Raw genomic sequence first — 461,373 nt, 5'->3', positions numbered from 1 at the left:
GGGCGTCAACGGCGCCGTGATCTCCTCGACGGGCACGGTCATCGCGGGACGGCTCGAAGGAGACCTCCCCGTACGGCTCGCGCGGGAGTACCTGTCGGCCACGCGGCTGCCCCATCTGGTGGAGACCCCGCAGGGGCCGTTCACGCTGTTCGGGGTCGACCGGGCGCACCGGGCGGCGGGGTGGGCGCTGGTCTGCGACGCCGACCTGCTCGCCGACGCGGACACCGGCTTCGAGCTCGCGGCCTGCGTGGCGCTGGAGCGCGGCCGCGCCGAGGAAGGCCGCAGGGTCGAGCGGCGCCTCGCCGAGGAGCTGATCGCGCTCGCCTGCTCCGGCGAGGCCGACCCCGCCGAGGTGGCCGCGCGGCTGCGCACGTGCGGGATCGACGCCACACGGCCGTACGCGGTGGTGACGGCGACCGTCACCCGGCCCGGCGCCACCGAGGGGCCCGACCCCGCCGTGCTCGGCGGCCAGGTGATCGAGGAGCTGCTGGACCGCAGAGTGGTCGCCGCCGCGGGGCCGGACGGAGCGGTCGCGCTGGTCCCGCTGATCGAGGCGCCGGAAGACCAGCCTCGAAGGGCGAATATCGGCGGGGCCGTAAACGAGGCCGAAAAACCGGGCGGAAAGGAGGCCGGGCGAACGGGTGGGAGCCGGGCCGGAAAGGAGTCAGGGGCGGTGCCGGAAACCGGGATCAGTGCCGGAAACGTCCCCTGGACCACGGCGCGCGTGCGGAGTAACGTGCAAGTGCAAACTCGATCGCAAGTGCAGCGTAGCGTGCAAGCGCTTCTCGACCTGTTGGGGGGCAGGGTGGCGACACTTCAGGCGGCCCTGCCGAGGACGAGAGTGTCAGTCGGTGTGAGCGCAGGCCTGATCGGCCCCGGAGCCATCCGCGGTGGCGCCGAGGAAGCGGGCCACGCGCGGCGCATGGCGGAAGCACGCGGGGGAGGGGTGGTGACCAGCGATGAGATCTACACACATGTTCTCTTGCTGGCCACGGTTCCCGACAACGTGCGCAGATCCTTCGCGGATCGCGTGCTGGCCCCGCTCTTCGCCTACGACCGCAGGCATCAGTCGGAGTTGGTCCGCACGCTCGGGACCTTCCTCGACTGTGCCGGGTCGTGGAACGCGTGCGCGGAGCGAATGCACGTGCATGTGAACACAGTGCGCTACCGCATCCGGCGTGTAGAGGAGCTGACCGGCCGAGACCTGTCCGCAATGGAGGACAGGGTCGACCTTTTTCTCGCTCTACGTGCCGGTTGAGTCACAAATCAGCAGCACAACGAGTCTTGGACCTTCATAAGGGAAGACGCGGTAGCGGTTGCGGCCGTAGCATGACCTGCGAGGCCCAAAGTGGCCGCGAACAGGACAGTTAGGGCAGACAAGGCGAGCCGGCGGCGACGCATGGCAAACTCCCGTCGATAGTGTCTGTCGTGGGATTACATCATCAAGGGGTGCTGGTGACTGGTCAAGATCTGGTAGGTCAGCGAATCAAGACGATTCGCCGCCAGCGTGGTCTATCGCAGGCGCAGTTGGCACACCCTGAATTGTCCGATAGCTATGTATCACTTATCGAGAGCGGCAAGCGTACGCCGACTGCGGCCGTTCTGGAACTGCTGGCGGCGAAGCTCGAGTGTTCCCTAACTTATCTGATCAATGGGGTCACCGCCGAGCAGATGCAGGATTTGGAGCTCGGCCTCCGTTACGCCGCCCTCGCCCTGGACAACGGCGAGGTCGCCGAGGCCCGCCGCCGCTACGCCGAGCTGCTCGGTGACGGCAGCCTCGCGGGTCTCGCCTCCCTGCGGCAGCAGGCCGAGTACGGCTACGCGCTCGCCAGCGAGGCGTGCGGCGAACTCGACGAGGCGATCACCGTCCTGTCGCGGCTCAGCGAGTCGAGCGGGGAGACGCTGCCCCCCGACCAGGCGGTCGCCGTCGCGGTCGCGCTGTCCCGGTGCTACCGCGAGCGCGGCGACCTCGGCCCGGCCGTCCGTGTCGGTGAGGAGATGCTTCTCGGGTTGCGCAGGCCGGCGTGGAACGACGACCTCGTCGAGCTGGGCGCGACCCTGCTCGGCGCCTACATCGTGCGCGGCGACCTGCTGAGGGCGCGCCAGTTCGCCGCCGAGCTGCTGGCGGCGGCCGAGATGCTCGGCACTCCCCGCGCCACCGTCGCGGCCTGCTGGAACGCCGCCGTCGTCGCCGAGCAGACCGGCCGCGGCGAGGAGGCCCTGGCCCTGACCGAGCGGGCACTCGCGGTGCAGTCGGAGAACGGCGAGCCCCGCAACCTCGCCCGCCTGCGGCTGTCGTACGCCATCCTCCTGCTGCGGGTCCGTCCTGAGCAGGCCGAAGCCTGCCGCGACCTGTTCCTGCGGGTCGAGCGCGAGCTGGCCGAGTCCTCGGCGAGCACGGTCGACACGGCACGCTGTGCCGTCGAGCTGGCCAAGGCCGAGATCGTGCTCGGCGACCCCGCCAAGGCCGTCGCCTACGCCAGCCGCGGCAGGGACCTTCTGGACGAGCGAGCCCGTACCCTCCGGCTCGACGCCCACCTGGTCATCGGCAACGCCCTGCTCAGGCTGAGCCGCTCGGAGGAGGCCGCGGCCGAGCTGGCCAAGGTCGAGGAGCTGCTGGCGCACGTGCCGTCCTCGCGCAGGGCGGCGGAGGGCTGGCTGACCGCGGCCAAGGCCCTGGAGCAGCTCGACGACGGCGAGGCCACCGAGGCCGCCTACCACCGGGCGCTCGCCAGCGCCGGCCTGTAGGACACCTCACCGAGCCGTGCCGCCCCTGCCCGGAAGGCGCCCGGGCTCCACGGCTCGGCGACGCGTCGAGCACGTGGGCGACGGCACGGTAAGGACCGGCCCCTCACCTGAGTAGCCTTAGGGTGCTATGAGGACTTCCCCGCTTGCCGCCGCGCTCGCGCTCGTCGTCGCCGTCGTGCTGGGCACGGCCTTCGCGTCGCCGGCCCTGGCCCACACGGCGCTCAGGAGCAGCGACCCCGAAAAGGGTGCCACTGTCGAGAGTCTCGACTCGGTGACGCTGACGTTCAACGAGGCCGTGCGATTCCCCGTCGTGCTGGTGCGCGACGCCGGGGGCCAGGCGCACCAGGAGGGCAAGCCCAGGACCGACGGGCCGAAGGTCATCCAGAAGGTCGCGGGAGCCCTCCCGTCCGGGAAGTACACCATCGCCTGGCGGGTGGTCTCCGACGACGGGCACCCCATCGAAGGGGAGATCCCCTTCACGGTGAAGGCCCCGAAGGCCTCGCCGTCCGCCTCGCCGGTCCCCTCCCCGCAGGAGAGCACCGCCGCCGCGAGTCCCCCGGCCGCCGCGACGCCCACCTCCGTGAACGCCACTCCCGCCGCACGGCAGGAGGAGCAGAAGAGCGGGGGCATCCCCGCCTGGGTGTGGATCGTCGTCTTCGGCATCGCGGGCATCGGCATCGGCATGGTCATCAGCCTGCGGAAGAAGCCGTGAGCAAGCAGCCCGCGAGCAGACGGCCCGTGAGCGTGGAGCCGGCGGCCGACGCGGCGGGCAGGACCGCCCGTCTCGCGGTCGCGGGCGTCTGCGTGGCGCTCGGCGGCCTGGTCGTGGCCATGATCGTCGGTGGCGCGGCGACCCCGCGCATCATCCCCGGCCTGCCCGACGAGGGCACGCTCACCCGCTGGGCGCTTCCCGTGTCCAAGCTGACCATGGACGTCATGGGCGTCCTCACCGTCGGCCTGCTGCTCCTCGCCACCGCGCTTCTCCCGAACGACAAGGGCCTGCTCGGCAAGCCCGCGCTCGGCTACGTCAGGGCCGCTTCGTGGACCGGCCTGGGCTGGGCCCTGGCGGCGGCCTCCACGCTGGTGTTCAGCCTGTCCGAGACGCTGGGCACGCCGGTCACCGACGTCCTCGGCGGCGAGGAGCTCACCAGCTACGCCAGCCAGGTGCCCCAGGGCATCGCGCTGACCCTCGTCGTGCTGTTCGGCACGGCCATCGCGCTGTTCTCGCGCGGAGCGATCACCGCCGGGGCCTCCGGAGGGCTGCTGCTCCTCGCACTGGCCACGCTGATGCCCCCCGCGCTGACCGGCCACTCCTCCTCCGCGCCGAACCACGGCCTCGCCACGACCAGCGTCGCGCTGCACCTGCTGGTGCTGTCGCTGTGGGTCGGCGGGCTCCTGCTGCTCTGCGCGCACGCCCTACGGGGCGAGCCGCACCTCGACCTCGCCGCGCACCGGTTCTCCCGCATGGCGCTGTGGTGCTTCGCCGGCGTCGGCCTGTCCGGGGTGTTCAGCGCGATCGCCCGGCTGACGTCGATCCAGGAGATCTTCACCACCTCCTACGGGCTGATCGTCCTCGCCAAGGTCGTCGCGTTCACCGGTCTCGGAGTGATCGGCTGGTGGCACCGCGGGCGCACCCTGCCCGCGCTGTCCGCGGGCAAGCCCGGCGCCTTCATCAGGCTCGCCGGCGTCGAGGGCCTGATCATGCTGGTGGCGGTCGGCCTCGCCGTCGCGCTCTCGCGCACCGCCCCGCCGCCGCTCGACCTTCCGGTCGACCGCGCCTTCGAGCTGCTGGGCTACCTCATCCCGCCGCCGGTCTCCATCGGGAACCTCCTCACGCTGTGGTGGTTCGACCTGTTCTTCGCCGTGCTGGCGGGCCTGCTGGCCGGCCTCTACGGCGCGGGCGTCGTACGCCTGGCGCGCCGCGGCGACCGCTGGCCGCGCGGCCGCACGATCAGCTGGGCCATCGGCGTGCTCATGCTCGTCCTCGTCACGCAGAGCGGGGTCGCCAGGTACGCCCCTGTGCTGTTCAGCGTGCACATGACCGAGCACATGATCCTGTCGATGCTGGTGCCGATCTTCCTGGTGCTGGGCGCCCCGGCGACCCTGGCCCTGCGGGCGCTCAAGCCCGCCGCCCGCAGGGGCGACCGGGGCCCGCGCGAGTGGGTCGTCACGATCCTGCACAGCAGGATCACCAAGGTCGTCACCCATCCGGCGATCGCCACCGCCATCTTCATCGTCTCGACGTACGCCCTTTACTTCACACCGCTCTTCGCCGCCGCCATGGAGGAGCACCTCGGGCACATCGCGATGACCCTCCACTTCCTGCTCAGCGGATGCCTGTTCTTCTGGGTGATCATCGGAGTGGACCCCGCGCCGACCAAGCTGCCGTACTTCGGGCGCCTGCTGCTGCTCTTCGTCACCATGCCGTTCCACGCGTTCTTCGGCATCGCGCTGATGAACATGGGCACGGTCGTGGCCTCCGAGTGGTACGACCAGCTCGGCCGCACCTGGGGCGACCCCGCGCTCGCCGACCAGAGCACCGGCGGGGCCATCGCCTGGGCGTTCGGCGAGATCCCCACGCTGATCGTGCTGATCGCGCTCGCCTTCCAGTGGTACCGCGACGACGACCGCACGGCCAGGCGCTCCGACCGGCGGGCCGACGCCCGCGCCGCCAAGGAGGGCGGCACCGGGGACGCCGAGCTGGACGCCTACAACGCCTATCTCGCCAAGCTCGACAAGAGCAACAGAGAGTAGTCCGGGCCACCCCGCTGTAACCGGAAGGGGAAGGTCTGCCATCTCCCGAGCGCGCTGATGCCTACCTGCGGGTAGCGTGGCATCAAGGAGTTCGGGCATAGATACCTTGGGCGGGCTTTCGGCAGACGGGCCCACCGGGGTGGCTTCGCCTCTACCCCAAGCGATTTCCAACCGCTCTTCAGCACGCGTCGGTAGCGTCGCCCGCCACTCATCGGGCGACGCGGTGGGGCCGGGTCACGTAGCCCGGAGCGGTGCGCCGAGGAGGGTTGGGGAGTTGTACGAAGAGTTGCGCATGCGCGGAAAGCGAAGCCTGGCGCGGGCGATCGAGGACTACCTGACGGAATGGTCCGAGCGCACCGGCATCACCGTCGAGGTCTGGGCGATGCCCAAGGAGCGGGTGACCGGGCCGGTCGCCGACGCCGTCTACGCGGTGGTGCTGGAGGCCCTGACCAACGTCGAGCGGCACAGCGGCGCGCACACCCTGTCCGTCGCCCTCACCACGGGGCGCGGGGGGCTGAGGCTGACCGTCAGCGACAACGGCATCGGTTTCCCGCCGGGTCGTACGGGCCGGGGCATGGACGCGATGAAGCGGCGCTTCAGCGAGGTCGGGGGCACGCTGACGATCAACAGCGTCGTCGGCGAGGGCACCACCGTGAGCGGCCAGATCTGACCTGGGGCGATCAGCAGGTGGGGCTCGGCGGCTGCTGCGCGTAGAGGCGGCCGCACTGGCGGATCACCACCTGCCGGCCCTCGGGATTCACGGTGACCAGCAAGATCGGGCGGTCGAGTGCGTGCCGCCCGTCCGGGGCACCGTGCAGCTTGACCAGCCCGCTGTCGCCGTCGATCACCTCCAGCTTCTCCAGGGCCAGCAGCACGCCTCCCCGCTCGACCACGCCAGGACCGCCGTCGACGGCCGAGGGGCCTCCCTGGCCGGAGAACGCCACCTGGGCCGCCCGCATGAGCGCCTCGGCCGCGTCCTGGGCCTGCACCGCGTACTCCTTGGACGGCACCTCGGTCCTCGGCAGCCTGTCCATGTGGAGGGACGTGACCAGCGCGTCGAACTCCTGGAAGAAGTCGGTCTTGAACCGCCGGGGGACGGAGTCCCAGGCGCTCGGCGACGCCAGCGCGACGTACGTCACCCGCACGCGGTTGTTCCGGCCGAGCTGGAGCTCGTGGTCGTTGACGTACTGGGTGATGTCGTCGTTGGCCATGACCGTGAGCTGGTGGCACTGCGACTTGGCGATCGCGTCGATGAAGGCCCCGAACTGCGCGGTGCGGCCGGCGTAGTACACCAGGTCGGGCTTCTCGGGCCGGGTGCACACGTCGGTGACCTTCTCCTCCAGCCCGGCCGCGTTGGCGTACCCGGCCGACGTCGCCCCCTTGCCGAAGGCGCGGACGAACCTGGCGCCGAGGTCCCTGCTGAACAGGTCGCTCAGCATGGTGTCGGTGAAGACGGCCGCCGTGCGGGCGGGCGGGATGCCCTGCTGGGGCAGGCCCTCGCGCGCCCACTGCGCGGCCACGTCGGCCAGCCGGCTGTTGGGGGTCGCCAGCGGGAAGAACGAGGGGATGTACGCGTCGCCGCCCTCCCGGCGTCCCAGGTCGTCGAACGTCGCCGTGGTGCTGATCAGGGGGACGGCCTTGCGGGCGAGGAGCTGGATCGCGGCCTGCACCTGCTGCCTGCTCTCTCCCAGGCCGACCACGCCGATGACGGTCGGGTCGTCCTGGATCCTGCGCAGCGCCGCCCTCGCGACGTCCTCGGCGAACCGGAAGTCGGCCCCCGCGTTCGCGATCAGGATGCGCATCTGCAGCTTGCTGCCGTCACCGCTGTTGTCGATCAGCTTGCGCTGCTCCAGGACCAGGCCGGCCAGCTCGCCGTGGATGTCGGTGATCGGGTCGCCGGCGCCGACCGACGACTTCCCCGTGGTGGTGAGCTTCCCGAAGTAGATCACCGTCGCGTACGGATGGCCGGAGGCCAGGATGGCGCGGTTCTGGTGGTCGATCACGCCGAGCATGCGGGAGAGGTGCTCGTCGAAGACGAAATCGCCCTCGCTGATGCCGATGCACTCGCCCGTGGACGCGCGCCAGATGTCGGGGCCGCAGTTGGTGGTGGCCGTCGCGAGCACGCGCACGAACGACAGGGAGACGAGCGCCGTCACCACCAGCCACGGGAGGACCGGGTGCGCCAGCACGGGACGGCGGCGCCCGCGGACCGGCACGTTGATCTTCTCCAGGATCGGGGCGTCCTTGGCCTCCATCTCGATGCGCAGCACCCGATGCGAGCCCACGGCGCGGTCCCTGGCCAGCTCGGCGCCCCACTGCTGCCACAGCTCCTCGGTGAGCTCGGGAGGTCCCGACATCACGGGGGTGCGGGCGGGGGGCGGCGGGGCCTGGCCGCCGCCAGGGCCGGTCACGACGACGAGCAGCGGGTCGGGCAGGCACGTGGCGGTGCGCACCTCCTCGATGCGCGCGACCAGGCGGGTGGCCCCACCGTCCACCAGCAGGACGGGGTACGAGGTGCGGGCCCACGCGACCCGCCGCCACACCTTCCACAGCCGGCGCTCGTACCCCTGCCGGAGATCTTCGAGGAAGGCGTTCACCAGGAGGTGCTCGATGCCCTCGTTGGCCTGGACGGCCTCCTGCCTCTTGCGGTCGTCGGCGGAGTCGGCCCCGTGCAGGGGGACGGCCTCCGCCCGGCCGCGGGCCTGGAGCAGGCGCACGGCGAAGCCCGTGATGTCGTGCGGCTGGTTCCTGCGCTGCCCCGGCATCAGGTACGGCTGGCGGCAGAACCACATGTAGCGGCGGCGCCCGGCCCAGCTGCGGGAGAGCAGCAGCACGTGCAGCGATCCGATGACCGGCCCGGCGAGGATCGCGCAGACCCCGAACAGGGTGGTGAGCTGGTCGGCCCAGCCGGCGCCGAGCAGGGCCGTGGCGGCGGCCCAGGCCGGCAGCGGGCCCTCGGAGTAGGCGCGCACGTTGGCCCAGAAGTTGCGCCGGTCCTGGCCCGTGCCCGCCCGGATCTGCCTGCGGCGCTGCCGGACGGCCTTCTTCACCCCGTCGTGGAGGCGGTCGGGCTCGTCGTCGGTCACCTGGAGGTCGAGCAGCCAGAGCACCTGGGCGAACAGCGGGAACCTCAGGTGCGCCTCGCCGGGCGGGGCGACGGCGGCGAGGTCCCGCGTGGCCTGCCGCAACCGCGTCACCAGCGCGGCGTACGGCGGCGCGTGGCGCTCGCGGGACGGCGGCGAGCCCTCCTCGTCGTCCGGCGACGGCCCGAGGTGGGCGAAGGGGGTGCCGTCGCACCGGGCTTCGAGCGCCTGGGCGACGGAGGTCGTCGCGATGTACGGACCGGTGACCCACAGGACCGGCACGGGCAGGTCGCCGTTCCGCCAGGTGGGGCGGACGCGCATCTGGTCGAAGACGCGCAGGAACTCGCGGATGCCCTCGTGCCGCCGGCGGTAGCTCTCGTCGGGGTCGTGTTTGGAGATCACGCCGATGTCGCCGGAGGGAGGGGCGACCGGCGCCGGGACGACCGGGTCTCCCGGGTACGGGGAGGAAGGCACTGCTGAGGTCACTTGGGTCTGCTCCGGATCGACAGGGGCTCGTCGGGCTCGCTTTCCGGCGTTCTCCGTGAATGGGGAGTGAGGGGTTCCCACCGGTTTAGGGGGATGCCTGATTACCGGTCGGGAGTCGCCCCCCATGAGCGGTCTTTGCGTATATGGAGGGATATGCTGGCTCTCGCTCTGTCCAGCATAGGTTGCGGGACGGGCCGGCGGTGGTTCCGTCGCCCTATTCGAGGGCAGAGCGATCGCCTTTGATTTCGCGTGGCCCGTTATTACGGCAAACTAATGCCGAAAAATCGGCTTATCGACACTTAAAGCCGCTTTGATGTGCGCGGCGGTCAGAGGTCGCGGCGCATGCAGGCCCGGGGCCAGCGGTCGAGGCCGTGCGCGGCCTCCTTGCGGCGCAGGGCGCGCAGCCCCGGCGTCAGCTCGGCGTCGTCGAGGTACCAGAACCCGCAGCGCTCGTAGTACGGGGCGTTCCACGGCACGCGGGTGAAGGTGATCAGGGTGAGGGCGGGGATGCCCTCGTCCTTGGCGTAGGCCGCGGCGTGCTCGATGAGCGAGCGTCCCATGCCCCGGTGCGCCGAGGCCGGGTGCACGGAGACCTGCTCCAGGTGGAGGTTGCCGTCGATCACATCGGCGATGAGGTAGGCGACCGGCCGGTTGCCGGGGTCGGCCTTCACCCACGCGCGCCCGGCGCGCTGGTATCCGGCCAGGACGTCGAGGGGGAGGGGCTCGTCGGCGGCGATCGCCGCCATGCCGACGTCGTGGAAGGACTGCCCGGCCGCACGCTCGATGTCCTGGAGGAGGGGAAGCTCGTCGATGCCCGCCACACGGATGCTCATCGCGTCATTGTCGCTGGCGCGGCGCCCCGTGAACAGTCGTTATCCGTCTCGCGAGATGCCCGGCCATGACGGGCCCCGCGGGCGCGGCCGTGACGGCGGACCGCCCGGGAGCGGGCCGGTGTTCAGGCCGGGCTATCGGCCATTCTTCAGGTCATCGATGAACAGGGACCACTGGGCCGAGGTGAAGATCAGGGGCAGGCCCCAGGGATTCTTCGAGTCGCGTACGGCGATCGAACCGGGGAGGTCGGCCGCCACCTCGACGCAGTGGCCGCCGTTGTCACCACTGAAGCTTGATTTACACCAATGCGCCGTACTTAGGTCCATTTGTCCGCTGCTTCCTTGATGACTTTGAGCGAGAGGGACTGCGGGTAGGCCTCGGCCCTGATGGCGTCGTAACGAGTGGTGAGGGACGCGATCACGTTTCGATCGTTCATCGTGCGGCCGTCAGGTATTGAATCCACATATACCGTATATGGCGTGCCGCGCTGTTCGGCTATAACGAAACCGGCAAGCAATCCCGCGATCGCCTCCGCGTCGAAGGGAACGATCTGGAGGGTCACCTTCGGGTGGCGGGCGATTTCGAGAAGGTACTCCATCTGGGCGCGCATCACCTCGGCGCCGCCGATGGGCCGGCGGAGGACCCCCTCGTCGATCAGGCTGAGGATCGCGGGAGGGCTCTCCTGGGACAGGATCTGCCTGCGCTGCATGCGGCCCATGACACGCTCCTCCACCTCCTCGGGCGTGCTGCCGGGGGCGCGCGCGAAGATGCGCCTGGCGTACGGCTCGATCTGGAAGATGCCGGGCACCAGCAGCGGGTCCCACGCCTGGAGCGCTGTGGCCCGGCGCTCCTCGACCGTCCAGTCGCGGAAGTGGTCGGGGACCGGGGGAGGGGGCGGCCAGCCTTCGAGGTGGAGCGCGGCGAGGACGCCGTCGAGGCCGAGGGCGTCGTCGCAGCGCCTGGCGAAGTCGTCGCTGGGGGTGCGCTTGAGGTTCTCGACGGCGCCGATGAGGCTGCCGGAGAAGCCGATCATGCGGCCGAGCCCCGCCTGGGTGAGCTTCGCGAGAAGGCGGTGGCGCTGGAGCTCATACGCGAAGCGGGCGCGGGCGGAATCTTCGGGGTTGATTCTCGTCATATGCGGCATTTCAAGCTCCTCGCTCCGGCCTCGGGGGATGTCGCGGCAGGCGACGACCGTTCCACGCGGGAGAAAACTCCTCCGTGTAGCTGTTCGACTACCAAAGGTAATGGATGGCGGACGCCCGCGCATTGTGCGCGAAAGGCCGTGACACCGGCCAAGGCCCCGCCGCCTTGACTCCGGCATATCTTTCGCGCGTCAGGGTGTGCGGAGCGTGACCTTTCGGATCCATCGCGACCCATGGTGGCCGCGTTATAACAAGAGCGCATTGACCCAGGTGAGGAGCCTGCTGGAGGTCGCCTTCCCACGTCGTCCCGCTACTGGGCGGGTGCGGGATGATCTCTTAATGGCACCAGATCAGCTGAAATGATGACGAGACGGGCGTCAGTCAGTAAGGCTCACAGCTACACCCCGCGTTTTTTGGGCAGTGGGTCTTCAGGACGCCGAGGTCAGGCATGGGAGGACGGGTGTCGGTGCCTCGTTCGAGCTACGGGTTCTCGCCGGACGTGGCCGCGGCCTTGAGCCAGGCCGACCGGGGGCTCCGCGCGCGCATGGGCAACCATCACGCCCTGTTCGACTACTGGCGCTTCGCCATGAGCACGATCTGCTGCGTGGAGGCGTTCTACGTCGGGTTCTACCGGGAAGGCCGGAAGATCGTCTACCCGTACACCTTCGACGACACCATCGCCATCAAGAGGTACATCCCTCCCGAGGTCTCCGGGTACGGGCCGAAGGGGCAGGCCGCGTGGATCCTCGCGCACCGGCGCCCGTACACCTTCGCCAGCGACAACGGCCTGCTGCTGCACCGCGGCATCTCCTTCGGCGACGAGGAGCGGGCCTCGGCCGACGCCATCACGATCCCGCTGTTCGAGACGAGGGACGGCGTGCCCGAGGTGATCGGCCTCGCGTCCATCCAGACCTACAAGAGCAACTCCTACACCGACGAGCACGTGCGGGCCTTCGAGTGGACGGCGAGGTCCGTCATGACCGTGCTGGCCCGGGAGCGGGAGGACGACCTCAACCGCAAGGAGCTGGCGGCGCCCGTGGACGGCGCGGCCGAGAACGACCAGCCCTCGGTCGCCGAGGTGGTCCAGGACGTCTCGGAGATCCTCGCCGGCATCCACACGCGGATCTGCGCGATCGAAGGGGCCGTCCCGGCGGGCGAGCGCGAGCTGGTGCGCCTGGTCAGGGAGCTGCGGCAGCAGTGCGAGCAGGGGCAGACCAAGACGATGGACATCATCTCGCGGCCGTCGGTCCACGCGGAGAACCTCCTCAACTCGCTGTCCTCCAAGGAAAGGGAGATCGCCTTTCTGATCGCCCGCGGAGGGCTGACGAACAAGGAGATCGCGGCGCGGGTTTTCGTCACCGAGTCGACCATCAAAGGCCACGTCTCCCGTATATTGCGGAAACTCGGGGTGGAACAGCGTTCGGGTATCGCGGCGCGGCTGGAGCATTTCTTCGACTAGTGAGGCCCGACGGCGGCATGGTAGATACCCACTGTACGACCCGGGAATGCCGCTGCCCGCCGCGTGCACGTTTGTTGCGGCAGGCCCGCAATAAACGTGCAGCTGCACGTTCGAGACTTAACAAGGGCGGCTTCCGGCGCGCTTCAGGCCTTTCCGCCGGGCTGTAATCGGCCATTCCCGTCACCCACGGTCGGCGAAGGCTCACCCGCTGAACGCGGGTAGTACTTAGTACTGGCACCTGCCCGCCGAAAACCCACCGTAGATGCGTGCACTTTGGCTGATCAGTGCGGATATTGTCCTTATGTCAAGAGGGTGGGATTTGTCGGTACCTGGCCGCTTTCCGGCGCGAGCGGCGGTCGCGCGAAGCGGTATCCGGTACGGGCGCGGGCAAGGAGCCGGCTATGGAGGGGTTGACCATTGCCATCCTCGTGGTCCTGCTGTTTTCCGGAATAAGGTTCTCCTGGAAGAACCGCCAGGGGACTGAGGCGCTGGAGTCCGTCGCCGGCGATTTCCCGCTCACTCCGGAAAGGGCAGCGGAGATCGCGGCGGAGGCCGGTCTGACGGCGTGGGAGAGAATCGCGGGAACGGCCGCGCGAGTGGTGCCGGCCGGCGACGGATGGCGGTTCGCGTTCGCGTGCAGGGCGGGAGTGATGGGTTTCGAGTTCCGCGAGCTTCCCCGCTCGGCGGGCTGCCGGGTGACCGGCCGCGCCGAGGAGGTCGCCGTCATCCGGTTTCCCGAGGTGGGAGGCCTCGGCGCGTCGTCCACCAACGTCCTCTACATGAGGCTGGGGCTGCCGCGTAACTCGGCGAAGCTGCTCAGGCGGCGCCAGAGGGTGTTCCGGGCCCTGTCGCGGGCGGCACTCGGCGGCGAGCGCGCCTGCGGGCTCGCCCGGGTCGGCGCGGTGAGCCGGCGCTGAGCTCCCCCTGAGAGCCGTACGTCCGTTTCGCCGCCAGGCGGGGGGTGGCGAAACGGACGCACGGCGGGGGGCACGCCCGACGTACAGGCGGTCAGTCGCGGGTGATGCGCACGTCCACGACCGCGGACCGGCCCGACTCGACGGCGTCCAGCCCTCGCCGGAGCGCGGAGACCAGTTCGGCCCGGTCGGTGACGGTCTCGCCGTGGGCGTGGCAGGCGCGTGCCACCGCCGCGAGGTCGGGTGGCGCGACGAACCGCGTGCCCTCGGCGTCGCCCCGGGTGGCCGAGAGCCCATCGGGGAAGAGTTCGAAGACGGGCAGCCTGCTCGCACGGTAGCCGTCGTTGTTCAGCACGACCGCCATGATCGGGGCGTTCGCCTCGGCGGCGAGGCACAGCGCGGCCGTCGGCACGCCGAACATGAAGCCGCCGTCGCCGAGCACGGCCACCACCCGGCTCCCCGGCGAGGCCAGGCTGACCCCGACCGCTCCGCCGAGCCCCCAGCCGAGCCCCGGAGTCCCCGTGCCGTACAACGTGGCGGGACGGCTGCGGTCCAGCACCTCGTGCAGGACGCGGGCGTTGGTCACGGCCTCCTCCACGACGAGGTCGTCCGCGCGTAGCACGTCGTTCAGGGCGGTGATCACCTCGTACGCGGTGATCGGCCCGTCCGTGGGCGCCGTGCCCGCGGCGACGGGCGCCGCGTCCGGCCGTCCCGCGGGCGGCATGGCGTGGCCCATCTCCTCAAGGCGCTCGACGATCTGGCCGAGCGCGGTGACGCCGTCGGCGGTCACGGCCACGTCGGCGGGGAACGTCCACATCGGCATGTCGGTCTTCAGCGGGTCCGGGTCGATGTGGACGATCGTGGCGCCGTCCCGCGGCCGGGTGAACCTCGGGATCCACGGCACGTCGGCGTCCACGACGAGGATCAGGTCGGCCTCCTCGACCGCCCGCTGCCCGTCGGCCGCGGCCAGGAGGTTCATCGGGTGGGACTTCGAGATGTTGAGGCATCCACTCTCCGCGACGTCGATGACCCGCACCCCGGCCAGGTCGGCGAGGCGCGTGACCGAAAGGAAGCCCTCGGGACGCCGCCCGGCCTTCGCGGTGATGAGCAGGGGCCGCTCGGCCTCCACCAGCCGCTCGGCGATCCACCGCACGGTGTCGGCGTCGGCCGCCGGAGGGCGGGGGACGGCGTACCCGGTGGTGCGGCCGAGCTCGCGCGCGGGCGGATCCATGAGGACGTCACGGGAGACCATGAGGTACGCCGGGCCCGGCAGGCCGCCCGTCGCCACCTGCACCGCGCGGCCGATCGCGCGGGCCAGCATGGCGGGCCGGGTGACCTCCACGACCCACTTGGCGTAGCCGCGCACCGTGCCTGCCTGGTCGGGCACGTCCTGTTGCCAGTGGATGACGTGCGAGCGCCCGCCGGGGGAGCCCGGCTCCTCGGCGTACGGGGTCTTGCCCGCGATGACGATCACTCCGGCGCGGTCGCGCAGCGCGTTGTGCATCATGGCGCCGAGGTTCTGCGTGCCCACGTCCACATGGACGAAGACGCACTGCGGGCGGCGGGTCACCTGCCAGTAGCCGTGCGCCGCCGCGAGGGCCACCGACTCGAACGAGCAGGTGATGATCTTCGGGATGGCGACGTCCGCCTTGGCGAGCGTGGCGACCGCCTCCTGGAGCGGGGCGGAGTCGGTGCCGGGGTTGAGGAAGAGATGCTCGACGCCGTGCTGGGCGAGCAGCCAGAGCAGGTGCTCGGCGGTCGTCGCCGGCTGGAAGTCGTCCACGCGCTTCTCCTCATATGGCGAGCTCTCTCGCGCCGTAGATAGTGGGATGCCGAGCGTAGAAGATCGGCGCCCGCCGCGTCTGCCCCCGCGCGGTGTACGGCCCCGTGGGGCGAGCAGGGAGCGGGCGCGGCCCGTGCTCAGGAGCCCAGATAGCGCAGGACGGCCAGCACGCGGCGGCTGTAGCCGGTGACGTGGGACAGCCCCAGCTTGTCGAAGATGGCGTTGACGTGCTTCTCCACCGCGCTCTGCGACACGTGGAGCCGCGCGGCGACCGAGGCGTTGGTGCAGCCCTGCGCCATGTGGTCGAGCACCTCGCGCTCCCGGGGCGTCAGCGTGCCGAGCGGGTCGGCGTGGCTGGTGCGGGCGAGGAGCTGGCGCACCACCTCGGGGTCGAAGGCGGTGCCCCCCGCCCCCACCCTCTCCAGCGCCTCCAGGAAGTCCGACACGTGGGCGACCCTGTCCTTGAGCAGGTAGCCCACACCGTCCACGTCCCCGCTCAGCAGCTCGGTCGCGTACCGCTTCTCCACGTACTGCGACAGCACGAGCACGCGCGTGCCCGGCCACCGGCTCCTGATCGCCAGCGCCGCCCGCAGCCCCTCGTCGGTGTGGGTGGGCGGCATCCGCACGTCGGCCACCACGATGTCGGGGCGGTGCCCGGCCACCGCGTCCACCAGCGCGCCGGGGTCGCCGACCGCGGCCACGACCTCGTGCCCCTCCTCGACCAGGAGCCGTACGAGCCCCTCGCGCAGCAGTGTGGAGTCCTCGGCAAGGATCACCCGCACGGCAGCTCCGCGGTCACGGTCGTCGGGCCTCCGGCGGGGCTGTCCAGGCGGAACCGTCCGTCCAGCGCGGCGACCCTGCGGGCCAGCCCGGAAAGGCCGCTCCCCGCCGGATCGGCGCCGCCGTGACCGTCGTCGTCCACTCGCACGACGATCATTGTTCCCCGGCGGGCCAGATGGACGGTGACCAGCCCCGCTCCCGCGTGTTTGGCGGCGTTGGTCACCGCCTCGCAGACCACGAAATAGGCGGCCGTCTCCACGGTGGGGGCGGGCCGCTCGGCCAGGTCGTAGCAGAGCTTCACCGGTACGGCCGCGCGCTCGGCGACCGTCGACACCGCCTCCCGGAGGCCCAGGGAGTCCAGACCGGTCGGGTACACCCGCCAGGCGACCTCCCGCAGGTCGCAGATCGCCTCCTTGGCCTCGTCGTGGGCCTGGAGGAGCAGCGCGTCGAGCAGCTCGGGGGCACGGCCGCGGCGGGCCCTCCCGATCAGCATGGCGAGCGCGACCAGCCGCTGCTGCAGCCCGTCGTGCAGGTCGCGCTCGATGCGCCGCCGCTCCTGGTCGACGGCCGCGACGATGCCGGCCCTGGTCTCCGCCAGCTCGGCGATGCGCCGCTCCAGCCGCTCGGTGGGGCTCGGCCCGAGCATCCGCCGGGCCAGCGCCCGGTCGAGGGCGGTCACCCCCATGATCCCGGTGATGTCGAGGAACAGCAGCACGACCCCGGACGCGCCGAAGTACATCAGGATCGGCAGCGTGGGCGGGATGTCGTCGTAGTTCTCGCCGTGGACCCAGCTCCACACGAGCTGCGTGCCCGTGCCGGCGCCCAGGGCGAGCAGCAGGAGCACCATGCCGCCGAGGATCCCCACGGGCCAGCGCGCCGCGATGTACGCGAGCGCCCGCCGGCCTCCATGCCCCGGCCGCACGAGTTCCTCTAGCTCTTCCGGCTCTCCCGGCCCGGGCGCCCGTACGCCGCCGGTGAGCCGCAGGCGCCGTACCTCAAGGGCGGCCAGCCGCCCGGCTCCCGCGAGCACCAGGCGCGCCGACGCCCGCCGTCCGCGCGCGGTGGTCGCGCAGGCCAGGACGACCGCCCCGGCGGCGAGGAGGAAGGCCAGCTCCACCAGTGCGGTGCCCGTACCGGCGGCCAGCGCGCCCACCACCCGCACGCCCCGTCCCACCACCGAGCCTGGAGGCCGTACCTCGTGGGCGGCCCGCCCGGCCGCCGATCCTTGCGACCGCACCTCACGGGCGGCCCGCCCGGCCGCCGGTTCCGGAGGTCGCACCCCTGGACCGGGGTCATCAGCGGGGGGCATGCCTGCCCTTGCGCCGCTCCGCGATCCGCACGGCCACGAAGGTCACCACGGCGAGCCCGACGGCCCCGAGCACGATCTTCGACAGGATTCCCGCGTAGCTCTCCACCAGTGACCACTGCTCGCCGAGCTGGTACCCCGCCAACACGAAGATCGTGTTCCAGATCAGGCTCCCCAGGGCCGTCAGGGCGGTGAAGCCGAGGATCGGCATGCGCTCCACACCCGCCGGCACCGAGATGAGGCTGCGGAAGATCGGGATCATCCGCCCGAAGAACACCGTCTTGGTTCCGTGCTTGGCGAACCAGGCCTCGGCCTTCTCGATGTCGGAGACCTTGACGAGCGGCAGGCGCCCGGCGATGGCCACCGTGCGGTCCCTGCCCAGCATCGCCCCCACGGCGTACAGCGCCAGCGCGCCGATCACCGACCCGAGCGTCGTCCACAGCAGCGCGTCCAGCAGGCCCATGTCGCCCCTGCTCGCGGTGAACCCGGCCAGCGGCAGGATCACCTCGCTCGGCAGCGGGGGGAAGAGGTTCTCCAGCGCGATGGCCAGCCCGGCGCCCGGCGCTCCCAGATTCTCCATGAGTCCGATCGCCCATCCGGCGACCCCGTCAACGGTGGTCGTGTCCATGCCCGACAGGCTATGCAAGATCGGACATTCCGGGGCATGAGGATTGCCGCCCGCCTCGCGAGGACGCACCCCAGCCCCGTACCTGCGGAAAACCACACCCCGGCGCGGGCGCGGGTGGCGGTGGACGGGGCAAGGGCCCGCGCGGGGGGCCCGTTAGGAGCGCCACGCCGGGGGCAGGTGCTCGCCTGCCGCCTTCGCGATCAGCACTAGTGTCGTGAGGCGACCTGCGTGAGACCCCCGGCGGACGGAGCAGGAACAGTGATCGTCATTCGTCGTCCGGCCGCTGGAGCCGCCACGTGACCCGCGTGCTCCCGGCGTCCACCGGGGTCGTCCGTGCCCATCCGGGGCCGGGCCGGCGGGCAGGGGTGTGGCGGACGGCCGGTGTGGCGGCCCTGGCCCTGGCCCTGATGCTGGTGGCGTGGCCCGCCATGGCGGATGGGCGACCGGTCGCGGCCACCGCCGGTGACGGGGCCGCGCCGCGACTGGAGGATCACCCCTGCCCGGTGGCCGTGCCGTCCGGCACCCGCTGCGGCTACCTGGTGGTGCCGGAGCGCAGGGACGTCCCGGCGAGCCGGGAGATCCGCGTCGGCTACGCCGTCCACCGCTCGGCGGCGGCCGACCGCAAGCCCGATCCGGTCGTCTACACCAGCGGCGGCCCGGGCTCCGCCTCGATCCAGCTCACCGGCTACCTCACCGACATGCTCCTCGGCCGTGACCGGGACGTCGTCGTGATCGAGCAGCGGGGCAGCCGGTGGTCGCGGCCGCGCCTCGACTGTCCCGAGATCGCCCGGGCCCTCGTCGGCACGCTGGCGCTGCCCGGCCAGACCGGCGACCCCGCAGAGCGGGCCGAGATCGCCGCGGGCGCCGGGGCCTGCCGGGACCGGCTCACCCGGCAGGGCGTCGACCTGCGCGGATACGTCACCAGGGAGATCGCGGCCGACGTCGCCGACCTGCGGCGCGCGCTCGGGTACGACCAGTGGAACCTGTTCGGCGTGAGCTACTCCACCCGGTCGATGCTGGCCGCCGCGACCGCCGACCCTGCGGGCACGCGTTCTGTGGTCCTGGACTCCTTCTGGCCCGCGCAGTCCCGCCACTACGACGAGGCCCGTGCCGACCTGGCGAGCGCCCTGTCGAGGCTCGGCGGCAGGTGGCCGGGGCTTCCCGGCCGCTTCGCCACGATGGTCACCCGCCTCAACGAGCATCCCGCCCCGGTCGACACGACCGACCCGCTCACCGGCCGTCCGGTCACCCTGCGCCTCACCGGCGACGACGTGGCCACGATCCTGACCGAGGCCATGCACGAGGTGGACGTCCTGCCCGTCGTCCCCGCGCTGGTCGACGGGGTGGCCGAGGGGGACCTGCGCCCGTTGCGGGTGCTGGCCGACCAGGTGGGGGGCGGGCTGCTGTCGCACGAGTTCGGCCTCTACTACGCCGTGATGTGCCAGGACGAGGCGCCCTTCAACACCTTCGCCGACCAGGGGCACCCCCGGCAGTTCACCGTGACCGCCGACCAGGCCGTCTGCGCCGCGTGGGGGCTGCCTCGCTCGGCCGCCGCGCCCGCGGTGCCGGCCGCGAGCGTCTTGGCGGCTCCGGTGCTGGTCGTGGGCGGGGAGTACGACCCGGCCACGCCGCCCGGGCGCGCCAAGGCCGCCTCCCAGGCCCTGCCCGGCGCGCGCTTCGCGGAGTTCGCGGGAGTGGGGCACGCGGTCTTCCTGTCGAGCCGCTGCGGGCGCCAGACGATCTCGGCGTTCGTCGCCGCCCCCAGCGCCACGGCGGCGCCCTGCGACCCGCGCCAGGCGGCCTACCAGGTCTGGCGTCCGGGGGAGTTCCACCTCACCCCGGCCGTCTACCGGGTGAGCACGGGAGCCTGGTGGCTGCTCATCCCGTTCGTGCTGTTCTTCCTGACCTCGGCCGTGCAGCTTGGGGCGGGGGTGACGGTGCTGGCACGGCGGCGCGCCGCCAGAGCGGTCTCCCCGGTGGTGGCCCTCACGACGGTCGCCGGCCTGGCCGGGGTGGCGTTCACGCTGTTCGCGGCCGTCGGCGTCTACAGCGTGGCGAGGTCCAACGAGACCGCCCTCGCCGTGGGCATCCCCTCCGCCGTGACGTGGTACGGCACGCTCGCGGTGCTCTCTGCCGTGCTGAGCGTGGCCGTGCTCGCCCGCACCAGGTTCAGGGTGCGCGCCGCCGTGCCGGCCGTCGCGGCCGCCGTGCTCCTGGTCTGGTGGTTCCTGTACCTCTAACCGGAGCCTCGGGCCGGCCGGGAGGTCACGGGAGGGTGAGGATCTCGCTGCCCGTGTCGGTGACGACGATCGTGTGCTCGAACTGGGCGGTGCGCTTGCGGTCCTTGGTCACGGCGGTCCAGCCGTCGGCCCAGACGTCGTACTCGATGGTGCCGAGGGTGAGCATGGGCTCGATCGTGAAGGTCATGCCGGGCACCAGCGTCACCGACAGGGACGGGTCGTCGTAGTGCGGCACGATCAGCCCGGAGTGGAACGACGTCGAGATGCCGTGGCCGGTGAAGTCGCGGACCACGCCGTAGCCGAACCGCTTGGCGTACGCCGCGATGACCCGGCCGACGATGTTGAGCTGGCGCCCTGGGGCCACCGCCTTGATCGCGCGCATCATCGCCTCGCGGGTGCGCTCGACGAGCAGCCGTGACTCCTCGTCGACCTCTCCGACCAGGAAGGTGGCGTCGGTGTCACCGTGGACGCCGCCGATGTAGCCGGTGATGTCGATGTTGACGATGTCGCCGTCGTTCAGCACGGTGTCGTCGGGGATGCCGTGGCAGATGACCTCGTTGATCGAGGTGCAGAGCGACTTGGGATAGCCCCGGTAGCCGAGCGTCGAGGGGTAGGCGCCGTGGTCGCACAGGAACTCGTGGCCGATGCGGTCGAGCTCGTCGGTGGTCACGCCGGGGGCGACGTGCCTGCCGACCTCCTCCAGCGCCTGGGCGGCGATGCGCCCGGCGACGCGCATGCGCTCGATCGTCTCGGGCGTCTGGACGTCGGACTCGCCCCTGCGGGGCTCCTTGCGGCCGACATACTCCGGGCGCTCGATGTGGGCGGGAACCTTGCGTGGGGGCGAGAGCCGTCCTGGCCGGAGCAGTGTCGTCATGCGCCAAGTCTAGTTCGGCTCCACGGGGGCAGGATCTGGCCTGAGAACGAGCGCGGCGGGCGTTTCGGACGTCATCCTTTCGGCCGCCGGGCGAGGAGGGCACATGAGTGACGAGCATTGGTGGTTCTGCCTGAAGCACATGGCGGTCGAGCCCGACAAGGGCTGCCCCAACAAGGACCGCCTCGGGCCGTATGCCACGCGGGACGAGGCGGCGGCCGCGCTGCAGACGGCCGCCGCGCGCAACAAGGCCTGGCGCGAGGAGGACAAGGAGTGGGACGGCGACTAGCCTCTACGGGCTGTCCGGCAGCCGGCGGCGTCTCCACGGTCGCGTGGTGGCGAGCCGCCACAGGGCGAGCAGCCCGATGCCGCTCCAGATGAGGTTCAGCACCGCCGAGGGCCAGGCGAAGTGCGCGGCCGAGTTGACCATCAGCGCGACCGCGCCGCCCAGGTTGATGAGCTGGTACACGAGGCTGTCGCCCGACATCTTCCGCATCGACAGCATCGCGTAGGCGTAGAGGAGCGCCCCGGCGCCGAGCATGCCAAGGACTTCGAGAAGGAGAGACACGACCTCAGGCCCTACTTAACGGGATTGAATGCCCTATTTCAGGACAAGCATTAGGTGAAGCGTACATAAGTACATAATCCCGGCGTACGACCGTAAAGCACAAGTAAACTCACCTTAATCCATGCGCAAGCTCGTCTGTATGGAGGGGTGCCACCGTTCGCGCCGGCCGGCGCTGCCCTGTCACCCGGCCGGCCCGGAGCGGTCGGGCCTCTGCCGGGGCACTGGCGAGCGGATGGGCCACTCGCACTGCAGGACGAACACGATGACGGGCTCGCCGTCGCGCCTGTCCTCCCACGCGCCCAGGCCGAAGTCGACCCCCGTCACGACCTGCCTGTCGGTGAAGCCCTCGTCCGTGGCCGCCACGCGGGCGGCGATGGGCGTGTCGTCGGGCAGGCACTGCAGCGCCGTCCTCAGCTGCCCGGCGGTCCAGGCGACGCCGGGCCGTCGTCTCACGGCGATGTGGCGTACCGGAGTGGCTCTGATCGCCAAGCGTGGATCGTTCATCGTCGGTGTCCTTCCGTGTGTGCCGGCTCCGGCGCCGAGACGCCGACAGTCGTCGCGCGGAGCCCCCGTGACCACCTCTGTTCTCACGCTACGCCCGTGCTCAGGACGGGCTCCGAGGCCCCGGAGCAGGGATGCGAAGCGGGGGGTCAGGGTTCAGAAGCGAGCGGAAGCCCGTCCTCTCGCGGTTGACGTTTCGCTCCCCGGCGTGCCCGGGGGAGCCCGGTCTCAGCCGGTCTCAGTCGGTGACGCGGGGGCCGGTGATGCGCTCGGCGAGCCGGGCCAGCCGGTCGAGCAGCCGGGTGCGCGAGGGCGAGCCCTCGCCGGCGGCCATGCTCACCAGATGCTGGGCGGCGTCGAAGGTGAACAGGCCGTCCTCGGGCGGCACCGCGAGCGCGTCGTGGGCCAGGCCCTCCAGCTCGGGGTCGCCGCCGTCGAGGGCGAGGATCGTCGCCCCCGTGCGCCTGGCGTCGTCGACGCGTTCGAGCAGCGGCACCGGGGCCTTCCGCTCCGAGACGACGAACAGGGTCTCGCCCCGGCGCGCCGCCTCGATGCGGTCGATGCCCACCGCCAGGTGCGGCGGGGCCCCGGGCGGCGGGGACCAGCGGACGAGCGTGGGCGCGAGCTGCGCGAGCCCTGAGACGCGGGCCTCGTCGCCGAGGTGCGCGGCCAGGTGCCACGGCTCCTCGTCGGGGGTGCCGACCACCAGCAGCCCGCCGGGGGTGCGCGTGGAGCGGAGGGAGAGCCCGAAGTCGCGGGTGCGCTCGATCCACCCGGTCGTGGAGAGCACCTCGCGGAGGAATGCCACCGACGCAGCGTCCATGGGATCCATGGTGCATCACCGCCCCCGCCGCCGTCCCGGTAAGAAACACCTGGCATGATCTGGAGAGATCATGGGGCGAGCATGGAGGCGAGCGAGATCATGGGCGATGAGCTCCGGGATGTCAGCGGCCTGACGATCGGGATCCTCGGCGGCACAGGCGATCAGGGCAAGGGGCTGGCCCGCAGGTTCGCGCTGGCCGGGCACTCCGTCGTGATCGGGTCGCGCAGCGCCACGCGCGCCCAGGAGGCGGCCGACAGCCTCGGGCCCGGCCTGCCCGTGCGGGGCGCCGAGAACCCCGGCGCGGCCTCGGAGGCCGACATCGTGATCGTCGCGGTGCCGTGGGACGGGCACAAGTCCCTTCTTGAGTCGCTGCGCTCCGAGCTGGACGGCAAGATCGTCGTCGACTGCGTGAACCCGCTCGGCTTCGACAAGCAGGGCGCCTTCGCGCTGGACGTCGAGGAGGGCAGCGCGGCGCAGCAGGCGGCGGCAGTCCTTCCCGGCAGCCGCGTCGTCGCCGCCTTCCACCACGTCTCCGCCGTCCTGCTCCTCGACCCCGAGGTCGCCGAGGTCGACCTCGACGTGCTCGTGCTCGGCGACGACCGCGAGGCCACCGACACCGTGCAGGCGCTGGCGTCGCGCATCCCCGGCGTGCGCGGCGTGTACGGCGGGCGGCTCCGCAACGCCCACCAGATCGAGGCCTTCACCGCCAACCTGATCTCCATCAACCGCCGCTACAAGGCCCACGCCGGGCTGCGCATCACCGACGTCTGAGCGGTGAACGGCGACCAGAGCGAGATGAAGGTCTCCGGGCTGGTCGGGCGCACGGACGGGCGCCTGATCGACTCCGGCGTCCCGAGCCGCCTGCTGGTCATCAAGCTCGCCCGCCCGCTCGGCTGACCGGGCGCTCCTCCGGGCGCCGGCTCCCGCGCAGGGCCCGGGGGAGTCCGCAGATCGGACAGATCTGACAAACGGCCCTTCTTATGGCCATGCTTGACGACATGACTTCCCTGCACCCGGACACGCGGGCCGTCCACCTGCCGAAGGCGCCCCTGAACGGCAGCACGCCGATCGCGACCCCTCTGTACCAGACCTCCGGATTCGTCTTCGACGACCCGGCCGTCTTCGCCGACGGCATGGGACGCCCCGACGGCGCCTTCGTCTACGGGCGCCTCAGCAACCCCACCGTCCGGGCCCTGGAGGAGGCGGTCGCCGACCTCGAAGGCGGCGTGGCCGCCGTCGCGGCGGGCTCGGGCATGGGGGCGATCAACTGCGTGCTGCTCGGGCTGCTCAAGCCGGGCGATCACCTGATCGCCCAGTCCGCGCTGTACGGCGGGACCGCCGCGACGATCGCCGACCTGGCCGACAGGTTCGGGATCTCGGTGACGTACGTCCCCGAGGACGACCCCTCGGCGGTGCGCGCGGCCGTACGGCCGGAGACCAAGCTGCTCTACCTGGAGACCATCGCCAACCCGATGACCCAGGTGGCCGACCTTCCCGGCATGTGCGCCGCCGCGCGCGAGGCGGGCCTGGTCTCCGTGGTGGACAACACCTTCGCCTCGCCGGTCCTGTGCCGCCCGCTGGAGCACGGCGCCGACATCGTGGTCCACTCCACGACGAAGTACCTCAGCGGCCACAGCGACGTGATCGGCGGCATCGTGGTCTTCGCCGACGACGCCCTCTACCGCAAGGTCTGGTCGTTCTCCACGAAGCTCGGCGCCACCCCCGACCCGTTCGCCGCCTGGCTGACGCTGCGCGGCATGCAGACGCTCTCCCTGCGCATGGCGCGGCACTGCGACAACACCCGCCTGCTCGCCACCCGCCTGGCCGAGCACCCCGCCGTCGCGGCCGTCCACTGGCCCGGACTGCCCGGGCACCCCTCCTACGAGCTGGCCGCCAAGCTCCTGCCCGACTTCGGCGGGGTCTTCTCGTTCGACCTCAACGGCGGCCGCGCGGCGGGCGAGAGGTTCATGAGCTCGGTACGGCTGGCGCTCCTCGCCCCCTCGCTCGGCGGCGTCGAGACGCTGATCCTGCACCCGGCCACGACCTCCCACCGCACGCTGACCGCCGAGGAGCTCGGACGTTCCGGCATCGGCGAGGGCACCGTGCGGGTCTCGGTGGGCATCGAGCACCCCGAGGACCTGTGGGCCGACTTCGTCCAGGCCATCGGCCAGTAGGAGCGATCTGATGACCGTGACACGCGAGGACGTCGAGCGGGCCGCCGCCAGGATCGCCGGCCGCGTCCGCCGCACGCCGCTGATGGAGGGTGAGCCCGGCCTCCTGCTCAAGCTGGAAGGGCTCCAGCACGCCGGTTCGTTCAAGGTCAGGGGAGCCTTCAACCGCATCCTGTCCGCCGAGGCGGTGCCCGCCGCCGGGGTCATCGCGGCGAGCGGGGGCAACCACGGGGTGGCGGTCGCGTACGCGGCGCGCGTGCTCGGCATCCGGGCGGAGATCTTCGTGCCGGAGATCTGTGCCCCGGTCAAGGTCGCCGGCCTGCGGGCCCTCGGCGCCCACGTCACCCAGACCGGCGCCATCTTCGCCGAGGCGTACGAGGCGTCGGCCAAGCGGGCGGCGGAGACCGGCGCCCTGGAGATTCACGCCTACGACCAGGCCGAGGTGGTGGCGGGGCAGGGCACGGCAGGCCTGGAGATCCTGGAGCAGGCCCGCGAGTCAGGGGGCGTCGACACCGTCCTGGTCGCGGTGGGCGGCGGCGGGCTGGTCGGGGGCGTCGTGGCGGCGGTCGCGGGCGCGGCCAAGGTCGTCGCCGTGGAACCCGAGCGCATCCCGACCCTGCACGAGGCCCTCGCGCGCGGCGGCGGCCCGGTCCAGGTGGAGGTGAGCGGGGTCGCCGCCGACGCGCTGGGAGCCAGCAAGGTGGGGCGCATCGGCCTCGACATCGTGAGGGCCGCGGGCGTGCGCGCGGTGCTGGTAGGCGACGACGCGATCGTGCGGGCCCGCGAGGAGCTGTGGCGCGACTACCGGATCGCGGCCGAGCACGCGGGAGCCGCCGCCCTGGCCGCCCTCCGGTCGGGCGTGTACGTGCCGGAGCCGGGTGAGCGGGTCGCCGTCCTCGTCTGCGGAGCCAACACCGACCCGGCGACCCTCGCGTAGAGAGCCCCCGGCCGACGGTCGTGATTACAAGGCCCGGACGAGCCTGGTGGGATGCGGGTGATTCCAAGGAAGGGAAATGTGGGTAAGCCCGAATGGAATGCCGGACGCCCGGGGTCATCCAGTCCGTGCGGACTGGCAACGTCCAGCCCAACGCGGTCGTCAAGGTGGCGGCGTTCGGCCTGGAGGAGGGACTGGACTTCGAGGTCGGCGGCTACGGATCCGATGATGTGATCCGCGCGAACCTCGTGGAGGTGGCCCGACGGCGGGCCCGCGCGAGCAGAAGATGGCCCGCTTGGCGACGTAGCGCTGTCCTCGACCAGGGCTTGGCGTTGCCTCACCCCGGACCGAGTCTCGACCGTCAGGTGTCGGGGCGCCGCGGGCGTAGGGTTCGATCGGAGATGCCGGGCGCGGACCCCTGGCTTCAGCCATGGGGGTAAGCCCGGCGCGGGAAGGCGCTCTAGCGCCTGAGCGTGCCTTGACCGGAACCGGCTGCGGCAGCGCACCACGCGCTGGTACAGTCAGTCGCGGTCGAACACGTGAGCGATAACCAAGCTCGCAACTTTGGCCATTTCACCGCCGGGAGGGCGGAGCCCGCGTCACCCAGAACGGGATCGTGGGCTGGGGCGTGGAAACCGCGTAAGCGGGGCCGGAAGGTGAACCGCCAAGCAACAGCGTCGCGACCATGCGCAGAGCCGCACGGTTGGGACGGCTGGAATCCCCCGGATTCATCCGTGGGGAGCGCTTCAAGAGTTCTTGATACGGAAGGGGTCTACACCGTTATGACTACGCAGATGCTCAAGACTCCCGAGGTCGACGTCGCCTACGACGTCCATGGCCCGCTGCCGACCGCCGACGGACGCCCACCGCTGGTCATGATCGGCCAGCCCATGGACGCCAGTGGCTTCGGCGCGTTGGCGTCGCACCTCGCCGAGCGCACCGTGGTCACCTACGACCCGCGCGGCCTCGGCCGCAGCACCCGCAAGGACGGCCGGGTCGACCATGTGCCCAGGATCCAGGCTGCCGATGTGCACGCCGTCATCGAGGCGCTCGGCGCGGGCCCGGTCGAGATGTTCGCGAGCAGCGGCGGTGCGGTGACCGCGCTCGCCCTCGTGGCGGCGTACCCCGATGACGTGACCACCCTGGTGGCGCACGAGCCGCCGCTCATTCCGGTGCTCCCCGACGCCCAGGCTGCCGAGCGCGCCCGGGCCGGCGTCCGGGATGCGTACGAGGACAAGGGCTCGGGTGCCGGCATGGCGGCCTTCATCGTGATGACCTCGTGGCAGGGCGAGTTCACCGACGACTACTTCGCCCAGCCCGCGCCGGATCCCGCCGTGTTCGGGATGCCGACCGATGATGACGGCTCCCGTGACGATCCGCTGCTCTCCGACCGGTCTTGGGCGGTCAGCAGCTACCGGCCCGACGTCGACGCGCTTGCCGCGGCGCCAACGCGGGTCGTGATCGCAGTGGGCGAGGAATCCCTGGACACCTTCACCGGACGCACCTCGGTGGCGACGGCCGAACTGCTCGGTCAGCAGGCGACGGTCTTCCCGAGCCACCACGGCGGCTTCCTCGGTGGCGAGTCCGGCTACGCCGGGCAGCCTGAGGCCTTCGCCCGCAAGCTGCGCGAGGTCCTCGACGCCGCCAGCTGACGGTCGCCCTTCTCATCGTCAACTGCGGGTTCGGGTGGCGGTGGCGAGGGTGGCGCAGTAGCCGAAGGTGGGTGGGCCGTCGCCGGCGCTGTGGTGCGAAGCGATAGCGGCTCGCGAAAGCTCCGCACTCGCCACGGCTTGATCAACTTCTCGGTGACTCGCTAAGGTTGGGCGCTTTGACCGCTCCGCCCCCGAGAGATGGCCATGCGTCGCTACCGTTTCGGCAGGATCGCCGCCCTGATCGCGCTCGGCTACCTCGCCGCGGTCGCCGTGCTGGGCGCCTTCGCGCTGACCACCGACCGGGGAGACCTCCTCTGGAAGGTCGTCACCCGCGACTTCGGCATGGACTGGTTCCTCGGCCCCGGCAGAGACACGTTCACCGTCCCGTGGGGGCTGACGCTCGTCCTGATCCTCATCGGGGCGCTCCAGGCGTGGGCCCTGTGGCAGGTGCTGCGCGGGCGCGCGCGGCGAGCTGACACACCGGGGCAGGAAGGTCGGCCTGCTAGGTCGGCTACGAAAGCCCCACCGGCGAGATCGTGCTCAGAGACGATCTGAGCGGCACCGAATTTCCCGACCTGTCACTCAACGGCCGTGCGGGTCACTACCGGATCCGCGTGCACTACGACTGGTTCAAATGACTGCAGGAGGGCGGCCAACGTCTGCTGATCAGCGGGAAGGGGGACAAGCCGGTCACGTACCGCAAGCCGCCCAAGCGGTGAGCACGTCTCGGGTCTGCCCCGGCTTGGCCACCCGCTTGCCGATCAGGCGGGTCAGGACGACGGCGAGCCCCGTGCCCAGGAACACGAGCGTCCCGGAGAGGACCGTGCCCGCCCGCAGGCCGCCCAGCTCCGCCCGTGATACCAAGGGGGGGAAATGCGGGTGAGCCCGAATGGAATGTCGACCCACCCGGCACCCGGATGGGTGGTGAGCCGGTGCTTCCCACCCAGGCCGTGTCCTCCGGCCGGCGACCAGCACCCCACCCTGCCGGGGGGCGAACTCGCCGCACCCCCGGCCAGGTGGCTGGAACAGGGCTTCCAGAGCGAAGACGCTCCTTAGCCGAGTCGTCCGGCCTTTACGCCGCTGAGGAAGGCGGTCCATTCTCCGGGAGTGAAGACGAGTGCCGGGCCGGCCGGGTTCTTGCTGTCACGGACGGCGACAATTCCAGGAAGATTACCGGCGACCTCAACACAGTTCCCGCCGCTATTGCCGCTGCGAGAACTCTTCTTCCACGCGGCCTCAGAGAGGTCCACCGAGGTCATGTCTTTTGAGTCCATAGAGCCACCGCTTCCTTGATTCTTTCGAGCGATTCACCTGGACGGTATGCCTCTGCTCGTATCGTGTCATATCGTCCCAAGATCACTGATACAACGTCATGCTCTGCTGACACCTCGCCTGTCCCTGCGGACTCACGATGGCTCATCTATGACGCGGCCGGAGGCGGTTGTCTCGCCGTCCGGCGCCACGGCCTTCCGGAAAGCACCCTCCGTGACCGGGACCTGTCCAACGTGGTGTGCGCGAATACCCTTGACGAAATGCGGGACCGCCTGGCGACCGGGCACGCGCACGAAAACCGGCGTAATCTTCGAGAAGATCGTGATCCATGAGCCGGGCGTCCGACAGGAGTCATTCCGTGAACGATTTCGATGCTCGCCGGAAACCGGTCGAGGGCGGGTCGCGGTGGCAGGTTCTCACCATGGTGATCTCGTGGATCGTCGGCGTCTTGTGGATCGTCGGCTACTACGTGGCGCCTGAGGCCCCGGTTCTCGTTGCCCTGGGGAACTGGAACCTGCTGATCGGGTTCGCTCTCATCGTCCTCGGCGTGATGCTCGGGGTGGTCCTGCTGGTGAGGGCGGCGGTGTCGCCGCGTCCCCGCGCCTGACGGCTCCGGAGCCGGGGGCGGCCGGCTCCGGAGTGGGAAGGTCAGCGGTAGCTGTGCTCCGCGGTGGGGAAGGCGCCGGAGACGACCTCGTCGGCGAAGGCGCGGACCGCGTGGTCCATCTCACCGGCCAGGTCGAAGTACTTCTTCACGAACTTCGCCGGATGCGGGGTGAGGCCCATGAGGTCCTGCCAGACGAGCACCTGCGCGTCGCACGAGGGGCCCGCGCCGATGCCGATGGTGGGCACCGACAGCGCGGAGGTGACCCGCGCGGCGAGGTCGGCGGGCACGCATTCGAGCACGACGGCGAAGGCTCCCGCGTGCTCCAGCGCCTTGGCGTCGGCCATGAGCTCGTCGCCGGACTGGCCGCGACCCTGCACGCGGTAGCCGCCGAAGACGTTGACCGACTGCGGGGTCAGGCCGAGATGGCCCATGACCGGGATGCCGGCCGAGACGAGCGTCTCGATCTGCGGAAGGACGCGGCGCCCGCCCTCCAGCTTGACCGCGTGGGCACCAGCCTCCTTCATGAACCTGGCCGACGACTCCAGCGCCTGCTGGGGTGACGACTGATAGGAGCCGAACGGCAGGTCGGCGACCACCAGCGCCCGGGACGAGCCGCGTACCACCGCGGCCGTCAGCGGGATGAGGTCGTCGACGGAGACGGGAAGGGTGGAGTCGTAGCCGTACACCACCATCGCCGCCGAGTCACCGACGAGCATGACCGGAATGCCGGCCTCGTCGAAGACTCTCGCCGTCATCGCGTCGTAGGCGGTGACCATCGGCCACCTCTCACCGCGCTCCTTGGCGGCTGAGATGTCGCGGACGGTCACTCTTCGCCCAGCCTTGCCGCCGTAGAGTGCGGTCGACGAGCTGGAAATCGACGTAGAGGACATCGTGGATCCCTCCAGGCCTCGAGGCGCCCTTGTGGCGTCCCCGGACGGTCAGATCATCGCACGCCTGACCGCTATAGCAACACCCGGGATGCCCGCTTCCCATCCCTGCACACCCGAGATCCGCGTCACTTCGGGGGCCTCCGGCCGCACCCTGGGGGCCACCACCCGTAACCCCCGCGAAACGGCTCGTACACCCCTGATAAATATCGAAACGGTACGGTTGCGTATCGAATTGACAAGCGCTACGGTAGCGTTGCGAAACACGACCGTATCGAAAATATCCGTTGTAACCGTGCTTTGGGGGCATAGTGGAGCAACCGACAGGTCACCCACGCCGATGGCAGATCCTCGGCGTGATGGTGTTCAGCCTGCTGGCGATCGTTCTCGACAACACCATTCTCAACGTCGCGCTCAAGGTCATCTCCGACCCGGTGGCCGGCCTCGGGGCCACACAGAGCCAGCTCGAATGGGCCATCAACTCCTACACTCTCGTCTTCGCCGGACTGCTGTTCACCTTCGGGGTGCTGGGTGACAGGTTCGGGCGCAAGCGCATGCTGCAGGTCGGCATGGTGCTGTTCGGCCTGGCATCCCTGGCCAGCGCCTACTCGACGGACCCGACCCAGCTGATCTTCGCGCGGGCCGCCATGGGCCTCGGCGGCGCGGCCGTCATGCCCGCCACGCTGGCGATCATCTCCAACGTCTTCGCCCCGGAGGAGCGCGGCAAGGCGATCGGCATCTGGGCGGGGGGCGTCGGCCTCGCCATCGCCATCGGCCCGATCACCGGCGGCGTGCTGCTGGAGCACTTCTGGTGGGGCTCGGTCTTCCTGGTCAACGTGCCGGTCGTGATCATCAGCTTCGCGCTGATCGCCTTCCTGGTGCCCGAGTCGCGCAACCCCGACAAGGCCCAGCTCGACCCCGTGGGCGTGCTCCTCTCCATCATCGGCCTGGTCGGCGTCGTCTACGGGATCATCAAGGGCGGCGAGCTCGGCACGGTCATCGACCCCGAGGTCTGGGCGCCCACCCTGGCCGGCGTCGCGGTGCTCGCGGCCTTCGTCTGGCACGAGCGCAGGACGGCCCACCCCGCCTTCGACGTGCGCTACTTCGCCATCCCGAGGTTCTCCACGGCCGTCGCCAGCGTCGGGCTCGTGTTCTTCGCGATGATGGGCGTGATGTTCTTCCTGGCGTTCTACCTGCAGATCGTCAAGGGGTACTCCCCGTTGCAGGCCGGCGCGCTCGTGCTGCCGTTCGCGGCGGCGCAGCTCATCTTCTCGCCGCTGAGCGCCCAGATGGTGCGGCGGTTCGGCGCCAAGGTCGTCGCCACCACCAGCCTGGTGGTCGTGGCAGCCGCACTGGCGAGCTACTCGTTCCTCCAGGTGGACACCTCGATCTGGGTCTTCGAGCTCATCGGCTTCGTCCAGGGCGCCGCGATGGCCAACATCAACCCGCCCGCGACCGAGGCCGTCATGTCCTCGCTGCCCCGCGAGAAGGCCGGCGTGGGCTCGGCCATGACCAACACCGTCCGCCAGGTCGGCGGCGCGCTCGGCGTCGCGATCCTCGGCTCGCTGTTGTCCGCCACCTATCGTGAGAACGTGGCGGCCTCGCTCACCGTGCTTCCCGAGAACCTCCGGCACGCGGCGGGCGAGTCGATCACGGCCACCATGGGCGCCGCCCAGGCGCTCGGGCCGAAGGGCGCCACGCTGATCGCCCCCGCCAAGCAGGCCTTCATGGACGGCATGCACCTGACCGCCCTGGCCGGCGCGGTGGTCGCGCTCGTCGGCGCGGCCGTGGTGGCGAAGTGGCTGCCCGGCAAGAACGCCGACCAGCCCCCGGTGGCACGATCGGAAAGCAAGGAACCGGCAGTAGTGTGAGCTGATCATGGTGACTGAGCAGATGGGGGCGGTCCGCACGCCGGGCCGTCCCCGCAGCGAGAAGGCGGAGAAAGCCATCATCGACGCGGCGATCGACATGATCGCCGAAGGCACCGGTGTGGCCGAGCTCTCCATCGAGGCGATCGCCGCGCGGGCGGGCGTCGGCAAGACGACGATCTACCGCCGGTGGTCCAACAAGGAGGAGCTCGTGGTGGACGCGCTGGCCACCCTGAAGGCCCCCTTACCGGAGCTCGACGCGGAGTCCGTGCGCGAGAACGTCGTCCGCTACCTGGCGGTGATGCAGCACGAGACGAACCACCGCCGCACCCGCTGCATCATGAACATCGCGCTGAGCGAGTCCGAGCGCTTCCCGCACCTGGCGGAGCGCTTCCGCGAGATCGCGATCAAGCCCCGGCGGGAGGCGCTCCGGGGGGTCATCCAGCGAGGCGTCGAGTCGGGCGAGCTGCGCGCCGACGTGGACGTCGAGGTGGCGATGGCCGCGATGACCGGCGCGATGCTGTTCTTCACCAAGTGGCGCGACAGCGACGAAGAGCTCCCCGCTGACCTGGCCGAGCGCATCGCCGACCAGGTTCTCGGGGGTCTTCGGCCCTGAGCCGCGGGCTCAGGTGGCGGGGGTCTCGCGCCAGCGGTTGGTGATGGGCAGCCGGCGGTCGCGGCCGAAGTTCTTCGGCGTGATCTTCGGGCCCGGGGGATACTGCCGGCGCTTGTACTCCGCGAGGTCGACCAGGCGGATCACCCTCGCCACCAGCTCGGGGTCATGCCCGGCGGCGACCAGCTCGCCCTTGCCCATGTCGTGCTCGACATAGTCGGCCAGCAGCCGGTCGAGCACGTCGTACGGCGGCAGCGAGTCGGTGTCGCGCTGGCCGGGCCGCAGCTCGGCGCTGGGCTCCTTGGTGATGGAGTCCTCGGGGATGGGCGGCACGGTGAAGCGGTGCAGCAGGTCGCCCTCGCGGCCGGCCTGCGCGTTGCGCCAGGTGGACAGCTGCCACACCGTCGTCTTCAGCACGTCCTTGATCGGGGCGAAGCCGCCCGCCGAGTCGCCGTAGAGCGTGGAGTAGCCGGTGGCCAGCTCGCTCTTGTTGCCGGTGGTCAGCACGAGGTGGCCGTGCTCGTTCGACAGCCCCATGAGCAGCATGCCGCGCACCCGCGCCTGGAGGTTCTCGGCGGCCAGGCCGTGCAGGTCGACCTCCTTCTCGAAGGCGTCGACGATGCCCTCGATGGGCACCAGCCGCGAGTGGAGCCCCTGCCGCTCGACCAGGTCGCGCGCGTCGCCCACCGAGTGGTCGGAGGAGTGGCGGGAGGGCATGAGCACGACGTGCACCCGGTCGGGGCCGACCGCGTCCGCGGCGATCGTGGCGGTCAGCGCCGAGTCGATGCCTCCCGACAGGCCGAGGATGACCGACCCGAAGCCGTTCTTGTCGAAGTAGTCGCGCACGCCGAGCACCAGCGCAGAGTAGACCTCCTCCAGGTCGTCCAGGCGCGGGGCGACGCTCGCCGGCTCGGGGGCGTAGGCGGGCAGCGGCTCGGCGGACAGCTCCAGCCGCTCGACGGTGATCGTGGTGCCGTCCCCGGCGTCCACGGGGAACGACCCGGGCCTGGCCTCGGGATCGGCGAGCGGCAGATCGAGGTCGGTGACCAGCAGCTCCTCGCGGAACTGGGCCGCCCGCGCGACCAGCCCGCCCTCGGCGTCCACCACGATGGAGTCGCCGTCGAAGATCAGCTCGTCCTGGCCGCCGACCTGGTTGGCGTAGGCGAGGGCGCATCCGGCCTCGCGCGCGCGGTTCGCGCACAGCGCCAGCCGCACGTCGTCCTTCTCCCGCTCGTACGGCGAGGCGTTCGGCACCACGAGCAGCCCCGCGCCCGCCTCGGCCACGGCAGACACCGGGCCGCCGTCCTGCCAGAGGTCCTCGCAGACGGCGATGGCGACGTCGACGCCGTGCAGGCGGAAGATCGGCAGCCGGTCGCCGCGGATGAAGTAGCGGTACTCGTCGAACACCCCGTAGTTGGGCAGGTGGTGCTTGGCGGTGCGGGTGACGACGCGGCCCCGGTGGAGCAGCGCGGCGGCGTCCAGCGGCGCTCCCTTCGGCTGACCGGTGCGCGGGGCGACCCCCGAGCGGTCGACGTACCCGACGACCACCGGGATCTCGCCGAGGCCCTCGGCGGCCAGCCGGGCGGCCGTGGCCTCCAGCGTCGCGATCGAGGCGTCGACGAACGACGTGCGGAGCACCAGGTCTTCCACGGGATATCCGGTCAGGAACATCTCGGTGAACACGACGAGGTGCGCGCCGCGGTCGGCCGCACGGCGGGTCCACTCGACGAGCTTGGCGGCGTTGGCGGACAGGTCGCCCACCGCCGGGTTGGTCTGGGCGAGGGCTATACGCAGTTGTGGCACGGTCTCCACCTTACGGGTGGTGTTTTCGAGGACCTTACGTGTGGTGGTCGCGAGGGGAGGGCGGCGGGTCAGCGCTGCGGGCGGAGGCCGTCCATCATGATCGTGAGCAGCAGCTCGCCGCTGTCCTCCGAGCGCTCGGAGGCGACGGCGATGGCGTGGGAGACGCGGAGCAGCTCCAGCCCGGTGAGCTCGGGGCGGATGGCCCCGGCCTCCTGTGCCCGCGCGAGCAGGACGCCGGCCGCCTCGCGCATCTGCCTGTGGCAGGAGGTGAACAGCTCGGAGTCGAGCTCCAGAGTCGACTTCAGCGCCTCGACCAGCCCCCGCTTGGCGCGGGTGTAGGCGGCGAGGCTCCGCAGCCACTCGCGCACGGCCTCGGCCGGCGGCAGGCTGCGGGCCAGCTCGTGGGCCTCCCGGGCGAGCCCGACGACGTGGTCGTGGTAGACGGCCTCCTGCAGGGCCAGGCGCGTCGGGAAGTGCCGGTAGAGCGTGCCGATGCCCACGCCCGCGCGGCGCGCGATCGCCTCCAGCGGCGCGTCGATGCCCTGCTCCACGAAGACGGTCTCGGCCTCGGCGAGCAGCCGGTCGTAGTTGCGGCGCGCGTCGGCGCGCATCGGCCGGGGTGCCGAGGTGGTGCTCATGGCTTCCTCTGGAGGCGTCGTCGGGGTCGGTGTGTGCGCGTGGTCATGAAGACTTTAGACGATTGCCAAACGGAGGCTCCCTCCGTATAGTCCGAACCGGAGGCTTCCTCCGACTCTATCGCCGGGGGCGCGACGTGCGCGTCCCTCACCTCATCGTCCCTTCACGGAGCATTGATGTCGACGTCGACCACGTTAAGTAGTCAACCGGACGCGCGGACGGGCCGGCCGGGGATCGCCCTGGCCGTCGTGGCAACCAGCCAGCTCATGATCGCTCTGGACTCCACCGTCGTGACCATCGCGCTGCCCAGCATCCGGGCCGATCTGGGCTTCAGCGCGACCAGCCTGTCGTGGGTGCAGAACGCGTACATGCTGGCGTTCGGCGGCCTGCTCCTGCTCGGGGGGCGGGCCGGCGACATCCTCGGGCGCAGGCGGGTGTTCGTCGCCGGGGTCCTGGTGTTCACGCTCGCCTCGCTGCTCGGCGGCCTCGCGAACGGCCCGTGGTGGCTGCTCGCCTCCCGCACCCTCCAGGGCGTCGGCGCCGCGGTGGCCGCGCCGAGCGTGCTCGCCCTGATCGCGACGACGTTCGCCGAGGGGCAGGCCCGCGCGCGGGCTCTGTCGGTCTACTCGGCCGTGGCGGGCGCGGGGGCGACGGTCGGGCTTATCGCCGGCGGCCTGCTCACCGACACCACCTCCTGGAGGTGGGTGTTCTTCGTCAACATCCCCGTCGGGGGCGCGGTGCTGCTGCTCGCGCCGCGCTTCGTCAGGGAGACCGAGCGCCACCAGGGCCGCTTCGACCTGTCCGGGGCCCTCGCCTCCACCGCCGGCATGACCGCCCTGGTGTACGCGTTCATCAGCGTCGCCGACCACGGCTGGGGCGACGCCGTGACCATCGGGGCCTTCGCCGTCGCGGTGGTGGCGCTCGGCGCGTTCGTGGCGGTCGAGCGCCGCGCCCGCCAGCCGATCGTGCCCCTGCGGCTGTTCGCCGAGCGGAACCGGTCGAGCGCCTACCTGGCGCAGTTCCTGCTCGCGGCGGCGATGTTCGGGGTGTTCTTCTTCCTCACGCAGTTCCTCCAGGAGGTGCTGCGCCTTGCGCCGCTGGCGGCGGGCTTCGCCTTCGTGCCGATGGCCGCGTCGCAGTTCGGGCTGGTGCGCGTCGTGCCGCGCCTCATCCCGCGCTTCGGGGCCAAGGCCGTCATGGTGACCGGGGCGGCGCTGGCGGCGTTGGCGATGATCCTGCTGACCCGGCTGTCCGCGTCCTCCTCGTACTTCCCGGACATCCTGGTGCCGCTGGTGCTTCTCGGGATGGGCGGCGGACTCGCGTTCCTGCCGCTGAACCTGACCATCCTGTCCGGGGTGGGCGGTACGGACTCGGGGGCCGCCTCGGGCCTGGCCCAGACCATGGTGTGGGCCGGAGGCTCGCTCGGGTCGGCCGTCCTGGTCACGATCCTCGGCACGGCGCTGCGCGCCCCAGCCCCCGCAGCGGGACCTCAGGAGGTGCTGGCCTCCGGCATCGCCCAGGCGTTCGTCGGAGGGGCGGCGTTCGCCGTCTGCGGGCTGCTGGTGGCCGCCGCGTTCATCCGCACGAGGCCGGCCGTCACGCCCGGGGCGTCACGCCCTCGGGCTGATCAGGCCTGACTCGTAGGCCAGGACGACGAGCTGGGCGCGGTCGAACAGGCCGAGCCGGTCCAGGACGGAGGCGATCGTGGCCGACACCGACTCCTCGGGCACGGCCAGCGTCTCCGCGACCTGCTGGTTGGTCAGGCCGCGCGCCACGAGCTTCACCAGGTCCAGGTCGCTGTCCGACATCCCCTTCAACGCCTGCGGGACGGCCGGGCCGCCGTGCCCGGCGAAGGTCGCGATGAGCCGGGTCGTCACGGCGGGGTCGATCAGCGCGTCCCCGGCCGCGGCGGCGCGGATGGCCGCGATGAGCTGCTCGGGCGCCGACGTCTTCAGCACGAAGCCGCTGACCCCGGCGCGCAGGGCCGCGTACAGGTTGTCGTCGGTGCCGAAGGTGGTCATCATGATCACCTTCGGCGGGGCGGCGTCGGCGAGGACGCGGCGGGCCGCCGCCAGGCCGTCCAGCTTCGGCATGGAGATGTCCATGAGCACCAGGTCGGGCTGGACGCGGCGGATCAGCGCGATGGCCTGCTCGCCGTCCGCGGCCTCGCCGACCAGCTCAAGGCCGGGCTCGCCCTCCATGATGACCCGCAGCCCGGTACGGACGAGGGCCTGGTCGTCGGCGATGACCACCCGCAGCGTCGAGGTGTCCTGGGCGCGGACCCCGGGCGGCGGGGCGTCACGTGCCGGGGTGTCCAGGTGCGCCGCCTGGGCGAGGATGTCCCGCTCCAGGCGCTGGAGGGTCGTGCCGAGGTCGAGCCCGAGCTCCTCGCGGAGCAGCGTGCGCGCCCTGCGCAGCGCTCCGAGCGCGTCGCCCTGCCGTCCCGCGCGGTACAGGGCGAGGGCGAGCAGCCGCCAGGCCTCCTCGCGCAGCGGGTACGCCGAGGCGTGCGCCTCCAGGTCGGGGATCGCGGCGGGGGCCCTGCCGAGGCGCAGCGCGGCGTCGGCGCGGTGCTCGACGGCCATCAGCCGCAGCTCGTCCAGCCGCATGGCCTCGGCGGACGCCCACTGCAGGTCCGCGAACTCCGCCAGGGCCGGGCCCCGCCACAGGGCGAGCGCCTTGTCGGTGCGCTCGAACACCTTGGCCGCGTCGTCGCCCTGCTCCGCGCGTACGAGGCTCTCGAACAGCCACGAGTCGACGCTCCCGGCGGGGGTGCGCAGCGCGTACCCGGGAGGGGCGGAGATCAGGACCTCGGCCTCCTCGCGCGGCGCCCGGTCGGGCTCCAGCGCGCGGCGCAGCCGGGAGACGTAGCCCTGGATCGTGGACAGCGCCTGAGCGGGGGGATCACCGGGCCACAGCTCGTCGATCAGCACGCTCATGGGTACGGCTCGGCCGTGCGCCACGAGGAGCCGGGCGAGAACGGCCTGCTGGCGCTGCCCGCCCAGATCCAGCGCCGAATCATGGTGAAGCGCCTGAAACGGTCCGAGGGCATGAAATTTCAACATCGCAGCGCATAGCGTAGGGCCAAAAGCGCATATGTCCGTACGGCAACACCTGCCGACATCGCACATTGGCAGCAAAGCGTGACCATCGCCCCAGGGCGATCGCGTCAGACCCGGGGCGGACGGCCCTGAGCGGACGGCCCTGAGCCGACGGTCGCCGGGGTCGGTCGCCGGGGTCAGAGGGGGAGCACGGCCTCGACCACCGTGCCGCCGTCCGGCGCGGTGACGGCACCGCAGCTCCCGCCCAGCTCGGCGGCCCGTTCCCGCATCGAGGTCAGGCCGACCCCCGCGCGCGGCCGGTCCGGCAGCCCCGCGCCGTTGTCGCCGACGCGCAGCCGCAGCACCTCCGGGCCGCGGTCGAGCGTGATGTACGCGCTGGTGGCGTGGGCGTGCCTGCGGACGTTGGTGAGCGCCTCCTGGACGATGCGGTAGACGGCGACCTCGACGGCGGCGGGCAGGTCGGACAGCTCGCCGGTGACCTCGACGGTGGTCTCGGGCGGCCCCTCGGCGGCCAGCGACCGTACGGCGGAGGCCAGCCCGAGGTCGTCGAGCGCGGGCGGACGCAGGCCGTACACCAGCTCCCTGATGTCCCCCGACACCGCGTCCATGCCGGTGCGCAGGTCGCGGAGCAGGGTGTCGGCCGAGTCGGGGGAGCTCTTGAGGCTGCTGCGGGCCATGTTGATCGTCATCGCCATGGTGGAGAGCGTCTGCCCGAGGCCGTCGTGCAGGTCGCGGCGCAGGCGGCGGCGCTCCTCCTCCCGCGCGGTCAGGATGCGCTCGCGCGAGCGCTGGAGGTCGGCCGCCATGCGCACCGCGTGGGCGACGTCCGCCGCGTACGGCGCCAGCGTGCTGAGCACGCGCTCGTCGTGGGCGGCGGCGAAGCGCCGGGCGCCGGGACGGCCGAGCAGCAGCCGGCCGACGGTCTCGCCGTGCCAGATCAGCGGGATCTGCCGGGGGGAGTCGCCCACGTCGCCGCTCTCGACGTACCTGGGCTTGCCGCCCACGACCTCGACCGCCGCGCCCTCGACGGCGAGGCCGTCCTGCAGGACCGTGACCACCGACGAGAGCGCCCTGGCCGGATCAGCGCTGCGCACCTCCTGGGTCAGGCGCTCGGCGAGCAGCCGGGGGTCGCCCACGCGGCCGTACATCATGCGGTCGACGAGCCGCTGGAACATCCGGCGCAGCGGCTGGAAGAACGCGCCCGCGAACAGCGCGGCGACCAGGCCCGCGATCTGGTGCTGCTGCGACACCACCAGGCTGGACAGGGCGCCGATGCCGAAGTAGACGCCGCTGACCACGGCGAGCACCCCGGCGGCGACGAAGGCCCTGCTGATGATCGTGTCGATCCCGTACAGCCGGTAGCGCGTCACCGAGAACGCGATGGCGATCGGCACGAGCGCCGCCCAGATCGTGGCGGGGGCCCACCACTGATCGCCGAGCACCATGAACAGGACGTACCCCGTGAAGGCCATCAGCGGCCAGGCGATCTGCCGCCGGACCACCGGGCCCGAATGGCGGAACCGGACGGCCAGCGAGAGCAGCGACAGTACAACCGCGCCGATGATGCCCACCCAGGCGACGCTGCTGATCACCTCGTTGTACGGCCGCAGCGCCTCGACGGCCAGCGGATTCGGGATCACCACGGGAAGGAGGTTGGGGTTCGGCGCGGGCCGCACGATCTGCCGGGCCATCTCGACCGAGATCGAGACGATGCCGAGGGCCGCGACCGGCCACCAGCGGCGGGAGGGCAGCCTGCCGTCGGGCGAGAAGAGCGGTAGCAGCATCGCGAGTGACACGCCGCACACCGCCCAGCCGACCACGGAGGCCCAGCGCAGGTAGCCGGCCGCGGCGAGCTCGCCGTCCGCTAAGAGGCGGAGCATCAGCCTGCCGCTGAACTCGCTGATCCCGCCGGCCAGGCCGCCGGCGCACATCAGCCACGCCATGGTCAGGCGGGGCCTGTGGAAGATCAGGAAGGCGCCTACGGCGGGAAAGGTGAGGCCGGCCGCCAAGTCGGGGGAACCGGGCGGGCCGAGCCGGTACTCGGGCGGCAGGCCCGCGGAGATCATCAGCCCGACGACCGCCAGGAGTGGCGACGCCACTGCCGCGACGGCGGCCACCGTTCGCGGCGGCGTGATCCTGACCATCCCACCCACCCTTCCCGGCGATGGCCGGAAGCTCATGCTCTCCCGCCACCAGTGAATTATGGAGCCCTGAAGTACGACAATTCGTGAAAGGGAAGACCGTAATGCTTATTTGACACGTTTTCGTCGTCCGGAGTCTCGTCATCGGTGATCGGGAAGGTCACCTCGACGAGTGTGCCGCCCTCGGGCTCCGCCGTGATCGCGCAGGTCCCGCCCAGCTCGGCGGCGCGCTCCCGCATGGACGCCAGCCCCACGCCCGAGCGGAACTCGGCCGGCAGGCCGATGCCGTCGTCCCGCACGCGCAACCGCAGCCCGTCGGCCGAGCGGCTCAGCGTGACCACGATGGAGGTCGCCCGCGCGTGGCGCCGGGCGTTGGTCAGAGCCTCCTGGACGACCCTGTACGCGGCCACCTCGACGGCGGCGGGGAGCGCGTCCAGCTCGCCCTCCACCGTGAGGCTCGCGTCCGGCTCGGCCAGCAGCCGCACGGCCCCGGCCAGGCCCAGGTCGTCCAGCGCGGGTGGGCGCAGCCCGTACACCAGCTCGCGGATCTCCTGGGTCACCCGGTCCATGCCCGCGCGCAACCGCGCGAGCAGGCGCTCCGCCGACTCCGGCGAGTCGTGCAGCACCTTCCTCGCCATGGTCACGGACATGGCCATGTCGCCGAGGGCCTGCCCGAGGCCGTCGTGCAGGTCGCGGCGCAGGCGGCGGCGCTCCTCCTCCCGCGCGGTGAGTATCTGGTGGCGCGAGCGCTGCAGGTCGGCGGCCATGTTCGCCGCGTGGGCGACGTCGGCCACGAACGGGGTGAGCACCGAGATCATGCGCTCGTCGTGGGCGCGCGGGAAGCGCCTCAGGCCCGGCCGGCCGATGAGCATCCGTCCCACGGGCACGCCGTGCCAGACCAGCGGCACCTGGCGGGGCGACGGGCCGACCAGCCCCACCGCGACGCGACCCGGCCGCCCGCCGGCCACCTCGACCGCCACGCCCGAGACGGTGAGGGACTCGCGGGCCGTCGCCACCACGGCCGCCAGCGCGCTCGCGGGCTCGGTCGAGTGGACCTCCATGGTCAGCCGTTCCTTCAGATGGCCCGCGTCGCCGGTGTGCCCGTAGAACAGCAGGTCGGCGAGCCGCCGCAGCGCTCTCCGCAGCGGCTGGACGGTCACGCCCGCGAACAGCGCGGCGGCGAGCCCGGCGAGCTGCCCGAGGCCCAGGGCCGCCAGGCCGAGGGTGCTGACCCCGGAGTAGACCGCGCCGACCGCTACCAGCACGCCCGCCGCGATCAGCGTCCTGCTGACCAGCGTGTCGATGCCGTACAGGCGGTAGCGCGTCACCGCGATCACGATGGCGGCCGGGATCGCGGCCGTGGTCAGCATGGCGGGCACCGAGTACGGCATCCAGCCCTCGACGGCCCAGTTGGCGGCCAACGCGTACAGCAGCCAGCCCACCTGCCGCCGTCCGGTCGCGTCGGCGCTGCGGAACCGGTCGACCAGGGACAGCACGCAGGCGCCCTCGGCGACCAGGTACCAGTTCACGCCGAGGCCGCCGAGCCAGGACCCCACGGGGGCCACCGCCGCGATCTCGAAGGGGTTCGGCCCCCCGGCCGAGCCGGGCGCCCACGGCCGTACGACCTGGGAGAACGCCAGGAACAGCACCATGCCGACGGCGAGCGCCGCCACCGGGCGCCAGCGGCGGGCGGGAAGCCTGCCGTCGGGGAAGAGCAGGGGCAGCAGCAGGTCCACCGAGACGACGCACAGCGCGCCCACGACGGGGTTGTAGTCACCGATGAGCGCCGCCGTGTGCGCGTCGCCCGCGAGGCGCGACCGTTCCCAGAAGGCCTGCGACAGGCCGAGGGTCGCGGTGGTGAAGCCGCCGGCCAGCATGAGCCAGGCCAGCGGCAGCCGGGGCCGCCGCAGGGCGAGCAGCAGCCCGAGCGCGGGGTAGACGACGCCCACCACGTCGTCCCCGGTCACCACGCCGGGACGTATCCGGTCGGAGACGTCGACCTGCGACCGCAGGAGGATTCCCGCTACGACGAGGCCGGCGGACGTCACCGCCAGCGTTCCCGCCATCACGCCGAGCCCGCGCATTTCCCCGTGCCCCCCTCTGCGCTCCCGGTAGTGCGGGAGGCATCCGGAAAGTATGGGACGGCGGATGACGGGGAATCAACGCTCGCTTGCTATCGCATTTCAACCGATATAGACGGAAAAATCCGGACTGGTGGATCGGTCAGGCCGCGGCGCGGCGGCGGACGGCGGGGGCGATCGCCATCTGGCCGAGCGCGCCCAGCAGCCCGAGCGCCCCGACCGTGAGCCAGAGCGTGCCCGGGCCGATCGCCAGCAGGCGGGTGCCGATCAGCGGTGCCAGCAGCCCGCCCGCCGACCAGGCGAAACCGAACAGGCCGTTGTAGCGCCCGCGCAGGTGCGCCGGGGCGAGCGTGGCGACGACGGCGCCGGCCATGCCCGCCGTGAAGATCTCGCCGAGGGTCCAGACCGCGACGGTCGCCGCGTACCCCGCGGTCGTGGAGACGAACGCCATCAGCGCCATCCCGGCCCCGACCACGGCCATGCCCAGCGCCAGCATGGCGCTGGGGTCGCGTTTCGCCAGCCAGTGGCCCACCAGCGGCTGGACGACGACGATCAGCACGCCGTTGACCGCGATCGCGAGCCCGTACGCGGTCGTGGGCAGGCCCTGGCCGGTGATGGCCAGCGGCAGGGTGGAGTACGCCTGAAGGTAGACGAACGTGTACGCCAGGGTGATCACCACGTAGGCGACCATCAGCCGGTCCTTCAGCACCTCCCGGAAACCGCCCGCCTCGTGGGTCTTCTCCGGCCTGGTCTCGGGCACCGCCCGCCACACCAGGACGCCGAAGACCAGCGAGGTGACGGCGTCGATCCAGAACAGCCACATGAACCCCGACTGGGCGAGCCAGCCGCCCGCGATCATGGCGACCGCGAAACCGAGGTTGATCGCCCAGAACAGCAGCCCGAACGCGCGGGGACGGTCGTGCGCGGGGATCAGGTCGGCCACCAGCGCCTGCGAGGCCGGTCGGTAGGCGTCCACCACCATGCCGAGCACCGCCATCGCGGCGACGATCGCGGGCAGCGAGGTGCTGTACCCGAGAGCGATCATGGTGATGGCCGTCGCCACCATGCCTCCGGCCAGGGTCGCCCGGCGGCCCAGATGGTCGGCCAGCCAGCCCGCGACGATCTGCGACGTCAGCGAGCCGATGCCGAACACCGCCATGACCAGGCCGGCGCTCGCCAGCGACATGCCCCGGGCCTGGGTGAGGTAGACCCCGATGAAGGGCTCCACCATCGTGCCGAGCCGGTTGACGAAGGTGCCGCCGAAGAGGACCCAGAAAGCTCGTGGGAACCCTCCGATCCTGGACTGGAGAAGGGAGGGCTTGCCCGTAGGAACGCTGGTCACAGGCAAAGCCTTGGACACCTGTTCGCATCCGTGCCAGTCTTTTAGCCAGGGCTAAAAGGTGCGACGGGCGGGGGCCTCGTGGGCGTGGTGGAGTGGCGGTTCGAAGCCGATGACCTGGCGCGGCTCCGATTCGCGTTCTCCCCGATGTGGGAGCTGGTCGCCAGCCTGCGGGTGCTCCGCGCCCCCGCGCGGCACTCTGTGCACCTGGCGTGGCTGCGCGCCGTACGGCCGAGGCTCGAAGCGATCGACCTGTCCGAGCTCTTCGCCCTGGCCCCCACCTATGGGTACATGGCCGACTTCCTGACCCCGCCCCCCGACACGCCGCTGCCCGACTTCGCCGCCGAGCTCGCCCGGGTGCGGCTCACGTCCCCGGAGAAGGCCTCCGAGGAGGCCGGATGGGTGGAGACCCCCGACACCCGGTCCATCGACAGGTTCCGCGCCGACCCGGTCGGGGGGGTCCAGAGGGTGGCGGACACCCTCGGCGCCTACTGGGAGCTGGCGCTCGCGGAGTTCTGGCCGCGCGTGTACGGCCTGCTGGAAGCCGACCTGATGTGGCGCTCCCGCCGGCTCGCGACCGGAGGGGCCACGGCCCTGTTCGCCGACCTGCACCCCTTGGTGCGGTGGGAGCGCGACCGGCTGATCACCACGGGAACCTGGTGCCACTCGGGCGAGCCGACCGGCGACGGGGTGGTGCTGGTGCCCAGCGCGTTCCGCTGGCCGGACATCGCGACCATGACCGAGCCGTACCAGCCCATGCTCGTCTACCCGGCGCGCGGGGTCGGCACGCTGTGGGAGGCCGGGCCTCCGCCCGCGCCCGGCGCCCTCGCGGCGCTGATCGGCAAGACCCGCGCCCAGCTCCTTCTCTCGCTGTGCCACCCGGCGTCCACCACGGCCCTGGCCCGGCGCATGTCGCTCACGCCCGGCGCGGTCTCGCAGCACCTCACGGTGCTCAGCGGAAACGGCCTGGTCGCCCGCAGACGCCTCGGCCGCGAAGTCCTCTACCGCCGCACCGCCACCGGCGACGCCCTCGTCAGCAGCTCGTGAGCGTGCTTGGCGCTCAGCAGAAGAACGGGCGACTGGAGGGCAGCGCGGTGAACGGGGCCCGGTCGGGATCGGGGGACAGGGTGCCGTCCGAGGGGGTACCGAGGGTGTCCCTGGCCGCCGCGTGCCCCTCGTGATCGGACACCCCGGCGCCCGCCCCGGCCTCCCTGATCCCCGCGCCGGCACCCAGGCTCCCGAACCCTCCTGACCCATTGCTCCGGCTCCCGAGACCCCCCGTCTCCCCGGACTCGGGTGCTCCATGGCCCCGGCTCCCCGGCCCCACGGCTCCGGGGACCCCGGACGTGCCTGATGCCGTCTTTCCTGACCCTCCGTCCGCGGGCGGCGTGCCCCCGGACCGGCCGTCATGGTCGCCCCCGCGGGCTCTGGGCGCTCCCGCCGTGCCGTGCGGGGCGTTCCCCGGACGTTCTCGCGGCACGGGGGACGCCTTCGCCGGGCCGTACAGGCGGCGGGTCGTGCGCTGGAGCCCTCGTGGCGCGAGGCGGATGCCGCTCGCGATGACCTGCTGCCCGTACACGTCGGTGATGCGCACGGTGTACGGCCCGGTGCCGATGCCGTGGGCGGCCACCCAGTAATTGTCGAAGTCGCGGGACAGGGCCAGCCACCGGCCGTCCCTCAGGACCTCCAGCCGCTGGAGGGGGTTGCCGTGGTCGATGGCCTGGATCGCCAGCCACTGGGCCGACGAGCCCTGTTTGAGGCGGAACGCCACCGGTCTCGGGACCTCGGGATTGTGCACCGTGTGATAGCTGACCCGCGCGATGCCGAGGTCGCCGCCCGCCACGCGCGCGAAGGCCGGACGGCTCAGGTCGAGCTCGCCGGGAGCGCACGACGCGCACTCGTCGACCACCTGGACGCGCACCGTGCCGCCCGGGCCCGTCACGTCGAGATAGGCCCCGCAGGCGGCAGAACCGGCGTACTCCTCGGCGGACACGGCCGCCACCAGGTCGCCGAGCAGAGCGCCGCCGAGAGAGCAGTCGCCGCCGCGCCACCGCGCGTCGCTGGCGACCCGCTCGGCCCGCCCGGAGGCGACGCCGGCCAGGCCGCTGCCGCCACCACGGGCGGTCATGCCTTCGCCACGGGGGATCATGCCGTCACCACGGGCGGTCATGCCCTCGGCGCAGGCGCCGTTCTTGCCGGCCTGGGCCCCGAGCGCCACCAGCGTGAGCGCCGCGGCCATGGACACGGCCCACGCCAGCCGCTGCCACACGTCGGCCCGCCCGGCACCGGGCTGCCCCAGCGCCGGGCGGCGCGGCCGACCTCCGCGCGACCAAGCCGGCACCCGGCGGCGCGGCCGGTCTTCGCGCGGCGACGTGGACACCGGGCGGCGGGGCCAGGCTTCGCGCGGTGACGGCAACGTGGCCGGCCGCCACGGTCGCGACCACACGACCGGTGGCCAGCGTCGCCGCCGTAGCGGCGGATGCCAGAGTCGCCGCCGCCAGGCCGGATGCCCGGTGCGCCGCCGATCCGCGTTCATGCGCTCTCCCTCGCCGGATCTCGCCCTTGACGAATGCAGAACGGGACCATGCTGTCACATTAAGCGACGACGTACCGCCCTCGACCGTGCACTGATCTTCGACGTGGTCACCGGGGGCTCCCGGTGGATGAACGGGATGTTTCCGTGACCTGCGACAACGGGCCTCGCGGGCGGCACGGGCGCCCCGTCCGGCCGTGGCGGGGCCTGGCGGCCGGGATATGGTCGCGCGTCCGGTGCGGTCGCCTCCTCACTACGGACCCGCGTAACGTGTGCGAAACACCAAGCGGGCAGACTGGTAGATGACCAGACAAGTCTTCCGCCGACTCAGAGACGGGTTCAGCGCGACGACGATGGTGTCCGACACCGTCCGGCAGAAGGGGATGCCTTGGACCGCCAGCAGGAGTTCGTGCTCCGTACGCTCGAAGAACGCGACATCCGGTTCATCCGGCTGTGGTTCACCGACGTGCTCGGCTTCCTCAAATCGGTGGCGATCGCCCCGGCCGAGCTTGAGGGAGCGTTCGCCGAGGGCATCGGCTTCGACGGTTCGGCGATCGAGGGTTTCGCCCGTGTGTACGAATCGGACATGCTCGCCAAGCCCGATCCGTCGACCTTCCAGATCCTTCCTTGGCGCAGCGAGACGCCGGGCGCGGCCCGCATGTTCTGCGACATCCTCATGCCGGACGGCTCGCCCTCGCACGCCGACCCGCGCTGGGTGCTCAAGCGAACGCTCGCCAAGGCCGCCGACATGGGCTTCACCTTCTACACCCATCCCGAGGTGGAGTTCTTCCTGCTCAAGGGGCGTCCGGAGGAGGGCCAGAAGCCGGTTCCGAACGACTCCGGCGGCTACTTCGACCATACCCCGCACAGCTCAGGTCACGACTTCCGGCGCAACGCGATCATGATGCTGGAGGCCATGGGCATCTCGGTGGAGTTCAGCCACCACGAGGGCGCCCCCGGCCAGCAGGAGATCGACCTCCGGTACGCCGACGCGCTCACGACCGCCGACAACATCATGACGTTCCGGCTGGTCATGAAGGAGGTCGCGCTGGAGCAGGGCATCTGGGCGTCGTTCATGCCCAAGCCCTTCACCGACTTTCCGGGCTCGGGCATGCACACCCACATGTCCCTGTTCGAGGGCGACCGCAACGCGTTCTACGAGCCCGGGGCCGACTACCAGCTCTCCAAGATCGGCCGCTCGTTCATCGGCGGCCTGCTCAAACACGCCGCCGAGATCACAGCCGTCTGTAACCAGTGGGTGAACTCCTACAAGCGGCTCTGGGGCGGCGCCGAGGCCATCGCCGGCCTGGGAGGCGAGGCGCCGAGCTACATCAGCTGGGGCCACAACAACCGGTCCGCGCTCGTCCGCGTCCCCATGTACAAGCCGCACAAGGGCAACTCCACCCGCGTGGAGTTCCGGTCGCTCGACTCCGCCTGCAACCCCTACCTGGCGTTCGCGGTGATCCTCGCCGCCGGCCTGAAGGGCATCGAGGGCGGGTACGAGATGCCGCCGGGCGCCGAGGACGACGTGTGGGCGCTGACCGCCGCTGAGCGGAGGGCACTCGGCATCGAGCCGCTGCCGCAGAGCCTCGACGAGGCGATTTCGGTCATGGAGCGCAGCGAGCTGGTCGCCGAGACCCTGGGCGAGCACGTCTTCGACTACTTCCTGCGCAACAAGCGCGCCGAGTGGCACGACTATCGCCGCCAGGTCACCGAGTTCGAGCTGGGCCGCTATCTCCCGGTGCTGTGAGCGCAGGTCAGCGGCGGATTTTTTCAGCATGGAGGCGTGGGCCCAACGGCGGTGAGCCGTTGGGCCCACGTCGTCTCACTGGCTCCGGGACCGCGGTGAGGGGCATCGGCCGGTTGATCCGCGGGGGGTCGGCGGGACCAGAACAGAGCGTGGAGAGTTGGCCCCACCTACCTTGGTCATCTGCTGCTGCTTGAGGCCTGTCCATCCGGGACAGAAGGATCGCCGATGGCTCGGATGACCAAAATGGAGCCGCTTGCCGCGGCTCATGGTAACTACTCTCGGCATGGAGTTCTTCTGTTACCACCGCGATCGGCCTGGCTCCGCGGCACTGCGCGACGAGCTGCTGGAAGAGCACTGGTCCTACATGGACCGGTACGCGGCGGAGATGATCGCCCGTGGCCCGACCTTCGACCGCGACAGTGACACGGCCTCCGGCAGCGTGCACATCGTCGACCTGCCGGATCTCCCCACTGCGCGTGCGTTCGTCTTCGACGAGCCCAACTACCAGGCCGGTGTGTACCGGGACGTGCTGTTGCGCCGGTGGCGCAACGTGCTGGGGCGCACCATGTGGGATTTCCCCGGTGGCCGGGACGGTGGCAACCGATATCTCGTGCTGGGCCTCGGCTCGGGGCAGGCTGCCGACCTTGCCACACCGTCCGACCGGGACGAGCTGATCGCGTATGGGCCGCTGCTGTCCGACGATGGCAGCACCTGGCTGGGTACGGCGGTACTGGTCCGGGCGCCGGACCCGGAAACGGCACGCGCAGTCCTGACTCCGGACCTGTACGCCGACATCGAGGTCCACGACTGGGACTTCGGAGGGCGGCGGTAAAGAGCCTTGACCGTCGCCGAAGTGGGGCAGTCGCGCCGACCCGAGCGGAGGGCCTAGACGGCCGCCGTACCCCTGCCGCACCCGCCCGGGCGGATGCGGCAGGGCCCCTCATTCGCTGAAGCGGGCCAGATGGCCCACTGAGATCGCCAAGGCGCTTATTTGATGCTCTCGCACGGCAGCCCGATGCGCTTACCGTTGTCCCAGCCCGAGACGCAGTACTTGCCGACGACGGCGGGGATGGCAGTCCACTGCTGCTTGGGCTGGAACGCGCCGTTGTACCACCACTGCGTGGGGCCGTGCCGATACAGCCCGTTGGGGCCCGTTAGATCGAAGTTTCCGTAGAAGGAGCCGCTCTGGGGGTACGCCTGGACGTAAACCGTGCCGTTTTGGGGGGTGGAGAGGTACATGCAGACATTTCCGTTGCAGCCGAGGGCATCCGCCTGGGACGCGGTGGCACCCGTGAGAAGCGCCCCGGAGATCAGGGTGGCGGCCACCGCCATCGTTCCGAGTTTCGAGCCGAGTCTGTGCATGCCCTATTTCCCTTCCAGGTGTGAGCCCCACGCTTGATGGCTCGGCGTAACGAGTACAAGTGCTGTGCTGGTCATGCGCCCACTGGACACCCGCGGCCAGACGACGGTCCAAGAACGATCCCGGCGCGATCGACAACCGCCGGTCGTCACCCCGAACGCGACGACCGCGCCGGTGAACGTCAGCGCTGCCCCCGTGGCGAGCGCCGCCGTCTTCCTGAACAGAACCGCATCTCTCCTCCAGTGGCGGGATCGGTGAGGTCCCTCCAGCGAACCAGCCGCGGCGGTCCGAGCGGCAGGCGCTCGACCGGCGGTTGACCGGCGGTTAGGCCGTGGGCGGCGCGGACCTGATCGGGTACCGCCGCCCGGCGGGAAGGGGATTTGTTCCGTCGCGTGGGTGCCGGGAGGCTTGCACTCCGTTGTCACGGCCGCCCGTACGGGTGGGCCGCGCTGCCATCGCCGGCCCGGAATACGGGTGCCCGTCTCGGGAATGGGCGGCGGGGGTTGGCGGTTGGGAGGTTCGTCGCCCTGGTGGAGGATCCGGTGCGCCGGGTCTCTCGGTGGGGCGGAGGCGTGCCCGGCGCGTGGTGTTCGCCGGTCACTGTCCCGTGCGTCATGCCGCCGTTACCCCTGGCTAATGGATCTGTCATCGGAGCCTGATGCCATGAGGGTAGGGGCGTATGGATAAAATGTGACGGTATCTCACAATATTTACGATTTGTCGCTCCGTGATGTGGAGCAGCATGGGGGGTGCTTCAGCATGACGACTTCAGCCGGTCTGCGCACCGTGCTCACCGTTCCGGCGCGCTTCCGTGGTCCTGAGGGCACCGCCAACGGTGGCTGGGTCGCGGGGACGCTCGCCGAGACCCTCGCGGGCACGCTGGACGGCGCGCACGCGCTAGAGGTGACCCTGCACAGGCCGATTCCCCTGGACACCGAGCTCGCCGTCGGCCATGTGGCCAACTCCGCCTCCCTCTCGCACGGTGGCCGGTTGCTGGCCGAGGCGATCCCCGTCGCCGAGGACGTGACGCCGCCGCCGTTCGTCCCCTTCAACGAGGCCGCCCGCGCCGAGGCGGGGTTCGCCGGTCTGACCGGCCCTCACCCCGTGCCCGGCTGCTTCGTCTGCGGCCTGCGGAACCCGGGCGACGGCCTGCGGATCTTCCCTGGCCCCGTCGAGGGCACCGATGTGATCGCGGCCGGCTGGCGGGTGCCGATGACCGTCACCGACGAGGACGGCGTGGTCCCCGACGCTCTCGTCTGGGCGGCGCTCGACTGCCCCACGGGCTGGGCTCACGCGGGCTCCGGCGGCCCGGGCCTGCTGGGACGCATAACGGCCCAGGTCTTCCGGCGCGTGTACCCGAACGGCACGTACTCGGTGGTGGCTCGCGCCACGGGACGTGAAGGGCGCAAGCTCTTCGGCGAGAGCGCCGTGTACGAGACGGACGGCACGCTGGTCGCCGCCGCCAAGGCGACCTGGATAGTGCCCGCCTGACGTGCCTTGCGTGCCCGCCTGCGACATGAGCTTGGCGGTCAGGGAGTGCGGCGCAGGGGTGGGCGGTGGGCCCAGGTGGCCCAGCGCCAGAGCCATTCCAGCGGCCCTTGGCGGTAGCGGCGCAGCCAGAGCGTGGACACCAGCCACTGGGGGACGAGGATGGCTCCGGCGATCAGGAGCACCGTCGCCGAGGACCAGCCGTCCGGCGAGCCGCCGATGACGCGGGCGGCCACCAGGACGAGGAGCGTGGCGGACAGGTAGTTGGTCAGCGCCATCCGGCCCAGCGGCGCGAAAACCCCCTGTAGCGCCGGCCGGAGCGGCGTTTTGAGCAGGAGCAGCAGGGCGCACACGTACACGCCTGCGGTCAGCAACCCGGCGAGGGCGAACCAGGAGCTGAAACCGCCCGCGCCGGCGGCCCCAGACTGGATCTGCAGCCACAGGGCGGGCGCCGCCCCCGCCGCGAAGACCAGGAGAAGCGCGGCCGGGACGCGGGCGGAGCGCTCGATCCGGTCGATCACGCCGTACCGGGTCAGCGCCGAGCCCAGCAGGAACAGCCCGGGCACCAGCGGCACGCCGTTGCTGCCCAGGATCAGCGGCGCCGCGATGAGGACGGCGGCGAGCCCCGCGACGGCCCGGCGCGGCAGCCAGGTCGAGGGCAGCAGCACCAGCAGGCCGACGACGGCATAGATGGAGAGGATGTCCCCCCGCCACAGCAGGAACATGTGAGCCAGGCCCACGGGGAGCAGCACCAGGAGGCGGCGCAGCAGGAGTACCCGCGGGCGGGGGACGTGGCGTCCCGCGGACTCCAGCAGCAGCGAGAAACCGATGCCGAAGAGCAGGGAGAAGATCGGGAAGAAGCGCTGGTCGACGAACAGCCCCAGCCCAAGCCAGGAGCCGTCCTGACTCGCCGTCACCACAGGCTGTGTGACCGATACGGTGTCTACCATGTGGGCGATCGGCTTGACGTTGGCCAGCAGGATCCCGCACAGGGCGAATCCGCGCAGCACGTCGAGCGCGGCGATACGCGGCCGGCTGGAGGAAGTCGTCGTGGGCTGTCCCGGTCGCGTGGCTTCCGGCGCTGGGGGGAGCGTTTCGTGTGGCATGGGGCCTCATCCTGCGGCCCCCCGTTCCAAGGCCGGATCGGTCGAAGGTAGGGTTCGCGGCGGCCGAGACCGTACTTCCGGCCGGTTCAGCGCGCGGGCGGGGACCTTTAGCCTGGAGGGCGCGACCCCCCGGATCGACTGACCGAGGCAGAACTCGCCACCGTATTAGCCGCCCTCCTCGCTTTCTGGGCGTGGTGTGCGTGGTGGCCTTCCTGTATTTCGCCCACCCGTCGCCCGTTTGGGTGGCGCACCTGGGGCTGCCCGCATCAGGGCGGGCATCAACGCTTTCCGCTGCGGCTGAACCACCTGAGCGCCAAGGCTCGAACCGGTCATAGGGCCTTCACCGTCCTGCCGTCCAGCAGGCCCGGAAGTGCCTGCCGGGTGAAGTGGACCAAGCAGTGCTCGTAGTGGCTTGCCTGGTGAGAGCTCGTGATAATGAATTGCATCGCGTGGGCGGTTTGCTCATCGGTGTGGACCTCTCGGGGTCAGCCGAGGTCGGCGGGGTTGATGGCGTAGGCCATCGCTCGGTAGCCGGCGTCGTTGGGATGCAGATGGTCACCCGAGTCGTAGGCCGGGTTAAGCCGGTCGCTGTCGGATGGCGAGGCCATGACGCGGTCGAGGTCGACGACCGCGTCGTATTCGCCCGATCCGCGGATCCACGTATTGAGTGCCTCCCGTTTGGCTTCGCTGCGCGCGGTGTTGTAGGCCGACCCCTTCGTCGGTGGCAGCGTCGCGCCGATTACCCGCAGGCCGTGGGTGTGTGCGAGGCGGATCAGTTCGCGGTGCCCGGAGATGAGCTTGTCGATGGAGACGTCGGGGTACGGCGCGAAGATCGGGGCGGGCGGCGATGCAGCCAGCTCGCTGATCCCGAGGTCGTTGACCCCCTCCAGGATGAGGACCGTGCGCACGCCGGGCTGGCCCAGGACATCCCGCCGGAACCGCGAGGTGGCGGAGTCGCCGAACCAGGCGGAGTCGACGGTGACGCGGTTGCCGGCGATGCCCTGGTTCAGCACAGGGCGAGGTCTGCCGGCGGAGGCCAGCCGTTCGGCGAGTTCGTCGGGGTAGCGGTTGTTGGCGTCCGTGGCGCTGGTGGCTCCGTCGGTGAGCGAGTCGCCGAAGGCGACCACGCCGTTGCGTGGCGCCGCACTGATGACGTCCACGCCGCTGAGGTAGTACCAGGACTGTGAGGTGTCGGTGAACGCCGTGCCGCCGGTGTCAGCGGTGTGATCGCCGGTGGCTCGATAGGTGGTCGCGAGGGCCTGGGCGTGGTAGGTGGCCGGGCCGGTCGGCTGGTTCACGAAGAGCGTGATGGTGAACGAGTCCAGGGCGGCCAGCCGCAGCGACATCGGGTCGCTCGCGAGTTCGGCCCTGGCCGGGATGGTGAAGGTCCGCTTCCCGTGGACGGTCAGGTGGCGTAGCGATCCTGGTTCGACGGCGGCCCCGCGCGAGGTGCGGGCGATGGTGGCGCGGGCGATGGTGAGCGGGGTGGTGCCGTAGACGTTCGACAGCCGGACCCGGGCCGCCTTGCCGCCGGCGCTGATCCGGACGATCTGGCGGACGGTCTGGCGGGCGAAGCCTTGCTCCGACCAGTTGGGGGCGAAACCGGCGCTGGGACGTTGTGGCGAGGCGCTCCAGGTCGCGGTCCAGAGTGTGGTCCGGCCGTGCGAGGTCGCGGCGGGCGGTTGCGCGGTGGTGGGGAAGGCGGCAGCGGTGCCGGCCACCAGAGTGGCAAGGATGGTGGCCGTGACGGCCAGCAGTCGTCGTGTCGCGGATGGCATGGTTCTCCAGGCGGTGGTCAGCCGTTGGTGGCGTCGAAGAAGGCGTAGAGGTGGCGGATGCGGCCGCCGGTGAAGATGGCGACATCAGAGCCGGTTGCGGCGGGGGCGTCGGCTTCGAGGGCGCCGAACTGCCAGAAGAACCGCGCTTGGTGGTGGTGCGCGTCGACCGGGGTGGTCAGGCTGAACCGGAAACCGGGCGGGATCCGCTGCTGCAGGCCGGCGAAGGCCGCATCCAGCGCGTCGTGTCCTTCGACAGCGATCTCCGGGTCGGTGTAGGTGCAGTCCGGGGTGAGGATCTTCTCGATGGTGGCGCGGCGCCGGGCGGCGTCGGTGTCGTTGATGGCGTCGATGAACTGGTGGATGAGGTCGGCGTAGGAGGTGCTCATCAGGTGTCTTCCTTTCTCGCCGCTCAATGCTGGACGGTGACGACGATCTTGCCGACCTGGTGGTTGGACTCCATGTACCGGTGGGCCTCGACGATGTCGGCCAGGTCGAAGGTGCGGTCGATCACCGGGGTGAGCGCTCCGGCGCGCAGGCCGTTGGCGATGAAGGCCTCGGCCCGGCGGGTGCGCTCGGTGTCGGCGAACAGGTGGAAGATGGCGTAGCCGTACACGTTGACCGGCCACCACATCGGCAGCGGGGTGGGCCGTCCGTCCAGCGAGCCGTAGACGATCAGCATGCCGTCCGGGGCCACGGCCCGCGCCAGATCGGGCAGGCCGGGACCGGCGACCCCGTCGAAGACCAGCCGCGCGCCCCGGTCGCCGGTGAGCGCGTGGATCTGCTTGACCACCTCGCCGTCGTCGCCGGCGATCACATGCGCGGCGCCCGCCTGCAGGAGCCGGTCGGTCTTGGCGCCGGTCCGGGTCACCGCGATGGGCGTGGCGCCCAGGTAGGCGGCGATCTGGATGGCCGCCAGACCGACGCTGCTGGAGGCGGCCGTGATGACCACGGGATCGCCGGGTTGCAGTCGCCCGACTTCGACCAGGGCGCCGTAGGAGGTGAAGGCGGGCACCCAGATGGCCGCGCCGGTCACGGCGTCCATGCCATCTGGGCGGCGGATCAGCCGGTGCGCCGCCACGATGGCCCGGTCGCCGTAGATCCCGTGGATCGACATCCCGTCGTCGTTCGGCTTGGCCACGATGCTGACCGCGTCACCGACCGCGACTCCGGGAACGCCCGGCCCGACGGCTTCCACGACGCCGGCGGCCTCGGTGCCCAGGCGCGAGGAGGGCAGCACCGCGTCGTAGTAGTACCGGCCGGTGCGCAGGAACACCTCGCCCCGGTTGAGGCCGAACGCGTCGATGCGCACCCGCACCTCGCCGGGACCGGGCTCACCGATCTCCACGTCCGCGAGGTAGAGCACCTCGGGACCGCCAAGCTCGTCGAACAGCACTGCCTTGGCTTTCATCACGCAAATCCCCTCGGTCTGGTGTTTCGGTCACTGCTGGCAGACCGGCGACACCTCAACAGAGTGTTCGCCGTTCAAAGAGAGAACGCCGTTCAAACTTAGTGCGCCGTACTCTAACGTAGCGGTGTAAGCTGTCAAGCGTGCAAGAGCAGACAGTGGGCCGACGGGCACGGTTGCGGGCGCAGACCACCGCGGAGATCAAAGCCGTCGCGCTCAAGCACCTGACCGAGGGCGGCCCCGACGCGGTCTCGCTGCGCGCGATCGGCCGCGAGATGGGCATGAGCGGCAGCGCCATCTACAGCTACTTCGAGACCCGGGACGCGTTGATCACCATCTTGATCAACGACATCTACACCTCGCTGCTGGACCAGGTGGAGACCGCACGCGACACCGTCGCCCCCGACGACATCGCCGGCCGGATCCTGGCCTGGGGGGAAGCCGTACGGGCGTGGTCGCTGGCCAACCCCGAAGGCTTCCGGCTGATCTATGGCGATCCGGTCGCCGGTTACCACGCGCCGACCGGCGGTCCTGCCCCCGAGGCCGCCAAGCGCGCCTGCCTGGGACTCACCGAACTCGCCGCCGCCGCTTGGCCGTACGCGAAAGGCACTCAGCCATCCACCGGCCATCAGTGGTCGGACTTCTCACCAGGCCTGGCCGCCACCGTACGCGAGCATTTCCCCGACCTGCCCCCGGCCGCGGTCGCCCTCGCCTTGCGCATCTGGGGCCGCATGCACGGCCTGATCTCTCTGGAGGTCTACGGCCACCTTCACTTGCAGACCAGCGATCCCGCCAAGCTCTACCATGCCGAGCTGCTCGACCTCATCAGATCTCTGGGGCTCGAAGCAGGTTGACCGACGGCCAGCGCCAAGCCGCCCGGCGATCTGCTGGACGCTGTAAGGACTTGCCCGTCCGCCCGCCCCTTCCGCCCCGCCCGCCCCTTCCGGCCTTTTAGGGGGCCACTGCTCGGGTGGGTAGCCCCGGTGCCCCACCCAAATGGGTGCGGGGTGGGCCATATGCAGAACAGGCAATCGCGCACGGAACTCTGTTTCGAATCAGGCGCAAGCGGGAGCACGGTGGCACGGCGGAATCGCCATGAAAAATTCGGGATTACGCAATACCGCTCGCGATCTGGCAGAGCCTAGCGAGGGACCTCGAACCAGACGGATCGCCCCGCCTCATCCTGTTCCCAGCCCCAGGACGACGACAGTTCCCTGACCAACCACAGTCCCCGGCCGTTCTCCTGGAGCGGGTCGACCTGTTCGGGGATCTGCGGAATGGCGCCGGCCGAGCCACCGTCGATCACCTCGACATGCAATGCGTGACCGTTGTCGCTCACCACCAGTCGCATCACTCCATAAGCTCCGCGCCCGGAGTCCGAGTACCGCACGGCATTGGCCAGCAACTCGCTGACGAGCAGTTCCACGTGTTCGATTTCCTTGAATCCCGCCGCGTCCAGGAGTCTCCGTACGAACGCCCGTGCCACCGGCACCGAACTCGTCCTGGCCGGGAGATCGACGGCGCCCAGAAGGGTCATGGTCCTCATTGCGCCGCTCCCCAGATGTGATCCGCCGCATCGTCCGCCAGCGCCCGTACCCGCCGGCTCTCGCCCCGGCCCCACGTGAAGAACCACACCCCCTTACGCCGTAGTGCCATGACCCTCAGCGAGCCGCACGGCCGGGGAACCAGCAGAACCGGCTCCTTCCTGGGTGCCAGCTCGACCGCCGTGCCGAGACCGCGCCTGCGCAGGTCCCACGCCAGCCGGATCAGGTGAATGAACTCCTCTTCCTGCCGTTTACCTGCATCCATGGACAATCCTCCTGATCTTCCCCGGCCCCCGATGAATGGATACGAATTGGCCGCCCGATGTGCGCGGTATGGCCGCGAGCCCCTCATCCGATGCGGATTTTCTCTGCCAAGGGTGCAGGTGGAGGAGTAGATTAAAAAGGGAAATGGCCTCACGGTCTCACCACATTAACGGTGAGATCTGGGTGGTATTCGTGAGATGGAGTGAGACCACCGGAGAAAAGGGATATGCCTAACCCAATCGAGATCAACCCCGAAGAATCGCCTCAGGCGCGTTTCGCCTATGAGGTACGCGAGCGTCGCCTTCAAGCGGGATGGACGCAATTGCAGTTGGCGCGCATGCTGACCGTGTCCGTGAGCACCGTGGGCATGCTCGAAACGCTCAAGCGCAAGCCCGAACGACGCTTCGCGGAGGGGTGTGACAGAGCGTTCAAGCTCGATGGTGTCTTCTACGAGCTGTGGAAGAGGACAAGATGGGACACGGCTCCCGAGCACTTCCGAGACTTCCTGGCACTGGAGATGCAGGCGTCCGCGCTTCAAGTCTGGGATCCTCTGCTGATCCCCGGGCTCTTCCAGACCGAGTCGTACGCCAGGCGGATCTTCGAGGATGAGCCGGGTATCACGCCGGAGCTGATAGAGCAGCGGGTCGGTAACCGCTTGCAGCGTCAGGCCATGCTGTCACGCGAGAACGCGCCCATGGTCTGGAGTCTCATAGACGAAGGGGTTCTCCATCGCCCCATGGGCGACGCAAAAATGATGCGTGAGCAGCTGGATCGGCTCCTGGAGATGGCCAGGCATCCACGAGTGACGATTCAGATCGTCCCCTACGCCGCATGGTCGGCGGTCGGTCTCCAGGCGTCTTTCACGATTGCCGAGCTGCGCGGCGCCCCGTACAGCGTGTATGTCGAGAGCGCACCGCGCGGTCTAACGGTGGGAGACCGTGAGACCATAGCAGCACTAGTAGGGCGATATGACGCCTTACGAGCTGCGGCCTTCCCACAGAACCTATCGCTCGGCATCGTCAAGGAAGTGATGGCGCAATGGATCTGAGTAACGCGAAGTGGCGTAAGTCCTCCTGGTCTAGCGGCGACGGCGGAACATGTGTAGAGGTGGCCTCCAACCTGCCCGGAGTCGTCGCCGTCCGTGACAGCAAGAACCCCGACGGGCCCGCTCTCGTCTTCACCCCCACGCAATGGCACGCGTTCCTTCGGGGGATGAAGGCTTAAAAGCCGCTGACGCGATGAGCTGGGGCAGCGGCCGGCGGAGGACCGGCCGTCCCTGGCTGCCTGGCTAACCGCAGTGCGTCCACTTGCCTTCTGGGGTGCCTCCGTGGACGGCGGGCTTGGAGCCGATCCTGACCGCCCCGGTGAACTGGACGCACAGGTTGTCGGCGGGAGCGTACACCGGGCCCGCGAACCATTTGTACTTCGCGCTGCCATCGGCGACCCCGGTGTCACGGCCGTCGTACTTCTTGTTCCCGTTCCTGTCCACGAAGAGCGCGACGTACAGATAGCTCGTCTTTCCGACGTAGGAGCCTGCCACCCGGGCAATGGCGCATTTCCTGTGCGCGGTGCGGCTGTGGTACAGCGTGACGGTGCCGTACGCCTTCCCGTCCTTCGCGCCTTTCGCAATGGGATAGGTGGCTACCTTGCGGTACGAATGTCCGCAGGCGCCCTGGGGGAAGGCCTGCGCGGGACCGGCGGGCACCAAGGTGAGGGCGGCCGTGGCGGCCAAGGTCATGCCGCCCGCGACCCAACGAGTGATCTTCAAGGGCTCTCGCCTGACTTCTCAGGAGATGGTTATGGATCATCCCTAATAAGCGAATAAGTGGGTGATCACGCTAGCATGGCCGCCTTTGGAGCTCCCAACACGACGAGCTGAGGCAGCGCCGGGGAGCCGTAGCCCAGCTTCGCGCTAGGGCGTGTATCGAATGTGCTGGTCGCCGACGTGACACCGTCGGCGAGCGATCCAAAATCACGTGCAACCTGCGCCCAGTCATGATGGGATCATTCGTGATGAATGTCCATTTTCTCAATGACGCCGACTTGACGGACAGGATGGAGCAGAATCTGGCGGAACATGCCTGTCACCTGCATCGGAGCATGAGCGGTGCGACCGTTACAGAGACTGATGACCTCCTAGTCGCCGACAGCAGCCTGGACGACGACACTTTCAACATCGTTGCCGCGGCCCGCTTCACCGTCACCACCGCTACGGCACGTATCACCGAGACCGCCCGGACACTGGCTCGCACCGGCCGCCGCTTCTCCTGGTGGGTGGGGCCCGCCTCGAGGCCACCGGACCTCACCGCCCGCCTGACGGCGGCTGGTCTGCCAGCATCCGAACGCGAGACGGCGATGTGGGCCGAGCTGGACGACACCCTGCCGCTGCCCGCCGCCCCAGGACTGGACATCCAGACGGTGGCCACGCCCGAACAGCTCGCCGACTACGCCGCGGTTCTCGCCGCGAACTGGACCCCGCCCGCTGACACCGTCCGCCGCTTCTTCACCCAGGCCGCCCCGCAGGCCCTGGCCGCGCACTGTCCGGCCCGTTACCTGGTCGGCTACGTAGACGGCCGTCCGGTCTGCTCGGCCGAAGTGTTTCATCACGCGGGGGTTGCCGGGATCTACAACATCTGCACCCTGGCCGCCCACCGCCGACGCGGCTACGGCGGTGCCATCACACTCGCCGCACTCCACACGGCCCGCGACCGAAACCACCACATGGCGGTCCTGCAGGCGTCCACCGACGGCGAGCCCGTCTACCGCCGCCTGGGATTCCGCTCCTGCGGCCAGTTCACCGAACACACCATCAACCCCTGAACACCCCGAACTCCACAAGCCACCGCCCACTTTCACAACGATCCTGGTCACAGCCACTCGTTGATGGCCGCGACGAGAACGGTCGCCTCGTAGCGGACCGCGAGCTTGTCATACCTTGTGGCAACCGCCCGGTGCCTCTTGAGACGATTGATGCCGCACTCGACCGCGTGGCGTGCCGAGATCATCCCACGCCCGAGATCCACTTTCGATACACGCCCTAGGCGCCTATATAGGCGTTGAGCAGTGAGAAGGCGCGAAGGGTCAGCAGGGTCAGGGCGGCGGCACTGAGCAGGGCCGAGGTGCCGAAGATCGACCAGCGGAAGAGCCGGTAGGTGAGCGGCACCTTTCCCTCGCCGCCCCTGCCGGGCGTCCACGGGTGGCGCAGGTCGGCCATGCCGAGATCATCCTCGCCACCCGCGTCCCTGTCATCTCCACCCGCGCCCGGATCACGGTCTCGGCTCCCGTTGTGGTCCCCGCCCAAGCCACTACGCCCGTTCGGAGACACGCCGTTCGAGGCCGGCCCCGGCAGGGGCAGGCCGGTGAGCCAGGCCAGCAGGCGGCCGATCGCGCGCTCGTCGGCGGGAAGGCCGGAGGCGAGGTAGCGCACCTCGCCGGCCGTCCTGGCCAGGTCGCGCACCATGTTGCCCAGCCCCACGCCGTCGAACCAGCCGGGCAGCCGGTCGGCGTCGCGTCCCACGTCGGTGCCTCGGAGCAGGTCGGCCTTGGTGACCACCACGGCGACCCGTTTCTGCCGTCCACCGTCCGCGCGCGCGGCGAGCTCGTTCCTGACCCGCTGGAAGGTGTCGGAGGGATCCTCGGCGGAGAGCACGACCCCGGCGCCTTCGAGTGACTGCCGTTCGGCGGCCGTCAGGCTCTCCTGCACCAGCGGGAGGGCGAACGGGTCGACCACGATGAGCATCGCCTCGCCGTGGGCGAGGTAGCTCATCGCCTCGACCTGCGTGGCCCCGGTGAAGCCCTCGCCGGACGGGTCGAAGAGGTACAGGATGCGGTTCCCGCTGCGGGTTCTGGAGCCGGGCAGCGTGATGTCCACCATGGTGGCGGACGGCGCCGCGGTCGTGGTCTTGGAGACCCTCCCAAGCCGCAGCTCCCGGCGGAACCGGGCGAAGGCCATCTCGTCGCCCTGGACCACGAAGCCGGCGCGGCCCCGGGCGTCCTTCACCACGCCGTGGAGGGCGTTGATCGCGAGCACCATGAACGTCGTCTTGCCCGCGTCGGGCCCGCCGACGAACGGCAGGGGCTCGATCCTGGCGCGTCCGATCCGATGCGGCAGGGCGCGCTCGCAGACTGGGCAGTACGCCTGGAGGCGGAAGCGGCCGAGCACGATCGCGGTGGGGAGCCGCGTGCCGCACCGGCACACGTGCCTGAACGCTCCGTCGCGGTTCGGAGTCAGGCGCCGGTGCCGCTCGCCGCAGGTCGGGCACGCGTACTCGGGCAGCGCGATACGGGCGTAGCACCCGGGGTGCGGGCAGGTCTGCAGGATCCGCCGCGCCCGCATGAAGATCTGCTCCACGCCGAGCAGGAGCAGCACGCAGACGACCCACACCAGCAACCCGGCCGCGAGGACCAGCGCGTACGCGGAGGTGAACGCCAGCCCGACGGCCGCGAGCGGGATCACGGCCAGGGCGAGGCCTGCCACGACGGCGAGCCAGACGGGGAGCAGGAAGAAACCCTGGACGTTCGTCATGAGCCGCCGCGTCACCGTGCTCAGCGCCGTTCTGGCCGCCTCGGCGATCGCGGGGACGGCGGATCGGAGGATCTGCCACCAGTCCAGCGACCCCTGACTGAAGAGGTATTGCCGATAGGTGGGGTCCCGTTTCTCGTCCCCCGTTCCCGGGACCGCGGGGGACGCTCCGCTCGCCGTCGTGGGAAACAGCACCCGCCCGGCACGCAGGAAGTAGTACCCGGTCCCCGCCAGCGTGGCCGCGACCAAGGTCAGCGCGCACACGATCGGGAACCCGTACAGGAACCCGAAATACATGCACGCGACCCATAACGCGATCAAGAACACGGCGACGAGCGGCATCAGCGGGCCTCTCGTTTCCAGGGTGGGCCGCGGCGGGCCTTGGCCATTTCCCTGAGGCCGGCCGCCAGCTCGCCGTCATGCTTGAAGTGCGACTCCACCGACCCGAACAGCGACCAGCTGCTGAGCTGCGACCGCGCCCAGGCGTCCAGGTCGGGTACGGTCGCCGCCGCCAGGTGGAGGCGGACCGCGACCTCCAGCAGGGCCATCTGCTCGTCGCGGCCCCTGCGGCCGTCCAGCCAGGCGCGCGTCAGCCCGGCTCGCCCGGCCTGCGGCGACTCCTTGACCACCTCGGCCCTGAACCTCGGATCCCGCCGGGTCAGCGCGCGCGCGGCGGCGGCCACCGCCTCGCGGAGCAGCTCCTCGTCCGCGTCCTGGCCGAGGCCCTCCAGCCGCTGGAGCAGCGCCGCCGCGTCCCGGGGCCGGGCGGCCTCGCCGACCCCGGTCGCCAGGAGCACCACCTCGGCGTCCGTGGCGGGGTACCCGGGCACGGTGTCGCGTACCAGCCCGGCGAGCCGCACCACCTCGGGGTCCTCGAAGCCCGCCGCCAGGAACGCACGGATCGGCAGGTCGCTGAGGTGCGGCGAGACGCTCATGGCGTTCCCGAGCCTGCCGACCAGCGCTGAGCATTCGGCGGTGCCGGGCGGGGCCTCCCAGACCGACAGCAGGGCCGCGTCGCGGACCGCCGACAGGTCGTCGTGCACGCCGGAGCCCAGCCTGATCAGCATCACCGTCGCGTCGATCCGCGAGATGCGCTCGCGCCGTACGAGGGAGAGCACCACGGCCGTGCCGGTGCGCGGCGCGTGCGACAGGTCGCGCGACTCCAGCCGCGCGCACACCGCGTCCGACAGCATCCGGTGGCGGACGCCGGCCGTCGCCTCCTCCATCCCGTGGACGGCCCCGGCGAGCACGGCCTCGCGCAGGTCGACCGGCACCCGTTCCAGCAGGGGCCCGAGGTCGCCCCTGCCGTCGCGGACCAGCGACCGCGCGGCGCTCCCGAGGTCGGCGGCGGCCACGGGCGCCCCGACCGCGTGGGCGATGCCCGCCGCGCGTCCCAGCTCGTCCAGGTCGCGGGCGGCGGCGAGCGCGCGTGCGGCCTCGCGGCCGAGCGCGTCCCGGGTCTCCTGCCGCCGCGCCGGCCGGGGCGGGGGCAGGGTGTGGTCGCGCAGGGCCAGTACGGCGCACCGCGCGGCGCAGCGTTCCGCGGTGTCGGACGGGGCGAGGTCGCGGACGGCCGAGGCCAGCTCGTAGCCCATCTGGCCGGACATCCGCCCGAGGTCCCGCCACAGCCATTCGGGGAGGTCCCCGGAGAGCGTGCGGGCGATCGCCGCCTGCTCCTCGGCGGTCACGCTCGCGTCCCCCCGGCAGAACGCCAGCAGCGCCGCGCCCGTCTCCGGATCGAACCCCGCCGCCCCCGCGCCTTCCACCCCCGGGCCGTAAGCCCCGCGCGCGGACGCCGTGGTCGCCGCCGGGGCGTACGTCTCGCGGCCGGGTGAACCGGGTGAAGTGGCCGTGTCCAGAGCGGGGGCGGCACGTCCGAGTTGTTCTTCCAGGGCCCCGAGCTCGCTGATCGCGTCGATTCCGGCCAGGTCCGACCGGCGCCAGCAGTCCGTCACCGTGCGGGCGAAGCGGCCCAGAGACGCGAAGCGTCCGGGCGAGGGGAAGCGGCCGAGAGGGGGGTGCGCGTCCGGGGGGTCGTCCAGCCGTACGACGGCGGCGTCGATGTCGGACGGCATCCAGACGTCCGGGGTCGTGCCCACGATCACGTAAGGGGCGGTGCCGGGATCGGCGCTGTAGGTCAGGAACGGCAGACGGGCCGCCACCGGCCACGGCAGGGAGTACGAGATGACCGCGATCCACCGCACGATCTCCTCGACGTCGGCGGAGACCAGAACGAGGCGGCCGTGCCCCCGCGAGAGCGCCGTCCCGACGATCTCAAGCAGGACGCCGAGCCGCGTGTAGGCTGCCTCGCCCCCGCGCGCGAGCCAGGCGGCGAGCGACTCGGGGTCCACGCGGTCGCCGGGCAGCGGGTCGGCGAGCTCGGGCAGGGCCGTGCCGGGAGGCGCGGGGACGTCCGACCACAGGGACGCCTGCCAGAACTCGACCGGCCGCAGCCCCGTCAGCTCCCCGGGGCCGGCGACGACGGCGTGGCCGAGGAAGTTGCCGTACCGGCCGGAGTAGTCCTGGCCGAGGTAGACGCAGCGGGTGAGCACGCTCAGCTCGCCCAGCATGCCGTACGCCAGGGCGACGGGCAGCTCGGCGACCTGCGCGGGGGTCGGGGCGAGCGGGGCGTCCGGCGGGGGCTTGTAGGCGAGGTACGCGGCGACCTTGCCGGCGAGGCCCGGAGGAAGCCCCGGCGACTCGGCGACGAACTGGAACCCGGCGCGCCCGGACGGCCCGGCCTCCGCCGAGGTGTAGTGCAACTGCCACGCCACCACCCCTCACCCCCGCCCGCAATCAGGCGCACCGAACCCCCGAGACCGAGAACCCCGCATCCCGACCCCGTGGAACCGGAAGCCGCGGGTGGGGAGATCGCAGTACGGCCCGGGGCAGGCGGGGGTCATCTGCGGGCTCCGGTGAGCATGCCGAATCTGTACAGGAGCCACAGCAGGGGATCCTCGACGCGGTAGGGGCGGATGCCTCCGGGGCCCACCGCGTCGCGCCCGGGGACCCCGCCCAGGGCCGAGAGCCCGAACAGCGCGAAGTCGGTGAAGTGCTGACGCAGGTAGCGGTCGACCATCCCCGCCTGCCACTCGTCCAGCAGGGCCCTGACCTGCTCGTGGACCGCCTCCCTGTCGTCCAGGTCGAGCGTGCCCGAGGGGGTGCGCGCCCGGTGCAGGGCCGACTGCGCGTCCATGCCCTCCTGCAGCGCGTCGATCTTGCTGAGCGCCACCGCGACGGGCACCTTCAGCCGCCCCGACCCGGCGCGGTCGCGCAGCAGCTCGGTCACCCGGCTGATGACGTTGATCGGGTCGCTGTCGGGGTCGCCCGCGTTGACCCCGCTCCCGGCCTGGGCCGGGCCGCTCAGCGAGGCCTTGGCCCCCGGCAGCTCCATCGGGTCGACCAGGAAGATGATCGCGTCCGCCGCGTTGAGGTAGCGCAGGTGCGTCTCGGTGGACTCGCGGCTCCGAAGGTCCTCGCCCGCGGTGTCGAACAGCACCAGGGTCAGCGACATCGTCCTGGTGCGCAACCGCCCGGGCACCGTGCGGGTGAGCAGGTACACCAGCGGGTCGCGCGGCTCGGTCGCGGCGGGACGCGTGGTGCTGAGCAGCCGCTGCTCGCCGTAGAGGGGACGGGCGAAGTCCTGCTTGTAGCGGGCGATCGTGCGGTCGTCGCAGGCCACCAGCGATGCGTCCAGCTCCGCCCCGACGCGGTTGGTCAGCTCGTGCAGCAGCACCGCGATGTAGGTGCTCTTGCCCGACCCCTTGGCCCCGACCAGCGCGACGATCCTGCCGGGGTTCGCGCAGTACTCGGCGGGCAGCCGGTTGTGGCACTCGGGGCACGCCCGCCACCCGGTGGAGCGCCCGCAGTCGGGGCAGTCGGCCCGGCGCCCTGGCCTGCGCACCGAGAAGACCGGGGGCAGGGACGCGGCGGCGGGGGAGCCGAGGTACTCGGCCAGGGTCTCGTCCAGCCGCGCGTCGCAGCCGCCGCCGCGCCCGGCCCTGCCCGCGCAGCGGAACGCGATGCGGTTGCGGTCGAGCCGGGCGAAGCAGAACGGGCAGGTGATCTCCAAGGGCTCATCCCACCTTCATCCGCCGGACCGGCGGGTCGATCAGGGCCACGTCGCTCCCCGCCCCCTGGGCCCCGCCGTCAGATTCGGCGAAGCAGCGCAGCCAGTACGGCTTGGCCTGCCGCGGCGCGGGGACGGTCAGGCGGGCGGGCACGTCCAGGTCGGTCCATTCGTCCAGCAGCACCCCGTCGTCGGCCGACTTGGGCTGGACGAGGCCGGGCTTGAGCACCAGGACGAGGCGGTGGAGGCGTACGGGCCGGTCGGCGCGCACGTCGACCACCAGTGAGCGCCGCCACGCCGGGCCCTGCTGGCTGAGGTCGTAGTGGACGGGGACGTGCCCGGCCAGCCGCAGGCTCACGGCGGGGCCGCGCAGGCGCTCGCCGTGGATCAGGGACGTGGGCGCCACCTCGACGGTGACGGGCTCCCCCTCGGGGACCTCCAGCCGGACGCCGCCCTGCGCGCTGTAGGCGGCGGAGTTGACGATCATGCTGTGCCCGTTCCAGCGCACCTCCACCTCGGGCACGTCCGGCGGCCAGACGAAGCCGACGTAGACCGTGACGCCGCGTCGCTGCGCGGTGAGGCGGGTCGGGGGCGCCAGGTTGACGTGGTCGGCGTGCGCGCCGACCGTGGCCAGCTCGCCGGCCACCGTGACCGCGAGCAGCACGCCGGGGCTGCCTCCCGGGCGGATGGCCTGGCCTTCCCGGGTGGGGAAGGCCGGGATCGCCCGGCTCGCGGCGCGCAGCTCGGCGAGCGAGAGCGTGGTGCCCACCGGCCACGGCGGCGCCGAGTCCAGCGCGACGATCTCCAGGGTGCCGTCCGGCGGCTCCTCGTACCGTACGAGCAGCGTGCCGGGGGCGGTGGGATCGCGGCGGAGGGTGAACTCGCTCACCGGCCGGGGGCGTCCGCGCGGGGTCACGGTGTGCCGCACGCCGGGAGTGACCACCTCGCCGTCCGGGCCAGGGTAGGCCGCCGAGACGACGTAGGTGTGGCTCGTGCCGTTGACCACGTCCCTGTCGCGGAAGCCGGTGTCGTCGCAGGCCAGCGCCAGCCCGTCGCGGGTCACCACCACCCGCGCGGCCTCGGGGGGCAGGGACCACCGGCCAGACACCACGCCGTCGCCCGCCGTCACCCGGACGTCGCGCGGCTCGGGCCGCACGATGACCGGGGCCGCCGCCGCGGGCATCGACGCGGCCTCGTCCCGGCGCGCCACCACCGAGTAGGTGACCGGCGTGTTGACCGGGGGACGCTCGTCGCGCGCGGACGGCCGCTCGGTCGTCTCCAGCGGCACGCCGTTCCTGTGCACCTCGTACACGACGCGGCCGGCCCGCGAGGGCGAGGGCTGCCACACCAGGCTCACCCCCTCGTCGTGGAGGTTCGCCCGCACGGCCCGCGCCGGGTGGGGCGCCAGCCGTACGAGCAGCTCGGCCGCACCGGGCAGGTCGGGCACCCGCTGGAGCGCGTCACGCAGCGCGAGCCACGCGTCGTCGGGGTCCAGGGCGGCCCGCGCGCGGTCCCGAAGCTGCACGGCCCGCGCCAGCCTGGCCCTGACCTCGGTGGCGAGCTCGGCCGCCTCGCCGGTGAGCGCGCCGGGGCCGAGCGCGTCGGCGAAGTCGGCCGCCGCGTGGATCTCGCCGGCGTCGACCAGCTCGCGCAGCCGCGCCGACGCGCCGCTGGCCACGCCGCCCTCCCCGCGCACGGCGAAGATCAGCCTGCGGGCGTCGCCGGGGGCCAGGTCGAGCTCGGTGGTCGCGTGCCGCAGCAGCGTGTCGTCGTAGGGGTGCTCGCGGATTCGCTCGCGCAGGCGGGAGACGATGTCGTACCGGATCAGGACGGACGGGTCGGGGGAGTTGCGCAGGGCGGCCAGCACCGTGTCGGCGCTGATCGTCCACGGCCCCCTGGTGCGGGAGGCCCACCGCCGCTCGACCTCCCCGATGGCGTCCTCCACCGGCCCCGCGCCCGGCACGGAGAAGCCGTCGAGCACCCTCATGTCCGCGCAGCGGTCGCCGAAGACGAAACGGCCCAGATGGCTCAGCCCGAGGGTGTCGAGCGCCTCGCGCGCCTTGCCGTACCCGGGGTACGGCGCGGCCTCGGGGAGCGCGTCGGGCTCGCGGACCTCGATGGACCGCTCGGCTGCCAGGCGCACGGCCTCCTCGTGGCCGACGCCGCTCGACCGGGCGATCGTCGCGAGGAGCGCGGGGGACAGCATGCGCAGCCGGCCCGCCGCGTCGTCGATGCGGCTACGGGCGTCGGCCAGCCTGCGCGCCGCCCTGCGCTCCGAGTCGCCCAGCGCCGCGCGGAGCGGCGAGAGGTCGCCCTCGGCGGCGGCCGAGAAGATCGGGGCGAACCGGGCGTGGTCGGCCTCCAGCCGGTCGGCCAGCCGCTTGTACTTCAGCATGCCCCGGGCGCGCCGCCAGCACTGGCGCACCAGCTTGACGGTCTCCGCCACCTCGGTCGCGGTCATCGCCTCGCGCAGCTGGTAGCGGACGCGCAGATCCTCGGGCGGGAGCCCGCCCGCCTCGCGCGCGGGCTCCAGCACCTCGCGGGTGTACCGCTGCTCGTCGAAGGCCATGCGGCCGCCCGGCTAGCTGACCTGGACGCGGGACAGGGCGGCCCGCGACTCGGCCACCTCCTCCTCGGACATGCCGCCGATCTGGATGCGCAGCTCCAGCTCCTCGCCCGTCTCGCGCTCGCGGGAGGTCACCTGCAGCAGGCCGGAGGTGTCGAGCGCGAACGTCACCTCGATCGGCCACCCGGACGGCTTGCCCGGCGGGATCTTCAGGACCCCCTCGGCGATCAGGCCGTTGTCGTCGGGCTCGTCGGACTCGGCCTGCCCCGCCTGCTCCATGACCTCGACGGTGACGCCGGTCTGGCCCTGGTCGATGGTGTAGAACTCCTGCGTCACCGCGGCCGGGAGCGGGTCGTTGGCGTGGACCAGATGCTCGACGCTGCGCCGCCGGGTCTCCTTGTCGGTGACGACGATGCCGAAGGCCCGGGAGGCGACGGTCTTGATGGTGCGCCCGGCGATCTGCTCCTGCTGGTCGGCCGACAGGCCTGCCCGCGCGGCCATGTCCTCGGCCCGCGCGGTCTCGCCGGACAGCAGCAGCCGCCGGTAGGTCTCCTCGAAGGCGTACAGGGCCGCGCCCTTGGCCACCGCGAGGTCGGGGTCCTGGAGGCGGGGGGTGAGCTGGAACTCCTTCTGCAGGACCTCGGTCACCGCCGGCATCTTGGTGGACCCGCCCACCAGCACCAGGTGGTCGTACGCCTGCACGCCCTTGACCGCGGCGGTCTCCATGGTGCGCCTGGTGATCTCCACCGTGCGGTCGAGCAGGTCGCGGGTGAGCTCGGTGAACGCCTCGCGGGTCAGCTCGACCTTGGCCACCCTGCCCTCGTGCACGACGCGGACGGTGTGCTGGGTGCGCGTGGAGAGAGTCTTCTTGAGATCCTCGGCGTCCCGGCGGAGCTGCTGCTCGGACTGCTTGTCGAGCAGGGGGCTCCCCGCGTCGGGGTGCTCGGCCTCGAACCGGTCGGCCAGGTGCTCGACCAGCCGGTCGTCCCAGTCGGCGCCGCCCAGCTCGTGGTCGCCGTCGGTGCAGACCACCTCGATGTTCCCGCCGTGCAGCGTGATCACCGTGGTGTCGAAGGTGCCGCCGCCGAGGTCGTACACCAGGATCGTGTGGTCCTGGTCGGGGTTGAGCACGCCGTAGGTGATCGCCGCCGCGATGGGCTCGGAGACGATGTCGATGACGTTGAGCCCGGCGATGTGGCCGGCCTTGCGCGTGGCGTCGCGCTCGGCCGCGCCGAAGTAGGCGGGCACGGTGACCACGACGTCCTCGACGGGCTCGCCGGTGGCGGTCTGGGCGTCGTCGGCGAGCTTGCGCAGGATGAACGCGGAGATCTCCTCCGGCGTGTACGGCCGGTCGTGCCTGACCCGCGGCACATCGTGCCCCATATCTCGCTTTATGCGGCTGACCACGAGATCGGGTTCGAGCACGGCGCTGTCCTTGGCCGTGGCGCCCACCACGACGTTGTCGGGGGACTCGAAGAACACCACCGACGGAGTGGTGTCGGTGCCTTCGAGATTGCGCAGCACCGTCGGCCGGCCGACGTCGTCGACAGAGGCGATGCAGGAATACGTCGTACCCAGGTCGATCCCGTAAACAGCCATCGCCTACTCGCTCTCCTTGTTCGTGCCGCCGTTCGTACTGCCGTCCGTGCCGTCCTCTGTGGCCCCGGTGTCCGTGCCGGCCCGCCCGACGACCACCGACGCCTTGCGCAGCACCCGGTCGCCCATCGCGAAGCCCTCGACCAGCACCTCCACGACCGTCCCGTCCGCGCCGGAGCCCACCTCGGCCGTATGGGCCGGGCGGTGGAGGGCCGGGTCGTACGCGTCGCCGGGCTCCACGGTGAGGAGCTCCGCGCCCGTACGGCCGAGCACCTCGGCCACTTCGTCGGCCAGCGCCGACAGTAGCGGGCCCGCCAGCTCGGGAGAGGGGGAATTCGGTCCCTGCCAGCGGGTGCCCTCGCGCACGAGCGTGTCGTAGAGCCGGTAGAGGCCCGCCCTCACCGGGGTCAGCGCCTCCTGGAGGAGCCCGTGCCGCAACTGCTGGTTCTCGGCGTGCAGCCGGTCGATGACCTGCTCCCGGTGGGCCGCCCGCTCGTGCTCGCGCCTGACCGTCTCCGTGAGCGCCGCCAGCTGCCGGGTGAGCTCCTCGGCCTGACGCGCGAGCTCCTTGGCGGCGTCGGGAAGACCGGGATCGTCCGGGAGAGGGGAAGGTGGACCTTCCCCGGAGACAGGCTCGCGTGGCTCTTTAGGGCGAGGGGCCATCTATCTCCTAGTGCCGGAAACTTGCGAATTTCTGACGTCTGCAACTCTAGCCATCAAAGACCCTGCCCGGGAGAGATTTAGATGTCCACTAGTGAGTCGTATGTCATGATTAGTTGGTATTCCGAGCATCTTTCGGAGTCGGTCGGCGTGACCGTATACAAGGCCTCGCGCGGCGGGCGTCCAAAATTCTCGGCGTAAAGGCGGTGCATCCCATGCATCCCATGCGTCCCATGAGTCACATATCTGCTCTATGCGTCGCGAGCAGGACAATGAGGGTCGAGTCGAAGCCGTCACCGAGGTAAGCGGCAAGGTGCCCGTCCGGATCTCGGGATAGTCGCTTCCGCGACATGGAGTACGTGAAGGGTGAGCCGCCCGACGCCAGGCCGGAGCCTCCGGTGGCTTCGGCCCTCGGGCGATGGCGACCCGCGGCACCATTGACGCACTACCCGCTCAAATGCTCATATGTTCCGATCTGTCGTTGATCTCGTAGCACGCTAACCAACCTTCCTGTTTACGCTCGCGACATCCCCCAAGGTTCCTTCTATGGGCTTGTCGGGCAGAACGGCGCCGGTAAGACCACCACCTTGTCCATGGCCGTCGGCTTGCTCCGTCCCGATGGTGGCAACGCGCGGATCTTCGGCGCCGATGTCTGGTCCGACCCGGCCAAGGCCAAGACGCTGGTCGGCGTGCTGCCCGATGGGATGGCCATGCCCGAACGGCTCACCGGCCGCGAGGTGCTGACCTACCTTGGGCTGCTCCGCGGGCTGCCGCGCGAGGTCGTCGACCAGCGGGCCGAGGAGCTGCTGTCGGTGCTGGAGCTGGACGAGGCGGAGAAGACGCTCGTCATCGAGTACTCCACCGGAATGCGCAAGAAGATCGGGCTGGCCACCGCGCTGCTGCACGCGCCGCGGCTGCTCGTGCTCGACGAGCCCTTCGAGGCCGTGGACCCGGTGTCGGCCGCGACGATCAAGACGATCCTGCGCGGTTTCGTGGCCGGTGGTGGGTCCATCGTGCTCTCCAGCCACGTCATGGCCCTCGTGGAGCAGCTCTGCGACCACGTCGGAGTGATCGACAAGGGCAGGGTGGCCGCGGCGGGACCCCTGGACGAGGTCCGTGGCGTCGGCTCCCTCGAAGACGCCTTCGTCGGCCTCGTCGGCGTCTCCGGCGGCGGAGCGAAGGAGCTGTCGTGGCTGTCGCGCTGACCATGGTCCAGATGAAGGTGGCCGTGCTCCGTAACTCGATGACCGGTCAGCGGGCCGGCTTCGTCGTCATGGGCGCGCTGAGCGGCTTGGTCCTGGCGGCCGGCACGATCTTCCTGGCCTTCTCGGGGGCCGACCTGCTCGCGGCCACCTACGCTGTCTGGATGCTGGGCTGGGTCTTCGGCCCCACGTTCAGCGGTGGTGGTGACGAGACGCTCCGGCCCGAGTACTTCACGCTGCTGGGCCTGCCGCCGCGCCGCCTGGCCTCCGGACTGCTCGTGTCGGCCTTCGTGGGAGTGGCGCCCGCGATCAGCCTGCTCGCCCTGACCGGGCTCGCGGTCTTCGGGGTACAGCTGGGCGTCGCGGCCGCCCTTGTCTCGATCCCCGCACTGCTGCTCCAGCTTGTGGTGTTCGTCCTGCTCTCCCGGGTCGCGGTCGCCGTACTCGGCCTGGCCCTGCGCTCGCGCGTGGGAGCGATCGGCGCCGGGCTGACCAACGGCCTGATCCTGGCGTTCCTGGGCCAGATCTGGGTTGTCTTCGTGGCGCTCGGCGAGGCGGGCGGCATCCCGCCGGTGGTGACGACGCTGGCCCGTTACCTGCCCTCCGGCTGGGGGCTGGTCGCGGTCGAGGCCGCCGCGTCCGCCGACTGGGTGCGGGCGGCCGGCGCTCTCGGCGGCATGGCGGTGCTCATCGCCCTGCTGCTGGCCGCGTGGGCGGCACTGCTCACCCGACGCGCCGGGTCGACCAGGGCGGCCACCCGGGGACGCAGGCCGATGCGGGCCACCACCGCCTCCGGCGCCGTGCTCGCCAAGGAGCTGCGCACCTGGTCGCGCGACCTGGTGCGCACGCACCAGCTGACCTTCGCCCTCGCCTATGGCGTGTTCTTCGCCGCCGTCCCGCTGCTGATGGGCTGGACCGGGATGCTGCCCTGGGCGGGTCCGATCTTCGTCGTGATGGCCGCCGCCATGTCGGCCAACCTGTACGGCACCGACGGCACCGCGTTGTGGCTCACGCTCATGACGCCGGGAGCGAGCGACGTCCGCGGGCGGCAGCACGCGTGGCTGCTCACCGTCGCGCCCATCGCCCTCGTGCTGACGCTGTCCCTGGCCGCGGTCACCGGCGGGCCCTGGCCCATCCTTCTCGCCCTTCTCCTCGCGCTACTGGGCGGCGGCGCCGGGCTGGTACCCCTGGCCTCGGTGTACGCGCTCATCCCCGGCACCGACCCGCACCGGCGCGGCGGCAATCCACTGCGCTCCACAGAGGACGACGGTGCGGTCACCGGGATGGTGTACGCGCTGCTGGCACTGGTCGCCCTCACCGCGGTCCCCGCGGCGATCGCGACCGCGCTGTTCGGGTGGGCGGGCGTGATCGTGGGAGCCCTGACGGGTGTTCTTTGCTACTGGGGATTCGGGATTCTCGCCGAGCGCCGACTGCTCGCGCAGGGGCCCGAGCTGCTCGAGATGATGCGCACCGGACGCCGACCGGCCGCGAAGCCGGGCGTTCGGACCCGCTTCGAGGACCTGCCGCGCCGCGAGCGGATCATCACCGGGATCTGCTTCTCGATCGGCGCCATCCCGCTGTTCCCGCAGGGTTTGCTGGCCGGCTTCTTCAAAGCCTCCGAGAACCCGACGCGCGCGTGGTTCCTGGCCCTCTACCTGCCGTCGTGGCTGCAGTGGCCCACGATCGTGTTCATGGTCCTCCTGGGGCTGGCCATCTACGCGACCGGCGTGATCATCCCTTATCGCTACAAGAAGGACGCGCCGTAGCGTCGGGACATCTGGCGTCGCCGCACGGACGGTGTCAGGGACCTCACGACAGGCCCGCAGTGAGGGCGCGGAAGATTCTGCCTGCGGCTACGCTTTGTCGCGTGAGGTGGACGGCATGCTGCTGAGATTCCGGGTCGCGAATGTGCGTTCCCTGAGGGATGAGCAGGAGCTGACCTTTGTCGCGTCCCCGGAGGCGCCCGGCGCCCGCAAGGTGGAGCTGACGGACGGCACCTTAGGGGTACATCCCCTGATCGGTGTCTTCGGCGCCAACGCTTCGGGGAAGTCCAATGTCCTCGCCGCTCTGAGCGACATGCGGGATGCCGTGGTCTACTCCTACGCGCGTTGGGCCGCGTTCCAGCGCATCCCGCGCCATGTCTTCAGGCTGGACCCCAAGTGCGCTGACGAGCCTTCCTTCTTCGAGGTCGACGTCATCCTCGATGGTGTGCGTTGGACGTACGGGTTCGAGCTGGGGGCGGAGCGGGTCGAGTCCGAGTGGGTGCACAGCTATCCTCGGGGTCGCCGTCAGGAGTGGCTGGACCGGGACGCGTCCCGGCACGAGCCCTACCGCTGGCCCGGGAACCGGGTCCGGGACCGCGGCCAACTCGCCCGCCGGACGCGGCCCGACGCGCTGCTGCTTTCCACGGCCGGTACGGACAACCATCCACAGCTCTCCACGCTATTCCAGTGGTTCCGGAGCAATCTGTGGTTCATCGGTCCGGAGGGAGAGCGGGAGGACCGGGAAAGGGGTTTCACGGCCGAGCGGTTGGAGGGTGCGACTTCTCCCCCTCGACTGGCAGCACGAGTCGTTCGGGACCCGGTCCTGGTTCGCACTGCTCGGTCCGATACTGCTAGCCCTGGACGAGGGCGCGGTATTGCTGATCGACGAGCTGGACGCCAGTCTGCACTCTCGAATGGCGGCCGAGATCATCCGTATCTTCGCCGACCCGGATGCCAACCCGGCGGGCGCGCAGCTCATCTTCACCTCGCACGACGCTACCGTGCTGAGCAGCCCGAGCGGCGAGCGCCTGCTGGCGCCGGAGCAGGTCTGGCTGACCGAGAAGGACGAGGACGGCGCCACGAAGCTGTACGCGCTGACGGAGGCGGGGCCAGGCGAGGAGGAGAACCTGACCGTTTCGTACTTGGAGGGAGCGTTCGGCGCGGTGCCGGACCTGCTGGAGGGCCAGATCGCCCGGCGTATGGCGGCCGCACGGGAGGCGGGTCGGCATTGGTAGCCAAGAGAGCGAAGGGCAGGGACGCCCTTCTCCCGGCTCAAAACGGAAACCGCCGCCAGCGCGCCGTCTTCGTTTACACCGAGGGCGAGGTCACCGAGCCGAGTTACATCGACGCGGTCAGGGCGTTGTTGGGAAAGATGCCCGTCAGCATCCACATTGCGAACGGGCGGGCGCGTGGCTCCGACCGTAAGCCCGCCGATCTGGTCGACCAGGCCATCAAGCTGCTGAAAGAGAAGAGACGCGAGGACGGCAAGGCAGGGTTGCCGCAGGCTCTATGGACTCAGGTCTGGTGCATCTTCGACCACGATCGGCGGGACCGCAACGAGCTGTCCAGCCTGCTGAAGCAGGCGAAGAATCATGGTGTGGAGATCGCTTTTTCAAATCCGTGCTTCGAGGTTCGAGGCCGCCGCGGCGCCGGACTGCAGCACCGCGTCGAGCCGCACCACGAAACTGGCACCGGTACCGCGGTCGGTGATGGACACGCTTCCGCTGTGCAGCATGGCGATCTCCCGCACGATCGCCAGACCGAGACCCGATCCGCCCGAGTCCCGGGCCCGCGCCCAGTCGAGCCGCGTGAAGCGGTCGAACACCGCCTCACGATGCTCGGGAGGGATGCCCGGCCCATCGTCACGCACCTCGAGCAGTGCCACGCCGGCCTCGTTCGCGACGCGCACGTCGACGGTTGCGCGAGCATGCCGTACGGCATTGTCGACCAGGTTGGTGACCAATCGGGCCAGGTGGGTACGGGAGCCGTTGACCACCACATCGGGCTCGACGGCCAGGCGGACCCGGACCTCGGGGCGAGGACGCGGACGCAGGGACTCCTCCGCGGCCACCTGCCCAAGATCGACCTCGTTGCTCCGGGGAGGTTCTCCCGCGTCCAACCGGGCCAGCAGGAGCAGATCGGCCGCGAGCGACTGTAACCGCTCCACGTCGGTGAGTGCCTCACGGGCCGAGTCCTCACGGGCGGCCAATTCAAGGCGGGTGCGCAGCGTAGCGATCGGGCTGCGCAGTTCGTGCGCCGCGTCCGCGACAAACCGTTTGTGCTGCTCGACGGCATTCTCCAGGCGGTCCAGGGTGGCGTTGACGGTACGGGCGAGCGAGGCGATCTCGTCCCGCGAGCTCGGTACGGGGACCCGGCGATGCAGATCGCGGGCGGTGATGTCGGCCAGCTTCGCCCGGATCCCGGACACCGGCACCAGTGCCTTGCCCACGAAGAACCACGTCATCCCGGCGACGAGCAGGAGCAGCGCGGGGACCCCGAAGATCAGCAGGCGGTTCAAGACTCGCAGGGCGTTCTGTGCCGGTTCCAGCGAGCTGCGCGCGGTGACCGTCACGACGTCCGTGCCGTTCTCGACGGCCGTGCTGGCCACCGCGTACCCGGCGGTGTCCCAGTCTGTTCGCGACGGTTCGGTGGAGCGGCTGATCCGGAGGTCGGGGTCCTCCACGGCCGTCGTGCCGGGCCGTACAGTCTCGGCGGGGCGCACAGTCGTGGCGATCGCCGGAGAGGAGACAGACAGGGCCTCAGCCACCACCGCGGCCCGCCGCACGGCGTCCTGTTTCGCGCTCTCTCGGAGGTTGTCTCGCAGCACCGTCGTTAGTACGGCCGACGCCCCGCCGAGGGCGACGGCCACGATGAGGGTGGCCGCGATGGTGGCGCGCAGCCGTATCGACCAGCGCGCGGGCGGGTGAACCCGTATCCGGGCCGCCCACCCATGTCGTGCGCGCATCAGAGCAGCCCATCCAGCCGGTAGCCGGCGCCGCGCACAGTCATCAGGGACGAGCGGCCGAAGGGGGCGTCGATCTTCCGTCGGAGGGCGCTGATGTAGACCTCGATGATGCTGGGATCGCCCGCGTAGGAGAAGTCCCAGGCCTGTTCGAGAAGCTCCGTCTTGGACACCACCTCACCGGGCCGCCGGGCCAGGCTGTGCAGCACCGCGAACTCCTTGGGCGTGAGCGCGACCTCGACGCTGCCGCGTCGGCACTTCAGCCCGGCGGGATCGATCACGAGGTCGCCCACCGTCAGCGCGACCGGCCGTTCCCTGCCGCCCCTCCGTACGAGCGCGCGCAGCCGGGCGAGCAGTACCACGTAGGAGAACGGCTTGGACAGGAAGTCGTCCGCACCCGTGTCGAGCGCCTCGGCCTCGTCGTACTCGCCGTCCTTGGCGGTGAGCATCATGATCGGCGTCCAGTCCCCGGCCTCCCGGAGGCGACGGCAGAGGGCGTACCCGTTCAGGCGCGGCAGCATCACGTCGAGGACGATCGCGTCGTAGGTGTTCTCGGTCGCCATCCACAGGCCTTCAGCCCCGTCGAACGCGATGTCGACGGCGAAGCCTTCGACCGCCAGACCGCTTTTCACGAGTTCGGCCAGCCGCCGCTCGTCCTCCACCAACAGCACACGCATGCCTGAAGCATGCACGAGTCCACCTAAAGCGGACCTGAAGATCGTTTCAGTCGGCTTCAGCTTCGCTTCAGGTAGCGGATGGCAGCATCCTTCCCGTTCGATACGGGTCGATCCAGAGGGATCGACGACGAGAAGGAGATGGGAATGCTCAGCAAGCGCGTACGGTTGGCGCTTTCGGTTGGTGTCCTCGGCGTGGCGCTCACCACCACGCTCGCCGCCGCGGCCAACGCCGACGAGACCCCGAAGGGCACGTCGGTCGTTTCGGAGTGCAAGAACGCCGACGTCACGGTGACAGAGAAGGACGGCAAGCTCGTCGCCACCGTGGACGGCAAGGAAGTGGAGGTCTCGGCCGCCGCCGAGGTCACACCTACCGACTCGGTGCCTGCTGCCAAGGCCGATTCCACCGATTCCGCCGGGACAAGCAAGGCGAGTGAGCTGACGCCCGCCAAGGTGAAGGCCGGGGCCGCCGATTCCACCGATTCCGCCGCGGCGAGCAAGGCGAGTGAGCTGACGCCCGCCTACACGGCTCCCTGCGCCTCCAGCGCCGCTACCAAGTAGCGCCCTGCGCATGGCCGTGCCGGCTTCCGAGACGGCCATGCGCCCACCGGCTGGACGCCCGCATCGAGATCGCCCCTCGCGCCTGTGACCTGCGTGGATGAGTATTCGACACCCGCAGGGCCGACCCCGGTGTGTGGGTTTGGTCGATCGCGATGACGATGGGAGGGCCGTCCAGGCTATCGCAGACCACATCCAGACGCTCCGCCCGATTAAGTTGCTCGTCGGCGAGCTTCCTCAGGCTCGGCTCCTCGCGCCGTACGTCCCATTGGGCGATTTCCATCCTGAAATCCCAGGTCACTAGGGGTGGTACGGATCCGCTCCGGGATCCTCGTGCTGGCAGCAGCCGAGTTCCCGATCAAGTGATCATGGCAGATCAGGACTTTCCGGACTCCTGCGATCGACACACAACGATCCCTACGATCAGCATTCGAACGGATATCTGACGTAATCGATGCAGCTGGAGTGGCGGTTGTCGTTACTGGAGCGGATCACCGAGCGCCGGGCCCGGCTGACCGAGCATCTGGCCAAGGAACTGGCCGATGTCCAGCATGAACTGGACGAGGTCAGCGTCGCCGAACAGGTCGTCGCGCGGCTCCTCGCCGAAGACCGCGACGGTGACCACGTCGGCTGGACAGCCGGCTCCACCCGCGAGCCGGTGGCGGCCACGGTCGTGGCAGGGCTGTCGGCGGCGAGCCGGAAGATCCCCGACCGGCACGACGCCGACGGCATCGGCGACCTGCCGGACGCCTACCGGACCCTGGTCGAGGCGGTGACCGCACACGGCGGCCCGGCAACCTGCAAGCAGGTCTGCGAGCGGATCGGCCAAAGTACCGAGTCGGCGCAGGTCGAAGGCCAAGCTCAAACGGCTGACCGACCGCCGCTGGCTGCGGATCACCGCGAGCGGGTCGTTCGCGCCGTTGCCGTGATCGGGGCGGGCACCCGCGCCGCGGGGCCGATCCCCGCCGTGTTCCCCGCCGTGTTCCCCGCCGTCACGCGCCGGACCGTGCGCCCAGGCGAGAGGTGTCCCCGGCGGGGCTATCGCGGTGTGTGACAACTACAACAGAACCCGCCGAGGACACCTACGCTGTCTACCAGGTCCATCTGCCGCTGTCGTCCAAGGCCGTCAACTTCGTCGCCGACCTGCTGCGCGGCCACATCAAGACGATCGGCTCGCGATGGCGCAAAAAGAACTGGCGGATCCTCACCAAGGTCCGGATGAACCCGATCCACGCCACCCAGCTGCTGCGCGCCCTGATGGTCCTGACCCGCTGCGAGATCACCCGCTGACGGACGATCACCAGGACCGGAACCCGGCCCTGCCGGGCACGATCACACCCGACCGATCCCACACCAGCCCACTGACCTGCAACTTCAGGATGAAACGATCTCAATGGTATCTGTGACAATGTGGTGCAGCGGCTCCCCAAGGACTTCCACCAGACGCCGGGTGGGATCAAGCGCGTCTTACCCGCGCAGATCGAAGGCAAGTTCGAGATCGCCAAGAAACGTGCGCTGGACATGAACGGGCAACATCCCGAGTACCAGGCACCGCCCAGCAGGGACCCCTACACCGACGTGTACTGCTTTGTGGAGAAGGGCATGGGCGTCACAGGATACTGATAGTGACGTTCTTTCACTGCCCCCCACACCTTCGCGCCTGCGGGTTTCATGCTGAGCCGCTATGTAGATAACACCCCCTCCGAGCCCCAGGACGTCCGCGCCCACATCGAGGGGGGAATGCCGCGCGCCGAGATGGCGGCCCGGAAGGATCCGCTCGATTCGTACGGTATCAACCCGCGGGACCTTTTCGTGGAGCGAAAGCATGGCGACGCCCGGTATCTGAACTTTCTGCCCGAAGGCCAGCGACCCGGTCCGGCCCGGCTCGCGGAACTGGCCCGGCCGTACCACCATCGTGCTCAAAGAAGTCGACGAGGACTTCTTCGACGCTCCGGCCTCCTCGTGACGCTCTGAAGACGACGGCCCTCCGCAGGCGGGTTCAGGTGGTGCCGTCGGAGGCGAGTCGGTGCGTGGCGCGGTTGATGGCCGACTCCACCGCGCCGACCCGGTCGGCGAGCAGGCCGACGGCGCCGACGGCCCTGCTCATCGGGTCGTCCTCCTGGCCTCCGAGGGCGCGCGCCCGAAGGTAGCCCGCCTTCACCTCGGCCCAGCGCCCCGCCTGCTCCGCGGTCATCGTGCCGCGGAGCTCGGCGAGCTTGAGCAGGTTGGCCTCGGCCCCGCCGGTGAGGGTCTGCGCCTCGCCCGCGTAGTGGTCGTCGATCAGCGCCGCGAGCTCCGCGTCGTCGGTCACGGGCAGCACGCGCTCGGCCAGCTTGTTCATGTCGCGGTAGGAGCCCTGGAGCTGGAACGGCGGCTCGGTGCGCGACGCGTCCGACTGCGCGGCCGAGGCGATGTAGGCCTGGTTGACCGCCAGCACGACCTCCTGGACACGCAGCAGCCCGCGCAGCACGGCCACGATCTGGTCGAGCTCCACAGGGGAGTACGGGTGGGCGAGCCGGTCGGGCCGTACGGACCGGTCGCCCCTGGCCAGCCGCACCAGCAGCTCCACGTCACCGCTCTCCCTGGCCGACAGCGGCGCGAGCACGGGGTTCGAGGTCAGCGCGTTCTCGATGTAGCTCAGCGCGAACAGGTCTTCGCGGCCCGACAGGACGTCGCCCAGGTTCCACACGTCCGCCCGGTTGGCGAGCATGTCAGGGACGCGGAACCGCCTGCCGGACTCGGTGTACGGGTTGCCCGCCATGCACACCGCGAACCGCTTGCCGCGCAGGTCGTACGTGCGGGTGCCGCCGTCCCAGACGCCCTCCATCCGCCGCTGGGCGTCGCACAGGGAGATGAACCTCTGCAGCAGCTCGGGCGAGGTGTGCTGGATGTCGTCCAGGTAGAGCAGCACGTTGCTGCCCATCTCCAGCGCGAAGGAGATCTTCTCCACTTCCTGCCTGGCGGTCGCGTCCGGCGCCTCGGCCGGGTCGAGCGAGGTGACGGCGTGCCCGAGCGAGGGGCCGTTGACCTTCACGAACACCAGCCCGAGCCTGCTCGCCACGTACTCCATCAGCGTCGTCTTGCCGTATCCGGGCGGCGAGATCAGCAGCAGGAGCCCCATCTGGTCGGTGCGCCTGCCGTCGCCGACGGTGCCGAGCTGCTTCGCCAGGTTGCCGCCGATCAGCGGCAGGTAGACCTCGTCCAGCAGCCGGTTGCGCACGAACGCGCTCATCACCTTGGGCTTGTACTCTTCCAGCCGCAGCCGGCGCCGCTCCGCTGACACCAGTTCGTCGCGCCGCCGCTGGTAGGCACGGAAGGCCGGGACGCGCTCGTCGCGGAAGCGCCGGGTGCGGGCGGTCACCTCGTCGAGGCGCAGCCGCAGGCGCCGTTCCACGATGCGCGGATGGGTGCCGAGCAGGCCTTCGACGGTGGCGGACAGTGCGGCGGAGGAGTCGTGGCGGGGGAGCGCGGCGCCGCACAGCTCGATCGCCACCGCCTCCGGAAGGTCGTCCACCGTCCCGCCCGCACCGCCCGCGGCCTCTCCGTCCGCCGTCGCCCCGGCGAGGAGCGAGCCCAGCCACGCCTCGACGAGCTGGTGCCGGGCGGCCAGGTCGTCGCCCAGCGCGCGCAGGTCCTCCTCGAACTCCTTGTACGAGGCGGACCCGGGACCGCCGAGCGCCTCGCGGAACCTCGTGAGCAGGGCCCGGGCGCCGGCGCCCGTGACGAAGCCGGACGGCGTGCCGGACAGCTCCTCGAAGAGGTACTCGGCGGCCAGGCCGGCGTCGGCCCCTCCGCCGGCGCCGCCCGCGCCGTCCAGGAAACCGGTCATGGCGGCCGACAGCTCCGCGCACAGCTCCCCGATCGCCCCGCTCAGGCGGCCGAAGGTCGCGCGCGCCCTGGCCAGCGAGGCGGCCCGCGTCGACCACTTGGCCCTCGCCGCCTCGCCCGCGCCGAACGCCCAGAACAGCTGGGCCGCCGCGCGCTCCGCGGGCGGGTAGCGCAGCAGGGCGCCGCCCGCGTGCAGCGGCAGCAGGGCTTGGAGGATCGCCGCGGCGTCGTGGTCGTGCACCCCGCGCTCGTAGCCCTCGTCGTAACGGGCCTCGGCCACCCCGCGCACCACCCTGAGCAGGGCGCCGTCGGTGACCGCCGCCGCGTGCAGCGCTTCGAGCGACAGCCCCTCGCGGCCCTGCTCGGCCGCGGAGAGGATCCACGCCGCCAGGTGCTCGGACCGGTAGACCTCGGGCGACTCCGAGACCAGCGACTGCTCCCAGAACGGCCTGGTCGCGGCGAACGCCTCGTCCCGTACGGGGGAGCGGTAGTCGGTCCCCGTCACGGTGAACGCCATCCGGCCGTCGTGGGGGACGAGCGTGAGGTCGAACGGCTGGGTGCTGACGGCGAAGCGGTGCTCGCCGAGCCGTATGGTGTCGCCGCCGTCGCCGTAGAGGTCCCGGCGGTCGCGCAGTGCCCGGCCCGCCTCCTGCCGGGCGGCCTTGATCCGCCCCGCCAGTTCCTCGGCGCGCACCTGGTCGCCGAGCGAGCGCAGCTCGTCCGACACGCCGCGCAGCTTCGCCACCATCGGGTCGGAGGCGAAGTAGGTGTTGACGTCGTCGAGCGACCCCAGGCTCGCGACCCGGCGCCGCACACCGGAGAGGATCCGCTCCGCCGAGTCGGCCAGGCGGTCGGTCCTGCGCGCCCGCTCGTCCAGCAGCGCCTGCTTGCGGGAGGAGAACGCCTCGTAGACGTCTTCCCGCTTGGAGGTCAGCCGGGCCAGGAAGTCCTCGAACTCGCCGAACCGGGACTCCAGGTTCTCCAGCTGGAGCAGCAGCCTCCCGAGCTGCTCGTCGCACCGCTCGGGGCTGTCCGCCATGGCGAGGGCGCCGGTGACGGCCTGCCCGAGCAGCGAGAACTCCGCCGCGAACTGGGCGCGGCCCTCGACGGCGAGCAGCTCGCCCCTGCGGGCGCCGAGGATGGCCCTCGCGCGGTTCACCCCGCCCAGCACCTCGCCGATCCGCTCCAGGATCGCCGTGCGGGTCGTGGCGTCGGCGATGTCGAGGCTACCGACGACCTCGGTGACGATCTCCAGCCCCTCGGCCTGCTCGGTGAGCCGCGCGCCGACCGGCTCGGCCTCTGCCACGGTCGCCACGGTCGCGGCGTCCTCGGCCAGCCGGTCCACCTGCTCGTGGAAGCCGCCGAAGGCGTCCTCGCCGGAGAGGAACGCGACCGCCCGCTGGGCGGCCCCGTCGAGCTCGGTCGCAAGCCCGGCGGCCAGCTCGTCCACCCGGGCGACGTCGGCGAAGCGCAGCTCCCGTACGGTCATGAGGTTGCCCTGGGCCCTGCGCAGCTCGGCCAGCCGGGTCACCCACTCGCCGGCCGTGGCCGGGGCCTCGCCGTGCAGGCGCCGCACCATGGAGGCGATGCGCGACGCGGCCTCGTCCAGCGTGGCGGTCGCCTGGCCGGTGAGCGCCTGGACCTTCTCGAACTCGTCGAGCACCTGCTCGGCGGCCGCCCGTACGGCCGCCAGCGGGGTGCGCAGGTCGCCGAGCCGGTCGTCGCCGAGCCAGTGGTAGTGGTCGGACATCCGCTCGCATGCGGCGATCAGGGCCTCGAACACGGCCGTGGAGGGGCTCATCTCCTCGGCCATCCGGCCCACCGACAGCGCGTCCGAGATGCCGCGCACGAGGTCGCCGTTGCCGACCCGCTCCAGCGGCCCCGTGCCGGTGGGCTGCGCGGCCGCGTAGGTGTCGGACAGGTACGGCGTCTGCCAGACCTGCATCGGATGGACCCTGGTCGGCTCCTTGGACAGCTCGCGGAACACCACCAGCGTGCCGTCGTCGAACAGCGAGTATCCGTGGCAGGTGATCGGGCTCGCCACCTGCTTGCGGATCACGTTGTACGGCAGCAGCAGCGTCCGGCCCTCGGTGCGGGCGTGGAAGACGTACAGCACGTCCTCGCCGTTGGTCGAGCGCACCACCCGCTCGTACTCCAGGTCCGCGACGTCGGTGTCGAAGGTCTTGGTGACGCCCGTGGCGAGATGGTAGCCGCCGGGGAAGATGATCCCCTGGTCCTCCGGGAGGCGGCGGCAGGCCTGCCCGATGCCGTCGAGCCGCACGACGGTCCTGGTCCTGGTGTTGAACACCAGGTGCCGCGCCTCTGTCTCCTTGTACGGCCTGACGCGCAGCAGGATCAGCGGACCGATCCTGGCGTGGTGAATCTCGGCGTCCGCCAGGCTCTGCAGCGGTTCGTCGACTGGCTCGCGGTAGATGCCCTCGCCGGTCTCGGTGTTGTTCTCGATCTTGATGGTCAGGTCGCCGCCGACGGTCTCGACGAACACCTCGCCGCCGATGGAGATGTGCGGGTGCCGGCCGGGCACGTGGTCGTCGCGCGTCGTCTCGGTCCACTCGAAGTCGTGCGACGGCGGGAACACGTGGTCGCGCTCGCCCCGGTCGTCGACGTAGGAGACCGTGCCGTCGGGGGCGGCGTTCCACCGCAGCACCCGCACGTCCTGCGTGCGCGGGCCCGTCTGGAACACCGCGAGCAGCTTGCCTTCGGCCTGCCGGAGCTGCAGCAGGCGGGTCTCCCTGTAGTACCGGTACAGCTCGCCGAAGTCGCGCTCGAAGCGGGGGTCGCGCAGCAGGCCGGGGAGCTCGCCGCCGCGCACGTCCTCGAAGCGGAACGACTCGCCCTCGCGCACGAACCGGTGGTGGGAGAAGACGTCGTCCACGGCCGTCTCCGGCTTCAGCCCGATGAAGACGTTGTAGCCGAACAGCATCAGCCCGCCCGCCGACACGATGTCGCGGGGCACGCAGTTGTTCTCCGTGCGGATCCGCTCGGTGCCGATGAGGCGCAGCTCGGCGCTGCCGAAGACCGCGAGGCGCTCGGCGTTGAGCGCCTCGGCCCGCCTGGCGAGCTCGGCGGCCTGCTCGGACAGCCGCGCTCGCAGCACGTCGTACGTGCCCTGGGGAAGATCGGTCATGAGGGCGTCAGTGGTCGGCGCCGACGGTGTCCGCGGCGTTGCCTGCCGCGCCCGCCGGGATCGCGGCGGAGCCGTTGCCCGGGTTCAGGGCGCCGAGCGCCGAGACGGGCGCGTCCGCGACGCCGAGGCGCCGCGCCGTGTCCAGCAGCTTGGTGAGCTGCCCGGAGTCGGGCCCTCCAGCCTTGATGAGCCGCATGAGCAGCGCCGAGATCGTCAGGTTCTTCACATCGGACGAGCTGATCGAGCCGAGCAGCCGGGTGACATCCTCGGGGAAGCTCGACGACCCGTCCAGCCACGGCCCGGCCAGCTTCTTGGCCACCTCCGAGTGCTCGACGAAGCCGTCCACGCTCTTGCCGAGCGCGATGGAGTTCATGAGCCGGTCGAAGAACATGCCGTCGCCGCCCACGATGCTGATGTCGGCCTTCTCCAGCCCTGCCGCCAGCACGACGGCCTGCGACTCGGCGATGGAGCGCTGGGCGTCGAAGCCGGCGAGCCGCAGGTCCTTCTCGGCCTCCAGCCGCAGGCGGTACTCCTCGTGGGAGCGGCTGGCGTCGTCCAGCGCGGCCATGGCCGCGGCCTTCTCCGTGAGGCCCTCGGCCTCGGCCTTCAGCTTCTCGCCCACGGCGGTGGCGGCCACGAGGGTCTTCTCCCGCTCCACGGCGGCCTCGGCGCGGCCGACCTTCTCGATGGCCTCGGCGCCCCGCTCGCGCACCTGCACGTCGGCCAGGCCGGTCGCGGCCGCCTCCGCCTGGATCCCCTCGGCCAGGCGGATCTTCGCCCGCGCGTCGAACTCGGCGGCCTGCTGGCGCGCCTCGGCCAGCACGAGCTGCTCACGTGCCTTGTGCCCGGCCGCCGCCTCGGCGGCCTCCGCGGCCTTGATGTCCTTGACCAGGCCCTCCTGCGCCTCGGCCTCGGCCTGGATCACCAGGGTCTGGCGCAGCCGCTCGGCCTCCTCGACGGCGCGCAGGCGCTTGATGATCTCCTCCTGCTCGGCCACGGTCTTCTCCACCGCGATGCGCTCGCGGATGATCTCCGCCATCGTGCGCTTCTCGGTCTCCAGCTCCTTGTCCTTGGAGATCGTGGAAAGCTGCGTCTCCCGCTCGCGGGCGATGACCTCCAGCTGGCGGTCCTTCTCGATCCGTTCGGTCTCGATCGCGATGACCCGCTCGCGGTTCTTCTCGGCGACCGCGACCTCCCTCGCCTTGTTCTCCTCCTGGACGCCGAGCTGCTCGGCGGTGCGCATGTGGGCGGTCTCGGCCTTCAGCCGCTCCTCGGCGCGCACCCGGGAGATCTCGGCCTCCTCGCGGGCCCGCATGGTCTCGACCTCGCGCTTCTGCTTGATCTCCGCGTCGGCCTGCCGGCGCTCAAGCTCCAGAATCGCCTCCCGCGCGTCCACGTTCTGGCGGGTGATCTCCTTCTCCTCGTGGCGCTGGAACTCGTTCGTGCGTACGTGCTCGATGGAGGTGAGCTCGGTGATCTTGCGGATGCCCTGGGCGTCGAGGATGTTCGCCGGGTCGAGCTGCGACATGGGCGTCTGCTCAAGGAGGTCGATCGCGGCGTCCTCAAGGCTGTAGCCGTTCAGGTCGGTGCCGATGACCTGGATGATCTGGTCACGGAACTCGTCGCGCTTGGTGTAGAGGTCGACGAAGTCCAGTTGCTTGCCGACGGTCTTCAGCGCCTCGGAGAACTTCGCGCTGAACAGCTCCTGGAGCGTTCCCTGGTCGCTGGCGCGTGCGGTGCCGATGGCCTGGGCCACCTTCACCACGTCCTCCACGGTCTTGTTGACGCGGACGAAGAACGTGATGCGGATGTCGGCGCGGATGTTGTCCCGGCAGATCAGGCCTTCCTGGCCGGACCGTTCGATCTCGATGGTCTTCACCGAGATGTCCATGATCTCGGCCTTGTGGAGGACGGGCAGCACCACCGCTCCCGTGAACGTCACGTCGACCGACTTGACCTTGGAGATGATCAGCGCCTTGCCCTGCTCGATCTTGCGGAACAGACGGGTGATCACTATGAGCGTGGTGATGACGATGACGAGGACGACGGCGAGGAGCACGCCGAAGCCGGTGGAGATGACGTCCAATGGGGGTCCCTTACTTGGTCGGTGCGTCGGGGTCGAGTTCGGCGTCGTAGGGCGTGACCCAGAAGAACTCGCCGTCCGCGTCGTAGTCGAAGATCAGAGCGGTGTCGCCCGCGCGCAGCACTCCCTCGTGCCTCCCGCGGCTGTCGCCGGGGTGGGCACTCGGGTCGCGCGCGGCCGAAGGCTCGGGCCCGTTCCCGCCCCGGGAGGCGGGCTCGACGCCGAGCCCGTCCCGGAGCGCGTGGCCCGGCCACTGCAACTGCCTGACCTGGATGACGGCGGACGAGCCGTCGGACGCCCTGGCCTCGGCCTGGCCGAAGTCGGCCCCCACCCGTCCCGTGCGGATGACGCACATCCTGCCCACGAAGTCGTTGCGGGACGGCGCCCGGTGAACCGCGAAGACGCGGCGCAGGGGCAGCACCAGCAGGCGGGTGACCAGCCACGCGCCGGCGAGCGCCACGACGAGCAGGACGGCTCGCGTGCCCCACGGTGGGGAGCCGAGCAGCACCGTGCCGGCCAGGCTGCCGAACCACGCGAGGGCGATCAGCAGCGAGAACGCGACGGTCGCGGGCACCCCGCCCAGCCCGAGGACGCCGAGCGGCCCGATGTCGTGGCCCGCGCCCGTGGCGTCGTCCGCGTCCAGGACGTCGAGGCCGGCCCCACCCAGCAACACGAGCGCCCAGTATCCGACGACCACTACCAGTAAGAAACTGAAGATGACGGCGGGAAAACTCAGTGCCGTCTCGACGAACTCCCCCATCGGTGTGCTAGCCCCCTGGTAACCGGTTCCCCCGAACCGATAAACGACTGTATAGCGGGAAAGTTCCTATTTTTAAGGACTGAGCGGAAGTTCGGTAGAACCGGACGTTTCGGACACCCATAATTGACACATGGGACACCGAATTCTGATCATCGAGCACGAGGCCGAGGCCGGCCCAGGGTTCCTCGCCGGATGGCTGGCGGACGCCGGGATGACCTGTGAGGTCGCCCGGCCGTACCTGGACGGGGAGATCCCGGGTCTCCGCACCGGCGACGGCGGCCGGGTGGACGGCCTCATCGTGCTCGGCGGCGCGGCCTCCGCCTGGGACGACGAGGGATATCCCTGGCTGCCCGCCACGCGCGAGCTCATCAGGAACTCGGTGGACGCGGGGCTGCCCACTCTCGGCATCTGCCTCGGCGCCCAGCTGATGACCCTGGCCTGCGGGGGAGAGGTGGAGCGGGGCGCGGAGGGCCTGGAGGTCGGCCTCCGGCCGGTGTCGCTCCTGCCCGCCGCCGAGGACGACCCGCTGTTCGCCCGGCTCCCGCCCACGGTCCGCTCGGTGCAGTACCACCAGGACGCCATGACGGCCCTGCCGCCCGGCGCGGTGCCGCTGGCGACGGCGGAGCAGTACCCCAACCAGGCCTACCGCCTCGGCTCCTCGGCGTGGGCGGTGCAGTTCCACCCGGAGGCGACGCCCGAGATCTTCCTGTCCTGGACCGGCCCGAACGCCGACGAGCTGCGCGAGGGCGGGTTCGACGTGGACGGCCTGGACGCCCCGGTGCTCGCCGCGCACGACGAGCTGGTGCGCACCTGGCGTCCCCTCGCGGAGGCCTTCGCCGCCGTCGTCACGGGCGACCGCGCGATGGCCGAGGGGTGACACGCCGGATCGCCAATGAACAATGACCGCTTTGTTGTTATTTGCCGTCGTGCCGGGGCCGGACACCCCTTTCTATTCCCGGTGACCGGGCGATTACGGCGCGGAACCACTAACGACGCGGCCGTGAGTGACCGGCTACTTTGGGCATTGTGAACGCCGAGTCCCGTATGCAGACGACGGCCGGGCGCCTGGCCAGGCTGGGCTTCGCCGACGGAGCCCAGGCCGAGCGGCTTCTCGACGAGCTCGGGCCCGAGGCGGTGGGCGATCTCGACCTGCTCGCGGCGCTCGTCAGCGCCGCCGACCCCGACCTCGCGCTCACCTCGCTCAACCGCCTGGCCGAGCGCGACCCGAGCGTCCTCGGCGCGCTGCGCGCCGATCCCGGGCTCCGAACCCGCCTGCTCGGCGTCTTCGGCCTGTCCGCCGCGCTCGGCGAGCACGTCGTGCGGCACCCCGAGCACTGGAGGCTGCTTTCGGGCGAGCAGGCGGTCCAGCGCATGCCCGAGCGCGACATGCGGTCCGAGCTCCTCGAGGCCGTCGGCGCCGACCCGTCCGAGGCCGAGCCGCACGCCCCGCACGGCGGCACCGACACGATGTCGGCCCTGCGCGTGGCCTACCGCGGGCGGTTGCTGCACCTCGCCGCGCGCGACATCACCGGCCAGGCCTCGCTGTCCCAGGTCACCGCCGAGCTGTCCGACCTCGCCGCCGCCGCGCTGGAGGCGGGTCTCGCCATCGCCCGCTCCGACCACCCCGAGAGCTCGGACGTACGGCTCGCGGTGATCGGCATGGGCAAGTGCGGCGCCCGCGAGCTGAACTACATCAGCGACGTCGATGTGATCTTCGTCGCCGAGCCCAGGGACGGCGTCGACGAGACCAAGGCGCTCCAGGCGGCGACGCGGCTCGCCCAGGGCATGATGCGGGCCTGCTCCACCAGCACCCCCGAGGGCGCCCTGTGGGAGGTCGACGCGGCGCTGCGCCCCGAGGGCAAGGCCGGCCCGCTCGTACGCAGCCTGGCCAGCCACCTCACCTACTACCGCCGCTGGGCCAAGACCTGGGAGTTCCAGGCGCTGCTCAAGGCGCGCCCCGTCGCCGGGGACATGGAGCTCGGCGAAGAGTACGTCGCCGCGGTCAACGAACTGGTCTGGCACGCCGCCGCCAGGGACCACTTCGTCGAGGACGTCCAGGCGATGCGGCGCAAGGTCGAGGCGAACGTCCGCGCCAGCGAGGCCGACCGGCAGATCAAGCTCGGCCCCGGCGGCCTGCGCGACATCGAGTTCGCCGTCCAGCTCCTCCAGCTCGTGCACGGCCGCTCCGACGGCCTCCTGCGCCGCCGCGCCACCCTGCCCGCGCTGGCCGCCCTCTCGCGGGGCGGCTACGTCGGCAGGGACGACGCGAAGGCCCTCGCCGAGGCGTACAGCTTCCTGCGGCAGGTCGAGCACCTGCTCCAGCTCCACCGCCTGCGCCGCACGCACGTCGTGCCGGAGAACGTCACCGACCTGCGCCGCATCGGCCGTGGCCTCGGCATGATCGTCGACCCGGTGGGGGAGTTCACCACCCGCTGGAAGCGGCACGCCATGGAGGCGCGGCGGCTGCACGAGAAGCTGTTCTACCGCCCGCTGCTCCAGGCTGTCGCCCGGCTGCCCGGAGAGGAGGCCCGGCTGTCCACGGCCGCCGCCTCCGCGCGGCTGTCGGCCCTCGGGTACGCGGACCCCGACGGCGCGCTCCGGCACATCGCCGCGCTGACCAGCGGCGTCTCGCGACGGGCGGCGATCCAGCGCACCCTGCTGCCCGTCATGCTCGGCTGGTTCGCCGACGCGCCCGACCCCGACGCCGGCCTGCTGGGGTTCCGGCAGGTCAGCGACAAGCTCGGCGCCACCCCCTGGTACCTCCGCCTGCTCCGCGACGAGACCGCGGTCGCCGAGCGCATGGCGAGGCTCCTCGGCACCAGCCGCTACGCCACCGGGCTGCTGCTCAACGCCCCCGAGGCCGTCGCCATGCTCGGCTCCGACGGCGAGCTGGCCGTCCGCCCGAAGGCCTCGCTCGCCGCCGAGGCGGGCGCGTCCGTGGAGCGCCACTCCCACGACGCGGAGACCGCCGTCGCCTCCGTCCGCGCGCTCCGCCGCCGCGAGCTGTTCCGCACGGCCGTGGCCGGGCTGGTCGGCCGCATCGACATCGAGGAGGTCGGCCAGGCCGTCTCCGAGCTCAACGACGTCACCATCCAGGCCGCCCTGGACTCCGCGATCCACAAGATCTCACTGGAGCGGCGCGGCGACTTCCCCACCCGCTTCGCGGTGATCGCCATGGGGCGCCTCGGCGGGTACGAGTCCTCGTACGGCAGCGACGCCGATGTGATGTTCGTCCACTCGCCGCTTCCGGGCGCGGACGAGAAGGTCGCGACCGACGCGGCGCACGCGGTCGCCAACGAGATGCGCCGCCTGCTGGCCAGGGCCGCACCGGACCCGCCGCTGCAGATCGACCCCGACCTGCGGCCGGAGGGCCGTCAGGGCCCCCTGGTCCGCACCCTGTCGTCGTACGCGGCGTACTACCGCCGCTGGTCGTCGCCGTGGGAGTCGCAGGCCCTGCTCCGCGCCCGCTTCTCCGCGGGCGATCCCGAGCTCGGGGCCGAGTTCACGGCCCTCATCGAGCCTCTGCGGTACCCGCCGGACGGCATCAGCGACTCCGCCGTCCGCGAGATCCGCAGGCTGAAGGCCCGCATGGAGGCCGAGCGGCTGCCCAGGGGCGCCGACCCCCTGCTGCACACCAAGCTCGGCAGGGGCGGGCTGTCGGACGTCGAGTGGCTGGCGCAGCTGATCCAGCTCAGGCACGCGTTCGACGTTCCCGAGCTGCGCACCACCCGCACACTGGAGGCCCTGCGCGCCGCCGTCGGGGCCGGGCTGCTGGCCGCGACCGACGAGGAGGTGCTCGCCGAGGCCTGGCGGTTCGCCTCCCAGATCCGCGACGCCATCATGCTGGTGCGCGGCCGGGCCGGTGACAGCATCCCCGCCGACGTGCGCGAGCGGGCGCTGATCTCGCGTGCCCTCGGCTACGCCCCGGACGGCGCCGAGGACTTCGTCGAGGACTACCTCAGGACCACCCGCCGCGCCCGGGCGGTCGCCGAGCGCGTGTTCTACGGCGGCTGACGCGGGGCCGGTCATGACAACCGATCCATCCCCGGCGACGTCAGATCATCGCGGCCACCGTCGCGGAAGGTCCCTCTACCCCCCGGGTGATCTCCTTGAACTCTGTCTACATCGACCTCGCCATCGGCCTGGTGCTGGCGTTCCTGCTGTTCTCGCTGCTCGTGAGCGGCGTGAACGAGGGTCTCGTACGGCTGCTCGGCATCCGCAGCAAGTTCCTGTGGGCCTACCTCGCCGACACGCTCGACGGGGCGCGCGGCAAGAGGTCGTGGATCCCCAGCACGATCGGCGAGGTCTTCGCGCGGCTGCCCTTCAGCAAGGACGCGCGGCCGGAGTTCAGCCCGCTTCCCGCTCCGGTGCGGAGCACGGCCACCACGTGGTCCGGCCGGCTGTACGAGCGGCTCCGCGAGATCGACCACAACAAGGACGGGAAGACGAGCATCGCCTCGATCCCGCCCGGGCGGTTCGCGGTGGCGATGATGGAGATCGTCACCAGCGAGGGCGGCGTGCCCGCCCTGCTGGCCAAGCTGGAGGCGGACGGCAGCCCGCTGTACGGGCCGCTGAAGAGCGTGTGGGACACCGCCCACGAGGACCTGGACGCGTTCCGCAAGGGCGTGGAGGAGTGGTTCGACGGCGAGATGCAGCGGCTCACCATGCTGTACCGCCGCTACGTCCGCTGGGTCATCGCCGCCCTCGGCCTGGTGCTCACGCTGGTGTTCAGCATGGACTCGCTGGAGTACGGCAGGGCGATCCTCACCGACAACGCCATCAGGGCACAGGTGGCCGCCACGGCCGACGGGGGAGCACAGTCGCTGTCGGGCCTGCGGGACAAGTGCCCCGACCATCCCGCCGACCCGTACGCCTGCGTGACCGAGGTGCTGTCGGCCCCGGCCTTCGTCCAGATCGTGGGCAACGCCCCGGTGTCGGTGCGGATCCCCGACAGCGGCAGCCCCAAATGGACCTGGAACGGCGGGGAGTGGCTCCACCGCCTGGTGAGTCCCGGCCACTGGCCCGGCTTCCTGATCACCTTCTTCGCCCTGCTGTTCGGCGCCCCCTTCTGGTGGGACATCTTCCGCCGTCTCACCGGGATCCGGGTACGCGCCGGCGAGACCACGAAGTAACCGCAATACCCCCCAAACTATGACAAATGACTTCATATAGTGACATATGTAGAGTTACCGATAAATGCGGAATTAGGTGCCAGGCTTGGCATTCGCACCCCGGGATGTCCCAGGTCAGAGGGGTAGGAGACCCGTAACTCATTCCTCGGGATGGTTGGGGGGCCATGGCCATGGGGGGCTTCGGGATACGCGGTATCGGAGTTCTGTCACTCAGCGTGATCGCGCTCGCCGGGTGCATGCAAGGAGAGACCAAGGTCGTGGCGCAGCACGCCGCGTCCGGCAAGTCGGCCAAGCCGGCGAACGCCCAGGAGGCACGCAAGGCGGCGATGGCGCGGGCGGCCAAGGTCAAGGCCAACGAGCTCGGCCAGATACCCGTGCTCATGTACCACCGCATCGTGGCCAAGCCCGCCGGCACGGACGACCGGACCCCAGAGCAGTTCCGCACCGAGCTGGAGCGGCTGGCGAAGGACGGCTACGTCCCGATCACGGCCAAGGAGTACACCACCGGCAGGATCGGCATCCCCGCCGGGACCCACCCTGTCGTCCTGACCTTCGACGACTCCTCGCCGTCCCAGCTCACGCTGGACGGCTCGGGCGCGCCGAAGCCGGACACCGCCGTCGGCATCCTCAGGGACGTCGCCCACAAGCACCCGGGCTTCCGGCCGGTCGCCACCTTCTACGTCATCAAGGACATGTTCGGGACGTTCGGGCCTGAGGCGCAGGCGCAGGTCCTCGGGTGGCTGCGGGACAACGGCTACGACATCGGCAACCACACGCGCGACCACCTCAACCTGCGCGGCCGTTCCAAGGAGCAGGTCACCGAGCAGATCACCGCGGGCCACAAGCTGATCACCGCACTGATCAAGGACGCCCCGGCCACGCTCGCCCTGCCGTACGGCAACCAGCCGAGCACCAAGGACTGGGCGATCCGCGGCTCGGCCGGTGACGTCCGCTACAACTACACCGGGGTCTTCCTGGCGGGCTACACCCCGGCGGCCTCGCCCTTCAGCAAGGACTTCGACCCGCTCGGGATCCCGCGCATCAGGGCCATGGACAAGGTCGGCGACTGCGCCCGGTTCTGCTCCACGGCCTGGCTCGACTGGCTGAACGCCCACCCCGAGGACCGCTACACCTCCGACGGCGACATCAACACCGTGGCCTACCCCAAGTTCAAGAACCCCTACGCGGCCCCGCGCATCACCCGCTACTCCCTGCCCTACTGACAGCCCCGCCAAAGGCCGGCAGGTCATCAGCGGGTGGTCGCCCCGGATCGGCGCGGGTCATCGGCGCGGGTCAGTGCAGATCCAGCGCCATGAGGACGACCAGCCCGATGAGGTGGGCCACCACGAGGAACACGAGCAGGAAGACGAATATGAACTTCGCCGGCCCGTGCTCGAAATGCTCCCCCTCCTTGAGGGGTGGCAACTGGGCGCGGCGCTCGGCCAGTCGCTCCTCGATGGGCTTGCGACCAAACAATGAACTGCCTCTCGATAGGGGCAGCCGTGCCTTCGCCTGCCCACAAGAACCATAACGTCGGGGCCCCCATGGAGGCTTCCTGCAACCAGAGCCGCCGGTTCGCCGGGCTTGAGGTGACGCTATGAGCGTATATGCCGCCATGCCCGACCCCTGACCAGGCCCCTCAGCGCCGGGCGGCCCAGCGCCGGGCGGCTCAGCGCCGGGGGCTCAGCGCCGGGCGGCGAAGAACGCGCGGACGTCGCCGGGCCGTGACGGAACGGCCCAACACGTCGCCGTGGACGCAGAGCGAATCACGACATATCGTGAGATCATTGATGACATAGACCCGATGGACATCCCTCCTCAAGGAGAACCCACCATGACCAGCAAGAGCACCAAGTCGCTCGTGCAGGAGCTCTTCCAGGCGGTGACCAAGCTGACCTCGGGCGTCATCGGCAACCCCATAAACCCGGGCCCCGTCGTCGACCCCAAGACCCACCGGCCCACCACCCCACCCCGCCGCCGCTGACTCCGAATCATGCCGCCTCGTCTCCGTCGACCGGCGCTCACCGCCACCATCGTGAGCGCCTGATAATCAAGGCAGGCAAACGGTTGCCATTCCTGCCATGCCGTGTTTTCTTCCGTGCATGGACAATCGCGACAGCCAGCGACCACGACGTGTCACGATAAATGACATCGCGGAGGCTACGGGCTTCGCCGCGTCCACCGTGTCTCGCGCGCTGTCGCGGCCCGGCCGGGTGAACGCGGCCACCCGTGAGCGCATCGTGGCGGTGGCCCGCGAACTGTCCTATGTGCCCAACACCCACGCCCGCGCGTTGACCTCGGGACGCACCGAGACCGTCGCGGTCCTGGTGTCCGACGTGACCAACCCGTTCTACTTCGGGCTGATCCGGGGCACACAGCACGAGCTCAAATCCGCGGGCTACGCCCACCTGCTCATCGACACCGAGAATTCCGGCGAACTTGAGTCGCACGTGCTGTCGAAGATGCGGCAGTCGATTGACGGGGCGATCCTGGCCACCTCGCGGCTGTCCCGTCGTCTGCTCGCGGCGTTGGCCACTGAGCTGCCATTGGTGGCGGTCAACCGCATGGTGCGCGGTGTCGAAAGCGTGGTGCTCGACTCCCCATCTGGTGTGGTGCAGGCGGCCGAGCACCTGATCTCGCTCGGGCACAGCGAGATCGTCTACATGTCCGGCCCAGAGAACTCCTGGGCCAACGAGGCCCGATGGCGCTCGCTGGTCGCGGCGGCGGCCCGGCATGGGCTGCCGGTACGCCGCCTCGGTCCCTTCCCGGCCGGTCGGATGTCCGGATCGGCCGCCGCCGACGCGCTGATCAACACCCGCGCCACGGCGTGTATCGCCTTCAACGACCTTCTTGCCATCGGGATGCTCACGCGGCTGCGTGAGCGCGGGCTCGGCGTGCCCGGTGAGATCAGCGTCGTCGGCTGTGACGACATGTTCGGGGCGGATTTCTGCCACCCCACCCTCACCACGCTCGCCGCTCCGATCGAGCAGGCCGGGCGGGTGGCGGTGTCGATGCTGCTGGCACGCCTTCATGACAGTGCGCCGGCGACACGGCAATCGGCCGTGTTGCCGACGCACCTGATCGTGCGTGAGTCGACGGGTCCCGCCCCGCGCTAGGGGTAGCTGACGATGTTCACCGGCTTGACGTCGGTACCGGTCGACGCGCCGGTGTCGTTGATGACGTGTTCGATCGAGCCCTTGCCCAGCGAGATGGTCAGGATGTCATGGAACTTGACGTTCGGGCTGGTGGGCGCCTCGAAGCCGCGTTCGGACACGATGCTCGGATCGGCGGTGAACACGCAGTAGCTGCCCATGCCCCACGCCTCGTGTGACGTCACCGAATCGGCCACCTTGTACGCGGCGTACCCGCGCCCGTCACTGCGCCACGCGGCCTGGCTCGGCGGGTCGTAGGGCATCTCGTTCTGGAAGAAGATCGTACGCCCGCCTTGGCCGTTCCAGATCACCTCGTACTTGTTGAAGTGCTCGACGAACAGCCCGTATGCGGAAACGTTGGCGCCGTTGACGATCAGGCCCGTGTCGGCTGGATTGACTGTCCACCCGACCCCGCTGCCGTGATCAGCGCGCCACGCCCAGATGTGATCGATGATCGTGTTGGCGCTGTTGACGATCAGCGCCGTGGTGACCTTGCCCGGCCCGGCTCCGCCGACGCGGAAGAACACGTCCTGGAGCGTGGTCGGGTTCGCGGCATGGCTGGTGGTCGCGCCGGCCGGCCCGACCTGCAACAGGGACGGCGAGTTCACCGTGCCCGCGTCGAACAGCAGCCCGGCGAGCTTGACGCCGTCGACGTCGGCGACGGTCATCGCGCTGATGCCGTTGTCCGGGATCAGCGTCGGGTAGCCGATGCCCAGCACGATGGTGTCCGGCCGGGTCACCTTCAGCGTCTGGCCCAGATGGTAGACACCCGGCGTGAACAGCAGGTTCATGCCGCAGGACAGGGCATTGTTGAGGGTCGCCGCCGAGTCGGCCGGTCGTGCGAGGTAGAACTGGGTCAGCGGCACGGAGGTGCCCGGTGTCGACCCGCCCGACCAGGTCGTACCGGAGGCGTTGGTTCGCAGGTTGGGCACGAACACGTGAGGGTTGCCGCCGTTGAGGTACAGGTAGGGCTTGTCCCGCACGACCGGGGTGGTCGGCAGGGTCGTGTACGGCGGGCTGGGGAAGCTGTTGGCCGGGGCGCCCTTCACGCCGGAGAACACCATGTTCCACACGCCGTTGACCCAGCCGCCGATCTGACTGTCACGGGTGTACCACTGCTGCTGGGAGTAGGGGCCGACCTTCCCGTCGATCTTGCTGTCGGCGATGTAACCGCCGCTGGCCCAGCCGTACCCGTTGGGGGCCAGGTTGAGGTCACCGCGGATGTGCACCCGGCGCATCGGCGCGGCCTGCGCCACCGCCCATCGATCGGCGGTGTTGCTGGGCACGATCGCCAGGTTGTCGACGGAGCGCCAGAAGTTCTGGGTGGCGTTGCCGCCGAACCAGCCGGCGTCCACCGTCACGTCGCCGTTGATCGTGACGTCGTCCGGGTTTCGGCCCAGGCCCAGCACGGAGGTGTAGAAGCCGGTGTTGACGTTGATGCCGCTGTAGGTGCCCGGCTTGAACATCACCGCATAGCGGTAGTTACCGAACTGGGCGCTCTCGGTCTGGGCGAAGATGGCGTCCAGCCTGCTCTGGATGGTCGCACTGGACATCGACGGATCGAACACGACCACGTTGGGCCCGAAGTCCTGGGACACCGGTGGTGGCGTCTGACAGTCGCCGCCACCCGTGCTTCCACCGTGGACGGTCAGCTCCTTGATGGAGTAGCCGTATCCGGTGGCGCGCTGCGTGCCGTACACGCGCAGGTAGCGACCGGTGCCGGCGGCGTCGATGGTCTGTACGCCGCCGGGGTTGGCGGTGGTGGAGTAGAGCGTCGTCCACTGGTTGCCGTCGCCGGACAGCTCAAGGCGGAAGGCTTTGGCGTACGACGTCTGCCAGTCGATGACCACCTGGCAGACCGCGGTGTCCGGCCCGAGGTCGACCTGTATCCACTGCGGATCGCTGGACTGGCTCGACCATCGGGTGGAGGCGTCGCCGTCGACGGCTTTGGCGGGCAGATAGCCGTTGCCCTGGACCGAGGAGGCGGTCGCGGGCTTGTTGAGAGCGAGGTTCGTGGCGGTGTCGCACGCGGCCGCGCTCGCGGGCGCGGCGCTCGGCGTGACGACCATGCCGGTTACGGCCAGCGCCATGGTGGCGATGCCGGCCATCAGCCGGCGGCGGAGGGGTGAGGCACGCATGGTTTCTCCCTGGCGGGGGGCCGCCGCGGGCAACGGCGGCGTGCTTGTAGGGGCGGCGCCCGGGATGGGCGCCGCCGACGGATCACATGCGAGGTGAGGATGGCGGTGTCGCCGGGCGTTACGGCTTCTTCGGATCCTGCCCGTAGCCGTTGCACTGGCGTCCGCCGTTGATGCAGTAGCCCACGAGGTAGGCCTGGCGCGGCGCGTTCCACCCGTTCATGAAGTCGTAGTGGAAGGTGTACGCGGCGCCCGAGGCGAGGGCCAGACCGCTGGTGTTCCCGCCGGCCAGCGGATACGGGACCTTGGCTTCGAGCATGGGCAGAGGTACGGGATGGTCCGCCGGGCAGACTCCGCGGACCGGCCATGCCATGTGCGACTTGTGATCGGCGCTGTCCAGGTGGACGCCGTCCCAGCAGCTCGGCGCCTTCAGCCGGGCGACCAGGGATGTGCCGCTCGGGCACGATGTCGGGAAGTCGGTGCCCTCGTAACCGGGGCACTTCCAGGTGCCTTGGTACGCGGCGGCGTCCGTCGCGCGGGCATCGCCGACGACGAGCCGGAACCCGGGCGGGAACGGCTGGACGGTGCGGTAGTCCTTGACGCCGGACTTGTAGTAGATCGTTGGCTTGTCCGGCAGCCGTACGGCGCCGTTCTGCAACAACGTCGGGAACCAGTACCCCGACGCGTCGAGCGTGTCCTCGCAGGACGTCGCCCCACCGACCAGCGCCTGCGGGGTGGAGTTCGCGTTGGTGGCGGGGTTGCCGACGAACGTGTGGTTGTGCGACGCGCCTGGCAGACCAGGGAACACGATCGGGTCGTCGCTGAGCCGATGGGTGACGGTGCAGTTCGCGTGCATCTCCTGGTACTGCGCGAACGGCGGATCGTCGGCCACTTGCACAGCACCGGCCGCTTGCGTGGCGCCTGCCGCTGTCAGGACGAGCGCGGCCGTCGCGACCGTGAGGGTGCGAATACTCATGACGCCTCCTTGGCGATTTGAGTATCGGAAGTGGGGTGGAATCCGGACTTTATTACGGCAATGTTGCAGCGGAAAGCGCTTGCCAAAATTTGCCACCGGGCCCCGACCACCCCTGGTGATCGTTTCCAGGCAGGTCAGAGGCGTGTGTGACGCATCGCGACAGACCGTCACACCGGGAGAGTCGTTCCGGAAGAAACAAATGTGAAACACGCCGTGGGCGTCTAGTAAGTGCTTTGCCAGGTCTGTGCGGCAGGTGCGGATCGTGGGTGCGAGTGTTCCGCAAGAGCTTCTGCGGTGTCACCTACGCCCACCAGGTGGCCGACTACAACGGGCACATCGGCGTGCCGGAGCTGTGCGACATCTGCCCCGCCGCCCAGCTGAAGCGTTGCACCGACGCGCATCAGGCGCCCACCGAGGCCGAATTCCGGGCCGCGATGCAATCCTTCGGCTACGAGGCGGACGCGCCGTTCCTGGTGGAGGATGGACATGTCCTCACGCACGCTCTAGGCGAGCAACGCCGGTACGCGCTGCAGCACGCATTGGGCTACCAGGTGTGGGAAGTTGATCACCCGCACCTCCACACCGCCCACGGCCGCGCCCTGCAAGGGTATGTACTGAGCGACGACGAGCAGGCGCAACTCGACCAGACTGATCCGGTAGATCCTCGTGTGTGGCGCGAGTGCAACTGACGGACGTGGAGTGGGAGTTCATCAGGCCGTACCTGCCGATCGGCAGCTACGGCCCGTACCCCGAGTGGCTGCGGCAGCAGTTCGAGGGCGTGATCTGGCGGTTCAGGATGGGCGGGAAGTGGCGGGAGATGCCGAAGGAGTTCGGCGCCTGGTCGACCGTCCACAACCGCTTCCGGCAGTGGAGGGACGCCGGCATCTTCGAGGCCCTGCTGGAGGGCCTGGTCACGGAAGCCGCGAAGAGGGGCGAGGTGGACTGTCCCTGGCCGACCTCTACAAGGAACGGAACACCGTCGAGCGCCTGATCAACAAGCTCAAGGCCTGGCGAGGCATCGCCACCCGCTACGACAAGACCCCCGCGAGCTACCTCGCCGGTCTCCACCTTCGCGCCGCGATGATCTGGATCAAAGACCTCACCCGGACCACCCCTTGATCGCAACCCGATACGCGCCCTAGTACTGCAGCCGCCATTCGCTATGTGACCTGGGATGAAAGCATCGGGGCGTTGTCGACCGCGGCCACCAGTTCGAACCCGTGCGCGGACAGCAGCCGCACCAGGCCGTCCCGCAACAGGGCGAAATCTTCCGCTATTACAACACGCACGGCAGCTCCATGGTCAGCTCGGTGGGTCCGCCGGGAGGGCTGCACGTCGAGCGCGCCGTCGAAGGGGGACAGCCATCGCCGGACACCGGCCAGCCCGCTCCCTGCCGCTGGGTCGGCGCCGCCCCGGCCGTCGTCGCGCACGGTCCAGACGTAGGACCCCGGCCGTCGCAAGAGGGAGTCGGAGGGCGGTCGGCCGCCGACCTTCGACCCGAAGGTCTACAAGCAGCGCCTCGCTGTGGAGTGCGGCATCAACCGGCTCAAACGCCACCGCGCTGTGGCCACTCGGTTCGACAAGCTTGCCGTGCGCTACGAAGCCACCGTCCTCACCGCCGCAATCAACGAATGGCTCTGACCGACTTTGATAAAGGCCCTAACAGTCCGGCGCTTTGTCTAGAGCGGTGTCGCCGACCAGCGCTAACACGTCTCGCGTGTAGAAGACCCCAGTTCGAACGTGGTATCACATGGTGGAGGTGAGCCCTTCTCCGATCTTCTTCAGCTCGGCGCTAACGGCCTCGGCGCCGGAGAACTCCTCCGCGTACACAGGGCTGAACATGATCTCGGCCCACTGCCTGTCGCCCATTTTGAGGAAGAGGGTCGGGGTGCCCTTCATGCCATCCTCACCGACGTTCTGCACGACCAGGTAGCCGCTCCGGCCTCCGACGGTCACCTCCTCGCCGCCCTTTTCGCCGCGATAGGCCTGGATCTGGTCCTCCACCTCCTGGACGGTCTTCTCCTCGTGCATACGGATCTGGACCTGGTAGTAGCCCTTGTCGTCGCCATCGTAGTTGTACGAGGTCGAGTAGGTGTCGCCGAAGTCCGACGACCATCGGGACCACTGCAGCCCTTCGGGCAGGTATCCCACCCTGACATGCCCGAACTCCCTCCCGTCGCCCAGGTCCCCGAGGTCCGGCGGGTCGGTCGGCACGGGCGGGGTGTCGTCGATGGCAGGCGGTTCCTGTACCGCGGAGAACGTGCTCCGCTCGCCGATCGTGGGCACCGAATCGACGGTCCAGTAGGCGATGGACGGGGCGACGACCACGAATGCGGCCACGGACGCGGCCACCGCCGCGGCCCTGGCCCTCCTCCTCTTGGCCCGGTGGGAGCGCATCACCCGCCCCAGCAGGTCAGGCGCGGCGTGCAGCCTCGCCGTCCCGTCCGCCATGAGCCGGCGGATCTCGTCCTCAAGCATGGGCATCCTTGATCGCTCCTTCCAGTGTTTCCCGGCCGAGCGCCGAACGGAGCTTGGCCATGGCCTTCGACGCCTGGCTCTTGACCGTGCCGACCGCGCATCCGAGCACCTCGGCGGTCTGCGTCTCGCTAAGGTCCTCCCAGTACCGCAGAACGATCACCGCCCGCTGCCGGGGCGGCAGAGTGCGCAGCGCGTCCATGAGCACATGGAACAGGTCAGGGTCACTTGCACGGACCGACGTCTCCGGCGGGCTGTGCATGGGGATGATGTTGAGGATCGCCCGGCGGCGGGCGCGGTTGATGGCGGCGTTGATGATGACGCGCCGCACGTAGGCATCGGGGTTGTCGTAGCAGGCCACCCGCTCCCAGTTCTTGTAGGTACGCTCGAGCGCCGTCTGCAGCAGGTCCTCGGCCTCCGTCTCGTCGCCACAGGCGAGATAGGCGACCCGCAGCAGGCTCGTGGCACGCGCGGCCACGAAAGCACCGAAGTCATATTCCACACCGCTCACGGCTGTCCGTCCGATTTCACACCTCCTAACACACTTCGGCCTTCGCGACGGTTGCCCGCTCGCGCAGAACACTTTTGCGGGCAACCCTTCGAGCGGCCCAGGTGTGTAGATAGTTGTGACTTCGAATCGATGGAGCAACCTGATGACGTTCGCGACCGTGCCGACCCGGCGGTTGATCACTCTCGGCGTCGCCCTGGCCGTGGGCGCCACCGTCCTTGGCGCGCCGGCGGCCGTCGCGGCTACTCCCCCCGAGGGGGCCTACTGGCACACCAAGACCATGACGACAACATCCACCCATCCCCGGCAGTTCGGCAGCAAGTCGGACGCCTATTCGCTGGTCCAGCGGGAGATCTCCGAACGGTGGAGCGCCCCCGACGGCAGGAACTGGTTCGGGTACCGGGAGCTCGGGACGCTGCCGGGGACCGTGGCGGACAAGAAGGCGTGGCGGCGCGACGGCTCCCCCTCCACGTGGAACGAATCGATCGACGGCAAGACGGTGAAGCTGTCCGCCGAGCCCGCCAAGGGCCGCCTGGCACCTGCAGGGAGGGAACGGAAGTTTTGGGTCGCGGAGCAGTGGCTGACGTACGACGAGGTTCAGCGCCTGCCCGCCGACCCGAGCCGGCTGAAGGACTGGCTCACGAAGGCGGGCCAGGTCGGCCGGGAGGACGACATACCCGGATGGCTCGAGTACACCCTGCCCGAGTTCCTGCACGATTTTCCCGCCCCGAAGGAGGTCCGCACCGCGGCCTACCAGGCCCTGCTGACGCTGCCGGGCGTCCGCGCCGGCGGCGCCGCGAAGGACGGCCTGGGCAGGCCGGGCGCCGCGGTCGTGCTCGATAGTTCGAGCGGGAAGGGGAAGAAGGCGACCGTGGTCAAGGTAAGTCTGATCGTCGACACCGGCAGGATGGTGCTACTGTCACGGGACCAGAAGGCCACGCTCGACGGCAAGGCGTTCCCGGAGATGTCCTCCAATAAGACGCTGATCCAGGTCGGCTGGACCGACTCCCCGCCTGCCGTACCGGCTCTGTCCTGACGCGCCGCGACCGGCCATATCCACGCGGTAGTCCGGCGACAAGAAGACCGGATCCCCGGCCCGGACATCCATCCCACCCCTGGGAGTTCCGGTAGTAATCGCCGAATATCCAGCGAAGTTCGGTATTGTTCCTGGTGAGGCCGTTTTCTAGTACGAAAGCCGCTATTCCTTAGTTGAGCTGGATATATGCGGTGCTCAGGCGGGCTCGGTGGTGGAACCAGCGGGCGCGTGCTTGATGGCGGCGTCGCCAGGCTGACCAGTGAGCAGCCTGTTCCAGGGTCGGTGTGTGGCCGGTGGCGGCGTTGAACAGGCGCTTGACCTCGGCGACCGTCAGCGGGATCAGGCCGGGGTCCCCAGGCGGTGCTTCGTCGGGACGGGTGGGGCGGGTGGCCTGGGAGTCGGTGCGGTGCCGGGCCGCGGCGGCGGTGACCGCGCAGACGGCCAGGGCGGCCATGACCAGCACGAGGTGCCGCAGCAGTGCCTCGTGGAGGCGGACCTGGGACTGGTCCAGGCCAAACAGGTCCTTGCCGGTCTGGAAACTCTCCTCCACCGGCCACCGCAGCCCGGCGGCGGTGATCAGGCGGGTCAGGGTGGCCGGCTGACCGGCGGGCACGAAGCAGTAGTGAAAAGCCAGTTCGCCACTCTTGCAGTGCTTTCGGACCAGCAGATAGCGGGCAGGGCTGGCAGTGGCGATCCAGGCCCAGGCGTAGGTGCGTTCGCCCTTGGAGCCGGTCCCGGCCGAGCGGATGGTCCATGTGCGTTTCTGCCTCAGGTGCTTGGCCACGGCCTGCTCGCAGGTCAGGCAGGTGCCCCCGCCGAGGGTGAGGGTGAAGGTGGCGCGGATGCGCAGGACGTAGGCCTGGCCGTGTTCTTCCAGGAAGGTGCGTAGCTTGGTGCAGGCGCCGTAGACCTCGTCCCCGGCCACGAAGTCCAGGCGCACGCCGTCGGCGTAGGCCTCGCGCAGCAGGTCGATGGCCAGTTCGCCCTTCGTCGCGAAGGCCAGGTGCAGCGGCAGGCCGGTGGTGATCGCGGTGACGGGGTCGCTGATCTGCTCGGCGGGGATCCATTGCCGTGCACCGATCAGCGCGTGCCCGGCATCGGCGCGGACGTAGGCCAGGTAGACGGTATTGATGCCGTTGTCGATACCACCGGCGCAGCCCATGTGCTGGCGCTTGACGCCCGCCGTGGCCACGCCCTTCTTCTCCTGCCCAGACTCGTCCAGCACACCGATGGTCAGGTTGCCCGGCCGGGCGGCGGTATCGAGCCGGGTGACGGCGAACCGGCGGATGGTGCTCATCGCGCCCGCGGTGTCCCACCGGGCACGGTTGAGCAGGCGCTGGGTGGCATCGGGGCGACGGTCGCCGATCCATTCGGCGATCGTCCAGCCGTTGCGTCTGGGCAGCTCAGACATGACGGCTCGGACGTACTTGGCAGCCTGCAGCCGCGGCTCGATTCGGCTGAACAGCGGTGCCAGCGCGGTCATGAGATCGTCGAGGTTCCGATGCACACGCCTGGCCTCTACGATGAGGGCATCAGCCGCTTCGGATCTTGTTCCCGTCACACAGACATGATTACGAGCGACTGCTCTCGTTGTACGGGCATTCCATCAGAAAATCGGATCGACCCGTCGCGCGTCATCCCAGGTCACATAGCGAATGGCGGCTGCCGTATTAGGCGGTCATGGCTAGCAATACCGACTACCGAGAAGACGGCAACGACTTCTACGCCCGCCGCAGCGCCCGCCACGCCCAGCACCTGGCCGCCCGTCATCAAAAGACCCTGGAAAGCCATTACCAATCCTCCTCGCAATTAGGGATCGGGCGTGCGGCGTGGCTTAGGGCTGGCTGAAGGCTTTCGCTTGCTTGATGGACGGGCCCACCCTCTGTGCCAAGATGATCACTGCGTCATTCACTCCGGCGGTTCAGTTGAGGTCGCCTTGCGCCACGTCTCCGCGACCTCCGAAGGGTTCTGCTGATAGAGGTTGCGGAGGAGCATTATTGCCACGCGGACGAGATCGGGGAGATCCCGCTCTACAGCGATCTGGAGGCCTTCCACAATTAATGCAAGGCCCTCCTCAAGTTGTTCTGATTCACTTAGCAACTGGCCATTGACAACGCAGCTGGTGGCCAAGTCCACCGAGTGGACCTCAGGGTTGGCACGAGCAAGCGTGCGCCTGACGTCCTTCGAACGCCGCCTGCCGGTGACCGGGCTCGCGCTCGACGTGCGGCGGGAGTCTGTCTCCCCTTGCGACAAGCGGCGTAACCAGTTGCCGCGGTGCCCATCACCGTGGCCGCGACCGTCGACGGCCCACGCCGGTGTCGAAATGAACCGTCGATTCGACATGCTCGAATGCCCCGTGAGGAATCCGTCGATCAGCCAGGAAAGTCCACGAATCGAAACCCTTGACAAGGGTCTCGCATTTATCAAGGCTGTGATCAGGTACCAAATCGAAGAGGATTCGAGTTATTCGAATGGTGACGACAGGAATGCCGACGACGAGGAAGTCGTCGAGTACGACCAAGGCGTTCGAGCTGCTGGAGACGGTGGCGTCCGCCGGCACAGCGGGTGCGAGCCTGTACGATCTGGCAGCCGCGTCCCATGTCGCGGTCAGCACGGCCCACCGCTACGCCGCATCCCTGCTTGAGCTCGGCGTCCTGGAGAAGGACGGCGGCGGCCGGTACCGGCTCGTCGACATCACGATGACCAAGAAGGACACGATCGACCACCCCGACCGGCCCAGCCGATTCGCGTACGGGGCCACGCAGATCGAAGCCGAGGTCCCTTACACGGTGTTCAAGGACAGCCCGTCTGTGGACATGTCCGTGGCGCTGCACAACCCGACGGACACGGCGAAGAGCTACGAGTACTGGACCTGTACCACGCTTGCACCGGGCGAGGAGTCGACCTGGGGTTCGCCGACGATGGACATCGTCACGAACGTCGACACCATCCGGTACGACTCGGCCTACCGCTGGATGGCCGACGTCGAGCAGCCGGCTCACCCGCAGACGCCGACCGACCGGTATCTCGCGCTCGACAAGATCAAGAAGATGAGCGAGTGGCGTAGCGACGGCATCGCCTACGGTCAGGATCTGGCCACCACCCCGCAGAACAACTTCTGGGGCGTGGTGAACCAGGAGAACCGTGAAGGCGTCGTCCGCGTCGGGGACAACACCATCACGCCCGGCATGAAGTTCTGGGAGTGGGGACAGAACGGCTCCTTCGACACGAACATATTCCGGCGCGGGTCGTCCGAACGGCCATACATCGAGCTCTGGGCGGGTACGTCCGACAGGTTCTTCTCCCCGGCGGTCCTCCAGCCGCACCAGACGGGCTCGTGGACGGAGTCCTTGGCGCCGGCGCTTGGGCTCGCCGACGTCACCAACGCCACCGCCGACGGCGCCGCGCACGTCGGGTTCGCCCACGACGACGAAGGTGTGTCGGTCACGGCCAACGTGTTCACAACCCTCATCGGCCAGGACGTGACGGCCGCCCTGGTCGACGACTCGACCGGAAGCACGCTGACGAGTGCGACTCACGGGTGACGCGTACGTCTCGCACGAACTCTCGGCACCTGTCGAGTCCGGTGCGACCGCGACGCTCGTGCTCACCGATGGTGGCGGGAAGGAGTTACTGCGCGCGAGCGCGACCGACGAGTGAACCGAACCAGCGCACATCGGCACCCGTGACGGGGGCCGCGCCTCACGCGCGGCCCCGAGGCCCGGAGCGGCACGAACGGACGCCTTGCTCAACGGAGAAGGAAGCGCAATGAGAGCAACAACTCGCAATCGCAGACGTCGCTCGGCCGTGGCGGCCCTGAGCGTGGTCACCCTGGGGGCATCTCTGGTCCTCGCCGCGACGTCGGCCGCCGCGGACGGGCCCAGCGCCTCGATCATCTTGGGCGAGGTCAACGAGGAGAACGGTCTCCGCCAGATCGAGCAGGGTGACGGCACGACCGCACCCGTGACGGTTGGCGGGCTGAGCGCACGCGCGACCGTGCAGACCTCGGCACCGGCGGAACACATGTATTTCCAGGTCGACGACGCGATCGCCTTCGATGGCGCGTTCGTCGCGTGCCTGCAGGTCGAGTACTTCGACGAGGGCGGGGCCACATTCCGCGTCCAGTACGACTCGACCAGCAGCGCGTACGGCTCGACGGGTTCGGTGAACCGCACCGGGTCGAACACGTGGAAGACGGCGGGCTTCGAGCTGATGGACGCCCGGTTCGCCAACCGCGAGAACGGCGGCGCCGACTTCCGCGTCGAGGCGGGCACGGCCGGGGTGACCTTGCACAGCGTGAAGTTGACGATCATCCAGAACGACGACGGCGTGACCCCGCCGTGCGCGGCCGCCTCGCCCGAGCCGGAACCCGTCACCCCGGACTGGCAGCTCAAGTATGTCGAGCAGTTCGGGAAGCCGATCGGCACTGAGGCCAGCCCGTGGGTGCTCGACAACTACAGCGAGCCGGTCGACGACTTCAACGACGACAACGGCGACCTCTACCGCCTTCAGCTCGGTCCCAAGTTCGACGCGGCGATGGCGACCATGCGGACCTACCGGCAGGAGACCGAGTTCGGCCGGGACGGCTGGCTCACGGCGTCCCTCTCCGCGCGCGAGAGCGGCGGGCGGGTCGACGACAGCTACACCGACACTGCCAAACGTCCGTCGATCGTGACGGAGTCGCTGAAGAACGCGGGCTCCGTCGCCAAGATCACCGTGCCCAACCACACAGGTGGCGCGATCATCCGCAACACCGAGCCGCTGCCGAAGTACTACCGCATCGAGTACGACCTCAAGACGCTCGACTTCGGCGGCTTGCGTGACGGCTCGCTGTTCTACGACGGCAAGTACAACGGTTACGCCCTCGGGGAGTGCAAGACGTTCTACCCCTGGGTCGGCAACCCGAACGACATCGAACCGGCCGACCCCTGCGCCACACACTCCGTGCGGGAGGACAGCAACGAGGCGTACAACGCGTTCCACTACATGTCGATCCTGGACTTCCCGGCGATGCCCCGGAACCTGGCGATGTACCACTGGCACCGCAAGGTGCTAATGGACCAGTTCAGCCCGGCCCCGTCCCGGAACACGGACGGCTACGACGTCTGCAACTCGCGGACCGGTGAGAAGTACCCCTGGGACGAGAGCAACCGCACCACGGTGAACATGCTCTACTTCACGGGTTCGCTCGGTCAGTCGCAGACGTTCGTGACGAGCTGCGACCGTCGGCCGGTTTCCGGCGTGCAGAAGTCGGCCGTGGAACTGCAGCCCGAGCTGATGCCCAAGGAGGACTACACGTTCGCCATCGAGCGCACCGAGGCGGGTTACACGCTCGAGGTCAGCGGCAACTTCAAGAACGTCGGCAAACAGACCTACCGGTTCACCCGGGGCTTCATCGACGACGACGCCGGCGTGGTCGGGGCGAACGTCCCGATCTTCCACTACAACGTGGACGCCGAGGAGTACGACGGCCAGTTCAACACGTCGCACACCGCGCGGGGCGCATTTGGCTCCAAGACGTGGGACAACCAGTGGCCGGCCGGCTCGGCCTACCCCGACTACTTCGTCATCGGTGAGCCGTACACGAACGTCGGTGAGGGCCAGGCCCGCATCGACAACATCCGGCTGTACGTGCCGAAGAAGTAGGCACGGGAAGGTCGCGGTCGAACTGACGCAGCCGCGCCCCTGGGACCTCAGACTGCACCCAGGGGCGCGGCCTGCGCTCCGAATTCACGCGATCCTTCATTTCGAGTCTTCGATTAGTTCGAATCATCGTCAACCAAAGTTGCGTTGACAGTCTGACCAAAGAGCGGCCCATACGGCGTCACCAACGTGCCCGCCGCCGCCCGGGAGCGACTGTTGGACGCGCTGCGGGCCATGCCCGGAACCGGGACGGGGGCGATCCGTCAAGCGTGGCTTGATATTGGAGGGGTGGCCTTCCGGCCAGGGCATCAACGAGCTTGCCCAGCGCCTTTCGCTTCTCATCTAGGGCGAGGCGGGCGTTGATCGTCATGGTGACCTCGATATCCGACGCCGGTTGCCGCACGGAACCCTAGAGACCGGTCACCACAACCGACCTCGCATGGTTATCCGCCCGGTGGCCTTGGATAACCTCTCGCAGACCATCGCCGCCGTCCATCCTGACCACCGTGAGCGCTACGCGCTCGTGACCTGATGGAACGGGTCTCCGTCCTGGGTGACGACTTCGCGTGACAGAACCCGTAGTAGTCCCACTAATTGACAAGAAGTACCAGCACTTCAGCAAGGGCGGCGGCTGAGACCTGCGCCGATGTCACAGGACTGGTCCTGACCTGGGGTTCGTCCACTCACTACTTCTCGACGTTTCCGGGTATCTCACACCCTCATGTGCTCTCGTTGTGCCCTGCCCGCCCCGCCAAGAGGCCGCAGCCAGACAGGGTGCTCTGGGCCGCAAAAGCGTCACCGGCCCGGTGACATCGACGAACCGCGTGCCGAGTCGCTCGCCAGCCGCGCCGAGAGCCCGCTCAACGGGCCGCGCGTCGAAGCCCTCCGGGTCGACGCCGAACGCCACCAGATTGCCCCGAGCCTCCGCGTTCACATTCCCTCGGTTGAGGATCAGCTCCTCGTCCGCGAAGGACAACACGAGCTGCGCGAGACCGTCCGACACTCACTGTCTCCGCTCACCGACACGTTTTCAGAACGAGAGCGACTATCCCACGGGTCGGACCACCGGAGCCATTCATCAATCGCGCGGCTGGCGTATCCCCTCGCATGGCCCCCCAAAGAGTGCCTGCTTGCAAACGGGAGCCAGTCTCGGGTCGCTCGCCGGAAGATTCTCGGTGGACTGATCAACGAATACTCGCAGGTCGCGTAGCTGAATCCGGTTTTTCGAGCCCACAGCCTCTCCCGGGCCCTTTCCTGACCGTTGCGGCTTACTCGATCAACACTTAATATTTAGGAAGCTTTCTTAAGTATTTGGGGGATGAGTCGCCCGGGAGGCGTCCATGTCTCTGTTCCGCCGACTAGCCACCGCCTGCGTCGTCGCCGCAAGCCTCCTGCCGTCCATCGCCCCCGCGAGCGCGGCTGTCGCCTACGAGCGGGTCGCCTACTTCGCCCAGTGGGGCATCTACCAGCGGAACTTCCTCGTCAAGAACGTCGACACCAGCGGCGCTGCCTCCAAGCTCACCACGATCAACTACGCGTTCGGAAACGTCAGCGAGCAGGGCCTGTGCTTCGAGGCCAACGAGGCCGGAGTGGGCGACGCGTGGGCCGACTACCAGAAACGGTTCAAGGCGGGCGAGTCGGTCGACGGAGTCGGAGACGTCGTCACCCAGCCGCTGGCTGGCAACTTCAACCAGCTCAGAAAGCTCAAGGCCAAGCACCCCGGCCTGAAGGCGCTGATCTCCCTGGGCGGCTGGACCTGGTCGAAGTACTTCTCCAACGCCGCTCTGACCCCCGCCTCCCGCCAGGCGTTCGCCGCGTCCTGCATCGACCTGTACCTCAAGGGCAACCTCCCCAAGATCGGCACCTCCCCGCACGGCGGGCCCGGCTCCGGCGCGGGCGTCTTCGACGGCATCGACATCGACTGGGAATGGCCCGGCTCCGAGGGCAACGTCGGCAACGTCGTCCGCCCCGAGGACAAGCAGAACTTCACCCTGCTGCTGGCCGAGCTCCGCCGCCAGCTCGACGAGTACGGCGCGCAGACCGGCAGGCACTACTACCTGACGGCGTTCCTCCCCGCCGACCCCGCCAAGATCGACGCCGGGGTAGGAGTGCCGGGGGTCTTCTCCTCGCTCGACTTCGCCACCGTGCAGGGTTACGACTTCAACGGGCCGTGGAACAGCAGGACCGGCCACCAGTCCAACCTCTACTCCAACCCGAACGACCCGTCAGCGGAGAAGTTCAGCGTGGACGCCGCCGTCGGCGCCTACCTGTCCCGCGGCGCCCCCGCGGGCAAGATCGTCGTCGGCGTCCCCGCCTACGGCAAGGGCTGAGAGTCCCAGCTCAAGCCGTATGTGATGGGTTTTGAAGCGGTACAGGGTCGTTGTCCCGTTCGGGCGAACTTTGCACTGTCCGGACTCACCTTGCACCTGGTCTTGCGCTGTCCGGACCTACGTTGCGGACGGGCGGCGTGTCTTGCCCGACACGCCGAACTCGGGCAGTTTGGTCGGCCGGACGTCCAGCGAACCTCGAATACGAGCCGTTGGTCAGCGCGTCGGCGGGTGCAAGGTTCAGCCGGCCTGCAGCTGACCGCGACAGATGCCGCCGGGCAGGTGGAGGAGGGCCTGCCCGGCGGCATCGACGAAGTGCGTTATCCCGCGTATGTGACGGTCTTGCCGCAGTAGCTTGGTGGCAGGGTGTGCACCGGATTGCGGCATACCTGGACCGTTAGCCGAGTCAGGGCTGAGGCGGTGCTGTTGCCGCCGAGGGTGAACTGGAATCCCTTGACGCCATTGTCGACCGTCACCGTCTTGTAGCCGACGACGGCGCTGCCGCTGTACGCGGTGAAGATTGCCGTGCTGGAGTAGTCGTCGAGGGCGCAGCCCGGTGTGGTGCCGTCGGGGGTTGGCCGGTCGACGACCTCGCCGCTAACTTCAACCGCGAAGGGCGCGACGGGCCCAGGCGTGGACCAAAGGAGGGTTCCTTTGGTGGTCCCGTGGGGGCAGGTGTCGAGGTAGGGGTTCGTGGAGTCGGCGTAGAAGGGCTGGGGCGGTGCGATATCGGCGTGGGCAGGCGCCGCCCACAGGGTGAGGGCTGCCACCATAGCGGCGGTGGCGGCTAGTGCGCCGCGGATGATGTTCATGTGCCGTCCTTGTCTCGGGGGGTGACCGTGCGGGCACGGTTATAGGAAGCGACGCATGTGAAGCTATCAAATCCGTCGTGGGTCGTGAACGACGATTTGGCGGGGCCTGAACTCATCCGGATGGCCCTACCTTGCACCTGATCTTGCGCTGTCCGGACCTGCGTTGCGGACGGGCGGCGTGTCTTGCCCGACACACTGGACTCGGGCAGTTTGGTCGGCCGGACATCCGTCCAGCGAACCTCGAATACGCAAGGTAGGTCTGGACAACGGGGGCTCCGACCGTACGGACTCACGTTGCGAGCCGCTGATCAGCGTGTCGGCGTGTGCAAGGTTCAGCCGGAACGGACAAGCAGAACGGCACCGACTGGCGCGACAGGTACAAGATCCGGGCGGGGGTCGAGGGCACCGTCGGTCAGACCGTCGCTGCCTGCGGCATCCGCCGGGCCCGCTATCGGGGGATCAAGAAGGTCCACCTCGAACACGTCTTCTCAGCGGTCGCGCTCAACCTGATCCGCCTGGACGCCTGGTGGAGTGCCCGCCCGGGTCGGTGAAGCGCAGCCGTGCACCCGGATGTGGGCGTTCCCTGCGGACGATGACGCGCACCTTGCTGGGCCAGGAGGTGAGGTTCAGCATGGCGGTGATCTCGGCGACCCGGGCGCCTGGCCTTACCTGCCTCTACGCGTCGTAGGCGGGGGTCCATGCGCTGTCAGAGGTCGGTGTCGTGCACGAGGCCGCCGGGTAGCGGGACGCGGTCAGCCGCGTAATCGCACGCGATAAACCTGGCGACGTCGGCGATCATCCCCGGGATACTGGTCGCCCATGGATGAGGTCAAAGTCGTCGTCGCCCATTCCGAGCGCGCGACTCTGCGCGTCGGTGACGTGTTCCTGAAGGTAGACGCCGATCAGGCGCGCATCGACGTCGAGGTCGAGGCGATGTCCCTCGCGCCGGTCCCGACCCCGGAGGTCCTGTGGCGCAAGCCGCCCGTGCTCGCGATCGCCGCACTCCCGGGGACGACGCTTGGGCGCCTCGGCGGGCCGTCGACCGGGTCGCCGGCGGCGTGGGCCGCGGCGGGCGCCGCCATCCGGAAGCTGCACGAAGCGCCCCTGCCGCCCCTGCCGGGCCGGGCCGGCCGGAGCATCGTCGCGCTGGCGGCGGAACTCGACGACGAGTGCGAGTTGCTCGTGACGAACGGCGTCCTGCCCGCCGACCTGGTCACCCGCAACCGCCAGGTCGCCGAGGCCGCGCTCCGGCCGTGGACTCCGGCGTTCACACACGGCGACCTGCAGATCGCGCACGTCTTCGTCGACGGCGACGAGGTCACCGGCATCATCGACTGGTCCGAGGCGGGCCAGGGTGATGCCCTGTACGACCTCGCCACCTTCACGCTCGGACACGAGGAGCACCTCGACGACGTCATCGCCGGCTATGGCACCGACATCGACCTCGACGTGATCCACGCGTGGTGGTCGTTGCGAAGCCTGCTGGCAGTTCGCTGGCTGATCGAGCACGGCTTCGACCCCTTCGCGCCGGGCTGTGAGGTCGACGTGCTGAGATCCCGGATGTGAGGCTGCGCGGGCCCGACTGCTACGTATGCGTTCTGACGCATCGAGCAGGCCATCCCCTGGGGCGATCGCCCGCCCTTACTCTCAACAAAGTGCGGTGCGCAGTCGTCGCCAGCAGATGACGGCGCAGCCAAGGGTGACGAACGCGTGGTGGATGTCGTCGCGGATCTCCCAGCGGATACGCAGGCGGCGGAACCAGTGCAGCAGCGCGATCGCTCCTTCCACGACCCAGCGGTACACGCCCAGGCCGGAGCCGTGCCCGGTGCCGCGCCGGGCGAGGTGCGGGGTGATCTGGAACCGGCGGACCTTGTCCCGGTAGACCTCGTGGTCATAGCCGCGGTCGGCGTACAGGTGCTCGGGGCGGCGCAGTGGCTGGCCGCGCTTACTGCGGATCGGCGGGACGGCCTGGATCAGCGGGATCAGTTGGGTGACGTCGTTGCGGTTGCCGCCGGTGGTGATTGTCGCGAGCGGGATGCCGTGCGCTTCGACGATCAGGTGGTGCTTGCTGCCGGCCTTGCCCCGGTCCACCGGGGACGGACCGCCCTTCATCGCGCGGATGTGGCTGGAGTCGACCGCTGCGCGGGAGAAGTCCAGCAGGTCTGCGGCCCGCAGCTCGGAGAGCAGCGGCTCGTGCAGGTGCTGCCAGACCCCGGCCTCGTTCCAGTCCCGCAGCCGTCGCCAGCAGGTCATCCCCGAGCCGCAGCCCAGCTCCTGGGGCAGAAACTCCCAGCGGATCCCGGTGTACAGCACGAACAGGATCCCGCACAGCACCCTGCGACTATCCAGACGCTTACGACCTGGACGCCGCGGATTACGTGGGACGACCGGCAGCAGCGGCTCGATGCGCGCCCACAACTCGTCGTCGATCTCCCACGGTCTGGCAGCGGTCTTCCTCGTCTCGACTGGCTCGCACCCCCTTCGGCCAGCACGCGTCGAGGGACCGAGAGCAGGGAGGAGGGGTTTCACGCCCTGCGGCACCATTTCGCGAGCGTTCTCCTGGTGGACGGCGTCGATATCCGCAGCCTCGCCGAGTTCCTCGGCCACGAGGACCCCGGGTTCACGCTGCGGACCTACACACACTTCATGCCGTCGGGGGAGGAGCGCATGCGAAAGGCCGTCGAGCGTGCCCTCAATGGCGGGACGGTTGACGGCCTTTCGCGGGAGGCCTGAGTGCCCTGTGTGCCCTGGCGGCTCAACCGCCAGTGTTTACGCAGGTCAGAAGCTCGGGGGCTCAGACGTCGTAGTAGAGCTCGAACTCGTGCGGGTGGGGGCGGAGACGGATCGGGTCGATCTCGTTCTCGCGCTTGTAGGCGATCCAGGTCTCGATCAGGTCGGGCGTGAAGACGCCGCCTTCGAGGAGGAACTCGTGGTCGGCCTCCAGTGCGGCGAGGACCTCGGGCAGCGACCCGGGGACCTGCGGGACCGCGCCGGCCTCCTCGGGAGGAAGCTCGTAGAGGTCCTTGTCGACCGGCTGCGCGGGCTCGATCTTGTTGCGGATGCCGTCGAGGCCCGCCATGAGCTGCGCCGCGAACGCGAAGTACGGGTTGCAGGACGGGTCGGGCACGCGGAACTCGATGCGCTTGGCCTTGGGGTTCGACCCCGTGATCGGGATGCGGATGCAGGCCGACCGGTTGCGCTGGGAGTAGACCAGGTTGACCGGCGCCTCGTACCCCGGCACCAGGCGGTGGTAGGAGTTCACCGTCGGGTTGGTGAAGGCCAGCAGCGCCGGCGCGTGCTTGAGCAGGCCGCCGATGTAGTAGCGGGCCATGTCCGACAGGCCGGCGTAGCCCACCTCGTCGTAGAAGAGCGGCTCGCCGTCCTTCCAGAGCGACTGGTGGCAGTGCATGCCGGAGCCGTTGTCCCCGAAGAGCGGCTTGGGCATGAAGGTGACCGTGTGGCCGTACTCGACCGCGGTGTTCTTGATGATGTACTTGTACAGCATCAGGTTGTCGGCGGTCTTGAGCAGCGTGCCGAACCGGAAGTCGATCTCGGCCTGGCCGGCGGTGCCCACCTCGTGGTGCTGCATCTCGGTCTCGATGCCGGAGTCGATCAGGCGGCGGACCATCTCGGAGCGCAGGTCGGTGAAGTGGTCCATCGGCGGCACCGGGAAGTAGCCGCCCTTGTAGCGCGGCTTGTACCCGAGGTTGCCGCCCTCCTGGGCCTTGCCGGTGTTCCAGGCGCCCTCGATCGAGTCGATGTGGTAGTAGGCCTCGCTGGAGCTGCTGGCGAAGCGCACATCGTCGAAGATGTAGAACTCGGCCTCGGGGCCGAAGAACGCGGTGTCCGCGATGCCGGTGCCCTTGAGGTACTCCTCAGCCTTGCGAGCGACGTTGCGCGGGTCGCGGCTGTAGGCCTCGCCGGTCAGCGGGTCGTGGACGAAGAAGTTCATGATGAGGGTCTTGTGCTGACGGAACGGGTCCAGCACGGCGGTCGACGGGTCGGGCAGCAACAACATGTCCGACTCGTGGATGGCCTGGAACCCGCGGATCGAAGATCCGTCGAACATGAGACCGTCAGTGAAGACGCTGGCGCCAAAGTTTTCCACGGGGAAGGTGAAGTGGTGCGTCGTGCCGGGCAGGTCGGTAAACCTGACGTCGACGAACTGCACCCCTTCGTCCCTTATGAACTTCAGGACGTCGTCGGCGGAGCTGAACATCCAACCTCCCAGGGGCACGGGCTTGCAGACTCGAAGGTAGGCCTGTGCCGTTTCCACCCCATGTCTCGTTTGTTTCACCGATGTTAAGCGGAGGGGGGTGTGCCGCTGGAAGGACCAACGCGGCCACTCGGTATCTTACCTGCATGAACAAGCAACCGAGATGGACGCAGACGTGGATCAGCGGCACCCGCGCCACAGGCGTCGATCTCGGCTATCCGGGCGAGAGACTGGGCCTTCCGAAGGAGGGCGCCGGGTCGGTGTCCGGGTTCGGCAGGCGGCTCGGCGCGATCACCGTCGACTGGCTGATCTGCACCTGGGCGATCACCCGCGGCCTGCTGGGCGCCGACCCCCGCAGCGCCGGCTGGGTCGGCCTCGGGGTCTTCGCCCTGGAGTACATCGTGCTGGTCGGCACCATCGGCTCGACGCTCGGCATGAAGCTGTTCGGCATCAGGGTGGCCGCCCTCGACGGCGGCAGGCCCGCGTTCGGCTCTGTGCTGCTGCGCACGCTGCTGCTCTGCCTCGCCGTGCCCGCCCTGGTCTGGGACCGCGACCAGCGCGGCCTCCACGACAAGGCCGCCGGCACCGTCGTCGTCCGCGGCTAGCCGTACGGGCCGGAGCGGCCGGGGCCGGTCGTGCGGGCGGGAGCGGCCGGTCGTACGGGCCGGAGTGGCCGCGGCTAGGCGGGGCGCGCGCCGCCGTTCACGCAGGAGAAGATCGCCGTGCCGGGGATGTGCCGGCCGCGCAGCGGGCTCCAGCCGCCCCACGTGCGGTCGTGACCGGAGGGCCACTCCGGCTCGGTGAGCGACGTGAGCGTCAGGCCGGACTCCGCGATGAGTCCCACCCAGTCGCCCAGCGTGCGGTGGTGCTCGACGTACGAGGGCTCGCCGTGATCATCGTGCTCGACGTACGGCGAGCGGTCGAAGTACGACCGGTCGGAGGTCAGGCCGCGCGGCCCCGGATCGTCGGGGAACGCCCAGCGGATCGGATGGCTGACGGAGAAGACGAACAGGCCGCCCGGCAGCAGGACCCTGCGGACCTCGGCCAGCACGGCCCCCGCGTCGGCGACGAACGGCAGCGCGCCGAACGCCGAGCAGGCGAGGTCGAAGGACCCGCCGGCGAAGGGGATGCGCCCCGCGTCCGCCTGGACCACGGGCAGCCGCGTGCCGAGCTCCTCGTCGATGCGCCGTGAGTGCTGGAGCTGGCGGCGGGACAGGTCGAACGCGGCCACCTCGGCCCCCTGGCCGGTGAGCCACCGCCCGCACTGCCCGGCCCCGCAGCCGATCTCCAGGACCCGCCGGCCGCGCACGTCGCCCAGCAGGCGCGCGGAGGCCTCGTCGAGCCCCTCGGGGCACCAGACGAAGCCGGCGTCCCGCAGGAACCCGCCGTGCTCGGCCTGGTATTCGTCCGCGGCGGAATCCCACCAGCGGCGGTTGGCGCGTACGGTCGGCTCGTCGCTCACCGCGCGCCGGTCGGCTCCGGAGGTGCCCGGCATCACCGCATCTTGCCGCGGGGCATGCGCGCGCCCTTCGGCATCGGGCCCTTCGGCACGGGAATCGACTGCGGCAGCGCCTTGAGGCGGTAGTTGACCTCGGAGACCGCGGGCTTCTTCAGGTTGCGGGGGAGCTTCATCAGGTGGCGCTGGAGCTTCTTGAGGGGGATCTGACCCTCGCCGTCGCCGCACTGGATGTCGTACACCGGGACGTCGATGGCGACCCGCTGCACGCGCTTCTTCTCGGCCACGAGCATCTTCTGCACCCTGGCGCCGGGGCCCTCGGAGACCAGGACGACGCCGGGGTAGCCCACGGCCCGGTGCACCAGGTCCTGGTCGCGGGTGACCGCGACGGCGGGGGTGACCTGCCAGTTGCCGCGCATGCTCTGCAGGATCGCCGCGGCGGCGCCCGGCTGCCCGCCGAGCATGGAGTACTGCGCTCGCTGGGCGAGCTGCCCGAAGATCACCATGCCGACCGTGATGCCGACCATGACGCCGAGGATGGAAAGTTGCCACACCAGGCCCGTCACGAGCCCGAGGACGACGAAGACGGCCAGCGTGGCGACCGCCGACGCGTAGACGATCGGCATCCCCTTGGGGTTGGCCTTCTTGATGATCTGAGCGATCATCCGGAGTTGCTTGATGCGCCCCGGGCGCTCTGGGTCTGCGGGCTTGGCCATGGTTAAAGGATACAAATGCGGAGCTGAAGAAAGGAAAACGTGACCTGAAGACCGGTCAGACCGTGACCGTAAGGGTCGCCGTCAGTCGCCGATCGGCCACGCTGTGTCCGATCTCGACCGTATAGTCCCCGGGGACGGTGCGCCAGCCCGCTTCCGTCCACTCCTGGAAGGCCCGCTCGGGCAGGGTGACCGTGGTGAGGACGGTCGTGCCGGGCTCCGCCCTGACCACGTCGAAGCCCGCCAGCCACCGCGAAGGGCGATCCGCGGACGAGACGCGGGACAGGTAGACCTGCACCACCTCGCGCCCCGCCCGCTCGCCGGTGTTGGTCACCGCCACCGTCACCGAGGCGCCGCCCGTCACCGGGGTCGCCGCGACGCTGTCGTAGGACCAGGTTGTGTAGCCGAGCCCGTGCCCGAACCAGAAGGCCGGGGCGCGGCCCGTGCGCTCCCACGCCCGGTAGCCGACGAACAGCCCCTCGTCGTAGTGGACCTCGCCGCCGACGGGGGTGACGTCGAGCACGGGGACGTCCTCGGTGCGGGCGGGCCAGGTGGTGGGCAGCCGCCCGCCGGGCTCGGCGTCGCCGAACAGCACGTCGGCCAGGGCGTCCCCGGCCTCCTGACCGGGGAACCAGGTCAGCAGCACGGCGGCGACCTGGTCGAGCCAGGGCATCTCGACCGGCGACCCGGCGTTGACCACCACGATCGTGCGCGGGTTGGCGGCGGCCACCCGGGAGATCAGCTCATCCTGCCTGCCGGGGAGGGCGAGGCTCGTGCGGTCGAAGCCCTCGCTCTCGACCTCGGTGGTCGTGGCCGCCACCACCACCGCCACATCGGCCCCCGCGGCGATGCCGGCGGCCTCGGCGATGAGCGTCTCGTCGTCGGCGCAGGGATCGGCGTGGCCGAGGGCGAAGGCGATGAACCCCATGCCGTTGAGCATGGAGGTCGCGTGGTGCACGGCGAGCTCGACGGGAGCGCCCGCCTCCAGTTCGACGACGATGCGGCGCTCGGGAGGGGCGAGGAAGCCCGACACCGGGTCGCCGTCCGGAGGCAGGATCGTCTCGTCCAGCACGGTGTGGCCGTCCACGGCCAGCGTGAACACGCCCGCGCCCGAGATCGAGAACTGGTGCGGCCCGCACACCTCGGGGGTGAAGGCCGTGCGGAGCTCCACGGCGGCCATGCGGGAGGCGTCGACGCCGGGCGGGAGCTCGCCGATCCAGCGGGCCTCGGCGGTGCGCAGGGGATGCTCGGCCAGCGTCTCGCCATCGGCGGAAAGGAAGAGCGCCCGGGCGGGCGCGGCGAGCGGCGCGAGGCGGACGCGGGGTTCGTTGCCGAGCGCGTGGCGCACGTCGACCCCCTCGCGGCGGCGCAGCCCCCGCAGCGGGGAGACGATCTCGTCGGGGAAGACCTGCGCGCTGCCGCCGCCCATGATGCGGGCCTCGGCCGCGGCCGACCCGATCAGCGCGACGCTGCGGACTCCCCGCAGCGGCAGCAGGCCGCCCTCGTTGCGCAGCAGGGTGAACGAGCGGGCGGCGACCTCGCGGGCGAGGGCCCTGCCGTCGGCCGGGCCGGGCAGAGCGCGCGGCGGGGCGTCGCCGAGTGCGCCGACGCGCTCGGCCAGGCGCAGCACGCGGCGCACCTTGTCGTCCACGACGCTCTCAGGCACCCGCCCCTGCCGGACGGCCTCGACGAGCCGGTCACCCCACGGGCCGTACGGGCCGGGCATCGCGACGTCCAGCCCGCCCAGGGCCGCCGCCTCGGTGGAGCGCGTGGCGGTCCAGTCGGAGACGACGAACCCGTCGAAGCCCCACTCGCCCTTCAGCACGCCCCGCAGGAGCGCGCCGTGCTCGGTCATGGTGGTGCCGTTGGTGGAGTTGTAGGCGGCCATGACGCCCCAGGCGCCGGCCTGGACCACCCGCTCGAACGGCGCCAGATAGATCTCGCGCAGCGCGCGTTCGCCGGCCACGACGTTGACGGTGAACCGCTCGGTCTCGAAGTCGTTGGCGACGAAGTGCTTGGGCGTGGTGGCGACGCCGCCCTCCTGGACGCCCTCGACGTACGCCGCGCCGATCTCGCCGGTGAGCAGGGGGTCCTCGGAGAGGCACTCGAAGTGGCGGCCGGCGAGCGGGCTGCGGTGGATGTTGATCGTCGGGGCGAGCAGGACGTGCACGCCCTTGCGGCGGGCCTCCTGGGCGAGCAGGCGCCCGGCCCGCCGGACCAGCTCGACGTCCCAGGTGGCCGCCAGCGCGGTGGGGCTCGGCAGGGCGATCGACGGGTCGGAGGAGGACCACTGCTCGCCGCGCACCCCGATCGGCCCGTCGCTCATCACCAGGCGGCGAAGGCCGATCTCGGGCATCGCCGGGAGCGACCACATGCCGGCGCCGCTGAGCAGCCGGACCTTGGAGGGCAGGTCGAGCTCGCCGATGAGTTCCTCGATGTCCACGACGCTCCCGTAGAGGGGGAATCAGGCGCGGCCCCGCGAGGGACGCGCGCCTGATCGATCAGGGCGACCGGCTCAGGCCGTCTGACGCGCCTCGACGGCCTGCCGGTAGAGACGGCCTGCGCGGTAGGAGGACCGGACCAGCGGGCCGGACATGACCCCCGCGAAGCCGATCTCCTCGGCGACCTGCTGGAGCTCGACGAACTCCTCGGGCTTGACCCAGCGGTCGACGGGGTGGTGGCGCGGCGTCGGGCGGAGATACTGCGTGATGGTCAGCAGGTCGCACCCGGCGGCGTGCAGGTCGCGCATCGCCTGGACGATCTCCTCGCGCTCCTCGCCCATGCCGAGGATGAGGTTGGACTTGGTGACCAGCCCCGCCTCCCGCGCCATCGTGATGACCTGGAGGGAGCGGTCGTAGCGGAAGGCCGGGCGGATGCGCTTGAAGATGCGCGGCACGGTCTCGATGTTGTGCGCGAAGACCTCGGGACGGCTGGAGAAGACCTCTTCGAGCTGGTCGCGGTGGCCGTTGAAGTCGGGCACCAGCAGCTCGACGCCGCACCCGGGCACCATGGCGTGGATCTGCCGCGCGGTCTCGGCGTACAGCCAGGAGCCGCCGTCGGGCAGGTCGTCACGGGCGACGCCGGTGACGGTGGCGTAGTGCAGGCCCATCTGCACCACGGACTCGGCGACCCTGCGCGGCTCGTCCCTGTCGTACTCGGCGGGCTTGCCGGTGTCGATCTGGCAGAAGTCGCAGCGGCGCGTGCACTGGTCACCGCCGATGAGGAAGGTGGCCTCGCGGTCCTCCCAGCACTCGGAGATGTTGGGACAGCCGGCCTCCTGGCACACCGTGTGCAGGCCCGCGCCCTTCACGAGCGATTTGATCTCGTTGAAGTTCGGCCCGTTCCTGAGCCGGGTCTTGATCCACGGGGGCTTGCGCTCAATGGGGGTCTGGCTGTTGCGCACCTCCAGGCGGAGGAGCTTACGGCCTTCAGGAGCAACGGTCACGCGCTCAAGCTTACGTCTCCTCGCCCGCTGACCGGGCGCGGGGTCCTCCGAGGTGGGGACGGCCTGACCGGCCGGTCACATGCGGCCGGACAGGAGGTCCTCCTCCTGGACGTCGAGGCCTTCGGCGCCGAGCGCCTCGGCCAGCCGCTTCTCGGCGAAGGGGAGGACCTCGTCGACCGTGATGCGCCGCCCGGTCTCGGCCGACAGCGACGTCACCCCCGCGTCGCTGATGCCGCACGGGATGATGCGGTTGAACCAGCTCGGGTCGTTGGCGCAGTTGAGCGCGTAGCCGTGCATCGTCACGCCACGGGCCACCCGGATGCCGATCGCGCCCAGCTTGCGGTCGGGCAGGCCGCTGGCGGGATCGCCGGCGACCCAGACGCCGCTGCGGCCCGCGACGCGGCCCGCCACCACGCCGAAGTCGGCGCACACCTGGATCAGCGACTCCTCCAGCAGGCGGACGTACGCGATGACGTCGAGCGCCTCGGTCAGCCTGACGATGGGATAGCCCACGAGCTGGCCGGGACCGTGCCAAGTGATCTTCCCGCCCCGGTCGACGTCGATGACGGGGGTGCCGTCGACGGGGCGCTCCTCGGCACTCGTGCGCTTGCCCGCGGTGTAGACCGGGGCGTGCTCCAGCATGAGGCACGTGTCGGGGATCACACCCGCGACCCGGCGGGCGTGGACCTCACGCTGGAGCTCCCACGCCTGCTCGTAGGGGACGTCGACTCCGAGGCGGACGAGCGCGAGCCTGCCAGCCCCGCCGCCCGCGATGCTTTCCTGGTTGGCCTGGTCGGCGCGCTCACTCACGGGGCCAGCCTAACGCGAGGTCACGTGGTGAGCAGGCGAGGTTCGACGCGGAACTCCTTCACCCGGCCCTCGTCGTCACGCTCGATCTTGTAGGCGTAGCCCTTGGGGTCGACCGTGACGGCCTGGATGAACTCGCGGCCGACGTAGTGCAGGGCCACGCCCTCGTCGGCGGCGTACCCCTCGGGGAGTTCGCCCGAGGCGATCGACTCGTGCAGCAGGGCGCGGCGCTGCGGGTCGGAGTTGTAGTGCACCCCGCAGGAGTAGGGCAGCAGGCCGAGGCCCTCGGACCACGGGCGCAGGGTGGGGCCGAAGGAGTCTGTGTTGCCGCCGACGTGCCAGCACAGCGCCCCGGCGCTCTGCCCCGACAGCACCACGCCGGACCGCCAGGCCTCCTCGAAGGCCTCGTCCAGGCCGTGCAGCCGCCACAGGGCCGCCAGGTTGGCGACGCTCCCCCCGCTGACGTAGATGACGTCCTGCTCCAGGATCCACTCCCGGGGATCCTCGACATTGGGCATCGGGAACACCGTGAGATGGCTCACCTCGACGTCCCATGTTCGGAACGAGCCGTACATCTTCAGCAGCCAGTCGGCGTCGTCACCGGTCGCGGTGGCGAGCAGCCCGAGCTTCGGCCGGTCCTGGCCGGTCAGGTCGAGCGCGTAACGGAGCAGCGCGGAGGCTTCGAAGAAGCCGTGACGGGGGGTGGGACGGAACGAGCCGCCGCCGATGGCGACAATGTGGGACTGGCCGAGCCTGCTCATGATCTCTCCTGCTGCCTCGTGGGGGTCGAGTACGCCTCGCTCCCAGGACCACAGGGCCGAGTCGCGGCTTCCTCTCCCATTTCACCGGAACGGCCCCCTAGAGTATGGCGGCCAGTGCCTCGTCGAGACGCGGATGCCTGAACCGGTACCCCATCTCCAGCAGGCGGCGTGGCAGCACCCGCTGCCCGATGAGCACTCCCTCGTCCGCCAGGTCGCCCAGCCCGGCCCGCAGGGCGAAGCCCGGCACCGCCACGGGCATGGTCGGGCGCCGCAGGGCACGGCCCAGCGCCTTGGTGAACTCCGCGTTGGTGACCGGCGTGGGAGCCGTGAGGTTCACCGGCCCGGACACCTCGGGCTCGGCCATGATGTGGGTCACCGCGCCGAGCCAGTCGGGCAGCGAGATCCACGAGGTGTACTGCCGGCCGGAGCCCAGCGGAGCGCCGAGGCCCAGCTTGAAGATCGGCAGCATCCTGCCGAGGAAACCGCCCTCGGCGGTGAGCACATGGCCGGTGCGCATCCGTACGACCCGGACGCCGGCCTCCTCGGCGGGCGCGACCTCGGCCTCCCAGGCGAGGACCAGGTCGGCGAGCCACTGCCCGCGCGCGGGCGGGCCGCCCTGGCCGCGCAGGCGCGCCGGAGGCTCCCAGGACTCCTCCACGGGATGCTCGCCGGTGTCACCGTAGACGCCGATGGCCGACCCGGACAGCAGGACGCCGGGCTTGCGCTCCAGCGTGGCGATCGTGGTGGCCAGGGTGCGGGTGCCCTGGACGCGGCTGTCGACGAGCTCGCGCCGGTAGTCGTCGGTCCAGCGCCTGTCGGCGACGCCCGCCCCGGCCAGGTGGACGACGGCCTCGGCCCCTTCCAGCACCGTGGGGTCGAGGAGGCCTTCGCGCGGGTTCCAGAAGGCCTCGTCGGGCTCCTCGGGCGTGCGGCGTACGAGCCTGACGACTGACCGGCCCTCGTCGCGCAGGGCGCGGACCAGGGCCGAACCGAGAAGTCCCGAAGAACCGGTGACGACGACTGCCATGCGATCACCCTACGTCGGCGAACCCCCGCCGCCAGGGCCGGGCCGCGCACCGCGTGTCAGCGACCCCGTCGTACCGGAGCGGCACGGCGACCCCGTCGTACCGGAGCGGCACGGCGGGCCCTTCGTACCGGAGCGGCACGGCGGGCCCTTCGTACCGGAGCGGCACCACGCGCCGGTCGTACCGGAGGGCGGGCGCATGGCGGGCCGCCGTCGGCCGCCCGTATGGCGTGGGCCAACGCAGTACGGCCCCGCGTGCGGCGGGGCCGTGTGCGCGTGTGCGGCCGGGCCCCGCCGCCGCACAGGACGCCGGGCGGGGCCCCGCCGCGAACGCGGGTCAGCTCAGGCCGAGCTGGTTCTCGAACCGGCCGTCCTCCAGGCGACGCTTGATCGTCGTCAGGAAGCGGGCGGCGTCGGCGCCGTCGACCAGGCGGTGGTCGTAGGTCAGCGCGAGGTAGACCATCGAGCGGACCGCGATGACCTCGCCCTCGGGCGTGTCGAGCACCACCGGGCGCTTGACGACCGCGCCGGTGCCGAGGATCGCGACCTGCGGCTGGTTGATGATCGGCGTGTCGAACAGCGCGCCGCGGCTGCCGGTGTTGGTCAGCGTGAACGTGCCGCCGGACAGCTCGTCGGGGCTGACCTTGTTGGTGCGGGTGCGCTCGGCCAGGTCGGCGATCTTGCGGGCGAGGCCGGCCATGTTGAGGTCACCGGCGTCCTTGATGACCGCGGAGGCCAGGCCGCGCTCGGCGTCCACGGCGAACGCCAGGTGCTCGTGGTCGAAGTACGTGACCTCGTTGGTCTCGCTGTTGATCACCGCGTTGAGCTTCGGGTGCTGCTTGAGCGCCTCGACCGTCGCCAGCGCGAAGAACGGCATGAAGCTGAGCTTCACGCCCTCGCGGCGCTGGAAGTCGGCCTTGGCGCGGTCGCGCAGCCGCGCGATCTTGGTGACGTCGACCTCGACCACCGAGGTGAGCTGCGCGGACGACTGCAGCGACTCCATCGTCCTCTTGGCGATGGTCTGCCGCATGCGCGACATCTTCTCGGTGCGGCCGCGCAGCGTGGTGTCGGCCTGGACCGGCTCGGGAGCCGGGGCGGCGGCCTGCGCCGCGGGAGCCGCCTGTGCGGGCTGTGCGGCCTGCGCGGGGGCGGCCTGCGCGGCCTGGGCCTCGGCGGCCTGCGCCTGCGCGGCCTGCTCGCGCTGGACGCGCGCGGCCTCGAGCACGTCCTGCTTGCGGATGCGGCCGCCGACGCCGGTGCCGCTCAGCGAGTCGAGGTCGACGCCGTGCTCGCCCGCGAGCTTGCGGACCAGCGGCGTGACGTACGGGCTCTCGCCGCCGTTGGCGGCGGGCGCGATGGGCGACGGGGCCGCGGTCGCGGGCTGGGCCTGCTGCGGGGCCTGCGGGCGCGCCTGCTGCGGAGCGGGCTGCGGCGCGGGCGGCTGCGGGATCGAGGAGACCGGGGCGGGAGCGGGCTCGGGCGCCTTGGCCTGCTCGGGCTCGGGCTGCGGCTCGGGCTCCGGCTCTGCCTGGGCCTCCGGCTCGGCCTGTGCGGGAGCGGCGGCTCCGCCGGCGGAGCCGTCCTGGTCGATGACGGCGAGCTCGGCGCCGACCTCGACGGTCTCGTCCTCGGCAACGACGATCTTGGTGAGAACGCCCGCGGACGGGGAGGGGATCTCGGTGTCGACCTTGTCGGTGGAGACTTCGAGCAAAGGCTCGTCGGTCTCGACCTGGTCCCCTTCCTTCTTCAACCACCGGGTGACGGTGCCCTCGGTCACGCTCTCGCCGAGCTGGGGCATGGTTACGGAAACCGGCATGGTGTCTTCTCTCGCGTTTCCTGTGAGGGCTTAGTTGTGTACGTGCAGGGGCTTGCCGGCCAGGGCGAGCATCGCCTCGCCGACGGCCTCCGACTGGGTGGGGTGCGCGTGGATGAGCTGGGCCACCTCGGAGGGCAGGGCCTCCCAGTTGTAGATCAGCTGACCCTCGGTGACGAGCTCGCCCATGCGCTTGCCCACCATGTGGACCCCGAGCACCGGGCCGTCCTTCTGAGAAATGATCTTGACGGCGCCCTGGGTGCCGATGATCTGGCTCTTCGGGTTGCCGCCGAGGTCGTAGACCAGCTCGGTGATCTCGTAGCCCCGCTCCTTGGCGACGGCCGACGTGATGCCCACCGAGGCGACCTCGGGGTCGGAGTAGGTGATGCGCGGCACGCCGGCGTAGTCGATCGGGACGGGGGCGAGCCCCGCGATGTGCTCGGCGACGAGGATGCCCTCGGCGAAGCCGGCGTGCGCCAGCTGGAGCGTCGGGATCAGGTCGCCGACCGCGTAGACGCCGGGCACGCTCGTCTGGCAGAACTCGTCGACCACGACGGTGCCGCGCTCGATCGCGATGCCGGTCTCCTCGAAGCCCATGCCGGCGGCGACGGCACCACGGCCGACGGCCACCAGGAGCAGCTCGGCGTCGAAGGTCTTGCCGCCCTCCAGCGTCACGACGACGCCGGTGTCGGTGGTCTTCACGCTCTCGAAGCGCGTGCCCAGCTCGTACTTGATGCCCCGGCGGCGGAAGGCGCGCTCCAGGAGCTTGGAGCTGGACTCCTCCTCCAGCGGGAGCAGGTGGGGGAGGGCCTCGATGATCGTGACCTCGGAGCCGAACGACTTCCAGACGGAGGCGAACTCGACGCCGATGACGCCGCCGCCGAGAACGATCACCGAGGACGGGACGCGGTCGAGCTTCAGCGCGTGGTCGCTGGTGATGACCCGCTCGCCGTCGATGTCGAGGCCGGGAAGGGACTTCGGCACGGAGCCGGTCGCCAGCACGATGCTGTGGCCCTCGACGGCCTGGTCGCCCACGATGACGCGGTTGGGCCCCGCCAGCCGGCCCTCGCCCTCGATGATCGTGACGCCCCTGCTCTTGAGGAGGCCCTGGACGCCCTTCCAGGCGCGGTTCACGATCTTGTCCTTGAAGGCGTGGACGCCGCTCATCTCGATGCCCTCGAAGCGGGCCTTGACGCCCACGCTCGTGGCCTCACGAGTCTCGTCGGCGACCTCGGCCGCGTGCAGAAGCGCCTTTGTGGGGATGCATCCCCTGTGCAGGCACGTGCCGCCGATCTTGTCCTTCTCGATCAGCGCGACGGACTTGCCTAGCTCGGCCGCTCGCAGGGCGCAGGCGTAGCCACCGCTACCGCCGCCCAGGACAACGATGTCGAAGGGGCCGCTGCCATCAGCCACTGGAAAGCTCCTTGTCGGATCGGTGGGCCCTCAGGGCCGGGTCGTAACCGCTCTCACGGGGTGCCCGGCCTGCCCAACAGCATCTTTTCACTTGTCTCGCGTGTATGTGACGCGCTTGGCCGCCGGTCGCGGCCGGAGGCCTCGCGGCCGTTCGCGTCCTGCGCTCATCATGCCTCGCGGCCCGCCTGGTGAAGCTCGGCCAGCGCGATCAGGGTACGAGTGATCATCCCGGTGCCGCCCTTGGGGGTGTACCCGTGCGGCGCCTCCTTGTTGAAGGCCGGCCCCGCGATGTCGACGTGGGCCCAGCGCACGCCCTCGGGGACGAACTCGCGCAGGAAGATGCCGGCGGCCAGCATGCTGCCGGAACGTTCCGGGTTGAGGTTCGCGATGTCGGCGATCGGGGAGTCGAGGCCCTTGCGCAGCTCCTCGGGGAGCGGCATGCCCCAGGCGGCCTCGCCCTGGGCCACGGCCACGTCGACGACCTCCTCGCGCAGCTCGTCGTCGGAGGCCATGACGCCGCAGGTGCGCCACCCGAGCGCGACGATCTGCCCGCCGGTGAGGGTGGCCACGTCGACGATGATGTCGGGGTTGTCCTCGCCGGCGCGGGCGATGCCGTCCACCAGGACCAGCCGGCCCTCGGCGTCGGTGTCGAGCACCTCGACGGTCTTGCCCGCGTAGGTGGTGAGCACGTCGGAGGGGCGCTGGGCGGTGCCGCTCGGCATGTTCTCCGCCAGGCAGAGGTAGCCGACGGCGTTGACCCGCAGGCCCAGCTTGGCGATGGCCAGCAGCGCGCCGAGCACCGCGCCGGCGCCGCCCATGTCGGACTTCATCCACGCCATGGACGCGGAGGGCTTGAGCGACAGGCCGCCGGAGTCGAAGGTGATGCCCTTGCCGACGAATGCCAGGGTGGTGTCGGCCTCGGGGTGGGTGTAGCCCAGGCGCACGAGCCGGGGCGGGTTGCCCGAGCCCTGCCCGACGCCGACGATGCCTCCGTAGCCGCCCTCCTTCAGCGCCACCTCGTCGAGGACCTCGACCGACAGGCCGGCCTTGGTGCCGCCCTCCTCGGCGATCTCCGCGAAGCGGGCGGGCGAGAGGTCGGACGGCGGCGTGTTCACGAGGTCGCGGACGAGCGTGACGGACTCGGCCAGCGTCGCGGCCCGGCTCACGGACACCTCGGCGCCGGGCGCGTCGCTCAGCACGACGATCTCGGCGAGCGGCGGCTTCTCCTCACCGCCGGTGCGGTACCTGGTGAAGTCGTAGGCGCCGAGCAGGCCGCCCAGGGCCACGGCCTCGGCCTGGGCCGGCGTGGCGGCGGGCAGTGCGAGGGCGGCGCGGGCCGTGCCGGCCAGGGAGCGGGTTGCGACACCGGCCGCGCGGCGCAGGACCTCCAGGTCGTACGCGCCGCTCTGCGCGGGAGCGTCTCCGAGGCCCACGGCGACGACCACGGGCGCGGGGCCCGCGCCGAAGGTCGGGATCTTGGCGATCTCGCCGGCCTTGCCGGAGAAGCCGAGCGCGCTCAGCGTCGCGGAGAGCCCGCCGCTGAGCGCGGTGTCGAGGGCTTCCGCACCGGGCGCGGGACGGGGGCCGTCGGAAGAGGCATTGATGCCGACTACGAGGGCGTCGGTTTCCACCGACCCCGAGTCAAAAGCGTTAAGTCGCACTGTCGTCACGTAGGCCGATGCTAGCCGTGCTTGCCCCGTACGCATAAACGAGGGTTCGTCCTACGAATTCCTCACCTGGGTAAACGCCGATGATGCTAGCTGATCTAGCACCATCTCGCCGATTGGTATGAATGGTGCTAATGTAACTAGCATCATGTTACTCACACTCGACCTGAACGATCCGCGGCCGCTCCACGAGCAGGTGGCCGGGGCGGTCAGGCGCGCCGTCGCCTCGGGATCCGTGCTTCCCGGGCAGCGCCTGCCCTCCGCCCGCGAGCTCGCCGGCGCGCTCGGTGTGAACGCCAACACGGTCCTGCGCGCCCTTCGCGACCTGAGGGACGAGGGGGTGCTCGAGTTCCGCCGGGGTCGCGGGGTGTCGGTGCTCCGGCCTCCCGACGGGCGGGAGGTCCTCCTGCGCAGGTCGCGGGAGCTGCTCGAAGAGGCCGACCGGTACGGCTTCCGCCCCGAAGACGTCATAGAGATCATCAAGGAGTTGTCATGAGCCACCGGCCGAGGTTCCTCCTGGTGGCCGGCGCGTGGGTCGCGGCGGTCACCGGTGCGCTGGTCGCCGTCCCCCTCGTGCTGCGCGACCGGCTGCCCGAGCCGCTCGCCACGCACTGGGGCCTCTCGGGGGAGCCGAACGGCGCCATGTCCTTCTGGACGGCGCTCCTGACGCAGGTAGGCACCTGGGCGCTGATCGCCGCCGTCGCGTCGTTCTCGCTCCTTCGCCGGGACGCCGTCCTGCACAGGGCGCGCCGGAGGGCGGCCGGGGCCTTGCTCGGCGGCGGAGGCGGCTTCGTGGCGGCCCTGCAGGGCATGACGCTCGCCGCCAACCTCGACCGCCCCGGCTGGCACGCCGCCGGGCGGCTCGACTGGCAGGTCCTGCTCGCCGTCGGCGCCGCGGTGGCCGGGGGCGCGCTCGGCTGGCTGGCCGCCTCCCCCGGGCCGGACGAGCCGTACGCCCGGGAGCCGGTGGAGCAGCCCAGGATGCGGCTGCGGCCGGGCCAGCGGGTGGTGTGGATGTCCTCGGCGTCGAACCCCGGGGCGGTGGCGCTCGGGGTCGCGGGCCTGGTGGGGGCCCTGGTGCTCGCCCTGTCCAGCCTCACCGTCGGGGTCGGCGGCCTCAGGTTCACGGCCGGCTCGCTCGCCGTCATCGGCGTGATAGGGCTCGCGGTGTCCACGGTCCGGGTCCGGGTGAGCGACCAGGGCGTGGTCATCTCCTTCGGCCCGTTCCGCTGGCCGAGCCGCAAGCTCGCCCTGAGAAGCATCCAGAGCGCGAGGGCCGAGGAGCGTCATCCGCTGCAGGTCGGCGGCTGGGGGCTGCGGGGGCTACCGGGAAGCGCCACGATCATGGTCCGCGGCGGCGAGTGCCTCGTCGTCCGCTACCCCTCCGGGGGCGAGCTCGGGATCACGGTCGACGACGCCGCTCACGGGGCGGCCCTGCTGAACGCCCTCATCGCCGAACGATCGGACGCCGCCTGACCACCCGCTTTCAGGCGGGTCAGGGAGTGGCGGCGCAGATGACCAGGGCGGTGGCGGTGGCCACCTCGACCAGCGCGCCGAGCACGTCGCCGGTGATCCCGCCGAGCCGCCTGGTGGCGTGGGCCCGGAGCGCCCACGCCGCGCCGAGCCCGGCCGCGACCGCCAGGGGATAGGTCACGGGGCCGCCCGTGAGCAGGCCGAGTGCCATGGCCGCCACGACGGTGACGGCCGTGGCGATGATCGCGGTGCTCTGGCGCACCGTCCCGGCCACCATGGCGCCGAGGCCGCCCGGCCGGGCGGAGGGCACGCCCGCCAGGCAGGCCCACGTCAGGGCCAGGCGCCCGGTGACGCAGGCGAGCACGAGCGCGGCCGGCCCGGCCTCGGCCGCGGCGGCGGCCTGGGCGAGCACCGTGAATACCAGCGTCACCACGCCGAACGGCCCGATGTCGGAGCGCTTCATGATCTCAAGCGCCCGGTCGGCCGGCTTCCCGCTGCCGAGGCCGTCGGCCAGGTCGGCGAGGCCGTCCAGGTGCAGGCCGCGGGTCAGCACGGCGAGCGAGCCGAGGGCCAGGGCCGCCGCGAGCAGCGGCGAGACCAGGAACGCGGCGACGGCCATGACGGCCGCCGCCGCGAGGCCGAGCAGCAGCCCGACCAGCGGCGCCAGTGTCATGGCCCAGCCGGCGGTCGTGCGGTCGACGCGCGGCACCCCCGCGGGCCAGATGCTCAGCGTGCCGACGGCGAGGCGCAGCCCCGCGGCCACCGGCTCCTCCGGGACGTCGGTCGCGGCCATGTCAGGCGGAAAGGGGGACGACGCGGCCGGCCACGACGAGGACGGCCTCTTCCGACTCCGCCGCCAGCCGCTGGTTCAGGCGGCCGAGCGCGTCGCGGAACACGCGCCCGCTGGCCGTCGCGGGCACCACGCTGAGGCCGACCTCGTCGCTGACCGCCACCACCTGGGCCCGGGTCTGCCGCCAGGCCGCCACCAGGTCGTCGCAGCGGGCCGCGACGGCGTCCAGCGCCGTGCCGAACCGGCCGGGCTTGCGTCCCCTGGGACGGTCGTGCGCGGGATCCCCCCACGCGCCGCACCCGTCGAACACCGCCGCGAGCCAGGTGCCTATGCCGTCCACGAGCAGCGGGCCCGTCTCCGACCTGAGCAGCGCCTCCAGCTCGGTGGTCTCGATGGTCGTCCAGTACGGCGGGCGGCGCCGCTGGTGGGCGCGCACCCTGGCCAGCCAGTCGGCGTCCCTCCCGCCGGTCGGCCCGGTGGCGACGTAGGTGACGTCGGGCTCGGCCATCAGCCGCATCTCGGCCTCGGTGGACTTGCCCGAGCGGGCGCCCCCGAGCACCAGCGCCCGTCTCGGCGCGAGCGCCCTGGCCGGCGCCGGCCGGCGCGTGTCGAGGATCGTGCCGTCGTCGACCACCTGGGCTCCCCAGTACGCCAGGCGCCGGCCGAGCTCGGCCTCCGAGGGCAGGCGGTGGTCGAGGTGGATCGCGACCACCTGGGTCCGCGCGGTGACGAGCCCGCGCCGCCGCAGGTCGCCCAGGCGCTGAGGGTGGTCGAGAAGGTCGATGAGCACCAGGTCGTAGGCCTCCTCCGCCCAGCTCGGCGAGGGAGACCCGCACTGGTCGCCCGGCGAGACGGCGTGCAGGACCCGGCCGCGGTCGGGGCCGCTCACCGCGTAGCCGTCCGGCGTGACGATCATCCGATAGCCCTTGGGAAGCGTGGCGGGGGGCGCGAGCGGGAGGCCGGCGGGCGGCGAGAGCCGCACCACGTCGTCGAGCACGACGGCGGTCGGCAGCCGGTGGCCGGGGGACAGCCGGCCGCAGGAGGCGCAGCCGCACGCGGGCTCGGGCCACCCATAGGGCCCGGCCGTGCCGGAGAGCAGTACCTTCACTACGCCCTGACCGCGGGGAGGGGCTCGGCCGCCGTCGCGAGTCCGGGTCCGGCGACGGGCGCCGGGAGACGGAACGTGGGCGGCATGAGTCGGCCTCCATCCTCGGTGGGTCTCGCGCTACGGCTCGTCCCGTTGGTTCTCCTGGCCCGTCGGGCCTGTCCCGACGCGCTCACGGCAAGATCTGCGGCACACTCCAGGAGATAGGGTCTGCACAGCCTGTTGAAGGCATTGGGCAAACCCCACGAAAAGGAGCGTATGGCATGACTTGGCGCTGGCGATATGAAAATGCTAATGGTGGTGAGGTTACGGACGGCCCGCTTCCGCGCGAGATCTTTCCAAGTCAGGCCGATGCGGAGTCATGGCTCGGAGAAAACTGGCGAACCCTTCTGGATTCCGGAGTCGAGCAGGTCTCGCTCCTGGAAGACGACAAGGTCGAGTACGGCGGGATGTCGCTGCGTGCCGAGTGAGGGCCGGGCCCCTCGCCTATTCCTGTGGCCTATGTGACGAATGTTGTCAAGTGACCGGGAACGCAAGGGGCCCGTGACGCCTTTACGGTCGCGCCTTTAACGCCACTATCACTACGGCCGGGCCGCCGGGCTCTCGGTCCGGGCGGGGTCCCGCTCCACGACCGGGCCGAGCACGTCGTCGATCCTGGCGATGACGTCGTCGTCGAGCTTCACCCCGGACGCCTTGACGTTGTCGCGCACCTGCTCCGGCCGCGTGGCCCCGACGATGGCCGACGAGACGTTCGGGTTGTGCAGCACCCACGCCACCGCGAGCTGCGCCATCGTCAGCCCGAGGTCGGCCGCGATGGGCTTGAGGTCCTGCACCCGAGTGAGCACGTCATCGCCGAGCATGCGGGTGATGAAGCCCGACCCGGTGGGGTCGGTGGCCCGCGATCCCTGCGGCGGGGGCTGCCCCGGCAGGTACTTCCCGGTGAGCACGCCCTGCGCGATGGGGGACCACACGATCTGCCCGACCCCCTCCTTCTCGCACAGCGGCACGATCTCGGCCTCGATCACGCGCCACAGCATGGAGTACTGGGGCTGGTTGGACACCAGGCGGTCGAAGCCCATCTCGTCGGCGATCCTGAGCGCGTCGGCGATCTGCGAGGCCTTCCACTCGCTGACGCCCACGTAGAGGACCTTGCCCTGGCGCACGAGGTCGTCGAAGGTCTTCAGCGTCTCTTCGAGCGGCGTCTCGTAGTCGTACCGGTGCGCCTGGTAGAGGTCGACGTAGTCGGTCTGCAGGCGGCGCAGCGAGCCGTTGATGCTCTCGGTGATGTGCTTGCGCGACAGGCCCCGGTCGTTCTGCCCGGCGCCGGTCGGCCAGTAGACCTTCGTGAAGATCTCCAGGGACTCGCGGCGGACGCCCTTCAGCGCGCGGCCGAGGACCTCCTCGGCCCGGGTGCCCGCGTAGACGTCGGCGGTGTCGAAGGTGGTGATCCCCTCGTCCAGGGCCGCGCTGACGCACTGCTTGGCGGCGTCCTCCTCGACCTGGGAACCGTGGGTGATCCAGTTGCCGTAGCTGATCTCACTGACTTTGAGACCGCTGCGGCCAAGATGGCGAAATTGCATGCGACCGACACTAGCCGCCGCCTTTCGGTGATCTGATTCGGGATAGTCTGCCCGGCGTGCGGCGGCTGATCACTTCGAGATTCGTACGGCTCGCGCTCGCGGTGACCGCCGCTGGCGCCGTCATCGGTGCGGCGGCGTGGGCCTGGCGGTCCCTGCCGCGGCGTGGCGGCCCGCCCTCGCCGCGAAATCCCGTACGGGACCCTGCGCTCGTGCTTGACGGGGAAGGGCAACCCGGCGCGCAGCCCGAGCGGGCGGAACCCGTCCTCGGCCGTCCCTCGGCGGCGGACCTGAAGCGCTACGACAGGCCGGAGGGCGGAGCCGCCGTCGCCCGGCTCCTGAACGGCGAGTCGATCCGATGGAGGCCGGTGGGCCGTCTGGGCTACCTGGCCGCCGCGCTGTGCGGCGTCGTCATCGCCGGCCAGTTCTTCGAGCAGGCGGTCTTCGGCCCGTCGGATCAAGCGTCGGCGGGCGACGACTTCTGGTCCTGCGGGGTGATCTGCTCGCTGTGGACCGAGGGCCGGACGACGGGCTTTGATCGCCGGTATGCCGATATGGCCGGCGAGGATCCGAGCCAGGGCAACGTCCTGCTGGAGCCGCCGGACCCTGCCTGCACACCGGCCACGCAGGCGGTGGTCCCGCGTCCGGTGGACCCGCGCGTGGCCAAGGCGGTCGATCACCAGTGGCGGCGGATCGAGAAGTGGCTGAAGGCTCACGCGGCCGTCACGTACGGCGAGCTCCGGCCTCCCGCGAGCGCCGGGGTCATCGCGCTCGCGGAGTCGCAGATGGCGGTGCGCCTGCCCGCGAGCCTGCGCGCGTCCCTGCTCCGCCACAACGGCTCCCGCGCCGCCGGCTTCGGGTTCCCCGGCGCGGGCACCACAGGCGTACGGGGCCTGGGCGTGCGGGAGATCCGTGACACCTGGCGCGCGCCGTGCGCAGGAGGCGGTGCCGGAGCCGTGAACGGCCGCAAAATCCTCTTCGCCGGCTTCGAGGGAGGGCCGGGACTGGAGGCCGACCCCGAGCGCGGCGGCGTCGAAGTGCTCAGCGGGGACGGCCTCATGTCCGGCGTGGAGATCGGCTGGTCGTCGTACTACGCGCTGCTCAGGGACACGGCGCGCTCCCTGGAGAGCGGACGCCCGCTGCGGGGCCTGCGGCCGGAGGTGAGCGCGGGCCGGCTGCTCTGGACGCCGGCCCGGTGAGCGGTCACCTCTTGGGCGGGACGGGCTTGCCGCCGGGAAGCAGCATGGGCGGAGGGAAGCGCAGGCGACGGATCTGCATGGCCCGCATGGCGGCGTAGAAGCCGACGCCCTTGAGGCTCTCGTCGGGGAGCCGCTTCGCCGCCTCCTTCTTGACCCGCTGGGCCACGAAGAACGAGCTGCCCGCCACCGCGACGATCATCAGCGGCCACAGGATCGTGATCGCGTAGGAGTAGAGCAGCATGCCGGTCTGGCCGCCGAACATGGGGATCGTCCACAGGACGACCAGCAGGAGCAGCGAGACGGGGAGGAAGTACTGGCTGATGGTGCGCCGGGAGTCGACCCAGTCGCGGGCGAGCTTGCGCGCCGGACCCCGGTCACGGGCGGGCAGGTAGCGCTCCTCGCCCTTCAGCATGCCCTCGCGCGCGCGGACGCGCTCGGCGGCCTGGCGTTCGCGCGCCTGCTTGTAGGCCTCTTTGCGGTTGGTGGGGGCGGTCACCGGCTGGCGGCGGCGGCCTTGGGCCTCGCGGCGCTTGGGGGTAGGGCGACCCTTTCCCATGCTTTTGGCCTGCGTCTCGGAAGACGAGGAGGGGGAGTCATCCACGGGGGCCTGCGTACGACGTCGGAACACGACGTCAGCCTACCGGCGGTGCAACTTAATGACGCCCTCGTGCGTTATGCGTAGGGTGGACCTAGGCGACTTTGCCGCGATAATCGGGGGCTGACGATGAGTGAGCAGCCTATGGAGTTGCGAGTCGGCGCAAGGGAGCATGGATGCCAGCGCAGCGAGCATACGGCCAGCGAGCGTCGCAGCCAGCGGGAGCATAGGCACAGCACTACCAAGAAGGGGACGGCCAACGCGCATGAGCGTGATGAAGAGACTTTCCTTGATCTTCAAGTCCAAGGCCAACAAGGCCTTGGACAAGATGGAAGATCCGCGCGAGACCCTCGACTATTCCTATCAGCGGCAGCTTGAGCTACTGCAGAAGGTTCGCCGGGGCGTGGCCGACGTCGCCACCTCGCGCAAGCGGGTTGAGCTGCAGATCAACCAGATTCAGCAGAAGGCCACCAAGCTGGAGGACCAGGGTCGCAAGGCCCTCAGCGTGGGGCGCGAGGACCTCGCCCGCGAGGCTCTGAGCCGCCGCTCCTCGCTGCAGACCCAGATCGCCGACCTGCAGGTGCAGCACAACAACCTGCAGGGCGAGGAGGAGAAGCTCACCCTCGCGAGCCAGCGCCTCCAGGCCAAGGTCGACTCCTTCCGCCACAAGAAGGAGACCATCAAGGCCACCTACACCGCGGCCGAGGCGCAGACGCGCATCAACGAGGCGTTCTCCGGCATCTCCGAGGAGATGGGCGACGTGGGTCTCGCGATCCAGCGCGCCGAGGACAAGACCGCCCAGATGCAGGCGCGCGCGGGCGCGATCGACGAGCTGCTCGCGAGCGGCGCGCTCGACGACTTCAGCGGCTCGCGTCCCGACGACATCCAGGCCGAGCTCGACCGCATGGGCGGCGGCAGCGACGTGGAGCTGGAGCTCGCCCGCATGAAGGCCGAGCTGGGCCAGGGTCCCGCGCCGCGTGACGCGATCGAGGCCGGCCAGCCGGGTCAGCAGCACGCTCCGCAGGCGGCCCCGCAGCAGCAGTCGCAGCCGACCCAGCAGTACCGTCAGCCGGGGGAGGGCCTGTGATCGTCCGAATCATGGGCGAGGGGCAGTGCGAGATCGCCGAAGGCGACATCGACGTGCTCAACACCCTCGACAGCGAGCTAGAGGCCGCGATCGAGACCGACGACGAGGCCCAGTTCCGGTCGAAGCTCCACGCGCTGCTCGACAAGGTGCGGCAGATCGGCAAGCCGCTGCCCGACGATGCCCTGGAGCCCTCGGAGCTGATTTTGCCCCCGGCCGACGCTTCGATCGACGAAGTCAGGGGCATGCTTGGCGATTCAGGTCTTATACCAGGCTAGTTTGGATATATGACACAAACCCGGTATGCCCCCGACCGGGGTCTCACCGTGCGCATGGTCGTGACCATGTTCCTGCTCGGCTTGCTTTACGTCGTCTTCGTGGGCGTCCTGATCACCTTGGGAGTCCAGGCGATCGTCGTGCTCGTCCTCGCCGGGGGCCTCCTGCTGGTGCAGTACTTCTTCTCCGACAAGATCGCGCTGTTCGCGATGCACGGGAAAGAGGTCTCCCCGCAGGAGGCGCCTGAGCTCCACGGCCTCGTCGACAGGCTGAGCGTCCTGGCCGACTCCCCGAAGCCCCGCGTGGCGATCGCCGACAGCGACGTCCCGAACGCCTTCGCCACCGGCCGCAACCAGAAGAACTCCGTCGTCTGCGTGACCACCGGCCTGCTGCGGCGGCTCGACCCGCTGGAGCTCGAAGGCGTCGTCGCCCACGAGATGTCCCACGTCGCTCACCGCGACGTCGCGGTGATGACCATCGCGTCCTTCCTCGGCATCGTCGCCGGCCTGATGACCCGCTTCGCGCTGTACTCCGGGCTCGGCCGCGACCGGGGCAACAACAACGGCCCCCCGATCGGCCTCATCATCATGCTGGTCTCGCTGGTGGTGTACGCGATCAGCTTCCTGCTCACCCGCGCGCTGTCGCGCTACCGCGAGCTGTCGGCCGACCGGGCCGGCGCCCTGCTCACCCAGCGGCCCAGCGCCCTCGCGAGCGCGCTGGTCAAGGTGACGGGCGAGATGTCCCGCATCCCCACCCGCGACCTGCGCGAGGCGCAGCCGTTCAACGCCTTCTTCTTCGCCCCCGCGCTCTCCAGCCGCAACGGGGCGAGCCTGGCCACTCTGTTCGCCACCCACCCGCCGCTGGAGCGCAGGCTGGAGCAGCTCAGCCTGATCGCCGCCCAGCTCGGCCGGGGGGCCTGAGCGCATGGGGTGGCTGGACGCGCTACTCGGGCGCAGCAAGCCCGCCAAGCCCAATCTGGACACGCTGTTCGCGCTGCCCTCGGCGGCGGTGACGCTCCAGGCGGCGACCGGCTTCGTGCCGACCGGGCTCGGCTCGGTCTGCTTCAGGTCCGCCGAGGGGGGCGCCTTCGCCACCCTGGAGCAGGACATCAAGGCGCTGCTCGGCGACGCCGAGATCGAGCAGTCGCACGACTCCTACGGCTACACCTGGCTGCTCGCCCGCAGGCCGTCCGACGACCTCAGCAGCCTGGTCACCGACCTGCACGGCGTCAACTCCTCGCTGGAGGGGGCGGGCTTCGGGCCGTCGCTGCTGTGCTCGCTGGTGACCTTCAAGGACGCCTCTGACCGGTCCCTGGCCGTCGTCTACCTCTACAAGCAGGGCACGTTCTACCCCTTCGCCCCGCTTCCCGGGCAGCACCGCGACAACGCGCTGGAGCTTCAGGTGCGGGGAGCCCTCGGCGGCGAGCTGCCGATCGAGCCCGACCTGTCCCGGTGGTTTCCCCTGTGGGGAGCCCCCGGACTCTGACGCCGGGGGAGGCTCCCGTCTCCGCCGCGTTCCCCGCCATCCGCCCGTCCCGCAGGCCGTAGGAAGACGATCACGCAGGTCGTTCTCGCCCTTAGGTATGCGAATGGCCGGGTATACCACCCGGAAGATCAGCCATCTCCGGGGGGAAACAGGGTGGCAGTGACCGAGCACGGCCGTGTCAGAGAGGCCGGGGAAGCCGAGGGCGGGGGCCGGTTCCGGGCCGTCGTGCCGAGGGTGATGTCGGTGTGCATGGCGGTGGCCGCCGTGTACTCGGCGGTGATCGCCGTGGTCCCGCCCATGCGGCACCTGCTGAGGCAGGTCACCGGCTTCATCGAGATGGCGGTCTTCCCCGTCGAGCCGAACCTCGGCTACGCGGTGTTCCTCGGGATCCTCGCCGGGGCGCTCGCCCGTCACAAACGGGCGGCCTACTGGGTCCTCATGACCATCTTCGTGCTGCTCGTCCTCGGGAACCTGGCCGTCGTGCTGTCGTCGTCGCTGATGCCCGACCTGGTCGAGGAGTTCGCCCTGACCCGCCAGGTGCTCGCCTCCGAGGTCAACCTCGTGGTGTCGGCCGTCGTCCTCGGGATCCTCGCCGCGGCGCACGACGAGTTCTTCGCCCCCACGCGGCGCGGGTCGTTCAGGAAGGCCCTGGTCACGCTCGGGTCGCTGCTCGCGGTCTCCTTCGCGGTGGGATGCGTCCTGGTGACGATCTTCCCGGGCACCCTGAAGACCCGGCATCACGTGCCCTGGGCCCTGGAGCGGGCGCTCGGCGGGGCGGCGACCCTCGACCTCTACCGCTCCGGGCGCCCCCCGTCCTGGGTGAACTTCGTCATCGGCCTGCTCAGCGCCATCGCCGTCCTGGTCGCGTTCGCCGTGCTGTTCCGCTCCCAGCGGGCCAAGGCGGAGCTGCCTCCGGAGAGCGAGGAGCGGATCAGGGCGCTGGTCGAGGCGTACGGCTCGCGCGACTCGCTCGGTTACTTCACCACCCGCCGCGACCGCGCCGCCATCTTCTCCCCGAGCGGCAAGGCGGCGGTCTCGTACCGCGTGGTGGCGGGGGTCTGCCTGGCCGGGGGAGACCCCATCGGCGACGTGGAGGCCTGGGGGCCCGCGATCCGGGCGTGGATGGACGAGGCCCGCCGTTACGGCTGGGCGCCCGCGGCCATCGGGCCGAGCGAGGCGGCGGCCCACGCGTACGCGCGCGCGGGCCTGCGCGTCCTGGAGCTCGGGGACGAGGCGGTCATCGAGACCGGGTCGTTCAGCCTGGAGGGACGGGACATGCGCGGGGTGCGTCAGGCGGTCAACCGCGTGAAGCGCGCCGGGTTCACCCTGCGGATCCGCAGGCACGCCGACCTCTCCCAGGAGGAGATGCGCCACATCATCGAGCGCGCCGCCGCCTGGCGCGGCACCGAGACCGAGCGGGGGTTCTCGATGGCGCTCGGCCGGCTCGGCGACCCGGCGGACGGCTCCTGCGTCCTGGTCGAGGCCAGGGACGCCGACGGGAAGCTCGCGGCGCTGCTGTCGTTCGTGCCGTGGGGCGACGACGGCCTGTCGCTGGACCTCATGCGGCGCGACCGGGGCTCCGACAACGGGCTGATGGAGTTCATGGTCGCCGGGCTGGTAGCCCAGGCGGGGGAGCTCGGGGTGAAGGAGATCTCGCTCAACTTCGCCATGTTCCGGTCGGTGTTCGAAGGGGGCGCGAGGCTCGGCGCGGGACCCGTGCTGCGCCTGTGGCGGTGCACGCTGGTGTTCTTCTCCCGGTGGTGGCAGCTGGAGTCGCTGTACCGGGCGAACGCCAAGTACCACCCCCGGTGGGTGCCGCGCTTCCTCGCCTTCGACGACACGCGCGACCTGCCCAAGGTGGGGCTCGCCTCGGTGATCGCCGAGGGCTTCCTGGCCGTGCCCAGCCTGTCGACCCTGCTCCGCCGGGGCCTGCGCGGCGGAGGGCCGCGCCCGGCCGCCATCGCCTCTCCCCGCGAGGACGGCTGAGCGCCGCGGGCGGCGCGGATCACGCTACGGGTACGGCTTGGACCCGAAAGCTATGTCTTCCCCACGAGCACGCCACAATGGGTTGAAATAAGTCCATAAGTGGGGGGACGGAGGGGAGCCATGTCGAACCCGGTGCCGTTACGGCCCGGCGACCCGGCACGAGTGGGGGCCTACGAACTCACCGCCCGGCTCGGGGAAGGCGGTCAGGGGGTCGTCTACCTCGGCCGCTCGCCGGCGGGCGTCACCGTCGCCGTCAAGGTGCTCCGCTCCGACCTCGCCCAGAACGAGGAGGCGCTCGCCAGGTTCGTCAGGGAGGTCTCCACCGCCGAACGGGTCGCGACGTTCTGCACGGCGCAGGTGATCGAGACGGGCGTGGCCGGTCAGCGGCCGTTCATCGTCAGCGAGTACATCGACGGACCGACCCTCGACGCGGTCGTCGAGCGCGACGGGCCCCGCCAGGGCGCGGCCCTGCACCGGCTGGCGATCGGCACCGTGACGGCCCTCGTCGCGATCCACCAGGCCGGCATCGTCCACCGCGACTTCAAGCCCTCCAACGTCCTGCTGGGCACGGACGGGCCGCGCGTCATCGACTTCGGCATCGCCAAGGCGCTGGACAAGAGCTCCACGCTCACCTCGATGGTCGTCGGCACGCCCGCGTACATGACCCCGGAGCAGCTCGCCGGCGAGCAGGCGGGCCCGGCGGCCGACCTGTTCGCCTGGGCGGGCACGATGGTCTTCGCCGCCACCGGCGGCGCGCCCTTCGGCACCGACAGCCTCCCCGCGGTGTTCCACCGCATCATGAGCCTCGAACCCGATCTCAGCGCCCTGGACGACCAGCTCAGGGGCATCGTGGCCTCCTGCCTGGCCAAGGACCCGGCCGCGCGGCCCTCGGCGGGCGAGGTGCTCATGCGCCTGCTCGGGCACGACACCGGCGCCACGCCCGCCGCCGCGATCATGGCTGAGGGATCGGCCATGGCGCAGGAGGAGCAGGAGCCCACGCGCAGGTGGCGGGCCGACCCCGCGCGGGGCCAGGCGCAGTTCCAGGCGCCGCCTCCCACGCCCCAGTACCCGGGGCAGGGGTACCCCGCGCGGCCGCTTCCCGGCTGGCAGGAGCCAGGGCCACCACCGCCCCCCGCGTGGGCCGGTGACCGGGTGACGGGACCGGGCGGCGCCGGGCATACCTCGCCCGCCGGCTCCGGCGGGCGCCGCGGGGGCAGGGTGCCCCTGATCACCGCCGCCGTGGTCGCGGGCGCGCTGGTGGTCGGCGGCGGCGGGTACCTGATCGTGCGGTTGGTCACAGACGACCCCGGCGGCGGCTCCCCGAACGTCGCGGCGAGCCTGCCGGCCGGAAGCTCCGGCGAGCCTGTGACGGGGATCTCCTCCCCGGGGTCCACGCCGTCGACGCCGGAGGTGACGGCCTCGGCCGGGGCGACGACCTCGGCCGCGTCGGCGCCGCCCGCCGCGACCCGGATGATCGACCTGCCCGGAAGCTCGATCACGATCCACGAGAGCGACGTCGACCCGATCAAGCTGACGTTCTACAGCCTGGACTACGGCAAGCGGGCCTACGTCAGGGCGACGGGGAAGAACTCCTTCACCAGGACCAAGAAGTACTTCGAGTACACCGTCAGCGACGACGGCCGGCGGGCGGTGGGCACCGACACCCTCTACACCAGGGACAGCTACTCCACGGTGTCCCTCGTCGACCGGGCGAGCGGCAGGTCCACGACGATCAGAATGGCCAAGGCCCCCGTCTACCCGACCCTCCCGCAGTGGTCCCCGGACGGAAGGAAGGTGCTGGTCAGCCTCAACGAGGCGATCGGCGACACCAGCAGGGGGTACGGCTTCGCGATCGTCGACATCGCGACCCGCAAGGCCAAGGTCGTCCACGTGAAGGAGAAGGACGTCGGCCGCTGGAGCTACTTCTGGCGCGGTGACGGCAGGGCCGTCGGCACGTGGGCGCTCAAGGGGAAGACCCAGCGCATCAGGTTCTACGACGCGAACGGGACGGTGCTGTCGACGCTGCTCGACGTCGGCACCCCGCTGACCGTGGAGGGCGACGACGTGTCGCCGTCCGGGACGCAGTTCATCACCACCTGCCCCGGCTCGGGCGACGAGATCTGCGTCTGGACCACGGAGGGCGAGGAGAAGGCCAGGGTGCCCTTCCCGACCGACCGGCTCATCGGCTGGTACGACGACCGGCACATCGCGGGGTGGCGCAAGAAGGGCGAGGACTACGAGGCGGTGGTCTTCGACTTCGAGGGCGACGCGACCCGCGTGCTGGCGACGGCCAAGGCGGGGGAGTACAAGAAACAGTACCTCCGCTACACCAGGGCGACCTGAGATTGGTCAAGTTCCGGCCGTCCCCGGAGAGGATCGGCCGGTGCGGAGGCCGCCCGGTGGTGGCATGTCCGCATGATCAAGCTGAGTGTGGTGCCGGCGGCCACCGCCATCGCCATCGCCATCGTCCTCGTAGGAGCGCAGGCGGGCGCGGCGCTCGCGGACTCCGGGCCGTCCGTGACGGCGCCCGCCTCCCTGACCAGGGCACCCGCGCCGCGTGCGGCCGCGGCCGACCCGGCGGAGCTCACCGTCGTCGGGCGCGGAAGCATCCAGACCATCCCGGACGTGATGCACCTGAACGTCGGCGTGGAGGCGCGCAGGGCGAAGGCCGGTGAGGCGTTCGCGGCAGTGAAGGACGGCGCCGCCAAGCTGGCGGAGGTGCTCCTGGCGGCGGGGGTGGCGAAGTCCGACATGCGGACCAACGACCTGTCCCTCGGGACCGAGTACGAGAAGTACCCGAAGGTCGTGGGCTACCGCGCCTCCCAGGGCGTGGAGGCGCTGGTCCGCGATCTGTCCAAGGCCGACGCGGTCGTCGACGCGGTGGCGGCGGTGGGCGAGGAGGTGCGGCTGAACGGCATCTCGTTCGAGGTCTCGAAGGGGGCGAAGCTGGTGAGGGCCGCGCGGGCCAAGGCCTACAAGGACGCGCTGGCCAAGGCCCAGCAGTACGCCACCCTGACCGGCAGGGGCCTTGGGCGGGTCGTGAAGCTGGAGGAGGAGGGCGACACGTCCCCCTCCCGCTTCGCGCTGGCGGAGAAGGCCTCGATCAACCCCGGGCACGGCTCGGTCACCATCGGCGTCCGGGTGGTGTACGAGCTGACCTGAGCCCGGCGTCCCTGCCGCGCGGAGGCCGGGGGCCCGGCCGTTGGCGGGCCCTCGGCGGTGCGCCGGCCGGGCTAGGGGAGGGCGAGCATGCGGTCGAGGGCGACCTTGGCCCAGTGCGTGGTCTCGGGGTCGACCGTGATCTGGTTCACGACCTCGCCCGCGACGAGCGACTCAAGGGCCCAGACCAGGTGCGGCAGGTCGATGCGGTTCATGGTGGAGCAGTAGCAGACCGTCCTGTCGAGGAAGGTCACGGTCTTGTCCGGGTGCCGCGCGGCGAGCCGCTTGACGAGGTTCAGCTCGGTGCCGACGGCCCAGGAGGACCCGGCCGGAGCCTCGTCCAGCATCTTGATGATGTACTCCGTCGAGCCGACGTGGTCGGCCTTGGTGACGACCTCGTGCCGGCACTCGGGGTGGACCAGCACGTTGACGCCGGGCACGCGCTCGCGTACCTCGTCCACGCACTCGGCGGTGAACCGGCCGTGCACCGAGCAGTGCCCGCGCCAGAGGATCACCTTGGCGTCCTTGAGCTGCTGATCCGTGAGGCCCCCGTTCGGGCGGTGCGGGTTGTAGACCACGCAGTCGGAAAGGGAGAAGCCCATCTCCAGGACGGCCGTGTTGCGGCCGAGGTGCTGGTCGGGCAGGAACAGGACCTTCCTGTCCCCGGCCTGTTTCGCGGGCCCCTCGGGGCTCTCGTCGAACGCCCAGGTCAGGGCGCGGCGGGCGTTGGAGGAGGTGCACACCGCGCCGCCGTTGCGCCCGCAGAACGCCTTGATGTCGGCGGAGGAGTTCATGTACGTGATCGGGACCGTGATGTCGGCGATCCCCAGATCCGTCAGGACGTCCCACGCCTCCTCCACCTGGTCGAAGGTGGCCATGTCGGCCATCGAGCACCCCGCGGCGAGGTCGGGCAGCACGACCCGCTGGTCATCGCCGGTCAGGATGTCCGCCGACTCGGCCATGAAGTGGACCCCGCAGAAGACGATGAACTCCGCCGCAGGGCGGGCCGCCGCCTCGCGGGCGAGCTTGAAGGAGTCTCCTGTCACGTCGGCGAACTGGATGACCTCGTCGCGCTGGTAGTGGTGCCCGAGCACGAACAGCCTGTCGCCGAGGGCCGCCTTGGCCCTGACCGCACGCGCCACCAGGTCCGGATCGGAGGCCGGGGGCAGCTCGCCGGGGCAGTCGACGCCGCGCTCGCTGTGCGTGTCGGTGCCCTGGCCGAGCACGAAGAGCGGGAGGCCGGTCTCGGTAGTCGTCACGGCTGCAACACCCCTTGGGGACTTATCGTCTAGTTGACGACTAAACACTACACACGGGGGAGGGCTGTTGTTTCCGGGGGGTTGGGCGGACCGTACGGTGAGACAGGAATGTGTAGCGGCGCCCAGCTGTTGGTAGCGTCTAACTGAGACCTCAGAACCAGGCCTCCGTCCCCAGGGGCGTTGGGGCAGACGGGGAGTCAACAAATGACGGTTGAGAGCAGCGAGACCACGCAGCAGGGTTTGGTCCTGACCGACGCGGCCGCGTCGAAGGTGCGCAGCCTGCTGGAGCAGCAGGGCGAAGAGGGGCTGCAGCTGCGCGTCGCGGTGCAGCCCGGTGGCTGCTCGGGCCTGCGCTATCAGCTCTTCTTCGATGACCGCTCGATGGACGGGGACGTCGTCTCCGACTTCGGCGGCGTCAGCGTCGTCACCGACCGGATGAGCGCTCCGTACCTCACGGGCGCCACCGTGGACTTCGTGGACACCATCGAGAAGCAGGGCTTCACGATCGACAACCCGAACGCCACGGGTTCCTGCGCCTGCGGCGACTCCTTCAACTAGAGGCGCCGGCCGGCACCCCGTCCGTGGATCACTCCGCGAGGCGGGGTGCCGTCATGCCCGCACCCATCAAAGGCCTCCCCGCCCATCGGTCCGGCACGGGTGCACGGCGCCGCCGCTTGGGCGTCCTAGGGGTCGAAGCCCGCCGCGCCGGCATCGTCACAGGTGACGAACCTCACTCCAGATGACCCCGTGTCACCTGCTGGATCGTCCGGCCGCCGTGAAGATCACCACGGGCCGGTCCGCCAGCCTGGAGCGCCCTTCCGTGCCGTATTCTGGGCGGTCCGTCGAGGCTGACAACGAGGAGAATGACCCCGTGCGCATCGCCGTCACCGGCTCCATCGCGACCGACCATCTGATGACCTTCCCCGGCAGCTTCGGGGACCAGCTCATCGCCGAGCAGCTCGACCGTGTGTCGCTGTCCTTTCTGGTCGACGACCTGCAGGTCCGGCGCGGAGGCATCGCCGCCAACATCTCCTTCGGCATGGGCTGTCTCGGCCTGTCGCCGATCCTGGTGGGCGCGGTCGGCTCCGACTTCGCCGACTACCGTTCCTGGCTGGAGCGCCACGGGGTCGACTGCTCCTCGGTGCACATCTCCGAGCTGCACCACACCGCCCGGTTCCTGTGCACCACCGACGAGCACCACAACCAGATCGCCTCGTTCTACACCGGGGCGATGGCCGAGGCCCGCGAGATCGAGCTGCACCCGATCTCCGAGCGCGTGGGCGGCCTCGACCTGGTCCTGATCAGCCCGAACGACCCCGCCGCCATGGTCCGCCACACCGAGGAGTGCCGCCAGCGCGGCATCCCGTTCGCGGCCGACCCCTCCCAGCAGCTCGCCCGCATGGGCGGCGACGAGATCAGGTCGCTCATCGAGGGCGCTGCCTACCTGTTCACGAACGACTACGAGAAGGCGCTCGTCGAGCAGAAGACCGGCTGGTCCGACGAGGAGGTGCTGTCCCGCGTCGGAGTGCGGGTGACCACCCTCGGCCCCAAGGGCGCCCGCATCGACCGCGCGGGGGAGCCGGCCCTGCACATCCCCCCGAGCCCCGAGCTCGGCAAGGTCGACCCGACCGGCGTCGGCGACGCCTTCCGCGCGGGCTTCCTGTCGGGCCTCGTCTGGGGCCTGTCCCTGGAGCGCTGCGGCCAGCTCGGCAACCTCACCGCGACCCATGTGCTGGAGCACGTCGGCTGCCAGGAGTACCAGCTCGGCAGGCAGGGCTTCCTCGACCGGTTCGCGGCCACCTACGGCACCGCCGCCGCCGCCGAGGTCGAGGCGCACATCCGGTGCCTTTACTCCTGATCCCGCTTACTCCCGCTCGTGCCCGCCGGTGTCCCCGGCGGGCACGCCGTCAGTAGTTGCGCCGCACGTGGATGGCCCAGCCGCCCCCGGGCAGCTCGTAGGTCGCCACGTGGTGGTGGGACTTCAGCCTGCACCAGGCGGGCACGTCGGTGAAGGCGGCCGGGTCGTCGGCCAGCACGGCCACCGTCGCGTTGAGCGGCACCTCGTTGATCCGCTCGGCCAGCATGATGATCGGAATGGGGCACTTGCGCCCGAGCGCGTCGATCGTCAGCGCGGCCGACGGCTGCGCCGTCTCGCCGGGCGCGGACTTCTGCCGGCCAGCCATCATCACGATCTCACCCCTACGCTCTCGCGGACGCGCCGGACGATGCCGGGCAGGACGGAGAGGAAGCGGTCGACGTCCGCGGCGGACGCGCCCCTGGGCAGAGACACCCTGACGTTCCCATGCGTGAGCACTCCCATCGCCTCCAGCACGTGCGATGGCCGTAGCGTACTCGCCGTGCACGAACTGCCGGAAGACACCGCGAACCCGGCCCTGTCCAACTCCGTCAATATTGCCTCACCTGCCACGTAAAGGCAGGAGAACGTGACAATGTGCGGTGCCCGTCGCGTGGGGTCGCCCACGACCTCCACATCGGGGACCAGCCGGGGCACCGCCTCGCGGACGCGGTCGACCAGCGCCGACAGCCGCGCGTTCTCCTCCTCGGCCTCGGCGGTCACCGCGCGCAGCGCCGCGACGGCCGCGACGGCGGCGGGGACGTTCTCGAACCCGGGCACCCTGCGCAGCTCCCGCTCGTCCTCGGGCAGCGGGGAGCGCCACCGGGTGCCCTTGCGGACGGCCAGCAGCCCCACCCCCGCGGGACCGCCCCACTTGTGGGCGCTCGCCGCCAGCACCGACCAACCGGCCGGGACGGGCAGCCGCCCCAGCGTCTGGGCCGCGTCGACCAGCAGCGGCACCCCGGCCGACCGGCACGCCTCGGCGGCCTCCGCGACCGGCTGGAGGGTGCCGACCTCGTGGTTGGCGGTCTGCAGGCAGGCCAGGGCCGTGCCCTCCCGCGCGACGGCGGCGCCGAACTCGCCGGGGTCGACCCGTCCCGTGAGGTCGACGCCGACGATCTCGACGGTGCCCCCCTCGCGCTGGTGCACGGCCGCGGCCGCAAGGACGCTGGAGTGCTCGACGGCTCCGGTGACCAGATGGCGCCCGGCCCGCCGCCGCCCGAGCAGCGTCCCGAGCACCCCGAGGTGCACGGCCTGCGTGCCCGAGGAGGTGAAGGACACCTCGTCGGGACGGGCGCCGATCACCTCGGCCGCCTCGGCGCGGGCCCGTTCGAGCAGGACGCGCGCCCGCCGCGCCGGGCCGTACAGGCGCGCGGGGTCGGCGCCGCCCGCGTCGAGGGTCGCGATCAGCGCCTCACGCGCGGCGGGGTGCAGAGGTTCGGTCGATGCCGCGTCGAAGTACGCCACGGGTTCATGGTCGCACCCGCGCCCGGCGGCGGCCCGCCTGGGCCGACGCCCGCGGGCGGATCCCGCAACGGCTCGAACACGTTAACGGGGGCTGGGAAGGAGGGCGACCCCAGTGCGCGCTAATGTGTCCCCCAGCGTGACGTGAGACAACTAAGAGCGCGAATCTCGTGAATCTGGAAACGATCGCCCAGGAGGGGGACTCTTGGGCTTTATCTGTGGGGTAGGCGATCCGTGAGTCCGACCCGCCGTTCTATACGGCGTCCGTTGGCCCGTCGCAGGGTGCCACGCGCCGTCGCTTTGGCGGCGCTGCTGGTCTCCCTGACGGCGTGTGATGGCGTTGGTACGTGGTCTCGTGCTGGCATGCCGGAGGGCATCACCAAGGAGGCCGGCATCATCCAGAGTCTCTGGAACGGTGCCTGGATCGCCTCCCTTGCCGTCGGTGTCGTCGTCTGGGGCCTGATCCTGTGGGCCTGCGCGTTCCACCGCAAGCGCAAGAACACGACCGACGCCCTGCCGCCCCAGGTGCGGTACAACCTGCCGATCGAGATCCTTTACACCACGGTGCCGATCATCATGGTCGCGGTGTTCTTCTACTTCACCGCCCGTGACGAGAACGCCATCACCAAGGTGACGGGGAACCCGGACGTCAAGGTCAAGGTCGAGGGCTTCCAGTGGAGCTGGCGCTTCACCAGCGAGTACCAGGGCAAGGTCGTCAGCGTGGTCGGCACGCCGGCCCAGCGGCCCGTGCTGGTGCTGCCGGTGCAGAAGAAGGTGCAGTTCGACCTCGTGTCGCCGGACGTGAACCACTCGTTCTGGGTGCCCGCGTTCCTGTTCAAGCGCGACGTCATCCCCGGCGTGAAGAACGTCTTCGAGATCGAGACGCTCAACAAGACGGGAGAGTTCGCCGGACGCTGTGCCGAGCTCTGTGGCGTCGACCACAGCCGCATGCTCTTCACGGTGAAGCTCGTGCCCCAGGCCGAGTACGACCAGTACGTCAACAGCCAGGCGGGGAGTGCCCAGTGACCGCCATCAACGAACCCCCGACCAAGGCGGCCATCGCCGCCCAGCGGCGCGCCCGCAAGGGCACGGTCATCGCCCGGTGGGCGTCGTCGACCGACCACAAGGTGATCGGGCACCTCTACCTGATCACCTCCTTCGCGTTCTTCCTGATCGGCGGCGTCATGGCGCTGATCATGCGTGCCGAGCTCGCCCAGCCCGGCCTGGAGTTCGTGAGCAACGAGCAGTTCAACCAGCTCTTCACCATGCACGGCACGATCATGCTGCTCATGTTCGCGACCCCGCTGTTCGCGGGCTTCGCCAACGAGCTCATGCCGCTGCAGATCGGCGCCCCCGACGTGGCGTTCCCCCGGCTGAACATGGTGAGCTACTGGCTCTACCTGTTCGGAAGCCTGATCGCCATCTCCGGGTTCTTCACCCCTGACGGCGCCGCCGCGTTCGGCTGGACCGCCTACACCCCGCTGTCGGACGCCGTCTCGTCACCGGGCCTCGGCGGCGACCTGTGGATCATGGGTCTGTCGATGTCCGGCATCGGCACCATCCTCGGCGCGGTGAACTTCATCACCACGATCGTCACGATGCGCGCGCCCGGCATGACGATGTTCCGGATGCCGATCTTCACGTGGAACATCCTGCTCACCAGCGTGCTGGTGCTGCTGGCCTTCCCGGTGCTGGCCGCCGCGCTGCTCGCGCTGGAGGCCGACCGACACCTCGGCGCCCACATCTTCGACTCGGAGACCGGCGGTGCGATGCTCTTCCAGCACCTGTTCTGGTTCTTCGGGCACCCAGAGGTGTACATCATCGCGTTGCCGTTCTTCGGCATCATCACCGAGGTGCTCCCGGTCTTCAGCCGCAAGCCGGTCTTCGGCTACATCGGCCTCGTCGCCGCGACCATCAGCATCGCGGGCCTGTCGGCGGCGGTCTGGGCGCACCACATGTTCGTCACAGGCCAGGTGCTGCTGCCGTTCTTCTCGTTCATGACCTTCCTCATCGCGGTTCCGACCGGAGTGAAGTTCTTCAACTGGATCGGCACGATGTGGCGCGGCCATCTATCGTTCGAGTCGCCGATGCTGTTCGCGGTCGGCTTCCTGATCACGTTCCTGTTCGGTGGCCTGACCGGCATCATCCTGGCCTCGCCGCCGCTGGACTTCCAGGCCAGCGACTCCTACTTCGTGGTCGCGCACTTCCACTACGTCGTCTTCGGCACCGTGGTCTTCGCGATGTTCTCCGGCTTCTACTTCTGGTGGCCGAAGTTCACCGGCAGGATGCTGAACGACACGCTGGGCAAGTGGCACTTCTGGACGCTGTTCATCGGCTTCCACACCACCTTCCTGGTGCAGCACTGGCTCGGCGTCGAGGGCTTCCCCCGCCGCTACGCCGACTACTCGCCGGCCGACGGGTTCACCGACCTGAACGTCGTGTCCTCGATCGGCGCGTTCATCCTCGGCGCCTCGACGCTGCCGTTCCTGTACAACGTCTGGCGCACGTGGCGTAGCGCCCCCAAGGTCACCGTGGACGACCCGTGGGGCTTCGGCAACTCCCTCGAGTGGGCGACCTCGTGCCCGCCGCCCCGGCACAACTTCACCTCGCTGCCGCGGATCCGGTCGGAGCGTCCCGCGTTCGACCTGCACAACCCGCACCGGCTGGCGCCGGTCGAGGAGCTGGAGGAGGCCCGATGAAGGTTCAGGGCTGGATGTTTCTGCTCTGCGGCGTCTTCTTCGCCGCGGTGGACCTCGTCTACTGGTTCTGGTCGAAGGAGCCGACCGGCACGACCGCGCTGGCCATCTCCGTGGGCCTCGCCCTGATGATCGGCTATTACCTGCTCTTCACCGCCCGCCGCATCGGCGAGCAGCCGGAGGACAGGAAGGACGCCGAGATCAGCGACGGCGCGGGCGAGCTGGGCTTCTTCAGCCCGTCGAGCTGGTGGCCGCTGTTCGTCTGCCTGGCCGCCGCGTTCATGGTCGTCGGCTTCGTCATCGGCTGGTGGATGTTCCTCATCGGGGCTTTCGCGGTGATCATGGCCTCGATCGGGTTCGTGTTCCAGTACTACCGGGGTCACTTCTCGCACTGACCGGGAGGGAGGCCGGCGCGCGCTCGCACGCCCGGCCGGCCTTCGCCCGCCCCCTCGGCGATCACCTCTGATCGCGCGCTCCGTACGGCCTGCCTCGCGGGCGGCCGGCGGTTTCCTTCAAGGAACCGTCGGTCGTCCGCGAGGCCTTTTTTGCAGGTCCTCCCGGCGTTTCTCCTTGAGCGAAGGTACGCGACACGCTGTAACCGGGTAATAACTCACAAGGAGTGATCCATCGGAGCGGGGGAGACGTAACGTGGGACACGTCGAGATCCGGGTGGTCGCCCTTGGAGCCGGGGCGCTGGCCCTGTTGCTGGCGGGCGGTTGTACGAGCGGCAGCGATCGAGAGGGGCAAGATACCGCTGGTTCACGGTCCGGCCTGGCTGTGAGCGTTTCTCCGGGCAACGGGGCGACTCAGGTGGCACCGGAGCTGCCTGTCATGGTCGGAGCCGTCAACGGCGCTCTCAGGAGCGTCAACGTGCGCGTCAAGTCCAAGGACACGCCGATCGCGGGCGTGCTGAGCGCCGACCGCACCCAATGGCGCAGCAAGCGCGGGATGGCCCCGGGGGAGACCTACCAGGTGACCGTGGTCGCCGTGGATCCCTCGGGCAAGACGAAGCAGGTGAGCAGCGAGTTCTCGACGGTCAAGGCGACTCAGCTGTTCGCCGTCGACAAGATCCTGCCCAACAAGGAGATCACCGGCCTGACGGTCGGCATCGGCATGCCGATCATGCTGACCTTCGACCATCCCATCACCGACCGGGTCTCGGTGGAGCGCAACCTCATGGTGCAAACCTCCAATCCGGTCGAGGGGGCGTGGCACTGGTTCGACGACAAGTCGGTCTCCTTCAGGCCCAAGAAGTACTGGCCCGCCCACACCAAGGTGAAGCTGGTCGCCCAGCTCGCCGGGGTGCACGGCGGCGCCGGCATGTACGGCAGCCAGGACTACGTCCGCGAGTTCACGATCGGGAGGTCCCAGATCAGCCACGCGGACACCGTGTCGCACCAGATGACGGTCGAGCGCGACGGCCAGGTCATCAGGACGGTGCCGCTCAGCGCCGGGGAGGGCGGCGACTGGCGGCACTACACGACCAACGGCATCCACCTGGCGATGTCGCGCGAGGACGTCACCACCATGACCAACCCCGACACCGGGCCAGGAGGCGCCGGCTACTACAGCCTCACCGTGTACGACACCGTGCGCATCTCCGACAGCGGCGAGTACGTGCACGGCGCTCCCTGGTCGGTGGGCTCGCAGGGCAACTCCAACGTGAGCCACGGCTGCATCAACGTCAGCCCTTCGAACGCCAAGTGGTTCAAGGAGACCACCCTGATCGGCGACCCGATCATCGTGAGCGGCACGCCGCGGCAGCTCGACCCGGCGAACGGGTGGGGCCACTGGCAGGAGACCTGGCCCCAGTGGCTCCGCTGGAGCGGCCTGCGGTCGGGGTTCACCACGGAGACGCTGTCGGCGTACCCCGTGGCCGACCACACCACCACCACGGCGGACGAGAAGAAGAAGGTCACTTCCTGACGTTCTGCCGGAAACGCCGAGAGGGCCCGGACGCGATCTCGCGTCCGGGCCCTCTCAGTGTCACTACCGGGCTACCGGCTCAGTGGCCGATGGACTTGGTCTCCTCGTCGCCGTGGCCCGTGCCGACCGCGGCGGGCGTGGCTTCGTGCCCGTTGTGGTGGCCGTCGTGGGCCGCGTCGAGCGCGATGGCCTCGGTGTCCGCCGAGTACGTCTCGCTGAGCTTGGCCCGCAGCCTGCCGAGCGGGTTCCGCATCCCCTTGGGGGGGACGCCGTCGCCGTCCGGGGCGGCCTCGATGGCGGGGATGGGCTTCTTCCCCTGGATGTGGGCCACGAGGTCGTCGGCCGGTGGCACGTGGACCTCGATGTACTCACCGTGCGGCAGGCGCTTGATGACCCCGGACTCCACACCGTGGGACACCAGCTCAAGGTCGTTGCGCTGGAGCCCGATGCACACGCGGTAGGTGATGAAGTACGCGATGGCGGGCCCGACGATGACCAGCACCCGGCCGACCTCGGTCGTGGTGTAGAGCGAGATGTGGAACTTCGCCGAGATCCAGTCGTTGGCGCCCAGCAGCCACAGCACACCGTAGAACGTGATGGCCGCGAGGCCGATCGAGGTGCGGTGCGGGTTGTTGCGGGGCCGGTCGGCCAGGTGGTGCTCGCTCTTGTCGCCGGTGATCCACTGCTCGGCGAACGGGTATAGCGCCAGGCCGGTCATGATGATGCCCATCGGCAGCAGCGCCGGGATGAGCACGCTCAGCGGCAGGGTGTACCCGAGGAAGTTGATCTCCCATGCGGGCATGAGCCGCAGCGAGCCTTCCAGGAAGCCCATGTAGAAGTCGGGCTGGGATCCCGCCGAGATGTCCGCCGGAGTGTACGGACCGAACAGCCAGATCGGGTTGATCTGGGCGAACGTGCCGAGCAGCGCCAGGACGCCGAAGGTGAACAGGAAGTACGCGCCCGACTTGATCATGAACGACGGGTAGAACGGCGCGCCGACGACGTTCTGCTCGGTGCGGCCCTTGCCCGGCATCTGGGTGTGCTTCTGCACCCACATCAGGATCAGGTGAGCGGAGATCAGCGCCAGCAGGATGCCCGGGACGAGCAGGATGTGGATGCTGTAGAACCGCGAGATCACGTCGGTGCCGGGATACTCGCCGCCGAACAGGAAGTACGTGATGTACGTGCCGACCAGCGGCAGCGAGATGGCCACACCCTCGGTGATCCGGAGGCCCGCGCCGGAGAGCAGGTCGTCGGGAAGGGAGTAGCCGGTCAGGCCCTCGGCGAGCGCCAGGGTGAGCAGCAGCACACCGATGATCCAGTTGAGCTCGCGCGGCTTGCGGTAGGCCCCGGTGAAGAACACCCGGAGCATGTGCACCATCATGCCCGCCACGAACAGCAGCGCCGCCCAGTGGTGGATCTGCCGGATCAGCAGGCCGCCGCGGACGTCGAAGCTGATGTGCAGCGAGGACTCGTAGGCCTGGGACATGTGTACGCCAACGAGCGGCCCGTACGAGCCGTTGTAGGTGACCTCGGCCATGCTCGGCTTGAACCAGAACGTCAGGAACGTGCCGGTGAGGAGCAGGATGACGAAGGAGTAGAGCGCGATCTCACCCAGGAGGAACGACCAGTGGTCGGGGAAGACCTTGCGTAGGTTGCGCTTGAGGAAGCTCCCGGCGCCGATACGGTCGTCGATGAAACTCGCGGGTCCCGCGATGGCCTTGGGAGGGCCGTCGAGGCTCATGCCTGCTCCCTAGCTTCGGCTTCGGCGTCCCCGCGCTCCCAGAAGCTGGGACCGACCGGAACGTTGAAGTCGCTCTGTGCGATGAGGTACCCCTCGCCGTCGACAGCGATCGGCAGCTGGGGCAGGGGACGCGCGGCGGGGCCGAAGATGACCTTCGCCCCGTCTGCCGCGTCGAAGGTGGACTGGTGACAGGGGCAGAGGATGTGGTGCGTCGTCTGCTCGTAGAGCGCTGCCGGACAGCCCACGTGGGTGCAGATTTTGGAATACGCGACGATGCTGTCGTAGGTCCAATTGAGCTTGGTGCCCGACTTGATCTCTTCTGGCCGGAACTTGATCAGGATCAAGGTCGCCTTGGCCAGGGCGTTGAGGTCTTCCTCGTACCCCTCGGGCACCACCGACAGGATGCCGCCAGGGGAGTTGAAGTCCGCCGCGCGGATCGGCTCGTGGGTCCCCTCGACGATCAGGCGCCGGCCCTTCTTCCAGACCGTGTGCCGCAGCGTGGTGCCCGGCAGCGGGCCGAGGTCCTTCAGCAGCACCAGCGGCAGCAGGCCGAGCGGGGCGGAGGCCAGCAGGAGCGTGCGGCGCAGCAGCTTGTGCCGCACGATGCCGCTCTCCTCGGCGCCCTGCAGGAAGGTCTGCTCGATCTCCTCGCGCACCTGGGGCGGGGTCGCCATCGTGTGGCGCTCCTGCACCAGGCTGTACTTAGGCATGATCGTCCGCACCCAGACCACGAGGCCGGCCGCCAGCGACAGCAGGGCGATCGTCAGCGTGCCGCCGAGGGCGAAGTTGGAGACCTGGGTCCTGTCGATCGTGCCGACCTGGAAGACGACGTACGAGATCACGAACCCGACGCCGGCCAGGAAGGCCACCAGGAACAGCAGGGCGGCGATGCGCTCGCCCTTGCGCGCGGTCGCGGGGTCGGGGAACTTCACCCCTTCGTGCACGATCGGCCCGCCGCCCGTGGGCGGCGCGCCGAGCATGGAGTCCTCACCCCTCGGAGGGGGGGTGCCGATGACGCGCCTCGGGACGCGCTCCTCCGGCTGCTCGATGTCGTTCGGGTTATCAGTCATGGTTTGGCCTGACGCTTCTTCGCGGTGATCCAGATGGCGGCGAGGGCGAGGAGGCTGATGCCCACGACCCAGGCCACGAGGCCCTCGGTGACGGGGCCGATCCGGCCGAGGCCGCTGCCGCCCGGGTCGGGCTGGTTACGGGCGCCGATGATGTACGCGATCATGTCGCGCTTCTGCTCGGGGGTGATCGTGCTGTCGTTGAAGACCGGCATGGCCTGCGGGCCCGTGGCCATCGCCTCGTAGATCTGCGTGGGCGTGGCGGGGTTCAGCGGAGGCGCGTACTTGCCGTAGGTCAGACCGCCGCCCGAGCCGACGAAGTTGTGGCACTGGATGCAGTTGGCCCGGAACAGCTCGCCTCCCTTGGCGGGGTCGCCCTTGGCGGGGTCCACCGATTCCAGGGAGGGCTTGGTCGGGCCGCCGCCGAGCGACTGGACGTACGCGGAGAGCTGCCGGACGGTGTCGGGGTTGACCCACTCCGGGGGCCGCTTGCGCGGAGCCTGGGGGCCGGGGCCCGAGAACGGCATGCGGCCGCTGGACACCTGGAAGTCGACGGCCGCCGCGCCGACGCCGATGAGGCTCGGGCCCGATGCACCGCCGGGCGTGTAGGAGCCCTCGGCGTTCAGGCCGTGGCAGCTCGCGCAGTGCGCCGCGAAGAGCGCCTTGCCCGCGGCCACGTCGTCCGCCTTGCCGGAGGCGATCGCCGCGTCGGCCCGGTCGCCTCCGGGCGCCAGCAGGGCGTACACCCCTCCGAGGAGGCTCAGGGCCAGAAGGAGGACGGCATATCGCGCGAGTGGATGCCGCCTCCGTGCGGTGATCGAGTTCACCGATATCCTCGTTCCGATCATTTGATGATGTAGATGGTCGCGAAGAGGCCGATCCAGACGACGTCGACGAAGTGCCAGTAGTAGGACACGACGATCGCGCTGGTGGCCTGCTCATGGGTGAAGCGCTTCGCGGCGTACGTGCGTCCCAGCATGAACAGGAACGCGATCAGCCCACCGGTCACGTGCAGGCCGTGGAAGCCCGTGGTCAGGTAGAAGACCGAACCATAGGCGTTGGAGGACAGGGTCAGGCCCTCGTTCACCAGGTTGTGGTACTCGTACAGCTGGCCGCCGACGAACCAGGCGCCCATGAGGAAGCTGATGACGTACCAGAACCGGAGCTTCTTGACCTGGCCCTTCTCAGCGGCCCACACGCCGAGCTGGCACGTCACACTCGACAGGACCAGGACGATCGTGTTGACCAGCGCGTAAGGGACGTCCAGGTGAGTCTCTGGCCAGGGCTTGCCCTGGCCGAGGCTGACCGACCGGATGGTGAAGTACATCGCGAACAGCGCCGCGAAGAACATGAGCTCAGAGGACAGCCAAACGATCGTCCCGACGCTGACCAGGTTGGGCCGGCGGGACGATGGTGCTGTCGTCGTCGTAATTGCGGATGCTGTCGCCACGCCCAGCATTATTGCGGCTCTCCTGGTCGGGTCGCCGCACGACCCCCCGGTTGGGGGCGCATCGGTCCCATAAACGAGACATAAGGCTGGAACTACGCCAAGTCTGACTGGTCTGGGATTCCGTCGGCGGGGACAGGTAGCATCCGTGGTGACCATACCTCGTCAATCGATAGTGAGCGCGACCGTGAGCATGAGGGTTCTCGTCTACAGCGACGACGCAAGCACCCGCGAGAAGGTGCGGCTGGCGATCGGGCGGCGTCCGGCCGCCGACGTGCCCCTCGTGGAGATCGTGGAGTGCGCGACGCAGCCCGCCGTCATCAAGCAGCTCGACTCCGGCGAGATCGACGTCGCCGTGCTCGACGGCGAGGCCGTCCCCGCCGGGGGCATGGGCATCAGCCGCCAGGCCAAGGACGAGGTCCACGACTGCCCGCCGATCTGCCTGATCATCGGGCGCCGCGACGACCGATGGCTCGCCGACTGGTCCCGCGCCGACGCGGTGGTGGCCCAGCCGCTCGACCCGATGGCGCTGGCCGAGGCCGTGGCGGGCCTCATGCGGCACCGCTCGGCCTCCCGCGTCACCCGCTGAGCCGGCACCGGCCGACTCCCGCACCCCGGCACCGACCGGCACCGGCCAGGCCTCCCACGGCCGGGCGGTGTCGGCCGGGCCTCCCGCGTCCGACCCTGCGACGCGCCGGCCCGGGCTCGCGCCCGGGCTGCGCCGGCCAGGCCACTCGCTGAGCGGCACCGCCCGGCCTCCCCACATCTCTCACCGACCGGAGAACCCATGGACGCGCGCACGACGTGGCCCACGCTGCTCACGGCGCTGCTCGCCCGCGAGCACCTCACCGCGGACGAGACCGCATGGGCCATGAACGAGATCATGTCAGGGGCCGCGACGCCCGCCCAGATCGCCGCCTTCGCCACGGCCCTGCGGGCCAAGGGCGAGACGGTCGCCGAGGTCGTCGGGCTCGCGCGCACCATGCTCGACCATGCCACCCCGCTGTCGGTCGAGGGCCCGACGGTCGACATCGTGGGCACCGGCGGCGACCGCGCCCACACCGTCAACGTCTCGACGATGGCCGCGATCGTCGTCGCCGCCACGGGGGCGAGGGTGATCAAGCACGGCAACCGCGCGGCCTCCTCGTCGTGCGGCGCCGCCGACGTCCTCGAGTACCTCGGCGTCGTCCTCGACCTGCCTCCGGAGCTCACGGCGCGCACCGCCGTCGAGGCGGGCATCGCGTTCTGCTTCGCGCCGGTCTACCACCCGGCCCTGCGGTTCGCCGGCCCGGTGCGCAAGGAGATCGGCATCCCCACCTTCTTCAACTTCCTCGGCCCGCTGACCAACCCTGCCCGCCCGTCGTCGCAGGCGATCGGCGTCTACGACGCGCGCATGCTGCCGGTCGTCGCCGGGGTCTTCGCCGAGCGGGGCGTGTCCGCGCTGGTGTTCCGGGGCGACGACGGGCTCGACGAGCTGTCCACGGCCACGACCTCGACGGTCTGGGTGGTCAGGGAGGGCACGGCCGTCCAGATCTCCTTCGACCCGCTCGACGTCGGGGTTCCGCGCTCTGAGCCCGACGCGCTGCGCGGCGGCGACGTCGAGTTCAACGCGCGCGCCGTGCACGACCTGGTGGGCGGCAAGACCGGCCCCGTCCGCGACGCCGTGCTCCTCAACGCCGCCGCCGCCCTGGTGAGCCTCGATCCCGCGACCGTCGCCGCCGAGCCCGGGCAGGACATCTCGGGAGAGGCCTTCGCGGGGGCCATGAGGTCGGCGTACGAGCGCGCGTCGGACGCCGTCGACTCCGGCCGCGCCACCGAGACCCTCGCCCGCTGGGTGGAGATCAGCCGCTCCCACAGGCAGGCCTGATCCGCAGAGAGACCAGTCGAAGCCGGGCTCCCGGACACGGAGCCGGGCGATGGGGCGTGTGCACGGGTGCGCCGCACCCGGTCGGCATAGCCTGCCGGGCGCGTCATCCGCGCGCGTCCCCTCACGGGATGACCTGAGATCCTCCCACGAGTGGATGTCCGGATTTCGTGACATTTCTAGGCTGCCGCCATGCTTTACCCCGACCTTCTCGCCGTCATCGCCTTCCTGGCGGCCATCCAGGCCGAGTCGTGGGGCATGCCCGGTCTGGCGGGGGTCGCGCTCGTCGTCCCGCTGGGCGGTGCCGTGGCCTTCGGCAGGCGCCTGATCCTCAACCGGCGTGGCCGTGAGCGCCGGCTGCGTGCCGAGCTGTCGGCCTACAGGGACGCGCTCGCCGCGCAGCGGGAGGCGCTCGCCATGGCCACGACGACCGCGGAGCGGATCAAGATCGCCCGTGAGCTGCACGACCTCGTGGCCCACCGGGTCAGCGTCATGACGCTCGGCGTGGGCGCCGGACGCATGATCATGGAGAAGAACCCCGTGCGGGCGCGCGAGACGCTGCACGCGGCCGAGGAGACCGGCCGCCAGACCCTGACCGAGCTCCAGCGGATGCTGGTGCTGCTCCAGGCCGCCACCGGCACCGCCTGGGGCATGGAACCGCAGCCGGGCCTGGCCGACCTGCCCGAGCTGGTCGCGCGCACGCGGGAGTCGGGGCTCGGCGTCGAGTTCGTCGAGGACGGCCGTCCCGTCTCGGTGGGGGAGGCGCTGGAGGTCTCTGCCTACCGGATCGTCCAGGAGGCGCTGGCCAACACGCAGCGGCACGCCTCGGCACGTACGGCGCAGGTGGCACTGCGGTGGCGGCCAGGGCTGCTGGACGTGCGCGTACGCGACGACGGGCGCGCGCGGGGAACCGTGGTCCTCGGCGCCGGACTGATCGGCATCCGCGAGCGCGCGGCGCTGTTCGGCGGATCGTTCTCCGCCGGAGCCCTCCCCGGCGGCGGCTTCGAGGTACGCGCCCGCCTACCGGCGACCACCACCTCACGCCCGGCGGCCCGCCGGCGGACGAGCGCCTAGCACCGCCGGGAGAGAGATCCTTCGGGCCGGATCAGTCGGCTTCGGTGAAGCCGATGGAGAAGGCGGCGTCCAGGTCGTGCTTGGAGTAGGTGCGGAAGGCCAGGTGGGTCTCTGTCGCGAGCACGCCGGGGACCTTGTTGACGCGCCCGGGGATCACCTCGGCGACCTCGTCGTAGGCGGCCACCCTGACCATGGCCAGCAGGTCGTAGTCGCCGGTGATCGAGTAGACCTCGCTGACCCCGTCGAGCTCGGCGATCGTCTGGGCGACCTCGGGAATCCGGTCGACCTCCGCCTTGATGTGCACGATCGCGGTGATCATTCGAGCTCTCTCCTTTGAGTATGACTTGGCCCGACTCTAACGCCGCCACCGCCGATCACCGCCACCGGCTCTCGCCGGCGGAGCCGCCGTATGGTCCGAGGTGTTCCTCGTTCGAGATCTACGAGGGTCCGCCGTGCGCAGGCGGGCCGCCGGGTCAGCGGAGGGGGCGGCCTTCGCGGGGGTGGTGGGGCTGGACGCCCTTGTAGGCGAGGTCGATGCGTTCCTTGAGGCGGCCGGCGCCGCGGGCGGGGAGGCTCCAGGTGCCGTCGACCCGGACCAGCCGCACGCCGGGGGAGTCGAGCCAGCGCAGGATGCACTCGGTCTCCTCGGCGCCCGCGGCGGGAAGGGGCCCGGGGCCGGGGGAGACGGTCTCGGCGGTCGCCACCAGGGCGTCGACGTACGGGGTGGGGTGGGCGCCCCTGGGCATCACCCCGGCTGCGGCGAGCCGGCCGTGGCGCACGACGTGGATGTCCCACCCGCCGGCGAAGGCGGGGCTGGCCGCGATCAGCTGCGGGATGCCGGTGAGCGACCGCAGCCGCTGCATGCGCGCGGCCGTGCGCACGTAGACGGCGAGCCGGTCGCGGTCGACGGCGGCCTCCTCGTAGCGCTGCTCGGCGGCCAGGCGCTCCATGCGGGTCTCCAGGGCCGAGAACACGGGGCCTGGGTCGTGCTCCATGGCGGCCCGGGCCTCCTCGACGTGGCGCCGGTAGTCGTCGGCGCTCTGCCGGCCCTCGCACGGCGCCCCGCACCGGCCCATCTCGGCCAGGGCGCAGGCGGGCCGCCGGGTGCGCGGCGTGATGCGCTCGGTGCACTGCCGGAGCGGCACTGCCTCGTGCAGCGCCGACCTGGCGTCCTCGGCGCCGCGCGCGGAGGAGAACGGGCCGAGGTAGGTCGCCTGGTCGGCCTTGACCTCGCGCACGATGGACAGCCGGGGGAAGGGCTCGTCGGTGAGCTTGAGCCAGACGACCTTCTCGGGGAAGCGCGACCGGCGGTTGTAGCGGGGCTTGGTGGCGCCGATCAGCCGCAGCTCTCTGACCTCGGCCTCGAGGCCGGTGGCGCAGACGATCGGCCGGACCCGCTCGGCGATGCCGATCATCTCGCGGATACGCGGGCGCGTCTCGCTCGCGGTGAAGTAGGACTTCACCCGCTGGCGCAGGTCGCCGCTCTTGCCGACGTACAGCGCCTCGCCGCGCTCGTCCTCGAAGACGTAGACCCCCGGGGTGCTGGGGATGCTCGCCGCGAGGTGGCGCTTGCGCTTCTGCTCGGGGGTGGGGGCCCGCACGAAGCCCTTGAGCTCCTCCAGGGTCTGCACGCCGTAGGCCCCGACCCGCTCGATCAGCACGTGGAGCACGTCGACGGTGGCCTTGGCGTCGGCCAGGGCGCGGTGGCACGGCTCGGTGGTGCTCCTGAAGATCCTCGCCAGGGTGGAGAGCTTGCAGTTGGGCACCTCGTCGCGGGTGAGGACGCGCCGGGCCAGGTCGGCGGTGTCGACGACGGGGTTGGCGGGCGGGGGATAGCCGTGCTTCTGGCAGTTGGCCTTGATGAAGCCCACGTCGAACGGGGCGTTGTGCGCGACCAGCGTGGCCCCGCGGATGAACTCCAGGAACGACGGCAGGACCTGCTCGACGCGCGGCGCGGCCATCACCATCACGTCGGTGATGCCGGTGAGCACCGTGATGAACGGCGGGATGGGACGCCCGGGGTCGACCAGGGTGGCGAACTCGCCCAGCACCTCGCCACCGCGCACCTTGACCGCGCCGATCTCGGTGATGGCGTGCTCCGCATGCGACCCGCCGGTCGTCTCCAGGTCGAAGACGACGAAGGTCACCTGGTCGAGCGGCGTGCCGAGCTCGTCGAGCGTTCCTTGAACCCCGATCTCCACGAGCATGACCATACGAGCAAGGTCCGACAGTTCCGCACGGCGGTCCTCGATCTGATCGCAACCCCTGGAGTTCTTGGTCGTTATACGGCTGATGTTCGGATGCGCCTGCCACACCGGGCCATCCGAGGGATCCACCGTCCACACACGGCGACCGTTCGGGCGACTGGACCGCCCACGTGCGGCGCCGTTTCAACCCACTGTTCACGGGGAGGCGCGTATGCGCTGGTTACCGGCATCGATCACTTCTCTCGCCCTCGCGGCGGGATCACTTCTCTGGACGTCCGCCCCGGCCGAGGCCGCGTCCACCCCCACCGTGCCCGTCCAGGCCGCCTCCGCCGGGGCCCAGAAGGGGAAGGTGTACGTCTGGTACCCCACCAGGCTCAGGCGCGGCGGCGTCGCGACGTTCCGCTACAAGGCCGTCCACCTGCGGGGGCTGACGGCCGACGGGCTGGTGCTCGCCGCGTTCCTGCCGAAGAACACGGTGTCCAAGGTGCGCTTCACCTCCAAGCCGTCGCACGCGAAGTGCGGATACTCCGCCTCCCGCGCGTACTGCGTCGTCCCGCTGCGCGGCAGGGACACCATCTCCATGACCATGCAGATCTCGATCAAGTACAAGTACGCCGGCAAGTACTACGTCGGTCACTACGCGAGGGCCGTCGGGCTGGAGTCGGGCCTGAGCACGCGTGACTACGTGGACGAGGTCGCGCGCGGGGACCTCATCGTCAAGTCCAGGACCGTCATCTCCCCGCGCTGACGTGCCGTGCCGCGCCCGATCGAGGGCCTGTTCTCAGTCCCAGTAGCGGCCGTCGAGCATGCTCTCGATCGCGGCGCGGTGCATCACCAGGTCGTTCGGGTCGTCCGGCATCTCCAGCTCGCCGAAGTGGATCCGCCGGTGCCAGACGCGGGCCATGATGATCCCGTGCCGCAGGGCGGCGTACATCTCGTAGAACTCCATGTCCCGCGGCGTGTGCCCCGACATGGAGCGATATTGCTCGCAGACGTCCTCGCGGGTCATGAAGGCGGGGAGGCCGGGGAGACCCATGATCACGGTTACGTCCTGGAAGAACCGGTGAAGGAAGATCATCCAGGCGAGGTCGATCTCCCTGGGCCCGGCCGCCGCCATCTCCCAGTCGAGCACCGCGACCGGCGTGAAGTCGCGGTACATCACGTTGCCGATGCGCGCGTCGCCCCAGCTGATCACGTCCTGGCCGGTGGACCGCGGCCAGTTGTCGTCCAGCCAGGCGAACGCGTCCTCCAGGACGGGGATCCGCAGCGACCCGTGGGCCCACTCGTAGTAAGCCCTCTGCTCGTTGACGTGCCGCCGAAGCGCCGAGTCGCCCGGATGGCCCGGCCGCAGGAAGGCCAGCTCCTCGGGTCGTACGGGCGCGTCGTGCAGCCGGGCGAGGATCCGCACGGTCTCCGTCTGCAGGCGACGCAGGTCGGCGGGGGAGGCGTCGACCAGCCAGCCCTCGAAGGTGTAGGGCACGAGGTCGGGCGGGACGTCGCCCTTCTCCTGCTCCATCACGAAGAACGGCGAGCCGAGCGCGGCCGGGTCGGGCTCGAACCACAGGGTGCGGGGCGCGGGGACGCCGGCCCGCTCGCGCGCGAGCCGCATCACCTCGAACTGCTTGCCGAGGTCGTACTCGGGGAAGACCGGCACCGCCTCGGCGGCCGGGGCCATCCTCGCGACGCATTCGACCTCCCGCTCGCCCGAGCCCTCGGCCCAGGACGCGGTGAAGAACAGCGTCTCGCTGGACAGGCCGTTGCCGGACGGGCGCGTCAGCTCGGACACCGACACCCGGGACGCCCCCGCGAGCCGGCCCGCGAGCCAGGCCCGCATCCGCCGGCGAAGTTCGCCCAGGTCACGGGTGGACGTCCGCATTTCTCCGGTCTCGGCACGCTGGTCGTCCAGCCTCGGCATGGTGGCCTCCCTCATCCGTGGTGGCCCAGTCGTATAACGGCCACCAAGCGCTTGTCCATATGCCGTTCGCCTGTCGTTCACCTGCGCGCAAGCGGGTGCCGCAGTGGCGTAAGGGGCGGCGGTGGGTGAGGAACCGGGTGCGAAGCGCGCTGACCACGAACGCGCCAGCCGTACCCTTGTCGGATAGACGGATTTTGAATGGCCAGTCAGCTAGGGGAAGACGGATGAGTTCAGCCGGAGAAGGCCTGTCTCGCCCGCTGCCCGAGCAGGTCCGCTTACATGTCGTCGAGCTGGCGGCCCAGGTGCTCGGCTCGATGCAGCCCGCCACGATCCCGCCGCCGCTGAAGGGCATCGCCAGGTTCGACCCGCGCAAGCGCGCCCGGCTGGGCAGCGCGCCGATCGCCGCGCAGCTGGAGACCGACAAGGAGTTCCGCGAGATCGTCGCCGAGGCGCTGCAGGAGGCGTGGCCCGAGCTGGTCGCCAGCCTGGAGGAGGGCAACGTCCCTCCCGCGGCCGAGCCGGTGCTCGTGGCCGCCGCCGCCTACCTCACGCGGCCTCCGGGCTGGCCCGACCTCGTGGAGACCGCCCGCGCCGACCTGGAGCAGGCCGCCGCGGCGGCCGAGGGCACCGCCCAGGAGCAGACGGTCGTACGGCTGCGCGAGCAGCTGGCCGCGCAGAAGGCGGCGGCCAAGGACGAGACCGACCGGCTGCGCGAGCAGCTCAGGGTGTCCAAGGCCGAGATCGCCGACCTGCGGCGCAGGCTCCACGACGCCAGGGAGCGCGTGCGGGTGGCCGAGGATCGGGCCGCCGAGCTGCAGGTGCGCGAGCAGGAGGCGAGGGCGGCGGTGACCTCGGCGACCAGCGCGACCGAGAGCGAGCTGCGCAAGCTGCGCGAGCGCCTCACCGACGCCGAGCGGCAGGTGGAGGCCAGCAGGCGCGCGGCGCGCGAGGGGCGCAGCATCGAGGACGCCCGCATCCGCGTGCTCCTCGACAGCCTCCAGGACGCGGCTGCGGGGCTGCGCAGCGAGCTGGCACTGCCCGTCGCGATCAGCAAGCCGGCCGACTCCGTCACGGCGGTGAGCCCGGGACGGCCGTCCGTGCGCGCCGTGCCCGCACGCGCGCTCGCCGACGACGACCCGGCCCTGCTCGACCAGCTCCTGGCCATCCCGCACCTGCACCTGGTCGTGGACGGCTACAACGTCACCAAGACCGGCTACCCCTCGCTGACCCTGCTCGACCAGCGCTCGCGGCTGCTCACCGGGCTCGGCGGCCTCGCCGTGCAGACCCGGGTCGAGGTCACCTGCGCGTTCGACGGCGCGGAGCTGAACGGCCCGGTGCAGGTGTCCGCGCCGCGCGGCGTGCGCGTGCTGTTCAGCGCGCCGGGGGAGATCGCCGACGACCTCATCAGGCAGCTCGTGCGCGCGGAGCCCCCGGGGCGCGCGGTCGCCGTCGTGTCGTCCGACCGCGAGGTGGCCGACTCGGTACGCCGCATGGGCGCCCGCCCGGTGCCGGCCACCCTCCTGCTCCGCCGCCTCAGCCGCGCCTGAGCCCGCTCGGCCCTCGGCCCCGGCGCCTTCGCGCCCGGGCTTGGAGGGCCGTTCTGGGGTGCCCCCTGAGACCGCCACCTGTCCGGTAAACGCGGGTTGTCTTATTGAAACCAATTCCCGATGAAAAGGTGCAGTTAGCAGTGCGGCTTCTGTAAGATCTCGGCCCAGGTTGTCTCACTTGTCTCACATGAGGGGGCTGACGTCCCAGTGGTCGTGCGTGGCATCCGGGGAGCCGGGCGGGTACCGGTGGCCGCCGGGCTCATCGCCGCGGTCTTGTTGACGCAAGCAGGCGGGGCGGAGGCGAAGCCCAAGCCCACGGTCGCCCAGACCAAGGCGAGGCTCGCCAAGCTGAACGACCAGGCCGACAAGGTGGTGGACCGCTACAACCTGGCCGGCGAGCACTGGAAGAAGGCTCGCAAGGAGTACAACGACCTCAACGGCCGGCTCAAGAAGCAGCTCGACACCATCGAGGGGCTGCGCGCCGGCCTGGTGTCGGTCGCGGTCAGCACCTACCAGTCGGGCGACCTGCTGGCCTGGCCCAACCTCATCACCCAGGGCGACCCCGAGTCGCTGCTCAGCGGCCTCGCCTCGGTCGACCAGATGTCCGCGGGCCAGTCGCGCACGCTGGCGGAGTTCGAGCTCGCCACCCGCTCGGTCAAGGGGCAGCGCGACAAGGCCAAGGGCGCCTACGACAAGGCAATCAAGCTGCTCGACGACCTCCGCAAGCAGAAGAAGGACGTCGAGAAGCTGGTCGGGGAGCAGGAGCGCCTGCTCCGCAGCCTTAACGCCTACAACGCGGGCAACCCCAACAGCCCGGGCATCAAGTACACCGGCTCCGCCTCCGGCAACGCGCGCACGGCGCTCCAGTTCGCCTTCGCGCAGGTGGGCAAGCCCTACCGGTACGGCGGGACCGGTCCAGGCTCCTACGATTGCTCGGGGCTCACCCAGGCGGCCTGGCGGGCCGCCGGGGTCAGCCTGCCGCGCACCGCCGCCGAGCAGTACTCCTGGGGGGCCTCACGCCGGGTCTCCCTGAACGCCCTGCAGCCGGGCGACCTGCTGTTCGCCTCCGGCCTCGGCCACGTGGGCATGTACGCGGGCGGCGGCAAGATGGTCCACGCCCCTCGTACGGGGGACGTCGTGAAGGTCGTCCCGCTCTCGTCCTACCGGGGCATCTTCGGCGCCGTACGTCCCTGAGCGCCCTGCCCGGTGGCGGTGACCAGGTCGGCGAACTCGGTGGCCAGGGGGCTGAGGGCGTCCCACTGGCGGACGGCCCAGCCGACGGTGATCGGGGTCAGGTCGGGGATGGGCACGGCCCGCACGGGGCTGTCCGGCGAGAGCGGCAGCCGGGGGAGGGCGGGCACAATGGCGTGCCCGACGCCGAGCTCGGCCAGCAGGATCGCGGTGTCCCAGTCGGCCACCCCGACTGGGGCGGGAGGGGCGAACCCCAGGCGGACGAAGTTCTCCTCCAGGCGGTGACGTGAGGCCGAGTTCTCGGGATGGGCGATGTAGCGGATCGCCCCCAGGTCGCCGGGATGGATGGCGTCCTTGTCCGCCAGAGGGTCGCCCGCGTGGACGACCAGCACCCAGGGAAGCTCGACGACCGGCCGCTGCTGGATGCCCGGCAGAGGCCGGCCCAGGGTGATCCAGGCGAGGTCGACCTGGCCGCTGTGGAGCAGCTCGACGCACCGCCGCGCCGAGTGCGCCGACCGGAACTCCAGGCTCACATCGGGATGGTGGTGGCGGAACGCGCTGATGGCGCCGGCCATGAAGTGCCGCACGGTGACCCCGCCTGTGGTGATCTTCACCGCGCCGCCGAGGCCGTCGCGCAGCTCGCCGAGCCGGCGCAGCGCGGTGTCGAGGGACGCGATGCCGCCGAGGGCCGCCTGGTAGAGGATGCGCCCGGCCTGGGTGGGGACGACGCCGCGTGGCTGCCGTTCGATCAGCGCCAGGCCGGTCTCGCGTTCGAGTCGCTTGACGTGCTGGCTGACCGCCGACTGGGTGCGGTCCAGCGCGCGGGCGACGGTGCTGAGGTTCCCCGTCTCGTACACCGCGATGAACACGCGCAGGTCGTCAAGCGTCACCGGCCCAAGGTATCGCTGGGGTCCGCCTTAGGAAACCCCGGAATTGACTGAGATCACGCCTGCTTCCAGGATGGTGTGAGGAGCCGGCCGGACGGTGGCTCCCGAACTTGGCGGCAACCCGTCCGCGGCCTGTCCGGTGCCGTCCGGTGACCCCGGGACGCACGGCTCCGGCACCGCCGGGCGGCGGGCGGGTGCCGACCCGTCGTGAGGAGCGACCATGCCCGCCTACCCGTGGCCGCGTCCGGTGAACAGGAAGAGCTCTTGAGCGCCCCGGTGGTCGAGTTGCTGGCCGCGCGAGGCGCCCGGGACATCGCCCATCCGGGCGGAACGCTCCTGGCCCACCTGAGGCGCGTCCACGCACTGCTCCGGGAGTGGGGGGCGCGGCCGGCGGTGCGGCTGGCCGGGCTGAGCCACGCCTACTACGGCACCGACGGCTTCCCCACCGCTCTGGGCGAGGTGACCCGCCGGGAGGAGCTGGCCGGGGTCGCCGGCGAGGAGGCCGAACGGCTCGTCTACTTCTACGCCAGCTGCGACCGCGCCTTCTCCTACCCGCGCCTAGCCGAGGACGGGGGGCCCTTCAAGGATCGTTTCACCGGCGCCCTGCTCCACCCGCCGCTCGCCCTGCGCCGGGACTTCGCCGAGATCACCGCGGCCAACGAACTGGACCTCGCCCGCGTCAATCCCGATATCCGCGCCCGTCACGGGCGGGAACTGCTCGACCTGTTCACGGCCTGGGAGGTCCTGCTCAGCGGCCCCGCGTGGCGGGCGGTGCGGCTCATCCTGCCCTGACGGCGGACGGGGGCGCCGAGGGCAGGTCCCTGTTGCGGCGGATCGGCCCGGCGAGCAGGACGAGACCCGTCAGCGCCAGGGCTCCTGTGATGATCCACATCGATGGGCGGACGCCGATGGCTTCACCGAGCACCCCGGCGATCAGCGCGCCCAGCGGGAGCGTGCCGTAGTTGACGAACTGCATGCTGACCGAGACGCGGCCCATCAGCTCGCGGGGGCAGTACATCTGGCGGAAGCTCGACTTGATGACGTTGCCCGCCACCACGCCCGCGACGACGCCGAGGCCTCCCACGACCACGAACGCCAGGCCAGGGCCCGGGCTCGCCAGCGGGATGAGCAGGCCGAACGGCGCCCCGATCATCTCGCACACCATGAGGGCGCGGGCGCTTCCGAGGCGCCGCGAGATCCGGGTGGCGCTCGCGGCGCCGGCCACGCCGCCGAGGCTGGTGGCCGCGATCAGGGCGCCGGCCGTGCCGGGGCTCACGCCGATGTCGCCGACCAGGAAGACGATGAAGATCGACTGGTAGCCGATGAGGGCGAGGTTGCTGATGGCCCCGAAAACCGTGAGCACGCGGAGATACGGATCGCGGGCGACGAAGCGCAGCCCCTCGCCGATCTCCCGCCGCAGCGTGGTCGTCCGGCGTGCCCGGCTGACGGACGCCTCGCGTGTGCGCATCGCGAGCAGGCAGAGCGCCGAGACCAGGAACGTCAGCGCGTCGACCAGCAGGCCGGTGACGGCGCCGAAGAGCTGCGCTATCAGGCCGCCCAGACCGGGGCCCACGACCTGGGCGGCCGACTCGCTGCCCTGGAGCTTCGCGTTGCCCTCAGGCAGGTCGGCGACGGGGACCACGGCGGGAAGGTAGACCTGGTAGGCGGTCTGGAAGAACACCTTGGCGGTGCCGGCGAGCAGCGCGACGGCCAGCAGATGGCCGATGGTCAGCCGGCCCCACCAGGCGGCCACCGGGACGCTGAGGAACAGCAGCAGCGAGGCGGCGTCGCAGATCAGCATCACCGGCCGCCGGGGGAGGCGGTCGACCCACGCCCCGGCCGGCAGGCCGATGATCAGCCAGGGCAGCCACGCCGCCGCCGTCAGCAGTGCCACGACGAACGTGCTCGTGTGCAGGACGGTGATCGCGACCAGCGGCAGGGCGACGCTGGTGAGGGTGCTGCCGAAGCTGCTGGCGGTCTCTCCGGTCCACAGCAGCCGGAAGTCGCGGTCGCGCAGCAGGCCGCCCCTGCGGCGGCGTACGGCGCCCGGGCCGGTGGGACCGGCGGCGCCGGTGTGGGTCTGGGTGCCGGCGTCGCTCACGGCTGCCCCGGGACGCCGAAGGCGAACAGGAACACCGGGTCGCGCCGCTCCCCGTCGTCGGGCACCTCGCGCTTCGCCCACCGGTCGAAGAGGGCGGTGACCTCCTGGGACAGCTCGTACAGCTCGGACGGCGTCAGCCGCAGCCACTTGTCGGTGGCGAACGGGCCGTCCCCCCAGGCCTCGTGCTCGTCGTCCCCGGCGGAGTACCAGGCGCGTACCAGGCTGACGTGGTGGTCGAGGTTGAGCGAGGTCGCCGCGTTGGCGATGGCCGCCGCGGCCGGGTCGTCGCCGAAGTCCTTGGTGGACCAGCGCACGCCGGCCGACACCAGCCGCCACCAGCGCTCGCGGCGGTCGCGGGCCAGCTCGGGGGCCTCCTCGATCAGCTCGCTGGCGCCCAGCACCCGCAGGTGGTGGCTGACGTTGGCGACGGCCTGGCCGGTGCGCTCGGCGAGCATGCTGGCCGTCGAGGGGCCGTCCACCTTCAGCACGTCCATGAGACGGCGCCGCAGGGGATGGGCCAGGGCGGCGAGCACCCGCGAGTCGGTGATCGTGCGGATGTTGTCTTGATCCATTGCACCAGGCTGACATGCGCAACGGCTGCTGCGCAAGAGCTGTTGCGGAACAGTTCTTGCGGATCCCGGTGACCGAAACCCTCGGCACAAGATCGCCGACTCGTGGGGCGGGAGTGACCGGTGTGACTCGCGAGTGGTGCCGTTTCGGGATATGTGAGGGGAATCACATTTAGGTAAATGAGGCCCCTGATTTGCAGGCGTTATGCGTTATCGATCATCGGTAATTGATCTACAGACTTGCCCGCGCCTTTGCCTACATTTGAGGATCTGTGTAGCTTCTGGGCCGCGGCGAGCACGCCATGCCGTCGTGAGCGAAGCCGGTCCGGCCGGTCGATGTACGCAGAACAAATCCATTGGTCACCGCCGTCGAAGTAAGGCGCGAATCAGGACCGCAGGCAGCGGTGACCTGCCGAATCCGTGCGGCAAGGAGCGCGGAACCGGGGACCCAATTGACCCTAAATGTGGGGTCAGGGGGTGAATCGGCGCCATTGGTGCCGTAGGGCGACTTCCAAGCCCGAATCCGTCAGCTAACCCGGTAGGCGTGAGTGGAAGAATCAAGGAGCGATCCTGTCCAGCACCACGCATAACCCCCGCCTGTCTCGCTTCGCCCGCCTCTCCCTCGGCGGTGTCGTGCTCACCATGACGGCCTCGGCCGGGGCGGTCGCGATGCAGGCGACGGCGGCTGACGCCGCCACGGTGACCACCGCTCAGAGCTCCTCCAAGCTGAGCAAGGTCGCCAAACAGCGAATCAAGGCGCACACGGCCGTCTCCGTGGCCAAGAAGCAGGTCGGCGATCCGTACCGGTGGGGTGCCAGCGGCCCCGGCGCGTTCGACTGCTCAGGGCTCGTCATGTACGCCTGGCGCAAGGCCGGCGTGAAGCTTCCTCGCATCGCGGCCAGCCAGTTCCGCTCTGTGAAGAAGAAGATCTCCTGGAAGAACCTCAAGCCGGGCGACCTGATGTTCTTCAGCGGCCTCGGTCACGTCGGCATGTACGTCGGGCACGGCAATATGATCCACTCCCCGCACAGCGGTGCGCGGGTGCGCATCGACAAGCTGAGCGGCTACCGCAAGGCCGCCTTCGTTGGAGCGGTCCGCCCCGGAGCGTGACCCGCGTGCCAGGGGACTTCCCAGGACTCCTTTCCCGAGAAGCCTCTCCGGCGGCACGCTGAGCACGCGAAGGTCGTGAGGGCCCCGTCCACCTCTCTCCCCTCGAGGCGGACGGGGCCTTCGCACGTTCTCCGGGCCCGCCCCTGCCCGCCGGAGCGGGCGGGTAGGGCGGGCTGGGTCCGGGGTGCGGGCGGGTGCGGGCGGGCCGGGCCCTGGGGAGCGGGCAGGTAGATTGCCCGCATGCGCGTCGTCTGGCTCTGGGCCGCACTGGCGGGGCTGCTGGCCGCGCTGTCGGGTCCCCCCGCCGGCGACGGCCCGTGGTCGCGTGCGGGCTCGGTGATGCGCGAGCATCCGGAGATCTGGTCAGGGGCCGAGGTGGTACGGGGCGAGCGTTCCGCCGTCATCGGACGGCCGGGCGGCGCGGGCGGCCCGGGCCTCGCGGGCCTGGCCGACCTCGCCCGCAGGGCCGACCGCGCCGCCCGCACCGTGTCCCGGGTCGCGGGCCCCGTACGGCCGCTCATCCTGGTCCCCGCGACCACCGACCAGGCCGCGAGGCTCGCCGCGCCCGCCGCGGTGGGCGGGCTGGCCGCGGTGGCCGGCACCGACCGCGTGATCATCGAGCCGAGCTCGTTCGCCCGCCTGACCGGCGCGGGCCGCGACGTCGTCCTGGCCCACGAGCTCACGCACGTCGCCACCGGGGCGGCGACCGACGGGCGTACGCCCAAGTGGCTGATCGAGGGGTTCGCCGACTACGTCGGCTACCTCCGCTCTGGGATCCCCGTCGCCTCCGCGGCGGCCGAGCTGGCAGCCGAGGTGCGTGCCGGGAGCCTGCCGGGCGCGCTCCCGGGCCCGGCCTCGTTCGCCGCCGGGTCCGCGCGGCTGGCGCAGGCGTACGAGGAGGCGTGGCTCGCCTGCCGGTATGTCGCGGGGCGCTTCGGCGAGAGGGCCCTTGTGACCCTCTACCGTGAGTCCATGCGAAGTGACCCGCGTACCGCGCTCGGCCGGGCTCTGGGCATGACCACGGAGCAGTTCACCGCCGCCTGGCGTGAGTACGTCCGAAGGGAGCTCTCGTGACGACGACGCCGCGCCCCAGGCGTGATGTGAGGGGCCCGGCCGCCACGGCGGCGGGCCGCCCGGGGCATGGAGCGGGCGTCCGGGGGAAGGGGCAGGTGGGATGGCGGGGCTGATCGATGAGGCCCGCAGCGGCGTGCGCGCGGGCGGGGCAGCGCGTGCGGCGGGCATCGCGCTCGTCGTGCTGGGCGTGGTCCTGGCCGCCGTGGTCGCGGTCACCACGCCGTGGCGGCCCCTGCCGGGCGCCGCCCCGGCCGTGACGCCCGATCCCGCGCGCGACTTCACCCCCGGGCAGATCTCCCGCGCCGCCGCGTTCGACGCCGCCGTCAACGTCCCTGTGTACCTTTCGCTGGCGGTCACTCTGGTCGTCGCGGGCGTGCTGGTCCTGACGCCGTTCGGCGCGTGGGTCACGGGCCGCCTCAGGGGGCCGTGGTGGCTGCGCACGCTGCTCGGCGTCCTCGCGCTCTCGGCCGTGAGCCTGCTGCTCAAGTGGCCGATCGGCATGTGGTACGAGACCCGCCTGCGGGCCTTCGGCCTGTCCACGCAGCACTGGCCCGCCTGGTCGGCCGACCGGCTCAAGACCTTCGGCGTCCAGACCGTGCTGGTCGCGATCATGGTGCTGGCCATAGTGTGGCTGGCCCGCCGGGCGCCGCGGCGCTGGTGGATCCCCGCGGCGGCGGGGGCGTTCCTGCTCACCGTGGTCGCCTCGTTCGTCTACCCGGTCGTCGTGGAGCCGCTGTTCAACGACTTCACGCCGCTGCCTGAGGGGCGGCTGCGCAGCGACCTGATCGCCATGGCGAGCCGCGACGGCGTCCCCGTCGAGGACGTGCTGGTCGCCGACGCCTCACGCAGGACCACCGCGCTCAACGCCTACGTCTCCGGGTTCGGGGCGACGCGGCGCATCGTCGTGTACGACACGCTGCTGCGGGCGCCGGCGGGCGAGGTCGAGCTGGTCGTCGCCCACGAGCTCGGCCACGCCAAGAACGGCGACGTCCTGTACGGCACGCTGGTCGGCGCGCTCGGCGCCGCCGCCGGGGCCTGTCTGCTGTTCATGGTGGTCTCGCTCCCCTCGGTGCGGCGCCGCGCCGGCGTCGCGTCGGTGGGCGACCCCCGGGCGGTCGGGCTCCTGCTCGGCCTGATGAGCCTGGCCACCGTGCTCTCCGGCCCCGCCGAGAACGTCGTCAGCCGCCAGATCGAGACCAGGGCGGACGTGCACGCGCTCGACCTGACCCGCGACCCGGCGACGTTCGCGGCGATGCAGAAGCGCCTCGCCGTGACCAACATCTCCGACCTGTCGCCCGACGCCTTCGAGTACCTCATGTACGCGTCCCACCCGACGAGCCCTCAGCGCCTCGCCCTCGCACGCTCCTGGGCCCGCCTGCACGGGCTGCCGGAGCCGTGACCCCGCCCGAGCGCGACCCCGGGCACGCGAAGACGCTGGTCGTGACCAACGACTTCCCGCCGAGGCCCGGCGGCATCCAGGCATTCGTGCACGCGCTCGCCGTACGCCGCCCGCCGGGCTCCGTCACCGTCTACGCGTCCCGGTGGGACGGCTGGGAGGAGTTCGACGCGCGGCAGCCGTACCGCGTCGTGCGGCATCCCACGTCGCTGATGCTGCCCGTGCCCGACGTCGCCAGGCGGGCCGCCGCGCTGGTGCGCGAGGAGGGGTGCGACACGGTCGTGTTCGGCGCGGCGGCGCCCCTCGGCATCCTGGCGCCCTCGATGCGCGCGGCGGGAGCGCGGCGGGTGGTCATGCTGACCCACGGCCACGAGGCCGCCTGGGCGGGCGTGCCGCTCGTGCGGGGCCTGCTCGCGAGGATCGGCTCCCACGCGGACGCGATCACCTACCTCGGCGACTACACCCGCGAGAGGCTGGCGCGGGTGATGCCGCCCGCGAAGCTCGTACGGCTCGCGCCCGGCGTGGACACCGAGGTCTTCCACCGGGGGGCGGGCGGCGCCGGGGTGCGGGTGTCGCTCGGCATCGGCGAACGGCCCGTCGTGGTGTGCGTCTCCCGGCTGGTCCCGCGCAAGGGGCAGGACACGCTCGTACGCTGCTGGCCGGCGGTGCTGCGGGACGTGCCGGACGCCGTGCTGCTGCTGGTCGGCGGCGGGCCGTCCCGCGGCGCCCTCGAACAGGCGATCAGCTCGGCCGGCCTGAACGACTCGGTCATCGTGACGGGGTCCGTCCCGTGGAACACCCTGCCCGCCTACTACGACGCCGGTGACGTGTTCGCCATGCCGTGCCGCACGCGGCTGGGCGGGCTCGACGTGGAGGGCCTCGGCATCGTGTACCTGGAGGCGTCGGCCACCGGGCTGCCGGTCGTCGCGGGCGCCTCCGGCGGCGCGCCCGACGCGGTGCGCGACGGCGAGACGGGCGTGGTGGTGGACGGCGAGGATCCGGCCGCGGTGGCGTCGGCCCTGACGGCCCTGCTGAACGACCCGGCCCGCGCCCGTGACATGGGCGAGCGGGGCCGCGCCTGGATCGAGCGCGAGTGGCGCTGGGACCTCGTGGCCGACCGCTTCGCCGAACTCCTGTCCCACCCCGCCCCCGGCCGCACGGAGACCGGCTCAGCCCCCGACACCGGCTCGGCCGACGGCCTGAGGTGAGTATCTCGGCTTTCGGGCGTCCGGGGTCAGTTCGTCGCCGGCCCGAGCCTCACAGCTCCAGCCAGCGCTGCATGCGGTCGATGAGCTCCTCGGCGTCCACGGGCTTGGTGACGTAGTCGCTGGCGCCCGAGGAGAGGGTCTTCTCTCGGTCGCCGTGCATGGCCTTGGCGGTCACCGCGATGATCGGCAGGTTGGCGAAGCGGGGCATCTCGCGGATCGCGGCCGTCGCGGCGTACCCATCCATCTCGGGCATCATGATGTCCATCAGCACGAGGTCGACGTCGTCGTTGCGCATGAGCACCTCGATGCCCTTGCGGCCGTTCTCGGCGTAGAGCACCTGCATGCCGTGCAGTTCGAGGATGTTGGTCAGCGCGAAGACGTTGCGGACGTCGTCGTCGATCACCAGCACCTTGCGGCCGAGCAGGCCGCTGTCGACCTTCTCGACGTCGCGGGCCACCTCGTCGGGGCTGGCCTGCACCAGGGGCAGCACGTCGCCGGGCCCCTTCGCCGACAGGTGGAGCGTGATGCGCTCGCGAAGCTCGTCCAGGCTGGGCAGGCGCTCCAGCGGCTGGGTGCGCGAGCGGCCCTGCAGGAGGTTCTCCTGGGGGCGGGTGAGCTTGCGCGTGTGGTGGGCGAGCACCGGAAGCGAGCGCAGGACGGAGTCCTCGTCGAGCCTGCGCAGGAACTCCGCCGCCGCGTCGTGCGGCATGCCGAGGTCGAGCACGATGCAGTGGTAGCCATCGCGGGCCAGCGCGGCGAGCGCGCTGTCGGGGTTGCTGGCGGTGGTCACCCGTACGGGCCCGTGGGTCTCCGTCAGATCGCTCACGACGCTCTGCGCCAGCAGGGACAGCAGCCCGTTCGGCCTGGCCTCCACGACGAGCAGGCGGCGCCCGTCCTCACCGGGCGCGCCGCCGGGGCCGGCCGACGCGGGCAGCTCCACCGCCTCCGCCGGCGCCGTGTCGAACGGCTGGGCGCCGAAGGACGCGGCAGGGGAGGGCGCCGTGGTGGGCTCCCCGGAGAAGTGCGTCATCGGCAGGTAGAGGCTGAACGTGCTGCCCTCGCCGAGGGTGCTCACCGCGCGGATCTCGCCGTTGAACAGCGTGGCGATCTCGCGGCTGATGGACAGGCCGAGGCCTGTGCCGCCGTACTTGCGGCTCGTGGTGCCGTCGGCCTGCTGGAAGGCGTCGAAGATCTGCGAGAGGTTCTCCTCGGCGATGCCGATGCCGGTGTCCACCACGTGGAAGGCGAGGGCCTGCTGCCTCGGCCCGGCGGGGAGGTCCATCTCACCGGCCCGCTCGACGCGGAGCTTCACCGAGCCCGCCTCGGTGAACTTCACCGCGTTGGACAGCAGGTTGCGCAGCACCTGGCGGAGCCGCTGCTCGTCCATCAGGAGCTGGGTGGGGACGTCCGAGCCCACCCTGACGTCGAACCGCAGCCCCTTCTCCGTGGTCAGCGGCCTGAACGTCGCCTCGACGTAGTCGAGGAGCTGGCGGATGTGGAACGGCTCCAGGGTGAGGTCCATCTTGCCGGCCTCGATCTTGGACAGGTCGAGGATGTCGTTGATGAGCTGGAGCAGGTCGGTGCCCGCCGAGTGGATGACGTTGGCGTACTCCACCTGCTTGGCGGTGAGGTTGCGAGCGGGGTTCTGCGCGAGGAGCTGGGCGAGGATCAGCAGCGAGTTGAGCGGTGTGCGCAGCTCGTGGCTCATGTTGGCCAGGAACTCGCTCTTGTACTTCGAGGCGAGCGCGAGCTGCTGGGCGCGGTCCTCCAGCTCCTGGCGGGCCTGCTCGATCTCGATGTTCTTGGTCTCGATGTCGCGGTTCTGCTGGGCGAGCAGCTCGGCCTTCTCCTCCAGCTCGGCGTTGGAGCGCTGGAGCTCCTCCTGGCCGACCTGCAGCTCGGTCGCGAGCCGCTGCGACTCGGTCAGCAGGGCGTCGGTGCGGGCGTTGGCGACGATGGTGTTGACGTTGACGCCGATCGTCTCGACGAGCTGCTCCAGGAAGTCGCGGTGGGTCTGCGTGAACCTGTTGAGGCTGGCCAGCTCGATCACGCCGAGAACCTGGTCCTCGACCACGATGGGCAGCACGATGAGGTTGACCGGGCCCGCCTGGCCGAGGCTGGAGGAGATCGTGAGGTAGCCCGGGGGGACCTCCTCGACCAGGATGGTGCGCTTGGCGAGCGCGGCCTGCCCGACCAGCGAGTCGCCCAGGGCGTACCGGCGGGACACCTCCTGGTGGCCGTAGCTGCCGACCACCAGCAGCTCGGTGGCGCCCGCGGTCTCCTCGGCGAGCAGGAAGGTGCCGTGCTGCGCGGACACCAGGGGCGCCAGCTCGTTCATGACCAGCTCGGCGACGACGGCGAGGTCGCGGTGGCCCTGCATGAGCCCCGAGATGCGGGCCAGGTTGGTCTTGAGCCAGTCTTGCTCCTGGTTCGCCCTGGTGGTCTCCCTGAGGGACTTCACCATGGAGTTGATGTTGTCCTTGAGCTCGGCCACCTCGCCGGAGGCGTCGACGGTGATCGAGCGCGTGAGGTCGCCCGAGGTGACCGCGCTGGTCACCTCGGCGATGGCGCGCACCTGCCGGGTGAGGTTGCCGGCCAGCTCGTTGACGTTCTCGGTGAGGCGCTTCCAGGTGCCGGAGACGCCCTCGACCTCCGCCTGGCCGCCCAGCCTGCCCTCGCTGCCGACCTCGCGGGCGACGCGGGTGACCTCGGCCGCGAAGGAGGAGAGCTGGTCGACCATCGTGTTGATCGTGGTCTTGAGCTCCAGGATCTCGCCGCGCGCGTCGACGTCGATCTTCTTGGTCAGGTCGCCCTGGGCGACCGCCGTGGTGACCTGGGCGATGTTGCGGACCTGGCTGGTGAGGTTGTTCGCCATGGAGTTGACGTTGTCGGTGAGGTCCTTCCAGGTGCCGGCGACGTTCGGCACGCGGGCCTGGCCGCCGAGCTGGCCCTCGGTGCCGACCTCGCGGGCCACGCGGGTGACCTCGTCGGCGAAGGCGCTCAGCGTCTCGACCATCGTGTTGATCGTCTGCGCCAGCGCGGCCACCTCGCCCTTGGCCTCGACCGTGATCTTCTGGGAGAGGTCGCCCCTGGCCACCGCGGTCGCCACCTGGGCGATCGACCGCACCTGGCCGGTGAGGTTGGATCCCATGACGTTGACGTTGTCGGTGAGGTCCTTCCAGGTGCCGGACACGCCCCGGACGGTCGCCTGGCCGCCGAGGTTGCCCTCGGTGCCGACCTCGCGGGCGACGCGGGTGACCTCGTCGGCGAACGCCGAGAGCTGGTCGACCATCGTGTTGATGGTCTCCTTCAGCTCAAGGATCTCGCCACGCGCGTCCACCCGGATCTTCTGCGACAGGTCGCCCTTGGCCACCGCCGTGGTGACCTCGGCGATGCTGCGCACCTGGGCCGTGAGGTTGTCGGCCATGACGTTCACCGACTCGGTGAGCGCTTTCCAGGTGCCGGAGACGCCCTTGACGTCCGCCTGGCCGCCGAGGCGGCCCTCGGTGCCGACCTCGCGGGCGACGCGGGTGACCTCGTCGGCGAAGGAGGAGAGCTGGTCGACCATCGTGTTCAGTGTGTTCTTGAGCTCGAGGATCTCGCCGCGGGCCGAGACGGTGATCTTCTGCGACAGGTCGCCGCGCGCGACGGCCGTGGCGACCTGCGAGATGTTGCGGACCTGGTCGGTGAGGTTGCCGGCCATGGAGTTCACCGAGTCGGTGAGGTCGCGCCAGGTGCCCGCGACCTCGGTGACCTGCGCCTGGCCGCCCAGCCGCCCTTCGGTGCCGACCTCGCGGGCGACGCGGGTGACCTCGTCGGCGAAGGAGGAGAGCTGGTCGACCATCGTGTTGATGGTGTTCTTGAGCTCGAGGATCTCGCCGCGGGCCGAGACAGTGATCTTCTGCGACAGGTCGCCCTTGGCGACCGCCGTGGTGACCTGGGCGATGCTGCGGACCTGGTCGGTGAGGTTGCCCGCCATGGCGTTCACCGAGTCGGTGAGGTCCTTCCAGGTGCCGGAGACGCCGGGCACCTCGGCCTGCCCGCCGAGCTGGCCCTCGGTGCCGACCTCCCTGGCCACGCGGGTCACCTCGGAGGTGAACAGCGAGAGCTGGTCGACCATGCCGTTGAAGACGGTCGCGATCTCCCTGTAGAGCCCGTCGCCGTCCTCGGGCAACCGGGTGCCGAAGTCGCCGTCGCGGACCGCCGTGAGCCCCGCCAGCAACTGCCGCAGGTCGACCTCGGGACCGCCCCCGCCGCTCCGGCTCGGCCGGCCGCGCTTGGCGGTGCTTACGCTCTCAACCATGTCCACCCTTTGGGATCCGCGCCAACACCTCGCCAAGCCATCGTATAGACGTGTTCACGGCATCGATGACCTCTTGTGGCGGCCGGGTCAGGTGGCCCGGGTAGAGGGCTGCCCGTCTATGCCGGCGCGCCTGGAAGATCACTCGGCCGGACGGCCGCAGGATCGGCGAGCCGTCGACGACCCGGTCCGGGAAGATGCCCGGGTCTCGATCACCGGGCGGCCTCTGATGTTGCGACGGGCGTCTCCCCCGGGGTAGGTGGTGCGATGTCGAGCGCCCAGCAGTAGAAGCTCAGTTCGTCGACGTCTTGTTCGATGAGCGCCGTGAGCGTGGTGCCGCCGCCGTGGCCCGAGGCCCGGAGGGGCAGCAGGAGATAGGGTCCGCCCTGCGTGCCTTCGGCCTGGAGCATGGCGACCATCTTGAGAGGGTCGTACGGTGGCGCGACCCGGTCGTTCAACGCCGACACGAACGTCATTACGGGGTAGCGGCGATCGGCTCGGACGTTGTGATACGGCGAATAGCCGGCGAGATACGCGCCCTCGACGGGATCGTCGGGCGAGCCGTATTCGACGGTCGCCGAGCTCAGGTAGCCGAATTTCGGGAAGTTCAGCATGTCCAGGACGGGCGCGCGGCAGTAAACGGCTCCGAAGGCCTCTGGTGCTTGCATGGCGGTGACGGCGACGAGCAGACCGCCGTTACTGTTGCCACGCGAAACGAGCTTGGAGGGAGTCGTATAGCCCGCCGACTCGAGCCAACGCGCCGCGGCGATGTAGTCATCGAAGGCGTTCTGCCGCCGCGTCTTGCATGCCCCCTCGTGCCAGGCGCGGCCGTATTCGCCGCCGCCTCGCACGTTTGCGAAGGCGAGGACGCCGCCCAGCTTCAACCAAGCGGCGTTCAGGGCCGAAAAGCGTGGCTCCAGCGGGATGTTGAAGCCACCGTAGCCGCTCAGACGTACGGGCCGGCGCCCGCCGCGAGGGAGGTCTTTGCGGTGAACGATGAACATCGACACCCGCGTGCCGTCCAGCGACTCGTACCAGACCTGGTCCGTCACGTACGCGGACGCGTCCAGCCCGACGTCGGGCACGTGGTACGGGGATAGGCGGTCGGCCGCGTAGTCGTACCGGTAGACCGATGGTGGCTGCACGTACGACGTGAAGTTCACCCACACCTCGTCGCCGCTCCAGGTGCCGCCGACGCCGCTGATGATGCCTTCGCCCTCGTTGCGATTCACCGAGCCGAGCGCCGGCAGCACCAGGTTGCGTAGGTAGGCGCCGTCTTCGGCGTGGATGCGCACGCGATGCGACGCCGCATGTGAGTAGACGGCGTAGAGTCGGCCGCCGACGCCGGCGACTGTCTGCAGTGTGTCCGAGTTCTCGGGGATGAGCGTCCGCCACTTCGTCGGCGCCGTGAGTGGCGCGACGCAGAGACGGCCGCGCGGCGCGTCCAGATCGGTATGGACGAGCAGCGAGTCGCCGATCACCTGCACCTGGTTGAGAGACCGCATGGTGGGAGCGACCGGCACGAGCGCGTCGTCCGCGAGGCGTAGCAGGTAGACGACGTTGGCGTGCACATAGTCCCACTTGTAAAGCACGGCGAAGCGGTGGCACTCGCTGATCTTGACGGAGCACCAGTACTCCTTCGCGTGGTCGTCGCCGAAGATCCGGCGGGCCGGCGCGTCCGACCCGAGCCGGTGCTCGTAGATGGCGTTCCAGTGCGCCTCGTCGCCCGCGGGCACCTCACCAGGCTCGGGACACGCCGCATAGAAGAACCCTGACCCGTCGGGTCGCCAAGCCGGTGACGTGTGGCTCGTACCGCGGGGCCGGTCGGGGAGCAGCCGCCCCGTCTCGACGTCGAGCACGTGGATCATCGCGTCGTGGGTGCCGCCAACGGCCTTCCCGAACGCGACCAGCGTGCCGTCGGGGGACGGCACGGCGAACACCAGCGCCTCGTCGCTCCTCCATGCGTTGGGGTCGAGTACCGTTTCGAGCGGTGCGTCCTTGCTGCGCCGCACCATGAGACAGGGCTTCTCGTCGTTGGCGTCCGCCTGCCAGACGAACTCGCGTCCGTGCGGGCCGGTGCGAATCGGCGGCGACAGCCGCGCATGGCGCGCTGAGCGGGCGACCGTTGCCCGCAGCCAGTCGCGTCCCGGCGCTCCGCGCAGCACAGCATGCGTGACGGCTTCCTGCGCATTGATCCACGCCTGGGTCTCCGCGTCGTCGAGCCGCTCCAGCCAGGCGTAGGGGTCGTCAAATCGCTTACCGTGCAGCATGTAGCCGCTATCCGGATCGTGTCGCGTCGTGGGCACTGTTAATGTGAGTCTTTTCATCAGGTGATTCTCCACTGGCGCGCGACCAGCCTGTGCGGCTACGGCGCGCCGCCGGCGCGCCAAGGCCAACTCCTCATCGGCCGCGCGTCAATGTTCCGGCGTCGTCTCCGCCAGTTCGCTCAGCGCGGTCCGGTTGGGGAGGCCGGTCTTGGTGAGGAGGGACGCGACGTGCTTTTCCACGGTGCGCGGCGACAGGTGCAGCCGCGTCGCGATCTCCCGGTTTCCGAGGCGCCGGGCGAGCAACCGCAGGACCTCGTACTCGCGCACGGTGACTCCGGCTCGGGCTAGCAAGCCCGATGGCTACCTTCTCGGCTCGTACCGCATCGCCACTGCCCCCGAGCCGAACTCCAGCCGGCTCACGAGCTTCAAGTCGACATGCTTCGATAGCCCCGCGAACAACGTCGGCCCGTGGCCCGCGAGCCTGGGATGCACCACAAACTCGTTGGAGTCCCTGGATTGAGATCGTCCTGCCATGAACGGGTGCCGGGGCCGCCCGTCGCCGCGATGCCGCGGGCGACCGGGGGCTCGAGCGCGCGGCTGGTCTCATTGCCGTGACCTGGGCTGACGCAGACCTTAATGTACCCCGGTGGCCCGCCCGCCGTCCGGACGGTAAGCACCAGGTCAGCGATCGGTAATAAATTGTTTTGCTTTCTGTATGCATTGTGGTGATTGGCGGTAAAGCGCGCTTAATATGCAAAGAGATTGCGTTACGTTTATTCTCCTCGCGTTTACACGGATACAGGGAGCAAGATTCGCCTTGAGGTTCAGATGGCACCGGCTGCCACGTCCGCGCTCGATCCAGGGTCGCTTCACCCTGACCGTGGGGATGCTGTCCCTGATCGTCCTCACCGTGATCGGTGTCGGTCTCGACCTCGGCATCCGCAACAGGATCGAGGAGCACATCTACGGCGAGACGCAACGGGCCGCCATCGACTGGATCGCGTCGATGCGACCGGGCCTGGTAGCGCCGCCCGAGGCGACGGGTCACGTCGACTACCTCCAGCTCGTCGACTCCCGTGGCGAGCTGGTCGCGGCCAGCGCGTCGGCGGCGCAGCTGCCGCCGATCAGCAAGGACCGGCTCATCGACGAGCGCCCCCGCTACCTCACCGAGTGCCCGCCCCAGGGCGGCTGCCTCCTGGTCGCGGCCATGCGGGTCCTTCCGCAGGCGAACTTGCTGCTGTGGGGCGGCGAGCGCCACTACGTGTACGCCGGGACCAAAGAGCCCGCCATCCTGGCCACGCGCTACCTGGAGGGCGCCATCGCCGCCCTGGTGCTGCTCATCTCCGCCGCCGTCGCCTGGATCACCTGGAGCGTCGTGGGCCGGACGCTGCGTCCGGTGGCGGCGATCCGCGAGAAGGTGTGCGAGGCCACGGTGAACGACCTGAGCACGCGGGTCCCGGAGCCGCCCGGCGACGACGAGATCGCCCGGCTCGCCCGCACCTCCAACGAGTTCCTCGAGCAGCTGGAGCAGGCCGTGACCTACCAGCGCCGCTTCGCCTCCATGGCCTCACACGAGCTCAGGTCACCGGTCGCCGCCCTGCGGGTGCAACTCGAGGAGGCGCTGACCTACCCCGACGAAGTGAATCCGCACGAGACCATCCGGAAAACGCTCAGGACGGCGGAGCGCTTCCAGGCGCTCATCGACGAGGTGCTGGCGTACACGCGGGTCAAGAAGACGCACATGTCACCCCCCGCGCCGCTCGACCTCGCCGCGCTCGTGTGGGAGGAGGTGGAGGCCAGGACCCACGGCACGCCGGTGCGGATCCGCGGCGGCGGCGAGCTGGTCGTGCTCGGCAGGCGGCTGCAGCTGATCGGAGTCCTGGGCAACCTGCTGACGAACGCGCAGCGGCACGCTCACTCGCGCGTCGACGTCACCGTGGAACGCGTGGGCGACCAGGCCGTCGTCACCGTGCTGGACGACGGTGACGGCATCGCTCCCGGCGACCGCGAGCGGGTCTTCGAACCCTTCGTCCGCCTGGCGGACGGACGGCGCAGCGACCCGGGCGGCAGCGGGCTCGGCCTCGCCATCTGCCGGGAGACCGCCAAGACCCACAGAGGAACCCTCACGGTCGAGGACTCTCCGCGAGGCGCGCGGTTCGTGCTCCGCCTGCCGCTCATGGACGCCGACCGCGCCCCGGCCCGTACGCCCGACCGCACCCCGGCCCGGACGCGATTGGCCTCGACTCGTCAGCCGTAGAGGGCGTCGATGTCCTTGGCGAAGTCGCGGACGACCAGGTTGCGCTTGACCTTGAGCGACGGGGTGAGGTGGCCGCTCTCCTCGGTGAAGTCCGTCTCCAGGATGACGAACTTCTTCACCTGCTCGGCCTTGGAGACCTGGGTGTTCGCGTCGTCCACGGCGGCCTGGACGGCGGCGATCACGGCCGGGTCGGAGGTGAGCTCGGCGAGCGAGGCGCCGGACCTGCCGTTGGCGTCCTTCCACTGGTCGAGGGCCTCGGGGTCCAGCGTGACCAGGGCCGCGACGAACGGCCGGTCGTCGCCGACCACCATGGCCTGGCTGACCAGCGGGTGGGCGCGGATGCGGTCCTCCAGGGGCGCGGGCGCGACGTTCTTGCCCGCGGCGGTGACGATGAGCTCCTTCTTCCTGCCGGTGATCCGCAGGTAGCCGTCCTTGTCCAGCTCGCCGACGTCGCCGGTGTGGAACCAGCCGTCGGCGTCGACGGCCTCGGCGGTGGCCTGCTCGTTGTTCCAGTAGCCGTCGAAGATGTGGCGGCCCTTGACCAGCACCTCGCCGTCGTCGGCGACGCCGATGGTCACGCCGGGGAACGGCTTGCCGACGGTGCCGATCTTGTTGGCGCCCGGGATGTTCACGGTCGAGGGGGCGGAGGTCTCGGTGAGGCCCCAGCCCTCGTAGATCTCGATGCCCGCGCCCTTGAAGAAGTTGCCGAGCCGCTCGCCGAGCGCCGAGCCGCCGGAGACGGCCGCGTTGAGCCGGCCACCGGTGGCCGCGCGCAGCTTGCCATACACGAGCCTGTCGAACAGGGCTCGCCTGAGCCGGAGGCCGAGCCCGGCGCCGCCGGAGCTCTCGGCGCGGCTCCACGCGATCGCGGTGTCCACCGCGCGGTGGAAGATCTTGCTCTTGAGGCCGCCCCCGGCGGAGGCCTTCTGCTCGGCGGCGTTGTAGACCTTCTCGAACACGCGGGGCACGCCGAGCAGGAAGGTCGGCTTGAAGGCCTGCAGGTCGGGGGCGACGTTCTTCATGTTGGGGGTGTGCGCGAGGACGGTGCCGGTCTCGATCAGCACGACCTCGATGATGCGGGCGAAGCTGTGGGCCAGCGGCAGGAACAGCAGCGCGGCCCGGCCGTCGACCTCGAACAGCGCCTCCAGCGGGCCCTTCGCGACGTTGTGCGCGGTGAACAGCAGGTTGTCGTGGGTGAGGCGGCAGCCCTTGGGACGGCCCGTCGTGCCCGAGGTGTAGATGATCGTGGCGAGGTCGCGGCCGCCGCGCGCGCGGCGGCGCTCCTTGAGCGTCTCGTCGGGCACGTCCGCGCCGGCGGCGGTCAGCTCGGCGAACGCGCCCCCCTCGATGCGCCAGATGACCGGGTCTCCGGCGACGCCGGAGAGGGCCTGCCTCACGGTCTCCTCGTGCGACCCGGTCTCGACGATCACGCCCTTTGCGCCGCTGTCGGACACGATCCAGCTCACCTGGTCGGCGGAGGAGGTCTCGTAGATCGGGACGCTCACCGCGCCCGCGGCCCAGATGGCGTAGTCGGCGACCGTCCACTCGTAGCGGGTGCGCGACATGAGCGCCACGCGGTCGCCCGGCTCGACGCCCGCGTCGATCAGGCCCCTGGCCACCCCGGCGACCTGGTCGCGGAACTCGGCGGCGGTGACGGGGGCCCAGGCGTCGCCGGCCTTGCGGCTGATCACCACTGCCCCGGGCTCCTGGTCGCCGCGCCTGAACACCGTGTCGGCGCAGTTGGCGGATGCCGGTACGTCCACCAGCACGGGAACGCTGTACTCGCGCACGGTCACTCCTCTGGGTGCACGCAGGAAGGATGTCTCTGCCGGAGGGCTGCCTGGACGCTATCGCTTCGCGTCGCGCGGGGATAGTCCGTCACCCACCGTTCATAACGGTCGATTCACGCTATCAGGGTCGTCCGGCGGGCCGCCCGGCCCGAGCCGGTGACCTCGCGCGTGTCGTCGCTTGACGGCCAAGCGCTAGGTCGGGTATGGCCCGGGTACTACGATGTCCGTCATGCGGGTCCATGTCGTCAGTGACGTCCACGGGCGCGCGGACGCCCTCTCCCGCGCGGGAGAGGGCGCCGACGTGCTCATCTGCCTCGGCGATCTGATCCTCTTCGTCGACTACCACGACCCCTCGCAGGGCATCTTCGGTGAGCTGTTCGGCGAGGAGCGGGCGTCGGAGTTCATCGCGCTGCGCACGGCCGGCCGCTTCGAGGAGGCGCGGAGCATGTCCGCCGCGCTGTGGGCGTCCCTCGGCGGGGAGCCGCGCGACCACATCGAGGGAGCCGTCCGCGAGCAGTACACGCGCATCTTCGCCGCCATGCCCACGCCCGCCTACCTCACCTACGGCAACGTCGACCTGCCCGGTCTGTGGGGCGACTACGTCAGGGACGGCCACCACGTGCTCGACGGCCAGACCGCCGAGATCGGCGGGCTGACCTTCGGGTTCGTGGGTGGCGGCCTGCGCACCCGCTACCGCACCCCGAACGAGGTCGACGACGAGGAGTTCGCCCGCAAGGTCGAGGCGGTCGGCGCCGTCGACGTGCTCTGCTGCCACATCCCGCCCGCCGTCCCCGGCCTGCTGTACGACGTGGTGGCGCGGCGGTTCGAGCGGGGGAGCCGGGCGACGCTGGAGGCGATCAAGGCCACCCAGCCCCGCTACGCCCTTTTCGGCCACGTGCACCAGCCGCTGGCCGCGCGCACCCGCATCGGCCGCACCGAATGCGTCAACGTCGGGCATTTCCGCGGCCGGGGCAGCCCCTTCGCCCTCGACCTCTGAGCCCCGCCCCGCATGAGCGCCGCGCGACTTCGGAGATCGGCCGTGCGGACGTTCGCTCGGGAACGGTGAACGAGTACGGTAAGGCCATGGCTGATCGCACCACGTCCAGCATCACGATCGGCGCCGCCCCGTCGACCATCACGGCGGTCATCGCCGACTTCGCCGCCTACCCCGAGTGGGCAGGTCAGGTGAAGTCCGCGAAGGTCCTGTCCGTGGGCGACGACGGGCGCCCGGCCACCGTGCGGTTCGTCCTCGACGCCGGGGTGATCAGCGACGAGTACACCCTGGCCTACCGCTGGCGCGGCGACGAGGCCGTCGACTGGGACATCGCCGAGCCTGGCAAGATGGTGTCCGCGCTCACCGGCAGCTACCGCCTCGCGGAGGCGGGCGGGCGCACCGAGGTGACGTACGAGCTGGCCGTCGACCTCAAGGTCCCCATGATCGGCATGATCAAGCGCAAGGCCGAGAAGGTCATCGTCGACACCGCGCTCAAGGGTCTCAAGAAGCGCGTCGAGGGCCGATGAGCGCCGGGACCCCGAGAATCCTCCTCTTCACCGGCAAGGGGGGAGTGGGCAAGACCACCGTGGCCGCGGCGACCGCCACGCTCGCCGCCCGCCGAGGGCTGAAGACGCTCGTGGTCTCCACCGACACCGCCCACTCCCTCGCCGACGCGCTCGGCGTGCCCGGCTCGGGCGAGCCCGCCGAGGCGGCCCCGGGCCTGTACCTCCAGCAGGTGGACACCCAGCGTGCCCTGGAGCGCCACTGGGGCGACCTGCGGGAGTACGCCAGGGGCCTGCTGGCCGAGCTCGGCCTCGACGAGATCACCTCCGAGGAGCTCACGGTGCTGCCGGGGGCCGAGGAGATCATCGCCCTGCTGGAGCTGCGCGAGCAGGTGCGCACCGGCCGGTGGGACGTCGTCGTGGTCGACTGCGCCCCGACGGCCGAGACGCTCCGCCTGCTCGCCCTTCCCGAGGCGCTCGACTGGCACGTCAGCCGCCTGCTGCCCGCCGGCCGCAGGCTGATGCGGGCGCTGGCCCCGGTGATCCGGCACGTCGCCCGCCTCAGCGTCCCCGAGGACAGCGTGGTGAGCGCGGGCGAGCGGCTGCACGCCGGGCTCATGGGGGTGCGCGAGCTGCTGACCGGCGACGACGCCTCCGTGCGGCTCGTGCTCACGCCCGAGGCCGTCGTGGTCGCCGAGGCCCGCCGCACCTTCACCTCCCTGAGCCTGTACGGCTACCGCGTCGACGCCGTCGTCGCCAACCGGGTGTTCCCGGGCGACGGCTCCGACGCGTGGCGGCGCGGCTGGGTGGAGGCCCAGTCCAGGCACCTGGCGGCGGTAGAGGAGTCCTTCGCGCCGCTGCCCGTCCACCGGGTGCCCTACCTCCCCGCCGAGCCGGTCGGGCCCGAGGCGCTGGCCGCGCTGGCGGAGGAGCTGTACGGCAAGGCCGACCCGTTCGCGCCGCCGTCCGGCGAGCCCCCGCTGACCATCCGGTCCGAGGGCGACGTCCACGAGCTGACCCTCGCCCTGCCGCTGGCGGACAAGAGCGAGGTCGACCTGGCGAGGAAGGGCGACGAGCTGATCGTCACCGCGGGCTCCTACCGCCGGGTCCTCGCGCTGCCCGCCGCGCTCGCCCGCAGATCGGTCATGGACGCGGCGCTCCGGGACGGCCACCTCCGGGTACGGTTCGAGGCAGGAGGGGCCTGATGACCGAAATGAACGAGAACCACGGCGACCTGCCCGAGGACGGGCGGCAGGAACGGCGCGAGCACACCGGCGGCGCCGGTGAGCGGCAGGACGTCCAGCGGGGCGTCAGCCGTGACGAGTGGCTGAGGGAGCGCGACCGGCGCGCGGCGGCCGACGAGGAGCGGGCGGGGCGGCGCGAGGATCCCCGTGGCGGTGCCAGGGACGACCGGCCCGACCCCCTGAGCTCGATCACCGGCGAGGCGCGGAAGCTTTTCGACTCGCTGCAGCAGAGGGCGGGCCGCGAGCTCGGCAAGGGCATCGTCAAGGGCGGCGTGAGCGGCCTCGGCCAGGGGCTGGGTCAGGCCTTCGGCGGCGCGAAACGCGGAGCCGGAGACGTGTGGAGCGAGGCGGTGGCCGGGCATGACGATGATGAGTACATCTGCCGGGCCTGCCCCGTCTGCAGGCTCAAGGCCGCCAGGCGCGACGCCGGCGGCGACGTCGCCGACCACCTGATCACGGCGGGCGGCGAGCTTTTCGCCGCGTTCCGCCAGGCGGTCGACGCCATGTCGCGACCCGCCACGCCGAGGCGCCCCGGCGACACGGACACCCGAGTAGAGCACATCGACCTGGGCTGAGGGCCTGGCGGGATTCTCGGGGGGAAGGGATGAGAAATGGCGCTGACGATCGGCGTTGACATCGGCGGTACGAAGATCGCCGCCGGGGTCGTGGACGAGGACGGCCACATCGTGGAGAACCTCCTGCGGCCCACGCCCGCGGACAGCCCCGACAAGGTGGCGGACACGATCGCCGAAGCGGTGCTCGATCTCGCGAGCCGCCACGACGTCGAGGCCGTCGGGCTGGGCGCCGCCGGGTTCGTCGATGAGACGCGGTCGGTCGTCAGGTTCGCCCCGAACCTCGCCTGGCGTGAGGAACCCCTGCAGAAGAAGGTCGCCGAGCGGGTCAACCTGCCCGTCGTGGTGGAGAACGACGCCAACGCGATGGCCTGGGGCGAATACCGCTTCGGCGCCGGGCGCGGCGAGAGCCACGTCGTGTGCGTCACCGTCGGCACCGGCATCGGCGGCGGCCTGGTCTTCGGCGGCTCGCTGTACCGCGGCCGGTGGGGCATGGGCGCCGAGATGGGCCACATGCAGGTGGTCCCCGGAGGCCGCCTGTGCGGGTGCGGCAACCTCGGATGCTGGGAGCAGTACGCCAGCGGCAACGCCCTGGTCCACGAGGCCAGGGTGGTCGCCGCCGCCGAGCCCGACCGCGCCGGCCGCATGCTGGAGCTCGCCGGAGGCTCGGTGTCCGACATCGAGGGCGAGCACGTCACGCAGGCCGCCCGCGAGGGCGACGCCGCGGCCCTGACCGCGTTCGCGACCATGGCCGAGTGGCTCGGCCAGGGCATGGCCGACCTCGCCGCCGTGCTCGACCCGGGGTGCTTCATCCTGGGCGGCGGCGTCTCCCGCGCCGCCGACCTGTGGATCGACCAGGCCCGCGCGGCGTTCCTCCGCGCGCTGACCGCTCGCGAGCACCGGCCGCACGCCGACATCCGCCCGGCCGAGCTCGGACCGGCCGCCGGTCTGGTGGGCGCGGCCGACCTCGCCAGGCATCCCTGACCGGCCACCTGGCACGAGGAACAGGCACCGGGGCCCCATGGTGATCCGCGTCGGCACCTACAACGTGCGGTCGATGTACGACGACAACGCCGCGCTGGCGCGGGTCATCAGGGCCATGGCGCCGGACGTGCTGTGCGTCCAGGAGGCCCCGCGCCTGCTCCGGTGGCGGAGCAGGCGCGCGGAGCTGGCCAGGGCCGCCGGCCTGCGGGTCGTCGCCGGGCGGCGCTGGGGCGGCGTGGCGGTGCTGGCCGCGCCGGGCACCCGGGTGGTCCACGCCGAGGGCCACCTGCTGCGGCCGTTCATGGGGCTGGAGCGGCGCGCGGTCGCCATCGCGGTGGTGGAGTGCGGGGACAGCAGGATCACCGTCGCCTCCGTCCACCTGGACCTCGTCGCCGCCGCCCGGCTGTGCCACGCCATCGAGATCATGGGCCTGGTCGAGAGCGTAGCCGAGCGCTTCGGGGCCCCGATCGTGCTGGCGGGCGACGTCAACGAGCAGCCGGGCGGGGCCGCCTTCCGGTACTTCACCCGGCGCCTCGCCGACTGCTACCCGCTGGCGCCCCGGGGCGACGGCCTCACCTTCACGGCGAGGACGCCTGGGAGGCGGCTGGACGTGGTCTTCGCCGCCCCCGCGCTGTCGGTGCGGTCCTGCGGCGGCGTCGACGCCGCCGCGGCCGACCTCCAGGCCGCCACCGACCACCTGCCCGTCGTCGCCGAGCTCCTGGCGAGCTGAGCCTTCCTCGGTCCGGCCCAGGGCGACGGCCGCGCAGGGTTCAGGTGACCGTTTGGTCAACATTCGGGTACCTGCCACGCGCGTGATGGCAGGACACGTACGATTTGGACATGTCCCGCCGCTTGTCGCGGCGTGCGTTGCCGATGTGCGTGATGCTGACCGCCGTGCTGACCAGTGCCCTCATCCACGCCACCTCCGCAGCGCACGCCCATGCCGACCCGCCACGTCCCCGTGCCGCCGAGCGCGGCCCGGCGGGCCTGCTCCAGGAGTCGGCGACGGCGCGGCTGCAGACCGACGGGTCCCTGTCCGACGTGGTGGGCCTGTCCAAGACGAACATCTGGGCCGTCGGACAGGAGGACGTCTGGGAGGCCTGGCAGAACCGCAGCGTGATCACCCACTGGGACGGCGGTACCTGGACCGAGATGGGCATACGCAACGACGCCTCCAGCGCCGGGCACCTGCGGTCGGTCGCGGCGGCCTCCCCCGGGGAGATCTGGGCGGTCGGCGACGGCCACGACGGCCTGCCGTACGTCGTGCGCGGCGACGGCTCGGCGTTCGACCGGGTCAGCGTGCCGCAGCTCGGCTCGGGTGACTCGCTCGGCGGCGTCGCGGCCGTTCCCGGCCGCATGGTCGCCGTGGGCAGCCGCACGAAGAAGACGCGCAACGGCGCCCGCGGAGCCCGTGAGGAGCGCTTCGCGCTCGTCGCGACGTCCACGGCCAAGGGCTGGACGGTCGTCGACGGCAAGGTCAAGGGCACTTTGTACGGCGTCGCGCTGACGCGCAAGGGCGACGGGCTCGCGGTCGGGGACGGCGAGGCGGGCCCCCTGATCATGCGGCTGTCCGGGAACACCTGGAAGCCGATGGCGGCACCGTCCGTCCAGGGAGGGTTCCTGCGCGACGTCTACATCGACGGGCCGAAGAAGGCCGTCGCCGTGGGCGGCGTCTACCACGACGGAGGGAAGATCGCGCCGCTGATCCTGACCTGGAACGGCAAGAGCTGGAGCCGGGCCTCGGTGCCCGGCCGCTACGCGGAGCTGTACGGCGTCACCGGGGACGGCAAGGGCCACTTCTGGGTGTCGGGGTTCGACCCCGACCACGCGAGCGCGGCGTACCTGCTTCGCGGTGGCGCGTCCGGGTGGCGGGTCGTCCGGGGGCAGACCTCGGCCAAGCCGCGCACCATGCGCCTGCAGGCTGTCACCCACGTCGGCGACCTGACGGTGGCCGTCGGCCACGTGGTGGACGCCTCCGACCACTACACCGACGTGGTCGAGCGCTTCCAGCCGGACACCTCCAAGAGCACCGCGACGAAGGTCAAGACCGAAGGCGCTCCGTCGGAGCGTTGAGGCCGGCCCGCCCTCGCCGCGGCGGCTCCCATGCCGGTGCGGGCGCGGTTGTAGCGAAATAGGAGTGAAGTTGAAGCACGCGGGGTGAGCGTGTCCTCAGCCGGGACGAACCGTCCCCGGCCACGAGGAGCACGTACAGAGAGGCACCCCCCCTTATGGACCCCCGCAAGAACCAGCCGTCCCACCTCGTCGACGAGCCTGGAGCCCTGGCCGCCTCAGGCCGATCCCCGGCCACGCGAGCACGCAGGACGCTCGTGCGCGTGGTGACCGCGATCGCCGCCCTCGGCGCCATGATCGTCGGCGGCGCCGTGCCGGCGAGCGCGGCTCCGGCGGGCTACTCCGTGGCCGGCACCGACGTCTCCAACCACGACGGCACGATCAACTGGGGTGACGTCGCGGCCAAGGGCGTGAAGTTCGGCTGGGCGAAAGCCACCGAGGGCCTCGACTTCGTCGACCCGCAGTTCAACGCGAACTACCACGGCGCCAAGAACAACGGCGTGTACATCGGGGCGTACGCGTTCGGCCGTCCCGACAAGGGCGTGGGCACGGGAAAGGCTCAGGCCGACTACCTGGTGGACCACGCTCAGTACGTCAACGACGGCAAGACCCTTCCCCTGCAACTCGACATCGAGTGGCCCTGGTGGACCACGGCCGCTCCGATATATCCGTGCTACGGGCTGTCCAGCAGCCAGATGGTGACCTGGATCCGCGACTTCGTGAACGAGGTGAAGTCACGCACCGGCAGGGAGGCGGCGATATACACCAACCCCAACTGGTGGAACCAGTGCACGGGCGGCAACGGGTCGTTCTCGGCCAACGCCCTCGAGACCTCCAACTACAGCGGCTCTCCGGGCGCGTTGCCCGCGGGGTGGTCGCGGTTCACCGCCTGGCAGTACGCCGGGTCCTCCAGCAGCCTCCCCGGCTCGCCCACGGTATTCAACGGCACGCTGAGCGACCTCGCGGCCTTCGCGGGCGGCGGCGATCTGGGGGTGCTGGAGTATTACCTGTCGGACAGTCAGGGTTCCAGTGTCGCGACGCGTCCGGTGATCTATTACGGCAGCAGCCCGCAGATCCCGATCGTGGGTGACTGGAACGGGGACGGGGTGGACACGGTCAGTACTTATGACCCGACGACCAGCACTTTCTATATCAGTGACAACCCGGTCACCGGGAACGCCGAGCGTGTGATCCGCTACGGGGATCCTGGGGCGCAGCCGCTGGTGGGCGACTGGGACGGTGATGGCAAGGACAACATCGGGGTGAAGATGGGTTTCACCTACTACGAGCGGACCGGTCCGGTGAGCGGCGCGGTCGAGAACACCGTGACGGTGGCCTTTGGTGACGCTCCCTGGCTTCCGGTGGTGGGTGACTGGAACGGTGACGGCAAGGACACCATCAGCGCCTACAACCCCGCCAACGGGAATTTCCTGCTCAGCGACAACCCGGCCAACGGTGTGGCGCAGTACGTGATCGCCTACGGCAACCCCAACGCCATTCCGCTGGTGGGCGACTGGGACGGTGATGGCAAGGACAACATCGGGGTGAAGATGGGTGCGACCTATTACATGCGCACCGGTGCGGTGACCGGCGCCATCGAGAACACCAGGTCGATCGGTTATGGCAACACCACCGGGGACCTGCCCGTCATCGGCGACTGGAACGGCGACGGCATCGACACCCAGGGCCTCGCCCGCTAGACCCACTTCAGCGGCGCGCATCCCAGAAGGGGGCGGACTCCATGTCCGCCCCCTTCTCGCGTTTCCGTCCGCGGGCGATCGGCTGAGCCCCCTTTCTCGCCCGCCTGCGCGTTTCGCCGGCCCGATAACGCAGGGCCCAATCGTCGTTCTGAAGCGGTCGTTTCTGGAGCGAACTTAAAGCGAAGTTGTAGAGCGCCGCCCGACTCTATGAATGTGCTCGAAAACGCAGAAACGACCGTAAATAGTTTGGAAGGGATCCAATGAGCATCTCAGCTCGGCTCCGCAGCCGCCTCACCCGTCTCGTCGCCACCTCTGCGATGGTCGGCGCCGCGTTCGCCGGCGTCGCCGTGGTCCAGGCCCCGCAGGCGAGCGCGGCGTCCAGTGTCGACGGCACCATCACCGCGTCCGAAGTGATCGCCCGCGCGTGGGACTGGGTCAACCGGCGGCCCTACATCAAGTACGACGCCAGCGGCAACACGAGCGCTCCCGATGTCTCGGGCCGCAACTACCGCCCCGACTGCTCGGGTGCCGTCTCCATGGCGTGGCACCTCGGCACCAGCCTGACCACCGCGACCCTGCCGGGCCGCGCGCCCAACGTGATCTCCTCCTCCCCCTCCAGCTCGACCGACCTGCGCCCGGGTGACCTGCTCAACGTCAACAACGGCAACGGCCACCACGCCGTCCTGTTCGACCACTGGGAACCGGACCACGTCCACTTCTCCGTCTTCACGTTCGGCGGCGGCGCCGACGGGAACTCGCCGCCCACGCACGAGACCGGCAGGACCTTCAGCGGGACCGTCGGCGGTCACCCCGGTAACGTCTACACCGCCTACCGCTACGACAAGGTCGTCCAGGACGGCGGCGATCTGGGGGTGCTGGAGTATTACCTGTCGGACAGTCAGGGTTCCAGTGTCGCGACGCGTCCGGTGATCTATTACGGAAACAGCCCGCAGATCCCGATCGTGGGTGACTGGAACGGGGACGGGGTGGACACGGTCAGTACTTATGACCCGACGACCAGCACTTTCTATATCAGTGACAACCCGGTCACCGGGAACGCCGAGCGTGTGATCCGCTACGGGGATCCTGGGGCGCAGCCGCTGGTGGGCGACTGGGACGGTGATGGCAAGGACAACATCGGGGTGAAGATGGGTTTCACCTACTACATGCGGACCGGTCCGGTGAGCGGCGCGGTCGAGAACACCGTGACGGTGGCCTTTGGTGACGCTCCCTGGCTTCCGGTGGTGGGTGACTGGAACGGTGACGGCAAGGACACCATCAGCGCCTACAACCCCGCCAACGGGAATTTCCTGCTCAGCGACAACCCGGCCAACGGTGTGGCGCAGTACGTGATCGCCTACGGCAACCCCAACGCCATTCCGCTGGTGGGCGACTGGGACGGTGATGGCAAGGACAACATCGGGGTGAAGATGGGTGCGACCTATTACATGCGCACCGGTGCGGTGACCGGCGCCATCGAGAACACCAGGTCGATCGGTTATGGCAACACCACCGGGGACCTGCCCGTCATCGGCGACTGGAACGGCGACGGCATCGACACCCAGGGCCTCGCCCGCTAGTCACCGAAGATCCGGCCGGCAGGGCGGTGACCGTCAGACGCCCTCCGGAGAACGAACCGAGCGTGACCCTTGAGGGGGGCGGACGAATGTCCGCCCCCCTCAAGGCATGTGGTGAAAGGTCACGACGCTCATCGGCCGGCCCGCCGCGATATGGCGGGCCGGCCCCGGGCACGAAGAAATCCCGGGAAGGAATCCCTGTGTTTCAGGGGTCTTCCCGGGATCGTTTCTCTTCGTTACCGGTTCAGGTTCTCACCGGCCGGCGGGTGGCCAGTTCACATGGGAATAGCGGGCGGCCCCAGAGCCGGTGGCGAGCGCCCAATATCTGTCACCGTAGGACCAGTGCCACCATTCGGTCGGGTAATTGGTCAGCCCGGCCTCCTCGAGGACCTTGGAGAGGGTCTCCCGGTTGGCCCTGGCCTCCACCGAGATGTTGGCCGCCGCCGTGTAGCAGGCGTCGTCGCTCTCCTCGGGGCTGGCGTTGACCTCGGTGCCCATCGGCAGTTCCTCCCCCGCCTCCGTGCACAGCGTGAGGTCCACGGCCGCGCCGCAGACGTGCGGAGCGATGTGGGGAGGGGACAGCGAGCGGCTGGCCTGCACGTAGAGATGATCTTCCGGCCATTCCGGGTTGGCCTCGCGAAGCCTGCCCGCGTACCCGGTGAAGTACCGCTCCTGCAGCGAGTACGGCCGGTACCCTTCCACCACGAGGAAGCGCAGCCCGTCCGGCAGCAGCTTCTGCGCCCGGAGGAGCCGCTGGGCCAGCCCCTCGCGGAGGTGGGCGAACGCGCCCTCCGGGTCGGCGAGGCGCCCGTCGAGGAGGATCTCGGTGTTCGCCCGCAGGTCCACCAGGGGCTCGCCCGACTCCTCGACCGGCACGGCGGCCACCCGGGGATCGGACATGAGAATGATCTGTGACACGCTCTCTCCTGAGCACTGTGCCAGGCGGAGCGACCGCCTGCGGCATCTGGCCCCCCGCGACGGCCGCGTGCTCGGCGGGCCTGTCGAGGCGGGCGGGCCTCACGCTGTCGGCCCTCGCCGCCAGGTTCGGCCGCCCCTCTAGAAGTTCTCTCCAAAAACGCGCTAAAGAGCGGAGAGAAGTTCCGTGTACTCCCGGGTGCCGAAGGCGGCGAAGACCCCGAGGGCCTCCTCGCGAAGCGCCCGCGCCCCCGCCGCGTCGCCGCGCGCCTCCCGTACGCTCGCCAGGTCACGCAGCGAGCGGGCACGGAAGAGCGGCAGCCCGAGGTCGTCCCACACGGCGATCGAACGGGTGAGCCGCTCCTCGGCCTCGGCGAGGTCCCCCCGCGCCAGGTGCAGCTCGCCGATCGTGCGCAGGATCAGCGCCTCCCCGAACCGGTCGGCCTGGCCGGTGCAGACGGCTAGAGCGTCCAGTAGGCCGGGCAGGACGGCGTCGTGCTCGCCCAGCCGGATGCGCGTCTTGGCCAGCGACTGGACCGCGTAAGCCTCCATCAGCACGTCGTCGGTCTCGCGCATCAGCTCGACCGCCCGCGCGCTCAGCGTCTCGGCCAGGCGCAGGTCGCCCGACGCGCGATGCACCAGCGCGGTGGAGCGAAGGGTGAGGGCCTCCCCGCGCTTGCTACCGAGCCGCCTGAACGCGGCGAGCGCGTCGTCGAGCAGCGCCGACGCGGCGGCGTAGTCGCCGCGTTCGAGGAACACCGACCCGGCCAGCCTCTTGGCGTAGCCGGTGCCCGAGTCGTCGCCGAGCTCCTCGAAGGCGGCCCCCGCCAGCTCCAGGTGGGGCAGCGCCTGCTCCATGTCGCCCTCCTCGCGGCAGGCGGTGCCGATGCCCGCGAGGGCGACCGCCTCCCCGTGGGCGTCCCCGCCCTTCCTGAACAGGGGGAGCGACTCGTGGAAGAACCCCCGAGCCTCGGGGTAGCGGTCCTGCCTGTTGCGGAGCTGGCCGAGCCCCACCAGCAGGGTCGCCTCGCCCAGCACGTCACCGGCCCTGCGCACGGCCGCCAGCGCCGCCTCGTGCGTGCGCCGCCACTCGTCGAACCTCGCGTCCACCGAGAACGAGGACGAGCACAGCGCCGCGCTCACCTCGCAGGCCACCTCGTGCAGGTCCATCGCGGCGGCCCGCTCGACGGCGACGACCAGGGCCGGGGCCTCGGCGTTGAACCACGCCGACATGCCGGCGGTGACGCGCTCGGAGGCCTCCGCGCCCAGGGGCAGGGCCTTGGTGTACCGCCTGCGCACGGGCAGGGCTCCCGAAGGGCTCCTGGAGGCCGTGCGCGTGATCAGCCACAGCCAGCCGCCCAGGGCGCGTGTCATGGCGGCGGCGCGCTCCTCCTCGGGGTCCTCGGCCTCCGCCCGCTCGGCCGCGTACACGCGCAACAGGTCGTGCAGCCGGTACCTCTCCTGCTGGGCGGTGTCGACGGTGACGAAGTCCACGAGCTGGGCGTCCATCAGCCGCTCCGTCACCTCCTCGCCCACCTGCTCGGGCACGCCGAGCAGCGCCGCGACCACCCATGAGGCGAAGTCCGGCACGCCGAGCAGTCCGAGCGCCCGGAACGCCTTCTTGGCCTGGGCGTCTAGCCCCCGGTAGCTCAGCGCGACGCTGGCCCGTACCTCCAGGTCGCCCGCGGTGAGCTCGTCCAGCCTGCGGCGCTCGTCGGCCAGCCGGGTGGCCAGGGTCTGGAGGGACCAGTGCGGCCGGGCGGCCAGCCGCGCGCCCGCCGTGCGAAGCGCCAGGGGCAGGTGGCCGCAGAGCAGGGCGATGCGCTGCGCGGCCTCGCGCTCGGCGTCGACCCGCGCGTGGCCGACGATGCGGGACAGCAGCTCCACGGCCGCGTCCGCCCGCAGGACGTCGAGGTCGGTGAGGCTCGTGCCCGCCAGCCCGACCAGCCGCTTGCGGGCGGTGACGATCACCGCGCAGGTGGGGCTGCCCGGCAGCAGGGGGCGGACCTGCCGCTCGGTGCCCGCGTCATCGAGGACGACCAGCACGCGCCGGCCCGCGAGCATGCTGCGGTAGGCGTCGCCGCACTCCTCCAGGGTGCCGGGTATCCCGGAGGGCGGGACGCCGAGGGCGCGCAGGAACCGCCCGAGCACCTCAAGGGGAGGGGCGGGGGAGTCGCTGACGCCGCGCAGGTCGGCGTACAGCTGCCCGTCCGGGTACGCGTCGGTCACCTCGTGGGCGACCTTGACCGCGAGCGCCGACTTGCCGACACCGCCCTTGCCGGAGATCACCGCCACCGTGACCGTGTCGCTCGGGGCGTTCAGGCACGCGGTCAGCTCGGCGATCTGCGTGGCCCGCCCGGTGAAGTCGGCGACGCCGCGCGGCAGGTGCCCGGGCACGACCTCCTGGCGCGGCTCCTTCTGGACGGCAGGCCGCGCGGGGGAGCCGCCCGTGCCGGCGGGGCTCGTGGCGGGAGCCTCGGCCGGCGGCGACGGGGTGACCGGGTCGACCGGGGCGGCGCCTCGCTTTACGCCGGGCCGGGCCGGCGAGGGGTCCCCCCGCAGCATGGCCTCGAACAGGTGCCGCAGCTCGGCGCCGGGGTCCACGCCCAGCTCGTCCGCCAGGGCGCGGCGGCCCTCGTGGTAGACGGCCAGCGCGTCCGCCTGGCGGCCCAGCCGGTACAGCGCCGTCATCAGCCGGCCGCGCAGCCGCTCGCGGGTGGGGTACGCCCAGACCAGCTCGGTCAGCTCGCCGACCAGCTCGGCCTCCCTGTGCATGGCGAGCTCCGCGCCGATCCGCTCCTCAAGGACCGAAAGGCGGGTCTGCTCCAGCCGCCCGGCCTCCCCGCGCAGCGCGTCCCCGATGCCGCCGAGGGCCGACCCCCGCCACAGGGCCAGCGCGGCGCGCAGCTCGTCGGCGGCGGCGTCGTGACGGTCCTCGGCGGCGTGGCGGCGGCCCTCCGCCACCCTGTCCTCGAAGGTCCGCAGGTCGAGCTGCCCGTGCTCGGGCCTGATCAGGTAACCCGGCGGCCTGGTCTCCAGCAGGTGGTCCTGCCCGGCGTGCACCAGCGCGCGGCGCAGCCCGTACACGTAGGTCTGGATCAGCGCGTTGGCGCTGCTCGGCGGCCGGTCTCCCCACAGGGCGTCGACGAGGCGCTCACCGGAGACGACCCTGCCCGCGCTGAGGAGCAGTGCCGCCATGAGGGCACGCGGCTTCGGGCCGCCCAGCGAGAGCCGCTCCCCGCGATGCCAGGCTTCCACCGGACCGAGCAGAAGAAATTCCAACCGTCCTCCGTGGGCTCCCCAAGCCACCTAGAGGCAAGTGATAGCACTGACGCCCGCGAAACGGAACCCGTTTGGCGCGAGATCATCCGACAATCCGACACGGAGGTCTCGCCGGTTGTGGCCGGCACCCCCGCGAGCGGTCAGATGATCGCGCCGTCGTCCCAGCCCGAGTCGGGGGGCGGGCCGTCGCCCATCCGCACGATCAGCGCCACGAAGCCGCCGATGAAGGCGGCGATGGCGGCGAACACGATCCACCCGTCCATCGGCCAGGACAGGAGCGCGGCGAGCAGCAGGTACGCGGGGCCGCCGAACAGCGCGAACCAGGCGATCTTGGTGCCGGCGTCCATCTTGGGGAGCGGCGGCGGGGGAGGCGGGACGTAGTGGTCGCCGTCGTCGCCGGGGGCCGGCGCGGCGGGTTCCTCCTCGCGGGGGTCCGCGCTCGTCTCTGTGGGGATCTCCGCCTTCACCTGCTGGGGGGCGTCTTCGACCGGGACGTTCTCGCGGTCCGGCCATGGCTGGCCGGCCGAGGTCGCCTCGGCGGTGTCGTTGAAGGAGGCGACGATCTGACGCCAGACCTCGTCCTCATCACTCTGTGGCGTCACCGGTCACTTCGATTCGTTCCTCTGCTCATGATGAGGTCGGATCAGTCTTCTCCGCTGTGGGATCGGTCTCTCTGCAAGGGTACCGACGCGTGGGCCCTGATGAAGTCGAGGCTGCCCTCGAAAATCTGCGGAGCATCGTTGTCGAGCGTCGCCACGTGGTAGCTGTTCGCGCACTCGCGCACCGTGAGGTTGTCGCCGAGCGCCTGGCGCAGCAGCTCGACGCTCGCCGGTTTCACGACGTGGTCCTCGGGGCTGTGGTAGACCAGCACCGGCTGGGTGACGCGGCCGAGCTCCGACCGCACCAGCGACCAGAGCTTCGGGAGCGTGGCCGCCGCCCGCACCGGGGTGCGCGTGTAGCCGAGCTCGGTGACCCCCTCGCGCTTGATGTCGTTCGCGACGCCGGCGACCGACGGGAGCACGAACTTCAGCACGGGGGCGAGCTTCAGCAGCGGGGCGTCGTTCACGATGGACGGGTTCACGACCACCAGGCCCCGCACCGACGCGCCGTGCACCTCCGCCAGCCGCAGCGCCATGCACCCCCCGAGGGACAGGCCCATGACGAAGACCTCCGCGCACCTGCTCCGCAGGCTCTCGAAGGCCCGCTCCAGCTCGGCGAACCAGTCCTCCCAGCGGGTGCGGTTCATCTCCTGCCAGGTGGTGCCATGGCCGGGCAGGCGGGGCAGCGAAACCGTCAGGCCCGCCGCCGCGAGATACCGCCCCCAGGGACGCAGCGACTGCGGCGTCCCGGTGAAACCGTGGCAGAGCAGGACCCCGACCTGGCCACCTTCGTGCTGATATGGCTCGGAGCCGGGCATGAGCGGCATGTTGGGTTCCTCTCCTGGTGGGGCTCGCCCGATCGTCGCACGTTCGAGGGCGTCTCGCGAGATCCGCAGGCCCGGTGTCGCGGTCGGCGGACGGTGTCGATGGCGAGCGTTGCCGGCCGGTGTTGGTGGATGGTGTCGGTAGATGCTGAGGTGTAGGTGAGATGCGCCCGGCATGCGAAGATGACGCCACGCCGGTTACAGCGGTGTGAACCCCGAGAGAAGCCAGAGAAGAGGTGCCCCGAGTGTTCTACTGGGTGGTGAAGGCCATTCTCTCGCCGTTCCTCCATCTGGTGTTCCGCCCCTGGGCGGAGGGCACCGAGCACGTCCCGAAGAAGGGCCCGGCCATCCTCGCGGGCAACCACCTGTCGTTCGCCGACCACTTCTTCGGCGCGCTGCCGCTGCCGCGCAAGGTCATCTCGCTCGGCAAGGCCGAGTACTTCACCGGGCGCGGCGTCAAGGGCCTGCTCAGCCGGGCGTTCTTCACCGGCGTCGGCACCGTGCCCATCGACCGCTCCGGCGGCAAGGCCAGCGAGGCGGCGCTGCGCACCGGCCTGCGCATCCTGCGTGAGGGCGATGTGCTCGCCATCTATCCCGAGGGCACCCGCTCGCCCGACGGGCGCCTCTACAAGGGCAAGACCGGCGTGGCGCGCCTGGCGCTGGAGTCCCGGGTGCCGGTCATCCCCTGGGCGATGATGAACACCTTCGAGATGATGCCTCCGGGCCGCAGGCTCCCCAAGCTCGGCATCCGCCCCGGCGTGAAGTACGGCAAGCCGCTCGACTTCTCCCGCTACTACGGCATGGAGGAGGACCGCCTGGTGCTCCGCGCCGTCACCGACGAGATCATGTACGCGCTCATGGAGCTGTCCGGCCAGGAGTACGTCGACAAGTACGCCGCCAGCGCCAAGGTCGAGATGGCCCGCGCGGCGAGGAAGTCCTCCTCCTCCTAGGGCCGGCAACGGTGAGGGAGCCCGCCTCCTCCCAGGACCGGCCCGCGAGCGATGATGGAGGGGTGAGCGAGCGGTTCCGCGTCTCCGGCACGCGATCGAGCCTCGGCGTCGAGGCGAGCAGCAGCCTGCACCCGATCCACGGGGAGGCCGGCGGCCTGACCGGCTACGTCGAGGGGGACGTCACCGGGGGCCGCTTCGATCTCGCCACCCCGCCGCGCCTGCGCGTCGAGCTTCCCGTCGAGCGGCTGGAGTCGGGCAATCCCCTCTACGACGGCGAGCTGCGACGGCGCGTGGACGTCCGCGCGTACCCGGAGATCGTCGGTGAGGCGACCGGCGTGGAGGAGCAGGGCACGCCGGGGCGCTACCGGGTGCGGGGCGACCTGACCTTCCACGGGGTGACCCGCCAGGTCGAGGGCGAGATCGAGCTGTCCGCGCCGGACGATCGCACGCTGGTGATCGAGGGCGAGCAGACCTTCGACATCCGCGACTTCGGCCTGCGCCCGCCGAAGATGCTGATGCTCAGGGTGCACCCCGAGGTGCGGGTCCGCATACGGGTCGTCGCCGAGAAGGAGTGACCGGGTGGTGGTCAGCCCGCCTGGGCCGCCTGCCTGGCAGCCGCCACCGCCACCTGCCCGAGGCTGATGCCCCCGTCGTTGGGCGGCACCCGGGAGTGCAGCAGCACCGTGAACCCCCCCTTTTCCAGCAGGCCGGTCGCCCGCTCCAGGAGGAAGAGGTTCTGGAACACCCCTCCCGACAGCGCCACCGTGGACAGGCCGGTGCGCTCCCGCACCCGCAGGCAGCCTTCCGCGATGAGCCGGGCGACCCCGTTGTGGAAGCGCGCGGAGACCACCGCCGCACCGGCCCCCGCGTCCGCGAGGACCGCCTCGACGAGGTCGAGGCCCGCCACCGTGAACGGGCGCGTGCCGCCGTCGCCGAGGATGCGGCAGGGGTACGCCCCCCGCTCGCCCGGCTCGGCGACCTGCTCCAGCTCGATGGCCGCCTGCCCCTCGTAGGTGACCGTGTCGCGGCCGGTCACCAGGGCGGCGACGGCGTCGAACAGGCGGCCCGCGCTGGAGGTCGGCGGCGCGTTCACGCCCCGCTCGGCCATGGCGGCGACGGCGTCCCACTGGCCGGCGTTTCGCCGCCGTACGCCCAGGGTCTCGGGCGCCTTCGCCCCGAGGTAGGCGGCGGCCATGCGCCAGGGCCGGCGGACCGCCGCCGCGCCGCCGGGCATCGGCACCGCCTCCAGATGCCCGGCGCGCTCGAACCCCGTGAGGTCGGCGACCAGGAACTCGCCGCCCCACAGCGTGCCGTCCGTGCCGTATCCGAGCCCGTCGAAGGCCACGCCGATCACCGGCCCCGTCTGGCCGTTGTCGGCCATGCACGACGCGATGTGCGCGTGGTGGTGCTGCACGCCCACCGGCTCGACGCCCTCGCGCTCCAGCGCGTACTTGGTCGAGAGGTACTCCGGGTGCAGGTCGTGGGCGACCAGTTCGGGCCTGATGCCGAACAGCCGCTCGAAGTGACCGGCGCCGTCCACGAACGACCTCAGGGTCTCGTAGTTCTCCAGGTCCCCGATGTGGTGCGACACGAACGCGCGACGGCCCTCGGCCAGGCAGAAGGTGTGCTTCAGCTCGGCTCCGCAGCCGAGCACCGGCCGGCGGACCTCTGCCGCGAGGGGCAGCGGCGCGGGGGCGTAGCCCCGCGAGCGGCGCACGGGCAGCTCCCTGCCCCGGAACACCCGGACCACCGAGTCGTCGGTGCGCGTGTGGATCGGCCGGTCGTGCGTCAGGAAGGCGTCCGCGATGCCGGAAAGGCGCCGCAGCGCCGTCTCGTCCAGGTAGGCGATCGGCTCGTCGGAGACGTTCCCGCTGGTCAGCACGATCGGTCCAGGGAAGTGGCGAAGCAGCAGGTGGTGCAGGGGGGAGTAGGGCAGCATCACGCCGAGCGACCGCGCCCCCGGCGCGACCGCCTCCGCGATCCCGCGCGTCGGGACGCCGTCCCGCGCGTCCGTCGCGGCGGCGTGGCTCGTGCGGCGGCGCAGGAGCACGATGGGCCGGCGGCGGCCGGTGAGCAGTCGTTCCTCGTCCGGGTCGACGTCGCAGATCAGGCGGGCCGCCGCCAGGTCGGGCACCATCAGCGCGAACGGCCGGTCCTCCCGGTGCTTCCTGGCCCGCAGCGCCGTGACCGCCTCCTGCCGGTCGGCCCGCACGGCCAGGTGGTACCCGCCGATCCCCTTGACCGCGAGAAGCCTTCCCTGCCTGAGCAGGCCGGCCGCCGCCGCCACGGGGTCGCCCGGGATCTCGCGCAGCGAGCCGTCCACCAGCCGCAGGCGCGGGCCGCACCTCGCGCAGCACAGCGGCTGGGCGTGGAACCGCCTGCTGGCGGGGTCGTGGTACTCGGCCGAGCACTCCTCGCACATCGCGAACGCCGCCATCGTCGTGCCCGCCCGGTCGTACGGAGAGGCGCGGACGATCGTGAAGCGCGGCCCGCAGGCGGTGCAGTTGATGAACGGGTAGCGATACCTGCGGTCCGCGGGATCCTCCAGTTCGCGCAGGCAGTCGGAGCAGGTGGCGACATCGGGCGAGATGAGGGCGCGGCCCCGCCCCGCGCCCGTGCTCGGCGCGATGCCGAACCCGGGCTCACCCGTGACCGGCACCTCCCGCGAGGTGACGCGCTCGACGACGGCGAGCGGCGGCGGCCTGTGGCGCACGGTCTCCAGGAACTCGGTCACGGCGGTGGGGACGCCCTCGACCTCGATGAACACGCCGTGCTCGTCGTTGCCGACCACGCCGCACAGCCCCAGCCGCGTCGCGAGCCGGTGGACGAAGGGGCGGAAACCCACCCCCTGGACGACACCGTCGACCCGGATCTCGGCACGGACGCTAGGACTCACATGATCAGTCTCCGGCGGTCACCGGCGACAGGCAACGAAGGCGCGCGACGTGCCCCCGCGCCTCCTCGATCAGGCGCATCATGGCGAGGCTGTCCTCCAGCGGCATGACCGCGCTCTCGGTGCGGCCCTGGGCCAGCGCGTCGCGCACCTCGCGGATCTCCCCGGCGTAGCCGTTGTCGGCCGCGGCGATCACGTGCTCCCGCGGCTCGCCGGACGGCCCGTGCAGGACCATGCGGCGGGGGGCGAAGAAGGGGGCTTCGAGGTCGGCGCGCATGGTGGTGCCGGTCACCGTGGCGGTGTTGGCCAGCGGGCTGAGCAGGGAGGTGTCCAGCAGCGCCCGCGCGCCGTCGTTCCAGGACATCAGCAGCCCGGCCTCGGCGTCCACCTCGGAAGGGGACAGGGTGCCGGTGACGCTCATCGCGCCGGGCTCGCCGAGCAGGAGCTGGGCCAGGCCCATCGGGTAGATGCCGAGGTCGAGCAGGGCCCCGCCGCCGAGCGCGGGATCCCACAGCCGGTGCGCCGCGTCGTAGGGCTGGGGGAAGCCGAACGACGCGGACACCGACCGCAGCGTGCCGAAGCTCCCGTCGCGCACGAGCCCGTGCAGCCTCCTGACCAGCGGGTTGAACCGCATCCACATGGCCTCCATGAGGAACACCCCCGCCTCGCGCGCCAGCTTGACCATGCGCTCGGCGTCGGCGGCGGTCGCGGCGAGGGGCTTCTCGCACAGCACCGCCCGCCCGGCCGCGATGGCGAGCTCGGCGACCCGGAGGTGGTGGGAGTGCGGCGTCGCGATGTACACGACGTCGACCTCCGGATCGAGCACCAGCTCCTCGTAGGAGCCGTACGCGCGGGGCGCCGCCAGCTCGCCGGCGAGCCCGCGCGCCCGGTCGAGATCGCGGGAGCCGACGGCCGCCACCCGCATGCCCGGCTCTCCCGCGATCACCTGTCCGACCGTGCGGGCGATGCCGCCCGTGGCCGCGATACCCCACGACAGCACTGGTGCTCCTTCCAGGTACGGCCTGCGCCGTACGGTGCGTACGGCCTGCCGGGTACAGCATGCACGTACCTTTTGTCCGGCAGGTAGCTCTTCGCGGCCACTTGTTGCCCGGGCGGCCCGCCCGCTGGGCGCTCTAGCCGGCGGCCAGGCGATCGGCGGCGGCCGACCAGAGCGACTGGTCGCCCTTCGGCTCGTACGCCGTGATCGGCTCGCCGCGGCGTACGAGCTCGCGGATGTCGGTGACCAGGCCGTGGGCGCGGGCCTGGACCAGCGCGTTGCCGAGCGCGGCGGCCTCCACCGGCCCGGCGCGCACCGGAAGGCCCGTGGCGTCGGCGGTCATCTGGCACAGCAGCCCGTTGCGCGCCCCGCCGCCGACGATGTGGACGACCTCCACCTCGTGACCGCTGAGACGCGCGGCGTCGCGCACGGCGCGCCGGTAGGCGAGGGCCAGGCTTTCGAGCACGCAGCGGACGACCTCCGCGGGCCCGGAGGGGGGCCGCTGGCCGGTGCGCTCGCAGTAGGCGGCGATGCGCCCGGGCATGTCGCCGGGAGGCAGGAAGGAGGGGTCGTCGGGGTCGATCAGCGCCGCGAACGGGCGCGTGCCCTCGGCGGCGGCCAGCAGGCCGGGCAGACCGGGGTCGCTCCAGGCCCGCAGGCACTCCTGGAGGATCCAGAGCCCCATGACGTTGCGCAGGTAGCGGGTGGTGCCGTCGAGGCCCGCCTCGTTGGTGAAGTTGGCCTCGCGGCTCTCGGCGGTGAGCACGGGCCCGGGAAGCTCGACGCCGACGAGCGACCAGGTGCCGGAGGAGATGTAGGCGAACCGCGGGGTGGTGGCGGGCACGGCGGCCACGGCGGAGGCGGTGTCGTGGGAGGCCACCGCGACCACGGGCACCTGAGCGGCGGCGCCGCTCCCGATCTCGGCCGCAACGCCGGGACGCAGGACCCCGGCGGGGGAGCCGGGCGGGCGGAGCGCGGGGAAGATCTCGCCCGGGATGCCGAGGCGGCTCATCAGCGGGCGTGCCCAGTCGCCCGTGCGGACGTCGTACAGCCCGGTGGTGGAGGCGTTGGTGGTCTCGGCGCCGATCGACCCGGTCAGCCAGTGGGTGAGCAGGTCGGGGATCATGAGCAGCGTGCGCGCCCGCTCAAGGGACTCGCGGTCGGCCAGGAGCTGGTACACGGTGTTGAAGGGCAGGAACTGCAGGCCGCTCACCCCGTACAGCGAGGCGGCGCCCAGCTCGGCGACCACCCGCTCCATGACCCCGGTGGTGCGCTCGTCGCGGTAGTGGACGGGGTTGCCGAGCAGCCGGCCCGAGGAGTCCAGCAGGCCGTAGTCGACCGCCCAGGAGTCGATGCCGATGGAGTCCACCGGGCCGGCCTTGCGCAGGCCGTCGAGGATGCCCTGGTAGAGGGAGAGGATGTCCCAGTGGAGGGTGCCCCCGGCCCGGACCGGCCGGTTGGCGAACCGGTGTACCTCCGACAGCTCGACTCCGCCGCCGTGGACGCGCGCCGTCATCACCCGCCCGCTGGAGGCTCCGAGGTCGACGGCCGCGACCCTGCTCACCGCCACTCCCTCACCCCACGAGGCCGCCGGGTGCCGCGTGCCGCGCGCGTGCTCAGGTCAGCCGCGCCGGGTGGACTCGCGGGCCACGAGCTCGGGCTGGAACATGATCTGCTGGTGGGCATGGCTCTCCGGGTTGTCGCACTCGTCGAGGAGGAGCTCGGTGGCGATGCGGCCGAGCTTGTAGGTCGGCTGGCGGATGGAGCTGAGCGACACGGCCGAGGCGGCGGCGAAGTCGATGTCGTCGTAGCCGATGAGGGCGACGTCGTGGGGCACCCGCAGGCCCGCCTGGAGCAGCCCTCTTAGCAGGCCGAGGGCGAGCAGGTCGTTGGCGCAGAAGATCGCGTCGGGGAGCCGGCCCCCCGCGACGAGCTTCTCGGCCGCCCGCTGCCCCGCCCTGGCGTTCATGGCGGGCATCTCGACGACCTGCAGGGCGGACGCGGGGTCGAGCCCGGCCGCCGCGATCGCCTGCTCGGCGCCGCTCATGCGGTCGAGGCACTGCCGGATGGTGAGCGGGCCGGTGACGAAGGCCAGCCGGGCGGCGCCGCCGTCGAGCAGGTGCCCTGCCGCCATGCGCCCGCCGGTGATGTCGTTGACGGCCACCGAGCACTGGTCGGGACGGTGGGCGGGGTGGTCGACGAGCACGACGCTGATGCCGCGGTCACGGATCACGTCGAGGCGGCCGGGATCCTCGTCGGAGGGGGTGATCAGCAGGCCGCGCACCCGCTGCTCGGCGAAGACCCGCAGGTTGCGCTCCTCCTTCACCCGGTCACCCGAGGAGTTGCCGAGGATCACGGCATACCCGAGCTCGCTCGCCATGTCCTCGACGCCGGCCGCGACGTCGGTGAAGAACGGGTTGCCGATGTCGATCACCGACAGGCCGATGGTGCGGCTGTGGCCCGCCCGCAGCGTGGAGGCGGAGCCGTGCCGCACGAAGCCGAGCTCCCTGATGACCTGCTCCACGCGGGACCGCGTGCCGGCCGCCACCTTGTGGGGGCGGTTGAGCACGTTGGACACCGTGCCGGGCGACACCCCGGCCTGCGCGGCGACCTCCTTGATGCTCACCGTGCTGCCGGCGCTCCCCGTGGTCATCCGTACTCCTTCGGTGGTCGGCGTTTATTAAAACGTGCCAGCGGTGGCACGCACCAGACCTCGTACGAATATCGCACAGGGGAGGCGGGGCTGTGCCGGGGAGGCGGCGAAGGAGCCCCGGTAACGCTCTGGAAACAGCGGCTTCACCCCCCATTGACATGGTCGCCGGACCGGCCGTAGCGTCCGGGCAAGGCCATTAAAACGTTTTTGAGTCCGCATGCCAAGCGCCAAGGAAGGGGCGGATCAGGGTGGAGGATCCGGGCGAGGTCGAGGCCCCGCGGGGGCCGGTCTCCGGCGCGCCGCCGCCGGTGCTCGCACTGAGACAGGTCAGCAAGTCGTTCGGCGCGGTGCGCGCGCTGAGAGGGGTCTCGCTTGAGCTGTTCGCCGGTGAGGCCCACGCGCTCGCCGGGGAGAACGGCGCGGGCAAGTCCACCCTCGTCAAGACCCTCACCGGCGTCCACCGCCCCGACGAGGGAGAGGTCCTGCTCGACGGCGAGCCGGTCGAGTTCGGCGGCCCCGCCGCCGCCCAGGACGCCGGCGTGGCCGTGATCTACCAGGAGCCCACGCTCTTCCCCGACCTCTCCGTCGAGGAGAACATCTTCATGGGCCGCCAGCCGCGCGCCAGGTTCGGGCGCATCGACCGGCGCGCGATGCGGCGCGAGGCCGCCGGGCTGTTCAGGCGCCTCGGCGTCGCGCTCGACCCGGGCAGGTCCGCGCGCGGCCTGTCCATCGCCGACCAGCAGCTCGTCGAGATCGCCAAGGCGCTGTCGCGCGAGGCGCGCGTGCTCATCATGGACGAGCCCACCGCCGCGCTGTCGGGCAACGAGGTCGCCCGGCTGTTCACCGTGGTCGAGGCGCTCAGGGAGCACGGCTGCGCGGTGTTGTTCATCTCCCACCGGCTCGACGAGATCTTCGAGCTCTGCCGGCGCGTGACCACCCTGCGCGACGGCGCCTTCGTGGCGAGCGAGCACATCTCCGGGCTCACCCCCGACGACCTGGTGCGGCGCATGGTCGGCCGCGACCTCGACACCCTCTACCCCAAGCAGCACACCACGCCGGGCGAGGTGGCCCTGACCGTCGGCCGCCTCACCCGCGAGGGGGTGTTCACCGACGTCTCCTTCGAGGTGCGGCGCGGCGAGATCGTCGCCCTGGCGGGCCTGGTAGGGGCGGGCCGCAGCGAGGTCGCCCGCGCGATCTTCGGGGTCGACCGCTGGGACGCCGGCTCGGTGGAGGTCGGCGGGCGCCGCCTGCCGCCCGGCAGCCCGACCGCCGCGATGGCGGCGGGCCTCGCGCTCGTCCCGGAGGACCGCCGCCAGCAGGGTCTGGTCATGGATCTGTCGATCGAGCGCAACATCGGCCTGACCGGCCTCGCGAGCGTGCGGCGCGGCCCGGTGATCTCCCGGGCCGCCGAGCGCGACCGGGCGCGCGACTGGGCGGCGCGGCTCCAGCTCAAGTTCACCCGGCTGGGCGACGCGGTGAACGTCCTGTCGGGCGGCAACCAGCAGAAGGTCGTGCTGGCCAAATGGCTGGCCACCGACCCCGCGGTGCTGATCGTCGACGAGCCCACCCGGGGCATCGACATCGGCACCAAGGCCGAGGTGCACCGGCTGCTGTCCGAGCTGGCCGGGCGCGGCATCGCCGTCCTCATGATCTCTTCAGACCTGCCGGAGGTGCTGGGCATGGCCGACCGCGTGCTCGTCATGCACGAAGGACGCCTCACCGCGGAGATCCCGCGTGAGCTGGCCACCGAGGAAAGCGTCATGTCGGCCGCCACCGGCCGCGCCCCGGAGGCCGCCGCGTGACCGCGCCGCGATTCGAGACCCGCCGCGTGACCGCGCCGCGATTCGAGACCCGCCGCGTGACCGCCGCCCGACCCGAGGACCGCCGCAGAGCGGGCGCGGGGGCCGCCGCGTGACCGCCGTCACCGCCGGCGAGAGGCCGGCCGGGGAGCGGGGCGCCAGGGGCCTGGTCGAGCTGGTCTTCCGGGCGCGCGAGCTGAGCCTGGTGGCCGCCATCGCCGTCCTGGTGCTCGTCACCGCCGCCGCCAACCCGAACTTCCTATCCGGCCAGGGCGTGAAGGACATCTTCCTCAACACCTCGATCCTGGCCCTGCTCGCCGTCGGCCAGTCGCTGGTCGTCATCACCAGGAACATCGACCTGTCGGTCGGGTCCGTCGTCGGGCTGGTCGCCTTCTCCACCGGCGAGTTCCTCGCCGCCGACCCCGGCGGGCGGGGCGTCGTGGTGGCGCTCGTCCTCGGCGTCGCGATCGGCGCGGTGTGCGGGCTGCTCAACGGCCTGCTGGTGAGCTTCTGCCGCGTGCCGGCCCTGGTCGTCACCCTCGGCACGCTGTACGTCATCCAGGGCCTCGACCACTACATCGCCCACGGCCGGCAGATCAACGCCGTCGACCTCCCGCCCGCCCTGCTTCGCCTCGGCAACGAGGGCGTGCTCGGCGTGCCGTACCTGCCGGTCATCACGGTCGCGGTCATGCTCGCCATCGGCTACTACCTGCGCTCCTATCCCTCAGGGCGCGAGTTCTACGCCATCGGGTCGAGCCCCGAGGCCGCGCGCCTGGCCGGGGTGCCCGTACGGCGCCGCGTCCTCGCCGCCTACCTCTTCAGCGGCGCGCTCGCCGGGCTCGCCGGAGTGCTGTGGCTCGCGAGGTTCGGCACGGTCGTCGCCGACTCGGCGCGGGGCTGGGAGCTGCTCGTGGTCAGCGCCGTCGTGGTCGGCGGGGTGGCCATCGTCGGCGGCGTCGGCACGGTGTACGGGGCGGTGCTCGGCGCCCTGCTGCTGACCACCATCGGCAGCGCCCTGGTCGTGCTGAAGGTGAGCTCTTTCTGGCAGCAGGCGCTCACCGGCGCGCTGCTGCTGCTGGCCATCACCGTCGACCGGGTGCTCGCGGTGCGGGTCACGCGGCTGCTGCGCAGGAGGAGCGTCCGCCATGGCGCCTGACCTGATGACCACCACCGGCACCGGCAAGGCATCCGAGCCCCCGGCCGCCCGGTCGGCGATCGCCCGGTTCGCCCGCTGGGACGTGCTGGTAACCGCCCTGCTGATCGCAGTCTTCCTCGCCGGTGCGGCGGGGTCGCCCGACTTCGCCAACGCCGGCAACCTCTCGTTCGCCCTCGGAGACCTCGGCGAGATCGCGCTGATAGCGCTCGCGATGACGCTTCTCGTCGTGGCCGCCGAGGTCGACCTCTCCGTGGCCTCGGTGCTCGGGCTGTCCAGCGCCCTGCTCGGCGCCCTGTGGGACGGCGGCTGGGCGATCGAGACCATCATCCCGGTGGTGGTGCTCGCCGGCGCGGTGTGCGGGCTGGTGAACGGGCTGCTGGTCACCCGGCTCGGCCTGCCCTCGCTAGCGGTCACGATCGGCACGCTCGCGCTCTACCGCGGCCTCGCGTACGTCGTGCTCGGCGACAAGGCGGTGGCGGAGTTCCCCCAGACGTACACCGGCCTGGTGACCGGTGACGTGCCCGGCACCCCCATTCCCTACCCCGTGGCCCTGTTCGTCCTGCTCGCCGTCGTCACCGGCGTCGTCCTGCACGCCACCGGCATCGGGCGGTCGCTGTTCGCGATCGGCGCGCAGGAGGAGGCGGCGTTCTTCGCCGGCATCCGGGTCAAGCGCGTCAAGCTCGCGCTGTTCGTGGTCTCCGGCACGATGGCCGCCTTCGCCGGCGTGGTCTACACGCTGAGGTACGGCAGCGCCAGGGCCGACAACGGCTTCGGCGTCGAGCTGGCCGTCATCGCGGCCGTGCTGCTGGGCGGCGTCGACTTCGACGGCGGCAAGGGCACGCTCGGCGGCGTCATCGCCGGCGTGCTGCTCATCGGCCTCCTGCGCAACCTCCTCATGCTCAACGACGTGGCGACCGAGATCCAGTCGATCGTCACCGGCCTGCTCCTCATCGTCTCGGTGCTCACCCCGCGCCTGGCGGCGGTCCTGCGACAACGACGCCGCTCCCCGTCCTCGCACACCCCCCGCTCCTCGGAAGAAAGAAATCGATGATGACGCACTCTTCACGGCGGTTCGCCTCCGCTGTCGTCGCCACGAGCGTCGTGGCGCTCGCGCTGGCGGCCTGCGGCGGCACCACGAAGGACTCCACCACGTCGTCCGCGCCCCCGGCCCGGCCCGCGGCGTCGTCGGCGGCGAAGGCCGACCCGAACGCCCCGGTCAAGCAGGGGCTGAAGCTCGCCTTCCTCCCCAAGCAGATCAACAACCCGTACGAGACGATCGTCGACGACGCGGGCATCGAGGCCGCCAAGGAGTTCTCCGGCACCGCCAAGGAGGTCGGCCCCTCCGACGCGTCGGCGTCGTCCCAGGTCTCCTACATCAACACCCTCACGCAGCAGGGGCAGGACGCCATCCTCATCGCGGCCAACGACGCCAACGCCGTCTGCGGCCCGCTCAAGCAGGCGATGGACAAGGGCATCAAGGTCGTGGCCTACGACTCCGACGCCGCGAAGGACTGCCGCGACCTGTTCATCAACCAGGCCAGCTCAGAGGAGGTCGGCCGCAGCCAGGTCAGGCTGCTCGCCGACATGATCGGCCACAAGGGCGACATCGCGATCCTCTCGGCCACCGCGAACGCCACGAACCAGAACACCTGGATCGGCTTCATGAAGGACGAGCTGAGCAAGCCGGAGTACAAGGACATGAAGCTCGTCAAGGTCGCCTACGGTGACGACGACGACCAGAAGTCCTTCCAGCAGACCCAGGGCCTGCTGCAGGCGTACCCCGATCTCAAGGGCATCATCGCCCCGACCACGGTCGGCATCTCGGCGGGCGCCCGCTACATCTCCGGCTCCAAGTACAAGGGCAAGGTCGTGCTGACCGGGCTCGGCACGCCGAACCAGATGCGCAAGTTCGTCGAGGACGGCACCGTCCAGAAGTTCGCCCTGTGGAACCCCAAGGACCTCGGCTACCTCGCCGCCTACGCCGCCGCCGCGCTGTCCTCCGGGCAGATCACCGGCGCCGAGGGCGAGACCTTCAAGGCCGGCAAGCTCGGCGAGAAGACCATCGGCAAGGACGGCGAGGTCATCCTCGGCCCGCCCTTCACCTTCGACTCCTCCAACATCGGCCAGTTCGACTTCTAGACCTCGCGTACGTACCACCGTGTACGGCTCGCGCGGGGCACGCCCGCGCGAGCCGTACGTGAGGAGCGATCGACCATGAAGCGTGTGTGCTTCCTGCTGAAGGTCAGGCCCGGGCGGCTCGGCGAGTACCGCCGCCGCCACGAGGCGGTCTGGCCCGAGATGCTCGACGCGCTGCGCGCGGCCGGCTGGCGGAACTACTCGCTGTTCCTCCGGGAGGACGGCCTGCTGGTCGGCTACCTCGAGACCCCCGACTTCGATGCCGCGCTCGCGGCCATGGCGCTGACCGGCGTCAACGCCCGCTGGCAGGCCGAGATGGCGCCGTTCTTCGAGGAGCTCGACGGGAGCCGTCCCGACGAGGGCATGTTCACGCTCGACGAAGTTTTCCATCTCGACTGATCGGGGACCCTCATGACAACGGACATCAAGGCGGCGCTGCGAAGGCAGCGCATCGAGACGCCCTCCTGGGCGTTCGGCAACTCCGGCACCCGGTTCAAGGTGTTCGCCCAGAAGGGCGTGCCGCGAGATCCGTACGAGAAGCTGGCCGACGCGGCCCAGGTGCACCGGTTCACCGGCGTCGCCCCGACCGTCGCCCTGCACATCCCGTGGGACAAGGTGGACGACTACGCCGACCTGGCACGGCACGCCCGCGAGCTCGGCGTCGGCATCGGCGCGATCAACTCCAACGTCTTCCAGGACGACGACTACATGCTCGGCAGCGTCACGAGCCCCGACCCCGGCGTGCGGCGCAAGGCCCTCGGCCACCTGCTGGAGTGCGTCGACATCATGGACCTCACCGGGTCCCGCACGCTCAAGCTGTGGTTCTCCGACGGCACCAACTATCCCGGGCAGGACGACGTCCGCTCCCGCCAGGACCGCCTGGCCGAGGCGCTGTCGGCGGTGTACGACCGGCTGGGCGAGCACCAGCGGTTCCTGCTGGAGTACAAGCTGTTCGAGCCCGCCTTCTACCTGACCGACGTGCCCGACTGGGGCACGGCGTACGCCCACTGCCTCAAGCTCGGGCCGAGGGCGCAGGTCGTCGTGGACACCGGGCATCACGCCCCTGGCACGAACATCGAGTTCATCGTGGCGTTCCTGCTGCGCGAGGGGAAGCTCGGCGGGTTCGACTTCAACTCCCGTTTCTACGCCGACGACGACCTGATGGTGGGCGCGGCCGACCCGTTCCAGCTCTTCCGCATCATGTACGAGGTGATCAGGGGCGGCGGCTACGCCGAGCACATCGCGTTCATGCTCGACCAGTGCCACAACATCGAGCCCAAGATCCCGGGCCAGATCCGCTCGGTGATGAACGTCCAGGAGGCCACCGCCAAGGCGCTGCTGGTCGACGGCGACGCGCTGGCGAAGGCCCAGGCCGGGGGCGACGTGCTCGGGGCGAACGCCGTGTTCATGGACGCCTACGGCACCGACGTGCGGCCGCTGCTCGCCGAGCTGCGCGAGGAGTCCGGGCTCGACCCCGACCCGATGGCCGCCTACCGGCGGTCCGGGTACGCCGAGAAGATCGTCGCCGAGCGCGTGGGCGGCGCCCAGGCCGGATGGGGGGCCTGAGCATGACCGCCCGACCGGTCGACGAGCTCCTGCGGCGCGCGCACGCCCTCGGCGCCGACCCCCGCAACACCAACTACGCGGGAGGCAACGCCTCCGCCAAGGGCACCGCCACCGATCCCGTGACCGGCTCCGATGTCGACCTGATGTGGGTGAAGGGCTCCGGCGGCGACCTCGGCACGCTCACCGAGGCCGGTCTGGCCGTGCTCCGGCTCGACCGGCTGCGCTCCCTGACCGGCGTCTACCCGGGCGTCGAGCGCGAGGACGAGATGGTCGCGGCGTTCGACCACTGCGCCTTCGGCAAGGGGGGCGCGGCGCCGAGCATCGACACGGCCATGCACGGCCTGGTGGAAGCCGCCCACGTCGACCACCTCCACCCGGACGCCGGCATCGCGATCGCGACGGCGGCCGACGGCGAGGCGCTCACCCGCGAGATCTTCGGCGGCAGGGTGCTGTGGGTGCCCTGGCGGCGTCCGGGGTTCCAGCTCGGCCTGGACATCGCCGCGCTGAAGGACGCCCACCCGGAGGCCATCGGCGTCGTCCTCGGCGGCCACGGCATCACCGCCTGGGGCGACACGAGCGAGGAGTGCGAGGCCCGGTCCCTGGAGATCATCCGTAAGGCCGAGCGCCACATCGCCGAGCACGGGCGTCCCGAGCCGTTCGGCCCGGTGGTCCACGAGCCGCTCCCTGAGGGAGAGCGGGCCGAGCGGGCGGCGGCGCTGTTCCCGGTGGTCAGGGGGCTGTGCTCCACCGACTCCCGCCAGGTGGGCCACTTCACCGCGACCCCCGAGGTGCTCGACTTCCTGTCCCGCGCCGAGCACCCGCGCCTGGCCGCCCTCGGCACCTCCTGCCCCGACCACTTCCTGCGCACGAAGGTCGCGCCGCTGGTCGTCGACCTGCCGCCGGACTCGCCGCTCGACGAGGTCGTCATCCGGCTGCGCGAGCTGCACGCCGCCTACCGCGACGACTACCGCGCCTACTACGAGCGGCACGCCGTGCCCGGCTCGCCCGCGATGCGCGGCGCGGACCCGGCGATCGTGCTCGTGCCCGGTGTCGGCATGTTCAGCTTCGGCAAGGACAAGCAGACCGCGCGGGTGGCGGGCGAGTTCTACGTCAACGCGATCAACGTCATGCGCGGCGCGGAGGCGCTGTCGAGCTACCGGCCGATCGAGGAGTCCGAGAAGTTCCGCATCGAGTACTGGGAGCTGGAGGAGGCCAAGCTCAGGCGGCTGCCGAAGCCGAAGCCGCTGGCCACCCGCGTCGCGCTGGTGACCGGGGGCGGGTCGGGCATCGGGGCGGCCACCGCCCGCAGGCTCGCCGCCGAGGGCGCGTGCGTCGTGGTCGCCGACCGCGACCTCGGGTCGGCGGAGAAGGTCGCCGCCGAGCTGGGTTCCGGTGACGTGGCGATCGCCGTCGAGGTGGACGTGACGTCCGAGGAGCAGATCGGCGCGGCCGTACGCCGGGCCGTCCTCGCCTTCGGGGGAGTCGACCTGGTGGTCAACAACGCGGGGCTGTCGCTGTCGCGCTCGCTGCTGGAGACGACGGCCGCCGACTGGGACCTGCAGCACGACGTCATGGCCAGGGGGTCGTTCCTGGTCTCCCGCGAGACCGCCCAGGTCATGATGAATCAGGCGATGGGCGGCGATCTGATCTACATCTCCTCCAAGAACTCCGTCTTCGCGGGCCCGAACAACGTGGCGTACGGCGCGGCCAAGGCCGACCAGGCCCACCAGGTACGCCTGCTCGCCGCCGAGCTGGGCGCGCACGGCATCCGGGTCAACGGGGTGAACCCCGACGGCGTGGTGCGGGGCTCCGGCATCTTCGCCTCCGGCTGGGGCGCGAACCGCGCGGCTGTGTACGGCGTGCCCGAGGAGCGGCTCGGCGAGTTCTACGCCCAGCGCACCCTGCTCAAGCGGGAGGTGCTGCCCGAGCACATCGCCGCCGCCGTCTACGCCCTCACCGGGGGAGACCTGGCCCTCACCACGGGGGTGCACATCCCCGTCGACGCCGGCGTCCCCGCCGCCTTCCTCCGCTGACCCCGCCACTCCCCGTCCACGGTCTCCGCCCGGTGCCCCCGTAAAACGGCCACGGGACCAGACCTGTCCGACGGTCTCCGCGCGGTGCCCACGGAACGCCCCCAGGGACGTCCCCTCCGCCCGGTGCCCCGAACGACCTCGGGGCCCGGGCGGTCGTGGTCTCCCTGCCGGTGAGGGCGTTCCCCCTGTTCGGGGTCACCTGGACGAGCCGCCCAGGCGCCGGCGTCGACCAGCTCGACGGGCCGGTGAGACGCGGACCTGGCCGGCGGCCGGCCTGGGAGAGGCGCCCGGCCGCCCTGCCTGACCTGGGATGGCACGCCGGATCGGGGTTGAGGGTCCTCGATCATCACTGGCGTGGTTCATGCCGGGGCAACCTCGGACGAATGGTCCTTTGCTATCTTCTCTCCTGTGTTCCACCCCTGTGCCTAGGCCGCCACGCTGACCGCGACCGCTCGTCGCGGCACCTCGGCGTCCTCGCACACGCGCAGCGCCATGAGCCTGCGCCTTCTCCAGGGAACACCCTCATGCATTCCTACCTCGCTGTCCTGCGCATGCCCGGAGCCCTCCGCGCCTTCGGCACGGTGCTGCTGGGGCGGCTGTCCTATGGCACCGTCTTCCTCTCCCTGATACTCGCGATCACCGGCACGACCGGCTCCTACGCCGTGGCCGGGACCGCCATGGCCGTGTTCGGGCTGGCCGTTTCCCTGCTCTCCCCGCTGCGCGCCGCCCTGATCGATCGGTACGGGCCGCACCGGGCGCTGCCGCCGATGGCCGCCGCCTACGCGCTGCTGCTGGCCTGCCTGGCCGCCGTCACATGGCGGCCCGGAGCCTCCGCGACGCTGCTGTGGCCGCTGGCCGCGGCGGCCGGCGCGTGCGCCCCGCCGCTGGGCCCGGTGATGCGGACGCTGTGGAGCCACCTGGTGCCCGACCGGGCGTCACTACAGCGCGCCTACAGCCTGGACGCCGTCGCCGAGGAGCTGATCTTCGTCATGGGGCCGCTGCTGGCGGGCCTGTTCCTGCTGGTCGATCCGGCGGCGGGAGTGAAGTCAGCGCCGTGCTCGTCCTTGGCGGCACCCTCGGCTTCGTGTCCTGCCCCGCGGTACGCGCCATGGAGGCCGTCCGAACCGAGCCGCGGGAAGGACCGGCCAGGGAAACGTCCCGGATGTGGCTGCGCGGCTCGCTGCCGCAGGCGGTCGCGGTGTCGGCCGCCGTCGGCCTGTGCCTGGGAGTGCCGGGCCTGCTCGTGGTCGCCTTCGCCGAGCAGCGCGGCCAGGTCGAGATGGTGGCCTGGATCGAGGCCGCGCAGGCGGTCGGCAGCGCGCTCGGCGGCGCGGTCTACGGCGCCGTCTCCTGGCGGATCTCACTTCGGGTGCGGCTGCCGCTGCTCGCCGCCGCCCTCGGGCTGGCCCTGGCCGTGGCGGGTCTCGCGCCGAACGTGTACGCCCTGATGGCCGTGCTGTTCGTCGCCGGGGTGTTCACCGCTCCCGCGCTGACCACCGGCTACCTGCTCGCGGACGAGTCGGCCGCGCCCGAGCACCGTACCCAGGCGGGCGCCTGGGTCAACACCGCCTTCAACACCGGTTTCTCCGGCGGAAACGCCGCCGCCGGCCTGCTGGCGAGCCGGCTGCCGCTGGCCCTGTGCTTCTCGATCGCGGCCATCCCCGCCCTGCTCTCCACGACGACGACCCTGCGACGGCCGAAGCGGTCACCCGAACCACTCACGATGACTTCGAGCGCCGGAAGCGGACCCGATGAGTGAACTCCCGGCGGCTCGGATCGAGGGAGGTCACCAGACCACTCCCCACGCGGCCCCCGGGCGCCGGCGGTGGCGGGGCGACCCGGTTCATGTCGTGATCTAGGGGGCTATGTATCGTTCGTAGGTCACGGTGATCGACTCTCGGAGGCCCGCCAAGTGACCGAAATCTCCTCGGCCGGCGGGGTTCCCGGCACCGTGAAGGGGCCCGGACTGGTGGTCGCGGTGCTCGCGCTGTGCGGCATCGTCGTCTCGCTGATGCAGACGATCGTGGTGCCGCTCATCCCCGACCTGCCGCGTCTCCTGCACACCTCGGCGTCCGACGCGTCCTGGGTGATCACGTCCACGCTGCTGGCCGCCGCCGTCTGCAACCCCGTCAGCGGGAGGCTCGGCGACCTGTACGGCAAGCGGCGCGTGCTGCTGGGCAGCCTCGGGCTCATGGTGATCGGGTCGGTGGTCTGCGCCCTGTCCGCCGGCCTCGTGCCGGTGGTCATCGGACGGGTGCTCCAGGGGTGCGCGATCGGCGTGATCCCGCTCGGGATCAGCATCATGCGGGACGAGCTGCCGCCCGAGCGGCTGGGCTCGGCGATGGCCCTGATGAGCGCCACCCTCGGCGTCGGCGGCGCCATCGGGCTCCCGCTCGCCGCGTTCATCGCCCAGCACGCCGACTGGCACGCGCTCTTCTGGATGGCGGCCGTGATCGGGGCGCTCGACCTGCTGCTGGTCGCGTTCGTCGTCCCCGAGTCGCCGCTGCGCGCGTCCGGGCGATTCGACGTCCCGGGGGCCATCGGGCTCACCGCGGGCCTGATCTGCCTGCTCCTCGCGATCACCAAGGGCGGCGACTGGGGCTGGGGCAGCGGGCCGACCCTCGGCCTGTTCGCCGCCGCCGTGGTGATCCTGCTCCTGTGGGGCCTCATGGAGCTACGGGTCCGCGACCCGCTCGTCGACCTGCGGACCACCGCCCGCCGCCAGGTCCTGCTGACCAACCTCGCCTCGGTGGTCGTCGGCTTCGCGATGTTCGGGATGTCCCTGGTGCTGCCCACGCTCCTGCAGGCCCCGAAGGCCACCGGGTACGGGCTCGGGCTGTCGCTGGTGGAGGCGGGACTGTGCCTCGCGCCCGGCGGCCTGGTGATGATGCTGCTCTCGCCGCTGTCCGCCCGCGTCTCGCGGCGGTGGGGCCCCAAGGTCGCCCTGCTGCTCGGCACGGTGGTGATCGCGGCCGGCTACGCCGCCACCCTCGGCCTGATGCACTCGGCCTGGCAGGTGGTCATCGGCTCCTCGGTCATCGCGGCGGGGGTGGGTCTCGCGTACGCCGCCATGCCCGCGCTGATCATGACCTCGGTGCCGCCGTCGGAGACCGCCGCCGCCAACGGGCTCAACGCGCTCATGCGCTCCATCGGCACCTCCGCCTCCAGCGCCGTGATCAGCGTCGTGCTCGCGCACATGACCGTCTCCGTGGGGGCGCTGGTCATGCCCTCGCTGCGCGGGCTGCAGGTGGCGATCATCATCGCGGGAGCGGTGGCCGTGCTCGGCGCGCTGATCACCAACTTCATCCCGGGGCGCTCGCGGCCCGCGCGGCCCGCCGGCGGCGCGATCTCCGACGACCTGGCCCGCTCCACCGGCTGAGCGCGCCGGGTCCGGATGGCGGCACGCAGAACGGCCGTCTAGACGGTGACGCCCGGGATCCAGGAGGTGCCCGCGAGCGGGACGCGGGCCATCGCCGCGGCCTCCACGGTGAGCGCGACCAGGTCGCCCGTGTCGAGCTGGTGCACCGAGGACTTGCCGCAGGCCCGGGTGAGCATCGTGGTCTCCATGGCCAGGGCGCGCAGGTAGTTGGCCACCCGCTCGGCCCCGAAGTCCGGGTCGAGGCGGTCGGCCAGCATGTCGTCCTGCGTGGCGATGCCCACCGGGCAGCCGCCGGTGTGGCAGGCCGTGCAGGAGCCCGGCACGGTGCCCAGCGCGCGGTAGCCGAGGCTGACGTCCGCCCCGGTGTCGTCGGAGCTGGAGTTGCAGCCGAGCGCGACGAGCGCGGCGACCCCGACGGACACGGCGTCGGCGCCGAGGGCGAGCGCCTTGGCGACGTCGGCGCCGCTGCGGATGCCTCCTGAGACGACGAGCTGGACCTCGTCCTCGACCGACAGGCGGCGCAGCGTGTCGGCCGCCAGCCTGGTCGCCGCGAGCGTCGGGATGCCGGTGTGCTCGATGAAGACGTCCTGCGCGGCACCGGTGCCGCCCTGCATGCCGTCGACCACGATCACGTCCGCGCCCGCCTCGACCGCGTGCCGCACGTCCGCGGCGACCCGGGTGGCGCCGATCTTCACGTACACCGGGATGCGCCAGGAGGTGACCTCCCGCAGCTCCTCGATCTTGACGCGCAGCCCGTCCGGCCCGGTCCAGTCGGGGTGCCGGCTCGCGGAGCGCTGGTCCACGCCCTCCGGCAGGTCGCGCATGAACGCAACCGGGGTCGTGATCTTCTGCCCGAGCAGCATGCTGCCGCCGCCCGGTGTGGCTCCCTGGCCGAGCACGATCTCGACGGCGTCGGCCGAGCGCAGGTCGTCGGGATCGAAGCCGTAGCGCGAGGGCAGGCACTGGTACACGAGGGTCTTGGAGGCGTCGCGCTCCTGCGGGGCCATGCCGCCGTCACCGGTCGTCGTCGAGGTGCCGGCCAGCGTCGCCGCCCGGCCGAGCGCCTCCTTGGCCCCGGCGGACAGCGCGCCGAACGACATGCCGGCGATCGTGACCGGGATGTCCAGCACGACGGGCTCCTCGGCGAACCGGGTGCCGAGGACCGTGCGGGTCTCGCACCGCTCGCGGTAACCCTCAAGCGGGGCGGGGGACAGGCCCGCCGTGAGGATGAGCAGGTCGTCGAAGCTCGGGACGGCACGCCGTGCGCCCCCGCCCCGGACCTCGCACCCCCCGAGCCTCGCCCGCTCCTGGATCTCCGCGATGACCCGGGGAGAGAAGGTGTGGCTCATCAGTAGTTCCCGTGGTCGTGGCTGTGGAGTTGGTAGAGCCGCCTCGTGGAGACGACCTTGGTGACGTCCGCCGGGGACACGTGGTCGAACCCGCACCCTTCCGCGAGGACCTTCACGAACGTCACGTCGTGCTCGGTGATCTCTTCTATCGCGGCGTCGGTGCCGAGACCGGTGATCTTCCCGCCGACGTAGACCACCGCCTCGTACAGCGATTCCCCGAGGCAGGGCCCGGCGTCGCCCCCGATCAGGATGACGCCGGACTGGGCGAGGACCCCGCAGTAGGCGCCGGCGTCGCCGCCGATCGCCAGCGTGGCGCCCTTGAGCGAGATGCCGGCGCGCGAGGAGCAGCCGCCGTCCACCACCACCACCCCGCCCCGGGCGGAGGCCGCGACGCTCGGCCCGACCGAGCCGCGCACGTGGACGTCGCCGGACATGAGGTTCTCCGCCACGCCGCACCCTGCCGGGCCGTTCACCGTGACGCGGGCCCTCTTGCCGAGGCCGCCGGGGTAGAAGCCCGCCGGACCTTCGATCTCGACCCGCACAGGCGCGTCCAGCCCCACCGCCAGGTTGTGGCGCCCGGCGGGGTTGACCACGACGGCCCTGCCGTACGGCAGGGCCTGAAGCGATCGGTTGATCTCCCGGGTGCTCATGGCGGCGGCGTCCAGCGTCACCTCGGCCTCGGGGAGACCCCCTTGCCTTCCTGCCTGCTGGTCAGGCGGATGAGGCAGGGACGTCATCGCGCCTCCTGTTGACAGCCGTCGATCGGTGTCTGTCAGGAGTGAACCGTGGAAATGTTGCCGGGATGGTGCTCGCGGATGACCACAGTGTTACTCGGGGGCCACTATCCCGTCCCGGGTCTCCCCGGGCGGGTCGATCAGCGCAGATGCGCCCGGATCTGGCGGATGTGCTCGGGGGAGGTGCGGCAGCAGCCGCCGATGAACGTCGCTCCCGCGTCCCGCCAGTCCCTGGCCGCGGCGCCGAACTCCACCGGGTCGGCGAGCCCGAGCCAGCGGTGGTTCTCCGGGTCCCAGCTCTCGCCGGAGTTGGGGTAGACCGCGATGGGGGAGCCGGTGATGCGGCTCATCAGGCTCTTGACGTGGCTCGGCGCCGTGCAGTTGATCCCCACGGCCACCACCTGCGGGTTGCCGGCGAACAGGGCGGCGCACTTCTCCAGCGGGGTGCCGTCGCTGATGCGCTCGCCGTCCCTGCACGAGAAGCTCACCCAGGCGTTGACGGTCGGGGTCTCCTCCAGCAGGCGCGCGATCGCCCGCGCCTCCGCGAAGGAGGGGATGGTCTCGCACGCCAGCAGGTCCGCGCAGCTGTCCGCCAGCACGTCCCAGCGGGGGCGGTGCCACTCGTAGAGGCCGTCCTCGTCCAGGTCGTAGTCCCCGGTGTACTCCGCGCCGTTGGCGAGGAAGGCCCCGTACGGCCCGACGCTGGCCGCGACCATGCCCCCGCCCGCCTCGTCCCGCGCCTGCTTCGCCAGCTCGACCGAAAGCTGCATGAGCGCCTGCGCCTCGTGCTCCACGCGGCCCCGCCTCACGAACGCGGGGAAGCTGGCCTGGTAGCTGGCCGTGATCGCGACGTCGGCCCCGGCGGCGAAGTAGTCGCGGTGGGCCTGGAGGATCACCTCGGGGTCCTCCATCAGCAGCTTGGCCGACCACAGCTCGTCGCGCAGGTCGCAGCCCAGCGCCTCCAGATGGGTGGCCAGGCCGCCGTCGAGGATCACGACATCGGTCTCATCGGGCAGGGAACTCACCCATATACCCTATGTGTGTTTCGGTCGGACGGCAGCCACGCACCGGCATAAGCCGCGGCTCGCGGGACGGTACCGTGCAGGGGCGGGAACGAGAGCCCGGCGTCGCGTAACGAAGCCGAGGTGGTGACCGATCCCGCAGCGGTCGGACGGCGTCGGCAGGCGGGGGTGGTCGAGTGCTCGTTGTTCACGGTGCCTGGACGGACGGCAGGCTGGCGCTGTGGGCCGAGGACACCATGTCGCCCGGCGAGCCTGCCTCCCGCGACGGGCACCGCGCCCACCCCTTCGCCGCCCCGGCGCAGTCCCTCGTCTCCGCCCTCGGGAAGGCCGCAGCCGGGGCCGCGGCGACCGAGCTGACCCTCCAGCTTCCCGGCTCGGCCAAGAGCCCGCTGCCCTCGCCCGAGTCGGGCCTTCAGACCACGGCGCGCACCCCGCGAATCGCCGCGTGGCGCGTCCCCGCGCTGCTCTTCGGCCCCGCCGGGGCGCTCGCCCTGCTGGGCGCGCTGTCCGACCCGCCCCCGGCGGCCCCGGGCGCGCCCGAGTGGGGGCCGGGCACCTCGCTCCGCTATCTCGCGGTGGTCGCCGAGCACGCCCGCGCCCTGGTCCGGCGCGGCAGGGTGCTGCCCCAGCTCGTGATCGAGGACGGCGTCCACGCCGCCCGCTGGCGCCCCGTGATCACGGGCGTCGACGCGTCCGCCTTCCGCGAGCTGGCCACCGCGATGCCGCCCGCCTGCCGCGCGGCGGGGGAGGGACGCCCGGCGGCGCGCGTGCTGCACGAGGCCCTCGGAGGGCTCGCCGACGGCGCCACGCGCCTGTCGCTGCCCGAGCGGCTCCTGCGCGGCAACCGCGCCGGCCTCAAGAGCCCCCTGGCCGACCGGTGGCTGCTCGCCCTCACCGGCGGCGACGCCGCGCTCCCCGACGCCGAGCCGAGCGAGGTCAGGCGCCTCGGCAAGGCGCTCCGCGACTGGATGGACTCGGCGCACCAGCTTGACGGTCCCATCCGGGTCTGCTTCCGCCTCAGTGAGCCCGAGGGCGACGACGACGCCTGGGAGCTGGAGTTCGCCCTCCAGTCGGTCGACGACCCCAGCCTGTACGTGCCGGCCTCCCTGCTGTGGGAGGGCAAGCGCGTGCCCGGCCTGCCCAGGCGCCCGGACGAGACGCTGCTCGCCGGCCTCGGCCGCGCCGTACGGCTCTGCCCCGACCTGTACACGGCCCTGCACACCGCGACGCCGTCCCGCATGGTGGTGGACACCGCGTGGGCGTTCGGGTTCCTCCGCCGCGCCGCCCCGTTGCTCCAGGCCGCAGGGTACGGCGTCCGGCTCCCGGCGTGGGCGGGACGCAAGGGGCTCGGCCTCAAGCTGACCACGCGCACCCGTACGGGCACGAAGGCCCGCGCGGCGGCGGGGCAGGGGTTCGGGCTGGGCGAGCTGGTGGACTTCAAGGTCGATCTGGCCGTCGGCGACCACACGATCAGCGAGGAGGAGCTGGAGGAGCTGGCCAGGCTCAAGGTCCCCCTCGTGCGCGTGCGCGGCCAGTGGGTCGAGCTGGACGACCGCCAGCTCAAGGCGGCGCTGTCGGCGATCGAGCGGCGCCGGGCGGGCGAGATGACCGTGGCCGAGGTGCTGCAGGAGGTCGTGAACGGCGGCGAGGAGGACCTGCCGCTGGTCGGCGTGGACGCCGACGGCATGCTCGGCGACCTGCTCTCGGGCGAGGCCGACCGCCGCCTGGAGGCGGTCTCCACCCCCGACACCTTCAACGGCAGCCTGCGCCCCTACCAGCAGCGCGGCCTGTCGTGGCTGAGCTTCCTCTCCAAGGTCGGCCTCGGCGGAATCCTCGCGGACGACATGGGACTGGGAAAAACCGCCCAAACCCTGTCATTGTTGCTGGAGGAGCGGGGTGACGGGGCGGCGGCGCCGACGTTGCTGGTGTGCCCGATGTCGCTGGTGAGCAACTGGCAGAAGGAGGCGGCGCGGTTCGCGCCCTCGCTGCGGGTCTACGTCCATCACGGGGGCACGCGCAAGCGGGACGAGGAGCTGGCGGCGGTGGTCGGGGAGGCCGACCTGGTCGTCACGACGTACGGCACGGCGCTCAGGGACGCCGGCGTCCTCGCCGGGTTCCCCTGGGGGCGGGTGGTCTGCGACGAGGCGCAGGCGATCAAGAACAGCGGCGCGCGGCAGGCCCAGGCCGTACGGTCCATCCCGGCGCGCACGCGGCTGGCGCTGACCGGCACCCCGGTGGAGAACCACCTCGCGGAGCTCTGGTCGATCATGGAGTTCTGCAACCCCGGGCTGCTCGGCCCGGCCAGGCGGTTCCGCGAGCGCTACCAGGAGCCGATCGAGGCGCGCGGCGACGAGGACGCCGCCAGGGCGCTCAAGCGGGCCACGGGGCCGTTCGTCCTGCGCCGCCTGAAGACCGACAAGACGATCATCTCCGACCTCCCCGAGAAGCTGGAGATGAAGGTCTGGTGCACGCTGACGCCCGAGCAGGCGAGTCTGTACCAGGCGGTCGTGAGCGACATGCTGGCCAAGATCGACGACAGCGAGGGCATCGAGCGGCGCGGCAACGTGCTGGCGACGATGACCCGGCTCAAGCAGGTCTGCAACCATCCCGCCCACCTGCTCAAGGACGGCTCCCGGCTGGCGGGGCGCTCGGGGAAGCTCGCCCGGCTGGAGGAGCTCGCCGAGGAGGTCGTCGAGGAGGGGGACAAGGCGCTGGTCTTCACCCAGTACGCCGAGTTCGGGTCCCTGCTCCAGCCCTACCTCGCGGCTCACCTCGACCGCCCCGTGCTGTGGCTGCACGGCGGCCTGCCCAAGAAGAAGCGCGACGAGCTGGTCGACCGCTTCCAGAACGACGACGAGCCGATGATCTTCCTGCTGTCGCTCAAGGCCGCGGGCACCGGGCTGAACCTCACCGCCGCCAACCACGTGATCCACGTGGACCGGTGGTGGAACCCGGCGGTGGAGAACCAGGCCACCGACCGGGCGTTCCGCATCGGCCAGACCAGGAACGTCCAGGTCAGGAAGTTCATCTGCGTGGGAACACTGGAGGAGCGCATCGACGAGATGATCGAGCGCAAGAAGGCACTGGCCGAGAGCGTGGTCGGCACCGGGGAGGACTGGATCACCGGCCTGTCCACCGAGCAGCTGCGCGAGCTGTTCCGCCTCGGCCCCGAGGCGGTGAGCTGACATGCCGGTCGGAAAGGGCGGCTGGTTCGAGGCCGCCGCGCCCATCCGGGTGGAGGGCGGCATCCAGGCGCGCAGCAAGCGCGGGTCCATCGGCGAGCAGTGGTGGTCGCGCCGGTTCATCGACCTGCTCGAACGGATCTGCGACTCAGGCCGGCTCACCCGTGGCAGGTCGTACGCCAGGAAGGGCCAGGTGCTGGAGATCGACCTGTCGCCCGGCGTGGTGCGGGCCCGGGTGCAGGGGTCGCGGCCCGAGCCCTACCTGCTGTCGGTCCGCATCCCGGCGTACGGCGGGGCCGACTGGGCGGGCATCCAGGAGTCGCTGGCCGGGCAGGCGCTGTACCGGGCCAAGCTGCTGGCCGGCGAGATGCCCACCGAGATCGTGGAGGTCTTCGACGCGCTCGCGCTGCCGCTGTTCCCCGCCGAGCTGGACATGGAGTGCTCGTGCCCCGACTGGGGCTCGCCCTGCAAGCACGTGTCGGCCGTGCTGTACCTGCTGGCAGAGGCGTTCGACCAGGACCCGTTCCTGGTGCTGGCCTGGCGCGGGCGCGGCAAGGAGGAGCTGCTGGACGCCCTGCGGGGCATCCCCGCCGACGACGAGGAGTCCCCTGACCCGCTGCACGTGGAGGACGTGCCGCTCGGCGAGCGCGTCAACGACTTCTACTCCTCCCCGGTGCCGCTGAGCCGCCTGCGGCCGAGGATGGGGAACCCCGCCGCGCCCCCCGAGCTCCTGCTGCGCGCGCTGGAGCCGCCGCCGGTCAAGGTGCGTCACATCCCCCTGCTGGACATCCTCCGCCCCGCCTACCGGGAGCTGGGCCCGGGATCCTAGCGGGGATTTCCGCGGGAATTCATGTCGTGCCGCCGGGCCGGCAATGATCGAGATGCCGGTCGTCCACGGTCGACAACCGCGGACGTAATTGGGAGAGCGCTCTCTTTGTTTCTTAATCCGGTGCCGCCGCGCGCCTTTCCCAGCGCACGCGGCGGCTGCTACCGGAGAGGATTACTAGGTGCCGTTGACGGCGAACTCCCACAGGGAGTAGCCGTACTGGGTGGCGCGCTGGGTGCCGTACATCCTGATGTACCGGCCGGTGCCGGTCACCGCCAGGTCGTCGGTGCCGCCGTCACCGGTGGTGGTGGAGTAGATGTTCGTCCAGGTGTTGCCGTCCTGCGAGGTCTGGATCTGGTACGCCTTGCCGTAGGCGGCCTCCCAGGTCAGCTTCACGTGGTTGATGTTGTACGACCGGCCGAGGTCCACCCGCACCCACTGGGGGTCGCTGAAGGCGCTCGACCAGCGGGTGCCGGCGTTGCCGTCGGTCGCGTTCGCCGCACCGGTGCCGGCGTTCTCCGTGGAGGACGCCGTCGTCGGCTTGCCCTGCGCGATGTTCGTCCCGCCACCGCCGTTGCCGGGGGCCTTGTTGTACACGGCGACGTAGTCGATGTTCATCTGCCCGCCGGAGATGGTGGAGGCGTTGGGGCCGCCGCCGAAGGCGTCGGGGAACCCGCCGCCCATCGCCAGGTCGTAGATGATGAAGAACGGGTGGTCGACCGCCTTGGTCCAGGTGGCGGCGTCCACGCGGCTCGCCGGAAGGGTGAAGTAGTTGTTCCCGTCGAGGTACCAGCGGATCTGCTCGGGGCTGGTCGAGCGGTCGATCTCCACGGCGTAGTTGTGGTAGCCGGTCTGGCAGCCCGGGCACGCGCGCTCGCCGCTGCCGAGGCCGGTCGACTCGTTGCACACGCCGCCGGGGTTGGTGCCGCAGTGCAGCGTGCCGAAGACCGAGCTGCGGCCGTTGATGTCCTCCAGGATGTCGATCTCACCGCTGGTCGGCCACGGGACCCCGGCGCGCAGGTCGGCGCCGAGCATCCAGAAGGCCGGCCAGTAGCCGGCGCCGTTCGCGGTGGTCACGTTGGGCTGCTGGATCACCGACTCCATCCGCACGACGCCGCCGGGGGGCGCCCCGAAGGTCGCCGCCTGCGTCTCGATGCGGCCGGACGTCCAGCCCGTGCGCGGGGCCGTGCCCGAGTGCAGGGCCCTGAGCACCAGGTGCCCGGCGCCGTCGTGGAAGACGTTCGCCGTGCTGTTGGTCATGGTCTCGATCTCGCCGGTGCCGAAGTTGCTTCCGGGGCCCGTGTCGTACTTCCAGTTCCCGGTGTTCACGCCGGTTCCGGCGGCGCCGTTGAACTCATCGCTCCAGGTCAGCGTGAAGCCCGGCGGGGGAGCCGGGGCGGCCGCGTTGGCGGTGCCGGGAACGGTGACGGCGCCGATGGCCGCGACGCCGGCCGTGCCGAGCACCAGTGCCATGGCGGAGCCACTGGCCTTGAGACGCAGCAACAGGCGCTTGCCCGCGCCGCCGCTTGTGCGCTTGCCTAACATCGTCTCTCCCTTGCTGGAAGACCGATCGGCGAACGACGGCGGTCCCGGGTCCAGGTGGTGTTGCCTGCTGTCCGCCGAGACAGGGACGAGGGAGGTGAGCGCACCGGCCATCGATCACCGGTGCGTGCCGGGGTAGCGGATCGGTCGAGACTAATGTGAGAGAGCGCTCTCCGGGGAGAAGTATCACCACTTTACGACGGCTCGTCAATAGCTTCGTTAACATCCCGGAAATGAGCCCGGCCGTAGTTCGCAGGCGGCCGGCACGATCGCCGAGGTGGCCCGGCGGAGCGGGGCCCGGGGCGATGGTCCCCGGGCCCCGGCGCGCTACGAACGCTTCCAGAACGACGGCCGGCGGCCGGGCTTCGGGGCCTCTCCCGGGCCCGCCGTACCGCCGGTCAGCTCGACGAGCAACTTGATCGCGTGAGCCCACAGGGCGTCCACGTCCGCGCCCGGCGTCTCGCACGCCGACAGCTCGCGGGCCAGGACCGCCAGCTCGTTGTCGCCGCCGCCGACGTACGCCGCGAGGGCGGCCAGGCGGCTGCCGAGGTCGGCCAGGTAGAGCCGCCGCTCGGGCGCGGGAAGCGACTCCCGCTCGCGCAGTCGCGCGAGCTCCTCCACCAGCTGCGGCCGTACCGCGTCGGGCGAGTGGGGGACCGGCGGCGCGGGCGGGGCCATCTTCGGGCTCGCCGCGAACAGGCGGCCGCGGGGAGCGCTCGCCCGGGCCGGGAACGCCCCCGGAGCGCCGGGCACGCCCCCGCCGGCCGCGACGGGCCCGCTCTCGTGCGCGCTGAGACTGAAGATCGCCGGTGCGGCGTCCGAGGTGAACGCGACGGGGGCGGCCGCGATCATCGGGGAGCCGGTGATCGGGGAGGGCATCTCCCAGCCGCTCGGCATCTCCACGGGCTGGATGACCCGGTGCGCCGGCCCGCCCTCGGCGACGACGCGCGTGTCCACGGCCACGAAGGCGGTGAACCGGCACAGCACCCCGTGCCTGAGCGAGGTCTCGACGATCTCCCGCTCCAGGCCGTGCTCGCCGGTCGCGTAGCGGTCCTCCAGGCGGCGCAGGTGCGCCCGCGCCCAGACGGCCCTGGCGGCGTCCCCCTCGGCCGGCGTCCCCTCCAGGCGGCGCTCCCAGGGCTGCCCGTCCGCGGCGAGGCCGTGCACGGTCACCGACCCGCGGGCCGGGCCGCGGAACCTCCCCGACACGGTCAGGGGCACGCCGGAGTAGAGCGAGCCGAGGTGGGTCACGGTGCCCGGAAGCACGTCGAGCCCGTCGGGCTTGAGCGACAGGCCGGTGACCAGCGGGGAGCCGATCCTGCGGTGGATGTGCTCCATCGCCTCGTCCAGGCGGTCCTCGGACTCCACCAGCTCGCAGCGGCCCGAGCCGAGGCCCGCGAGCCTGCCGAGGAAGCCGGCGTTGACGGCCCGGTCGATGCCCACGGTGTGGACGCGCACGGCCGCCAGCCGGGCGCCGAGGCGTTCGAGGATCTGGTCCTCGTTGCCCACCTGGCCATCGGTGACCAGGACGAGCACCCGCTCCCTGGTGGAGTCGTCCAGCAGGCCGAGCGCCTGCTCCATGGGGTCGAGGATCTCGGTGCCGCCCCGGGCCTCCAGCCGGGCGAGGTGCTCGACCGCGCGGTAGCGGTTGCGGTCAGTCGCGGGGACGAGCCCGGCGTCGAGCCGGTCGGGGCGCTCCACGACGCTGTCGAACGACAGCACCGCGAACCGGTCGGCCGAGGTCAGCGTGTCGACGATGCGCGCCGCCGCGCGCCGGGCTGCGACCATCTTCCACCCGGTCATGCTGCCGGAGCGGTCGAGGAGCAGCGCGACGTCCCTCGGCCGCCGCGCCGCTTGCCCGTCCGGCTCGGGGGGCAGCACGGTGAGGGTGAAGGTGCCGTCGCCGTCGGCGGCGTCCCCGCCGTCCGTCTCGCGGTCGGGTACGAGCGTGAGCGAGCCCGAGGCGGTGAAGTCCAGGCGCAGGACGAAGTCGCGGTCGAGCCGCTCGCCCGGCTGGAGGCGCACGACGCCCTCCTCCTGGGTGACCACGTGCAGGCTGGACCGCATCTCGCGCAGGTCGAGCCCACCCGGGTCGACCCGGGCCGTGAGCGACAGCCGCACCGGGTTGGGGAAGCCGGGGAGCAGCACCGGGGGAGTGATGCGCGAGGCGTCGGGCACGGCGTCGGTGTCGGGGACCACCCCGTCCCCCGCGGAGCGGTCGTCGAGCGGGGTGCCCGGGATGTAGCGGGGGGCCACGACGAGCGGGAAGCGGAAGGTCGCGGCGCCGTCCTCGTACGGCAGCGGCTGGCTGAGCGTCAGCCGGACCGTCACCAGCTCGCCGGGGAGGATGTTGCCGACCCGCATGGTGAAGACGTCCGGGCGCTCCTCCTCGGCGATGGCGGCCCGCCGCCCCTCGGAGACGGCCTGGTCGTAGTCCTGCCGGGCCTGGCCGCGCTCCTTCAGGACGCCCTCCACCACCCGGCCGTCCGCCTCCATGCGGAAGGCGGTCACGGCCGCCCGGTCGGGGAGCGGGAAGACGTAGGTGGCCTCCAGCGGGACGTCGAACGGGTTGCCGAACCCCTGGGTGACCTCCACGCCGCAGGTGAGGGCGGTGATGCGCGCGTCCACCTCGACGCTCTCCAGCGGGAGGTTGCCCTTGCCGGTCCGCAGCGCGCCCAGCCCCGCGTCGGGCAGCGGGGTGTACTCACCGGGCTTCAACGCGGTGATCTGAACAGTCATGTTTGCATCCCTTCGGACGGGGATCGGGCGAGGTCGGGGTGGATCGGGTGGACGACGGCGGAGCCGGACAGGCCCCGGTCGCGGAGCACGGCGAGCAGGGGCGCGGCGGCCTCCTGGATCGCGGCGACGTCGCCGGGCCCGGCCGCCCGGCCTTCGAGCAGCAGCGTGACCCCCGGCGCGAGCCGTACGCCGTGCACGACCCCGGCGGAATGGGCGTCCCCGTCGAGGCCGGGCTGGACGCCGGGCGGGCTGGCGGGCACGGCGGCCATCGGCGCGGCCTCGGCCGCCGGGCGCTGCGCCCAGAAGCGCGGGCGGGCCGCAGGCCTCCCGTCGAGGTCGGCCCGGGGTGAGCCCCCGGGGCCGCCGTCATAGGGCGCGGGCCCGGCCGTGGCGGGGATCTGGGCGATGGCTTCGAGCGTCGAGTCGGTGGCGCCCGCCAGCTCGGCCTGGATGTCGGCGATGGAACGCCCGTCGGCCTGCCGGCGCTTGACCGCGATCAGCTGGAGGAGATGGCGCCTGCCGTACAGCGCGATCCTGCCCCGGCGGGTCAGCGGCGGGTCGAGCAGGCCGATCGTCGTGTACCACCGGATGAGCCGCTCGTTGGGAACGTCGCGGACCCGGCCGTTGGGCCGCTGCGGTGAGGGGCGCAGCGTGCTCGCCGCCCGCTCCGCCAGCTCGCCGATGGTCCAGGTGTCACTCATGCTTCAATACTGACACTGCAATCATTACAGTGTCAATGTTTAGGACGATTCAGACCGGTTACGGCGTTCTACGTACGAATGCCATAAACGGACTCTTGAGGGGGAGAATCTTCATGGCCCAGATCACCAGCCCTCTGACAGGCGACAATCAAAAGATCACCGGTGAGGCCCTCCAGGGCGCCCTGATCGACCTGCTCGACCTCTCACTGGTGGGCAAGCAGGCCCACTGGAACCTGATCGGGCGCAACTTCCGGTCGCTGCACCTGCAGCTGGACGAGATCGTCGGCATCGCCCGGAGCCGCGCCGACGACGCGGCGGAGCGCGCGGTGGCCCTCGGGGTCAACCCCGACGGGCGTGCGGCGACGGTCGCCCGCGACTCCCAGATACACGGGCTCGACGCGGGCTACATCGACGACGGGAAGGTCGTCGCGGCGTTCACCGACATCCTCGGCACGGTCATCGCGCGCATGCGCGAACGGGTGAACACCACCGAAGAGGCCGATCCGGTCACGCAGGACCTCCTCATCGAGATCACCCAGGACCTGGAGAAGCAGCACTGGATGATCCAGGCGCAGCGCTGAGCGACCTGGGGCTTCAGAGCAGGTCGCGTGCGAGGTAGGCGATCGAGGGCCGGGCGGACAGCAGGGCGCGCAGCGCGTCCCAGCGGGCCGTCCCGGCCTTCGCGTCGCGCAGCAGCCCCGCCTCGGTGAGGGCGACCGCCCACTCGTCCTCTCCCGCGCGGCCCGCCGCCCGCTCCAGCCGGTCGAGCACCGTCTGACCGGCCCCGCGCCGCGGTTCCCGCCGTAGCGGGTCGTCCGGCCACCCGTGCCCCGCCCCCTCGGCGTCGCGTGCCAGGAGCGAGAGCAGGTGCGGCCAGCGGATCGTCAGCACCGCCAGCTTCGCCACCTCTTCGTCGGTGGCCCGTGGCGCACCCGCCATGGCCCGCCTGTAGGTGACGAAGGAGTAGAACCTGAACACGTTGACGTACCTCTTCAGCTCCCTCGGATTGCTCAGCGTGAGCGCGGGAAGGGCCCGCTCGATGGCGGCGTACGCGTTCTGGTCGCTGTAGAGCTCGTCGTAGACGCGGTCGGCGGCGAGCCGCGCGGCGGCCGACAGCCCGCCGATGGCGTCGTCGAAGGCCCGCCCCGGCGCGGCGGCCACCGGCGGGTCCGCGCCCACCGCCAGGCCGCACGCGGGGAGCATCGTCTCCTGAACCCTGCGCGCCACCGCGTCGAGGTCGCCGGCCGTCGGGCCCTGCGCCCTGATCGCCGCCTCCAGGCGGTCGACCAGCACCGCGTCCGGCTGCGGGGACGTGGCGGGCCCCCGGGGCCCCTCGCCGCCGTCCCGCGCGCCCGCCCGCCCCCCGTACGGCTCGGCCGGGACGTCCAGCAGGGTGCGGAGGAAGGCGGGAACCCGCTCGCCGTCGTCCAGCATCGGCACGCTGAGCGGCAGTTGCACGATCTTCTCCAGGAACCGCCACCCGAGACCCGACCGCTCCTCCGTGGCCGCCGGCAGCGTGCGGGCGAGGTCCTGGTAGGCCACCTCGACGTGCGCCGCCACCACCTCGGGCTCCATGGCCAGCACGAACACGCAGTTGGGGAACTCCCCGGCGAGGAACAGGTTCACGGCCTCGATGACCTGCGCGACCGTACCCGGCGAGCACCTGTCGAGGTCGTCCACGAACACCACCAGGGGCCGCTCCTCGGTGGCCACCATGCCGAGCACGCTGCGCATGTCCGTCTGCACCAGGTGCAGGAAGCCGGTCCTGGACCGGTACCCCGGATCGGGCGTCAGCTCCTTGGCCAGCTCGGGGGACACGCCCAGCAGGTCCGGCTGGCGGACCAGCTTGCGGAACGCCGTGTCCGCCGACTCCCCGAGGAACCGCGCCAGCCGTACGGCCGCCGCGGCCAGCAGGACCAGCGAGCCTCCCGACCCCACGGCCGCCGCCGTGCCGCGCAGCAGGGAGCCCAGCGCGGGCACCACGGCCCCGGCGGCCAGCGCGGCGGCGCAGAACAGCAGGGTGGCGCAGAAGGCCAGGGCCACCGGCAGCAGGCGCGTCGCGGCCAGCCGGTAGGCCCGCCTGCGCACCGCGTCCCTGTCGATCCGCGACAGGTTGAGCGTCAGCCAGAAGCGTTCGCGCTCGCTGCGGGGCAGGCGGCAGGTGACCTGGCTGATGATCTCGTGGGCGAGCCCCGCCCAGACCTGCTCGCCGCTCTGGTACATCCAGGGGTTGAACCAGACGGTCGGCCGCCAGTCGGCGTGCCGCAGCGGCAGCTCGCCGGGCACCGCGTACTCCGCGCAGCCCTCCTCGGGCACCTTGGAGCGCGCGAGCACCTCCGCGTTGGTCACCTCCTGCGACGTCCCGCGCAGCCGGTTGAGGTGGATCTCGGCGGGCCGGTCCTCGGCGGCGCCGGGGTCCAGCAGGTCCTGCACCATGCGCATCAGCGAGGTCTTGCCCGCGCCCCACGGCCCCTTGACGCCGATGGTCAGCGGGGGCCGCGTGTCGGGATGGCGGACGAACGCCGCGATCGCCTCGGCGTGGACCCGGTGGCCGAGCCGGTCCCGGATGGTCCACCGGTCGCCGGTCAGCCGGGTGCGGGGCCGCACGGTGCGGCGGGCGGCACGCCACCGGCGCAGCACGCCGGAGACCTGCGAGAGTTCATCGGGGTCCAGCCGCCCGGCGACGGCCCGGCGGATCGCGGGGTCGGCGAACGGCCCGTCCCGCCCGAGCAGGCCCCACGCGGCCAGCTCCCGCGGCGCCTCCCCCGAGGAGGTGCCCTCGACGAGCAGCTCCGCGACCTCGGGCGTGAGCGGCTCGTTCTCGGCCAGCAGGGTCGCGCGGCGCAGCAACCGCCTGGCGTCCTCGCCGAGGTGGACCTCGTAGATCCTGCTCACCAGCTCCGCCGCCGAGACGGGCGGCACGGCGTCGCCCGCGACGGCGAGGCGGGCGAGCGCCGTCCCGAAGGCGGTGCCCAGATCGCGCACGGACCGCCGCGCGGACGCGACGCCGATCAGCTCGCCCTCGCCGTAGGTGAGCAGGTAGGGCCGGCGGTCGGCGCCGAGCTCCGCGCACCGCTCCTCCGCGTACCGGTACAGGTCGCCGACCGAGACGGTGCCGTCGCGGTCGAAATCCGCCTCGCCCGACAGGATGCCGTCGGCCAGGATCCCGGTGAGGGACACCGCGCGGCCGGGCCGTTCCCCCGGCATGGTCGCGCTGGTGGTGAGCGCGGCGGCGGCCGCCACGGGCTCACCCTTGACCCGCAGGCGGCCGAGGGTCTCGTGGGGCCGGTCGGGGTTCGCCGTCACCAGCCACCCGAAGTCGACGACCAGCAGCAGCGCCGCGCCGTCCGACCGTTCGACCCGGCGGGCGAACTCGCCCATCAGCGCGCCGAACTCCCGCCGCCCCCACCCCGACTCGGTGGACCAGCGCACGAGGAGCAGGTCGCCGGGCTCGACGGCGTCCAGGAAGGCGCCGACGCGACGGTGGTCGCCCGCGTCGCCGTCCGCGGTCTCGACCGCGTACCCCTGGGCGGTGAGGGCGTGGACCAGCCTGCGGTCGGCTCCGCCGGCCGGGGCGGGCCCGCTCTCGCGATCGAGGAAGACCAGGGCCTTGCGCGTCCTGATCGCCGGAGCGGGCGGCGCTGAAACGATCATCGAGGTCATTCGGCGGGCTCCCATGGCCGGGCGGCGGGCTCTGCGCCCCCTGCCCGCAGGGCCGGTCCGGTGCCCATGCGCTGTCAGTGCCGTGCTGGTCCCGTGCTGGTATGGGGCTCGCTCGGATGGTGCCAGACGCCGGGCCGGTCCCGGGCGCGCCGCGAAAGGGCGAGACCCGCGCTTTGCCCGGTCTTTCCCACCGGGGTGCTCAGGGTCAGGCTCTGGGGCTCAGAGGTCGCGGGACCAGGTCTGCATCGTGAGCTCGGTGCCCCAGTCGCGCTCGGTGTGCTGCTCGTCGAGCCGGAACCCCGCCCGCTCGTAGATGCGCCGCGCGGCCACCAGCACGTCGACCGTGACCAGGATGATCCGCTCGTACCCGGCCCTGCGGGCGAAGGCGAGGCACTCCTCGACGAGCCGGCCGCCGACTCCCATGCCCCGGGTGGACGGCTCGACCAGCAGCAGCCGGAGCTGGGCCGTGCGGTCGTCCTTCCTGACGCAGAAGACCGACCCGGCGGGCTCGCCGCGGACCTCGGCGATCCAGCCCGCCTCGCGCTTGGGGTCGTGGCCCCGCACGTAGTCGGCGACGATGCGGGCGGTCGTCGCCTCGAAGGTCTCGTCCCACCCGTACTCCTCGGCGTACAGCACCCCGTGCCGGTGCACCACCCAGCCGAGGTCGCCGGGGCGCGGCGGGCGGATGACGTACGGCTCGGGCTTCGGGGCCTCGCCGAGGACCTGCCGGATGGTCGTCATGGCCGAGAGCAGGCGGCGGCGGTCCTCCTCGCCGAGCGGTGAGAGCATGTCGCGCACCGCGGCGGCCGAGGCCTCGTCGAGCGTCGAGTAGACGGCCCGGCCCGGCTCGCTGAGCCGGACGACCTGGCGCCGGGCGTCCGCCGCCGAGCGCTCCCGCGTGACCAGCCCGTCCGCCTCGAAACGGGCGAGCATCCGGCTGAGGTACCCGCCGTCCAGGCCGAGCAGCCGCCGCAGCTCGCCGGTCTCCGTCTCGTCCCTTTTGTCCAGCTCGAACAGGACCCTGGCCTCCGTGAGGGAGTACGCGGTGTCGTGCATCCCGGCCCCGAGCACGCCGATGACGCGCGTGTAGAAGCGGTTGAAGGCGCGGACCCCGGTGATGAGCTCATCCATCGTTGCTCCGATCAACTGATTCGTTGCCTCAGTCAAGCATGTACGCGCCCGGGGATCCAGACCGTGGACGCGACTTGTGCCCCCCGGGCTCCTGGCACAAAATCGGGACCGTGGAGAAGGGTCGTGGCGTGCCCCCTTCAAGATCGCAACAGGTCCATGGCGCTATTGTCGATCACATGACTTCGGGGTACGACGTGCTCTACATCGGCGGATACACACCTGAGACCGGCGGGTCGGGTGCCGGGCTGACCGTGGTCCGGCGGGAGGAGGGCGGCGTCCTCAAGGCGCTGGCCGAGACCGCCGCGCCGGGCCCGTCCTTCCTCGCCCTGCACCCCCGGCTTCCCGTGCTGTACGCGGTGCTGGAGCGCGAGGAGGGCGGCGTCGCCGCCTACTCCGCCGACCCGTACGGGCCGGGCCTGCTCGCCGACGCGGCGAGCGGCGGGTCCTACCCCTGCCACCTGGCCGTCGACCCCACCGGCTCCTGGCTCGCGGTGGCCAACTACGGCGACGGCACGCTCGCGATGTACCGCCTCGGCAGCTCTGGCCTGTTCGACGGGCGTCCGAGGATCTTCCCGCACCAGGGCCACGGGCCCGACCCCTCCCGGCAGGCCGAGCCGCACGCGCACCAGGCGGTCTTCGGCCCCGGACGGGCGCTCCACGTCACCGACCTCGGCACCGACGAGGTCCGCCGCTACCTCCTCGGCACCGAGCCCGACCTGCACCCCGAGGGCCCGGCGCGGCTGGCGCCCGGCAGCGGCCCGCGCCACATGGTGCGCCACGACGGCCGCTGGTACGTCGCGGGAGAGCTCGACGGAATGATCACGGTCTACGACGCCGAGTGGCGCGAGGTCGGGCGCGTGCCGGCCAGCGAGTCCAGCGGCCCGAACCACGTCTCCCACATCGAGATGTCGGCGGACGGCCGCCACCTCTACGTCGCCAACCGGGGCCCCGACACCATCGCCGTCTTCGGCATGCGGGACCTGGAGGGCGCCGTGCCGTCCCGGGTGGCCGAGGTCGGCTCGGGCGGGCTGTGGCCCCGCCACTTCGCTGTCGCGGGCGACCACATGTACGTCGCCAACCAGCGCTCGGACGCCGTCGCGACGCTCCAGATCAACGACGGAGTGCCCACGCCCACGGGGGAGACGTTCAAGGTCGGCAGTCCCTCGTGCGTGCTGGCCGTGGCGGTGTAGACCCCGCTCTCACCACTTGGTCTAGACCAATGTTGGCCGCTGGGGCACAATGCTCTGCGTTGGTGGCCGCGCCGGGGATGCGCGAAAGCATTCTGGCGGCCGCGGAGCTCAACATAGTCTGACTGTGTACCCCATCGGGAGGAACCCGCCATGCGTATCGGAGTGCTTACAGGGGGCGGCGACTGCCCCGGGCTCAACGCCGTCATCCGTGCCGTCGTCCGCAAGGGCATCGGCGTCTACGGCCACGAGTTCGTGGGGTTCCGCGACGGCTGGCGCGGCCCTCTGGAGGGCGAGACGATGCCGCTGGAGATCCAGACGGTGCGGGGCATCCTGCCGCGCGGCGGCACGATCCTGGGCTCCTCGCGGACGAACCCCATCAAGATCGAGGGCGGCGTCGACCGCATCAAGAAGAACCTCGCCGAGGGCGGGGTCGACGCGCTGATCGCCATCGGCGGCGAGGACACGCTCGGCGTGGCCAAGCAGCTGTTCGACCTCGGCGTCAACGTCGTCGGCGTGCCGAAGACGATCGACAACGACCTCAACGCGACCGACTACACCTTCGGCTTCGACACGGCCGTCAACATCGCGACCGAGGCGATCGACCGCCTGCACACCACGGCCGAGTCGCACCACCGCGCGCTGATCTGCGAGGTCATGGGACGTCACGCCGGCTGGATCGCGCTACACGCCGGCATGGCCGGTGGCGCCAACGTCATCCTGATCCCGGAGAAGCCCTTCGACATCGACAAGGTCTGCGAGTACGTCGAGAGCCGCTTCAAGACCCGCTACTCGCCGATCATCGTGGTCGCCGAGGGCGCGCACCCGATCGAGGGCCAGATGGCGCTCCAGGCCGGCGAGCTCGACGCGTTCGGCCACGTCCGCCTCGGCGGCATCGGCGAGCTGCTCGCCCACGAGATCGAGAAGCGCACCGGCAAGGAGGCCCGCACCACCGTGCTCGGCCACGTCCAGCGCGGTGGCACCCCGAGCGCGTTCGACCGGGTGCTCGCCACCCGCTTCGGCCTGCAGGCCATCGACGCCGCCCACGACGGCGACTTCGGCAAGATGGTCGCGCTGCGCGGCACCGACATCGTCCGGGTGGGCCTGGACGCCGCGACCTCCGAGCTCAAGACCGTGCCCCCGTCGCGTTACGAGGAGGCCGAGGTCTTCTTCGGCTGATCGTCCCCGCCTCCTCCGCACCACCCCCGGGCCCGTGGCGGCCGGGGGGCGGTGCACCGGCCCTGGAGCACGTACGGGCCGGCCGGGGTGGGGCGCGGAGAGGGGCCGATCCGGTGTGAGGGGTCCGGGACCCCGTCATCCGGGATAAATTGAAGGGTGCCCTGCGCAGGAACGACCTTCCGCGCGGCACGCGGCCCGGCTCCGACTCCCATCCACCGCCCGGAGGCAACCCCATGTCCGTCGCGCCCCCGTCAGCTCTGGGCGAGCCCTGCGTCCTGCTCAAGCTGGGTGAGGTCGTCCTCAAGGGCAAGAACCGCGAGCTGTTCGAGCGGCAGCTGCAGATGAACATCAAGTCCGCGCTGAAGAGCACGGGCGTGAAGGTCGACGTCCGCCAGCGCCACGGTGTCATCGCGATCCTGCTCCCCGAGGGCACCGGCGTGGAGACCGCCGACGCCATCGCCGCGCGGCTCACCGACGTGATGGGCCTGGTGTGGATCCACCGCGCCTGGCGGGTCGCCAAGAACCCAGACGCCGTCACCGCGGCGGCGCTGGAGCTGGTCGCCGGGCGTCCCGAGGTCGAGCGCAAGGCGACGTTCGCGGTGCGCTCGCGCCGCCGCGACAAGCGGTTCCCCCTCCGCTCCAACGAGCTCGACCGCATGGTCGGCGGCGAGATCAACGACAAGTACGGCCTGCCGGTCCGCCTGAAGAACCCCGAGCTCACCGTGCACATCGAGGTCGACAGGGACGAGGTGTTCGTCTTCACCGACGGCCTGCCGGGCCAGGGCGGCCTCCCCGTCGGCACCAGCGGGCGCGGCCTCGTGCTGATGTCGGGCGGCATCGACTCGCCCGTCGCCGCCTACCGCATGCTCCGCAGGGGCCTCCAGGTCGACTTCCTGCACTTCTCCGGCATCCCGTTCACCACGTCCGAGTCGATCTACAAGGCGTACGCCCTGGTGCGCGCGCTGAGCAAGTTCCAGGTGCGGGCACGGCTGTTCGTGGTGCCGTTCGGCAAGGCGCAGCAGTCGCTGAAGTCCTCGGGCGCCGACCGCCTCCAGGTGGTCGCCCAGCGCCGCCTCATGCTCAAGACCGCCGAGGAGGTCGCCCACCGCCTGCGGCGGGCCGTGCTCGTCACCGGCGACTCGCTCGGCCAGGTCTCCTCGCAGACCCTGCAGAACATCACCGCGCTCGACGACGCCGTGAGCCTGCCGATCCTGCGGCCCCTCATCGGCATGGACAAGTCCGAGATCATGGCAGAGGCCCGCCGCATCGGCACCCTGGAGATCTCCGAGCTTCCCGACGAGGACTGCTGCACCCTGCTCACCCCGCGCAGGGTCGAGACCCACGCCCGCATCGCCGACCTGCGGCAGATCGAGAAGCGCCTGGACGCCGAGGAGCTCGCCGTCCAGCTCGCCGACTCCGTCCAGGAGTACAAGATCGAGGAGTCGGGCCCCAAGGCCGGCACCGCCCTCCCCGTGGTCGCGGCCGGCGCCTAGCGCACCCGGAGCCCGCGCGGGACGGCGGCCCCCCGAGGCCGCCCTCCTCGCGGGGTCTACGCCACGGGGGTGAGCGCGGTGGCGGGCACGCGGTCCATCAGGGGCGGGAAGTCGCGCATGACGCGGGCCAGCTCGTCCAGGTCGCCGTCGACGAGCGCCTGAGGGCCGTCGCAGAGCGCCTGCTCGGGGTGCGGGTGGACGTCGATGATGATCCCGTCGGCCCCGACGGCGATCGCGGAGCGCGCCAGCGGGAGCACCAGGTCGCGGCGGCCGCCGGAGTGCGAGGGGTCGATGATGACCGGCAGGTGCGACAGCCGCTGTGCCACCGGCACGGCCGAGACGTCCAGGGTGTTGCGGGTGGCGGTCTCGAAGGTGCGGATGCCGCGCTCGCACAGCACGATGTCCAGGTTGCCGCGCTGGGCGATGTACTCGGCCGCCATGAGCCACTCCTCGATCGTGGCGTTCATGCCGCGCTTCAGCATGACCGGCTTGCCGACCGACCCGACGGCCTGCAGCAGCGCGAAGTTCTGCGCGTTGCGGGTGCCCACCTGGAGCATGTCGGCGTAGGACGCGACCAGCTCGACGTCGTGGGCGTCCACGACCTCGGTGACGATCGGCAGGCCGGTCTCCTCGCGCACGTCGGCGAGGATGCGCAGCCCCGCCTCGCCGAGCCCCTGGAAGGCGTACGGCGAGGTGCGCGGCTTGTACGCGCCGCCGCGCAGCAGGCTCGCCCCCGCGGCCCTGGCCATACGCGCCGCCTCCAGCGTCTGCTGGGGCGTCTCGACCGCGCACGGACCGGCGATCAGCGTGACGGTGTCGGGCCCGATCGGCACCCCGGCCACCCGGACGGTCGATCTCTCGGGGTGGTTCTCCCTGCTCACCAGCTTGTATGGCACGGACACGCGGATGACGTCGGCCACGCCGGGCAGGCTCCCGAGGTTCAGGGTGCCGAACTGCGTTATGTCCCCGACGAGGCCGATGATCGTGCGGTTGACGCCGCGGCTGACGAAGGCCTCGCCTCCCGCCGTTGCTACCAGGTCGACGATGGCGTCGATCTCCTGCTGTCCGGCCCCGGGAGACATGACGATGACCATGATGGTGCCCTTCTCGATGAAACCGCCTGGAAAACGACGAAGGCCCCGGGTCCTTGGGGACCCGGGGCCTTCGTCGACGTTTGCCTGTCAGCGCAGCATCCGACGGCGAACGGTCCGTTCCACGGGTCCGTCGCCATACCAAAATTCGAATACAGTACGCATTGCCGAAAAGCATAGCGCATGCCCTCAGGGTGGTTGTCGGGCGCCTGGGTTCGCCGGGACTAACGGGGTGCCAATGACACGCGGTCAAGAGCGCGGTGGCAGGATTGCTGCGTGCCGGATCCAACCGAGGAGACCCGACTGCCCCCCGGGCAGTACATCCCACGTGGCCGCCCGGTCATCCACTACGGCCGGGTCCCGCAGTTCCGGCCGGAGCGCTGGAACATGTCGGTGTTCGGGGCCACCGCCTCGGGCGAGGAGATCCGCTTCACCTGGCCCGAGTTCTCCGCGTTGCCCCGCGTGAGCGTCATCGCCGACTTCCACTGCGTCACCAAGTTCTCGATCATGGGCAACGAGTGGGGCGGCATATCGGCCAAGACCCTGATGGAGGCCGCCCCCCCGGCGGCGGGCGTCAGCCACGTCATGATCTGGGGGGAGTACGGCTACAGCGCCAACCTCCGCATCGAGGACTTCGACCGCGACTCCACGATCTTCGCCATGGAGCTGGACGAGAAGCCGCTGACCTCCGAGCGCGGGTTTCCGGTCCGCATCGTGGTCCCCCACCTTTACGCCTGGAAGAGCGTGAAATGGGTGCGTGCCGTGGAGTACCTGCTGGCCGACCGCCGGGGGTTCTGGGAGGAGCGCGGCTACCACAACCTGGGCGATCCGTGGCGTGAACAGCGCTATGCCTACCAGGAGGATCCCGGAGACGGTCCTTCCTAGGGTTCCGCAGAGTTCGGGCACGATCACATTAGGTCACCTATTACGGTTGCCCGCATGCTCCTTACCGGGTGGGCACTGTTATGCGTTCTGAGCGGTCTTGTGGGGTACGGCCTCGGCCGGCGCGGCCGCGACGCCGGGCGCGACGAACAGGCCGACAACGCCACGTTCGCCACCCTGCACCTCGCCGCGATGGCCGCGCCCTACCTCAGGGCCGGTCTCGCCCGCGACTCCGCCCGCCGGGCCGTACGCCACCTGCGCGCCCTCCTCGGCACGGAGGCCCTCGCCGTGACCTCCACCGACCAGGTGCTGGCCTGGGACGGCGCCTGGGATCCTCCCGGCGAGGCGCGCACCCGCGACCTGCTGGGCCACGTCCACGGCGTCCTGGCCGGCGGGCGGCCCCACCTGGTCGCGGGCGACGAGCTGTTCTGCGAGGCCGAGGACTGCGCCATCCGCGACGCCGTCGTGGTGCCGCTCACCGTCGACGGGCGGGTCATCGGCTCGCTGGCCGCCTACGACACCCAGGTGAGCGCGGCGCTCGTACGGGCGGCCGCCGAGGTCGGGCAGTGGGCCTCGGGCCAGCTGGAGCTGGCCGAGCTGGAGGCCACGCGGCGGCGGGCACTGGACGCCGAGACGCGGGCCCTGCGGGCGCAGATCTCGCCGCACTTCGTCTGCAACTCGCTGGCCACGATCGCCTCGTTCACGCGCACCGACCCCGACCGCGCCCGCGAGCTGCTGCTGGACTTCGCCGACTTCGCCAGGCACGCCCTGCGCCGCGCGGGAGACTTCACCACGCTCTCCGACGAGCTCACCTGCGTCGACCGCTACCTGCTGCTCGAACGGGCGCGCTTCGGCGACAAGCTGCGCTTCGTCGTGGACGTCATGCGCGAGGTGCTGCCGGTGCCCGTGCCCTTCCTGTGCCTGCAGCCCCTCGTGGAGAACGCCATCACCCACGGCATCCGCAGGGGCGGCGGGTCAGGCGAGGTCAGCGTGGTGGTGCGCGACGTGGGCAACGAGGTCCACATCACCGTCGAGGACGACGGGGCGGGCATGGATCCCGAGCGGGTCAGGGAGATGCTCGACGGCGAGCCGCCGAGCGGCGACAGCGGCGGCATCGGCCTCGCGAACGTCGACGTGCGGCTGCGCCAGATCTACGGCCAGGAGTACGGGCTGGTCATCGACACCGCGCCCGGCGAGGGCACGACGGTCCGCATGCGCGTCCCGAAAATCCGCCCAAGCTATAGCTAAATGGAGTCGAACGGTTACACAATGTTGAGATGAGGCTTGCCCGGCGGGCGGTCCGGGCGGCAGCGTTGTCCTCATGCTCCGTGTCTTGGCGGTTGACGATGAAGTGCACGCGCTGTCGGAACTGGCGTACCTCCTCCGGCAGGACAGCCGCGTCGAACAGGTGCTGACGGCCTCCGACGGCGTGGCCGCGCTGCAGGACATGGTCGCCATGATCGGCGCGGGAGAGCGGCTCGACAGCGTGTTCCTCGACATCCGCATGCCCGGTCTCGACGGCCTCGACCTGGCCAGGCTCATCGGCGCCTTCCCGAGCCCGCCGAAGCTGGTGTTCGTCACCGCGCACGACGACCGCGCGGTGCAGGCGTTCGAGCTGGAGGCCGTCGACTACCTGCTCAAGCCGCTGCGGCCCGACCGGGTCGCCGAGGCCGTTCGCCGCCTGGAGTCCGCCACGTACGGCCCGTCGGCGGCCGAGGCGGCGATGGACGACGTGATCCCGGTCGAGCTGAGCGGGCGCACCAGCTTCGTCCCCCAGCACGCCGTCACCTACGCCGAGGCCAGCGGCGACTACGTGCGCCTGCACACCGCCGAGGGCACCCACCTGGTGCGCATGTCCCTGGCCGCCCTGGAGCGCCGCTGGGGCTCCTCGGGGTTCATCCGCATCCACCGCAGCACGCTGGTGTCCGCCCGGCACGTCACCGAGATGCGCTTCGACGAGGGCCGCATCGTGCTCCGCGTCGGCGCCACGACCCTGCCCGTCAGCCGGCGGCACACCCGCCGCGTCCGCGAGCAGCTCGTCCGGCAGTCCCGCGGCGCCCTGCCGTCGGGGGCCCTCTCCTCGGGTGTCGAGGCACTCGCGGCCGGGGCCCTGCCGTTCGGCGCCCACCCGGTCTCGTCGGGCCCGTGAGGCCGCCCGCGTCCCTCCGGTCCGTGAGACCGGATGCCCGGCGCCCGCCCCCTGAGCCCCGCGTCCGTCCGGTCGGTGAGGCCGCGCTCCTCTCGCCGGACGGGCGGTGCCGCTCGGCGCGAGCCCCCGGCCTACCGCTCGTCGGCGCGTAGGCACCGCTCGTCGCGCCGCCACGTTCCGTATATCGCTGGCTACTGACCGCTTGGCGAGGCGGCCCCCAAGTGGGCCACATGACCCCGATGACCCACCGTAATGTCATCCGCGTCGAAGAGCCACACTGCGTAACCGGGGGGGAAACCCGCCCCATGGGCCGGAAAGACCTTGGATACGCGGAACCGCTGGCGATCGCCTGGCTTCCGCGCCCATGCGCGTGCCCGGCGGTCCCCACAGGTCGCCGGGCCCTTACCGGGGGGTAGGGCCCGTCGGCCTCGGCGAGGCGGGGTGTTCGCGGACGGCCGCAAGGCCCCTCAGGTGATCCGGCCCAAAAGGGGGGCGGCCGGATCACCTCGCGAGCACCCCGCCACTGCCGTCCCCGGCCCCCGGGGCTCAGCTCCCGTCGCGGAGCCTCTTCAGGAGCGCGATGTCCTCGCGGTGCTTGTCGGCCTTGCCGGGGGTCTCGATGCAGAGCGGCACCCCGGCCGCGACCGGATGGCGCAGGAGGTCGGCGAACGCCGCCACGCCGATGTGCCCGGCGCCGATGTTCTCGTGGCGGTCCTTCTTGAGGCCGCAGGCGTCCTTGGAGTCGTTCACGTGGAGCAGCTTCAGCCGGCCGGGAGCGACCGCGTGGAGGGCGTCGAGCGTGCGCCCCATGCCTCCGGGAGCCGCGAGGTCGTGCCCGGCGCCGAAGGCGTGGCAGGTGTCCAGGCAGACGTTGGCGCGCGGGTGGAACTCCAGGGCCGCCAAGTAGGGCCCGAGGTCCTGGATGGTGGCGCAGAGCATCTGGCCCTGACCCGCCATCGGCTCCAGCAGCAGGTCGGGACCGTCGTCGGGGATCTCGTCCAGGAGCGGCAGGAGGTGCTCGCGGAGCTGCCGCATGGCGGCGTCCCTCGGCTGGGTCACCGCCGAGCCGGTGTGCACGACCACGCCGCGCGCGCCGGTCTCCACGCCGCGCCTGAGCGAGTGCCGCACGGTCAGGATGGACCGCTCCAGGGTCTCGGCGCTGGGGGAGCCCATGTTGACCAGATAGGGCGTGTGGATGAACACCGGCATGCCCGAGTCGCGCAGCGCGGCGTCCTCGGCGGGCCTGCCCTCGGCGAGCGCCCAGCCGCGGGGGTTGGTCACGAAGACCTGGATGATCTCGGCGTCGATCTCGGCCGCGTAGCGCAGGCCGCCGGTGGCCAGACCACCTGTGACCAGCGCGTGCCCGCCGATGAGAGAGGTAACGGTCATGGTGGTGTCCAGCCTATGGGAGGCCGCCTGATGCCCCGGCGGGCCGCTTTCCGGGCCCGCACCGGGACGACTTGGAGCATGACACAAAAGTCGTGGCGATGCGTTGGGCCACTTGGGAGCTCCCGCCGCTGGACCGCGCCCGCCGGTGACGGTCTACTTGCTGGCATGCCCAATGTGACACCCGCTCGACGCGGCCTGGAAGGGTTCAACGCGCTCAGCCCGATCGAGGCGGAGCGGGAGCTGCTGGCCTGCTGTGCCTCAGGCACCTTCGCCCGCCAGGTCGCCGCCTCGCGGCCGTACGACGACATCGCCCCTGCCGTCGACACGGCGGAGGCGGCGGTCAAGGACCTGAGCTGGCCCGAGGTGCTGGAGGCGCTCACCGCTCATCCCCGCATCGGCGAGCGCATGCAGGGGAGCGGCAGGGAGTCGCTCTGGTCGAGGCTGGAGCAGTCCGGAGTGACCGGGTCGAGCTACGAGACGCGCGGTGAGCTGCTCCGGGGAAACATGATGTACGAGGAGCGGTTCGGGCACGTGTACCTGATCTGCGCCACGGGCCTGTCGGCGGAGGAGATGCTCGGCCGTCTCAGGGACCGCCTGCGCAACGACCAGGAGACCGAGCGGGCCGTCGTACGGGAGGAGCTCGCCAAGATCACGCGGCTGCGGGTGGCTAAGCTCCTCGCGGAGGGCGGCAACAGGGGCGAGGAGGGCGCGTGACCCCGTCCAGGGCCGTCACCGGCGCCCACGCGGAGGAGGAGACGTGAGCCTGTCCACCCACGTGCTGGACTCCGGCAACGGCCGGCCCGCCGAGGGCGTGGCCGTGAGCCTGCACCAGGGCGACCGTCTTGTCGGCAAGGGCGTGACCGACCAGGACGGCCGCCTGCGCGACTGGCTGCCCGAGGGGGAGCCGGGCAGGGGCGTCCACCGCCTGGTCTTCGAGACCGGCGCCTACTTCGCCAGGTCGGGTGTGACGGCGTTCTACCCGGAGGTCGTCGTGACCTTCGCGATCGACGACCCGGAGGCGCACTACCACGTGCCCCTGCTGCTGAGCCCGTTCGCCTACTCGACGTACCGAGGGAGCTAGCGATGACCGTCGTCCTCGGACCCAACCGCTACGGCAAGGCGGAGACCCGCGTCGTCCGCGTCACCCGCGACGGCGAGGTCCACCACCTCAAGGACTGCAACGTCTCCATCTCGCTCGCCGGCGACATGGAGGACGTGCACAGGAACGGCGGCAACGCCGCGGTGCTGCCGACCGACTCGCAGAAGAACACCGTCTACGCCTTCGCCAAGAGGCACGGCATCGGGCAGATCGAGGAGTTCGCCCTCCTGCTCGCCCGGCACTTCGTCGGCTCGCAGCCCACGATCCACCACGCCCGCGTGGAGGTGGAGGAGTACTCCTGGGAGCGCAGGGGGCCGCATTCCTTCGTGCGGTCGGCCACCGAGACGCGCACGTGCGTCGTCCACCATGATCAGGACGGCACCTCCACGGTGGTGTCCGGCCTGCGCGACCTGGTCGTGCTGAACTCCACGGGCTCGGAGTTCCACGGGTTCATCCAGGACGAGTACACCACGCTGCCGCCGGCCACCGACCGCGTCCTCGCCACCGCAGTGACCGCGCGCTGGCGCCACGCGGTGCCACCCGCGGATCTCGCCGATTCGTACGATTTCGGAAAATCGTACGATGAAGTGCGGAGGTGCCTGCTGGAGGCGTTCGCCGGCACTCACAGCCTGTCCCTGCAGCAGACGCTCTTCGCCATGGGCAGCCGCGTGCTGGCCACCCGTGAGGAGGTCTGCGAGGTACGGCTGGAGCTGCCGAACAAGCACCACTTCCTGGTGGACCTCGCTCCCTTCGGCCTGGACAACGACAACGAGGTCTACTTCGCCGCCGACCGCCCGTACGGGCTGATCGAGGGCACCGTGCTCCACGACGACGCGCCGGCCGCGGGCCCGGCCTGGGACTAGGGAGTGCCGATGGAATTCCTGCGACCCACCACCTGGGGCGAGGCGCTGGCCGCGAAGGCGGCCGTTCCCGAAGCGGTGCCCATCCAGGGCGGCACCGACGTGATGGTGGAGATCAACTTCGACGTGCGCCGTCCGGTGGCGCTGCTGGACCTGAACCAGGTCACCGCCCTCGGCGACTGGGAGCTCATGCCCGACGGACGGCTCCGCGTCGGCGCCGGGGTGCCGTACGCCCGGGTCATCGCCGAGCTGGGGGACAAGCTCCCCGGCCTGGCCCAGGCCTCCCGCACGGTCGGCTCCCCGCAGATCCGCAACCGGGGGTCGGTCGGGGGCAACCTCGGCGCCGCATCCCCGGCGGGCGACAGCCACCCGCCCCTGCTCGCCGGCGACGCGGTGATCGAGGTCGAGTCCGCCGCCCGGGGCACTCGCATGATCCCGGCCGCCGAGTTCTACCTCGGGGTCAAGCGCAGCGCGCTCGCGCCCGACGAGCTGATCCGCGCCTTCTGGATGGCGCCCGCCGAGGGCCCGCAGTACTTCTCCAAGGTCGGCACCCGCAACGCCATGGTCATCGCCGTGTGCTCCTTCGCGATAGCGCTGCACCCCGGGGAGCGCCGTGCGGGCACCGGCGTGGGCTCGGCCGCCCCGACCCCGCGCCGGGCCATCGCCGCCGAGGAGTTCCTCGCGGCCGAGCTCGACTGGACCGGGGCCGCCCCCCTCGACGCCGCGCTGCTGGCGCGGTTCGGCGAACTGGCGGCCCAGGCGGCCTCACCCATCGACGACGTGCGGGGCACGGCCGACTACCGCCGCCACGCGGTCGCGGTGATGGCCCGGCGCACGCTCACCTGGGCCTGGAACGACTACCGCGAGAAGGTGGCGGCATGCGCGTGAACTTCACCGTCAACGGCAGGCAGGAAGCGGTCGACGGCGTCTGGGAGGGCGAGAGCCTGCTCTACGTCCTGCGGGAGCGGGTCGGCCTCCCCGGCTCCAAGAACGCCTGCGAGCAGGGCGAGTGCGGCTCCTGCACGGTCTACCTCGACGGGCTGCCGGTGTGCTCGTGCCTGGTCGCGGCGGGGCAGGCGGAGGGGCGCCAGGTGCGCACGGTCGAGGGGCTGGCCGAGGGCGACCGGCTCGACCCGATCCAGGAGGCCTTCGTCGAGTGCGGCGCCGTGCAGTGCGGCTTCTGCACGCCGGGCCTGCTCGTCCAGGCGCACGACCTGATCGAGCGAAACGCCCGGCCCAGCGACGCGGAGATCCGCGAGGCACTCGCGGGCAACCTGTGCCGGTGCACCGGCTACGAGAAGATCCTCGACGCGGTGCGGCTCGCCGCCGCCAGGAAGGCCGAGGTGGTCTGACCGTGGGCACCCTCATCGAGAACGTCGCGATCGCCCCGGTCGTGGGGCCCGAGATCGGCCGGGGGTACATCCACGTCGAGGACGGCCGCATCGCCGCGCTCGGCGCGGGCCCCGCCCCGGACGTCCCCGGCGCCACCCGCGTCGACGGCACCGGCTGCCTGGCCACCCCCGGCCTGGTCAACACCCACCACCACCTCTACCAGTGGGCCTCCCAGGGCGTCGCCCAGGACGCCACGCTGTTCGAGTGGCTCACGGCGCTCTACCAGGTGTGGGCGGCCATGGACGCCGAGGTCGTGAAGGGGGCGGCGACCGCCGGGCTCGGCTGGCTCGCGCTGTCGGGCTGCACGACGACCACCGACCACCACTACATCTTCCCCAAGGGCCGGGGCGACCTGTTCGCCGCCGAGATCGAGGCGGCCCGCGACCTCGGGCTCCGCTTCCACCCGTGCCGGGGGTCGATGGACCGTGGCGTATCCCAGGGCGGCCTGCCCCCCGACGAGGTGGTCGAGGGGCTGGATGAGATCCTCGCCGCCACGGCCGAGGCCGTCGACGCCTACCACGACCCCTCCCCGGGCTCGATGCTCCAGGTGGCCGTCGCGCCGTGCTCGCCGTTCTCGGTCAGCGCCGGGCTGATGACCGAGGCGGCGGCGCTGGCCCGCGACAAGGGCGTGCGCCTCCACACCCACCTGTGCGAGACGGTCGACGAGGAGGAGCACTGCCTTGCGCAGATGGGCTGCACCCCGGTCGACTACATGGAGAAGCTCGGCTGGCTCGGCCCCGACGTCTGGGTGGCCCACGCCGTCCACCTCCACGACCGCGACATCCGGCGCTTCGCCGAGACGGGAACCGGCTCGGCCCACTGCCCGAGCTCCAACGGCCGTCTCGGGGCGGGCATCGCCCGCGTGTCCGAGATGCTGCGGGCCGGGGCCGTCGTCGGCCTCGGCGTGGACGGCAGCGCCTCCAGCGAGCTCACGCCCCTCGCGGGCGAGATGCGGCAGGCCCTGCTGTTCCAGCGCGCCAGGTACGGCCCGGCGGCGCTCACCGCCCGCCAGGCGCTGGAGATCGGCACCCTGGGCGGCGCCCGGTGCCTCGGACGGCAGGACGAGATCGGCTCGCTGGAGCCGGGGAAGCTCGCCGACATCGTCCTGTGGCGGGTCGACGGCTTCGCGGCGGCGGTGGAGGACCCGGTGTGCGCGCTGGTCTTCGGCGCGACGCCGCCCGTGGCCCGCGTGCTCGTGGGCGGCCGGACGGTGGTGGAGGACGGCGAGCTGCGCACCGTGCCGCACGACGCCGCGGGACGGGCCGGCGCCGACGCCCGCCGCCGCCTGACCAAGCTCGCCGCGGACAAGGGATTCAGCGTGAACAAGGAGGTCGGTGCGTGAGGTCGGTACAGGTGCGTCCGGAGGCCGTGAGGTCAGGGCATTCCCGCCCGGGGGCCGTGAGGTCAGGGCATTCCCGCCCGGAGGTCCGCGCGTGACGCGAGGGCATGTGCTGGTCGCGCCGGACAAGTTCAAGGGCTCGCTCAGCGCCGTCGAGGTCGCCGGCAGCGTGGCGGCGGGCCTGCGCGCCGCCAGGCCGGACGTCGCGGTCGTGACCATGCCCGTCGCCGACGGCGGGGACGGCACCGTGGAGGCGGCCGTCGCCTGCGGGTTCCACCGGGCCGAGGCCGTCGTCTCCGGCCCGACCGGCGAGCCCGTGAGCGCGGCGTACGGCTTCCTGGACGGCGTGGCGGTGGTCGAGCTGGCTGAGGCGTCCGGCCTGCACCGGCTGCCCGGCGGGCGGCTCGCGCCCCTCGCGGCCGGCAGCGACGGCACCGGCGACCTGATCGCGGCGGCCCTGCGCCAGAGCCCCCGGGAGGTGGTGCTCGGCCTCGGCGGCAGCGCCTGCACCGACGGAGGCTCCGGCATGATGCGCGCGCTCGGCGTGCGCCTGCTGGACGCCCGGGGCCGCGACCTGCCGCCCGGGGGAGGCTCCCTTGCCGACCTGCGCTCCCTGGACCTCTCGGGGTTCACCCGGCCCGCCGGCACGGCGTTCGTCGTCGCCAGCGACGTGGACAACCCGCTGCTCGGCCCCGAGGGCGCCGCGGCGGTCTACGGCCCCCAGAAGGGGGCGGGGCCGGCCGAGCTGCCGAGGCTGGAGGAGGGCCTGGCCCGCTGGGCCGACGTCGCGGAGCGCGAGCTCGGCGTACGGGCGCGCGACACCCCGGGCGCGGGGGCGGCGGGCGGCGTCGGCTTCGCGGCGATGGCGTTCCTCGGCGCGGAGATCCGGCCCGGCATCGGCCTCCTGCTCGACCTGCTCGGCTTCTCCGCGCGGCTCTCCGGCGCGCGGCTCGTGATCACGGGGGAGGGCTCGCTCGACGGCCAGACCCTGCGCGGCAAGGCCCCCGCCGGAGTGGCGTCGGCCGCCGCCGAGGCCGGGGTGCCCGTGGTCGCCGTGTGCGGCCGGCGCGCGCTGACCGACGAGCGGTTGCGCGCGGCGGGCATCCAGGCGGCCTTCGCGCTGACCGACATCGAGGACGACGTGCGACGCTGCATGGAAGAGGCGGGCCCGCTCCTGGAGCGGCTCGCCACCACGCTGGCCGCCGAATGGCTGCCTCACGCGCCCGTCCACGCCCATGACTGACCACCGGCCGGACGGAGGACCGTGAGCGACTTCGATCTGGTGGTGCGGTCGCGGCGGGCGGTGCTGCCCGGCGGCGAGCGCCCGCTGGCGGTGGCCGTGCGGGACGGCATGGTCGCGGCCCTGCTGCCCTACGACGACCCGGCGCCGGCGGCCGAGCAGGTGGACCTCGGCGAGGTGTGCCTGCTGCCCGGCCTCGTCGACACCCATGTGCACGTCAACGAGCCGGGCCGCACCGAGTGGGAGGGGTTCGCCACCGCCACCAGGGCGGCGGCGGCCGGGGGCGTGACCACGATCGTCGACATGCCGCTCAATTCCCTGCCGCCGACCGTCGACGTGGAGGCCCTCGCGGTCAAACGGGCGGCGGCGGCCGGGCAGTGCGCCGTCGACGTGGGCTTCTGGGGCGGCGCGATCCCCGGCAACGCCGCCGGGCTGCGCGCGCTGCACGAGGCGGGCGTGTACGGCTTCAAGTGCTTCCTGTCGCCGTCGGGCGTGGAGGAGTTCCCCCCGCTGGACGCCGCAGGCCTGCGTACGGCGCTGCGCGAGGTGGCGGCCTTCGACGGGCTCATGGTGGTGCACGCGGAGGATCCCGCGCTGCTCACCGAACCCCTCGGCCCGACATATCCCCAGTTTCTCGACTCGCGGCCGGGGGAGTCGGAGCGCCGGGCCGTCGAGCGGGTCATCGCCGTGGCCCGCGAGACCGGCGCGCGGGTCCACATCCTGCACGTGTCCTCGGCCTCCTGCCTCGAACCGCTGGACGCCGCCCGGCGCGACGGGGTGCCGATCACCGCCGAGACCTGCCCCCACTACCTCACCCTGACCGCCGAGCAGGTGCGCGGCCCGGAGTACAAGTGCTGCCCGCCGATCAGGGACGGCGGCAACCGCGACGAGCTGTGGCAGGGGCTGGCGGCCGGCGTGCTGAGCTGCGTCGTCTCCGACCACTCCCCCTCCACCCCCGACCTGAAGGTGCCCGACTTCGCCGCCGCCTGGGGAGGGATCTCCTCTCTGCAGGTCGGCCTGCCCGCCGTGTGGACCGAGGCCAGGTCGCGCGGGTACGAGCTGCCGCGCGTCGTCGAGTGGATGTCCGCGGCGCCCGCGGCGCTGGCCGGGCTGCCCGCCAAGGGCGGCATCGCCGTCGGCGGGGACGCCGACCTGGTGGCCTTCGACGACACCGCCGAGTTCACCGTCGAGGCGGCGGACCTGCGCCACCGCAACCCGGTGACGCCCTACCACGGCCGCACGCTGACCGGGGTGGTACGCGCCACCTGGCTGCGCGGCAGGGCCGTGACCGACACCGTCCCACCATTTGGAGTGCTTCTTTGAGCGACCTTCCTGCCGGAGACGGCCACCCGATCACCGTGGGCCCCGGAGGTGCCGGTGAGTGACGTCACGCGCCTGCCCGACCTGGCCCTGCGCACCTGCGGCGGGTCCGTCGTGGCGGCCAGCGACGAGTCCTTCGCCGAGCGGCAGGCGCTGATCAGGCCCGGCGCGCCCGCGTTCCAGCCCGGCACCTTCGGCGCCAGGGGCCAGGTCTACGACGGCTGGGAGACCCGGCGCCGCCGCGAGCCCGGCCACGACTGGGCGATCGTGCGGCTCGGCATGCCCGGCGTCGTCAGGGGCGTGGTGGTCGACACCGCCTGGTTCACCGGCAACTACCCGCCCTTCGCCTCCGTCGAGGCGTGCGAGGTGGACGGCTATCCCTCGGTGGCCGAGCTCCAGGAGGCCGACTGGGTGGAGATCGTGCCGAAGAGCCCCCTGGGCGGGGACGCCGCGCACGAGTTCGCCGTCGGCGACGGCCGCAGGTTCACCCACGTGCGGCTGAACATCTTCCCCGACGGCGGGGTCTCGCGGCTGCGCGTCCACGGCGAGGTGGTGCCCGACCTCGCGATGTACGAGGGCATGACCGTCGACCTCGCCGCCCTGGAGAACGGCGCGGTGGTCACCGGCTGCTCGGACGAGTTCTACTCCTCGCCCGCGAACGTCATAGCCCCCGGGCTGCCCCGGCACCAGGCCGAGGGGTGGGAGACCGCCCGCCGCCGCGACGGCGGCAACGACTGGCTGGTCGTACGGCTGGCGGTGCCGGGCGTCGTGCGCGTCGCCGAGCTCGACACCACCAACCTGGTGTACAACGCCCCGGGCGCGGCCGCCCTTTCGGCCGCCGACGTCGGCGACGGCTCGCCGGGGGAGGACACCGAGTGGTTCGAGCTGCTTCCCCGCACCCGGCTCCAGCCGGACACCCGTCACAGGTTCCGCCTGGACGGCGACCGCGTGGCGACGCACGTGCGCCTCGACATCTACCCCGACGGCGGGATGGGCCGCCTCCGCCTGCACGGCACTCCCCGGCAGCCGTAGGCGGCGGGGCTCGGGAGGTCAGTGCCAGATCGTGATGCGGGTGCCCGCCGGGGCCTGGCCCAGAGGGTTCTCGGCGACCACCGAGCCCGCGCCCGCGATCTTGCGTACCCGCACCTTGAAGCCCGCCGCGCGGAGCTCCTGGGTGGCGTCGGCCACGTTCTTGAACCGGACGTCGGGGATGGCGACCAGGGCCTGGCCCGGCTGAACGTTGTCGGGGTTCTCCCAGGGCCAGTGGAAGCCGGTGTCGGGACCCTTCGAGCAGGTGAGCTGCACGCCCTGCCCCGCCGTGACCTCGGCCCGCGCGGCGGGGTCCTGGGCGATGATCGTGCCCGGCTGGGCGTTGTCGGTCTGCTGGACGATCGTCGGGTTGTACCCCTTCTGCCGCAGGAACGCCTCGGCCTGGTCGCACTGCATCTCGCTGACGTCGGGCATGAGCTGCCCGGCGCTCAGCACGAGCTGCACCCGGCTGCCCTCCCTGACCTTGGTGCCGACCTGCGGGTTCGTGCGTAGCACCAGGCCGCGCTGCACGGTGTCGCTCGGCACCCGGCTGATCGTGCCCGCGGTGAGGCTCGCCTCGGAGATCTTGGCCCGGGCGTCGGCCTCGGAGAGGTTGACGACGTTCGGCACCGCGATCTTGACCGGGCCCGCCGAGGGGATCAGCGTGATCGTGGACTGCGCGATCACTTCCTTGCCCGACTCGGGGTCGGTGCGCAGGACCTTGTTCTCGGCCACCTGCTTGTCGTGCTCGGGCGTGCCGATCTTGACCACGAAGCCCTGCTTCTCGGCCTCCAGCTTGGCCACCGTGGTGTTCAGGCCGATCAGGTCGGGGACCTTGGTGTAGCGGCCCTCGGAGAACCACCAGCCCGTGCCGCCGATCGCCGCGATCATCAAGACGACCAGCACGATGATGAACCAGTGGGGCCGGAAACCCCGGCGCCTCGGGCTCTCCACCGCCGCCCGTACCGCCGGGGCGGTGAGCATCTCGGTCCGCGAGTGGATGAGGGTCGGGTTCGCGGGCGGGGCGCCCATCTGGTGCGCGGCCGCCGGCCCGGGGGCCGGCGCGCCGGTGGGCGGGCGCTGCGGCCCCATGTCGCGCGGCAGCATGCGGTGGGCGTCCACGGCCGCGACGAGCAGCGCGGTCGCGTCGGTGGGCCTGCGGTTCTGGTCGCGGTCGGTCGCCGAGAGCACGAGGGTGTCGAGCAACTGCGGGATGTCCCCGGCCAGCGACGACGGCGCGGGCACCCGGTCGTGGACGTGCCGGTAGGCCACCGACATGGGGTTGTCGCCCTGGTAGGGCTGGTGCCCGGTCAGCAGCTCGAACAGCATCACCCCGGCGGCGTAGACGTCGCTGCGCGCGTCGGCGACCCCGGCGGTGACCTGCTCGGGCGACATGTACGCGATCGTGCCGATCATGACGCCGGTGCGGGTCTGGTTGCCCGCCTCGATGGCCCGCGCGAGCCCGAAGTCGACCACCTTGACCCGGCCGTCGTCGGTCAGCAGGACGTTCTCGGGCTTGACGTCGCGGTGCACCATGCCCGCCTGGTGGGCCGCGCCGAGGGCGGCCAGCACCGGGATCATGATCTCCAGGGCCTCGCGGGCCGGCAGCCGCTTCCTCTCGCGGAGCACGTCGCGCAGGGTGCGCCCCGGGACGTACTCCATCGAGAGGTAGACATGATCGCCGTCGGTGCCCTGGTCGAACACGTGCACCACGTTGGGGTGCGACAGGCTGGCCACGGACTTGGCCTCGCCGATGAAGCGCCGCACGAAGTCGGGATCCTCGGCCAGCGAGCGGTGCATGACCTTCAGAGCCACCGTGCGGTCGAGCCGGATGTCCAGGGCCAGATAGACGGCCGCCATCCCACCCCGGGCGATCCGGGACTCAACGCGATAGCGCCCGTCCAGCAGCCGCCCTACAAGGGGGTCCGCAACCGTCGTGTCCACGGGAGTGAGTTTACGGGCGGTTTGCCAGGGGGAGGGCAAGCACATCCCAAACCGATGCCGACATGTTTTCCCGTCAGGAAGGGGTCATGGCTCTCCGCCGACCGGTTCGACGGCCGGCGAGGACGCCTCAGCGTACCGGCGGCGGGGTATCCGGCCCGCTAGGCGCGCCCTACGGCCGGCCGTGACGGCGTCGCGCATCGCCGCCGCCATCAGCTCCGGCCTGCGGGCCCGCGTCACCGCGCTGGCGAGCAGCACCGCGTCGCAACCGAGCTCCATCGCCAGGGCCGCGTCGCTCGCCGTGCCGATGCCGGCGTCCAGGATGACGGGGACGCCCGCCGCCTCCACGATCAGCTCGATGTTGTGCGGGTTGCGGATGCCGAGCCCCGAGCCGATGGGCGCGCCCAGGGGCATGACGGCAGCGCACCCCGCCTGCTCCAGCCGCCGCGCGAGCGCCGGGTCGTCCCCGATGTAGGGCAGCACCACGAACCCGTCGGCCACCAGCCGCTCGGCCGCGTCGAAGGTCTCGATCGGGTCCGGCAGCAGGGTGCGCTCGTCGTTGATCACTTCCAGCTTCACCCAGTCGGTGCCGAGCGCCTCGCGGGCCAGGCGCGCGGTCAGCACCGCCTCGCCCGCCGTGAAGCAGCCGGCGGTGTTGGGCAGCACCCGCACGCCCCGCTCGCGCAGGACGTCGAGCACCGACCCCCGCGCGGCCGGGTCCAGCCGCCGCATGGCCACGGTGGTGATCTCGGTGCCGGACGCGGCCAGCGCCTGGTCGAGCACCTCCAGGGAAGGGGCGCCGCCGGTCCCCATGATCAGGCGGGAGGCGAACTTCTCGCCGCCGAGGATCAGCGTGTCGTCCATGGGGTCCGCGTCCCGCTCGCCGGCGACTCCGGCGGGGTTCGTCCCGTCTCGGTCAGCCACCCTGCACCGCCGTGAGCACCTCGACGCGGTCGTTCTCGCCGAGCGGGGTCGACTGCCACGCGCCCCGCCGCACGACCTCGTCGTTCAGCGCGACCGCGACCCCGGCGACGGCCGGGGTGAGCGTCCGCACGGCCTGGGCGACCGTGGTGCCGGGGGGCAGGTCGTGGGGGGCGCCGTTGATCGTCACTCTCATCGCGCTTCCGGGGCGGAATACCCCGGCCGGTGGCCGGGGGAGGGGCCCCGTTCCTCCTTCGTCCATCGGTGCGGGTGGGTGGTGTCGTGGTGCCGCGCCCCGGCGAACCGCAGGGGCGAGCAGATCGCCGCGAGGGACGGGCCTTCCTGGCCCGTGTCCGGGCCGGGTCGTACGGCCCGATCACCGCCGGGCCGGCGGGCCCGGTGGCCGTCCCCATCGCCTTCAAGGGCCAGTTCGGCGGTGAGCAGGTCGGCCGTCAGGGGGGAGAGCAGGACACCGCCGCGGTGGTGGCCGGTGGCCATCAGAAGGCCCCCGAGCGCGGTACGCCCGACGACCGGGAGGTTGTCGGGGGTGCCGGGACGCAGGCCGGCGGACATGCCGGTCACCTCCAGCTCGGTGAGGCCCGGTACGAGCTCCCGCGCGTCCCGCAGCAGCTCCCATAGGGCCCCGGCGGTCACGCGGGTGTCGAACCCCATCTCCTCCTGCGTGGCGCCGAGCACGATCTCCCCGTCGCCGCGCGGCACCATGTACGCGCTTGACCCGTGGACCATCCCGCGCACGCAGCGGCCGAGGAACCCCGGAGCGCCGCGCAGCCGCATGATCTGGCCCTTGACCGGGCGCACCGGGGGGAGGACCTCTGGCGGCAGGCCGTCCAGGGCGCCCGACCAGGCCCCGGCGGCCAGCACGACCCGGTCGGCGGCGACCGCCCCGCCGCCCGCCAGCCGTACCCCGCGCACCACGTCGCCCTCGACGGCGAAGCCCGTGACGCGGTCGCCCACCACGCTCACCCCCCGGCGCGCCAGCGCGGCGAGCAGCGCGGCGGTCACGCGGCGCGGATCCACCCAGGCGTCCCCCGGCGCCAGGACCCCGCCGCGGACCGAGGGTGCGAGCATCGGCTCCGCGCGGCGGCACTCGCGTCCCGTCAGGCGCTCCACGGGGAGCGAGAGCTTCTCCATGAAACCGGCCAGCTCGCCGAGCGCCGCGAGGTCGTCCGCGCCGAAGGCGACGTCCAGGGTGCCGTCGGCGCGGTAGTCGAGGTCCACGCCCGCCTCGCCGGACAGCTCGGCGGCGAAGGCGGGCCACAGGGCGAGGGACGCCAGGCCCAGCCGCAGCAGGGGCTCCTCGGTGTAGGTGACCTCGCTCACCGGGGCGAGCATGCCCGCCGCCGCGTGGGAGGCGCCCGACCCGGGCGCGGGGTCGACCACGGTGACCGCGTGACCGCGCTGCGCGGCCCGCCAGGCGACGGAGAGCCCGACGACGCCCCCGCCCACGACGACCACATCCACGTGCGTATGGGGCATGTTTGGCATGTCCACCAAAGGTCCCGCTCCCTTCGCCGGCATGATCCGGATCAGGTCTTTAGCGGTCGAGGGCCGTGAGCCCTCCTCTCAGCCCGGTCTCGCCGGACTCCCGCGCGTGCTGACGGCACCAGCCTATTCCTGCCTCCATACGGCTTGCGCACCCGCTTGAGTGTTCTCATTACTGCCTGTGTGCGATGGTGAGCCAATTCGTTACCAAATCGCCGTTGGCGAGTTACCCGGCTGGCCGCTTAGGGTCAGGTTGTGAATCATGTCGTGGTGGTCGGAGCCGGGCTGGCCGGCGTGCGGAGTGTCGAAGCGCTGCGGGCGCGCGGTTACCGAGGGCGCGTCACTCTGGTCGGAGACGAGAACCATCGCCCCTATGATCGTCCACCCCTGTCGAAGGCCGTGCTGCTCGGCGAGCTGGACTCCACGGTCGTCGACTCCGATCTCGGCGCCCTCGACGTCGACCTGCGCACCAGCGTGGCGGCCAAGGGCCTGCGCGAGGGCGCGCTCGAGACCACAGAGGGCGAGGTGGAGTACGACGGGCTGATCATCGCCACCGGCGCCTCGCCCATCAGGCTGCGCGGCGAGGGCACCCAGCATGTGCTCCGCACCATCGACGACGCCCTCGCCCTGCGCGCCCTGCTGGTGCCCAAGGCCCACGTGGTGGTCGTCGGAGCGGGCTGGATCGGCGCGGAGGTCGCCACGGCGGCCCGCCGCGCCGGGTGCGCGGTGACCGTCGTCGAGGCCGCCCAGTCGCCGCTGGCCGTGGCCCTCGGCACCGAGGTGGGCGCGCGCACCGTGCCCTGGTACGCCGAGGCGGGCATCGACCTCAGGCTCGGCACGATGGTCGGCTCGGTCGACCCGGGCGGCCTGACCATGATGGACGGCTCGTGGATCCCCGCCGACGTGGTCGTGACCGGCGTCGGCGTGCGTCCCACCGTCGGGTGGCTCGCGGGCTCGGGCCTCGAGATCGACAACGGCGTCGTGGTCGACGAGCACCTGCGCACCTCGATGGAGGGCGTGGTGGCCGTCGGCGACTGCGCGAACTGGTGGTCGCGGCGCTTCGGCCGCCGCATGCGGGTCGAGCACTGGGACACCGCGCTGAACGCGCCGGAGACCGCCGTGGCCACGCTCCTCGGCGAGACCGCCGTGTACGACCCGGTGCCCTACTTCTGGTCCGAGCAGTTCGGCCGCATGCTGCAGTACGCCGGCAACCACGAGGGAGCCCGGCTGGTCCTGCGCGGCGATCCCGGCGCCGACCGCAAGTGGGCGGCGTGCTGGCTGACCGACGACCACCGGCTGGCCGCTATCCTTACCGTCGACCGTCCCCGTGACCTGGTGCAGGGCCGCCGCATCGTCGAGGGCGGGCAAAGGCTCGATGTGGATCGCGCGATGGACCCCTCGGTACCCTTGCGCGACTGCTTGTGACCCCCTGCGGGGTGTTTGAGAAGAGGCGCGACGTGGTAGTTGTGGTTCCGTGACGCTTTCTGTTGCACAGATCGACCGGGAAACCGACCAGTTGGTGGGAGAGTGGCTCCCCCTCACGGAAGTGGGCAGGCGGCTCGGGCTAAGTGCCGGGCGGGCCAAGCAGCTTCTCAAGGACAAAAGGCTCATCGGTGTCCGGCGGGGCGGCTCCGAGCCCGAGGTCCCCGCGGCCTTCATCGCCGGAGACGACGTGGTGAAGGGCCTTCCAGGGACGCTGACGGTCCTGTCCGACGCGGGCTACGACGACGTCGAGGCCCTGCGGTGGCTGTTCACCGCCGACGACTCCCTGCCGGGGGCCCCCATCGACGCCATCGTCGCGGGCCGCCACACCGAGGTGAAGAGGCGTGCCCAGGCGCTCGGTTTCTGACGCCAGGCTCTACCTCTGCACCGACGGGCGCCGGCGCCAGGGCGATCTCGAACGGTTCCTCGACGCCGTCCTCGCGGGCGGCGTGGACATCGTCCAGCTGCGCGAGAAGGGCCTGGAGGCCCGCGAGGAGCTCGCGCTCCTTGAGGTGTTCCGCGCGGCCTGCGACCGGCACGGGGCCCTGCTCGCGGTCAACGACAGGGCCGACATCGCCTACGCCGCGCGCTCCGACGTGCTGCACCTCGGGCAGGACGACCTGCCCGTGGCCGTGGCGCGCGAGATGCTGGGGCCGGACATCCTGATCGGGCGGTCCACCCACAGCGACGCGGAGGCGTCCGCGGCGGCGGCCGAGGAGGGTGTCGACTACTTCTGCTGCGGGCCGATCTGGCCCACGCCGACCAAGCCCGGGCGCCCCGCGCCGGGGCCCGGCCTGCTGAAGCACGCCGCGGCGCTCGGCACCGACCGGCCGTGGTTCGGCATCGGCGGCATCGACCTCACCACGCTGGACGAGGTCATGTCCTACGGCGTGACGCGCGTCGTGGTCGTGCGGGCGATCACCGAGGCCGACGACCCGGGCGCCGCCGCCGCCGAGTTCGCCCGCCGCCTCGCGACGGCCTGACCCGGCCCCACCTCCCGGGGAGGGAGCGTGGGGAGTCCGGGTGCGCGATGCGCCTGCCGTCGGAGGCGGCCGTGGGATGCGTCCTGGGAGGACGTGCTCCCGCCGGCTCAGCTCCGGCGTGCGGTGGCGGCCACCGCCAGCTCGGCGAGGGCCTGCCTGGCCTCCTCCTCGATCGGCGCGCGCTCCAGCGAGCTCAGCGCGTCGTCGAGGTAGCGCTTGATCATCTCCTCGCTCGCCGTCAGCGCGCCGGTCTCCTCGATGATCTCGCGAAGCCGCTCGACGCCGCCCGGGTCCAGCCCGGGGTCCCCGAGCAGCCGCCGCACCTCGGCGGCCTGCCCGTCGGAGGCGGCCGAGAGCGTGCGGGCGATCAGCATCGTGCGCTTGCCCTCGCGCAGGTCGTCGCCCGCGGGCTTGCCGGTCTCGGCCGGGTCGCCGAACACGCCGAGGACGTCGTCGCGGAGCTGGAACGCGATGCCGACCTTCTGGCCGTACTCCACGCACAGCCGGTCGAGCCACGGCTCCTCGCCGCGCGCGGCGAGCAGCAGGCCGAGGCGCAGGGGCTGCTCCACCGAGTACTTGCCGCTCTTGTGCAGGGCCACCCTGAGCGCGCTGTCGAAGGTGTTGTCCCCGTGCGCCTGCTCCAGCAGGTCGAGGTACTGCCCGCACATCAGCTCCGTGCGCATGAGGTCGTGCACCTGCTCGGCGGCGGCGAGCGCCTCGGCGGGCAGGCCGCTCGTACGCCACATCTCGCTCGACCAGACCAGCAGCAGGCTGCCCAGGAGCACCGCCGCCCCCTCGCCGAACTGGACCGCCGACCCCCGCCAGCCCGACTCCTCGTGCATCGCCTGGAACCGCCGGTGCGCCGAGGGCTTGCCGCGGCGCAGGTCGCTGGCGTCCATCACGTCGTCGTGGATCAACGCGCTGGCCTGGAGCAGCTCAAGCGACGCCGCGGCGGTGTAGATCGCCGGGTCCTCCTCGCCGCCCGCGCCGCGCCAGCCCCAGTAGCAGAAGGCGGGACGCAGGCGCTTGCCCCCAGACATGAAGTCCTCCGCGGTCGTCATCAGAGGACTCAGCTCGGGGCCGCTGACCAAGGGACGCTGCCGGTCGACGAACATCCGGAGGCGGCGGTCCACCTCGGAGCGGAAGGCGTCCGACAGGGCGAAGGAAGTGGTCATGCTCTGAGATTAACGGCCGCACGACAGCGCCCCGATTCCCCATCCCCTGTGTGACCCACGTCATGGCGAGGGGGAGAGCGTGGACGCGAGGCGAGAGCGGCCAGCTCGCGCGCTTGCGGAGCCCGGCGAGGCGTCGCACAGGATGTCGGCCGGCTCTGGTGGCCACTGTGCGACGCCGGGACAGGAGCGCACGTTCACCAGCGGTGCGCGGCGGGCCGGACCTGTAGCCTTGGAGCCATGGCTCTGGGTCGTCCTTCATACTTGCCCGACCGGGTTCCCACCGTCCGCGAACTCCTCGCCTCCGGGGGGCGCTCGTTCTCCTTCGAGTTCATGCCGCCCAAGACCGACGAGGGTGAGCGGCAGCTGTGGCGCGCGATCCGCGAGCTGGAGGCGCTGCGCCCCACGTTCGTCTCCGTGACCTACGGCGCGGGAGGCTCCACCAGGGACCGCACGGTCGAGATCGTCGAGCGGCTCGCCCACGAGACGACGCTCACGCCGGTCGCCCACTTCACCGCCGTCGACCACTCGATCCGTGAGCTGCGCCACCTGATCGGCAGGTTCGCCGGGGCGGGCGTGCGCAACATCCTCGCCGTGCGCGGAGACCCGCGCGGCAGCGACCCGCTGGCCGAGTGGATCAAGCATCCCGAGGGCGTGCTGTACGCCGAAGATCTGGTGCGCCTCATCCGGCAGGCGGGCGACTTCTGCGTGGGGGTGGCGGCCTTCCCCTACCGCCATCCGAGGTCGTCGTCGATCGAGTCCGACACCGACTACTTCGTGCGCAAGTGCCGGGCCGGCGCCGACTACGCCATCACGCAGATGTTCTTCAAGGCCGACGAGTACCTCCGGCTGCGCGACCGGGTGGCGGCAAAGGGCTGCGACACGCCCATCATCCCCGGCATCATGCCGGTGACCCAGATGAGCACGATCGCGCGGTCCGAGCAGCTCTCGGGCGCCCCCTTCCCGCCTGAGGTGGCCGAGCGCTTCGCGGCGGTCGCCGACGACCCGGCCGCGGTGCGCCGGCTCGGCATCGAGCACGCCGCCGAGCTGTGCCAGACCCTGCTCGACGAGGGGGCCCCCGGCATCCACTTCATCACCTTCAACAGGTCGAGCGCCACCCGCGAGGTCTACCAGGCCCTGGCGCCGACCCCGGCCCCCGCGCCCGTCCCCGCCGGCTAGCCCCGCCCCCGGGGCGGGCACCGTCCCGTTCCCGGGTCCCCGCGGTCGCGGGTCGCGGGCGCCGCCCTAGGCGAGGGGGCGCATGGGGAGCATGGTGCCGACGATCGCGTAGTGCTCGTAGCCACCGGGGAACACGAACATGCTCATGAGGTCGACGAACCCGAGCCTGCGGTACAGATGGCGCGCGGCCGTGGGCTGGTCGTGGGTGGACAGCACGGCGGTGCTCTCGGGCCTGCCCTCGCACAGGCCCTGCACCAGCCGGCGGCCGATGCCCTTGCCCTGGTAGCCGGGGTGCACGTGGATCTCGGCGATCTCGAAGGCGTTTCCGAACCAACCGGCGGAGGTGGGCGGGCCTGAGCGCTCCTCCAGCGCGCGGCGCACGACGTCGTGCCACCACTGGCCGGGCATGCCGTGGAAGCCGTACCCGAAGCCGACCGCGGTGCCGTCGGTGGTCAGGGCGAACAGACAGGTGAAATCAGGAAATGTCGCGTGATTGCGCATGATGCCCTGGCGGCCTGAGAGCTGATCGGCCGGCGGGCGCATCGCGGCCGTATAGATGTCGATCACGATGTCCAGCGCGGAGACGAACGCCTCGGGACCGGCGCGTCGCAGTTCGATCACTCATCGCACACTAGCAGGGCGGCGATCACCCGGTGGTCGAACCCGACGAGTGCCATCTTCGTGCACTTTTCCCGGCATTTACCGTCTACTCCACCTCCACCGGAGTGCCGCCGGTGATGCGGACCAGCTCGTCGAAGGTCGTCGGGAAGACGGTGTGCGAGTGGCCGGCCGCGGCCCACACGACGTCGTGCTTGCCCAGCCAGGTGTCCACCAGCGTGCGGATGGGCGCGGGATGGCCGACCGGGGCGACGCCGCCGATCGTCTGCCCGGTCGCGGCCTTCACGAACTCCGGGGTCGCCCGCTTGACCTTCGAGACGCCGACGAGCCTCGCGACCAGGCCGGTGTCGACCCGGTGGGCGCCGCTGGTGAGCACCAGCAGCGGCTCGCCGTCGGCGTCGAAGATCAGGCTGTTGGCGATGGCGCCGACCTCGCAGCCCACCTGGGCGGCGGCCGAGGCCGCGGTGGGGGCCGAGTCGGTGAGCACGACCACCTCGCCGGTCGCGCCGGCTTCGCGGAGGGCGTCGGAGACCTTGATCACGCTTGGATGCGACTTTTCTGGCACGCGGACACTCTAAACACCTTGACCCACGTGGGCTATTGATTACATCTCCGTGACTCTACGGGGTGTGGCGTGACCATTGCGCTAGTGTCCGGACAAACGATCGTGGTGTGTCCGAAGGGAAGTTTTGACATGGGGGTTGGTAGGCGGCTCGCCGCCGCGGTGGTGCTGACCGCGGGAGCCGTGCTCGTCTCGGGTTGCGGGCTGGGGGCCCAGCAGGCCGGGCCGGCGGCGTTAGCGGGTGCCCCGGCGCCCGGTCGCGCGGCCACTCCGGCGGTCACGATCCATGTGACGCCGGTCGGCCTGGTGCGCGCGGCCGAGCCTTTCGTGGCGCCGCACGGCACTCTCAAGTTCGGCGCCAAGGGCGTCGCGGTGAAGGAGCTCCAGGGAAGGCTCCGCGAGCTCGGCTACATGCCCGGCAAGATCGACTCCAAGTACGGCGGCACCACGCAGTCCGCCGTGTGGGCCTTCCAGAAGGTCCAGGGGCTCACGCCGACGAGCACGATCAACAGCCGCACGTGGCGGGCGCTTGAGGCTCCCAGGGCTCCGCAGGTGCTCGTCCCGTCCGGCAAGCCCGACCGGGTGGAGGTGAACCTCACCAAGCAGGTCGCCGTGCTCTACCGGGCGGGGCAGGTGAAGCTCATCACCCACATCTCCTCGGGGAGCGGCATCCCCTACTGCGAGACGGCCACCTGGCAGGGCAAGACGCAGAGGTTCTGCGGCGACGCGAGAACCCCGACGGGTGACTTCAAGACCACCTGGCGGCGGTCAGGCTGGCACAAGTCCTACCTCGGCCAGCTGTACAACCCGATCTTCTTCAACGGCGGCATCGCCCTGCACGGGGCGCTGTCGGTGCCGCTCGCCCCGGCGTCCCACGGGTGCGTGCGGCTGCCGATGCACGTCGCCCAGGTGCTGCCGTCCCTGCTGGGCACCGGGGTCCCGGTGCACGTCAGGGGCAAGTTCCAGCGCTGAGCCCGGTCGCGCCACGGGCCGAGGTCGTCACGACGACCTCGGCCCTCGCCGTCTCCCGGCGGTCACCCCATCGCGCACGAGCCCGGCTCGGCCCGCTCATCGGCCACTTCACCCGGCCTCCGGGGTGCGACCATGTCAGGGACGGCGAGCCGAGGAGCCCGGATGACCTATCAGCACCCTGACACCGCCACGCCCGCCGAGGTGCCCCTGGTGGGAGACGGCGTCACCCAGGGGATCACGCGCGCGGGCGACACCGTGCGCCGCCCGGTCAGGCCCTTCACGATGACGGTGCAGGCCTACCTGGCGCACCTGCACGCCGCCGGATTCCCGCACGCCCCGGTCCCCCTCGGCATCGACGACCAGGGCAGGGAGGTGCTCTCCTTCGTCCCGGGCGACGTGCCGCGAGAGCCGCTGCCGCCCGAGACGGCGGGGGAGGAGGTCCTGGTGGGGCTCGCGCGGCTCGTCCGGGGGCTCCATGACGCCGCCCAGGGCTGGGCGCCGCCTCAGGACGCGGTCTGGGGAGGCATTCCCGGGGCATCGGCCACCGGTTCGACCTCCGATGGCGAGCCCGTCGTGGTCGGCCACCGCGACTACTGCCCCGGCAACGTCGTCTTCCGTGACGGGCTGCCCGCGGCGCTCATCGACTTCGATCTCGCCAAGCCGACGTCCAAGGTCGACGACCTCGCCAACGCCCTGTACTACTGGGCGCCGCTGCTGGATCCGGAGGACAGGTCCCCGGCGTTCGCGGGCCTCGACATCCCGCGCCGGGTCGCGGTCTTCGCCGGCGCCTACGGCATGACGGCCGGCCAGCGCCGCGCTCTGGTGCCCTCGGCCACGCGCATGATCCACCGGTTCCACGTCAACATGCGCGCCGCCGCCGAGGTCGACCCGGCGTTCAGGCGCATGTGGGACGAGGGCGTGAAGCACCGCCTGCCCCGGGCCGAGGCCTGGATCCTGCGGGAGGGCCCCGCCATCGAGGCCCGGCTCACCGCCGCTCTCTAGGCCGCGCTCAGGTACGGACGCGCGGCGTGTCTCTCGGCGTACACGGCCGTCGCGTGGCCCCGGTGGGCTCGCGGACGTCCCCAGGGTGTCGCACGCGATCGAACCTTTGTTCGCTTCATGCTTGACATCGCGCGTCATCGAATTTATGTTCGACACGGTGAGGGTGGGACTCGCGGCCCACCCTCACCACACGGCGGGAGAGCGTCGTCGGCGACGGCCTCGCCACGCGCACGATGGCCGGACGGGGAGAGGGGAAGCTCCTCGTCCGGCCCGACAGAGCGGCACCACCGAGCCACTTACAGCCACCGAGAGCCAACCAGGAGCCACCGGGCCAGAAGGCCACGGCATCGGGAGCGCACAGCCCCCGAGCGTGACGCCGCCGGGCACCAGAGGGTGACGCCGCCGGGCACCAGAGGGTGACCGGGGCGGGGGAGCGAGGTACGAGCCGGCCGAGTGACCACGACCAGCGGACCACCGAAATTGTCGGTGGTGTCTGCGACTGTGTTATCACCGGCGGTCACCGCCGGAGCCACGACCCCAAGGAGGGTGTCATGACTCGAGAGTCCGGAGAAGGCCCCCGGATTTCACAGACCGTGCGCGCGCACCTTGCCGACGCGCATTCCTGCCTCGCCGACGCGTCGGCGGCCCACACCCCCGCCGAGCGTTACGTCTCGGCTCATCTCGCCGCGCTGCGTGCGGCGGCCGCGATCCTCGCGGCACTGCCCCGGCCGATGGACGGCCGCAGGCGGCGGCTCCGCAGCGCGTGGGAGCTGCTGCCCGAGGCCGAGCCCAGGCTCGCGCAGTGGGCGGCCTACTTCGCGGTGAGCGCCACCAAGCGTGCCTCGGCCGAGGCCGGCATGGTGCGCGTGGTGTCGGCGCGAGACGCCGACGAGCTGATCGCCGAGGCCGACACCTTCGTGGGCGTCGTCGAGGGCATCCTGGGTGTCCCCGGCCAGTCCACCCTTCCGGTGAGGGCCCCCTTGGCAGGGTGATCCGGCGGGGTTCCGCCCGCACGGCCCGTCCGTGCCGTTTCCCCGGTCGCCGGTCCCGCTTCCAAGGTCACCGCTTGACGGCCCCACAGCCGTGACGCGTACGCCGGGCGACCCGACGTCGGGACCTGCCGACAAATCCGGTGCATGCCGGAAGATCGGGCGATGCCCGAAGATCGGGCACAAGGCAGCAAATCCGGTGCATGCCTACAAGATCCGGCGCATGTCGGCAAACCCGCGCATGCCTGAAGAAACCCGCGCATGCCTGAAGACCGGGCACATGCCGGAGGATCGGGGCGCTGCCGCGTTTCCTCTGCGGCGGCCTCACCCCCGCGCCCCAGCGGGGGACCCCGAGCGTGGCCGTCGCCCGCACCGAACGGCCCGCCCGCTCGCCCATCCCCGTGGTGCGAGCCGGTGGCACCGTGCCGTGCTTGTGACGTGCCCCTCGCGTGCCCTGTGACGTGTCCGTGACGGACGCGTCGGGACCGCTGGCGACAGCTTAACGGACCATCGCCCCGGATGGACCGTCCTGCGAGGACCGATCCGCCGGGCGGGCACTGAAAGCCCGCCCGGCGGTCAGGTCGCGAGAGTCGCGGGCGCGCGCGTCTCCCAGGTCACGGGCGCGCGCGTCTCCGAGGTCGCGGAGAAGCGGCTAGAACGACTCGACGGCGCGGCGGGCCTCGGCGTCGAGCACACCCCAGTTGATGAGCTCTTCTGTGAGCTCGGTGGGGGACTTGTCATAGATGACCGCCAGAGAGCGGAGGTCCTCCTGGCGGATCGACAGCACCTTGCCGTTGTAGTCACCACGCTGGCTCTGGATCGTGGCCGCGTAACGGGCGAGGGCCCCGGCCTTCTCCTTGGGCAACTGGGCAAGGCGCTCAAGGTCGATCACGAGCTTCGGCGTGGGGCCGAGCGGGCTCGGCGCCGAGCCGCCAGGCAGCAGCTCCGAGACCGGCACCCCGTAGAAATCTGCCAACTCCGCGAGCTTCTGCACGGTCACGGCACGGTCGCCACGCTCGTAGGAGCCCACGACGACGGCCTTCCACCTGCCCCGAGACTTCTCTTCGACTCCATGCAGTGATAGTCCCTGCTGGGTGCGGATGGCGCGGAGTCGTGCGCCCAGCGACTTGGCGTAGTCAGACGGCATCGTTTGGCCCCCCGGCTTTCTATGAACGTTCTCACTTATTGTGCGCCTTGCGACGAATGCCACGGCGATCGGGTGGCACCCGGGGAGGCACCATCGGTGACCGACGCGTCGTGGTTTACCCGAGAACGTCGCGAGGTGTGGTTACGGACAGTGACGGTAAAGGTGTGGACGAGTTTGGTCAAGCTGATTGGAAAAAAGATGCCGAATCCTGTCCGGTCCAGCCCTGATCTGCTCGGTCACAAGCGCCGCTCACGCTCCTTCCGTACGGGGACGGCACAGGTTCCGTACGGCTTCGGCGTGGCGGGCGCGGCCCGGAGACCCGGCGAGTGAGGCCGGCATACGGGCATCTGCCCAGGTTGGGAAGGCCGAACCGGTTCGGGAGGTTTCCTGCAAGGCTGATAACGTGGGCGAGCCAGTTCCTTTAAGACCCGTCCTGTGAGGCGGGAAAGGTGGTGACCCTCATGAACGTCGCCCGAAATCAGGCGCGCGACGATGACCCACGGCCCGACGGCGACCAGGTGCGTGACGGCCAGCGGCCGCACGACGGTGAGCGCGCGGTGCTGGAGGCCCCGGACATCAACCGGGCCCTCACCCGCATCGCCCACGAGATCCTCGAACGCGCGAAGGGCCCCGAGAAGCTTTTGCTCCTCGGCATCCCGACCCGCGGCACCTTCCTGGCCCGCAGGCTCGCCGACCGCATCGAGCAGGTCGAGGGCCGTCCCGTGGCCTCCGGCTCCCTCGACGTGACGATGTACCGCGACGACCTGAGGCTGAAGCCGGCCCGTGCCCTCGGCCGCACCGAGCTCCCCGAGGACGGCGTGGACGGCCGCATCGTCGTCCTGGTCGACGACGTCCTCTACTCCGGCCGCACCGTCCGCGCCGCGCTCGACGCGCTCAACGACCTCGGCCGCCCCACGGCCGTACGGCTCGCCGTGCTGGTCGACCGCGGCCACCGTGAGCTGCCGATCCGCGCCGACTACGTCGGCAAGAACCTCCCGACCTCCAGGGCCGAGACCGTACGGGTGTGCCTGGCGGAGACCGACCAGCGTGACGCGGTCCTGCTGAGGGGAGGCCAGCGATGAACCGCCACCTGCTGTCCACGGCCGACCTGTCGCGCGACGACGCGCTGCTGATCCTCGACACCGCCGAGCAGCTTTCGCAGGTCTCGGACCGTTCCATCAAGAAGCTGCCGACCCTGCGCGGGCGCACGGTGGTGAACCTCTTCTTCGAGGACTCCACCCGCACCCGCATCTCCTTCGAGGCCGCCGCCAAGCGGCTGTCCGCCGATGTGATCAACTTCTCGGCCAAGGGGTCGAGCGTGTCCAAGGGGGAGAGCCTCAAGGACACGGCGCTCACCCTCCAGGCGATGGGCGCCGACGCCGTGGTCATCCGCCACGGCGCCTCCGGGGCCCCGCACCGCCTGGCCAACTGGGTCGACGGCAGCGTGGTCAACGCCGGGGACGGCACCCACGAGCACCCGACGCAGGCGCTGCTCGACGCCTTCACCATGCGCCGCAGGCTCGGCGAGCTCGACGGCCGCCGGGTGACGATCGTCGGCGACGTGCTGCACAGCAGGGTCGCCCGCTCGAACGTCCACCTGCTGCACACCCTCGGCGCCGAGGTGACGCTCGTCGCGCCGCCGACGCTGCTGCCGGTGGCGATGGGCGACTGGCCGTGCGAGGTCTCCTACGACTTCGACGCCGTGCTCCCGAAGTCGGACGTGGTCATGATGCTGCGCGTCCAGCACGAGCGGATGAACGCCTCGTACTTCCCCTCCGCCCGCGAGTACAGCCGCCGGTACGGCCTCGACCCCGAGCGGCTCGGCAGGATGCCCGACGGCGCGATCGTGATGCACCCCGGGCCGATGAACCGCGGCATGGAGATCGCCGCCGAGGTCGCGGACTCCGCGCGCTCGACCATCGTCGAGCAGGTCACCAACGGCGTGACCGTGCGCATGGCCGTCCTCTACCTGCTTCTGTCCGGCTCAGAGCCCGCGATCGGGGGAAACCAGTGAGCTACCTCGTCAAAGCCGCCCGCGTCCTCGGCGGCGAGCCGCGGGACATCCTCATCAAGGACGGGTACATCGCCGAGATCGGCGCCCCCGGCGAGATCGACGGCACCGGCGCCGAGCACGTCGACGCCGGCGGGCTGATCGCGCTGCCCGGCCTGGTCGACCTGCACACCCACCTGCGCGAGCCCGGCAGGGAGGACGCCGAGACCGTCCAGTCCGGCACCGCGGCGGCGGCGCTCGGCGGGTTCACCGCCGTCCACGCCATGGCCAACACCTCGCCGGTCGCCGACACCGCGGGCGTCGTCGAGCAGGTCTGGCGGCTCGGCCAGGAGGCCGGGCACTGCGACGTCCAGCCGGTGGGCGCGGTCACGGCGGGCCTTCTGGGCAGGCAGCTCGCCGAGCTCGGCGCGATGGCCGACAGCGCCGCCCGGGTGCGGGTCTTCTCCGACGACGGGGTGTGCGTCTCCGACGCCGTCCTGATGCGCCGCGCCCTGGAGTACGTCAAGGCGTTCGACGGGGTGGTGGCCCAGCACGCGCAGGAGCCGCGCCTGACCGAGGGCGCGCAGATGAACGAGGGCTCGGTGTCCGGCCGCCTCGGGCTGACCGGCTGGCCGGCCGTCGCCGAGGAGGCGATCATCGCGCGCGACTGCCTGCTGGCCGCGCACGTCGGCTCCCGGCTGCACATCTGCCACGTCTCCACGGCGGGCTCCGTGGAGATCATCCGCTGGGCGAAGTCGAAGGGCTGGGACGTCACCGCCGAGGTGACCCCGCACCACCTGCTGCTCACCGACACCTGCGCCGAGACCTCGCCCGCGGGCGCGTACAACCCGATCTACAAGGTCAACCCGCCGCTGCGCACCGAGACCGACGTGCGGGCGCTGCGCGAGGCCCTCGCCGACGGCACGATCGACTGCGTGGCCACCGACCACGCGCCGCACCCGGTCGAGGACAAGGAGACCGAGTGGCCGGCGGCGGCCATGGGCATGATCGGCCTGGAGACCGCCCTGTCGGTGGTCCAGGAGGCCATGGTCGAGACCGGCCTGCTCGACTGGGCGGGCGTCGCCGACCGCATGTCCGCCCGGCCCGCCCGCATCGGGCGGCTGTCCGGCCACGGAGGCCCGCTCCAGGCGGACGCCCCCGCGAACCTCACCCTCGTCGACCCCTCCGTACGCTGGGCGGTCGACCCCGGCGGGTTCGCCTCCAAGAGCCGCAACACGCCCTACCAGGGCATGACGCTGCCGGGCAGGGTCGTCGCGACCTTCCTGCGCGGTCGTCCCACCGTTCTCGAAGGGAAGCTCACGTGACGCGCGCGACCACGGGCACAGCGGTCCTCGTCCTGGAAGACGGCCGGGCCTTCCACGGCACGCCGTACGGCGCCGAGGGCGAGACGTTCGGCGAGATGGTCTTCTCCACCGGCATGACCGGCTACCAGGAGACCCTCACCGACCCCTCCTACCACCGGCAGATCGTGGCGATGACCGCGCCGCACATCGGCAACACCGGCGTCAACGACGAGGATCCCGAGTCGTCCCGCATCTGGGTCGCCGGGTACGTCGTCCGCGAGCCTGCGCGGGTCGCCTCGAACTGGCGCTCCCGCCGCACGCTGGACGAGGAGCTTCGGGCGCAGGGCGTGGTGGGCATCGCCATGCCGGGCACCCGGGCGCTCACCCGCCACCTGCGCGAGCGCGGCGCCATGCGCGCCGGGGTCTTCACCTCTCCCACGGCCCCGGTGGAGGAGCTGGCCGAGAAGGTGCGGCACAGCCCCTCGATGGTGGGCGCCGACCTCGCCAAGGAGGTCTCCACGGCCGAGCCGTACATCGTCCCCGCGCACGGGCGCAAGCGGTTCACGGTCGCGGCGGTCGACCTCGGCATCAAGGCGATGACGCCCTACCGCATGGCCGAGCGGGGGTGCGAGGTCCACGTGCTCCCCGCGGGCGCGACCGCCGCCGACATCCTCGCCCTGGACCCGGACGGGGTGTTCCTCTCGAACGGCCCGGGCGACCCGGCGACCGCCGACTACGCCGTCGAGGCGCTCACGGGCGTGCTGGACGCGGGCAGGCCGGTCTTCGGCATCTGCTTCGGCAACCAGATCCTCGGCCGCGCGCTCGGGCTCGGCACGTACAAGCTGCGGTACGGCCACCGGGGCGTCAACCAGCCCGTGCAGGACCGGCGCACCGGCAAGGTGGACATCTCCGCCCACAACCACGGCTTCGCCGTGCGGGCGCCCCTGGACGGCCCGTTCGACACGCCGTACGGCCGCGCGGAGGTCAGCCACGTGAACCTCAACGACGACTGCGTGGAGGGGCTGCGCCTGCTGGACTACCCGGCGTTCAGCGTGCAGTACCACCCCGAGGCCGCCGCGGGGCCGCACGACGCCGCGGGCCTGTTCGACGAGTTCTGCGCCCTGATGGCGCGCCCGGGCACGACGGTGAAGGCGGAGGGCGAGAGTGTCTAAGCGCACTGACATCAGCTCGATCATGGTCATCGGCTCCGGGCCGATCGTGATCGGGCAGGCGTGCGAGTTCGACTACTCGGGCACCCAGGCGTGCAGGGTGCTGCGCGCCGAGGGCTACCGGGTCATCCTGGTCAACAGCAACCCGGCGACGATCATGACGGACCCGGAGTTCGCCGACGCGACGTACGTCGAGCCGATCACGCCCGAGATCATCGAGCAGATCATCGCCAAGGAGCGGCCCGACGCCCTGCTCCCCACCCTCGGCGGCCAGACGGCGCTCAACGCGGCGGTCGCCCTGCACGAGGCCGGAGTGCTGGAGCGCTACGGCGTCGAGCTCATCGGCGCGGACATCGACGCGATCCAGGCGGGCGAGAACCGCCAGCTGTTCAAGCAGATCGTCGCCAAGGTGGCCTCGGAATACGGCCTCAACGCCGAGTCGGCCAGGTCGGCGATCTGCCACTCGCTGGAGGAGTGCCTCGCCGCCGCGGCGGGCCTCGGCTACCCGGTGGTCGTGCGGCCGAGCTTCACCATGGGCGGCGCCGGCTCCGGGTTCGCCTACGACGAGAACGACCTGCGCCGCATCGCCGGCGCCGGGCTCGACGCCTCGCCGACCACCGAGGTGCTCCTCGAGGAGTCGATCCTCGGCTGGAAGGAGTACGAGCTGGAGGTCATGCGCGACCGGGCCGACAACGTCGTCATCGTCTGCTCCATCGAGAACATCGACCCGATGGGCGTGCACACCGGCGACAGCGTGACCGTGGCCCCGGCCCTGACGCTGACCGACCGCGAGTACCAGAACATGCGCGACGTCGCGATCGCGGTCATCCGCGAGGTCGGGGTCGACACCGGCGGCTGCAACATCCAGTTCGCGGTCGACCCGCGCACCGGGCGCATGATCGTCATCGAGATGAACCCGCGCGTGTCGCGGTCGAGCGCGCTGGCCTCCAAGGCCACCGGCTTCCCGATCGCCAAGATCGCGGCCAAGCTCGCCGTCGGCTACACGCTCGACCAGATCCCGAACGACATCACCCGTGAGACCCCGGCGTCGTTCGAGCCGTCGCTCGACTACATCGTGGTCAAGGTGCCGCGCTTCGCCTTCGAGAAGTTCGCCGGGGCCGACCAGACCCTCACCACCCACATGAAGTCCGTCGGCGAGGCCATGGCCATCGGCAGGTCCTTCCCCGAAGCCCTCCAGAAGGCCCTGAGATCGCTGGAGAAGAAGGGATCGTCCTTCAGCTGGGCGGGGGACCCCGGGGACAAGGAGGCGCTTCTCGTCGCCTCCCGCACCCCGCACGACGGGCGGCTGCGCACGATGCAGCAGGCCATCAGGGCCGGGGCCACGCTCGAGGAGCTGTACGCCGCCACGAGCATCGACCCGTGGTTCCTCGACCAGCTCCAGCTCATCGACGAGGAGGCCCGGGCGCTGGGCGAGGGTGAGCTGACGGCCGGGGCGCTGGCCCGTGCCAAGCGGCACGGGTTCAGCGACGCGCAGATCGCCGAGATCCGCGGCTTCTCCGAGCCCGAGGTCAGGGCGCTGCGCCACGGGCTCGGCGTGCGGCCGGTCTACAACACCGTGGACACCTGCGCCGCCGAGTTCGCCGCCAGGACGCCGTACCTCTACTCGACCTACGACGAGGAGACCGAGGTCCCGTACGGCGACCGGCCCAAGGTGATCATCCTCGGCAGCGGGCCGAACCGCATCGGGCAGGGCATCGAGTTCGACTACGCCTGCGTGCACGCCTCGTTCGAACTGTCGGCGGCCGGGTACGAGACCGTGATGGTCAACTGCAACCCGGAGACGGTCTCCACGGACTACGACACCTCCGACCGGCTGTACTTCGAGCCGCTCACCCTGGAGGACGTCCTCGAGGTCGTGCACGCCGAGCAGTCGACCGGGCCGGTCGCCGGGGTGATCGTCCAGCTCGGCGGGCAGACGCCGCTGGGCCTCGCCCAGTCGCTGAAGGACGCGGGAGTGCCGGTCGTCGGCACCAGCCCCGAGTCGATCCACCTCGCGGAGGAGCGCGGCGCCTTCGGGCGGGTGCTCGCCGAGGCCGGGCTGCCCGCTCCCAAGCACGGCACCGCCGTCACCGTGGAGGAGGCGCGGGCCATCGCCGAGGACATCGGCTACCCGGTGCTCGTGCGCCCCTCCTACGTCCTCGGCGGCGCGGGCATGGCGATCGTGTACGACGAGGAGACGCTGAGCACGTACATGTCGCGTGCGGGCGCGGCGAGCGACCACCCGGTCCTGGTGGACAAGTTCCTCGACGAGGCCATCGAGATCGACGTGGACGCGCTGTACGACGGCGAGGAGCTCTACCTCGGCGGCGTCATGGAGCACATCGAGGAGGCCGGCATCCACTCCGGCGACTCGGCGTGCGCGCTGCCGCCGATCACGCTCGGTGGATTCGACATCAAGCGCATCCGCGCCGCCACCGAGGCCATCGCGCGCGGAGTGGGCGTACGCGGGCTCCTGAACGTCCAGTACGCCATGTCGGCCAACGTCCTGTACGTCCTTGAGGCCAACCCCCGCGCGAGCCGCACGGTGCCGTTCGTGTCCAAGGCGACGGCCGTGCCGCTCGCCAAGGCCGCGGCCAGGGTCATGATGGGCGCCACCGTCGCCGGGCTCCGCGAGGAGGGCATGCTGCCCGCCACGGGCGACGGCGGCACGCTGCCCCTGGACGCGCCCATCGCGGTCAAGGAGGCCGTGCTGCCGTTCAACCGGTTCCTCGGCGTCGACACGGTCCTCGGCCCCGAGATGCGCTCCACGGGCGAGGTCATGGGCATCGACGAGGTCTTCGGCACGGCCTACGCCAAGTCGCAGTCGGCGTCGTACGGCTCGCTGCCGACCAAGGGCCGGGCGTTCGTCTCGGTGGCCAACCGCGACAAGCGGGCGATGATCTTCCCGGTGAAGGCCCTGGCCGACCTGGGGTTCGAGATCCTGGCCACGGAGGGCACCGCGGAGGTGCTGCGCCGCAACGGCGTCCATGCCAAGATCGTGCGAAAGCAGAGCGACGGGCTCGGCACGGACGGTGAGCCGACCATCGTGACCCGCATCCTGGACGGCGAGGTGGACCTCATCGTGAACACCCCCTTCGGCAGCCCCGGGCAGTCCGGCCCCCGGCTGGACGGCTACGAGATCCGCACCGCGGCCGTCCTGCGGGGCATCCCGTGCGTCACCACTGTGCAGGGGCTCGGCGCGGCCGTTCAGGGCATCCAGGCGATCGCCGCGGGCTCCGTGGGCGTACGGTCGCTGCAGGAGCACGCCCAGCGGCTGAGGGGCTGACGACCAGGCGGGAGGTGAGGGAGACGGCCGTTACTCCGGTGCAGGTGACGGGCACGGTGCTGACGACGCGCCGTGTCGACGCCTACCACGCGCTCACCGTCGTGGCGCCGGGCATCGCCGAGCGCTTCCGTCCCGGTCACTTCGTCTCCGTGGCCGTCGGCGGGCCGCACACCTCCATGCCCACGCGCCGGGTCTTCTCCGTGCACGACGTCAAGCCCGACTACGGCGGCACGGTGGAGCTCGTCTTCGCCGTGCGCGGACGGGGCACCGCGTGGCTCGCCGAGCGCAAGGCCAGGGACAGCCTCGACCTGGTCGGCCCGCTCGGCCGCCCGTTCCCCGTGCCGCGCGACCCGTGCGCGTGCGTGCTCGTCGGCGGGGAGTACGGCTCGGCGTCGCTGTTCGCCCTGGCCGACACGCTGCAGCAGCGCGGGTGCCGGGTCGACTTCGTGCTGGGGGCCGCCTCGGCCGACCGCGTGTTCGGCGCGCTCCGGGCCAGGCGCATGGGCGAGACCACGACGCTGACCACCGAGGACGGCTCGCTCGGCCTGCGCGGCCGCGTCACCGACGCCCTGCCCTCGGTGATCGCCGACGCGCGGGCCGACGTGGTCTACGCGTGCGGCCCGATGGCGATGCTGCGCGGCGTGACCGCCGTCGCCGTCGAGTTCGACATCCCGGTCCAGGTGTCCGTCGAGGAGTCCATGGCGTGCGGGTACGGCGTCTGCATGACGTGCGTGCTTCCGGTCATCGGCGACGACGGGGTCACCCGCATGGTTCGATCCTGCGTGGAGGGGCCGGTGTTCCGCGGCGAGCGCGTGCGGTTCGAGGACATCGGCACCATCCCGTTCGACGCCCTGGGAGCACCTGGGGGACGAGCACAGGAGGGAGGTGCTCACACCCGAAATGTCAGTTGACATGCGGACGTACCTCGCGCACGTCGAACTGGCCAACCCGATCACCACGGCCGCCGGGTGCGGCGCCTCCGGCGCCGAGCTCTCCCAGTTCTTCGACCTCGCCCGCCTCGGCGCGGTCGTGACCCACTCGGTCACCATGGCGCCCAGGGCCGGGCGGCCCACCCCCCGCATGGCCGAGACGCCCTCGGGCATGCTGAACGCCGTGGGGCTCCAGGGGCCGGGTGTGGACGCCTTCCTCGAACACGAGCTGCCCCGCCTGGTCGAGCGAGGGGCGCGCGCGGTGGTCTCGGTCGCCGGCGGCAGCGTCGCCGAGTACACCGCGCTCGCGCGCAGGCTGGCCGACGCGCCGGGCGTGGCCGCGATCGAGGTCAACCTGTCGTGCCCCAACGTCGAGGACCTCGGGCGCGTCTTCGCCCGCGACCCCGCCGCCTCGGCCGAGGTCATCGCCTCGGTGCGCGCCACCATGCGGTACGACGTGCCGGTGGTGGCCAAGCTCGCCCCGGACGTGGCCGACATCGTCGCCGTGGCCCGGGCCTGCGTGGACGGCGGCGCCGACGCGCTCGCCATGATCAACACGCCGCTCGGCATGAGCATCGACGTCGACACCATGCGCCCCTCGCTCGCCGCCGGCACCGGCGGGCTCTCGGGGCCCGCCATCAGGCCGCTCGCCGTACGCTGCCTGTGGCAGGTGCACGCGGCGCTGCCCGGTGTGCCCATCGTCGGCATGGGCGGCGTCATGACCGGGCGCGACGCCCTAGAGCTGATACTCGCGGGCGCCTGCGCCGTCTCGGTCGGCACCGCGCTGTTCAACGACCCCTACGCCTGCCTGCGGATCCTGCGGGAGCTCGAAGACCTGCTCAAGGAGCGCGGCTTCGAGCGCCTCGCGGACGCCGTCGGGCTGGCCCACCGGCCACCCGGGGCGGGGCCCCGGCACCGAATCGACCTGGAGGAGAGCTCTCTGTGACGTCCGCACCCATCGCCGTCGCCCTGGACGCACCCGATCTGGAGACGGCGGCCCGCTGGGCGGCCCTGGTCACTCCGCACGTGAGCACCGTGAAGGTCGGCCTCGAACTTTACCTGCGCTACGGCCCCGATGTGATCGCCTCCGTGCGAGGGGCCACCGGCATCCAGGTCTTCCTCGATCTCAAGCTCCACGACATCCCGAACACCGTCGCGGGCGCCGCCCGTGCCGTCGCCCGGCTCAAGCCCGCCATCCTCACCGTCCACGCGGCCGGTGGGCGCGCCATGATCCAGGCCGCGGTGGAGTCGGCCCCGAACACCGTCATCGCCGCCGTGACGGCCCTGACGTCGCTCTCAGAGGCCGATCTGGAGCGCATCGGGGTCAGGGGACCCGCCAGTGACGCCGTGCGCCGTCTGGCCGTGGAGGCCGTCGGCGCGGGCGCCCAGGCCCTCGTCTGCTCGCCGCGAGAGGTCGCCGCGGTGCGCGCGGAGGTCGGGCCCGGCATCACGCTGATCACTCCCGGGGTGCGGCCCGCCGGTTCCGACACCCAGGATCAGGCAAGAGTAGCGACTCCTGAGCAGGCTATCGCCGACGGGGCCGATCTTCTCGTGATCGGCCGCCCGATCACCGGAGCGGCCGACCCCGGAGCCGCCGCCGCGGGCATCGCGGCGGCCATCCGCCGGGTCCTTTCGAGCTGATTGCGAAGTTCATCCGCGCTTGTTCCACGGGTCATCCACTGGCCTTCCGCGGTCCTTCCGGCGCCGGCGGAAGGCCCGTCAGGCGCGGGCGGGACTAGCCCGGGTGGGTGTGCGCCATGCCGCGATGACTAGCCCGCGAGGGGCCTGTACAGGCGCATTTTGTCGACGCGCTGCGATATCTCGAACACGAAGAGTGATGAAATGAATTTTGTGAGGGGAGAAACTGGTCTTGACGTTGCTTGGAAGCCCAAGACCAGCTAGTTTCCCCTCCCGTCCGAGTACATCGACAGAAATTCGAGGTGACCCGGCGTGGCTCTTCCTCCCCTGACCCCCGAGCAGCGCGCCGCAGCCCTGGAGAAGGCTGCCAAGGCCCGCAAGGAGCGTGCCGAGGTCAAGAACCGGCTGAAGCACGGCGCGGTTTCTCTGGCTGAGGTGCTGAAGGATGGTCAGACCGACGACGTCATCGGCAAGATGAAGGTGTCGGCACTTTTGGAGTCGCTCCCCGGCGTGGGCAAGGTCCGCGCCAAGCAGCTCATGGAGCGGCTCGGTATCGCCGAGTCCCGTCGCGTACGGGGCCTCGGCGCGAACCAGCGCGCAGCTCTGGAGCGCGAGTTCGGCGGCGCCGAGAGCTGATCTCGGTCCGCACGAGCAAAGATCAACGGGGGGTGTGGTGTGACCGGTACGTCCTGGCCCGAAGAGGGCGGAGCCCACGAGGCGCCCGTTTTCGGGGGGTCTGGGACACGTGGCGGTGACCCCATGCCTCCATCCGGGAGTCCGGAGGCGACCGTGGTCTCCTCCGGACCGACGGGAAACCGTCTCACGGTCCTCTCCGGGCCGTCGGGCGTGGGCAAGTCCACGGTCGTCGCCGAGCTTCGGCGGTCCCACCCAGAGGTGTGGCTGTCGGTCTCGGTGACCACCAGGACCCCCCGTCCGGGCGAGACGCACGGCGTCGAGTACTACTTCGTCGCCGGCGACGAGTTCGACCGCATGATCGCCGATGGCGAGCTGCTCGAATGGGCGGAGTTCGCGGGCAACCGCTACGGCACGCCCCGCGTGCCCGTGGAGCGCAAGCTCGCCCTCGGCGTGCCGACGCTCCTGGAGATCGACCTGCAGGGCGCCCGGCAGGTGCGTGAGACCATGCCCGAGGCTCTGCTCGTCTTCCTGGCCCCGCCGAGCTGGGAGGAGCTGGAGAGCCGCCTGCGCGGTCGCGGCACCGAGCCCGAGGACGTCATCGAGCGCCGCCTCGCCGCGGGCCGCGTCGAGCTGGCCGCCGAGAAGGAGTTCGACCTCACGCTCGTCAACACGGCCGTCAAGGAAGTGTGCGGCCGGCTGATAGCCTTGATGAAGTGAAGATCGGCCTGGCCTGGGCGAGTCGGCCCTGCCGGTTCCCCTTGGTATCCTTCGAGGCCAAGACCGAAGACTCGACATTCGACTGAGAGGCCGACGACGTGGCAGGCACTGCCCCGGTTGCCGAAGGCATCACCAACCCGCCGATCGACCAGCTGCTTGAGGTCGTCGACAGCAAGTACAGCCTGGTCATCATGGGCGCGAAGCGGGCGCGCCAGATCAACGCCTACTACTCCCAGCTGGGCGAGGGTCTTCTCGAGTACGTCGGTCCCCTCGTGGAGACCCACGCGCAGGAGAAGCCCCTGTCCATCGCGCTGCGCGAGGTCTCCGAGGGTCTGCTCACCTCCGAGCCGATCGAGGGCTGACCGGCTCCCTTCCGGAGACAGCGATGGCGAGCCAGGTCCGCGCGAGGCCGAGTGTCGTTCTCGGCGTCGGCGCGGGCATCGCCGCTTACAAGGCCTGCGAGCTGCTGAGGCTGTTCACCGAGTCGGGGCACGACGTCCGCGTCGTCCCGACCCGTGACGCCCTGCGCTTCGTCGGCGAGCCCACCTGGGCGGCCCTGTCGGGTAATCCCGTGACCAGCGAGGTCTGGGAGTCCGTCCACGAGGTGCCCCATGTCCGCATCGGGCAGGGCGCCGATCTCGTCGTGGTCGCGCCCGCGACCGCCGACATCCTCGCCAAGGCGGCGCATGGCCTCGCCGGCGACCTGCTCACCAACACCCTGCTGACCGCGCGCTGCCCCGTGGTCTTCGCCCCCGCGATGCACACCGAGATGTGGGAGCACCCCGCCACCCGCGCGAACGTCGCGACGCTGCGCGAGCGGGGGTCGCTGGTCATCGACCCCGCCGTCGGCCGGCTGACCGGCGCCGACACCGGGCCCGGGCGCCTTCCCGACCCTCAGCAGATCTTCGAGGTCTGCCGCCGCGTGCTGTCGGGGCGCGAGCGCGACCTCGCCGGCCGCCGGGTCGTGGTCTCAGCCGGGGGCACCCGCGAGGCGATCGACCCCGTCCGCTTCATCGGCAACCGCTCCTCGGGTCTCCAGGGGTACGCCCTGGCCCGCACGGCCGTGGCGCGCGGGGCCGAGGTGACGCTGGTCGCGGCCAACGTCGCGCTGCCCGACCCCGCCGGGGTCACGATGGTGCGCGTGGAGTCCACGCTCGACATGCGCGCGGCCGTGCTCGATGCCGCCGAGCGCGCCGACGCGGTGGTCATGGCGGCGGCCGTCGCCGACTTCCGGCCCGCGGCCAGGAGCGACTCGAAGATCAAGAAGACGTCCGGCGAGCCCGAGCCCATCCATCTCACGAAAAATCCTGACATCCTTGCCGAGCTGTGCGATCGGCGCAGGGAAGGGCGCAAGCCCGCTCCCGAGGTGATCGCCGGGTTCGCCGCCGAGACCGACGACGTGCTCGCCAACGGCAGGGCCAAGCTCGCCCGCAAGGGCTGTGACCTGCTCGTCGTCAACCAGGTGGGGGAGCACCTCGCCTTCGGCACGCCCGACAACGCCGCGGTGATCCTGGTGGCGGGGGCCGACCCCGTGGAGGTCCCGCGCGGCCCGAAGGAAGCCCTGGCCGACACCGTCTGGGACCTCGTCGCCGCCCGGCTGGCCTGATCGGCCCGATATCGGCTCCGGGGCGCTTGCTGGCGGGCGCTCCCCGGCGGATACTCCAGGGGCAGGCCGCAGTGAGAGGGCTGAATCATGCCGGTGACCGCCGCCATAAGAGGACGCTGCCGCGCTCTGCTGCCCCCCGGCGAGAGCGTCCACTACGTCTTTCCCGTCTCCCTGGTCGGTTCGGGCGGCGTGGCGAACTACATGATCGTGGTCTCCGACCGGTCCGTCACCGTGCTGGCCACCAAGGTGTTCAGCCGTTACGAGCCGGCCGCCGTGTGGGCGACGTACCCGAGGCGGACTCGCCTCGGCCCGCTGCGATTCGGTGCCGGGCCCACGATCGAATTGGGTGGTACGGTTTTCGAGGTCGACGATGAATACGTCGCTGTCGTCGGGGCGGCGGACGCCGAGGCGTTCTCCCCGGGCGACCTGCCCAGAGATCCGCTTCCTGATCTCTAGGCCGTCGGCCACGACCATCTGCCAAGACGGTTGAGCGACGCCGCTTCAGGTAGGGCTAGACTCGGCGGAGCGCTTAGGCCGTCTCACGCCAAGCCCACGACGTCAGCAGCCGCTGCATGAGGAGCCACTGAGTTGTCCCGCCGCCTGTTCACTTCCGAGTCGGTTACCGAGGGCCACCCGGACAAGATCGCCGACCAGATCAGTGACGCCATCCTCGACGCCATGCTCAAGGACGATGCCACGAGCCGGGTCGCGGTCGAGACGATGATCACCACCGGCCAGGTCCACGTCGCCGGTGAGGTGACGACCGACACCTACATCGACATCCCCGGCGTCATCCGCGAGAAGATCCTCGAGATCGGGTACGACGCCTCGCACAAGGGCTTCGACGGCGCCTCGTGCGGCGTGTCGGTGTCCATCGGCGCGCAGTCGCCCGACATCGCCCAGGGCGTCGACGACGCCTACGAGCACCGTGAGGGCGAGGGCGTCGACGAGCTCGACCGCCAGGGCGCCGGTGACCAGGGCCTGATGTTCGGCTACGCCTGCCGCGAGACCCCTGAGCTGATGCCGCTGCCGATCACGCTGGCGCACCGCATGGCCCGCCGGCTGTCGGAGGTCCGCAAGGACGGCACGGTTCCCTACCTGCGTCCCGACGGCAAGACCCAGGTCACCATCGAGTACGACGGCGACCGCCCGGTCCGCCTCGACACCGTCGTGGTCTCCACCCAGCACGCTCCCGAGATCGACCTCAAGGAGATGCTGACCCCCGACATCCGCGAGCACGTGGTCGAGCCCGTGCTCGCCGGCCTCGACATCGACATCGAGGGCTACCGCCTGCTGGTCAACCCGACGGGCCGGTTCGAGATCGGCGGCCCGATGGGCGACGCGGGCCTGACCGGCCGCAAGATCATCGTGGACACCTACGGTGGCATGGCCCGTCACGGTGGCGGCGCGTTCTCCGGCAAGGACCCCTCCAAGGTCGACCGCTCGGCGGCGTACGCCATGCGGTGGGTGGCCAAGAACGTCGTGGCCGCCGGGCTGGCCGACCGCGCCGAGGTGCAGGTGGCGTACGCCATCGGCAAGGCGCAGCCGGTGGGCGTGTTCGTGGAGACCTTCGGCACCGAGAAGGTCGACGTGGACAAGATCCAGCAGGCGATCCTGGAGGTCTTCGACCTCCGTCCGGCCGCGATCATCCGCGACCTCGACCTGCTCCGCCCGATCTACTCCGAGACCGCGGCGTACGGCCACTTCGGCCGCGAGGGATTCTCCTGGGAGTCCACCGACCGCGCGGAGCAGCTCCGTGAGGCCGCCGGCCTCTGATCCAAGGCGACGATCGCGGCTCGTGGGTGCTTCCACGGGCCGCGATTTGATTCCGGCCTCATCGGCGTCGTCTGGTAGGACCTAAAGGTGACCGAAGCGAGCCGTCCCGACGACGCGGGAGCGTTGCTGCCCCTCGCCGCCGTGAACGGCCCCGCCACTCCCGTGAACGGCCCCGCCACTCCCGTGAACGGCCCCGAGACCCCCGCGAACGGCCCCGCGACGCCCGCCCACGCGACCTCAGGCCGGTCTCCGGCTTCCCGCGACAGGGCCCCCGCCCCTTCGAGGCAGACGTCCGCCCAGGCCGCGCAGGAGCACGCCAAGGGGGCGCTCGTGCCGGCCGAGGTGCTTCCCGTCGCCCGTGTCCTGGTCGACACCCCTTTGCCCCATCTCGACCGGCCGTTCGACTATCTCGTGCCGGAGGCCATGGCGGCCGGGGCGCTGCCGGGCTGCCGGGTGCGCGTCCGCTTCGCCGGCAAGCTCGTCGACGGGTTCCTGCTGGAGCGGGCCGAGAGCAGCGAGCACGAGGGCAAGCTCGCGGGCCTTGAGCGGGTGGTGTCCCCCGAGCCGGTGCTCACGCCGCGCGTCGCGGCCCTCTGCCGCGCCGTGGCCGACCGCTACGCCGGCACCATGTCCGACGTCCTGCGCCTCGCCGTACCGCCCAGGCACGCCAGGGTGGAGGCCGAGGCCGCCAAGCGAGCGGCCTCGCCCCCCGCCGAGACCGGCGAGCCGGCCCCCCCGGCGACCACGGAAGGTACGCCCGGCCCGACCGCCGAAACGGCGGAGCCGGTACGGCCGGCCGCCCCGGCAGCCGAGGAAGGTACGCCCGGGAGGACCGCCGAGGAGGCCGAGCAGGCGCGGCCGGCCCCGGTGAGGCGCGAGGGCGAGATCGGTGAGGAGGGCCTGCAGGGCCAGGAGGCGGTGGGCCAACAAGAGGCGGTGGGCCGGGGAGGCGTGGTGCCGGAGGCCGGGGCGTGGGGCGGGTATGCCATGGGGGCGTCGTTCCTCACCGCTCTGGCCGAGGGCCGGGCCCCGCGCGCGGTGTGGAACGTTCTCCCCGGCACCGGTGGCGAAGGTCGTCCCCCGGAGGGACCCGAGTGGCCGGAGGGCATCGCCCTGGCCGTCCTCGCCACCCTGGAGAGCGGCAGGGGAGCCGTGGCCGTGGTGCCCGACGGCAAGGACGTGGCACTGCTCGACGCCGCCCTGCGCCGCGTCCTCGGGGAGGGCCGGCATGTGGCGCTGACCGCCGACCTCGGCCCCGCCGAGCGTTACCGCAGGTGGCTGCGCGTGCTGAGAGGACAGGTGCGGGTGGCGGCCGGCACCAGGGCGGCGGCGTTCGCCCCCGTGCGCAACCTCGGTCTCGCGGTGATCTGGGACGACGGCGACGACCTGCACGCCGAACGGCTCGCGCCCTATCCGCATGCCCGCGAGGTCCTTGCCCTGCGCGCCCACCAGACCGGGGCGGCCATGCTGATCGCGGGCTACGCCCGTACGGCCGAGGCGACGCAGCTGATCGCGACGGGCTGGGCCAGGCCGATCGGCCCGTCGAGGGAGGAGCTCCGGCGGCGCGCGCCCCGCGTGCGGCCGGCCGGCGACGACACCGACCTCGCCCGGGACGAGGCCGCGCGAGCGGCGCGCCTGCCGAGCGTGGCCTGGGGGGCGCTCAAGCACGGCCTGGCGAGCGGCCCGGTCCTCGTGCAGGTGCCACGCCGCGGCTACCTCCCCGCGCTCGCCTGCCAGAACTGCCGCGCCCCGGCGCGCTGCGCCCAGTCCCCGGCGGCCCAGGCCGAACCGCGAGGCGCTGAGACGGCCGGGGCGGGCGGGCCGTCGTGCGGGGGGCCGCTGGCGTTGCGCGGCGGGCATGCCGCACCGTACTGCCGGTGGTGCGGCCGCATCGCGGGCACCTGGCGCTGCCAGGCGTGCGGGAGCAACCGCATGAGGGCCGTGGTGGTCGGCGCACGGCGCACGGCCGAGGAGCTCGGGCGCGCCTTCCCGTCGGTCCCGGTCAAGACCTCGGGGCGCGACGGGGTCCTCGCCACGGTGGGCCCGAACCCGGCGCTGGTGGTCGCCACGCCGGGCGCGGAGCCGGTCGCCGAGGGCGGTTACGCGGCGGCGGTCCTGCTGGACGGCTGGGCCCTGCTGGGCCGTCCGGACCTGCGCGCGGCCGAGGAGACCCTGCGCCGCTGGATGAACGCGGCGGCGCTGCTGCGCCCCGCGGCCGAGTTGGTGGTGCTCGCCGACGCGGCCGTCCCCGCCGTGCAGGCGCTGCTGCGCTGGGACCCCGTCACCCACGCCGAGCGGGAGCTGGCCGAGCGGGCCGCGCTGGGGTTCCCCCCGGCCGTCCGCGTGGCCACGCTCACCGGCTCGGCCGCGGGGGTCAGGGAGATGGCGGCCGGCCTCAGGCTGCCCGAGGGCGCGCAGGTTCTCGGCCCCGTCCCCCTCGACGCGCCGAGGCACGCGCCGGGCGAGCCGGAGGAGCGGATCATGATCAGGGTGCCCAGGGGAGCGGGCGGCGCGCTGGCCCGCACGCTCAAGGGAGCGGAGGGCGTGAGGTCCGCGCGTAAGGCTCCCGACCTGGTCCGGGTGTGTATGGATCCGATCGATCTGATCTGACCCCAGGTCGCCGATTCGCGGTGCTGAAAGTAAGCCGTTAGTTTCTCCCTGTGTCGATCGAATGGGTGAACGGGGCCATCGAGGAGATCCGGGCGTGGGGGCGCTCGAAGGATGTCGCGGTGGACGTCGACGAGGTGCGGCTCCTGTGCGACTACGCCAGCGACTACCTGGATGTGAGCGAGCTCTCCGACTTCACGCCCGGCACGTTCGAGCACCTGCTGCTCGACATCTACCCGCGCAAGGTCATCGCCCCGCCCGAGAGCGCGGCCGAGACCGTCGCGGCGGCGCGCACGCTCGTCGACTTCCTGCTCGACAGCGGTGAGATCGGCGCCAAGATGGCCACCCGCATGCGCGCCAAGATCGACGAGATCGCGCCCGAGATGCCGGCGGCCCTGGCCGACACCTCCAAGTTCGGCATGGCCAAGAGCATCTTCGGCGCGATGGGCGCCGACGGCGACGCGCTCGGCACCGGGCCGCCCCTCGGCTCCGGCGACGACATGATGGGGCCGCCCTCGCAGCACCTTCGGGGCGTCACCGCCGACGAGGAGGGGTGCGAGTGCCCCGGCTGCTCGCCGCTTCCGCCCGTACGGCTGCCGCCGCCCGAGGAGGTCGCGCGGGCGGCCCGCGAGACCGGCCTGCTCCAGGACGCCCACCGCGTGGTGGCCTGGATGGTGGAGGGCGGCCACACGCCCACGGTCAAGGGCTCCCTGCGCGTCAGGGACGCCGCGCGCATCACCCGTGAGCTCGGCGTCGCCTCCCCGGCCCTCGCCTTCGAGCTGGCGGTCGCCATCGAGCTGGTGGAGGTCTCCCGCGCGGCGGTGAGGCCGGCTCCCGGCTTCCGGCCGCCGGCGTCCCGTGACGACGGCGAGGTGCTGGAGCTCTGGGCGGGCACGGTGGCGTTCCTCACCGGAGGCCCGGCGGCGGACCTCACCGGCTCCGTCCAGCTCGACCGCGAGCCCTACGCCGTCCACGAGCTGCTCTACCGGTTGCGGGCGCCCATGGCCGTCCTCGCGGTCCGTGAGCACCTCGACGAGACCTGGGCGGACGACCGCCCCGGCGGTGACGACCCCCGCGAGCTGGAGGCGGCGCTCGACGTCCTCGGCCACTGCGGCACCGTCGAGCGCCTGGGGGAGGTCGTCCGGCTGACCCCGCACGGCCTGTGGGGGCTGCGCGAGATGTACTCCCGCATGGGCCTGGTGGCGCCCGTCGCGTCCGACCCCGCGCACGGCGACGCCGAGGGCCTGGTGGCGGGGCTGCTGGCGGGCGTGTCGGCCGAGCAGGCCGAGCGGGACATCGACGGGTGGCTGGAGCGGCGCTCCCCGGCGGAGGCGGCGCTGGAGCTGCTCACCGCCGTGCGGGGGGCGACGGCGGTGGCGCGGGGGGTGGCCGTCACGATCGTCGACGGGCTCGGGCCCGAGGCGGCCCCGGCCGTACGGCCGTTCCTGGACGACCCGGAGCTGCGCCCGCACGTCGTCCACTGGCTGGCGTCCCACGGGCTCAGCGCGCCCGCCCTGACCCCCGAGGAGGTCCTGTGGGTCAGCGTCGACATGCTCGCCCTGGCGATGCCCGGCGCCGAGGACGACCCTGAGGAGTTCGCCGAGAACCTCGCGGTCGCGGGGCCTCCGGCCCACGTCATCGAGGAGATGTGGCGGGTCGAGCACCCCGACGTCGCCGAGGTGCTCGACCTCCTCGGCCGCCACCTGCCCGATCGCAACCTCGCCAAGGCCGCGCGCAAGGCGGCGTTCAAGGCGCGCTCCCGTGGCATTCACTGAGCGGTCTTGGTCAACGTCCGCAGTCCGTCATCGGCTGTGGCTGGTGTGGAGTAAGTTGCCTGAATGGCCAACAGCGGGAACGGCGGCATCTTCGATCTTGGAGAGCTGCGCAACCTCATCGACGAGCTGGGAAGCGTGTCCGGCGAGGAGCGTGAGGCGCTGCTCGCCGAGATGGCGGGCGGCGACGAAGACTGCGACTGCGGCGAGTGCGAGAGCGAGGTGCTGAGCTTCCCGCCGGTCGAGATCGCCTCCTCGGCCGAGCTGGCCGAGGCGGTCCTCTCGGTGCCGCTCGTGAGAGACGCCCGGCTGCTCGCCGCGTGGACCGGCACCCGCGAGGTGACCGGCGAGGGGCTGCTCCTCGCCGCCGACGCGCGCGACGCCGCCGCCGAGCTGCGCCTCGGCGACGACCGGCTGCGCCTGGTCTGGATCGTGGCCGTCAACGCCGGCCTGCTGCGCATCGTCCGCACGAGCGTCTCGCCCGGGCCCGGGCTGCCCTCCGACCTCATGGAGTTCTGGGACGGCGTGGTCATGGACGTGCTCGACCGCACCGACGAGGGGCTGACCGGTTCGGCGGTGGCCGACGAGCACCTCACCGAGATGCTCGCCACGATCTACGCCACCACCGACGGCATCACCTACGCCGCCCTGGTCGAAGGCATGCTCCAGGCCCACGAGATCGGCTGCGAGGCCCGCGGCCCCGAGATGCGGCGGCTGCGCGAGAGCCTTCCCGCCGAGCTCGACGTGGCCCTCGACCTCCTTGAGTACTGCGGGCTCTTCGAGCGCGGGGCCGACAGCGTCCGCCTGACCCCCCTCGGCGTGTGGGCCGTCCGCCAAGATCTGCTGCGCGAGGGCCATGACGCCCCGCTGCTTTCCGAGATCGCGGGGTTCGCCGAGCTCAGCGCCGCCGAGCTGGTCGACGCGATGCTCTCGGGCGAGGCTCCGTCGAGCGCCCCGATGCTGTGGGTCGAGCGCCGAGTTCCCGAGGACGCCGCACGCGAGCTGATCAAGGTCGCGGCGTCCGGCACCGCGGGGCAGCGCGGCGTGATCGGCACGGTCCTTGAGGAGATGGGGCCGGAGGCCGAGCCCGCGATGCGCGAGGCGCTGGCCGAGCCCTCGATGTGGCGGCACGCGGCGGTCTGGCTCGGCGTGCGCGATCTGGACGCCCCCGCCCTCACCGAGGACGACGGCACCTGGCTCGCCGTCGACACCCTGGCGACGCTGCTGCACATCCCCGACGCCCACGAGGCGATGGGCGAGTTCGAGGCGCTGGAGGCCGGAGACGAGCTGCTGCGCCTCGTGGAGGACATCAGCCGCAGCGGCCACCCCGACGCCATCGCCGTCCTCGACCTGCTCGGCGCCCACCACCCGGAGGCCACGGTGGCCAAGGCCTCGCGCAAGGCGGCCATGAAGGCGCGGTCCCGCTGATCACGGGCGGGGCCCCGGTGTGCCCTGCGGGCCCGCCCCGGGCGCGTCGGCGTGCACCACAAACGTCGCGTTCCCGGCGAGCCATAAACTAGAGGCACCTTCAATTCGTGATGTGAACGGAGTCGTCCGTGGCAATTCAGTCGATCCGCCTGTTCGGCGATCCGGTGCTGCGCACCCCCGCGGAGCCGGTCAAGGATTTCGACAAGGAGCTGCGCAAGCTCGTCAAGGACCTCACCGACACCATGATGGACGCGCCGGGGGCCGGGCTCGCCGCGCCGCAGATCGGCGTGGGCCTGCGCGTCTTCACCTACTACGTCGATGACACGCTGGGCCATCTGATCAACCCCACCCTCGACCTGTCGGAGGAGAAGGACGAGGAGGGCGAGGAGGGCTGCCTGTCCTTCCCGGGCCTCGCCTTCCCGACGCCGCGCGCCATCCGCGCGGTGGCCAAGGGGGTCGACATGCACGGTGAGCCGGTCACGATCGAGGGCACCGATCTGCTGGCCCGGTGCGTGCAGCACGAGACCGACCACCTCGACGGCGTGCTGTTCATCGACCGCATGGACCCCAAGCAGCGCAAGCTGGCGATGAAGGCGATCCGCGAGGCCGAGTGGAGCGGCCTCGCCGCCCCCGCGGTCAAGTTCTCGCCGCACGCCACTCAAGGGAAGGCCCTCTAGCACCGTGCGCCTCGTCTTCGCCGGAACCCCGGAAACCGCCCTGCCGTCGCTCCGGGCGCTGCTCGCCTCGCCCCGGCACGAGGTGGTGGCCGTGGTGACCCGGCCCGACTCCCAGTCCGGGCGGGGCCGCAAGGTCCACTCCAGCCCGGTGGCGGAGCTGGCCGAGTCCGCCGGCGTCGAGGTGCTCAGGCCGGCCAAGGCGGGAGCCCCGGAGTTCCTCGCCAGGCTCAAGGAGATCGAGCCCGACTGCTGCCCGGTGGTGGCGTACGGCGCGCTGCTGCCGCAGTCGGCGCTCGACATCCCGCGCTTCGGCTGGATCAACCTGCACTTCTCGCTGCTGCCCGCGTGGCGGGGCGCCGCTCCGGTGCAGCACGCCGTCCTGCACGGTGACCCGATCACCGGGGCGGCGACGTTCCAGATCGTCAAGGAGCTCGACGCGGGGCCGGTCTACGGCGTCGTGACCGAGGAGATCCGGCCGACCGACACCAGCGGCGAGCTGCTGGCCCGTCTCGCCGAGTCGGGCGCCGGGCTGCTCGCGGCCACGCTCGACGGCGTGCAGGACGGCACGCTGGAAGCCCGCCCGCAGCTCTCCGACGGCATCAGCTACGCCCCCAAGATCGACGTGATGGACGCGCGGGTCGACTGGACGGCCCCCGCGATGCGCGTCGACCGTCTGGTCCGCGCCTGCACGCCCGCTCCGGGCGCCTGGGCCGAGTTCCGGGGCCAGCGGCTCAAGCTCGGTCCCATACAGCCCGCGCCCGACGCTCCCGCGCTGGTTCCCGGCATGGGCGAGCTGTCCCCTGGCCAGATCGCGGTCGCCAAGAACACCGTCCTGGTGGGCACCGCGAGCCACCCGGTGCTGCTCGGCGAGGTCCAGCCGCAGGGCAAGCGCCAGATGACCGCCGGCGAGTGGGCACGTGGTGTCCGGCTCGCGGCGGGCGACCGGCTCGACTGACCCCCGGCCATGGGGAGACGCGACGCGGGTGAGGACCGGGCATGCCGGTCAGACGTGACTACGGGGGAAATGTGACGCCGGGGGACAGACAGGCGGGCCGGTCGAAGAACGGGGGCCGCGCTCACGGGAAGCGGCCGAAGCCGGTGCGCGACGAGGCGCGCAACGTCGCCTACGACCTCCTGCGGGCCGTCGACGAGCGCGACGCCTACGCCAACCTGCTGATGCCCACGCTGCTGCGCGAGCGCGGCCTGGCCGGGCGGGACGCCGCGCTGGCGACCGAGCTGGCGTACGGCACCCTGCGCGGCCTCGGCACCTACGACGAGATCATCGCCGCGTGCAGCGACCGGCCGCCGGAGGAGATCGACCCGCCGCTGCTCGACGCCATCCGCATCGGCGTGCACCAGCTCCTGAAGACGCGGGTGCCCCCGCACGCCGCCGTCAGCGCGACCGTCGACCTCGTACGGCTGCGCATCGGCGTGGGCGCCTCCAAGTTCGCCAACGCGATCCTGCGCAAGGTCGCCACCAGGGACTTCCAGCAGTGGCTGCCCATCGTGGCCCCGAGCGCCGAGGACGACCCGATCGGCCACCTCGCCGTCTCCCACAGCCACCCCCGGTGGATCACCTCGGCCCTGCGCGACGCCGTGGGCGGCGACGCCGAGGAGACCGCCGCGCTGCTCGCCGCCGACAACGAGCGTCCGGGGGTCACCCTGGTCGCCTGGCCTGGCCGCAGCACGGTGGGCGAGCTGGTCGACGCGGGCGCCGTCCCCGCGCGCTACTCGCCGTACGCCGCCTACCTGCCCGACGGCGACCCTGCCTCGATCGAAGCGGTCGGTCAGGGCCGCGCGGCCGTACAGGACGAGGCCAGCCAGCTGGTGGCCCTGGCGCTCACCCGGGTGCCGGTGGAGGGGTCCGACCGCCTGTGGCTCGACATGTGCGCGGGCCCCGGCGGCAAGGCAGGGCTGCTCGACGCGCTCGCGATCAAGGACGACCGCCACCTGCTGGCCTCCGACCAGCGGTTCCACCGCGCCCGGCTGGTCTGGAAGGCCACGCGCAGGGCCGGGGTCATCACCGCCGACGGCACCGAGCCCGCCTGGCGTCCCTCGGCGTTCGACCGGGTGCTGGTGGACGCGCCGTGCACGGGCCTCGGCGCGCTTCGCCGGCGTCCCGAGGCGCGGTGGCGGCGTTCCCCCGAGAGCGTGCCAGAGCTGGCCGCGCTCCAGCGCCGCCTGCTCGGCTCGGCCCTGGACGCCGTACGTCCCGGCGGGGTCGTGGCCTACGTCACCTGCTCGCCGCACCTGGCCGAGACCCGGGCCGTGGTCGGCGACGTGGCGAAGCGCCGCAGCGACGTGGCGGTCCTCGACGCCCCCGCGTTCCTGGAGGAGGTCGACCACCTCGGCGACGGGCCGTACGCCCAGTTCTGGCCGCACCGGCACGGCACCGACGCGATGTTCCTCGCCCTGCTCCGCAGGCAGGCCTGACCCCGGCGCCCAGAGCTCACGGGCCCGATCACGCGGGCGGCGCTCCGGCCTTGACCACGCGCATAGGGTGATCGTTGTCACCGGAAGAAGGGCTGCGAGCATGTCGTATCCAGACCCGCGCTATTTCGCGGAGCAGGGCGAGGTCAACGCGAGGTACCGGCCGGCGCGGCAGGAGGCCGAGCTGACCATGGGTCAGGGCGGCACGGTGGTCAGTTACCTGGCCACCGGCGCGACGACGAACGGCCTGTACGGCCTGTACCGCTGGGACATGGGCCCGAAGCCCAGCGGGCCGAGCGCCCACTTCCACCGCACGATTTCGGAGTCGTTCTACGTCCTGTCCGGGACGATCCGCCTCTACAACGGCGACAAGTGGATCGAGGCGACCCCGGGCGACTTCCTGCACGTGCCGGAGGGCGGCATCCACGCGTTCCGCAACGAGTCGGGCGAGCCCGCGTCGATGCTCCTGCACTTCGCCCCGGGCGCGCCGCGCGAGGCCTACTTCGAGGAGCTCGCCGAGATCGCCACCACCGGCCGCCAGCTCAGCCCCGAAGAGTGGACCGAGCTCTACCTCCGCCACGACCAGTACATGGTCTGACCGCGGGGAAATCCGTCAGCGGATCCGGAAGCGACCCCCGGCCTGGTGTGTTTCGACGGCCGGACCGGCTACCTGGGCTGTTTGTGGCCGGTGAAGCGTCCCTGGCCTGTGTGTGACGGCTTTCCTTTCCAAGGTCCGGCCTCCCCGATATCTTGCTTGACAATATATGGTGGCCATCATGAGCCAACGTACGATGACGGAACCCGCGTTCCTCGTTCTCACCGCGCTGGTCGACGCCCCACGGCATGGTTACGGGATCGTGCGGGAGGTCGAGAAGCTGTCGGACGGGCGCGTTGATCTGAAGATCGGCACGTTGTACGGCGTGCTCGACCGGCTGGCCGCCGACGAACTGGTCGTGCTGGACCGCGAGGAGGCCGAGCAGGGGCGGCTGCGCCGCTACTACCGGCTCACCGAGTCCGGGGCGCGTGCCTTGGAGGCGGAGGCCGTACGGCTGGCCGGAAACGTCGAGAGCGCGCGCCGGCGGCTGCGCGCCCGTTACGCGGGAGGCATGGCGTGAGCCTTCTGGAAGACCGCTACCGGTACGTGCTGCGACTGCTGCCCGCCTCCTATCGCGCCGAACGTGAGGCGGAGATGGTCAGCGCCTTCATGGAGGGATCGGGCGATCTCCGCGATGAGGACAACCCCCGGCCGCACTGGTCGGAGATCGCCAGCGTCGCCGGGCTGTCGGTCCGGGTGCGCTTGGGGGGTGTCGGCGCGGCGCCGAGGTTCTTCGCGTGGGGTGAGGGGGTCCGCCTGGTCGCCGTGCTGGGACTGTCCTTTCACGCAATGATGAGTTGTGTCTGGCTCGTCCAGATCGTGGAGCTCTACGGGATCTCCGGCCCGCCGTCGGGCGACTACTCCGGCTCCGCCGCATCGGCGCAGAGGTTGTGGGAGATCGTGCAGGTGGTCACCCATCTGCTGTGGATCGCGGCCTTCGCCTCGCTCGTCCGCGGTCGCCCGCGCGCCGCGAAGGTATCGGCGCTGCTCGCTCTCATGCTCATCTACGGCCCGATCGCCCAGAGTGGGGATGTGCTCTGGAATGGAGGCGTCAAGCCGCTGGTTCTGCACAGCCTTCTGTTCGGGGTGCCCGTGCTGGCGCTGCTGACGGGATTCCATCGTGACGCGCCACGGACGCGCCGCCCCTGGTGGGTGGCCGCTCTGCCCGTCGGCGCCGGCGTCCTCGTCTACGTGGTCTTCAAGGTGCTGGGCTCGGCGTCGATGGCGCCGACGATCAACTGGCAGTTCTGGTCATGGGTGTGGCCGTGGCTGGGCGAGTCGGGACTGGCCTGTCTTGCGCTGCTGGCCGCGACCGTGACCTGCGTCGGGACGCATCTGTGGGTCCCGGCCAGGCGGACCCCCGCCCTGCCGCCGGCGCTGGCGATCCTGGTCGTGCCCGTGACGCTCGCCCATGTCTTCTATCTGACCGTCGACGCGATCGATCCGGCCACCCGGACCATGGTGGCGGTGAGCGTCGGTCAGATCGTCGCGCTCCTGCTGTGCGCTGTGACGCTCATCGTCCTCACCGTCAGGACGATGCCCACCCTCCCCACAGGTGTCTCAGCCGGCCCCGTGATTCCCCGACGCGACAGCTGATTTCTCCCCAGGGGTTCGTGGGTGGCGCCCACTCGTTGCCGTTTTGTCGGTGTCGCGTTAGATAATGAACAGTCATTTACTAATGGAGGCACGAATGGATCAGCCGTTGAAGGGCAAGGTCGCGGTGGTGGCGGGGGCCACGCGGGGAGCGGGGCGGGGGATCGCGGTGCAGCTCGGCGCCGCCGGCGCGACCGTGTACGCGACCGGGCGCACCACGCGGGCGGGCAGGTCGCCGATGGACCGGCCGGAGACCATCGAGGAGACCGCCGAGCTGGTCACCGCGGCGGGCGGCGCCGGCATCGCCGTCCAGGTCGACCACCTGGACCCCGCGCAGGTGGAGGCGCTCGCCAGGCGGGTCGCAAAGGAGCAGGACGGGCGGCTGGACGTGCTCGTCAACGACATCTGGGGCGGTGACCCGCTCACCCGGTGGGGCGTGCCGTTCTACGAGCACTCGCTCCAGGACGGGCTGCGCCTGCACGAGACCGCCGTGCACACGCACATCATCACCAGCTGGCACCTGGTGCCGTTGATGGTCGCCCGGGGCGACGGGCTCGTCGTCGAGATCACCGACGGCGACTCCTACGAATACCGGGGCTCGTTCTTCTACGACCTCGCCAAGGTGTCGGTGATGCGCCTGGCGGTGGCCCAGGCCAAGGAGCTCGGCGCTCACGGGATCACCGCGCTGTCGCTGACTCCCGGATTCCTGCGCTCGGAGGCGATGCTCGACCACTTCGGGGTCACCGAGGACGACTGGCGGGCCGGCACGGCCAAGGACCCGCACTTCATCGCCTCGGAGACCCCGGTGTACGTCGGCAGGGCCGTGGCGGCGCTCGCCGCCGATCCTGACGTGGCGCGCTGGTCGGGCCAGGCGCTGTCGTCGTGGCGGCTGGCGAAGGAGTACGGCTTCCGCGACGCCGACGGCACCCGGCCTGACTGGGGAGGCTACATGGCCGAGGTGGTGGTCGGCGGGCAGGACCCCGGCGACGGCCGCCGCTGAGGCGTAGGCGCCGGCACCCACGGCGGGACGGCGGGGAAGTGCGCGGGGGCCGTCTCGCCGCCTCCGTGGGCGGCGGCGGCGCCGGGGGCGTGCCGGGAAGGTGGGTGCGGGGTTCTAGACTGCGGCATCATGGCCGTACAGATCTCACCCAGCATCCTCACCGCCGACTTCGCCCGGCTGGCCGACGTGGCCGCCAAGGTCGCGGACGTGGCCGACTGGCTTCATGTCGACGTGATGGACAACCACTTCGTGCCCAACCTGACCATCGGGCTGCCGGTGGTCGAGTCGCTGCTCAAGGCGACCGACCTGCCGCTCGACTGCCACCTGATGATCGAGGACCCGGACCGCTGGGCCCCCGCCTACGCCGAGGCGGGGGCGGGCAGCGTCACGATCCACGCCGAGGCCGCCAAGGCACCGGTGCGGACCCTGCGCCAGATCCGGTCGGCAGGCGCGAGGGCGGGGTTCGCCCTCAACCCGGCCACGGCGGTCCAGGACTACGAGGACCTGCTCGGCGAGATCGACATGCTCCTGGTGATGACCGTGGAGCCGGGGTTCGGCGGGCAGTCCTTCCTCGACATCATGCTCCCGAAGATCCGCAAGGCGCGCGAGCTGATCGGCAAGCACGGCGGCGAGATCTGGCTCCAGGTGGACGGCGGGGTCTCGGCCAAGACCATCGAGCGCTGCGCCGAGGCCGGGGCCGACGTGTTCGTCGCCGGCAACGCGGTCTACGGCTCCGGCGACCCGGCGCGGGCCGTACAGGACCTCCGCGCCCAGGCCGAGCGCGCCCTCTAGCGCGGTGATCACGTACCTTCGCCGCTAGTGCGGTGATCACGTACCTTCGCCGCGTCTCCCTTTCCCCTCGCCGGGATGCGGTGGGGGACGGAAGCGAGTGCGGGGAGAGCCCCTGGGCTCTCCCCGCCGTGATGTGCACCGGCCCGAGCCCGGCTGTGAGCGGGGCTCGGGCCGGTGGGCCTAGCCGCGCAGTTGCGCGATCAGGGCCTCCGCGTCGCGGACGAGCACGTCGCGTACGGCCGGGTCGGTCACCTTCTGCGGGTCGCGGGCGAACTTCGCGAACTGCTCCAGCTTCTTGATCGCCTTGGCGGGCTCGTCCTGGCCCGCCTGCTTCTCGGCGTTCTTGAGCTGCGCCGCGAGCGAGTCGCTGTTCACCGTTCCCGCGGCGCTGAAGGCGTCGAGGAGCGCGCCGAGGTCGGTGAAGGAGGTCGTGACCTCGAACGTGACGGTCTGCTTGGTGGTCTGGCCTGCCTTGTCCTTTCCGGTGACGGTCAGCGTGTGCTCGCCGAGCGCCAGCTTCCACAGGGCGACCGGCTCACCGGAGGCGACCGCCTTGCCGTCGATCGTCGCCGTCACGCTCGCCACGCCCGAGGTCGCGTCGGACGCGGAGAAGACGGGGGTGACCGAGGCGGAGTCGCCGTACTTCTTGGCCTCCACCCCGCTCACCGTCAGGGCCGGGGCGGTCTTGTCGATCCGCACCGTGACGGTGCCGACCTGCGAGACGTTGCCTCCGCTATCGGTGGCCCGGTAGCGCACCTCGGTCGTGCCCTCGGTGCTCAGGGTGATCGGGTTGTTGGCGTTCGCCCAGGTGGTGCCGCCGTTGAGCGAGTACTGCCGACTCGCCACCGTGCCGTTGTCGGTCGCGGTGACCGTCAGGGTGACGTTGCCGGTGTACCAGCCGTTCTCCCCGGTCGGCTGCGCCGGGTTGAGCGTCGCCGAGACCACCGGCGGCGTCTTGTCGGCGACCCCGGCCCCCACGAAGGTGAAGGCGTCGACGTCGACGCCGCCCGTCGAGGTGACGTACAGCCTGCCGCTGCCCGTGGGCGCGTTCGGCAGCGCGGTGGTCACCGTCTGCCAGCCCGCCCCGGCGGGCACCGTGACGCTCGCGAACGGGTCCGCGGTCGGGGAGTTCCATCGCAGCGAGAGCGTGCCCGCGCCGGAGGCCTGGGTCTTCACCGAGGTGATGCCGGTGAAGTCGACCGGGTCGTAGGCGATCCAGTCGCCCGCGTCGAACGAGGTGATCTTGCCGAGCGCCGAGGCCGTGGCGTCCTCGGCCTTGGTGACGCCGCTGAGGGCGTCCGCGTGCTCGGCCTGCATCAGCTTCGGGTTGATGATGAGGGTGGCGTCGCCGAGCGCACCGGGGATGCCGTTGGCGCCGTTGTCCCGGTAGCTCACCACGACGACACCGTAGATGTTCTCGGTCACGCCGTGCTCGGGGGCGTCCGCGGGGGTCGCCCAGGCGATGGTGCAGCCCGTGCCGGTGGTCAGCGGGTGGGCGTGCGTGTCGTGGCCGAGGCCGAACGACCACTGCACCCTGCTACAGACGGGGTTGTTCCCGTCCTCCTCGTCGGTGACCTGTACCTGGAACGGCACCGCGTTGCCCCAGTCGACGAAGCCGCCGTTGCCGGGAGCGGCGATGGTCACCTTCGGCGCGGTGTTGCCCACGGTGATCTCGATGGTCGCCAGCCCGAACTTGCCCTGCGCGTCGCTGACCCGCAGACGGGCGGTGTACTGGCCGAGCTTGTCGTAGGTGTGCGAGGCCGTCACGCCGGTGGCGTCGAAGGATCCGTTGCCGTCGAAGTCCCACTCGTACTTCAGCTCGCCCGGCTCGGTGTCGGTGGACGCCGCGCCGCTGAACTCGACGGTGAGGGGAGCGGTGCTGCTGGAGCGCTTGTCGACGGAGATCTTCGCCTGGGGCGACTTGTTCCCCGGGGTGTAGTCGATGCGGTACAGGCCCGCCTCGGGGTTCTCGCGGAAGAAGCCGTTGCCGTAGTCGAGCACGTACAGCGACCCGTCGGGGCCGAACTCGATGTCCATCGGGCTGTCGGTGATGGGCATCGCCATCTTCTTCAGCTCGCTGTTCGGCAGGAAGTGCTCGATCGCGGTGACCGGCCCGTCCGAGCCCGTCACGGTGAACGCGGCGAGGTAGTCCTGCGAGAACTCCGCGAAGAAGAACTTCTTGTCCCAGTACTGCGGGAACTTGGTGGGCGAGGGGTTGTCCGCGTCGTAGTGGTAGACCGGGCCGCCCATCGGGCCCTGGCCGTTCTGCTGCAGGTCGAAGTCGGTGAGCCCGGCCCACTCGGCGGGCTGGTGGGTGTTGTTGTCGCCGTAGTACAGGTCGGCCGGGGTCGCGGGGGGCAGCTTGTCCAGGCCGGTGTTCCAGCGGGAGGTGTTCGAGGCCCCGGCCGCGCAGTCGAACCACTCACGCGGCTTGGCGGTGGCGAAGTCCCAGTTGTTGTAGTTGAAGTTGTCGCCCGTGCAGTACGGCCAGCCGCTGTTCATCGGCTTGGTGATGGGGGTGACGTTCCACTCCACGTACCCCATCGGGCCGCGCGCGGGGTCGGGGGCTCCCGCGTCGGGACCGTAGTCGCCCCACGAGACCGTGCCGGTGCCGGGGTCGACGTCGATGCGGAACGGGTTGCGCACGCCCGTCACGAAGATCTCGGGACGGGTCTTCGCGGTCCCCACCGGGAACAGGTTGCCGTCGGGGATCGTGTACGAGCCGTCGTCCTTCACCTTGATCCGCAGGATCTTGCCCCGCAGGTCGTTGGTGTTGCCCGCGCCGCGCCGCGAGTCGAAGCCGGGGTTCATCCCGGGGGCGTCGTTGTTGGGCGCGAAGCCGTTGGCGCCGGGCGCGCTCGCCGGGGTGTTGTCACCGGTCGCGAGGTAGAGGTTGCCGTCGTCGTCCCAGTCGAAGTCGCCGGCGACGTGGCAGCACTGCCCGCGCTGCGTCTCGACCTTGATGATGACCTGCTCGGTGGACAGGTCGAGGGCGTCGCCGGTCCACTTGAACCGGGAGAGCTGGTTGTAGCCCTTCCACTGGTCCCAGTACGACTCGGGGGCGCCGGTGGGCAGGGTGTTCGGCGAGGAGCCGGTGGGGGTGGTCGCCGGGTACGGCGCCGTCATGGTCTTCGGCGCGTAGTAGACGTAGACCCACTTGTTCTCGGCGAACCCGGGGTCGATCCCGATCGTCTGGAGGCCGTCCTCGGAGTTGTTGTACACCGGGATGGTGTTAATGATCTTGGTGATGCCGGTGGCGGGGTCGGTCAGCCGGATGTCGCCGCTGCGCGCGGTGTGCAGCACGCGCAGGTCGGGCAGCACGGCCATGTCGATCGGTTCGCCGACGCTCTTGGTGAGGGTGATCTTCTCGTAGCTCGACCACTCGGTCGCGGGGTCATGCCCTGGATGGGCATAGGCGGGGACGGCGCCGGGCGCCGCCAGCGAGAGTGCCATGGCGGCCACGACGCCGCCGAGCAGGGTACGGGTAAACTTCAACGGCTGCGCCTCTTCTTCTGGGGGGGCTCAGGTAAAGGGCGGGCCGCCACGCGTGCCGCTGCAAGGATCACGTGGCGGTCCGCCGGGGACCGTCGGGCTCACTAGCCCCGCAGCGCGGCCATGTTGTCGTAGCTCACCCCGGCGTACTGCAGTGACTGACCCGGGTTGGCCGTGCCGCCGGGGGCGTTGTCCTGCTCGTACATCGGGTTGTGGGAGCCCTTGGCGCCCACGCCCCTGAAGAACGCGGCGTAGTCGATGTCACCGGTGCCGAAGGGCACCATGTCGTAGCCGTTGCCGGTCGCCGTGTTGGACCTGCCGTCCTTGGCGTGGAACAGCGGGAAGCGCTTGGTGTTCGGCCTGACCACCGACAGCGGGTCGAAGATGTCGGTCTGGACCGAGCCGTCGGGCGCGGTGAACGTGCGGTGCTTGTACTGGGCGACGTACGCCCAGAAGATGTCCATCTCCAGGTGGACGACCTTGGGGTCGCTGATCTCGATGAAGTACTCCAGCCTGCGGATGCCCGACGAGCGGGTGGGACGGCCCTGCGCGTCGAGCGGGCCGCTGTCGAGCAGGAAGCTGTACGCCACGTCGTGGTTGTGGGTGTAGAGCTTGAGCCCGGCGTCGCGGGCGATCGAGCCGAGTGCGTTCCACTTGGCCGCGGCGATGTCCCAGTCGGCCTTGTAGGCGCTGCCCGTGGGGTCGTTGCCGGTCCCCATGTGGTCCATGCCGAGGATGTTGGCGATCTCCAGGTGCTGCTTGAAGCGGTCGAGGTCGGGCTGGGTGAACGGCCACGAGCCCGGGATGAAGCCGTGGTTGCCCTGCGCCTTGAGGCCGTTGTCGTCCAGCCAGCCGCGCAGCAGCCGGGCGCCGGCGACGCTCTCCAGGTTCGCGCCGCCCTCGGCGTTGGCGTGCTGGGAGTAGCCGGCGAACTCGACCTGCCGGTAGCCGATCCGCCCGAGCTCCTCGAACACCCGCCGGAAGCCGGAGGCCAGGGGCGTCGAGTTCGGGTCGCGCGAGATCGCGTCCCGGACGGTGTACAGGATGATGCCGCGCCTCGGCGGCGGGATCAGGACGCCGTTCGGGCCGCCGGCCGCGTGGGCCGCGGACCCGAGCCCGCCGACCGCGGACACGGCTGCCACCGCGGTGACGCCGGTCGTGGCCGCCAGGAACTGGCGCCGGTTGAGGCCCAGACTGCGGCGCAGCGCGCCGCCCACCTGGATCTCCTCTTCGTGTGCACTCATTGTGTTGTACTCCCGCCTTGCGCGTGTGTGATGAAGAAGGTGCTGATCCTCGATGCCGTGGCGGAGCTGATGGCCGGCTCCTTTCCGGCCTTGGAGCAACGGCTCCCTCGGCGTTCGTCCGGCCGCGGTCCGCTGCCGGTCGATGCCGCCGCTCGGCTCACCCCGGCCCCTTGTTAGTGTGCGAAGAACTTGGCCAGGAAGTTACGTGGCTTTTGCCGGTTTTGGAAGAACTTTCGTCATCACAATTGAACTTTTCCTTGTGGCTGGACAAAGTCCCTGCTTGGACCGCTGTGTCGTGTCTAGCCGGATGTGTCGGGGTGGTGACGATCCCTGGGGGTGGCCGGACGGCCCTTGTCAGTGGCGGGAGTCCTACCTAGGATCCGAAATGTCGCAGTAATGCGCTGTACCGCCGCACTGATGGAGATCTGCCGTGCGCCCGATCGCTGGCCGGCTCGCCGTGGACCCGTGGCTAGGCGTGCGCGGCGAACACGTGGTCGCTGATCAGGCGGGCCGCCCCGACGACGCCCGCGCCGTCCCCGAGCTCGGACAGCACGATCGGGAGGTTCCCCGTCGCGAGTGGCAGCGACCGCTGGTAGATCGCGCTGCGGACCTGGGCGAGCAGGACGTGGCCGAGCCCGGCCACCCCACCCGCGATGATCACCAGGCCCGGGTTGAAGAAGCTCACGAGGCCGGCGAGCACCCTGCCGACCCGCCGCCCCCCTTCGCGGACCATGCTCAGGGAGACCGGGTCGCCCGCGACCGCGCCCGCCGCGACGTCCTCGGCGGTGAGCGCGCCGCTCTCGGCGAGCCGGGCCGCGAGGAAGGGGGAGCGGCCGGACCGCGCCGCGGCCAGGGCGTCCCTGGACAGGGCCGCGCCTCCGAAGTAGGCCTCCAGGCAGCCGGAGTTGCCGCACGCGCACACGGGGCCGTGCTCGTCGACCTGGATGTGCCCGATGTCGCCCGCGCTGCCGGACACCCCGTGGTAGATCTTGCCGCCGACCACGATGCCGCACCCGATGCCGGTCCCGATCTTCACGAGGAGGAAGTCGTCGACGGACCTGGCGAGCCCGGCGTGCAGCTCGCCGAGCGCCATGATGTTCACGTCGTTGTCCACCAGCACGGGGCAGCCGAGCTCCTGGCCCATCGCCTCCCGCACCGGGTAGCGGTCCCAGCCGGGCATGATCGGGGGCGCGACCGGTATGCCCGCGGGGAAGCTCACCGGCCCGGGCAGGCCGATGCCGGCGCCGTGGATCTCGGCGGCGATGCCCCTGGCCCGCAGCTTGCCGAGCAGCTCGCGCGCCTGGCCGAGGACGGCGGCCGGGCCGTCGCGGATGTCGGCCGGGGCGGAGATCTGCCCGAGCACCTCCAGCTCGCCGTTGGTCACCGCCACGTCGATCGAGGTCGCGCCGATGTCGATGCCGGCGAACCGCAGGCCGGACGCGATGCGCACGATGCCGGACCGCCGTCCGCCGCGGGACGCCGCGAGCCCGGCGGGCTCCACGAGCCCGAGATCGGCGAGCCGGTCGAGCTCCACGGCCACCTTGGACCGGGAGAGCCGGACGACGTCGCCGAGCTCGGCGCGCGAGCGCGCGCCCTCCCCGCGAAGAAGCAGGAGGAGCCGCGCCTGATGGATGTTCTCGGGGCGAGCTGTCATTCGCCGGACGCGCCCTCCAGGTCGGAACTGCGCGAGTGAAGGTGACTACCTACGCGGACACCGCGAGAAGTTCCGCCGCATCGTACCCTTCTTCCTCTCAGTGGACAAAGTCCGCCACGCCCGCCGTCAGACCAGTCCTCCCGTGGCGCGGATGTTCTGGCCGGTCACCCAGCGGCCGTCGGGCCCCGCGAGGAACGCCACGACGTCGGCCACGTCCGAGGGCTCCCCGACCCGGCGGAGCGGGGTGATCGTGGAGACCATGCGCAGCCGCTCCTCGGAGTTGGTGGCCCGCAGCAGGTCGGTGTCGGTCGCGCCGGGGGAGACGGTGTTCACGGTGACGCCGCGCGGGCCGAGCTCCTGCGCCGCGACAGCGGTCAGCTGCTCGATCGCCCCCTTGCTGGCCGCGTACGGCGCGATGCCCGGCGCGGGGCGCACGGTGTTGAGGCTGGAGATGTTGACGATGCGGCCGCCGTCGCGTAAGTGCCTGGCGGCGTACCGGATGATGACGAACGCCGACCTGGCGTTGACCGTCATGACGCGGTCGAACAGCTCGTCGCCGGTCTCGGCGATGGGGGCCGGGGTGTAGGTGGCGGCGGCGTTGTTGACGACGATGTCGAGGGCCCCGAGGCGCTCGGCGGCGTCCGCCATCAGCCGCTCGGCGGCCTCGGGCTCGGCCAGGTCGATCTGGATGCCGTGGGCGCCGCCGCCCTCCGCCTTGACCGTCTCCTCGACCTGGGCGGCGGCCTCGGCGTTGCTCGCGTACGAGAACACGACCTCCGCGCCGTCGCGGGCGAGCCGCTCCACGATGGCCCTGCCGATGCCCCGGGACCCTCCGGTGACGACGGCCTTCTTCCCCTGAAGCGCTGCCACTGATGCCTCCACCTCGTTCACGACGTGCGGACCTGGCTCGAACCTACGGCGTCCGGACGATCGGTGCCAGGCGGAGGGGACGGCGCGTGCGCCGCCCGCCGCCTGGACTCAGGAGGTGAGCGCCGGGTCCAGGACGATCTCCTTCTCGCCGTGGATGGTCGGCTCCTCGGGGAAGTGGCAGGCGGTGAGGTGACCGTCGTGGTTGCCGCCGATCTGGATCAGCGGGGGCTCCTCGGCCGCGCACTTCTCCTTGGCCTTCCAGCACCGCGTGCGGAACCGGCAGCCGGACGGCGGGTCGATCGGCGAGGGCACGTCGCCGGCCAGGCGGATGCGCTCGGTCGCCACGCCGTCCTCGGGCACCGCCACCTCGGGCACGGCGGACAGCAGCGCGTGGGTGTACGGGTGGCGGGGCCGCTCGTAGATCGACTGCCGGTCGCCCACCTCGACGATCTTGCCGAGGTACATCACGGCCACCCGCTGGGAGACGTGCCGTACCACCGCGAGGTCGTGGGCGATGAACAGGAACGCGATGCCGAGGTCGCGCTGGAGCTGCTGCAGGAGGTTGACCACCTGGGCCTGGATCGACACGTCCAGGGCGGACACCGGCTCGTCGGCCACGATGAGCTTGGGCGAGAGGGCGAGCGCGCGGGCGACGCCGATGCGCTGCCGCTGTCCGCCGGAGAACTCGTGGGGGAACCGGTTGTAGTGCTCGGGGTTGAGGCCGACGATCTCCAGCAGCTCCTGGACGCGCTTCTGCCGCCCCCCGGCGGGCTGGATGCCGTTGACCTCCATCGGCCCGCTGATGATCGTGCCCACGGTGTGACGCGGGTTCAGCGACGAGTACGGGTCCTGGAAGATCATCTGGATCTCGGAGCGGATCGGCTTCAGCTCGCGGCGGCTGGCGTGGCTGATGTCGTTGCCGCGGTAGCGGATCGTGCCGTCCGTGGGTTCGAGCAGCCGGGCGACCAGGCGGCCGGTGGTGGACTTGCCGCATCCCGACTCGCCCACCAGGCCGAGGGCCTCGCCCGTCGCCACGGTCAGGTCGATGCCGTCCACGGCGTGCACGCGCCCGACCTGGCGCTTGAAGACCATCCCGCCCATGACGGGGAAGTGCTTGGTCAGGCCGGACAGCTCCAGCAGAGTCTCGGTCACAGTCGTTCCTTGATCGTGCCGTCGAAGATTTCCCGCTTCTGCGCGAGCGTCAGGTAGCAGGCGTCCCTGTGCCCCTCGGCCGGGGACAGCTCGGGCCGCTCGGTGGCGCACAGATCGGGGCCGACCAACTGGCGGTAGTCGCACCGGGGGTGGAAGGGACAGCCCGGCGGGGGGTTGAGCAGGCTGGGCGGCGTGCCGCGCACGGGCAGCAGCGGCAGGTCCACGTTGGAGTTCAGCTTCGGCATCGAGCCGAGCAGCCCCCAGGTGTACGGATGGTGCGGCTCGCGCAGCACCTGCTGCACGCTGCCCTGCTCGACGGCCCGCCCCGCGTACATCACCAGCACGTTGTGCGCGGTCTTGGCCACCACGCCGAGGTCGTGGGTGATCAGGATGATGGAGGTGCCGAAGTCCTGCTGGAGGTCCTTGAGCAGGTCGAGGATCTGCGCCTGCACGGTGACGTCCAGGGCGGTGGTCGGCTCGTCGGCGATGAGCAGGTCAGGATCGCACACCAGCGACATGGCGATCATGACGCGCTGGCGCATGCCGCCCGAGAACTGGTGGGGATAGTCGTCCACCCGGGTCTTGGCGTGCGGGATGCCCACCCGCTCAAGCATCTCGATGGCCCGCGCCCGGGCGTCCTTCTTGCCGGCGCCCTTGTGCTTGCGGTAGACCTCGGAGATCTGCCGGCCGATCGTGTGATACGGCGACAGCGAGGTCAGCGGGTCCTGGAAGATCATGGCGACCCTGTTGCCCCGGAGCTTCTCCATCGTGGCGCGGTCGGCGCCGATGAGCTCCTGGTCCTCCAGCCAGATCTCCCCGCCCATCTTGGTGTGGGAGGGGTCGTGCAGGCCGAGGATCGACAGGTTGGAGACCGACTTGCCCGAACCGGACTCGCCCACGATGCCGAGGGTGGTGCCCTTCTCCAGGTCGAACGAGAGGCCGTCCACCGCGTGGACGATGCCGTCCTCGGTGCTGAACTGCACGGACAGGTCGCGGACCGACAGGAACGGCCCGGGACCACGCGGTGTAGCGGGCTCGCGGTCCCAGGTGACGGTGGTCACTTGCTGCTCCTCGAATTCGTACGGCTTGTGCGCATGGCCGGTCAGACCAGCCTGACGCGCGGGTCGATGAAGGCGTAGAGGACGTCCACCACGATGTTCAGCAGCACGATCGCGAACGCCCCCACCAGGGTGACACCGAGGAGCATGGGCAGGTCGGTGTTCTGCACGGCGCGCACGGCCAGCTCGCCGATGCCGTGCAGAGTGAACGTCTGCTCGGTGATGATGGCGCCGCCGAGGAGGGTGGCGAGGTCCACGCCGAAGATGGTGACGATGGGGATCATCGCGCCGCGCCAGGCGAACCGCAGGAAGACCGTGCGGCCCGACATGCCCTTGGCCCGCGCCGTGCGCACGTAGTCCTCGGCGAGCTGCTCCACCATCACCGACCGGGTCATGCGGGTGTAGTTGGCGGTGAAGATGATCGACAGCACGACCCACGGGATCAGCAGGTGGACGAACCACCCGAGCGGGTCCTCGGTGAACGGGATGTACGAGGGGCGGGGAAGCAGGCCGAGGCTGTCCACCACGAAGAAGACCAGGATGGGGCCGACGAAGTAGATCTGCAGCGAGGCGCCGATCACCGACGACGTGCTGGCGATCTTGTCGAGCGGCTTCCCCTGCTGCCAGGCCGCGATCATGCCGGTGACGATGCCGAAGCTCAGGAGCACGGCCGCCGCGCCGATGGTCACCGAGAGGGTGACGGGGAAGCGGTCGAGGATGGCCGAGAAGACCGGCTCCTGGGTGGCGAAGGAGTAGCCGAGGCAGGGCGCGGGGCACTCGCCGAACTGCACGAGGTCACGCCCGGCGAAGATGCCGATCAACCAGTGCCAGTACTGCAGGAAGAGCGGCTCGTCCATGCCCAGGTTGTGGCGGATCAGCGCGAGGTTCTGGGGTGGGCAGATCTTCCCGCAGAACGCCCGCGCGGGGTCGCGGGGGATCGCGTAGAAGAGGAAGAACGTGACGGCACTGATGATCAGCAGGATCACGACTGCGCCGATGAGTCGACGGACGAAAAACCGGAACATGGCCTCGGGCTTCTTCTCCTGCTGGGTGGGACTGAGAGCCGCCGTCCGGGCCGGAGCCCGGACGGCGGCGACCGGTGACTACTTGACGTAGACGTTCGTCGGCGACTGCTCGCCGTCGAGCGCGCTGAACTCCACGCCGCCGAGCCCGGAGCCGTACAGACCGAAGTAGGTCTGGTAGTACTCGGGCACGATGGCGGCCTGCTCCATGATCTTCCTGTCGAGCGCGGCCCAGGCCTTGCCCGCCTCGGCCGCGTCGGTGATGGCGTTCGCGGCGTCGATTCCGGTGTTGATCTCCGGAACGTTGAGGTGGCTGTAGTTGGACGCGTTGTCCGCGATCAGCCGGCCGTCGAACAGCGGCTGGATCGCGGTCGAACCGGTCGGCCAGTCGGCCGCCCAGCCGCCCCAGTAGATGTCGAACTTGTTGTCCACCGGGCCGATGGCGTCGTAGAAGGTCGCCGGGTTGAGCGGCTTGGCCACGACGTTGAAGCCGGCCTTGGTCAGCGCGTCCTTGATGGCGACGGTGATCTTCTCCTGCGTCGGCGTCTGGTTGTAGGCGTAGACGACCGTCGGGTTCGGCTCGCCGGCCTCCTTCAGCAGCGCCTTGGCGGCCTCGGGGTCGCCGGTGGGCTTGGCCAGCATGCCGTACAGGTCGAAGGACTCGTAGCCGAGGACCGTCGGGCTCATCACCGTGGTGGCGATCTTGCCGGTGTTGACCTCACCGCCCGAGATCAGCTGGAGCTGCTTGGACGGCCAGGCCTTGATGATCGCCTGGCGGACCTTCACGTTCGTGATGCGCTTGGTGTTGATGTTGTAGAAGGTGGTGAACGGCGTCAGGCCCTGGATCGAGCGCTTCATGGCTTCGGCGTTGTTCAGCACCTCCTGCACGCGCTCGGCCGCGATGGCGTTGTGGAAGGTCATCGCCGTCTTGTCCGCCCCGGAGTCCGCGAGGAAGCGCTCGGTGGAGTTCTGCGCCTGGACGCCGAACTCCATGTGCCACTTGTCGGGGTACGCGTTGCGGATCGGGTCGGTCTTCGGGTCCCAGTTCGGGTTGCGCACGAGGTCCAGGGACTTGTCGGTCACATGGCTCTCGATCTGGTACGGCCCGGAGGAGAAGGGCTTCTTGTCGTACTTCTCCTTGGTGTCCTGCGCCTTGGGCACCACTCCGTAGCCGGTCATGGCGACCGTGAAGTTGAAGTCGGGGTGCGCGTCCTGCAGGTTGAAGACGACCGTCTTCTCGTCCGGGGTCTCGATCGCGTCCAGCGACTTGCCCTTGTACGGGCCCTCGTACGCCTTGCGGTAGTCGCCCTTGACCAGCCACTGCTGGACGTAGGTCGGGCCCTCGGTGATGAACGGCGCGTACAGGCGCTCGACGCTGTACTTGATGTCAGCCGAGGTGATCGGCGTGCCGTCCTGCCACTTCAGGCCGTCCTTGAGGGTGAACTTCCACGTCTTGCCGCCGTCGGTCGTGGTGCCGGTGTCGGTGGCGAGGTCGCCGACCAGCTTGATGCCGTCGGCGCCGGTGCGGTAGCCGGTCAGCTGCCGGGTGAACAGCTTGGAGGCCGTGGCGTTGTAGTTCAGGTAGATGCGGCCCGGGTCGAGGTGCGAGAAGTCGTCACGGTCGATCATGTTGACCGTGCCTCCCGGCTTGGCGCCCGCGACCGCGGTGGCCGGGCCCTGCGAGTCCTCGGCCGTGCCGACGACGATGGTGCTGACGGCCGCCTGCGTCTTGGTCGGCGTCGCGGCGGCGCCACCCGACGCGACGGGACCGCCGCCACCGCCCTTGGCGCAACCGGCCAGCGCGAGGGCCCCGGCCGTGAGGATCACCACCGCGGTGGTGGCCCTCCTGGGTGCGAATGTCATATCGACCTTCCTGATCATGTGCTTGCTGGTCCTGGTCAGCAGGTCAGCGGGTGGACGGCTATCGCCGGGTCTTGGGGTCGAAGGCGTCCCTCAGGGAGTCTCCGAGCAGGTTGAAGGCGACGACGAAGATCACCATGGACACACCGGGGAAGACCAGATAGGTGATGTCCTGGTGGTAGACGTTCGAGCCGACCAGGAACATGCGCCCCCAGTCGGGGGTCGGCTCGGTCATGCCGACGCCGAGGAACCCGAGCCCGGCCTCCGCGCCGACGTACAGCGGCAGCGCGAGCGTGGACTGGATGATGATCGGCGTCCACAGGTTGGGCAGCAGTTCCTTGAAGATGATCCGGAACGGCGAGGCCCCGGTCACCCTGGCCGCCTCGATGAACTCGCGCTCGCGAAGGGAGAGCACCTGCGAGCGCAGGAGGCGGGAGATGGTCGCCCAGCCGAGCACGGTGAGCACCACGCAGATGGAGACGTAGCGCAGCCAGATCGGCGTCTCCTCCTCCGGGGTCACGAACGCCGCCTCGACGACCGGCAGGAACACGATGAGGAACAGCTGGGAGGGGAACGCCAGCAGCGTGTCGATGACGCGGCCGATCACGTAGTCGGTCTTGCCTCCGACGTAGCCCGACCAGATGCCCATCACGACGCCGATGATCGTCGTGACGATCGTGACGACGATCGCGATGGACAGTGACGTGCGGATGCCGTAGACGAGCTGCATGAACACGTCGCGGCCGAGGCCCGGCTCCAGGCCGAACCAGAAGTCGCCGCTGACGCCTCCGTTGGGGGCGATCGGGTAGCCGTACTCGTTGAGCAGTCCCGGCGAGTTCTGACCGTAGGTGGTGTACGGATCCTTGCCGTACAGCCACGCGATCACCGGTGCGAGGATCGCGACCAGGAAGAAGAAGGCCACGATGACGGCGGACACCACCCCGGTGCGGTCACGGCGAAAGCGCCGCCACATGAGCTGAGCGGGGGAGCGGCCCACCAGGGGAGAGCCGCCCGCGCCGGCCGTCGCGGCCGGGACGGCGTCGACGGGGTCGGAACCGGCCTCGGTCGCGGCCTGTGAGGGGAGAGTCATTGTGCGGGTGCCACCAGAGATCGATCGCAGTAAATCGTGACTTGAGGGAACCTTGGCAATTTATTACCCGTTGGTCAATGTCCGCGACTCATCCTTTACACGATTTCGTGGTTCGTTGTGCAATGTCAATCAGGTTGTGTCCCCAAACCCATTGACCTGCGGCGATGTCGTGGGACAGACTACCGAACGCGTGCAATTTGAATTGTCACGATTCTGTGACACAAGCACGACACCGTCATGACGGAATCACCCCGTTTAACCGCCAAGTTGCCATATGTATAGGTACGGGTGCGCACGTACGGCGCCAAGAGGCGGCCAGAGCCGGAGCCCGGGTGTGCCGGATCCACGCGTCGCCGGCCGCGCCCGACCCCGACCCCTCGGCGAGCGGTTCCGGCTGGACGACCCCAACGCACTGCGCTGGGTCCAGAACCAGGGTGACCCCACCTAGCAAGCGCTTGGTTAAAGTAGGGGGTCGTGAGGGTTACGTCCGCTTTGCGGGACATGGCACACTGATAGGCAGAGCAGCGTGCTCCGGGGTCGGTGAAATTCCGAACCGGCGGTGACAGTCCGCGACCCGGCCGAGTCCATCGGCCGGTGGACCCGGTGGAATTCCGGGACCGACGGTTAAAGTCCGGATGGGAGGAAGCGCGCGAGCGTTCGGCGACCAGGTCGCCGGACGCCTCCGTGGTGCGTGTGCCGCACCCGATCACCCCGGGGCCCGCCGTGGCAGCAAGCTACTGGCGAGTAGGAGGGGCCGGGTGGGCCGACCGGACATCACCGCGTGCCGCGCGTTCCAGCGCGCCGCGCCTTCCGCCGCCGTTCCCGCTGTGCCCGCCATGGGTGGCTCACGCGCGCCCGGCGCCGTCCTCGCCTCTTCCCCGGCTTCCCCTGTCGCCGTGGAAGACGCGCGGGTCCTCATGGGTTGCTTCCTCACGCAGGATCCGATCGGCCCGGGCTTCCGGCTCCCCGCACGGTCGCATCGCATAAGGAGCGTTGATGTTCACTGGAATCGTTGAGGAGCTCGGCGAGCTCGCCGGGATCGAGGTGCTGCCCGACGCGGCGCGCTTCTCGATCCGCGGCGAGATCGTCGCCCCCGGCGCCCGCCACGGCGAGTCCATCGCGGTCAACGGGGTCTGCCTGACCGTCGTGGACGCCGGCGGCGACACCTTCACCGCCGACGTGATGAAGGAGACCCTCGACCGCAGCTCGCTCGGCTCCCTCACCCCCGGCACGCGGGTCAACCTCGAACGTGCCGTGCGCGCCGACCAGCGGCTCGGCGGCCACATCGTGCAGGGCCACGTGGACGGCACCGGCGAGGTGCTGTCCCGCGAGCCCGCCGAGCACTGGGAGGTCGTGCGCGTCTCGCTTCCGCCCGGCCTCGGCCGCTACGTGGTCGAGAAGGGGTCGATCGCCGTCGACGGCATCAGCCTGACCGTGGTCAGCGTCGAGGACGACCGGTTCGCCGTGAGCCTCATCCCCACCACGCTCCAGCTCACCACGCTCGGCTTCAAGCGGCCGGGCGACCCGGTGAACCTCGAGGTCGACGTGATCGCCAAGTACGTCGAGAAGCTCGTCGGCGCGCACGCCCAGGGAGCCGCGTCGTGAGCTGGGCCGAGGCGGGCTTCACCCTGGCGGGCCAGCACGTGCTCTGGGCCGACCTGGTCGGGAACATCTGCGCGCTCGCGACCGTGTGGCTGGCGATGAAGCGCACCATCTGGACCTGGCCCGTGCAACTGGCCGGGTCGGTGCTGCTGTTCGCCGCCTCGATCGAGGCGCACATCACCGGAAACGCGCTGAAGCAGGCGATGTTCGGCGTGCTCGCCCTGTACGGGTGGTTCCGCTGGTCGCGGGGCATCAAGGAGGGCAAGACGCTGCCCGTACGTCCGGGGAGCACCCGCGAGCGGGTCACGCTGGTCGCGGTCATGGTGGCCGCCACGGCGCTGGTCGCCCTCTTCTTCACCGTGACCGGGTGGTCGTGGGCCCCCGTCCCCGACGCCTACATCTTCGTCGGCAGCGCCATCGCCACCTACGCCCAGGGCCGGGCGCTGATCGACTTCTGGTGGATCTGGATCGCGGTGGACGTGGTCGGCGTCCCCCTGGCGTTCAGCTCCGGCCTCGTCGTCTCCGGCGTGGTCTACGGCGTCTTCTTCGTCATGGTTCTGCTCGGGATCCGCGAATGGCGGCGGCAGTACAGCCGCCGGCTGGAGGTAGTCACAGCATGAGCGACATCACGCTCGACCCGATCGAGCGCGCGATCGGCGACATACGCGAGGGCCGGCCCGTCGTGGTCGTCGACGACGAGAACCGCGAGAACGAGGGCGACATCATCTTCGCCGCGTCCAAGGCCACCCCCGAGCTGCTGGCCTTCACGATCCGCTACACCAGCGGCGTCATCTGCGTCCCCATGCTGGGCGAGGACCTCGACCGGCTCGGCCTGCCGCTGATGGTCCACCAGAACCGCGAGCGGCTCCGCACGGCGTACACGATCAGCGTGGACGCGCGCGACGGCGTGACCACCGGCATCTCCGCCGCCGACAGGGCGAAGACCATCCGCACCCTCGCGGACTCGGCCACCGAGCCCTTCGACCTCGTACGTCCCGGCCACATCTTCCCCCTGCGCTACCACAACGGCGGGGTGCTCGCCCGCCGCGGCCACACCGAGGCGGCCGTCGACCTGGCGCGGCTCGGCGGGCTCACCCCCGCGGGGGTGCTCGCCGAGATCGTCAACGACGACGGGACGATGGCACGGCTGCCCGAGCTGCGCAGGTTCGCCGACGAGCACGACCTCGCGCTCGTCTCCATCGAGCAGCTGGCGGAGCACCGCCGCCGCACCGAGCGCGTGGTCGTGCGGGTCGCCGTCACCGAGATCCCGAACCGGTACGGCCTGTGGCGCGCGTACGGCTTCTCCAGCGGCATCGACGGCGGCGAGCACATGGCCCTGGTCTACGGGGACCTCGGCGACGGCGAGAACATCCTGGTGCGCGCGCACTCCGAGTGCCTGACCGGCGACGTCCTCGGCTCGCTGCGCTGCGACTGCGGCGTGCAGCTCGACCACGCCATGCGCGCCGTCGCGGCGGAGGGCAGGGGCGTCATCGTCTACCTGCGCGGCCACGAGGGGCGCGGCATCGGGCTGCTGGCCAAGCTGAAGGCCTACAGTCTCCAGGACAACGGCAGCGACACCGTGGACGCCAACCTGGAGCTCGGCCTTCCCGTGGACGCGCGCGAGTTCTCCAACGCCGGCCAGATGCTGGCCGACCTCGGGGTCAAGTCGGTGCGGGTGCTGACCAACAACCCCGCGAAGCTGCGCGGCCTCGACGGCTACGGCATCAAGGTGCTCGGCCGCGCGCCCATGCCGGTGGCCGCCAACGAGTACAACATCAAGTACCTCACGGCCAAGCGCGACAGGCTCGGCCACCAGATCGAAGGAGTCCGATGAGCGGGGTCGAACGCACCACACGCGGCCGGTGGAAGCGAGAGCTCCGCGGGGAGGGCCGATGAGCGGCGAGGGACGCCCCCAGCCCACCCCCGTCGCCGCGCGGGGGCTGACCGTGGGCATCGTGGTCGCCCGGTGGCACGAGCGGATCACCGACCAGCTCCTGGCCCGCGCGGAGCGGGCCGCCGAGGAGTGCGGCGCGGCCAGCGTGGCGGTGCGGGTGGCGGGCTCGCTGGAGATCCCGGTCGTCGCGCAGGCCCTCGCCCGGCGGTGCGACGCCGTCGTCGCGCTCGGCGTCGTGGTGCGGGGCGAGACGGCCCACTTCCAGTACGTCTGCGACTCGGTCACATCGGGACTGACCCGGGTGTCCCTGGACGAGTCGACTCCGGTGGGCAACGGGGTCCTCACGTGTGACAACCTTGATCAGGCCGTCGACCGTGCGGGCCTGCCCGGAAGTCACGAGGACAAGGGATACGAGGCAACGGTCGCGGCGCTCGAGACAGCTCTGGTCCTGCGTGATCTGAAGGGATGAGGAACTTGCCGCGCCGATCCACCTGCCGCGCCCACCGGACGGGCCGCCGTGCCTGAGAGCGACCTCCCGCCCCTGCCGGTCATCTGGCGTCCGCGCCGCGCCCGGATCCTGGCGTACGGCTTCGCCACCGTGATGGTGGCCGGTTCGATCGTGCTCGCGGTGCTCCTGCCTCCGCCGTTCAAGCTGCCCGACAAGATCGGCCTGGTGGTCTTCGGCTGCCTGGTCGCGTTCGTCCTGCACCTGCTCGGGCGGCTGCGCGTCGAGGCCGACGAGCGGGGCGTGACGGTCGTCAACGCCGTACGGGTCCACCGGTACGAATGGCCCGAAGTGCTCGGGGTGAACCTCCCCGAGGGGGAGCCGTGGCCCAAGCTCGACCTCGCGGACGGCTCCAGCGTCGGCGCCATGGGCATCCAGGGCGCCGAGAAGAGCCGCTCGCAGAAGGCCGTGACCGAGCTGCGCGCGCTCATCCACCAGTACGGCGAGGCCCCCGACCGCCGCTAGGCCGATGATCGGGAGGATCTGCCCGTGGAATTCCGGATTATGGGGCCATTAGAGGTACGTGACGGCGCGGAGGATCGCACGCCGACCGTGCCGAAGCACCGTGATCTGCTGGCACTGTTCCTGCTCAACGCGCGCAGACCGCTCACCGCCGGGCGGTTGCGTCAGCTGCTGTGGCCGCGAGAGGACGGCGACAGGTCCGACTCCCTGATCCGCGGCTACATCGGCCGGCTGCGGCAGCTCGTGGGCAAGGACGTCATCACCACCGTGTCGGGCACCTACACCCTTGCCATCGAGGACCACCAGGTCGATGTCGGCCGCTTCCGGCGGCTCGTGCACGAGGGCACGAGCGGTCGCGACGGCGCGAAGCTGCGGGAGGCGCTGAGCCTGTGGCGCGGCCCCGTCCTAGCCGACGTCGACCCCGACGCCCAACGCTGGGCCGAGACACGGCGGCTGCGCGAGGAGCTCGAAGAGCTCCGCCTGTTCGCCGTGGAACGCCGGATCGACCTCGATCTGGAGGGGGGCCACCACCGCACGCTGCTGGCCGAGCTCGGGACGCTCGTGGCGCGGCACCCGCTGCGGCAGAGCTTACGCGGCCTGTACATGCTCGCGCTGTACCGCAGCGGGCGGCGCGTGGAGGCGCTCGCCTCCTATCGCGCCCTGCGTGACCAGCTCGACGACGGGCACGCCATCGAACCCGATCCCGAGCTGCAGCTGCTCTACCACCGCATGCTGCACGACGACGTCATGCTGCACGTCTCGGCGGGTCCGCCGGTGCTGCTGCCGCGCGACGTGGCCCACTTCACCGGCCGGGCCGACCTGCTCGACCAGATGATCTCCGGCCTGGTCGTCGTGCACGGCCAGGCCGGCGTGGGCAAGTCGGCCCTCGCCGTGCACGCCGCCTGGCGGCATCGCGACCGCTTCCCCGACGGCATCCTCTACGCCGACCTGCGCGAGTCGACGAGGCCGGCCGCGATCCTGGAGGACTTCCTGCGCTGGCTCGGCTGCCCCGCCCAGGCCGTCCCCGCGGCCTTCGACCAGAGGCAGAAGCTCCTGCGCACCTACACCGCCAACCGCCGCATGCTCGTGCTGCTCGACAACGCCGCCGACGAGTCCCAGGTGCGGCCGCTGCTCACCTCCTGCCCGACCATCGTGACGAGCAGGTCCGCGCTCGGCGGGCTCACCGGCGCCATGCGGGTGCCGCTCGGCGTGCTCGACGACGACGAGGCGTGCGGCCTGCTCGTCAAGCTGATCGGGCAGGAGCGCGCGGAGGACGAGGGGGTGCGGAAGGTGGTGCGCTTCTGCGGCGGCCTGCCGATCGCCCTGCGAGTCGCCGGCTCCCGCCTCGCCGCCAGGCCCGGCTGGACCCCCGGCTACCTGGCCGGCCTGCTGGAGGACGAGTCCAGGCGGCTGGACCGGCTCCATTCGGGCGACCAGACGGTCAGAAGCGTGTACGCCATCGGCTACGACGGGCTGTCGCGGGAGGCCAGGCGCCTGCTCCGCCTGCTCGGGACGTTGTCCGCCCCCGACGTCGCCGACTGGGCCGCCCAGATCTTCGGCGACCAGGCGGACGCACTCCTCGACGCCGGCCTGCTGGAGGCGCACACCGTGGACGTGGCCGGCCAGGTCCGCTACCGGCTGCACGATCTGACCCGGCTCTTCGCCCGCGAACGGCTGGTGGAGGAGGACGGCGTGCAGGTCGTGCGCGCCGAGCTCGCGAAGCTCCAGGCCGTCGCCGTGGCCCGGGTGCGGACTTCGAGGTTCACCCTCGTCTCCAGCGCCCCCTCCCCGGGGAACTTCGCCACCAGGGACATCAAGGAGTCGGTGGAGTGGCTGGCCGCCGAGCGGGCCTTCCTGGTCTGCCTGGTCGACGACCTGCACGGGGTCCTCCTCGACGACGGCGCGTGGCGGCTCGCGCACCTGCTCGTGCCCTTCCTGGAACGGTGGAGGTTCCTCGACGACTGGCACCAGGTCTGCGAGACGGGCCTGAACGCGGCCCGCCGTACCGGCGACGTCCGCGCCGAGGCGCTGATCCTTCGCGACCAGGGCGACCTGCACCGGGCCCGGCGCCGGTGGGACCAGGCCTCGGACCTGCTCACGCGGGCGCTGGACATGCTCCGGCGCGAAGGCAGGAGCCGCGACGTGGCGCACACCCAGCGCAGGCTCGGCCAGGTGCTTCTGGATCAGGGCCGCCTCGGCGAGGCCGAGCGCACTCTCACCGCGTGCCTGCACGCCCTGGGCGGCAGCGCCAGGGGCACCGCGGAGGCACTGCAGGCGCTCGGCACGGTGCTGCACAGGGCCGGGCGCCCGGAGGAGGCGGCCCAGCGGCTCGCCGGCGCCGCCGGGCACTTCGCCGGTCTCGGTGATCGTCACCGCCACGCCGACACCCTGCTGGAGCTGGCCTCGGTACGGCTGGCGCAGCGCCAGGTGCCCGAGGCCAGGGAATGCGCGGAGAAGGCGAGGGGCATCGCCGTACGGCTCGGCGACCGGCTGCTCGACGCGCACGCCCTGCTGGCGCTCGCCCGGGTGAACCATGCGGAGGGGGCGGGCGGCCTGGCCCGCGAAATGGCCGGGGAAGCACTGAAGGCCTTCGACTCCGTGGGCGACGAGCAGGGCCGCGAGGCGGCGCTCGTCCTGCTCTCCCGCTGACTCAACGCATCCTCAACACGGAGTCAACACGCTACGTCCTACCTTCCTCTCGTCCAGGCAACGACCAGATGAGAGGAAGCCGACAATGATCGCGACTCGCGCCCGGCTCCGCACCTCCCTCGCCGCGCTGACCATCGCCGCCGCAGGCGCCGGCCTGGTGGCGTCCGCCCCCTCGGCGAACGCCCAGAGCACGGCCTCCACCGCCTCCGCGTCCACCAGTGCCGCGGCCTCCTCAAGCCAGGCGAAGGCGGCCAAGTGGTGCGGGCCTTGGCGGCACACCGTCGGGACCGTCACGCAGACCGTCTACGTCACGAACAAGAACTGCCGCGGGGGCATCAGCTTCCAGGTCAGGGAGGCCTACGGTCCCGACAGCCCGTGCATCGTGGCGAGCTACGGCCACACCAGGTCCTGGAAGTGGTCCAGGCACAAGACCTTCCAGGGCATCCGGTGGAACTGCGCGTGATCGGACGGGCCTCCACACGCCTGGGCGGGACACCCGCCCAGGCGCCTTCCGTGGCCCGGTCGCCCGCGTCGCCGCGGGACGCCGGGCCAAGGGGAGGACGGCGGTGGCCGACGGGGCCCGTACGTCTCAGCCCGCCCCGGTGGGGGGATGGCGGCTCTTGCGGCGCGCCTCGGCCGCGGCCTGCTCGTCGAGCTGGCGGGCCAGGTCCTCCAGGTTGTCGGCGCCGAGCACGTTGGAGACGCCGAACGCCGCGGCGGCGCTGGACCACGGGTGACGCCGGTAGGCCACCCAGCCGCCGTAGAAGTCCAGGATCTCCCACGTCCTGCCGTGGCTCTGCTGGACCTGCGCCAGCGTCAGCGCGCTCACGGTCACTGGTCGCATGCCGGGCCTCCGTGGCGTAGGCGCGGATATCTCAGCCTCGCGGCGGCGCGGTGCGGCACGTGGGGGGGGACGGCGTGCGTGGAGGCCACTATGACAGCTTCCCTTCGTCGGAAACCCGAGTCAATATCGCGTTTACAGAACGTGGTGCTCCCGTTCAAACATGATTCGGAGTCGAAGGGCCTCCGGATGACGCTTCGGCGAATTCTTCTTGCCGGTCGGCTGTTCTGTCGCGCCAAAAGGGTGTTACCGGGGGTAGAGTGCCGCCTCCTCGGCGCGGTCCTGCGCGTCGAGGACCTCGTCGCCGTGTTCGTGCGCCCATTCCCCGAAGGCCTCGATCGGCCCGAGCGGCGTGCGGCCGAGGCCGGTGAGCTGGTACTCCACGCGGGGCGGCGCCTCCTGGAACGCCTGGCGGGACACCAGGCCGTTGTACTCCAGCCGGCGCGGTGTCTCGGTGAGCACCTTGGTGCCGATCCCGCCGATCCGGTCCCGCGGATCACCCGGGCGGCACGGCCCGTCGCTCGTCGCCGACCTCGGATACGAGCCGGTCGACGGCGGCGGCCTGGAACGCGCGGGGCTCCTGGCGGCGATGGTGGCGCTCATGGTCCCGATGTGGCCGGCGGGCGTGGACGCCCGCGCGATCGTCCCGCCGCTGGAATACGCCTTCGGCGACCGTTCCTCATGAATTGGATGAACGGCGATCCTCGCTCCCGAACGGTTAAACCATGAGAAGCATGGTAAATTCCACCGCCCGGCGCATTATGTGCGCGGAAAAACGTTCCTTACAGCGGGAGTTGAGAGAGGAATTCCCGCCGGGGCCGAGGCGGGAATTCCCTCGTACGCATTCGAAAACGCGTGATCAGGTCAGGCGGTGAGCCGGACGGGTTCCCCCGTGCGGTCGAGGACGCCCCGGCGGCGCAGCTCGGGCAGCACCCCCTCGCCGAACCAGTAGGCCTCCTCCAGGTGCGGGTAGCCGGACAGGACGAACTCGGTGATGCCCTGGTCGGCGTACTCCTCGACGAGGTCGGCGACCTCGGCGTGGCTGCCGACCAGCGCCGTCCCCGCGCCGCCGCGCACGAGCCCGACGCCCGCCCACAGGCCCGGGTGGACCTCCAGGTCGTGGACGCTTCCGCCGTCGCGCCGGTAGCCCTCGTGCAGGGCGAGCATGCGCTTCTGCCCGACCGAGTCGCTCCGCCCGAGCGTCTGCTGCGCCGTGCGCACGTCGGCGGGGTCGATCGCGTCCAGCAGGCGGCCGGCCTCCGCCCACGCCTCCTCGGAGGTGTCGCGGGCGATGACGTGCAGCCGGATGCCGAACCTCAGCGTCCGTCCCTCCCCGGCGGCGAGTCCCCGCACCCAGGCGATCTTCTCCGCCACCTGGGCGGGCGGCTCGCCCCAGGTGAGGTACGTCTGGACGTGCCGCGCCGCGACCGTGCCCGCCGCCGCCGACGAGCCGCCGAAGTACAGCTCGGGCACCGGGTCGGGCCGCTCGGCCACCCTGGCGCCCTCCACCTGGTAGTGCGCGCCGGCGAAGTCGTACGGGGTGCCGCTCCAGGCCCCGCGCACGATGGAGAGGAACTCGTCGGTGCGCGCGTACCGCTCGTCCTTCGACAGGTGGTCGCCGAAACGGCGCTGCTCGGTGCTCTCCCCGCCGGTGACGATGTTGAGCAGCAGGCGCCCGCCGGAGATCCGCTGGTAGGTCGCGGCCATCTGGGCGGCCAGGGTGGGGGAGACGAAGCCCGGCCGGAAGGCCACGAGGAACTTCAGCCGCGTGGTCTGCTGGGTGAGCGCGGCGGTGACCAGCCAGGCGTCCTCGCACCAGGTGCCCGTCGGGGTGAGCACCGCCTCGAAGCCGAGCTGCTCGGCCGACCTGGCGATCTGGCCGAGGTAGTCGATGGTGGGCGGCCGGAAGGCGCTGGCGGTGGGCCGTCCGTGCCCGCGCTGGAGCCCGTGGCCGCCGCCGACGATCGCGCGGCTGTCCCCGGAGGTGGGCAGGAACCAGTGGAACTTCAGATCCTTCGAAGACATTGCTCAGGTGTCCTTCTTGACGATGTCGTTGAACCGGCGGTCGGCGAAGTCGGCGAAGACGATCTTCCCGGGGAGCAGCCCGCCGGCGGTGAAGGCGTCGGCCATCTCCTGCTCGGAGGCCACCAGGGCGTCGTCGATCGGCACTGGGGTGGTGGTCCGGTTGCCGGCGGCGGCCAGCGTGACCTCCACCGGCAGGCCCGTCTCCTTGGCCCAGACCTTGGCCCACTCGGCCTGGTGGGAGTTGGCCCAGATCTTCGCGCGCTGCAGGCGGGTGAGGTAGTCGCGGATCGCCCCTGCCTTGGCCGTGTCGGCGAGCGCCGCCTGGCCCGCGACCTGGAAGTTGTAGCCGTTGACGTAGCCGGTGCCGTCCACCAGGAGCTGGGCCTTGTTCTGCAGCCGGGCCTGGGAGGTGTAGGGGTCCCAGATGGCCCAGGCGTCGATCTGCCCGGAGGTGAAGGCGGCCAGCGCGTCCGCGGGCTGCAGGTAGCTCACCGTGATGTCGTCGAAGGTCAGGTTCTCCTTCTTCAGCACGGCGAGCAGGTGGTAGTGCGCCGAGCTGCCCTTGGCGACCGCGACGCGCCTGCCCTTGAGCTGGGCGGGGGCCGTGATGGCCGACCCCGGGGGGACCACGATGGCCGCGCCCGCGACGTTCTGCCGGTCGGCGGCCACGACGGCGACCTTCGAGCCGGCCGCCGCCGCGAAGATCGGCGGTGTGTTGCCCACGGCGCCGAGGTCGACGCCCCCGGCGTTCACCGCTTCGAGCAGCGGGGGCCCGGAGGGGAACTGTGCCCAGGTCACCTTGTACGGCAGCTTGTCGAGCTCGCCCGCGGCGGCCAGGAGCACCTGCGAGCCGGCCTTCTGGTCGCCGATCTTGAGGGTGACCCCCGAGTCGCCGGAGGCGGAGCCGGTGGAGCCCCCTCCCGCGGTGCTCCCGCACGCGGCGAGCACCGCGGCCACGCCTAACGCCCCGAGCAGCCGGGCCGCTTTGCCGATCATCGCGTCGCCTCCGGGGTGAGGCGGGTCGTGGTGGTCATCGCTGTGCCTCCGGGATTTCGGGCCGTTCGGGGGTGGGGTGTCCTTCCGGAGCCACGCCGAGAGCGGTGAGCAGGCGGGTGCGCAGGGAAAGGAGCTCGGGATGGTCGCGGTGGCGCGGGCGGGCGGCGGCGATGACGGCCTCGTGGGCGATCCTGCCCTCGTCCAGGACGAGCACGCGGTCGGCGAGCACCAGCGCCTCGTCGACGTCGTGGGTGACCAGCAGCACGGCCGGGCGGTGCGCGGCCCACAACTGCAGGACGAGCTGGTGCACGGTGATGCGGGTGAGGGCGTCCAGCGCGCTGAACGGCTCGTCGAGCAGGAGCAGCTCAGGCTCCCTGACCAGCGCGCGGGCGAGGCTCGCGCGCTGGGCCTCGCCGCCCGACAGCGTGAGCGGCCAGGCGCCGGCCCGCTCGGCCAGGCCGACCTCGGCGAGCGCCCGCCGGGCGCGTTCCCTTGCGCCTGTGGCGGTGAGGCCGAGGGCGATGTTGGCCTCCACGCGCTTCCAGGGCACCAGGCGCGGCTCCTGGAAGGCGACCGCGACCGAGGGGGTCACCTCCAGGCCGCCGTCCACGCCGGGGTCGAGCCCGGCGAGCGCGCGCAGCAGGGTCGACTTGCCCGACCCGCTCCGCCCGAGGAGCGCGATGAACTCCCCGCCCCGGATGTCGAGGTCCAGCCCGTCGAGCACGGTGCGGTTGCCGAACCGGCGGGTCAGGCCCCGCACCCCGGCTACTCGCCCAGAAAGCCGCGCCGCCATGAGAGCGCCCTCCGTTCCAGCAGCCGTACGAGGGCGTCGGTGAGCAGGCCGAGCGCGCTGTAGACGAGCAGCCCGACCACGATGACGTCGGTGCGGAGGAACTCACGGGCGTCGTTGATCATGTATCCGAGCCCGGCGTCCGCGTTGACCTGCTCGGCCACGATGAGGGCGAGCCAGGCCACGCCGAGGCTCTGCCGCAGCCCGACCAGCGTCTGGGGGAGCGCCCCTGGCAGCACGATGTGGCGGATCAGCGCCGCGCGGCCGAGTCTCAGGGTGCGCGCCAGCTCGGCCAGCTTGCCGTCCACCCCGCGGATGCCCGCGAAGGTGTTGAGGTAGAGCGGGAACGAGACCGCGAGCGCCACCAGAGTGATCTTGGGGGTCTCGCCGATGCCGAACCACAGGATGAACAGCGGGATCAGCCCGAAGAAGGGCAGGGCGCGGAGCATCTGCATGAGCGGGTCCACGGCGTTCTCGCCCGCCCGGCTGAGCCCGGCGACCAGCGCGAGGAGCACTCCGGCGATCCCGCCGAGCACGAACCCGGCGGCCACCCGCTGGAGCGAGACGGCGATGGCGGTGGGGAGGGTGCCGCTGGTGACCAGGTCGACCGTGGTGGCGGCGATCGTGGTGGGACCGGCGAGCAGGTCTTCCGACAGCAGCCCGGTGCCGCTCGCGATCTGCCAGACGGCGACGACGGCCAGGGGGCTGATCCACCGCCGCCAGGCCCTGGAGCGGCCCGGCGCGCGGGCGGACCTCGGGCGTGGGGGTCGGTCGGGTGTCACCGGCGGTACGGCGGGCCGGGTGGGCTCGCGTGCCGCCTGAACGTCCAGTGCGGGGGTGGGCATCGAGGGAACCTCGCAGGGGGGTTGTCGCGGTGCGGCGTCCATCGCATAATTAACGCCATTTCCTACCAAGTCAATAGGTTTTTGTCCCCGGCTTCATACCGCCGGGTCCTTTCGGCGAGTTCGATTGGCGAGTTCGGCCGCAGCCGCGTGCCACCGGTGCCGCGTAATCTGAGGGGGTGTTGCACAGGACACTGCGGGCGTCTGACATCGAAACCCCGGGCCGGCTCGCCGAGCTGCTCGATGCGCAGGCCTACCTCGCCGACGAGGGGCTGGCGACGGCGTGCTTCCTGGCGCTGCGCATGGGCCGCCCGCTGTTCCTGGAGGGCGAGGCCGGGGTCGGCAAGACCGAGCTGGCCAAGACGCTCGCCGCCGTCCTCGGCGCGCCGCTCATCCGCCTGCAGTGCTACGAGGGGCTGGACGCCGCGCAGGCCCTCTACGACTGGGACTTCGCCCGGCAGTTGCTGCACCTCAAGGCGGCCGAGGCCACCGGCGCGACCGGCGCCGGCGACGCCGTGCGCCTTGAGGGCGAGCTGTACGACCGGCGCTTCCTGATCGCCCGCCCGCTGCTCAGGGCCCTTGAGACCCAGCCGAGCGTGCTGCTGGTCGACGAGATCGACCGTGCCGACGACGAGTTCGAGGCGTTCCTGCTGGAGGTGCTGTCCGACTTCACGATCTCCATTCCCGAGCTCGGCACCATCAGCGCGAAGACCCCTCCGGTCGTGATCGTGACCTCCAACCGCACCCGCGACGTGCACGACGCGCTGAAGCGCCGGTGCCTCTACCACTGGCTGGAGCACCCGGCGTTCGAGCGCGAGGTCGCCATCCTGCTCCGCCGGCTCCCCGAGTGCACCGAGGTCCTCGCGGGCCAGGTCGCGCGCGCCGCCGAGCGCCTGCGCGGCGCCGGCCTGGTCAAGCCGCCCGGCGTCGCCGAGACCCTCGACTGGACCGAGGCGCTGCTCACCCTCGGCGCCCGCGACCTCGACCCCGGGCTGGCCGCGGCGACCCTCGGCGCGGTGCTGAAGTACCGCGAGGACCAGGAGGCCGTGCTCAAGAACGGGCTTCTCCGCCATGGATGACCATCCGGCGTTCCAGGTCGCCGATCCTCCCGGCGCGGACGGCCTCACCGCGACGCTGACCGGCTTCGCCCGCACGCTCCGGGCGGCCGGGGTCGCCGCCGACCACGAACGCACGCAGAACCTCCTGCGGGCGGCCGGCCACCTCGACGTCACCGGCCGCGACGCGGTCTACTGGGCCGGACGGCTCACCCTGTGCGCGGGCCCCGACGACCTTCCCCGCTACGACCGGTGCTTCGCCGCCTACTTCGGCGGCGAGCGGCCCCGCGCCGCCCGCGCCGCGCCGCCCGTGGTGACCGTCACCCGGCACACGGTCTCCCTGGACGGAGCCGGGCCGGACGAGGACGGGGACGGGGACGAGGAGGCCGAGCCCGCGACCGCGAGCCGCACCGAGGTGCTCAGGCGGCGGGACATCGCCCGCATGACCGCCGCCGAGCTGGCCGAGATCCACCGGCTGCTCGCCATCATGCGCGCGCGCAGGGAGCGGCGCCGCTCCCGCAGGTTCACCCCGGCCCACCGCGGCCGCCTCGACCCCCGCAGGACGATCAGGGAGACGCTGCGCAGGGGCGGCGAGACGGCCCGCCTGCGCCGCAGGACCCACCGGGCGCGGCCGCGCCGCGTCGTGCTGCTGGTCGACGTCAGCGGGTCGATGGCACCGTACGCCGACACGATGCTGCGGTTCGCCCACGTGCTGGTGCGGTGCGAGCCGCGCGCCACCGAGGTGTTCAGCGCGGGCACCCGGCTCACGCGCATCACCGCCGAGCTGCGCCACCGCGACCCCGGCACGGCGATGCGCGAGGTGTCGGCCGCCATCCCCGACTGGAACGGCGGCACCCGGCTCGGCGAGGAGCTCAAGGAGTTCCTCGACCAGGGGTCGCGGGCGCGGGGGGCCGTCGTCGTGATCGCCTCCGACGGGTGGGAGCGGGGCGACCCCTCCCTGCTCGGCAGGCAGATGGCCCGGCTGTCGCGGCTCGCCCACCGGGTGATCTGGGTGAATCCCCACAAGGGCCACGAGGGCTACGAGCCGCTGACCGGCGGGATGCGCGCGGCCCTGCCCTACGTTGGAGCCTTCGTCGCCGGGCACAGCCTGGCCGCCTTCGAGGAGCTCGCTGAAAGGCTGTCTCATGCGTGATGTGTTGTCGCAGATCGTGCGGTGGTGGGCCGCGGGCGAGCGGTTCGGCCTCGCCACGGTGGTCGACACCTTCCACAGCGCGCCGAGGCCGCCCGGCGCCTCCATGGCCGTGTTCGGGGACGAGGCCGTCGGCAGCGTGTCGGGCGGCTGCGTCGAGGGCGCGGTGTACGAGCTGGCGCAGGAGGTCGTGCGGGAGGACCGCGCGGCGCTGCGGCGGTACGGGGTGAGCGACGACGACGCCTTCTCCGTCGGCCTGACCTGCGGGGGCATCATCGACATCCTCGTCGAGCCGGTGTCGAGGGACACCTACCCAGAGCTCGGCGAGATCGCCGGCTCGGTGCGGCGGCACGAGCCGGTGGCCGTCGCGACGATCCTGTCCGGGCCGGGGCGCGTGGGCGCCCGCAGGGTGATGTGGGCAGACCGCGCGGCGGGCTCGCTCGGGCTCCCGAGGCTCGACGCCGCCGTGGACGACGACGCGCGCGGCATGCTCGCCCAGGGCCTGACCGGCGTGCGCCGCTACGGCCCCGAGGGCGAGCGGCGGCTGGACGACCTCTCGGTCTTCGTCCAGTCCTTCGCCCCGCCGCCGCGCATGCTGGTCTTCGGGGCCATCGACTTCGCCGCGGCGGTCGCGAGGGTCGGCAAGTTCCTCGGCTACCACGTCGTGGTGTGCGACGCCCGCCCGGTCTTCGCGACGGCCAAGCGCTTCCCCGACGCCGACGAGGTGGTGGTGAAGTGGCCGCACGACTACCTCTCGACCGCCCACGTCGACGAGCGCACGGTCATCTGCGTGCTCACCCACGACCCGAAGTTCGACGTGCCCCTGCTGGAGGTCGCCCTGCGCACCGGAGCGGGGTACGTCGGGGCGATGGGGTCGCGCAGGACCCATGAAGACCGGCTGGCACGGCTGCGCGAGGCGGGCCTGCCCGAGGAGGCGCTGTCGCGGCTGCGCTCGCCCATCGGCCTCGACCTCGGCGCGCGGACCCCGGAGGAGACCGCGGTGTCGATCGCGGCCGAGCTGATCCAGCTCCGCTGGGGCGGGTCGGGGAGGGCGCTGACCGAGACCAGGGGCCGCATCCACGGGATGGGCGGCAGGGACGAGCACGCCCCTGACGGCGGCGCGGGCCGGGCGGGCCGGTGAACGCGCCCGCCCGATCGGGATGCGCGGGGCTGCTGCTCGCGGCCGGGCGGGGCTCCCGGCTCGGCACCCCCAAGGCGGCCGTGGAGTTCGAGGGCGAGCGGCTGGTCGACCGTGGCGCGCGGCTGCTCCACGAGGGCGGCTGCCACCCGGTGGTCGTGGTACTCGGAGCCGTCACCGTGCAGGTCCGCGCCGCGGTGGCCGTGCGCAACCCCGACTGGGCGACCGGCATGGGCTCGTCCCTGCGCGTCGGGCTGGACGCCCTGCCGCTGTCCGCGGGGGCCGTCGTGATCGCGCTGGTGGACCAGCCGCTCATCGGGGCGGAGGCCGTGCGCCGCCTGATCGAGGCGAGGCGGGGCGGCGCGGCGGTGGCCGCGGCGACCTACGGCGGCGCGGTGCGCAACCCCGTGCTGATCGGCAGGGAGCACTTCGGCGAGGTGGGCAGGCTCGCGGTCGGAGACGTCGGGGCTCGTCCCTTCCTGCGGGCGCATCCGGGCCTGGTCACGCTCGTCCCGTGCGACGACGTGGGCGATCCGGCCGACATCGACACCGAGGACGACCTCGTCCGGCTCTCGGGGACCGCGGCGGCGTCCCGGCGCGACGGGCGGGCCGAGGGGGACGTGGCACCTGGGGTTGGCCGCGACGAGGCGACTCGATAGCCTGGCCGTGCACTTACCGGAACATCATTCGGTCTGCCTTGGACGGGAAGGACGCGGGATGCGCATCGGCATGGCCCTGAACTACGCCGGAGGCTTCAAGGAGACCGTGGCGGAGCTGGCCGACTACGAGAGCGCCGGGCTCGACATCGTCTTCGTCGCCGAGGCCTACAGCTTCGACGCCGTGAGCCAGATGGGCTACATCGCCGCCAAGACCGAGCGGCTGCAGATAGCCTCGGGCATCCTGCCGATCTACTCGCGCACGCCCACGCTGCTCGCCATGACGGCGGCCGGCATGGACTACGTCTCCGACGGCCGCTTCGTGCTCGGCATCGGCGCGTCCGGCCCGCAGGTCATCGAGGGCTTCCACGGCGTGCCGTACACCGCCCCGCTGGGCCGCACCCGCGAGGTGATCGAGATCTGCCGCAAGGTGTGGCGGCGCGAGCGGCTGACCCACGAGGGCAGGCACTACACCGTGCCGCTGCCCGCCGAGCAGGGCACGGGCCTCGGCAAGCCGCTCAAGCTGATCAACCACCCCGTGCGCCCGCGCGTCCCGATCGTGGTCGCGGCCATCGGCCCGAAGAACGTCGAGCTGACCGCTGAGCTGGCCGAGGGCTGGGAGCCGATCTTCTACGTGCCCGAGAAGGCCGCCGACGTGTGGGGCGCCTCGCTGGCCGCGGGCAGGGCGAAGCGGGCGGAGGAGCTCGGCGAGCTGGACGTCATCGCCCAGGCGACCCTGGCGATCGGCGACGACGTCTCCGGCTACCTGGAGTTCGGCAGGCCGATGGCCGCGCTGTACATCGGCGGCATGGGGGCCAAGGGCAGGAACTTCTACAACGACCTCGCCCGGCGCTACGGCTACGAGAAGGAGGCCGAGCAGATCCAGGACCTCTACCTCGAAGGCAAGAAGGACGAGGCCGCGGCGCTCGTGCCCATGGAGCTGCTGGAGAAGATGTCGCTGATCGGCTCCGAGGGCTTCGTGCGCGACCGTCTCGCGGCGCTGAAGGAGTCCGGGGTCACCACGATCAACGTCAACCCGGTCGCCGGCACCCACGAGGAGCGCCTCAAGCTCGTCGAGAAGGTCAAGGACCTGGCGGCCTGACCCGGCCGGTTCAGGGGAGAAGGCAGGCGGTGAAGATCGCCGTCAGCCGTTCCTCCAGGTAGGCGGGGTCGGCTCCGCGCAGCGAGTCGGCCCCGAGCACGCGGCGGAGCGACCCTCCGCCGAGGATGATCGACGCGGCGAGCAACGCGCGCTCCTCGGCCCCCGGCCCGGTCAGCCGCTCGCCGAGCGGCCCCGCGATCGCCGACTCCACCCTGGCGCGCAGCACCGCCCTGATCTCCGGGCTCGTTCCCGCGCGGTCGATGACCCGCACGATCGGGTCGGAGGCGCCCGCGCTCAGCCGGTGGGCCATGTGGGCCGCCAGCCGCCGCGGCAGCAGGTCGAGGTCTCCCTCGATGACGGACTCCATCGTCGACTCGCCGGCGAGGACCTCGGCGAACAGCCGGGCCTTGGACCCGAAGTAGCGGTTGATCAGCGCGACGTTCGCCTCCGCGGCCGCCGCGATCATGCGCACGGTCACGTGGTCGTAGCCGTTCTCGGCGAACAGGTGCCGGGCGGCCACGAGGATCCGCCGCGTTGTGGCCTCACGGTCACGTACCTGTGCCAAAGCAACCACCTATACCCCCTTTTCGCCCTATATGACGCAGTGTAGTTGTTTGACAGGTAAACAAGCGCCTACTACAAAACCTTGGTAAAGACATCGATTTTTGGGGGCCTGTGGTGGTAGTGCAGGATGATGCCTTAGCGGGCGCGCACGGCGATTCAGGGGAACGACGCACCTACACCCACCGCGAGATCATGGAGATCATGTCGGGGCTGATGCTCGCCCTGCTGACCGCGATGATCTCCACGTCGGTGGTCGCCACCGCTCTTCCGACCATCGTCGGCGAGTTCGGCGCCCAGGACCAGCTCTCCTGGGTCGCCAGCGCCACGCTGCTGACGATGACCGCCTCCACCCCTCTGTGGGGCAAGCTCTCCGACCTGTTCGGGCGCAAGCGCATGTTCCAGGTCGCCCTCGGGCTGTTCGTCGCCGCCTCCATGATCGCCGGGCTATCGCAGAACATGGGCACGCTCATCGCCGCCCGCGCGGTGCAGGGCCTCGGCACCGGCGGCCTGTCCGCGCTAACGCAGGTGATCCTCGGCGACGTGGTGGAGCCGAGGGAGCGGGGACGCTACTCGGGCTACATCGGCGCCGTGTTCGGCGTCTCCACCGTCGGAGGCCCCCTGCTGGGCGGCTTCCTCGTGGACACCTCCTGGCTCGGCTGGCGCTGGTGCTTCTACGTCTGCGTCCCGCTGGCCGTGGTCGCGTTCGCCGTCGTCCAGAAGGTGCTCAGGTTCGACCACGACCCGCGCGACGCCCGGATCGACTGGTGGGGGGCGTTCACGCTCACCGGCGGGGCCTCCGCCCTGATGCTGATGCTCTCCTTCGGCGGCCACGAGTTCGCGTGGAACTCCGCCTGGGCCTACGGGCTGGGCGCCGCCGCCGCGGTCCTGTTCGGCCTCTCGGCCCTCGCCGAGCGGCGCGCCGCCGACCCGATCCTGCCGCCGCGCCTGTTCCGCGACCGTACCTTCGTGCTCGCCGGCTCGGCGTCGCTGCTGGTGGGCGTCTCGATGTTCGGGGTGATGATCTACCTGCCGCAGTACCTGCAGATCGTCAAGGGGATGAGCCCCACCATGTCGGGCATCATGACCACCCCGCTGGTCGTGAGCCTGCTCGTCGCCTCGATCGGCTCCGGCCGGATCGTCACCCGCACCGGCCGCTGGAAGATCTTCCCGGTCGCCGGCCTGCTCCTGGTCGCCGTCGGCACGGCGCTGCTCTCCCTGCTGCACACCGACTCAAGCCGCTGGCTGATCGGCGCCGACATCGCCGTCCTCGGCGTCGGCCTCGGCCTGAGCATGCAGGTGCTGATCCTCGCCGCCCAGAACGCCGCCCAGCCGAGGGACATGGCCGTGACCACGTCCGGCATCTCCTTCTTCCGCAACCTCGGCGGCTCGGTCGGGGTCGCCGCCCTCGGCGCCGTCCTCACCAACCGGGTACGGGACGAGATCACCGGCATGCTGTCGGCGAGCCACATCCCCGTGCCGCCGGGCGGCGGGCTGAACCTCGGCACCCCCGAGGCCATCGGCCACCTCCCGCCCGCGTTCCAGCACATCGTGATCGAGGCCTTCACCCGGGCCATGCAGGCGGTGTTCCTGGCGTCCCTCCCCGCGGCCGTGCTGGGCTTCCTCGCGGTGCTGTTCCTGCGCGAACTGCCGCTGCGCTCGTCCAGGACCGGCGAGGCCAAGCCCGAGTGACCCCCCTCACGCGCGAGCCGGCGGCTCCGGCGGGCGGCACCGGTCAGGCCGTACAGTCTGGGACATGTCCGTCATTCATGAATCGCGGCGTGCGTTGCTCGCCGCACTGCTGGCCGAGCAGGGCGTGGACGCGCTGCTGGTCACCCGGGGCGTCAACGTGCGGTACCTGACCGGGCTGGTCAGCTCGAACGCCGCCGTGCTGGTGCGGGACGACGCGTCCGCCGTGCTGGCCACCGACTCCCGCTACATCGAGACGGCGCGCCGCGTCTGCTCCGGCGTCGAGGTCATCGAGCAGGGCGACGTGGCGGGCGCCCTGGTGAAGGCGGCGGGGCGGCCGGGCATCGAGGCGCACGACATGTCCGTGGCCAAGTACAAGAGCCTCGGCGGCGAGCTGCCCGCCGTCGAAAGGCTCGTGGAGCGGGTGCGGGTGGTCAAGGACGAGGCCGAGATCGAGGCCCTGCGCACCGCGTGCGACCTGACCGACCGGGCCTTCACCGAGGTGGCCGGCACGATCGCGCCGGGCATGACCGAGAAGCAGGTGGCCCGCGCGCTGGACTCCCGCATGGCGGAGCTCGGCGCCGACGGGCCGGCCTTCGACACGATCGTGGCGAGCGGGCCGAACGGCGCGATACCCCACCACTCGCCCTCCGACCGGCCGATCGAGCGCGGAGACCTGGTCACGATGGACTTCGGCGCGCTGTACGAGGGGTACCACGCCGACATGACCAGGACCGTCGCCGTGGGCGGCGTATCGGACTGGCAGCGGGAGCTGTACGACCTGGTCCGCGAGGCGCAGCGGGCCGGGCGGCACGCGCTCGCGCCCGGCGCCGGCCTGGGCGAGGTGGACGCCGCCGCGCGCGGGGTGATCGAGGGCGCAGGATACGGGGAGCGCTTCGTCCACCCCCTCGGGCACGGCGTGGGCCTGGAGATCCACGAGGACCCGTTTCTGCGTCCTGCGGGTGCCGGTAGACTTGAGGATCGGGTTCCGATCACCGTCGAGCCCGGCGTCTACCTGCCAGGCAGGGGCGGCGTCCGGATCGAGGACACCCTCGTGACGCGCGCCGGCGGGCCGGAACTCCTCACCCGCACGACCAAGGAGCTGCTGATCCTGTGACCGCAGGACGGCGGCCGAGCGAGCGCGACCATGACGACGCAGGAGAAAACGAGTGGCGACGACCAACGACCTAAAGAACGGCCTGGTGCTCAAGCTCGACGGTGGTGAGCTGTGGAGCGTGGTTGACTTCCAGCACGTCAAGCCGGGCAAGGGCGGCGCCTTCGTCCGCACCAAGCTCAAGAACGTGCTTTCCGGCAAGGTGGTCGACAAGACCTTCAACGCCGGCGTGAAGGTCGAGGTGGCCAACGTCGACAAGCGCGAGATGCAGTACTCCTACATGGACGGCGAAGAGTTCGTCTTCATGGACACCGAGACCTACGACATGCTCAACGTCTCGCGGGCGACCGTGGGCGACGCCGCCAACTACCTGCTCGAGAACACCCTGGCGACCGTGGCGGTCAACGAGGGCAACGTTCTCTACATCGAGCTTCCGGCGGCCGTCGAGCTGACGGTCTCCCAGACCGAGCCCGGCCTGCAGGGCGACCGCTCCACCGGCGGCACCAAGCCGGCCACGCTGGAGACCGGCGCCGAGATCAAGGTTCCGCTGTTCATCACGACCGGCGAAAGGGTGAAGGTCGACACTCGCACCGGCGAGTACCTCGGCCGGGCCTGAGGTGTCGGCTCGGGGCAAGGCGCGCAGGCGCGCGCTGGACATCCTCTTCGAGGCCGAGCTGCGCAGCGAGCCTCCGGCGAACGTGCTGGCCGAGCGCGTCGAGCGGGCGGAGCCGCCGGTCAACGAGTACACCTCGACGCTGGTCGAGGGCGTGAACCGTCACCGGTCGCGCATCGACGAGCTGATCTCCACTTACGCCGAGGGGTGGACCCTCGACCGCATGCCCGCCGTCGACCGCAATCTCCTGCGGGCCGGCACGTACGAGCTGCTGTGGGTCCCTGACATTCCCGAGGCGGTGGTCATCAGCGAGTGGGTCCATCTCGCCTCTGAGCTGTCCACCGACGAGTCCCCGCAGTTCGTCAACGGCCTGCTGGCCCGTTTCAAGCAGCTCAAGCCGTCCCTCGCCCTCTGACCCGCCTGCGGCCGCGGCTCGGGGGGCGCCCGGCGTAGGCTGGGGCCGACCGACATGCTTCAAGGAGGCGAGCTGAAGTTGCGCACCGAAGGCGCCACACGCCAGGCGGCCACTTCCCCGGCGGTGCGCACCGCCGTGGTCTGGGAAGCGCTTCGCGCCGTGCTGGCCGAGCGCGAGGGCGCCACCGGGCGTGAGCGGCTCGACATCGTCGACGCCGGAGGCGGCACCGGCGGGTTCGCCGTGCCGCTCGCCGAGCTCGGCCACGCGGTCACCGTGGTCGACCCCAGCCCCGACTCGCTGGCGGGCCTGGAGCGGCGGGCCGCCGAGGCGGGGGTGGGCGTCAAGGGCATCCAGGGCGACACCGCCGACCTGCGCGACCTGCTGGAGCCCGGGTGCGCCGACCTGGTGCTGTGCCACAGCGTCCTCGAGTACGTCGAGGACCCCGAGAGCGCGCTGTCGGCGGTCGCGGGCCTGCTGAGGCGGGGCGGGGTCGTCAGCGTGCTCGCGGCCAACCCGGTCGCCACGGCGATCCACCGCTCGCTCTCCGGCCACTTCGACGAGGCCAGGCAGGTGCTCACCGATCCCTCCGGCAGGTGGGGCGACCAGGACCCCACGCCCCGCAGGTTCAGCGGCGAAGCGCTCGCGGGCCTGCTCTCGGCCGCCGGGTTCACGCCCGGAGAGGCCAGGGGCGTGCGCGTCTTCGCCGACCTCGTGCCGGGCCGCCTGCTCGACGGCGAGCCGGGGGCGGCCCAGGCGCTGATCGCGCTGGAGCAGGCCGCCGCGGCCCATCCCGTGCTCCGCGACATCGCCACCCAGCTCCACGTTCTCGGTCACCGATGAGCGCCGCGGGCGGAGGCCGCCGCCGCGAGCCACTGGTAGAACGCCTGTTCGGTTAGGATTGCCCTGTGTCGCGCAAGCAGGTCCTGCGGTCGGAGCCAGGGCAGGGTCATGGCCCTGGCCGGGCGCCGCTGGCCGACGACACCGGGTGCCCGATCCTGCACGTCGACATGGACGCCTTCTTCGCCGGCGTCGAGCTGCTCGACCGTCCCGAGCTGAAGGGCACCCCGGTGATCATCGGGGCCACCGGTGCCCGCGGGGTCGTGCTCAGCGCCACCTACGAGGCGCGCGCGTACGGAGTGCACTCGGCGATGCCGATGACGCGCGCCCGCCGCCTCTGCCCGCAGGCCGTGGTCATCCCGCCCAGCCACGGGAAGTACTCCGCGGTCTCCAAGGGCGTGATGGAGATCTTCCACGCGATCACCCCCGAGGTCGAGCCGATCGCCTCCGACGAGGCCTTCCTCGACGTCGGCGGGGCCCTGCGCAGGCTTGGGCCGCCCGCCGAGATCGCCGCGCTGATCCGCGCCCAGGTCGCCGAGCGCCACGGCATCACCTGCTCGGTGGGCGTGGCGAGCAGCAAGTTCGTGGCCAAGCTCGCCTCCCGGCACTGCAAGCCCGACGGGCTCCTGGTCGTCCCCGCCGCCGGGGTGGTGGAGTTCCTCCATCCGCTCCCCGTCGCGGCCCTGTGGGGCGTCGGGGAGCGCACTGAGCAGGCCCTGGTGCGGCTCGGCATCAAGACCGTGGGCGATCTGGCCCATGTGCCACCCTCGACCCTTCAGCGCGAGTTCGGGGCCGTCGGCGCGCATCTGGCGGCCCTCGCCTGGGGCCGTGACGATCGCAGGGTCACCCCGCACGTCCCCGACAAGAGCATCGGCGCCGAGGAGACCTTCTCCCACGACGTGGACGACCCCGAGGCCATCCGCCGCGAGCTGCTCCGGCTGTCCGAGCGGGTCGCCGCGCGGCTGCGCGGCGGCGGTCACGTGGGCCGCACCGTCAGCGTCAAGCTCCGCCGTTCCGACTTCACGACGATCACCCGTTCCCGCACCCTCCGCGAGGCGACAGATGTTGCGAAAGAGATATATGCCACTGCCTGCGACCTTTACGGGGCTGCCGGGCTCGATCGCGTGCGCCTCCGCCTGGTCGGTGTGAGGGTGGAGAACCTCCGTCCGGCGGGCACCGCGACGCGCCAGCTCGGCCTCGGCGAGCGCGAAACAGGCTGGCGGGAGGCCGAAATGGCCATGGACAAGGCGATGCGGAGGTTCGGCCCGGAAGCCGTCCGCCCGGCCTCGCTCGTTCGGCCTCCGTTTGATGGAATAGATCTATGACGTCACCTCCGGTTTGGTCTACGTTGGACGTTTTCTTTCGCCTACGTCTACAGCCTCGTATTCTGGGGATAACCGACCGCGAGGTCCGGACACCCTGTGGTGCCCGTTGCCGTCTTCCCCGTCAAGGGGCCGTCCTTGGGAGGCGCCGTGCCGCTCTCTGAGCACGAGCAGCGCTTGCTCGACCAGATCGAGCAGGCCCTCTACGCCGAGGACCCGAAGTGGGCCAATACCGTTCGGATCAGTGATCCACGCAACCACTACAAGCGTCGCCTGGTGAAAGCCTCCATCGGCTTTGTCCTCGGTGTCGTCCTGTTGATGGTCGGCGTCGTGGCACCGATTATCCCACTCGGTGTCGGCGGCTTCGTGGTCATGCTCGCCGCGTGTCTGTGGGGTCTGTCCAGCTGGAAACGCATGAACGGGTTCGGCGGTGAAGCCAGGCCGGGTGCCCCGGGGCAGCCGGAAAGGCGGCGTGCCAACCGGCCCGGCTTCATGGAACGCATGGAGGAGCGCTGGCGCCGCAGGGGCGACGAGCGCTGAGCCGTGTCACGGCGGCCGACCGCCGCCGTGGGTGCCGGCCGTCCCCGCGGCCGGACACCGTTGATGTCGTCGATCGTGCCGCCGTGCCCCTAAGGCAAGGGGGCACGGCTTCATGGCATGAGGCACGGAGGCACGGGCCGCCGGCCACCGCTCGATCCAGAGCGGGCCGGGCCGGCTCGTACGACCGGTGAGCCGGCCCGCCCGGGGTCAGCGCTCGCGGGAGCCGGTGAGCACGCGCTCCTCGGCCGCCTGCCCGGCGGGCGGCTCGGACCGGTCGCGGCGCGGCCACAGCCGGAGCGTCTCCAGCCTGTCGAACCCGTCGAGCACCTTCTCGCCCGCCCCCCGCACCCTCAGCAGGGTCGAGGGAGGCAGGAACGTCGCCCGCAGCCGCCGCCCGCGCGACACCGTCGCCGTGAGCGCCCTGCGCACACGCCGCATGTCGGCCGCCAGCGAGCCGACCGGTCCCGGCGAGGGCGCGTACCGCAGCCGCTCCTCGGCAGAGGCGATCCGCGCGACCGAGGCGGCGGTCTCCGCGTCCAGCTCGTACTTCTCGGTGAGCCGTCTGGCCAGCGCGCGCGGGGTCTCGCTCGCCTCGTGCCCGAGCCCGAGATCGTGCAGGGTGTCGATCAGCTCGCGCCAGGTCGCGTGGACGGCGTGCCCGAGACGCTCCGCCGTCTCCGGACGGTGCGCGCTCGCGCGCGCCTCCAGCGACTCCGGCGGCTCCGGCGGCTCCTGGAGCGCCCAGGCGTGCCTGCGCCGATACCGGGTCACCGCCCGCGCGGCCGCGGGGATCAGCACGACCAGCAGCAGGACGGCCAGACCGATGCCGATCTTCGCCGGCACGGACAGGCCCTGGTCGACGATGACCGGGTCGACGGACAGGCCGGCGTCGGGGTCACGGGGGTCCCGCTTCCTGCCGGCCAGGGTGTCGGCCAGGTCGGTCGCGGACGGGTCCGACGTCGGGCTCGCTGTCGCCCCGTCGCCGGGCGCGGCCGTCGAGACGGGCGGGCGCGAGTAGTCGGGGACGCGGGCCGTCGCCTGGCCGAGGCCGCCCGCGGGGGTGGGCTCGAAGCGCAGCCAACCGGCTCCCTGGAAGTACAGCTCAGGCCAGGCGTGCAGGTCGTGGGTGCGGACCTGCCACTCGCCCTCGATGAAGGAGCCGCCGGTGTAGCCGATTCCCACGCGGGCGGGGATGTCGAGGAGCCGGGCCATCACCGCCATGGCGGCGGCGAACTGCTCGCAGTAGCCCGTGCGGCTGTTCAGGAAGTCGAGCAGCGCCTCGTTGCCGTTGCCCTGGGTGCGGAGGCTGTAGGTGAACCCGCCGTTGGCGGTGAACCACTCCTGGAGCTTGACCGCCTTCTGGTACGGCGTGTCGGAGTCGTCGACCAGCCGGGCGCTCGTGGCGGCGATCTGCGGGGGCAGGTCCGGGGGCAGTTGCAGGTACCGCTCGTCCATGTCCGGCGAGGGCACCTCGGTCAGCCCGTTCAGGCCCTCCGGCGTCGGCTGGGGCTCCTCGCTCGCGACGTCGTACGTCTCGCCGCCGGCCGTGTCGTGGGTGGAGAAGACCATCAGAGTGCTCTCGTCGGCCCGCCAGTCGCCTTCCACCCGCACCCGCGACGCGGGGTAGGGCAGAGGCAGGAAGCTGAGCTTCTCGACGTCGCCGCTGACCTTGATCTGGGTCGTGACGGGCTTGACGGGGACGGTCGGGTAGAGGCCGGGGGGAGAGGGCAGCGGGCCCTCTGACACGCGGTTCTCCGGGCGGCCCTTGGGCTGCGACATGGTCCACTGCTCGCCGTCGAAGGTGTCCAGCGAGTACATGCGCAGGTAGCGCGGGATGTTGTCACTGTTGGTATAGGTGAGCACGGTGGCGTTGTCGGGCTGGGTGAGCTGGCCGCGCAGGCTCGCGATCGGGTTCGGGATCGTGATCGTGTTGCCGCCCCCGCCGATGCCGGAGCCCACCCCGAAGCCGAACAGCGGGTTGGGCTGGAGCGTCGGCAACGCCGCGGGCAGCCCGATGGCCAGGGCGATCGCCGCGAACCCGATGCGCTTGCCGGCCAGCGACAGCGGGGCGGCGTCGGTCTGCACCCTGGCGCCGGCGCCGCGCGAACGGCGCACGAGGACGGCGCGGCCCCAGTGGCTGAGGCGCTCGCGCCCGTCGGCGGTGAGCAGGCCCACGAACCCGAGGGCCCCGATGAGGAACGCCGGCCACGCGATGGGGTCGGAGATCACCGCCGCGGGCACCGTGAACAGCGCCAGCAGCGGCAGCCCCGCGAGCGCGGCGCGGCGCGCCCGTACGGCGAGCAGGTCGACCAGCAGGGCGATCAGGCCGATGCCACCCGCGGTGAGCAGGGAGATCCCCGGGTTGGACGGCACGGGGGCGGCGTACTGCTGGATGTCGGTGAACCCGGCGCGGGTGAGGTCGGCGAGGGCCAGCACCGTGTCCTTGGTGGGGATCACCCAGGCCCATGTGTAGTCCCCGGCGAAGACCACCGTCAGGTAGATCCACAGCAGGACCAGCTCCAGCGGGGGGCCGAGCCACCTCGGCACCGTGTGGCGCGTGGTCAGGGCGGAGGCGGCCGTGACCACGGCGATCGCGCCCATCCCGGTCCAGAACCAGGAGCCCCCGCTGAACAGCGGGTAGAGGGTGATCGACACCGCGGCCGTGGCCAGGCCCGCCGCGATCGGGAGTCTCATGCCGCGTCTCCTGCCGTGATCGTGTCCTGCGGCCCCGTGTACCTGCTGTTCTGGGCGGCGTCCTGCCAGACCTCCGCCAGCGAGGTGCCCGCGGGCAGCCGTACGACGCGCCAGCCAGAGCCGGCGAGCACGGCGCGCGCGGTCTCGTACGACTCGTCCACGGCGGAATGGTGCGAGGGGGTCTGCTGCCAGGTCCGCACGTCCAGCATGACCGCGACGCCGGTGACGCCGCCGTGGCGCAGCCGGGCCAGCGCGTGGGCCTCCTCGGCGTCGAGGTCGCCGAGCACGGCGACGATGAGCCCGTCGCCGCCGCCCTGGCGCAGCGCCGTGATGCCGGACTCCAGCGAGCGGGCGGTGCTCTGCCGCACGACGGCGAGCGCGTCGAGCAGGGAGGTGCCCGTGCCGCCGTCGGCGAGGTGGTGGGCGCCCTGGTCGGTGACCAGTCGCAGGCCGAGGCTCTCGCGGGCCAGGTGGACCCCGATGGACGCCGCGGCGGAGACCCCGACCTCGAAGGACGACCTCGGGCCCTCGCCCCGGTGGGCGTGCCTGCGGGTGTCGAGCAGCAGGGCGCCCCGGCTCTGCCACTGCTGCTCCTCGCGGCGCACCATGAGCTCGCCGTACCGGGCGGTGGAGCGCCAGTGCACCCGGCGCAGGTCGTCGCCCTGGCGGTACTCGCGTGGCCCGATGTCGTCGTCCCCGGCCGCCGCGACGCTGGTGGTACGGCTGTCGCCGCCGCCGGTCCACTCACCCGAGAGCCGGATGTGCGGGAGCGGCACGACCTCCGGGACCACCATCAGCGTGTCGGTCGTGTTGAACGCCCGGGTGAGCTCGACCAGGCCGAAGGGGTCGGCGATGCGCACCGACAGCGGCCCGATCGGGAACCTGCCCCGCAGGTCGGACCTGACCTTGTAGTCGATCTCGCGGATGCCGCGCGACTCGACCCGGTCGAGGACGAACCGGGGGCGGGTGCCCACGGCGTAGGGAACGGTGTCCTCGATGAGCAGCAGGCCGGTGGGCAGCCGGGTGACGTTCTCCAGCCGGAGCGTCACCGTGCTGTCGGAGCCGACCGCCACCCTGCTCGGGTCGAGCCGCCTGGCGCAGCTCAGGCGGTACCGCGTGCGCGCGACCACGAGGGCCGCGAGCAGCGGCAGGACGATGACGAGCACGCTGACGCGCAGCAGGTCGTGCTCGCCGAGGGCGAGCGCGCACAGCAGCGCGGCCGTGCCGGAGGCGAGGAACGACCTGCCGCGCGAGGTGAGCGCCCGTAGCCCCGCTATCACCGCCGCGATCCCGCCCCGTCGAACCCCTTCTCCCGGCTCTCGGGCACGGGGACGCGGCGCACGAGGTCGGCCATGACGTGCTCGGGACGGCGGCGCTGGCCCTGGGCCTCCAGGCTCGGGAGCAGGCGGTGCGCGAGCACGGGGACGGCCAGGTCCTGCAGGTCGTCGGGGATGACGTAGTCGCGGCCCGACAGGGCGGCGTGGGCGCGGGCGGCGCGCACGAGGTGGAGCGTGGCGCGGGGGGAGGCGCCGAGGCGCAGGTCGGGGGACTGGCGCGTGGCGGTGACCATGTCGATGGCGTACTTCTTGATGGACTGGGAGACGTAGACCGCCCGCACGGCGTCGATCAGGGCCCGCACCTCGGCGGTCGTCGCGACCGGCTCCAGCTTGTCCAGCGGCGAGGAGGCGCCGTGGACGTCGAGCATCTCCAGTTCGGCGGCGGCCTCGGGGTAGCCCATGGCGATCCTCGCGGTGAAGCGGTCGCGCTGGGCCTCGGGGAGGGGATAGGTGCCCTCCATCTCGATGGGGTTCTGGGTCGCGATGACCATGAACGGCGTCTCGAGGTGGTACGTCGTGCCGTCGACGGTGACCTGGTGCTCCTCCATGCACTCCAGCAGCGCCGACTGGGTCTTGGGAGAGGCTCGGTTGATCTCGTCGCCCACCACGATGTTGGCGAAGACAGGGCCGGGCTTGAACTCGAACTCGCGTGACTGCTGGTTGAAGGCGCTGACGCCCGTGATGTCGCTGGGGAGCAGGTCGGGGGTGAACTGCACGCGGCGCACCGGGCAGTCGATGGACCGCGCCAATGCCTTGGCCAGCATCGTCTTGCCGACGCCGGGCACGTCCTCGATCAGGAGGTGCCCTTCCGCCAGCATCACGGTGAGGGTCAGGCGGACGACGTCGCCCTTTCCCTCGATCACCGACTCGATCGCCTCACGGATCCGATGCGCCGTGGCGACCAGACCTTCCAGCTCCTGTCCGACATCGTGGGTTATTCCCACTGGGCCTCCATGAGGGTGCGGCAGCCCCGCGCCGGGATCGTTATGCGGGGGGCTTTGCGATTCCTTCTTCATTGTGCTTACCGACACTACGATGCCGCGGGTTCCCGGGCGACTTTCCGTCATATTTCGGATGAACAGCCTCAGTGTTCTTGTGCGGGGTCATGTTCTCGTCGCGCCAAGGTGCGAATCTGGTGACATAAGGCGACGTCGGGCGTGGTGCGGCCTCCCACTTTCCCCCACCGGCGGACCCCCTTTCTCGGCATCCCCCGCGAGGGCGGCCGAAGCGTGTCAAGGGCGGGCGCCGACACGCCCGTGCGCGTGTGCGGGGGGCCTCGGGCGCTCCACTCCGCTCCACCCCCTCTGACCTGCGTAAACGCGAACGCAACCCCGGTCGAATACCGTTTGAATCAGTTGACGGTGGGGAGAAGTGGAGTATGGTGGTGCGCAGTGGAGGGGCTGGGGTCCATGCGCCAGCCGTTCCACATGGCACGGGAGGTGGGGCCGGTGTTCCTCGGCACCCATCAACCGCGTCTGGACGAGAAAGGACGACTGTTCCTGCCGGCGAAGTACCGTGAGGAGCTGGCGGAGGGTCTTGTGATCACCAAGGGCCAGGAGCGGTGCCTCTACGTATTTCCCGTGGAGGAGTTCCAGCGCATTACCGATGCGCTGCGCACCGCGCCTGTGACAGCCAAGGCCGTCCGCGATTACAGTCGTGTCTTCTTCGCGAGTGCTTCCGACGAGACGCCCGACAAGCAGGGGCGGATCACCATTCCCCAGAGCCTGCGTGAATACGCGGGCCTCCGGCGCGACTGTGCGGTCATCGGGGCCAACACGCGGCTGGAGATCTGGGACGCGACGGCCTGGGAGACCTACCTGGCCGACCAAGAGCAGGCGTTCTCCGAGCTGTCGGAGGAGGTGCTGCCAGGAGTCCTTTGAAACGGTCGACTCGTCGGTGAAGACGTCGTTCGGCGAGGTCTCCACCCGCTCCCACGGTGCCGGGAAGGCTCCCGGTCACCACGGCGCCGCCGCCAGCTGATGCACCTTCCCCGGTGTCAGGTGGCGGGGCCCGAAGAGGGGACGCGGATGGGGACCTGGCCGGACGAGCCGTCGACAGGGGTGGGGCGAGAGCCCACCGGCGACAAGACGGTACAAAAGCCGCATATCCGCGAGCAGGTAGTGTCCCGGGGTCAGCAGACACAACCATTGCGGCAAAGGGGGTTTGACCATGCATGTCGAAAATCATGCCGAGCCGGGCGGGCACGTTCCGGTGATGCTCCGCCGCGTCCTGGAGCTCCTCGCTCCCGCGCTCGCCGGTCCGAGTCCCGTGCTCGTCGACGCCAACCTGGGCCTGGGCGGTCACGCCGAGGCCCTGCTGGCCGCGCATCCGGACCTTCACCTGATCGGCATCGACCGCGATCCGACCGCCATCGAGCGGTCCACCGCGCGCCTCGCGCCGTACTCCGGGCGCGTCACCCTGGTGAGGGCGGTCTCCGACGAGCTTCCCGAGGTGCTCTCGCGGGCGGGGTTCCCGCGGGTCAACGGCGTCCTGTTCGACCTGGGCGTCTCCTCCCCGCAGCTCGACGAGGCCGAGCGCGGCTTCGCCTACTCCTACGACGCCCCGCTCGACATGCGGATGGATCCACAGCAGGAGCTCACGGCCGACGTGGTGGTCAACACCTACTCCGAGGGGGAGTTGACCCGCATCCTGCGCGACTACGGCGAGGAGCGCTTCGCGTCCCGCGTCGCGCGCTTCCTCGCCAGGGAGCGCGCCGAGAGCGCGATCACGTCGACCAAGCGTCTCGCCGAGATCGTCCGTGAGGCGATCCCGGCCGCGACCCGACGAACCGGGGGAAACCCCGCAAAAAGAACTTTCCAGGCGTTACGTATCGAAGTTAATGGGGAGTTGACCGCTCTCGAACGGGCGCTTCCCGCGGCCCTCGACGCCCTGGCGGTCGGGGGGCGCGTGGTCGTGCTCTCCTACCACTCATTGGAGGACCGGCTGAGCAAGCAGGTCCTCACCGCGAGAACCAGGGACACCAGCCCTCCTGGGCTGCCCGTCCCGCTTCCGGCCCACCAGCCGAGGTTCCGCTTGGTGACGAGGGGAGCCGAGCTCCCAGACGAGGAGGAGGTCGCGCGCAACCCGCGCGCTGCCTCGGCCAGGTTGCGGGCTGCAGAGAGGATCCGGGAGCCGGAATGAGCGTTGACAAGGAGATCACCGAAGACACCGGCAGCGGCTACGGCGCTACCGCCGTCGGCGAGAGGCCCGCGCGCGCGGCGCGCGGGGTCTCGGCGCCTTCGAGGCCAGAACGCACCGTGCCTTCGAGGCCCGGAAAGACCGTGCGGCGCCCCGCCGCGCCCCGGCCGGCGCGGCGTGGCGCTGCCACCAGGCCGGCCGCCGGTGGCGGGCTCGCCGAGGGTGCGCGGCGGGCGTCGGTGCCGCGCAACGCGCCGCGGGCCCCGTTCGTGCTGCTCGTCGTCGGGCTGCTGTGCGGCGGCCTGGTCAGCCTGCTGCTGCTCAACCTCGTGCTCGCCCAGGACTCCTTCAGGGCGAACGACCTGCGCAAGTCCACCGAGCTGCTGCACCAGCAGGCCGAGGACAAGAAGACCGAGGTCATGCTGAATTCCCAGTCGCAGGTGCTCTCCGATCGCGCCAAGGTCGAAGGCATGAAGGAGGACCCGACCAATCCGGAGTTCCTCGAGGTTCCGGAGGGGCAGGGCAAGGGCGCTTCCGCCGGGCAGGAGAACACCGTGGGCGCCGAGGCTCAGGCGTCGCAGGCGGAGGTCGCGAGGCCGTGAGAGAAGGCGGCGGCCGTCCCCCGGGGCCGGGCCGCAACGGGCCGGGCAACGGGCCCGGCGGCGGTTCCGGGGGCGGGCGGGGCGGCCCCGGCGGGCCCCGGCGCGGTTCCGGTTCCGGGGGGCGCTCTGGGCGGCCCGGCGGCTCGGGAGGGCGGCCAGGCGACGCCGATCGTCCCGAGGGCTCCGGACGCCCTGAGGGCTCCGGGCGTTCCGCGGGTTCCGGCCGCCCTGGGGGTTCCGGCCGTACTGAGGGTTCCGGCCGTTCCGGGGGCTCCGGGCGTACTGACGGTTCGGGGCGGTCCGAGGGGTCCGGACGGTCCGAGGGGTCCGGACGGCCTGACGGGCCGGGCCGGGCCAAGGACCAGGGCCGGTCGCAGGGGGCCGGACGACCCGACGGGCGGGCCGGCCGTCCCGAGGCCACCACGGGAACCGCGGGGTCGGGCCGCCCGCCGCGCCCTGAGTCCTCCGCGTCGGGCCGTCCGCGTCCCGACGGCCCGTCCCGCTCTGGCGGGCGTCCCGTACGGCCCGGCAGGGGAGGGCCCGAGGCCACCAGCCCACTGCCCCGCCGCCTACTCGGCAACGGCCAGGGGCCGCGCCGCGTCCCGCCCGGGGGCCGCGGCCCCGACATGGACGGGCCCACCCGACGCGCGGTGCCGCCCCGTTCGTGGGCGCCTCGGCCGGTGGCCCCCCTGCGCCTCGGCAACCCGGCGCGGCGGATCAACATCGGCCTGATGGGCATGGCCGTCGTGCTGTCGCTGTTCGCGGGACGGCTGGTCCAGCTCCAGGGGCTCGACTCCAAGGTCTTCGAGGCGAAGGCGGCCTCGCTCCGGGTGCGCGAGGAGACGCTTCCCGCGCGCCGGGGCTCCATCACCGACGTCAACGGCCACGAGCTGGCCGTCACCGTGGAGGCCCGCGAGATCTCGGCGGACCCGACCCAGGTGCCGCCCAACAAGCGCGACCAGGTCGCCACGACCCTCGCCACGGCGCTCGGCGTCCCCAAGGACGACATCGTGGCCAAGCTCTCGCTGCCGAGAACCCACTACGCGCTGCTCGCGCGCGACATCCCCCTCGGCACCGCCAAGAGTGTGCTCGACCTGAAGATCGACGGCGTCTCGGCCGTGCCGCAGTACCGGAGGCTCTACCCCGGCGGGAACCTCGCCGGCGGGCTGGTGGGCTTCGTCGGGGACGCCGGCACCGGCCTGACCGGGTTCGAGCAGACCTACGACAAGCTCCTCGGCGGCAAGGACGGGCGCCAGACCATCGAGATCGGCGGCACAGGGCAGCGCATCCCCATGACGCGGAGCACCAGGCAGGAGCCGGTGGCCGGGCAGGGCGTGCGGCTGACCATCGACCGCGACATCCAGTGGGCCGCCCAGGAGGCCATCGCCAAGCAGGTCAAGGCCGCCGGGGCCCGCAGCGGCAGCGTGATCGTCATGGACGTGCGGAACGGCCAGGTGCTGGCCATGGCCAACGCCCCGGAGGTCGACCTCAACAAGTGGAGGTCCCTCCCCGCCACCGACTGGGGCAACCGCGCGGTGTCGGAGGTGTTCGAGCCCGGCAGCACGAACAAGGTCATCACGGCCGCCGCCGCCCTGGAGGCGGGGGCGGTCAGGCCGGAGACGGTGTTCGAGGTCAAGGACAAGTACCAGTGCGCCGACCGGCTGCTCAGCGACGCCCACCCGCATCCGCCCGAGCACCTGACCTTCACCGGGATCATCGCCGAGTCCAGCAACGTCGGCACGATCATGGTCGCCGACCGGATCGGCGACCAGCCGCTGTACGACATGCTCAAGGGGTTCGGCTTCGGGGCCAGGACCGGCGGGGGGTTCTACGGCGAGGAGGCCGGGCTGCTCCCCAAGCGGGAGGCGTGGTCGGGGAGCCAGCGGTGCACGATCGCCTTCGGGCAGGGCGTCTCGGTGACGGCCCTGCAGATGGCGAGCGTCTACCAGACCATCGCCAACGGAGGCGTGCGCATCACGCCGCAGATCGTGGCGGGCACGGTCGATCAGCACCACAGGCTCATCCCGGCGAAGGCGCCCAAGCAGACCCGGGTCATCGGCCCCCGCACCGCCAAGGACATCTCGTCGATGCTGGAGGCGGCGGTCAGCGCCGAGGGGAGCACCGGCTCGCTCGCCGCCATCAAGGGATACCGAGTAGCGGGTAAAACCGGCACTGCGATGCGATACGACGAGAACTGCCGAGGGTATTGCGGATATACCGCTACGTTTGTGGGGTTCACTCCCGCGGACGCGCCGCGTCTGGTGGTGCTGGCCGTCGTTCAGGCACCCAAGAACGGCCACTTCGGCGGGGAAATCGCCGCGCCTGTGTTCAAGGATGTCATGACGTTCGCGTTGAAGAGCCGAAAGATTCCGCCGACCGGTACGACCGCCCCATCGGTGCGCATGAGCACCGACGGGTGACGGGGGAAGGTACGCTCTCGCCCGTGCGTCCCCCGTCGTCCATGCGTCCCACGGCATGCCCGGTCCGACCGCTGTCCGGCCTGGCGGCCCTGCTCGGCGCGCCCTCCGGCGGCCCCCGAGCGCCGCTCGCCGCCGTCACCGGCATCACCATCGACTCGCGCCAGGTGCGCCAGGGCGATCTGTACGTCGCGCTGCCGGGCCGCGCCGCCCACGGCGCCGCGTTCTCTCCCGACGCCGTCGCGGGCGGAGCCGTCGCGATCCTGACCGACCCCGACGGGCGCCCGGCCGCGGTCGCGACCGGGGTGCCGGTGCTCGTGGTGCCCGATCCGCGCTCCGTGCTCGGCCAGGTCGCCGCCTGGGTGTACGGCCGGCCCGCCTCGGGCGTCCTCGTGCTCGGCGTGACCGGCACCAGCGGCAAGTCGACCACCACGTTCCTGCTCGAGGCGGGCCTGCGGGCCGCGGGGCACCGCACCGGCCTGATCGGCGGCGTGGAGATCCACGTGGGGGACAAGAGCCTCCCGCCCACGCTCACGACCCCCGAGGCGAGCGACCTGCAGGGCCTGTTCGCGCTCATGCGCGAGGAGGGCGTCACCGCCGCCGCCATGGAGGTGTCGAGCCACGCCCTCGCCCTCCGGCGGGTCGACGGCGTCTTCTACGACGTGGCGCTGTTCACCAACCTCTCGCAGGACCACCTCGACTTCCACAGCGACCTCGACGACTACTTCCTGACCAAGGTCCGGCTGTTCACCCCCGAGCTGTGCCGGGCGGGCGTCGTCAACATCGACGACGCCCACGGCAGGGAGCTCGCGGGCATCGCCAAGGTCCCCGTCACCACGTTCTCGGCCGAGGGGGCCGCCGAGGCCGACTGGCGGGCGCAGGACGTGCGCCTCGGCGCCGACGGCAGCACCTTCAGGGTGATCGGCCCCGGCGGCATCGAGGCCGACGTGTCGGTGGCCCTGCCCGGCCCGTTCAACGTCGCCAACACGCTCGGCGCGCTGGTCACCCTCGTGGAGGCCGGGGTGCCGCTGCAGGCCGCCGTGCACGGCGTGGGCACCGTCACGGGCGTCCCCGGCCGCATGGAGCGCGTGCCGGGCGCGCGGGGGTTCCAGGCGATCGTCGACTACTCCCACAAGCCGGGCGCCGTCGAGTCGGTGCTGCGGGCGCTGCGCGAGGTCACCTCGGGCGACCTGATCATCGTCCTCGGGTGCGGCGGCGACCGCGACCGGGGCAAGCGCCCGATGATGGGGGACGCCGCCGCGCGGCTCGCCGACGTGGCGATCCTCACCAGCGACAACCCCCGCTCGGAGGACCCCCTCCGTATCCTCGGCGAGATGCTGGAGGGGGCCCTGTGCGTGCCCCCGCACGAGCGGGCCCATGTGATCATGGAACCCGACAGGGCCGCGGCGATCGACCTCGCGATCGGGCGGGCGCGCCCCGGCGACGTGGTCGTCGTCGCCGGCAAGGGCCATGAGCAGGGTCAGTACATCGACGGTGAAGTGCTGCCGTTCGACGACAGGCAGGTGGTCGCCGAGGCCATCGGCAGACGAGAGCACATGTGACCGACGGCGTTGTGCGAGGCTGAGCCGGTAGCCCGGCCGGGCGCCCAGGGGCGAGGCGCGGGCCCCCCGCACACCCACGAGCAGCTTGTATGGAAGTAGGGAAGAACGAATGATCCCGTTGCCGCTGGCAAGGATCGCCGAGATCACCTCGGGTGCCCTCGCGGGCATGGCCGATCCCCGCGCCGTGGTCCGCGGGCCCGTCCTGATCGACTCGCGCGCCGCCGAGCCCGGATCGCTGTTCGTGGCGATCAGGGGGGAGCGGGCCGACGGGCACGACTTCGCCGCCCAGGCCTGCCAGGCCGGCGCGGTGGCCGTGCTCGCGAGCCGGCCCGTGGAGGCGCCCTGTCTCATCGTGGGCGACGTCCTGACGGCACTGGCCGAGCTGGCCACGGCCACGGTCGCGGCGCTGCCGCGCGCGACCGTCGTCGGCGTCACAGGGTCGGCGGGGAAGACCACCACCAAGGACCTGCTCGCCAGGCTGACCTCGCTGGTAGGCCCGACGGTCGCCCCCGTCGGCTCCTACAACAACGAGATCGGCCACCCTCTCACGGTGCTGAGGGCGGACGAGGACACCCGCTTCCTCGTGCTGGAGCTCAGCGCCCGTTCCGAGGGCCACATCGCCGACCTGGCTCGCATCGCCCCGCCCAAGATCGGCGTGGTGCTCAACGTCGGCACCGCCCACCTCGGCGTGTTCGGCGGGCGCGAGCAGATCGCCAAGGCCAAGGGCGAGCTGGTCGAGGCGCTGCCCGCCGACGGGGTCGCGGTGCTCAACGCCGACGACCCGCTCGTGCGGGCCATGGCCGACCGCACCCAGGCCCGCGTGAGCTGGTTCGGCCGTTCCCCCACCGCGGGCGTGCGGGCCGAGAACGAGACGATGGACGAGCGCGGCAGGGCGTCGTTCACGCTGGCGACCCCGTCGGGCTCCGCGGACGTGCGGCTGCGCCTATACGGGGCGCACGCCGTCGAGAACGTCCTCGCCGCGGCGGCGGCGGCGTACGAGCTGGGCCTGCCTGTGGCGACCATCGCCGAGGAGCTCTCGCGCGCCGAGCCGCGCAGCCGATGGCGCATGGAGGTCACCGACCGTCCCGACGGCGTGACCGTGGTCAACGACGCGTACAACGCCAACCCCGACTCCATGCGCGCGGCGTTCCAGACGCTGGGCGTCCTCGGGGCGGAGCGGCGCAGGTTCGCCGTGATCGCCTCGCTGCGCGAGCTCGGCGACGAGAGCGACTCGCTGAACGAGGGGGTCGGCCGGCTCGCCGCCGAGGCGGGCCTCACCGGGCTGTGGGTGGTCGGGGAGAACCCCTGGCCGGTGCTCGCGGGCGCCAAGGGGGCTCCGGCCGTCCACGTGCCGGACCCGGCCGAGGCCGCGGCCGAGCTGGCCGCTCAGCTACGTCCCGGGGACGTGGTGCTCGTCAAGGGCCCGCGCGCCGCCGGTCTCGAACGGGTCGCCGAGGCGCTGCTGGGAGGTGATGCCCGATGATGGACGTCCTCGTCGCCGCGGCGGTGGCGCTCCTGCTGTCCATGCTCGGCACCCCGCTGGCGATCCGGCTCTTCAGCCGCAGGGGCTACGGCCAGAACATCCGCGAGGAGGGCCCCTCCGGCCACCACGAGAAGCGCGGCACGCCCACCATGGGCGGCACGGTCCTGGTCATCGCCGCGCTCATCGGGTTCGCCTGCTCGCACCTCGCCACCTGGACTCCGCCCACGGTGTCCGCGGTGCTGGTGCTGTTCCTCATGGCCGGGCTCGGCACGGTCGGCTTCCTCGACGACTTCATCAAGATCTACAAGCAGCGGAGCCTCGGCCTGCGCAGCGGCGCCAAGGCCCTCGGGCAGCTCATCGTCGGCGCGGTCTTCGCGGTGCTGGTGGTGCGGTTCCCGAACGCCTACTCGATCACGCCCGCCGAGACGCGCCTGTCGTTCCTGCGGGACTTCGGGCCGTCGGTCGGCATCGTGGTCTTCACGATCTGGGTCCTCATCATGATCGTGGGCTTCTCGAACGCCGTGAACCTCACCGACGGACTCGACGGCCTCGCCAGCGGCGCCACCGGCGTCGTCCTCGCCGCCTACGTGCTGATCGGCAACTGGCAGCTGCGCAACAGCTGCCTGAACCAGCTCGGCCCGAGCTGCTACTGGGTGCGCGACCCGCTGGACCTCGCGGTGGTGGCGGCGGCCGTCCTCGGCGCGCTGGTCGGCTTCCTGTGGTGGAACGCCCCGCCTGCCAAGATCTTCATGGGCGACACCGGCTCCCTGGCCCTCGGCGGGGTGCTCGCCGGGCTGGCGATCACCACGCGCACGCAGTTCCTGCTGTTCATCCTCGCCGGCCTGTGCGTCATCATCACCGCCTCGGTCATCATCCAGGTGGGGTTCTTCAAGATGACGGGCAGACGGGTCTTCCGCATGGCTCCACTCCAGCACCACTTCGAGCTGGCGGGCTGGGCCGAGACGACCATCGTGGTCCGCTTCTGGCTGATCGCCATGCTGTGCGCCGCCGCCGGCCTCGGCCTGTTCTACGTCGAGTGGATGCCCAAGCAATGAGCACCGTCTGCGTGGCGGGCCTCGGGGTCTCCGGGATGGCCGCCGCCCGCAGCCTCGTCCGGTCGGGCCACCATGTCATCGTGGTCGAGACCGGAGACGGCGAGCGGCAGCGTGCGGCGGCGGCCGAGCTGGCCGCCCTCGGCGTCGAGGTGCGCTTCGGCGGCGGGCTGCCCCCCGAGGCCGGCATGGTCGTGACCTCGCCGGGCTGGCGGCCCACCCACCCACTGCTCGTGGAGGCGGCTTCCCGGGGCGTCGAGGTGATCGGCGAGGTCGAGCTGGCCTGGCGGCAGCGGCCCGAGGGCGCCGCCCCCTGGCTGGCGCTCACCGGCACCAACGGCAAGACCACGGCGGTGCGCATGCTCACCGCCATGCTCCGGGCCGCCGGGCACGACGCGGCGGCCGTGGGCAACGTCGGCACCCCGATCGTGGAGGCCGTCGAGCAGCCGTACGACGTGCTCGCGGTGGAGCTGTCCAGCTTCCAGCTCCACTGGTCGGCGAGCCTCGCGCCCCGGGCCGCCGCGATACTCAACGTGGCCGACGACCACCTCGACTGGCACGGTTCGATGGAGGAGTACGCCCGGACCAAGGGCCGCGTCTTCGAGCGCGCCGAGGTCGTCGTGTACAACGCCGACGACTCCTGGTCGGCCCGCCTGGCCGCGCCGTACGCCGCGGGGCCGGCGCGGGTGGCCGGCTTCACGCTCGGCGTGCCCGCGAGCGGGCAGCTGGGCGTCGTGGAGGACCTGCTCGTCGACCGCGCCTTCGTCGAGGACCCCGTCGGGGGCGCCGAGGAGCTCGCGACCCTGGCCGACGTCCGCCCGTTCGCCCCGCACAACGTGGCCAACGCGCTGGCGGCGGCGGCGCTGGCCCGCGCGCACGGGGTGCCCGCCGACGCCGTGCGGCGGGGCCTGCTCGACTACGTGCCCGACCCGCACCGCATCGCCCACGTCGCGCGCCTCGCCGAGGTGGACTACGTCGACGACTCCAAGGCGACCAACCCGCACGCCGCCGCCGCGTCCCTGGCCTCCTACTCCACGATCGTGTGGATCGCGGGCGGCCTGCTCAAGGGCGCCGACGTCGACGACCTCGTACGGCGGGCGGCTGGCCGGCTGCGCGGAGCCGTGCTCCTCGGAGCCGATCGGGCACGAATTCGCCAGGCTCTGGCGCGACACGCGGCGAATGTTCCGGTCGTGGAGGTCGAGGGGCAAGACACTGGGGTCATGGACCGTGTCGTCACCGAAGCCGCCCGGCTCGCCTCCCCGGGGGACACCGTGCTGCTCGCCCCCGCCGGCGCGTCGCTGGACATGTTCGCCGACTACGGCGCCCGTGGGGAGGCCTTCGCCCGAGCCGTCCACCGCCTGCGGGCGCGATGAGCGACGTCCCGATCGCGCCGGGGCGCGCGGGCCCCGCAGGGTGGCGGCGCGAGCGGCTGTCCGCGCTCGGCGAGCTGCTGAACCGCCCGCTCACGTCCTACTACCTGGTGCTCGGATGCAGCGCGCTGCTGCTGGCGCTCGGGCTGATGATGGTCCTCTCGGCCTCCAGCATCGAGGCGCTGCAGAAGACCGGCAACCCGTTCTACTGGTTCCTCAAGCAGTCGCTGTCGGTCGGGCTCGGCGTCCCGGTGATGTGGATCTGCTCGCGGCTGCCACAGCGGTTCTTCCGGCTCGCCGGCTATCCCCTGATGGCCCTGTCCATCATCGGCCTCATCATGGTCATCTTCATCGGCGAGACCGAGCTGGGCGCCCAGCGGTGGATCTACATCGGCGGGCTCACCCTCCAGCCGTCCGAGCCCGCCAAGCTCGGCCTGGTGCTCTGGGGCGCCGACCTGCTGGCCCGCAAGGCCAAGGGCGGCCTCATCGAGTGGCGCCAGCTCCTGATCCCCCTCATGCCCGGCACCGCCATCCTCGCCGTCATGGTCATGCTCGGGCGCGACCTCGGCACCACGCTCGTGCTCATGCTGATCTTCCTGGCCCTGCTGTGGGTCGTCGGCGCGCCGCTGCGGCTGTTCTGCGGCATCCTCGCCGTCGCGACGCTGGCCACCGTCATCATGATCAGCGTCGAGGGCTACCGCTCGGCCCGCATCGAGGGCTGGCTGGACGTCTGGGGCAACGCCCAGGGGTCGGGGTACCAGGCGGCGCAGGGGCAGATCGCGATGGGCTCGGGCGGCTGGTTCGGGCTCGGGCTCGGCAGCAGCCGGCAGAAGTGGAGCTGGGTGCCCCACGCCGAGAGCGACTTCATCTTCTCGATCATCGGCGAGGAGCTCGGGCTCATGGGCACGCTGCTCGTGATCGCCCTCTTCGGCCTTCTCGGGTACGCCGGGCTGCGGGTGGCGTCCCGCGTCAAGGACCCGTTCATCCGGCTGACGGCCTCCGCCGCCGTGGCCTGGATCGCAGGTCAGGCCATCGTCAACATCGGCGCGGTCATCGGCGTGCTGCCCATCACCGGCATCCCGCTGCCGCTCGTGTCGTACGGTGGTTCGGCGTTGTTGCCCACGCTCGCGGCGCTCGGCATGCTGCTGTCGTTCGCCAAGCACGAGCCCGGCGCGGCGGCCGCGCTGGCCGCTCGTGGACCCGGGCCCGCGGCGCGGGCTCTAAGCTGGCTTGGCCTGGGTCGCACGCTGGCGGTGATTCGCCGGACGGGGCGGCCCCGACCGACATCGAGGCACGTGGAGTGAAAGGACCGACATGAGGGTGGTCCTCGCAGGCGGCGGCACGGCCGGCCATATCGAACCCGCCCTGGCGCTGGCCGACGCGCTGCGCAGGCAGGACCCGAGCATCGGGATCACCTGCCTCGGCACCGAGCGCGGGCTGGAGACCAGGCTGGTTCCCGCGCGCGGGTACGAGCTGGCGCTGGTGCCCGCGGTCCCGCTGCCGCGCGCCATCACGCCGCAGCTGCTGACGGTCCCCGGCCGCCTGGCCGGGGCGATCAACGCCGCCGCGGGCATCATGGACCGCGTGCAGGCCGACGTGCTCGTCGGCTTCGGCGGGTACGTCGCGACACCCGCCTACCTCGGCGCGCGGCGGCGCGGCGTGCCGATCGTGGTGCACGAGGCGAACCCGCGTCCCGGCCTCGCCAACCGGCTCGGCGCCCGGCTCACCGACCACGTGTTCACCGGGCACCCCGACGCCGCGCTTCCCCACTCCGAGTACGTCGGCATCCCGCTGCGGCGCGAGATCGTCGCGCTCGACCGGCTGTCGACGGGAGACAAGGCCAGGTCCTACTTCGGCCTCGAGAACGACCGGCCGACGCTGCTGGTCTTCGGCGGCTCGCAGGGGGCGCGCGCCATCAACGAGGCGGCCCTCGCGTCCGCCCCCGCGCTGCGCCACGCGGGCGTCCAGGTGCTCCACGTGATCGGCCCCAAGAACACCGTCGTCCAGGAGCCCCCGCCCGGCGACCCGCAGTACGTCGTGCTGCCCTACGTCGACCGCATGGACCTCGCGTACGCCGCCGCCGACTTCGTGCTGTGCCGCAGCGGGGCGATGACCTGCGCCGAGCTCACCGCAGTGGGGCTCCCGGCGGCGTACGTGCCGCTGCCGCACGGCAACGGCGAGCAGAAGCTCAACGCGATGCCGATCGTCGAGGCCGGGGGAGGGATGATGGTCGACAACGCCGACCTGACCGCCGATTGGATCATCCAGAAGGTGCTTCCCGTCCTGCGCGATCCCGAGCGGGTGGTCGCGATGTCGGACGCCGCCTCGCGCATGGGCCGCAAGGACGCCGACACGGTGCTGGCACGCAAGGTCATCGAGATCATCTACGCGGGAGGCCGCCGATGAGCCTGGTGAAGCTGATCGAGCCGGTGGCCGCCGGCGACCTCGGCCGGGTGCACTTCATCGGCATCGGCGGCGCCGGCATGTCCGGCATCGCGCGCATCCTGCTCAAGCGCGGGGTCGACGTGTCCGGGAGCGACGCCCGCAGCTCGCAGATGGTGTCCGAGCTGCGCGAGCTCGGCGCGGTCGTGCACGTGGGCCACGCCGCCTCGCACATCAGGAACGTCGACACCGTGGTGGTGTCCACCGCGATCCGCGACTCCAACCCCGAGCTCGGCGAGGCGCTGCGCCAGGGGCTCCGCGTCATCCCACGCGCCGCCGCGCTCGCCGCGGTGATGGTCGGGCGCACCGGCATCGCCGTCGCGGGCACGCACGGCAAGACCACCACGACCTCGATGCTCACGGTCGCCCTGCAGAAGTGCGGGCGCGACCCCTCCTACTGCGTGGGAGGCCAGCTCGTCACCACCGGCCTCGGGGCCGACGAGGGCGCGGGAGACGTCTTCGTGGCCGAGGCCGACGAGAGCGACGGGTCCTTCCTCATGCTCGCCCCCGGCGTGGCGGTGGTCACCAACGTCGAGGCCGACCACCTCGACAACTACGGCGACCCGCAGGCCGTGCACGACAGCTTCGCCCGCTTCGTCGAGCGCATCGGCTCGGCGCTGGTGGTCTGCGCCGACGACCCCGGCGCCGCGGCGCTGGTCCCGCTGGCGCGTGCCCGGGGCCTGCGCGTGCGCACGTACGGCGAGTCCGAGGGAGCCGACATCCGCGTCGTGGACATCGCCCCCGACGGCTTCGGGGTCGCGTTCACGGTGGAGGGCAAGGGCGACGTCCGGCTCGCGGTGCCCGGGCGGCACAACGCGCTGAACGCCACCGCCGCGCTGGCGGTGGCCGAGGAGCTCGGCGTGCCGTTCGACGAGTTCCGCGACGGGCTGGCGGCGTTCACCGGGGCCAAGCGCCGTTTCGAGGCCAAGGGGGAGGCGGCCGGGGTGGCCGTCTTCGACAGCTACGCCCACCACCCCACCGAGCTGGCCGCCGACCTGCGCGCCGCCCGTGACGTGGTCGCGTCGTTCTCCGGGCCGTCCGGCCGCGTCATCGCGGTCTTCCAGCCCCACCTCTACTCCCGCACCCGCTTCTTCGCCGACGAGTTCGGAGCCGCCCTCGGGCTGGCCGACGAGGCCATCGTGCTCGACGTCTACGGCGCCCGTGAGGACCCCGAGCCCGGGGTGTCGGGCGCGCTGGTCGCGGGCAAGGTGCCGCTTCCGGCCGAGCGGGTCACCTACGTCTCCGACCGGGGCACGGTCCCGGCCATCGTGGCCGACCGGGCCCGTCCGGGTGACGTCGTGCTCACCATGGGCGCCGGCGATGTGACCGAGCTCGGCCCGCACATCGTCGCCGAGCTCGCCTCGCGGTGAGTCCATCGGCGTGGCGCACGGCCTTCGCCGTCCTGCTGTCCTGCGGGGTGGTGGGGGCCGCCGCCTGGCTGGTGTTCTTCTCGCCGGTCCTCGGCGTGCGCGACATCGCGATCTCGGGGAACGTCACGCTCCCCGACGACCGGCTCCGGCAGGCGGCGGCGGTCCCCGACCGCCAGCCGATGGCCACGGTCGACCTCGAGACGGTCCGGAGCAGGATCGCCGCGCTCCGGCAGGTCGAGTCGGTCACGGTGGAGCGCAGCTGGCCGGCCACGCTCAGCGTCCATGTGGTGGAGCGCAGGCCGGTCGCGGTGGTCCTCGCAGGCGGCAAGGCGTCGGTGGTCGACCGGCACGGGTTCGTCATCGAGGTCAAGGCGTTCGACCCCGGCGGCCTCCCCGCCCTCCACGTCGACCGTTTCGCCGCCGACGACCCCGCCACCAAGGCCGCGCTCGCGGTCGCGGGCGGCCTTCCCGGCAACCTGGCACGCAGGGTCGAGACGGTCCGGGCCGCGTCTCCCGACGATGTCTCCCTTCGCCTCGGCGACGGCCGTACGATCGTGTGGGGCGGGGCCGAGCGCACTCGTGACAAGGCACGCATCGCGCTCACGCTGCTCGAACGCCCGGCCGACAGTTACGACGTCAGCTCACCGGATGTCGTGACAGTCAAGTGATATGCCCCACAGCCGGGCAGGTTCCGGCAGGAGCGAAAGGGACAGGCCGCGACACGCCGGGCGAGCTTGCGGCGCGGTGAGTTGACCCTGGGGGAGGGGCAACCCTACTGTCCGTATCATTCCTCAGGTTGACATAACTCTAAATCTCAACTTGAGGGTGAGAGTTAAACAAGAAGGTCCGGCACCGTTTCGGGCTTCACGTAATGCAAGTAAACGAGCGGAAAGGCCCCTCGTCGTGGCAGCACCGCAGAACTACCTCGCGGTCATCAAGGTCGTCGGCATCGGCGGCGGCGGAGTGAACGCCGTGAACCGGATGATCGAGGAGGGACTCAAGGGCGTCGAGTTCATCGCCATCAACACCGACGCCCAGGCGCTGCTGATGAGTGACGCCGACGTCAAGCTGGACGTGGGCCGCGAGCTCACGCGCGGCCTCGGCGCGGGAGCCAATCCCGAGGTCGGGCGCAAGGCCGCCGAGGATCACCGTGAGGAGATCGAGGAGGTCCTCAAGGGCGCCGACATGGTCTTCGTCACGGCGGGCGAGGGCGGCGGCACCGGCACGGGCGGCGCGCCCGTGGTGGCGAACATCGCCCGGTCGCTCGGCGCGCTGACCATCGGTGTCGTGACCCGGCCCTTCAGTTTCGAGGGGCGGCGCCGCGCGGCGCAGGCCGAGGCCGGCATCGAGACCCTGCGCGACGAGGTCGACACCCTCATCGTCATCCCGAACGACCGCCTGCTGTCGATATCCGACCGCCAGGTCAGCGTGCTCGACGCCTTCAAGGCCGCCGACCAGGTGCTGCTGTCCGGTGTGCAGGGCATAACCGACCTCATCACCACCCCCGGCCTGATCAACCTGGACTTCGCCGACGTGAAGTCCGTCATGTCGGGCGCGGGTTCGGCGCTGATGGGCATCGGCCACGCGCGAGGGGACGACAGGTCCGTCGCGGCGGCCGAGATGGCGGTGTCCAGCCCGCTGCTGGAGGCGAGCATCGACGGAGCCCACGGGGTCCTGCTGTCGATCGCGGGCGGGTCCGACCTCGGGCTGTTCGAGATCAACGAGGCGGCGCAGCTGGTCTCCAACGCCGCCGCGCTGGACGCCAACATCATCTTCGGCACGGTCATCGACGACGCCCTCGGCGACGAGGTGCGCGTCACGGTGATCGCCGCCGGGTTCGACGAGCCCGAGCCGGAGAAGTCCGCCGTCCCCGCGCAGCCCGCCGCGCGCACCCAGCCCGCGGCACGCCCGGCCCCGCAGACGCCGCCGGCGCCCGCGTCCGGGGCGGGCCACCAGTCCCGCCCCGCGGCGACGGCCTTCCCCGCGCCGAAGGCCGAGCCCGCGCGCGCGGAATCGCGCCCGGCTCCGGCCCCGGTCCGTCCGCTGCCGCCCGCACCGGTGACACAGGCCGCGCCCACGCCTCCGGTGCCGGAGCCCGCTCCGGCGCCCGACCCGGCGCCCGCTCCCACGCCGTTCGCGCGTGAGAGCGTGGAGTCCTCGCACGGCTCCGCCTCTCATTCCGAGCAGCAGGCCCAGGGCCCGGTGTCGATTCCGAGGCCGGCGCCCGAGCCGCCCACTCCCATCACCTCCCGCGTCTCAGAGCCCGCCCGGCGCCGTCCGGTGGTCTTCGAGGAGCAGGAGGAGGAGCTCGACGTCCCCGACTTCCTGAAGTGAGCGCCGGCACGTGCCTGCTCCCCCCGTGGAGCCGGGCACGTGCCGCGCTCGCGAGGTCGCCCATCCGTACGTTCCTGACTTTCTGAAGTGACCGAACCCCCACGTGAAGAACGCGAACACCACACGACGCGACGAGATCGCGGCAGGCCTCGCCGAGGTGGAGCGCCGCATCGCCGCCGCCTGCGAGAGCGCGGGGCGCGCGCGCCGCGACGTCACCCTCGTCGCGATCACCAAGACCTATCCCGGCTCCGACGTGAGAATCCTCACCGAGCTCGGCATCCGCGACGTCGGCGAGAACCGCGACCAGGAGGCCGCCGCCAAGGCCGCCGAATGCGCTGACCTGCCCCTGACGTGGCATTTCGTCGGGCAGCTCCAGACGAACAAGGCCAAGTCCGTCGTCTCGTACGCCGATGTGATCCACTCGGTCGACCGCGCGCGGCTGGTCGTGGCCCTGGGCCGCGAGGCCGTCAGGGCGGGGCGGCGGGTCACCTGCCTGGTCCAGGTGGCGCTGGACGACGATCCGGCCCGCGGCGGAGTCGTTCCGGCGGAGCTGCCGGCCCTGGCCGATCTGATCGCGGCGACAGAGGGGCTGGCCCTCGGCGGGGTCATGGCTGTGGCCCCACTCGGAGGCGATCCTAATAAGGCCTTCGCGAGGCTTTTGGAACTTTCGTCTGCTCTATGTGTGGTGCATCCGGATGCGTCCGTCGTTTCGGCGGGAATGAGTGGAGATCTGGCCGAGGCGATCGCGCACGGAGCGACACACGTGCGTGTCGGTACGGCGTTGCTCGGTCGCCGGAAGCCCTTCGTCAGGTAATGTCCCCCCGAGTGGACCTTGATGTCCATGTATCCGAGCAGAGGTCGACAGCGGTGCCTTAGGTTGCCTTGGGTACGGCGACCATGAGCAGGAGGACGACGTAGCGATGGCCGGCGCGATGCGCAAGATGGCGGTCTACCTCGGTCTCGTGGAGGACGACCGCTACCCGGATTATGGCAATTACGCCGACGACGAGGACTATACGGACGACTACGTCGACCGGCGCCGCGGTGACGAGCGCGGGCTTGGAACGCCCCAAGAGGGCCAGGAGGAGGTCGAGACCCCGGTTCCCGCCCCGAGGTCCGGGTCCGCCGTGATAGAGCGCCGTACGACCGATCTGGCGCGCATTACGACCCTTCATCCTCGCACGTACAACGAAGCGCGAACGATCGGCGAGCACTTCCGCGAGGGCACTCCCGTCATCATGAACTTGACAGAGATGGTCGACAGCGACGCCAAGCGCCTTGTTGATTTCGCGGCAGGTCTGGTCTTTGGCCTACATGGCAGCATTGAACGTGTTACCAACAAGGTGTTCCTGTTGTCCCCTGCCAATGTCGAGGTGACCGCCGAGGACAAGGCCCGAATCGCGGAACGCGGGTTCTTCAACCAGAGCTAGAGTTCCACTATGAACAGTGAACGGCCACACATGGCCCATCCGGACCGAGGTCGGCAGATCGGGATGGAGGCAGGACGCGACCGTGGGGATCGTTAGGGACATCTTGGTCGGAGTCCTGTACATCTATCTCATACTGCTGATCGGTAGGATGATCTTCGAGACGGTGCAGGCGTTCGCTCGCTCCTGGCGTCCCACAGGGGTCGTCCTGGTGCTCGCGGAGGCCACATACACGGCAACCGACCCACCTCTCAAGTTCCTCCGCCGTTTCATTCCGCCCCTCCGGTTGGGTACGGTGGCCTTTGACCTAAGCTTCACAGTGCTGTTCATTGTGGTCTTGGTCATGATCCAAATCGTGTCCGCGCTTCGTTTTTGATCGGGTACCGTCCTCCGGACAGACTCCGAGCGCGCCAAGGAGACCGAAATGCCGCTGACGCCCGCTGATGTGCGGAACAAGCAGTTCAGTACCACCCGGCTGCGGCCGGGGTACGACGAGGAAGAAGTCGACGCCTTCCTTGATGAGGTGGAGGCCGAGCTCGACCGCCTCATCCAGGAGAACGAGGAGCTTCGTGCGAAGCTGACCGAGTGCCTGCGTGGCAAGGTGCCGGGTGGGATGGGCATGAGCATGGCGCCGGCCCCGGTCGCCGAGCCCAAGCCCGAGATGATGATGCCGCAGCCGGAGCCCATGAAGGCGCCGGAGCCCATCAGGCCCGAGCCTGTTCCCGTCGGCATGGGCATGCCCCCCGCCGAGGACAACATGGACACCGCCGCCCGCGTGCTCGCCCTGGCGCAGCAGACCGCGGACCAGGCGATCGCCGACGCGCGCCGTGAGGCCGACGAGACGGTCACCCGGGCGCGGCGCGAGGCCGACGAGGTCCTCGGCAAGGCCCGCCGCCAGGCCGAGCAGATCATCGGTGACGCCCGTGCCCGCGCGGAGACGCTCGAGCGCGACGCGCAGGAGCGCCACAGGCAGGCCATGGGCTCGCTGGTGCAGACCCGTGACGAGCTTGAGCGCAAGGTGGAGGAGCTGCGGAGCTTCGAGCGCGAGTACCGCAGCAGGCTGAAGCTCTATCTTGAGAACCAGCTCGCCGAGCTCACCGTGGCGGCCGAGGGCAGTGGCGGCTTCCCCGTCGTGGGTGCTCAGATGGGCGGGGCTCCGGCCATGTCCCACGCTGTCGCCCCCGGAGGCCAGCAGCAGATCCCCGGTGGCCAGAACAACCCGTTCGGCCCCGAGCCCACGCAGCACTCCGGAGCCTTCCAGGGAGTCGACGGCCCTCACAACGACCGCCGTTAGGGTAACGGGTCAGGTTCCTTACCGACCCGCGACTGGGAGTCCCTGTGATCTACCTCAGCGCCATTCTGGTGGTGCTCGCCTTCGGCCTGCTGGTCGCGGGCGTGGTGACCGGTACAGCGGTCCTGGTCATGTGGTCGATCGTGGTCAGCGTGCTGTCCGCGGTCTTCCTTATGATCGGGGCGCTGCTGCGTCGCCATGAGTTGTTCCCCTCCGGCGGCACCACGGCGGCCACCGCGCCGCCGATGCCTGTGACAGGCGCCGGTGTCGCGGGTGGCTCGATGGGCAGGCCCGGTGGAGTGGCCTCCCCGGGGGGCCCGCCACGCGGGGCGCCCCTCGCCCATCCCATGGCCGCGCCCCACCCGGGGTTCCAGACGGCCACGCTGGCTCCGCCGCGGGCGTTTCCCGCGACAGGGCCGGTCAGGGGCACGGGTGGCGGCCCGTCCTCCGACGCGATCGTGCTGGTCATCCCCGGGCGCAAGCGATTCCACCTGCGCGGGTGCCGTCAGCTCGCCGGGCGCGAGTTCGAGGAGCTCACGTACGAGGAGGCCCGCGAGGAGGGCTTCACGGCCTGCACCACCTGCCTCCCCGACGGCTACACGGCCGACACGGCCCGCAGGTCGGAAACCGTCCGCATCCCCGAGCCCACCCCCCGCACCGCCGACGCCGGTCACAGGTCCGAGTCCGGACGGGGGTCCGAGTCCGGTCGCACGGGTGCGACGGGCGACAAGTCGGCGACCCGAGACGACTCCGGCGGCCCAGGACACAAGCCCGACGGCAAACCCGGGACGGGACTCACCCCCGAGACAGGACGTACCTCCCAGACGGAACGCGGCCCCGAGACGGGACGCAAGCCCGAAACGGGACGCAAGCCGGAGACAGGACGCGGGCCCGAGACGGGACGCAAGCCCGAGACAGGACGCGGCTCCGTGACCGGTTACCGGTCCGACGAGACGCGGCCGGTGCCCCAGGTCCCCGCCGAGTCGGCGATGGAGTCGAACGAGAAGACCCCCGGGCGCGCCGGGACTTCGACCGGCTCCCCCTCCACCGCCGCTCCCACCTCCCGCCCCTCTTCCCGCGCCGTCCCGGCGTCCGCCGCTTCTTCGGATGCCGAGACCGAGCGCCCCGATGGGGGGCAGTCCTCCACCTGGAGGCCCGAAGCGTGGTTCGCGGCGCCTTCCTCGGGCTCGTCCGCTGACAGGCCCGCCGCTGACACTCCTTCGGACAAGCCCGGCGGCTCCGCCTCCTCCGCGAAGAAGCCTGGCGCCCCAGCCGAGCCGATCGACACTCCGATCACCCCTGTAAAGCTTCCCGAGGCCGTCACTCCCTTCCAGGCCTTCAAACGCTCAGACGCACCCAAACCGCCGACCAGCACGAACCAGCCGTCGGCCGGTACGAGCAAGCCGTCGGCCGGTTCGAGCAAGCCGTCGACCGGCGACGCGAAGCCCGGAGAGCCGGGTAACGGGAAGCCTCGCACGGCGCCCTCCGACTCAGGCTCGTCCGCGGGCAAGCCCGGAGTAGTCGGCAGGAAGCCCGTCGACGCTCAGGACGACGACGATGATCCGGTCGTCGTGGTCAGCGCTTCTTCCCGCACGTCCGGCACCCCCGCTAAGGCTGACACGTCAAGCAGGGACACCGACTCCGCGAGGAGCGCCGGCCCCGAGAGAGGCGCCGAGACCGGCAAGAGCGCCGGCCCCGCGACTGACGCCGGCCCCGGGAAGGGCGCGGCACCTGGGAAGGTCGCCGGGAGTCCGGTGACCGGGAGATCCGCAGAGCCGGAGACGGCCACGGCTACCCCGAGGAGCGCGGGCTCCACCGAGGCCACCCCCAAGTCGGCCGCGCCCGCCGAGAGGCCGTCGAAGCCGCAGCCAGGCGGCGGCTCCGCACAGCGGTCCGACGCCGACGCCAGTCGCGGCGACACCGACTCCAAGAGCAGGCCCACCGACGCCAAGCCTGGGGCCACCGGCACCACACCCGGCGATGCCGACGACAAGCCGAGCGGTGCCGGTAGCAGGCCGGGTAGTGCTGACGACAAGCCGAGCGGTGCCGGTGACAAGCCGGGCAATGCTGACGACAAGGCGAGTAGGCCGAGTGGTGCCGGTGACAGGCCGAGGAAGAGTGACTCGACCGTCGAGGTGATGCGCCCCGGCATCGTCAAGGTCATCCCCGGCACCCGGCGCTACCACAGCTCCGCCTGCCCGTTGATCAAGGGCTCGGACCCCGGCACCCTGGAGACGATGTCCAAGGTCGACGCCGAGGCCGCCGGTCTGACCCACTGCTCGGTCTGCGACCGAGACGACGACTGAAGGTCAGATGACGGGCAGTTCCTGCTGGTAGACCAGTTCGTCTAGGTGGCGGCCACCCTTAATCAGGATCTGTGCTTCGATCGGCTGATGATCAGCCGTGTAAACCATGCGGAATGTGCGCGGCACAGGCACATCATCAGGTAGCTCCAAGGGCGTCGGCGATAGGAGGCCGCACGGCAAAGCTTGTCCACCCAGCGCCTTGGCATATGAAGTGTGTGACACGCGTGGTCTCTGCCGGAAGGGGGATATGAACCTTCCTCACTCGTTCCGCTCCCCACCCCCGTCGGCAGGTACCGCCACGCCGGCCGAAAGCCAGGTCTCGGTCGCCCTCGTCGATTTTCCAGGAAAGGCCACCGACTACTCCCGCGTGCCCGTCCGAGCCGTCGTCAAGGACGGAAAGGGGCGGGTCGTCGGCCGCGGACAGGCCACTTTCTCCGAATACCGGCCGATCAAGACCGAGGAGTGCACCTGTTACGGTGCGTCCGTGCGGCTCAATGTCCATCCCAGTTCGTGACCCGCGGCCGAAGAGGGAGGGGCACCATTTCTGCCGCGTCGGCGTTGGCCTGGTTCACCGAGTTCTGCGGGCTTGAGCGCCGCGTACACGGCCTCTCCTGCTACGGAGGAGCGCCTACTATATGGATTCAACAAGGTCAAAGTTTCTCATCCGCTTCTGCTTGGATGATGTCAGGAGCAGGAAGGCCACCCGGCAGCGGCACGACATGTTGATCTGCATTAAGGAGATCCAGCCGCCATGGTTCAACGGAGAACCCGGTTGTGGACCGGATCGATCCTGGGGGCGCTTGGCGTACTTGGCGCCGCTACTCTCATCACGTCATCTACCGCCGAGACACATGCGCAAGAAGCACCTGCCCTAGAGGTGAGTGACCGTCTGCCCGGCCACGACCCAAAGATCATTAATGCGGTCGAGGGCCTCTTTGCCGGAGACGGTGTACGTTATGCCGCGGCTGAGGAGCTGATATATCGTTGCATGACCGGCAAGGGGCTGCCTTACGTAAAGCGCACTGCCCCGGGCCAGGACGTCAACCCCACGCTGGTAGCTGATTCATACGGCACTCCTCTGAGTGAGGCCAGTAGCACTGGATATCGTGCCAAGGAACACCTTCAGACTTCCGAAGACGGTGACTCGTCTGGAGTTGGCCGGCTCTCCGAAAAGGACAGGCAGAGGTGGGGGGACGCCTTCTTCGGGCGGGATGGCGCGCCAGTGGTAAGCGTCACTCTGCCGCAGGGGGGAACCAGCGAGACTTCGAGCGACGGGTGTCTGTCAGAGGCGCGCGTGAGACTATTCGGATCGCTGGAGGATTGGTTGAAGTGGAGCACCTTCGCCGGCTCGTTCGCGATAGAAGCACAACAGCAGGCGGGAGCCGACAGCCGAATTACTGCTTTGAACAGGCGGTGGGCAGACTGTATGGCTGAAGCCGGTCACAAGGGTCTCAAAGACCCGGAAGCGGCCCGAGAGGTAGCCGCGAGGGGGCATGTGCTGCACGGGATCGGCTCCGACGAGGCGCAGAGCAAGGAAGTGGAACTCGCGACAGCCGATGCCAAGTGCGATTCGGCGATCGGCTATTCGGAGAAACGTCGCCAGATCGAGGATGAGTTCTATGCGACCGGGTTGTTAAAGCACGAGTCGGACATTGCCCTTCTTCGTGAAATGAACGACCGGGCTTTGGCTGAAGCCCGGAAGATCTAGGAAACACGTCATACGTCCCACAGAGCTGGAAGGCCATCAGCCAGGGACGGGCCTCGATCGGCATCCTCATCTCGGTCGACACGTGGGTGTTGAGGTTCTCCCACACCACCACCGGGGAGCGGAGCTGGTTCGAACGGCTTCCCGGCATCCTGCGCGGCGAGGTCCGCGAGATCTGCTGCCTGCTCGAATGCTCCGGGCACCGTCTTTACTGCGCTCACCAAGGCTGCCGCGCGCGTCGGCCGTCCGGTGGGCGTCGGGCTAGGGGGTGTGTGTACCGGAATCGCCGGGTTCGGTGGAGCGGAGTGGGAGATCACTCGCGGCGCAGGATCGGATCATGAACAGAATGAGATCCGTCGCCGCAGGTGTCGCGGCCGCCGCCTTGCTCCTGGGGCTGCCGTGCGCGGCCGTGTCCGCTCGCGCCGGTATCGCACGCGAGGACGTCGCTCGCGACGCGGGCCCGGCGTGCCCGCCGGGGGCGACCTGCGGGAGCCTGCGCGTCCCGCTGGACAGGGACAGCCCCTCGGCGGGCAGCACGACCGTCGCCTACGCGCTGGTGCGCAGGCACGACACCTCGCGGCCCGCGGCGGGGACGATCGTGCCGAACCCGGGCGGGCCCGGAGTCGCGGTGATCGGGCACCGGAACTATGCCAGGGAGTACCGTCACCTGCTCGACAACTATGACCTGCTGCTGGTCGACCCTCGCGGGGTCGGCGGGTCGGGGCCCTTGCGATGCGGCTCGGCGAGGTGGAGCGACCTGTCGGGCCCCCGCATGCTGGCGCTGGAGGCGGTCCACGCCTGCGGGCAGGAGATCGGCGCCAGGCGCCGCTACTACACCACGGCCGCCGCCGCCGACGACATCGACGCCGTGCGGGCGCACCTGGGAATCGGCAGGCTGGACCTGCTCGGCCAGTCGTACGGCACGTACCTGATGACCGTCTACGCCGAACGGCATCCCGAGCACGTGCGCTCGATCGTCATGTCCTCGGCGTACCCGCTGGACTTCGACATGCTGGGCGGGCCCGCCGCCCGGGCCATGCGCAGGTCCGTCCACCTGCTGTGCAGCAGGTCGGGGGGCGCGTGTGACGGGGACGCGGTGCTGGACGACCTGAAGACCATGGCGCGGCGGCTGGAGGACAGGCCGATCCGCTACTCCGGCGGCGTCCTGGACGACACGGCGCTCGCGAGCACGGTGTACAAGCTCGCCTCAAGCCATGTGGAGCTGTACGGAAGGCTGCCCGAGGCCCTGCGCCTGGCGGTCCAGCGGGATGTCCAGCCCCTTGTGGAGCTGGCGGAACGGGTACGGCCCATCAGCGGGTCGGCCGCGCGCGGCGGGACGTTCAGCCTGCCGATGTACGTGACGGTGACGTGCAACGACTACCCGGCGCTGTGGGACAGGAGCGCCCCGGTGCGGGAGCGGTTCAGGCAGTACGCCGCGCGGGTGGCGCGGCTGGACCCGGGGGACTACCGGCCGTTCAAACCGGAGGCGTGGATCGCCGGCATCGTGGACCTCGGAGACTTCTGCGTCCGCTGGCCGGACCGCGTGGCGCCGGCGCGGTACGGGTACGGCCGGTTGCCCGACGTGCCCGTGCTGGTGCTGTCCGGGGAACTGGACCTCAGCACGCCGACCGAGGAGGGGCTGCTGGCGGCCGAGCAGTACCGCGACGCCCAGGTGATCGAGGTCCCGAGTACCGGCCACGTCGCCGAGAAGGAGGACCGGGCCTCCTCCTGCGTGATCTCCCTGGAGACGCAGTTCTTCCGCCGGGGGCGGGTCGGCGACCGCACGTGCCTGCGCAGGATCCCCCCGGTCGAGATCCGGTCGGTGGCCGACATGAGGTGACGGCCCCCCGCCGGATCCTCCGGGTGGAGGTCCGGTCGGTGGGTGCCGGGATGCGCCGGAGCCCTCGGATGGCCGACATGAGGTGACCGACCGGCGGCAGGCCACGGGGGTGGTTCCCCGCGGCCTGCCGGGTGGTTGTCAGTCGCGGGTGAGGTGGAAGGTGAGGCCCAGGTCGTCGTCGCGGTGTTCGGGCAGGTCGGCGGCGGGCCCGCCCTCGGTCATCGTGGTCGCCAGGACCTCGTCGGCGACCCGCTGACCGTCCGCCCGAAGCGCCTCGGCGAGGTCGCCGGAGGCCGTCCACCACAGGGAGATGCGGTCGGTGATCTCAAGACCGCTCGACTTGCGGGCGTCCTGGACCAGGCGGATGACCTCGCGGATGAGGCCGGCCCGCCACAGCTCGGGCGTGACCGTCAGGTCGAGGGCGACGGTCTCGCCGGTGCCCGTGCCGACGGCGCCAGTCTCGACGGCCCAGCCCGCCCTCGGCTGCTCGGTGACGATCAGCTCGTCCGGCCCGAGGGCGACCTCGGACCCGCCGACGACCACCGTGGCCGTCTCGCCCGCGCGGACCCTCGCGGCCAGCGCCGCCGGGTCCGCGGCCGTGATGGCCGCCGCGACGTCCTTGGTGCCGCTGCCGAAGCGCTTGCCGAGCGTGCGGAAGTTCGGCTTGACGGTGAACGAGACCAGGTCGGCGGAGAACGACGACAGGTCCTCAAGCGCCTGCACGTTCAGCTCGTCCGCGATGAGCTCCCGCAGTGAGCCGGGCAGGGACGCCCAGCGGGAGGCGCCGACGAGCGCGCGCCCGAGCGGCTGGCGGGTCTTGACCCCGCTCGAGGCGCGCGCCGACCTGCCGAGCTCCACCAGGCGGCGTACCAGGGCCATCTGCTCCGACAGGGCCGGGTCGAGCAGCTCCTGGCTCACCTCGGGCCAGGTGGACAGGTGCACCGAGGACGGCGCCTCCGGGGCGCGCAGCACGTCCCAGACGTAGTCGGTGAGGAACGGCACCAGGGGTGCCATCAGCCGCGTCACCGTCTCCAGGGACTCGTACAGCGTGGCGAACGCCGAGACGTCGCCCGACCAGAACCGGCGCCGGGACCTGCGGACGTACCAGTTGGACAGGTCGTCGAGGAACTCGGTCAGCCGCCGCCCGGCGCGCGTGGTGTCGAACGTCTCCAGCGCCTCGGTGACGTCGGACACGGTGCGGTTGAGCTCGGCCAGCGCCCAGCGGTCGATCAGCGGGCGGTCGGCGTACGCGGGGGCCTCGGCAAGCCGCGCGGGCGACCAGGACTCGGCGTTGGCGTAGAGCGTGAAGAAGGAGGTCGTGTTCCAGTAGGTCAGCAGGACCTTCCTGACGATCTCCTCCAGGGTGGCGTGGCCCACCCGCCGCGGCGCCCACGGGGAGCCGGAGGTCGCCATGAACCAGCGCAGCGCGTCGGCGCCGTGCTCGTTCATCAGCGGGATCGGCTGCAGCACGTTGCCGAGGTGCTTGCTCATCTTGCGGCCGTCCTCGGCGAGGATCAGGCCGAGGCAGAGCACGTTCTCGTACGCCGACCGGTCGAACACCAGCGTGCCGACGGTCATCATCGAGTAGAACCAGCCACGGGTCTGGTCCAGGGCCTCGCAGATGAACTGCCCGGGGTAGGACTTCTCGAAGACGTCGTTGTTGACGTGCGGAGCGCCCCACTGGGCGAACGGCATGGCGCCGGAGTCGTACCAGGCGTCGATGACGTCGGGGACGCGGCGGGCCTCGGCGCCGCAGGTCGGGCACGCGAAGGTGACGTCGTCGACGAACGGCCGGTGCGGGTCGAGGGCCGACAGGTCGAGCCCGGCGTGCTCGCCCAGCTCCTTCAGCGACCCGACGCAGGTCACGTGGGACTCGTCGGCCGAGCACACCCACAGCGGCAGCGGCGTGCCCCAGTAACGCGACCGGGACAGGGCCCAGTCGACGTTGTTGCGGAGCCACTCGCCGTAGCGGCCCTCCTTGATCGTGGCCGGGAACCAGTTGGTGCGCTCGTTCTCGGCGAGCAGGCGGTCCTTGATGCGGGTGGTGCGGATGTACCAGGAGGGGAGCGCGTAGTAGAGCAGCGGCGTGTGGCACCGCCAGCAGTGCGGGTAGCTGTGCTCGAAGTGGCTGCCGCGGAACAGCAGGCCGCGGGCCCGGAGGTCCTCGGTCAGGTCCTCGTCGGCGTCCTTGAAGAACTGGCCGCCGACCTGCGGCACGCTCGGCAGGAAGCGCCCGTCGGGGCCGATCGGGTTGACCACCGGCAGGCCGTACCGCTTGCAGGTCGTCATGTCGTCGGCGCCGAACGCCGGCGCCTGGTGGACCAGGCCGGTGCCGTCCTCGACGGTGACGTAGTCGGCCAGCACCACGTAGTGGGCGCCGGGGATGTCGACCAGCTCGAACGGCCGGGAGTACGGCGTGTGCTCCAGCTCGGAGCCCTGGAGGCGGTCGGTGACCGCCCAGCCCTCGCCGAGCGCGCTCTCGACCAGCGGCTCGGCCACGATGACCGGCCGCTCGCCGTCCTTGGCCGCGACGACGTAGGTCACGCCGGGGTGGACGGCCACGGCGGTGTTGGACACCAGCGTCCACGGCGTGGTGGTCCAGATGAGCAGGTCGGTGCCCTCGAAGCGGCCGGAGGTCACCGGCATGCGCACGTAGACCGAGGGGCTGGAGACGTTCTCGTACCCGCCGGGCTGGCCCAGCTCGTGGTCGGACAGGCCGGTGCCGCAGCGCGGGCAGTACGGGGTGATGCGGAAGTCGCGGAACAGCAGGTCCTTGTCCCAGATGACCTTCAGCGACCACCAGACGGCCTCGACGTAGGAGGGGTCCATCGTGCGGTAGGCCTGGGACATGTCGACCCAGTAGCCCATCCGCTCGGTCATCTCCTCGAAGGCGTCCACGTGGCGCCGCACCGACTCGCGGCAGCGCTCGTTGAACTCGGCGATGCCGTACGCCTCGATCTCGGGCTTGCCGGACAGGCCGAGCTCACGCTCGACGGCGACCTCGACGGGCAGTCCGTGGCAGTCCCAGCCCGCCTTGCGTGGGACGTTGAACCCGCGCATCGACTTGTAGCGGGGGAAGACGTCCTTGAAGACACGCGCCTCGATGTGGTGCACGCCGGGCATGCCGTTGGCGGTCGGAGGCCCCTCGAAGAAGATCCAGGAGGGGCCGTCCGCGTTCTGTTCGAGCGAGCGTTCGAAGACCTTGCCGTCACGCCAGCGGTCGAGCACCTCCGCCTCGAAGGCGGGCAGGTCGACCTGCGCGGGGAGCGGGCGGAAGTAGGGTGCGGACATCGTAGGGGCATACCTCCACGCGAGTGTTTCTCCATGGCGTGGAGGGACGAGGCCGACGGCCCCGCGGTACCACCCTCCTTGACCTCCTCCGGAGAACTTTCCCGAAAAGAGGCCCACTCTTGTCATCGCTGCCGGTTCTACTGGGCCGCGCGCAGCCGCAGAGCTGATCGCTGCCGTTCCTCCGGCGGCTCCGGGGTGATCTTCCCTCCGGCTCTCGCCCCGGGCTCGCACCGTCCCCGGGTCGCTCATGCGAGGGGGCACGGAGGTACTCGTCCCCATCAACGCCTTGCAAACTAAAACGATATCCCACCCTGGGCGGAGCGCGGACACATTAATGCGGCCGGCCGCCGGCCCCGAATCCGCTCGCGGTGCTTACGGCGGCGGCGCGGGCCGGGCTCGGCGCGGGCGGGCGGAAAGGCCGACGGCGGCGGCGCCGCACGGGGCTCACCGGCCGTGGGACGTGCGGCTCACGGAGGTACGCCTGGTAAGTGGAGCGACAAGCGTGGATAAGATCCTGGAGATCGTCGGTAATGAGCAGGAATTGACCTAAAGGGCTGCGCTGTTACTGATGACGTAAACGGTCGGCGCGTCGTTTGTTCTTCCGATATGGCCGACCTATGCTTCCCGCACTGCTCAACAGGCGATCGGCGAGGAGGCCTTCATGGCCGGTATGACGCGTGCGGCGAAGACCGCCATAGAGATGGACGGCGCCGTCGGCTGGACCGGCGGGGAGCTCTCCGAGGTCCGCAAGCGCCTCAAGGGCGAGATCGAAGAGCTCAACGCCGAGGTCGCGCGGTCCGAGTCGCAGATCGCCTCGGGGGACATCAGCGACAGCGCGGGGGACGACCAGGCCGACGCCGGCGCCAAGACCTATGAGCGGGAACGCGAGATCGCCCTTACCCTGAATGCGCGAGATCTGGTCGCGCAGAACGAGCGGGCGCTCGCCCGCATCGACGCAGGAACATACGGAGTGTGCGAATCGTGCCACAAGCCGATCGGCAAGGAACGCCTCCAGGCGTTCCCGAGGGCGACGCTGTGCGTGTCGTGCAAGCAGCGGGAGGAGCGTCGCTGAACGCGTCGCCGGAGACCACCGACGGGCCGGAGCCGCTCCGCGCCAAACGCATCGGCGCCCTCGCGGTGATCGCGGTGCTCATCTACGTGCTCGACCTCGCCAGCAAGACCCTTGTGGTGAAGTTCCTGGAGGGCGGGGAGCCGGTCCGCGTGATCGGCGACCTGCTCCAGCTGCGGGTGATCCGCAACTCGGGAGCGGCGTTCAGCATCGGCACCGGCATGACGATCATCTTCACGGTGATCGCCACCGGTGTGGTCGTCGCCATCCTGCGCACGGCGCGCCAGCTCCGCAGCGTCCCGTGGGCGATCACCCTCGGCCTGCTGCTCGGCGGCGCGCTCGGCAACCTCACCGACCGCGTCTTCCGTTATCCCGCCCCTTTCCAGGGACACGTCGTCGACTGGATCGAGGTCTTCCCCGTCACGCACTTCCCGGTGTTCAACATCGCCGACTCGTCGATCGTCTGCGGCGGCATCCTCGCGGTCTTCCTCGCCTGGCGGGGCCACCAGATCGACGGGTCACGCCTGGTGGGCGAGCAGGCAGGGCGGCAGGACGGGCAGGCGGAGCAGGGCGAGCAGGGGGATGAGCGGCATGGGTGAACTGCGCAGCCTTCCGGTGCCCGACGGGCTGGAGGGGGAGCGCCTGGACGCCGCGCTGGCGCGGCTGTTCGGCTTCTCCCGCACCCGCGCCGCCGAGCTGATCTCCGCGGGCGACGTCCAGGTCGACGGCTCGGCCGCGGCCAAGTCCGACCGGGTGCACGCGGGCGCGTGGCTCGACGTCGTGATCCCCCCGCCGCCCACCATGCCGGTGCCCGTCGCCGAGCCCGTCCCCGGCATGCGCGTCCTGTACGAGGACGACGACATCATCGTGATCGACAAGCCCATCGGCGTGGCCGCGCATCCCACCGTGGGCTGGACGGGCCCGACCGTCCTCGGCGGCCTGCTGGGCGCCGGGCACCGGGTGGCGACCAGCGGCGCGTCCGAGCGCCAGGGCATCATCCACCGCCTCGACGCCAACACCACCGGGGTGATGGCGGTCGCCAAGAGCGAGATGGCCTACTCCCGGCTCAAGCGCGCCTTCAAGGAGCGCACGGTCGAGAAGCACTACCACGCGCTCGTCCAGGGCCATCCCGACCCGCTGCGCGGCACCGTGGACGCCCCGATCGACCGGCACCCGTCGGGCGACGGCAGGTTCGCCGTGGTCGCGGGGGGCAAGCCGTCGATCACGCACTACGACACCGTCGAGGCGTTCCGGGCGGCGTCGCTGCTCGACGTCAAGCTGGAGACCGGCCGCACCCACCAGATCCGGGTCCACATGTCGGCCATCCGGCATCCCTGCGTCGGAGACCTGGCCTACGGCGCCGACCCCACCCTCGCGGCGCGGCTGGGCGTGACCCGCCAGTGGCTGCACGCGGTCTCGCTGGCGTTCGACCACCCGTCGAGCGGCGAGTGGGTGACCTTCACCAGCGACTATCCCGAGGAGCTCGCGAGGGCCCTCGACCGCGTACGCGCCGAGTCCTGACCAGAGGCCGTACGACCCTCTAGATCCCCGGCACCGGGATGCCGTGGTCGATGACGGCGCGCCCGTCGTTCTGGCCCGGGTCGCTCTCGCCGCCCCGGCTGTCGCCCTGACCGTCGCCGCCCTGGTCGCCGCGCGGGCCGGCCTCGCCCTCGCCGGGCGGCACGACGTTGTCGTCGCCCTTGTCGTTCTTGGTCTTCGTGGGCTTCGGGGTCGGCTCGGGCGAGGGCTTGTCCTTGCCCTTGTCCTTGGTCCTGTCCGGTTTGGGGCTCTCCTTGGTCGGCTCGGGCGCCGGGGCCGAGGACGTCGGCGTACGGGAGGATGGAGTCTGGTCCCGCTGCTGGTAGGTCTCCTGCGGCGTACGCCGGGTCACCGGCTCGGTGGAGGGCGTCACCGACACCGTCACCCGGACGGTCGGGGAATTCGTCGGCGTCAGGGCGGTGCCCGCCGACCGCGCGGTCACCCATGCCAGGCCCCCGGCCACCAGGCCGACGGAGACGATCAGCGCGGTGAGCCCCGCCAGGGCGATGCCGCGTCCTCCGGCGCCCGGCCGTGCCTGTGGGGGCACCGCACCGGGGGTGGTGAGGGCCGGCACCGGCGTGGGGTCGGTGGCGGGCGAGGAGACCGGTACGGGGATCGGCGGCGGCACAGGGGTGGCGGGAGCCGTCGGCTCTGGCTGGATGCCGGCCGCCACCATGCGCAGGTAGCCCTCCGCCTCCGTGGCGGTGAGCCGCTCCGCCGGGTCCTTGCGGAGCAGGCCCATGAGGACGGGGCCCATCGGCCCCGCCAGGCGCAGGGGCGCGGGCGGGTCGTGCATGACCGCGCCCAGCGTCGCCAGCGGGTTGCCGCGCTGGAACGGCGAGCGTCCCTCCGCCGCCACGTACAGCGTCACGCCGAGCGACCACAGGTCGGAGGCCCGCGTCGCCTGGCCGCCCTCGGCCCGCTCCGGCGCGATGAACGCCGGGGTGCCGATGAGCGTGCCCGTACGGGTGACGGGGGAGTCGTCGTCCAGCGTGGCGATGCCGAAGTCGGTGAGCACGGCCCGGCCGCCCTCGTGCGCGAGCAGCACGTTGTCGGGCTTGACGTCCCGGTGCAGCACCCCTGCCTGGTGCGCGGCGCGCAGGGCCGAGAGCACCTGCAGGCCGATCTCGGCCACGCGGGCGGGCGGAAGCGGTCCCTGGTCGCGGACCACGGCGCCCAGGGTCTCGGACGGCACGAGCTGCAGCACGATCCAGGGGTGGCCGCTCTCCTCGAACACGTCGTAGACGGTGGCGACGCCGGGGTGGCCCACCCGTCCCGCGGCGCGGGCCTCGCGGAAGGTGCGGACCGAGAAGATCTCCCGTTCGGGCCCGGTCAGCTCCGGAGGCGCGATCAGCTCCTTGACGGCGACTTCGCGGCCGAGAATCTCGTCGTGGGCCCGCCAGACGGTGCCCATCCCACCTCGGCCGATTGGCTCAAGCAGACGGTATCGGCCTGCCACGACTCGGTCTGTGACCTGGGAGGAATCCGGCATGTCAGCCCAGCTACCCGGATTTTCGGGTCACATGCCCTCATATTCAGGACAAGCGGAATGTCTTCGCAAACCTATCGAAATAGGCAGATTCCTCTTTCCAGTCGTCCTGGGGGCTCTGCAGATAGATCGTGACCTGCCGTCCGCTCGCCGTGCTGAAGGCCCGGTCGAGAACGTGGACGGGAGCCGACCGCACCTTCCAGGTGAACTCCCAGTCGGCGGCCCGCCGGGCCCTGAAGGCGACGGACCGCAGCTCCAGGAGCTCGTAACCGGGCAGATTGCCCTCGGCCAGCGCCTGCTTCTCGACGTCACGCAGGGCGGCGAGCGGATCGCCGTCGGTCCAGGGAGTCAGGTCGACCAGCAGGTAACTCTGCGAGCCGGGAGGCCGGAACCACACGCGAGCCCCCTTGCGGTCGGACACCGCCCAGCCGTCCGGGAGAGCCAGGGAGAAGCCCAGCCGAGGATCGGTGTAGGTGCGCCAGCCGTCCGGAAGTGCGGAGGCGGGGGTGCGGGTGGCCGTCGGGGACGGCGGGGAGCTGGACGGCATGGTGGCCGGCGAGGTGGCCGTAACGGAGGGGGAGATCGGCGTGGAGGGCCCGGCGGCGGTGCCCGCGAGCTCGCGGTAGCCGTACCACCCTGCCGCGCCGATCACGGCCAGGAGCAACGGCAGGCCCGCGACCAAGGCTAAGCGGGACCCCGGCGAGCGGCGCGCCCTCGGCACCCGCCCCGGGGGCCCGGCGGCCACCTGGCGCAGCGCCTCGGCCGCGGCGGCGGCCGGCATGCGCTCTTCTGGCTCCTTGCGCAGCAGGCCCTGGAGCACCGGGCCGAGCGGCCCCGCGAGCCGCGTGGGCTCGGGCTGGTCGTTGAGCACGGCCGCCATCGTCGGCACGGGCGCACCCCTGTCGAAGGGCGGCCTGCCCTCCACGGCGGCGTACAGCGTCGCGCCGAGTGACCACAGGTCGGACTGCGGGACGGCGGGATGGCCGCGCAGCCGCTCGGGCGGCATGAACGCGGGGGTGCCCGAGAGGTTGCCGGTCGTGGTGAGGGCCGTCTCGTCGGGCATCGTGGCGATGCCGAAGTCGGTCAGGACGACCCGGCCGTCCTCGGTGAGCAGGACGTTCTCGGGCTTCACGTCACGGTGGAGCACCCCGGCGGCGTGCGCCGCGCGGAGCGCGCCGAGGATCTGGGCGCCGATGCCCGCGACCGTGCGGGGATCGAGGGGACCGTCCGCGCGGACGACCTCGCCGAGCGAGCGGGAGCGGACCAGCTGCATGACGATCCAGGGCCGGCCGTCCTCCTCGATGACGTCGTGGACGACGACCACCGACGGATGGTCGAGGCGCCCGGCGGCCCGCGCCTCGCGGATCGTGCGCCGGTTGAAGGCCACGCGGTCTTCCTCGCTGATCGCGTGGTAGAGGACCTCCTTGACCGCGACAGGGCGGTCGAGGAGCTCGTCATGGGCACGCCAGACCACGCCCATGCCGCCACGGCCGATCGCCTCCAGCAGGTGATACCTGCCGGCGACCCGGCGCTGCGTCTCCGCGGTCACGTCGCCCCGCCCCTCCTTCGCCCGTTCCCGCATCGTCCCATAGCCGGGGCTTGCCTGGAGCGTGACCTTTACTTGGCGGGCTTGAAGGTCGCGGCGAGGGTGTCGAAGAGCTTTTTCTTCTTCTTCCAGTCCTCGTCCTGGGTCTTGAAGAGCAGCGCGTAGCCGTTGTTCTTGTCGGTGACGAAGCCGCGGTCGATCACGCGCGACCGGAACCGGCCGTCGCCGAAGGTGAACTCCCAGTCGGCCGCGGTCTTCCAGTAGCCCTTGACCTCTCTGATGGCGACCAGGCTGTAGCCGGGGAAGTTCCGGCTCATGCCCGGCGCGTCGCGCTGCCAGACCTTCAAGGCGTCCGACTCGGGGCTGGAGGTGTGGTGGACCTCCAGGTAGGTGTGCGCGTCCCCGCGGAAGCGCACCTCGCCGTTGCCCCTCCCGTCCACGCTCCATCCCTTCGGCAGCGCGACGGAGAACCCGCTCGAGTGCTTGTATTTGTGCCAGCCATCCGGGACGTCCCCGGGGCCCAGGGCGGTCGGTTCGGGGCTGGACGACGGCTTCGGCGTCTCGGTCGGCGACGAAGAAGGCGAGGACGGCGCTGACGGCGCCGGGGAGGCGCCCGAGGACGGCGCGGCCGAGCCGCCGGTCGCGGGATCGGTCGCCGGCGCCGAGGTGTGCTCGCCGGACGCCGACGTACCGCCGGAGGGCGTGTCGGCATTCCGCGCGCCCAGCCACAGGGCGACGGCCGCCACGACCAGGACCAGGGGAACGGCCACCAGCACGATGCGCGGGATCGGCACCGGGCGCCGCCCGGAGGCGCCGCCCTCGTCGTCGCCGGACGACAGGGGGATCAGCGGCGGCCCGACCGAGGTCGCGGCCGGGCCGACGGAGGTGACCGCCGGCCCCACGGAGGTCGCCGCGGGCGCGGCGGAGGCGTACGCGCCGGGTGCCTCCGACGCGGAGGGCGAGGCGTAGGGCCGCTTGCGCGACTCGGGGCGCGTCTCCGCCTCGCCGTCTCTCGACTGCCTCGGGATCTGCGTCGGCCGGTGCCTCTCGTACTGGTCGGCGGCCGAGACCGGCTCGGCGGCCGGCCGGGCGCGCTCCTCGGCGGGCCTCACCGGTTGCACGGGCGCGGCCTTGGGCCTGACCGGCTGGACGAGGGCAGAGGGCTTGACCGGCGCGGAGGCCGGGGGCTTGACGGGCTGTACCGGGGCGGAAGGCTTGCCCGGCCGCGCCGACGCCGAGGGCTTCTCGGAGGCGGGGGTGCCCGGCACCGGGGACGCGGCCTCCTCGGCCACCTCGTGCGCCGCGGTGTCACCGGCCGCCCGGACCTCCTCGGCTCCGGCCTCCTCGGCCGCGGCGGCCTGGTCCTCGGCTCCGGCGGCCTGGACCTGCGAGGCGGCCTCGGCCTCCTGGACCTCCTCGGCCTGCCCGGCGCCGGTCGCCGGTAGGCCGGGGACCTCCTGCGCGAGGACGGCGTCCTCATCCTGGACGGCGTCCTGCTCGTGGGCCTGCCGCCGCGCGGCCGCCTGGGCCTGTCCGGCGGCGGCGGAATCCTTGGCCGCCGGCCGCTTGGCGGCCTGGGCCCGCTTGAGCGACTGGACCTGTTCCAGCGCCTCGGCCCGCCCGCGTACGTCCGCGGGGGCCGGGGTCGCGCCGCGCGCGTCCGGCGCCCTGGGCGCGGGAACGGCCCCCTCCGCTCCGTCGGCCGCGCCGGGCCGGGGAGTCTCCGGCCGCGGCCGCGCGCCTTCGCGGGGCTGCCTCGGCTCCTTCGGCTGCTTGCGCGGAGGGCTGGTGGCGGGCATGGGCAGCGGGGTCGCGGGAAGCGTGCGCTGGCTCGTCATGGGGGCGGAGGAACGGTCCTCCGCGATGCTGCGCAGCATGCGTTCGGCCTGGTCGGCGGTCAGCCGCTCGGTGGGGTTCTTCTCCAGCAGGCCCGACAGGACGGCGCCGAGACGCCCGGCGCGGAGGGCGGGCTCCGGCTCGTCGTTCAGCACGGCGTGCATCGTGGCCATCGCCATGCCCTTGTCGTGCGGCGGGCGGCCCTCGACGGCGGCGTACAGCGTGGCGCCGAGCGACCACAGGTCGGACTCGCGCTGGGCGGAGTACCCGCGAAGACGCTCGGGGGCGATGAAGGCGGGCGTGCCGACGAGCCCGGTGCGGGTCATCGTCGTGTCGGTCTCCATGCGGGCGATGCCGAAGTCGGTCAGCACCACCCGGCCGTCATCGGTCAGCAGGACGTTCTCGGGCTTGACGTCCCGGTGCAGCACCCCGGCGGCGTGGGCGCTGCGCAGTGCCTCCAGGATCTGGAGCCCGATCTCGGCCGTCATGCGCATCGGCAGCGGCCCGTCGTCGCGCAGCACCTGGCCGAGTGACCGGGAGTCGACGAGCTGCATGACGATCCAGGGGCGGCCGTTCTCCTCGATGACGTCGTGCACCACGACGACGTTCGGGTGCGACAGCCGCCCGGCCGCCCGCGCCTCGCGCAGGGTGCGGCGGTTGAGCTCGGCGACCTCGTCGTCCTCGGGGTCGCCGGGATAACGGACTTCCTTGACGGCCACGGCGCGATCGAGCAGCTCATCGTGGGCGCGCCACACGATGCCCATGCCACCGCGGCCTATCGGCTCCAGTAGCTGGTAGCGGTTGGCCACGCGGCGCCCCTGCCGCCGCTCACCCGGCCGTGCTTCCGACATCACCCGCCGCTACCCCCTTCCAGGCCACTGAATCGTCCCATAGAGGTGCGCAGGTGCAAACGCGGCTCCAGCCATACCGTCCGGTATTTGAGATCGGGTGTCCACCAGGTGGCGCTCGCCTGATAACCTCGGTGCCATGACTTGCTGTTTCATGTTGATCCGGCCGGTTTCTCGGGGGCCGGTCACCTTCACATGATCTAGCCAACCATCCGGAGCCGGCAGAGGGCGGAGACGAGGGCGTCTCTGCCTTTTCGTCGTTCCAGACCCCCGCCGGCTCGCGGCCGTCGCGGCCGGCGCCCAAAGAGGGAGCCGACATGTCATCCACCGGGCAGCCGGGCACGCGCACCGTACGCATCGGGAGCCTCGCCGTGGGAGACGGCCCCGCGGTCGTCGTGGGAGGCGCCGCGGAACCCGCACCGGACGCCGACGCGCTGTGGCTCGGCCTGCGCGCCGACCACGAAGCGGGCCCCCGTGGAGCGGCCGCGATCGCCGGGGCCAGGGCCAGGTGGGACGGTCCCCTCCTGGTGGAGCCCGCCTCGGCCGCGGACCTTTCCGCGATCGCCGCGCACGCCGACGGGGTGGTGGTCGGCGTGGAGCAGGCCGGCGACCTCCCGCTCGTACGGGCGGCGGCGAGGCTCGGCCTCCCGATCGTGCTGCGCCGGGCTCCCGAGACCTCCCTGGACGACTGGCTGGAGCTGGCGGGTCACTGCGCGGCAGAGGGGAGCGGCGACGTCGTCCTGTGCGAGGGCGGCCGTACGCGGGCGGCCGACCTGGCGCTCCTGCGGGCCGCCGGGCAGCGGTCGGGACGCCCCGTGCTCGCGGCGCCGGGGGAGGACGCCGGGCTGGCGGGCGCGGCGGTGGCCGCCGGAGCGGACGGCCTGTGGCTCGCCCCGGAGGCCACCGCGGAGACGGTCGCGGCGGCGCGCGAGGCGGTGACGGTGATCGGCGCGCTCCTGCGCGCGGAGGCCCCCGCGACGCTGGCGGCGGCGCGGGGCGCCATCGACCGCGTCGACGCGGCGCTCGCCGTGCTGCTGGAGCGCAGGGCGGCCCTGGCGGGCACCGTCCAGAGGCTCAAGCCCGTCGGCGGCTTCGCCGGGCGCGACATGGAACGCGAGCGCCGGCTGGTCGCCGCGATGGCACTCAGGGCCCCCGTCCTCGGGGAGGCGCGGCTCGCGCCGATCATGAACGCCGTCATCGAAAGCGGCCTGCACCTCGCCGAAGAGGTAAGACTCGTGCAGCCAGGTACAGGCGTCTGAGTCCTACGGTGAGTCGCCGTACGGTTACCTGATGGCATGTCGCGTAGGGCGCGCGATGGCGCTGCTGCGCCGTGGCGACCTCAGCGTCACCGAGGTCCGCTTCGCGGTCGGCTGCGCGTGGCCGAACAGGTGCCCAGACCGGTCAGGAATCGAGAAGCGCCGCTCACCGGCCCGCACCTAGCCTGACCGCCATGGACACCACCATTCACCAGACCTTCCTCCCGCCCGACTATCCGGACGGATCCCTGGTCTTCTAACGCGGCACCCTCGGCTTCGAGGTCCGCGACGACGTCGGATACGGCGGGATGCGCTGGATCACGGCCGGCCCCGCCGACCGGCCCGGCACGTCGATTTCCGGGCTTCCCGTTCGTCCATAAGCTCGACAAGAGACACCGGGTCGATGTGACCCACGACTTCAGGAGTGACCATGACCGGATCTTCCACCCAGGGAATCAAGACCGTGCTGCATCCCGTGTCCGACCTGGCGGCGGCCAAGGCGGTGTACGCCGCCCTGCTCGGCGTACCGCCGCAGGCCGACGAGTCCTACTACGTCGGCTTCGAGGCCGCGGGCCAGCACATCGGGCTGGTGCCGGGCGGTGGGCCGCAGGGCATGACCTCGCCGGTGGCCTACTGGCACGTGCCGGACATCGAGGCGAAGCTGGCCGAGGTGACCGCCGCGGGTGCCACCGTGAAGGAGCCCGCGCACGACGTCGGTGGCGGCCGCCTGGTGGCCACCGTCACCGATCCCGATGGCAACGTCCTCGGGCTGCTTCAGGACCGATGAGCGCCGGCCCCCGCTTGAACGAGATGCCCGGCCGCGAGCTGATGCGCGACGGCCGCTGGTCGGTCTGACGCCTCGGCCGGGCGCGCCGCGTGGCCGGGGCCCCAGAGGCTCCACGGGCCGAAGCGGCGTGGATGCCTTGGTTCCTGCGCCGAGCGCGACCCGGCCGGCGTCAGCCGGACGGGCATTGCGCCACCCCCGCCGACACCGCCGATCAGGTAGACAGTGATCGTTGCCGCGACCGCGCCGATCAAGGAAAACCGGACATACTGCTCTAATCTGGTCAAATTTAGCCAGGCGACGCCGACGGAGACCGCGAAGGCGGTCCGCCCAACAGATGGAGACACAAGTGAGCATGGCCATGAGGACGGACACGCAGTCGCCTGCGCTTCACATTGCCGACAGCCACGATCTGATCCGCGTGCAGGGCGCGCGCGTGAACAACCTCAAGGACCTCAGCGTCGAGATCCCGAAGCGCCGGCTGACGGTGTTCACCGGCGTCTCCGGCTCGGGCAAGAGCTCGCTGGTGTTCGGCACGATCGCCGCGGAGTCGCAGCGGATGATCAACGAGACCTACAGCGCCTTCGTGCAGGGCTTCATGCCGACGCTGGCGCGGCCCGAGGTCGACGTACTCGACGGGCTGACGACCGCGATCATCGTCGACCAGCAGCGGATGGGTGCCGACCCCCGCTCCACCGTCGGCACCGCCACCGACGCCAACGCGATGCTGCGCATCCTCTTCAGCCGGCTCGGGCAGCCGCACATCGGCTCGCCCCAGGCGTTCTCCTTCAACGTCGCCTCGATCAGTGGATCAGGCGCGGTCGCGCTGGAGCGCGGCGGGAAGACCGTGAAGGAGCAGCGCAGCTTCAGTGTCACCGGCGGCATGTGTCCGCGGTGCGAGGGCCGGGGCTCGGTCAACGACATCGACCTGTCCGCGCTGTACGACGACAGCAAGTCGCTCAAAGAGGGTGCCCTCACGATCCCCGGCTACAGCATGGACGGCTGGTACGGCCGCATCTTCAGCGGCTCCGGCTTCTTCGATCCGGACAAGCCGATCAGCAAGTTCACGAAGAAGGAGCTCCACGACCTGCTCCACAAGGAGCCGACCAAGATCAAGGTCGACGGCATCAACCTGACGTACGAGGGCGTGATCCCGAGGATCCAGAAGTCGATGCTCTCCAAGGACGTCGACGCGATGCAGCCGCACATCCGTGCGTTCGTGGAGCGGGCGGTGACGTTCACCACCTGTCCCGAGTGCGGCGGCACCCGGCTCAGCGGGGCGGCCCGGTCTTCCAAGATCAAGGGGATCAACATCGCCGACGCCTGCGCGATGCAGATCAGCGACCTGGCCGAATGGGTTCACGGCCTCGACGAACCGTCGGTGGCGCCGCTGCTCGCCAAGCTGGCGCACACCCTCGACTCGTTCGTGGAGATCGGGCTGGGCTACCTCTCGCTCGACCGGCCCTCGGGCACGCTGTCGGGCGGCGAGGCGCAGCGCGTCAAGATGATCCGCCACCTCGGCTCCTCGCTGACCGACGTCACCTACGTCTTCGACGAGCCCACCATCGGGCTGCACCCGCACGACATCCAGCGGATGAACGACCTGCTGCTGCGGCTGCGGGACAAGGGCAACACGGTGCTCGTCGTGGAGCACAAGCCGGAGACGATCGTGATCGCCGACCACGTCGTCGACCTCGGCCCTGGTGCCGGTACGGCGGGCGGCACCGTCTGCTTCGAGGGCACCGTCGAGGGGCTGCGGGCCGGCGGCACCCTCACCGGCCGCCATTTCGACGACCGGGCCTCCCTCAAGGAGACGGTGCGGACGCCCACCGGCACGCTGGAGATCCGCGGCGCGACGGCGCACAACCTGCGCGACGTCGACGTCGACTTCCCGCTCGGGGTGCTTGTCGTCGTCACCGGCGTCGCCGGCTCCGGCAAGAGCTCGCTCGTGCACGGGTCGATCCACGCCGGCGCAGGTGTGGTGTCGGTCGACCAGGGCGCGATCCGCGGCTCGCGACGGAGCAATCCGGCGACCTACACCGGACTGCTCGACCCGATCCGCAAGGCGTTCGCGAAGGCCAACGGCGTGAAGCCGGCGCTGTTCAGCGCCAACTCCGAGGGCGCCTGCCCCACCTGCAACGGCGCAGGCGTCATCTACACCGACCTGGCGATGATGGCCGGCGTCGCCACGACCTGCGAGGAGTGCGAGGGGAAGCGGTTCCAGGCATCGGTGCTGGACCACCACCTCGGCGGCCGCGACATCAGCGAGGTGCTCGCGATGTCGGTGACCGAGGCCGTGGAGTTCTTCGGCGCCGGCGAGGCGCGCACGCCGGCCGCGCACGCCATCCTCAACCGGCTCGCCGACGTCGGGCTCGGCTACCTCAGCCTCGGCCAGCCGCTCACCACGCTGTCCGGCGGCGAGCGGCAGCGGCTCAAGCTGGCCACCCACATGGCCGAGAAGGGCGGCGTCTACGTCCTCGACGAGCCGACCACCGGCCTCCACCTCGCCGACGTCGAGCAGCTGCTCGGCCTGCTCGACCGGCTCGTCGACTCCGGCAAGTCGGTCATCGTCATCGAGCACCACCAGGCGGTCATGGCGCACGCCGACTGGATCATCGACCTCGGCCCCGGCGCCGGCCACGACGGCGGCCAGATCGTCTTCGAGGGCACACCCGCCGACCTCGTCGCCGCCCGCTCCACCCTCACCGGCGAGCACCTCGCGGCCTACGTCGCCACCTGACCGAGGCCCTCGCGAGGTCAAGCCTCTCCGGGCGCCGGCTCACCAGCCGTCGCGGTGGCGGTCGCGACGGTGGGTGGCCGAGCGGTCCCAGGGGTCTGTGGCGTCGTCGTCCAGGTAGTCGAGGTACCACGGGCGGCGGTGGCTTTCGCGGCCGTAGTACGGGTCCGAGCGGGCGCCGGGCGCGCGTCGCCAGCGGGGGCGGGGGCCGTGCTCTCGTCTGCCCTCGTCCCGCTCGTCTTCGGGGTACTCGCCGCGTCCCTCCTCCCCTCGGCGGGCGCGGGGGTCGGCACCGGCCATGTCCTCGGGTCTCAGGCCCGGAGTGGACCCGCCGCCGAACCGTCCCATGTCGGGCGGCGTGAACGAGGTCGGCGGGGTGTAGCGCAGCGCCGCCTCCATGGACTGCACCCAGATCGGCCCCGGCAGGGACGCCCCCTGGACGCCGCCGTAGGACTGGCCGCCGATCTCCACGTTGGTCAGCGGGTACTTGTAGGCGCCCCTGATGTCGCCGACGCTGACGGCCGCCGCCAGGTCGGGGGTGTACCCGGCGAACCAGGCCGAGGTGTAGCCGTTGTTGGTGCCCGTCTTGCCCGCGGCGGGCCTGCCGAGGCTCTGCCCCTTCATCGTGCCCCTGGTGAAGACCCCGGACAGGATGTGGCTGACCGCGTCGGCGACGTCCTGCTCGATGGCGTTTGTGCAGCTCGGCGAGATGGCCGTGCGCCTGCCGCGCCGCTCGGAGATCTCCAGGATCGCCATCGGGCGGCAGTAGCGGCCACGGGCCCCGAACGCCGCGAACGCGCTCGCCACCGTCACCGGGTCCATCTCGTTCACCCCGAGGGTGAAGGTCGGCACCTCCTTGAGCGGCTCCCCGTCCGCCCTGACGATGCCCAGCGACTTGGCCGTGCGCACCACGTCGCACAGCCCGACGTCGCGCTCCAGCATCATGTAGAAGATGTTCACCGACTGCCACGTGCCGGTGGACAGGCTGTGCGGGCCGCCCCTGCCCTCCCCGCCGGCGTTGTGGACCACCGCGTCGGGGTCGTTGACCTTCTTCCCCGCGCAGTTCCTGTACCCCGACGAGGGGGCGAAGCTGCCGGGCGTGTCGAAGCCCTGGTCGAACCGCCAGCCCTTCGCGAGGGCCGTGGCGAGCGTGAACGCCTTGAACGTCGACCCCGCCTGGAACCCCTGCCCGCCGCCGTGCGCGGTGTCGGCCGGCAGGTTGTAGGTCGTCTTGGGCCCGTCGTTCCGGTCACCGGGGTTGATCCCGTACTCCTTGCTCGCCGCCAGGGCGCGGATGCGCCCCGTGCCCGGCTCCACCATCGCCTCGGCCGCCACGTCGTTGTCCTTGGCGTGGACGTGCGCGGCGATGGCCTTCTCGGCGGCGCGCTGCGCGGTGCGGTCCAGGGTGGTCCTGATCACCAGGCCGTCGCGGTACAGGCGGCGCTCGCGCTCGGCGCGGGTCTGCCCGAAGGCGCGGTTGGTCGCGATCTCCTTCTGCACGTACAGGCAGAAGAACGGGAACTCGCTCTCCGAGCACCCGCCCGGCTCGGGCCGCAGGCTCAGGGCCAGCGGCGTCGCCTTGGCGGCGTCGGCCCTCACCTGCGGGATCATCTTGAGCTGCGCCATGCGGTCGAGCACCAGGTCGCGGCGTTCGAGCAGCCGCCTCTGGTGCACCTCGCCGAGGGTGGGGTCGGTGAAGTACGGCGTGCGCACGGCCCCCGCCAGGGTGGCGGCCTGGGCCGGGGTGAGCGCGGCGGCGGAGGTGCCGAAGAACCGCTGCGCCGCGGCCTGCACGCCGAACGCGCCCCCGCCGAAGTAGGCGATGTTGAGGTAGCGCACCAGGATCTGGTCCTTGGTGTACTTCCGCTCAAGCCCCATGGCGTACCGCAGCTCCTGGAGCTTCCTGCGGATGCTCGGCGCGCGGGCCATGTCGCGCTCGGCCTCGGAGTGGGCGTTCTGCAGCAGGATGTTCTTCACGAGCTGCTGGGTCAGCGAGGATCCGCCCTGCCGGATGCTGCCCGCCTTGGTGTTGGCGATGATCGCCCGCAGGGTGCCCTTGAGGTCGAGCCCCGCGTGCTCGTAGAACCGCGAGTCCTCGATGGCGACCATCGCCTTGAGCATGACGGGCGCGATCTTGCTGATGTCGACCGACTGCCGGTTCTGGACGTAGAACTGGGCGAACTGCTTGCCGTCCTTGTCGAGCAGCCGGGTGCGCTCGGGCAGCGGGGCCTCCCGCAGCATGGTCGGCACCTCGAAGAAGTCGTGCGCGGCGCTCCGCGTCAGGATGCCCGCGCCGCCCACCGCCGGGAGCGCGACGGCCGCGGCCAGCAGCCCGCCGACCACGCCCGCGACGCCGAGCGCCGCGATGCTCACCGCCACCGGACGCTCCCGGGGGCGGCGCCGCGTTGACTCGCCGCCGGGTGTTCGGCGGCCGTCGGATCCCGAGGTCACGGGGATAGAAGTGCGACCCAGGGAACGCTGGCAAACGCCCTACCGAGGAATCTTTACGCTTCCCGGTTGATCTTCAACCCAAGTGAGGTGAACTGGTCGAAAACGCGGTGGTAACCACGCTCGATGTGGTGGACGCCCCGCAGCGTCGAGGTGCCCTCGGCGACGGCCGCGGCCAGCACCCCGGAGAACCCGGCGCGGATGTCGGGCAGGGTGACGTCGGCGCCCCGGAGCTTGGAGACGCCCCTGACGACCGCGGAGTGCCGGGCGTTGGTGTCGTGGTAGCGGCACGCGGGCCCGCCGAGGCACACGTCGAAGATCTCGATCTCGCAGCCCATCTTCTGCAGGGCCGGCACGTAGACCAGGCGGTTCTCGAAGACGGTCTCGTGCAGCACCGACATGCCCTCGGCCTGCGTGAACAGGACCATCAGCGGAGTCTGCCAGTCGGTCATGAAGCCGGGGTGGGTGTCGGTCTGCACAGCGGCGGCCCGCAGGCCGTCCGGCGCGGAGGCGGTCAGCCAGTCGTCGGTGATGTCGAACGTCGCACCCATGCGGGCGAGGGTGGTGATGGCGGTGACCAGCCGGTCCTGCGGGCAGCCGTGCACCCGGACCTCGCCGCCGGTGATGAGCCCGGCCACCAGGTAGGAGAAGGCCTCGATGCGGTCGCCCGCGAGCCAGGTGGAGGCGCCGCGCAGGCGCTCGACGCCCTCGATGACGATGCGGCGGTCGGGGCTGAGCTCGATGCGCGCGCCCATGCGCTGCAGGAACAGTGCGAGCTCGACCACCTCGGGCTCGGTGGCCGCGCCCTTGATGACGGTCTTGCCCTCGGCGAGCACGGCGGACAGAAGGATGGTCTCGGTGGCGCCGACGCTGGGGTAGGGCAGCTCGATGCGGGTGCCGCGCAGCCGGGTGGCCTTGGCGAAGATGCCGGTGTCGCGCACCTCGACCTCGGCGCCCATCGCGCGGAGCGCCTCGACGTGGAAGTTGACCGGCCGCCGCCCGATGGGGTCGCCGCCGACGAGCGGGACGTACGCCTCACCGGCCAGGTGCAGCAGCGGGCCGAGCATCAGGATCGGGATGCGGTTGAGCCCGGTGAAGGCCTCCGGCACCCGGGGCCTGATCTCGGGGCCGCGCTCCAGGGTGATCTCGCCGCCGCTGATGTCGACCTCGATGCCGAGCGCCTCCAGCATCGCGGCGGTGATGCCGACCTCGCCCACCTCTGGAGCGTTGTGCAGCGTGCTCGGGCCGATGCCGAGCATCGCGGCGACCATGTGCTTGGACACCGCGTTCTTGGAACCGCGTACTTCGACGTCCCCCCGCAGAGGTCCGGACGACTCGATCAGCCATACCTCTTCGCTCACGGGGGACAGCCTAACGGGGGGACGGGCGTGCCAGGAGGCGCGGTGGCGGGGCTCACATCGGTACCATGTGCGGATCCGTACGCTGGGGCGGGGACGCGTGACAGGCGAGGTGATCGGGTGCGGCATCTGCGGGACTTCGGACTGACGATCTTCGTGCTCGCCCTCATGGGCGTGGCGGCGGGATTCCTGTGGTCGGCGCTCGCCCCCCGCACGCCGTACATCATCACCAAGGGCGGCCCTGAGCTGACCGACCCGACCACCCAGTCACTGATCGGGGCCGACGGCTGGTTCGCCGTGGTGACCGGTGTGGCGGGGCTGGCCTGCGGTGTCGTCGCGTACCTGATCGCGCGCAAGGGGGGGCGCCCGATCGCCCTGCTCGCCGGGCTCGCGGTCGGCGGCCTGCTCGCCGGCTTCCTCGCGCTCAGCGTCGGCACGTCGCTGGGCGGCTCGATGGTGCAGGCGGCGGCGCCGCGCTCGTCCGGCATCGGGTCCACGGTCGACGTGCTCGGCGTCACCGCGCGCGGCGTGCTGCTGAGCTGGGCGCTGGTCGCGGTCGCGATCTTCGGCATCCTGGAGGCCGTCGACGGCCGCGACACGCCGGAACCCGCGCCCGCGGCGGGCACCGGCACCGGCGAGGAGCCGGGCCAGAGCCCCTGACGGGTGCGGCGGCTAGCGGCCGAGCGCGGGGTGCCTGGCCCCGTGGCCGGTCGCCCGCTCGAAGGCGTGCGCGACCCTGAGCACCGTGAGGTCCTCCCACGGCCGCCCGACGATCTGCACCCCGACGGGCAGGCCGCCCGGGGTGAACCCGCACGGCACCGAGGCCGCCGGGGCGTGCAGTACCGAGATCCAGTACGCCGAGCGCATCCACGCCAGGTAGTCGGGCATCGGCGTGCCCGCCACCTCGGTGACGTACGGCTGGTCGACCGGGAACGGCGGCACCTGGCTGACCGGGGCGATCAGGACGTCGTGGTCGTCGAAGAAGGCGTTCATGCGCTGGAACAGGCGGCTGCGCAGGCGCTCGGCGCGCGCCAGGCCGGCGCCGGTGACCTCGCGCCCCCGCTCGACGTTCCAGGCGACGTTGGGGCCGACCTGGCCGGCGGGCAGGTCGCCGAAGGCGCTCGCGTAGTACCAGGCGCGGTAGGTGCGGAAGGCGTCCTCGGCGTCGGACAGGTCGAGCTCGACCTGCTCCACCTTGGCGCCGAGCCCGGCCAGCACGCCCGGCGCCCGCGCCGTCACGGCGGCCGTCTCGGGGTCCACGGGCAGCCCGCCGAGGTCGGGGCTCCAGGCCACCCGCAGGCCCGCCATGTCGCACTCCAGGGACCCGGCGAAGGCGGAGCCGTCCTCCCGGACGGCGAACGGCGAGGTGGGGGCGAAGCCGGAGATGACGCTCATCAGCAGCGCGGCGTCGCCGACGGTCCTCGCCAGGGGGCCCGCCACGCCGAGGGTGAACCAGGCCGAGGTGGCCGAGGCGTCCGGCACCCGCCCGGGGGTCGGGCGCAGCCCCACCACGTTGCAGAACGACGCGGGGTTGCGCAGGGACCCGCCCATGTCGGAGCCGTCGGCCAGCGGCACCATGCCGGAGGCCAGCGCGGCGGCGGCCCCTCCGCTGCTGCCGCCCGCGCTCCGGGTGAGGTCGTAGGGGTTGCGGGTGGGGCCGAACACCTCGTTGACGGTGTGCGAGCCGGTGCCGAACTCCGGCGTGTTGGTCTTGCCGACCGTGATCGCCCCGGCCGCCCTGGCGCGCCGGACCACGAGCGCGTCGGCGTCGGGCACGTGGTCGGCGAAGAGCGTCGAGCCGTACGTCGTGCGGATGCCGGCCGTGTCCGTCAGGTCCTTGTAGGCGATGGGCAGGCCGTGCAGCGGGCCACGCGGGCGGCCATGCGCGAAGTCGTCGTCGAGCCGCCTCGCCTCGGCGAGCGCCTGGTCGGCGACCAGCGTGACGACCGCGTTGACCTCGCCGTTGACCTCGTCGATGCGCCGCAGATGGGCCTCGGTCAGCTCGACCGCGCTGATCTGCCCGTCACGCAGGAGGCCCAGCATCTCGGTGGCGGACAGGTAGAACAACTCGGTCACTCTCGCTCCTTCGGGCACCCGGGGCACTTGCCTGGTCCTATGGCAGTTGACGCCAGTCTGGCGAGCCGAATCGCCGGAAGGCGATGGCAAGGGTTGCCAAGCGTGGTCAGGGGGCCTTGCCGATGGGAGCGGTGATCGCCCGGGTGAGGCGCACCAGCTCGGCGGGAGCCGTCTCGATCTGCAGCCCGCGCCGCCCCGCCGAGAAGTAGATCGTCTCGAACTCCAGCGCCGAGGAGTCGATCACGGTGGGCAGGGCCCTGCGCTGCCCCAGCGGGCTGATGCCGCCGACGACGTAGCCGGTGACCCGCTCGACCTTGGCCGCGTCGGCCATGGCCGCGCGCTTGCCGCCGAGGGCGGCGGCGAAGGCCTTCAGGTCGAGCTTGCCGGAGACGGGCACGACCGCGACCGCGAGGCCGGTCTCGACCTCGGCCACCAGGGTCTTGAAGATCCGCTCGTACGGCAGCCCGAGCGCGTCGGCGGCCTCCTCGCCGTAGGCCTGGGCGTTCGGATCGTGATCATACGGATGGAGGGTGAAACCGACCTCTGCCCTGGCCAGCGCCACGGTGGCGGGAGTGCCCTGGCCTCCCTTGTTCTTCGTCTTGCTCACGGCCCCCAGCTTAACGGCAAGTTAAAATCTACAATGTAAAGCCGCCGTCCGAATGGCGGACCGCAACCGGATCGGGGTGCCACCCTCCGTAGACTGGACCGGTGATATCCCGTATCGACCTGCGCGGGTCCCTGCCGGACGACCTGCGCGACGTGCTGCCCCGCGCCGAGCTTGACGTCGAGGCCGCCCTTTCCAAGGTGCGGCCCATCTGCGACGACGTGCGCCATAGGGGAGTGGCGGCCGTGCGGGAGCTGACCGCCCGGTTCGACGGTGTGGAGCTCGGCTCCACCCGCGTGCCCGCCGAGGCCCTCACCGGCGCCCTCGCCGGGCTCGACCCCGCCGTGCGCGCCGCGCTGGAGGAGTCCATCCGCAGGGCGCGCCTGGTCCACCGCGACCAGCGCAGGACCGACACCACCACCAAGGTCGTCCCCGGCGGCACGGTCACCGAGCGCTGGGTGCCCGTCGACCGGGTCGGCCTCTACGTCCCCGGCGGGCGCGCGGTCTACCCGTCGAGCGTCGTGATGAACGTCGTGCCCGCCCAGGAGGCGGGGGTGGCCTCCCTGGCGGTCACCTCCCCGCCGCAGGCCGACTTCGGAGGGCTGCCCCACCCGACCATCCTGGCGGCCTGCGCGCTGCTCGGCGTCGACGAGGTGTACGCCGTGGGCGGCGCCCAGGCGGTGGCGATGTTCGCCTACGGCACCGAGGAGTGCCCTCCGGTCCGCATGGTCACCGGTCCCGGCAACATCTGGGTCGCCGCCGCCAAGCGCCTGCTCAAGGGGCGTATCGGCATCGACTCCGAGGCGGGCCCGACCGAGATCGCCGTGCTCGCCGACGACACCGCCGACCCCGTCCACGTCGCCGCCGACCTGATCAGCCAGGCCGAGCACGACGTGATCGCCGCCGCCGTGCTGGTCACCACCAGCGAGACGCTCGCCGAGGCCGTCGAGAAGGAGCTTCCCGGCCAGGTCGCCGCCACGCGGCATTCCGAGCGCATCGCCGAGGCGCTCGCCGGTCCGCAGTCGGGCATCGTGCTGGTGTCCGGCCTCGACGACGGGCTCCGGGTCGTCGACGCCTACGCCGCCGAGCACCTGGAGATCCAGACGGCCGACCCCCACGCGGTCGCCGCCCGGGTCCGCAACGCCGGGGCGGTCTTCATCGGCCCGTACGCCCCGGTCTCCCTCGGCGACTACCTCGCGGGCTCCAACCACGTGCTCCCGACCGGCGGGTGCGCCTGCCACTCCTCGGGGCTCTCCGTGCAGACCTTCCTGCGCGGCATCCACGTGGTCGACTACACCCGCGAGGCCCTCGAGGAGGCCGCGCCGCACGTCTACGCGCTGTCGGAGGCCGAGGACCTCCCCGCGCACGGCGCCGCCGTCCGCGCGAGGTTCGGCGGGGGGTCCCGATGACCTCCCTGAGCTCGGGCCGGGCCGTGCGCCTCGGCGACCTGCCGATCCGCGACGACCTGCGCGGGCGCTCGCCGTACGGGGCGCCCCAGATCGACGTGCCGGTCCGGCTGAACACCAACGAGAACCCCTACCCGCCCTCGCCCGGCCTGGTCGACGATCTGGCCGAGGCCGTGCGGCGCGACGCCTCGGAGCTGAACCGCTATCCCGACAGGGACGCCGTGGCCCTGCGCGAGGATCTCGCGGCCTACCTCGGTCACGGCCTCGACGCCGGCCAGGTGTGGGCCGCCAACGGCTCCAACGAGGTGCTCCAGCAGATCCTCCAGGCGTTCGGGGGGCCGGGGAGGTCCGCGCTCGGCTTCGAGCCGTCGTACTCCATGCATCCGATCATCACGACCGGCGCCGCCACGCGGTGGATCTCCGGCGCCCGTGAGGACGACTTCGGCGTCGACCCGGGCAAGGCCGTCGCCGCGATCGAGGAGCACCGCCCCGACATCGTGTTCCTGACCAGCCCCAACAACCCGACGGGCACGGCACTGCCGCTTTCGGTCATCGAGCGGGTGGCCGAGGCCGCGCCGGGCATGGTCGTGGTCGACGAGGCGTACTTCGAGTTCGCGCGCACCGGCACACCGAGCGCGCTGAGCCTGCTGCCGGGCAACCCCCGGCTGATCGTCACCCGCACCATGTCGAAGGCGTTCGCCATGGCCGGCACCCGCCTCGGCTACCTGGCGGCCGACCCCGCCGTGATCGAGGCGCTGCTCCTGGTGCGCCTGCCGTACCATCTGTCGACGCTCACCCAGGCCGCCGCGCGGGTGGCCGTCGCGCACCGTGACGAGCTGCTCGGCACCGTCGAGGTGCTGCGCGCCGAGCGCGACGCCTGCGTGGCCTGGCTGAGGGAGCGTGGCCTGTCCGTGGCCGACTCCGACGCCAACTTCGTGCTGTTCGGCCGGTTCCCCGACCGCCACGCGGTGTGGGAGGCCCTGCTGGAGCGCGGCGTGCTGATCCGCGAGGTCGGCCCGCCCGAGTGGCTGCGCGTCTCCATCGGCACGGCCGGCGAGATGGCGGCCTTCCGCGAGGCCATGTCCGGCGCCCTTGCCGAGACCCGAGTAACTCCCGCGCCCGGCAGGCCCGCGCGCGACGACCTGGAGGAAATCCTGTGACCAGTCCCGCCGTGGGCGAGCCGAGGCCGAGGACCGGCCGCGTCGAGCGTACGACCAAGGAGACCTCGGTGCTGGTGGAGGTCGACCTGGACGGCACCGGCAGGGTCGAGGTGTCCACCGGTGTCGGGTTCTTCGACCACATGCTGGCCCAGCTCGGCAAGCACGGCCTGTTCGACCTGACCGTGAAGACCAACGGCGACCTGCACATCGACTCGCACCACACGATCGAGGACACCGCGCTCGCGCTGGGGGCCGCCTTCCGCGAGGCTCTGGGCGACAAGTCGGGCATCCGGAGGTTCGGGAACGCCGCCTGCCCGCTGGACGAGGCGCTGGCCGAGGTGACGGTCGATCTGTCGGGCCGCCCCTACCTGGTGCACTCCGAGCCCGAGGGCATGGCCCCGATGATCGGCCCGGAGTACGACACCACCCTCACCCGGCACATCCTGGAGTCCTTCGTCGCCCAGGCCGCCATCTGCCTGCACGTGCGCGTGCCGTACGGGCGCAACGCCCATCACATCGTCGAGGCGCAGTTCAAGGCCCTGGCCCGCGCGCTGCGCGAGGCCACAGAGCGCGACCCGCGCGCCACGGGCGTGCCCAGCACCAAGGGTGTCCTGTGAGCTCGAACTGGACCGCGGTCGCGATGGTCTTCATCGGCCTGTTCATGGCCGGCGGCATCTACTCGTTCCTCAAGCAGGGGCTGAAGCTCGGCGCCGTCGTCCTTGGGATCGGCGCCGTGCTCGCGATCACCGCGGGGGTGCTGTGGTGGTGAGCGCCGCCGTCCTCCACTCCGGTTCCCGCACCCTGGGGGTGATGTCATGACCAAGGTCGTCGTCCTCGACTACGGCTCGGGCAACCTGCGGTCGGCCGAGCGGGCGCTCGCCCGCGTCGGCGCCGACGTCACGGTGACCGCCGACTTCGACGCCGCGCTGGAGGCCGACGGGCTCGTCGTGCCCGGGGTCGGCGCCTTCGCCGCCTGCATGGCCGGGCTGAAGGCCGTGCGCGGGGAGCAGATCATCGGCCGCCGCCTGGCCGGCGGGCGTCCCGTGCTCGGCATCTGCGTCGGCATGCAGATCCTGTTCGCCGAAGGCGCCGAGCACACCGAGGAGGGCCTCGGCCGCGACCAGGGTTGCGGCGAGTGGCCCGGCGTCGTCGAGCGGCTCGACGCGCCCGTACTGCCGCACATGGGGTGGAACACCGTCCAGGCGCCCGAGGGGTCGGTGCTGTTCGCCGGGCTCGACGACACCACGCGGTTCTACTTCGTCCACTCCTACGGCGTGCGCAAGTTCGAGCTCGAGGCCGGTCCCGGCTTCACCCAGCCGCTCGTCACGTGGGCCGAGCACGGCGTGCCGTTCGTCGCGGCGGTGGAGAACGGCCCGCTCAAGGCGACGCAGTTCCACCCCGAGAAGTCCGGCGACGCGGGCGCGGTGCTGCTGAAGAACTGGCTGGGCACGCTGTGAGCTCCCGCGAACGCGTGGCCTTATCCTGGCGGGTGCGGAGCGCCGTGGCGTCCCACGGGCCGGCCCGGCACGCCGCTACCCGTCTTCCCGGCTAGCGGGGGCCCGAGTGAGCAAGGAGCGCGCACGCCGCCGCGCCGAGCGTGAGGCCGAGCAGGCGCGGCAGGCCGCCGCGCGCGCCAGGCGTGACGAGCGCAGGGCCAGGTGGCGAGGGCTGCGCGGCCGGCTGGTCGCGGTGGTGCCCAAACCGATCAGGGTGGCACGCCAGGGCGGCCTGATCGCCAGGCGGCGGCGGGCGCAGAACTCCGTCGTCGCCGTGCTGTTCGTGCTCGTGCAGGCGGCCTCCTGGCTGCTGCTCAGCGGGTGGGCCGCCCGGGTGGGCGTCCTGGTGTTGTCCCTTCTGCTCTTCCCGGTGCTGGTCACCGTCGTATTCGACCGGAGGTCGTAGATATGTCGCTGGTGCTGTTGCCCGCAGTGGACGTCGCGGACGGCCAGGCCGTGCGCCTCGTGCAGGGTGAGGCGGGTACGGAGACCTCGTACGGCGACCCGCTCGCCGCCGCTCTCGCGTGGCAGCAGGCGGGCGCCGAGTGGATCCATCTGGTCGACCTCGACGCCGCCTTCGGCAGGGGGTCCAATCGCGAGCTGCTGGCCTCCGTGGTGGGCGCGCTGGACGTCCAGGTCGAGCTGTCCGGCGGCATCCGCGACGACGCGTCGCTGGAGGCGGCCCTCGCCACCGGGTGCAGGCGGGTCAACATCGGCACCGCCGCCCTGGAGGACCCCGCCTGGTGCTCGAAGATCATCGCCGAGTACGGCGACCGCATCGCGGTCGGCCTCGACGTGCGGGGCACCACGCTGGCCGCCCGGGGCTGGACCAAGGAGGGCGGCGACCTGTGGGAGGTGCTCGACCGGCTGGAGTCGGACGGCTGCCCCCGCTACGTCCTCACCGACGTCACCAAGGACGGCACCCTGCGCGGGCCGAACCTCGACCTGCTCCGCCAGGTGTGCGCCCGCACCGACCGGCCCGTGATCGCCAGCGGGGGCGTCTCCTCGCTCGACGACCTGCGCGCGCTGTCCACGCTGGTGCCGGACGGGGTCGAGGGCGCCATTGTCGGCAAGGCGCTCTACGCCCAGGCGTTCACGCTGGAGGAGGCACTCGCGGCGGTGAGGGCATGACCGTCGCGGTACGCGTGATCCCCTGCCTGGACGTCGACGCCGGGCGGGTGGTCAAGGGCGTCAACTTCGAGAACCTCAGGGATGCCGGAGACCCCGTCGAGCTGGCCAGGCGCTACGACGCCGAGGGCGCCGACGAGCTGACCTTCCTCGACATCACCGCCTCCTCCGGCGACCGGGAGACCATGTTCGACGTGGTCCGCCGCACGGCCGAGCAGGTGTTCATCCCGCTGACCGTCGGCGGGGGAGTGCGGTCGGTCGACGACGTCAACCGGCTGCTCCGCGCCGGCGCGGACAAGGTCTCCCTGAACACCGCCGCCATCACGCGTCCTGAGCTGCTGACCGAGGCGTCCCGCAGGTTCGGGGCCCAGTGCGTCGTGCTGTCGGTCGACGCGCGGCGCGTGGTGGACGGCCCGCCCACCCCCTCGGGCTTCGAGGTGACGACGCACGGCGGCCGCCGGGGCACGGGCATCGACGCCGTCGAGTGGGCGCGGCGCGGCCAGGAGCTCGGCGTGGGCGAGATCCTGCTGAACTCCATGGACGGCGACGGCACGAAGGGCGGGTACGACCTTCCGATGATCCGGGCCGTGCGCGAGGCCGTGACCGTGCCGGTCATCGCGAGCGGCGGGGCGGGTGCGCTCGACGACTTCCCGCCGGCCGTGGACGCGGGGGCCGACGCGGTGCTCGCCGCGAGCGTCTTCCACTTCGGCCAGCTCAAGATCTCCGACGTCAAGGAGACCCTGCGCGCGGCCGGCCACCCCGTGCGGTAGACCGTCGGCGGGTGATCGTCTTTACCCGAAGTGGGACCGGTCCAAACCCGCTCGAATGGTGGAATGTCTTCGCAAGCCGGGTCATGATCCGCTACGGTCATGCGGGTTCTTTTACGGTGCCGCTGAACTCAAGGAATCATCCGTGACGACTCCACCCTCCCCCCAGCAGCCGGGCTCGCCCTACCAGCCTCCTCAGGGCTATCCGAACCACACCTTCCCGCCCAGCCAGGGTCAGGGGCAGTACGGCCAGGACGGGTCCCGGCAGCAGGACGACCAGTACCCGCGGCAGCCGTACGCACCGCAGGACGCCGCGCCGTACGGCGGCCCGCCGCAGGAGCCCTACCTGCGGCAGGCCCCCTATCCGGGCCAGGGGAGCGGCGGGTCCGGCTATCCGGGCCAGGCAGGCGGCGCCTCGGGCTACCCGGGGCAGGCGAGCGGCGGTTCCGGCTACCCGGGCGGTGGCTCCGGTTACCCGGGTCAGGGGAGCGGTGGGTCCGGTTACCCGGGTCAGGGGAGCGGCGGGTCCGGCTACCCGGGTCAGGGGAGCGGCCAGGGCCATGCCGGTCAGGGGTATGCGGGCCAGGGGTATGCGGGACAGCCCCAGGACCAGCAGCAGGCTCCGTACGCGGGCCCGCCCCAGGATCCGTACGGCCGGCCCTCCAACGCCGGGCAGCAGCCCGCCTACGCCGGCCAGGCGCAGGCACAGCAGGGTGGCTACGGGCAGCAGCAGGCACCGGGTGCGTACGGTCAGCAGCCGCCTCCCCAGCAGGGGCAGGCCTGGCAGGACCCGTACCAGCAGCAGCCCGGCTCCAACGCGGGCAAGGACCCCTTCGCCCAGCAGCCCGGCGGAGCCCAGTGGCAGCCCGGCCGGCCGCCCGCCGCCAAGAAGAAGCGGGGCGGCAAGATCGCGGGTGCGCTCGGCGCGGTAGGCATCTTCGTGGTCATCGCCGTCATCAAGATCGGTGGGGTCTTCGCGGTCCGGGAGGGTGTGGGCGCGGTCGGCGACCAGGTCACCGGCGCTCCGCGCATCGCCCACGTGGGCGACTGCATGGCCGGGCAGGACAAGGACAGCCTGAAGGTCGTCGACTGCAAGGACGCCACGGTCGAGTGGAAGGTCGCCAGGAAGGTCAACGGCAAGACCGAGGCGCAGTTCAACGCCGACACGAGCCTCAGCATGTGCCACGACAAGGACGTCACCACGGCGTACTGGGAAGGTCCCAAGTCGGGCGCCATGGGCTACGTGCTGTGCCTGGTACCGCTGAAGAAGAAGGACGCCTGACCGGGATCTGGACCGGCGCCGCCCCGGGCCGGCTCAGGGGAGTGCCGCCCACGCCGCCGACGCCTCAGGTTCTCGGCCGAACGACGGGGAGAGGGCCGCTCAGGTCCTCAGTTGAACAGCTTGGAGAAGAACATCGCCAGCTGTCCCGCGCCCGAGCTGATCCCGTTGAACATGCCCTTGACCGCGGTCGCCGCCTCGGCGGGCCGGGAGTACATGTAGAAGACCGCGAAGGCGATGACGAGGTACAGCAGTACCTTCTTGGTCTTCATCGGATTGCCTCCCATGGTTCCAGTGACGTGGTCCTACCCGAGGCGCGGAGTGGCCGATCTCCGGAATCGGTCACGTGGTGGCTCAGGGATGATCATAGCCAGGACATGACCGTCCCATCCGGTATGAAACGGATGCCCGTAATACACGCGACAACGGACGCGGAACCCCGGGGGTTCCGCGCGGTCCGGCGGCTCGGCGGGAGGCCCCGCGCCGCTTTCCGTGGGGGAGCCGGTGTCAGAGGCCGAGTTCGGCGCCGCGCAGCCGATCGATCGAGGCCTCGTCGCCCTCGAAGGTCACCCGGGCGTGCTCCTGGCGGCCGAAGGCGAACAGCAGGAGCTCGGCCGGCTCGCCGGTCACGATGACGTGCGGCTCGGCCATCTTGCCCCCGGCCTTCCTGCCGTCGGTACGGCGGAGCACCACGCCGACGGGCGACTTGCGGAGCATCAGCCGCGCGCCTCCCGAGACCCGCTTCCAGATCATCTCCACCAGGTCGGCGGGCAGTTCGCGGGGCTCCCAGCCGGGCTGCGCCCGCCGGACGTCCTCGTGGTGGACGAAGAACTCCAGGGTGTTGACCACCGCGTCCAGGCCCGGGATCAGGCCGTAGGGCGACCACCGCGGCGGGCCCTGGCGCACGTCGTCGACGAGCTCGCGGTAGGCCTTGCCGTTCTTGACCTTGTTCTGCACGGACTCGGTGTAGCCCGCTAGGGGCTTGATCGCGATGCCCCCCGCGGCGTCGAGCCGGCGCTCGCGGACGACGAGGTGGGCGGCGAGGTCGGCGGTCGTCCACCCCTCGCACAGCGTCGGGGCCCCGGGGCCCAGACGGTCGAGAAGATCACTGAGTGCTTCGCGCTCGGCGCGTGCGTGCGTCACCCTGATCACCTTACAAGGGGGCGTTCGGGGCTGATCGGCCACCATAGGGGTGGGAATAAACCGGTTGCGGCGGATGATAGGGATTGAGGCGGACGTTCCCCGCGTCCCGCGATCAGACAGGCCCTCACCAGGCATAGTCCCCGTCGAGAGGATCCCCCGCGTGCCGAGCGAGCGCCAGCACAGTCCGACCGTCATGCGCCAGGGACTGCGTGTCGTCGGGCACGCCATCCGTACCGAGCCCCGAATCTTCACCGGCGCGGTCCTGGCGAGCTCCGTCTACGGGGTCATGACCGTCGGCTCCTCGTGGGCGCTGGGCTGGGCCACGGAGAACGCCGTCCTGCCCGCCTTCCGCGACGGGCGCACCACCACGGGCACGCTCGTCACCGCGGCGCTGCTGATCGTGGGCGTCGCGGTGCTGAAGGCGGCGGGTGTGATCGGCCGCAGGGTGCTCGCCGGCATCATGCAGTACCGCATGCAGGCCCGGTCACGCCGCGAGGTCACCCGGCAGTACCTGCGGCTGCCGCTCGCCTGGCACCATCGCCACCCGACCGGCCAGTTGCTGTCCAACGCCAGTTCCGACGCCGAGGCGGCCTGGGCTCCGCTGGCCCCGCTGCCCATGGCCGTCGGCGTGGTGGTCATGCTGGTCACCGCCGCCGTCGCCATCCTGCTCGTGGACCCGATGCTCGCCCTCGTCGGTTTCCTGATATTTCCGGCTATCGCGGTGCTGAACCTCGTCTACCAGCGCCGGCTATCGCCCCTCGCGATGCGCGCGCAGCAGCTCCGCGCCGAGGTCAGCGAGATCGCGCACGAGAGCTTCGACGGGGCGCTGGTCGTCAAGACCCTCGGCAGGGAGGACGCCGAGGCCGTCCGCTTCCAGGCCAAGGCGGACGAGCTTCGCGACGCCAACATCGCCGTGGGCCGCATCCGCGGGCTCTTCGACCCGTTGCTGGAGGCGCTGCCGACGCTGGGCGTGCTCGCGGTGCTGCTGTTCGGCTCGATCCGGCTCGCAGCCGGGGACGTCTCCTCGGGCGATCTGATCCAGGTGTCCTACCTGTTCACGCTGCTGGCGTTCCCGATCCGCGCGCTCGGCTGGGTGCTCGCCGAGATGCCGCGCAGCGTCGTCGGCTGGACTCGGGTGCAGGACGTGCTGAAGGCGTCCGGCTCGATGGAGTACGGCGCCGCCCGCCTGGCCGCGGAGGGCCCCGCCCGGCTGGAGGTGCGCGGCCTGACCTACGGCTACTCCGCGGACGCGCCCGTGCTGTCGGGGGTCGACTTCCAGGTCAGGCCGGGCCGCACCGTCGCGATCGTCGGCCCGACCGGCTCGGGCAAGTCCACGCTGACCCAGCTCCTCGTCCGGCTGATCGACCCCGACCATGGTCAGGTGCTTCTCGACGGCACCGACCTGCGCGAGGTCGCGAAGGGCGAGGTGAGCACGGCCGCGTCCCTGGTCCCGCAGCAGACCTTCCTGTTCGACGACACCGTGCGCGGCAACCTGACCCTCGGGACGGAGGCGGGCGAGCCCGTACCGGACGAGAGGATCTGGGCGGCGCTGCGCCTGGCCCAGGCGGAGGGGTTCGTGAGCGCCCTGCCGAAGAACCTGGACACCCGGGTCGGCGAGCGCGGCGCCACGCTGTCCGGCGGCCAGCGGCAGCGGCTGGCGCTGGCGAGGGCCCTGGTCAGGACCCCTCGCCTGCTCATCCTGGACGACGCCACCTCCAGCGTGGACGCGCAGGTGGAGGGCCGCATCCTGTACGGCCTGCGGGAGGGCTCGCCGGAGTCCACGGTGATCGTCGTCGCCTACCGCATGGCGACGATCGCGCTGGCGGACGAGGTCGTCTACCTGGAGCACGGCAGGGTCGCCGACCGGGGCCCGCACGACGTGCTGCTCGCCCGGTGCGAGGGATACCGCAACCTCGTCACCGCCTACGAACGTGCGGAATCCGAGCGCGCGGCGCTCGACGCCGACGAGGGGATCGTGGCATGACGTCGCGGGTCGAAGAACGTGGCATGACGACGTCGCTGAGCGTGGAGCAGCGCTCGGCTCTCGGGACGTTGCGGCATGGCCTCGCGCTGTCGCCGGAGTTCCGCGTCGGCCTCCCGGTGACGCTGGTGCTGGCGGTGCTCGCCACGCTCGGCAAGGTGATCGTCCCCATCGCCGTTCAGCAGGTCATCGACCGAGGGCTGAAGAATGCGACGCCGGACGTGCCGTTCATCAGGAACGCCGTGCTGCTGTGCGCCGTCGCGGTGACGCTGACGGCTCTGTGCGGCTACCTCATGAACGTACGCCTCTACCGCTCGACCGAGTCGGGGCTCGCCTCGCTGCGCGGCAAGGGGTTCCGGCACGTCCACGACCTGTCGGTGCTCACGCAGAACACCGAGCGGCGCGGCGCGCTGGTCTCCCGGGTCACCAGCGACGTGGACCAGATCAGCACGTTCATGCAGTGGGGTGGCCTCATGGTCATCATCTCGGTCGGTCAGCTGATCATCGCCAGCGTGCTGATGGCGTTCTACTCCTGGCAGCTCGCGCTGGTCGTCTGGGCCTGCTTCCTGCCGCTGGTCATCGTGCTGCCGAGGTTCCAGCGCTGGGTGGCCGGCGCCTACACCCAGGTGCGCGAGCGCACCGGCGACATGCTGGCCGCGGTCAGCGAGTCCGTGGTCGGCAGCGCGGTGATCCGCGCGTACGGCTCGGAGGAGCGCACCGCGCGGCGCATCGACGAGGCCGTCAACGCCCAGCGCAACGCCCAGACCCGGGCCCAGAAGATCGTCGCGTTCACCTTCCCGATCACCGAGCTGGTGGGGGCGGTCGCGGTCGCCGGGGTGGTGCTGCTCGGGGTCGAGCTCGGCATCGGCGGCACGATCTCGGCCGGGCGCCTGGTCGCGTTCCTGTTCCTCATCACCCTCTTCATCAGCCCCCTGCAGACCGCGACCGAGGTGCTCAACGACGCGCAGAACGCCGTCGCCGGGTGGCGGCGGGTGCTCGGCGTGCTCGACACGCCCGCGGACGTGGCCGACCCGGTGGGCGGGGTGACCCTGCCGCGCGGGTCCATCACGGTCTCCTTCCAGGACGTGGGCTTCGCCTACCCCGACGGGCCTCCCGTGCTGCACGAGGTCTCGGTGGACATCGAGCCCCGCACCCGGGTCGCGGTCGTCGGCGAGACCGGCTCGGGCAAGACGACCTTCGCCAAGCTGCTCACCCGCCTCATGGACCCGACCGCGGGCCGCGTGCTGGTGGACGGAGTGGACCTGCGCAAGGTGCGGTTCTCCTCGCTCAGGGAGCGGATCGTCATGGTGCCGCAGGACGGGTTCCTGTTCAACGGCTCGCTCGCGGACAACATCCGCTACGGCCGCCCCTCGGCCACCGACGCGGACATCGACCTGGCCATGACCGAGCTGGGGCTGACCGACTGGCTGGAGGGCCTTCCCGCGGGGCTGTCCACCGCGGTGGGCCAGCGCGGCGAGTCGCTGTCGGCGGGGGAGCGCCAGCTCGTCGCACTGGCCAGGGCCTACCTGGCAGACCCCGACCTGTTGCTGCTCGACGAGGCGACCTCCGCCGTGGACCCCGCCACCGAGGTGCGGATCGCGCGGGCACTCGACGGGGTCACCCGCGGCCGTACGGCCGTGTCGATCGCCCACCGCCTGTCCACCGCCGAGGCGGCGGACGAGGTGCTGGTGTTCGAGCACGGCCGCATCGTCCAGCGCGGGCCGCACGCCGAGCTGGTACGGCAGGACGGCGTGTACGCCGACCTCTACGCCTCCTGGACCTCGGCCGCGCGGACGTCGTAGCCGCCCGCGGCCGTCTCGCAGGGGGCGGGCCCTTCGAGGAGCTTCTCGAAGGGCAGCGGCCCGATCGTCTCCGGATCGGCGTCGAGGTCGAACAGCGGCCGGTAGCCGGCCGCCAGGTACAGCCGGGCGGCCTCCGGCTGGCGGGGGCCGGTGGTGAGGTGGATCCGCCGGTACCCCCGGCGTACGGCCTCCCGCTCCAGCTCGCGGACGACGACCAGCCCGAGGCCCCGCCTGCGGTGGGCGGGGTGGGTCCAGATGCGCTTCAGCTCGGCCGTCGTCTGGTCGTGGCGGCGGAACGCGCCCCCGGCGACCGTCTCCCCGTCCTCCACCAGGATCAGGAAGGCGCCGTCAGGCGGGGAGAACTCCTCGTCGGCGTACCGGCTGAGCTCCTCGTTCGGCCCGTACCGGCTGTGGTACTCAAGGTGGAGGTCGCGCAGCAGCGGCTCGGCCGCAGGATCGCGGACCTCCACGTGACGCACCTCGATGGACTCGACGGTCATGTGTCCTTCGCTCACTTCTTCTGGCGCGGCAGGCCCGGGGGGTTGACCTGTGACGCCGGGATGGCTTCGTTCGACAGGCCCCAACGCTTGAGCACCTCGGCGTACTTCCCGTTCTCGATGACCGTGTTCAGGGCATCACTCACCGGCTGGACCAGCCCGTTCCCCTTCTGCGTCATGGCCGCGATGAGCCCTTGGACGCTCTCGCCGCCGCCGGACAGCGTTCCGGCGATCTTGGTGTCGCCGCTGACGGCCGAGTGGTAGGCGGAGGTGGGGTTGGGGCCGAAGTAGACGTCGATGCGGCCGGACTTCAGCGCCAGGTAGTAGTCCGCCGGGCGCTGGTAGTACTGGACCTCGATCGGCTTCAGGCCCGCCTTCTTGTTCCGCTCGTCCCACTCCAGCAGGATCTTCTCCTGGTTGGTGCCCGAGCCGACCGCCACCTTCAGCCCCGCGATGTCCGAGGGCTGCTCGATCCGCGTCAGCTTGCTGTCCTTGCCGGTCTCCCAGGCGAGCTGGTCGACGCGGTAGGTCGCGAAGTCGTAGATGTCCTTGCGCTCCTCGGTCACGGTGATGTTGGAGAAGCCCACGTGGTCCTTGCCGGACCTCACCGCGAGGAAGAGGTTCTCCCAGGAGGTCCGGTCGAGCCGGAGGCGGAGGCCGAGCACGTCCGCGACGAGCTGGGCGACGTCGGACTCGACGCCGATCACGGTGCTGTCGTCGTCGGCGAGGAAGGACAGCGGCGGAGTCCCGTCACCGGTTATCCCGACGGACAGCTCGCCGCCGCTCCGGATCGCCTCGGGCACCCGGGTCGCGATCGCGTCGACCTTCTCCGCGCGTACGCGCTTCTGGTCCGGGCTGGTGTCGATCTTCAAGGGGGCGCCGGCGGCCGCCGCCGCTTCGGCGGTCACCGCGCCGGACCCCTGCTCGGTGCCCGCCGCCGTGCCGCACGCGGCCAGCAGGAGCAGGGGAAGGAGGCCGAGCACGGCGGCACGACGGGATAGGGAGGGCATCTGAATGATCCTTTTCGGGTCAGAGGACTTTGCTCAGGAAGGCGCGGGTGCGCTCGTGCCGGGGGGCGTCCAGCACCTGGCCGGGCGGCCCCTGCTCGACGACGCGCCCGGCGTCCAGGAAGACCACGGTGTCGGCGACCTCGCGGGCGAATCCGATCTCGTGGGTGACGACGATCATCGTGGTGCCGCTGCGCGCCAGGTCCTTCATCACCTCCAGCACCTCGCCGACCAGTTCGGGGTCGAGGGCGGAGGTCGGCTCGTCGAACAGCAGGACCTTCGGCTCAAGGGCCAGGGCCCGGGCGATCGCCACACGCTGCTGCTGCCCCCCGGACAGCCGCCGGGGGTACTCGTCGGCCTTGTCCGCCAGCCCCACGCGGTCGAGCAGCCGGGTCGCCAGCTCCTCCACCTCGGCCCTCGGCCGGCGCTGGGCCGACAGCGGGGCCTCGGTGACGTTCTGGCGGACGGTCAGGTGGGGGAAGAGGTTGAAGTTCTGGAACACGAACCCGATGTGCGTGCGCTGCCGGAGGATCTCGCGTTCGCGCAGCTCGTACAGGCGGTCGCCGGCGCGCCGGTAGCCGGCCAGCTCGCCGTCGACGAGCACCGAGCCGCGGTCGACCTTCTCCAGGTGGTTGACGCTGCGGAGCAGGGTGGACTTGCCTGAGCCGGAGGGGCCGACGATCACGGTGACCTCGCCGGCCTCCACGCGCAGGTCCACGCCGCGCAGGACCGCGAGCGCGCCGAAGCTCTTGTGCACGCCGCGCAGCTCCACCATCGGACGCGTCACAGCGCCCTCCGGGCCGCGGCGTTCCGCGTGGCGACCGCCCGGCGCAGGCGTCCGAGCGGGGTCTCGGGCAGGTGCCTGGTCGCTCCCTTGGCGTAGTGGCGTTCCAGGTAGTACTGGAACACCGAGAGCACCGTGGTCAGGGCCAGGTACCAGATCGCGGCCACCAGCAGCAGTGCGATGACCCGCCCGCTGCGGTTGTAGATCACCTGGGCCTGGTAGAACAGCTCGGGCAGCGCCATGATGTACACCACCGAGGTGCCCTTGACCAGGCCGATGATCTCGTTCCCCGCCGTCGGGACGATCGTCCGCATCGCCTGGGGGAGCACGATCCTGAAGACCTGGCGGGCGCGGGGGATGCCGAGCGCGGCCGCGGCCTCCAGCTGCCCCTGGTCCACAGACAGGAAGCCCGCCCGCACGATCTCGGCGGCGTAGGCGCCCTGGTGGAGCGCGAGGCCGAGCGCGGCGGCGGTCACCGGGCCGATGAGGTCCATCGTGCCGACGGAGAAGAACGACGGGCCGAACGGCACGCCGAACGAGATCTGCTTGTACAGCAGGGCCAGGTTGTACCAGAAGAGCAGCTGCAGGATCAGCGGCACCGATCGGAACAGCCAGGTGTACCCCCAGGCCACCGAGCTGAGCAGCGGGTTCGCCGACAGCCTCATCAGGGCCAGCACCGTGCCGAGCAGGAAGCCCAGCACGATGCCGAGCGCGGTGAGCTCCAGCGTGAACGCGACCGCGCGCAGGATGGACGGGTAGAACAGGTACTCGCCCACGATCGGCCACTCCCACGCGGGGTTGGTGACCAGGGCGTTGGCCGCCATCAGCAGCAGCACGAGCACCACGGCCGCCGCCGCCCAGCGCCCCGGATGCCGGGCGGTGACGACCGTGAGCGGTGGGTCCCCGGACATGATCCCCCCTGCTCTCGCGCTCAGCGCCCGGCCTGCCAGGCCGCCCTGCGTTCGGGGACCTTCGCGGAAAGGCGCGCCCGGTCGCGCTTGGCCACCTCCTCGCGTACGAGCGGGATGACGTGCCGTCCGAAGTCGATCGCGTCGTCGAGCAGGTCGTATCCCCGCGCCGAGAGGATCTCCACGCCGAGGTCGTGGTAGTCCAGCAGCGCCTGGGCCACCGTCTCGGGCGTGCCGACCAGGGCGTTGGAGTTGCCGGCCCCGCCGGTCGCGGCGGCGGTTGGGGTCCACAGGGCGCGGTCGAAGCGCTCGCCCCGCTCGGCGATGGCGACCAGCCGCTGCGACCCGGTGTTCTCCGGCGCGCCGCCCGGGGGCAGCCGCCGGAGCTGGGCCCTGCCCGAGTCGCGCCGGGAGGTGATCGCCGCCAGCGTGCGGTGCGCCTTCTCCCAGGCCAGCTCCTCGGTGGGCGCGATGATCGGCCGGAACGCGACCTGGAACCTCGGCACGTCACTCCGCCCCGCCTCCCTGGCGGCCTGCCTGACGGACTGGATCTGCTCGGCGGTCTGGGCCAGCGGCTCGCCCCACAGGCAGAAGATGTCCGCCTCCGCGCCGCCCGCCTTGTAGGCGGCGGGGGAGGACCCGCCGAACGACACCTGGGGTCTCGGGTGCTGGACGGGGAAGACGTCCGACACGAAGTCGTTGAAGCTGTAGAACGCGCCTTCGTGGTCGAAGGGCTTGTGCGAGGTCCAGCCCTTCTTGACGATCTGGATGTACTCCCGGGTGCGGGCGTACCGCTCGTCCTTGGTGAGGAAGTCGCCCTCGCGCCGCTGCTCGTGGTCGGTGCCGCCGGTGATGAAGTGCACGGTCAGGCGGCCCTCGCTGATCTGGTCGAGTGTCGAGAAGGTCTTCAGGGCGAAGGTCGGGTACGACACGTTCGGCCGGTGGGCCAGCAGGATCCCCAGGTCCTCGACGTGGCTCGCCACGTACGCGGCGGCCTGGGCCGGGTCGGGCGTCCCCGATCCGTAGGCGAACAGGACGCGGTCCCACCCGTACTCCTGGTGGGCCCGGGCGAGCCTGAGCGTGTACTCCTTGTCGAACGAGGGGCCGGAGCGGGAGGTGGTCTCCGTTCCGTCATTGGTGCCACCGATTCCGAGAAACTCGACGGGCATGGCTGAAGCCTTTCTGACTGGACGGCCGTGGGCCCGGGCGCCCGAGCGGGCACGACGGGGTCCGGAGGTGAGCGCCGGAGTGCCGGCGAAGAGGGGAAGGAACGGCGGACGTCAGGGACGCGCCGCCGGTCGCCGCGTCAGGGGCGACAGGAGGAGGACCACACACGGCACAAGTCGATGTGCCCGCGAACCACGAGTCGGATCTCGGCCTGCATGGGCTCCACTCCAACACAGAGCCGCATTTCCGTCAAGACCTACTTGTTTAGTAGGTTTTAGGCAGACGGCGGAGTCACGATGCCGGCCTCGCCGGATCTAGCGATGCTCGAAGCCCGGCCTTCCCGGTGGGCGTCGCCGAGGGCCGTTCGTCCCCGGCCGCCTACCGGTCCTGACGGTCCGGGGGAGTGAGCGCCTGGCGGATCCGCGCCTCGGTGGTGGCCAGGTCGTCGACGGGGGCGATGCGCTCGGCCCACGACCACCAGAACCACCAGGTTCCCTGCCGCCGGGCCGCGAAGATCACCTCAGAGAGGGTGGGCACCACGGTGCTGATCACGATGAGCTGCGGGAGCCCTCCGGCGGTCGCTCCGACGCGCACGTACAGGCCGCGCGCCTGGAGCGCCTCGCCCAGGGCCTGCAGGTGGGCGGTGGCCGTCTGGTCGGTGCCGGGCTCGCCGGCCGTGGTCGCGCTCGCGACCTTGTCGGTGGTCGTCATGATCGGCTCCGGTCTGCTGGGGACTTCGCGGATGAACATGGCCGGGGGTCGGGGACGGCGGTCACTCGGGGTGGGCGAAGAGCTCGGGCAGGGGCCGCGCGCGAAGGGTCGCGTAGTGCTCGGCCAGCCGGGCGGCGGCGGTGGCGGGGGCGAAGGCGAACGTCCGCAGGACGCCGCCCCTGCGGCTCGGGTGGGGGCTGGTCCACCAGATGATGCGGCCGTCGACCCGGGCCAGCAGGCCCTGCCACAGCGAGACGGCGGCCTGGCCGTCCTCCAGGAAGTAGACGTAGGCGGGGATGTTCCGGCGGGCGAGGCAGGTCTGCAGGTCCTCGGCGATCTGCCGTACGGCCGCCGCGGGACGGCGGCCGACGAGGGCGGCGGCTTCAACGTGGAGGGCGGGCACGAGGTGGCTCCTCACCGGCGCGGCGACTGGGCTCGCCTGGCTCGTCGTGGGCCGTGCGAGACGGGCCACGGGCCGCGTCGCCACGGAGGGGGTCGCCCACGAGGCTAGGTGGGCGCCGATCTCGGCATCAACGAAGTTGCTTCATGTTCCTTTGAATCCGTCCGACGTGGCGGTGATGAGGTCGCGTGCCGCCTGACCATAGACGGCGGCCTCGGCGAGTTTGGTGAACGCCTTCTCGTACAGCGCGACGTCGGTGGGCGCCTTGATGCGGAACTGGCCGGGCACCGTATCCACCCTGACCTGGTTATCGTCGTATATCCAGAAATTTTCGGGTGGCATGATCGGTGGCCGCGTCGTCGCGGGGATCACGCCGAAGCTGAGTTGCGGCATGTTGGCCGTGATCCGGAGCAGCCGGTCGAGCTGGGCGATCATCCCTTCGGTGTCGCACACCGGGGTGCGCAGCGCCTGCTCGCCGACGACGAACATGAACCGCTTCCCGCCGGCCCCGAGCACCTCCTGCTGCGCCAGGCGGGCGGTCACCGCCGCGTCGAGATCGTCGGGGATTCCCCGGAAGTCGATGATCGCCCGCAGGTGCGCGCGGGCGTAGCCGGGCGTCTGGAGCAGCCCGGGGACGGCCGAGTGCTGGTAGACCCTGAACTGCTGGGTCTCGCGGTAGAGCGGCTGGAACGACTCCTGGACGTGCCGCAGTCCCGTGGTCTCCAGCCGCCGCCACTCGGTGTACATCGAGTCGATGTTGCGCACGGCCGCGATCAGGTCGACCACGTACTCCTCCGCGTCGCACACCCGGCACCAGACCCTGATGTCGTTCTCGTTGGGCATCTGCGCCGCGTGCTCGATCTTGGAGACCTTGGAGTAGTGCCAGCCCGCCTCGGAGGCGAGGGTCCGCCCCGTCAGGCTGGCCTCGCTGCGGATCTCGCGCAGCCGCGCGGCCAGGATTCCCTTCGCTTCGGTGATACGGGTCGGGGGCATGGGGGCCACCTCTTCGGTTACGTGATGTCGTGACATCCCGACCGTAGCTCTTAGATTTCTCTCTGTACCCGCATATTGCGCGATGTTGCTTGGCGAACCCGGGTCAGTGGGTGCTCGTGGTGCCAGAGAGACGCTGCGCGAAGTAGATCGGGACCACGGAGAAGACGATGAGCGCGGCGGCGACCACGTTGACGACCGGCGCCTGGTTCGGGCGGAAGAGGTTCTCGAAGATCCAGATCGGCAGCGTCCTCACCCCGGCCCCCGCCGTGAACGTCGTCACGATGATCTCGTCGAACGACAGGGCGAACGCCAGCAGCCCGCCCGCCAGCAGCGCCGACCGCATCATCGGGAACGTCACCAGGCGGAAGGTGGTGAAGGTGTCCGCGCCCAGGTCCGCCGACGCCTCCTCGACGTTCACCCCCATGCGGCGCAGCCGCGCCAGCACGTTGTTGTGCACGGTGACCACGCAGAACGTCGCGTGCCCCACGATCACGGTGAACAGGCCGAGGCCGACGCCGAAGGGTTCGAGCATCGTGCGGAAGGCGTTGTTGAGCGCGATGCCGGTCACGATGCCGGGAAGCGCGATCGGCAGCACGATGAGCAGCGAGACGGTGTCACGACCGAAGAACCGGTAGCGCTGCACGGCGAAGGCCGCCATCGTGCCGAGCACCAGCGCGATGGCGGTCGCGCCGACCCCGGCCCGCACCGAGGTCCACAGGGCGTCGCGCACGCCTGAGGAGTTCCAGGCGACGCTCCACCACCGGGTGGTGAACCCGGTCGGCGGCCAGGCGAAGGTGCGGTCGGCGTTGAAGGAGTTCAGCAGCACGATGCCCAGGGGCACGTAGATCACCGCGAGGCCGAGGGCCAATGCCAGGCGCAGCGCCAGCCGTGCCGTGCGGGACAGGTTCACGAGAGCCTCCGGTCCACCTGGTCGGAAAGGGTGCGGCGGGTCAAAGGTTCTCCAGCGCTCCGGTACGGCGCACGGCGGCGAGGTACACCAGCATGATCACCACCGGGATCGTCGCCACGGCGGCGGCGAACGGCAGGTTGTTGGCGGCGCCGATGTTGTCGTAGACGACGTTCCCGATGAGCTGGCTCTTGCCTCCGACGATCTTCACGGCGATGTAGTCGCCGAGCGAGAGGGAGAAGGTGAAGACCGAGCCCGCCACGACCGCGGGGAACGTCAGCGGCCACACCACCGTGCGGAAGGTGCGCCAGCCCCGTGCGCCGAGGTCCCCGGCCGCGTCCAGCAGGGAGTTCGGCAGGCGCTCCAGCCCCGCGTAGATCGGCAGGATCATGTACGGCAGCCACAGGTACGACAGCGTCAGGATGGTCGCCGTCAGCCCGTACCCCCAGCCGAGCAGGCCGTCCGACGACAGCATCACCCGCCAGGCGTACGCCTTGACCAGGTAGGACGCCCACAGCGGGGTCAGGACGGCGATGACCAGCCAGCGCTGGGTGCGCGGCGAGGCCAGCTTGGCCATCGCGAACGCCATCGGGAAGGCGATCACCATGTCGATCAGCGTCACCGCGACCGCGACGCCGAGCGAGCGCAGCGCGACCGTCCTGTAGACCTCGGCGGTGACGACGTCGTGGAAGTTGGCCCACGTGAACGTCCTGACCAGGTCGCCGGTGAAGGAGTCCGTGGTCCAGAAGGCGGTGACGAAAAGGGCGGCGAGCGCGCCCAGGTAGGCGACGCCCAGCCAGGCGAGCGGCGCCGACAGCAGCAGCGACAGCCGTACCCCGGCGTGCCGGTGGAGCGCGGCGGCGAGCCGGCGGCGGGGGCCGGGACGCGCCGGCCCCGTCCCGGCGCCGCCGGGCGGGGCCGCCGTCGTCACCGACGCGGAACCGGTCAACCCTTGATCTCCGTCCACGCCCGGGTCCACTCCGAGTAGTCCTTGCACTTGACGTCAGTGCGGCCGTCCAGGCACTGGGCGATCGGAGTGGTCCAGAAGTGCACCTTGTCGAAGTAGGACTCGTCGGTGGCGTGGTAGGTGTCGCAGAAGCCCTTGTCGGCGGTCTCCGCGCAGGCCTCGGAGTTCGAGGGCGCCTCACCGAACCACTCGGCCACCTGGGCGTTGGCCTTCGGCGAGATGATCCAGTCCAGCCACTTGTAGGCGCAGTTGGGGTGCTTGGCCTCGGCCGCGACCATCCAGGTGTCCGACCAGCCGGTCGAGCCCTCCTTGGGCAGCGTCGCCTTGACCGGCGCCTTGTCGGCCTCGACCAGGTTCGCGATGACCTGCCACGTCGTGCCCGCCACGGTGTCGCCGCTCTTGAACGACTGCACCGCCTTGGTGTAGTCCGACCAGTACTCGCCGATGTTCTGCTTCTGCTGCTTCAGCAGGTCGACCGCCGCCTGGAACTGCTTGTCGTCCAGGGCGTAGGGGTCCTTGATGCCGAGGTCGGGCTTGGTGGCCATCAGGTACAGCGCGGCGTCGGCGAGGTAGATGGGGGAGTCGTAGGCCGTCAGCTTGCCCTTGTACGGCGAGGCCGGGTCGAAGACCACGCTCCAGGAGTCGGGAGCAGGGGTGACCTTGTCGGTGCGCCACATGAGCAGATTGGCGCCCCGGCCGTGCGGCACGCCGTAGGCCACGCCGTTGACCGAGTTCCACGGCTTGAGCTTCAGCCCCGCGAACACGTTCTTGTAGTTGGGCACCAGGTCGGTGTTGACCGGGGCGACGGTGCCCGAGGCGATCAGGCGCAGCGACGCGTCACCCGAGGCCGACACGGCGTCGTACTCGCCGGTCTTCATCAGGTTCACCATCTCGTCGGAGGTGCCCGCGGTCTTGGTGTTGACCTTGCACCCGCTGGCCTGCTCGAAGGGATGCACCCAGTCGACCTTCGGGTCGTTGGAGCCGTCCTCGGCGTAACCGGCCCAGGCGACCAGGTTGACCTGGCCCTCGCCGGCGCCGAGGCTCTTGGGCGCCTCCAGCTTGGGAGGGGTGAACCCGCTCTGGCCGGGGGCGGCCGTGCCGCCGCCCGAGGAGGTGCCGGCCGAGCCGCCACCGCAGGCGGCGGCGGCCAGCGCGAGCGCGGCGGTGGCGATCACGAGTCGGGTGGACCGCATGGTGTCTCTCCTTGAGGGGTGGAGCGCAGTGCTGGACGGGGTGAGGGGTGACCGGCTTTCAGGAGGCGATGGCGAACTCGTGGCGGCGGTTCCACACGAGCCGGGCGCGGCTGCCGCGCAGGCCGGTCACCTCCATGGACGAGACCTCGAGGTTCTGCTGGAGGACGATCAGCCGCCCGCCCGCGTCGAGGTCGACGACGAACCGGGTCGCCGCCCCGGCGTACACCACCTCGGCGACGGTGCCGGTCGCGCTGTGGTCGTCCTCGCCGACCGGGGCGTCCACGTCGAGCACGAGGCGGAGCTTCTCCGGCCGCACGCTGAACGTGCCGTCCTTGCCGAGCACGGCCTTGGCCGCGTCGCCCGAGATCAGGTTGGAGGTGCCGACGAACCCGGCCACGAACGGCGTCGAGGGCCGCTCGTAGACCTCAGCGGGGGTGCCGACCTGCTCGATCCGCCCGCGGTCGAACACCGCGATCCGGTCGCTCATGGTCAGGGCCTCCTCCTGGTCGTGCGTGACGAACAGGAACGTGATGCCGACCTCGCGCTGGATCTCCTTCAGCTCGACCTGCATCTCCTCGCGGAGCTTGAGGTCGAGGGCCCCGAGCGGCTCGTCGAGCAGCAGGACGCGGGGCCGGTTGACGAGCGCCCGCGCCAGGGCGACCCGCTGGCGCTGCCCGCCCGAGAGCTGGGCGGGACGCCGCCCCTCGAACCCCTCAAGGCGGACGGAGGCCAGCGCCGCGACGGCCCGCTCGCGCCGCTCCGCCCTGCCGACCTTCTTGACCCGCAGGCCGTACTCCACGTTGTCCAGGACGCTCATGTGGGGGAAGAGCGCGTAGTCCTGGAACACCGTGTTGACGTCCCGCTCGAAGGGGGCCAGGCGGGTGACGTCGTGGCCGCCGAGCTCGACCGTGCCCGCGGTGGGGGTCTCGAAGCCCGCGATCATCCGGAGCACGGTGGTCTTGCCGGACCCCGACGGGCCCAGCATCGCGAAGAACTCGCCGTCGGCGACCTCGAGGTCGACCCCGGCGACGGCCTCCACGGGCCCGAAGCTCTTGCTCAGGCCGCGCAACCGTACCGCCACGTTGTGATCTGGCATGAAGGAAAACCTATGGGGTTAAATGTTTCGCGGTGATGCACGATCCGGTATCACTGTGATTAAGGCGGCGGTCACTGTGGCCGGCGCGCCAGAGGGGAAGGCACGGGCATGAACACCGCTCGCGTGGCCGTCTTCTCCCCCCTCGACAGCACCGCCCGGGTGGACGCCGTCGTGCGCCGCCTGGCCGACGCGATCGCCCTCGGGCTGCTGGCCGACGGCGAGCAGCTCCCGAGCGAGGCGGAGCTGGCCGGACGGCTCGGGGTGTCCACCGTGACCCTGCGCGAGGCGCTCATGGCGCTGCGGCAGCGCGACCTGGTCGAGACCCGCCGGGGGCGCGGCGGCGGCAGCTTCGTCCGCGTCCCGCCCGACCCGTCCGGCGCCGAGTTCGAGGCACGGCTGCGCGCGTACTCGGTGGGGGAGCTGCGCGACCTCGGCGACCACTACGCCGCCATCGCGGGCGCGGCGGCGCGCCTCGCGGCGCTCCGCTCGCTGCCTGAGGACATCGCGCCCCTGTGGCGGTCGGTCGACGAGATGGCCACCGGGTCGGACGCGCGCCGCAGGCGGGTCGAGGGGCGCTTCCACATCGAGGTGGCGGCCGCCTCGCAGTCGGCGCGGCTCACCCAGGAGGAGATCCGGTTACAGGCCGACATCGGACCCCTGCTCTGGCTTCCCCGGGCGGGGGCGACCAGGCACGATGAGGTGGTGGCGGAGCATCGCGCCATCGCCGTGGCCGTCCAGCGGGGCGACGCCGGTGAGGCCCGCGATCTGGCCGAGCGGCACGTGCTCGACGCCGTCGGGCATCTCATCGAGCTCAGGCTCCTCGAAACGTAACAGGATCATGGCGACGAAGGTTGAGGATGAGGCCGGCGCGACCGTCACCCGGGCGCGCCTCACCGTCAGCGGCACCGCCGAGCGGGTGTTCCGCGCCCTGCGCGAGGTGCGCGCCGCCGCGGCCGAGCAGATCGTCCTCGTACGGCGCGGCGGGCGCGAGCCGGTGACCGCCGATCTCGCGGCGCTGCGCCCGCTGCTGTTCGGGCACCTCGGCGCGCTGATCGCGGGCATCGGCTTCATCGCCGCCCCGGGCCTGCTCGCCGACGCGCCGTGGTACCTCGAATGGTGGCAGGACAACCCCGGCGGCGCCCCCGCGCAGCTCCTGCGCGACCTGGACCCCGCGAGCAGCGCCTTCTACGACTACACCCACTGGGACTGGTTCGCCGGGCCGCACGCGGGGGCCGAGCGCACCGTCTGCGGCCCCTACGTCGACTACCTGTGCACCGACGAGTACAGCCTCACACTGTCGGTGCCTGTGCTGGTCGAGGGGGTCTTCGTCGGCGTCGCGGCGGCGGACGTGTTCGTGCGGGCGTTCGAGGGGGCCGTGACCCCCGCGCTGAGGAGCATCCCGGGGCCGGCCTTCCTGGTGAACGCCTCGGGGCGCGTCGTGGCCTCCACGACGGCCAAGTGGCTCGCGGGCTCGGTCTTCAGGGGAGCGGCGGGTTTCACGGCATACCCATGCGGTGACCTGCCCCTGCGCCTCGTTGCGGCAGAATTGCCCCATGCCTCTTGACCAGAAGATCGCCGGTCGTCTGAAGCGTACCCCGGACGGGCTGGTGCCCGCGGTCGTCCAGCAGCACGACACCGGTGAGGTGCTGATGCTGGCCTGGATGGACGACGAGGCGCTCCACCGCACGCTCACCACCGGCCGCGCCACCTACTGGTCGCGCAGCCGGGGCTCCTACTGGGTGAAGGGCGAGACCTCGGGCCACGCCCAGTGGGTCAAGCACGTCGCCCTCGACTGCGACGGCGACACGATCCTGCTCAAGGTCGACCAGGTCGGAGCGGCCTGCCACACCGGCGACCGCACCTGCTTCGACGCCGACGTGCTGGAGGTGTCCGCGTGATCCCGGCCGCGCGCGCCGCCGTCCGGTGGGCGGCGCGATGACGACCGCTCCGGTCCGTACGAGCCCCGCGCGTGGCGGGGCGCGGCGGCCCCTGATGGCGTGGGTGGCCACCGGCGTCGCGGGAGCGGTGCTCGCGCTGGTCGCCGGGGGGCGCACCTGGGCGAGCGTGGCCTTCTCCGGCGATCCGAGCGGCCTCCACGCGGCCCCCGTGCCGCTTGCCGGAGGCGACGTCGCGCCCGTCCTGAGCCCGCTGGCCCTGGCCTCGCTGGCCGCGGTGGTCGCCGTGCTCGCGACCCGGGGCCTGTGGCGCAGGCTGATCGGCGTCCTGATCGCCCTGTTCGGCGCCGCGATCGTCGCGGCCTCGTGGCAGGGCGTCCTGTCCTCGCACGTCGTCTCGGCCGCCCAGGAGCGCACGACACTGTCCGGCGCCGACCAGGTCGTCGTGTCGACGTCCTGGGCGTGGCCGGGCATCGCCACGGCGGGCGGGCTGGTCCTGCTGGCCGCGGGGGTGATCGCCGTGGTGCGAGGCGCCGGTTGGCCCGGCATGTCCGACCGGTACGACCGTCCCGCGCCGTCCTCTGAGGGCGCGGGCCGCACCGCCCCGCCGCCCGGTCCCGAGCGGCCAGGGCGCGCCGAGCGGTCGCTGTGGGACGCGCTAGACCGGGGCGACGATCCCACCGACGTCCCCCCGGACCACCACACCGGCGGCTGAGGTGGACAGAGCCGATGAGCCGCTCTTCCTTGCCGCTCTCATGACAACTTGCCCACAAAGTGAAACTTCAGCCCTCCGTGTCGCCGGTCATCGCTATGCTGCCGCAGCGCAACACGCACATTGACGTCACGGGAGTCATTCAATGAGCTACGGGAATCAGCCGGGCAACCCTGAGGATCAGAACCCTCAGCAGCCCGGCTACGGCCAGCAGGGTGGTGGCCAGCCTTCAGGGGGGTACGGCCAGCAGGGCGGCGGTTACGGTCAGCAGGGCGGGGGGTACGGGCAGCAGGGCGGTGGCTACGGCCAGGGCGGTTACCCGCCCGCGGGGGGCGGCTACGGGCAGCAGCCCTACGGCGGCGGGCCGGCCGTGCCGGACAACCACCTCGTCGCGGCCATCCTCACCACGCTGTTCTGCTGCCTTCCGTTCGGCATCGTGTCGATCGTGAAGTCGTCGCAGGTCAACTCGAAGTGGGCGGTCGGCGACTACCAGGGGGCGATCGCCGCGTCGGAGGAGGCGAAGACCTGGTGGAAGCGGGCGCTGATCTGGGGCCTCGTGGTCGACGCGGTCGTGATCGTGGGCTACGTCGTCCTCTTCGTGGTGCTCTTCAGCGCGAGCAGCGTCAACACCTACAACTACTGATGACCTCACACGCCGAGCACACCGGGAGGCGCGGCACGGACCGGATGCGGTCCATGCTCGCGCCCCTCGGTGCGGCGGCGCTCACGGGGGCGGTCTTCACCTACGTCGGCGCGGTCGACCCGAACGCGCCGGGGCACTATCCCACCTGCCCGTTCCTGTTCATCACGGGGCTCTACTGCCCCGGCTGCGGCACGCTGCGCACCATCCACGCCCTGGCCCACGGCGACGTGGTGGCGGCACTCGGGCTCAACCCTCTCGCGGTGGCCACGATCCCGTTCCTGCTGTTCTGGTGGGGCCGGTGGACGCTGCGCACCTGGCAGGGACGGCCCGTACGCACATCGCTGGCGCACCCGGCCTATATCTGGGCTTTCCTCGCGCTCGTGATCGTGTACTGGATCGTGAGAAATCTGCCTTTCGGCAGGTTCCTGGCACCGTGACGCCCCGAGATCAGGCACCCTGTGGCAAGGCGACGGCGGTAAGCCCGATACCATCGGCAGGGCAAGGTCGGGAGAGGAAGCCGGCCCTCGAGTCGATCAGCCGACCGGATGGCAAGGCGTCCTCTGCCCTGTGAGGCGCAGTCGACCGGAGGGACCCTGATCGGGTGAGCGAGCCAAGCGAGGAGATCAAGTGAGCGTGCTCGACGAGATCCTGGACGGCGTGCGAGCCGACCTCGCCGATCGGCAACAGGCCGTGTCGCTGGCCGAGCTCAAGGACCGCGCCCGGCGGGCGCCGGCCACCAGGGACGCCTACGCCGCGCTGGGCGGCGACAAGGTCTCCGTCATCGCCGAGGTGAAGCGGTCAAGCCCCTCCAAGGGCGCGCTGGCGGCGATCGCCGACCCCGCCGCGCTCGCCGGCGACTACGAGGCGGGCGGGGCCCACGTCATCAGCGTGCTGACCGAGCGCCGCCGGTTCGGCGGCAGCCTCGAAGACCTCGCCGCGGTGCGCACGGCAGTCGACATCCCCATCCTGCGCAAGGACTTCGTCGTCACCTCCTACCAGCTGTGGGAGGCACGGGCCTACGGCGCCGACCTGGCGCTGCTCATCGTGGCGGCCCTCGATCAGAACGCTTTGGTGTCGCTGATCGAAAGGGCCGAGTCGATCGGCCTCGCGCCGCTGGTCGAGGTGCATACTGAGGAGGAGCTCGACCGGGCCCTCGAGGCGGGTGCGAAGATCATCGGGATCAACGCGCGCAACCTCAAGACGCTGGAGGTCGACCGCGACGTCTTCGCCCGCATCGCGCCCAAGATCCCCGACGGCGTGCTGAAGATCGCCGAGTCCGGTGTGCGCGGCCCGCACGATCTGCTGGCCTACGCCCGGGCAGGGGCGGACGCCGTGCTGGTCGGCGAGAGCCTGGTCACCGGCAAGGACCCCAGGGCCGCTGTGGTGGACCTGGTCACCGCGGGGGCGCACCCCGCTTCGCGACTCGACAACGGACCCGAGAGGCAGCAGTGACGACCGCAGAAGGCACTCTGATCACCGCGGCCGACCTCGCGGGCAACGGCGCGGCCGGCGACGACCCCGACACGCGCGGCCGTTTCGGCGTGTTCGGCGGCCGCTTCGTGCCCGAGGCGCTGATCCCGGCACTCGACGAGGTCGCCAAGGTCTACCAGGAGGCGAAGAACGACGCCGCCTTCGTGCGCGAGTTCGACCACCTGCTCCGCACGTACGCCGGCCGGCCGACCACCATCACCGAGGTGCGGCGGTTCGGCGAGGTGGCGGGCGGGGCCCGCGTGCTGCTCAAGCGCGAGGACCTCACGCACACCGGCGCCCACAAGATCAACAACGTGCTCGGCCAGGCGCTGCTCACCAAGCGCCTCGGCAAGACGCGCGTCATCGCCGAGACCGGCGCGGGCCAGCACGGCGTCGCGACCGCCACCGCCTGCGCGCTCATGGGCCTCGAATGCGTCATCTACATGGGCGAGGTCGACTGCGAGCGCCAGGCGCTCAACGTCGCCCGCATGAAGCTCCTCGGCGCCACCGTCGTGCCGGTCGGCAACGGCAGCCGCACCCTCAAGGACGCCATCAACGAGGCGTTCCGCGACTGGGTGACCAACGTCGACACCACGCACTACCTGTTCGGCACGGTCGCGGGGCCGCACCCGTTCCCCGAGATCGTCCGTGACTTCGCGCGCATCATCGGCGTCGAGGCCCGGCGCCAGGTCCTCGAGCTGACCGGCCGGCTGCCCGACGCCGTCACGGCGGCCGTCGGCGGCGGGTCCAACGCCATCGGCGTCTTCCACGCCTTCATCGGCGACGAGGGCGTCGCGCTGCACGGCTACGAGGCCGCCGGGCATGGCGTCGAGAGCGGGGAGCACGCCCTCACCCTCACCGAGGGCTCGATCGGCGTGCTGCACGGCTCCCGCACGTACGTCCTGCAGGACGACGAGGGCCAGACCATCGAGTCCCACTCGATCTCGGCCGGCCTCGACTACCCCGGCGTCGGTCCCGAGCACGCCTGGCTGAAGGACTCCGGCCGCGCGAGCTACCACGGCATCACCGACGCCGAGGCGATGGAGGCGTTCTCCCTGCTCGCCCGCACCGAGGGCATCATCCCGGCCATCGAGTCCGCGCACGCGCTCGCCGGCACGATCAAGCTCGGCCGCGAGCTCGGCCCCGAGGCGACCATCCTGGTCAACCTCTCGGGCCGTGGCGACAAGGACATGGGCACCGCCATGAAGTACTTCAACCTGTAGGCCCCAGACACCTGTAAGCGGGACTTCCTGACATGACCACTCTTCAGACGGTGTTCGAGAAGGCACGGGCCGACAAGCGGGCCGCCCTGGTCGGATACCTTCCGGCCGGCTTCCCCACCAAGGACGGCGCCATCGCCGCCGCGACGGCCATGGTGGAGGCGGGCTGTGACGTCATCGAGATCGGCCTGCCGTACTCCGATCCGCTGATGGACGGTCCCACCATCCAGGACGCCGTGCACCGGGCGCTCACCAACGGCACCCGCATCGCCGACGTCATGCGCACCGTCGAGGGAGTGGCCAAGACCGGCGCCGCCGTGCTGGTCATGACCTACTGGAACCCCATCGACCGCTACGGCGCGGAGCGCTTCGCCCGCGACCTCGCCAACGCCGGCGGCACGGGCACCATCACCCCCGACCTCACGCCCGAGGAGGCCGGGCCCTGGTGCTCCTTCAGCGCCGCCGCGGGCATCGACACGGTGTTCCTGGTCGCGCCCAGCTCCCCTGACGAGCGCATCCAGGCCGTGGCCGACTGCTGCACCGGGTTCGTCTACGCGGCCTCCCTCATGGGGGTCACCGGCGCGCGCGCGAGCGTCAGCGCGGCGGCCGAGGGCCTGGTGAAGCGCAGCCGCGCCCACACCGACCTGCCGATCTGCGTCGGGCTCGGAGTCGGCACCGGCGCCCAGGCCGCGGAGGTCGCGGGCTACGCCGACGGCGTCATCGTGGGCTCGGCGTTCATCCGCCGCCTGCTCGACGCCCCCGACGAGACCTCCGGCCTCGCGGCGGTGCGCGAGCTCACCGCCGAGATGGCCGCGGGCGTACGCGCCTGACCCTCCGGCGGCCGCCCTGAGGGGCGCCACACGTCTTTCCGCACGCCTTCGGCGGCCCACGCGTCCTTCCGCGTCGGCCGCCTGCGTCGCCGCACTGCCGATCCGGCCGCCGAGGACCGTTTACCAGGTGCTTATCGCGGTCATGATGGGCTAGTCACCCGGTACCCTTCGGCCGAACGCCTGTATCGGGCCGGACGCGCGGCGTCCCGGTGCCAGACGAGTCCGCCAGCGGATCGTCTCGCAGACCGGCCTGTTTCTGGACAAGGAGACGAGAATGCTGGTGACTTCCGAGGAGGCCGCGCCAATGGGGTCGCTTTACGTGCGCCCGGCGGTACCCTGGGTGACGACCGTCGCCCGGCTGGTGGTCGCGGGCGTGCTGATCGCTGCCGGGTGGCTCAAGATCGGCACACCGGCTCTCTCCGTCCAGGCCGTGAAGGCCTACGAGCTGCTGCCGGAGCCGGTCGCCACCGCGGTGGGCTACGGCCTGCCGATCGTTGAGATCGTCGTTGGGGTGTTGCTGGTTGTCGGGCTGCTCACGCGCGTGGCGGGAGTCGTCTCCGCGTTGCTCATGCTGGTCTTCGTGGTCGGCATCGCGTCGGCGTGGGCGCGTGGCCTGCGCATCGACTGCGGCTGCTTCGGCGGCGGCGGCAAGCTGGCCGACGGGAAGAGCCCCGGCTACCTGTGGGAGATCCTCCGTGACGGCGGGTTGTTCCTGCTGGGAGCCTGGATCGTCCGGTTCGCCCCTGGCCGCCTCGCGCTCGACTCCGCGCTGGGGCTGGTCCCCGCGAGCGAGCCGCACACCGACGTCGACGATATCGAGGGCGACGAGCCCCACATGAAGGAGAGTCTCTGATGGGAAAGGCCGCGCGGGATCTCTCCGCGCGCGAGCGCATCAAGTCGCAGCGCGAGCAGGAGCGCAAGCAGCAGCAGCGCAGGCGCCTCGCCACCGTGGTGACGGTGGTGGTCGTGGCGCTCGCCGTCATCGGCGGCGCGTTCTGGTACGTCCAGTCGGGCAAGTCGGAGACGCTCAGCGGGCAGCTCGCGCCGATCACCCTGCAGTCCGACGGCTCCAGGGTCATGGCGAAACCGGGCGTCGAGAAGCCCGTGCTCGACATCTACGAGGACTTCCAGTGCCCCGCGTGCCAGTCCTTCGAGCAGACGAGCTCCGCGACCGTGAAGAACATGGCGGCGGCGGGCCAGGTGAAGGTCGTCTACCACTCGGTGAACATCTTCACCACCGAGCCCACCCGCGGGAACACCATCCGCGCGTCCGCGGCCGCCAGGTGCGTGCCCGACGGCAAGCAGTGGATGGCCTTCCACGACAGGCTGTTCAAGGAGCAGCCGCCCGAGACCAAGAGCGGCTTCGCGATCGACGACCTGGTCAAGTGGGGCAAGGAGGCCGGAGTCACCGACCCGGGCTTCGAGTCGTGCGTGCGGAGCCAGAAGGAGGCCCCGGCTCAGGCCGAATACAACAAGAAGCTCGAGGACACCGGCGCCTTCGCCAAGGGCACGCCCACGCTGCGGCTCAACGGCAAGGAGATCGACAACACCATCTCCTTCAGCCCGTCGTCCCTCCGCAACGCCATCCTTGATGCCGCGAAGTAGGCCGGGAAACGGTAACGTCACCTGACATGCCCCTGGCTTCCTTTCCCAGCCCGTCAGAAGGGGTCTGGTACCTCGGACCGATCCCTCTGCGGGCCTACGCTTTCTGCATCGTGCTCGGCGTCATCGCCGCCGTCTGGATCGGCGAGCGCCGCTGGCGTGCCCGTGGCGGCGAGCCCGGCACGATCACCGACCTGGCCGTCTGGGCCGTCCCCTTCGGCCTGGTCGGCGGGCGGCTCTACCACGTCATCACCGACTGGCAGCTCTACTTCGGGCCCGACGCCCCCAACCGGCCGATCGACGCGCTGTACATCTGGCACGGCGGTCTCGGCATCTGGGGGGCGATAGCGCTCGGCGCCGTCGGGGTGTGGATCGCCTGCCGCAGGCGCGGCATCTCGCTGTCGGCGGTGGCCGACACGGTCGCGCCCGGCATCGCGGTGGCTCAGGCCATCGGCCGCTGGGGCAACTACTTCAACCAGGAACTGTTCGGCGGCCCCACCACGCTCCCGTGGGCCGTCGAGATCGACCCCGGCCGCCCCGGCACGATCCCCGGCGTCACCACCTACCACCCCACCTTCCTGTACGAGTCGCTGTGGGATCTCGCCCTCGCCGGCGTGCTCATCTGGGCCGGCAGGCGCTACGGGCTGCGCCACGCCAGGCTGTTCGCCCTCTACGTCGCCGGCTACACCCTCGGCCGCTTCTGGATCGAGGGCATGCGGGTCGATCCCGCCCACCACATCCTCGGCCTGCGGCTGAACCAATGGACCGCCGTGGTCATCTTCATCGGCGCGCTGGTCTACTTCTGGGTCACCAGAGACCGCACCACCGAGGAGATCGTGGTGCCGATGTCCGCCTCCGGCGAGGGCTCCGATCCCGCGCACCCCGCCGACCAGGCCGACGAGCACGAGATCGCCGGGGCGTCCACCGAGACCACCCCCGTCCTCGCGGCGGAAGGCGATCCCGCCGAGGCGGCGGCCGATCCCGCCCATCCCGCCGACCAGGCCGACGCGGCCGAGACCGAGGCGGTCAAGGCAGCGGACCCTGACGCGGGCCGCAAGGCCGAGGGCCAGGTGACAGACGAGGCGCCGGCGCCGGCCGTGTCGGACTCGGAGGCGAATTCACGATGATCCAGGGCGGCTCCTCGGGGGGGCGCGCCGAGATCCACCACAAGCACCGTGACGTGACGGGCGGATGGCTGCGCCCGGCCGTGTTCGGTGCCATGGACGGTCTGGTGTCGAACTTCGCCCTCATCGCCGGTGTCGCGGGAGGGAACGCGGGCACCAGGGTCGTCTCCCTCGCGGGCATCGCCGGGCTCGCCGCCGGCGCCTTCTCGATGGCGGGCGGCGAGTACGTCTCGGTGGCCAGCCAGCGCGAGCTGGCGCTCGCCGAGATCGACATCGAGCGCGCCGAGCTCACCGACAACGCCAAGGCGGAGGAGATCGAGCTCGCGCAGCAGTACGAGATGCGCGGCGTCGACTCCGACCTCGCCGCCGAGGTCGCCCGGCAGATCTCCCGCGATCCGGTCCAGGCGCTGGAGGTCCACACCCGAGAGGAGCTTGGGGTGGACCCCGGCGACCTGCCCTCACCCCGGCTCGCCGCCCTGTCCTCGTTCCTGTCCTTCAGCGTGGGAGCGATCGTCCCTCTGGTGCCCTACCTGTTCGGGGCCGAGGTCCTGTGGTTCTCGGCGATCGTCTCGATGATCGCCCTGTTCGTCGCCGGAGCGGTGGTGTCCCGAGTGACGGCGAGGAGCTGGTGGTTCTCCGGGCTGCGCCAGCTCACCGTGGGCGCGGTGGCGGGCGCCCTGACGTTCGGTCTCGGCACGCTCCTTGGCGCCGGCGGCCTGTGAGCGCGCGCAGCAAGAGACGACGGTCCTCCTTCGAGGTCGAGGCCCTGTCCGAGCGGGGGCTGACCGAGAAGCAGCAGCGCATCCTGTTCGCCGTGGGCACGGTGATCGCCGTGCTCGTGGGCGGCTTCGGTCTCACCGCGATAGTCAGCACCCTCGGGGTCTCCCAGCCGCCCGCCGAGCAGGGCACGCAGGCCGACTCGATCGGACTTCTCCACCCCGACGAGTACCAGGCGTGGGTGTCGCCCAAGCTGTTCACCCCGATCGCCGACCGCAGGGCCGACGCGGCCCCGCTGCGGGCCGAGGAGGTCTTCGGCGTCAAGACCCTGACGAGCGGCAAGCTGACCCTCAAGCTGGCCGCCCGCCGCCTCGACGGTGCCTGCGCGCCCGTCATGTGGGGCGGGGACGTGCTCGCCAAGCTCGCCGGCGCCGGCTGCACCCAGGCGGTCAGGGGGCTCTACCTCAGCGCGGACCGCAGGTACATCGCCCAGTACACCCTGTTCAACATGGCGAGCTCCAAGGCCGCCGACGCGTTCGTGCAGGAGATGTCCACCCTCTACCGGGGAGGTGGGTGGGTCCGGCCGCTGGAGTCCAAGGCGGCCTCGTTCGTGCCCGACGGCTACACCGAGGCCAGCGGCCACGCGATGGGGCACTACGCCGGGTTCGTGTGGGTCGGGCGGGCGGACGGGCAGGAGCCGGCGCCCAAGGACGACTTCGTGTCGCTGATCCTCGGCGTCAGGGGCGCGGAGAAGGCGATCTACCGCCGTGTCGCCGCCGTCACCGGGCCCGCGGCGCCCCCCGCGAAGTAGGCTCGATGGCCATGCCCAGCCGCACCTGGATCGCCGTCGCCGTCGCGGGCGTGCTCGCCGTGGCGGGGGCGGTGCTGTTCGTCACCCTGCGGCCCGAGACGGGTCCGAGCCCCGCGCGGTTCCACGGCGAGCGCACCTCCGCCCTGTACGCCCCGATCGCCACCCGGGCGCTCGATCCACGCCCGCTGAGCGAGCAGGAGGTGTTCGGGCAGGCGCGGACGCCGGCCTCGTCGGGCGTGAGCATGGAGCGCCGCGAGGTCACGGTCTCCGCCGACTGCGCCGAGGCGGTGTGGGGGAGCGGCCCGGCCGCCGCCCTCACCGGGTGCGCCCAGGTCCTGCGCGCGAGCTTCGCCGTCTCCGGCGGCGGGGTGTCCGGCCAGTACGCCGTCTTCGACCTCGCCGACGGCGGCTCGGCCGACAGGCTCGTGGCGGCGCTCGACCCCGCGCACGGCGAGGGGTTCCTGCGGCTCGCGCCCGGCCAGCCGGAGTCCTTCGACGCCGGCCACAGCCGGGCGGAGGTGCGGGCGCTCGGCCATTTCGTCGTCGTGAACTGGGTCGGCCCCGTCGGCGACGAGGGCCGGGCCGATCTCACCTACCCCCAGCTCGCCCTGGAGACCCTCGGCGGGTTCGTCCAGCGGCGCGTCCTGGCCGCCGCCGGCTGACCGGTCCTTGACTCGATCCTGACCCTTTCCTTGATATCCGGCGGCTTCCTGACCTGGAATAACACCCTTCAATGCGACGTTCTGCTCACTGCGGCCTGGGACGCACGACAGTGGGCACGGAGGTGTCCCCATCCACATGGTGAATGTTCGCGATACCAACCTGGCGGGCACTATTCCGACAGGGTGAGGTAGTCTCTACACACCTAACAGCAGCAGGGCCAACGTCGTCCCTCTTGCCTGCACTCGCCAATCAAGACGAAGCAGACGAAGACGACGGGAGGGATTCAATGCCTGCTGCCCACCTCGGTTCCCCCGAGCCCCAGGGCCTTTATCACCCTTCGCAGGAACACGATGCGTGCGGTGTCGCGATGGTGGCCGATGTCGCCGGCCGCCGCAGCCATGACATCGTCGCGAAGGCCCTGACGGCGTTGTGCAATCTGGATCACCGAGGGGCCAAGGGTAGCGAACCGGACACCGGCGACGGCGCCGGCATCCTGACGCAGATCCCCGACACGTTCCTCCGCGAGTCCGTGGACTTCCCGCTTCCCCCGGCGGGCTCGTACGCCGCCGGCATCGCGTTCCTCCCCCTCGACGAGCAGGCCCGCCAGATCGGCGTCGGCATGATCGAGGAGATCGCCGCCGAGGAGGGCCTGACCGTTCTCGGCTGGCGCGAGGTGCCCGTCGACACCGCCCACGCCGGGCCGAGCGCCCGGGCCGTGATGCCGGCCTTCGTGCAGCTCTTCGTCTCCTCGCCGAACGGCGAGAGCGGGCTGGAGCTCGACCGCCTGGCCTTCTGCCTGCGCAAGCGGGCCGAGCACGAGGTGGACGTCTACTTCCCCTCGCTGTCCTCGCGGACGATCGTCTACAAGGGCATGCTGACGACCCCGCAGCTGGAGCCCTTCTTCGCCGACCTGTCCGACGAGAGGTTCGCGAGCGCGATCGCCCTGGTGCACTCGCGCTTCTCCACCAACACCTTCCCGTCGTGGCCGCTGGCGCACCCGTACCGGTACGTCGCCCACAACGGCGAGATCAACACCGTCAAGGGCAACCGCAACTGGATGCGGGCCCGCGAGGCGATGCTGGCGACCGACCTGATCCCCGGCGACCTCGCGAGGCTCTTCCCGATCTGCGACCCGGACGGCTCGGACACCGCGTCCTTCGACGAGTGCCTGGAGCTCCTCCACCTCGGTGGCAGGAGCCTGCCGCACGCCGTGCTCATGATGATCCCCGAGGCGTGGGAGAACCACACCGAGATGGATCCCGCGCGGCGGGCCTTCTACGAGTACCACTCCACCTCGATGGAGGCCTGGGACGGCCCCGCGTCGATCACCTTCAGCGACGGCACGCTCGTCGGCGCGGTCCTCGACCGCAACGGCCTGCGCCCGGGCCGCTTCTGGGTGACCGAGGACGGCCTGGTCGTCCTGGCGTCCGAGGCGGGCGTGCTCGACATCGAGCCGTCCAAGGTCGTCCGCAAGGGCCGTTTGCAGCCCGGCAAGATGTTCCTCGTCGACACCGAGCGCGGCAAGATCATCGAGGACGACGAGGTCAAGGCCGAGCTGGCCGCCGCGCACCCGTACGGGGAGTGGCTGCACGCCGGGCTCGTGCGCTTCGAGGAGCTGCCCGAGCGGCAGCGCCCGATCGCCACCCACGAGGCCCTGGTGAAGCGCCAGCAGACCTTCGGCTACACCGAGGAGGAGCTGCGCGTCATCCTGGCCCCGATGGCCAAGGCGGGTGCCGAGCCGATCGGCTCCATGGGCACCGACTCGCCCGTCGCCGTGCTGAGCGAGAAGCCCCGGCTGCTGTTCGACTACTTCAGCCAGCTGTTCGCCCAGGTCACCAACCCGCCGCTGGACGCGATCCGCGAAGAGCTGGTCACCTCGCTGCAGACGACCATCGGCCCCGAGGGCAACCTGCTCGCGCCGGACCCCGCGTCCTGCCGCAGGCTCGTCCTGCCGTACCCGGTGATCGACAACGACGAGCTCGCCAAGATCATCCACATCAACGACGAGGGCGCGCTGCCCGGCTTCCAGCCGCACGTCGTCTCCGGCCTGTTCGAGGTCGCGGGCGGCGGCGAGGGGCTGCTGCACCGCCTGGAGGAGATCTGTGCCGAGGTGTCGCGGGCGATCGCCGGCGGCGCCCGCATCATCGTGCTCTCCGACCGGGGCTCCGACGGCCGGATGGCCCCGATCCCGTCGCTGATGCTGACCGGCGCGGTGCACCACCACCTGATCCACGAGAGGTCGCGCACGCGCGTCGGCCTCGTGGTCGAGACCGGCGAGGCCCGCGAGTGCCACCACATGGCGCTGCTGATCGGGTACGGCGCCTCCGCCGTGAACCCGTACCTCGCGATCGAGACCGTCGAGGACATGATCGCCGCCGGCACGCTGGCCCTCGACCCGCGTGCCGCCGTCCGCAACCTGATCAAGGCGTACGGCAAGGGCGTCCTGAAGATCATGTCCAAGATGGGCGTGTCCACGGTGGCCTCGTACACCGGCGCGCAGATCTTCGAGGCGCTCGGCCTCGGCCAGGACGTCATCGACGCCTGCTTCGCGGGCACCACCTCCCGGCTGGGCGGCGTCGGCTTCGACGTGCTCGCCAAGGAGGTCGGGCTCCGGCACCTGCGGGCCTACCCGCGCGCCGAGAACGCGCACCGCAGGCTTGAGGTCGGCGGCGAGTACCAGTGGCGCCGTGAGGGCGAGCCGCACCTGTTCAACCCCGAGACGGTCTTCAAGCTGCAGCACGCCACCCGCACGCGCCGGTACGAGATCTTCAAGGAGTACACCGGCCTGGTCGACTCGCAGGCCGAGAAGCTCATGACCCTGCGCGGCCTGTTCAGGTTGCGCGAGGGCGTGCGCCCGCCGGTCCCGATCGAGGAGGTCGAGCCGGTCGAGAGCATCGTGAGGCGCTTCTCCACCGGCGCGATGTCCTACGGGTCCATCTCGCAGGAGGCGCACGAGACCATCGCGGTCGCCATGAACCGCCTGGGCGCCAAGTCCAACACCGGTGAGGGCGGCGAGGACCCCGAGCGCCTGCACGACCCGGTGCGCCGCTCGGCGATCAAGCAGGTGGCATCGGGCCGGTTCGGCGTGACCAGCGAGTACCTGGTCAACGCCGCCGACCTGCAGATCAAGATGGCGCAGGGCGCCAAGCCCGGCGAGGGCGGCCAGCTCCCCGGCCACAAGGTGTACCCGTGGATCGCCAAGACCCGGCACTCCACGCCGGGCGTCGGCCTCATCTCGCCGCCGCCGCACCACGACATCTACTCGATCGAGGACCTGGCCCAGCTGATCCACGACCTGAAGAACTCCAACCCCGAGGCGCGCGTCCACGTGAAGCTCGTCGCGGAGGTCGGGGTCGGCACCGTGGCGGCCGGGGTCAGCAAGGCCCACGCCGACGTCGTGCTCATCTCGGGCCACGACGGCGGCACCGGCGCCTCGCCGCTGACCTCGATCAAGCACGCCGGCACCCCCTGGGAGCTCGGCCTGGCGGAGACCCAGCAGACGCTTCTGCTCAACGGCCTGCGCGACCGCATCGTCGTACAGGCGGACGGCCAGCTCAAGACCGGCCGCGACGTGGTGGTGGCCGCGCTGCTCGGCGCCGAGGAGTTCGGCTTCGCGACCGCGCCGCTGGTGGTCTCCGGCTGCGTGATGATGCGGGTCTGCCACCTCGACACCTGCCCCGTCGGGGTCGCCACGCAGAACCCCGAGCTTCGCAAGCGGTTCAACGGCAAGCCGGAGTTCGTGGTCAACTTCTTCCAGTTCGTCGCCGAGGAGGTCCGCGAGTACCTCGCCGCGCTCGGGTTCCGCTCGATCGAGGAGGCCGTCGGCCACGCGGAGTTCCTGGACACCGCGGCCGCGGAGGACCACTGGAAGGCGGCGGGCCTCGACCTGTCGCCGATCCTGCACGTGCCCTCGCTTCCCGAAGGCACGCCGCTGCACCGCACGGTCCCCCAGGACCACGGCCTGGACAAGGCGCTGGACAACACGCTCATCCAGCTCGCCGAGGGCGCGCTGAAGTACGGCGACCGGGTGACGCTGGAGCTGCCCATCCGCAACGTCAACCGTACGGTCGGCACCATGCTCGGCCACCAGGTGACCAAGCGGTATGGCGGTGAGGGCCTGCCCGCCAACACGATCGACGTGAGCTTCACCGGCTCCGCGGGCAACTCCTTCGGCGCCTTCGTGCCGAACGGCGTCACCCTGCGGCTCACCGGCGACGCCAACGACTACCTCGCCAAGGGGCTGTCGGGCGGTCGCGTCACGGTACGGCCGCACCCCGACGCGCCGTTCAGCGCCGAGACGCAGGTCATCGCCGGCAACGTCGGCCTGTACGGCGCCACCTCGGGCGAGGTGTTCATCCGGGGAGTCGTGGGCGAGCGGTTCTGTGTCCGCAACTCCGGCGCCACCGCCGTCGTGGAGGGCGTGGGCGACCATGGCTGCGAGTACATGACGGGTGGCAGGGCGGTCGTGCTCGGCCCCACGGGCCGCAACTTCGCTGCGGGCATGTCGGGCGGCATCGCCTACGTGCTCGACCTGAATCCCGCACGGGTCAACCGCGAGATGGTCGAGGTCGAGGCGCTGACCGAGGAGGACTCCGAGTTCCTGAGGGACATCGTCGAGCGCCACCTCGCGGAGACGGGCTCCACGGTCGCCAAGACGCTGCTGGACGACTGGGACGGGACGCTCACCCGCTTCGGCAAGGTCATGCCGATCGACTACAAGCGGGTACTGAAGGCTGCCGAGGCCGCGCGTGCCGAAGGCAGGGACATCGACGAGGCGGTCATGGCCGCCGTACACGGTTAAGGGAGGTTTCACCGATGGCCGACCCCAAGGGTTTCCTGACGCACGCCCGTGAGCTGCCGGCGCGCCGCCCGGTCGACGTCCGCATCCGCGACTGGCGCGAGGTCTACGAGGACTTCCCGAAGCCCGCGCTCACCAAGCAGGCCGCGCGCTGCATGGACTGCGGCATCCCGTTCTGCCACAACGGCTGCCCGCTCGGGAACCTCATCCCCGAGTGGAACGACCTTGTGTACCGGGACGACTGGCGCGAGGCGATCGAGCGGCTGCACGCCACCAACAACTTCCCGGAGTTCACCGGCCGCCTGTGCCCGGCTCCGTGTGAGGCGGCGTGCGTGCTCGGCATCAATTCCGACCCCGTGGCGATCAAGCGGGTCGAGGTGGAGATCATCGACCGCGCCTTCGCCGAGGGCTGGGTCACCCCGCAGCCGCCGGCCGCGAGGACGGGCAAGAAGGTCGCCGTCGTCGGCTCGGGCCCCGCCGGCCTCGCCGCCGCGCAGCAGCTCACCCGCGCCGGGCACGACGTGGTGGTGTTCGAGCGCGCCGACCGCGTCGGCGGCCTGCTCCGCTACGGCATCCCCGAGTTCAAGATGGAGAAGCGGCACCTCGACCGGCGCCTGGCGCAGATGCGCGCCGAGGGCACCGAGTTCCGCACCGGCGTCAACGTCGGCGTGGACATCACGGTCGATCGGCTGCGTGAGGAGTTCGACGCGATCGTGCTCTCCGGCGGCGCCACCGCCTGGCGCGACCTGCCCGTGGCGGGCCGCGAGCACAAGGGCGTCTACCAGGCCATGGAGTACCTCCCGCTCTCCAACAAGGTGCAGGAGGGCGACCTCGCAGTCTCCCCGGTGTCGGCCGAGGGCAAGCACGTCGTGGTGATCGGCGGCGGCGACACCGGCGCCGACTGCGTCGGCACGGCGGTGCGCCAGGGCGCGCTGTCGGTGACCCAGCTGGAGATCATGCCGAAGCCTCCGGGCGCGCGGCCGGACTCCCAGCCGTGGCCGACCTACCCGATGCTGTTCAAGATGGAGAGCGCCCACGAGGAGCTGGAGGACGGGGGAGGCACCCGGGTGTACGCCGCCTCCACGACCGAGTTCGTCGCGGACGACCAGGGACGGGTGAGGGCCCTGCGCCTGGTCGACGTGGAGGGGCCGGCGGCGGGCTTCAGGCCCATCCCCGGCACCGAGCGGGAGGTCCCCGCCGAGCTGGTCACGCTGGCGATGGGCTTCCTCGGCCCGGAGAAGGGCGCTCTGCTCACCGACCTCGCGGCCCTCGCGGACGACCCCGGCGCGTTCTTCGACGCCCGGGGCAACGTGGCGAGGGACAAGTCGTACATGTCGGGAGTGGAGGGGGTGTTCGTGGCCGGTGACATGGGCCGCGGCCAGTCTCTCATCGTGTGGGCGATCGCGGAGGGCCGCTCGGCCGCCGCGGCCGCCGACCGCTTCCTGACCGGCCAGACGGCCCTGCCCGTGGCGATCCCGCCGACGGCGCGACCGCTGGTCTGACGGACCCGCCAGGACGGCGTCCCGCACTCGGGGACGCCGTCCTTTTTATAGGGTTTTGGGCATTAAGAGCATAATTTGACGATATATATGGCTATAAGGGATCGATTGCCGGGGATTTTATCGACAACTTGCTTTGGTCCTCGATCCCCTGAAAGATGCTGCCTCGTCGTTGAGGCAAGAGGAGAGGGTCAATGGTGCGGGGGTACAGACGCCTGACGGGCGCCGTCGTTTCGGTCGCGGTGGCGGGAACGCTGGCGGCGGGTTCTCTTGTGACGAGTACGGGCGCGGTCGCCGCGCCGGCGTCCTCGGAGACGGGCCAGTACCTCGTCTTCTACGCCCAGGGCAGGCAGGCCGGCGCGCTCGGCGCGATCAGGGCCGGCGGCGGCACGGCCGACGCGGTCGACACCAAGCTCGGGTACGTCATCGCGCGCGGTCCCGCCAAGGGGTTCGCCGAGCGGCTCGGCGCCAGCACGTCCGTCGTCGGGGTGACCGACAACCGCCGTATCGGCTCGGCCGCCGCGCTTCCCGCCGGAGACCGTGCCTCGGTGCCCACCGCCCCGATCTCGGTCGGCGAGGCCGCCATGCCCGCCGCCTGGAACTCCTCGGCGGAGGCGCTCGCGCCCGCCGCGGGGGCCTCCGGCGTCTCGGCGTCCTCCACCGACTCCAGCGCGGCCTCGGCCGACATGGCGTCCGCGCGCGGCGGGGACCCGCTGTCGGGCCGTCAGTGGGACATGAAGATGATCGGCGCCACGCCCACCGGCTCGTACGCCAAGGAGCGCGGCAGCAAGAAGGTGCTGGTCGGCATCATCGACACCGGGGTCGACGGCAGGCACCCCGACATCGCCCCCAACTTCAACAGGGCGCTCAGCCGCAACTTCGTGGTCGACCGCCCGAAGGACTCCAAGGGCAAGACGCTCGACGGGCCCTGCGAGCACAAGGGCTGCAAGGACCCGGTCGACGTGGACGACGACGGCCACGGCACGCACGTCGCCAGCACGATCGGCTCGCCGCTCAACGGCATCGGGGTCGCGGGCGTCGCGCCCAACGTGTCGCTGGTCAACATCCGCGCCGGGTCCGACTCGGGGTTCTTCTTCCTCAAGCCGGTGCTCGACGCGCTGACCTACGCGGGCGACGCGGGCATCGACGTGGTCAACATGAGCTTCTTCGTCGACCCGTGGACCTTCAACTGCGTCCGCAACCCGGCCGACTCCCGCGCCGAGCAGCTGCAGCAGTCCGGCATCATCACCGGCGTCCAGCGCGCGCTCGACTACGCCCGCAAGCACGGCGTCACGCTCATCAGCGCGCTCGGCAACGGCTCCACCGACCTCGGCAACCCCACGACCGACAAGGACAGCCCCGGTTACCCGGTCGGCAGCGAGCGCGAGCGCTCGATCGACAACTCCTGCCTGAACGTGCCGGCCGAGTCCCGCGGGGTCATCTCGGTCTCCGCCGTCGGGCCCAGCAAGAACAAGGCCTGGTACTCCGACTACGGCATCGAGCAGACCGACCTGTCCGCCCCCGGCGGCGACCCGGCCGACGCCGGCACCTCCCTGAAGGGGACCGCCAGGGAGATCCTGGCCGCCGCGCCGACGGGCGCGCTGCGCAAGCAGAAGCTGATCGACAGCTCGGGCAAGCCCACCAGCTCCTCGGTGATCCGCGAGTGCCACCAGGGCAAGTGCGCGTACTACCAGTACCTCTCCGGCACCTCGATGGCCTCGCCGCACGCCACGGGCGTCGCCGCCATCCTGATCAGCCGCTTCGGCAAGCCGGGCAAGGGCGGCCTCACCCTCAGCCCCGCGCGGGTCGAGGAGCTGCTGTACGCCACGGCCACCCCGACCGGGTGCCCGTCGTCCGGCTCCACCACCTACTCGGTGAGCGAGGAGACGCACGTCTGCGCCGGTCCGAAGTCCAAGAACGGCTTCTACGGGCACGGACTCGTCGACGCCTACCGCGCCGCCACCACCAAGGGCTGACCCCGGCCGCCCCTCCAGGCCCCCGAGGACATGCCGGCCCTTGGGGGCTCACTCTCGCTCGCGCTTCGTTGGGGGCGGGTTTTGTGAGCGTTTGCCTGGTTTGTAGTTAGCCCGCCCGGTACCCACTTGGGTGGTGCACCGGGGTTGCCCACCCGAGCAGGGTTTGCCCACCCGAGCGTGGGGTTCCTGGATGGCGGGAGGGTGGGCGCGGGGTGGGGCGTGCGGCTGTGCTCCGGGAGGGATGCCCTGGTGCTACCAGAACGGGGGCCAGGAGCGCCCACCCCATCCGCGGCGACCAGGCAGGCCACTGCTGGGGTGGGCAGCCCCGGGTGCCCCACCCAAATGGGTGCCGGGCGGGCCGTTTACGAGGTACCGGGCAGGCCGTTTACGAGGTGCCCGGTGGGCTGGTTACCAGGTGCCGGGTGGGCTGTATGCAAAAGGATTTCCATGAGCGGGAAGGAAGAGGTGGCCGGGGCGCCGGGTGTGCCGGTGATGCGATAGTGCTCGGTGGGGGGCCGGAGATGGGGCCGGTGGCCGTGCCTTCGGAGTTCTCCGCTCCCACGGTCGACCAGGCGAACGGGCCTGGACGAACGCGGGGTTAACGGCAAGGGCCGGTTCCACGACGCGGCCGCCCCGCCGGCCCGCGACAACTATCCTGGAAGCCACACGCACACGAATATGGACCTGGAGCGCCCGGTCGCATTCGTCGTGGCTCGCGTCTCAGGCATCGTTCTACCTGCGGCGACGTGCCCGGGGTCGCCCGATGGCGTGCTCACGTCACCTGGATTTCGCCAGGCGCTGTGAACTTCGTCATCATCAAGTGGTCTGTACCAATTAGGGTAGGACTTGTGAGTCGTCGAGCGAAGATTGTCTGCACACTGGGGCCCGCCACCTCTTCTCCGGAGCGCCTGCGCGAGCTGATCGCCGCCGGTATGAACGTGGCGCGGTTCAACCTCAGCCACGGGAGCCACGAGCTCCACAAGGAGATCCACGGCCGGGTCAGGGAGGCCGCGGCCGAGCTGGGAATGGCGGTCGGCGTCCTCGCCGACCTGCAGGGCCCCAAGATCCGTGTAGGCCGTTTCGCCGAGGGCCCTGTGCGCCTCGGCTTCGGCGACGTCTTCACGATCACCACCGAGGACGTCCCCGGCGACCGCGACCTGGTCTCCACGACCTACGAGGGCCTGCCCGGCGACGTGCGCCCCGGTGACACGATCCTCGTCGACGACGGCCGCCTGGTCCTTGAGGCCACCGCCGTGGAGGGCCCCCGCGTCGTCACCAAGGTCGTGGTCGGCGGCATGATCTCCGACAACAAGGGGCTCAACCTCCCGGGCGTCGCCGTCTCGGCCCCCGCCCTCACCGAGAAGGACGAGGAGGATCTGCGCTGGGCCCTCCGCACGGGCTTCGACATGATCGCCCTCTCCTTCGTGCGCAGCCCCGACGACGCGCTCATCGTCCGCGCCATCATGGACGAGGAGGGCGTCCACCTCCCCCTCCTCGCCAAGATCGAGAAGCCCCAGGCCGTGGAGCACCTCGAGGCCATCGTCGACGCGTTCGACGGCATCATGGTCGCCCGCGGCGACCTCGGCGTGGAGCTCCCGCTGGAGCAGGTGCCGATCGTGCAGCGGCGCGCCATCGACCTCGCCAGGGAGAAGGCCCACCCGGTCATCGTGGCCACCCAGATGCTCGACTCGATGATGAGCGCCCAGCGGCCCACCCGCGCCGAGGTCTCCGATGTCGCCTACGCCGTCATGGACGGTGCCGACGCCGTCATGCTCTCCGGCGAGACCTCGGTCGGCAGCTACCCCATCGAGTCGGTCGCGACCATGGCCCGCATCGCCTCCGCCGCCGAGGAGGAGGCGCTCCAGTCGACGCACACCTTCGACCGGCTCCCCGAGACCACCGGCGGCGCGATCGCGCGCGCGGCGGCCGAGGTCGGAGCGATCGTCGGCGCCAAGGCCCTGTGCGCCTTCACGATGTCGGGGGAGACCGCCCGCCGGCTCGCCCGCTACCGCTCCCCGATCCCGCTGCTGGCCTTCACCTCGGCTCCCGAGGTGCGCGGCCAGCTCGCCCTCACCTGGGGCGTGGAGACCTTCGAGGTGCCGTTCGTGCACCACACCGACGACATGGTGCGCCAGGTCGAGTCGGCCCTGCTGTCGGGCGGCCGCTACGAGAAGGGCGACAAGGTCGTCATCGTGGCGGGCTCGCCTCCCGGCAACCACGGCTCCACCAACGCGCTGCGCGTCCACACGATCGGCTCGCTGGTCTCCGGCAGCTGATCCCCCGTTCGCGCCGTCGACGGCCGCCGCCGGGCCTCCCGGTGGCGGCCGTACACGCGTTCGGTAGAGGTCCGGTGGGGAGATCCCCAAGAGCCGCATGTGCGGTGGTTCGCGGGGGACGCCGCCGGGTTTGATCGGCCCCATGACGGTGGCCGGGAGACGTGAGGGAAGGATCGGCCGGCCCGGGGCCGGCCGCCCGTTTCCCGGGTGGACGTCCGTGGCGTACCGCCGTCCGGCGCTCCCGCTGGCGCTGGTGGCCGTGCTGTACGGGCTGGCGCAACTGGTCTTCGTCGGTCCCGGGCTGCGCTGGGGATGGGACGAGCTGGTCTACCTGAGCCAGGTGAGCCCGCGCCTGCCGGACGCCCTCTTCGCCGCTCCGCGCGCCCGCGGGATCACGTGGCTGGCAGCCCCGGCGGCGTACGTGTCCGCCTCGCCGCAGGTCGTGCGGGTCTGGATGACGCTGCTGTCCAGCGGCGGGCTCTTCCTGGCCTACCTGCCATGGCTGCGCGTGCCGGCCCACCGCGGCCGCTCGGCGACCGTCGCCCTGGCCGCGCTGCTGTTCTGCGGGCTGTGGGTCGCGCAGTACTACGGCGGCGCCGTCATGCCGAACCTCTACGTCGCCTACGCCTCGGTGGCGGCGACCGGCCTCTTCCTGCTCGCCACCCGCGATGACGCCGCCCGTGACGGTGCCGCCCGTGATGACGCCGCCCGTGACGGTGCCGCCCGTGACGGTGCCGCCCGTGACGGTGCCGCCCGTGACGGTGCCGCCCGTGACGGTGCCACCCGTGACGGTGCCACCCGTGGTGACGCCGCCTGCGATGGTCCCCGTGATGGTGCCGCCCGTGACCACGGTCCTGGCCGGTCGCGGCGGTGGGCCCGTGACCCGCTGGCGGGGCTCGCGCTGAGCGTGGCCGCCGCCGCGGCGCTGCGGCCCGGTGACGCCGTATGGCTCGTGCTGCCCCTGGGCCTCGCCTGGCTCATCGTGCGCGAATGGCGGCGGAGGGCCGTTCTCGGCGCCTTGGCCGGGGGGCTCGGGCTCGGCCTCGCTCCGTGGGTGGCCGAGGCCTTCGTGCGGTACGGCGGTCTGGCGCACCGGATCTCCGAGGCCAGCAGGATCCAGGGCCGGCTGCGGCCCACCTTCGGCTTCGTCCACGAGTTCGCCGCGCTCAACGGGCCACTGCTGTGCCGCCCGTGCACGATCTCGGTTCGGTACCCCTACCTGGCGGTCTGGTGGCCGGCGTTGCCCTTCGCCGTCGTCGGAGGGCTCCTCGTGGCCCGCCGGCTCGGCGTGGCGCGGCCGTACGGCCTGGCCTGCGCGGCCGGGGCCGGCCTGGCGGCGCAGTACCTGTTCCTGGTGGGGTACGGCGCGCCGCGCTTCCTGCTGCCCGCCTACGCGCTGCTGGCCCTGCCCGTGGCACTGCTCCTGGTGGGGCTCGCCTCGTCCGGGCGCCTGCCCGCCGCGCTCGTCGTGGTCGCGGTGGCGGGCCAGCTCGCCACGCAGCATCTGGTCCTCGGACGGCGTGTGGAGCGCTCGCAGGTCTACAGGGCGGCCGAGCGGGCCGTAGCCCAGGCGCTGAGGCAGGCCGGGTTGCGCGGCCCGTGCGTCGTCGGCGGCCCCGCGAGCACCCTGCCCATCGCCTACGAGGCGGGGTGCGCCCTGCGCGCCTTCCAGCGGACGCCGCTGACCTGGCCGGACGGGGGGATGTTCGCGTACGTGACCCACGTGGGCGAGCCGGAGGTCGCGGGATGGGTCTCGCGGCGCCTGGTCACCCGGGACGGGCGCGTGTGGTTCCTCTGGCTGCCCGCGCTGCGGGAGGCGGAAAGCGCGGAAACCGCGCGGCCTCAGCCACGCGGTTTCGCCGGATCAGTGCCCCGAGTGGGATTCGAACCCACACTGTATGGATTTTGAGGCCATCGACTCTGCCGTTGGTCTATCGGGGCGCCGAGGTGCTCGTGTCCCTAATCTAGCGGACATCGGTACTCTCTTGGTCGTGAGTACGCAGCGGCGAGTGGTGATCGCGGAAGACGAGGCACTGATCCGTCTCGACCTGAAGGAGATGCTGGAAGAGGAGGGCTATGCCGTCGTCGGCGAGGCCGGGGACGGCGAGTCGGCGGTCAAGCTGGCCCTCGAGCAGCGGCCCGATCTGGTGATCCTCGATGTCAAGATGCCGATCCTCGACGGCATCTCGGCGGCCGAGCGCATCGTGTCGGAGCGCGTCGCGCCGTGCCTGATTTTGACCGCTTTCTCCCAGCGCGACCTTGTTGAGCGGGCGAGGGACGCGGGCGCCATGGCATATCTGGTCAAACCGTTCACCAAGTCCGATTTGGTACCGGCGATCGAGATGGCCGTGAGCCGCCACGAGGAGATCGCCGCCCTGGAACGCGAGGTCAGCACCCTCGGCGAGCGCCTTGAGACCCGCAAGCTGGTCGAGCGTGCCAAGGGCCTGCTGATGGCCGAGCACGGGTGGACCGAGCCCCAGGCGTTCCGCTGGATCCAGAAGGCCTCGATGGACCGCCGCATGAGCATGCGCCAGGTCGCCCAGGCCGTCGTCCAGGAGGCGCAGGGCCCCGAGGAGTCCTGACATGGGGCGTCAGGGGCCGCTCTGTCCCGTCCTGTCGGAGGCTGGGGGCGTTGTGCGGACTGGTCGGTCAGGCCAGGTCAGGCGATCTTGTGAAACACGGCGCCGCCGATGTGACCTTTACTTTTCCGGCCGATCGCCGAAGAGGACCGGTGTGATAACGAAGCGGTAACGTGATGTGACTCTGTACCGACCTGTGACTTGAGCTGGGTGTAATGCCGTCAACGAGCCCTGGCCAGACCGCCAGGGTGGTTCTGTGGACCCGATCCCTACGTGGATCAGGCGAAAGGAAGGCAACCTTGCGGCCCAAGATTGCTCGCCTCGGGGGCGTGCTCGCCGTCGGTGTGGCACTTACCGTTGGTCTCGCTGCTTGTGGCAGTGACTCAGGGTCGTCGTCGGAGGGTGGCGACTCCGCCGCGCCGACCACGCTGAAGATCGGCTTTATGGGCGACCTGTCGGGTGAGAACTCCGGGATCGTCATCCCGCCGAGTAACGGCGCCCAGCTTGCTGTCGACGAGTACAACGCGACCAACCCCAAGGTCAAGATTGAGATGATCAAGTACGACAGCAAGGCGGACCCCACCACCGCCGTGAGCCTGGCGCAGCAGGCGATCAAGACGGACAAGGTCGTCGCGCTCGTCGGCCCCGCCTTCTCCGGCGAGTCCAAGCAGGTCGGCCCGTTGCTCGAAGAGGCGAAGATCCCCAGCATCTCCGCCTCGGCGACCGCCGTCGCCCTGGCCGAGAACGGCTGGAAGTACTGGCACCGCGTCGTCCCGAACGACGGTGTCCAGGGCCCGGCCATCGCCGACTTCATCGTGGGCGCCGCGGCGGCCAAGAACGTCTTCGTCGTCGACGACAAGTCCGAGTACGGCAAGGGCCTCGGTGACGCGGTCCGCACCCAGCTCAAGGCCAAGAGCGCCTCGGTCACCGACGACGCGCTCGACCCGAACGCCGCCGACTACTCCTCGACGGTCAACAAGGTGGCGTCGGCCAAGCCGGACGCCCTCTTCTTCGGTGGCTACTACGCCGCCGCGGGCAAGCTGCTCAAGCAGCTCAGGGACAAGGGCGTCACGGCCAAGTTCTTCTCGGCCGACGGCTCGCTCGACAAGGGCATCATCGAGAGCGCCGGAGCTCCGCAGGCCGAGGGCGCGCTCATCGGCTGCCCCTGCCGCATCCCGACCGCCGCGGAGACCGACGAGAAGGTCAAGAAGTTCGCCACGGACTACAAGGCGAAGTTCGGCGCCGACCCGCTGATCTACGCCACCGAGGGCTACGACGCCATGACGACGTTCACCAAGGCGATCGGGGCCGGGGCGACCACGGCCGACGCGATCAACGAGGCGGTCGGCAAGTCGGACTTCGACGGCATCTCCAAGCACATCAAGTTCGACCCGAACGGTGAGCCCTCCGCGAAGTCGATCTACATGTACGAAGTCAAGGACGGCCTGATCGGCCTGCTCGGCGACACGACGACGGCCAAGCTCGGCTGACGGCGCTAGTCACAGTAGTGAGGGGGCGGGAACGCCGCGGCGATCCCGCCCCTGCCCGTTGTCGCCTGCAGGCTTCCCTGAAAGCGAAACCATTCAGTGTTCGATAACCTCCTCGGCTCCTTCTGGCCGTACACGATCGACGGCCTCATCCTGGGCTCGATCTACGGCCTCGTCGCCCTCGGCTACACGATGGTCTACGGCGTGTTGCGCCTCATCAACTTCGCGCACTCCGAAGTGTTCATGATCGGCACCATGGCGTCGGCGTTCGTGGTGATGACCCTCGGCATCACCCAGCCGCTGACCGGGCTCGCCCTCGTCGGCGGCCTGCTCCTGATGGTGCTCGTCGGAGGCTTCGCCTCCGCGGGCTCCGCCATGCTGCTCGAACGCATCGCCTACCGCCCGCTGCGAAAGCGCGGCGCATCGCGCCTGGCCGCGCTCATCTCGGCCATCGGCGCCTCTCTCTTCCTCCAGGAGCTCTTCGCCCTGGTGATCATTCCGCACGTGTTCAACCGTCCGCAGCAGGGCCGCAACCAGATGGGTGTGGCCCGCATCATGCAGAAGGACACGCTCTTCACGATCGGCGGCGCGCAGATCCGGGTCGACCAGGTCCTGATCTTCGTGGCGGCGATCGGCATGATGGTCCTGCTGGACCTGCTGGTGAACCGCACGAAGATCGGGCGCGGCATCCGCGCGACCTCCCAGGACCCGCAGACCGCGGTCCTCATGGGCGTGGACATCGACAAGATCGTGCGGATGACGTTCCTCATCGGTGGCCTCATGGCGGGCATCGCGGGCGCGCTGTTCGTGCTCCAGTTCGAGGTCACCAAGTTCTCCATCGGCTTCCTGCTCGGCATCAAGGCCTTCACGGCCGCGGTGCTCGGGGGCATCGGCAACCTACGCGGAGCGCTGGTCGGCGGCCTGTTCCTCGGTCTCATCGAGAACTACGGTGCCGCCGTCTTCGGCTCGGGATGGAAGGATGTCATCGCGTTCACGGTTCTCGTCCTGGTCCTGATGTTCCGGCCCACCGGCATCCTCGGTGAATCACTCCAGCAGGCACGCGCATGAGCACGAACTCCACGATCACCACCCGCAGGAACGCCTTCTCGGCCTTCCTCGACGGCATCCGCGACCGGTGGGCGAGCGCCCCCGTGTGGCAGCGCTGGGTCATCTACGTCGCGCTGTTCTTGATCGCGCTGCTGCTGCCCTCGGAGTCCTTCGGCCACTTCATGTCGCCCTACAGCGACTGGGCCAGCGTCCTGTTCTTCCCCATCGGGACGTACGTGGTCCTCGCGATCGGCCTCAACGTGGTCGTGGGCCAGGCCGGCCTGCTCGACCTCGGGTTCGTCGCGTTCTTCGCCATCGGCGGCTACTCCATGGCGCTGCTCGGGACCAGGCTCGGCCTGAACTTCTGGGAGATCCTGATCGTCGGCGTCCTGCTGTCGGCGCTGTCGGGCGTGGTGCTCGGCGGGCCGACGCTGCGCCTTCGCGGTGACTACCTGGCGATCGTCACGCTCGGCTTCGGAGAGATCGTCCGCCAGACGGCCGAGAACACCGACGCCATCGGCGGCCCCCGCGGCATCGCGGGCATCCCGCACCCGCCGAGCATCGACGGCGTCGAGATCTTCGGGGTCCAGATCTTCCACTACGGCGTGCTGGACCCTCGGCCCTACTACTACCTGCTGGTCGTGGTCGCCACCGCGATCATCATCTTCGTGAAGCGGTGGGAGAAGAGCCGGGTCGGGCGCGCGTGGGCGGCCATCCGCGAGGACGAGGACGCCGCCGAGGTCATGGGCGTGCCGACCTTCAAGTTCAAGCTCCTGGCCTTCGCGATCGGCGCCTCGATCGGCGGGGCCATGGGAGTCGTCTGGGCCGGCAAGACGATCTCGATCAACCCGAACGACTTCCTGTTCATGCTGTCCGCCACCATCCTCGCGGCGGTCGTGCTCGGCGGTTCCGGCAACATCCCGGGCGTCATCCTGGGCGCGTTCCTCGTCGCCTGGCTGCCCGAGCGGTTCCGCGGCCTGTCGGAGTACCGCACCATGGTGTTCGGCGCCGCGCTGGTCGCCCTGATGATCTTCCGGCCGGAGGGCCTGCTGCCGTCGCGCCGCCGAAAAGCGGAGCTCGCCGAGGGCACGGGAGGCATGGGCAGCTTGGGCGCCGAGGTTCCGGGTCCGGAGTCCCAGCCCGCAGCCGAGGGAGCAGCCAAATGAGCGATCCGCGTCCGCTTCTGCAGCTGCAGAAGGTCAAGATGCAGTTCGGCGGCGTCGTCGCGCTGCGCGAGGTCGAGCTGACGATCAACGAGGGCGAGATCTTCGCCCTCATCGGGCCGAACGGCGCGGGCAAGACGACGGTGTTCAACGTCGTCACCGGCGTCTACCGCCCGACGTCCGGCCAGGTGCTGTTCGACGGCGACCGCATCGACGGCATGAAGCGGTTCAAGGTCACCAAGCGGGGCGTCGCGCGCACGTTCCAGAACATCCGGCTGTTCCACAACATGTCCGCGATGGAGAACGTCATGGTGGGGGCCGACGCCCACCACCGCGCCGGCATGTTCAGCACGGCGCTCGGCCTGCCGTGGCACCGCAACGAGGAGCGTGACGGCAAGGCGCTCGCCCGCGAGCTCCTTGAGTTCGTGGGCATCGGCCACCGCGCCCAGGAGACGGCCAAGAACCTCCCCTACGGTGACCAGCGGCGGCTGGAGATCGCGCGCGCGCTCGCCACCAAGCCCAAGCTCCTCCTGCTGGACGAGCCGGCGGCGGGTATGAACCCCGCGGAGAAGGAGTCCCTCCAGGGCCTGATCCGCAAGATCCGCGACGCCGGGCGCACGGTCCTGCTGATCGAGCACGACATGGCGCTGGTCATGGGCATCAGCGACCGCATCGCGGTGCTCGACTTCGGTCAGAAGATCGCCGACGGTCTCCCCGCAGAGGTGCAGAACGACCCGAGGGTCATCGAGGCGTACTTGGGGGCTCCCGCAGATGCTTCTTGAGATCAAGGACATCCACGTCCACTACGGCAAGATCGAGGCCATCAAGGGCGTCTCGCTGGAGGTCGACGAGGGTGAGATCGTCACCCTCATCGGGGCCAACGGGGCGGGCAAGACCACGACCATGAAGACCATCTCCGGTCTTCGGGCGCTGACGTCCGGCACCGTCGTCTTCGACGGCAAGGACATCAGCAAGCTCCCCGGGCACCGGCGGGTGATGGCCGGCATCGGCCAGTCCCCGGAGGGCCGTGGCGTCTTCCCCGGCATGACCGTCACAGAGAACCTGCTGATGGGCGCCTACACCCGCAAGGGCGACCTCACCAAGGACCTCGACGAGGTCTTCGAGCTGTTCCCGAGGCTGGCCGAGCGCAAGAACCAGGCCGGCGGCACGATGTCGGGCGGCGAGCAGCAGATGGTGGCCATCGGCCGGGCGCTGATGAGCAAGCCGAAGGTGCTGCTGCTCGACGAGCCCTCGATGGGCCTCGCGCCGCTTCTGGTCGCCCAGATCTTCTCGATCATCAAGGAGATCAACAACCGGGGGACCACCGTGCTGCTGGTGGAGCAGAACGCCCAGCAGGCCCTCCAGCTGGCCCACCGGGCGTACGTGCTGGAGACCGGCAAGGTGGTGAAGTCCGCCCCGGCGGCAGACCTCCTCAACGACCCCCAGGTGCGCGAGGCGTACCTCGGAGGGGAGCTCGGCGCGCACTGAGCGCCGGGAGGTGTCGAGCATTCACCCGGCCGGGGCTCGGATCCCGGCCGGGCCGCTTCTCCCGAAGCCGGCCCGGCTGCCGGCCCGTCGCTCCGGCGGGTCAGCGCAGCGGGACGTCGACGCCTTTGGAGGGACCGATGGCACCCAGGGGCGGATCGGCGAAGAATCTGATCTTGGTCACCCTGACGTCCTTGGGCACGTCGTACCAGAGGTCGAACTCCATCCGGACGAAGCTGCCGACGGGCAGCTCGCCTGGCTGCCGCTTGGTGGTCTGGGCGGCGTCGTCGATGGGGAAGGTGCGCCCGTCGGACGCCACCAGCAGCTGCTGCTTGGCGTCGAACCTCTGGTTGGTGCGGTCGGTGCTCTCGATGAGGACGCGCACGCGGACGTACTGGCCCTTGGCGTTCCACTCGGCGTGGCTGCCGAAGATGCTCGGCATGCCGTCGCGAAATCCGAGGACGCGGAACCGCATCTGGCCGTCGACCACCGGCTTCGCCGTGATCACGGTCTCGTCGGGGCGCGCGGCCTCGGCGGGGATCACGTACGTGGGCGAGGGGCTCGGGGTGGCCTTGGCGGGCCCGCCGGAACAGCCGGAGAGTGAGATGGCGGCGAAAGCCGTGAAGCCCAGCACGACAAGGGGTGCTCGCACGATCGCACGATAACGCGCGGCGCAGCCCGGAGTGCCAGGATGCGGCAGCTGTTGTGCGATCGTTTCATTCCGGTAATACCCCTGGTGACCAGGTGCGGGACCATGGCCAAGGTTACGGTAACTTAACTTAACTCCGACATACAGCTAAAGAGGAGGACGTTGTGGTCTTTTGGCCCAAGCGTCGCCGTATGACCTCGATCGGGGCGCTGGCCGTCAGCGCCGCGTTCCTTCTCTCCGCCTGCGGTGGCGGATCGGATACGAGTGCGACCAGCTCCAGTGCCCCGGCCGGCAGTGCCTCGGCCTCGGGGATCAAGTTGATCCACCCGGGCAAACTGACGACGTGCACGAACCTGCCCTATGAGCCCTTCCAGTTCAAGGAGGGTGACAAGACCGTCGGGTTCGACGTCGACATCGTCGACCTCGCGGCCAAGAAGCTCGGTGTGACCCAGGAGATCGTGGACATCGACTTCGCGGTGATCAAGAGTGGTGCGGCGCTCAACGCGGGCAAGTGCGATGTCGCCGCCGCGGGCATGACGATCACCCCTGAGCGGCAGAAGAACCTCCTCTTCTCCGACCCGTACTTCGACGCCACGCAGGCGCTGCTCGCGAAGAAGGGCACCGGCGCCAAGTCGCTCGACGACGTGAAGGCCAAGGGGCTCAAGCTCGGCGCGCAGGCCTCGACGACCGGCCTCGACTACGTCAAGGGCAAGGGTCTCAACCCCACCGAGTTCGCCGACTCCCCGAAGGAGCTGCTCGGCCTCCAGTCCGGGCAGGCCGACGTGATCGTCCAGGACCTTCCCGTCGTGCTGACCTGGCTGAAGAAGCCCGAGATCGCGAGCAAGTTCGAGCTGATCGCGAGCCTCGACACCGGTGAGCAGTACGGCATCGGCCTGAAGAAGGGCAACGACGCGCTGGTCAAGGTGCTCAACGAGGAGATCGCCAAGGCCAAGACCGACGGCACGTACGAGCAGATCTACGTCAAGTGGTTCGGCAAGAAGCCCGGCGAGCTCGGAACCTGATCCATGACCGATCAGCCCATGACGGCCGGGCCTGCCGGTCCTGCCGGGCAGTTGCCCGGCAGGGCCAGGCTCAGCCCTCGTAAGCGGCAGCGCATCAGCCGCGCCATCCAGTACGTCATCCTGGTGGCAGCGCTCGTCGCCGTCGTCCTCCTGACCAACTGGCAGGGGCTCGCCGAGAACTTCACCAAGATGGACGTGGCGAAGCAGGCGCTCCCCGACGTGTTCACGGTCGCGCTCAAGAACACGATCATCTACACCGTCGGCGGCTTCGTTCTCGGATCGCTCGGCGGCCTGCTGCTGGCTCTGATGCGGATGTCGTCCGTACGGCCGTACCGCTGGATCGCGACCATCTACATCGAGATCTTCCGCGGGCTTCCGGCGCTGCTGATCTTCCTGTTCATCCTCTTCCTGCCGCTGGCGCTCTCCGGGTTCCAGATCCCGGGAGGGACGTACGGGCAGGGCATCCTCGGCCTGACGATCGTCAGCTCGGCGTACATGGCGGAGACACTCCGGGCGGGCCTGCAGGCCGTCCCGAAGGGGCAGAGCGAGGCGGCGCGGTCACTCGGCATGTCGCACTCGCGGGCGATGATCTCGGTGGTCATCCCGCAGGCCATCCGCATCGTCATCCCGCCGACGACCAACCAGTTCGTGTCGCTGCTCAAGGACTCCTCGCTGGTGCTGTTCCTCGGCGTGAGCGGCGAGTACGTCGAGCTGACGAAGTTCGGCAACGACCTCGCCTCGACGACCAGTAACGCCACCCCGATCCTGGTGGTCGGCCTGACGTACCTGCTCGTCACGATCCCGCTCGGCTACCTCGCGGGACGCCTCGAAAACCGTCAGGCGAAGGGACGGTGACCCCGGTGACGCACGCGGTCGAGATCAAGGACCTGCACAAGTCGTTCGGCGACCTGGAGGTGCTCAAGGGCATCGACTTCACCGTCGACGAGGGCCAGGTCGTCTGTGTCATCGGCCCCTCGGGGTCGGGCAAGTCGACGCTGCTTCGCTGTGTCAACCTGCTCGAAGAGCCCAGCAAGGGCAGCGTGACCGTGGGCGGCGTCGAGCTGACCGATCCGGACGTCGACATCGACGCGGCGCGGCGCAGGCTCGGCATGGTCTTCCAGTCGTTCAACCTGTTTCCGCACATGTCGGTGCTGCAGAACGTCATGATCGCCCAGCGGCGGGTGCTCAAGCGGGGCAAGGCCGAGGCCGAGCGCATCGCGCGCGAGAACCTCGAAAAGGTCGGCGTCGGTGCCAAGTGCGACGCCTTCCCGCCGCAGCTCTCCGGCGGCCAGCAGCAGCGGGTCGCGATCGCCAGGGCCCTCGCCATGGACCCGGCGCTCATGCTGTTCGACGAGCCCACCTCCGCGCTCGACCCCGAGCTGGTGGGCGACGTGCTGTCGGTCATGCGCAAGCTCGCGCGCGACGGCATGACGATGCTGGTGGTCACCCACGAGATGAGCTTCGCGCGGGAGGTGGCCGACCGCGTGGTGTTCATGGACGGCGGGGTGATCGTCGAGGAGGGCCCGCCGGACCAGGTGATCGGCGACCCGCAGCACGCCCGCACGCGCACGTTCCTCAAGAGGGTGCTGGACCCGACCCACACGGAGGAAGACGGCACGCCCGGCGAGGACCAGGCCTCGGCCGCCTCGCCGCCGGCGGTCTGAAGTCGCGCACCGATCCCCGCCGGCCCCTGGCCCGCGGGGATCGGGCCGTTTCAGGGGCTGGAAGGCAAAGCGAGCCCGCGGGTGATCTTTGGGGCCATGTAGGGCTTCCCCGGCCGCACACGTTGTCTACTCGACCACCCACGGGCTCTGGCGTCACAACGCTAGCGAGCTATGAGGCCCACGTGCAAAGAGAGTCGCAAATCGTGGTCCGATAAAGACCAAAAATCACGTGGCGTCACGAAGCATGCAGGTGACTCGCGAGGTGCAGACGCGGCGGCCCTCCTCGTCGGTGATCTCGATGTCGTACGTCGCGAGGCTGCGGCCGCCGTGCACGCGGGTGGCGACGCCGGTGACGTGACCCGAGGTCGCCGACCGGTGGTGGGTGGCGTTGATCTCGATGCCGACCGCCTGCCGGCCCTCACCGGCGTGCAGGGCCGCGCCGGTGGACCCGATGGTCTCGGCGAGCACGCAGGAGGCGCCTCCGTGGAGGAGGCCGTACGGCTGGGTGTTGCCCGCGACCGGCATCCTGGCCACGACGCGCTCGGCCTTGACCTCGATGAACTCGATGCCCATGGTGGCGATCAGGGTGCCCTTGTAGTCGCCCCCGTACAACTTCTCGAGGCGGGTGAGATCCTCGGGGTTCGTCATGGTCAAGGGGACGCCTCCAGTTGCACAGCGCGGGGTGTTCTGTCGTACATGGAGACTAGGCTGCGGGTGTGCCGAAGAAGGAACCGACCCCCGCACGCGACCGCCTGCTTCTCCTGGACGGGCACTCGCTCGCGTACCGCGCGTTCTACGCCTTGAAGGACGCGAACCTCACCACGACCGACGGCCAGCACACCGAGGCGGTGTACGGCTTCACCTCGATGCTGATCAACGTCCTTCGCGACGAGCGGCCGAGTCACGTGGTGGTCTGCTTCGACCGGTCGGAGCCCACCTTCCGCCACGAGGCGTACGAGCAGTACAAGGCCAACCGCCAGGAGACCCCTGAGGACTTCCGCGGCCAGGTCAGCCTGATCTTCGAGGTGCTCGACGCGCTCCGCGTGCCCTACCTCTCGCTCGCGGGCTTCGAGGCCGACGACCTGATCGCCACGCTCGCCGACCGGGCCGCCCGGCAGGAGATGGACGTGCTGATCGTCACCGGCGACCGCGACGCCCTCCAGCTCGTGAACGACCGCATCACGCTGCTGATGACGCGCCGCGGCATCAGCGACATGACGCGTTTCGACCCCGCCGCCGTCGTCGAGAAGTACGGCCTGACCCCCGAGCAGTATCCCGACTTCGCCGCCCTGCGCGGCGACCCCAGCGACAACCTCCCCAACATCCCGAGCGTGGGCGAGAAGACCGCCGCCAAGTGGGTCAAGGAGTTCGGCTCGCTCACCGAGCTGGTCGCCCGGGTCGACGAGGTGAAGGGCAAGGTCGGCGACAAGCTCCGCGAGCACCTCGGCCAGGTGATCCACAACCGCCAGCTCACCGAGCTCCGGCGCGACGTGCCGCTCGACGCCGACGTCGCCGAGCTCAAGATGGGCAAGTGGGACCGCGACGAGATCCACAAGCTCTTCGACACCCTGCAGTTCCGCGTGCTGCGCGACCGGCTCTACCAGAGCATCGGCACCGCCGAGCCCGAGGCCGAGGAGGGGTTCGAGGTCGAGGTCGTGACCCTCGGCCCCGACGAGGTCGAGCCGTGGCTCGCCGCCATGCCCGAGGGCAGGGCCGGCCTTGCGGTCAAGGGCACCCACGGCAGTGGCACGGGCAGGCTCGACGGCATCGCCGTCGCCGCCCCCGCCGACGCCGAGGGCGTCCGGCGCGCGGCCTTCATCGACCTGGTGGGCCTCAGCCCCGCCGACGAGGGCGCGCTGAGCCGGTGGCTCGCCGACGAGTCCAGGCCGAAGGCCCTGCACGACGCCAAGGGCCCGCTGCTGGCCCTGTGGGCCCAGGGGCTCGACCTCAAGGGGCTCACCTGTGACACGGCTCTGGCGGCCTATCTGGCGATGCCGGGGCAGCGGTCCTTCCCCCTCGACGACCTCGTGCTGCGCTACCTCCACCGCGAGCTGCGCGCCGAGACGGAGACGAACGGCCAGGCCGCCCTGTTCGACGACCCCGGCGACGACGAGGGCCAGGAGCTCGGCATCCGGGCCCAGGCCGTGCTGGAGCTCGCCGACGCCCTTGAGGCGCACTTGGAGCCCCGGGGCGGCATCCGGCTGATGCGCGAGGTCGAGCTCCCGCTGGTGCGCGTGCTCGCCGAGCTCGAGCGCGACGGCATCGCCGCCGACCACGGCTACTTCGCCGGCCTTGAGGTGGAGTTCGGCGCCGCGGTGAAGCAGGCCGTCGAGGAGGCCCACCGGGTCGTCGGCGAGCAGTTCAACCTGGGCTCGCCCAAGCAGCTCCAGGAGATCCTGTTCGTCAAGCTCGGGCTGCCGAAGACCAAGAAGATCAAGACCGGCTACACCACCGACGCCGACGCCCTGGCGACGCTCGCCACGCAGACCGACAACGAGCTGCCGACGATCCTGCTGCGCCACCGCGACCAGACCAGGCTGCGCACCACCGTCGAGGGCCTGATCAAGGAGATCGGCGACGACGGGCGCATCCACACCACCTACAACCAGATCATCGCGGCGACCGGGCGCCTGTCCTCCGAGAAGCCCAACCTCCAGAACATCCCCATCCGCACCGCCGAGGGCCGCCGCATCCGGCAGGGCTTCATGGTGGGCGAGGCCTACGAGAGCCTGCTGACCGCCGACTACAGCCAGATCGAGCTGCGCATCATGGCCCACCTGTCCCGCGACGAGGCGCTGATCGCGGCGTTCGAGTCCGGGCACGACTTCCACCAGGCGACCGCCGCCCGGGTGTTCGACCTCCCGCCCGAGCAGGTCGACGGCGAGCTGCGGGCGCGCATCAAGGCGATGAACTACGGCCTGGCGTACGGCCTGTCCGACTTCGGGCTCTCCGGCCAGCTCGGCATCCCCGTCGCCGAGGCCCGCGCGCTCAAGGACGAGTACTTCCAGGAGTTCGGCGGCGTCCGCGACTACCTCGCGACCATCGTCGCGCAGGCCCGGCAGGACGGCTACACCGAGACCATCCTCGGCCGCCGCCGCTACCTGCCCGACCTGACCAGCGACAACCGCCAGCGCCGCGAGATGGCCGAGCGCATGGCGCTCAACGCCCCCATCCAGGGCTCGGCGGCCGACATCATCAAGGTCGCGATGCTCAACGTCCAGCGGGCGCTGCGCGAGCGCGAGCTGCGCTCCCGCATGCTGCTTCAGGTCCACGACGAGCTCGTCTTCGAGGTGGCCCCCGGCGAGCTGGAGCCGCTGCGCGAGCTGGTCGTGGCCCAGATGTGCGCCGCGTACGAGCTGCGCGTCCCCCTGGACGTCTCCGTGGGCGTCGGCCGCACCTGGCAGGACGCCGGCCACTGAGGCCGTGCCGCCGCCCCCCGCGCCGGGGGCGGCCGGTGATGGCCGCCGCGGGGTGGCGACATCCCGGGGGCGGGCCGGTCAGTCGGTGGTGGCCGTGGCGGTGTGGTGACGGCCCGGGCGTGAGGTCTCAAGGGCGGCCGTCTCGACCTCCAGGAGGCTGGTCTCGTGCCGCTCGGCCTCGTGCGCCGCGTGCCCGCCCCGCAGCCCGAACAGCCGCTTCGACAGCAGGATGTACAGCACGGCGGCGAGGTTGATCAGCAGGATCACGATGCGCAGCCAGGTGACCTTCTCCACGATCTCGTAGATCTCGACCGGCACGAAGAGCGACGTCGCGACCACCGCGAAGTACTCACCCCAGCGCCGCAGCAGCCACAGCCCGACGCCCTCGGTCATGAGCAGGGCCCCGAAGACCAGCAGGCCGAGCACGATCCACGTCAGGGTCCTGGTCTCCGCGCCGATGACCGTGCGCAGCGTGTGCACCACGCCCGACTCCTCGAGGTTCCACCCGAGCTTGTCGGCCAGCGGCTGGAGCAGCGGCACGTCCTCGTTGAAGGCCCTGCTGATCGCGTCCTGATGGGCGCGGAACCGCCAGATGCCGAACGCCGCCGCCAGCACCAGCAGCCCCTTGCCCCACCGGAACACCGCGAGCAGCCGCAGGATCGTGGCGTCGCGCAGCGCCCTGCCGCGCAGGACGATGGGAGCGTCCTCCGCGGGGCCGGAGCCGTGCGGCGCGCCGAGTGCGAAGTCCCCGCAGCGCAGGCAGCGCCAGGCCTCTCCGAGGGCCGTGTCGGCGCGCAGGCGCCGCCGCAGCGCCTCCTCGGTGGGGGCGTAGGTCACATGGCCATGCCGGCCACAGGCGCGCAGGCTCCAGTTCACGATCAAATTTCAACACATGATAGGTGTGTACGCGGCTCGGGACGCGGCCGAATGGGCCATCCCAGGGCGAAAATCGACCTGCCGCCGATCCAGGAGACCACTTGTGCGCAGCACACCCGGCCTGACCCACGTCATCGGCATCGTGAACATCGGTGTCATGATCGTCGCCGTTGTGGCGCTCCTGGTCCTGCCCCTCGGGCACGACGGCGCGAACGTCGAGCACGCCGCGAAGCCTGCCCCGAAGACCGCGCCGCCCGCGCTGCCCGAGGTGCCCGCGCCGCCTCCGGTGACGGCGACGGCCGAGTCGGCCAGGAACGTCGGGGCCAACGAGGCGGGCATGGTCCCGGTGCTGATGTACCACCGGATCATGAAGAAGCGGCTGGCCTCCATCGACCGCACCCCCTCGCAGCTCCGGGGGGAGCTGGAGAAGCTCGCCAAGGACGGCTACGTGCCGATCACCGCGGCCGAGTTCGTGGCGGGCGCCATCGACATCCCGGCAGGCGCCCATCCGGTGGTGCTGACCTTCGACGACGGCCACCCCTCGCACTTCGCCCTCGGCACCGACGGCATGCCGAAAAAGGACACCGTCGTCCAGATCATCTACGACGTCGCCAGCAGGCACCCGGGCTTCCGCCCGGTGGCGACGTTCTGGATCAACGCCAACCCCTTCGGGCTCCGCGACACCGCCCGGCAGGCGGCGGCCGTGGGGTGGCTGGTCGAGCACGGGTTCGAGGTCGCCAACCACACCTTCGGCCATCCGGACCTCTACCGGCTGACCAAGAAGAAGATCGCCGAGTCGATCGTGCGCCAGCAGCGGCTGCTGGAGCGGCTCGGCGCCCCCCGGTCGGCCACGTTCGCCCTGCCGTACGGCAGCAGGCCCAAGAAGCGGTCGAACGCGCGCGACGGGAAGTGGGACGGCACCTCGTATCATTTCGACGCCGTTTTCCTCGCCGGGGCCGAGCCCGCGATTTCGCCCTACGCGAAGGACTTCGACCGGTACAACGTCCCGCGAATCCAGTCGAACGGTAAAAAAGGGGAGTGCCGGAAATGGTGCTCGCAGTACTGGCTGGAGTGGCTCCGTAAGCACCCTGATAGGCGATACACCTCGGACGGGGACCCGTCACACGTCTCCATCCCCAGTCGATTTCGCGGTAAGATCCTGGCAAAGCTCGACGGGGTGTTGATCACCTATTGAAGGCTTCCGGGGTTGTGCGGGTGAGCGCCGGATTGACCACGCCCGCGTACTCTCATATGCTGATCGCTGCGCTGTGGGCTCGCGTGCGCCTCGGACGGAGCGGGCTCGCGCTCGGTCATGTCGACCAAGGGTCATCCCGACCATCCTCGGCTTGAGCGATAAAGAGGCCTGCCGCGCGTCCGCCACATCGACATCTGTCCGCGTTCGGAGCAATTCCACACATGACGAGCAGCACTGAGGCCACCTCGAGCACCCCGCAGGTAGCGGTCAACGACATCGGTTCCGAGGAGGCCTTCCTCGCCGCGATCGACGAGACCATCAAGTACTTCAACGACGGCGACATCGTCGAAGGCACCGTCGTCAAGGTCGATCGAGACGAGGTCTTGCTCGACATCGGCTACAAGACCGAGGGTGTCATCCCCTCGCGCGAGCTCTCGATCAAGCACGATGTCGACCCAGCCGAGGTCGTCGAGGTCGGAGAGCACGTCGAGGCCCTGGTCCTCCAGAAGGAGGACAAGGAAGGCCGGCTGATCCTCTCCAAGAAGCGCGCGCAGTACGAGCGCGCCTGGGGCACGATCGAGAAGATCAAGGACGAGGACGGCATCGTCACCGGCACGGTCATCGAGGTCGTCAAGGGTGGTCTCATCCTCGACATCGGCCTGCGCGGCTTCCTTCCGGCGTCGCTGGTCGAGATGCGGCGCGTTCGCGACCTTCAGCCGTACGTCGGCCGGGAGCTCGAGGCGAAGATCATAGAGCTGGACAAGAACCGCAACAACGTGGTTCTCTCCCGGCGCGCCTGGCTCGAGCAGACCCAGTCCGAGGTCCGCCAGACCTTCCTCAACACCCTGCAGAAGGGCCAGGTCCGCAAGGGCGTCGTCTCCTCGATCGTCAACTTCGGTGCGTTCGTGGACCTCGGCGGCGTCGACGGTCTCGTGCACGTCTCCGAGCTTTCCTGGAAGCACATCGACCACCCCTCCGAGGTCGTCGAAGTGGGCCAGGAGGTCACCGTCGAGGTCCTCGACGTGGACATGGAGCGCGAGCGGGTCTCCCTGTCGCTCAAGGCGACGCAGGAGGACCCCTGGCAGCAGTTCGCCCGCACCCACCAGATCGGGCAGGTCGTTCCCGGGCGCGTCACCAAGCTGGTGCCGTTCGGTGCGTTCGTCCGCGTCGAGGAGGGCATCGAGGGCCTGGTCCACATCTCCGAGCTGGCCGAGCGCCACGTGGAGATCCCGGAGCAGGTCGTCCAGGTCGGCGACGAGATCTTCGTGAAGATCATCGACATCGACCTCGACCGCCGTCGCATCTCGCTGTCGCTGAAGCAGGCGAACGAGGGCGCGATCGGTGCCGACGTCGAGTTCGACCCCACGCTGTACGGCATGGCGGCGACCTACGACGAGCAGGGCAACTACATCTACCCCGACGGGTTCGACCCCGAGACGGGCGAGTGGCTCGAGGGCTTCGAGAAGCAGCGCGAGGAGTGGGAGCGGCAGTACGCCGAGGCCCAGACCCGCTTCGAGGCCCACAAGTCGCAGGTCGAGAAGGCTCGCGCGGAGGAGGCGGAGGCCGCAGGCCCGTCCACCTACTCCGGTGAGACTCCTCCGTCCTCGTCGTCCACCGGCGGCTCGGCTCCGGCCGCGGGCGCCCTGGCCTCCGACGAGGCCCTGGCCGCGCTTCGCGAGAAGCTCGCGGGTGGCCAGAGCTGACGCTCTGAGTTCCGTTCACTGAGAGGGTCCCACTTCGGTGGGGCCCTCTTCGTGTTGTGCTCCTGCCCCTACAGTGGGCGGGTGACGCGGATCGAGCGGGCCGGGCCCGAGGACGCCGGGGAGATCCTCACGCTCCAGCGGGCGGCCTACGTGAGCGAGGCGCAGCTGTACGGTGACCCGTTCATCGGCCCCCTGGTGGAGTCGCTGGACCGGATGCGCGCGACGATCGCGAGCGCGACCGTCCTGAAGGCGCTCGCCGGTGACCGCATCGTCGGCGCGGTGCGCGGGCAGCTCGCCGACCGCGCCGGCATCATCGGGCGGCTCGTGGTGGCTCCCGACCAGCAGGGCCGGGGAGTCGGCACCGCGCTGCTCCAGGCCGTCGAGCGGGAGCTGGGCGCCGAGGTCGACGCCTTCGACCTGTTCACCGGGCACCTCTCGGAGGGCAACCTCCGGCTGTACCGCCGCCTGGGCTACCGCGAGACGCGGCGCGAGCGCGTCCACGACCACCTGACCCTGGTGCACATGCGCAAGCCCGCCTAGCGTTGGCTACCCTTCCGTGCATGCTGAAGATCGGGCTGACCGGCGGCATCGGGTCGGGCAAGAGCGAGGTGTCCCGGCGCCTGGCGGGCCACGGCGCGGTGGTCATCGACGCCGACAAGATCGCGCGTGAGGTCGTAGAGCCGGGCACCACCGGTCTGGCCCTCGTCATCGAGGCGTTCGGCCGGGGAGTGCTCCGCGACGACGGCTCCCTGAACCGCGAGAAGCTCGGGCAGATCGTGTTCGCCGACCCCGACAAGCTGCGGCGGCTGAACGCCATCGTCCACCCGAGGGTGGGGGAGCGGGTTGCCGAGCTGCAGGAGGGCGCGCCCGATGACGCGGTCGTCGTGTACGACGTGCCGCTGCTCGCCGAGAACAACCTGGCGCCGATGTACGACGTGGTGATCGTGGTGGACGCCCCGGACGAGGTGCGTCTGGCCCGGCTGGTCGACCTGCGGGGGATGGCCGAGGAGGACGCCCTCGCCCGCATCAGGTCGCAGGCCACCCGTGAGGACCGGCTGAAGATCGCCGACATCGTGATCCCGAACGAGGGTCCCCTCGGCCTGCTGGACGCGCGCGTCGCCGAGGTCTGGGCCCAGCTCCAGAAACGCCGCGAGACGGCCACCGGCTGACCGGACGGGCCTCAGGCCGCCTACAAGGCTCTACCGCCATCTCGGGCGAAAAGGGGATCCCTAACGGACACGGCGAGGCCCTGCGACGGCTTGGAGGGGCCGCGAGACGGTATCCAGCCGCAGGGAGTGGGTGCCCGGGTCAGAATTCGGCGTCGAAGGCGATCTGGCGGACGCCCGGCAGGTAGGGATCGAGCTCGCCAGGGTCGAACCTGCACATGCCGACGACGTACCAGAACTGGCCGGCGATCTCGCCCTCCATCTTGTACCGGCCGTCGGGGCTGAACGCCGCCCATCCCTCGGCCAGGCCGAGGAGCGTGGCCCGCTGGACCGGGACCCCGCCCGCAAGGTCCCAGAGGATCACCGCACCGTCGTCCCCCGCGCTGGCGAGCAGGTCGCCGGCGGGGCTGTAGGCCACCGACCAGACCCGGCGGGTGTGGCCCACCAGCGTGTGGAGGTGCCGCCCCGACGCGGTGTCCCACAGCCGTACGACGAGGTCGTCCCCGGCCGTGGCGAGCACCGTGCCGTCGGGGCTGAAGTCCACCGTCCAGAGCCGTCCGGTGTGCCGCCTGAGGGTGTGCAGGGGCGTCGCGGGAGAGGGCGAGCCCTGCGGGCCGAGCTCCCAGACGCGGGCGGTGCCGTCGTTGCTCGCGCTGGCGAGGAGCCTGCCCGTCGGGTCGAACCGCACGGCGTAGACCCGGTCGGAGTGGCCTTCGAGGGTGGCGAGCCGTGTGCCGGACGCGACGTCCCACAGCCTGACCACGCGGTCGTCGCATCCGGTGGCCACGGTGGCGCCGTCGGGGCTGAACGCGATCGACCGCACGCGCCCCCGGTGCTCGGAGAAGTTGCAGAGCTCCCGTCCGGAGACGCGGTACCACAGCCGGACGGTGTCGTCGTCGTTGGCCGTCGCGAGGATCTCACCGTCCGGGCTGAACGCCTCCGCCCAGACGTGGTCGGTCTCGACGTTCAGCTCGCGCTCGAAGGAACCGGCCGCGAGGTTCCACAGGTAGACGCCGCCGTCGTTGCTCGCGGTGGCCAGCAGCGGGCCGGCGGAGCTGAAGATCGCGGAGATGAGCCGGTCGGCGGTGCCGGTCAGCTCGCGCAGGCGGCGCCCGGTGCGCGGGTCCCACAGCCGGACGTAGCCGTCGTTGCCGCTGGTGGCGAGCATGGTGCCGTCCGCGCTGAACCGGGCGCCCGTGATCCGGCGGCCGTGGCCGCGCAGGGTGTGCCGGCACTGTCCGGTCTCGGTGTCCCACAGCCGTGCCGTGCCGTCGTTGCTGGCCGTCGCGAGCTGCCGGCCGTCGGGGCGGAAGGCGAACGGCCACACCGAGCCCCGGTGGCCGGCGAGCTCGGCGCGCTGGCGCCCGGTCTCGGGCTCCCAGACGCGCACCATGCCGTCGCTGTCGCCGGTGGCCAGCGTGTCACCGCCGGGGGCGAAGAGCACCTGGTAGACGGCTCCGGAGTGGCCGGGAAGCGCCCCCGCGGGCTCGCCGCGACGGGGATCCCACAGGCGCAGCCCGCCGGATGTGTCACCGGACGCAAGCAGGTCGCCCGAGGGGTGGAAGTCCAGGGCGTAGACGCGCCCGGTATGGCCGCGCAGGTCGTGCAGCTGCGTGCCGGCGGCGGGGTTCCAGATCTTGATGGCGCCGGTGTGGTCGCCCGCGGCCAGCATGCGGCCGTCCGGGCTGAGCGCCAGCCGGTAGACGGTGCCCCGGTGACCGGTCAGCACGTGGCTGAGCCTGCCGGTGTCCAGGTCCCAGACACGGATGGCGCCTCCGGCGTCGCCGGTCACGAGCCGGCCGGGCAGGAAGACGGCGGTGTAGACCGGGGAGGTGTGGCCGGGCAGCGAGGCCACGTGCGCTCCGGTGACGGCCGACCACACCTGGACCACGCCGTCGGCCCCGCCCGCGGCGACCAGCTCGCCGGACGGGCTGACCACCACCGGCCAGACCCCCTCGGGATGCCCGGTGAGGACGTGGCGGATCTCGCCGGTGAGCGGGTCCCACACCCGTACGGTGCCGTCGCCCGCGCCGGTCACCAGCGCCCCCGGCCCGTACGTGACCTTGTACACCCGCCCGCGGTGGCCGTGGAGGGTGCGCAGCGGTGACCCGGTGACACTGTCGCACACCAGCACCCCGCCGTCCTCCGTGCCGACGGCGAGGACCCCGCCACCGGGGCCGTAGGCGATCGGCTCCGGCAGGCGGCTGCTCTGGAAGTGGAAGCCGTACGGGACGCCGACCTGCGGGGGCGCCAGCTCGGGGGTCACCGGGTGGCCCGGCGCGATGGCGGCGCCGTGCAGCGCGGGATCGGCCCGGAGCGCGGGGGAGGCGGTGACGTCGATCAGGGCCGCGCGATCCCAGCGCCCGCCTTCGGTGGCGATGTCGCGGAGGTCGGCCCGGGGGAGCCGGGCCCGGGTGAGGTCGGCGCCGCGCAGGTCCGCCCCCGCCAGCACGGCCTCGTCCAGCCGGGCGCCGTTGAGGCGGGCGTCGCGGAGGATGGCGCGCGAGAGGTTCGCCCCGACGAGCTGGGTCTCGGTCAGGTCGGCCCCGGTGAGGTCGACGCCGGCGAAGTCGCGGTAGGACAGGTCCTCACCGTGCAGCCGGGCGCCGCGCAGGTCGGTGCGCGCGGGGGTGCGCAGACGGGTGGTGACCTTGATCGCGTTGGCCCGCGCCACGTCGTCCGCGCCGGGATCCGCCAGCGTCTTGCCCGCCCACGCCTGCAGCCGGCCGGTGTCGGCGAGGTCGCACAGGAAGTCGACGATCAGCGCGGACAGGGGACGCCGCGCGAGCCGCTCGCCGAGCGTCGCGGCGAGGTGCCTGGCGACCAGCCACTCCATCACCGAGGAGTGGATGAAGCCGAAGAGCCCCTCGTCGGTGCGGACGAGCAGGCTGCCCGTGCCCATCGCATGGGCGGTCTGGCTGACCGACAGCCGGTTGTCGGCGAGCTCGGCGAGCGTCTCGGCCACCTCGGTGAGCTCGGCCGGCTGGAGGTAGGACTCGCCGCTCTCCCACAGGCGCAGGGCCAGCGTCGTGGCGGCCCGCCACAGCTCCGCGGCGTTCAGGTCTCCGGGCGCCCCGGGCACGTGGGTGCGCCGCTCCTCGAAGACCAGCCAGTGGTCGAGGATCTCGGCGTAGAGGCCGGCCGCGCTGATGGTCTCGCCCGCCTGGGCCACGGCGCGGAGGCGGTCGTCGGGCAGATCGGCGATGAAGCTCAGCATGCGCGGGTTCTGGGCGAGGCCGAGCAGGTCGGCGATGCCGGTGAGCATGCTCATGCGGTCGTCGGCGGCCCGCGCGTCGCCGCCGTACCGGTTGACGAGGTAGGCGCGGACCTGGGCGGGGGTGAACTCCTCCACGCTGAGCACCCGCCGGTGCGGCAGCGTGCCGACCCGCTCGCCGAGCGCCGTGAGCACCTGGGCGTGCGACTTGAAGTGCTGGGTGCGGCTCGCCACGACGACCTTCGCCTTGTCCTCCGCCGCCTGGAGCAGCGTGTCGAGGTGGTCGGCCGCGCGCTCGTAGGTGACCCGGGTGACCAGCTCGTCGAACCCGTCGAAGAGCAGGACGATGCGGCCCTGGCGGAGCATGTAGTGGAAGGCCTTGAGGTCGATCAGCTCCTCACCGTGGTTGGCCAGATGCGCCGCGACCAGCCCGTCGACCGAGTGCGCCTTGTCGAGGGCCCTGAGCTCGATGAGGATCGGCGTCAGGTGGGGGAGCTCGGCCGGGATCCTGCGCGCCACCTCGCGCAGCGCGAACGTCTTGCCGCGCCCGAAGTCGCCGAGCAGCAGCACGAAGCGGCCGTGGTCGGCCGCGAGCAGGCGCATCAGCTCGCCCGCGAGGTCGTCCCTGACGCCCTGGCCGGTGCGGTCGACCTCGCGGTAGCGCTGCGGGACGTACAGCTCCGGAGGGTAGCGCCGGTCGCCGCGCAGCCGGGCGGTCTGGTCGGCGACGTGGTCGGACAGGTCGAGCAGCCCCTGGAACTCGGTGAAGCTGCGCAGCCGCACGCCGCGCCGCAGCGCGTCGTCGCGCATGAGCCGGGACGGGGTGGGCCCCTGGTAGACCAGCTCGGAGCCGTGCTCCAGCCCCGCCGCGTGCACCTGCCGCAGGAAGGCCGTGACGTCCTCGGCCGTCAGGGAGCCGGCGTGGGCGCCGATGAGCTGCTGGCGGACGAAGCCGTCCTCGGCCAGGGTGACGAGCAGGTGCGGCGGCTCGCCCGGCACCTTGCGGATCTTGGCGCGGTCGCTGCGCGTCTCGCAGACCTCGGCGACGCGGTCGAGCAGCAGGCTCGACGGGTCCGCCTGCCGCTCGGGCTCCCCTCCGGTGTTGGGCGGGGCCTCCAGAGGGTTCAGCGTGGCCCGCTCGACGGCGGCGGCCGGGGGGAACGTGCCGTGCACCGCCCGCCGGTCGTACCGGATCTCGTCCGGCGGGGAGATCTCCGGCCGGTCGCGCGCCCAGCGGCGTACGCCCTCGGGGGTGATCTCGATGATCTGGTGGCGTCCCGGCGCCAGGGACGGCACGCAGGGCAGGTCGCCGATGAAGCCGATCTCGTCAGGGCCGCCGCCGTGCAGCAGGAGGTTCAGCCTGGCGCCCAGCAGTTGCTCCAGCGTGCTCGCGTCCCGCAGGGCAGAGGGGGGATGGCCGACGGCTCCGACGCGCAGCCACCCGGTCTCCTCGAAGGGACGCAGCCGCTCGGCGAACCAGGCGGCCTGCGCCTGCCCGAGCTGCCCGTAGGCGTCCTCCTCGCGATGGCTCATGGCCATGGTGGAGTTGAGCCCGGCGACGACGACCTTCAGCTCGGGCTCGGCGAACAGGCTCCAGGGTTGCGCGCTGTCGAAGTCGGGGTCGGAGAGCCCCTGGTAGACATCCTTGAACAGGCCGGAGAAGTGCCGCCATTTGGGCCAGTAGGGCGGCTCCGGGGCCACGTCGTCGGCCTCGCAGGTGGCGAAGTACGCCCGGCTCGCCGCCTTGGTGACGTCGCGGGGGCCGGGCACGACGACCAGCCGCCGGGGCTCCAGGCCGAGCAGCACGCGGAGCCCGGTGAGGAACGCGAGCGCCTCGCCGTATTCGCGGATGCTGCCGGACTCGGTGATGTCGCCCGTGACCACCAGCAGGTCGGGGCGGGGCACCCCGGCGTCGGCCAGGCGGGTGAGGTCGGCCCAGACGCTCGACTGCAGCTCGCCCGCCCCGAGCGGCTCGTCCGCCTCGGCGAGCCCGCGCCCGAACCTGGGCCCCGCGACGTGCAGCAGCGTGATCGACGAGCGCTCCTGGCGGGAGTCCGCGCTCGCTGGGAAGGTGGGCGGGGCCACGGGGGTCCTGCGCAGGGGCGGGAGGCGCGGCTCGGCGCGGGCGGGCGGGACCTCGGTCCGTACGACCCCGCCGTTTCCGGCGACGACCCCGCTGTTCCGAGGACTCCCGCCGCTCTCGGGGACCCCGCCGTCTCCGGTGGCCCCGGGCATGGCGGGCGCCTCCTGGACGACGGTGCCCGGGATCGTCTTGGCCGACGCGACGGGGAAGCCGGGCTGCTCGGCGGGCTTGGCCCGCCCCGCGAGGGTGTGCTGGATGCGGCCGAGCAGCAGCGACCTGGCCTCGTCGGGGTCGGTCACCCCCACCATGTCGACCCACGTGATGGTGGACAGCAGCCCTTCGAGGGGGCAGTCCTCGATGCGGATGGTCACGAGCCGGTTGCCCGGGTTGTCGGGGTCGGCGCGGAAGGCGGTCAGCCACTCCTGCCGCCCGAAGCGCGACCCGAGGTAGTTGCGGGACAGGACCGCGACGATGAGCCCCGCCTCGCTGACACCGCGGTCCATGAAGTCGACGAAGTTCGTGCCGGGCACGAAGTCCCAGGCCTGGAGCATGGTGCGATATCCGGCGGCCTCCAGCTGCCAGGCGATCCAGGTGGCCCAGCGCTCGTCCGCGGGGGAGTAGCTGACGAAGATCTCGGTGCGCGTGCCGTTCCGACCGTCCATGCGGACTCCCACTCCTCGCACACCTCACCCCGGCCGGGAAGGCCGGGGACCGCCACCCGCGAGACTCTCCCTCGTGTGACGGCGTGACCGCCGTGCGGGTTCACCGGCGCCATTATCTCCTGTGCCGCAGGGGCTTTCGAGGATTCTGATCTTTTGCCGGTGTGGGATCATGGCCTGCGTGACACGGCGGCTGACGGTCCTCGACTGGGTCCGTGTCGGTGTGCTCGCCGTGGGGCTGGTCTGCGTGGCCACGGGGCTGCTCCCGGCGGACGAGGCGGTCGCCAACCTCCGCCGCATCGGCCCGCTGCTGCTGTTCCTGGCGGCGGTGATCGTGCTGGCCGAGCTGACCAAGGAGGCGAACGTCTTCGACGTCCTCGCCAGCCGGTTGGCGATCGTCGGGCGCGGGAACTATGCCGCGCTGTTCCTCCTGTGTACGGCTTTCGCGTCATTTGTCACGATATTTCTTAACTTGGATACGACCGCGGTGCTGCTGACGCCGGTCATGCTCGCCCTGGCGCCGCGCGCCCGCATCGCGCCGCTGCCCCTGGCGATGACCACGATCTGGCTGGCCAACACCGCGAGCCTGCTCCTGCCGGTCTCCAACCTCACCAACCTGCTGGCCATGGGCCGCGTCGAGCTGTCCACGCGCGACTTCGCCGGCCGCATGTGGGCACCACAGGCCACGGCGATCGCCGTGACGATGCTGTGCCTGTGGATCTTCTTCTGGCGGCGCGGCGAGCGCGGCGCGGACAGGTACGATCCGCCGCCCCAGGCGCCGATGGGCGACCGGGTGCTGTTCACCGTCGCGGCCGCCGCCTGCGCGCTGTTCATCGTGGCGATCCTCGCGGGGCTCCAGATCGGCGTCGCGGCGGCCGTGGCCGCCGTCCTGGTCGTCGCCGCCTTCGCCTGGCGCGACCGCTCGAAGCTCACCTGGGGGCTGTTCCCCTGGCAGCTCCTGGTCTTCGTCACCGGGCTGTTCCTCGTGGTGCCCACGCTCAGCCGGTACGGGCTGGACGATCTCATGCGGGCGCTCATCGGCGAGTCTGGCGACGCGGCGGGGGGCTACCGGGCCGCCGCGGCGGGCGCGGGGCTGTCGAACGTCGTCAACAACCTGCCCGCGTACTACGCCGGGGAGCGGGTCGTACCGCCCGGGAACCACGACCAGCTGCTCTCGCTGCTCATCGGCACGAACGTCGGGCCGGTCATCACGCCGTGGGCCTCGCTGGCCACCCTGCTGTGGTTCGAGTGGTGCAGGCGCCGCGCCGTCAGGGTGCCGCTGGTGAAGTTCGTGCTCACCGGGGTCTGCCTGGCCGTGACGGGCATCGCGGCCACGGTCGCGGCCCTCCTGCTCACCGCCTGAGCGCCCCGCTCACCGCGTGGAGGCGGTGACCAGGCCGAGCAGGTCGTCGACGAGCGCGGGGTGGGCCGCCACGAAGCTCCGCCTGTGCGAGGGCAGCTCCGTGTGCCCGTCGAAGGGCTCGCCGTCGAAGGCGCGCACGCACAGGCCCGCCTCCTGGGCGATCAGCAGCCCGCCGGGCAGGTCGACCGCCTCCGCCCGGTAGCCCACCACCGCGTCGATGTCGCCCCGCGCGAGCATCACCCACCC

Annotated in this window: 400 protein-coding genes, 1 tRNA gene, 8 pseudogenes and 3 riboswitches (2 of these 412 only partly in view); of the genes and pseudogenes, 249 read left to right on the top strand and 160 right to left on the bottom strand. The window is 71.2% G+C overall.

The window, feature by feature from the left end; all coding sequences use genetic code 11:
• From OG589_RS23140 to OG589_RS23120, 5 genes are all read left to right on the top strand, one after another.
• A protein-coding gene (locus tag OG589_RS23140) for a PucR family transcriptional regulator (protein ID WP_405139393.1) crosses the window boundary here: on the top strand, positions 1–1,258 show its 3' portion. 479 nt of this gene lie to the left of the window's left edge; 1,258 of the gene's 1,737 nt are visible here — the last part of the coding sequence; the start codon falls outside the window, past its left edge; its stop codon occupies positions 1,256–1,258.
• 161 nt (positions 1,259–1,419) lie between these two features.
• Positions 1,420–2,748 carry a helix-turn-helix domain-containing protein gene (locus OG589_RS23135; protein WP_405139391.1) on the top strand — a complete coding sequence of 443 codons (1,329 nt, stop codon included), beginning with the start codon at positions 1,420–1,422 and terminating at the stop codon, positions 2,746–2,748.
• A gap of 127 nt (positions 2,749–2,875) precedes the next feature.
• Positions 2,876–3,460, top strand: coding sequence for a copper resistance protein CopC (locus tag OG589_RS23130; RefSeq protein WP_405139389.1), 585 nt, complete (start codon positions 2,876–2,878; stop codon positions 3,458–3,460).
• Positions 3,457–5,502 (top strand): cytochrome c oxidase assembly protein, encoded by a 2,046-nt coding sequence (locus tag OG589_RS23125; protein ID WP_405139387.1) that lies wholly within the window; start codon positions 3,457–3,459, stop codon positions 5,500–5,502. Before OG589_RS23130 ends, OG589_RS23125 begins: the two co-directional genes overlap by 4 nt.
• Positions 5,503–5,794: 292 nt before the next feature.
• Complete coding sequence (locus OG589_RS23120; RefSeq protein ID WP_405139385.1) at positions 5,795–6,172, top strand: sensor histidine kinase; 378 nt, start codon at positions 5,795–5,797, stop codon at positions 6,170–6,172.
• Between the two features lie 10 nt (positions 6,173–6,182).
• Here OG589_RS23120 and OG589_RS23115 read toward each other — a convergent pair whose 3' ends face one another.
• The 4 genes from OG589_RS23115 to OG589_RS23100 form a co-directional block, all read right to left on the bottom strand.
• Entirely contained in the window at positions 6,183–9,071 is a 2,889-nt protein-coding gene (locus tag OG589_RS23115) for an ABC transporter substrate-binding protein (RefSeq protein ID WP_405139383.1), read from the bottom strand.
• A gap of 326 nt (positions 9,072–9,397) precedes the next feature.
• Complete coding sequence (locus OG589_RS23110; protein WP_405139381.1) at positions 9,398–9,904, bottom strand: GNAT family N-acetyltransferase; 507 nt, start codon at positions 9,902–9,904, stop codon at positions 9,398–9,400.
• 132 nt (positions 9,905–10,036) lie between these two features.
• The gene (locus OG589_RS23105) at positions 10,037–10,228 is read right to left on the bottom strand and encodes a DUF397 domain-containing protein (RefSeq protein WP_405139379.1); all 192 of its coding nucleotides are present in this window, start codon (positions 10,226–10,228) and stop codon (positions 10,037–10,039) included.
• On the bottom strand, positions 10,219–11,046 hold the full coding sequence (locus tag OG589_RS23100; protein ID WP_405139377.1) for a Scr1 family TA system antitoxin-like transcriptional regulator: 828 nt from the start codon (positions 11,044–11,046) through the stop codon (positions 10,219–10,221). The genes OG589_RS23105 and OG589_RS23100 overlap by 10 nt, the downstream gene beginning before the upstream one ends.
• A 464-nt stretch (positions 11,047–11,510) precedes the next feature.
• Between OG589_RS23100 and OG589_RS23095 the strand changes: the two genes are divergently transcribed.
• Together OG589_RS23095 and OG589_RS23090 are read left to right on the top strand one after the other, a co-directional pair.
• Complete coding sequence (locus OG589_RS23095; protein WP_405139375.1) at positions 11,511–12,503, top strand: LuxR C-terminal-related transcriptional regulator; 993 nt, start codon at positions 11,511–11,513, stop codon at positions 12,501–12,503.
• Between the two features lie 401 nt (positions 12,504–12,904).
• Entirely contained in the window at positions 12,905–13,420 is a 516-nt protein-coding gene (locus tag OG589_RS23090) for a hypothetical protein (protein WP_405139373.1), read from the top strand.
• Positions 13,421–13,511: 91 nt separating this feature from the next.
• Here OG589_RS23090 and OG589_RS23085 read toward each other — a convergent pair whose 3' ends face one another.
• The 4 genes from OG589_RS23085 to OG589_RS23070 form a co-directional block, all read right to left on the bottom strand.
• Entirely contained in the window at positions 13,512–15,200 is a 1,689-nt protein-coding gene (locus OG589_RS23085) for a thiamine pyrophosphate-requiring protein (protein WP_405139371.1), read from the bottom strand.
• Between the two features lie 137 nt (positions 15,201–15,337).
• Positions 15,338–15,982, bottom strand: coding sequence for a response regulator (locus tag OG589_RS23080; protein WP_405139369.1), 645 nt, complete (start codon positions 15,980–15,982; stop codon positions 15,338–15,340).
• Positions 15,973–17,259, bottom strand: coding sequence for a sensor histidine kinase (locus OG589_RS23075; RefSeq protein WP_405139367.1), 1,287 nt, complete (start codon positions 17,257–17,259; stop codon positions 15,973–15,975). The genes OG589_RS23080 and OG589_RS23075 overlap by 10 nt, the downstream gene beginning before the upstream one ends.
• A 16-nt stretch (positions 17,260–17,275) precedes the next feature.
• Positions 17,276–17,914 carry a DedA family protein gene (locus tag OG589_RS23070; protein WP_405139365.1) on the bottom strand — a complete coding sequence of 213 codons (639 nt, stop codon included), beginning with the start codon at positions 17,912–17,914 and terminating at the stop codon, positions 17,276–17,278.
• 296 nt (positions 17,915–18,210) lie between these two features.
• Here OG589_RS23070 and OG589_RS23065 point away from each other — a divergent pair, with 296 nt between their 5' ends.
• The gene (locus OG589_RS23065; protein ID WP_405139364.1) at positions 18,211–20,154 is read left to right on the top strand and encodes an alpha/beta hydrolase; all 1,944 of its coding nucleotides are present in this window, start codon (positions 18,211–18,213) and stop codon (positions 20,152–20,154) included.
• Between the two features lie 25 nt (positions 20,155–20,179).
• Here the strand turns inward: OG589_RS23065 and map are convergent, their stop codons facing one another.
• Positions 20,180–21,028, bottom strand: a complete 849-nt coding sequence (map, locus tag OG589_RS23060) for a type I methionyl aminopeptidase (protein ID WP_405139362.1) — start codon at positions 21,026–21,028, stop codon at positions 20,180–20,182.
• A 103-nt stretch (positions 21,029–21,131) separates the two neighbouring features.
• Here map and OG589_RS23055 point away from each other — a divergent pair, with 103 nt between their 5' ends.
• Positions 21,132–21,314, top strand: coding sequence for a hypothetical protein (locus tag OG589_RS23055; protein WP_405139360.1), 183 nt, complete (start codon positions 21,132–21,134; stop codon positions 21,312–21,314).
• A gap of 3 nt (positions 21,315–21,317) precedes the next feature.
• On the opposite strand, the gene OG589_RS23050 is transcribed toward OG589_RS23055, so the two are convergent.
• The 3 genes from OG589_RS23050 to OG589_RS23040 all read right to left on the bottom strand — a co-directional run bounded on the left by OG589_RS23050 (position 21,318) and on the right by OG589_RS23040 (position 22,917).
• Positions 21,318–21,593: a hypothetical protein gene (locus tag OG589_RS23050; protein WP_405139358.1), complete on the bottom strand. Its 276-nt coding sequence runs from the start codon at positions 21,591–21,593 to the stop codon at positions 21,318–21,320.
• Positions 21,594–21,773: 180 nt separating this feature from the next.
• Positions 21,774–22,097 carry a DUF6225 family protein gene (locus OG589_RS23045; RefSeq protein ID WP_405139356.1) on the bottom strand — a complete coding sequence of 108 codons (324 nt, stop codon included), beginning with the start codon at positions 22,095–22,097 and terminating at the stop codon, positions 21,774–21,776.
• A gap of 235 nt (positions 22,098–22,332) precedes the next feature.
• A complete protein-coding gene (locus OG589_RS23040; RefSeq protein ID WP_405139354.1) occupies positions 22,333–22,917 on the bottom strand; it encodes a hypothetical protein in 585 nt (194 codons plus the stop codon).
• 99 nt (positions 22,918–23,016) lie between these two features.
• Here OG589_RS23040 and npdG point away from each other — a divergent pair, with 99 nt between their 5' ends.
• From npdG to OG589_RS23010, 6 genes are all read left to right on the top strand, one after another.
• Complete coding sequence (npdG, locus tag OG589_RS23035) at positions 23,017–23,688, top strand: NADPH-dependent F420 reductase (protein ID WP_405152102.1); 672 nt, start codon at positions 23,017–23,019, stop codon at positions 23,686–23,688.
• 3 nt (positions 23,689–23,691) lie between these two features.
• On the top strand, positions 23,692–23,814 hold the full coding sequence (locus tag OG589_RS23030; RefSeq protein WP_405139352.1) for a hypothetical protein: 123 nt from the start codon (positions 23,692–23,694) through the stop codon (positions 23,812–23,814).
• A 101-nt stretch (positions 23,815–23,915) separates the two neighbouring features.
• Entirely contained in the window at positions 23,916–25,091 is a 1,176-nt protein-coding gene (locus OG589_RS23025; protein ID WP_405139350.1) for a trans-sulfuration enzyme family protein, read from the top strand.
• A 10-nt stretch (positions 25,092–25,101) separates the two neighbouring features.
• Positions 25,102–26,025, top strand: coding sequence for a serine/threonine dehydratase (locus tag OG589_RS23020; RefSeq protein ID WP_405139348.1), 924 nt, complete (start codon positions 25,102–25,104; stop codon positions 26,023–26,025).
• A 779-nt stretch (positions 26,026–26,804) separates the two neighbouring features.
• Positions 26,805–27,674, top strand: coding sequence for an alpha/beta fold hydrolase (locus OG589_RS23015; protein WP_405139346.1), 870 nt, complete (start codon positions 26,805–26,807; stop codon positions 27,672–27,674).
• Positions 27,675–27,878: 204 nt separating this feature from the next.
• Positions 27,879–28,229: a hypothetical protein gene (locus tag OG589_RS23010; protein WP_405139345.1), complete on the top strand. Its 351-nt coding sequence runs from the start codon at positions 27,879–27,881 to the stop codon at positions 28,227–28,229.
• Positions 28,230–28,364: 135 nt separating this feature from the next.
• Here OG589_RS23010 and OG589_RS23005 read toward each other — a convergent pair whose 3' ends face one another.
• Both OG589_RS23005 and OG589_RS23000 read right to left on the bottom strand, forming a co-directional pair.
• Positions 28,365–28,538, bottom strand: coding sequence for a hypothetical protein (locus OG589_RS23005; protein ID WP_405139343.1), 174 nt, complete (start codon positions 28,536–28,538; stop codon positions 28,365–28,367).
• Between the two features lie 188 nt (positions 28,539–28,726).
• Positions 28,727–28,933, bottom strand: a complete 207-nt coding sequence (locus tag OG589_RS23000) for a DUF397 domain-containing protein (RefSeq protein ID WP_405139341.1) — start codon at positions 28,931–28,933, stop codon at positions 28,727–28,729.
• A gap of 371 nt (positions 28,934–29,304) precedes the next feature.
• Here OG589_RS23000 and OG589_RS22995 point away from each other — a divergent pair, with 371 nt between their 5' ends.
• On the top strand, positions 29,305–29,553 hold the full coding sequence (locus OG589_RS22995; RefSeq protein WP_405139339.1) for a cell division protein CrgA: 249 nt from the start codon (positions 29,305–29,307) through the stop codon (positions 29,551–29,553).
• Between the two features lie 41 nt (positions 29,554–29,594).
• Here the strand turns inward: OG589_RS22995 and panB are convergent, their stop codons facing one another.
• Positions 29,595–30,443, bottom strand: coding sequence for a 3-methyl-2-oxobutanoate hydroxymethyltransferase (gene panB, locus OG589_RS22990; protein WP_405139337.1), 849 nt, complete (start codon positions 30,441–30,443; stop codon positions 29,595–29,597).
• Positions 30,444–30,799: 356 nt separating this feature from the next.
• On the opposite strand from panB, the gene OG589_RS22985 reads away from it, so the two are divergent.
• Both OG589_RS22985 and OG589_RS22980 read left to right on the top strand, forming a co-directional pair.
• On the top strand, positions 30,800–32,311 hold the full coding sequence (locus tag OG589_RS22985; RefSeq protein WP_405139335.1) for an MFS transporter: 1,512 nt from the start codon (positions 30,800–30,802) through the stop codon (positions 32,309–32,311).
• Positions 32,312–32,318: 7 nt separating this feature from the next.
• Positions 32,319–32,924, top strand: a complete 606-nt coding sequence (locus tag OG589_RS22980) for a TetR/AcrR family transcriptional regulator (RefSeq protein ID WP_405139333.1) — start codon at positions 32,319–32,321, stop codon at positions 32,922–32,924.
• Between the two features lie 9 nt (positions 32,925–32,933).
• Here the strand turns inward: OG589_RS22980 and OG589_RS22975 are convergent, their stop codons facing one another.
• Together OG589_RS22975 and OG589_RS22970 are read right to left on the bottom strand one after the other, a co-directional pair.
• Entirely contained in the window at positions 32,934–34,724 is a 1,791-nt protein-coding gene (locus tag OG589_RS22975; RefSeq protein WP_405139331.1) for an NAD+ synthase, read from the bottom strand.
• A gap of 68 nt (positions 34,725–34,792) precedes the next feature.
• Entirely contained in the window at positions 34,793–35,362 is a 570-nt protein-coding gene (locus OG589_RS22970) for a TetR/AcrR family transcriptional regulator (protein WP_405139329.1), read from the bottom strand.
• A gap of 174 nt (positions 35,363–35,536) precedes the next feature.
• On the opposite strand from OG589_RS22970, the gene OG589_RS22965 reads away from it, so the two are divergent.
• Entirely contained in the window at positions 35,537–36,997 is a 1,461-nt protein-coding gene (locus OG589_RS22965) for an MFS transporter (protein WP_405139327.1), read from the top strand.
• Here OG589_RS22965 and OG589_RS22960 read toward each other — a convergent pair.
• Complete coding sequence (locus tag OG589_RS22960) at positions 36,971–38,299, bottom strand: BTAD domain-containing putative transcriptional regulator (RefSeq protein ID WP_405139325.1); 1,329 nt, start codon at positions 38,297–38,299, stop codon at positions 36,971–36,973. The genes OG589_RS22965 and OG589_RS22960 overlap by 27 nt on opposite strands.
• 15 nt (positions 38,300–38,314) lie before the next feature.
• On the opposite strand from OG589_RS22960, the gene OG589_RS22955 reads away from it, so the two are divergent.
• Positions 38,315–38,437 carry a hypothetical protein gene (locus OG589_RS22955; protein WP_405139323.1) on the top strand — a complete coding sequence of 41 codons (123 nt, stop codon included), beginning with the start codon at positions 38,315–38,317 and terminating at the stop codon, positions 38,435–38,437.
• A 161-nt stretch (positions 38,438–38,598) separates the two neighbouring features.
• On the opposite strand, the gene OG589_RS22950 is transcribed toward OG589_RS22955, so the two are convergent.
• From OG589_RS22950 to OG589_RS22940, 3 genes are all read right to left on the bottom strand, one after another.
• Positions 38,599–40,566, bottom strand: coding sequence for a sensor histidine kinase (locus OG589_RS22950; RefSeq protein WP_405139321.1), 1,968 nt, complete (start codon positions 40,564–40,566; stop codon positions 38,599–38,601).
• A gap of 56 nt (positions 40,567–40,622) precedes the next feature.
• Positions 40,623–42,647: a sensor histidine kinase gene (locus OG589_RS22945; protein ID WP_405139319.1), complete on the bottom strand. Its 2,025-nt coding sequence runs from the start codon at positions 42,645–42,647 to the stop codon at positions 40,623–40,625.
• Positions 42,648–42,786: 139 nt separating this feature from the next.
• A complete protein-coding gene (locus tag OG589_RS22940) occupies positions 42,787–43,986 on the bottom strand; it encodes an MDR family MFS transporter (protein WP_405139317.1) in 1,200 nt (399 codons plus the stop codon).
• A 78-nt stretch (positions 43,987–44,064) separates the two neighbouring features.
• Here OG589_RS22940 and OG589_RS22935 point away from each other — a divergent pair, with 78 nt between their 5' ends.
• Positions 44,065–45,030 carry a transcriptional regulator gene (locus tag OG589_RS22935; RefSeq protein WP_405139315.1) on the top strand — a complete coding sequence of 322 codons (966 nt, stop codon included), beginning with the start codon at positions 44,065–44,067 and terminating at the stop codon, positions 45,028–45,030.
• Between the two features lie 13 nt (positions 45,031–45,043).
• Here OG589_RS22935 and OG589_RS22930 read toward each other — a convergent pair whose 3' ends face one another.
• A complete protein-coding gene (locus OG589_RS22930; protein ID WP_405139313.1) occupies positions 45,044–46,363 on the bottom strand; it encodes an expansin EXLX1 family cellulose-binding protein in 1,320 nt (439 codons plus the stop codon).
• Between the two features lie 541 nt (positions 46,364–46,904).
• Between OG589_RS22930 and glnA (OG589_RS22925) the strand changes: the two genes are divergently transcribed.
• Positions 46,905–48,266 (top strand): type I glutamate--ammonia ligase, encoded by a 1,362-nt coding sequence (glnA, locus tag OG589_RS22925; RefSeq protein ID WP_405139311.1) that lies wholly within the window; start codon positions 46,905–46,907, stop codon positions 48,264–48,266.
• Positions 48,267–48,549: 283 nt separating this feature from the next.
• Positions 48,550–49,098 (top strand): YciI family protein, encoded by a 549-nt coding sequence (locus tag OG589_RS22920; RefSeq protein ID WP_405139309.1) that lies wholly within the window; start codon positions 48,550–48,552, stop codon positions 49,096–49,098.
• A 155-nt stretch (positions 49,099–49,253) separates the two neighbouring features.
• On the opposite strand, the gene OG589_RS22915 is transcribed toward OG589_RS22920, so the two are convergent.
• Entirely contained in the window at positions 49,254–49,628 is a 375-nt protein-coding gene (locus OG589_RS22915; RefSeq protein ID WP_405139307.1) for a hypothetical protein, read from the bottom strand.
• A 757-nt stretch (positions 49,629–50,385) separates the two neighbouring features.
• Between OG589_RS22915 and OG589_RS22910 the strand changes: the two genes are divergently transcribed.
• Entirely contained in the window at positions 50,386–51,117 is a 732-nt protein-coding gene (locus OG589_RS22910) for a hotdog fold domain-containing protein (protein WP_405139305.1), read from the top strand.
• 38 nt (positions 51,118–51,155) lie between these two features.
• Here OG589_RS22910 and OG589_RS22905 read toward each other — a convergent pair whose 3' ends face one another.
• The 4 genes from OG589_RS22905 to OG589_RS22890 form a co-directional block, all read right to left on the bottom strand.
• On the bottom strand, positions 51,156–52,220 hold the full coding sequence (locus tag OG589_RS22905) for a DUF418 domain-containing protein (RefSeq protein WP_405139303.1): 1,065 nt from the start codon (positions 52,218–52,220) through the stop codon (positions 51,156–51,158).
• Positions 52,221–52,705: 485 nt separating this feature from the next.
• Complete coding sequence (locus OG589_RS22900; RefSeq protein ID WP_405139301.1) at positions 52,706–53,998, bottom strand: SGNH/GDSL hydrolase family protein; 1,293 nt, start codon at positions 53,996–53,998, stop codon at positions 52,706–52,708.
• Positions 53,999–54,015: 17 nt separating this feature from the next.
• Entirely contained in the window at positions 54,016–54,384 is a 369-nt protein-coding gene (locus OG589_RS22895; protein ID WP_405139299.1) for a nuclear transport factor 2 family protein, read from the bottom strand.
• Positions 54,385–54,407: 23 nt separating this feature from the next.
• Positions 54,408–55,406, bottom strand: a complete 999-nt coding sequence (locus tag OG589_RS22890; RefSeq protein ID WP_405139298.1) for a zinc-dependent alcohol dehydrogenase family protein — start codon at positions 55,404–55,406, stop codon at positions 54,408–54,410.
• Positions 55,407–55,546: 140 nt separating this feature from the next.
• Between OG589_RS22890 and OG589_RS22885 the strand changes: the two genes are divergently transcribed.
• Complete coding sequence (locus tag OG589_RS22885) at positions 55,547–56,257, top strand: TetR/AcrR family transcriptional regulator (RefSeq protein WP_405139296.1); 711 nt, start codon at positions 55,547–55,549, stop codon at positions 56,255–56,257.
• A 287-nt stretch (positions 56,258–56,544) separates the two neighbouring features.
• On the opposite strand, the gene OG589_RS22880 is transcribed toward OG589_RS22885, so the two are convergent.
• Both OG589_RS22880 and OG589_RS22875 read right to left on the bottom strand, forming a co-directional pair.
• Positions 56,545–56,949: an ATP-binding protein gene (locus OG589_RS22880; RefSeq protein WP_405139294.1), complete on the bottom strand. Its 405-nt coding sequence runs from the start codon at positions 56,947–56,949 to the stop codon at positions 56,545–56,547.
• Positions 56,946–57,212, bottom strand: a complete 267-nt coding sequence (locus OG589_RS22875) for a hypothetical protein (RefSeq protein ID WP_405139292.1) — start codon at positions 57,210–57,212, stop codon at positions 56,946–56,948. The genes OG589_RS22880 and OG589_RS22875 overlap by 4 nt, the downstream gene beginning before the upstream one ends.
• Before the next feature lie 225 nt (positions 57,213–57,437).
• On the opposite strand from OG589_RS22875, the gene OG589_RS22870 reads away from it, so the two are divergent.
• Together OG589_RS22870 and OG589_RS22865 are read left to right on the top strand one after the other, a co-directional pair.
• On the top strand, positions 57,438–58,259 hold the full coding sequence (locus tag OG589_RS22870) for a Scr1 family TA system antitoxin-like transcriptional regulator (protein WP_405139290.1): 822 nt from the start codon (positions 57,438–57,440) through the stop codon (positions 58,257–58,259).
• A complete protein-coding gene (locus OG589_RS22865) occupies positions 58,250–58,435 on the top strand; it encodes a DUF397 domain-containing protein (protein WP_405139288.1) in 186 nt (61 codons plus the stop codon). The genes OG589_RS22870 and OG589_RS22865 overlap by 10 nt, the downstream gene beginning before the upstream one ends.
• 64 nt (positions 58,436–58,499) lie before the next feature.
• On the opposite strand, the gene OG589_RS22860 is transcribed toward OG589_RS22865, so the two are convergent.
• Entirely contained in the window at positions 58,500–58,979 is a 480-nt protein-coding gene (locus tag OG589_RS22860) for a hypothetical protein (RefSeq protein WP_405139286.1), read from the bottom strand.
• Between the two features lie 245 nt (positions 58,980–59,224).
• Between OG589_RS22860 and OG589_RS22855 the strand changes: the two genes are divergently transcribed.
• Positions 59,225–60,031 carry a GNAT family N-acetyltransferase gene (locus OG589_RS22855; protein ID WP_405152101.1) on the top strand — a complete coding sequence of 269 codons (807 nt, stop codon included), beginning with the start codon at positions 59,225–59,227 and terminating at the stop codon, positions 60,029–60,031.
• 47 nt (positions 60,032–60,078) lie between these two features.
• On the opposite strand, the gene OG589_RS22850 is transcribed toward OG589_RS22855, so the two are convergent.
• The 7 genes from OG589_RS22850 to OG589_RS22820 all read right to left on the bottom strand — a co-directional run bounded on the left by OG589_RS22850 (position 60,079) and on the right by OG589_RS22820 (position 70,627).
• Positions 60,079–60,216, bottom strand: a complete 138-nt coding sequence (locus tag OG589_RS22850; protein ID WP_405139284.1) for a hypothetical protein — start codon at positions 60,214–60,216, stop codon at positions 60,079–60,081.
• 32 nt (positions 60,217–60,248) lie between these two features.
• A complete protein-coding gene (locus OG589_RS22845) occupies positions 60,249–62,075 on the bottom strand; it encodes a hypothetical protein (protein ID WP_405139282.1) in 1,827 nt (608 codons plus the stop codon).
• Positions 62,075–64,507, bottom strand: a complete 2,433-nt coding sequence (locus OG589_RS22840) for a hypothetical protein (protein WP_405139280.1) — start codon at positions 64,505–64,507, stop codon at positions 62,075–62,077. The genes OG589_RS22845 and OG589_RS22840 overlap by 1 nt, the downstream gene beginning before the upstream one ends.
• 125 nt (positions 64,508–64,632) lie before the next feature.
• Positions 64,633–65,805, bottom strand: a complete 1,173-nt coding sequence (locus OG589_RS22835) for a hypothetical protein (RefSeq protein ID WP_405139278.1) — start codon at positions 65,803–65,805, stop codon at positions 64,633–64,635.
• Positions 65,806–65,809: 4 nt separating this feature from the next.
• Positions 65,810–68,371 (bottom strand): hypothetical protein, encoded by a 2,562-nt coding sequence (locus tag OG589_RS22830; protein WP_405139276.1) that lies wholly within the window; start codon positions 68,369–68,371, stop codon positions 65,810–65,812.
• A gap of 12 nt (positions 68,372–68,383) precedes the next feature.
• Positions 68,384–69,967 carry an Hsp70 family protein gene (locus tag OG589_RS22825; protein WP_405139274.1) on the bottom strand — a complete coding sequence of 528 codons (1,584 nt, stop codon included), beginning with the start codon at positions 69,965–69,967 and terminating at the stop codon, positions 68,384–68,386.
• Positions 69,968–69,970: 3 nt separating this feature from the next.
• Positions 69,971–70,627, bottom strand: a complete 657-nt coding sequence (locus OG589_RS22820; protein WP_405139272.1) for a nucleotide exchange factor GrpE — start codon at positions 70,625–70,627, stop codon at positions 69,971–69,973.
• Between the two features lie 524 nt (positions 70,628–71,151).
• Between OG589_RS22820 and OG589_RS22815 the strand changes: the two are divergent.
• The 5 genes and pseudogenes from OG589_RS22815 to OG589_RS22795 all read left to right on the top strand — a co-directional run.
• Positions 71,152–71,829 (top strand): annotated as a pseudogene (locus OG589_RS22815) (ABC transporter ATP-binding protein); the annotation flags it as partial.
• Positions 71,814–73,592 (top strand): hypothetical protein, encoded by a 1,779-nt coding sequence (locus OG589_RS22810; RefSeq protein ID WP_405139270.1) that lies wholly within the window; start codon positions 71,814–71,816, stop codon positions 73,590–73,592. The pseudogene OG589_RS22815 and the gene OG589_RS22810, both read left to right, overlap by 16 nt.
• 115 nt (positions 73,593–73,707) lie before the next feature.
• Positions 73,708–74,250 (top strand): annotated as a pseudogene (locus OG589_RS22805) (ATP/GTP-binding protein); the annotation flags it as partial.
• 112 nt (positions 74,251–74,362) lie between these two features.
• Positions 74,363–74,824, top strand: coding sequence for an ATP/GTP-binding protein (locus tag OG589_RS22800; protein WP_405139268.1), 462 nt, complete (start codon positions 74,363–74,365; stop codon positions 74,822–74,824).
• Positions 74,818–75,162, top strand: a pseudogene (locus OG589_RS22795) (RloB domain-containing protein); the annotation flags it as partial. The gene OG589_RS22800 and the pseudogene OG589_RS22795, both read left to right, overlap by 7 nt.
• 39 nt (positions 75,163–75,201) lie before the next feature.
• Here OG589_RS22795 and OG589_RS22790 read toward each other — a convergent pair.
• Together OG589_RS22790 and OG589_RS22785 are read right to left on the bottom strand one after the other, a co-directional pair.
• Positions 75,202–76,554, bottom strand: coding sequence for a sensor histidine kinase (locus tag OG589_RS22790; protein ID WP_405139266.1), 1,353 nt, complete (start codon positions 76,552–76,554; stop codon positions 75,202–75,204).
• A complete protein-coding gene (locus OG589_RS22785; protein WP_405139264.1) occupies positions 76,554–77,228 on the bottom strand; it encodes a response regulator transcription factor in 675 nt (224 codons plus the stop codon). The genes OG589_RS22790 and OG589_RS22785 overlap by 1 nt, the downstream gene beginning before the upstream one ends.
• A 78-nt stretch (positions 77,229–77,306) precedes the next feature.
• On the opposite strand from OG589_RS22785, the gene OG589_RS22780 reads away from it, so the two are divergent.
• The 4 genes from OG589_RS22780 (at position 77,307) to OG589_RS22765 (ending at position 79,406) form a co-directional block, all read left to right on the top strand.
• Positions 77,307–77,786 carry a hypothetical protein gene (locus tag OG589_RS22780; protein WP_405139262.1) on the top strand — a complete coding sequence of 160 codons (480 nt, stop codon included), beginning with the start codon at positions 77,307–77,309 and terminating at the stop codon, positions 77,784–77,786.
• Between the two features lie 451 nt (positions 77,787–78,237).
• Positions 78,238–78,837 (top strand): hypothetical protein, encoded by a 600-nt coding sequence (locus tag OG589_RS22775; protein WP_405139260.1) that lies wholly within the window; start codon positions 78,238–78,240, stop codon positions 78,835–78,837.
• Positions 78,834–79,073 (top strand): hypothetical protein, encoded by a 240-nt coding sequence (locus OG589_RS22770; protein ID WP_405139258.1) that lies wholly within the window; start codon positions 78,834–78,836, stop codon positions 79,071–79,073. Before OG589_RS22775 ends, OG589_RS22770 begins: the two co-directional genes overlap by 4 nt.
• A gap of 120 nt (positions 79,074–79,193) precedes the next feature.
• Complete coding sequence (locus OG589_RS22765; protein WP_405139256.1) at positions 79,194–79,406, top strand: hypothetical protein; 213 nt, start codon at positions 79,194–79,196, stop codon at positions 79,404–79,406.
• 376 nt (positions 79,407–79,782) lie between these two features.
• Here OG589_RS22765 and OG589_RS22760 read toward each other — a convergent pair whose 3' ends face one another.
• The 3 genes from OG589_RS22760 to OG589_RS22750 are packed head-to-tail and all read right to left on the bottom strand — an operon-like array spanning position 79,783 to position 87,599.
• On the bottom strand, positions 79,783–84,756 hold the full coding sequence (locus OG589_RS22760) for a DNA repair ATPase (protein WP_405139254.1): 4,974 nt from the start codon (positions 84,754–84,756) through the stop codon (positions 79,783–79,785).
• Between the two features lie 7 nt (positions 84,757–84,763).
• On the bottom strand, positions 84,764–86,842 hold the full coding sequence (locus OG589_RS22755) for an SPFH domain-containing protein (RefSeq protein ID WP_405139253.1): 2,079 nt from the start codon (positions 86,840–86,842) through the stop codon (positions 84,764–84,766).
• A gap of 10 nt (positions 86,843–86,852) precedes the next feature.
• A complete protein-coding gene (locus tag OG589_RS22750) occupies positions 86,853–87,599 on the bottom strand; it encodes a hypothetical protein (RefSeq protein WP_405139251.1) in 747 nt (248 codons plus the stop codon).
• A 130-nt stretch (positions 87,600–87,729) separates the two neighbouring features.
• Here OG589_RS22750 and OG589_RS22745 point away from each other — a divergent pair, with 130 nt between their 5' ends.
• The 4 genes from OG589_RS22745 to OG589_RS22730 all read left to right on the top strand — a co-directional run bounded on the left by OG589_RS22745 (position 87,730) and on the right by OG589_RS22730 (position 93,954).
• The gene (locus OG589_RS22745; RefSeq protein ID WP_405139249.1) at positions 87,730–88,476 is read left to right on the top strand and encodes a type 1 glutamine amidotransferase; all 747 of its coding nucleotides are present in this window, start codon (positions 87,730–87,732) and stop codon (positions 88,474–88,476) included.
• A gap of 167 nt (positions 88,477–88,643) precedes the next feature.
• Entirely contained in the window at positions 88,644–91,613 is a 2,970-nt protein-coding gene (locus OG589_RS22740; RefSeq protein WP_405152100.1) for a bifunctional [glutamine synthetase] adenylyltransferase/[glutamine synthetase]-adenylyl-L-tyrosine phosphorylase, read from the top strand.
• 95 nt (positions 91,614–91,708) lie between these two features.
• A complete protein-coding gene (locus OG589_RS22735; protein ID WP_405139248.1) occupies positions 91,709–92,731 on the top strand; it encodes a hypothetical protein in 1,023 nt (340 codons plus the stop codon).
• A gap of 215 nt (positions 92,732–92,946) precedes the next feature.
• Positions 92,947–93,954 (top strand): polysaccharide deacetylase family protein, encoded by a 1,008-nt coding sequence (locus OG589_RS22730; RefSeq protein WP_405139246.1) that lies wholly within the window; start codon positions 92,947–92,949, stop codon positions 93,952–93,954.
• Between the two features lie 70 nt (positions 93,955–94,024).
• On the opposite strand, the gene OG589_RS22725 is transcribed toward OG589_RS22730, so the two are convergent.
• A complete protein-coding gene (locus tag OG589_RS22725; protein WP_405139245.1) occupies positions 94,025–94,207 on the bottom strand; it encodes a hypothetical protein in 183 nt (60 codons plus the stop codon).
• 358 nt (positions 94,208–94,565) lie between these two features.
• Between OG589_RS22725 and OG589_RS22720 the strand changes: the two genes are divergently transcribed.
• Positions 94,566–94,715 carry a hypothetical protein gene (locus OG589_RS22720; protein WP_405139243.1) on the top strand — a complete coding sequence of 50 codons (150 nt, stop codon included), beginning with the start codon at positions 94,566–94,568 and terminating at the stop codon, positions 94,713–94,715.
• 118 nt (positions 94,716–94,833) lie between these two features.
• Positions 94,834–95,847: a LacI family DNA-binding transcriptional regulator gene (locus OG589_RS22715; RefSeq protein WP_405139241.1), complete on the top strand. Its 1,014-nt coding sequence runs from the start codon at positions 94,834–94,836 to the stop codon at positions 95,845–95,847.
• Here the strand turns inward: OG589_RS22715 and OG589_RS22710 are convergent.
• Together OG589_RS22710 and OG589_RS22705 are read right to left on the bottom strand one after the other, a co-directional pair.
• The gene (locus OG589_RS22710) at positions 95,844–98,021 is read right to left on the bottom strand and encodes a discoidin domain-containing protein (RefSeq protein WP_405139239.1); all 2,178 of its coding nucleotides are present in this window, start codon (positions 98,019–98,021) and stop codon (positions 95,844–95,846) included. The genes OG589_RS22715 and OG589_RS22710 overlap by 4 nt on opposite strands.
• 118 nt (positions 98,022–98,139) lie before the next feature.
• Positions 98,140–98,994 (bottom strand): DUF1996 domain-containing protein, encoded by an 855-nt coding sequence (locus OG589_RS22705; RefSeq protein ID WP_405139237.1) that lies wholly within the window; start codon positions 98,992–98,994, stop codon positions 98,140–98,142.
• A gap of 272 nt (positions 98,995–99,266) precedes the next feature.
• Here OG589_RS22705 and OG589_RS22700 point away from each other — a divergent pair, with 272 nt between their 5' ends.
• Complete coding sequence (locus tag OG589_RS22700) at positions 99,267–99,683, top strand: hypothetical protein (RefSeq protein WP_405139235.1); 417 nt, start codon at positions 99,267–99,269, stop codon at positions 99,681–99,683.
• Positions 99,665–100,113, top strand: a pseudogene (locus OG589_RS22695) (transposase). Before OG589_RS22700 ends, OG589_RS22695 begins: the two are co-directional and overlap by 19 nt.
• Before the next feature lie 59 nt (positions 100,114–100,172).
• Here OG589_RS22695 and OG589_RS22690 read toward each other — a convergent pair.
• From OG589_RS22690 to OG589_RS22680, 3 genes and pseudogenes are all read right to left on the bottom strand, one after another.
• Positions 100,173–100,283 (bottom strand): annotated as a pseudogene (locus OG589_RS22690) (DNA-binding response regulator); the annotation flags it as partial.
• A 457-nt stretch (positions 100,284–100,740) separates the two neighbouring features.
• Complete coding sequence (locus tag OG589_RS22685; protein ID WP_405139233.1) at positions 100,741–101,478, bottom strand: hypothetical protein; 738 nt, start codon at positions 101,476–101,478, stop codon at positions 100,741–100,743.
• Complete coding sequence (locus OG589_RS22680; protein WP_329084100.1) at positions 101,465–101,980, bottom strand: SigE family RNA polymerase sigma factor; 516 nt, start codon at positions 101,978–101,980, stop codon at positions 101,465–101,467. Before OG589_RS22680 ends, OG589_RS22685 begins: the two co-directional genes overlap by 14 nt.
• A 142-nt stretch (positions 101,981–102,122) precedes the next feature.
• On the opposite strand from OG589_RS22680, the gene OG589_RS22675 reads away from it, so the two are divergent.
• Positions 102,123–103,013 (top strand): hypothetical protein, encoded by an 891-nt coding sequence (locus OG589_RS22675; protein WP_405139231.1) that lies wholly within the window; start codon positions 102,123–102,125, stop codon positions 103,011–103,013.
• Between the two features lie 169 nt (positions 103,014–103,182).
• Here the strand turns inward: OG589_RS22675 and OG589_RS22670 are convergent, their stop codons facing one another.
• Positions 103,183–104,520 (bottom strand): IS701 family transposase, encoded by a 1,338-nt coding sequence (locus tag OG589_RS22670; RefSeq protein WP_405139229.1) that lies wholly within the window; start codon positions 104,518–104,520, stop codon positions 103,183–103,185.
• A 173-nt stretch (positions 104,521–104,693) separates the two neighbouring features.
• Between OG589_RS22670 and OG589_RS22665 the strand changes: the two genes are divergently transcribed.
• Positions 104,694–104,861, top strand: coding sequence for a hypothetical protein (locus OG589_RS22665; protein WP_405139227.1), 168 nt, complete (start codon positions 104,694–104,696; stop codon positions 104,859–104,861).
• A gap of 60 nt (positions 104,862–104,921) precedes the next feature.
• Here the strand turns inward: OG589_RS22665 and OG589_RS22660 are convergent, their stop codons facing one another.
• Positions 104,922–105,149 carry a hypothetical protein gene (locus OG589_RS22660; RefSeq protein ID WP_405139225.1) on the bottom strand — a complete coding sequence of 76 codons (228 nt, stop codon included), beginning with the start codon at positions 105,147–105,149 and terminating at the stop codon, positions 104,922–104,924.
• 335 nt (positions 105,150–105,484) lie between these two features.
• Between OG589_RS22660 and OG589_RS22655 the strand changes: the two genes are divergently transcribed.
• The 4 genes from OG589_RS22655 to OG589_RS22640 all read left to right on the top strand — a co-directional run bounded on the left by OG589_RS22655 (position 105,485) and on the right by OG589_RS22640 (position 110,986).
• Positions 105,485–106,558, top strand: coding sequence for a helix-turn-helix domain-containing protein (locus OG589_RS22655; protein ID WP_405139223.1), 1,074 nt, complete (start codon positions 105,485–105,487; stop codon positions 106,556–106,558).
• Positions 106,542–106,673, top strand: a complete 132-nt coding sequence (locus OG589_RS22650) for a hypothetical protein (protein ID WP_364266045.1) — start codon at positions 106,542–106,544, stop codon at positions 106,671–106,673. The genes OG589_RS22655 and OG589_RS22650 overlap by 17 nt, the downstream gene beginning before the upstream one ends.
• Positions 106,674–106,781: 108 nt before the next feature.
• Positions 106,782–108,659 carry a hypothetical protein gene (locus OG589_RS22645; RefSeq protein WP_405139221.1) on the top strand — a complete coding sequence of 626 codons (1,878 nt, stop codon included), beginning with the start codon at positions 106,782–106,784 and terminating at the stop codon, positions 108,657–108,659.
• Between the two features lie 1,337 nt (positions 108,660–109,996).
• Entirely contained in the window at positions 109,997–110,986 is a 990-nt protein-coding gene (locus tag OG589_RS22640; protein ID WP_405139219.1) for a glycoside hydrolase family 18 protein, read from the top strand.
• A gap of 317 nt (positions 110,987–111,303) precedes the next feature.
• Here OG589_RS22640 and OG589_RS22635 read toward each other — a convergent pair whose 3' ends face one another.
• On the bottom strand, positions 111,304–111,795 hold the full coding sequence (locus OG589_RS22635; RefSeq protein WP_405139217.1) for a hypothetical protein: 492 nt from the start codon (positions 111,793–111,795) through the stop codon (positions 111,304–111,306).
• Between the two features lie 323 nt (positions 111,796–112,118).
• Between OG589_RS22635 and OG589_RS22630 the strand changes: the two genes are divergently transcribed.
• Positions 112,119–112,346 carry a transposase gene (locus OG589_RS22630; protein ID WP_405139215.1) on the top strand — a complete coding sequence of 76 codons (228 nt, stop codon included), beginning with the start codon at positions 112,119–112,121 and terminating at the stop codon, positions 112,344–112,346.
• Here the strand turns inward: OG589_RS22630 and OG589_RS22625 are convergent.
• Positions 112,330–112,503, bottom strand: a pseudogene (locus tag OG589_RS22625) (IS1380 family transposase); the annotation flags it as partial. The gene OG589_RS22630 and the pseudogene OG589_RS22625 overlap by 17 nt on opposite strands.
• Positions 112,504–112,614: 111 nt before the next feature.
• Between OG589_RS22625 and OG589_RS22620 the strand changes: the two are divergent.
• Positions 112,615–113,361 carry a phosphotransferase family protein gene (locus tag OG589_RS22620; protein WP_405139213.1) on the top strand — a complete coding sequence of 249 codons (747 nt, stop codon included), beginning with the start codon at positions 112,615–112,617 and terminating at the stop codon, positions 113,359–113,361.
• A gap of 81 nt (positions 113,362–113,442) precedes the next feature.
• On the opposite strand, the gene OG589_RS22615 is transcribed toward OG589_RS22620, so the two are convergent.
• Positions 113,443–114,225 carry an IS5 family transposase gene (locus tag OG589_RS22615; protein WP_405152099.1) on the bottom strand — a complete coding sequence of 261 codons (783 nt, stop codon included), beginning with the start codon at positions 114,223–114,225 and terminating at the stop codon, positions 113,443–113,445.
• Here OG589_RS22615 and OG589_RS22610 point away from each other — a divergent pair.
• Positions 114,139–114,528, top strand: coding sequence for a tyrosine-type recombinase/integrase (locus tag OG589_RS22610; RefSeq protein ID WP_405152098.1), 390 nt, complete (start codon positions 114,139–114,141; stop codon positions 114,526–114,528). The two genes, OG589_RS22615 and OG589_RS22610, sit on opposite strands and share 87 nt — an antisense overlap.
• A 61-nt stretch (positions 114,529–114,589) precedes the next feature.
• Here OG589_RS22610 and glnA (OG589_RS22605) read toward each other — a convergent pair whose 3' ends face one another.
• Positions 114,590–116,014 (bottom strand): type I glutamate--ammonia ligase, encoded by a 1,425-nt coding sequence (glnA, locus tag OG589_RS22605; RefSeq protein WP_405139211.1) that lies wholly within the window; start codon positions 116,012–116,014, stop codon positions 114,590–114,592.
• 143 nt (positions 116,015–116,157) lie between these two features.
• On the opposite strand from glnA (OG589_RS22605), the gene OG589_RS22600 reads away from it, so the two are divergent.
• Entirely contained in the window at positions 116,158–116,616 is a 459-nt protein-coding gene (locus OG589_RS22600; RefSeq protein ID WP_405139209.1) for an RDD family protein, read from the top strand.
• 74 nt (positions 116,617–116,690) lie between these two features.
• Here OG589_RS22600 and OG589_RS22595 read toward each other — a convergent pair whose 3' ends face one another.
• The 11 genes from OG589_RS22595 to OG589_RS22545 all read right to left on the bottom strand — a co-directional run bounded on the left by OG589_RS22595 (position 116,691) and on the right by OG589_RS22545 (position 129,149).
• Positions 116,691–117,506, bottom strand: a complete 816-nt coding sequence (locus tag OG589_RS22595) for a class I SAM-dependent methyltransferase (RefSeq protein WP_405139207.1) — start codon at positions 117,504–117,506, stop codon at positions 116,691–116,693.
• Positions 117,506–118,183 carry a DUF4191 domain-containing protein gene (locus tag OG589_RS22590; protein ID WP_405139206.1) on the bottom strand — a complete coding sequence of 226 codons (678 nt, stop codon included), beginning with the start codon at positions 118,181–118,183 and terminating at the stop codon, positions 117,506–117,508. Before OG589_RS22590 ends, OG589_RS22595 begins: the two co-directional genes overlap by 1 nt.
• Positions 118,184–118,238: 55 nt before the next feature.
• Entirely contained in the window at positions 118,239–120,623 is a 2,385-nt protein-coding gene (locus tag OG589_RS22585) for a beta-glucosidase (protein ID WP_405139204.1), read from the bottom strand.
• A 72-nt stretch (positions 120,624–120,695) separates the two neighbouring features.
• Positions 120,696–121,625 (bottom strand): lipoyl synthase, encoded by a 930-nt coding sequence (gene lipA, locus OG589_RS22580; protein ID WP_405139202.1) that lies wholly within the window; start codon positions 121,623–121,625, stop codon positions 120,696–120,698.
• Positions 121,626–121,700: 75 nt separating this feature from the next.
• Positions 121,701–122,399: a lipoyl(octanoyl) transferase LipB gene (lipB, locus tag OG589_RS22575; protein WP_405152097.1), complete on the bottom strand. Its 699-nt coding sequence runs from the start codon at positions 122,397–122,399 to the stop codon at positions 121,701–121,703.
• Positions 122,400–122,455: 56 nt separating this feature from the next.
• Entirely contained in the window at positions 122,456–123,193 is a 738-nt protein-coding gene (locus OG589_RS22570) for a Type 1 glutamine amidotransferase-like domain-containing protein (protein WP_405139200.1), read from the bottom strand.
• Between the two features lie 97 nt (positions 123,194–123,290).
• The gene (locus OG589_RS22565; protein ID WP_405139199.1) at positions 123,291–124,220 is read right to left on the bottom strand and encodes a TIGR01777 family oxidoreductase; all 930 of its coding nucleotides are present in this window, start codon (positions 124,218–124,220) and stop codon (positions 123,291–123,293) included.
• Positions 124,221–124,224: 4 nt separating this feature from the next.
• Positions 124,225–124,389: a hypothetical protein gene (locus OG589_RS22560; protein ID WP_405139197.1), complete on the bottom strand. Its 165-nt coding sequence runs from the start codon at positions 124,387–124,389 to the stop codon at positions 124,225–124,227.
• A 165-nt stretch (positions 124,390–124,554) separates the two neighbouring features.
• Positions 124,555–126,033 carry a 2-oxoglutarate dehydrogenase, E2 component, dihydrolipoamide succinyltransferase gene (gene sucB / locus OG589_RS22555; protein ID WP_405139195.1) on the bottom strand — a complete coding sequence of 493 codons (1,479 nt, stop codon included), beginning with the start codon at positions 126,031–126,033 and terminating at the stop codon, positions 124,555–124,557.
• Positions 126,034–126,063: 30 nt separating this feature from the next.
• Positions 126,064–127,443 (bottom strand): dihydrolipoyl dehydrogenase, encoded by a 1,380-nt coding sequence (lpdA, locus tag OG589_RS22550; RefSeq protein WP_405151935.1) that lies wholly within the window; start codon positions 127,441–127,443, stop codon positions 126,064–126,066.
• 167 nt (positions 127,444–127,610) lie between these two features.
• Positions 127,611–129,149 carry a leucyl aminopeptidase gene (locus OG589_RS22545; protein ID WP_405151934.1) on the bottom strand — a complete coding sequence of 513 codons (1,539 nt, stop codon included), beginning with the start codon at positions 129,147–129,149 and terminating at the stop codon, positions 127,611–127,613.
• Between the two features lie 109 nt (positions 129,150–129,258).
• On the opposite strand from OG589_RS22545, the gene OG589_RS22540 reads away from it, so the two are divergent.
• Both OG589_RS22540 and OG589_RS22535 read left to right on the top strand, forming a co-directional pair.
• Positions 129,259–129,606: a GntR family transcriptional regulator gene (locus OG589_RS22540; RefSeq protein ID WP_405151933.1), complete on the top strand. Its 348-nt coding sequence runs from the start codon at positions 129,259–129,261 to the stop codon at positions 129,604–129,606.
• Positions 129,603–130,586: a DUF1648 domain-containing protein gene (locus tag OG589_RS22535; protein WP_405151932.1), complete on the top strand. Its 984-nt coding sequence runs from the start codon at positions 129,603–129,605 to the stop codon at positions 130,584–130,586. Before OG589_RS22540 ends, OG589_RS22535 begins: the two co-directional genes overlap by 4 nt.
• A gap of 19 nt (positions 130,587–130,605) precedes the next feature.
• Here OG589_RS22535 and OG589_RS22530 read toward each other — a convergent pair whose 3' ends face one another.
• Entirely contained in the window at positions 130,606–131,376 is a 771-nt protein-coding gene (locus OG589_RS22530) for an adenosylcobinamide-GDP ribazoletransferase (protein WP_405151931.1), read from the bottom strand.
• 1 nt (position 131,377) lies between these two features.
• The gene (locus tag OG589_RS22525) at positions 131,378–132,481 is read right to left on the bottom strand and encodes a bifunctional adenosylcobinamide kinase/adenosylcobinamide-phosphate guanylyltransferase (protein ID WP_405151930.1); all 1,104 of its coding nucleotides are present in this window, start codon (positions 132,479–132,481) and stop codon (positions 131,378–131,380) included.
• A gap of 260 nt (positions 132,482–132,741) precedes the next feature.
• Here OG589_RS22525 and OG589_RS22520 point away from each other — a divergent pair, with 260 nt between their 5' ends.
• Complete coding sequence (locus OG589_RS22520; protein ID WP_405151929.1) at positions 132,742–132,948, top strand: hypothetical protein; 207 nt, start codon at positions 132,742–132,744, stop codon at positions 132,946–132,948.
• A 111-nt stretch (positions 132,949–133,059) separates the two neighbouring features.
• On the opposite strand, the gene OG589_RS22515 is transcribed toward OG589_RS22520, so the two are convergent.
• The gene (locus tag OG589_RS22515; protein ID WP_405151928.1) at positions 133,060–134,058 is read right to left on the bottom strand and encodes an aldo/keto reductase family protein; all 999 of its coding nucleotides are present in this window, start codon (positions 134,056–134,058) and stop codon (positions 133,060–133,062) included.
• Between the two features lie 56 nt (positions 134,059–134,114).
• On the opposite strand from OG589_RS22515, the gene OG589_RS22510 reads away from it, so the two are divergent.
• Positions 134,115–135,254, top strand: coding sequence for a hypothetical protein (locus OG589_RS22510; protein ID WP_405151927.1), 1,140 nt, complete (start codon positions 134,115–134,117; stop codon positions 135,252–135,254).
• A gap of 4 nt (positions 135,255–135,258) precedes the next feature.
• On the opposite strand, the gene OG589_RS22505 is transcribed toward OG589_RS22510, so the two are convergent.
• Entirely contained in the window at positions 135,259–135,810 is a 552-nt protein-coding gene (locus OG589_RS22505) for a DUF3043 domain-containing protein (RefSeq protein ID WP_405151926.1), read from the bottom strand.
• A 304-nt stretch (positions 135,811–136,114) separates the two neighbouring features.
• Between OG589_RS22505 and OG589_RS22500 the strand changes: the two genes are divergently transcribed.
• The 7 genes from OG589_RS22500 to OG589_RS22470 all read left to right on the top strand — a co-directional run bounded on the left by OG589_RS22500 (position 136,115) and on the right by OG589_RS22470 (position 143,842).
• A complete protein-coding gene (locus OG589_RS22500) occupies positions 136,115–136,936 on the top strand; it encodes a PspA/IM30 family protein (RefSeq protein WP_405151925.1) in 822 nt (273 codons plus the stop codon).
• Entirely contained in the window at positions 136,933–137,211 is a 279-nt protein-coding gene (locus OG589_RS22495; protein ID WP_358549423.1) for a PspA-associated protein PspAA, read from the top strand. The genes OG589_RS22500 and OG589_RS22495 overlap by 4 nt, the downstream gene beginning before the upstream one ends.
• Positions 137,212–137,220: 9 nt before the next feature.
• Positions 137,221–138,129 carry a zinc metalloprotease HtpX gene (htpX, locus tag OG589_RS22490; RefSeq protein ID WP_405151924.1) on the top strand — a complete coding sequence of 303 codons (909 nt, stop codon included), beginning with the start codon at positions 137,221–137,223 and terminating at the stop codon, positions 138,127–138,129.
• Between the two features lie 4 nt (positions 138,130–138,133).
• Positions 138,134–138,694 (top strand): hypothetical protein, encoded by a 561-nt coding sequence (locus OG589_RS22485; RefSeq protein ID WP_405151923.1) that lies wholly within the window; start codon positions 138,134–138,136, stop codon positions 138,692–138,694.
• 153 nt (positions 138,695–138,847) lie between these two features.
• Positions 138,848–140,680: a phosphatidylglycerol lysyltransferase domain-containing protein gene (locus OG589_RS22480; protein ID WP_405151922.1), complete on the top strand. Its 1,833-nt coding sequence runs from the start codon at positions 138,848–138,850 to the stop codon at positions 140,678–140,680.
• 120 nt (positions 140,681–140,800) lie between these two features.
• Positions 140,801–143,023, top strand: a complete 2,223-nt coding sequence (locus OG589_RS22475) for a protein kinase domain-containing protein (protein WP_405151921.1) — start codon at positions 140,801–140,803, stop codon at positions 143,021–143,023.
• Between the two features lie 72 nt (positions 143,024–143,095).
• A complete protein-coding gene (locus OG589_RS22470; protein ID WP_405151920.1) occupies positions 143,096–143,842 on the top strand; it encodes an SIMPL domain-containing protein in 747 nt (248 codons plus the stop codon).
• Positions 143,843–143,913: 71 nt separating this feature from the next.
• On the opposite strand, the gene nadA is transcribed toward OG589_RS22470, so the two are convergent.
• Complete coding sequence (gene nadA, locus OG589_RS22465; protein WP_405151919.1) at positions 143,914–145,098, bottom strand: quinolinate synthase NadA; 1,185 nt, start codon at positions 145,096–145,098, stop codon at positions 143,914–143,916.
• A gap of 204 nt (positions 145,099–145,302) precedes the next feature.
• On the opposite strand from nadA, the gene erpA reads away from it, so the two are divergent.
• Positions 145,303–145,656 (top strand): iron-sulfur cluster insertion protein ErpA, encoded by a 354-nt coding sequence (erpA, locus tag OG589_RS22460; protein WP_358549406.1) that lies wholly within the window; start codon positions 145,303–145,305, stop codon positions 145,654–145,656.
• Positions 145,657–145,969: 313 nt separating this feature from the next.
• Positions 145,970–146,956: a carbohydrate kinase family protein gene (locus OG589_RS22455; RefSeq protein WP_405151918.1), complete on the top strand. Its 987-nt coding sequence runs from the start codon at positions 145,970–145,972 to the stop codon at positions 146,954–146,956.
• A 49-nt stretch (positions 146,957–147,005) separates the two neighbouring features.
• Here OG589_RS22455 and OG589_RS22450 read toward each other — a convergent pair whose 3' ends face one another.
• Both OG589_RS22450 and OG589_RS22445 read right to left on the bottom strand, forming a co-directional pair.
• On the bottom strand, positions 147,006–147,284 hold the full coding sequence (locus OG589_RS22450) for a sulfurtransferase TusA family protein (RefSeq protein WP_405152096.1): 279 nt from the start codon (positions 147,282–147,284) through the stop codon (positions 147,006–147,008).
• On the bottom strand, positions 147,284–148,420 hold the full coding sequence (locus OG589_RS22445) for a cysteine desulfurase family protein (RefSeq protein WP_405151917.1): 1,137 nt from the start codon (positions 148,418–148,420) through the stop codon (positions 147,284–147,286). The genes OG589_RS22450 and OG589_RS22445 overlap by 1 nt, the downstream gene beginning before the upstream one ends.
• 360 nt (positions 148,421–148,780) lie before the next feature.
• Between OG589_RS22445 and coxB the strand changes: the two genes are divergently transcribed.
• The 4 genes from coxB (at position 148,781) to OG589_RS22425 (ending at position 153,039) form a co-directional block, all read left to right on the top strand.
• Positions 148,781–149,443 (top strand): cytochrome c oxidase subunit II, encoded by a 663-nt coding sequence (gene coxB / locus OG589_RS22440; protein ID WP_405151916.1) that lies wholly within the window; start codon positions 148,781–148,783, stop codon positions 149,441–149,443.
• Positions 149,440–151,116, top strand: a complete 1,677-nt coding sequence (ctaD, locus tag OG589_RS22435) for a cytochrome c oxidase subunit I (RefSeq protein WP_405151915.1) — start codon at positions 149,440–149,442, stop codon at positions 151,114–151,116. Before coxB ends, ctaD begins: the two co-directional genes overlap by 4 nt.
• Complete coding sequence (locus OG589_RS22430; protein ID WP_405151914.1) at positions 151,113–151,508, top strand: cytochrome c oxidase subunit 4; 396 nt, start codon at positions 151,113–151,115, stop codon at positions 151,506–151,508. Before ctaD ends, OG589_RS22430 begins: the two co-directional genes overlap by 4 nt.
• Positions 151,509–151,923: 415 nt before the next feature.
• Positions 151,924–153,039, top strand: coding sequence for an Ig-like domain-containing protein (locus tag OG589_RS22425; protein WP_405151913.1), 1,116 nt, complete (start codon positions 151,924–151,926; stop codon positions 153,037–153,039).
• Positions 153,040–153,118: 79 nt separating this feature from the next.
• On the opposite strand, the gene OG589_RS22420 is transcribed toward OG589_RS22425, so the two are convergent.
• From OG589_RS22420 to OG589_RS22405, 4 genes are read right to left on the bottom strand one after another with little or no spacing between them, the layout of a single operon-like run.
• Positions 153,119–154,783, bottom strand: coding sequence for a cytochrome bc complex cytochrome b subunit (locus OG589_RS22420; RefSeq protein ID WP_405151912.1), 1,665 nt, complete (start codon positions 154,781–154,783; stop codon positions 153,119–153,121).
• A complete protein-coding gene (locus OG589_RS22415; RefSeq protein ID WP_405151911.1) occupies positions 154,780–155,853 on the bottom strand; it encodes a Rieske 2Fe-2S domain-containing protein in 1,074 nt (357 codons plus the stop codon). Before OG589_RS22415 ends, OG589_RS22420 begins: the two co-directional genes overlap by 4 nt.
• Positions 155,850–156,677 carry a c-type cytochrome gene (locus tag OG589_RS22410; RefSeq protein ID WP_405151910.1) on the bottom strand — a complete coding sequence of 276 codons (828 nt, stop codon included), beginning with the start codon at positions 156,675–156,677 and terminating at the stop codon, positions 155,850–155,852. Before OG589_RS22410 ends, OG589_RS22415 begins: the two co-directional genes overlap by 4 nt.
• A 17-nt stretch (positions 156,678–156,694) precedes the next feature.
• The gene (locus OG589_RS22405) at positions 156,695–157,309 is read right to left on the bottom strand and encodes a heme-copper oxidase subunit III (RefSeq protein ID WP_363921884.1); all 615 of its coding nucleotides are present in this window, start codon (positions 157,307–157,309) and stop codon (positions 156,695–156,697) included.
• A gap of 181 nt (positions 157,310–157,490) precedes the next feature.
• Here OG589_RS22405 and OG589_RS22400 point away from each other — a divergent pair, with 181 nt between their 5' ends.
• The 3 genes from OG589_RS22400 (at position 157,491) to OG589_RS22390 (ending at position 160,235) form a co-directional block, all read left to right on the top strand.
• Entirely contained in the window at positions 157,491–157,886 is a 396-nt protein-coding gene (locus OG589_RS22400) for a hypothetical protein (protein ID WP_405152095.1), read from the top strand.
• Positions 157,887–158,084: 198 nt separating this feature from the next.
• Positions 158,085–159,164, top strand: coding sequence for an anthranilate phosphoribosyltransferase (trpD, locus tag OG589_RS22395; protein WP_405151909.1), 1,080 nt, complete (start codon positions 158,085–158,087; stop codon positions 159,162–159,164).
• Positions 159,165–159,353: 189 nt separating this feature from the next.
• A complete protein-coding gene (locus OG589_RS22390) occupies positions 159,354–160,235 on the top strand; it encodes a sensor histidine kinase (RefSeq protein WP_405151908.1) in 882 nt (293 codons plus the stop codon).
• 31 nt (positions 160,236–160,266) lie between these two features.
• On the opposite strand, the gene OG589_RS22385 is transcribed toward OG589_RS22390, so the two are convergent.
• The gene (locus OG589_RS22385; protein ID WP_405151907.1) at positions 160,267–160,554 is read right to left on the bottom strand and encodes an Lrp/AsnC family transcriptional regulator; all 288 of its coding nucleotides are present in this window, start codon (positions 160,552–160,554) and stop codon (positions 160,267–160,269) included.
• A gap of 154 nt (positions 160,555–160,708) precedes the next feature.
• On the bottom strand, positions 160,709–162,442 hold the full coding sequence (locus OG589_RS22380) for a DEDD exonuclease domain-containing protein (protein ID WP_405152094.1): 1,734 nt from the start codon (positions 162,440–162,442) through the stop codon (positions 160,709–160,711).
• Between the two features lie 211 nt (positions 162,443–162,653).
• Between OG589_RS22380 and OG589_RS22375 the strand changes: the two genes are divergently transcribed.
• Entirely contained in the window at positions 162,654–163,190 is a 537-nt protein-coding gene (locus tag OG589_RS22375; protein WP_405151906.1) for a hypothetical protein, read from the top strand.
• A gap of 33 nt (positions 163,191–163,223) precedes the next feature.
• Here the strand turns inward: OG589_RS22375 and OG589_RS22370 are convergent, their stop codons facing one another.
• Complete coding sequence (locus tag OG589_RS22370) at positions 163,224–164,357, bottom strand: phosphotransferase family protein (protein ID WP_405151905.1); 1,134 nt, start codon at positions 164,355–164,357, stop codon at positions 163,224–163,226.
• A 224-nt stretch (positions 164,358–164,581) separates the two neighbouring features.
• Here OG589_RS22370 and OG589_RS22365 point away from each other — a divergent pair, with 224 nt between their 5' ends.
• Both OG589_RS22365 and OG589_RS22360 read left to right on the top strand, forming a co-directional pair.
• Positions 164,582–165,904 (top strand): NYN domain-containing protein, encoded by a 1,323-nt coding sequence (locus OG589_RS22365; protein WP_405151904.1) that lies wholly within the window; start codon positions 164,582–164,584, stop codon positions 165,902–165,904.
• Positions 165,905–166,177: 273 nt separating this feature from the next.
• Positions 166,178–167,098 (top strand): NlpC/P60 family protein, encoded by a 921-nt coding sequence (locus tag OG589_RS22360; RefSeq protein ID WP_405151903.1) that lies wholly within the window; start codon positions 166,178–166,180, stop codon positions 167,096–167,098.
• Here OG589_RS22360 and OG589_RS22355 read toward each other — a convergent pair.
• Positions 167,065–167,985: a LysR family transcriptional regulator gene (locus OG589_RS22355; RefSeq protein WP_405151902.1), complete on the bottom strand. Its 921-nt coding sequence runs from the start codon at positions 167,983–167,985 to the stop codon at positions 167,065–167,067. The genes OG589_RS22360 and OG589_RS22355 overlap by 34 nt on opposite strands.
• 261 nt (positions 167,986–168,246) lie before the next feature.
• Between OG589_RS22355 and OG589_RS22350 the strand changes: the two genes are divergently transcribed.
• On the top strand, positions 168,247–168,774 hold the full coding sequence (locus OG589_RS22350) for a DUF6817 domain-containing protein (RefSeq protein ID WP_405151901.1): 528 nt from the start codon (positions 168,247–168,249) through the stop codon (positions 168,772–168,774).
• On the opposite strand, the gene OG589_RS22345 is transcribed toward OG589_RS22350, so the two are convergent.
• Positions 168,761–170,083, bottom strand: a complete 1,323-nt coding sequence (locus OG589_RS22345; RefSeq protein WP_405151900.1) for an MFS transporter — start codon at positions 170,081–170,083, stop codon at positions 168,761–168,763. The genes OG589_RS22350 and OG589_RS22345 overlap by 14 nt on opposite strands.
• A complete protein-coding gene (locus OG589_RS22340) occupies positions 170,080–170,655 on the bottom strand; it encodes an ArsR/SmtB family transcription factor (RefSeq protein WP_405151899.1) in 576 nt (191 codons plus the stop codon). The genes OG589_RS22345 and OG589_RS22340 overlap by 4 nt, the downstream gene beginning before the upstream one ends.
• A gap of 397 nt (positions 170,656–171,052) precedes the next feature.
• Positions 171,053–171,212, top strand: a riboswitch (cyclic di-AMP (ydaO/yuaA leader).
• An 82-nt stretch (positions 171,213–171,294) separates the two neighbouring features.
• Here OG589_RS22340 and OG589_RS22335 point away from each other — a divergent pair.
• The 4 genes from OG589_RS22335 (at position 171,295) to OG589_RS22320 (ending at position 175,440) form a co-directional block, all read left to right on the top strand.
• Positions 171,295–171,762 carry a C40 family peptidase gene (locus tag OG589_RS22335; protein ID WP_405151898.1) on the top strand — a complete coding sequence of 156 codons (468 nt, stop codon included), beginning with the start codon at positions 171,295–171,297 and terminating at the stop codon, positions 171,760–171,762.
• A gap of 240 nt (positions 171,763–172,002) precedes the next feature.
• Positions 172,003–172,836, top strand: coding sequence for a hypothetical protein (locus tag OG589_RS22330; RefSeq protein ID WP_405151897.1), 834 nt, complete (start codon positions 172,003–172,005; stop codon positions 172,834–172,836).
• 100 nt (positions 172,837–172,936) lie between these two features.
• Positions 172,937–174,235 carry a M48 family metallopeptidase gene (locus tag OG589_RS22325; protein WP_405151896.1) on the top strand — a complete coding sequence of 433 codons (1,299 nt, stop codon included), beginning with the start codon at positions 172,937–172,939 and terminating at the stop codon, positions 174,233–174,235.
• On the top strand, positions 174,232–175,440 hold the full coding sequence (locus OG589_RS22320) for a glycosyltransferase family 4 protein (protein WP_405151895.1): 1,209 nt from the start codon (positions 174,232–174,234) through the stop codon (positions 175,438–175,440). The genes OG589_RS22325 and OG589_RS22320 overlap by 4 nt, the downstream gene beginning before the upstream one ends.
• A 49-nt stretch (positions 175,441–175,489) precedes the next feature.
• Here OG589_RS22320 and OG589_RS22315 read toward each other — a convergent pair whose 3' ends face one another.
• From OG589_RS22315 to OG589_RS22305, 3 genes are all read right to left on the bottom strand, one after another.
• Positions 175,490–179,743 (bottom strand): HAMP domain-containing protein, encoded by a 4,254-nt coding sequence (locus tag OG589_RS22315; protein WP_405151894.1) that lies wholly within the window; start codon positions 179,741–179,743, stop codon positions 175,490–175,492.
• Between the two features lie 209 nt (positions 179,744–179,952).
• Complete coding sequence (locus OG589_RS22310; protein WP_405151893.1) at positions 179,953–182,067, bottom strand: prolyl oligopeptidase family protein; 2,115 nt, start codon at positions 182,065–182,067, stop codon at positions 179,953–179,955.
• Positions 182,068–182,154: 87 nt separating this feature from the next.
• Positions 182,155–182,334: a response regulator transcription factor gene (locus OG589_RS22305; protein WP_405151892.1), complete on the bottom strand. Its 180-nt coding sequence runs from the start codon at positions 182,332–182,334 to the stop codon at positions 182,155–182,157.
• Between the two features lie 490 nt (positions 182,335–182,824).
• Here OG589_RS22305 and OG589_RS22300 point away from each other — a divergent pair, with 490 nt between their 5' ends.
• The gene (locus OG589_RS22300) at positions 182,825–184,264 is read left to right on the top strand and encodes a sensor histidine kinase (protein WP_405151891.1); all 1,440 of its coding nucleotides are present in this window, start codon (positions 182,825–182,827) and stop codon (positions 184,262–184,264) included.
• On the opposite strand, the gene OG589_RS22295 is transcribed toward OG589_RS22300, so the two are convergent.
• A complete protein-coding gene (locus OG589_RS22295; RefSeq protein ID WP_405151890.1) occupies positions 184,255–186,054 on the bottom strand; it encodes an AMP-dependent synthetase/ligase in 1,800 nt (599 codons plus the stop codon). The two genes, OG589_RS22300 and OG589_RS22295, sit on opposite strands and share 10 nt — an antisense overlap.
• 229 nt (positions 186,055–186,283) lie before the next feature.
• Here OG589_RS22295 and OG589_RS22290 point away from each other — a divergent pair, with 229 nt between their 5' ends.
• The 9 genes from OG589_RS22290 to OG589_RS22250 all read left to right on the top strand — a co-directional run bounded on the left by OG589_RS22290 (position 186,284) and on the right by OG589_RS22250 (position 195,701).
• Positions 186,284–187,051 carry a metallophosphoesterase gene (locus tag OG589_RS22290; protein ID WP_405151889.1) on the top strand — a complete coding sequence of 256 codons (768 nt, stop codon included), beginning with the start codon at positions 186,284–186,286 and terminating at the stop codon, positions 187,049–187,051.
• Positions 187,052–187,137: 86 nt separating this feature from the next.
• The gene (locus OG589_RS22285) at positions 187,138–187,575 is read left to right on the top strand and encodes an SRPBCC family protein (protein ID WP_405151888.1); all 438 of its coding nucleotides are present in this window, start codon (positions 187,138–187,140) and stop codon (positions 187,573–187,575) included.
• Positions 187,572–188,756, top strand: coding sequence for an ArsA family ATPase (locus tag OG589_RS22280; RefSeq protein WP_405151887.1), 1,185 nt, complete (start codon positions 187,572–187,574; stop codon positions 188,754–188,756). The genes OG589_RS22285 and OG589_RS22280 overlap by 4 nt, the downstream gene beginning before the upstream one ends.
• A complete protein-coding gene (locus OG589_RS22275) occupies positions 188,756–189,370 on the top strand; it encodes a hypothetical protein (RefSeq protein WP_405151886.1) in 615 nt (204 codons plus the stop codon). Before OG589_RS22280 ends, OG589_RS22275 begins: the two co-directional genes overlap by 1 nt.
• A gap of 36 nt (positions 189,371–189,406) precedes the next feature.
• The gene (locus OG589_RS22270; protein WP_405151885.1) at positions 189,407–190,351 is read left to right on the top strand and encodes an ROK family glucokinase; all 945 of its coding nucleotides are present in this window, start codon (positions 189,407–189,409) and stop codon (positions 190,349–190,351) included.
• A 37-nt stretch (positions 190,352–190,388) separates the two neighbouring features.
• Positions 190,389–191,081, top strand: coding sequence for an endonuclease/exonuclease/phosphatase family protein (locus OG589_RS22265; RefSeq protein ID WP_405151884.1), 693 nt, complete (start codon positions 190,389–190,391; stop codon positions 191,079–191,081).
• Positions 191,082–191,191: 110 nt separating this feature from the next.
• Complete coding sequence (locus tag OG589_RS22260) at positions 191,192–192,424, top strand: hypothetical protein (protein WP_405151883.1); 1,233 nt, start codon at positions 191,192–191,194, stop codon at positions 192,422–192,424.
• Between the two features lie 155 nt (positions 192,425–192,579).
• Positions 192,580–194,121 (top strand): GH25 family lysozyme, encoded by a 1,542-nt coding sequence (locus OG589_RS22255; protein ID WP_405151882.1) that lies wholly within the window; start codon positions 192,580–192,582, stop codon positions 194,119–194,121.
• Between the two features lie 260 nt (positions 194,122–194,381).
• Positions 194,382–195,701, top strand: a complete 1,320-nt coding sequence (locus tag OG589_RS22250; protein ID WP_405151881.1) for a hypothetical protein — start codon at positions 194,382–194,384, stop codon at positions 195,699–195,701.
• Positions 195,702–195,950: 249 nt separating this feature from the next.
• On the opposite strand, the gene OG589_RS22245 is transcribed toward OG589_RS22250, so the two are convergent.
• The 4 genes from OG589_RS22245 to OG589_RS22230 form a co-directional block, all read right to left on the bottom strand.
• Positions 195,951–196,616 (bottom strand): M15 family metallopeptidase, encoded by a 666-nt coding sequence (locus tag OG589_RS22245; protein ID WP_405151880.1) that lies wholly within the window; start codon positions 196,614–196,616, stop codon positions 195,951–195,953.
• Positions 196,617–196,778: 162 nt separating this feature from the next.
• Positions 196,779–199,895 carry an AfsR/SARP family transcriptional regulator gene (locus OG589_RS22240; protein WP_405151879.1) on the bottom strand — a complete coding sequence of 1,039 codons (3,117 nt, stop codon included), beginning with the start codon at positions 199,893–199,895 and terminating at the stop codon, positions 196,779–196,781.
• A 140-nt stretch (positions 199,896–200,035) separates the two neighbouring features.
• Positions 200,036–200,497 carry a hypothetical protein gene (locus OG589_RS22235; RefSeq protein WP_405151878.1) on the bottom strand — a complete coding sequence of 154 codons (462 nt, stop codon included), beginning with the start codon at positions 200,495–200,497 and terminating at the stop codon, positions 200,036–200,038.
• A 41-nt stretch (positions 200,498–200,538) separates the two neighbouring features.
• Positions 200,539–201,321: an alpha/beta hydrolase gene (locus OG589_RS22230; RefSeq protein ID WP_405151877.1), complete on the bottom strand. Its 783-nt coding sequence runs from the start codon at positions 201,319–201,321 to the stop codon at positions 200,539–200,541.
• A gap of 242 nt (positions 201,322–201,563) precedes the next feature.
• On the opposite strand from OG589_RS22230, the gene OG589_RS22225 reads away from it, so the two are divergent.
• Together OG589_RS22225 and OG589_RS22220 are read left to right on the top strand one after the other, a co-directional pair.
• Positions 201,564–202,268, top strand: a complete 705-nt coding sequence (locus OG589_RS22225; RefSeq protein ID WP_405151876.1) for a lysophospholipid acyltransferase family protein — start codon at positions 201,564–201,566, stop codon at positions 202,266–202,268.
• A gap of 62 nt (positions 202,269–202,330) precedes the next feature.
• Entirely contained in the window at positions 202,331–202,843 is a 513-nt protein-coding gene (locus tag OG589_RS22220) for a YceI family protein (RefSeq protein WP_405151875.1), read from the top strand.
• Between the two features lie 11 nt (positions 202,844–202,854).
• Here OG589_RS22220 and hypF read toward each other — a convergent pair whose 3' ends face one another.
• The 4 genes from hypF to OG589_RS22200 all read right to left on the bottom strand — a co-directional run bounded on the left by hypF (position 202,855) and on the right by OG589_RS22200 (position 208,811).
• Positions 202,855–205,164 (bottom strand): carbamoyltransferase HypF, encoded by a 2,310-nt coding sequence (gene hypF, locus OG589_RS22215; protein ID WP_405151874.1) that lies wholly within the window; start codon positions 205,162–205,164, stop codon positions 202,855–202,857.
• Between the two features lie 4 nt (positions 205,165–205,168).
• On the bottom strand, positions 205,169–206,161 hold the full coding sequence (locus OG589_RS22210) for a Gfo/Idh/MocA family protein (RefSeq protein ID WP_405151873.1): 993 nt from the start codon (positions 206,159–206,161) through the stop codon (positions 205,169–205,171).
• Positions 206,162–206,294: 133 nt separating this feature from the next.
• Positions 206,295–207,674 carry a rhamnulokinase family protein gene (locus OG589_RS22205; RefSeq protein ID WP_405152093.1) on the bottom strand — a complete coding sequence of 460 codons (1,380 nt, stop codon included), beginning with the start codon at positions 207,672–207,674 and terminating at the stop codon, positions 206,295–206,297.
• Positions 207,675–207,779: 105 nt separating this feature from the next.
• A complete protein-coding gene (locus tag OG589_RS22200; RefSeq protein WP_405151872.1) occupies positions 207,780–208,811 on the bottom strand; it encodes a LacI family DNA-binding transcriptional regulator in 1,032 nt (343 codons plus the stop codon).
• Between the two features lie 308 nt (positions 208,812–209,119).
• Here OG589_RS22200 and OG589_RS22195 point away from each other — a divergent pair, with 308 nt between their 5' ends.
• From OG589_RS22195 to OG589_RS22150, 10 genes and pseudogenes are all read left to right on the top strand, one after another.
• The gene (locus OG589_RS22195) at positions 209,120–210,613 is read left to right on the top strand and encodes a sugar ABC transporter ATP-binding protein (RefSeq protein ID WP_405152092.1); all 1,494 of its coding nucleotides are present in this window, start codon (positions 209,120–209,122) and stop codon (positions 210,611–210,613) included.
• 109 nt (positions 210,614–210,722) lie between these two features.
• Positions 210,723–211,766, top strand: a complete 1,044-nt coding sequence (locus tag OG589_RS22190; RefSeq protein WP_405151871.1) for an ABC transporter permease — start codon at positions 210,723–210,725, stop codon at positions 211,764–211,766.
• Positions 211,756–212,817 carry an ABC transporter permease gene (locus OG589_RS22185; RefSeq protein WP_405151870.1) on the top strand — a complete coding sequence of 354 codons (1,062 nt, stop codon included), beginning with the start codon at positions 211,756–211,758 and terminating at the stop codon, positions 212,815–212,817. Before OG589_RS22190 ends, OG589_RS22185 begins: the two co-directional genes overlap by 11 nt.
• Positions 212,814–213,905, top strand: a complete 1,092-nt coding sequence (rhaS, locus tag OG589_RS22180; protein WP_405151869.1) for a rhamnose ABC transporter substrate-binding protein — start codon at positions 212,814–212,816, stop codon at positions 213,903–213,905. Before OG589_RS22185 ends, rhaS begins: the two co-directional genes overlap by 4 nt.
• Before the next feature lie 75 nt (positions 213,906–213,980).
• Positions 213,981–214,301 carry an L-rhamnose mutarotase gene (locus OG589_RS22175; protein WP_405151868.1) on the top strand — a complete coding sequence of 107 codons (321 nt, stop codon included), beginning with the start codon at positions 213,981–213,983 and terminating at the stop codon, positions 214,299–214,301.
• Between the two features lie 12 nt (positions 214,302–214,313).
• Positions 214,314–215,468 carry an L-rhamnose isomerase gene (gene rhaI, locus OG589_RS22170; RefSeq protein ID WP_405151867.1) on the top strand — a complete coding sequence of 385 codons (1,155 nt, stop codon included), beginning with the start codon at positions 214,314–214,316 and terminating at the stop codon, positions 215,466–215,468.
• Positions 215,469–215,470: 2 nt separating this feature from the next.
• A complete protein-coding gene (locus tag OG589_RS22165; RefSeq protein ID WP_405151866.1) occupies positions 215,471–217,501 on the top strand; it encodes a bifunctional aldolase/short-chain dehydrogenase in 2,031 nt (676 codons plus the stop codon).
• A gap of 524 nt (positions 217,502–218,025) precedes the next feature.
• Positions 218,026–218,460: pseudogene (locus OG589_RS22160) on the top strand (MFS transporter); the annotation flags it as partial.
• Positions 218,461–218,555: 95 nt separating this feature from the next.
• The gene (locus OG589_RS22155) at positions 218,556–219,260 is read left to right on the top strand and encodes an MFS transporter (protein WP_405151865.1); all 705 of its coding nucleotides are present in this window, start codon (positions 218,556–218,558) and stop codon (positions 219,258–219,260) included.
• 153 nt (positions 219,261–219,413) lie between these two features.
• The gene (locus OG589_RS22150) at positions 219,414–220,880 is read left to right on the top strand and encodes an MFS transporter (protein ID WP_405151864.1); all 1,467 of its coding nucleotides are present in this window, start codon (positions 219,414–219,416) and stop codon (positions 220,878–220,880) included.
• Between the two features lie 38 nt (positions 220,881–220,918).
• Here OG589_RS22150 and OG589_RS22145 read toward each other — a convergent pair whose 3' ends face one another.
• From OG589_RS22145 to mmuM, 3 genes are all read right to left on the bottom strand, one after another.
• The gene (locus OG589_RS22145) at positions 220,919–222,229 is read right to left on the bottom strand and encodes an FMN-binding glutamate synthase family protein (protein ID WP_405151863.1); all 1,311 of its coding nucleotides are present in this window, start codon (positions 222,227–222,229) and stop codon (positions 220,919–220,921) included.
• The gene (locus tag OG589_RS22140) at positions 222,229–222,966 is read right to left on the bottom strand and encodes a hypothetical protein (protein WP_405151862.1); all 738 of its coding nucleotides are present in this window, start codon (positions 222,964–222,966) and stop codon (positions 222,229–222,231) included. The genes OG589_RS22145 and OG589_RS22140 overlap by 1 nt, the downstream gene beginning before the upstream one ends.
• A gap of 137 nt (positions 222,967–223,103) precedes the next feature.
• Complete coding sequence (mmuM, locus tag OG589_RS22135) at positions 223,104–223,988, bottom strand: homocysteine S-methyltransferase (protein ID WP_405151861.1); 885 nt, start codon at positions 223,986–223,988, stop codon at positions 223,104–223,106.
• A 173-nt stretch (positions 223,989–224,161) separates the two neighbouring features.
• Here mmuM and OG589_RS22130 point away from each other — a divergent pair, with 173 nt between their 5' ends.
• A complete protein-coding gene (locus OG589_RS22130) occupies positions 224,162–227,170 on the top strand; it encodes a DEAD/DEAH box helicase (RefSeq protein WP_405151860.1) in 3,009 nt (1,002 codons plus the stop codon).
• A gap of 1 nt (position 227,171) precedes the next feature.
• On the top strand, positions 227,172–227,996 hold the full coding sequence (locus OG589_RS22125) for an SWIM zinc finger family protein (RefSeq protein ID WP_405151859.1): 825 nt from the start codon (positions 227,172–227,174) through the stop codon (positions 227,994–227,996).
• A 174-nt stretch (positions 227,997–228,170) separates the two neighbouring features.
• Here the strand turns inward: OG589_RS22125 and OG589_RS22120 are convergent, their stop codons facing one another.
• The 3 genes from OG589_RS22120 to OG589_RS22110 all read right to left on the bottom strand — a co-directional run bounded on the left by OG589_RS22120 (position 228,171) and on the right by OG589_RS22110 (position 232,975).
• The gene (locus OG589_RS22120; RefSeq protein ID WP_405151858.1) at positions 228,171–229,538 is read right to left on the bottom strand and encodes a discoidin domain-containing protein; all 1,368 of its coding nucleotides are present in this window, start codon (positions 229,536–229,538) and stop codon (positions 228,171–228,173) included.
• Positions 229,539–229,862: 324 nt separating this feature from the next.
• Positions 229,863–232,274 carry a VIT domain-containing protein gene (locus OG589_RS22115; RefSeq protein WP_405151857.1) on the bottom strand — a complete coding sequence of 804 codons (2,412 nt, stop codon included), beginning with the start codon at positions 232,272–232,274 and terminating at the stop codon, positions 229,863–229,865.
• Positions 232,271–232,975 (bottom strand): MerR family transcriptional regulator, encoded by a 705-nt coding sequence (locus tag OG589_RS22110; RefSeq protein WP_405151856.1) that lies wholly within the window; start codon positions 232,973–232,975, stop codon positions 232,271–232,273. The genes OG589_RS22115 and OG589_RS22110 overlap by 4 nt, the downstream gene beginning before the upstream one ends.
• Positions 232,976–233,088: 113 nt before the next feature.
• On the opposite strand from OG589_RS22110, the gene OG589_RS22105 reads away from it, so the two are divergent.
• On the top strand, positions 233,089–233,556 hold the full coding sequence (locus OG589_RS22105; RefSeq protein WP_405151855.1) for a Dps family protein: 468 nt from the start codon (positions 233,089–233,091) through the stop codon (positions 233,554–233,556).
• Between the two features lie 13 nt (positions 233,557–233,569).
• Here OG589_RS22105 and OG589_RS22100 read toward each other — a convergent pair whose 3' ends face one another.
• Positions 233,570–236,629 (bottom strand): P-loop NTPase fold protein, encoded by a 3,060-nt coding sequence (locus OG589_RS22100; protein ID WP_405151854.1) that lies wholly within the window; start codon positions 236,627–236,629, stop codon positions 233,570–233,572.
• A gap of 228 nt (positions 236,630–236,857) precedes the next feature.
• Positions 236,858–237,769 carry a GNAT family N-acetyltransferase gene (locus OG589_RS22095; RefSeq protein WP_405151853.1) on the bottom strand — a complete coding sequence of 304 codons (912 nt, stop codon included), beginning with the start codon at positions 237,767–237,769 and terminating at the stop codon, positions 236,858–236,860.
• Between the two features lie 176 nt (positions 237,770–237,945).
• Between OG589_RS22095 and OG589_RS22090 the strand changes: the two genes are divergently transcribed.
• The 3 genes from OG589_RS22090 to thiI all read left to right on the top strand — a co-directional run bounded on the left by OG589_RS22090 (position 237,946) and on the right by thiI (position 241,628).
• Positions 237,946–238,959, top strand: coding sequence for a lactonase family protein (locus OG589_RS22090; RefSeq protein WP_405151852.1), 1,014 nt, complete (start codon positions 237,946–237,948; stop codon positions 238,957–238,959).
• Positions 238,960–239,109: 150 nt separating this feature from the next.
• Positions 239,110–240,135, top strand: coding sequence for a 6-phosphofructokinase (locus tag OG589_RS22085; RefSeq protein ID WP_405151851.1), 1,026 nt, complete (start codon positions 239,110–239,112; stop codon positions 240,133–240,135).
• A 233-nt stretch (positions 240,136–240,368) separates the two neighbouring features.
• Complete coding sequence (gene thiI / locus OG589_RS22080; protein WP_405151850.1) at positions 240,369–241,628, top strand: tRNA uracil 4-sulfurtransferase ThiI; 1,260 nt, start codon at positions 240,369–240,371, stop codon at positions 241,626–241,628.
• A gap of 56 nt (positions 241,629–241,684) precedes the next feature.
• On the opposite strand, the gene aroF is transcribed toward thiI, so the two are convergent.
• Positions 241,685–242,722: a 3-deoxy-7-phosphoheptulonate synthase gene (gene aroF / locus OG589_RS22075; RefSeq protein WP_405151849.1), complete on the bottom strand. Its 1,038-nt coding sequence runs from the start codon at positions 242,720–242,722 to the stop codon at positions 241,685–241,687.
• 273 nt (positions 242,723–242,995) lie between these two features.
• On the opposite strand from aroF, the gene OG589_RS22070 reads away from it, so the two are divergent.
• The 3 genes from OG589_RS22070 to OG589_RS22060 all read left to right on the top strand — a co-directional run bounded on the left by OG589_RS22070 (position 242,996) and on the right by OG589_RS22060 (position 245,750).
• Complete coding sequence (locus tag OG589_RS22070) at positions 242,996–243,604, top strand: molybdopterin-dependent oxidoreductase (protein WP_405151848.1); 609 nt, start codon at positions 242,996–242,998, stop codon at positions 243,602–243,604.
• 54 nt (positions 243,605–243,658) lie between these two features.
• Complete coding sequence (locus tag OG589_RS22065; protein ID WP_405151847.1) at positions 243,659–244,849, top strand: histidine kinase; 1,191 nt, start codon at positions 243,659–243,661, stop codon at positions 244,847–244,849.
• A 73-nt stretch (positions 244,850–244,922) separates the two neighbouring features.
• Positions 244,923–245,750: a LytR/AlgR family response regulator transcription factor gene (locus OG589_RS22060; RefSeq protein ID WP_405151846.1), complete on the top strand. Its 828-nt coding sequence runs from the start codon at positions 244,923–244,925 to the stop codon at positions 245,748–245,750.
• 546 nt (positions 245,751–246,296) lie between these two features.
• Here the strand turns inward: OG589_RS22060 and OG589_RS22055 are convergent.
• Positions 246,297–247,139, bottom strand: coding sequence for a deoxyribonuclease IV (locus OG589_RS22055; protein WP_405151845.1), 843 nt, complete (start codon positions 247,137–247,139; stop codon positions 246,297–246,299).
• Between the two features lie 165 nt (positions 247,140–247,304).
• On the opposite strand from OG589_RS22055, the gene uraD reads away from it, so the two are divergent.
• The 9 genes from uraD (at position 247,305) to alc (ending at position 255,421) form a co-directional block, all read left to right on the top strand.
• Positions 247,305–247,853 carry a 2-oxo-4-hydroxy-4-carboxy-5-ureidoimidazoline decarboxylase gene (uraD, locus tag OG589_RS22050; RefSeq protein WP_405151844.1) on the top strand — a complete coding sequence of 183 codons (549 nt, stop codon included), beginning with the start codon at positions 247,305–247,307 and terminating at the stop codon, positions 247,851–247,853.
• A gap of 43 nt (positions 247,854–247,896) precedes the next feature.
• Positions 247,897–248,220 (top strand): hydroxyisourate hydrolase, encoded by a 324-nt coding sequence (uraH, locus tag OG589_RS22045; protein WP_405151843.1) that lies wholly within the window; start codon positions 247,897–247,899, stop codon positions 248,218–248,220.
• Between the two features lie 2 nt (positions 248,221–248,222).
• Entirely contained in the window at positions 248,223–249,101 is an 879-nt protein-coding gene (gene pucL, locus OG589_RS22040) for a factor-independent urate hydroxylase (protein WP_405151842.1), read from the top strand.
• A gap of 9 nt (positions 249,102–249,110) precedes the next feature.
• A complete protein-coding gene (locus OG589_RS22035; RefSeq protein ID WP_405151841.1) occupies positions 249,111–249,986 on the top strand; it encodes an FAD binding domain-containing protein in 876 nt (291 codons plus the stop codon).
• On the top strand, positions 249,977–250,450 hold the full coding sequence (locus OG589_RS22030; protein ID WP_405151840.1) for a (2Fe-2S)-binding protein: 474 nt from the start codon (positions 249,977–249,979) through the stop codon (positions 250,448–250,450). The genes OG589_RS22035 and OG589_RS22030 overlap by 10 nt, the downstream gene beginning before the upstream one ends.
• Positions 250,451–250,452: 2 nt before the next feature.
• On the top strand, positions 250,453–251,832 hold the full coding sequence (locus OG589_RS22025; RefSeq protein ID WP_405151839.1) for an 8-oxoguanine deaminase: 1,380 nt from the start codon (positions 250,453–250,455) through the stop codon (positions 251,830–251,832).
• A 91-nt stretch (positions 251,833–251,923) separates the two neighbouring features.
• A complete protein-coding gene (locus OG589_RS22020; RefSeq protein WP_405151838.1) occupies positions 251,924–253,072 on the top strand; it encodes a glycerate kinase in 1,149 nt (382 codons plus the stop codon).
• Positions 253,073–253,093: 21 nt separating this feature from the next.
• Positions 253,094–254,392, top strand: coding sequence for an allantoinase AllB (gene allB / locus OG589_RS22015; RefSeq protein WP_405151837.1), 1,299 nt, complete (start codon positions 253,094–253,096; stop codon positions 254,390–254,392).
• 54 nt (positions 254,393–254,446) lie between these two features.
• On the top strand, positions 254,447–255,421 hold the full coding sequence (gene alc / locus OG589_RS22010; RefSeq protein ID WP_405151836.1) for an allantoicase: 975 nt from the start codon (positions 254,447–254,449) through the stop codon (positions 255,419–255,421).
• Between the two features lie 18 nt (positions 255,422–255,439).
• Here alc and pknB read toward each other — a convergent pair whose 3' ends face one another.
• The 4 genes from pknB to thiO all read right to left on the bottom strand — a co-directional run bounded on the left by pknB (position 255,440) and on the right by thiO (position 259,786).
• Positions 255,440–257,362: a Stk1 family PASTA domain-containing Ser/Thr kinase gene (gene pknB / locus OG589_RS22005; protein WP_405151833.1), complete on the bottom strand. Its 1,923-nt coding sequence runs from the start codon at positions 257,360–257,362 to the stop codon at positions 255,440–255,442.
• Between the two features lie 84 nt (positions 257,363–257,446).
• The gene (locus OG589_RS22000; protein WP_405152091.1) at positions 257,447–258,223 is read right to left on the bottom strand and encodes a thiazole synthase; all 777 of its coding nucleotides are present in this window, start codon (positions 258,221–258,223) and stop codon (positions 257,447–257,449) included.
• A 52-nt stretch (positions 258,224–258,275) separates the two neighbouring features.
• Positions 258,276–258,476: a sulfur carrier protein ThiS gene (thiS, locus tag OG589_RS21995; protein ID WP_405151832.1), complete on the bottom strand. Its 201-nt coding sequence runs from the start codon at positions 258,474–258,476 to the stop codon at positions 258,276–258,278.
• Positions 258,473–259,786 carry a glycine oxidase ThiO gene (gene thiO / locus OG589_RS21990; RefSeq protein WP_405151830.1) on the bottom strand — a complete coding sequence of 438 codons (1,314 nt, stop codon included), beginning with the start codon at positions 259,784–259,786 and terminating at the stop codon, positions 258,473–258,475. Before thiO ends, thiS begins: the two co-directional genes overlap by 4 nt.
• Position 259,787: 1 nt before the next feature.
• A riboswitch (TPP riboswitch) is annotated at positions 259,788–259,900 on the bottom strand.
• A 138-nt stretch (positions 259,901–260,038) separates the two neighbouring features.
• Between thiO and OG589_RS21985 the strand changes: the two genes are divergently transcribed.
• The 3 genes from OG589_RS21985 to thiE are packed head-to-tail and all read left to right on the top strand — an operon-like array spanning position 260,039 to position 262,248.
• Complete coding sequence (locus OG589_RS21985) at positions 260,039–261,208, top strand: NAD(P)/FAD-dependent oxidoreductase (protein ID WP_405151829.1); 1,170 nt, start codon at positions 260,039–260,041, stop codon at positions 261,206–261,208.
• A 49-nt stretch (positions 261,209–261,257) separates the two neighbouring features.
• Entirely contained in the window at positions 261,258–261,632 is a 375-nt protein-coding gene (locus OG589_RS21980) for an Rv2175c family DNA-binding protein (RefSeq protein ID WP_358554072.1), read from the top strand.
• Entirely contained in the window at positions 261,610–262,248 is a 639-nt protein-coding gene (gene thiE / locus OG589_RS21975; RefSeq protein ID WP_405151828.1) for a thiamine phosphate synthase, read from the top strand. Before OG589_RS21980 ends, thiE begins: the two co-directional genes overlap by 23 nt.
• Before the next feature lie 107 nt (positions 262,249–262,355).
• Here thiE and OG589_RS21970 read toward each other — a convergent pair whose 3' ends face one another.
• Positions 262,356–263,423 (bottom strand): polyprenyl synthetase family protein, encoded by a 1,068-nt coding sequence (locus OG589_RS21970; RefSeq protein WP_405151826.1) that lies wholly within the window; start codon positions 263,421–263,423, stop codon positions 262,356–262,358.
• Between the two features lie 237 nt (positions 263,424–263,660).
• Here OG589_RS21970 and metF point away from each other — a divergent pair, with 237 nt between their 5' ends.
• Positions 263,661–264,599 carry a methylenetetrahydrofolate reductase [NAD(P)H] gene (metF, locus tag OG589_RS21965; RefSeq protein WP_405151824.1) on the top strand — a complete coding sequence of 313 codons (939 nt, stop codon included), beginning with the start codon at positions 263,661–263,663 and terminating at the stop codon, positions 264,597–264,599.
• A gap of 66 nt (positions 264,600–264,665) precedes the next feature.
• Here the strand turns inward: metF and OG589_RS21960 are convergent, their stop codons facing one another.
• Positions 264,666–265,220 (bottom strand): GNAT family N-acetyltransferase, encoded by a 555-nt coding sequence (locus tag OG589_RS21960; RefSeq protein ID WP_405151823.1) that lies wholly within the window; start codon positions 265,218–265,220, stop codon positions 264,666–264,668.
• An 85-nt stretch (positions 265,221–265,305) separates the two neighbouring features.
• The gene (locus tag OG589_RS21955) at positions 265,306–265,782 is read right to left on the bottom strand and encodes a YbaK/EbsC family protein (RefSeq protein WP_405151822.1); all 477 of its coding nucleotides are present in this window, start codon (positions 265,780–265,782) and stop codon (positions 265,306–265,308) included.
• A 129-nt stretch (positions 265,783–265,911) separates the two neighbouring features.
• Here OG589_RS21955 and OG589_RS21950 point away from each other — a divergent pair, with 129 nt between their 5' ends.
• The 3 genes from OG589_RS21950 (at position 265,912) to OG589_RS21940 (ending at position 268,745) form a co-directional block, all read left to right on the top strand.
• Complete coding sequence (locus OG589_RS21950; RefSeq protein WP_405151821.1) at positions 265,912–266,751, top strand: peptidoglycan-binding protein; 840 nt, start codon at positions 265,912–265,914, stop codon at positions 266,749–266,751.
• A 162-nt stretch (positions 266,752–266,913) separates the two neighbouring features.
• A complete protein-coding gene (locus tag OG589_RS21945; protein ID WP_405151819.1) occupies positions 266,914–267,753 on the top strand; it encodes a phosphotransferase enzyme family protein in 840 nt (279 codons plus the stop codon).
• A 551-nt stretch (positions 267,754–268,304) separates the two neighbouring features.
• Complete coding sequence (locus OG589_RS21940; protein WP_405151817.1) at positions 268,305–268,745, top strand: SAV_6107 family HEPN domain-containing protein; 441 nt, start codon at positions 268,305–268,307, stop codon at positions 268,743–268,745.
• Positions 268,746–269,394: 649 nt separating this feature from the next.
• Here the strand turns inward: OG589_RS21940 and OG589_RS21935 are convergent.
• Positions 269,395–269,889, bottom strand: a complete 495-nt coding sequence (locus OG589_RS21935; protein WP_189166358.1) for a transcriptional regulator — start codon at positions 269,887–269,889, stop codon at positions 269,395–269,397.
• 461 nt (positions 269,890–270,350) lie between these two features.
• On the opposite strand from OG589_RS21935, the gene pyrR reads away from it, so the two are divergent.
• The 25 genes from pyrR (at position 270,351) to rpe (ending at position 297,834) form a co-directional block, all read left to right on the top strand.
• Positions 270,351–270,971: a bifunctional pyr operon transcriptional regulator/uracil phosphoribosyltransferase PyrR gene (gene pyrR, locus OG589_RS21930; RefSeq protein WP_405151815.1), complete on the top strand. Its 621-nt coding sequence runs from the start codon at positions 270,351–270,353 to the stop codon at positions 270,969–270,971.
• The gene (locus OG589_RS21925) at positions 270,968–271,903 is read left to right on the top strand and encodes an aspartate carbamoyltransferase catalytic subunit (RefSeq protein ID WP_405151813.1); all 936 of its coding nucleotides are present in this window, start codon (positions 270,968–270,970) and stop codon (positions 271,901–271,903) included. The genes pyrR and OG589_RS21925 overlap by 4 nt, the downstream gene beginning before the upstream one ends.
• Positions 271,900–273,204 carry a dihydroorotase gene (locus OG589_RS21920; protein WP_405151812.1) on the top strand — a complete coding sequence of 435 codons (1,305 nt, stop codon included), beginning with the start codon at positions 271,900–271,902 and terminating at the stop codon, positions 273,202–273,204. Before OG589_RS21925 ends, OG589_RS21920 begins: the two co-directional genes overlap by 4 nt.
• Positions 273,201–274,355 carry a glutamine-hydrolyzing carbamoyl-phosphate synthase small subunit gene (gene carA / locus OG589_RS21915; RefSeq protein ID WP_405151810.1) on the top strand — a complete coding sequence of 385 codons (1,155 nt, stop codon included), beginning with the start codon at positions 273,201–273,203 and terminating at the stop codon, positions 274,353–274,355. Before OG589_RS21920 ends, carA begins: the two co-directional genes overlap by 4 nt.
• A complete protein-coding gene (gene carB / locus OG589_RS21910) occupies positions 274,348–277,638 on the top strand; it encodes a carbamoyl-phosphate synthase large subunit (protein ID WP_405151809.1) in 3,291 nt (1,096 codons plus the stop codon). Before carA ends, carB begins: the two co-directional genes overlap by 8 nt.
• A gap of 14 nt (positions 277,639–277,652) precedes the next feature.
• On the top strand, positions 277,653–278,549 hold the full coding sequence (locus OG589_RS21905; RefSeq protein ID WP_405151807.1) for a dihydroorotate dehydrogenase electron transfer subunit: 897 nt from the start codon (positions 277,653–277,655) through the stop codon (positions 278,547–278,549).
• Positions 278,539–279,513: a dihydroorotate dehydrogenase gene (locus OG589_RS21900; protein WP_405151805.1), complete on the top strand. Its 975-nt coding sequence runs from the start codon at positions 278,539–278,541 to the stop codon at positions 279,511–279,513. Before OG589_RS21905 ends, OG589_RS21900 begins: the two co-directional genes overlap by 11 nt.
• On the top strand, positions 279,510–280,208 hold the full coding sequence (gene pyrF, locus OG589_RS21895) for an orotidine-5'-phosphate decarboxylase (protein ID WP_405151803.1): 699 nt from the start codon (positions 279,510–279,512) through the stop codon (positions 280,206–280,208). The genes OG589_RS21900 and pyrF overlap by 4 nt, the downstream gene beginning before the upstream one ends.
• 309 nt (positions 280,209–280,517) lie before the next feature.
• A complete protein-coding gene (gene mihF, locus OG589_RS21890; protein WP_114031276.1) occupies positions 280,518–280,841 on the top strand; it encodes an integration host factor, actinobacterial type in 324 nt (107 codons plus the stop codon).
• 123 nt (positions 280,842–280,964) lie between these two features.
• Positions 280,965–281,558, top strand: coding sequence for a guanylate kinase (gmk, locus tag OG589_RS21885; protein WP_405151801.1), 594 nt, complete (start codon positions 280,965–280,967; stop codon positions 281,556–281,558).
• Between the two features lie 98 nt (positions 281,559–281,656).
• Entirely contained in the window at positions 281,657–281,920 is a 264-nt protein-coding gene (rpoZ, locus tag OG589_RS21880; protein ID WP_203982740.1) for a DNA-directed RNA polymerase subunit omega, read from the top strand.
• Between the two features lie 23 nt (positions 281,921–281,943).
• On the top strand, positions 281,944–283,164 hold the full coding sequence (gene coaBC / locus OG589_RS21875; RefSeq protein ID WP_405151799.1) for a bifunctional phosphopantothenoylcysteine decarboxylase/phosphopantothenate--cysteine ligase CoaBC: 1,221 nt from the start codon (positions 281,944–281,946) through the stop codon (positions 283,162–283,164).
• An 87-nt stretch (positions 283,165–283,251) separates the two neighbouring features.
• Positions 283,252–283,620 (top strand): hypothetical protein, encoded by a 369-nt coding sequence (locus OG589_RS21870; protein WP_405151797.1) that lies wholly within the window; start codon positions 283,252–283,254, stop codon positions 283,618–283,620.
• A gap of 132 nt (positions 283,621–283,752) precedes the next feature.
• Positions 283,753–284,940: a methionine adenosyltransferase gene (gene metK, locus OG589_RS21865; RefSeq protein WP_405151795.1), complete on the top strand. Its 1,188-nt coding sequence runs from the start codon at positions 283,753–283,755 to the stop codon at positions 284,938–284,940.
• Between the two features lie 87 nt (positions 284,941–285,027).
• A complete protein-coding gene (locus OG589_RS21860; RefSeq protein ID WP_405151793.1) occupies positions 285,028–287,550 on the top strand; it encodes a primosomal protein N' in 2,523 nt (840 codons plus the stop codon).
• Positions 287,551–287,600: 50 nt separating this feature from the next.
• Positions 287,601–289,322, top strand: a complete 1,722-nt coding sequence (locus tag OG589_RS21855; protein ID WP_405151792.1) for a hypothetical protein — start codon at positions 287,601–287,603, stop codon at positions 289,320–289,322.
• Between the two features lie 63 nt (positions 289,323–289,385).
• Positions 289,386–290,747 (top strand): hypothetical protein, encoded by a 1,362-nt coding sequence (locus tag OG589_RS21850; RefSeq protein WP_405151791.1) that lies wholly within the window; start codon positions 289,386–289,388, stop codon positions 290,745–290,747.
• 128 nt (positions 290,748–290,875) lie between these two features.
• Positions 290,876–291,424, top strand: a complete 549-nt coding sequence (gene def / locus OG589_RS21845) for a peptide deformylase (protein ID WP_405151789.1) — start codon at positions 290,876–290,878, stop codon at positions 291,422–291,424.
• A 4-nt stretch (positions 291,425–291,428) separates the two neighbouring features.
• Positions 291,429–292,379, top strand: coding sequence for a methionyl-tRNA formyltransferase (gene fmt, locus OG589_RS21840; RefSeq protein ID WP_405151787.1), 951 nt, complete (start codon positions 291,429–291,431; stop codon positions 292,377–292,379).
• Between the two features lie 41 nt (positions 292,380–292,420).
• Positions 292,421–293,857 (top strand): RsmB/NOP family class I SAM-dependent RNA methyltransferase, encoded by a 1,437-nt coding sequence (locus OG589_RS21835; RefSeq protein ID WP_405151785.1) that lies wholly within the window; start codon positions 292,421–292,423, stop codon positions 293,855–293,857.
• Between the two features lie 100 nt (positions 293,858–293,957).
• Positions 293,958–294,452 carry a cupin domain-containing protein gene (locus tag OG589_RS21830; protein ID WP_405151783.1) on the top strand — a complete coding sequence of 165 codons (495 nt, stop codon included), beginning with the start codon at positions 293,958–293,960 and terminating at the stop codon, positions 294,450–294,452.
• A 178-nt stretch (positions 294,453–294,630) separates the two neighbouring features.
• Complete coding sequence (locus OG589_RS21825) at positions 294,631–294,969, top strand: PadR family transcriptional regulator (RefSeq protein WP_405151782.1); 339 nt, start codon at positions 294,631–294,633, stop codon at positions 294,967–294,969.
• Entirely contained in the window at positions 294,966–296,045 is a 1,080-nt protein-coding gene (locus OG589_RS21820; RefSeq protein WP_405151780.1) for a hypothetical protein, read from the top strand. The genes OG589_RS21825 and OG589_RS21820 overlap by 4 nt, the downstream gene beginning before the upstream one ends.
• A 94-nt stretch (positions 296,046–296,139) precedes the next feature.
• A complete protein-coding gene (locus OG589_RS21815; RefSeq protein ID WP_405151778.1) occupies positions 296,140–297,042 on the top strand; it encodes an SDR family oxidoreductase in 903 nt (300 codons plus the stop codon).
• A 129-nt stretch (positions 297,043–297,171) separates the two neighbouring features.
• Positions 297,172–297,834, top strand: coding sequence for a ribulose-phosphate 3-epimerase (rpe, locus tag OG589_RS21810; protein ID WP_405151776.1), 663 nt, complete (start codon positions 297,172–297,174; stop codon positions 297,832–297,834).
• A gap of 180 nt (positions 297,835–298,014) precedes the next feature.
• Here the strand turns inward: rpe and OG589_RS21805 are convergent, their stop codons facing one another.
• The 9 genes from OG589_RS21805 to OG589_RS21765 form a co-directional block, all read right to left on the bottom strand.
• Positions 298,015–301,329, bottom strand: coding sequence for a PQQ-dependent sugar dehydrogenase (locus OG589_RS21805; RefSeq protein ID WP_405151774.1), 3,315 nt, complete (start codon positions 301,327–301,329; stop codon positions 298,015–298,017).
• Positions 301,330–301,430: 101 nt separating this feature from the next.
• The gene (locus OG589_RS21800; protein WP_405151773.1) at positions 301,431–302,570 is read right to left on the bottom strand and encodes a sugar phosphate isomerase/epimerase family protein; all 1,140 of its coding nucleotides are present in this window, start codon (positions 302,568–302,570) and stop codon (positions 301,431–301,433) included.
• 469 nt (positions 302,571–303,039) lie between these two features.
• The gene (locus OG589_RS21795) at positions 303,040–304,224 is read right to left on the bottom strand and encodes an ROK family protein (protein WP_405151771.1); all 1,185 of its coding nucleotides are present in this window, start codon (positions 304,222–304,224) and stop codon (positions 303,040–303,042) included.
• 126 nt (positions 304,225–304,350) lie between these two features.
• Positions 304,351–305,094 carry a glucose 1-dehydrogenase gene (locus tag OG589_RS21790; protein ID WP_405151769.1) on the bottom strand — a complete coding sequence of 248 codons (744 nt, stop codon included), beginning with the start codon at positions 305,092–305,094 and terminating at the stop codon, positions 304,351–304,353.
• A 108-nt stretch (positions 305,095–305,202) separates the two neighbouring features.
• Positions 305,203–306,246, bottom strand: coding sequence for an ABC transporter ATP-binding protein (locus tag OG589_RS21785; RefSeq protein ID WP_405151767.1), 1,044 nt, complete (start codon positions 306,244–306,246; stop codon positions 305,203–305,205).
• Complete coding sequence (locus OG589_RS21780; RefSeq protein WP_405151765.1) at positions 306,243–307,307, bottom strand: ABC transporter ATP-binding protein; 1,065 nt, start codon at positions 307,305–307,307, stop codon at positions 306,243–306,245. The genes OG589_RS21785 and OG589_RS21780 overlap by 4 nt, the downstream gene beginning before the upstream one ends.
• Before the next feature lie 41 nt (positions 307,308–307,348).
• Positions 307,349–308,329: an ABC transporter permease gene (locus OG589_RS21775; RefSeq protein WP_405151763.1), complete on the bottom strand. Its 981-nt coding sequence runs from the start codon at positions 308,327–308,329 to the stop codon at positions 307,349–307,351.
• 78 nt (positions 308,330–308,407) lie between these two features.
• The gene (locus tag OG589_RS21770; RefSeq protein ID WP_405151761.1) at positions 308,408–310,189 is read right to left on the bottom strand and encodes an ABC transporter substrate-binding protein; all 1,782 of its coding nucleotides are present in this window, start codon (positions 310,187–310,189) and stop codon (positions 308,408–308,410) included.
• 58 nt (positions 310,190–310,247) lie between these two features.
• Entirely contained in the window at positions 310,248–311,276 is a 1,029-nt protein-coding gene (locus tag OG589_RS21765) for an ABC transporter permease (RefSeq protein WP_405151759.1), read from the bottom strand.
• Positions 311,277–311,798: 522 nt separating this feature from the next.
• Positions 311,799–311,929, top strand: a riboswitch (FMN riboswitch).
• Positions 311,930–312,272: 343 nt separating this feature from the next.
• Here OG589_RS21765 and OG589_RS21760 point away from each other — a divergent pair.
• The 7 genes from OG589_RS21760 to OG589_RS21730 all read left to right on the top strand — a co-directional run bounded on the left by OG589_RS21760 (position 312,273) and on the right by OG589_RS21730 (position 318,851).
• Positions 312,273–312,881, top strand: coding sequence for a riboflavin synthase (locus OG589_RS21760; RefSeq protein ID WP_405151757.1), 609 nt, complete (start codon positions 312,273–312,275; stop codon positions 312,879–312,881).
• Positions 312,878–313,498, top strand: a complete 621-nt coding sequence (locus OG589_RS21755; RefSeq protein WP_405151755.1) for a nicotinamide riboside transporter PnuC — start codon at positions 312,878–312,880, stop codon at positions 313,496–313,498. The genes OG589_RS21760 and OG589_RS21755 overlap by 4 nt, the downstream gene beginning before the upstream one ends.
• The gene (locus tag OG589_RS21750) at positions 313,495–314,712 is read left to right on the top strand and encodes a bifunctional 3,4-dihydroxy-2-butanone-4-phosphate synthase/GTP cyclohydrolase II (protein WP_405151753.1); all 1,218 of its coding nucleotides are present in this window, start codon (positions 313,495–313,497) and stop codon (positions 314,710–314,712) included. Before OG589_RS21755 ends, OG589_RS21750 begins: the two co-directional genes overlap by 4 nt.
• Positions 314,713–314,770: 58 nt before the next feature.
• The gene (gene ribH, locus OG589_RS21745) at positions 314,771–315,241 is read left to right on the top strand and encodes a 6,7-dimethyl-8-ribityllumazine synthase (RefSeq protein WP_405151752.1); all 471 of its coding nucleotides are present in this window, start codon (positions 314,771–314,773) and stop codon (positions 315,239–315,241) included.
• A 48-nt stretch (positions 315,242–315,289) separates the two neighbouring features.
• A complete protein-coding gene (locus OG589_RS21740) occupies positions 315,290–315,742 on the top strand; it encodes a PH domain-containing protein (protein ID WP_405151751.1) in 453 nt (150 codons plus the stop codon).
• An 87-nt stretch (positions 315,743–315,829) separates the two neighbouring features.
• Positions 315,830–318,388 (top strand): BTAD domain-containing putative transcriptional regulator, encoded by a 2,559-nt coding sequence (locus tag OG589_RS21735; protein WP_405151750.1) that lies wholly within the window; start codon positions 315,830–315,832, stop codon positions 318,386–318,388.
• Positions 318,389–318,473: 85 nt separating this feature from the next.
• Complete coding sequence (locus OG589_RS21730; protein WP_405151748.1) at positions 318,474–318,851, top strand: hypothetical protein; 378 nt, start codon at positions 318,474–318,476, stop codon at positions 318,849–318,851.
• A gap of 126 nt (positions 318,852–318,977) precedes the next feature.
• Here the strand turns inward: OG589_RS21730 and OG589_RS21725 are convergent, their stop codons facing one another.
• Both OG589_RS21725 and OG589_RS21720 read right to left on the bottom strand, forming a co-directional pair.
• Entirely contained in the window at positions 318,978–319,232 is a 255-nt protein-coding gene (locus OG589_RS21725) for a hypothetical protein (RefSeq protein ID WP_405151747.1), read from the bottom strand.
• 243 nt (positions 319,233–319,475) lie between these two features.
• Positions 319,476–319,691, bottom strand: a complete 216-nt coding sequence (locus OG589_RS21720; RefSeq protein ID WP_405151745.1) for a winged helix-turn-helix transcriptional regulator — start codon at positions 319,689–319,691, stop codon at positions 319,476–319,478.
• On the opposite strand from OG589_RS21720, the gene OG589_RS21715 reads away from it, so the two are divergent.
• Positions 319,684–319,914: a hypothetical protein gene (locus OG589_RS21715; RefSeq protein WP_405151744.1), complete on the top strand. Its 231-nt coding sequence runs from the start codon at positions 319,684–319,686 to the stop codon at positions 319,912–319,914. The genes OG589_RS21720 and OG589_RS21715 overlap by 8 nt on opposite strands.
• A gap of 179 nt (positions 319,915–320,093) precedes the next feature.
• Here OG589_RS21715 and OG589_RS21710 read toward each other — a convergent pair whose 3' ends face one another.
• From OG589_RS21710 to OG589_RS21695, 4 genes are read right to left on the bottom strand one after another with little or no spacing between them, the layout of a single operon-like run.
• Entirely contained in the window at positions 320,094–321,254 is a 1,161-nt protein-coding gene (locus OG589_RS21710) for an LLM class flavin-dependent oxidoreductase (protein WP_405151742.1), read from the bottom strand.
• Positions 321,255–321,257: 3 nt separating this feature from the next.
• The gene (locus OG589_RS21705; protein WP_405151740.1) at positions 321,258–322,250 is read right to left on the bottom strand and encodes an ABC transporter substrate-binding protein; all 993 of its coding nucleotides are present in this window, start codon (positions 322,248–322,250) and stop codon (positions 321,258–321,260) included.
• A 34-nt stretch (positions 322,251–322,284) separates the two neighbouring features.
• Positions 322,285–323,043 carry an ABC transporter ATP-binding protein gene (locus OG589_RS21700; protein WP_405151738.1) on the bottom strand — a complete coding sequence of 253 codons (759 nt, stop codon included), beginning with the start codon at positions 323,041–323,043 and terminating at the stop codon, positions 322,285–322,287.
• Positions 323,016–323,885 carry an ABC transporter permease gene (locus OG589_RS21695; protein ID WP_405151737.1) on the bottom strand — a complete coding sequence of 290 codons (870 nt, stop codon included), beginning with the start codon at positions 323,883–323,885 and terminating at the stop codon, positions 323,016–323,018. The genes OG589_RS21700 and OG589_RS21695 overlap by 28 nt, the downstream gene beginning before the upstream one ends.
• Positions 323,886–324,061: 176 nt before the next feature.
• Between OG589_RS21695 and OG589_RS21690 the strand changes: the two genes are divergently transcribed.
• From OG589_RS21690 to OG589_RS21670, 5 genes are read left to right on the top strand one after another with little or no spacing between them, the layout of a single operon-like run.
• On the top strand, positions 324,062–324,961 hold the full coding sequence (locus tag OG589_RS21690; RefSeq protein WP_405151736.1) for an AAA family ATPase: 900 nt from the start codon (positions 324,062–324,064) through the stop codon (positions 324,959–324,961).
• Positions 324,954–326,090 (top strand): vWA domain-containing protein, encoded by a 1,137-nt coding sequence (locus tag OG589_RS21685; RefSeq protein WP_405151735.1) that lies wholly within the window; start codon positions 324,954–324,956, stop codon positions 326,088–326,090. Before OG589_RS21690 ends, OG589_RS21685 begins: the two co-directional genes overlap by 8 nt.
• On the top strand, positions 326,083–327,228 hold the full coding sequence (locus OG589_RS21680; RefSeq protein ID WP_405151733.1) for an XdhC family protein: 1,146 nt from the start codon (positions 326,083–326,085) through the stop codon (positions 327,226–327,228). The genes OG589_RS21685 and OG589_RS21680 overlap by 8 nt, the downstream gene beginning before the upstream one ends.
• A complete protein-coding gene (locus OG589_RS21675) occupies positions 327,225–327,884 on the top strand; it encodes an NTP transferase domain-containing protein (protein ID WP_405151731.1) in 660 nt (219 codons plus the stop codon). The genes OG589_RS21680 and OG589_RS21675 overlap by 4 nt, the downstream gene beginning before the upstream one ends.
• Positions 327,885–327,942: 58 nt before the next feature.
• Positions 327,943–328,983: an LLM class F420-dependent oxidoreductase gene (locus OG589_RS21670; RefSeq protein WP_405151729.1), complete on the top strand. Its 1,041-nt coding sequence runs from the start codon at positions 327,943–327,945 to the stop codon at positions 328,981–328,983.
• Between the two features lie 10 nt (positions 328,984–328,993).
• Here OG589_RS21670 and OG589_RS21665 read toward each other — a convergent pair whose 3' ends face one another.
• A complete protein-coding gene (locus OG589_RS21665) occupies positions 328,994–329,548 on the bottom strand; it encodes a TetR family transcriptional regulator (RefSeq protein ID WP_405151727.1) in 555 nt (184 codons plus the stop codon).
• Between the two features lie 191 nt (positions 329,549–329,739).
• Here OG589_RS21665 and OG589_RS21660 point away from each other — a divergent pair, with 191 nt between their 5' ends.
• From OG589_RS21660 to OG589_RS21630, 7 genes are all read left to right on the top strand, one after another.
• The gene (locus tag OG589_RS21660) at positions 329,740–331,236 is read left to right on the top strand and encodes an MDR family MFS transporter (protein ID WP_405151726.1); all 1,497 of its coding nucleotides are present in this window, start codon (positions 329,740–329,742) and stop codon (positions 331,234–331,236) included.
• A 64-nt stretch (positions 331,237–331,300) separates the two neighbouring features.
• On the top strand, positions 331,301–332,350 hold the full coding sequence (locus OG589_RS21655) for a M24 family metallopeptidase (RefSeq protein ID WP_405151725.1): 1,050 nt from the start codon (positions 331,301–331,303) through the stop codon (positions 332,348–332,350).
• A 52-nt stretch (positions 332,351–332,402) separates the two neighbouring features.
• Positions 332,403–332,963 (top strand): elongation factor P, encoded by a 561-nt coding sequence (gene efp, locus OG589_RS21650; RefSeq protein WP_405151723.1) that lies wholly within the window; start codon positions 332,403–332,405, stop codon positions 332,961–332,963.
• A 1-nt stretch (position 332,964) separates the two neighbouring features.
• On the top strand, positions 332,965–333,375 hold the full coding sequence (nusB, locus tag OG589_RS21645) for a transcription antitermination factor NusB (protein ID WP_405151721.1): 411 nt from the start codon (positions 332,965–332,967) through the stop codon (positions 333,373–333,375).
• A 54-nt stretch (positions 333,376–333,429) separates the two neighbouring features.
• Entirely contained in the window at positions 333,430–334,215 is a 786-nt protein-coding gene (locus OG589_RS21640) for a methyltransferase domain-containing protein (RefSeq protein ID WP_405151720.1), read from the top strand.
• 65 nt (positions 334,216–334,280) lie between these two features.
• Positions 334,281–335,537, top strand: a complete 1,257-nt coding sequence (gene dinB, locus OG589_RS21635) for a DNA polymerase IV (protein WP_405151718.1) — start codon at positions 334,281–334,283, stop codon at positions 335,535–335,537.
• Positions 335,538–335,684: 147 nt separating this feature from the next.
• Entirely contained in the window at positions 335,685–336,074 is a 390-nt protein-coding gene (locus OG589_RS21630; RefSeq protein WP_405151717.1) for a DUF3040 domain-containing protein, read from the top strand.
• A 207-nt stretch (positions 336,075–336,281) separates the two neighbouring features.
• Here OG589_RS21630 and OG589_RS21625 read toward each other — a convergent pair whose 3' ends face one another.
• From OG589_RS21625 to OG589_RS21615, 3 genes are read right to left on the bottom strand one after another with little or no spacing between them, the layout of a single operon-like run.
• Positions 336,282–338,768 carry a DUF3488 and DUF4129 domain-containing transglutaminase family protein gene (locus tag OG589_RS21625; RefSeq protein WP_405151715.1) on the bottom strand — a complete coding sequence of 829 codons (2,487 nt, stop codon included), beginning with the start codon at positions 338,766–338,768 and terminating at the stop codon, positions 336,282–336,284.
• Positions 338,765–340,048 (bottom strand): DUF58 domain-containing protein, encoded by a 1,284-nt coding sequence (locus OG589_RS21620; RefSeq protein ID WP_405151713.1) that lies wholly within the window; start codon positions 340,046–340,048, stop codon positions 338,765–338,767. The genes OG589_RS21625 and OG589_RS21620 overlap by 4 nt, the downstream gene beginning before the upstream one ends.
• On the bottom strand, positions 340,045–341,121 hold the full coding sequence (locus OG589_RS21615; protein WP_405151711.1) for an AAA family ATPase: 1,077 nt from the start codon (positions 341,119–341,121) through the stop codon (positions 340,045–340,047). Before OG589_RS21615 ends, OG589_RS21620 begins: the two co-directional genes overlap by 4 nt.
• A gap of 432 nt (positions 341,122–341,553) precedes the next feature.
• Here OG589_RS21615 and mraZ point away from each other — a divergent pair, with 432 nt between their 5' ends.
• The 18 genes from mraZ to OG589_RS21525 all read left to right on the top strand — a co-directional run bounded on the left by mraZ (position 341,554) and on the right by OG589_RS21525 (position 362,899).
• Positions 341,554–341,985: a division/cell wall cluster transcriptional repressor MraZ gene (gene mraZ, locus OG589_RS21610; RefSeq protein ID WP_358554804.1), complete on the top strand. Its 432-nt coding sequence runs from the start codon at positions 341,554–341,556 to the stop codon at positions 341,983–341,985.
• A gap of 289 nt (positions 341,986–342,274) precedes the next feature.
• Positions 342,275–343,246: a 16S rRNA (cytosine(1402)-N(4))-methyltransferase RsmH gene (gene rsmH / locus OG589_RS21605; protein WP_405151710.1), complete on the top strand. Its 972-nt coding sequence runs from the start codon at positions 342,275–342,277 to the stop codon at positions 343,244–343,246.
• Positions 343,243–343,845 carry a hypothetical protein gene (locus tag OG589_RS21600; RefSeq protein ID WP_405151708.1) on the top strand — a complete coding sequence of 201 codons (603 nt, stop codon included), beginning with the start codon at positions 343,243–343,245 and terminating at the stop codon, positions 343,843–343,845. Before rsmH ends, OG589_RS21600 begins: the two co-directional genes overlap by 4 nt.
• A gap of 680 nt (positions 343,846–344,525) precedes the next feature.
• Positions 344,526–346,265 (top strand): peptidoglycan D,D-transpeptidase FtsI family protein, encoded by a 1,740-nt coding sequence (locus OG589_RS21595; protein WP_405151706.1) that lies wholly within the window; start codon positions 344,526–344,528, stop codon positions 346,263–346,265.
• Positions 346,266–346,306: 41 nt separating this feature from the next.
• Complete coding sequence (locus OG589_RS21590) at positions 346,307–347,824, top strand: UDP-N-acetylmuramoyl-L-alanyl-D-glutamate--2,6-diaminopimelate ligase (protein WP_405152090.1); 1,518 nt, start codon at positions 346,307–346,309, stop codon at positions 347,822–347,824.
• Between the two features lie 109 nt (positions 347,825–347,933).
• On the top strand, positions 347,934–349,307 hold the full coding sequence (gene murF, locus OG589_RS21585) for a UDP-N-acetylmuramoyl-tripeptide--D-alanyl-D-alanine ligase (RefSeq protein ID WP_405151704.1): 1,374 nt from the start codon (positions 347,934–347,936) through the stop codon (positions 349,305–349,307).
• Entirely contained in the window at positions 349,304–350,362 is a 1,059-nt protein-coding gene (mraY, locus tag OG589_RS21580; protein ID WP_358560688.1) for a phospho-N-acetylmuramoyl-pentapeptide-transferase, read from the top strand. The genes murF and mraY overlap by 4 nt, the downstream gene beginning before the upstream one ends.
• Complete coding sequence (gene murD / locus OG589_RS21575; RefSeq protein WP_405151701.1) at positions 350,359–351,732, top strand: UDP-N-acetylmuramoyl-L-alanine--D-glutamate ligase; 1,374 nt, start codon at positions 350,359–350,361, stop codon at positions 351,730–351,732. Before mraY ends, murD begins: the two co-directional genes overlap by 4 nt.
• Positions 351,729–353,033 (top strand): putative lipid II flippase FtsW, encoded by a 1,305-nt coding sequence (gene ftsW / locus OG589_RS21570; protein ID WP_405151699.1) that lies wholly within the window; start codon positions 351,729–351,731, stop codon positions 353,031–353,033. The genes murD and ftsW overlap by 4 nt, the downstream gene beginning before the upstream one ends.
• 10 nt (positions 353,034–353,043) lie before the next feature.
• Positions 353,044–354,135, top strand: coding sequence for an undecaprenyldiphospho-muramoylpentapeptide beta-N-acetylglucosaminyltransferase (gene murG / locus OG589_RS21565; protein ID WP_405151697.1), 1,092 nt, complete (start codon positions 353,044–353,046; stop codon positions 354,133–354,135).
• On the top strand, positions 354,132–355,541 hold the full coding sequence (murC, locus tag OG589_RS21560) for a UDP-N-acetylmuramate--L-alanine ligase (protein ID WP_405151695.1): 1,410 nt from the start codon (positions 354,132–354,134) through the stop codon (positions 355,539–355,541). Before murG ends, murC begins: the two co-directional genes overlap by 4 nt.
• Positions 355,538–356,209 carry a cell division protein FtsQ/DivIB gene (locus OG589_RS21555; protein WP_405151694.1) on the top strand — a complete coding sequence of 224 codons (672 nt, stop codon included), beginning with the start codon at positions 355,538–355,540 and terminating at the stop codon, positions 356,207–356,209. Before murC ends, OG589_RS21555 begins: the two co-directional genes overlap by 4 nt.
• 235 nt (positions 356,210–356,444) lie before the next feature.
• A complete protein-coding gene (gene ftsZ, locus OG589_RS21550) occupies positions 356,445–357,875 on the top strand; it encodes a cell division protein FtsZ (protein WP_405151692.1) in 1,431 nt (476 codons plus the stop codon).
• Positions 357,876–357,978: 103 nt separating this feature from the next.
• Positions 357,979–358,689 carry a YggS family pyridoxal phosphate-dependent enzyme gene (locus OG589_RS21545; protein ID WP_405151690.1) on the top strand — a complete coding sequence of 237 codons (711 nt, stop codon included), beginning with the start codon at positions 357,979–357,981 and terminating at the stop codon, positions 358,687–358,689.
• Positions 358,690–358,795: 106 nt separating this feature from the next.
• A complete protein-coding gene (locus tag OG589_RS21540; protein WP_405151688.1) occupies positions 358,796–359,305 on the top strand; it encodes a cell division protein SepF in 510 nt (169 codons plus the stop codon).
• Positions 359,306–359,387: 82 nt separating this feature from the next.
• Positions 359,388–359,678: a YggT family protein gene (locus OG589_RS21535; protein ID WP_363921024.1), complete on the top strand. Its 291-nt coding sequence runs from the start codon at positions 359,388–359,390 to the stop codon at positions 359,676–359,678.
• Positions 359,679–359,726: 48 nt separating this feature from the next.
• On the top strand, positions 359,727–360,596 hold the full coding sequence (locus OG589_RS21530) for a DivIVA domain-containing protein (RefSeq protein WP_405151687.1): 870 nt from the start codon (positions 359,727–359,729) through the stop codon (positions 360,594–360,596).
• A gap of 44 nt (positions 360,597–360,640) precedes the next feature.
• Positions 360,641–362,899, top strand: a complete 2,259-nt coding sequence (locus OG589_RS21525; RefSeq protein WP_405151686.1) for a hypothetical protein — start codon at positions 360,641–360,643, stop codon at positions 362,897–362,899.
• Between the two features lie 3 nt (positions 362,900–362,902).
• Here the strand turns inward: OG589_RS21525 and OG589_RS21520 are convergent, their stop codons facing one another.
• A complete protein-coding gene (locus tag OG589_RS21520) occupies positions 362,903–363,025 on the bottom strand; it encodes a hypothetical protein (RefSeq protein WP_405151684.1) in 123 nt (40 codons plus the stop codon).
• 751 nt (positions 363,026–363,776) lie between these two features.
• Here OG589_RS21520 and OG589_RS21515 point away from each other — a divergent pair.
• Both OG589_RS21515 and OG589_RS21510 read left to right on the top strand, forming a co-directional pair.
• Entirely contained in the window at positions 363,777–364,607 is an 831-nt protein-coding gene (locus OG589_RS21515) for a hypothetical protein (RefSeq protein WP_405151682.1), read from the top strand.
• Between the two features lie 334 nt (positions 364,608–364,941).
• Complete coding sequence (locus tag OG589_RS21510; protein WP_405151680.1) at positions 364,942–366,444, top strand: alpha/beta fold hydrolase; 1,503 nt, start codon at positions 364,942–364,944, stop codon at positions 366,442–366,444.
• Positions 366,445–366,582: 138 nt separating this feature from the next.
• Here OG589_RS21510 and ileS read toward each other — a convergent pair whose 3' ends face one another.
• Complete coding sequence (gene ileS / locus OG589_RS21505; protein ID WP_405151678.1) at positions 366,583–369,735, bottom strand: isoleucine--tRNA ligase; 3,153 nt, start codon at positions 369,733–369,735, stop codon at positions 366,583–366,585.
• A 661-nt stretch (positions 369,736–370,396) separates the two neighbouring features.
• Here ileS and OG589_RS21500 point away from each other — a divergent pair.
• The 3 genes from OG589_RS21500 to OG589_RS21490 are packed head-to-tail and all read left to right on the top strand — an operon-like array spanning position 370,397 to position 372,325.
• Entirely contained in the window at positions 370,397–370,807 is a 411-nt protein-coding gene (locus OG589_RS21500; protein WP_405151676.1) for a TraR/DksA family transcriptional regulator, read from the top strand.
• Positions 370,780–371,403, top strand: coding sequence for a signal peptidase II (gene lspA, locus OG589_RS21495; protein ID WP_405151674.1), 624 nt, complete (start codon positions 370,780–370,782; stop codon positions 371,401–371,403). The genes OG589_RS21500 and lspA overlap by 28 nt, the downstream gene beginning before the upstream one ends.
• Positions 371,396–372,325, top strand: coding sequence for an RluA family pseudouridine synthase (locus tag OG589_RS21490; protein WP_405151672.1), 930 nt, complete (start codon positions 371,396–371,398; stop codon positions 372,323–372,325). Before lspA ends, OG589_RS21490 begins: the two co-directional genes overlap by 8 nt.
• 19 nt (positions 372,326–372,344) lie before the next feature.
• Here OG589_RS21490 and OG589_RS21485 read toward each other — a convergent pair whose 3' ends face one another.
• The 3 genes from OG589_RS21485 to OG589_RS21475 all read right to left on the bottom strand — a co-directional run bounded on the left by OG589_RS21485 (position 372,345) and on the right by OG589_RS21475 (position 378,065).
• Positions 372,345–373,835, bottom strand: a complete 1,491-nt coding sequence (locus OG589_RS21485) for a protein kinase domain-containing protein (RefSeq protein WP_405151670.1) — start codon at positions 373,833–373,835, stop codon at positions 372,345–372,347.
• Between the two features lie 43 nt (positions 373,836–373,878).
• Positions 373,879–375,381: a protein kinase domain-containing protein gene (locus tag OG589_RS21480; RefSeq protein ID WP_405151668.1), complete on the bottom strand. Its 1,503-nt coding sequence runs from the start codon at positions 375,379–375,381 to the stop codon at positions 373,879–373,881.
• A 68-nt stretch (positions 375,382–375,449) separates the two neighbouring features.
• Positions 375,450–378,065, bottom strand: a complete 2,616-nt coding sequence (locus OG589_RS21475; RefSeq protein WP_405151667.1) for a protein kinase domain-containing protein — start codon at positions 378,063–378,065, stop codon at positions 375,450–375,452.
• 314 nt (positions 378,066–378,379) lie between these two features.
• On the opposite strand from OG589_RS21475, the gene OG589_RS21470 reads away from it, so the two are divergent.
• The 4 genes and pseudogenes from OG589_RS21470 (at position 378,380) to OG589_RS21455 (ending at position 382,842) form a co-directional block, all read left to right on the top strand.
• Positions 378,380–379,321, top strand: a complete 942-nt coding sequence (locus OG589_RS21470; RefSeq protein ID WP_405151665.1) for a chorismate mutase — start codon at positions 378,380–378,382, stop codon at positions 379,319–379,321.
• A gap of 1 nt (position 379,322) precedes the next feature.
• A pseudogene (locus tag OG589_RS21465) lies at positions 379,323–379,439 on the top strand (AraC family transcriptional regulator); the annotation flags it as partial.
• A gap of 309 nt (positions 379,440–379,748) precedes the next feature.
• Positions 379,749–380,105 carry a VOC family protein gene (locus tag OG589_RS21460; protein WP_405151663.1) on the top strand — a complete coding sequence of 119 codons (357 nt, stop codon included), beginning with the start codon at positions 379,749–379,751 and terminating at the stop codon, positions 380,103–380,105.
• Positions 380,106–380,457: 352 nt separating this feature from the next.
• The gene (locus OG589_RS21455) at positions 380,458–382,842 is read left to right on the top strand and encodes an ATP-binding cassette domain-containing protein (protein ID WP_405151661.1); all 2,385 of its coding nucleotides are present in this window, start codon (positions 380,458–380,460) and stop codon (positions 382,840–382,842) included.
• Between the two features lie 39 nt (positions 382,843–382,881).
• Here OG589_RS21455 and OG589_RS21450 read toward each other — a convergent pair whose 3' ends face one another.
• Entirely contained in the window at positions 382,882–385,218 is a 2,337-nt protein-coding gene (locus OG589_RS21450; protein WP_405151659.1) for a transglycosylase domain-containing protein, read from the bottom strand.
• A 125-nt stretch (positions 385,219–385,343) separates the two neighbouring features.
• Positions 385,344–386,648 carry a UDP-N-acetylglucosamine 1-carboxyvinyltransferase gene (murA, locus tag OG589_RS21445; RefSeq protein ID WP_405151657.1) on the bottom strand — a complete coding sequence of 435 codons (1,305 nt, stop codon included), beginning with the start codon at positions 386,646–386,648 and terminating at the stop codon, positions 385,344–385,346.
• A gap of 117 nt (positions 386,649–386,765) precedes the next feature.
• Between murA and OG589_RS21440 the strand changes: the two genes are divergently transcribed.
• The gene (locus OG589_RS21440; RefSeq protein ID WP_405151655.1) at positions 386,766–387,305 is read left to right on the top strand and encodes a hypothetical protein; all 540 of its coding nucleotides are present in this window, start codon (positions 386,766–386,768) and stop codon (positions 387,303–387,305) included.
• A 12-nt stretch (positions 387,306–387,317) separates the two neighbouring features.
• On the opposite strand, the gene OG589_RS21435 is transcribed toward OG589_RS21440, so the two are convergent.
• Together OG589_RS21435 and ybaK are read right to left on the bottom strand one after the other, a co-directional pair.
• Positions 387,318–388,721, bottom strand: a complete 1,404-nt coding sequence (locus OG589_RS21435; RefSeq protein WP_405151653.1) for an amidase — start codon at positions 388,719–388,721, stop codon at positions 387,318–387,320.
• Between the two features lie 106 nt (positions 388,722–388,827).
• The gene (ybaK, locus tag OG589_RS21430; RefSeq protein ID WP_405151651.1) at positions 388,828–389,328 is read right to left on the bottom strand and encodes a Cys-tRNA(Pro) deacylase; all 501 of its coding nucleotides are present in this window, start codon (positions 389,326–389,328) and stop codon (positions 388,828–388,830) included.
• Positions 389,329–389,429: 101 nt separating this feature from the next.
• Here ybaK and hisD point away from each other — a divergent pair, with 101 nt between their 5' ends.
• The 9 genes from hisD (at position 389,430) to OG589_RS21385 (ending at position 396,564) form a co-directional block, all read left to right on the top strand.
• A complete protein-coding gene (gene hisD / locus OG589_RS21425) occupies positions 389,430–390,734 on the top strand; it encodes a histidinol dehydrogenase (RefSeq protein WP_405151649.1) in 1,305 nt (434 codons plus the stop codon).
• Complete coding sequence (locus OG589_RS21420) at positions 390,731–391,891, top strand: histidinol-phosphate transaminase (protein ID WP_405151647.1); 1,161 nt, start codon at positions 390,731–390,733, stop codon at positions 391,889–391,891. The genes hisD and OG589_RS21420 overlap by 4 nt, the downstream gene beginning before the upstream one ends.
• Positions 391,888–392,508, top strand: a complete 621-nt coding sequence (gene hisB / locus OG589_RS21415; RefSeq protein ID WP_405151645.1) for an imidazoleglycerol-phosphate dehydratase HisB — start codon at positions 391,888–391,890, stop codon at positions 392,506–392,508. Before OG589_RS21420 ends, hisB begins: the two co-directional genes overlap by 4 nt.
• Positions 392,505–392,660, top strand: coding sequence for a hypothetical protein (locus tag OG589_RS21410; RefSeq protein WP_405151643.1), 156 nt, complete (start codon positions 392,505–392,507; stop codon positions 392,658–392,660). Before hisB ends, OG589_RS21410 begins: the two co-directional genes overlap by 4 nt.
• A gap of 46 nt (positions 392,661–392,706) precedes the next feature.
• Positions 392,707–393,348 carry an imidazole glycerol phosphate synthase subunit HisH gene (gene hisH / locus OG589_RS21405; protein ID WP_405151641.1) on the top strand — a complete coding sequence of 214 codons (642 nt, stop codon included), beginning with the start codon at positions 392,707–392,709 and terminating at the stop codon, positions 393,346–393,348.
• A gap of 106 nt (positions 393,349–393,454) precedes the next feature.
• Positions 393,455–393,793 (top strand): hypothetical protein, encoded by a 339-nt coding sequence (locus OG589_RS21400; RefSeq protein ID WP_405151639.1) that lies wholly within the window; start codon positions 393,455–393,457, stop codon positions 393,791–393,793.
• A gap of 2 nt (positions 393,794–393,795) precedes the next feature.
• Positions 393,796–394,518 (top strand): bifunctional 1-(5-phosphoribosyl)-5-((5-phosphoribosylamino)methylideneamino)imidazole-4-carboxamide isomerase/phosphoribosylanthranilate isomerase PriA, encoded by a 723-nt coding sequence (gene priA, locus OG589_RS21395; RefSeq protein ID WP_405151637.1) that lies wholly within the window; start codon positions 393,796–393,798, stop codon positions 394,516–394,518.
• Positions 394,515–395,285 (top strand): imidazole glycerol phosphate synthase subunit HisF, encoded by a 771-nt coding sequence (hisF, locus tag OG589_RS21390; protein WP_405151635.1) that lies wholly within the window; start codon positions 394,515–394,517, stop codon positions 395,283–395,285. Before priA ends, hisF begins: the two co-directional genes overlap by 4 nt.
• 142 nt (positions 395,286–395,427) lie before the next feature.
• Positions 395,428–396,564 (top strand): hypothetical protein, encoded by a 1,137-nt coding sequence (locus OG589_RS21385; protein ID WP_405151633.1) that lies wholly within the window; start codon positions 395,428–395,430, stop codon positions 396,562–396,564.
• Between the two features lie 107 nt (positions 396,565–396,671).
• On the opposite strand, the gene OG589_RS21380 is transcribed toward OG589_RS21385, so the two are convergent.
• Both OG589_RS21380 and OG589_RS21375 read right to left on the bottom strand, forming a co-directional pair.
• Entirely contained in the window at positions 396,672–396,833 is a 162-nt protein-coding gene (locus OG589_RS21380; protein WP_405151632.1) for a hypothetical protein, read from the bottom strand.
• Between the two features lie 235 nt (positions 396,834–397,068).
• Positions 397,069–397,704, bottom strand: coding sequence for a TIGR03085 family metal-binding protein (locus OG589_RS21375; protein WP_405151630.1), 636 nt, complete (start codon positions 397,702–397,704; stop codon positions 397,069–397,071).
• Between the two features lie 193 nt (positions 397,705–397,897).
• Between OG589_RS21375 and OG589_RS21370 the strand changes: the two genes are divergently transcribed.
• The gene (locus tag OG589_RS21370) at positions 397,898–399,688 is read left to right on the top strand and encodes an ABC transporter ATP-binding protein (protein ID WP_405152089.1); all 1,791 of its coding nucleotides are present in this window, start codon (positions 397,898–397,900) and stop codon (positions 399,686–399,688) included.
• Positions 399,685–401,487 (top strand): ABC transporter ATP-binding protein, encoded by a 1,803-nt coding sequence (locus OG589_RS21365; protein WP_405151628.1) that lies wholly within the window; start codon positions 399,685–399,687, stop codon positions 401,485–401,487. The genes OG589_RS21370 and OG589_RS21365 overlap by 4 nt, the downstream gene beginning before the upstream one ends.
• On the opposite strand, the gene OG589_RS21360 is transcribed toward OG589_RS21365, so the two are convergent.
• The 12 genes from OG589_RS21360 to OG589_RS21305 form a co-directional block, all read right to left on the bottom strand.
• Positions 401,451–401,987, bottom strand: coding sequence for a GNAT family N-acetyltransferase (locus OG589_RS21360; protein WP_405151626.1), 537 nt, complete (start codon positions 401,985–401,987; stop codon positions 401,451–401,453). The genes OG589_RS21365 and OG589_RS21360 overlap by 37 nt on opposite strands.
• An 11-nt stretch (positions 401,988–401,998) precedes the next feature.
• Complete coding sequence (locus OG589_RS21355) at positions 401,999–402,994, bottom strand: ABC transporter substrate-binding protein (protein ID WP_405151624.1); 996 nt, start codon at positions 402,992–402,994, stop codon at positions 401,999–402,001.
• A 19-nt stretch (positions 402,995–403,013) separates the two neighbouring features.
• Complete coding sequence (locus tag OG589_RS21350; RefSeq protein ID WP_405152088.1) at positions 403,014–403,766, bottom strand: amino acid ABC transporter ATP-binding protein; 753 nt, start codon at positions 403,764–403,766, stop codon at positions 403,014–403,016.
• Positions 403,767–403,774: 8 nt separating this feature from the next.
• Entirely contained in the window at positions 403,775–404,686 is a 912-nt protein-coding gene (locus tag OG589_RS21345; protein WP_405151622.1) for an amino acid ABC transporter permease, read from the bottom strand.
• 20 nt (positions 404,687–404,706) lie between these two features.
• Positions 404,707–405,852 (bottom strand): LLM class flavin-dependent oxidoreductase, encoded by a 1,146-nt coding sequence (locus OG589_RS21340; protein WP_405151620.1) that lies wholly within the window; start codon positions 405,850–405,852, stop codon positions 404,707–404,709.
• Between the two features lie 376 nt (positions 405,853–406,228).
• On the bottom strand, positions 406,229–406,561 hold the full coding sequence (locus OG589_RS21335; RefSeq protein ID WP_405151618.1) for a hypothetical protein: 333 nt from the start codon (positions 406,559–406,561) through the stop codon (positions 406,229–406,231).
• A 61-nt stretch (positions 406,562–406,622) separates the two neighbouring features.
• Positions 406,623–406,964, bottom strand: a complete 342-nt coding sequence (locus OG589_RS21330) for a hypothetical protein (protein ID WP_405151616.1) — start codon at positions 406,962–406,964, stop codon at positions 406,623–406,625.
• A 141-nt stretch (positions 406,965–407,105) separates the two neighbouring features.
• Positions 407,106–407,954, bottom strand: a complete 849-nt coding sequence (locus tag OG589_RS21325) for a helix-turn-helix domain-containing protein (protein WP_405151614.1) — start codon at positions 407,952–407,954, stop codon at positions 407,106–407,108.
• Between the two features lie 103 nt (positions 407,955–408,057).
• A complete protein-coding gene (locus tag OG589_RS21320) occupies positions 408,058–408,864 on the bottom strand; it encodes an ABC transporter permease (protein WP_405151612.1) in 807 nt (268 codons plus the stop codon).
• Positions 408,865–408,904: 40 nt separating this feature from the next.
• Positions 408,905–409,810, bottom strand: a complete 906-nt coding sequence (locus tag OG589_RS21315) for an ABC transporter permease (RefSeq protein ID WP_405151611.1) — start codon at positions 409,808–409,810, stop codon at positions 408,905–408,907.
• Positions 409,807–411,021, bottom strand: coding sequence for an ABC transporter substrate-binding protein (locus OG589_RS21310; protein WP_405151609.1), 1,215 nt, complete (start codon positions 411,019–411,021; stop codon positions 409,807–409,809). The genes OG589_RS21315 and OG589_RS21310 overlap by 4 nt, the downstream gene beginning before the upstream one ends.
• A 58-nt stretch (positions 411,022–411,079) precedes the next feature.
• Positions 411,080–412,117 carry an ABC transporter ATP-binding protein gene (locus tag OG589_RS21305; RefSeq protein WP_405151607.1) on the bottom strand — a complete coding sequence of 346 codons (1,038 nt, stop codon included), beginning with the start codon at positions 412,115–412,117 and terminating at the stop codon, positions 411,080–411,082.
• 108 nt (positions 412,118–412,225) lie between these two features.
• Between OG589_RS21305 and OG589_RS21300 the strand changes: the two genes are divergently transcribed.
• From OG589_RS21300 to OG589_RS21205, 20 genes are all read left to right on the top strand, one after another.
• The gene (locus tag OG589_RS21300) at positions 412,226–412,948 is read left to right on the top strand and encodes a FadR/GntR family transcriptional regulator (RefSeq protein WP_405151605.1); all 723 of its coding nucleotides are present in this window, start codon (positions 412,226–412,228) and stop codon (positions 412,946–412,948) included.
• Between the two features lie 7 nt (positions 412,949–412,955).
• Positions 412,956–413,681, top strand: a complete 726-nt coding sequence (locus tag OG589_RS21295; protein WP_405151604.1) for a hypothetical protein — start codon at positions 412,956–412,958, stop codon at positions 413,679–413,681.
• On the top strand, positions 413,671–414,015 hold the full coding sequence (hisI, locus tag OG589_RS21290) for a phosphoribosyl-AMP cyclohydrolase (RefSeq protein ID WP_405151603.1): 345 nt from the start codon (positions 413,671–413,673) through the stop codon (positions 414,013–414,015). The genes OG589_RS21295 and hisI overlap by 11 nt, the downstream gene beginning before the upstream one ends.
• Before the next feature lie 37 nt (positions 414,016–414,052).
• Entirely contained in the window at positions 414,053–414,727 is a 675-nt protein-coding gene (locus tag OG589_RS21285; RefSeq protein ID WP_405151602.1) for a TIGR02234 family membrane protein, read from the top strand.
• Positions 414,728–414,869: 142 nt separating this feature from the next.
• Positions 414,870–415,367, top strand: coding sequence for a CD225/dispanin family protein (locus OG589_RS21280; RefSeq protein WP_405151600.1), 498 nt, complete (start codon positions 414,870–414,872; stop codon positions 415,365–415,367).
• Complete coding sequence (locus OG589_RS21275) at positions 415,367–415,804, top strand: DUF2752 domain-containing protein (RefSeq protein WP_405151598.1); 438 nt, start codon at positions 415,367–415,369, stop codon at positions 415,802–415,804. The genes OG589_RS21280 and OG589_RS21275 overlap by 1 nt, the downstream gene beginning before the upstream one ends.
• A gap of 190 nt (positions 415,805–415,994) precedes the next feature.
• Positions 415,995–416,819, top strand: coding sequence for an indole-3-glycerol phosphate synthase TrpC (gene trpC, locus OG589_RS21270; protein WP_405151596.1), 825 nt, complete (start codon positions 415,995–415,997; stop codon positions 416,817–416,819).
• Positions 416,820–416,836: 17 nt separating this feature from the next.
• Positions 416,837–418,060, top strand: a complete 1,224-nt coding sequence (trpB, locus tag OG589_RS21265) for a tryptophan synthase subunit beta (RefSeq protein ID WP_405152087.1) — start codon at positions 416,837–416,839, stop codon at positions 418,058–418,060.
• Positions 418,061–418,092: 32 nt separating this feature from the next.
• Positions 418,093–418,887 (top strand): tryptophan synthase subunit alpha, encoded by a 795-nt coding sequence (gene trpA, locus OG589_RS21260; RefSeq protein WP_405151594.1) that lies wholly within the window; start codon positions 418,093–418,095, stop codon positions 418,885–418,887.
• A gap of 274 nt (positions 418,888–419,161) precedes the next feature.
• On the top strand, positions 419,162–419,740 hold the full coding sequence (locus tag OG589_RS21255; RefSeq protein ID WP_405151592.1) for a MauE/DoxX family redox-associated membrane protein: 579 nt from the start codon (positions 419,162–419,164) through the stop codon (positions 419,738–419,740).
• Positions 419,740–420,492, top strand: a complete 753-nt coding sequence (locus OG589_RS21250; RefSeq protein ID WP_405151590.1) for a DsbA family protein — start codon at positions 419,740–419,742, stop codon at positions 420,490–420,492. The genes OG589_RS21255 and OG589_RS21250 overlap by 1 nt, the downstream gene beginning before the upstream one ends.
• 26 nt (positions 420,493–420,518) lie before the next feature.
• Positions 420,519–421,616 (top strand): prolipoprotein diacylglyceryl transferase, encoded by a 1,098-nt coding sequence (gene lgt / locus OG589_RS21245; RefSeq protein ID WP_405151588.1) that lies wholly within the window; start codon positions 420,519–420,521, stop codon positions 421,614–421,616.
• Positions 421,613–422,335, top strand: coding sequence for a VIT1/CCC1 transporter family protein (locus OG589_RS21240; RefSeq protein ID WP_405151586.1), 723 nt, complete (start codon positions 421,613–421,615; stop codon positions 422,333–422,335). Before lgt ends, OG589_RS21240 begins: the two co-directional genes overlap by 4 nt.
• Entirely contained in the window at positions 422,332–423,141 is an 810-nt protein-coding gene (locus tag OG589_RS21235; protein WP_405151584.1) for a hypothetical protein, read from the top strand. Before OG589_RS21240 ends, OG589_RS21235 begins: the two co-directional genes overlap by 4 nt.
• A gap of 11 nt (positions 423,142–423,152) precedes the next feature.
• Positions 423,153–423,803 carry a hypothetical protein gene (locus OG589_RS21230; protein ID WP_405151582.1) on the top strand — a complete coding sequence of 217 codons (651 nt, stop codon included), beginning with the start codon at positions 423,153–423,155 and terminating at the stop codon, positions 423,801–423,803.
• A gap of 287 nt (positions 423,804–424,090) precedes the next feature.
• Positions 424,091–428,605, top strand: coding sequence for a glutamate synthase large subunit (gltB, locus tag OG589_RS21225; RefSeq protein WP_405151580.1), 4,515 nt, complete (start codon positions 424,091–424,093; stop codon positions 428,603–428,605).
• 14 nt (positions 428,606–428,619) lie between these two features.
• On the top strand, positions 428,620–430,104 hold the full coding sequence (locus OG589_RS21220; protein WP_405151578.1) for a glutamate synthase subunit beta: 1,485 nt from the start codon (positions 428,620–428,622) through the stop codon (positions 430,102–430,104).
• A 191-nt stretch (positions 430,105–430,295) separates the two neighbouring features.
• The gene (locus OG589_RS21215; RefSeq protein WP_405151576.1) at positions 430,296–432,077 is read left to right on the top strand and encodes a S8 family peptidase; all 1,782 of its coding nucleotides are present in this window, start codon (positions 430,296–430,298) and stop codon (positions 432,075–432,077) included.
• An 848-nt stretch (positions 432,078–432,925) separates the two neighbouring features.
• A complete protein-coding gene (gene pyk / locus OG589_RS21210; protein ID WP_405151575.1) occupies positions 432,926–434,353 on the top strand; it encodes a pyruvate kinase in 1,428 nt (475 codons plus the stop codon).
• 668 nt (positions 434,354–435,021) lie between these two features.
• The gene (locus OG589_RS21205; RefSeq protein ID WP_405151573.1) at positions 435,022–435,258 is read left to right on the top strand and encodes a hypothetical protein; all 237 of its coding nucleotides are present in this window, start codon (positions 435,022–435,024) and stop codon (positions 435,256–435,258) included.
• A 963-nt stretch (positions 435,259–436,221) separates the two neighbouring features.
• On the opposite strand, the gene OG589_RS21200 is transcribed toward OG589_RS21205, so the two are convergent.
• Positions 436,222–436,294 (bottom strand) — tRNA-Leu (locus tag OG589_RS21200).
• Positions 436,295–436,344: 50 nt separating this feature from the next.
• Here OG589_RS21200 and OG589_RS21195 point away from each other — a divergent pair.
• The 6 genes from OG589_RS21195 to OG589_RS21170 all read left to right on the top strand — a co-directional run bounded on the left by OG589_RS21195 (position 436,345) and on the right by OG589_RS21170 (position 442,117).
• On the top strand, positions 436,345–436,935 hold the full coding sequence (locus OG589_RS21195) for an ANTAR domain-containing response regulator (RefSeq protein ID WP_405151572.1): 591 nt from the start codon (positions 436,345–436,347) through the stop codon (positions 436,933–436,935).
• 245 nt (positions 436,936–437,180) lie between these two features.
• Positions 437,181–438,422 (top strand): branched-chain amino acid ABC transporter substrate-binding protein, encoded by a 1,242-nt coding sequence (locus tag OG589_RS21190; RefSeq protein ID WP_405151570.1) that lies wholly within the window; start codon positions 437,181–437,183, stop codon positions 438,420–438,422.
• A gap of 96 nt (positions 438,423–438,518) precedes the next feature.
• The gene (locus tag OG589_RS21185) at positions 438,519–439,487 is read left to right on the top strand and encodes a branched-chain amino acid ABC transporter permease (protein WP_405151569.1); all 969 of its coding nucleotides are present in this window, start codon (positions 438,519–438,521) and stop codon (positions 439,485–439,487) included.
• Entirely contained in the window at positions 439,484–440,632 is a 1,149-nt protein-coding gene (locus tag OG589_RS21180; protein WP_405151567.1) for a branched-chain amino acid ABC transporter permease, read from the top strand. The genes OG589_RS21185 and OG589_RS21180 overlap by 4 nt, the downstream gene beginning before the upstream one ends.
• Positions 440,629–441,411 carry an ABC transporter ATP-binding protein gene (locus OG589_RS21175; RefSeq protein ID WP_405151565.1) on the top strand — a complete coding sequence of 261 codons (783 nt, stop codon included), beginning with the start codon at positions 440,629–440,631 and terminating at the stop codon, positions 441,409–441,411. The genes OG589_RS21180 and OG589_RS21175 overlap by 4 nt, the downstream gene beginning before the upstream one ends.
• A complete protein-coding gene (locus OG589_RS21170) occupies positions 441,401–442,117 on the top strand; it encodes an ABC transporter ATP-binding protein (protein ID WP_405151563.1) in 717 nt (238 codons plus the stop codon). The genes OG589_RS21175 and OG589_RS21170 overlap by 11 nt, the downstream gene beginning before the upstream one ends.
• Positions 442,118–442,217: 100 nt before the next feature.
• Here the strand turns inward: OG589_RS21170 and OG589_RS21165 are convergent, their stop codons facing one another.
• On the bottom strand, positions 442,218–442,766 hold the full coding sequence (locus tag OG589_RS21165) for a DUF4352 domain-containing protein (RefSeq protein ID WP_405151561.1): 549 nt from the start codon (positions 442,764–442,766) through the stop codon (positions 442,218–442,220).
• A gap of 188 nt (positions 442,767–442,954) precedes the next feature.
• On the opposite strand from OG589_RS21165, the gene OG589_RS21160 reads away from it, so the two are divergent.
• Genes OG589_RS21160 through OG589_RS21150 form a run of 3 tightly spaced genes read left to right on the top strand, consistent with a single transcriptional unit; the run spans position 442,955 to position 445,449 of the window.
• Positions 442,955–443,785, top strand: a complete 831-nt coding sequence (locus tag OG589_RS21160; protein ID WP_405151559.1) for an ABC transporter substrate-binding protein — start codon at positions 442,955–442,957, stop codon at positions 443,783–443,785.
• 3 nt (positions 443,786–443,788) lie between these two features.
• Positions 443,789–444,640: an amino acid ABC transporter permease gene (locus tag OG589_RS21155; RefSeq protein WP_405151558.1), complete on the top strand. Its 852-nt coding sequence runs from the start codon at positions 443,789–443,791 to the stop codon at positions 444,638–444,640.
• A gap of 5 nt (positions 444,641–444,645) precedes the next feature.
• Positions 444,646–445,449, top strand: a complete 804-nt coding sequence (locus OG589_RS21150; RefSeq protein WP_405151557.1) for an amino acid ABC transporter ATP-binding protein — start codon at positions 444,646–444,648, stop codon at positions 445,447–445,449.
• 225 nt (positions 445,450–445,674) lie between these two features.
• Here the strand turns inward: OG589_RS21150 and OG589_RS21145 are convergent, their stop codons facing one another.
• Positions 445,675–446,097 (bottom strand): PaaI family thioesterase, encoded by a 423-nt coding sequence (locus OG589_RS21145; protein ID WP_405152086.1) that lies wholly within the window; start codon positions 446,095–446,097, stop codon positions 445,675–445,677.
• 68 nt (positions 446,098–446,165) lie between these two features.
• Between OG589_RS21145 and polA the strand changes: the two genes are divergently transcribed.
• Positions 446,166–448,868 (top strand): DNA polymerase I, encoded by a 2,703-nt coding sequence (gene polA / locus OG589_RS21140; protein WP_405151555.1) that lies wholly within the window; start codon positions 446,166–446,168, stop codon positions 448,866–448,868.
• A 78-nt stretch (positions 448,869–448,946) separates the two neighbouring features.
• Here the strand turns inward: polA and OG589_RS21135 are convergent, their stop codons facing one another.
• Positions 448,947–449,744 (bottom strand): DUF2127 domain-containing protein, encoded by a 798-nt coding sequence (locus OG589_RS21135; RefSeq protein WP_405151553.1) that lies wholly within the window; start codon positions 449,742–449,744, stop codon positions 448,947–448,949.
• A 103-nt stretch (positions 449,745–449,847) separates the two neighbouring features.
• On the opposite strand from OG589_RS21135, the gene OG589_RS21130 reads away from it, so the two are divergent.
• The 4 genes from OG589_RS21130 to coaE all read left to right on the top strand — a co-directional run bounded on the left by OG589_RS21130 (position 449,848) and on the right by coaE (position 453,811).
• Entirely contained in the window at positions 449,848–450,939 is a 1,092-nt protein-coding gene (locus OG589_RS21130) for a polysaccharide deacetylase family protein (protein ID WP_405151552.1), read from the top strand.
• Positions 450,940–451,160: 221 nt separating this feature from the next.
• Positions 451,161–452,642, top strand: coding sequence for a 30S ribosomal protein S1 (rpsA, locus tag OG589_RS21125; protein WP_405151550.1), 1,482 nt, complete (start codon positions 451,161–451,163; stop codon positions 452,640–452,642).
• 81 nt (positions 452,643–452,723) lie between these two features.
• A complete protein-coding gene (locus OG589_RS21120; protein WP_405151548.1) occupies positions 452,724–453,182 on the top strand; it encodes a GNAT family N-acetyltransferase in 459 nt (152 codons plus the stop codon).
• A 20-nt stretch (positions 453,183–453,202) separates the two neighbouring features.
• A complete protein-coding gene (coaE, locus tag OG589_RS21115) occupies positions 453,203–453,811 on the top strand; it encodes a dephospho-CoA kinase (protein ID WP_405151546.1) in 609 nt (202 codons plus the stop codon).
• 139 nt (positions 453,812–453,950) lie between these two features.
• On the opposite strand, the gene OG589_RS21110 is transcribed toward coaE, so the two are convergent.
• Positions 453,951–459,767 carry a TIR domain-containing protein gene (locus OG589_RS21110; RefSeq protein ID WP_405151544.1) on the bottom strand — a complete coding sequence of 1,939 codons (5,817 nt, stop codon included), beginning with the start codon at positions 459,765–459,767 and terminating at the stop codon, positions 453,951–453,953.
• Between the two features lie 169 nt (positions 459,768–459,936).
• Here OG589_RS21110 and OG589_RS21105 point away from each other — a divergent pair, with 169 nt between their 5' ends.
• The gene (locus OG589_RS21105; RefSeq protein WP_405151542.1) at positions 459,937–461,127 is read left to right on the top strand and encodes an SLC13 family permease; all 1,191 of its coding nucleotides are present in this window, start codon (positions 459,937–459,939) and stop codon (positions 461,125–461,127) included.
• A 9-nt stretch (positions 461,128–461,136) separates the two neighbouring features.
• Here the strand turns inward: OG589_RS21105 and OG589_RS21100 are convergent, their stop codons facing one another.
• Positions 461,137–461,373 carry the 3' end of an inositol monophosphatase family protein gene (locus OG589_RS21100; protein WP_405151540.1) on the bottom strand. It continues 573 nt past the right edge of the window, so the window shows 237 of its 810 coding nt (coding positions 574–810); its start codon lies beyond the right edge, outside the window — the gene reads right to left on this strand; it ends in the stop codon at positions 461,137–461,139.

It is taken from the genome of Sphaerisporangium sp. NBC_01403, from assembly GCF_045040145.1.
In the GTDB taxonomy this organism is placed as follows: domain Bacteria; phylum Actinomycetota; class Actinomycetes; order Streptosporangiales; family Streptosporangiaceae; genus Sphaerisporangium; species Sphaerisporangium viridialbum.
This window is presented reverse-complemented; position numbering and strand designations above follow the sequence as displayed.

Excerpts from the sequence above, each read along its gene's own strand:
- OG589_RS21730 (WP_405151748.1), top strand. The coding sequence starts at position 318,474 with ATGATCGCGACTCGCGCCCGGCTCCGCACCTCCCTCGCCGCGCTGACC.
- OG589_RS21655 (WP_405151725.1), top strand. The coding sequence starts at position 331,301 with ATGTCCGTCATTCATGAATCGCGGCGTGCGTTGCTCGCCGCACTGCTG.
- OG589_RS22335 (WP_405151898.1), top strand. The coding sequence starts at position 171,295 with ATGACGGCCTCGGCCGGGGCGGTCGCGATGCAGGCGACGGCGGCTGAC.
- OG589_RS23090 (WP_405139373.1), top strand. The coding sequence starts at position 12,905 with ATGGAGGGGTTGACCATTGCCATCCTCGTGGTCCTGCTGTTTTCCGGA.
- OG589_RS21470 (WP_405151665.1), top strand. The coding sequence starts at position 378,380 with ATGTCATCCACCGGGCAGCCGGGCACGCGCACCGTACGCATCGGGAGC.
- OG589_RS22825 (WP_405139274.1), bottom strand. The coding sequence starts at position 69,967 with ATGGCTGTTTACGGGATCGACCTGGGTACGACGTATTCCTGCATCGCC.
- OG589_RS23010 (WP_405139345.1), top strand. The coding sequence starts at position 27,879 with ATGCGTCGCTACCGTTTCGGCAGGATCGCCGCCCTGATCGCGCTCGGC.
- OG589_RS21590 (WP_405152090.1), top strand. The coding sequence starts at position 346,307 with ATGCGTCCCACGGCATGCCCGGTCCGACCGCTGTCCGGCCTGGCGGCC.
- OG589_RS21725 (WP_405151747.1), bottom strand. The coding sequence starts at position 319,232 with ATGCGACCAGTGACCGTGAGCGCGCTGACGCTGGCGCAGGTCCAGCAG.
- OG589_RS22115 (WP_405151857.1), bottom strand. The coding sequence starts at position 232,274 with ATGACTGTTCAGATCACCGCGTTGAAGCCCGGTGAGTACACCCCGCTG.
- hisF (WP_405151635.1), top strand. The coding sequence starts at position 394,515 with ATGACCGTCGCGGTACGCGTGATCCCCTGCCTGGACGTCGACGCCGGG.
- OG589_RS22380 (WP_405152094.1), bottom strand. The coding sequence starts at position 162,442 with ATGCTCGTGGAGATCGGGGTTCAAGGAACGCTCGACGAGCTCGGCACG.
- OG589_RS22165 (WP_405151866.1), top strand. The coding sequence starts at position 215,471 with ATGACCGCCCGACCGGTCGACGAGCTCCTGCGGCGCGCGCACGCCCTC.
- OG589_RS22060 (WP_405151846.1), top strand. The coding sequence starts at position 244,923 with ATGCTCCGTGTCTTGGCGGTTGACGATGAAGTGCACGCGCTGTCGGAA.
- OG589_RS22900 (WP_405139301.1), bottom strand. The coding sequence starts at position 53,998 with ATGCCATCCGCGACACGACGACTGCTGGCCGTCACGGCCACCATCCTT.
- murC (WP_405151695.1), top strand. The coding sequence starts at position 354,132 with ATGAGCCTGGTGAAGCTGATCGAGCCGGTGGCCGCCGGCGACCTCGGC.
- OG589_RS21325 (WP_405151614.1), bottom strand. The coding sequence starts at position 407,954 with ATGCCCCCGACCCGTATCACCGAAGCGAAGGGAATCCTGGCCGCGCGG.
- OG589_RS22820 (WP_405139272.1), bottom strand. The coding sequence starts at position 70,627 with ATGGCCCCTCGCCCTAAAGAGCCACGCGAGCCTGTCTCCGGGGAAGGT.
- OG589_RS22145 (WP_405151863.1), bottom strand. The coding sequence starts at position 222,229 with ATGAGCCACACCTTCTCTCCCCGGGTCATCGCGGAGATCCAGGAGCGG.
- OG589_RS22275 (WP_405151886.1), top strand. The coding sequence starts at position 188,756 with ATGACCGAAATGAACGAGAACCACGGCGACCTGCCCGAGGACGGGCGG.
- mraY (WP_358560688.1), top strand. The coding sequence starts at position 349,304 with ATGATGGACGTCCTCGTCGCCGCGGCGGTGGCGCTCCTGCTGTCCATG.
- OG589_RS22325 (WP_405151896.1), top strand. The coding sequence starts at position 172,937 with ATGGCGGGGCTGATCGATGAGGCCCGCAGCGGCGTGCGCGCGGGCGGG.
- OG589_RS22330 (WP_405151897.1), top strand. The coding sequence starts at position 172,003 with ATGCGCGTCGTCTGGCTCTGGGCCGCACTGGCGGGGCTGCTGGCCGCG.
- OG589_RS21170 (WP_405151563.1), top strand. The coding sequence starts at position 441,401 with ATGCTTCTTGAGATCAAGGACATCCACGTCCACTACGGCAAGATCGAG.
- OG589_RS22910 (WP_405139305.1), top strand. The coding sequence starts at position 50,386 with ATGACGACTTCAGCCGGTCTGCGCACCGTGCTCACCGTTCCGGCGCGC.
- priA (WP_405151637.1), top strand. The coding sequence starts at position 393,796 with ATGTCGCTGGTGCTGTTGCCCGCAGTGGACGTCGCGGACGGCCAGGCC.
- OG589_RS21475 (WP_405151667.1), bottom strand. The coding sequence starts at position 378,065 with ATGTCGGAAGCACGGCCGGGTGAGCGGCGGCAGGGGCGCCGCGTGGCC.
- OG589_RS22600 (WP_405139209.1), top strand. The coding sequence starts at position 116,158 with ATGAACAAGCAACCGAGATGGACGCAGACGTGGATCAGCGGCACCCGC.
- OG589_RS22665 (WP_405139227.1), top strand. The coding sequence starts at position 104,694 with ATGGCTAGCAATACCGACTACCGAGAAGACGGCAACGACTTCTACGCC.
- OG589_RS21640 (WP_405151720.1), top strand. The coding sequence starts at position 333,430 with ATGCTTCAAGGAGGCGAGCTGAAGTTGCGCACCGAAGGCGCCACACGC.
- OG589_RS22105 (WP_405151855.1), top strand. The coding sequence starts at position 233,089 with ATGGCCCAGATCACCAGCCCTCTGACAGGCGACAATCAAAAGATCACC.
- rpe (WP_405151776.1), top strand. The coding sequence starts at position 297,172 with ATGGCCGTACAGATCTCACCCAGCATCCTCACCGCCGACTTCGCCCGG.
- OG589_RS21800 (WP_405151773.1), bottom strand. The coding sequence starts at position 302,570 with ATGAGTGCACACGAAGAGGAGATCCAGGTGGGCGGCGCGCTGCGCCGC.
- OG589_RS21950 (WP_405151821.1), top strand. The coding sequence starts at position 265,912 with ATGGGGGTTGGTAGGCGGCTCGCCGCCGCGGTGGTGCTGACCGCGGGA.
- OG589_RS21145 (WP_405152086.1), bottom strand. The coding sequence starts at position 446,097 with ATGACGAACCCCGAGGATCTCACCCGCCTCGAGAAGTTGTACGGGGGC.
- OG589_RS22710 (WP_405139239.1), bottom strand. The coding sequence starts at position 98,021 with ATGCGTGCCTCACCCCTCCGCCGCCGGCTGATGGCCGGCATCGCCACC.
- OG589_RS21155 (WP_405151558.1), top strand. The coding sequence starts at position 443,789 with ATGACCGATCAGCCCATGACGGCCGGGCCTGCCGGTCCTGCCGGGCAG.
- ribH (WP_405151752.1), top strand. The coding sequence starts at position 314,771 with ATGAGCGGCGAGGGACGCCCCCAGCCCACCCCCGTCGCCGCGCGGGGG.
- OG589_RS21700 (WP_405151738.1), bottom strand. The coding sequence starts at position 323,043 with ATGGCGGCGCGGCTTTCTGGGCGAGTAGCCGGGGTGCGGGGCCTGACC.
- OG589_RS23100 (WP_405139377.1), bottom strand. The coding sequence starts at position 11,046 with ATGCCGCATATGACGAGAATCAACCCCGAAGATTCCGCCCGCGCCCGC.
- rhaS (WP_405151869.1), top strand. The coding sequence starts at position 212,814 with ATGATGACGCACTCTTCACGGCGGTTCGCCTCCGCTGTCGTCGCCACG.
- OG589_RS22285 (WP_405151888.1), top strand. The coding sequence starts at position 187,138 with ATGGCTGATCGCACCACGTCCAGCATCACGATCGGCGCCGCCCCGTCG.
- OG589_RS21340 (WP_405151620.1), bottom strand. The coding sequence starts at position 405,852 with ATGCCCGTCGAGTTTCTCGGAATCGGTGGCACCAATGACGGAACGGAG.
- OG589_RS21380 (WP_405151632.1), bottom strand. The coding sequence starts at position 396,833 with ATGAAGACCAAGAAGGTACTGCTGTACCTCGTCATCGCCTTCGCGGTC.
- murG (WP_405151697.1), top strand. The coding sequence starts at position 353,044 with ATGAGGGTGGTCCTCGCAGGCGGCGGCACGGCCGGCCATATCGAACCC.
- OG589_RS21660 (WP_405151726.1), top strand. The coding sequence starts at position 329,740 with ATGGAGATCATGTCGGGGCTGATGCTCGCCCTGCTGACCGCGATGATC.
- murD (WP_405151701.1), top strand. The coding sequence starts at position 350,359 with ATGAGCACCGTCTGCGTGGCGGGCCTCGGGGTCTCCGGGATGGCCGCC.
- OG589_RS21670 (WP_405151729.1), top strand. The coding sequence starts at position 327,943 with ATGCGCATCGGCATGGCCCTGAACTACGCCGGAGGCTTCAAGGAGACC.
- OG589_RS22085 (WP_405151851.1), top strand. The coding sequence starts at position 239,110 with ATGCGTATCGGAGTGCTTACAGGGGGCGGCGACTGCCCCGGGCTCAAC.
- coxB (WP_405151916.1), top strand. The coding sequence starts at position 148,781 with ATGCCGGAGGGCATCACCAAGGAGGCCGGCATCATCCAGAGTCTCTGG.
- uraD (WP_405151844.1), top strand. The coding sequence starts at position 247,305 with ATGCCCAATGTGACACCCGCTCGACGCGGCCTGGAAGGGTTCAACGCG.
- OG589_RS22640 (WP_405139219.1), top strand. The coding sequence starts at position 109,997 with ATGTCTCTGTTCCGCCGACTAGCCACCGCCTGCGTCGTCGCCGCAAGC.
- OG589_RS21625 (WP_405151715.1), bottom strand. The coding sequence starts at position 338,768 with ATGAGACTCCCGATCGCGGCGGGCCTGGCCACGGCCGCGGTGTCGATC.
- OG589_RS22095 (WP_405151853.1), bottom strand. The coding sequence starts at position 237,769 with ATGGATGAGCTCATCACCGGGGTCCGCGCCTTCAACCGCTTCTACACG.
- OG589_RS21365 (WP_405151628.1), top strand. The coding sequence starts at position 399,685 with ATGACGTCGCGGGTCGAAGAACGTGGCATGACGACGTCGCTGAGCGTG.
- OG589_RS21105 (WP_405151542.1), top strand. The coding sequence starts at position 459,937 with ATGGCCTGCGTGACACGGCGGCTGACGGTCCTCGACTGGGTCCGTGTC.
- OG589_RS22745 (WP_405139249.1), top strand. The coding sequence starts at position 87,730 with ATGGGACACCGAATTCTGATCATCGAGCACGAGGCCGAGGCCGGCCCA.
- OG589_RS23055 (WP_405139360.1), top strand. The coding sequence starts at position 21,132 with ATGAGTGACGAGCATTGGTGGTTCTGCCTGAAGCACATGGCGGTCGAG.
- OG589_RS22390 (WP_405151908.1), top strand. The coding sequence starts at position 159,354 with ATGCTTTACCCCGACCTTCTCGCCGTCATCGCCTTCCTGGCGGCCATC.
- OG589_RS21300 (WP_405151605.1), top strand. The coding sequence starts at position 412,226 with ATGAACACCGCTCGCGTGGCCGTCTTCTCCCCCCTCGACAGCACCGCC.
- OG589_RS22125 (WP_405151859.1), top strand. The coding sequence starts at position 227,172 with ATGCCGGTCGGAAAGGGCGGCTGGTTCGAGGCCGCCGCGCCCATCCGG.
- OG589_RS22500 (WP_405151925.1), top strand. The coding sequence starts at position 136,115 with ATGAGCGTGATGAAGAGACTTTCCTTGATCTTCAAGTCCAAGGCCAAC.
- OG589_RS22950 (WP_405139321.1), bottom strand. The coding sequence starts at position 40,566 with ATGGTCAGGATCACGCCGCCGCGAACGGTGGCCGCCGTCGCGGCAGTG.
- OG589_RS21835 (WP_405151785.1), top strand. The coding sequence starts at position 292,421 with ATGCCGGTCAGACGTGACTACGGGGGAAATGTGACGCCGGGGGACAGA.
- OG589_RS22400 (WP_405152095.1), top strand. The coding sequence starts at position 157,491 with ATGAGGGTTCTCGTCTACAGCGACGACGCAAGCACCCGCGAGAAGGTG.
- OG589_RS22920 (WP_405139309.1), top strand. The coding sequence starts at position 48,550 with ATGGAGTTCTTCTGTTACCACCGCGATCGGCCTGGCTCCGCGGCACTG.
- OG589_RS22535 (WP_405151932.1), top strand. The coding sequence starts at position 129,603 with ATGAGCCACCGGCCGAGGTTCCTCCTGGTGGCCGGCGCGTGGGTCGCG.
- OG589_RS21175 (WP_405151565.1), top strand. The coding sequence starts at position 440,629 with ATGAGCGATCCGCGTCCGCTTCTGCAGCTGCAGAAGGTCAAGATGCAG.
- thiI (WP_405151850.1), top strand. The coding sequence starts at position 240,369 with ATGTCCGTCGCGCCCCCGTCAGCTCTGGGCGAGCCCTGCGTCCTGCTC.
- OG589_RS23045 (WP_405139356.1), bottom strand. The coding sequence starts at position 22,097 with ATGAACGATCCACGCTTGGCGATCAGAGCCACTCCGGTACGCCACATC.
- OG589_RS22855 (WP_405152101.1), top strand. The coding sequence starts at position 59,225 with ATGAATGTCCATTTTCTCAATGACGCCGACTTGACGGACAGGATGGAG.
- OG589_RS22915 (WP_405139307.1), bottom strand. The coding sequence starts at position 49,628 with ATGCACAGACTCGGCTCGAAACTCGGAACGATGGCGGTGGCCGCCACC.
- OG589_RS22570 (WP_405139200.1), bottom strand. The coding sequence starts at position 123,193 with ATGAGCAGGCTCGGCCAGTCCCACATTGTCGCCATCGGCGGCGGCTCG.
- thiS (WP_405151832.1), bottom strand. The coding sequence starts at position 258,476 with ATGAGAGTGACGATCAACGGCGCCCCCCACGACCTGCCCCCCGGCACC.
- OG589_RS22405 (WP_363921884.1), bottom strand. The coding sequence starts at position 157,309 with ATGCTGGGCGTGGCGACAGCATCCGCAATTACGACGACGACAGCACCA.
- OG589_RS22365 (WP_405151904.1), top strand. The coding sequence starts at position 164,582 with ATGAGTTCAGCCGGAGAAGGCCTGTCTCGCCCGCTGCCCGAGCAGGTC.
- OG589_RS22110 (WP_405151856.1), bottom strand. The coding sequence starts at position 232,975 with ATGAGTGACACCTGGACCATCGGCGAGCTGGCGGAGCGGGCGGCGAGC.
- OG589_RS21460 (WP_405151663.1), top strand. The coding sequence starts at position 379,749 with ATGACCGGATCTTCCACCCAGGGAATCAAGACCGTGCTGCATCCCGTG.
- ileS (WP_405151678.1), bottom strand. The coding sequence starts at position 369,735 with ATGTCCGCACCCTACTTCCGCCCGCTCCCCGCGCAGGTCGACCTGCCC.
- OG589_RS22035 (WP_405151841.1), top strand. The coding sequence starts at position 249,111 with ATGGAATTCCTGCGACCCACCACCTGGGGCGAGGCGCTGGCCGCGAAG.
- hisI (WP_405151603.1), top strand. The coding sequence starts at position 413,671 with ATGCCTCTTGACCAGAAGATCGCCGGTCGTCTGAAGCGTACCCCGGAC.
- OG589_RS22905 (WP_405139303.1), bottom strand. The coding sequence starts at position 52,220 with ATGCCACACGAAACGCTCCCCCCAGCGCCGGAAGCCACGCGACCGGGA.
- OG589_RS23020 (WP_405139348.1), top strand. The coding sequence starts at position 25,102 with ATGACCGTGACACGCGAGGACGTCGAGCGGGCCGCCGCCAGGATCGCC.
- OG589_RS23025 (WP_405139350.1), top strand. The coding sequence starts at position 23,916 with ATGACTTCCCTGCACCCGGACACGCGGGCCGTCCACCTGCCGAAGGCG.
- OG589_RS22635 (WP_405139217.1), bottom strand. The coding sequence starts at position 111,795 with ATGAACATCATCCGCGGCGCACTAGCCGCCACCGCCGCTATGGTGGCA.
- OG589_RS22260 (WP_405151883.1), top strand. The coding sequence starts at position 191,192 with ATGTCCCGCCGCTTGTCGCGGCGTGCGTTGCCGATGTGCGTGATGCTG.
- rsmH (WP_405151710.1), top strand. The coding sequence starts at position 342,275 with ATGCATGTCGAAAATCATGCCGAGCCGGGCGGGCACGTTCCGGTGATG.
- hisH (WP_405151641.1), top strand. The coding sequence starts at position 392,707 with ATGACCAAGGTCGTCGTCCTCGACTACGGCTCGGGCAACCTGCGGTCG.
- OG589_RS21455 (WP_405151661.1), top strand. The coding sequence starts at position 380,458 with ATGGCCATGAGGACGGACACGCAGTCGCCTGCGCTTCACATTGCCGAC.
- OG589_RS21240 (WP_405151586.1), top strand. The coding sequence starts at position 421,613 with ATGATCCAGGGCGGCTCCTCGGGGGGGCGCGCCGAGATCCACCACAAG.
- OG589_RS21345 (WP_405151622.1), bottom strand. The coding sequence starts at position 404,686 with ATGTCCGGGGACCCACCGCTCACGGTCGTCACCGCCCGGCATCCGGGG.
- OG589_RS23000 (WP_405139341.1), bottom strand. The coding sequence starts at position 28,933 with ATGACCTCGGTGGACCTCTCTGAGGCCGCGTGGAAGAAGAGTTCTCGC.
- coaBC (WP_405151799.1), top strand. The coding sequence starts at position 281,944 with ATGGCGAGCCAGGTCCGCGCGAGGCCGAGTGTCGTTCTCGGCGTCGGC.
- OG589_RS22965 (WP_405139327.1), top strand. The coding sequence starts at position 35,537 with ATGTCGACGTCGACCACGTTAAGTAGTCAACCGGACGCGCGGACGGGC.
- OG589_RS21935 (WP_189166358.1), bottom strand. The coding sequence starts at position 269,889 with ATGCCGTCTGACTACGCCAAGTCGCTGGGCGCACGACTCCGCGCCATC.
- OG589_RS21350 (WP_405152088.1), bottom strand. The coding sequence starts at position 403,766 with ATGGTGGAGCTGCGCGGCGTGCACAAGAGCTTCGGCGCGCTCGCGGTC.
- OG589_RS22870 (WP_405139290.1), top strand. The coding sequence starts at position 57,438 with ATGCCTAACCCAATCGAGATCAACCCCGAAGAATCGCCTCAGGCGCGT.
- OG589_RS22685 (WP_405139233.1), bottom strand. The coding sequence starts at position 101,478 with ATGCCCATGCTTGAGGACGAGATCCGCCGGCTCATGGCGGACGGGACG.
- OG589_RS22270 (WP_405151885.1), top strand. The coding sequence starts at position 189,407 with ATGGCGCTGACGATCGGCGTTGACATCGGCGGTACGAAGATCGCCGCC.
- OG589_RS23015 (WP_405139346.1), top strand. The coding sequence starts at position 26,805 with ATGACTACGCAGATGCTCAAGACTCCCGAGGTCGACGTCGCCTACGAC.
- OG589_RS22875 (WP_405139292.1), bottom strand. The coding sequence starts at position 57,212 with ATGGATGCAGGTAAACGGCAGGAAGAGGAGTTCATTCACCTGATCCGG.
- OG589_RS23070 (WP_405139365.1), bottom strand. The coding sequence starts at position 17,914 with ATGGACACGACCACCGTTGACGGGGTCGCCGGATGGGCGATCGGACTC.
- OG589_RS21110 (WP_405151544.1), bottom strand. The coding sequence starts at position 459,767 with ATGGACGGTCGGAACGGCACGCGCACCGAGATCTTCGTCAGCTACTCC.
- OG589_RS22715 (WP_405139241.1), top strand. The coding sequence starts at position 94,834 with ATGGACAATCGCGACAGCCAGCGACCACGACGTGTCACGATAAATGAC.
- erpA (WP_358549406.1), top strand. The coding sequence starts at position 145,303 with ATGACGGTTGAGAGCAGCGAGACCACGCAGCAGGGTTTGGTCCTGACC.
- aroF (WP_405151849.1), bottom strand. The coding sequence starts at position 242,722 with ATGGTCATCGTCATGTCTCCCGGGGCCGGACAGCAGGAGATCGACGCC.
- OG589_RS22645 (WP_405139221.1), top strand. The coding sequence starts at position 106,782 with ATGAGAGCAACAACTCGCAATCGCAGACGTCGCTCGGCCGTGGCGGCC.
- OG589_RS22315 (WP_405151894.1), bottom strand. The coding sequence starts at position 179,743 with ATGGTTGAGAGCGTAAGCACCGCCAAGCGCGGCCGGCCGAGCCGGAGC.
- OG589_RS22430 (WP_405151914.1), top strand. The coding sequence starts at position 151,113 with ATGAAGGTTCAGGGCTGGATGTTTCTGCTCTGCGGCGTCTTCTTCGCC.
- OG589_RS22565 (WP_405139199.1), bottom strand. The coding sequence starts at position 124,220 with ATGGCAGTCGTCGTCACCGGTTCTTCGGGACTTCTCGGTTCGGCCCTG.
- OG589_RS22880 (WP_405139294.1), bottom strand. The coding sequence starts at position 56,949 with ATGAGGACCATGACCCTTCTGGGCGCCGTCGATCTCCCGGCCAGGACG.
- OG589_RS22980 (WP_405139333.1), top strand. The coding sequence starts at position 32,319 with ATGGTGACTGAGCAGATGGGGGCGGTCCGCACGCCGGGCCGTCCCCGC.
- OG589_RS22830 (WP_405139276.1), bottom strand. The coding sequence starts at position 68,371 with ATGGCCTTCGACGAGCAGCGGTACACCCGCGAGGTGCTGGAGCCCGCG.
- OG589_RS22540 (WP_405151933.1), top strand. The coding sequence starts at position 129,259 with ATGTTACTCACACTCGACCTGAACGATCCGCGGCCGCTCCACGAGCAG.
- OG589_RS22705 (WP_405139237.1), bottom strand. The coding sequence starts at position 98,994 with ATGAGTATTCGCACCCTCACGGTCGCGACGGCCGCGCTCGTCCTGACA.
- OG589_RS21255 (WP_405151592.1), top strand. The coding sequence starts at position 419,162 with ATGCTGGTGACTTCCGAGGAGGCCGCGCCAATGGGGTCGCTTTACGTG.
- OG589_RS22185 (WP_405151870.1), top strand. The coding sequence starts at position 211,756 with ATGGCGCCTGACCTGATGACCACCACCGGCACCGGCAAGGCATCCGAG.
- ftsW (WP_405151699.1), top strand. The coding sequence starts at position 351,729 with ATGAGCGACGTCCCGATCGCGCCGGGGCGCGCGGGCCCCGCAGGGTGG.
- OG589_RS22230 (WP_405151877.1), bottom strand. The coding sequence starts at position 201,321 with ATGCCGCTCATGCCCGGCTCCGAGCCATATCAGCACGAAGGTGGCCAG.
- OG589_RS22375 (WP_405151906.1), top strand. The coding sequence starts at position 162,654 with ATGCGCTGGTTACCGGCATCGATCACTTCTCTCGCCCTCGCGGCGGGA.
- OG589_RS21705 (WP_405151740.1), bottom strand. The coding sequence starts at position 322,250 with ATGATCGGCAAAGCGGCCCGGCTGCTCGGGGCGTTAGGCGTGGCCGCG.
- OG589_RS21355 (WP_405151624.1), bottom strand. The coding sequence starts at position 402,994 with ATGCCCTCCCTATCCCGTCGTGCCGCCGTGCTCGGCCTCCTTCCCCTG.
- OG589_RS21795 (WP_405151771.1), bottom strand. The coding sequence starts at position 304,224 with ATGACAGCTCGCCCCGAGAACATCCATCAGGCGCGGCTCCTCCTGCTT.
- thiO (WP_405151830.1), bottom strand. The coding sequence starts at position 259,786 with ATGCCAAACATGCCCCATACGCACGTGGATGTGGTCGTCGTGGGCGGG.
- OG589_RS22865 (WP_405139288.1), top strand. The coding sequence starts at position 58,250 with ATGGATCTGAGTAACGCGAAGTGGCGTAAGTCCTCCTGGTCTAGCGGC.
- trpD (WP_405151909.1), top strand. The coding sequence starts at position 158,085 with ATGGACGCGCGCACGACGTGGCCCACGCTGCTCACGGCGCTGCTCGCC.
- OG589_RS21280 (WP_405151600.1), top strand. The coding sequence starts at position 414,870 with ATGAGCTACGGGAATCAGCCGGGCAACCCTGAGGATCAGAACCCTCAG.
- murF (WP_405151704.1), top strand. The coding sequence starts at position 347,934 with ATGATCCCGTTGCCGCTGGCAAGGATCGCCGAGATCACCTCGGGTGCC.
- OG589_RS21500 (WP_405151676.1), top strand. The coding sequence starts at position 370,397 with ATGGCCGGTATGACGCGTGCGGCGAAGACCGCCATAGAGATGGACGGC.
- OG589_RS22985 (WP_405139335.1), top strand. The coding sequence starts at position 30,800 with ATGGTGTTCAGCCTGCTGGCGATCGTTCTCGACAACACCATTCTCAAC.
- OG589_RS21370 (WP_405152089.1), top strand. The coding sequence starts at position 397,898 with ATGCGCCAGGGACTGCGTGTCGTCGGGCACGCCATCCGTACCGAGCCC.
- OG589_RS21695 (WP_405151737.1), bottom strand. The coding sequence starts at position 323,885 with ATGCCCACCCCCGCACTGGACGTTCAGGCGGCACGCGAGCCCACCCGG.
- trpA (WP_405151594.1), top strand. The coding sequence starts at position 418,093 with ATGACCACTCTTCAGACGGTGTTCGAGAAGGCACGGGCCGACAAGCGG.
- OG589_RS21750 (WP_405151753.1), top strand. The coding sequence starts at position 313,495 with ATGAGCGACATCACGCTCGACCCGATCGAGCGCGCGATCGGCGACATA.
- OG589_RS22140 (WP_405151862.1), bottom strand. The coding sequence starts at position 222,966 with ATGACGTCCCTGCCTCATCCGCCTGACCAGCAGGCAGGAAGGCAAGGG.
- OG589_RS21940 (WP_405151817.1), top strand. The coding sequence starts at position 268,305 with ATGACTCGAGAGTCCGGAGAAGGCCCCCGGATTTCACAGACCGTGCGC.
- OG589_RS21420 (WP_405151647.1), top strand. The coding sequence starts at position 390,731 with ATGACCTCCCTGAGCTCGGGCCGGGCCGTGCGCCTCGGCGACCTGCCG.
- OG589_RS22590 (WP_405139206.1), bottom strand. The coding sequence starts at position 118,183 with ATGGCCAAGCCCGCAGACCCAGAGCGCCCGGGGCGCATCAAGCAACTC.
- OG589_RS21765 (WP_405151759.1), bottom strand. The coding sequence starts at position 311,276 with ATGACTCTCCCCTCACAGGCCGCGACCGAGGCCGGTTCCGACCCCGTC.
- OG589_RS21600 (WP_405151708.1), top strand. The coding sequence starts at position 343,243 with ATGAGCGTTGACAAGGAGATCACCGAAGACACCGGCAGCGGCTACGGC.
- OG589_RS21945 (WP_405151819.1), top strand. The coding sequence starts at position 266,914 with ATGACCTATCAGCACCCTGACACCGCCACGCCCGCCGAGGTGCCCCTG.
- OG589_RS21215 (WP_405151576.1), top strand. The coding sequence starts at position 430,296 with ATGGTGCGGGGGTACAGACGCCTGACGGGCGCCGTCGTTTCGGTCGCG.
- OG589_RS22205 (WP_405152093.1), bottom strand. The coding sequence starts at position 207,674 with ATGACGGCGCGCGTCCACGGCGGCGGAGTCGAGCTGTCGGAGGTACAC.
- OG589_RS21900 (WP_405151805.1), top strand. The coding sequence starts at position 278,539 with ATGTCAGTTGACATGCGGACGTACCTCGCGCACGTCGAACTGGCCAAC.
- OG589_RS22720 (WP_405139243.1), top strand. The coding sequence starts at position 94,566 with ATGACCAGCAAGAGCACCAAGTCGCTCGTGCAGGAGCTCTTCCAGGCG.
- OG589_RS21825 (WP_405151782.1), top strand. The coding sequence starts at position 294,631 with ATGAGCCAACGTACGATGACGGAACCCGCGTTCCTCGTTCTCACCGCG.
- OG589_RS22780 (WP_405139262.1), top strand. The coding sequence starts at position 77,307 with ATGGCAGCATCCTTCCCGTTCGATACGGGTCGATCCAGAGGGATCGAC.
- lgt (WP_405151588.1), top strand. The coding sequence starts at position 420,519 with ATGCCCCTGGCTTCCTTTCCCAGCCCGTCAGAAGGGGTCTGGTACCTC.
- OG589_RS22200 (WP_405151872.1), bottom strand. The coding sequence starts at position 208,811 with ATGACCACGGGGAGCGCCGGCAGCACGGTGAGCATCAAGGAGGTCGCC.
- OG589_RS21680 (WP_405151733.1), top strand. The coding sequence starts at position 326,083 with ATGCGTGATGTGTTGTCGCAGATCGTGCGGTGGTGGGCCGCGGGCGAG.
- pyrR (WP_405151815.1), top strand. The coding sequence starts at position 270,351 with ATGAACGTCGCCCGAAATCAGGCGCGCGACGATGACCCACGGCCCGAC.
- OG589_RS22775 (WP_405139260.1), top strand. The coding sequence starts at position 78,238 with ATGCAGCTGGAGTGGCGGTTGTCGTTACTGGAGCGGATCACCGAGCGC.
- OG589_RS22055 (WP_405151845.1), bottom strand. The coding sequence starts at position 247,139 with ATGACCGTTACCTCTCTCATCGGCGGGCACGCGCTGGTCACAGGTGGT.
- rpsA (WP_405151550.1), top strand. The coding sequence starts at position 451,161 with ATGACGAGCAGCACTGAGGCCACCTCGAGCACCCCGCAGGTAGCGGTC.
- rhaI (WP_405151867.1), top strand. The coding sequence starts at position 214,314 with ATGACAACGGACATCAAGGCGGCGCTGCGAAGGCAGCGCATCGAGACG.
- OG589_RS21760 (WP_405151757.1), top strand. The coding sequence starts at position 312,273 with ATGTTCACTGGAATCGTTGAGGAGCTCGGCGAGCTCGCCGGGATCGAG.
- gltB (WP_405151580.1), top strand. The coding sequence starts at position 424,091 with ATGCCTGCTGCCCACCTCGGTTCCCCCGAGCCCCAGGGCCTTTATCAC.
- OG589_RS21925 (WP_405151813.1), top strand. The coding sequence starts at position 270,968 with ATGAACCGCCACCTGCTGTCCACGGCCGACCTGTCGCGCGACGACGCG.
- OG589_RS22090 (WP_405151852.1), top strand. The coding sequence starts at position 237,946 with ATGACTTCGGGGTACGACGTGCTCTACATCGGCGGATACACACCTGAG.
- OG589_RS22420 (WP_405151912.1), bottom strand. The coding sequence starts at position 154,783 with ATGAGCCTCGACGGCCCTCCCAAGGCCATCGCGGGACCCGCGAGTTTC.
- OG589_RS21230 (WP_405151582.1), top strand. The coding sequence starts at position 423,153 with ATGCCCAGCCGCACCTGGATCGCCGTCGCCGTCGCGGGCGTGCTCGCC.
- OG589_RS21305 (WP_405151607.1), bottom strand. The coding sequence starts at position 412,117 with ATGCCAGATCACAACGTGGCGGTACGGTTGCGCGGCCTGAGCAAGAGC.
- OG589_RS21335 (WP_405151618.1), bottom strand. The coding sequence starts at position 406,561 with ATGACGACCACCGACAAGGTCGCGAGCGCGACCACGGCCGGCGAGCCC.
- OG589_RS22310 (WP_405151893.1), bottom strand. The coding sequence starts at position 182,067 with ATGAAAAGACTCACATTAACAGTGCCCACGACGCGACACGATCCGGAT.
- OG589_RS21275 (WP_405151598.1), top strand. The coding sequence starts at position 415,367 with ATGACCTCACACGCCGAGCACACCGGGAGGCGCGGCACGGACCGGATG.
- OG589_RS21830 (WP_405151783.1), top strand. The coding sequence starts at position 293,958 with ATGTCGTATCCAGACCCGCGCTATTTCGCGGAGCAGGGCGAGGTCAAC.
- OG589_RS22175 (WP_405151868.1), top strand. The coding sequence starts at position 213,981 with ATGAAGCGTGTGTGCTTCCTGCTGAAGGTCAGGCCCGGGCGGCTCGGC.
- OG589_RS21310 (WP_405151609.1), bottom strand. The coding sequence starts at position 411,021 with ATGCGGTCCACCCGACTCGTGATCGCCACCGCCGCGCTCGCGCTGGCC.
- OG589_RS23120 (WP_405139385.1), top strand. The coding sequence starts at position 5,795 with ATGCGCGGAAAGCGAAGCCTGGCGCGGGCGATCGAGGACTACCTGACG.
- OG589_RS21850 (WP_405151791.1), top strand. The coding sequence starts at position 289,386 with ATGGCCAACAGCGGGAACGGCGGCATCTTCGATCTTGGAGAGCTGCGC.
- OG589_RS23105 (WP_405139379.1), bottom strand. The coding sequence starts at position 10,228 with ATGGACCTAAGTACGGCGCATTGGTGTAAATCAAGCTTCAGTGGTGAC.
- OG589_RS21685 (WP_405151735.1), top strand. The coding sequence starts at position 324,954 with ATGGATGACCATCCGGCGTTCCAGGTCGCCGATCCTCCCGGCGCGGAC.
- sucB (WP_405139195.1), bottom strand. The coding sequence starts at position 126,033 with ATGCCGGTTTCCGTAACCATGCCCCAGCTCGGCGAGAGCGTGACCGAG.
- OG589_RS22000 (WP_405152091.1), bottom strand. The coding sequence starts at position 258,223 with ATGGACGACACGCTGATCCTCGGCGGCGAGAAGTTCGCCTCCCGCCTG.
- OG589_RS21285 (WP_405151602.1), top strand. The coding sequence starts at position 414,053 with ATGACGACCGCTCCGGTCCGTACGAGCCCCGCGCGTGGCGGGGCGCGG.
- OG589_RS22620 (WP_405139213.1), top strand. The coding sequence starts at position 112,615 with ATGGATGAGGTCAAAGTCGTCGTCGCCCATTCCGAGCGCGCGACTCTG.
- glnA (WP_405139211.1), bottom strand. The coding sequence starts at position 116,014 with ATGTTCAGCTCCGCCGACGACGTCCTGAAGTTCATAAGGGACGAAGGG.
- gmk (WP_405151801.1), top strand. The coding sequence starts at position 280,965 with ATGCCTCCATCCGGGAGTCCGGAGGCGACCGTGGTCTCCTCCGGACCG.
- OG589_RS22785 (WP_405139264.1), bottom strand. The coding sequence starts at position 77,228 with ATGCGTGTGCTGTTGGTGGAGGACGAGCGGCGGCTGGCCGAACTCGTG.
- OG589_RS22895 (WP_405139299.1), bottom strand. The coding sequence starts at position 54,384 with ATGAGCACCTCCTACGCCGACCTCATCCACCAGTTCATCGACGCCATC.
- pucL (WP_405151842.1), top strand. The coding sequence starts at position 248,223 with ATGACCGTCGTCCTCGGACCCAACCGCTACGGCAAGGCGGAGACCCGC.
- OG589_RS22250 (WP_405151881.1), top strand. The coding sequence starts at position 194,382 with ATGAGCATCTCAGCTCGGCTCCGCAGCCGCCTCACCCGTCTCGTCGCC.
- OG589_RS22760 (WP_405139254.1), bottom strand. The coding sequence starts at position 84,756 with ATGACCGATCTTCCCCAGGGCACGTACGACGTGCTGCGAGCGCGGCTG.
- OG589_RS22970 (WP_405139329.1), bottom strand. The coding sequence starts at position 35,362 with ATGAGCACCACCTCGGCACCCCGGCCGATGCGCGCCGACGCGCGCCGC.
- OG589_RS22530 (WP_405151931.1), bottom strand. The coding sequence starts at position 131,376 with ATGGCCGCGACCGACGTCCCGGAGGAGCCGGTGGCCGCGGGGCTGCGC.
- OG589_RS21220 (WP_405151578.1), top strand. The coding sequence starts at position 428,620 with ATGGCCGACCCCAAGGGTTTCCTGACGCACGCCCGTGAGCTGCCGGCG.
- panB (WP_405139337.1), bottom strand. The coding sequence starts at position 30,443 with ATGTCCTCTACGTCGATTTCCAGCTCGTCGACCGCACTCTACGGCGGC.
- OG589_RS21540 (WP_405151688.1), top strand. The coding sequence starts at position 358,796 with ATGGCCGGCGCGATGCGCAAGATGGCGGTCTACCTCGGTCTCGTGGAG.
- OG589_RS21870 (WP_405151797.1), top strand. The coding sequence starts at position 283,252 with ATGCCGGTGACCGCCGCCATAAGAGGACGCTGCCGCGCTCTGCTGCCC.
- OG589_RS22675 (WP_405139231.1), top strand. The coding sequence starts at position 102,123 with ATGACGTTCGCGACCGTGCCGACCCGGCGGTTGATCACTCTCGGCGTC.
- OG589_RS22520 (WP_405151929.1), top strand. The coding sequence starts at position 132,742 with ATGACTTGGCGCTGGCGATATGAAAATGCTAATGGTGGTGAGGTTACG.
- OG589_RS22850 (WP_405139284.1), bottom strand. The coding sequence starts at position 60,216 with ATGATCTCGGCACGCCACGCGGTCGAGTGCGGCATCAATCGTCTCAAG.
- OG589_RS22945 (WP_405139319.1), bottom strand. The coding sequence starts at position 42,647 with ATGCGCGGGCTCGGCGTGATGGCGGGAACGCTGGCGGTGACGTCCGCC.
- OG589_RS22750 (WP_405139251.1), bottom strand. The coding sequence starts at position 87,599 with ATGGGGGAGTTCGTCGAGACGGCACTGAGTTTTCCCGCCGTCATCTTC.
- OG589_RS22475 (WP_405151921.1), top strand. The coding sequence starts at position 140,801 with ATGTCGAACCCGGTGCCGTTACGGCCCGGCGACCCGGCACGAGTGGGG.
- OG589_RS22065 (WP_405151847.1), top strand. The coding sequence starts at position 243,659 with ATGCTCCTTACCGGGTGGGCACTGTTATGCGTTCTGAGCGGTCTTGTG.
- OG589_RS22120 (WP_405151858.1), bottom strand. The coding sequence starts at position 229,538 with ATGTTAGGCAAGCGCACAAGCGGCGGCGCGGGCAAGCGCCTGTTGCTG.
- OG589_RS22290 (WP_405151889.1), top strand. The coding sequence starts at position 186,284 with ATGCGGGTCCATGTCGTCAGTGACGTCCACGGGCGCGCGGACGCCCTC.
- OG589_RS22385 (WP_405151907.1), bottom strand. The coding sequence starts at position 160,554 with ATGATCACCGCGATCGTGCACATCAAGGCGGAGGTCGACCGGATTCCC.
- OG589_RS21160 (WP_405151559.1), top strand. The coding sequence starts at position 442,955 with ATGACCTCGATCGGGGCGCTGGCCGTCAGCGCCGCGTTCCTTCTCTCC.
- OG589_RS23130 (WP_405139389.1), top strand. The coding sequence starts at position 2,876 with ATGAGGACTTCCCCGCTTGCCGCCGCGCTCGCGCTCGTCGTCGCCGTC.
- coaE (WP_405151546.1), top strand. The coding sequence starts at position 453,203 with ATGCTGAAGATCGGGCTGACCGGCGGCATCGGGTCGGGCAAGAGCGAG.
- OG589_RS21770 (WP_405151761.1), bottom strand. The coding sequence starts at position 310,189 with ATGACATTCGCACCCAGGAGGGCCACCACCGCGGTGGTGATCCTCACG.
- OG589_RS21360 (WP_405151626.1), bottom strand. The coding sequence starts at position 401,987 with ATGACCGTCGAGTCCATCGAGGTGCGTCACGTGGAGGTCCGCGATCCT.
- metF (WP_405151824.1), top strand. The coding sequence starts at position 263,661 with ATGGCTCTGGGTCGTCCTTCATACTTGCCCGACCGGGTTCCCACCGTC.
- OG589_RS21205 (WP_405151573.1), top strand. The coding sequence starts at position 435,022 with ATGACGCCGCCCGTGACGGTGCCGCCCGTGATGACGCCGCCCGTGACG.
- OG589_RS22415 (WP_405151911.1), bottom strand. The coding sequence starts at position 155,853 with ATGACTGATAACCCGAACGACATCGAGCAGCCGGAGGAGCGCGTCCCG.
- OG589_RS22505 (WP_405151926.1), bottom strand. The coding sequence starts at position 135,810 with ATGGGAAAGGGTCGCCCTACCCCCAAGCGCCGCGAGGCCCAAGGCCGC.
- OG589_RS22280 (WP_405151887.1), top strand. The coding sequence starts at position 187,572 with ATGAGCGCCGGGACCCCGAGAATCCTCCTCTTCACCGGCAAGGGGGGA.
- OG589_RS22340 (WP_405151899.1), bottom strand. The coding sequence starts at position 170,655 with ATGGATCAAGACAACATCCGCACGATCACCGACTCGCGGGTGCTCGCC.
- OG589_RS21490 (WP_405151672.1), top strand. The coding sequence starts at position 371,396 with ATGGGTGAACTGCGCAGCCTTCCGGTGCCCGACGGGCTGGAGGGGGAG.
- OG589_RS23110 (WP_405139381.1), bottom strand. The coding sequence starts at position 9,904 with ATGAGCATCCGTGTGGCGGGCATCGACGAGCTTCCCCTCCTCCAGGAC.
- OG589_RS22450 (WP_405152096.1), bottom strand. The coding sequence starts at position 147,284 with ATGATGGCTGGCCGGCAGAAGTCCGCGCCCGGCGAGACGGCGCAGCCG.
- OG589_RS22470 (WP_405151920.1), top strand. The coding sequence starts at position 143,096 with ATGATCAAGCTGAGTGTGGTGCCGGCGGCCACCGCCATCGCCATCGCC.
- OG589_RS21530 (WP_405151687.1), top strand. The coding sequence starts at position 359,727 with ATGCCGCTGACGCCCGCTGATGTGCGGAACAAGCAGTTCAGTACCACC.
- OG589_RS23040 (WP_405139354.1), bottom strand. The coding sequence starts at position 22,917 with ATGGACGCTGCGTCGGTGGCATTCCTCCGCGAGGTGCTCTCCACGACC.
- OG589_RS21970 (WP_405151826.1), bottom strand. The coding sequence starts at position 263,423 with ATGACCACTTCCTTCGCCCTGTCGGACGCCTTCCGCTCCGAGGTGGAC.
- OG589_RS22030 (WP_405151840.1), top strand. The coding sequence starts at position 249,977 with ATGCGCGTGAACTTCACCGTCAACGGCAGGCAGGAAGCGGTCGACGGC.
- OG589_RS22515 (WP_405151928.1), bottom strand. The coding sequence starts at position 134,058 with ATGCAATTTCGCCATCTTGGCCGCAGCGGTCTCAAAGTCAGTGAGATC.
- OG589_RS21250 (WP_405151590.1), top strand. The coding sequence starts at position 419,740 with ATGGGAAAGGCCGCGCGGGATCTCTCCGCGCGCGAGCGCATCAAGTCG.
- OG589_RS22370 (WP_405151905.1), bottom strand. The coding sequence starts at position 164,357 with ATGCCGAGGCTGGACGACCAGCGTGCCGAGACCGGAGAAATGCGGACG.
- OG589_RS22890 (WP_405139298.1), bottom strand. The coding sequence starts at position 55,406 with ATGAAAGCCAAGGCAGTGCTGTTCGACGAGCTTGGCGGTCCCGAGGTG.
- OG589_RS21180 (WP_405151567.1), top strand. The coding sequence starts at position 439,484 with ATGAGCACGAACTCCACGATCACCACCCGCAGGAACGCCTTCTCGGCC.
- npdG (WP_405152102.1), top strand. The coding sequence starts at position 23,017 with ATGGGCGATGAGCTCCGGGATGTCAGCGGCCTGACGATCGGGATCCTC.
- OG589_RS21510 (WP_405151680.1), top strand. The coding sequence starts at position 364,942 with ATGAACAGAATGAGATCCGTCGCCGCAGGTGTCGCGGCCGCCGCCTTG.
- OG589_RS22265 (WP_405151884.1), top strand. The coding sequence starts at position 190,389 with ATGGTGATCCGCGTCGGCACCTACAACGTGCGGTCGATGTACGACGAC.
- OG589_RS22845 (WP_405139282.1), bottom strand. The coding sequence starts at position 62,075 with ATGCCGCTCGTCGCCGTGTTCTTGATCGCGTTATGGGTCGCGTGCATG.
- OG589_RS21710 (WP_405151742.1), bottom strand. The coding sequence starts at position 321,254 with ATGTCTTCGAAGGATCTGAAGTTCCACTGGTTCCTGCCCACCTCCGGG.
- OG589_RS21485 (WP_405151670.1), bottom strand. The coding sequence starts at position 373,835 with ATGCCGGATTCCTCCCAGGTCACAGACCGAGTCGTGGCAGGCCGATAC.
- OG589_RS22100 (WP_405151854.1), bottom strand. The coding sequence starts at position 236,629 with ATGATCGTTTCAGCGCCGCCCGCTCCGGCGATCAGGACGCGCAAGGCC.
- map (WP_405139362.1), bottom strand. The coding sequence starts at position 21,028 with ATGACGACACTGCTCCGGCCAGGACGGCTCTCGCCCCCACGCAAGGTT.
- OG589_RS22255 (WP_405151882.1), top strand. The coding sequence starts at position 192,580 with ATGGACCCCCGCAAGAACCAGCCGTCCCACCTCGTCGACGAGCCTGGA.
- OG589_RS22595 (WP_405139207.1), bottom strand. The coding sequence starts at position 117,506 with ATGCCGGGCACCTCCGGAGCCGACCGGCGCGCGGTGAGCGACGAGCCG.
- OG589_RS22740 (WP_405152100.1), top strand. The coding sequence starts at position 88,644 with ATGCAGACGACGGCCGGGCGCCTGGCCAGGCTGGGCTTCGCCGACGGA.
- OG589_RS21775 (WP_405151763.1), bottom strand. The coding sequence starts at position 308,329 with ATGTTCCGGTTTTTCGTCCGTCGACTCATCGGCGCAGTCGTGATCCTG.
- OG589_RS22960 (WP_405139325.1), bottom strand. The coding sequence starts at position 38,299 with ATGAGCGTGCTGATCGACGAGCTGTGGCCCGGTGATCCCCCCGCTCAG.
- OG589_RS21615 (WP_405151711.1), bottom strand. The coding sequence starts at position 341,121 with ATGAAGAAGGAATCGCAAAGCCCCCCGCATAACGATCCCGGCGCGGGG.
- OG589_RS22485 (WP_405151923.1), top strand. The coding sequence starts at position 138,134 with ATGGGGTGGCTGGACGCGCTACTCGGGCGCAGCAAGCCCGCCAAGCCC.
- OG589_RS21295 (WP_405151604.1), top strand. The coding sequence starts at position 412,956 with ATGGCGACGAAGGTTGAGGATGAGGCCGGCGCGACCGTCACCCGGGCG.
- OG589_RS22655 (WP_405139223.1), top strand. The coding sequence starts at position 105,485 with ATGGTGACGACAGGAATGCCGACGACGAGGAAGTCGTCGAGTACGACC.
- OG589_RS22545 (WP_405151934.1), bottom strand. The coding sequence starts at position 129,149 with ATGCGTACGGGGCAAGCACGGCTAGCATCGGCCTACGTGACGACAGTG.
- OG589_RS22790 (WP_405139266.1), bottom strand. The coding sequence starts at position 76,554 with ATGCGCGCACGACATGGGTGGGCGGCCCGGATACGGGTTCACCCGCCC.
- htpX (WP_405151924.1), top strand. The coding sequence starts at position 137,221 with ATGACACAAACCCGGTATGCCCCCGACCGGGGTCTCACCGTGCGCATG.
- OG589_RS21815 (WP_405151778.1), top strand. The coding sequence starts at position 296,140 with ATGGATCAGCCGTTGAAGGGCAAGGTCGCGGTGGTGGCGGGGGCCACG.